Here is a 345,762-nt window from a genome sequence, read left to right on the forward strand (position 1 = left end):
CGCACTCGGCAGGTCGGACGGAGCCACCATGAACTGAACCTTCAGGCCACGCTGCTCTCTGGATTCCACTTCGTTGAGATCGTGCTGGGAGACCGAAATCCACTCTTCAAGTGCTGTACGCATCAGGCTCTCTCCAATAAGTGACCTATTAGAGCGACCGTGAGCGTGTAATGCTCAACGGACTCTTGTGTCACCGCCAAGGACGTCAAACTGTCCAAGACGACCACCCCCCAAAGCTTGCCATTGCACTCCACTGGCACGGCAGCCATGGAGCGTGGGAGTGTCCTTCCTTCAGCAAGGTACCTCTCCACAAACCTCACTGACGACCTGGTCACCTTAGCATAACTCTCTTTTTTGGCAGCGCCCGTCCCCGGTTTGATCTCAGGGAGGTCGGACAGTAAGGCGACCTGGCGAGTCGACCAAGCGAGGCCGGCAAGCCCTTGAGTACGTGCGCTGTTTTCATTGTCGATGAAAAATAGCGTCTTGGTTTTCAGTGTCAGATGGCCGGACCGCATGTACGGAACCAGATAATTCCCATAGAGCCGTCGAGTTTTGAAGGGCCACCAGCCATCCTTACTCTCCTCGTGCCAATGACGGCGAAAGAACAGCCCTTTGCGGTATTTGAATAGAGTGACCCTATTGTGATCCTTGGGTACATTGAGATCTTTGAATACCTTCCCTTGGTATTCATCGAGGATGAACTGCAGCTTTTCAACGACCCACGGGTCTGCCATATGCTTGATAACGGCCATGGCAACGACCACCGCCGCGATAGCCAGTAGTACCCATATTGCTACCTCCTGGAAGCTGTCGACGAGCGTCCAGACCACCGGTCTCTGGGCGATCCATTTGTCGTCCTTTTCAACATCCATCAGCCAGATTGTCCCTGAGGACATCAAGCCGGCGATGACGTAGATGTGGCCAGAAATGGCGTAAATCGCTTTTCGTTTCGGTCCCGTCCGCAACATCTTATTATCTTCCTGCCAGCTTTCTAACGGTAATCCAATCGCGCGGCATCTGATGCGCCAAGCTCTTTAATGATGATGATGCGGTAATCGCAAATTCATATCACACCGGGCCCGTAGTGCGAAACCCGAAGCCTCCATCAACGGTGATGCCGGGGGCACAGTTTCCGCTGACGCCGAACTGCCACCTTTACCGACGAAGGGGGGTGATTGCTGTATTGGATAAGGTTTTAGTGGATAAGCCGCCTGTCGCACGTGATTTGAAGGAGCCCGCAGCCAGGCCGAAAGTCGGCGCCAATTTTCATCGCATCAAACAAAACGACTGAGTAAACTGCCACCGGCAAGTGATGGCAAATAAGTAGCACATCGGCGGTGCCGGTGAAGCGGGAAATGGGTTGAACAGCAAGTCAGGAGAGAGTGGTCAGTGACCGAAGCAGTGACGCGTTGCAATTTTGCATACCGAAGGCCTGACCTCAGGAATCCTGATAGCAAAACTCAAAACTGGGTAGGCGACTACATCGTCTGGTGGTACGGCCCTGTGATGCGTAATAACAGGGCGATGTCTATCCCCCTTGCGGCCGTCCTGTTCCGCAAACTGGAGGATAACGTCCCTGGCGACTTTAAGGTGGCCCACGTCCCCTTCACCAGCCTCCCCCACTACAGAGTCGGCACAATCTGGCGCAATGGTCACTGCATTTCAGACACCGAGCTCGCCAGCGCAAGGCTCGCGGTAAACTTCAGCACAGAAAAACGGCGGATTACTTCACGCAGAGAGCTCATCGCCGCAGATCAAGGGAAACTCTTCGCAGATGACGAGTATCCGTTACTCAGGGGAAACGAAGATGCCTGCAAGCTTCTCGACTTTTCGTTGGGTGATGGTAAAAACCTACTGATCCCCTGCACAGAGTACTTCGTACGTGCCTATGCCAGAAACATGGAGATTTGCAGGGCCCTCGCCAATTTGCGTTGGGACGATGTTTTTAATGTTCTTTATCAAAACCCGAAAGCAGAGCGTAATCTGCCCGTTTGGCTAGTTCGCCCGGGTCCTAGAATGCGCTTCTTCGACGCAGTGTTCCTGGCTCATATTCTCTACGACCCGCACACGGCTAGCGTAGTAAAAAGGGTGAATTCGCAATTCATGGCCCAAGCACCGGGCAAGCCCATGCTCCTGAAATGCGAACCATGGTTCGAAGGTCATGGTGAGATCCTCGGTCGGGGCAAATGGCTGAATGGCGGGAAAACTTTTTTGTGCTTGGATCTGATGGGAACAAACATGCCCAAAGGTCCTGAAGTTGAATTTCAAAAACTGAAGTTCGACAGTAGCGAAGGCTTGGATGGCCTGGGAAGAATCGTGCTGCCGCGCCCGATCAAAAGCGCTGCCCTCGAAGAGTTCCTCCAAGAACGTTCCACGATTGAGCCCGATCGGCATGCGGAAATCTATGAGGCGAAAGCCGCGCCCTTCAAAGTGCTTGGCGAAAAACGGCCAGTGAAGAAATCAAAATCTGTAGTGAAAGCCAATAAAAGTCCACTTGGCCCAGCACCACCTGAGGCAGATGGAGTCTCTGCGGGTACTGGCACCGGAAGTGGAAAGAACGTCGGCAAGCTTGAGACCGTGTCGGATGCAGAGCATGAGACAGCACCTGACGTGGCGCTGGAAACTCAAGGCTTTTTTATGGACATCTGGAATGCACTCAAATCAATCGCCGCTGACAATCCGGAAAAGATCCTACGCGTTGACTGGTACACGCCCCTGGCACGATTCAGCAGTAAGCCGCCACTCGGTGTCGTTGAGCTCATGGTCGAAAACGAAGAGGAGCTTCCATCAGATGTTCGCTCCTGGCTGTATCTCGACCGAAGCGCCGGACTGCGGCGGGGAATATTGATCGTCCGCATCAAGACGACCAAGGGCAATTTCTTTTGCTTCGAGGTTCAGCGAAAGGACGGGAAAGAAGGTGAAATCCCTCCGGGATCTGCAGGACTGTTGATGACGTTCAGCGGAAATGAAGAGGCATTCAAGCATTTCGTCAACGAGCTATGTCGAAGGATTCCTGGCTACAGAGGGGTGTTCAGCAAACTCAAGAAGCTGTACCCAGAAGAATACGTCACCTTTAACCATGGCAAACATGACAAGGAAATTCTTTACCGGAACATCCTCATCAACAAATTCGGTGAGCTCGATCTAGCGCTTGTCTAATCTTGGAGCTCTACTGACTCCCTAGAGAAGCGTCCCGCTGTAGCCGGCGAGATGAACTAGGCTTCCAGAAGGTCTTTCCAAGGACGACCGTCATGACTGACTACTCAGACTGCAAGATCGCCACGGCTGATGCTCTGACACTGCTTCTGCACAACCAGCACGCACTAGGCGCGGCGATCGAAGAAATCACCAAGTGGCTTTCTGAGAATGGTGTAGAGAGTGTTGCAGCCAATGCAGTGGCAGCTATGGAAACCCTGGATGTAAATTCAAAAGCGATTGCAGACGCGATCATGCAACTACGGCAGTGCTAGATAACTACCCCGGACTCTGGAGTCATAGATGACTTACCGCGACGGGACACTCTCCGCAGGCTGCGGCCGCGCTGCATGATGGTCAGGTAGAATGCAGAGAGATGGCTAAGTCCATGGATTACCCTTTAATCTACGATGGTTCGCTCATAGGTGCCCGCTGATGGCACCCACAGCACCCCTTGCGGACATTCAATGTTAAATCCTGCAGTCCCCTGATAGGTTGCCGGAACATAGACGAGTGCCTTGCGACTAATCCTGCCGAGACCATGGAAATAAGCTAAGGCTTTAACAATCCATCGAGACTCAAAGTCACTTGTCTCATCGCGTTGTGGCAGCAATTCGACAAGCTCTCGCTCGCGTTTCGCTAGTTTCTGTTGTCTTGCCCAATCCGCATCCGGACGAGAGTTCAGTCCCGCGCTGTAAACCTTGTTCAAGTACCCGATGAATCCGGTGACACTTGCCACCGTCCCTGGTGACTTACGCCAATAACTATCGAGCGTTTTCTGGTCAACCATGGAGGCGGTCTTCAGCCGCGAGTGTCCCAGCAAATCAGAGGCAGATCGTAAGGCGAGCCTGGTTGATCTTAGGCTAATGTCACCGGCCGCCAAGCGGCTTTGCAGCATGCGGTAATAACCGACAATCAATTGCTGGGGCCTGGGTTCTCGGGATTGCTCCATGATGCCCTGCACACGTCGCTGCTCAGAATCTGTTTCGCGGGCTTGCGCGCATACCATCAAACCGTCGAGCTCGCTCAGCCAACGCATCGGAACGCGTGCACGGCGCAATCCTTCAGCCGAGAAATGCCGCAGCAGTTCAATGTACGGAGGCACATCCTGCCAGACGTTTTCGAGCTCTTTGAAGAATTTGTAATAAGTGTTGATCTTCAAGGCTCCCGCCTTGGGCCCAAGTTCAAGCAAAGCCCAACTTCCGAATCGTTGAAACCGCTGCGCCATGGATTGAACGCTCAATCCGGCAACGTTAATTGCCAAGCGCTTGTGGAAGGTTCTCTCCCAATAGCATTGCTCACATTCTTGGCCACGCCCGGCTGGTGTACTGACACCACAAGTCACACACTCATGCACACCTACAGTGATGCAGACCTTGCAGCGCCGGCGACCATCAGATCCCGCAATCAGTACGCGATGTCGCCGGCAGTCAGGGCATGTCTCGGCAGCAGGACCACTGCAATTTGGGCAGAGCAATTTGCCAGTCAGCGTGTTCCTCGCTGTTCGCTGTGAATGCGTCCCGCAGGATTCGCAGATTGCGAGCTCACGAAAGTGAACTGCGCAGGGTTTGCACACAGGCCCATAGGGGGTGATACGCCCGACTTTGAAATCGACTTTGTTGCATCGGGCGCATGGCCCACTCCTTAAGCAGGCGCTGCAGCGCGCGGCCTTATCAAATGTCGGGAGCCTGGAGAAATTGCCGCAGCCAGGACAGAGTCGACGCTTGAACAGTCGCGGATAGCAGTTCCCGCAATAGCGCTTTTCTTGGTAAACCCTTTTGGGCTGCGCTACGACACGGCCGCAGCCGTCGCATTCACAGCGATCCAAATGTTCAACGGATGCCACGTCGTCTGACCTTTCGCTTCAGTCGCAGCCACATACGCAGCGTCTGCGCGGGGCTACTGGGATGTTGACGGCCAACACCACTTACCAAGTGATGCCTAGGCGACTGGAGTGCTGCGACCAAATCCAGCAGAATTGGAGGCGCACTATTGGGGGAAAAGTGCAGAGTCGAGGCTGGAAGCAACTCATGTCGCGCCGCTTCGATAAATTTTTCTGGCCCAGCCGACATTATTACCCACGCGATACTGAGCAGCACAGAGCGATCAGCGGGAGAGAGGTATTCAAGAGGCAACCCCAACGGAATCGGCTGGAGAGACTCAGACAATATGCCCAGTGATTCGAAGAATCGCCCAGCAGCAACGCTATGTCGACGTACTGCTGCTTGGGCAAAGCTCACCATGGTTCGTGCAACGGTCAACCAATCGCGAAAATCGAGAAACGATGTTCCGTACATGGGCCGAAGGCCAATGCTTTCGTCCACGTACCTCTGGAAAGCCAGAGCAGCTTCTGCAGCAGCGCTCCGATCTCCGCCGCTTAGTGAAGCACCGCACCTATGGCAGTCGCTGAGCGAGGCACCGACTCTCAGAAGTTCCGGCTGCAGAGGAGCCAGACAACGTCCACACCGATCAACAAGCTTTATCCCATGGATAGGGCAGCAGGTATGCCAGGCCAAGCGCCATTGAATGCAGTACCGCGAGTTGTATTGCGCAATGCAATCCGGGCAGCATTGCAGACCCCCACTATGATGCCCCCCTCTGCAACCCAGCACCGTTAGCCAGGGCCAATTCCCACGCGGCAGTCTGTCCGGCCGGCGCACAATCGAAGACATCGCAAACCCAAGGGTAGCGGACTGCAGACTCGCGCAAGGTACACCCGACAGCCTGCTCAGAACCGCAAGCCTATTCTCTGTCACAGATCGATCCAAATCACCTGCCCAAGCTCTAGAGCCAGGCCATGTGATTGCGGTCAACGCTGCGGGGGAGCAGCCGTGAGCAAGTGCCATCCTGACAATCCACGAAGTCAGAAGCTCGTCGGCGAGCAACGGTTTACGGAGGGGCCAGATCGAGTTTACAGGGCCTGCTCCCGGATGCCACGAGTAGGACGTAACCATGACATGCTCTCGATGAGTTCTATGTCAATGCACTCCTTACCGGAAACTATGGCCTGCTTCGAACACTCCATCAGAAGCCGGTGCACATTCCCCAGGTTACCGCCGGAAATTGCGTGTACACGCCGAGCCTTGTCTGGATGTGCCAACCCAGAGGGCTTCTTCAGCGGCAATATCGACTCAAACCCTTTGAGCATGCGCTGGAATTCGGGATCGAGCTTCCACTGATCGAGCTTGATGACATCGAAGCGGCTGGCGTGTTGTGGATCATGATGAAGGATACGAACTGCATCCGTTGTTCCGACACCAATGATCGGTATCACCAGTTCATTACAAAGCGACTTCAAGGCGTTCATCACCTCACGCTGCTTGATTGCAGAGCCCGTCAGCAACGAATGGAACTCATCAATGATCAGCATTCTGACCCTGAGCTCGCGGAAGGAATGGATCACCTGGTAACGCAATGCCAACTTGGTATCCGTGATCCTGTAAGGCATCCATAACTGCTCCAACAAAGCCACATACAGCGCCTTCTCGTCGGCAGCAGACGGTGCCTCCGCCAGAATCAAGGGACGGACCGGATCATCATTTTCGTCGACGTACCCTTCGCCATGCGTTTTCTGGAAGCGCCGAATGATGGTCGTCTTGCCGTTGTTGGAATCGCCCACAATCAGCAGATTAGGCATGCGGGCTCGCTTGGGCATGACGATCAGGTCATTAAGCGTATCCAAGATTGTGCGAGCCGATACATACCCGATCCAGCGTTCCTCTCCCATGAAAAGGATCCTTTCCCGATCACTGAGTTGCAACACCGGTCGAAAATCAGAATGGATGTGTTCGTATGTGCTCATTCGACTTCACCTGTCGATTCGACCTCCGAAAGCATAAGTAGGTCAGAATCCTCCTGAATGGGAACCAGTGCCAGCTTCGCAACGGGCTTGCTCGGTTGGGCTGGCGTGCCCTTCTTGCTGTGGGTACGACTCTTCTGAGCATCTTTGCGGGCTTTCTTGCTGTTCGCGGAGGCCTCTTCGACAAGCTTTCGGTTTTCGACGGCGTACTCGGCGATCAACGCATCGTCTACGTTCTCGCGCCCTTCGCTGACAGCTTTGTCCTTGGCAGCGTGATACTCCCAGAGGGTTACCGCAGGAAATGCCTGGTATGAGGCCGGCACTCGGAAGTATTGCTTCAGAACAGGGTCGTAGAACCAAATGACGCTGACATCCCTAGGATCCCGCCTGAAGAGCAATTTGAGAGCCTTTCCGGTTGCAGCATCCTTTTGGTTGATCCAATGACGCAGCGCCTCGGAGTAGTAGAACAGATCCCACTGCACACCGTACGTCTGCACAGTCCTGCGAACGGACGGCAGAAAATCCAATTGAACCGCCAAGGGATCCGTCGGGCGCGCCGGCACACTAACCAGAGGATCAACCTCCCGATTACCGAAGAACGCCAACTGCCACTTGCGAGCAGGGCTCATGTGAATCTTTTTATGGTAGGTCTGGTGGTACTTCAAAATTGACCGAACCAGCCATACCTCGAATTCCGCCATTGTGAGAACGGCTTTGGCTTCCGAATCGTAACCCTCACGCTCCTGAGGGTTACTAAAGGTGGTACCTGGCAGCTCGTGCACCATTCTCATGAAAGTGCCAAGCACCCGCTCAATTCGACCACCGTATTTTGGAACTTTGGATGGTCGAAAGACGCTATCTATCCCGTAGTTCTTACAGGAATCCACAATGTTCTGAGCCCTAAAGTCTGCACCATTGTCAGTGTGAATCGTGCGCGGGAAACCCCATACCGGCCACTCTCCATGAATATCGTGGGCAGCCAGCCAGGATTCCTTGGGCAAAATCGAATGTGCGATGCACATTGCCACTGATGTCTCGGAAGGCGACTCGAACGCCAAGTAATAGCCAACGATCATGCAGGAGTAGACGTCGATAGCTAGGGTGAGCCATGGCCGACCAATTGGTTTGCGATGGCGTTCGTCCACCACAATGAGATTGACCGGAGTATGGTCGATCTGCACAACGGCTAAAGGATAGCCTTCGTCTGGAAACTGACCGACTGAAGGCGTGTGTCTATTGTTCGCCTGCTCGGCATATCCGCGCCGGCGAAGCTTCACCACCTCGGGAATCTGTCGGATCCGGGCCCTGATAGCGGATGCACCCGGAGGCTGAATGTCTAGCGCTCGCGCTCTGCGTTCAATCTCCGAAATCGTGGACTGAACCGTGTACCGTTGATCAGTCAGGTAGTAATCACCCAGCACCTCTTGAACGAGCTTTTCTCCTTCAACAGAGAGGCGCGTACTGCCCTCGCGCCAACCTCGTTTGCGCGGCACGAGAGCCAAGACCTCATTCCATCGATTGTAGCGATCCAGCCAACGGTAAAGGGTTGCAGGGCTGATTCCTTTCGCCTTCGCACGCGCTGCGACGGACTCTTTGGACAAAACCGTATTGCCCAGCAACGGTAGAATGGCGGAGTAGCGCTTTTGCGCAATAGCCCAGGCATCCGAGCTGATGCTGCTGATATCGTGGTTAACGTACAGGCCGTCCAGTTTCTCCGAATCCACAGCCCTGAGATCCAGAATCTGTAGAGCCGCACTGCGACCTGTCTCGACCTCGGTCGCGATCACCGTTTGCAGATCCAGGATCTGAACAATTTGGTAGACCTGCTTGTCTCGCCGCACCATCGCGCCGACCTCAATGGCAACGCGAGACCGAACGGGCTCAAACGGAACCAGATGCTCGCTAGTGTCGTCTTCATACAGTTTCATGATCAGGCACCCAGAGTTCGAGGTCATGATTCAGCGGTTCAGTAATGTCGCAGTCCACCTGACGCGTGGCGATCAGGTGCCACAGCAGCGATACGCCCCGATCGCGGAAAATACCGTTGAAATGCCGTGCCAGGAGGTAGTGCACCGGAGCAACTTCCATCTCGCGCAGCGTATTCAGCACTGCATCGATGTCACCTTGTTCGAAGATCATTCGCTCAAAGCGCTCAAGGAACACAATGTTTTCGAGCGGAAGGCCACGAATCCGCGACTCGTCATAAATGCGGAACTGCCACCCCTGGCTACGAGCCAACCGGCGTGCTTCCTTCCACTTACCTGACCAGTCTCGCCAGTTCTCTACCCATTGTTCCCTCGGTTTTACCTCCACAAGCAGCGGCCGTAGCGCGCCAAAGTAGGGCAAGTTTTGCTGGTGGTAAAAGACAAGATAATCAGGCGTGTAGATCTGCGGGCGTCCTAGGGAGTCGGAGAAAGGAACCTCCACCGGTTGGGAGATAACCGACTCAACCTGGTGAGAGAAGCGCATACGCTTCAGAAAGTCTCTTTCCAATGACGACTCAAAAGCGACCCCACCTAGCCCTTTGAAAGCCATCACTCCTGAAATGCTGCGGCGGGTCGGCTTGATCTTCCGAACCGGCTTAATCTGGTCGCATCTATTTCCGATCATTTTCTATCTGGTCTCATTTATTACCGACAAGCTTCTCAGTAATTTCAGAAGGTTTTGATGGCCAATAGCGGCCTTTAGCGTAGCTATTTCTCATCAATTTCGAAAGCCTACAGCGGCTCGAAACCGCAGCCGGGGGAAATCACCCTGGCCCATCACGGTGTGTTGTTTCTCGACGAGTTGCCGGAGTTTGATCGCAAGGTCCTGGAGGTGCTACGTGAGCCGCTGGAGTCCGGGCATATCGTGATTTCCCGCGCTCGCGACCGGGTGCGTTTCCCGGCGCGCTTTCAGTTGGTGGCGGCAATGAACCCCTGCCCTTGCGGCTATGTGGGCGAGCCCAGTGGGCGCTGTCGCTGCACGCCGGAGCAGATTCAGCGCTATCGCAACAAACTCTCGGGGCCGCTGCTGGACCGGATTGACCTGCACGTGACCGTCGCCCGGGAAAGCACCGCGCTGAACCCGGGCATACAGTCCGGTGATGATACCGCCAGCGCCTCCGTCCTCGTCGCCGATGCCCGGGACCGCCAACAACGGCGCCAGGGCTGCGCCAATGCGTTTCTCGACCTGCCGGGGCTACGCCAGCACTGCAAACTGGAAAAGGCTGATGAAGGCTGGCTGGAAAGCGCCTGCGAACGGCTGACGCTGTCGTTGCGGGCGGCCCATCGCCTGCTCAAGGTCGCCCGCACCCTGGCCGACCTGGAACAAGTGGAAGCCATCGCCCGCCATCATCTGGCGGAGGCCTTGCAGTACCGCCCTGCTAGCGCGTCCTAGGCAACGCCAGAAGCAGCCCCGCCACTTCCATCACCTCATCCATCACCGCTTCAGCTGACTCAACGGAGGGTTTGAGCAACAAGTCATCGGCATAGCCCATCGCTACGGCAAAGAGTTGTCGCGCAGCGCGCTTGGGCGACTCACAGCGGAACACTTTGGCCGCCACACCTTGCTCGATGATCTCGGCGAGCATGGCTTGCCATTGGGCGTTGATCACCAGGTAGGCCTGGGCCAATGGCTCGTCATGCATGGCTTCGTCCCAGGCATCCAGCCATAGCGCCCAACCGGCGTCTGCCGTGGAGGGCAGGCAGTCACGCAGGAAACCTTCGAGGGCTTCCAATGGTGGCAGATCCACCAGCGGCGCCCTCACCTCGTCCAGCTGCTCGTTGGCGAACCGCACGAACGCTTCGCGGCGCAGTTCTTTCCAGTCGCTGAAGTAGTGATAGACGTGGCTGCGGGACAGCCCCGCATGCTCCGCCAGGTCGCGGGTGGAAACATCGGCAAACCCTTTGCTGCGAAATAGCTCCAGGGCGGCGGCGATGATCTGGTCTTTACGGTCGATACGCGACATGAGGCTTTTCCTTCAGGCACCGGCAGATCGACGGCGCTTGCTTTTTGAGCGGTCGCTCAAGGATACTTGAGCAGTCGCTCAATAATAGCGTTTATCTCACTCTCGGTGCACCCCATGTCATCCGTAACACCCCAGATCCTGATCGAAGAAAGCAAAAAGATCGGGCAACAATCCGCCAGCCAAACCCTCAAGGCGATCGCCAAGGCCTATCCCGGCAAGTTGTTCTGCACCTTGTCGCTGGTGGCCCTGGAGAACGCATTGCTGCTGGCCTACCCACTGTTTGCGGGGTTCGCGGTGGACTCGATCATCCGCGGCGATGCCGGCAGCGCGCTGTTCTACGCCGCCGTGGTGCTGGCGTTCTGGGTGGTCGGGGCGGCGCGACGGGCGCTGGATACGCGCACCTTCACCCGTATCTACGCGGACCTTGCGGTGCCGGTGATTCTCAACCAGCGCCTGCAAAACCACAGCACCTCACGGGCAGCGGCGCGGGTAGTGCTGGCGCGGGACTTTGTGGATTTTTTCGAAAAACACGTGCCAATCATCGCGACGGCGCTGGTGTCGATCGTCGGTGCGGCAGTGATGCTGTTGGTGATCGAGCCGTGGATCGGCCTGGCGTGCCTGACCGCGCTGGTGCTGTGCACAACCTTGTTGCCACGTTTCGCCCGGCGCAATCAGGAACTGCATGAGCGCTTGAATGACCGCCTGGAAAAGGAAATCGGCCTGGTGGAAAAGGTCGGCGCACAGACCTTGCAGCGCCACTACCAGGTGCTGTCACGCCTGCGCATCTGGCTGTCGGACCGCGAGGCCGCAGCGTTCCTGTTTATCGGCACGCTGGCGGCGCTGTTGTTTGTGGTCGCCATCAGCCAGTTGGCGCTGTCGCCGGCGGTCAAGGCCGGCCATGTGTATGCGGTGATGACTTACCTGTGGACCTTTGTCAGCAGCCTGGATGAAGCGCCAGGGATGGTTGATCAACTGGCGCGACTCAAGGACATTGGCAAGCGTGTGGACCCGGGGCTGGGCGACCGATCCGACGTTTGACGCGTCGGGTCGGCCGTCATCGCGGGCAAGCCCGGCTCCCACAGTGGACCGCGTACTCCAGAACAACACGGTCAACTGTGGGAGCGGGCTTACCCGCGATGAGGCCCGAACAGTCAATCAACGAAACCGGTCAACCTCATGCCGCAAGCCCGCCGCCAGGGTCTCCAGTTCCTTGGCGGTGATCGCAAGGTTGGACACCACTTCACGCTGCTCGCTGTTGGCCAGGGCGATGCTCTGCAAGTTGCTGCTCAGCAGGGTCGCCGTGCTGCTCTGCTCCTGGGTCGCCGTGGTAATGGCCGCAAACTGCTGGCCCGCCGAGCGGCTTTGCTCGTCGATCCGTGCCAGCGCAGAGGCGACGTCAGCGTTGCGAGCCAGGCCTTCCTGCATCAGCACGTTGCCTTGTTCCATGGTGCTGATGGCGTTGCCGGTTTCCTGCTGGATACTCTGGATCATCCCGGAAATCTCATCCGTGGCCTGACGAGTGCGCGATGCGAGGTTGCGCACTTCATCGGCCACCACCGCAAACCCGCGCCCCTGCTCACCGGCCCGCGCCGCTTCGATGGCGGCGTTGAGCGCCAGCAGGTTGGTCTGTTCGGCAATAGCGGTGATCACCCCGACGATCCCGCCGATTTCCTGGGAGCGCTGGCCCAGGGTGTTGATCACCGTGGCCGTGCTGTTCAGCGCGGTGGCGATGTGTTCCAGGGACGACGACGCTTCTTGCATCGAGGTGCGGCCGATCCTGGTTTGCTGGGCATTGTCCTGGGCCAGGCGCTCGGTGTTGCCCATGTTGTCGGCAATATTCAGCGAGGTGGCGCTGAACTCTTCCACCGCGCCGGCCATGCTGGTGATCTCGCCGGACTGTTGCTCCATGCCTTCGTACGCACCGCCGGACAACCCCGACAGTGCCTGGGCGCGGCTGTTCACGTCTTCAGCCGCCTTGCGGATATGCGACACCATGGTCGACAGCGCTTCGCCCATCTGGTTGAAACTGCGGGCTAGTTGGCCGATTTCGTCATGGCTGGAAACGTTCAGCCGTGCGCTCAAATCACCGGCGCCCAGGGCTTCGGCCTGACGCACCAGGTCGCCCAATGGCTGCAACTTGCTGCGCAGCAACCAGACCGCCGCGCCCACCGCCAGCAGCATCGCGAGCAAGCTGCCGATCGCCAGGCGAATCCCCACCGACCAGGTCACCGCGCGAATTTCGGCTTTCGGCATGCTCGCCACCACCGACCACGGGCCGCCTTCAAACGGCACGGCAACGCTGTAGAAGTCTTCGTTCTTGTCGCTCCAGAAACGGCCTTTTCCAGGTTTGGCGGCCAGGTCGAGCATCACCGGAATCGACTGATCCAGCGCCTGCACGCCAGCGGGCGGTACCAGCCAGTGCTTCTGTTCGTCCAGCAGCGCCAGGGAACCGGTCTGGCCGATGCGGAAGCGCTTGAGGTTGTCGAACTGGGCGTTCTGCGCATCGGTGTAGTCGAAGCCGACAAACAGCACCGCAATCACTTTGCCGCTGGCATCACGCACCGGGCTGTACTGGGTCATGTAGGAGCGATCGAACAACACCGCACGGCCAACGTAGCCCTGCCCGCCCAGCAAACGTTGATAGGCCGGATGCTGGTGATCCAGCGCCGTACCGATGGCGCGGCTGCCATCCTGCTTGGTCAGGGAGGTGCTGACGCGGATAAAGTCCTCGCCGCTGCGTACGAACAAGGTCGCCACGCCGCCGGACATCTGCTTGAACTCATCGACTTCAGCGAAGTTGTTGTTGAGCACTTCCTCGCCCAGGTACAGGCCCGGCGTCTGCACGCCCGCCACCGTCACCGGTTGCTCAGGGCGCGTACTCAAGCCGGCGCTGAAGCGCTTTTCAAACAGCCCGCTCAAACGCTGGGTACTTTCGCGCAAGGTGCTGTGGAAGGTATTGAGCTGGTCGGCCAGCAAGCGGGCCTCGCTGGCCAGGTGCTCCTCGCGGGTGTCGAGGTTGGCGGAGTCCAGCGAACGCAACGCGAATACCGTGCTGCCGCTGATGACGACAGCCAGTATCACGGCGAGGGCAAGCCCCAGTTGAGAGGCAATCCGGGCGCGAGGTTGAGACATGAAGGCTCCTGGCCGAGGCCAGGATCATCCTGATCTCATAGCGCTGCTCGGCAAAATTCTAATAGGGGAAACGTTGCAGAACGGTAGTTCCAACAACCCTACTTCGGCGGGCAGGCTCAATACTTGAGCGAATCACAGGGGTATCGCGCAAACGATTGCTGGCCGGTGCGCAATCCACTCAGTCGAGGCGCTCGACCTGGGGCAATTCCATGGCCTGCACTTCGCCCTGGAGAAAGTCACCCAGCCGTCGCAAACGCTCGCCACCCGGCCGGGTCTTCGGCCACACCAGATAGTAATTTTCCCCACTGGCCACAGCGGTGGGCCATGGCAGACTCAGGCGGCCCTGGGCCACGTCTTCGGCCACCATCAGCAAGTCGCCCATGGACACGCCGTACCCTCGGGCGGCGGCGATCATGCCCAACTCCAAGGTGTCGAACACCTGCCCGCCCTTGAGCGAAACCTGGGATGACAGCCCCATGCGCTCCAGCCAGTTGCGCCAGTCACGCCGGTCCGGCGTCGGGTGCAGCAGTTCGGCAGAGGCCAGGCGCGCAACGTCCCAGGGTCCGTCGCTCAACAGGTTCGGCGCGCCCACCGGAATCAGCAACTCCGGAAACAGGTAGCTGGCTTCCCAGTCCGGCGGGAAATGCCCGTTGCTCAGCAACACCGCGCAATCGAATGGTTCCTGGTTGAAATCCACCTCATCGACGCTCATCCAGGCGCTGGTCAGTTGCACTTCATTGCCCGGCTGCAGGTGCCGGAAGCGACTGAGGCGCGCCAGCAGCCAGCGCATGGTCAGGGTGGACGGCGCCTTCATGCGCAGGATGTCGTCCTCGGCATTCAAGGTATGGCAGGCGCGCTCCAGGGCCGCAAAGCCTTCACGCACGCCCGGCAGCAACAGGCGCGCTGCCTCGGTGAGTTGCAAGGTGCGGCCGCTGCGCTGGAACAGGCGGCAGGCGAAATGCTCTTCCAGGGTACGAATGTGCCGGCTCACCGCACTTTGGGTAATCGACAACTCTTCCGCCGCCCGGGTGAACGAGTTGTAGCGGGACGCAGCTTCAAACGCGCGCAAGGCGTAAAGAGGAGGAAGACGACGAGACATGGCGAAAACTCCGACGGCGCAATATCGAAACCCTACCAGAATCATTCAGGCATGAGTTTTAATCATGCGAACCATCGGATTTATCCCTTTGTGCAATGCGCTGTGAGCGCCGAGAATCAACCCTTCCACCCTTCCCTGACTTTTTGAGCGTGATGATCATGCAGCATCCGGCACGTACCGAACTCTGGGCCATTCTGCGGCTGTCAGGGCCGCTGATTGCCTCACAGTTGGCCCACATGCTGATGGTGCTGACCGACACCCTGATGATGGCCCGCCTGAGCCCCGAGGCCCTGGCCGGCGGAGGCCTGGGTGCGGCGAGCTATTCGTTCGTGTCGATTTTCTGCATCGGCGTGATCGCTGCCGTGGGCACGCTGGTCGCGATCCGCCAGGGCGCCGGCGACATCGAAGGCGCCACCCGCCTGACCCAGGCCGGGCTGTGGCTGGCCTGGTTGATGGCGCTGGTGGCTGGTTTGCTGCTGTGGAACCTCAAGCCGGTGCTGCTGATGTTCGGCCAGACCGAAACCAACGTCGCGTCCGCCGGCCAGTTCCTGACCATCCTGCCGTTCGCCCTACCCGGCTACCTGACGTTCATGGCGCTACGCGGCTTCACCAGCGCTATCGGCAAGGCCACGCCGGTGATGGTGATCAGCCTGGGCGGCACGGTGATCAACTACCTGCTCAACCACGCGTTGATCGAAGGCATGTTCGGCCTGCCGAAACTCGGGCTGGTGGGCATTGGCCTGGTCACCGCCATCGTTGCCAACTGCATGGCGTTGGCGTTGATCTGGTACATCAAATACAACCGTGCCTACGACGCGTATCCGCTGCGCAAGGGTTTGCTGCGGCCCAACCTGCATTACCTGCGGGAACTGTGGCGCCTGGGCCTGCCGATTGGTGGCACCTATGCGGTGGAAGTCGGGCTCTTTGCGTTCGCCGCGCTGTGCATGGGCACTATGGGCAGCACGCAGCTGGCTGCGCACCAGATCGCCCTGCAGATCGTGTCGGTGGCGTTCATGGTGCCGGCGGGCATGTCGTACGCGATCACCATGCGTATCGGCCAGCATTACGGTGCCGGGCAGTTGCTGGAAGCGCGGCTGGCCGGGCGAGTTGGCATAGGCTTTGGCGCAGTGGTGATGCTGGGCTTTGCAGCGGTGCTGTGGTTGTTCTCGCACCAACTGATCAGCCTGTTCCTCGACCAGCATGACCCGGCGTTTCGCGACGTGATCAACCTCGCCGTCAGCCTGCTGGCGGTGGCCGCATGGTTTGAGCTGTTCGACGGCGTGCAGACCATCGCCATGGGCTGCATTCGCGGACTCAAGGATGCCAAGACCACCTTCCTGGTCGGGCTGGGCTGCTACTGGCTGATCGGCGCACCGGCCGCATGGTTGATGGCGTTCAATCTCGGCTGGGGGCCGACGGGCGTTTGGTGGGGCCTGGCCCTGGGCCTGGCGTGCGCGGCAGTCAGCCTGACCTGGGCGTTTGAACGGAAGATGAAGCGGATGATTCGCCAGGAGCCTGAAACCCACCAAGGATTTCAAGCCGCGCAGCCGGAGTAACGGCTGTACTCGGTCAAATGTGGGAGCGGGCTTGCTCGCGAATGCGGTGGGTCAGCCATGCATTGGTTGGCTGAAATACCGCATTCGCGAGCAAGCCCGCTCCCACATTTTTGATCGGGTTCACAACATCAGATCACGCCGCCCACCAGTTCCTGGCTGTCACCAAACGTCAGATAGTCCACCAGTTCCGCCAACGGCAACGGCTTGCTGATCAGGTAGCCCTGGGCCTGATCGCAGCCGAACAACCGCAGCAACGCCAGTTGCTCGGCGGTTTCCACGCCCTCGGCGACCACTTCCAGGTTCAGGTTATGAGCCAGGTTGATCATGGCGTGCACCAGCTTGCGATTCTCTTCGCGCTCTTCCATGCCGCCGACAAAGCTCTTGTCGATCTTCAGCAAGGCAATCGGCAGGCTGTTGAGGTGCACGAACGACGAAAAGCCGGTGCCAAAGTCATCCAGGGAAAAGCGCACACCCAGGCGGCCCAGCGCATCCATGGTCTGCTTGACCAGGTCGCTGCGGCGCATCACGGCGGTTTCCGTCAGCTCAAATTCCAGCCACTGGGCTTCCACGCCGCGCTCGGCAATCAGCCGGCTGAGGGTGCTGAGCAGTTGGCTGTCCTGAAACTGGCGGAACGACAGGTTGACTGCCATGTGCAACGGCGCAATCCCGCGTTCGCGCAGGTCCTGCATGTCGCGCAGGGCCCGGGAAATCACCCAGTAGCCCAGCGGCACGATCAAGCCGCTCTGCTCGGCCAGCGGCACGAACTCGCTCGGCGGCAACAGGCCGCGCTCACCGTGGCGCCAGCGCACCAGTGCTTCCAGGCCGACGATATGCCCATCGTCGAGGTCCAGGCGGGGCTGGTAATGCAGCTCCAGTTCGTCACGACGCAACGCCCGGCGCAGCTCGCTTTCAAGGTCGGCGAGGCTGCGGGCATTGCGGTTGATGCGTTCGTTGAAGATATGAAAGGTGCAGCCCTGGGTGCTTTTGGCTTGCTGCATGGCGATGTGGGCGTGCCACATCAACGGGTCGGCGCCAGCCTTGGCGCGGGCATGGGCCACGCCGAGGCTGCAACCGATCAGCAGGCTTTCGCCATCGACCCAATAGGGTTCGGCCATGGCTTCGACGATGCGCTCGGCCATCCATTCGGCGCGCTGGGGCGCACGGCGGGTATCGATCAGCAGGGCGAATTCGTCGCTGCCCAGGCGCGCCAGTTGATCGCCGGCCTCCAACTGGCTCTTGAGCCGCGAGACCACTTGCAGGATCAGCCGGTCGCCGGCCTGGTGGCCGAGGGCGTCGTTGGCGTGACGGAAGTTGTCCAGGTCGAGGTGGCCGAGGGCAACGCCACGGCCTTCGTTTTCCGCCAGGCGGGCGGTCAGCAGGGTCTGGAAGCCCTGGCGGTTGGCGATACCGGTCAGCGGGTCCTGTTCGGCCAGGCGTTGCAGGGTGTTTTCCAGTACACCGCGCTCGCGCACATGCCGCAGGCAACGGCGCAATGTATCGACATCCAATGCATTCAGGATCAGCCAGTCGCTGACGCCGAGGGGTGAAACCAGGGGTTCCTCTTCCAACAGCAATACCGTTGGCAAGCTGCAGCGACCGGGGCCGGGCTGAAGGTTGGCCGTGGTCAACAGCACCGCGCTGTGATCGTCGTCGAACAGGTTGCTCACAGACTCCCAGTTTGGCGCGCTGATCAGCACAGCTCCGTCGCCCATCGGCGCCAGGCACTCGCGCAATAACGCTGCCCACGCTGGCTCATCGGCCAGTAGCAGCAAACGCAAGGGTTCGACAGGCGTAGACAAGCTAGCTCCCTAGACTCTGCAAAATTTCGTTGGCGGCGGGCATTATGACGTGCGCCCCGATAATGACCAATGATATGGGTTATCAAATGCGCACTGTGCAGCTCTAGACCGAACAATAGTCCTAAATACCCTGCACATCCTGCGGCAAAGTAACAAAACCGGCAAATTTAGATCGAGTGGTACGTCACACTGTCGTTCAGAGGCAGCAGAATCTTGCCAGCCTGTTAAAATGCCCGCCCTTTTGATCAATGACCTCCTGAATTTCGTATGTCCCGACTCAATCCCCGGCAGCAAGAAGCCGTGAACTACGTCGGCGGCCCTCTATTGGTGCTCGCCGGTGCCGGTTCCGGCAAGACCAGCGTGATCACCCGCAAGATCGCGCACCTGATCCAGAGCTGTGGCATCCGTGCCCAGTACATCGTCGCCATGACCTTTACCAACAAGGCGGCGCGGGAAATGAAAGAGCGCGTCGGCACCCTGCTCAAGGGTGGCGAAGGCCGTGGCCTCACCGTGTGTACCTTCCACAACCTGGGGCTGAACATCATCCGCAAGGAGCACGTGCGGTTGGGCTACAAGCCGGGCTTCTCGATCTTTGACGAGACAGACGTCAAGGCGCTGATGACCGACATCATGCAGAAGGAATACGCGGGCGACGACGGCGTCGACGAGATCAAGAACATGATCGGCTCGTGGAAAAACGACCTGATCCTGCCCGCCGAAGCCCTGGAAGCTGCGCGCAACCCCAAGGAGCAGACTGCCGCCATTGTCTACACCCACTACCAGCGCACGCTCAAGGCGTTCAACGCAGTGGACTTCGACGACCTGATCCTGCTGCCGGTGAAGCTGTTCCAGGAACACGCCGACATCCTCGAAAAGTGGCAGAACAAAGTCCGCTACCTGCTGGTGGACGAATACCAGGACACCAACGCCAGCCAATACCTGCTGGTGAAGCTGCTGATCGGCAAGCGCAACCAGTTCACCGTGGTGGGCGATGACGACCAGTCGATCTACGCCTGGCGCGGCGCCCGCCCGGAAAACCTGATGCTGCTCAAGGACGACTACCCGTCCCTGAAAGTGGTGATGCTGGAGCAGAACTACCGCTCCACCAGCCGCATCCTGCGTTGCGCCAACGTGCTGATCTCCAACAACCCCCACGAGTTTGAAAAGCAACTGTGGAGCGAGATGGGCCACGGCGACGAGATCCGCGTGATCCGCTGCCGCAACGAAGACGCCGAAGCCGAGCGCGTGGCCGTCGAACTGCTCACGCTGCACCTGCGTACCGACCGGCCCTACAGCGATTTCGCGATCCTGTACCGCGGCAACTACCAGGCCAAGCTGATCGAGCTGAAGCTGCAGCACCACCAGATTCCTTATCGCCTGTCGGGCGGCAACAGCTTTTTCGGACGCCAGGAAGTGAAAGACCTGATGGCCTACTTCCGGCTGATCGTGAACCCGGACGACGACAACGCCTTCCTGCGGGTGATCAACGTCCCACGCCGGGAAATCGGTTCGACTACCCTGGAAAAGCTCGGCAACTACGCCACCGAACGCAAGATCTCGATGTACGCCGCCACCGACGAAATCGGCCTGGGCGAGCACCTCGACACTCGTTTCACCGACCGCCTGGCGCGCTTCAAGCGCTTCATGGACAAGGTGCGCGAGCAGTGCGCCGGCGAAGACCCGATCAGCGCCCTGCGCAGCATGGTCATGGACATCGACTACGAGAACTGGCTGCGCACCAACAGCTCCAGCGACAAGGCTGCCGATTACCGCATGGGCAACGTGTGGTTCCTGATCGAGGCGTTGAAAAATACCCTGGAGAAGGACGAAGAAGGCGAGATGACCGTCGAGGACGCCATCGGCAAGCTGGTGCTGCGGGACATGCTTGAACGCCAGCAGGAAGAGGAAGACGGCGCCGAAGGCGTGCAGATGATGACCTTGCATGCGTCCAAGGGCCTGGAATTCCCCTACGTGTTCATCATGGGCATGGAAGAGGAAATCCTCCCGCACCGCTCCAGCATCGAAGCCGACACCATCGAGGAAGAACGGCGCCTGGCCTACGTGGGCATTACCCGCGCGCGTCAGACATTGGCCTTCACCTTTGCCGCCAAGCGCAAGCAGTACGGCGAGATCATCGATTGTGCCCCCAGCCGGTTCCTCGACGAACTGCCGCCGGACGACCTGGCCTGGGAAGGCAACGACGACACACCGACCGAAGTCAAAGCCGTTCGCGGCAACACCGCACTGGCGGATATACGCGCGATGTTAAAGCGCTAGAATCGACTACTTTTTAATCTACTTTCGGCGCGTGTTGCGCCAACAGAGGAAGCTTTCGTGGAAGCACTGCACAAGAAAATTCGCGAAGAAGGCATCGTGCTTTCCGATCAGGTACTCAAGGTCGACGCCTTTCTGAACCACCAGATCGACCCGGCGCTGATGAAACTGATCGGTGACGAGTTTGCTGCGTTGTTCAAGGATTCGGGGATCACCAAGATCGTCACCATCGAAGCCTCGGGCATTGCACCGGCGATCATGACCGGCCTGAACCTCGGCGTGCCGGTGATTTTCGCCCGCAAGCAACAGTCCCTGACCCTGACCGAAAACCTGCTGTCGGCGACGGTGTATTCCTTCACCAAGAAAACCGAAAGCACCGTGGCGATTTCCCCGCGCCACCTGACCAGCAGCGACCGCGTGCTGATCATCGATGACTTCCTGGCCAACGGTAAGGCGTCCCAGGCGCTGATCTCGATCATCAAACAGGCCGGCGCGACCGTTGCAGGTTTGGGGATCGTGATCGAGAAGTCGTTCCAGGGTGGCCGTGCGGAGCTGGATGCCCAGGGTTACCGGGTTGAGTCGCTGGCGCGGGTGCAGTCGTTGGCGGGTGGGGTTGTGACCTTTATCGAGTAATCGGTGCGGGCACGGTTAAACATGTGGGAGCGGGCTTGCTCGCGAAAGCGGTGGATCAGTCGACCTATCCGGTGACTGACACACCGCTTTCGCGAGCAAGCCCGCTCCCACATTTGATCTCCTGTGTTTGTTAGTGCGCGGTAGCTTGTAGGCCCGCTAGCAACAGGCGCTGATACAAGTCCTCCTTCAACCCCTCCGGCTTATCCAGTCGCATCCGTACCAAATGCTCGGGAAACGCTTCCGGCTCCGGTGCATCCAGCGCCGCCTTGCCCAGCTCCAGAATCTCCGTCAGCTTGAATTTGCTCTTGAGCCAGTTCAACGCCCGCAACAAATCCCGCTCTTCATCGGTGAAGTCACTGCCCAGCGGATACTCCGGGAACAGCCGTGGATGCCGCGCCTGAATCCCCTGCAGACGCTCCGGCGTGTTGTCGGCAAACCGCGGATTCAGCTGGAAATCCTTCGGCAACTTCCCGGCCTTCTGCGCCTGTTCGATCAAATCTTCCTGGAACCGTGAGTCGGTGATATTCAGCAGCGCCTCGATCACCCTGGCATCAGTCTGCCCGCGTAAATCCGCGATGCCGTATTCGGTGATGACGATATCTCGCAGGTGCCGGGGAATCGTACAGTGCCCGTATTCCCAGACGATATTGGAACTGACCTCGCCGCCCGATTCGCGCCAGCTGCGCAGGATCAGGATCGAGCGCGCGCCTTCCAGCGCATGGCCCTGGGCGACAAAGTTGTATTGCCCGCCAACACCGCTGAGCACGCGGCCATCTTCCAACTGGTCGGCCACGCCCGCGCCCAACAGGGTCACGGTAAACGCGCTGTTGATGAAGCGCGCATCCAGGCGCTGCAAACGCTTGAGTTCTTCCTGGCCGTACAGCTCGTTGATGTAGCTGATGCGGGTCATGTTGAATTCCAGGCGCTTGCTCTGTGGCAAGTCCCGCAAACGCTCGTAAAAGCTACGAGGCCCGAGGAAGAAGCCGCCATGCACAGAGATGCCGTCGGTCTGTGCCGCTTCGTCCAGGGTGCCGGCGTTGGCCCGCTCCTGGGTCGCGACGTCCGGGTATACCTTGCGCCGCACAATCCCGGCATCGGCCAGCACCAGCAGGCCATTGACGAACATTTCGCTGCAACCGTACAGCCCACGGGCAAACGGCGCGACTCCGCCTTCGTGGCTGATCAGCGGTGCCCATTGGTACACATCCAGGTCGGTGAGCAACAGGCGATACGCCTCGTTATCGGCCTGGCGCGCCAGCAAGGCCGCAGTCAGTGCATCGCCCATGGAGCCGATGCCGATCTGCAAGGTACCGCCGTCGCGCACCAGGGTGCTGGCGTGCAAACCGATAAAGTGATCCTGGAAACCCACCGGCATGTTCGGGGTGGAGAACAGCGTGGTGCTGTCCTTCTCGTCGATCAGGAAGTCGAACTCATCCATGCCCAGCTCGGCGTCGCCGGGCATGTAGGGCAAATCACTGTGAACCTGGCCCACCACCAGGATGGTTTCACCGGCCTCGCGGCGCTTGGCGATCATCGGCAACAGGTCGAGGGTGATGTCGGGGTTGCAGCTCAGGCTCAGGCGATCCGGATGTTCAGCGCTGCTGGCCACCAATTGCGCGACGAGGTTCAGGCCGGCGGCATTGATATCACGGGCAGCGTGGCTGTAGTTGCTGCTGACGTAATTCTGCTGCGCCGAAAGGCTGTGAAGCAAACTGCCGGGCTGCATGAAGAACTGCTGCACGTGAATGTTCGACGGCAGGCTGTCCTTGCGCAGTGCGGCGAGGAAGTCCAGCTCGGGATAGTCACCGAAGACCCGTTCGATAAAGGGCTCGAGAAAGCGCTTCTGCAAACCATCGCCCAAGGTAGGGCGACCCAGGGCCAGGGCTGTGTAGATGGTCAGCGCCCGGTCCGGCAGCTTGGCGATACGCCGGTACAGCGCGTTGACGAACCGGTTGGGTTTGCCCAGGCCCAGGGGCATGCCCATGTGAATATGCGCCGGCAGCCGTGCCAGTACGTCGTCGACTGCTTGCTCGATTGAACACAACTGCACCATCCGACTTCTCCCGAACATTCCATGAATTGGGGTTGGACCGAGCTTGCCGGGTCTTTGCTGCAAAGAACAGCCTCAAAAGGCAAATCGCGGGCACAAAAAAGCCGCTGGTCAGCGGCTCTTTTGGCGAAGATCGGTTTATTTCAGACCCGACATCTTCTCGATCGCGCCTTTAAGCTCGGCATCCGAGCAATCGGCGCAGGTGCCTTTTGGCGGCATGGCGTTCAGACCGGTAATGGCCTTGGCCAGCAGGCCATCGAGGCCACCCTGATGGTCCGCGCGGTCTTTCCAGGCGGCGGTATCACCGATTTTCGGTGCGCCCAACAGGCCGGTACCGTGGCAAGCGTTGCAGTGCTTGGCGATTACGTCATCCGGCGATTTCGCACCGCCGCCGCCGCCCGCAGCCACTGCCACTTCCATCCCCTTGCACTCTTGCCCCTGAACGCACACCTGGCCTACAGGCTCCAGGCGCTTGGCAATATCATCATTGGTCGCAGCTTGAGCGCTGACAGCCCATAGGGCCAGTACGGTTGCTGGTGCAGCCAGCATTTTCATAATTAGGTTCACGCGTTCACCCTCAATGGTGGCTATTCACGCCTGCGGCCACGGTTTCGCAGGCGGCGAAAGTATAACGGTTAGCCCGCCCCGCCGAAACAACCCTATTAACCAAGGGGAGATTCAGCAGGACAGAATGCTGCTACGGGCGTCTCTGCGACATAGGCAGGACGCCTCTTTTCTTAAAAGTTCGCGGGTGTGGCTGCGCTGATTAGTCGCGCCGGCACTTCGAACGGATTGCGAAAACGGTGCGGCTTGGTGCTTTCAAAGTAGTAGCTATCGCCGGCTTCGAGCACAAAAGTTTCAAGGCCGACCACCAGTTCCAGGCGACCTTCCACCAGGATCCCGGTTTCCTCGCCCTCATGGGTGAGCATCTCTTCGCCGGTATCAGCACCTGGCGGGTAGATCTCGTTGAGGAACGCAATCGCCCGGCTCGGATGCGCGCGGCCCACCAGTTTCATGGTGACGGCGCCGTCGGAGATATCGATCAGCTCATTGGCTTTATAGACGATCTGGGTCGGTTTTTCCTGGAGGATCTCCTCGGAAAAGAACTCCACCATCGACATGGGAATGCCGCCCAGCACCTTGCGCAAGGAGCTGATGGAGGGGCTGACACTGTTTTTTTCGATCATCGAAATGGTGCTGTTGGTGACGCCCGCGCGCTTGGCTAGCTCACGCTGGGAAAGACCTTTCAGTTTACGGATGGATTGCAGTCGTTCGCCGACGTCCAATGCAGGAGCCTCCTAGGATTCAGGCGTTGTTGTAATTGAGCGTTATCATGGCGACAGCGTTCAGTATTTACAACACTTTGGCCTAAATCCCGGGATCTGCCATTCGTGGGTGCCGCTCAAGCGCCGGAATAGAGCCGTGGCACTCGGCGCAGGTTGCAGAAGATCTGGTACGGAATGGTGTCGGCGGCGGTGGCAACGTCACTGGCGAGGATGTTTTTGCCCCACAATTCGACGGTGGAACCGAGCCCGGCCTGGGGCACGTCGGTCAGGTCGACACACAGCATGTCCATCGACACACGGCCCAGCAACTGGCTGCGCTGGCCGGCCACCAGCACCGGGGTGCCGGTAGGTGCGTGGCGCGGGTAGCCGTCGGCGTAGCCCATGGCAACTACCCCGATGCGCATCGGTTTCGGGGTAATGAACCTGGCGCCGTAGCCCACAGGTTCGCCGGCCGGCAGTTCACGTACGCAGATGACTTTCGATTCGAGGGTCATCACCGGCTGCAAACGCGCGGCGATGGCCTGGCCTTCGCCAAACGGCGTGGCGCCGTAGAGCATGATGCCCGGGCGTACCCAGTCACTGGAAACGTTCGGCCAGCCCAGCACCGACGGCGAGTTGCGCAGGCTGACCTGGGCCGACAAGCCCTGGCGCGCCGCTTCAAACACCGCTACTTGCTCTTCGCTGCTGGTGCTGTCCAGCTCATCGGCGCGGGCGAAGTGGCTCATCAGCACGATCTTCGCGACTTTGCCGCTGGCCAGCAGGCGCTGGTAAGCGTCGTGATAATCCTTGGGGTGCAAGCCAACGCGGTGCATGCCCGAATCAAGCTTGAGCCAGACGGTCAGCGGCTTGCTGAGTTGCGCCTGTTCAATCGCGTCCAGCTGCCACAGCGAATGCACCACGCACCAGAAATCATGCTCGATGATCAGCGGCAGCTCGTCGGCTTCGAAAAAACCTTCGAGCAACAGCACCGGCCCGCGAATCCCGGCGGCCCGCAGCTCCAGCGCTTCCTCGATGCAGGCCACGGCAAACCCGTCCGCCTCGGCTTCCAGCGCCTGGGCAACACGCACGGCACCGTGGCCGTAGGCATCCGCCTTGATCACGGCGAGGGCCTTGGCCCCACCCGTGACTTCACGGGCCAGTTGGTAGTTATGGCGCAGGGCTTGGAGGTCGATCAGGGCACGGGCAGGACGCATGGCGGCAGGCTTCTAGGCGGCGGTGGGAAGAAAAAACCGGTACCCGCTGACAACGCAGGCACCGGGAGAGGATTTTTTGCTTACGGCAGAGCGGCCACAACCGACAGCTCCACCAGGATTTCCGGTTCGCAGAGTTTCGCTTCAACCGTGGCACGGGCCGGCGCGACGCCTTTTGGCAGCCACTTGTCCCATACCGCGTTCATCCCGGCGAAATCGGCGTCAATGTCTTTCAGGTAGATGGTCACCGACAGCAGCTTGGTCTTGTCGGTACCGGCCAGGTCCAGCAAACGCTCAATATTGACGAGGGTTTCGCGGGTCTGCTGTTCAATCCCGGCACTCATGTCGTCGCCGACCTGCCCTGCCAGATACACGGTACCGCTGTGAACAACGATCTGGCTCATGCGCTCATTGGTGAGCTGGCGCTGGATTGACATGTTTTGCAGACTCCTGGTGGTTGCCATAACGGGAAATATCGAGGCCTTCGGCACTGATTTGCGGGGTTTTCTTCGCCATCAGGTCGGCCAGCAAACGACCAGAGCCACAGGCCATGGTCCAACCGAGGGTGCCGTGGCCGGTGTTCAGGAACAGGTTTTTGAACGGGGTAGCACCGACAATCGGCGTGCCGTCTGGCGTGGTCGGGCGCAGGCCGGTCCAGAAACTGGCCTGGCTCAAATCACCGCCCTGAGGATAAAGGTCGTTGACGATCATCTCCAGGGTTTCCCGCCGGCGTGGGTTCAGCGACAGGTCAAAACCGGCTATCTCAGCCATGCCACCGACGCGGATGCGGTTGTCAAAACGGGTGATCGCGACCTTGTAGGTCTCATCGAGAATGGTCGAGGTCGGGGCCATCGCCGGGTTGGTGATCGGCACGGTCATCGAGTAACCCTTGAGCGGGTACACCGGCGCCTTGATTCCCAGCGGCTTGAGCAGCTTCGGCGAGTAGCTGCCGAGGGCCAGCACGTAGCGGTCGGCAGTTTCCAGCTTGCCGTCGATCCACACGCCGTTGATCCGGTCACCGGCGTAGTCCAGGCGCTGGATATCTTGCTCGAAGCGGAATTCGACACCCAGTTGCTTGCACATGTCGGCAAGGCGGGTGGTAAACATCTGACAGTCGCCGGTCTGGTCGTTCGGCAGGCGCAGGGCACCGGCGAGGATATCGGTGACGCTGGCCAGGGCTGGTTCAACCCGGGCAATGCCGGCGCGGTCCAGCAGCTCGTAAGGCACACCGGACTCTTTCAATACCGCGATGTCCTTGGCGGCACCGTCCAGTTGGGCCTGGGTGCGGAACAGCTGGGTAGTCCCCAGAGTGCGGCCTTCATAGGCAATGCCGGTCTCGGCGCGCAGTTCGTCGATGCAGTCGCGGCTATACTCGGACAGGCGCACCATGCGCTCCTTGTTCACCGCATAACGGCTGGCGGTGCAGTTGCGCAGCATCTGCGCCATCCACAAGTACTGGTCGATATCGGCGGTGGCCTTGATCGCCAGGGGCGCATGGCGCTCCAACAGCCATTTGATAGCCTTGAGCGGCACACCCGGCGCAGCCCATGGCGAGGCGTAGCCTGGCGAGATCTGCCCGGCGTTGGCGAAACTGGTCTCCATGGCCACAGCCGGCTGACGGTCGACCACGACCACTTCAAAACCAGCTCGTGCCAAATAGTAGGCACTGGCCACGCCAATGACACCGCTACCCAAGACCAGAACGCGCATTTTTATTCCCTCATCACGGCTTGACCGCTGACGTTTGTTGTTCAGCACAAAGATGTGGGCAGTATAAAAAGCAATCACCAGTGCATTTCACTATATAACTGCCTATATTTGGCGACAATTCTCGGCAAAAACCCTTTTCACGGAGGAGCATCCCCTATGCGGACCAACACTCAGACCAAGCGGGAGCTGGACAAGATCGACCGCAACATCCTGCGCATCCTGCAGGCCGACGGGCGAATTTCGTTTACTGAACTGGGGGAAAAGGTCGGGCTGTCGACCACGCCGTGCACCGAGCGGGTCCGGCGCCTGGAGCGCGAAGGGATCATCATGGGCTACAACGCCCGGCTCAACCCGCAGCATCTGAAGGGCAGCCTGCTGGTGTTTGTCGAGATCAGCCTCGACTACAAGTCCGGCGACACCTTTGAAGAATTCCGACGCGCCGTGCTGAAACTGCCCCACGTGCTGGAGTGCCACCTGGTGTCGGGGGATTTCGACTATCTGGTGAAGGCGCGCATTTCGGAGATGGCGTCGTACCGCAAGTTGCTCGGCGATATCCTGCTCAAGCTGCCCCACGTTCGGGAGTCCAAGAGCTATATCGTGATGGAAGAGGTGAAAGAGAGCCTGAACCTGCCGATCCCGGATTAAGACAGCACCACAGGCCAATGTGGGAGCGGGCTTGCTCGCGAATGCGGAGTGTCAGTCACCTGATGTATTGACTGATCCACCGCATTCGCGAGCAAGCCCGCTCCCACACTAGTTGATCGGGGACATCCGCTAGACCAATACCTGACGCGTCGACGCCATGTACGCATGAATCTGCTTTTCCACCCGTGGGTGGATCAACTCCACCGGGCGGCGGTCGTTGGGGCATGGCAAGGTTGGCGTGGTGCCGAACAAGCGGCAAATCAGCGGGCGCTCGTCGTACACGGTGCAGCCATTGGGGCCAAGGTGCACGCAGTTGAGCTCGTCCATCGCCGCTTCCTGCTCGGCAGCGGTCTTGCGCGGCAGGCGCGACATTTCCTCGGTGGACGTGGTCACCGGCCCACAGCAGTCGTGGCAACCCGGGACACACTCGAACGAGGGAATCTGCCGGCGCAGCGCGTTGACTTTCTGACTGTTGCAACTCATCGACACAGGGACCGAACGGCGAATAGGCGTGGATTCTGCCCTAAAAGCCCCCGGTGAGACAGCTTCGCCCGACCGCTGTATCCTGCGTCAAATTTTCCAAACAGGGATGCTCCCCATGACCGCCAGCGCCCGGCACGCCAATTCCTACTACGCCGCCAGCAGTTTCCCGCAGCCTGATTATCCGGTGCTGACAGGTGAAATCGTGGCCGATGTGTGCGTGGTCGGCGGCGGCTTTTCGGGGCTCAACGCCGCCCTGGAACTGGCCGAACGGGGTTTCAGCGTGGTCCTGCTGGAAGCCCGCAAGATTGCCTGGGGCGCCAGCGGGCGCAATGGCGGGCAACTGATTCGTGGCGTCGGTCATGGCCTGGATCAGTTCACCAACGTCATCGGCACCGAGGGCGTGCGCCAGATGAAACTGATGGGCCTGGAAGCCGTGGAAATCGTGCGCCAGCGGGTCGAACGTTCGCAGATCGCCTGCGACCTGACCTGGGGCTACTGCGACCTGGCCAACAAACCCCGCGACCTGGAACACCTGGCCGCCGACGCCGAAGAGCTGCAAGGCCTTGGCTATCGCCATGAAGTGCGCCTGCTGCAAGCCAGCGAGATGCGCAGTGTGATCGGCTCCAACCGCTATGTTGGCGGCATGATCGACATGGGCTCCGGCCACCTGCACCCGCTGAACCTCGCTCTCGGCGAGGCAGCCGCTGCACAGCAGTTGGGCGTCCAGTTGTTCGAGCATTCCGAGGCGGTTCGGATCGATTACGGCCCGGAGGTCAACGTTCACACCGCCCAGGGCAATGTGCGCGCCAAGACCCTGGTGCTGGGCTGCAATGCTTATTTGAACGGCCTCAACCCGCATCTGAGCGGCAAGGTGCTGCCCGCCGGCAGCTACATCATCGCCACCGAGCCCTTGAGCGAAGCCCAGGCAGCCGAGTTGCTGCCGCAAAACATGGCGGTGTGTGACCAGCGGGTGACGGTGGATTACTTCCGGCTGTCCGCCGACCGACGCTTGCTGTTCGGCGGTGCCTGCCATTACTCCGGACGGGATCCGAAGGACATCGGTGCCTACATGCGTCCGAAAATGCTGCAGGTGTTCCCACAACTGGCCAACGTGAAAATCGACTACCAGTGGGGCGGGATGATCGGCATTGGCGCCAACCGCCTGCCGCAGATTGGCCGGCTGGCCGACCAGCCCAATGTGTATTTCGCCCAGGCCTATGCCGGCCACGGCCTCAATGCCACCCACCTGGCAGGCAAGCTGTTGGGCGAAGCCATCAGCGGCCAGCAAAGCGGGCGCTTTGATCTGTTTGCCAAGGTGCCGCACATCACTTTCCCGGGCGGCAAGCATTTGCGCTCGCCGCTGCTGGCGCTGGGAATGCTCTGGCACCGATTGAAAGAACTGGTCTGAATCAGCCGCGCCAGAAGGGCTTCAAGCCTTCCCGGCGCGCCTGCTCGGCACTCAAGCCTACGTCTCGCAGTTGCTCGGGGGTCAGCTCCAGCAAGGTTTTGCGCGTATGCATGCGGTGCCAGAACAACGCCCATGAACTGAGTGTGGGGGCCTTGGTACGCGCCGCCATGCGCCGCTCCTGCCCGGCTTCCAGTTCCTGACTGTGTAACGCCAACCGCACATCGCTCATACCGCTCATTTTCCTGCCCCTCATTAACGTGTTGCCATGAGTACGTAGGATGAGCCGGCGCGTAAAACCATGACAGATTCAACCACCCTGTATTAAATCCATACAGATACTGCCTATCGGCCGCTGAATCCTGTATTTTCAGCCTATCTGTACTGGTAACCGGGAAGCACCGCCATGACCCTATACGTCAACCTCGCCGAACTGTTGGGCACGCGCATCGAGCAGGGCTTCTATCGCCCGGGCGACAGATTGCCGTCAGTTCGGGCCTTGAGTGTGGAGCATGGGGTCAGCCTGAGCACCGTGCAGCAGGCCTACCGCGTACTGGAAGACAACGGCCTGGCGATGCCCAAACCCAAATCCGGCTACTTCGTACCGGTGGGCCGCGACTTGCCGGCATTGCCCGCCGTAGGCCGCCCGGCCCAGCGCCCGGTGGAAATTTCCCAGTGGGACCAAGTGCTGGAGCTGATCCGCGCGGTGCCACGCAAAGACGCCATACAGTTGGGCCGGGGCATGCCGGATGTATTGTCGCCGACCATGAAACCCCTGCTACGCAGCCTCGCCCGGATCAGTCGGCGCCAGGACATGCCGGGGCTGTATTACGACACTATCCACGGCAACCTGGACCTGCGTGAACAGATTGCCCGCCTGATGCTCGATTCAGGCTGCCAACTGACGCCCCAGGACCTGGTGATCACCACCGGCTGCCACGAGGCCCTGTCCGCCAGCATCCACGCCATTTGCGAGCCCGGCGACATCGTTGCCGTCGACTCGCCAAGCTTCCACGGCGCCATGCAAACCCTGAAGGGCCTGGGCATGAAAGCCCTGGAAATCCCCACCGACCCACTCACCGGTATCAGCCTGGAAGCGCTGGAACTGGCACTGGAACAATGGCCGATCAAAGTCATACAGTTGACCCCCAACTGCAACAACCCACTGGGCTACATCATGCCGGAGTCGCGCAAACGCGCACTGCTGACCCTGGCCCAGCGCTTTGACGTGGCGATCATCGAAGACGACGTGTATGGCGAACTGGCCTACAGCTACCCGCGGCCACGCACCATCAAGTCCTTCGACGAAGATGGCCGCGTCGTACTGTGCAGCTCTTTCTCGAAGACCCTCGCACCCGGCCTGCGGATTGGCTGGGTCGCACCCGGTCGCTATCTGGAGCGTGTGCTGCACATGAAATACATCAGCACCGGCTCCACCGCGACCCAGCCGCAGATCGCAATTGCCGAGTTTCTGAAAGGTGGACATTTCGAGCCACATTTGCGGCGGATGCGCACGCAATACCAGCGCAATCGCGACCTGATGCTCGATTGGGTCAGCCGCTATTTCCCGGCGGGCACCCGCGCCAGCCGCCCCCAGGGCAGTTTCATGCTGTGGGTGGAACTGCCGGAAGGCTTCGATACCCTGAAACTCAACCGGCTGCTGGTGGATGAAGGTGTACAGATTGCCGTGGGAAGTATCTTTTCCGCCTCCGGCAAGTACAGGAACTGCCTGCGCATGAACTACGCTGCCAAACCAACGCCGCAGATTGAAGAGGCTGTACGCAAGGTCGGCGCGACCGCCATCCGGTTGCTGGCCGAAGCGATGGACTGACCTTTTGCGGGAAATAGCCGTCATATGCCGACAATCGCCCTGATTCGGAACCCATGTCATTGATGACCCACCGGCTATTACCGTTTTTCCTGCTGGGCATCCTGGCCCTGGGCGGCTGCGCCACCATCGACGCGCCACGCACACCCAGCGAGGCGCTGCCGGCCAGCGAATCTTCCTTCGGCCGCTCGATCCAGGCCCAGGCCGCTCCCTACAAAGGCCGCTCCGGGTTCCGCCTGCTGCCCAACAGCAGCGAAGCCTTCATGGCCCGCGCCGAACTGATCCGCAACGCCCAGACCAGCCTCGACTTGCAGTACTACATCGTCCACGACGGCATCAGCACCCGCATGCTCGTGGATGAACTGCTCAAGGCCGCCGACCGTGGCGTGCGCGTGCGCATCCTGCTGGACGACACCACCAGCGACGGCCTGGACCAGATCATCGCCACCCTCGCCGCCCACCCGCAGATCCAGATTCGCCTGTTCAACCCGCTGCACCTGGGCCGCAGCACCGGCGTGACGCGGGCCATGGCGCGGCTGTTCGACCTGTCGCTGCAACACCGGCGCATGCACAACAAGCTGTGGCTGGCAGACAACAGCGTGGCCATCGTCGGCGGGCGCAACCTGGGGGATGAGTATTTCGACGCCGAGCCCAACCTCAACTTCACCGATATCGACATGCTCAGCGTGGGCCCGGTGGCCGAGCAACTGGGCCACAGTTTCGATCAGTACTGGAACAGTGCCCTGAGCAAACCCATTGGTGACTTCGTCAGCAGCGCTTCCAAAGGCGACCTGGCCAGCGCCCGCGTACGCCTGGAAGATTCCCTTGCCGAGTCTCGCCAACAAAACCATGCCCTGTACAACCGCCTGCGCACCTACAAGACCCAGCCGCGCATGGACATCTGGCGTCGCGAGCTGATCTGGGCCTGGAACCAGGCACTGTGGGATGCGCCGAGCAAGGTGCTGGCCAAGGCCGATCCGGATCCACGGCTGCTGCTGACGACCCAACTGGCGCCGGAGTTGGAAGGTGTCAGCCATGAGCTGATGATGATTTCGGCTTACTTCGTGCCCGGGCAGCCCGGGCTGGTGTACCTGACCGGGCGTGCGGACGCCGGCGTATCGGTAAGCCTGCTGACCAATTCCCTGGAAGCCACCGACGTACCGGCCGTGCACGGCGGTTATGCGCCCTATCGCAAGGCGCTGCTGGAACACGGGGTGAAGCTATACGAGTTGCGCCGCCAGCCGGGAGACGGTGGCGGCAGCGGCCCTCATCTGTTCCGCAAAGGTACATTCCACGGTTCGGATTCCAGCCTGCACAGCAAGGCGATCATCTTTGATCGGGAGAAATCCTTCATCGGCTCATTCAACTTCGACCCGCGCTCGGTGCTGTGGAACACCGAAGTCGGGGTGCTGGTGGACAGTCCCGAACTGGCGGAACACGTGCGCAGCCTGGCACTGGAGGGCATGGCGCCCCCGTTGAGCTATCAGGCGAAGCTGCAGGATGGCCAGGTGGTATGGGTGACCGAAGACAACGGCCAACTGCACACCCTGACCCGCGAACCCGGCAGTTGGTGGCGCCGGTTCAATGCCTGGTTTGCTACATCCGTCGGGCTGGAACGCATGCTTTAAGAACAGCGACGGGACCTGTGGGAGCTGGCTTGCCTGCGATGGCGGAGTGTCAGTTTACGTACCCGGTGCTGACACTCCGCCATCGCGGGCAAGCCCGGCTCCCACAGGTGATCGCATTTCAAGTTCAGGCGGGTTGTGTGGCGCCGAATGCACCTTGGCGCAGCAACAGGATCACCAACCCCAACGCCCCCGCCGCCATCAACAACGGTAACGCATGCCCGCTGATCCACTGGCTGCCGGCACCGGCCACCAGCGGGCCGATCAGGCAGCCAATGCCCCACAGCTGCGCGATATGCGCATTGGCGCGCACCAGCGCGTCGTCGCGGTAGCGCTCGCCAATCAGGATCAGCGACAGGGTGAATAACCCGCCGGCGCTGGCCCCGAACAGCACCCACACCGGCCAGATCAGCAGCGTATCGAGCAATAGCGGAATCGCCAGGCTCGTCACCAGCAGCATCAGCGCGCAGCCGAGAAACAGCGTGCGCCGAGGCAGGTAGTCCGCCAGCGCGCCAATCGGCAGTTGCAGCAACGCATCACCGACCACCACCGTGCTGACCATCGCCAGAGCAATCTCGGCGGTGAAACCCTGTTGCAGGCAATACACCGGCAACAACGTAAGAATCATCGCCTCGAATGCGGCGAACAACGCCACCGCCCAGGCAATCGCCGGCAATCCCTGGCAGAAGCGCAGCAGGTCGCCAAAGGTCACGCTGAAAGACTCGGCAGTCGGCGCACCGGAACGGCCCAGCAGCAGGATCGGCGAGCACGTCAGCAGGCCGACACCCACCCAGAAGCCAATATCGTTGTCCGTACCCAGCGCGCCCAGCAGCAACGGGCCCGACAGCTGGCTCAAGGCATAGCTGCAGCCATACAGCGCCACCAGACGGCCGCGCCAGCGTTCGATCACCAGTTGGTTGATCCAGCTTTCGCCGAGGATAAACACGATGGTCAGGATCACCCCGATCATCAGCCGCAACACCAGCCATACCGGGTAGCTGGGCAATACCGCCAGCAAGCCGATGGAAATCGCCCCCGCCCACAGGCACAGGCGCATCAGGTTCGCCGTGCCCAGGCGCGAGGCCAGGCCGCTGGAGACCTTGGCACCCAGCAGCACACCGAAGGCCGGCATCGCCGCCATGACTCCGATGGCGAAGCTGCCATAGCCCCAGCTTTCCAGGCGCAGGGACACCAGCGGCATGCTCACGCCCAAGGCCAGGCCCACGCTCAAGACCGACGCCAACACGGCGAAATAGGTCGCCCAACGCATTTCCACGCTCCTGTGGATGATTTGGAGATCACACAAAACAGTGTGGGAGCGGGCTTGCTCGCGAATGCGGTGTACCAGTCAATACATCAGCGACTGTGATACCTCATTCGCGAGCAAGCCCGCTCCCACATTTTTTACAGCGGTGTTCCTGGAGGCTTACAACTTGATCCAGGTCGCCTTCAGCTCGGTGTACTTGTCGAACGCGTGCAGCGACTTGTCGCGGCCGTTACCCGACTGCTTGAAACCACCGAACGGTGCGGTCATGTCGCCGCCATCGTACTGGTTGACCCATACGCTGCCGGCACGCAGTGCCTTGGCGGTCAGGTGTGCCTTGGAGATGTTCGACGTCCACACCGCAGCGGCCAGGCCGTATTGGGTGTCGTTGGCGATCGCGATGGCTTCTTCCACGCTGTCGAAGGCAATCACCGACAGCACCGGGCCGAAGATTTCTTCCTGGGCGATCTTCATGGCGTTGGTCACGCCGTCGAAAATCGTCGGCTCGACATAGGTGCCACCGCTTTCCTGCAGCGTGCGCTTGCCGCCGGCCACCAGCTTGGCGCCATCGGCATGCCCGGCTTCGATGTACGACAGCACGGTGTTCATCTGCTGGGTATCCACCAGCGCACCGACCGTGGTGGCCGGGTCCAGCGGGTTGCCCGGCTTCCAGGCCTTGAGGGCCTCGATCACCAGCGGCAGGAATTTATCCTTGATCGAACGCTCCACCAGCAGGCGCGAACCGGCGGTGCACACTTCGCCCTGGTTGAAGGCGATGGCGCCGGCCGCGGATTCGGCGGCGGCTTGCAGGTCCGGGGCATCGGCAAACACGATGTTCGGGCTCTTGCCGCCAGCTTCCAGCCAGACGCGCTTCATGTTCGACTCGCCGGAGCGAATCAGCAGTTGCTTGGCGATCTTGGTGGAACCGGTGAACACCAGGGTGTCGACGTCCATGTGCAACGCCAGGGCGTTGCCCACGGTGTGGCCATAACCCGGCAGCACGTTGAACACGCCTTTCGGGATGCCGGCTTCAACCGCGAGGGCAGCGATGCGGATGGCAGTCAGCGGTGATTTTTCAGATGGCTTGAGGATCACCGAGTTACCGGTGGACAACGCCGGCCCGAGTTTCCAGCAGGCCATCATCAGCGGGAAGTTCCACGGCACGATGGCCGCGACAACGCCGACGGGCTCACGGGTCACCAGGCCCAGCTGGTCGTGAGGGGTTGCTGCGACTTCATCGTAGATCTTGTCGATGGCCTCGCCGCTCCAGCTCAGCGCTTGCGCCGCGCCTGGGACGTCGATGTTCAGGGAGTCGCTGATCGGCTTGCCCATGTCCAGGGTTTCAAGCAGTGCCAGCTCTTCGGCGTTGGCCTTGAGCAGGCCGGCGAAACGGATCATGGTGGCTTTGCGCTTGGCTGGCGCCAGGCGCGACCATGCACCGGAATTGAACGTGGCACGGGCGTTTTCTACGGCACGCTGGGCGTCGGCGACGTCACAGCTGGCAACGGTTGCCAGCAGGCGGCCATCGACTGGGCTCAGGCATTCGAACGTGTCGCCGGAAACGGCGGCGGTGTATTCGCCATTGATGTAGGCGCGGCCTTCGATCTTCAGATCCTTGGCGCGTTGTTCCCAGTCGGCACGGGTCAGGGTGGTCATGCGAGTGTCCTCCTCTTATTGAATACAAGGGCCGGGCGATGTACCCAGGCACCTTCGAAGAATTCTTGCCCGGCCAGCCAGCTGTTCGGCTCAAGGCAGCTGCCACCCTAAACCAGCGGCGATGGATGTTTCAATATATTTGACATAACGGCAGCAAACGCCCTTGCGATGTTCATTTTAATAAACATAGACTTTGAGCTCTCCAACCGCAGGCCAGACGGGACACGCCCATGAACATCCAGAATATCGTCGACTTCAGCCAGGCCAGGACCGAGCCTGATCGCTACCGTCCGGCTGCGGAGAAAATCCTCAAGGGCGACCCGGAGCAAACCGTCTACAACCACTACAACAGTCCGTGCGGCCAGATGAGCGCCGGGGTCTGGGAAGGTGAAGTCGGACAATGGAAGGTCAACTACACCGAGCATGAGTATTGCGAGATCGTGCAGGGTGTTTCGGTGTTGCGCGATGCCGACGGCAACGCCAAGACCTTGCGGGCCGGTGATCGCTTCGTCATTCCGGCCGGCTTCAGCGGCACCTGGGAAGTGCTGGAACCCTGCCGCAAGATCTACGTGGTGTTCGAAGAAAAGGCCTGATCAATTATCAGGCACAAAAAAAAGCCCGCATCGTGAGATACGGGCTTTTTTTCACAAGAAAGAAAACCAATTACTTGATTTTGCCTTCTTTGTAGATCACGTGCTTGCGAACGCGCGGGTCGAACATTTTCTTTTCGAGCTTGTCCGGGGTAGTACGCTTGTTCTTGTCGGTAGTGTAGAAGTGACCAGTACCGGCGCTAGAGATCATTCGAATCAATTCACGCATGATTTAGCTCCTTAGATTTTGCCGTCGCGGCGCAGTTCGGCCAGCACGACAGTGATGCCGCGCTTGTCGATAACACGCATGCCTTTGGCAGATACGCGCAGACGAACAAAACGTTTCTCTTCTTCAACCCAAAAGCGGTGATGCTGCAGGTTTGGCAGGAAACGACGACGGGTTTTGTTGTTTGCGTGGGAAATGTTATTCCCAGTCACCGGACCCTTACCGGTAACTTGACAGACTCTCGACATGCCTCAGCCCTCTAAAACCACATGCCCAACCCGGCATGGGTTGGCCGCTTAATCTCTCAGTCATTTGGCGCCAGGCGCCGCGTTTCTTTAGGGTCTTACCGGCTACACCTACTAGCGAAGGAACCGGGCCCCTAGAAAAGAGCGCTGCTTTATACCAGAAAGACCCCAGTGCAACAACAGGCCGTGTACTTTTATACGCGTAAATCCAGGCCATGGACGCCTGAACCGTTGCCAGGGTGGGCCGCTATAGAAGCTAACCGCTCGTCGCACAGAATGATTTACAGCGCCCGCGCGCACTGCAAAGTGCTCGGCAAAACGACCTGAGGCGCCATCAAAACAGTATTTGCGGCAAAAGCACAGGCAAAAATGGGCTAGTCATTTGTCAATCAGCCCACTACGGTAGGACTTTTCCAGACTGCACTCGCAGATGGGCCTTCGATCTGCAAAGGAAACCGAATATGCGCCTCGCTGCCCTACCGCTATTGCTAGCCCCTCTTTTTATTGCTGCACACGCCCAGGCGGCCACTACCCTGAGCGTCTGCACCGAAGCCAGCCCCGAAGGCTTCGACGTGGTGCAATACAACTCGCTGACCACCACCAACGCCTCGGCAGACGTATTGATGAACCGCCTGGTGGACTTCGACGCCACCAGCGGCAAGCTGGTCCCGAGCCTCGCGGACAGCTGGGAAGTGTCGCCGGACGGCCTCACCTACACCTTCAAGCTGCACCCGGACGTTAAATTCCACCGCACTGACTACTTCACGCCAAGCCGCAGCCTGACCGCCGAAGACGTGCGCTTCAGCTTCGAGCGCATGCTCGACCCGGCCAACCCCTGGCACAAGATCGCCCAGAGCGGCTTCCCCCACGCCCAGTCGCTGCAGTTGCCCACGCTGATCAAGAAGATCGACGCCCTCGACCCGCTGACCGTGCGCTTCACCCTGGACCACGCCGATTCGACCTTCCTCGCCGCCTTGAGCATGGGCTTTGCCTCGATCTACCCGGCGGAATATGCCGACAAACTGCTCAAGGCCGGCACCCCGGAGAAGCTCAACAGCCAGCCTATCGGCACCGGGCCGTTCATTTTCGGGCGCTTCCAGAAGGACGCGACGATTCGCTACAAGGCCAACCCGGATTACTTCGCCGGCAAGCCTGCGGTAGATAACCTGATCTTTGCGATCACCCCGGACGCCAACGTGCGCCTGCAGAGACTGCGTCGCGACGAGTGCCAGATCGCCTTGTCGCCCAAGCCCCTGGATATTGATGCCGCCCAGAAAGACGCCGACCTGAAGATCGAGAAAACCGCGGCCTTCATGACCGCGTTTGTCGCCATCAACAGCCAGCATCCGCCACTGGACAAGCCGGAAGTTCGCCAGGCGATCAACCTGGCCTTCGACAAGGCCAGCTATCTGAAGGCCGTATTCGAAGGCACCGCCGAAGCCGCCAACGGCCCTTACCCACCCAATACCTGGAGCTATGCCAAGGACCTGCCGGGCTATCCGCAGGACATTGCCAAGGCCAAGCAACTGCTGGATCGCGCCGGGCTCAAGGATGGCTTCAAGACCACGATCTGGACCCGGCCGTCGGGCAGCCTGCTGAACCCCAACCCCAGCCTGGGCGCACAACTGCTGCAGGCGGACCTGGCCAAGGTCGGCATCCAGGCTGAAATCCGTGTGATCGAGTGGGGCGAACTGATCCGCCGCGCCAAGGCCGGCGAGCACGACTTGCTGTTCATGGGCTGGGCCGGTGACAACGGCGACCCGGATAACTTCCTGACGCCGCAGTTCTCCTGCGCGGCCGTGAAGTCCGGCACCAACTTCGCCCGCTACTGCGACCCGGCGCTGGACAAGCTGATCAGCGCCGGCAAGACCACTAGCGAACAAGGTGTGCGCAGCAAGCTGTACCAGCAGGCACAGGCGCAGATCCAGCAGCAGGCGCTCTGGCTGCCACTGGCGCACCCGACCGCGTTTGCGCTGACCCGCAAGAATGTCGAGGGGTATCAGGTGAGCCCGTTCGGGCGCCAGGATTACTCCAAGGTCAGCGTCAAGCCCTGACCCCTGCCAGGGGCTGGCATGCCAGCCCCTACATCCACCCAAATTCCGCCATCGACAGCGGGTCACCCTCCCCCACAATGATGTGGTCCAGCACACGCACGTCCACCATCTCCAGCGCCTTTTGCAGCACCTTGGTCAATTTTCGATCAGCGATGCTGGGCTCGGGGCTGCCGGAAGGATGGTTGTGGCACAGGATCAGCGCCGCGGCGTTGTAGTCCAGCGCGCGCTTCACCACTTGTCGCGGGTAGACGATGGCGTTGTCGATGGTGCCTTGAAACAGCTTTTCGAAGCCCAGCACTCGATGCTTGGCGTCGAGAAACAGGCAGCCGAATATCTCGTGAGGCTCGTGGCGCAGCAGTGCCTTGAGGTAGTCGCGCACGGCCTCCGGGCTTTCCAGCACCGAATCGTTGCGCAGGCGTTCGGCCAAATGACGGCGCGCCATCTCCAGTACGGCTTGAAGCTGGGCGAACTTCGCCGGCCCCAACCCCAAATGCTGGCTGAACACCGGCTGCCTCGCCTCCATCAGCGCCCGCAGGCTGCCAAATTGCGCCAGCAGATGGCGCGCTAGGTCCACGGCACTCCTGCCTGACACCCCGGTGCGCAGGAAAATCGCCAGCAATTCCGCGTCGGAAAGGTTCTCCGCTCCCAGCTCCAACAGCTTCTCCCGCGGACGCTCTGCCGCAGGCCAATCGCGAATACTCATGGCACCTCCGTGTGCATGTGCGCCGCTGTTGCATGGCGGACGCTGTGGTATCTTAGGCCATCTTTTTGCGTGCGATTTCACCTGGGGAGGGGGCATCGCAACGCCATCACTGAACTGGAAAGGCAAGCCAATGCAGCGTCTGTATCGGAAACGCATCGTTCTCGGCGTCGGCGGCGGCATTGCCGCCTACAAGAGCGCAGAGCTGGTTCGCAGGCTTCTCGACCAAGGCGCCGAAGTGCGCGTGGTCATGACCCGTGGCGGCAGTGAATTCATCACCCCGTTGACCATGCAGGCCTTGTCCGGCCACCCGGTTCACCTCGACCTGCTGGACCCTGCGGCCGAAGCCGCCATGGGCCACATCGAGCTGGCCAAGTGGGCCGACCTGGTGCTGATCGCCCCGGCCACCGCCGACCTGATCGCCCGCCTGGCCCAAGGCATTGCCGACGACCTGCTGACCACCCTGGTACTGGCCACCGACGCCACCGTCGCGATCGCCCCGGCCATGAACCAGGCCATGTGGCGCGACCCGGCCACCCAGGCCAACACCCAACTCCTGCAAAGCCGCGGCCTTAAGGTTTTCGGCCCGGCCTCCGGCAGCCAGGCCTGCGGCGACGTGGGCATGGGCCGCATGCTCGAAGCCACCGACCTGGCCCACTGCGCCGCCGACTGCTTCCAGCACCTGGCCCTGACCGGCAAGCACGTGCTGATCACCGCCGGCCCGACCCAGGAAAACATCGACCCGGTGCGCTACATCACCAACCATAGCTCAGGAAAAATGGGCTTTGCCCTGGCGGAAGCGGCGGTCGAGGCAGGCGCCCGTGTGACGTTGATCACCGGCCCGGTGCATCTGCCGACCCCGGATCGCGTCACCCGAATCGACGTAGTCAGCGCCCGCGACATGCTGGCGGCCTGTGAAGCGGCGATTCCCTGCGACCTGTTCATCGCTTCGGCTGCGGTAGCGGACTACCGCCCCGAGGTGGTTGCACCGCAGAAACTCAAGAAAGACCCTACAAGCGGCGACGGCCTGCTCCTGCAAATGGTCCGTAACCCGGACATCCTGGCGACCATCGCCACCCGTGAGGACCGCCCGTTCAGCGTCGGTTTTGCCGCCGAAACCGAGCATTTGCTGGACTATGCCGCACGCAAATTGAAAGACAAAAACCTCGACCTGATTGTCGCCAACGATGTCGCCAACCCGAGCATCGGCTTCAACAGTGAGGAAAATGCCATCAGCGTGATCGACCGCGAGTTGCACGCTACCGTTTTCGCCCAGACCAGCAAGGGCAAGATTGCCCGCCAACTGATCTCTTTTATCGCCCAACGGCTGAACCAGGTTTAATTTCCATGCACGCTTTGCAAGCCAAGATCCTCGACCCCCGCATCGGCAACGAATTCCCGCTGCCGGCCTACGCCACTCCAGGCTCCGCCGGCCTCGACCTGCGTGCCATGCTCAAGCAGGACACCGTGCTTGAGCCAGGCCAGACCATTCTGATTCCGACCGGCCTGTCGATCTACGTGGGCGACCCGGGCCTGGCGGCGCTGATCCTGCCGCGCTCCGGCCTGGGCCACAAACACGGCATCGTCCTCGGCAACCTGGTGGGGCTGATCGACTCGGACTACCAGGGCGAGTTGATGGTGTCCTGCTGGAACCGTGGCCAGACCGCGTTCAATATCGCCGTAGGCGAGCGCATTGCCCAACTCGTGCTGGTACCGGTGGTGCAGGCGCACTTCGAGCTGGTCGAAGAGTTCGACGAAACACAACGCGGCGCAGGTGGCTTCGGGCATTCCGGCAGCCACTGACTAAGCTGAATTGACTTAGCCGAACAAGCCGGGTGCCTCACCCGGCCTGATGCCAACGCATGGCCTTTCAGGATGAAGAATGCGCGGAACTTACCAGCAAGGTTTCCCCAGTGAAATCAGGGCATTAAGGGGGCAAAAGGGCGGAGCTTCGGCGCCGATGGCACTTTTGCACCACGAACTCTATGCCAAAAACGCCGTCTTACCCTTCAGTTTGAGCCTGCCGGTCAGCACCCTTGAGGCCAGCCCAGCCCCTTATCGATGGAGTTCCCCCCCGCAATGAGCAACCCAGCCCGAGTCGCCCCGACATTTCCCGACAGCATTTTCCGCGCCTATGACATTCGTGGCGTGGTCCCCAAGACCCTGACCGCCGAGACCGCCTACTGGATCGGCCGCGCCATTGGCTCCCAGAGCCTGGCACAGGGCGAGCCCAACGTTTCCGTAGGCCGTGATGGCCGCCTGTCCGGCCCCGAGCTGGTCGAGCAACTGATCCAGGGCCTGGCCGACAGCGATTGCCACGTCAGCGACGTGGGCCTGGTGCCGACGCCTGCGCTGTACTACGCAGCCAACGTACTGGCCGGCAAGTCGGGCGTGATGCTCACCGGCAGCCATAACCCGTCGGACTACAACGGCTTCAAGATCGTCATCGCTGGCGATACCCTCGCCAACGAACAGATCCAGGCCCTGCACACCCGCCTGAAGACCAACGACCTGACCAGCGGCGAAGGCAGCGTCACCAAAGTCGACATCCTGCAGCGCTACTCTGACCAAATCACCGGCGACGTCAAACTCGCGCGCCGCCTCAAAGTGGTGGTGGACTGCGGCAATGGCGCGGCCGGCGTGATCGCCCCGCAACTGCTCGAAGCCCTGAACTGCGAAGTGATCCCACTGTTCTGTGACGTAGACGGCAACTTCCCGAACCATCACCCGGATCCAGGCAAGCCCGAGAACCTGGTGGACCTGATCGCCAAGGTCAAGGAGACAGGGGCTGACGTCGGCCTGGCCTTCGACGGTGACGGCGACCGCGTTGGCGTGGTGACGGACACCGGCGAAAACGTGTTTGCGGACCGCCTGCTGATGCTGTTTGCCCGCGACGTGGTTGCGCGCAACCCAGGTGCCGAAATTATCTTCGACGTGAAGTGCACCCGCCGCCTCACACCGCTGATCAAGGAATACGGCGGTCGCCCGCTAATGTGGAAGACTGGCCACTCGTTGATCAAAAAGAAAATGAAAGAAACCGGCGCGCTGTTGGCCGGCGAAATGAGCGGCCATGTGTTCTTCAAGGAGCGCTGGTTCGGCTTTGACGACGGCATTTACAGCGCCGCTCGTCTGCTGGAGATCCTCAGCAAGGAAAAATCGACCGCGCAGGAGCTGTTCCAGACCTTCCCGAATGATATTTCTACGCCAGAGATCAATATCCATGTGACCGAGGAGAGCAAATTCAGCATCATTGACGCACTGCACGATGCGCAATGGGGCGAAGGCGCCGACCTGACCAGCATTGATGGTGTGCGAGTCGATTACGCCAAAGGCTGGGGCCTGGTTCGCGCATCCAACACCACACCGGTGCTGGTGCTGCGTTTCGAGGCGGATACCGAGGCTGAGTTGCAGCGCATCAAGGACGTGTTCCACGCCCAGTTGAAACGTGTTGCCCCTGATCTCCAATTACCGTTCTGATTTTTTACCGGAGCCCTGAATGACCCTCGAACGCGAAGCCGCCGCCAATACCGCCAAGGTCCTTTCCGAAGCGTTGCCTTACATTCGACGCTACGTCGGCAAGACGCTGGTGATCAAGTACGGCGGCAATGCCATGGAAAGCGACGAGCTGAAAACCGGCTTTGCCCGCGACATCGTGTTGATGAAAGCCGTCGGGATCAACCCGGTGGTAGTACACGGTGGCGGCCCGCAAATCGGTGACCTGCTCAAGCGCCTGTCCATCGAGAGTCACTTCATCGACGGCATGCGTGTGACCGACGCCCAGACCATGGACGTGGTGGAGATGGTCCTGGGCGGCCAGGTGAACAAAGACATCGTCAACCTGATCAACCGCCATGGCGGCAGCGCCATCGGCCTGACCGGCAAGGACGCCGAACTGATCCGGGCGAAGAAGCTCACCGTGACCCGCAAGACCCCGGAGATGACCCAGCCGGAAATCATCGACATCGGCCAGGTGGGCGAAGTGATCGGCATCAACACCGACCTGCTGAACCTGCTGGTGAAAGGCGATTTCATTCCGGTGATCGCGCCGATCGGTGTCGGTGCCAACGGTGAGTCCTACAACATCAACGCTGACCTCGTGGCCGGCAAGGTGGCCGAGGCGCTGAAGGCCGAGAAGCTGATGCTGCTCACCAACATCGCCGGCTTGATGGACAAGGAAGGCAAGGTCTTGACCGGCCTGACGACCCAGCAAGTGGACGACCTGATCGCCGACGGCACCATCTACGGCGGCATGCTGCCGAAGATCCGCTGCGCGCTGGAAGCGGTGCAAGGCGGCGTTGGCAGCTCGTTGATCCTGGATGGCCGGGTGCCGAATGCGATCCTGCTGGAAATCTTCACCGATACCGGTGTGGGTACCCTGATCAGCAACCGCAAGCGCCCCTAAGCGCTGGTAAACAAAAAGGCCCCGTTCAATTCGATTGAACGGGGCCTTTTCTATGTACTCGGTCTAAAAATGTGGGAGCGGGCTTGCTCGCGAAAGCGGCGGGTCAGTCGACACATATATCAACTGACAAGCCGTATTCGCGAGCAAGCCCGCTCCCACATGGATCTTCTAAACGCCGAACTGCTCGCGATAGGCCTTGACCGCCGGCAAATGCTGCTTGAGCTGCGGGTCGTCTTCCAGGAACTGCAACACCTGGTTCAGGGACACGATGCTCACCACCGGAATCGCGAAATCACGTTCCACTTCCTGGATCGCCGACAATTCACCGTTGCCGCGCTCCTGGCGGTTCAGCGCGATCAACACGCCGGCCGCCTTGGCGCCGTCCTGTGAAGCGATGATCTGCATCACTTCGCGAATCGCCGTACCGGCAGTGATCACGTCGTCGATGATCAGCACGTCGCCCTTGAGCGGCGCACCCACCAGGCTACCGCCTTCGCCGTGGGCCTTGGCTTCCTTGCGGTTGAAGCACCAAGGCAAATCCAGCTCGTGATGTTCAGCCAACGCCACGGCGGTCGCGGCCGCCAGGGGGATGCCTTTGTAGGCAGGGCCGAACAGCACGTCGAAGGAAATGCCGCTTTCAACGATGGCGGCCGCATAGAAACGACCCAGCTGCGCCAGGGCAGAACCCGAGTTGAAAAGGCCGGCATTGAAGAAGTAAGGGCTGGTGCGCCCGGACTTCAAAGTGAACTCACCGAAGCGCAATACGCCGCGATCGATGGCAAAACGAATAAAATCGCGTTGATACGCCTGCATGAAAAAAGCCTCAGATACCACGGATTTAGCTAATTAGGTAGACGGCGTGTATCATACACGCACGCGATTTTTGGGGCCATTTATGCGGATCATCAGTGTGAACGTCAATGGTATTCAGGCTGCAGTCGAGCGTGGTTTGCTCAGTTGGCTGCAAGCCCAGAATGCCGACGTCATCTGCCTGCAGGACACCCGCGCCTCCGCCTTTGAACTGGACGACCCAGCCTTCCAACTGGATGGCTACTTCCTTTATGCCTGTGATGCCGAAGTTCCCGCCCAAGGCGGCGTGGCTTTGTATTCGCGGTTGCAACCCAAGGCGGTCATCAGCGGCCTCGGCTTCGAGACAGCCGACCGCTACGGGCGCTACCTGCAAGCCGATTTCGATAAGGTCAGCATTGCGACCTTGCTGCTTCCATCAGGGCAGAATGGCGATGAAGACTTGAACCAGAAGTTCAAGCTAATGGACGACTTCGCCCGTTATCTGGATAAACAGCGACGCAAACGTCGCGAGTACATTTACTGTGGCTCGCTGTACGTGGCGCAACAGAAGCTGGATATCAAGAACTGGCGCGACAGCCAGCAATCCCCGGGCTTCCTGGCGCCGGAACGGGCCTGGATGGACGAGATTGTCGGCAACATGGGCTATGTCGATGCCCTGCGGGAAGTCAGCCGCGAAGGCGACCAGTACAGCTGGTGGCCGGATAACGAACAGGCCGAGATGCTCAACCTCGGCTGGCGTTTTGACTACCAGCTGCTGACGCCAGGCTTGCGTCGCTTCGTGCGCAGCGCACGTCTGCCACGCCAGCCGCGCTTCTCGCAGCACGCGCCGCTGATCGTGGACTACGACTGGACCTTGACCATCTAAGGTCTTTTTCCAGGCACAAAAAAACCGACATCACTGTCGGTTTTTTTGTGGGCGGTGGTTATTTGATCAACCGCAACGTCCACGGATAACGATAAGCCACGCCCTTGTTGGCCTTGATGCCCGCAATGATCGTCATCACCACCGCGCCGATCACCAGCACAGTCATCAACACGAAGCCGATCACGATAAAACCCAGCAGGAAGCAGACCGCCCAGGCAATGCCCACGGTGATCTGGAAATTCAGCGCTTCCTTGCCCTGGTCATCAATGAACGGGTCTGCATCCTTCTTCACCTGCCAAAGAATCAAGGGCCCCAGCAGGCTGCCGAACGGGAACATCAGCCCGAAGAACGCCGCAAAATGACAGAGCATCGCCCACTGGCGAACTTCCTTGGACGGTGTCGGCAGTGGAAGTTGGCTGTCACTCATGGCGTCGCTCCTTGGGATTGAATCAGTCGGCCAATGCGGCGTTCTGCAGTTCGAAGATTTCGGTCATGCCCTTCTGGGCCAGGGCCAGCATGGCATTCAGGTCCGCCGGCTGGAATGGCGCGCCTTCGGCGGTGCCCTGCACTTCGATGAAACCACCGGTGCTGGTCATCACCACGTTCAGGTCGGTCTCGGCAGCCGAATCTTCAAGATAGTCCAGATCCAGCACCGGCTCGCCCTGATACATGCCGACCGATACAGCCGCGATCATCTGCTTGAGCGGATCGCCGCCTTTCAGGCCGCCACGTTTCTTGATGACCTTGAGCGCGTCGACCAGGGCAACCATGGCGCCGGTGATGGAGGCAGTACGGGTGCCACCGTCGGCCTGGATCACGTCGCAGTCGACGTACAGGGTCACGTCGCCCAGCTTGGACATGTCCAGGGCTGCACGCAGGGAGCGACCGATCAGGCGCTGGATTTCCAGGGTGCGCCCGCCTTGCTTGCCACGGCTGGCTTCACGCTGGTTACGCTCGCCGGTGGCGCGCGGCAGCATGCCGTATTCGGCGGTCAACCAACCCTGGCCCTGGCCCTTGAGGAAACGCGGCACGCCGTTTTCGACGCTGACGGTGCAGATAACCTTGGTATCGCCAAACTCGACCAGTACAGATCCCTCGGCGTGTTTGGTGTAGTTGCGGGTGATGCGGATCGAGCGGAGCTGATCGGCAGCGCGACCACTTGGACGTTTCATAGGGGATACCTGTACGGAGGACGAAAAACTGCCGAGCATTATAGAGCCGCCAGCCCTGATCGGCACGGCTAAAAAATCCTGTTACAAACCCGGGCACCGAAGCCACTGTTTGGGGCCACCCGTCCCCTTGAGCTACAATCCTGCGCCTTCGCAGCCTGTCGGCTTCAATCTACCCATCAGCCCGCCTGTTTGCGGGACTGCATCGCGAGGTACCTCCATGGTGCACAGCATGACCGCCTTCGCCCGCGTCGAAAAAGCCGGCGTCCAAGGCACCCTGAGCTGGGAATTGCGCTCGGTCAACAGCCGCTACCTGGAGCCGCACCTGCGCCTGCCGGAATCGTTTCGCGACCTCGAAGGCGCGGTCCGCGAAGCGCTGCGCCAGGGCATTTCCCGCGGCAAGCTGGAATGTACCCTGCGCTTTACCGAGGAAACCACCGGCAAGCCGTTGCAGGTGGATCGCGAGCGCGCCGCCCAATTGGTCGCCGCCGCCGAAACCATCGCCGGCCTGATCAAGCAGCCTGCCGCCATCAACCCGCTGGAAGTCCTGGCCTGGCCCGGCGTGCTGGTGGCCGATGCCACTGACCCACAGGCGTTGAACGCCGAGGCGCTGGCCCTGTTCAACCAGGGCTTGAAAGAACTCAAGGCCGGCCGCGAGCGTGAAGGGGCCGAACTGGCCCGCCTGATCAGCGACCGCCTGACCTCCATTGAAGAAGACGTGGTGACCCTGCGCGAACTGGTGCCGCAGATGCTTGCCACCCAGCGCCAGAAGGTCCTGGACCGCTTCGCCGACATGCAGGCCGAACTGGATCCGGTGCGCCTGGAGCAAGAGATGGTCCTGCTGGCGCAAAAAAGCGACGTGGCCGAAGAACTCGACCGCCTGAGCACCCACATCCTGGAAGTGCGCCGCGTGCTCAAGTCTGCCGGTGCCGCCGGTCGGCGCCTGGACTTCCTGATGCAGGAACTCAACCGCGAAGCCAATACACTGGGCTCCAAAGCCTTTGATCCGCGCAGTACCCAGGCGGCGGTCAACCTCAAAGTGTTGATCGAGCAAATGCGCGAACAAGTACAGAATATCGAGTAAGGCACCCTGACATGACCCACAGCACCGGCACCCTGTACATCATTTCCGCCCCATCGGGCGCGGGCAAAAGCAGCCTGGTCAAGGCCCTGACCGACGCTGACGAGCAGATCCGCATCTCGGTATCCCACACCACCCGCGCCATGCGCCCGGGTGAAGTGAACGGCGTGCACTACCACTTCGTCGAGCGCACCGAGTTCGTCAAGATGATCGAGCACGGTGATTTCCTGGAGCGCGCCGAGGTCTTCGGCAACCTCTACGGCACCTCGCAAAGCCACCTGCAGCAGACCCTGGACGAAGGCCACGACCTGATCCTGGAAATCGACTGGCAGGGCGCCGAGCAAGTGCGCCAGTTGATGCCCAAAGCCCGCTCGATCTTCATCCTGCCGCCTTCGCTGGAAGCATTGCACCAGCGCCTGACCAATCGTGGCCAGGACAGCGACGAGATCATCGAAGGTCGCATGCGTGAAGCCGTCAGTGAAATGAGCCACTACGTCGACTACGACTACCTGATCATCAACGACGATTTCGGTCACGCGCTGGACGATCTGAAAGCGATTTTCCGCGCCAATCAGCTCCAGCAAAAGCGTCAGCAGCAGCGTTTCGGCAAATTATTGGCCGAACTGCTCGGCTGATTGGCTCTTCCCAAAACCGCTGCAGGGGCTTTACATTGGCACTTGTAGCGCGTTTGCGATGGCCTGCGAAAAATCAGCGCTTCCCTAAACGCTGGTGATTTTTTAAACTGTTCAGTCCGCTCGCCCAACCGGGCAGCGCGCATATTGCATTCGCTCCGAGGAATACCATGGCCCGCGTAACCGTTGAAGACTGCCTAGAACACGTGGATAACCGCTTTGAGCTGGTCATGCTCTCTACCAAGCGTGCCCGTCAACTGGCCACTGGCGGCAAAGAGCCCCTGGTCCAGTGGGAAAACGACAAGCCTACCGTTGTAGCCCTGCGTGAAATCGCTGAAGGCCTGATGAGCTACGAGTTCATCGCCAACGCCGAAATCGTTGAAGACGAACCGCTGTTTGCAGCGTTCGAGGACGAGTCCAACGAGGCCGTCTAAGCCTATGCCTGGTCGACGTAGCACGGCGCGGGGTCACAGCCAACGGCAGGAGTTAATACTTTGCCGAGCATAGACGCCCTCGCCGATCGCTTATCGACCTACCTCGGCCCAGACCAGGTCAACCTGGTCCGCCGAGCGTATTTCTACGCCGAACAAGCCCACGACGGCCAACGCCGCCGCAGTGGCGAGGCGTATGTCACGCATCCTCTTGCCGTGGCCAATATTCTTGCCGACATGCACATGGACCATCAGAGCCTGATGGCCGCGATGCTGCATGACGTGATCGAAGACACCGGCATTGCCAAGGAAGCGCTCAGTGCGCAATTTGGCGAAACCGTGGCCGAACTGGTCGACGGGGTCAGCAAACTGACCCAGATGAACTTCGAGACCAAGGCCGAAGCCCAGGCGGAAAACTTCCAGAAGATGGCCATGGCCATGGCCCGGGACATCCGGGTGATCCTGGTCAAGCTGGCCGACCGGCTGCACAACATGCGCACGCTGGAAGTGCTGTCCGGTGAAAAACGCCGGCGCATCGCCAAGGAAACCCTGGAAATCTACGCGCCCATCGCCAACCGGCTGGGCATGCACGCCATTCGTATCGAGTTCGAAGACCTCGGCTTCAAGGCCATGCACCCGATGCGTTCCGCGCGCATCTACCAGGCAGTGAAACGCGCCCGGGGCAATCGCAAGGAAATCGTCAACAAGATCGAAGAATCCCTGAGCCATTGCCTGGCGATCGATGAGATCGAGGGCGAGGTCAGCGGCCGGCAGAAACACATCTACGGCATCTACAAGAAGATGCGCGGCAAGCGCCGGGCCTTCAACGAGATCATGGACGTGTACGCGTTCCGGATCATCGTCGACAAGGTCGATACCTGCTACCGCGTGCTGGGTGCTGTACATAATTTGTACAAGCCCCTGCCGGGACGCTTCAAGGATTACATCGCGATTCCCAAGGCCAACGGCTATCAGTCGCTGCATACCACGCTGTTCGGTATGCACGGGGTGCCGATCGAGATCCAGATCCGCACCCGCGAAATGGAAGAGATGGCCAACAACGGCATCGCCGCCCATTGGCTGTACAAATCCACCGGCGACGAGCAGCCAAAAGGCACCCATGCCCGCGCCCGCCAGTGGGTCAAGGGCGTGCTGGAAATGCAGCAACGTGCCGGCAACTCCCTGGAATTTATCGAAAGCGTGAAGATCGACCTGTTCCCGGACGAGGTCTACGTGTTCACGCCCAAAGGCCGGATCATGGAGCTGCCCAAAGGCTCCACGGCGGTCGACTTTGCCTACGCGGTGCACACCGACGTGGGTAACAGCTGCATAGCCTGTCGGATCAATCGTCGACTGGCCCCGCTGTCGGAACCGCTGCAAAGCGGCTCCACGGTGGAGATCGTCAGCGCACCGGGCGCGCGCCCGAACCCGGCCTGGCTCAACTTTGTGGTCACCGGCAAGGCTCGCACCCACATCCGTCATGCCCTGAAACTGCAACGCCGTTCCGAGTCCATCAGCCTGGGCGAACGCCTGCTGAACAAGGTGCTCAACGGCTTCGACAGTTCCCTGGACAAGATCCCGGCCGAACGCGTGCAGGCGATGTTGCATGAGTACCGCCAGGAACTGATCGAAGACTTGCTGGAAGACATCGGCCTGGGCAACCGCATGGCCTATGTGGTCGCGCGCCGCCTGCTGGGCGAAGGCGAACAGTTGCCAAGCCCCGAAGGCCCGCTGGCGATTCGCGGCACCGAAGGCCTGGTGCTCAGCTACGCCAAGTGCTGCACGCCGATCCCTGGCGACCCGATTGTCGGCCACCTGTCCGCCGGCAAAGGCATGGTGGTGCACCTGGACAACTGCCGCAATATCAGTGAAATCCGCCACAACCCCGAGAAATGCATCCAGCTTTCGTGGGCAAAGGATGTCACTGGCGAATTCAACGTCGAGCTGCGGGTCGAGCTGGAACACCAACGCGGCCTGATCGCCCTGCTGGCCAGCAGCGTGAACGCGGCCGACGGCAATATCGAGAAAATCAGCATGGACGAACGCGATGGCCGCATCAGCGTGGTCCAACTGGTGGTCAGCGTGCACGACCGCGTGCACCTGGCCCGCGTGATCAAGAAACTGCGCGCCCTGACCGGGGTCATCCGCATCACCCGCATGCGCGCCTAGCCCATCCATTACAAGGAGTCATTCATGACCAAGACTGTTATCACCAGCGACAAGGCACCAGCAGCAATCGGTACTTATTCCCAGGCGATCAAGGCGGGCAATACCGTCTACATGTCCGGCCAGATTCCACTGGACCCAAAAACCATGGAGCTGGTTGAAGGCTTTGAAGCCCAGACCATCCAGGTCTTCGAAAACCTGAAGTCGGTTGCCGAAGCTGCGGGCGGTTCGTTCAAGGACATCGTCAAACTGAACATCTTCCTCACCGACCTGAGCCACTTCGCCAAGGTCAACGAGATCATGGGCAAGTACTTCGAACAGCCGTACCCAGCCCGCGCCGCCATCGGCGTTGCCGCCCTGCCAAAGGGCGCGCAGGTTGAGATGGACGCCATTCTGGTCATCGAGTAAAACATCCGGCGCAGCGCTTCCACGGGAAGGCTGCGCCGAATTGGTTCTTGGAAGGATTTCGTAATGCGCAAAGCGCTCGTTGCCTCTTCGTTGCTCGCCCTGTTGCTCGGCGGCTGCGCCAGCAATCCCGCCGACCTGGATGTGAGCGGCACCTGGATCAACCAGGCCGCCATCGACGCGGCAGCCAAGGGCGGCCCTTTGCGTGAAGCCCTGCAGAGCTATGGTCCGAACCTCGAATGGGAGGTGAACACCAAAGCGTCCCAGGCCCGCTACTACAACGGCTTTGAAGTAGCTGAAGGCAAATTGCTGGGTGAAAAATCCGGCGCCTGGAGTGTCGATTTCTACGGCAGCTCCGCCACTGAACTCAAGCGTAAAGGCAAGCTGCTGCTGCAAGGGGCCAATGATAACGAGCCCGAGCAACTGTTCGCCCGTGCCAAGGATCCAGCCCCCGAAGGCGCGCCACTGGGTGCCAACTTCGAACGCACCCTGTACGCCGCCTACATGGGCGGCACCTGGAAAATCAGCAGCGGCACTGGCGAAGGCGCCACCGTACAGTTCCAGGCCAATGGCCAGGTGACCGGCTTGCCCGGCGCCGATCAGTACTCGCTGTGCTTGGCGGGCGATTGCGCCTCCATGAGCGGCGGCTACGACAGTATCTGGCTACAGTTGAACGGCCAGGGCAACCCGTGGATCTTTGCGCGCAAGGGCAAGCAACTGGAGATCTTCCAGGCGATCAACACCGCCCAGGCCGACGAGGTACCCTCGTTTACCCCCGGGCCACGACAGTGGTTGCTGGAAAAACAGTGACGCAAAAAAGGAGCCCTCAGGCTCCTTTTTCTTCACGCCGCGATCAACCCTCCAGGATCGCCGCATACCCTTCGCGATAACTCGGATAACGCGGCACCCAGCCCAACGCCTTGGCCCGGGCGTTGCTGCACTGCTTGCTACCGGCGCGTCGCACGCTGGCGTTCTCGGCCCATTCGGTCACGCCAAGGTACTCGCGCAACCAGGCAACCACCTCGGCCAGCGGGGCCGGAGCATCGTCAACGCCGATGTAGCACTTATCCAGCACACCCCCCTGCTCCACGTGCTGCAGCAAAAACGCCAGCAAACCCGCCGCGTCATCCGCGTGAATCCGGTTGCCATATAAAGGCGGATCAATCGCCACGCGATAGCCTTGGCGCACTTGGCTCAACAACCACTCCCGACCTGGACCATAAATCCCGGTAAGGCGCACGACACTGGCGGGAATGCCGCTATCCAACGCCACTTGCTCGGCTTCCAGCATGACTTGGCCGGAATAACCGCCTGCCTTGGTCTCGGAGCTTTCGTCGACCCACTCACCGTTCTGCTGCCCATACACACTGCTGCTGGACACAAACAGCAGGTGCTTGGGCTCCTGGCCGTAGTCGTTCAGCCACTCCAGCACATGCCGCAACCCTTGCACGTATGCCGCACGATAACCCGCCTCGTCGTGATCGGTGGCGGCCGCGCAATACACCAGGTAATCCACCCCGCCCACCGGCCAGGTATCGGGGCAGTCTTCATTGAACAGGTCGCCGGCAATCCCGATAACGCCCTTGGGAAGGCGCGAAATATCCCGCCGCAGGCCATGAACCTCCCAGCCCTGGGCCAGCAATTGGGTGGCCAGACGGCTACCGACATCGCCGCAACCGGCAATCACCACAGAAGGCGCAGACATCACAAAACTCCGTTCTTAAAGGTCAAGGTTAGCCCCCGCAGATGACCAGCGGCCAGCAAAACGACAAATAAAGTAACTGTATTACTTCTGTTAACAAGAATTACTTGCAATAATAACCGCCCATTTGTCCTCGACCCGTTACGGTCTGGAAGGACGCTCACTCATTTTTTTCTCTCAGGTCCGGCCAGCATGACACGCAATACATCCCCCGCTTCGCCAACCAAGCCTCACAGCCCATCCCGCGCCTGGCGTGCGATTGCTGCAGTGCTGTTCAGCGTCCTGCTGGCACCGACCGCCGCGTTCGCCGACAACACCGCGCCGGCCGCCCCGCCTGCAGCGAGCGCGCCAGCTACAGAGCAAAGCGCTCCTGCGCCAGCCGCCGCACCGGCCGCGACCGACCCGGCCCTGGCCGCCGAAGGCGCACCGGCTGACGAATCCGGCGTCGTGCTGGAAGAAGACAACAGCCTGGGCATGGCCCACGACCTGTCGCCGTGGGGCATGTACCAGAACGCTGACATCATCGTGAAGATCGTGATGATCGGCCTGGCCATCGCTTCGATCATCACCTGGACCATCTGGATCGCCAAGGGCTTCGAACTGCTGGGCGCCAAGCGTCGCCTGCGCACTGAAATCGTCCACCTGAAAAAAGCCACCACCCTGAAAGAAGCCAGCGAAAGCGCGGCGAAGAAGGGCACCCTGGCGCACCTGCTGGTTCACGACGCACTCGAAGAGATGCGCCTGTCTGCCAACACCCGTGAAAAGGAAGGCATCAAGGAACGCGTGAGTTTCCGTCTTGAGCGCCTGGTTGCCGCCTGCGGTCGCAACATGAGCAACGGCACCGGCGTGCTGGCCACCATCGGTTCCACCGCGCCCTTCGTCGGCCTGTTCGGTACCGTGTGGGGCATCATGAACAGCTTCATCGGCATCGCCAAAACCCAGACCACCAACCTCGCCGTCGTGGCTCCCGGCATCGCCGAAGCCCTGCTGGCAACCGCACTGGGCCTGGTTGCCGCGATTCCTGCGGTGGTGATCTACAACGTCTTCGCCCGTTCGATCGCCGGCTACAAGGCGCAGGTGTCGGACGCTTCGGCAGAAGTCCTGTTGCTGGTCAGCCGTGACCTCGATCACCTGCCTACCGAGCGCAGCTCGCAACCGCATATGGTGAAAGTGGGGTAATCGGCCATGGGCCTGCATTTGAATCAAGGCGACGACGAGCTCGTCGAGAACCACGAAATCAACGTCACGCCGTTTATCGACGTGATGCTGGTGCTGCTGATCATCTTCATGGTGGCGGCACCGTTGGCCACCGTGGATATCAAGGTCGACCTGCCCGCTTCCAGCGCGAAACCTGCGCCGCGGCCGGAGAAACCGATATTTCTCAGCGTGAAGGCGGACCAGCGTCTGTTCCTGGGCGAAGAAGAAGTCAAATCCGACACCCTGGGCGCGGTGCTCGACGCCAAGACCCAGGGCAAGAAAGACACGACCATCTTCTTCCAGGCCGACAAGGGCGTGGACTACGGCGACCTGATGAGCGTGATGGATGCCCTGCGGGCGGCCGGCTACCTCAAGGTAGGCCTGGTCGGACTTGAGACGGCAGCCAAGAAATGATCACGACGCGCCACAAACTGACGCGTTATGGCACCAGCCTTGCCGTCGTGCTGGGCGTCCACGCCGTCGCGATCATCATCGCGCTCCAGTGGTCGGCGCCACATATGGTCCAGCTGCCTCCGGCCGCCATGGTCATCGACCTGGCACCGATGCCGGCGCCACCACCTCCGGCCCCGCCGAAGGTGATCACGCCGCCACAGCCGCCTGCGCCAGTCGAAGAGCTGCCATTGCCGAAACTGGCCGAGGCACCTAAGCCGACGATCCAGGTGCCAAAGCCGGTCAAGCCCAAGCCAAAACCACAGCCGCCCAAGCCTGTGGAGAAGAAGCCCGATCCGCCCAAGGAAAAACCTTCCGAAGAGCCGCCGAGCGAAACTCCGCAGAACAACGCGCCTACGGAAAAATCCGCCCAGCCACAACCGGGCCCTTCACCGCAGCAGATCGCGGCCAAGGCCACCTGGGAAAGTACCCTGCTGGGCCACCTGCAGAAGTACAAGAAGTACCCGCCGGGCGCCCAGGCGCGTGGCAAGGAAGGCCTGAACCGCCTGCGTTTCGTGGTTGATGCCGATGGCAACGTGCTGTCCTACGAACTGGTGGGCCGCTCCGGCAACGCCGACCTGGACCGCGCCACCCTCGACATGATCCGTCGTGCCCAGCCGCTGCCCAAGCCGCCGGCCGACATGTTGAAAGGCGGGAGCATCGAGATCGTTGCACCATTCGTTTACAACATCGAAAAACGTCGCCGCTAAACCCTACCGTGGGCACTCTCGGGTGCCCACGGCTGTTGCTCCCTCCCCCCGCATCACCGCAACCTGAACCGGGCTTGAACGAGTCAACACCTAACTCGATCTTCACTTGTAACACTTAAAGACAACGCTAATTATCCGCGAATAGTTCTCATTAGCGGACATTCGGCATGCCCAACCTTGCCCGGCTGGCTCTCCTCCTATTGGCTTTACCCGTCGCTGCACAGGCGGATCAGCTGGTCACCCTGGTCATTCAGAACCACACCTTCAGCCCCTCGACGTTCGAGGTGCCGGCCGGTGAGCGCTTTCGCATTCAACTCACCAGCCACGATGAAAGCGTCGACGAGTTCGAAAGCTACGACATGAAGTTCGAAAAAATCATCGTCCCCGGCAACACCATCACGGTGTTTGCCGGCCCGCTGCATCCCGGCACCTACACCTTCTTCGATGACTACCACCCCGACCAGGCCAAAGGCACGGTCACCGCCGTCGCGGCCAAGGAGTAAGCCATGCTGGCCTGTCTGTTGATCGTGTTTCGAGAAGTGCTGGAAGCCGGGATTGTGGTGGGCATCGTGATGGCCGCCACCCAGGGCCTGGCAAGACGTGGGCTGTTCATTGGCGGCGGAATCGCAGCCGGCGTGCTCGGTGCCGGCATCTTGGCGCTGTTTACCGGCGCAATCACCCAGGCGCTGCAAGGCTTCGGCCAGGAAATTTTCAACGCGGCCATCCTGGTGGTCGCCGTGGTCATGCTGGGCTGGCACAACTTATGGATGGCCAGTCATGGTCGCGAGCTGGCGACCCAACTGCGCAGCGCCGGCAATTCAGTACTCAAGGGTGAAAAATCACTCTGGGCCCTGGCCGTGGTCATCACCGTGGCCGTGCTGCGCGAAGGCTCGGAAATCGTGCTGTTCCTCTATGGCATCGCCGCATCCAGCCAGACAGACCCACTGTCGATGTTGGCCGGCGGCGTGCTCGGCATCGTCGCCGGCGCCGCGCTGTCCTGGCTGATGTACCGCGGCCTGGTCGCCATCAGCCTCAAGCGCCTGTTCTCGATTACCGGCTGGATGATCGCCTTGCTTGCCGCCGGCATGGCTGGCCGGGCCGCCGCGATCCTCGCCGGTATCGACCTGATTCCCGCCTGGGGCTACCAGCTCTGGGACACCTCCTGGCTGGTCTCCGATGGCAGCCTCACCGGCCGCGCATTGACCGCGCTGGTGGGCTACACCGACCGACCTCTGGGCGTTCAATTGGTGGCGTGGCTTGTCACCCTCTCGCTCCTGGTGCTGGGTAACCGTTTACTGCATTCACGCCCGACACAATCACATTAACCGCCCCAGGAGCCCCACCATGAAACACCTGCGCAACCCCTTCGCCGCCGCACTGCTGCTCGTCAGCGCCGTGGCCGCTTCCGCCCTCGCCCAAGCCCGCGAATACCCGATTGGCGGACCGGTGCAGATCAATGACATGGAGATCGCCTCCTCGTACCTGGTGGGCATCGAAATGGCGCCCATGCCGCCAGGCATGGTGATGAGCAAGGACTCGGTACACCTTGAGACCGATGTGCACGCCACCGCCGACAACAAATACGGCCTGTCCAACGGTGAGTGGGTGCCCTACCTGACCATCAGCTACTCGTTGGTCAAGCAGGGCTCGCCCGACTACAAGGAAATCGGCACGCTGTTGCCGATGGTGGCCAAAGACGGCGCCCACTACGCCAACAACGTGAAAATGGACGGCCCCGGCACCTACACCGTGGTGTTGCGCTATGAAAGCCCACAGATCAAGGGTTTCTTCCACCATGTAGACAAGGAAACCGGCGTGCCTGAATGGTGGGCTCCCTTCACCGAAACCTTCACCTTCAAGTACCCGCAAAAGTGAAATACGGGGCGGCGATACCCGATTAACCGGTGTCGCGGCCCCTACGCTGTCTGATAACGTGCGTCTATCGATTGCAGCCGGTATGCTTGGCCCGCAACCTCATGGACGCCCGCTATGACTCTTACAGAATTACGCTACATCGTTACCCTCGCCCAAGAGCAGCACTTCGGCCACGCGGCCGAGCGTTGCCACGTCAGCCAGCCGACGCTGTCGGTGGGTGTGAAGAAGCTTGAAGACGAACTCGGTGTGCTGATTTTCGAGCGCAGCAAAAGCGCCGTGCGCCTGACGCCCGTCGGCGAAGGCATCGTCGCCCAGGCCCAGAAGGTTCTGGAACAGGCCCAGAGCATTCGCGAGCTGGCCCAGGCCGGCAAGAACCAACTGACCGCCCCGCTGAAAGTCGGCGCCATCTACACCGTCGGCCCGTACCTGTTCCCGCACTTGATTCCGCAACTGCACCGCGTCGCGCCGCAGATGCCGCTGTATATCGAAGAAAACTTCACCCACGTGCTGCGCGACAAACTGCGCAACGGCGAGCTGGACGCGATCATCATCGCCCTGCCGTTCAACGAGGCGGATGTGCTGACGCTGCCGCTCTACGATGAGCCGTTCTACGTGCTGATGCCAGCGTCCCACCCATGGACGCAGAAAGACACCATCGACGCGGGCCTGCTCAACGACAAGAGCCTGCTGTTGCTGGGCGAAGGCCATTGCTTCCGCGACCAGGTGCTGGAAGCCTGCCCGACCCTGACCAAGGGCAACGACGGCGCCAAGCACACCACCGTGGAGTCCAGCTCCCTGGAAACCATTCGCCATATGGTCGCCTCCGGCCTGGGTATCTCGATCCTGCCGCTGTCGGCGGTCGACAGCCATCACTACGCCCCCGGCGTGATCGCCGTGCGCCCACTGACGCCGCCGGTACCGTTCCGCACTGTGGCGATTGCCTGGCGTGCGAGCTTCCCGCGTCCGAAAGCGATTGAAATCCTCGCCGACTCGATCCGCCTGTGTTCGGTGGCCAAGCCGCCTGCTGCGAGCTAAGTAACGGTATGACTGAGCTGTCGCAGGTATCGGTGACGGCACTCAAGGGTGTCGGGGAGGCCATGGCCGAGAAGTTGGCCAAGGTCGGGCTGGAAAATCTCCAGGACGTGCTGTTCCACCTGCCCCTGCGTTACCAGGACCGCACCCGCGTGGTGCCCATCGGCCACTTGCGCCCTGGGCAGGACGCCGTGGTTGAAGGCACCGTCAGCGGCGCCGACGTGGTGATGGGCAAGCGCCGCAGTTTGGTCGTGCGCCTGCAAGACGGCACCGGCGGCCTGAGCCTGCGCTTCTACCACTTCAGCAACGCCCAGAAGGAAGGCCTCAAGCGTGGTACCCGCGTGCGCTGCTACGGCGAAGCCCGGCCCGGCGCTTCGGGGCTGGAAATCTATCACCCGGAATACCGCGCCATTACCGGCGACGAACCGCCGCCGGTAGACACCACCCTCACGCCAATTTACCCGCTCACCGAAGGCCTGACCCAGCAGCGCTTGCGCCAACTGTGCATGCAGACTCTGACGATGCTCGGGCCAAAAAGCCTGCCCGACTGGCTGCCCCAGGAACTGGCGCGCGACTATCAACTGGCGCCGCTGGATGATGCGATCCGCTACCTGCATCACCCACCCGCCGATGCCGACGTCGACGAGTTGGCTCTCGGTCATCACTGGGCCCAGCATCGCCTGGCGTTCGAAGAACTGCTGACCCATCAACTGTCCCAGCAGCGCCTGCGCGAGAGCATGCGTTCGCTGCGCGCGCCGGCCATGCCCAAGGCCAAGCGCCTGCCTGCGCAATACCTGGCCAACCTGGGGTTTGCACCGACGGGCGCCCAGCAACGGGTCGGCAACGAAATTGCCTACGACCTGAGCCAGAAAGAACCGATGCTGCGGCTGATCCAGGGCGACGTGGGCGCGGGTAAAACCGTCGTCGCCGCCCTCGCCGCGTTGCAGGCCCTCGAAGCCGGCTATCAGGTGGCGCTGATGGCGCCCACCGAGATTCTCGCCGAGCAGCACTTCATCACCTTCAAGCGCTGGCTCGAACCGCTGGGCCTGGAAGTCGCGTGGCTGGCCGGCAAGCTCAAGGGCAAGAACCGCGTAGCCGCCCTGGAGCAGATCGCCGCCGGCGCCCCGATGGTGGTGGGCACCCACGCGTTGTTCCAGGACGAAGTGAAGTTCAAGAATCTGGCGCTGGTGATCATCGACGAACAGCACCGCTTCGGTGTGCAGCAGCGCCTGGCCCTGCGCCAGAAAGGCGTGGGCGGCCGCATGAGCCCGCACCAGTTGATCATGACCGCCACACCGATCCCGCGCACCCTGGCCATGAGCGCCTACGCCGACCTTGACACTTCGATCCTCGACGAACTGCCGCCGGGCCGAACGCCGGTCAACACCGTGCTGGTCACCGACACCCGCCGCGTCGAAGTCATCGAACGGGTGCGCGGCGCCTGCGCCGAAGGCCGTCAGGCGTATTGGGTGTGCACGCTGATCGAAGAATCCGAAGAGCTGACCTGCCAGGCCGCCGAAACCACCTATGAAGACCTCACCAGTGCCTTGGGTGAACTCAAGGTCGGGCTGATCCACGGTCGCATGAAGCCGGTGGAAAAGGCCGCGGTAATGGCCGAGTTCAAGGCCGGCAACCTGCAATTGCTGGTGGCGACCACGGTGATCGAAGTCGGCGTCGACGTCCCCAACGCCAGCCTGATGATCATCGAGAACCCTGAGCGCCTGGGCCTGGCCCAATTGCACCAATTGCGCGGCCGCGTCGGCCGGGGCAGCGCCGCCAGCCACTGTGTGCTGCTGTACCACCCGCCGCTGTCGCAGATCGGTCGCCAGCGCCTGGGCATCATGCGCGAAACCAACGACGGCTTCGTGATCGCCGAAAAAGACCTCGAACTGCGCGGCCCCGGCGAGATGCTCGGCACCCGCCAGACCGGCCTGCTGCAATTCAAGGTCGCCGACCTGATGCGCGATGCCGACTTGCTGCCCGCCGTGCGCGACGCGGCCCAGGCGTTACTGGAGCGTTGGCCGGAACACGTCAGCCCGCTGCTGGATCGCTGGCTGAGACATGGGCAGCAATACGGCCAAGTGTGACGGCTGACTCACTTAGACAACCCTCACTGGTATCAAGCTGGTTATACTCCAATGACTGTAGGAAATTGGATTCAGGCCATGTCAGAAGTTGCCCTCGCCACAGCCCCACCGACTGCACCCTCGGTGATTCGGACGCTGCTTGCAAAGCTCGCCATCAGCTACACGGAAGTTACCGAACGCCCCGGCCTGAACCCGGCGCAGAAGGTTCAAGCCGTACTGCTCGATGATGCCGTGGGTGCACTCATGGTGCTGTTTCCACAGAACCAGTTGCTGGACCTTAATCGCCTCGCCGAGCTCACCGGTCGGCGCCTCACGGCGGTGTCGCCGGAGCGCCTGGAGCGCATGCTCGGCAAGCACAGCCTGAGCCTGCTGCCCGGCCTGCCGCCGCTGACCAGTTCTCCCTGCCTCTACGAAGAAAGCCTGTTGCGTGAGCCGACCGTGCTGGTGCACTCGGGCGAAGCCGGGCTGCTGCTGGAGATTTCCAGCGATGCCTTCAAGAGCATGCTGACCAAGGCCAGCGCCGCGCATTTCGGCGAGCCGCTGAGCAACATCCGGCCAAACCTGGATCGCCCCAATGACGACCGCGAGGAAATCACCCAGGCGATGCAGGCGTTCACCGCCCGCCGTATCCAGCAGCGCCTGGAAGCCACCATCGAAATTCCACCGCTGGCCGATACCGCGCAAAAGATCATCAAGCTGCGGGTCGACCCCAACGCCACCATCGACGACATCACCGGCGTGGTCGAAACCGACCCGGCCCTGGCCGCCCAGGTGGTGAGTTGGGCCGCGTCGCCCTACTACGCCTCGCCGGGCAAGATCCGCTCGGTGGAAGACGCCATCGTGCGCGTGCTGGGCTTTGACCTGGTGATCAACCTCGCACTCGGCCTGGCCCTGGGCAAGACCTTGAGCCTGCCCAAGGACCACCCGCAACAGGCCACGCCGTACTGGCACCAGTCGATCTACACCGCTGCCGTCATCGAAGGCCTGACCCGCGCCATGCCCCGCGCCCAGCGCCCGGAAGCCGGGCTGACGTACCTCGCCGGCCTGCTGCACAATTTCGGCTACCTGTTGCTGGCCCACGTCTTCCCGCCGCACTTCTCACTGATCTGCCGGCACCTGGAGGTCAACCCGCACCTGTGCCACAGCTACATCGAGCAGCATCTGCTGGGCATCAGCCGCGAGCAGATTGGTGCGTGGTTGATGCGCTATTGGGACATGCCGGACGAACTGTCCACCGCCCTGCGCTTCCAGCACGACCCGACCTACGACGGCCAATATGCGGAATACCCGAACCTGGTGTGCCTGGCGGTGCGCTTGCTGCGCAGCCGTGGCATCGGCTCGGGGCCGGATGAATCCATCCCGGACGAACTGCTTGAGCGCCTGGGGCTGACCCGGGACAAGGCAGAGGATGTGGTGAGCAAGGTGCTGGACGCGGAAACGTTGTTGCGCGAGTTGGCTTCGCAGTTCAGCCAGGGATAAATCGGGCGCCTGTTACACCGTATTCGCGAGCAAGCCCGCTCCCACATTCGACCGAGTTCCAACTTTGGAATGGGATTGAATGTGGGAGCGGGCTTGCTCGCGAATGCAGGCGACGCAGTATTGCTGAAGAACCCCCCTAGCCTTTGGGCTTTTTCTTCGGCTTCAAATACTTGGTCAACCCCTGGAACCAGATCACCAGCGCCGGGTTGCCCTTGATCTGGATCGACTTGTCCTGAATCCCCGTCATGAACGCCAGTTGCTTGTTCTTCGCCTGCATCGTGGCGAAGCCGTAGGCGGCGTCTTTGAAGGCGATGGCAAACGCAGGCGCGGGATGAACACCCGAGCGGCTGGTAATGCGCTGGTCTTTGACGATGAAGTGACGGGCAACCTTGCCGTCGAGGGTCTGCAACTGGAACGCCAGGTCCTTGTCACCCAACTGCTGCTGGAACGCAGGGTTGGTGCGGCTGGCTTTGCCCATCAACAGGCCAAGCATCCAGAGAAGAAAACGAAATTTCATGCACACGGCCTCAGTGTAATTATTGGGTGGCCGCAGCAGTTTAACGATTTGTGCAAATAACGCTACCGATCTCCCGTTTTAGCAGGAGATCGGCTGGCGTTTAACGCTTATAGCAACAACTTTCCTCAGACGTTAGGGCAAGGAACCGGTGCCCAATCCGCCAGGTTCGGATCACGGCAAGTGCCTTCGATCTGCGCTTTACCGGCGCTGGCAACCTGCTTGCTTTCAGCTTGCTTGGTCTGGGCGGTCTGGATGGTTTTCTCGGTGGCTACGGCTTCTTTCGGCACGGTTGGCAGTACCGGCTTTTTCGCGACTTTTACCGGCTTCTTGCCTTTGGTTGGCGTCACCACCGGCGTGGTATCGGCAGTCGCAACAGTGACCACGTCAGCACGTTGTACGCCCACTTGTTGCAGATCCTGCTCGTACGCCTGGGTGTAGTTGTTCAGGTCTTCGCTGGCCTTGCCGTTCACCGCGACGATCAGGTCGTTGGACTCTTTCAGGCCCGAGACGATTTCTGCCAGGCGCTTGCGGCCTTCAACGTCGTTGACGGTCTTGGCCTTGCGGTCGGCCACCAGCTTGGTGAACGCGCTCTGGTAGCACTGCTGGGACGCCTTGGCGTACGCGGTGCTGCGGTCGATGTCGGAGGCACGCTTGTTGACGTCGGTGGCGTAGGAGGCGATGCGCTGGTTGTCATCGGTGATCTGCTTCTGGCGCTCGGTGTAGTAACCCGCAGCACCACCGGCCAGGGCGCCGCCCGCTGCACCGATGGCAGCGTTGCGGCCGCGCTTGTCGGAGTCGCCGGTCAGGGCGCCCAGCAATGCACCACCGGCCGCACCCAGGGCGGCACCGGTGACCACCGACTTGGTCAGGTCCGAATCGGTAGCACGCAGGTGCTGCACCGGCTCGTAGCAGTTCGGGTAGTACTCGACCTTGGTGGTCGAGGCGACCTTGTTGGTCGGCGACGTTGCGCAACCGGTCAGCACCGTGCTGAAGCCTGCGGCAATCAGCAGCAGATGACGCTTGGAAACCGCCTTACGGGAAAAAATCATCGTTGTGTTCTCTTTTAAGTTTGACTTGCCCAGCACGGCCCACCGCCGCCTGAGTCCCTTCCAAGCTCGCCGTACAACCAGCGGTCAAGACCGCTGACCGCTCGCTGCGAGCAATTCCTTCAAAATCGTCGCCGGGTCGGCCCGCTGTTGCTTGCGGTAGTTGCCCACATGGCGAACGAATAACGTCGCACGCGTCACCAGGCTCTTGCCCAGTACCGGCTTGCGATCCAACTCTTCCTTGATCCGTTGAAACTGCGCCTGGATCACCGCATCGGTGTAGCGCGTGCCGGTGGCCAGGTTGTCGATGTAGATCGCCACCGCGCCGTCCAGCGCACTGCGCCCATTGGTGATCGCCGTGGCGAACAGCTGCGCGCTGGCCTCGTCCTTGGCGTCGATGGCCTGCTGGCGGCTCTTCTGCAAATTGATCAGGCGGATGTTGTAGTTGTTGATGGTCTCGGCCACCAGGGCCGCGGACTGAATCAGGTTGCCGGCCGCTTCTTCGCGCTGCTGGGCGATCAGCGAGACGTTGCGCTTGAGCTCTTCGTTGACCAGGCCGAGCTCGGCTTGCAGGCGCGGGTCGACGCTGGCGGCAATGATGCTGTCCAGGCGCTTGGTCGGGTCCTGGGCGTCGTCGATGGCGTCGGTCAGCGAGGCCAGGCGGCCGTCCTTCTGCCACTGGGCAAACAGTTCCTTGTAGCGCGAACGCGGTGCCGACAAGGCGCCAATCGCCACGCGAAAGCCGGTGGTCTCGTTGCTTTGTTCGGTACCGTCGGCGGCGAACAACGGGTACTCGCGGCGCATGCCGGTGAACAGCGTGCCCTCGCCTTCCAGGTAGTTGCCGCCCTTGACCACGAACCCACCATAGGTGCCCTGGCGACGCCCGGCGTGCACCAGTTGAAAGGATTCCTGGACCATTTCCGCTGCGTTGCCGATCACATCGAACATGCCGATCGGGTTGGGCAGCTTGGTGCCGATGGGCATCAGCCGTGCGGCCTGGCCGGTGCCACCCGCGACCTGATTGAACACCGCGTAATCGGCAAGGGGACCATCGCTTTCGCTGCCCTCGGTACGCCGTGGAAACAGCCGGCCTTCCAGGTCCTGACGGCTGACCGCCTGGCCACCGCGCGCGGCAAACTCCCACTCCACTTCGGTAGGCAGGCGCACAAAGCCCAGGCCGCCGTCGTCCGCCGAAGCACCGCGACCACTCACCGGCAGCAGCTCGCGGTGATATTTCATCAACCAGGCGCTGTACACCGCCGAGAAGCGTTCGGCTTCAAAGCGCGACAACTTGACCTTGGGCAAGCGCGCCGCCATCCCGGTAGGTACATCGCACGCCGGGGCGGGTTCGCCACTGGCCAGGGATTGCGCCTGGGACATGACCTGCGCATATTGCCGCGCAGTGACTTCGTACTTGCCGATGAAGTACAGCATCGGCTTGAGCGGGGTCTTGGCGTCGGTCTTCGGCATCAGCGGCGCGATGACCTTGTTCCAGTCCTTGGGCAGGTCCTTGAGGGTGAACTGGCCGTTGATGAAGTCGCGGCGATAACCGGAAATGAACGACTGCTGATAGCCCGCTTCACCTTCGCTGAACGGGTAGCCGAGGCTGATCTCGCGGTCATCCAGGGTGCCCTGGGCCAGCACGTAGGCATAGCGGAACACCATGTTGCCTTCGCAGGGCAGCGGCAGGCTGACGTCGTCCGGCAACGGCTTGGGGTTGTCCAGCTTGTCGCTCGCCTCATCGGCCCAGGCCACACAGGACAGGGTCAGCGCCATGGCGGCGCCCAGTAACTTATACATCTCTGATTCCTTCAGAAGCCTGGATACGCGCCACACGCCAACCACCACACGCCGCCGCCACGGCGCTGACGCCGAGGACAGCTGCCAGGGCCAGGCCGTAGTGACGCGCCAGCAGGTGGCTGGCGTATTCGCCCGGCACCTGCACGAATAATTGGTTCAGGCCGGACTCTGCCAAGCCATATAAAAGCCCACTCAATGCAGCGGCAAACCCCGCGCTGTAGAGCGCCTGCAACACCACAAACAGCAACAACCCGGCGGTGGAAAACCCCAACAACCGCAATACCGACAGCTCCCGGCGCTTGCGTGCAACCGACGCCAGCGCCGCGGCAAAGATCGCGGCAAACGCGCCCGCCAACGCCAGCCCGGCGATGATCCAGAACACGATCGACAGGTTGCGGCTCAACGACTGCACCTGGGCGATGGTCTGGGCCTGGGTCGACACCAACAGATTCTGCCCGGCGAAATACACCCGCAGCGGCTCCACATCCACCAGGCGCCGCGCATACAAACGGAACGCCGGGTATACCCGTTGCTCGCTGACGCCCACCGCATCGCCGTCCCAGCCAAACGCCGGCACCGCGCGGCCATCGCGATAATCTTCCGCTGCTTCCAGCAAGCCCAAGGGCGCAAACAATCCATCCCGGGCGAAGGCTTCCAGCGGCGCTACCTGCAGCACTTGAACCCGCAGGCGTTGCGACTCGACGCGCCCCGCCACCTGGCGCCCAAAACTCGCCTCCAGCCAATCCCCGGCCTTTGCCCCGAGCTTTTCGGCAGCGGTGTGGCTCAGCACGATCTGATCCAGGCCCTTGGGCATCGGCAGGCCGGCCAGCAATGGGTCGTTGGCGGCGGTCGGCAGCATCTCCACCGTCACCGCCTCCAACTGCGCCGTCGCCGCAATCTGCCGGGTGCGCGGCAAGGCGAACGCCACGTCGCTGCGCTGGCGGAGCTGCTCGACAAATTCACTGCTGAATCGACCACCGCCCAACGGAATAATTTCCCGGGTGGCCGGGTCGTTCTCCAAACGTTCGGTCAAACTGCTAACCAGTCCAAATTTCAGGCCGAACAACACCAGCAACGGCGCGATCACCGCCACCAGCGCCAGCACCGAACACACCGACAGCCACGCATCGTTGCGGTAATCCTGCCAGGCCAGGGAAGCCACCAGGGCGATACGCATCAGCACGCCTCCCCAAGGGTGGCGGTGACGCCGCCGTCGGCGTCGCGACGGCAACTGATGCGCCGCACCTGCAAGCCGCTGGCCCGGGCCAGGGGCTCATCATGGGTGGCGATCACGCAGCACGCGCCGTTATGCCGGGCCTGGGCCAACAGCGCTTGCATCACCCGCTCGGCGTTCAACGGGTCGAGCGCAGCGGTGGGCTCATCCGCCAGCAACAGCTGCGGACCGTGGGCCAGGGCTCTTGCGCAACTGACCCGCTGACGCTGGCCGACGGACAACGCCGCCGGCTTCTTGTCCAACTGATCAGTGATTTCCAACTGCTCGGCCAACCGCGCCACGCTGCCGTCGTCTTTCAAACCCAGGAGTTGCCGCGACAACGCAATGTTGCCGCGCACATCGAGAAAGCCCAGCAGGCCGCCAGTTTGCAGCACGTAACCCAGGTGCCGACTGCGTAGCTCCGCCAGCGCGCTTTGCTGGTCACCACGCCAAAGCCCGGCAATGTCGACGCGGTTGAAATCGAACTGCCCGACCTGATCCGGCGCCAACACCAGCGCGAGCAAATCCAGCAAGGTGCTCTTGCCACAGCCACTCGGCCCGACCACCGCCAACTGTTCACCCGCACGCAGTTGCAAGCCCGGTATCACCAGGCTGTAGCGCTGGGCACCAACGCCCCGGCTCTTGTGCACTGCGCTCAAGTTCAGCATTACGGCAGCGTCGACAGCGGCACGCGGTACAACGCATCACCCGGCTCGGCATCGCCGAAACGGACCCAGTTGGCCACATCGTTATGGAAGGTTTCGTAGAGGCGGATCTTCGAATCCAGCTCGTCGATAAAGTCTTCCTGCTCGGCCACGCTCAACGACAGCCACAAATCCTGGGTCATGTTCAGCGACTTGCTGCGGTACGGCAGGCCTTCCAGGTATTCGCCAAGGATGCCGCCTTCCGCCAGGTTGCCGCCTTTTTTCAAGGCCTGTGGATCGCGGCTCATATAGGCCGAGGCGCTGGCGATTTCCTGGAAGAAATCCTTCGGTGAGGTCTGGGTTTTACGCGCGGCGTCGACGATCAGTTTCAAGGACTGCTGCAAATCGTTGAGCTGCAATTTGGTCAGCATCACGCACACCTGAAAGGCCGGCAGCGCGGTGTTGGTCAGGTCGCGATCGGCGGTCCAGGCACTCACCAGTTGCGGTGCCTGGCTCGCGGTTTTGCGGCCAAGGAAATCCATGTGCATCGCGTAACCGACGGCGGCGGATTTGTCCGCCAGGGTCGGCGCGGCACTGAGCAGCGGCACCGGCTGCGGCGTGTTGCTGCGCACCTGATGCACCAGGTTGGCGAACACCGTGCCGATCTCGTCGACCCGCTCGCCGAACTTGCGCACATCGCCACCGGGCACCGGCGTGTACAGGTCGCCGATCTGCGGGTTGGCGTCGGCGGTCAGGGTGCGGTACTGGGTTTCGGCGCCGCTGTGGGTTTTCTTCCCGGCGTCGGTGCGCAGGTGCAAGGCATAGATCTTGATCTGCTTGCCCAGCGCCGCCTGGCGCACTTCGGCTTCGTTCATCTGGGTGGTGGCAAACGGGTCGTTCTTGCGCAACGCACCGGCGTCGGTCACCAGCAGGATCAAGCGCCCGCCGTAGCCGGACCAGTCCATGCCTTCCACCGCCTGCATGACACCGGCGAACGCGTCTTCGTTGAACGAGTGGCTGGACACCGTCGACGCTTTGACCTGCCGCGCCATGTCGAGGAAGCGCTGCGGGTCGCGCCCTTGGTCGAGGGTGATCAGGGTCTTGGCCACATACTCCAGGCCGGGGGTTTTCTTGATGCTGTTGCGAAAACCCACCAGGCCAAAGCTCACGCTGTCCAGTTCGCCACGCTCGGCGATGCGGGTTTGCAGTTCGTGGACCACATCGCGAACCTGGTCGATGTAGGGCTGCATCGACACCGTGGTGTCGACCACCAGCACCACCGCAGTGCGGAAGGCATCGGCGCTGGCGTCGGTCACCGGCGTTCGAGCGACAGCCTTGGCGATGACATCAGGTGTGCTGCCAGGGTCGATGGAGGCGACGTTGAGCAGCTGCACCGGCTGGCCGTTTTCGTCGAAGCTCTCCTTGGAGTCGAAGATCGGCAGCAAATAGAACTGGTTCTGCGGGACGGCGCTTGCGGTCGGCTCCAGGGCCAGCACCTGCTGGTTGTCCTCGGTGTTTTTCTGCACCTTGAGCAGCAGGTTTTTCGCCGCTGCGGGATCGGCTAAAAGCTTCTCCACTTCAGCGGACTGACGCAGGAACATCACCGGCGCCCGGCCCGAACGCTCGGTGAACTTGAGCACCAGGCTCTGCTTCCAGTCGCTGGCTTGCGCCGCCGGCAGCCAACCGTCGCTGCGCCCGTCGGTGGCGGCGCCAACCCGCAGCCAGGGGCTGCCGTCGACGTCCTTGCGTTGGTAGACATAGAGCACGGAAAACGCCGGCAAACCTTCGCCAGGCGCCCCGCCCGCTTCGTGGGAAAGCTTGGCGCCAGGCTTGCTCAGTACCCGCTGGAACAGGGTTTTCTTGCCGGCCATCAGCAACGGGCGTTGACCGCCGTCAACCTGCGCCGCTACCGGTTGCGCGGCAGGCGGCGCGATGGTCTTGGCCGCCTCGGCAACCGGCGGCGCGGCGGCTGGCGCGTCATCTTTCAACCACCAGTAACTTGCGCCCGCAATTGCCAGCGCGACCGCCACGGCAACTGCCGCCAACGCCAGCACCGGCCCACGGTTTTGTTCGGACACGGCGGAGTGTTGCGTCGGCGTCACCACCGGTTGACGCACCGGTTGCGGCTGCGGCTTATCGGTCGGGATTTCGATGGAGACCGGCGTGAGTCCGGCCAGGTCATTCGAGACCGCCACCGGAATCGGCAGAGGCCGAATCAACGTCGCCTCGACCTGCTCTTCCTTCGGCAACTGATCCAACGCCCGCAACAACTCCGCCGCATCCGGGAAGCGTTCCGCCGGGTCTTTGGCCAGCAGCTTGCGCAGCACCTCCTGATAGCGCCCGTGGTGCACCGGCAATTCCGGCAGCGGTTCAGTCAGGTGTGCCAGTGCTGTGGAAAGCGCATCGGTGCCGTTGTAAGGCAACTTGCCCACGAGGATTTCATAGAGCACCACGCCCAACGCATACAGGTCGGCGCGCCCATCAATCTCCTGGCCCCGGGCCTGCTCCGGGCTCATGTAGCTCGGCGTGCCGACGGCAAATCCGGCCTGGGTGAACTGCGTGCGGTCATCCAGGGACTTGGCGATGCCAAAGTCCGACAGCACCGCCGTGCCATCCGCGCGGAACAGAATGTTCGCCGGCTTCACATCGCGGTGCACCAGGCCCTGGGCGTGGGCATAACCCAGCGCCGACGCAATCTGGCGGATATACGTCAGCCCTTGCTCCGGCGTCAGGCCCGCGGCGATGCGCTCCTTGAGCGTGCCATTGGGCAGGTATTCCATGGCCATGTAGTACAGCTCACCGACATTGCCGATGTCATGGATGGTCACGGTGTGCGGGTGGGACAGGCGCGCCAGGGTCTTGCCTTCGCGCAGGAAGCGCTCGCAGAAACTCGGGTCGGCCGCCAGCGCCGCCGCCATGATCTTCAGCGCCACCTTGCGCTCCAGGGAACGCTGGGTCGCCAGGTACACGCTGGCCATGGCGCCAACGCCGATTTCGCCTTCGATGTCGTAGCCGGGAATGATGATGTTCATGTCGACACCTTCACAACGATGGCGGTGATGTTGTCCGGCGCGCCGCGATTGAGCCCCAGGTGCACCAGGCTGCGGACGATTTCGTCCGGCTCGGCATGGCTCAGTACTTCGCGGATCTCGTGGTCTTCGACGGTCTTGTTCAGGCCGTCGCTGCACAGCAGGTAACTGTCGCCGGGGGCGATCAACAGGTCGACCGACGACAACGCCAACTGTGCTTCCACGCCAATCGCGCGGGTGACGATATTCGCCCGTGGATGCACCCGCGCATCGGCTTCGCTGAGCAGGCCGCTGTCCTGCAAGTCCTGCACGTAGCTGTGGTCGCGGGAGATGCCTTCCAGCACGCCGTCCCGCAGGCGGTACAGGCGGCTGTCGCCGGCCCACAGGCACACGCCGCGCAAGCCTCGGGTGGCGAGCAACACCACGGTGCTGCCCATCATGGTCACGCCACGGTGGGCGGTTTCTTCGCGCACCGCGCCGTTGACTCGCAGCAGGTCGCTGCGCAACGCCGCCGTGTATTCCTCAAGGGAACGGCCCACGGGAATGCTGCGCAGGCTGTCGACAATCAGGCTGCTGACGTAATCTCCCGCCGCGTGCCCGCCCATGCCGTCGGCCACCACCCACAGGCCGTTTTCCGGCAGGTCGAGGCAAGCGTCTTCATTGACTTGGCGAACCATGCCGACGTGGCTTTTGCTGGCGGATTTGAACGTGGACCGCATCTACACAACACCTTCTTGGCCGAGCAAAAATTGCGCAAAATCGTCGGCAGCAGGCAAGCCCTGACACCGCATTAAACCGGGAGAAATCTGTTGCGAACCACGGCCCCACCACAGGCTCGCGCCTTCGCAGGCCTGTTCGGCAAGCGCAGTCATCCGCGCCTGCGGGTCTGTGGCGTTGACACGCTGCAAGCCCGCAAAGCGACTACCCAAGGTGCGAGGTTGGCAGGCTGGAGCGCCGAGGGATTCGATCCCGCCGCTGAAACCTTCGAAGCTGGCGCCGGCGTCCAGCGTGCTCAGCAACAACTCTTCCACCTGTTCAAACCAGGTGTCCGGGCCGCCAACGACGGAGGCCGGGTCGGTGTCGTGATCCAACAGCGCAGCCACCGTCAGCGGGAAATAGCGCCCCACCCGGTCAATGCTCGGCATCACCACGCCCACCGCCGCGTCCGGCCCGCACACACCCGGCGCCAACACGAAGCGCCACAATGGGCTGACCAGGTAAGCATTCAGCCAGTCAGCCCCGAGGCGGGTCTGGCTGGCGAGCAATCCGGACGCCAGCCAACTGTCCCAAGGGCCGATAAAACTCTGGGGCAGCGCGCGGCTGACAAAGTCGCCGCGGCACGCCAACTTGCCGTAGAAACCCAGCGTGGTCATAGCCGCTCCGGCAGGCTGAAGCCGTTAAGCACGCGGCTCTTGAACGGGTTGAACGCACTGTTGGCCCGCAACTCGTAGGAGATGCTCGCGCCGTCGACCCGCAGACGCAGGTTGAAGCGGTCCGGCGAATTGCCGGCGGTCAGGTCCGATTGCTCCAGCAGGCGAAACCAGGCCCACGGGCCGTCCAGCGTTACACCGGAGCGCCCGCTGGCTGACGGCGGCATGATGGAAATGCGCACCACGCCAATGCTGCCGGGATTCGGCCACTGCATCGCGACCGGGCGGCTCGGGCCGTGGTCGTAGCTCAGTTGCTGGCCGTCCAGGTCCAGCAGGAACTGGGTGATGGTCGCGTCCATCGCCACCGGCTTGAGTTCAAAGCGCACGATCGGCTGGGTGCCACCGGCACGGAAAAACGCATCACGAATGGTCGCCGCGCGCTGGAAGGTTTGCAGCACGCCCGGCGCGATGCCGAGTTTCTGCGCCGCGCCCGGCTGCCAGCGCCAGGTTTGCGTGGAGGTGTCGACGTAAGGTTGCAGGTACTTGCGGAAGTAGTTGTCCATCACCCCGCCCACCCCGAAGAACTGCCCGAAGTCATCCAGGGTCGCGTCCCGCGCACTGCCAGGCGACATCGGATAACGCCCGGCCAGGGACTGGCGATACACGTTCACCACTTCACTGACCCACGCCGCATTCAACTGGTTACGCACCCCGCCCATCATGCTGTTGGTGGTGGAGTTGACCACCGACTTGACCATGCCCTGCACCAGCGGCGGCTGGCGTTCGGCATTCAGGCTGACCCGCGTGGCCGCAGCCGCCGCCTGGTTTTTCGCTTCGCCGAGCAATGCATCGCCGCTGGCGCCGACCATGGCGCTGACCTGCACATACAACGCATTCATGTCCGCCAGCAGGCCATCAATGGCCGCCGGTTCGCCTTCGTTCTTGCTGACGATGCTGTTGAGTTCGGCGAAGTGCGCCGTCACCGGATCTTCACTGGCCGCTGGTGCATTCGCAGTTGGCTGGTCCTGGCCAAGCAGGCTGCCGAGGCGTTCCTTGAGCTTGTCCACGCCACCTTCCACCGGCGCGCCCTTGGCGGCCAGCAAGCGTTCTTCCGCCTGCAGGTCGGTCTCCTTGGAGACTGCCACCAGCAGCTTCTTCAGCGGCGAGGTCGGCCCGGAAATCACCCGCAAAACGTCGGCCGCCTGGGCCACGCTGGTGATCGGCACAAAGTCGATGTCCGCCAGCAAGGCGTCCCACTGGCGTTGATAGTCCTGGAAGTACAGGCGACGCACGTCCGCCGCGAGGCTGACCACGTTCTGTTGATCGGCCGGCTCGCGGCCCAGCACCCATTGCTCTTCAGCGAGGGTGCCGGTCTGGTTCAGGCTGGTCAGCAGGAAGCCCTGGCGATAACCCTTGGCGGTGAAGAAGCCGCTCAACGGCTCACCCAACGGCTTGCCACTTTTGCGACTGAACACCAGCGCGGCATCACGGCCCGCCGCTTCGTTGATGCGAAAGTCCGGCACGCCTTCCGGCAGTTTCTGGCGCTTGATACGGTCGTAGACGCGCTGGGCCACCGGCAGTTGCTGCAGTTGCCGACGCAGGTCGTCGATCAAGCGCGGGTCGAGACGGGCGCTGGGCGGATGCCGCTCGAACAGGGCCTGCAAGTGCCCGATCAGGGCCTGGCGTTGGTCCGCCGGCAGGTCGCGCGGCAGGTTGCGGTCCCAGTCGAGGGCGATCCAGGCCTTGATGAAGTCCGGGTCGTAATGCTCGCTGTCGGCGAGCATCAGGTAGGCCTTCAAACCTTCGTAGAGGAAGTCGGAATTGCCGCCGCCGTGCAGTTGCTCTTCGATGCGCGTCACCAAACGGGGCGCGAACACGGCGATCAACAGCTTGCGGTAGACGCTGGCGGATTCGGCTTCGAGCATGTCGCCCTGATACAGGCCCAAGCCTTCGGACCAGCTCGGCGAGTCGCCCGCCAGGTTCTTCACGGCGTTAAGCAGGGGCAGCACCGCGAGTACTTCGCGCTGTGCCGGACTGAGGTTCTGCACGGTTTGGCCCAACGGTGCGACCTTCTGGTCAACCTGGGCGATGTAGGCCTGGTTGGCGCGATAACTCACCCACCACAACGTGCTGACGACCAGTACCAGCGCCACGGTTGCGGCCAGCACACCCCGGGCAATCCACTTGCGACGGCGCTCGACCTTCGGGTTGACGCCCACCAGGCCACGCTCGGCAAACGCCACGGCGGTGAACAGTTTTTCGATGAAGTAACTGCGCCCGGTGCCGGTCTGGCGCGCCAGGTGCTGGCGGTCCAGGTTCATGCTCTGGGCCATGGCGCCGATCAAGCGGTCAATCGGGCTGCCTTCCTGGGTGCCGCTGGTGAAGTACACACCGCGCAGCAAGACGCGCTCTTCAAAGGCGTTGGGTTTGAACACGCCTTCGAGGAAGCCTTGCAGGCAATCCTTCAACGCGCCGAACTGCTGCGGGAAACCGTAGATCAGGTCGCGCCGCGCCGGGTCGCGTTCCTGTTGCAGGCGCTCCACCAGGCGCTCGTTGAGGCGCTGTTCCAGGCCGGCGAACTCGCTTTGCAGATGGGCCAGCGGGCTGTCGCTGTTCTTGCCGTCGTCCAGGGCGAAGGTCATGCCCCACACTTGGGCGCGCTCTTCCTTGCTCAGGTTGTCGAAGAACTCCATGAAGCCCGGCACCAGGTCGAGCTTGGTGAGCATCAGGTAGATCGGGAAGCGCACGCCCAGTTGGGTGTACAGTTCCTGGATGCGCAGGCGGATCGCGGCGGCATGGGCGGCACGCTCGGCGTCGCTGCCCAGCAGCAGGTCCGAGAGGCTGATGGCGATAAACGCACCGTCAATCGGGCGCCGGGATCGCTGCTTTTTCAGCAGGTCGAGAAAGCCCAGCCAGGCGGCTTTATCCACCGTGGAGTTGCTGTCCTGGGTGGTGTAGCGGCCAGCGGTGTCGAGCAATACGGCCTGGTCGGTAAACCACCAATCGCAATTGCGCGTACCGCCCACGCCCCGTACCGCACCGGCACCCAACTGCGCCGCCAAGGGAAAGTGCAGCCCGGAATTGACCAGCGCGGTGGTCTTGCCCGAGCCCGGCGGGCCGATGATCACGTACCACGGCAGCTCATACAGGTTGCGGCGCTCGTCACCGCCCAGCTTGGCCTTTTTCAACAGGGCCAGGGCTTCGTCCATGCGCTGGCGCAGGGTCGCCAGCTCTTCGGCGGTGGCGACGCTGGCAGGGTCTGGCGGGGTTTCCGCCGCGAGGCTGCGCATCACTTCGGCGGCCTGGCGGCGGGCCTGGATAATCCGGAAAACGCGGTAGGCAATCCACACCGCGAACACCAGGATGATCAGCGCCCAGCGGCGCCCTTCCGGCACCAGCACATCGAGCAACGGGCCCACAAACCAGATGATCAGGCTCAAGGCGATCAGGCCCAGCAGCGGGATCACCCAGCGAATCACAAAACTGAAAAACGCCTTCACTCGACGCCCTCCGCCAATACGGTGATTTCTACCCGGCGATTGCGCGCACGGCCTTCGGCTGTGGCGTTGGTCGCCACCGGCTCGGTGTCGCTGCGGCCTTCGGCGCTGAAGCGTTCCGGCTGGCCGGTCTTGGCCGCGAGAATCTCCAGCACCGACTTGGCCCGCGCTTCGGACAGCGCCCAGTTGGACGGAAAGCGCAGGGTCGCAATCGGACGGTTATCGCTGTGGCCGGTGACCCGCACCTGGCCCTTGACCTTGCGGATGGCGTCGGCAATACGCAGCATCAGCGGCTGGAAGTCATCGACGATGCTGGAGCTGGCCGAGGCGAACAGTTCATCACCACGGATGGTCACCACGGAGCGGTCGACGGCATCTTCCACGGCTACGCGACCGGCCTTGATGTCTTCCACCAGGAAGCCTGCCAGACGCGGTCGCTCAATGATTTTCGGCTGGGCCACCGGACGGTCGATGGCCTGCACCGGGATCTCCCCCAGGGCATGAATATTCTTGAACACCGGCTCGGCATCCGACGCCAGTTTCATCCGCAACCCGAACAGCAATGCCAACAGCAGTGCCAGGCCGATGGCCACGGCGATCCATGGCGGCATGAACTGCGCCAGGCGATCACGGGCCACGGTCACGCCGCGCCAATGGGGTGACAGCTCGCGCTCATGCTCGCCACGGGCACTGCGAATCGCCGCAGCGGTACGCTCGCGCAAGGCTTCCAGCTGGCTGCGGCCATCGTTCATCACGCGGTAGCGACCTTCGAAACCCAGGCACAGGCACAGGTACAGCAGTTCCAGCAGGTACAGGCGTTCCCGCGGGCTTTGCAGGCAGTGATCCAGCAACTGGAAGACCTTTTCGCCGCCCCAGGCTTCGTTGTGCACGGTGATCAGCAGGCTCTGCTTGCCCCAGTCACTGGCACTGCCCCACGGCGTACTCAGCACGGCTTCATCGAGGGCGGTGCACAGCGCGTAACGCGCCAGCAGCACATCGTTGCGGGCCACGCCGGCCGCCTCGGCACGTTCTTCGAACTGGCGCAGGTAAGCCAGCAACTGCGCACGCAGGCTCGCTGGCGCAGGGTGCGAGATCGTGTTGCGCAGGCGCGTCAGCAGCGACAACAACGGGCCGGCAGCGCTTTCCAGCGGGTTCAGGCCCTGGGCCTTGCCGGTCAGGATCGGCGCAGCGGGCATCGACAGCGGCGCCGGCTCTGCGCGAACAGGCTCCGGCGCGCGGCCACCGGGACGCGGCATGAACTGGGTGCGGTCATCGTCATTCGGATGCATCGCGGATTACCCTCGGATGGCCCAGAAAGCCAGGTTCAACCCCGGGAACTGGCCGGCGATGTGGAACGCAAAGCCACCGGAATTACCCAGTTGCTGCCAGTGCTCGCTGCCCCGGTCCAGCTCGTAGTAGGTGGAGCCCGCGTGGTACGGAATCTGCCGTGGCGCCACCGGCAGCGGCAGCAGGCCGATGCCCGGCAGTTGCAGGTTGACCAGGTCGCGGATGTGTTCCACCGAGCCGACTTTGCTTTGCTGGCCGAAGCGTGCGCGCAGGGTTTCGCCCGGCACATCGGCGCGCACCACCAGGATGAAACTGGCGCTGTCGATCAGGGTTTTGTCGGCCAGCATCGCCACGTGCACGCCGTAGGCTTTCTCGACAATCGGGATCGGCGTGGCCTTGCTGTCGATCAGCATCGACAGCGCCTCGCGCAGGGCCAGCATCACCGGGGTGAAGCTCAAGGCCAGCTCGTCATGCTGGTATTGCGGGTATTCGTGGGGGCGGCGGCCCGTGGTGGAGAAGGTCGAGAACTCGCCGGCCAGGCTCACCAGCTCACTGAAGAAACGCTCCGGGTGCAGCGGGCTCAACTGACTCAGGTGCTGGATCAGCGGCTGGGCGCGGTTGACCAGTTGCAGCAGCATGAAGTCGGCAATCTCCGAAGCACCACCGGCGCCCGAAGCCACCACGCGCCCGGCCAACGCTTCGCCGCGCTGGTGCAGCAGGCCCAGCAGTTCGCTGCGAAACGCGGTCAGCGGTTTGCTGGCCGTCACGTCGAGGACCGGCGGGATGTAGCTCTCGTCCAGCACCAGGGCGCGGTCGGCGCGTTTTTCCTTGATGCGCACCAGGCCGATAGCCGCGTAATCGCTGATGCCATCCTGGGCGGTCAACAGGCGCAAGGCGCGGGAGCCGACCGCCACCGGCGCACGGTTTTCGAAGGGCGCGTTGTCGTCGCGCACTTCACGCACCTGGCTGACATAGCGCGCGGCTTCCAGGGCCTCGCCTTCGTCGACGGTGTCGCGGGCGCCGGCACGCTTGAGGGGCAACGCCAGGTACACCAGGCCATCGCGCAAGTTGTCGTCGATATTCAGCGGGCTCGGCGCCAGGTCGTCCTGGGGGATATTGAACGGTGTGCCATCCGGTAACAGGCCGCGTGCCGAGACGATCGCCAGCTTGCCCTGGGCCAGCAGGCCCTGGTCGATCAACAGTTCGGAAAAGCCCCAGGCCCCCGCCGACAAAGGGCGGCTGCGCGCATCGATCAGGTTTTCCAGGTAACGGTCATGCTGCTGGAAGTGCTGCGTTCCGATGAACATGCCTTCCGACCAGACCACGCGATTGTTCCAGGACATGGGGGCTCCGATTCTTATTGGGCAGGGCTGGATGGGGGGACCACGACGTCGGCACGCACGGCATGCACATCGAGGCTGATCTGGTATTCGGTGTATTGGCGTGCCGGCACGTTGAGCACCGTGCGCCACTCGGCACGGTCCAGTTCGCGATAGCCCACCAGCAGGCCGATCTGGCGGGTGGACGGGTCGAGGTCGCGCTGGATGCTCAATTGCTGGCCGGGCAGGATCACCACTTCGTCCTGGTCGAGCAGGTCGAGGCCGAGGGTCGACTGTGCGCGATCGGCCAGGGCGAAGTAGTCGGAACGGCTGAAGGTGGCGGCGTTTTTCAGTTCGAAAATCCGCACCCGTACCGGGGCTGCCTGGCCATTGGCGCCGGGGTTGAGCCCGGCGATGGCATGGAAATGCAGCTCGACGGCGGCGGTGTCTGCCTCAGCTTCGGCGGCCTCGGGCTTGGCCGCATCCTTGGCACACGCCGTCAGCAGAAGCGCGGTGGCGACTGCGAGTAAAAACCTGGGAATCATCCTGCGTCCTCAATGACGTACTTAGCTATCCGTTGTTCCATGTACTGCGTTGTTAGTGACGCTGTCGGCTGCTGTGCGCTTCGTAGGCACGGCTGAATTCACGCCCGAACAGGTCCTGGAAATCTTCCTGGGCCTCGCGGGAAATATTGCTGTAGAGCTCGGTGAACTGCTGCCAGTACTGGGCCTGGCGCGAGCCGTTGAAAATGCTCGACAGCCCGCCGGGCTTGCCCATGCGCTCTTCGAGCTGCGCCGGTTCAAAGCGCGTCAGCAGGTGCTTGATGGCGGCTTCGACCCCGGCCATGACGGCCAGTTGGTGGGCGCGCAGATCGTCGAAACTGTCGCGCACGGCCAAGTCCGGCGCCATAAACGCCTGATTGCTGTGGCGTAGGAGCAGCAGTAGCGCTTCATCGGCATTCGGGGCGAATTTCAACGGATTGTTTTCCACCGGTTGGATCACCGTCTGCTGCATGCGGAACTCGCCCTTGAGGCTGCTGCGGGCACGCAACACGTCGATCAGGCCTTCGACCATCAGCCGGTAACTGCGGCCGATGCTTTCCATCTGGGCTTCGGCCTGGGCCTTGTCCAGGCGCAACTGATCGAGGCCCGCACCGCGCAGGAAGGCTTGCAACAGGTCGGGCTGGCTGGCATCAGCCACCGGGAGCGGGCGCTCGACCTTGGGTGGCTCGATGACCGGCGGCTGTGGCGGTGTTGGCGGCGGCGGTGCGACAGGCCTGGGTGCCGGGGCATCGCCGAACAGATCCCAGTCTTCGGGGATTACTGAGCCCGAGACCACCGGCGCAGGCGGCTCAGCCACGGGCAGCGGTGTCGGCGGGCGGAAGTCGTGCTGCTCGGCCGGCACGTGATCGTGCACGGTGGCCGGCGGTACGCTGGTGGGCGCGAGGAAGTCGAACAGGTCCGGCAGGGTGTCCATCGACGAGGCGCCCTGGAACTGCGGCGCGATCACCGGAGGTGGCGTCGGGGCCTTCACGGCGGCGCCCATCAGGGCTTCGAAACTGTTGGAGGCGTCACCGATGAAAGACGGGGTATCTGTCACTTTCAGGTTGAAATCGATACGCGCCTGGATCTCGTAATCGCCGATGCGGATCAGTTCGCCGTCCTGCAATGGCTCGCTGCTTCCCCGCCGCAAACGAATACCGGCATGCACTAACTCAACTCCATTAGTGCTGTTATCAGTTAAGTAGTAACGACCATCTTTGTACTGAATAACGCAATGTTGCGTGGAAACAAGACGTTCTGGATCAGGCAGTACCCAGTCATTTTCGGAACCGCGGCCAATAGCCATCACTCCCTGGTCCAGGGACTTTTCAGAACACTGGCCAGGGGTAATCTTGTGATAACTAGTGATAGTCAAGCACAGCGACATCTTGCCTCCTTGCTGATACTTCGCGCGCGGCCGTTCCCTGGGAGAAATGCTCCGAGAGATCCACGACAGATCCTTTCAAAACCTTGAAAGCCTGCTTCAACCCGCGTAATTGCTGATCTTAACCGGCCTGTATGACAAAAATCCTGCCTCGGCACCTGCTTCGACTGATCAGTCGCACAAGATGTTAAGCACCGCACATCTGTCATAGAGGGCGAATAGCTTACCTTGACAAGGCATAAGTACTACACCAAAAATGCACAACTTCTTGAACACCAATGATGGCACTTTGAAATCAGCATGATGTCAAAGCGCTAAATAAGACCAAGAAAACATGCAAAGTTCCTCGCGCAACTAATGCATGAGTTGCCCGTCATCTAACGGGCTGATAGGGAGATCGAATTTAGTGGATGTGCCTCTGCTGCTCGCCGCCGTTTCCGCGACTTCGCCCTGTGGCGAAGACTTGGAATATGACGCCGATTACTTGCATCTTGAGCGTGCCGCACAGGGTCAACCCGAGCGCAGCATGGGCGACTCGATCCTGCCTGCCGAACCTCCGGAATGGCGCAGCATCCAGCAGCAAAGTCTCGACCTCCTGCAACGCAGCAAAGACCTGCGCATCACCCATTTCCTGTTGCAAGCCGCCCTCGCCCTCCAGGGCATTGCAGGGCTTGCCGACGCACTCGCACTGATCAACGCGCTGCTGCGCGAATACTGGGCCGACCTGCATCCGCGCCTGGATGCCGATGACGACAACGACCCCACCGTGCGCATCAACGCCCTCAGCGGCGTGGCCAGCGACGCGAACATCCGCCTGCTGCGTGAGGCCATTCTCACCCGTTCGCGCACCTTCGGGTCCGTCAGCCTGCGCGCCGCGCTGAATGCCAGCGGGCTGCAGAGTTTCCCCGGCGAAAACCTCGGTGCCGAACAGCTTAACGGCGCATTCCTCGACAGCGATGCCGAGCAATTGCAAGCCACCCGCGACGCGCTGAACGCCGCCCGCGACGCCTGTGAGGCCATCGAACAATACGTCAGCGACCAGGTAGGTTCCGCCCAGGGCGTGGACCTCGGCCCCTTGAAGCAACTGCTCAAGCAGGCCGTGCAGATACTTAACCAATACGCCCCGCACAGCGGCGCCGCCAGCGAGCCCGAGGTTGTCAGTGACGACAATGCCCCCTCGGTTGAATACGCCGCCGCGCCCGTTGCAGCACGCCCGACCGGCGACATCGCAAGCCGCGATGAAGTGCTGCGCAGCCTCGACAAGATCCTTGCGTACTACACCCGGCACGAGCCTTCGAGCCCGCTGCCGGTGCTGTTGAACCGGGCGAAGAATCTGGTGCACGCCGACTTTGCGGCCATCGTGCGCAACCTGATTCCCGACGGCATGTCCCAATTTGAAAATCTGCGCGGGCCGGACAGCGAATAAGCGTACGGATCACGCAGTTACAACACCGTCGCTCAAGCGACCAGGAGCAGCAACGTGGCGAAGCAAAGTTCTCAGAAATTCATCGCGCGCAACCGTGCGCCTCGGGTGCAGATCGAGTACGACGTCGAGCTCTACGGCGCCGAGAAAAAGGTCCAGCTGCCCTTCGTCATGGGCGTGATGGCCGATCTCGCCGGCAAGCCCGCCGAACCTCTGGCGCCTGTGGCCGACCGCAAGTTCCTTGAAGTGGACGTCGACAACTTCGACTCGCGCCTCAAGGCCATGCAGCCACGCGTCGCGTTCCACGTGCCCAACGAGCTGACCGGCGAAGGCAACCTGAGCCTGGACATCACCTTCGAAAGCATGGACGACTTCAGCCCCGCCGCTGTGGCGCGCAAGGTCGATTCGCTCAAGCAACTGCTCGAAGCCCGCACCCAGCTGGCCAACCTGCTGACCTACATGGACGGCAAGACCGGCGCTGAAGAAATCATCATGAAGGCGATCAAGGACCCGGCACTGCTTCAGGCACTTGCCAGCGCGCCCAAGCCTGCAGGGGAGCAGTAATCATGACTGACAATACCGCCCGCGAAGGCACCCAGATCCTGGGTACCACCGAAGAAGCCAGCGAGTTCGCGAACCTGCTGCTGCAAGAATTCAAACCCAAGACCGAGCGTGCCCGCGAAGCCGTGGAAACCGCTGTGCGCACCCTGGCCGAGCAGGCTCTGGCCCAGACCGACCTGGTGTCCAACGACGCGATCAAGTCGATCGAATCGATCATCGCCGCCATCGACGCCAAGCTCACCGCCCAGGTCAACCAGATCATCCATCACCAGGATTTCCAGCAGCTGGAAAGCGCCTGGCGTGGCCTGCACTACCTGGTGAACAACACCGAGAGCGATGAGCAGCTGAAGATTCGCGTGCTCAACATCTCCAAGCCGGACCTGCACAAGACCCTGAAGAAATTCAAGGGCACCGCGTGGGACCAGAGCCCGATCTTCAAGAAGATGTACGAAGAAGAATACGGCCAGTTTGGCGGCGAACCTTACGGTTGCCTGGTGGGCGACTACTACTTCGACCAGTCGCCTCCCGACGTGGAGCTGCTGGGCGAGCTGTCGAAAGTCTGCGCCGCCATGCACGCACCGTTCATTGCCGCCGCTTCGCCAACCGTGATGGGCATGGGCTCGTGGCAGGAACTGTCGAACCCGCGCGACCTGACCAAGATCTTCACCACCCCGGAATACGCCGGCTGGCGCTCGCTGCGTGAATCGGAAGACTCGCGCTACATCGGCCTGACCATGCCGCGTTTCCTGGCGCGCCTGCCGTACGGTGCCAAGACCGATCCGGTGGAAGCCTTCGCCTTCGAAGAAAACACCGACGGTGCCGACAGCTCCAAGTACACCTGGGCCAACGCCGCTTACGCGATGGCGGTGAACATCAACCGTTCGTTCAAACACTTCGGCTGGTGCTCGCGCATCCGTGGCGTGGAGTCGGGCGGTGAAGTCGAGAACCTGCCGGCCCACACCTTCCCGACGGATGACGGTGGCGTGGACATGAAGTGCCCGACCGAAATCGCTATCAGCGACCGCCGCGAAGCGGAACTGGCGAAGAACGGTTTCATGCCGCTGCTGCACAAGAAAAACACCGACTTCGCTGCCTTCATCGGCGCCCAGTCGCTGCAGAAACCGGCCGAATACGATGACCCGGATGCCACCGCCAACGCCAACCTGGCCGCGCGCCTGCCGTACCTGTTCGCCACCTGCCGTTTCGCCCACTACTTGAAATGCATCGTGCGCGACAAGATCGGTTCCTTCAAAGAGAAGGACGAGATGCAACGCTGGTTGCAGGACTGGATCCTCAACTACGTCGACGGTGACCCGGCGCACTCCACCGAAACCACCAAGGCCCAGCATCCATTGGCTGCCGCCGAAGTGATCGTGGAAGACGTCGAAGGCAACCCGGGGTACTACAACTCCAGGTTCTACCTGCGCCCGCACTACCAACTCGAAGGGCTGACCGTGTCGCTGCGCCTGGTATCGAAGCTGCCTTCGGCGAAAGGCGCGTAACACCGTCGCTCGTTCCCACGCTCCGCGTGGGAATGCCGCCCGGGACGCTCCGCGTCCCAGTGACGCAGAGCGTCACAAGATGCGTTACCACGCAGAGCGTGGGAACGATCAGCGTTAACAAATTCTGTGGCTGAGACCACACAGGGAGAAAACATGGCTGTTGATATTTTCATCAAGATCGGCGACATCAAGGGCGAGTCCATGGACAAGGCCCACAAGGACGAAATCGACGTGTTGAACTGGAGCTGGGGCATGGCCCAGTCCGGCAACATGCACGTGGGCGGTGGCGGCGGTGCGGGCAAGGTGAACATCCAGGACCTGTCGCTGACCAAGTACGTCGACAAGGCCTCGCCCAACCTGATGATGCACTGCGCGAGCGGCAAGCACATCGACAAGGTCACGCTGACCGTGCGCAAGGCCGGCGGTGAAAGCCAGGTCGAGTACATGATCATCAACCTGGAAGAAGTGCTGGTCACCTCCCTGAGCACCGGCGGTTCGGGCAGCGATGACCGCCTGACCGAAAACGTGACCCTGAACTTTGCCCAGGTGATGGTGGACTACCAGCCACAGAAAGCCGACGGCACCAAAGACGGCGGCGCGATCAAGTTTGGCTGGAACATTCGCTCCAACACCAAACGCTGATTGCCCCTGTAGCCGCCACCCCAAGTGGCGGCTGCAAGCCCCCTGTTCCTCTCGCAACCCGTCCGTGGAGCTGCTTTGGTGGTAACTGAAATTGCTTCCCGCGATCGCCTGCAACCGTCCCTGCTGGACCGGTTGACCGACGATGACCCGACCAATCCCAAGGAAAGCGCCGACAAACGCGTGCTGTCCCTGAGCCAATTGAAAGCCTCGGTGCTGCGTGACCTGACGTGGCTGCTCAACACCACTTCACTGCTCAACGCCGATGCCACGCTGCACACGCCTGCCGGTACATCGGTGGTCAATTACGGGCTGCCGGCGCTGGCGGGCAACAGTGTCTCCAGTGTCGACATCAGCGCCCTGGAAGCCTTGATCCGACAAGCCATCGCCACCTTCGAGCCGCGCATCCTGCGCCACACCTTGCGGGTCAAGGCACGCGTCGGCCACGGTGAGATGAACCACAACGCCCTGAGTTTCGAGATCGAAGGCGACCTGTGGGCGCAGCCGGTGCCGTTGCGCCTGTTGCTGCAAACCGACCTGGACCTGGAGTCCGGCCATGTGCGTGTGGTGAACGCCGACCAGCGGAGACGCCCATGAACCCGCGCTTGCTGGAGCTGTATAACCAGGAACTGCACCACGTGCGCGAAAGCGCCGCCGAGTTCGCCAAGGAATACCCGAAGATCGCCAGTCGGCTGACCCTGACCGGCATGGACTGCGCCGACCCGTACGTCGAACGCTTGCTCGAAGGCTTTGCGTATCTCACGGCCCGGGTCCAGCTCAAGCTCGACGCCGAGTACCCGACCTTCACCAACAACCTGCTGGAGATCGCCTACCCGCACTACCTGGCGCCGACCCCGTCGATGACCGTGGTGCAGTTGCAGGCCGATCCCGATGAAGGCTCCCTGGCCAGTGGTTTTCCACTGCCCCGCGACACCGTCCTGCGCGCCGCCTTGGGCCGCGAAACCCAGACCTGCTGCGAGTACCGCACCGCGCACCCGGTGACGCTGTGGCCGTTGCAGGTCGCCCAGGCCGAGTACTTCGGCAACCCGTCCGCCGTGCTCGGGCGTTTGGCTGCCAGCGAACCCAAGGCCAAGGCCGGCCTGCGCCTGACCTTGCGTACCGGCGCCGAGCTGCCGTTCAACAGCCTGGCGCTGGATAATTTGCCGCTGTACCTCAGCGGTGCAGACGAACAACCGTTCCGCCTTTACGAACAACTGCTGGGCAATGCCTGCGCGGTGTTCGCGCGCAAGCCCGGCGGTGATTGGGTTGAACGCCTGCCGCCGGATGCCTTGCGCTCCCGGGGTTTCGACGACGCCGATGCGGCAATGCCGGTGGTGCCTCGGGCATTCCAGGGTTATCGCTTGCTTCAGGAATACTTCGCCCTGCCCCACCGTTTTCTGTTCGTCGAATTCGCTGAACTGAGCCGTGCAGTCAAACGCTGTGACGGCCAGGAACTGGAACTGATCGTGCTGTTCGACCGTCACGATCCAAGCCTGGAAGGCAGCGTCGGCAAGGCGCAGTTCGTGCCGTTCTGCACCCCGGCAATCAACCTGTTCCCCAAGCGCGTGGACCGGATTCACTTGTCCGAGCGGGTCAACGAACACCATGTGATCGCCGACCGCACGCGGCCGATGGATTTCGAGATTCACTCCTTGAGCGGCATCACGGGCCACGGCACCGGGCCCGAGCAACCGTTCTTGCCGTTCTACGCAGTACGCGATCCGTCGCGCTATGGCCGTGACCAGGCTTACTACACGGTGCGCCGCGAACCCCGCGTGTTGTCCAGCGACCAGCGCCGCAACGGGCCGCGCTCCACCTATGTGGGCAGCGAAACCTTCGTCAGCCTGGTGGACACCCAGCAAGCCCCGTACCGCCATGACCTGCGCCAACTGGGCGTGACCGCACTGTGCACTAACCGCGACTTGCCGCTGTTCATGAGCGTGGGCAACGGCAAGACCGACTTCACCCTGGCCGACAGTGCGCCGGTCTTGGCCGTGCGCTGCGTCGCCGGGCCAAGCCGCCCGCGCGCCAGCCATGCCCATGACGCCAAGGCCTGGCGCCTGATCAGCCAGTTGTCGTTGAACTACCTGTCGCTGAGCGAGCAAGGCCAGGGCGCCGCCGCGCTGCGTGAACTGCTGCGCCTGTATGGCGACAGCAACGACGCCGCCCTGCAATTGCAGATAGAAGGCCTGCGGGAAGTCAGCAGCAAGGCGGTGACCCGGCGCCTGCCGATGCCCGGCCCGATCGTGTTTGGCCGCGGCCTTGAGATCACTCTGGAATTTGATGAAAACGCGTTCCGCGGCACCGGCGTGTTCCTGCTCGGTGCGGTGTTTGAACGGTTCCTGGCACGCTACGTGTCGATCAACAGTTTTACCGAGACGGTGATCCGTACCACCGAACGCGGCGAGATCATGCGATGGAAAGCCAAGCCCGGACGCCGTCCGACCCTGTGAGTACCCTGGATGCAATGCATCAGGAGCCCTGGGAATATGACTTCTTCCAGGCGCTGCGGCGTATCGAGTGCGAATCGCCGGACTTGCCACGCCTGGGGCATTCCCTGCGCCTGGCGGATGACCCGCTGCGTCTCGGGCAGCAGGCCGATTGCACCTTTGCGCCGGCCACATTGGCCTCGGTCGAACCTGGGGCTGAAGGCCAGCCGGCACGGCTGGAGCAGTTCTTCTTCGGCCTCGGCGGCCCCAACGGCCCGCTGCCGCTGCACATCACCGAGTACGTGCGTGAGCGCCAGCGCAACAACGCTGACAGCACCAGCAAGCGCTTCCTGGATGTGTTCCACCACCGCCTGCTGACCCTGTTTTATCGCGCCTGGGCCGAGGCGCGGCCGACCGTCAGCCATGACCGCCCGGACGATGACTACTGGTCGGCGCGCCTCGCCGCATTGAGCGGTCGCGGCACCCCGAGCCTGCTCAACCAGGGCCTGATCCCCGACACGGCGAAGCTGCATTACAGCGGCCACCTGTCGGCACAAACCCGCTATCCGGACGGCCTGAAGGCGATTCTCGGCGAGTACTTCGGCCTGCCGGTGGAGATCGAAGAGTACGTCGGCCAATGGCTGGAGCTGCCCGAACGCAGCCGCGTGAGTGTCAGCGCCAACCAGCTGGGCGTGGACTTTTGCCTGGGCAGCCACGTGTGGGACCGCCAGCATAAATTCCGCATTCGCCTGGGCCCGCTGAAGCTCGATGACTACATGGGCATGCTGCCCGGCAGCCAGCCGTTCAACGAGCTGGTGGCGTGGGTCGCCGAGTACCTGGGCCACGAACTGGACTGGGACCTGAACCTGATCCTGCAACAACCGGAAGTGCCGGCCCTGCAACTCAACGGTCAGTTCCGCCTGGGCTTCAACACCTGGCTCGGCCAACCCGAGCATGACGCCAACGACCTAATCCTGGCCCGGCATTACGCCGAACACGCCAACACCTCAAGGAATCCAGAGCATGGGTGAAATCAGTCGCGCCGCACTGTTCGGCAAACTCAACAGCGTGGCCTACAAGGCCATCGAAGCCGCCACCGTGTTCTGCAAGCTGCGGGGCAACCCGTACGTGGAACTGGCCCACTGGTTTCACCAGTTGCTGCAACTGCAGGACTCTGACCTGCACCGCATCATTCGACAGTTCAATGTCGAGCCGGCGCGTCTGGCCCGCGACCTGACCGAAGCCCTGGACCGCCTGCCCCGTGGCTCGACGTCGATCACTGACTTGTCGTCCCATGTGGAAGAAGCGGTCGAGCGTGGCTGGGTCTACGGCAGCCTGATGTTTGGCGAAAGCCAGGTGCGCACCGGTTACCTGGTGCTGGGAATTCTCAAGACGCCGAGCCTGCGCCATGCGCTGTTGGGCTTGTCCGGTGAGTTCGACAAGATCAAGGCCGAAGCCCTGAGCGAACGCTTTGACGAATACGTCGGCGACTCGCCGGAGAATGCACTGAGTGCCAGCGACGGCTTCAATGCCGGTGCTGTACCGGGCGAGGCCAGCGGCGCCATGGCCCCGAGCGCGATGGGCAAGCAGGAAGCCCTCAAGCGCTTCACCGTCGACCTGACCGAACAGGCCCGCAGCGGCAAGCTCGACCCGATCGTCGGGCGTGACGAAGAGATCCGCCAACTGGTGGACATCCTCATGCGTCGCCGCCAGAACAACCCGATCCTTACCGGTGAAGCCGGCGTCGGCAAGACCGCCGTGGTCGAAGGCTTCGCCCTGCGCATCGTCGCCGGCGACGTACCACCCGCGCTGAAAGATGTGGAACTGCGCAGCCTCGATGTCGGCCTGCTGCAAGCCGGCGCGAGCATGAAAGGCGAGTTCGAACAACGCCTGCGCCAGGTCATCGAAGACGTCCAGGCTTCGCCGAAACCGATCATCCTGTTTATCGACGAAGCCCACACCCTGGTAGGTGCCGGTGGCGCCGCCGGGACCGGTGACGCGGCCAACCTGCTCAAGCCTGCCCTGGCCCGTGGCACCTTGCGTACCGTGGCCGCCACCACCTGGGCCGAGTACAAGAAGCACATCGAAAAAGACCCGGCCCTGACCCGCCGTTTCCAGGTGGTGCAAGTGGCCGAGCCGTCGGAAGACAAGGCGTTGCTGATGATGCGCGGCGTGGCTTCGACCATGGAAAAACACCATCAGGTGCAGATCCTCGACGAAGCGCTGGAAGCGTCAGTGAAGCTGTCCCACCGCTACATTCCGGCGCGTCAATTGCCGGACAAATCCGTGAGCCTGCTGGACACCGCCTGCGCCCGCGTCGCCATCAGCCTGCACGCGGTGCCGGCAGAAGTCGACGACAGCCGCCGCCGTATCGAGGCACTGGAAACCGAGCTGCAAATCATCGCCCGCGAGCACGCGATCGGCATCGCCATCGGTGCGCGCCAGACCAACAGCGAAGCGCTGCTGAGCGCCGAACGCGAGCGCCTGGCCACCCTGGAAAGCCGTTGGGCCGAAGAGAAAACCCTGGTGGATGAGTTGCTCGCCACCCGTGCGACGTTGCGCGAAAAATCCGGTGTCGTGGACAGCGGCGATGACCAATTTCGTGCCCAATTGGTAGACCTGCAACAACGCCTTAGCACCCTGCAAGGTGAAACTCCGCTGATCCTGCCGACCGTGGATTACCAGGCCGTGGCCTCGGTGGTCGCCGACTGGACCGGCATCCCGGTGGGCCGCATGGCCCGCAACGAACTGGAGACGGTGCTCAACCTCGACCAGCACCTGAAGAAACGCATCATCGGCCAGGACCATGCCTTGCAGATGATCGCCAAGCGCATCCAGACCTCCCGCGCCGGCCTCGACAACCCGAGCAAGCCGATTGGCGTGTTCATGCTCGCCGGCACCTCCGGCGTGGGCAAGACCGAAACCGCCCTGGCCCTGGCCGAAGCCATGTACGGCGGTGAGCAGAACGTGATCACCATCAACATGAGCGAGTTCCAGGAAGCCCACACCGTGTCCACCCTCAAGGGTGCGCCACCGGGCTACATCGGCTATGGCGAAGGTGGCGTGCTGACCGAAGCCGTGCGGCGCAAACCCTACAGCGTGGTGCTGCTGGACGAGGTGGAAAAAGCCCACCCGGACGTGCATGAAATCTTCTTCCAAGTGTTCGACAAAGGCGTGATGGAAGACGGCGAAGGCCGGGTGATCGACTTCAAGAACACCTTGATCCTGCTGACCACCAACGCCGGTACCGAGCTGATTTCCCGGGTCTGCAAAGACCCGGCGAACATCCCCGAGCCCGAGGAAATCGCCAAGGCCCTGCGCCAGCCGCTGCTGGAGATTTTCCCGCCGGCGCTGCTCGGCCGCCTGGTGACCATTCCGTACTACCCGCTCAGCGACGAGATGCTCAAGGCAATCACCCGCCTGCAACTCAACCGCATCAAGAAGCGTGTGGAGAACACCCACAAAGTCGCCTTCGATTACGACGACGACGTGGTCGACCTGATCGTGTCCCGCTGCACCGAAACCGAAAGCGGCGGGCGGATGATCGACACCATCCTCACCAACAGCCTGCTGCCGGACATGAGCCGCGAATTCCTCACCCGCATGCTCGAAGGCAAGGCGCTGGCGGGGGTGCGGATCAGCACGCGGGATAACGAATTGCACTACGACTTCAACGATTGACCTGACGGAATGCGATCAAAACTGTGGGAGCGGGCGTGCTCGCGAAGGCGGTGCATCAGTTGATGCATCCAGTGGCTGATTCACCGCATTCGCGAGCACGCCCGCTCCCACAGTTGGAGCCGGTTCCTACAGTTATTACGCTATTTACGGGTTAACCGATGTTATTCAACCAAGCCTCACGCCTGGCCAAGATCACCAGCCCCCTGGGGCCGGATGTGCTGCTGCTCAATGAAATGGGTGGCGGCGAAGAGCTGGGTCGGCTGTTCAATTTCGAACTGCAGCTGACCTCGCTGGACGCCAACATCGACCTCAACCAGTTGCTGGGCAAGCCCATGAGCCTGAACCTGCAACTGGCGGACGGTGGCGAGCGACACTTCCACGGCATCGTCGCGCGCTGCAGCCAGAACATCGACCAGGGCCAGTTCGCCAGCTATCAGGTGACTTTGCGCCCGTGGTTGTGGCTGCTGAGCCGCACCTCCGACTGCCGGATTTTCCAGAACCTGAGCATCCCGCAGATCATCAAGCAGGTGTTTCGCGACCTGGGTTTTTCCGACTTCGAAGACGCCTTGAGCCGCCCGTACCGCGAGTGGGAATACTGCGTGCAGTACCGCGAGACCAGCTTCGATTTCGTCAGCCGCCTGATGGAACAGGAAGGCATCTACTACTTCTTCCGCCACGAGCAGGACCGCCACGTGCTGGTGCTGGCCGATGCCTACGGTGCCCACGCCAACGTGCCCGGCTACGCCTCGGTGCCTTACTACCCCAAGGACGAGCAGCAGCGCGAACGCGACCATATGCACAACTGGCACCTGGCACAGGAAGTACAGCCCGGCTCCCTTGAGCTCAACGACTACGACTTCCAGCGCCCCAGCGCGAGCATCGACGTGCGCTCGGCCATGCCGCGCCCGCACACCGCCGGCGACTACCCGCTGTACGACTACCCCGGCACCTACGTCAAAAGCGAAGACGGCGAACACTACGCCCGCACCCGCATCGAAGCCCTGCAAACCCTGCACGAACAAGTGGAGTTCAGCGGCAATGCGCGCGGCCTGGGTTCCGGCCACCTGTTCAGCCTCACCGGCTTCAGTCGCCGCGACCAGAACCGCGAATACCTGATCGTCGGCGCCCGCTACTACATCTCCCAGGAAAGCCTCGAAAGCGGCGGTGGCGCGCCTTCGGCCCAGTTCGAAAGCACCCTCACCTGCATCGACGCACAACAGAGTTTCCGCCCGCTGGCCAACACCTACCGGCCCATCGTCAAAGGCCCGCAGACCGCGCAGGTAGTGGGCCCCAAGGGCGAAGAAATCTGGACCGACCAATATGGCCGGGTCAAGGTGCATTTCTATTGGGACCGCCACGACCAGTCCAACGAAAACAGCTCATGCTGGATTCGCGTATCGCAGTCCTGGGCCGGAAAAAACTGGGGCTCGATGCAGATTCCACGGATCGGCCAGGAAGTGATTGTGAGCTTCCTGGAAGGCGATCCCGACCGGCCGATCATCACCGGCCGCGTGTACAACGCCGAGCAGACCGTGCCTTACGATCTGCCGGAAAACGCCACCCAAAGCGGGATGAAAAGCCGCTCCAGCAAAGGCGGCACGCCGGCCAACTTCAATGAAATCCGCATGGAGGACAAGAAGGGGTTGGAGCAGTTGTACATCCATGCCGAGCGTAATCAGGACATCGTGGTGGAGGTGGATGAAAGTCATTCGGTGGGGCATGACCGGAACAAAAGCATCGGGCATGACGAGACGGTGACGATTGGGAACAATCGAGTGCGCATCGTCAAGCATCAAGACATCCTCTCGGTGGGCCAGAGAAAGACCGACAGCATCAGCCAGAGCTACGTGATTGAAGTGGGCGAAAACCTGCGATTGGTCTGCGGTAAAAGCATCCTGGAGTTGAACGCCAGCGGGCAGATCAACCTGAGTGGCGTAAATATCAGCTTCCACGCCAGCGGCGATGCCGAATTCAATACCGGCGGCGTCCTGCACCTGAACAACGGCGGCGGCCCCGGCGCAACACCCGATGGTCAGGGCATGAAAGCCAGCATCGACGCCAATATCAAAGCCGCGTTCCCCGCGCCTAAAAGCTCCTGACGAGACCTGTTTTCCATGACGTACCGAATTAACGAATTTCAGTTCCAACTGCCGGCCGGCGAGCTGCAGGACGCTACGATCAATATCCTCAAGTTCCCCGAGCTGGGCACTTCCTTGATCATCAGCCGCAGCTTCCTCACCGATGGCGAAACCCTGCACAGCAACTTCGACGAACAGCTCAAACGCCTGGAAAAACAGGTGCAGGATTTGCGCTATCAACCGGGCGTCGGTGTCCGTCTAGGTGCAACAAAGGAAGTAGAAGGCATAGAGCTCCGCAGCCAGTTCAGCAAGGGCAGTGACAAGGTGTTCCAGTACCAACTGGCTCTGGTAATCCCGGGCACACGCAAGATGCTCGCCTTGAGTTATGTGAAGGCAGACAAGCTGGGCGATGCCGAGGCGGCGCACTGGGCGACGATCAAAAACTCATTGTCGTTCGACGCGATTTCCTGATGGGCACCATGCATGTCTGATGCTCTATGGGCCGCTCGCATGGGCGACGCGCTCTCCCACACCTCAATGATGGCCGACATCCTCGGCGGTGTGTTGGAGGTGGCGGCCAATATCGCGATCACTGCAGTAGCGACTGCTGCCGTGGTGGCTGCTACCGGTATCACCGTCGCTACCGGCGGACTCGGATGCGTCCTGCTCGGCGCAGTGGTGGGCACAGTTGTCGGCCTTCTCATGAGCAAGAGCGGGGCGGACAAAGGCCTCACCAATTTATGCGACAGCTTCAGCAACGCCCTGTTTCCGCCCACGGTACAGGCGAATATTCTCACCGGTGCCACCGATACCCTGACCAACAACCTTCCCGCCGCACGTGCCGCGGGGGCGATCAGCTCGCATGTCGCGCCAGCCGGAACCGAACTGGAAGAACCCGCACCCGAACCAGAAGCCAGTTATCTGGATATGGCCGAGAGCTTCTTCTCCCAAATGTGGCGCCCCACGGTGGCTACTCCCACACCAGGAGCCGTGCCCAAGCCTCTGGACTTGGTCACCTGCATGAAGCATCCACCGATGCCTCCGCAGTTCCTGGCCGAGGGTTCGGATAAGGTCACGATCAATGGCCAGCCTGCGGTGCGCAGTGGTGATCGTAGTACCTGCGATGCAACAGTGGTGTCGTCCGGGTTGATTTCATCGAACGTGACCATTGGCGGCGGGTCAGTGGTGGTGCGGGAAATACGCAGTGGCAAGACGCCGGGCGTGGGGTTGGCGGTCACCGCGTTACTGATGCTCAAGGGCGGCAAGGGCAAGTTCTTCAGCAAGTTGCCGTGCATGCTGATTGGCGGGGCTACTTCGATGGCCGTCAGCAGCGCGATGGACGCGATGACCAACGCTGCCATGGGCTCGTCGAATCCGGTGCATGCTGCAACGGGAGCGAAGGTGCTGGGCGGCACCGATGAACTGGATTTTGTACTGCCCGCCATCCTGCCGATTGACTGGCAACGCTTCTACAACAGCCGCGACGAACGCCCAGGCACACTGTTCGGTACAGGCTGGAGTGTGGCTTATGAAGTATGCGTCGAAATCCAACCTCATCCAGAAGGCGGTGAAGCGCTGGTCTACACCGACGAGCAGGGGCGCCCTATCGACATGGGCTCGATCCCGTTGGGGGGGGCGGTGTTCAGCCCCGGCGAAGGGCTCTCTGTGCGTCGGCACCTCAACGGGCAGTTGCTGATTGAAAGTGACGACGGCCTATATCGTTTGTTTGAGCCCACAGCCAACCCGTCGCTGCTGCGCCTGATTCAACTTGGCGACCGCAACGACAACCGCATTCATCTCGACTACGACCAGGCCGGACGCCTGGTACGCCTGCGCGATACCTTCGACTTGGTGCAGGTCGAGTTGATACGCGAACATGAGCACGTCACTCGCGTCGAACGCCTATTCCCAGATCAACGTCGCGAAGTGCTCGTCAGCTACGGCTATGACGCCAGGGCCAATCTGGCAGAGGTGCGCGATGCCTCTGGCCAGGTGCAGCGGCGCTTCACGTACGATGCCGGGCACCGAATGGTGGAGCATCAGTTACCCACCGGGTTGCGGTGCTTCTATGAATGGGCACTGATTGAAAACTCAGAGTGGCGAGTCGTCCGACACTGGACCGATGAAGGTGACTGCTACCAGTTCGACTATGACTTGAAGGCGGGCCTCACCCGTATCATCGACGGCTTACAGCGCGTCAGCACCCGACATTGGAATACTCAGCACCAGATCATTCAATACAGCGATAAGCTGGGGCAAACCTGGCTGTTCGAGTGGAATGACGAACGCCAACTTCTCAGCGCCACCGACCCGCAAGGTGGACGCTATGAATACAAGCATGATGACGCCGGCAACCTGATCGGCGAAACGGACCCGTTGGGCCGCAGCGATTCAACGTTGTGGCTTGAACACTGGGCGTTACCCCTGGTGGAGACCGACGCCGCCGGCAACAGTTGGCAGTATCGCTATGATCCTCGCGGCAATTGCGTTGCCGAAACCGACCCGCTGGGCCACATCACCCGCTATCGCTATGACGCCCACGGCCAGGTCGTGGAAATCATCGACGCCTCCGGTAAAAGCAAAAAACTGCGTTGGAATCCGTTCGGGCAATTGGTCGAACACATTGATTGCTCGGGTTATCCCACGCGTTTCAGCTACGACGAGCGCGGCTATCTGCAGGTGATCACCGACGCGCTTGGCGAGCGCACTCAATTCAGCTACGACCTCCAGGGGCGCTTACTCAGCAACCAACTGCCGGACGGTCGCATCGAGCTGTTTCAACGCGATGTCAGCGGCCAACTCGTGGGGTACACCGACCCTGCCGGACATACCACGCTCTACCAGCACAATCGACGTGGCCAGATAAGCCTGCGCACCGACGCTCATGGCCGGCAGGTGAAGTTCGGCTATGACAGCTATGGGCGCCTGCAAGCACTGACCAACGAGAACGGCGAACGTTATCTCTTTGCCTGGGACGCCGGGGATCGGCTGACTGAGCAGCAAGACCTCGATGGCAGTGCCAAAAGCTACACCTACAATCCACTGGACCATATCACCACGGTGACCGCCACTCCGGCCCCCTACGGCAACGGGCTAGGCCTGGTTCCCGAGACGCCGCCAGCGCCCATTGTCCATCAAATGGAACGTGACGCAGTAGGTCGGCTGATCGCCAAAACCACCGACGATGGGCGCACCGACTACGCCTACGACCCGCTGGACCAGCTCACCGCCGTCACCTTCACCGACCTGCTGGGCAATACCCAAGCCCTTGGTTTCGCTTACGACGCCCTCGGCCAAATGCTTGCCGAACAGAGTTCTATGGGCACCCTGCAGCACCACTACGACGAACTCGGTAATCTTATCCAGACCCAGATACCCGACGGACGCTGGCTCAATCGCCTGTACTACGGCAGCGGTCACTTGCATCAGGTCAATCTCGACGGCCAGGTCATCAGCGACTTTGAACGCGACCGCCTGCACCGCGAAGTACTGCGCACCCAAGGCCGACTCAGCACCCGCAGTGAGTATGACCGCAGCGGCCGTCTACGCTCACGCCAACACCGCCTTACAGGCCTGCCATCGTTGATGCCAGCGACAGCGCAAAAGCAGTTCGAGTATGACCCTGCCGACAACTTGGTCGGCAAGTTCGACCAGCAATCTGCCATACAACATCGCCAACTGCTGCACTACGATGCCACTGGCCGCATCATCGCCAGCCAGGACAGCCTGCACGGCCAGCGCGAAACGTTTGCCTACGATGCCGCCGCCAACCTGCTGGATGGCCCGCAGTCAGGCGCTGGGCTGGTCGTGCATAACAAACTGCTGACCTATCAGGACAAGCGTTATCGCTATGACGCGTTCGGTCGGATGATCGAAAAACGCAGCGCAGCGCGTGGCTTGCAACGCTTCGCCTACGATGCAGAAAGCCGGCTGATTGAAGTGCGCAATGAAAACGGCAGCGTAGTCAGGATGATCTACGACCCGTTGGGCCGACGCATTGAGAAAACCGAACATGGCAACGACGGCTATCCCCTGGGGGAAACCCGGTTTACCTGGGATGGGCTGCGGTTATTGCAGGAGCATAAACACAGCCAGACCAGTCTTTACATCTATGAAGATGAAGGCAGCGAACCCTTGGCTCGCGTTGACGGCACCGGGCCGCTGCAGAAAATCCGCTACTACCACAACGACCTCAACGGACTGCCGGAGCAACTGACTGAAGCTGACGGGCATAATGTCTGGCGCGCGACATATCGTGTGTGGGGCAATACGGTTGAGGAAGTGCGCGAGCCGTACTACATCGAAGAACAGAACCTGCGCTTTCAGGGGCAGTATCTGGACCGGGAGACGGGGCTGCATTTCAATACTTTCAGGTTTTATGATCCGGACGTGGGACGGTTTACGACACCGGATCCGATTGAGTTTGACGGCGGGATCAATTTTTATCAGTACGCCCCCAATCCAATATCCTGGATTGATCCATGGGGACTGGCCCCCGAGCTTTATTACCTGATTGCGAAAAAGGACGGCTTTTATGACGAGATGGCATGGGGCCATAAAAAGCCAATAGGCCAAGTCTATTTGAAAAAAGGTGAAGTTTGGAAAGTCGGTGAAACCGTCAATCCGAATCGGCGATATACCCAAAAGTGGCTGAAATCCAAAAATCTTGCCTACAAAAGGGTTATGGCAGCACCGACGAAGGGCAATATGCAGGTATGGGAAAGATTAAAAATCGGAAAATATTTTAAACGCCGAGGAAAACTACCCCCGGGCAACAAATGCAGGCACTGACATAAGGAATACTTTATGCGAGTCGATACGACATCGGACTCACCGAGTTGGACAAAGGTCTTTGAAATCACCGACGAGCTAAATGGCCTGAGTGAGATTCTTGAAAAAAAGTATCCCACCCTCGACTGGGAACTGGCGGTCTGCATGCGATGCCTGCCGAAGAACCTGGAACGAAAAACATTTTGCCGTTATTACGCAAAAGACAAAATGTTCGGTCTGGATATCGCCATGGACGAGGAAGATTTTGTTCCACTGAAAAAAGACATAGCTGCTCAGCGCAAATTAATAGGTGCGGCATTCATTACATTTTTTGTTGAAAGTATTAAGAAATACGAGGAAAAACTCCCCAATCTGCAACCGGTATCGGCGCAACTAATTGCGGATGTACAGCAATGGTGTATTGAGAACGAGTGGACAGCTTGAAGCTCAACGATTGAGCAAGGATTGCCCACCCACAAAAAATGGGCACCCGACCCAGTCGGCGTGCCCATTTTTCATCCCGCGCTCACACTCGCATGTGCGTAGCGCGTTCTACATGACTTACGGATTGACGCTGTCTTTAAGCGACTTGCCTGGCTTGAACGCAACGGTGTTGCTCGCCTTGATTTTCACCGGCTCGCCGGTTTGCGGGTTTTTGCCGGTGCGGGCGCCGCGGTGGCGCTGCAGGAAGGTGCCGAAGCCCACCAGGGTGACGCTGTCCTTGCGATGCAGCGCGCCGGTGATTTCTTCGAGTACGGCGTTGAGTACGCGGTTGGCCTGTTCTTTGGTCAGGTCTGCTTTTTCTGCAATAGCGGCTGCGAGTTCTGGTTTACGCATAAGTGAAGCCTCTTTGACGGTTTTTTGTTGTTATGTCCGTGCTGCTCTCTATCGGAGCAGCGCCCAAGGCGCCGCAGGCTCTACTCTGCGGCAGACGGGAGTGAGGATGGCATGCCATCGGGGCCTGCGCCAGTCTCACGGCGACCTTTCTACGGTCAAAATGATGCTTATTCCGACAGAACGACCAGCATTTACGCCAGCAGCGGCGGAAGTTCTTTGTTGAGGGCCAGTTTTTCCATCACGGCCGTGCCGGTCAGGGCGTAGCCCAGCAGGCGCCCGCTGGCGTCGCGGCACAGGGCCTTGATGTCGCTGCCCTGCCCTTCGACGCTCCACACACCTTCGGTGCCCCGTGGCGGTGGCGAGACGACCAGCGGGCAGATCGGGGTTTTTACCGTGACGGGCATCGGACCGTAGCTGACGGCCGTCGCGTTACCCGCCAGGGTCTGGGCCAGGGCGCGGGCGCAGCTCATCAGGGGCATCACGTACAGCAGGTTCAGGCCATCGACCTCGGCGCAGTCGCCCAGGGCGTAGATGTTGGCGTGGGAGGTCTTGAGGTGGCGGTCGACCATGATCCCGCGGTTGATCTGCAACCCGGCGGCGGCGGCCAGGTCGACACGCGGGCGCAGGCCGATAGCAGACACCACCAGGTCACACTGGATCACTTCGCCATCAGACAAGTGGGCTTCCAGGCCGTCAGCGGTGCGCTGCAGGCGATTGAGCACCGGGCCCAGGTGGAAACGCGCCCCCAGGCCTTCCAGACCGGCCTGCACCGCTGCGGCGGCGGCCGGGTGCAGCAGGGTCGGCATGACTTGCTCGCACGGCGCCACCAGGTCGATCTCGTAGCCGCCGAGGATCAGGTCGTTGGCGAACTCGCAGCCGATCAGCCCGGCCCCCAGCAACAGCACCCGGCGTTTTCCGGCCGCAGCGGCACGAAAGCGTGCGTAGTCTTCGAGGTCGTTGATCGGGAAAATCAGCTCGGCGGCGTCGCCCTGTATCGGCACCCGCACGGTTTCTGCGCCCCAGGCCAGGATCAGGTCGCGATAGGCCACCGCTTCCTCACCGATCCACAAGCGCTTGTGGCCCGGGTCGATGCCGCTGATGCGGGTGTGGGTACGCACTTCGGCCTTCAGTTGCTCGGCCATGGCGCCCGGTTCAGCCATGCTCAGGCCATCGGCTTCCTTGTTCTTGCCAAAACCGGTGGAGAGCATGGGCTTGGAGTAGGAGCGCCCGTCATCTGCGGTGATCAGCAACAGCGGGGTTTCGCTATCGAGCTTGCGAAACTCCCGAGCCAGGTTGTAACCGGCCAAACCCGTGCCGACGATCACGACAGGTGCGTTCATTCCTTTCTCCTTGTAGTACGTTTCTTGAATTGCGATTTAAATCAGCAATCAGCCGATTTCGATCATTTCGAAATCCATTTTGCCCACGCCGCAGTCCGGGCACAGCCAGTCTTCGGGGACGTCCTGCCACAGGGTGCCCGGCGCGATGCCGTCATCCGGCCATCCGTCTTTCTCGTCGTAGATCAGGCCACAGACGACACATTGCCACTTCTTCATTACTTGTTTCCTCAGGTCCAGGCGCGTTGGCCGACGGTCGATAGATGCAACCTTGCCGTGCGGCTCAGGGCGTTTTGTACTGATCAGCAGGCGCAGATGCAAGCATGATCGACGCATGGGCCTGGCGCACTCCGGCAAAAGTCCAGGGCACCATGGTAAGCTCGCCGCCTCATTAACTGCCAATAATGACCCTCCGTGCCGCATTCAAACGCCCTTCCCGATGCTTGCCGATGGCTGACCCAGAGCCTTCTGAGCCCACTGCCCGCGCCGCTGACACTCAACTGGCTGTTCGATGAAGGTTCGCTGACCCGGCGCCTGACGCGCCTGTCCGACGATGGCTTCAGCGTGACGCCGTTGTTCGAAGGCTGGCAGCCACTGCGAGACGACGAATGCGCCACCCTGGACTTGCCCGCCGCCAGCATCGGCTGGGTGCGCGAGGTGTATTTGCGTGGCCATGGCCAGCCGTGGGTGTTTGCCCGCAGCGTGGCGGCCCGCAGCGCCTTGCAGGGCGACGGCTTGCACATGGATGAGTTGGGCAGCCGGTCTCTCGGGGAATTGCTGTTTTGTGACCACGCCTTCACGCGCCAGGCCATCGAGGTACGCCGCTACCCACGGGAATGGCTGCCCCCGGCGGACCAGGCCGATCACCTGTGGGCACGCCGCTCGCGCTTCGACCGCGGGCCGCTGAGCGTGCTGGTGGCCGAGATCTTCCTGCCCACCCTGTGGCAAGCCGTGCACGACCATCCGGAGCGTTTCTGATGTACCAGCGCCTGCTCAAATCCCTGAATCACCTGAACCCAAGGGCCTGGGACTTCATCCAGTTGACCCGCATGGACAAGCCCATCGGCATTTACCTGCTGCTATGGCCCACGCTGTGGGCGCTGTGGATAGCCGGCAAGGGTTCGCCATCGCTGCTCAATATCCTGATCTTCGTGCTCGGCGTGGTACTCACCCGGGCCGGCGGTTGCGTCATCAATGACTGGGCCGATCGCAAGGTCGACGGCCATGTGAAACGCACCGAGCAGCGCCCGCTGGTCAGCGGCAGGATCAGCTCGAAAGAGGCCCTGGTGTTCTTCGCGGTGCTGATGGTCATCAGTTTCCTGCTGGTGTTGCTGACCAACTCCATGACGATCTGGCTGTCCCTGGGCGGCCTCGCGCTGGCGGCCAGCTACCCGTTCATGAAGCGCTACACCTATTACCCGCAGGTGGTATTGGGCGCGGCGTTCTCGTGGGGCATGCCGATGGCGTTCACCGCCGAGACGGGCAGCCTGCCCGCCGCGGCATGGCTGTTGTACATCGCCAACCTGTTGTGGACGGTGGGTTACGACACGTACTACGCGATGACCGATCGCGACGATGACCTGAAAATCGGGGTCAAATCCACCGCGATTCTGTTCGGCGATGCCGACCGGGTGATCATCCTGACCCTGCAGGGCCTGGCACTGGTGTGCCTGTGGCTGGCGGGGATGCGTTTTGAGTTGGGCGGCTGGTTCCACCTGGGCTTGCTGGCGGCGGCCGGGTGTTTTGCCTGGGAGTTCTGGTACACCCGGGACAAGGACCGGCTCAAATGCTTCAAGGCGTTTTTGCACAACCACTGGGCCGGGTTGGCGATTTTTGTCGGGATTGTCGCGGACTACGGATTTCGGTGAGAGGCCAAGCCCCTCACCCTTATCCGGCTCACATCAAGGCTTGGCGACCTTCCACGCCCCGTCCATTTTGCCTTCGCCGGTCATGTCACCGGCCTTCTTGTCCATGATGAAGGTGTAGAGCGGCTTGCCGCTGTAGGCCCACTGGCTTTTCTGGTCGTCACGGGTGATCACGGTCCACTTGCCCATGGGCTTGTCGGTGGATTCTGCCATCAACGGCGGCCAGTTGGTGGCGCACTTGTCGTTGCACATGGATTTGCCATCAGCGTCCTTGGCAAAGGTGTAGAGGGTCATGCCGTTGTGGTCCACCAGCATCCCGTCCTTGGTCATCGCCGGGTCTGCCGCAAACGCCAGTGTCGGCAGCGTTAACGCGGCCGTTACCAGCAGGGCTTTCCAGGAAAAAGTACTGTGAGTCATGGGAACCTTCCTTTTGTGGTTGTCAGGATTCGGACCCAAAGCGTAGCCCAGAGAGGCAAGGATTGCCCAGGCGACTAAATTACTGTCACACGACTGCAATAATTCCGTTATCTAATGCGGCGCAAGACAGTTAAATGACAAGAGGATTTAGCATGGTTGGCAGGAGCATTCTGATCGTTGACGACGAAGCGCCCATTCGCGAGATGATCGCCGTTGCGTTGGAAATGGCCGGCTATGACTGCCTGGAGGCGGAGAACTCCCAGCAGGCCCATGCCATTATCGTCGACCGCAAGCCGGACCTGATCCTGCTGGACTGGATGCTGCCCGGCACCTCCGGCATCGAACTGGCCCGCCGCCTCAAGCGTGACGAGCTGACCGGGGATATCCCGATCATCATGCTCACCGCCAAGGGCGAAGAGGACAATAAGATCCAGGGCCTGGAAGTCGGCGCCGATGACTACATCACCAAGCCCTTTTCCCCACGGGAACTGGTCGCCCGTCTGAAAGCCGTTCTGCGCCGTGCCGGCCCCACCGATGGTGAAGCGCCTATCGAAGTCGACGGCCTGATCCTTGACCCGATCAGCCACCGCGTGACCATCGACGGCAAACCCGCCGAGATGGGCCCTACCGAATACCGCCTGCTGCAATTCTTCATGACCCACCAGGAGCGCGCCTACACCCGCGGCCAACTGCTGGACCAGGTCTGGGGCGGCAATGTGTATGTGGAAGAGCGCACCGTCGACGTGCATATCCGCCGCTTGCGCAAAGCCTTGGGCGACGCTTACGAGAATCTGGTACAAACCGTGCGCGGCACCGGCTACCGGTTTTCCACCAAAGGCTGAGCCAGCCCGAACTGCCCAGACAGCTGAAAGGACGCGTGTTTAAGTGAACCAAAACTGGCATGGCACCCTGATCCGCCACATGCTCCTGTTGATCACCGGCTGCCTGCTGGTGGGCCTGGTCAGCGGCTATTACGGCTGGAGCCTGGCCGTCGGCCTTGGCCTTTACCTGGGATGGACCCTCAAGCAACTGCTGCGCCTGCACGAATGGCTGCGCCAGCACAAACCCGACGAAGCACCACCCGACGGCTACGGCCTGTGGGGCGAGGTGTTCGACAGCATCTACCACTTGCAACGCCGCGACCAGCGTGTACGCGGGCGCCTGCAAGCGGTGATCGACCGGGTACAGGAGTCCACCGCCGCACTGAAAGACGCGGTGATCATGCTCGACAGCGACGGCAACCTGGAATGGTGGAACCGCGCCGCAGAGACCTTGCTGGGCCTCAAGACGCCCCAGGACAGCGGCCAGCCGGTGACCAACCTGGTGCGCCACCCGCGTTTCAAGGAGTATTTCGAGCAGGACAACTACGAAGAAGCCCTGGAAATCCCGTCACCGACCAACGACCGCGTGCGTATCCAGCTGTACCTGACGCGCTACGGCAATAACGAACACTTGATGCTGGTGCGCGATGTCACACGCATCCATCAGCTGGAACAGATGCGCAAGGACTTCGTCGCCAACGTCTCCCACGAACTGCGCACACCGCTGACAGTGATCTGCGGTTATCTGGAGACGCTGCTCGATAACGTCGAAGACGTGAACCCGCGCTGGACCCGTGCCCTGCAACAGATGCAGCAGCAAGGCTCGCGCATGCAAACCCTGCTTAACGACCTGCTGTTGCTGGCCAAGCTGGAAGCCACCGATTACCCCTCGGACAACCATCCGGTGCCGGTGCAAAGCCTGTTGCAGACGATCAAGAGCGACGCCCAGGCATTGTCCGGGCAGCGTGAACAGCAGATCACCCTTGAAGCCGACCCATCGATCCTGCTCAAGGGCAGTGAGGGCGAGTTGCGCAGCGCGTTTTCCAACCTGGTGTTCAACGCCGTCAAATACACCCAGGACAAAGGCAACATCCGCATCCGCTGGTGGGCCGACGACCAGGGCGCACACCTCAGCGTGCAGGACTCCGGGATGGGCATCGACGCCAAGCATTTGCCGCGCCTCACCGAGCGTTTCTACCGCGTCGACTCCAGCCGCAACTCCAACACCGGCGGCACCGGGCTCGGCCTGGCCATCGTCAAACATGTGCTGCTGCGCCATCGCGCGCGGCTGGAAATCAGTAGCGTGCTCGGCCACGGCAGTACCTTTACCTGCCATTTCCCGCCGGCCCAGGTGACACGTTCCCGGGTCCTTCATCAGGACGAGTGACCCTCCGCCCGGCAGCCGCCACTAGGCAAGCGCCCCGTCAGCCGCTACATTGGCGGACTTGCGCCTGCCTTTCAGGCCCACCTGCTCACCCTTTTCGATTAGACGGAACCCGCAAAACCCCATCATGGACCCTTCCCCTGGCATCACCCTCGCGACACTCTTCGCCGACTTCGGCATGATTCTTTTTGCACTGATCCTGGTACTGCTCAACGGCTTTTTCGTTGCGGCGGAATTTGCCATGGTCAAACTGCGCTCGACCCGGGTCGAGGCCATCGCCCACAAGAACGGCTGGCGCGGGCAGATCCTGCGCACCGTACACAGCCAGCTCGACGCCTATCTGTCGGCCTGCCAGTTGGGTATCACTCTCGCCTCCCTGGGCCTGGGCTGGGTCGGTGAGCCGGCCTTCGCGCACATCCTCGAGCCGTTGCTGGGCGCGATTGGTGTGCAGTCGCCGGAAGTGATCAAGGGCGTGTCGTTCTTTGCCGCCTTCTTCGTGATCTCTTACCTGCACATCGTGGTCGGTGAACTGGCGCCCAAGTCCTGGGCCATTCGCAAGCCCGAGTTGCTGTCGCTGTGGACCGCCGTGCCGCTGTACCTGTTCTACTGGGCCATGTACCCGGCGATCTACCTGCTCAACGCCAGTGCCAACGCCATCCTGCGCATCGCCGGCCAAGGCGAGCCTGGCCCGCACCACGAGCACCATTACAGCCGTGAAGAACTGAAACTGATCCTGCACTCCAGCCGTGGCCAGGACCCGAGCGACCAAGGCATGCGCGTGTTGGCCTCCGCCGTGGAAATGGGCGAGCTGGAAGTGGTGGACTGGGCCAACTCCCGGGAAGACCTGGTGACCCTGGACTTCAACGCACCGCTCAAGGAAATCCTGGCGCTGTTCCGTCGCCACAAGTTCAGCCGCTACCCGGTGTACGACGCCGTGCGCAACGAGTTCGTCGGCCTGCTGCACATCAAGGACCTGCTGCTGGAACTGGCGGCCCTGGACCACATTCCCGAGTCGTTCAACCTGGCCGAGCTGACCCGCCCGCTGGAACGCGTATCGCGCCATATGCCGCTGTCGCAACTGCTCGAGCAGTTCCGTAAAGGCGGCGCGCACTTCGCCCTGGTGGAAGAGGCCGACGGCAAGGTCATCGGCTACCTGACCATGGAAGACGTGCTGGAAGTACTGGTAGGCGACATCCAGGACGAACACCGCAAGGCCGAGCGCGGCATCCTCGCTTACCAGCCGGGCAAATTGCTGGTGCGTGGCGACACGCCGCTGTTCAAGGTGGAGCGCCTGCTGGGCGTCGACCTGGACCACATCGAGGCCGAAACCCTGGCCGGGCTGATCTACGACACCCTGAAACGGGTGCCGGAAGAGGAAGAAGTGCTGGAAGTCGAAGGCCTGCGCATCATCATCAAGAAGATGAAAGGGCCGAAGATCGTGTTGGCCAAGGTGCTATTGCTCGACTAGGGCACACCCCCTGTAGGAGCGAGCTTGCTCGCGAAGGACGTTAACAATAACGCTGGGACCCTGACACCCGGCAGCGCCCTCAGGTTTTTCGCGAGCAAGCTCGCTCCTACAAAAGCCTTACCGCGTGCCCAGCGCAAAGTTGGGCAACGCCTGCACCGGCTGGTTGAATTCATAGGGAATCGACACCAGCCCCGACGCCGTCGTGCGCTGCACCACAAAATGCAGATGCGGCCCGCTGCTGTTACCGGTATTGCCCGACAACGCCAGCGGACTGCCCACCGCCACTCGCTGCCCTTCCCTGACGCTGACCGACCCTTGCTTGAGGTGCAGGTACACGCCTTGCGTGCCGTCATCGTGCTGCACCCGCACGAAATTGCCCGATGGATCGCTGCCGCGCCCGCTCTGCTCATTCTCGGTTTTCAGTACGACACCGCCACGTGCCGCGATGATTGGCGTGCCTTCAGGCATGGCAATGTCCATCGCATAACGGCTTTTGAGCTCAGAGTGGCTGAAGGTACCGTTGGGGCCTTGGGTGAGACGGAACGGCCCGCCACGCCAGGGCAAGGGATAACGATAGGAAGCGGGTTGCGACGGATATACAGGCTTGGGAATCACCCGCTCCTGATACACAAACGCCTGCGCCCCGGGCGTGTACCGGTCGCTGAAGACCACAGCGCCGTCGGCGTCGATGGATTTGTAGAGGGTCATGGACATCGCCGGCATGACAACGGCGAACAGTCCACACAACAGCAGTGAGCGCACGAGCATCGGGTTGGCCTGCCAGGGACGACTGAATGGCAGGCTAACAAGGGATCATGACAGTGCTATGTGAACCTTCCACTGCCCCTGTGGCGAAGGAGCTTGCGTGGCGAGGGAGCTTGCTCCCGTTGGGGCGCGAAGCGCCCCTGATAAAGTCACTGCAGTTCTGCAGCCAACGGGAGCAAGCTCCCTCGCCACAGGTAAAGCGTTAACGCTGTCACGCACCCGGCACAAAATGCTTCTGTGCGGTCCCGCGGGCGATCAGCCGCGAAATGTAGTCAAGCTTCTGCGCATCCTGGTCGATAAACCGGAAGGTCAGTTGCAGCCAGTCACTGTCGGGCTTGGGCTCGTAGGCCACCACGGCATGCAGGTAGCCATTCAGACGCGCCACTTCAGCGTTCTCACCCTGCTCCAGGTCGAGCACGGCGCTTTCCAGTACCTGAGGCAGGATTTCACCACGACGCACCACCAGCAGCGCCTCCTTGATACTCAGGGCCTTGATCACACACTGCTGGGTGCCACTGGACAAGCGCAGCTGGCCCTGGCCACGACCGCTGGCAGGCGACGCTGCCGCAGCCACCTGCACCGGCGGGCTGTTGAGCAGGCCTTTGCTGGGCGCGGCCACCGGGGCCGGCTTGACTGCGTCAGGCTTGCCACCAGTGAGGGCGCTGAGGGAATCGTTACCGAACGCCGAGTTCATCTTGGTCGGTGCGCTGGCGATCAGCGCGTCGAGGCGGCCAATCTTGTTCAGTGCCTGCTTGACCTTGTTCAGCAACTGCTCGTTGGTGAATGGCTTGCTGACGTAGCCGGAAACCCCGGCCTGGATCGCCTGCACCACGTTTTCCTTGTCGCCACGGCTGGTCACCATGACGAAAGGCATGGCTTTGAGATGAGGCTGTTCACGGCACCAGGTCAACAGTTCCAGGCCGGACATTTCCGGCATTTCCCAGTCGCACAGCACCATGTCGAAGGTTTCGCGCATCAGGATGGCCTGGGCCTTTTTGCCGTTCACCGCATCTTCGATCTTGATCCCCGGGAAGTAGTTACGCAGGCACTTCTTCACCAGGTCGCGAATAAACGAGGCGTCATCCACCACCAATACACTGACTTTGCTCATCGACCCTTCATCCTATAAAAACCCCGGCAAGCATAACGCTTCGCTGATGGCGTTTTGCCAAAAATTCCAACACCACAAACGAAAACGCCCGACCAAAGGCCGGGCGTTTATTTCTCGGGCAATCTTACTTATCGTCAGGAACGCCCGGAACATTAGGGATTTGATCGGTCGTACCTTCAACTTCTGCTTTCATCCGCTTGAGGCCCATGTGCCGCACGTCAGTACCCCGCACCAGGTAAATCACCAGTTCCGAGATGTTGCGTGCGTGGTCGCCGATGCGTTCCAGCGAACGCAGTACCCAGATGATGCTCAATACCCGCGAGATAGAGCGCGGGTCTTCCATCATGTAGGTCGCCAGTTCGCGCAGCGCCGTCTTGTATTCGCGGTCGATGGTCTTGTCGTATTGGGCCACCGACAACGCCAGCTCGGCGTCGAAACGGGCAAACGCGTCGAGGGCGTCGCGAACCATGTTGCGCACCTGGTCACCGATGTGGCGCACTTCGACATAACCACGCGGCGCTTCGCCTTCCTCACACAACTGGATGGCGCGGCGGGCGATCTTGGTGGCTTCGTCACCGATGCGCTCCAGGTCGATCACCGACTTGGAGATGCTGATGATCAAACGCAGGTCGGACGCCGCCGGCTGACGACGGGCCAGGATGCGCAGGCATTCTTCGTCGATGTTGCGTTCCATCTGGTTGATCTGGTCATCGATCTCGCGCACTTGCTGGGCCAGGCCCGAGTCGGCCTCGATCAGCGCGGTGACGGCGTCGTTGACTTGCTTCTCCACCAGCCCGCCCATGGCCAGGAGGTGGCTGCGCACCTCCTCAAGCTCGGCGTTGAACTGCGCGGAGATGTGATGGGTAAGGCCTTCTTTGCTAATCATGTAGGCGTCCTTGGAACGTCCAGTAAGGTGCGGTCGACCGCAGCATCAGTTCAGTGAGCAACCAGCCACCTGCTAGCCGTAGCGACCGGTGATGTAGTCTTCGGTCTGCTTCTTCGCCGGGTTGGTGAACAGGGTATCGGTGTCGCCAAATTCCACCAGCTTGCCCATGTACATGAACGCGGTGTAGTCGGAAACCCGCGCCGCCTGTTGCATGTTGTGGGTCACGATGACGATGGTGAACTTGGATTTGAGTTCGTAGATCAGCTCTTCGACTTTCAACGTGGAGATGGGGTCGAGTGCCGAGCACGGTTCATCGAGCAGCAGCACTTCCGGCTCCACGGCGATGGTGCGGGCGATCACCAGGCGTTGCTGCTGGCCGCCGGACAAACCGAGGGCCGACTCGTGCAGGCGGTCCTTGACCTCGTCCCACAGCGCCGCGCCTTTCAGTGCCCACTCAACGGCTTCGTCGAGGACGCGCTTTTTGTTGATGCCCTGGATGCGCAGGCCGTAGACCACGTTTTCGTAGATGGTCTTGGGAAACGGGTTGGGCTTCTGGAACACCATGCCCACCCGGCGCCGCAGCTCGGCCACGTCTTCGCCCTTGCGGTAGATGTTGGTGCCGTACAGGTTGATCGCGCCCTCGACGCGGCAGCCGTCCACCAGATCGTTCATCCGGTTGAAGGTGCGCAGCAGGGTCGACTTGCCGCAACCGGACGGGCCGATGAAGGCGGTCACGCGCTGCTTCGGAATGTTCATGCTGACGTCGTACAGCGCCTGCTTGTCGCCGTAGTACAGGCTCAGGCCCGGTACTTCGATGGCCACGGTTTCCTGGGCCAGGCTCAGGCTCTGCTTGTCGCGACCCAGGGCTGACATGTTGATGCCGTGGGAATGGGTTTCATGTTGCATGGGATGCTCCCTGTGCTACCAATTCGTTTTGTGGGAGCGGGCTTGCTCGCGAAGGCGTCAGGTCAGTTGACCCATGTATGACTGATACACCGCATTCGCGAGCAAGCCCGCTCCCACATTTAGTCCGCGTTCACTTCAATTAACTGTCCAGCGCTTTGTATTTTTCGCGCAGGTGGTTACGAATCCACACCGCCGACAAGTTGAGCGTGGCGATCACCAGCACCAGCAGCAAGGCGGTGGCGTACACCAGCGGCCGCGCGGCTTCGACGTTGGGGCTCTGGAAGCCGACGTCATAGATATGGAAGCCCAGGTGCATGATCTTCTGGTCCAGATGCAGGTACGGGTAGTTGCCGTCCACCGGCAGTGACGGCGCCAGTTTCACCACACCCACCAGCATCAGCGGCGCCACTTCACCCGCGGCGCGGGCCACGGCGAGGATCATGCCGGTCATCATCGCCGGGCTGGCCATCGGCAGCACGATCTTCCACAGCGTTTCCGCCTTGGTCGCGCCCAGTGCCAAAGAACCTTCACGTACGGTGCGAGGAATCCGCGCCAGGCCTTCTTCAGTGGCCACGATCACCACCGGCACTGCCAGCAGCGCCAGGGTCAGGGATGCCCAGAGCAGGCCAGGCGTACCGAAGGTCGGTGCCGGCAAGGCCTCGGCGAAGAACAGCCGGTCAACCGAGCCGCCCAGTACGTACACAAAGAAGCCAAGGCCGAACACGCCGTAAACGATGGCGGGTACACCGGCCAGGTTGTTCACCGCGATGCGGATGATCCGCGTCAGGGTGTTCTGCTTGGCGTATTCACGCAGGTACACCGCCGCCAGCACGCCGAACGGGGTCACGATCATCGCCATGATCAGGGTCATCATCACGGTGCCGAAGATCGCCGGGAAAATCCCGCCTTCGGTGTTGGCTTCCCGTGGATCGTCGCTGAGGAATTCCCAGACCTTGCTGAAGTAGAAACCAACCTTGGTCATGTAGCCCATGGCGTTCGGCTGGTAAGCGTGCACCACCTTGCCAATGCCGATTTCGATTTCTTTGCCGTTGGCATCGCGGGCGGTCAGGCTGTCGCGGTTGAACTGGGTGTGCAGGTCGGCCAAGCGGGCTTCGATATCCTTGTAGCGGTTGTTCAGTTCGGCGCGGCCGCTGTCCATGTCGGCCTGGGCGGTGGCGTCCAGCTTGCCTTCCAGCTCCAGTTTGCGACCGTGCAGGCGGATGCGTTCGAGGCCGGCGTTGATGGCGCCGATGTCGGACTTCTCGAGGGTCTTGAGCTGGGCCGCGAGCTTGTTGACGCGGTCTACGCGGGCTTGCAGTTCCGGCCAGGCCGCCTCGCCTTCGGCGATCACCTTGCCGTCCTGCTTGACGTTGACCAGGGTGCCGTAGAAGTTGCCCCACTCACGACGCTCGATGGCCATCAACTCGACCGGCTTGGTCTGGTTGGTCAGCCACTCGCCGACGATCCAGGTGAAGTCATTGCCGTTCAAGTCACGGTTGCCGACCTTGATCAGCTCGCGGGTCATGAACTCCGGGCCTTGGTCCGGCACCGGCAAGCCAGCGCTTTTCAGGCGCTCGCGGGGCACTTCTTCTTTCTGCACCACTTCGCCGACGACGATGTGATTTTCCTGGCCCGGCACGTTGTAGTTGGCCTGGATCAGGTCGGCCGGCCAGAAGTGGCCCAGGCCACGCACGGCAATCACGGCCAGCAAACCAATGGTCATGATGACCGCGATGGACACCGCGCCACCGCTGATCCAGACGCCCGGGGCGCCGCTCTTGAACCATCCATTCAGGGAGTTCTGTTTCACAGACTTCTACCTTTCTTAAAGCGACGAGTATTTCTTGCGCAGACGCTGACGAATCAGCTCGGCGAGGGTGTTCATGATGAAGGTGAACAGCAGCAGCACCAGCGCCGAGAGGAACAGCACGCGGTAGTGGCTGCCGCCGACTTCCGATTCGGGCATTTCCACCGCGACGTTGGCTGCCAGGGTGCGCAGGCCTTCAAACAGGTTCATCTCCATCACCGGCGTGTTGCCGGTGGCCATCAGCACGATCATGGTTTCACCGACCGCGCGGCCCATGCCGATCATCAGCGCCGAGAAGATGCCTGGGCTGGCGGTCAGGATCACGACGCGGGTCATGGTCTGCCATGGCGTGGCGCCCAGGGCCAGGGAGCCCAGGGTCAGGCCGCGCGGCACGCTGAACACGGCGTCTTCGGCGATGGAGTAGATGTTCGGGATCACCGCGAAACCCATGGCCAGGCCGACTACCAGGGCGTTGCGCTGGTCGTAGGTGATGCCCAGGTCGTGGGAGATCCACATGCGCATGTCGCCGCCGAAGAACCAGGTTTCCAGGTACGGGCTCATGTACAACGAGAGCCAGCCCACAAACAGGATGACCGGGATCAGGATCGCGCTTTCCCAGCCATCCGGGACCCGCAGGCGGATCGACTCAGGCAGGCGGCTGAAGACGAAGCCGGCCACCAGGATGCCGATCGGCAGCAGCATCAGCAGGCTGAAAATCCCCGGCAAATGCCCTTCGACATACGGCGCCAGGAACAGGCCGGCGAAGAAGCCGAGGATCACCGTCGGCATCGCTTCCATCAATTCGATCACCGGCTTGACCTTGCGGCGCAGGCTCGGGGCCATGAAGTAAGCGGTGTAGATCGCAGCGGCAACGGCCAGTGGCGCGGCCAGCAGCATGGCGTAGAACGCGGCCTTCAGGGTACCGAAGGTCAGGGGCGCCAGGCTCATCTTGGGTTCGAAGTCGGTGTTGGCGGCGGTCGATTGCCAGACGTATTTAGGTTCGTCGTAGTTTTCGTACCAGACCTTGCTCCACAGCGCGCTCCAGGAAACTTCCGGGTGCGGGTTGTCCAGCAGCAGCGGTTGCAGCTTGCCGCCGGCCTCGACGATCACCCGGTTGGCCCGTGGCGACATGCCGAAGATACCGTTGCCGTCGACCACCTGGTCCACCAGCAACGTACGGTGGGCAGTGCTGTGGAACACACCGAACTTGCCGGAAGCGTCGAGGGCGGTGAAGCCTTTGCGACGTTCTTCAGCAGTGATTTCAACGATAGGCGCGGTGCCCATCTGGAAGGTACGGATCTGCTTCAGGCGTTGTTCGCCGTCCGGGTCGCGGGCCATGAACCACTGCGCCAGGCCACCGCTGGAGTTACCGATGATCAGCGAGATGCCGCCCACCAGCTGGGTGCTGGCCGTGACTTGCGCCACGCCGTCTTCCAATAACTTGTAGCGACCGTTGAGGCTCTTGTCCCGCAGGCTGAAAACGTCGGCCTGGGCGCGACCGTTGATCACGTACAGCCACTGCTGGCGCGGATCAACGAAGATGGCTTTGACCGGCTCGGTCATTTGCGGCAGCTCGATGCGTTTCTGCTCGGTGGTGACTTCCTCGGTCATCATGTTTTCTTCACGGCTGATGGACAGCACGTTCAGATGGGCACCACTGGAACCGGCCACCACCAGCGTCGAGTCGGTCGCGTTCAAGGCGACATGCTCAAGGGAGCGGCCCTGTTCGTCGAGGACGATTGGTGTTTCGCCGTAAGGGTATTCGACGGCGGGCGAGATGGTCTTCTTGCCGTCCGGGTACGACACTTTATAGGTGTGGCGGAACACCAGGGACTGGCCGTTGGACAGGCCCAGGATCACCAGCGGGCTGCCGGGCTGGTCTTCACCAATGGAGGCGACTGTCACGCCCGCCGGCAACGGCAGGTCAACGCGCTTGAGTTCGGCACCCGTGTCAACGTTGAAGAACAGCGCCTGGCCCTTGTCGGAAACCCGCATGGCGACCTGGTTCTGTTCTTCCATGGAGATCATCAGCGGCTTGCCGGCGTCCTGCAGCCAGGCAGGCGCGAGGGCCTCTTCCTTGGTCAGGTTGGCGCCGTGGAACAGCGGCGCGACCACGTAGGCGAGGAAGAAGAAGATCAAGGTGATCGCGCCCAGGACGGCAAGGCCGCCCACCAGCACGTACCAACGGGTCAGGCGATCCTTGAGCGCGCGAATGCGGCGCTTGCGTTGCAGCTCAGGCGTATTGAAATCAATGCGCTTGGGGGGAGAAGTCGTCGTCATGGTGGAATTGGCCAGATCATTCATGCGCACACCCTAGCGATCCTGTATGACAGAAAGATGACAATGCAGTGACGCAAGAAATCCGCCGCGTAGCAGGGCTGGCAGCGGATTAAAAAATGGGAGGCGAGGTCCAGGTCTTACAGACCCCGCCCGGGCCTTGAACCGTGGGTAAACCGCGGTTCAAGGCAGGTTTACCGGCGGCTTATTTGCCACCTTCTTTCAGGCCCAGGTCAGCCAGTGCCTTGGCGGCAACTTTGGCTGGCAGCGGGATGTAGCCGTCTTTCACTACCACTTCCTGGCCCTGTTTGGACAGAACCAGCTTCACGAACTCGGCTTCCAGCGGGGCCAGAGGCTTGTTCGGGGCTTTGTTGACGTAGACGTAGAGGAAGCGCGACAGCGGGTATTTGCCGTTCAGGGCGTTTTCTTCGCTGTCTTCGATGAAGTCAGTGCTGCCTTTCTTGGCCAGGGCCACGGTTTTCACGCTGGCGGTTTTGTAACCGATGCCCGAGTAACCGATGCCGTTCAGCGAGGAGCTGATGGACTGCACAACCGACGCCGAACCAGGTTGTTCGTTCACGTTAGGCTTGTAGTCGCCTTTGCACAGGGCTTCTTCCTTGAAGTAGCCGTAGGTGCCGGATACCGAGTTGCGACCGAACAGTTGCACTGGCTTGTTGGCCAGGTCGCCGGTCACGCCCAGGTCGCCCCAGGTCTTGACGTCAGCTTTGGCGCCGCACAGACGAGTCGAGGAGAAGATCGCGTCGACTTGCTCCATGGTCAGGTGCTGGATCGGGTTGTCCTTGTGCACGAACACGGCCAGGGCATCCACGGCAACCGGGATCGCGGTTGGCTTGTAGCCGTACTTCTGCTCGAAGGCAGCCAGTTCGGTGTCCTTCATCTTGCGGCTCATCGGGCCCAGGTTGGAGGTGCCTTCAGTCAGTGCAGGAGGTGCAGTGGCGGAGCCGGCGGCCTGAATCTGGATGTTGACGTTCGGGTATTCCTTTTTGTAACCCTCAGCCCACAGGGTCATCAGGTTTGCCAGGGTATCGGAACCAACGCTGGACAGGTTGCCCGACACACCAGTGGTCTTCACGTAAGCCGGAATCGCCGGGTCAACACCAGCGGCTACCGCGTTAGCGGTCGCAACGCCAGCAGCGACAAAAGTCATTGCCGCCATCAAACGTTTCAGTTTCATGCCTTGCTCCTAGCAGATAGGGATAGTTGGATCGGGGCCAAGTATCGGTAGGCCGTGTGAACACTCTATGTCTGGAATATGACAATTAGATGAAAGGCCAGCATTTATGAAAAAGCTGACAGGAAGGAGAAACGCCAATAAATCCGGGGCTTGCGAGGAGGTTGGAGCGATTTCGTGGAAACAATCTGTAATCGTTGTAAGGCAAAATCTGTGGCGAGGGAGCTTGCTCCCGTTGGGTCGCGTAGCGGCCCCCAGAATGGAACGGCTGCGCAGTTCAACGGGAGCAAGCTCCCTCGCCACAAGGTTGTCCGGCAGTTTTCAAAAACGTGTCAGCGCCCGCGCTTCCACAGGTACCCACCCACCGCCATCCCCATCACGCACAGGGCAGCCACGTAGTAAGCAGGGCCCATCGGGCTTTCCTTCATCAGCAGCGACACCGCTAACGGCGTCAGGCCACCGAATACGGCGTAGGCGACGTTGTAGGAGAACGACAAACCGCTGAAACGCACCACCGGCGGGAACGCTTTCACCATGACATAGGGCACCACGCCAATGGTGCCTACAAACAGGCCGGTCAAGGCGTACAGCGGGAACAGCCAGTCCGGGTGAGCCATCAGGCTGTGATAGAGCGTCCAGGACGTTGCCAGCAACAAGGCACAACCGATGATCAGCACGCGCCCGGCACCAAAACGGTCGGCCAGGGCGCCGGAAGCAATACACCCCAGGCTCAGGGTGACGATGGCCAGGCTATTGGCCTGCAGCGCCACCGTTGGGCTGAAGTGGTAGATCGTTTGCAGCACGGTCGGCGTCATCAGGATAACCACGACCACACCGGCCGACAGCAGCCAGGTCAACAGCATCGACAGTACGATGGCGCCACGATGGTCACGCAACACCGCGCGCAACGGCAGCTCGGCCGCCAGGGTCTTGCGCTGCTGCATCTCGGCGAAGATCGGGGTTTCGTGCAGCCAGCGACGCAGGTACACCGACAACAGGCCGAACACGCCACCCAGCAGGAACGGAATGCGCCAGGCGTAATCCGACACCTGTTCCGGGCTGTAGAGCGTGTTGATGGCGGTGGCCACCAGCGAACCCAACAGGATGCCGGCCGTCAGGCCGCTGGTCAGGGTGCCGCAGGCATAACCGATGTGACGGGGCGGCACGTGCTCGGATACGAACACCCACGCGCCCGGCACTTCACCGCCAATCGCCGCGCCCTGGATCACGCGCATCAGCAGCAACAGGATCGGCGCCCACAGGCCGATCTGCGCGTAGGTGGGCAGCAGGCCCATGATCAGGGTCGGTACGGCCATCATGAAGATGCTCAGGGTGAACATCTTCTTGCGCCCCAGCAGGTCGCCGAAGTGCGCCATGATGATCCCGCCCAGCGGCCGCGCCAGGTAGCCGGCGGCGAAGATGCCGAAGGTCTGCATCATGCGCAGCCATTCGGGCATGTCCGCCGGGAAGAACAGCTTCCCGACTACCGTCGCAAAAAATACGAAGATGATGAAGTCGTAGAACTCCAGCGCCCCGCCCAAGGCAGACAGCGACAGGGTTTTGTAGTCGTTGCGGGTCAGCGGGCGCGACGGTTGCGCACTGCTTGCGGGCACGGAGGACATGGCAAGGCTTCTCTTATAGTAGTCAGGACGGCAAGCCCGGGACTTGCGGCAGGTTTGGCAAGATAGCAAATCGCTTGAAAAAGCACAGCGTTGAGCCGTTAACAGTTCAGATCCGCGAAATATTTCCGTAGCAGACGTGCAATTAATATGAGCAGGAGCACAGTTGCCGGAAAAAGCCGCGATACAGCGTCTATTTACCGACCAAATGAGCGTCGGGAGGTCGTCGTGGCGCCGACGGCTCGATATACTCGGCCCTTGCAAGCGCCAGACCCGCATCCTTGAGGGGCTGCTGTGCCAAAACGCCGTTGGTTATTCACCAGCCGATTTGGCAGAGTTTCCCTTTAGTACGCCTTACGAGAAACGCATCGAGCGGTGTATGTTGGTGCTGAAACGTTTTTCCAGAAGACGGCTATCCACTTGAAATACCCATGAAGCGTCACGGGTCAGAGGCACCGGCATGATCGAACTCGAACAAGAAGATCCTATCCCGCAAGGCGATCTCGCCCTGCAAATCACCGCACTCCCGCGTGAAACCAACGGTTTCGGCGACATCTTCGGCGGCTGGCTGGTCGCGCAGATGGACCTGGCCGGCACCGCCATGGCGAGCAAGGTTGCCGGTGGCCGCGTAGCCACCGTGGCGATTGATCGCATGGCATTCCTGGTGCCCGTGGCCGTCGGCGCGCAGTTGTCCTTCTACACCCAGGCCCTGGAAATCGGCCGCAGCTCGATCCAGATGATGGTCGAAGTGTGGAGCGACGACCCGCTGTCCAGCGAATGGCGCAAGGTGACCGAGGCGGTGTTTGTGTTCGTTGCCATCGATGGCAGCGGCCGCACCCGCTCGGTTCCGTCGCGGGCGCGTTAAACATCGCGACGTTTTGACGGTCCATTGCCCCATTGTCTGCCATTGAGAGCGCGCGCCTATGTCTACGCCCAACATTGAAACCGTAAAACTGGATGAGCTGAACGCTTGGCGCATCCGCCACAACGGCGCCGAATTGGTGGTGGCCCAGCAAGGTGCGCATATCGTCAGCTACCAGCGCGCTGGCGAGAAGCCAATCATCTGGCCCAACGATCAGGTGGTGTTCAAGAAAGGCAAAGGCATTCGTACCGGCGTGCCGGTGTGCTGGCCGTGGTTTGGTGTGTTCGATCGCAACCCGCAGAGCGTCAAGGCCATGTACCAGGGTGCCGAGCCGGCCGGTGCCCATGGTTTCGTGCGGACCGCTGACTGGACGTTGGCTGGCGTTGAGGCTGAAGGCACAGCGCTGAGGGTTGAGCTGGAACTGCCAGTGCCTGAAGGTGGCTTCCCGGGTTGGCCGCATCAGGTTGACCTGAAGATGAGCATCCTGCTGGATGATCAACTGCACATCCGCCTGACCAGCCACAACCACGGCGCCGAGACCGTCAGCCTCAGCCAGGCGCTGCACAGCTATTTTGCGGTCAGCGATGTACGCAACGTGCAGGTCGACGGCCTGGACGGGCGGGACTATATCGATACGGCCGACGGCTGGACCCCAAAGCAGCAATCCGGGCTGCTGCACTTCACCGCCGAGACCGACCGCATCTACCTCGACACCCCGGCTCAAGTGAACATCGTCGATAAAGACTGGCAGCGCCGCGTTCAGCTCACCAGCACAGGCTCGCGCTCGACGGTGATCTGGAACCCGTGGACCGAACGCGCCAAGGCCTTCAGCGACATGGCCGACGACGGCTGGCAGGGCATGTTGTGCATCGAGACCGCGAATGTGCTGGACGATGTGGTGACGCTGGCGCCGGGTGAAAGCCATACCCTGGGCGTGAGCGTCAGCGGTATCGCCCTGTAACCCCAATCAAAAATGTGGGAGCGGGCTTGCTCGCGAATGCGGTGTTCCAGTTAGTGCATGTGCTGACTGACACACCGCATTCGCGAGCAAGCCCGCTCCCACATTAGGTGCTGCGTCAGATCAGAGATCCGATTCCTTGACCGCCCGCACCTTCCCCGCATCCAACGCATACGCCGCATCGGCCAGGTCATTGTTGACCTTCTCCACCTTCAGCGTGCCCGTCACCCACAGCGGCGTGTAGATGTCATCCAGCTTCAAGCCCTTGGGATAACGCACCAGCACCAACTGGTTGGGCGGCGGTGGCGGCACGTGGATGCAGGCGCCCGGATAAGGCACCAGGAAGAACAGCGTGCTGCGGCCCTTGGCGTCGGTTTCCAGCGGCACGGGGTAGCCGCCAATGCGAATATTCTTGCCGTTCATGGCAGCCACCGTCTTGGTGGAATACATAACCGCCGGCAAACCCTTGCTCTGCTTCAGGCCACCCTTTGCGGTGAACGTGCCTTGGGCTTCCGGGGAGTTGTGGTCGATTTCCGGCATTTCTTCGAGGGCTTTCTGGTCCGACTTGGGCATCAGTTCCAGCCAGTCGGTTTCCGGCAGTTCGCCAGCGTGGGCCAACCCGGTGCATAGAAGAAGGGATAACAGAAGACGGCGCATGGAGAGGCTCGGCAAGGATTACAGTGCCGGCATTCTAGCCCTCTGCGCCTGCGCAGCGCAGAGGGCCTGGTCGCTAAATTACTTCTTTTTCAGCAGACCGTAGATCACCAGCAGCACCACGGCACCCACCAGCGCACCAATGAAGCCTGCGCCCTGGCCCGCCTGATAGATGCCCAGTGCCTGGCCACCATAAGTCGCAACCAGCGAACCGGCGATACCCAGCAGGATGGTCATGATCCAGCCCATGCTGTCGTCGCCTGGCTTCAGGAAACGCGCCAGCAGGCCGACGATCAAACCGATAAAGATGGTCCCAATGATACCCATGGCATTTCCCTCTGATTGAAGTGAATTCAGTCAAAGCCTAGTCAGACTTTGGCTTCCTGCAATCAGAGGGTGGCGGGTACCAATGGTTCCGCCCGGCCTTGGGTTATTGCTCGGCGATCAGCGCTTCGACCTTGAGGATCTGCTCTTGCAGCGTCGCGCGATCCTTGCAGCGCAGGTTGGCGTGGCCGACCTTGCGCCCGGCCTTAAACGCCTTGCCGTAGTGATGCAGATGGCAGTCATCAATCGCGATCACGCGATCAACCGGCGGCACCACGCCGATGAAGTTGAGCATGGCGCTCTCGCCGACTTTTGCCGTGGAGCCCAATGGCAAGCCCGCTACCGCCCGCAGGTGGTTTTCGAACTGGCTGCACTCGGCGCCTTCGGTGGTCCAGTGCCCGGAGTTGTGCACGCGCGGGGCGATTTCGTTGGCCTTGAGGCCACCGTCGACTTCAAAGAACTCAAACGCCATCACGCCGACGTAATCCAGTTGCTTCAGCACACGGCTCGAATAATCTTCGGCCAGGGCTTGCAGCGGGTGATCGGTGCTGGCCACGGACAGCTTGAGGATGCCGCTGTCGTGGGTGTTGTGCACCAGCGGGTAGAAACGCGTTTCGCCATCGCGGGCACGCACGGCAATCAGCGAGACTTCACCGGTGAACGGCACGAAGCCTTCCAGCAGGCAGGCGACGCTGCCCAGTTCGGCGAAGGTACCGACCACGTCGGCGGCGGTGCGCAGGACTTTCTGGCCCTTGCCGTCGTAACCCAGGGTGCGGGTCTTCAACACGGCCGGCAGGCCGATGGAGGCGACTGCGGCGTCCAGGTCAGCCTGGGACTGGATGTCGGCGAAAGCCGGTGTCGGGATGCCCAGGTCCTTGAACATGCTCTTCTCGAACCAGCGGTCACGAGCGATGCGCAAGGCTTCGGCGCTCGGGTATACCGGCACGAACTGCGACAGGAAGGCCACGGTTTCAGCCGGGACGCTTTCGAACTCGAAGGTCACCAGGTCGACTTCATCGGCCAGTTGGCGCAGGTGATCCGGGTCGCTGTAGTCCGCACGCAGGTGTTCACCCAGGGCAGCTGCGCAGGCATCTGGTGCCGGATCCAGGAACGCGAAGTTCATCCCCAGCGGCGTACCCGCCAGGGCCAGCATGCGGCCCAGTTGGCCGCCACCGATTACACCGATTTTCATCAATCAACCACCTCAGGCAATGCGTGGGTCTGGATTGTCCAGGACGCTGTCTGTCTGCTCAGCACGGAATTTTTTCAGCGCCGCGTGGAACTGCGGGTGCTTGGCGCCGAGGATGCTGGCGGACAACAAGGCAGCGTTGATCGCGCCGGCCTTGCCGATCGCCAGGGTAGCCACCGGAATACCGGCGGGCATCTGCACGATGGACAACAGCGAATCCACGCCCGAGAGCATCGACGACTGCACCGGTACGCCCAGCACTGGCAGGTGAGTCTTGGCCGCACACATGCCTGGCAGGTGAGCTGCGCCGCCGGCACCGGCGATGATCACCTCGATGCCACGGGATTCTGCTTCATCGGCATACTGGAACAGCAAATCCGGAGTGCGGTGGGCGGAAACCACCTTCACTTCGTAGGGAATGCCGAGTTTTTCCAGCATATCGGCGGTGTGGCTAAGGGTGGACCAATCGGACTTGGAGCCCATGATCACGCCAACCAATGCACTCATCGTCGTGCCTCTTCTCTCTGGGCGCCCGCAGGCGCGTCAAAAAACAACAAGCCACGCGGGAAATCCAGCGTGGCTTGTTGTACGAATTAAGGCCGGTTGGACCGGCCGAAGGCCGCGCAGTATACCGTAATAACGCAGATAAACAGCCCCTGGAATGACCATCTGTCTTACACCGCAAACAGGCGGTTTTATTGACTTCCAGGTCAGCGAACACACCAGAAAACTAATGTGGGAGCGGGCTTGCTCGCGAATGCGGTGGATCAGCCACAGATGGGTTGACTGACACTCCGCTTTCGCGAGCAAGCCCGCTCCCACATTTGATCTGTGTGGGCTCAGGTATTCTGCGCCGCGCCGCCTTCCAGCTTGCGCCACAACAACCGCACGTTCGCCTTGCGCACCAATGCACAGCGATACAACCGGATCTCCAGCGGCACATGCCATTGCGGGCCGCCGCACACCACCAGTTCACCCCGGGCCAGCTCGGCGCGCACGCTCAACTGCGGCACCCAGGCAATGCCCAAGCCCTCAAGGGCCATGCTTTTCAGGCTGTCGGCCATGGCCGTTTCGTAAATCGTGGTAAAGCGCAGCGCCCGCTGGCGCAGCAGCAGGTTTACCGAGCGCCCCAGGAAAGCTCCGGCGCTGTAGGCCAGCAGCGGCACGCTGCCCTCGCCTTCCAGGTCGAACAACGGCTTGCCGTCGGCATCGGCGGCGCACACCGGCAGCATCTCGGTGTTGCCCAGGTGCAGCGACGGGAAGATCTCCGGGTCCATCTGCATCGCCGCATCCGGGTCGTAGAACGCCAGCATCAAATCGCAGCCGCCTTCGCGCAGTGCATGCACGGCGTCGCCCACGTTGGTGGCGACCAACCGCGTGGCGATGTTCAGCCCTTCGTTGCGCAACTGCGCGATCCAGCGCGGGAAGAAACCCAGGGCCAGGGAGTGCGCCGCCGCCACTTGCATGACTTCACCCTGCCCGCCTTCCAGGTGATGCAGGTGGCGCAGCACCTCGCCGAGCTGCTCGACCACGGTCCGCGCGGTGACCAGGAACAACTGCCCCGCCGCCGTCAGTTCGACCGGCGTGCGCGAGCGATTGACCAGGGTCAGCCCCAGCGCCGCCTCCAGGCTGCGGATGCGCCGACTGAACGCCGGCTGGGTGACGAAGCGCCGCTCAGCCGCCTGGGAGAAGCTGCGGGTGGCAGCCAGGGCGCTAAAGTCTTCCAGCCATTTGCTTTCAAGGTTCATCACATCCTCCCGGGGCACGCACCATTTTGGCACACACGTCCGTCATGGTAACGGGGTCACACCGACATTATGCCGTTTATGCATAGGCCAGTGTTTAACAGCATTGGCCCAAAATCTCCTGCAAGCCTAGCATTCACAGCGTTCCGGCCTAGCCCGGGTCCATATCGAGATGATTTCCGTCATGTCCTCCGCTGCATCTTTCCGCACAGAAAAAGACCTGCTTGGCGTACTCGAAGTACCCGCTCAAGCGTATTACGGCATCCAGACCCTGCGAGCGGTGAACAACTTCCGTCTCTCGGGCGTTCCGATTTCGCATTACCCGAAATTGGTGGTCGGCCTGGCAATGGTCAAGCAGGCAGCTGCTGACGCCAACCGCGAGCTGGGCCAACTCAGCGAAGCCAAGCACGCTGCCATCAGCGAAGCCTGTGCCCGTCTGATCCGCGGCGATTTCCACGAAGAGTTCGTGGTGGACATGATTCAAGGCGGCGCTGGCACTTCAACCAACATGAATGCCAACGAAGTCATCGCCAACATCGCGCTGGAGGCCATGGGCCACAGCAAGGGCGAATACCAATACCTGCACCCCAACAACGACGTGAACATGGCGCAGTCGACCAACGACGCCTACCCGACCGCGATCCGCCTGGGTCTGCTGCTGGGCCACGACGCGCTGTTGGCCAGCCTCGACAGCCTGATCCAGGCGTTCGCTGCCAAGGGTGAAGAATTCAGCCACGTCCTGAAAATGGGCCGTACCCAGCTGCAAGACGCCGTGCCGATGACCCTCGGCCAGGAATTCCGTGCCTTCGCCACCACCCTCGGTGAAGACCTGGCCCGCCTGAAGACCCTGGCGCCTGAGCTGCTGACCGAAGTGAACCTGGGCGGCACCGCCATCGGTACCGGCATCAACGCCGACCCGCGTTACCAGGCCCTGGCCGTCCAGCGCCTGGCGACCATCAGCGGCCAGCCGCTGGTACCGGCTGCCGACCTGATCGAAGCCACCTCCGACATGGGCGCTTTCGTGCTGTTCTCCGGCATGCTCAAGCGTACCGCGGTGAAGCTGTCGAAGATCTGCAACGACCTGCGCCTGCTGTCCAGCGGCCCACGCACCGGCATCAACGAAATCAACCTGCCGGCGCGTCAGCCAGGCAGCTCGATCATGCCCGGCAAGGTCAACCCGGTGATCCCGGAAGCCGTGAACCAGGTGGCGTTCCAAATCATCGGTAACGATTTGGCGCTGACCATCGCGGCCGAAGGCGGCCAGCTGCAACTGAACGTGATGGAGCCGCTGATCGCCTACAAGATCTTCGACTCGATCCGCCTGCTGCAACGCGCCATGGACATGCTGCGCGAGCACTGCATCGTCGGCATCACTGCCAACGAAGCCCGCTGCCGCGAGCTGGTGGAACACTCCATCGGCCTGGTCACCGCGCTGAACCCGTACATCGGCTATGAAAACGCCACCCGCATCGCCCGTATCGCCCTTGAAAGCGGCCGCGGCGTGCTGGAACTGGTGCGCGAAGAAGGCTTGCTCGACGACGCCATGCTCGACGACATCCTGCGCCCCGAAAACATGATTGCCCCACGCTTGGTGCCTCTGAAGGCCTAAGCGTTTGTTGCACCGCTCACCAGGTTGAGGGACTAGACACCTCTCACCTTTTGAGGGCCTGAAGGCTCGTTCTTCAGGCCCTTTTTTTTGCCTCAAGGTTGTGAAATGACGCCAATAAAAACTCCAAGATCGCCCAACAAACCCGCCTTGCCCGTAACGCCTTGGCTGAAACCTTTAATCGCCTCGTGCAGACGGATCACCCACTCCTAGGTATAGTGCCGCCCCTCTTCGCGTCAGCGGTCGTCGGTAACGAGACCCTGGGAAGCGCGAAACCGCATGAATAACAACACCCGCAAAAGGATTGGGGTCGAAGCGTCGTGCACTGCCTGGTGCCGAGCGATGCGTCGGACCGTCCTGCGTTTGCCATTAGAAAAATCAGCGAGGAACACTCCATGCTAGAAGTCATCAACGACTTCCTCTCAGGGAAAGTATTGATCGTGCTCATTGTCGGGCTCGGTGGTTACTTCACGATCCGCTCGCGTTTCGTTCAGTTGCGTCACTTTTTCCACATGTTTTCGGTGTTTCGCGACAGCCTGAAAAGCAGCGCCGGCCAGCTCAGTTCGTTCCAGGCGCTGATGCTCAGCCTCGCCGGGCGCGTGGGTGCCGGCAACATCGCAGGCGTCGGCATTGCCGTGACCCTGGGTGGCCCGGGCGCCGTATTCTGGATGTGGGTCACCGCACTGGTGGGCATGTCTTCGAGCTTTATCGAGTGCTCCCTCGGCCAACTGTACAAACGCACCGACGCTGAAGGCACCTACCGTGGTGGCCCGGCGTATTACATCCAGCACGGCCTGCACAAACGCTGGCTGGGCATGGTGATGGCGTTCCTGCTGCTGGTGACTTTCGGCTTCGCCTTCAATGGCCTGCAAGCCCACGCCGTCACCCACTCGCTGAACAACGCGTTTGGCCTCGACACCACCTACACCGGCCTGGCCCTGGCGGTGTTGCTGGGCCTGGTGTTCATCGGCGGGATCAAGCGTATCGCCTCGATCGCCGACCTGCTGGTACCGGTCAAGACCCTGGTCTACATCGCGGTGACCCTGTACGTGATCGTGCTGCAATTCGACCACGTGCCGGCCATGCTCGCGACCATCGTCAAGAGCGCTTTCGGCCTCGACCAGGCCTTCGGTGGCCTGGTGGGCAGCGCGATCATCATGGGTGTGAAACGCGGCGTGTTCGCCAACGAAGCCGGCCTGGGCAGTGCGCCTAACGTGGCGGCAGTCGCCTCGGTTGAACACCCGATCGCCCAAGGCGTGGTTCAGGCGTTCAGCGTGTTCCTCGACACCTTCGTCATCTGCACCTGCACCGCGCTGCTGATCCTGCTCTCGGGCTTCTACACCCCGGGCTTTGAAGGCGACGGCATTGCCCTGACCCAGAACTCCCTGGCGGCGGTGGTGGGTGACTGGGGCCGGATGTTCATCTCGGTGGCCCTGGCGTTGTTCGTGTTCACCTCGATCATGTACAACTACTACCTCGGCGAGAGCAACCTGCGCTTCATCGTGGGCGACAACCGCAAGGTGCTGATGGGCTACCGTGCGCTGGTGCTGGTGCTGATTTTCTGGGGTTCCATCGAGAACCTGAGCACCGTGTTTGCCTTCGCCGACATCACCATGACCATGCTGGCGTTCGTCAACCTGTTCGCCCTGGCGTTCCTGTTCAAGATCGCCATGCGCATCCTGAATGACTACGACGGCCAGCGTGCTGCGGGCATCAAGACCCCGGTGTTTGATTCCAGCAAGTTCCCGGACCTGGACCTGGACCGCAAGGCCTGGCCGGCAAATCCGGTGAAGCCTGAGCCAGCCGCTCAAGCGACCGCAGAACTGAACGCTCAAGCGCAACGCTAAACCTAGATAGATGACACGCCGCCCGGCCTTGGGCATGCTCTGGGCCCGGCGGCGTTTTTCGTTCAGGAGATTCTTCAATGCAACCAGCCAACAACGTCATGGTGCTCTACACCGGCGGCACCATCGGCATGCAGGCCAGCGCCAACGGCCTGGCCCCCGCTTCGGGGTTTGAAGCGCGCATGAGCGAAGCCCTCGCCCAACTGAATATGCCAGCCTGGCGCTTTCGGGAAATGTCCCCGCTGATCGACAGTGCGAACATGACCCCCGCCTATTGGCAGCGCCTGCGCGTCGCCGTGATCGAGGCGGTGGACGAGGGTTGCGACGCCGTACTGGTGCTGCACGGCACCGACACCCTGGCCTATAGCGCTGCGGCCATGAGTTTCCAACTGCTGGGCCTGCCCGCGCCGGTGCTGTTTACCGGCTCGATGCTGCCGGCCGGTGTGCCCGACAGCGATGCCTGGGAAAACGTCAGCGGTGCGCTGGCAGCCCTGGGCGCTGGCCTGGCGCCGGGCGTGCAACTGTACTTCCACGGCGCACTGATGGCCCCGACCCGTTGCGCGAAGATCCGCAGTTTTGGTCGCCATCCGTTTGCCGCATTGCAGCGTAACGGCGGCGTCGCCCAAGCCGAGTTGGTTCCGGCGGCGCTGCATTACCGCCAGGCCAAGGCGCTGGCCAATGTGGGTGTGCTGCCACTGGTGCCGGGCATCGCCGCCGCGCAATTGGACGCGTTGATCGACAGCGGCATCCAGGCGCTGGTGCTGGAATGCTTCGGCAGCGGCACCGGGCCGAGCGACAACCCACAGTTCCTCGCCAGCCTGCAGCGCGCGCAGGATAACGGCGTGGTCGTGGTGGCAATCACCCAATGCCATGAAGGCGGTGTGGAGCTGGACGTGTACGAGGCCGGCAGCCGCTTGCGGGGCGTCGGGGTGTTGTCAGGTGGCGGGATGACCCGTGAAGCCGCGTTCGGCAAGCTCAATGCGTTGATCGGCGCCGGGCTGGACACCGCCGAAGTCCGCCGCCTGGTCGAACTCGACCTGTGCGGCGAACTGAGCTGACCGGCATATAACTTGCTCCTCTTCCAGCCATCCCCTGGCTGGAAGCACCCATGTTGCACTCCCACCTCACCACCCTCAATGCCGTCTCGTTGGTGCTCAATACCTTCAAGGCCGAAGGCCAACCCGCCGAGGCCTTGCTGGCCGGCAGCGGTATTTGCGCGGCGGACTTGAGCCGCGCCGACACCCGCATCACCACCAACCAGGAGATGCGCGTGTGCGCCAACGCCGTGGCCCTGCGCCGGGATATCGGCCTGGAGCTGGGCCGGCAAATGCACGTTTCTTCCTATGGCATGCTCGGTTACGCACTGCTCACCAGTGCCACCTTCGGTGACGCTTTGCGCCTGGCGCTGCGGTATCCGGCGCTGCTGGGAACACTTTTCGAGCTGGACCTTGAGGAAGACGGCACGCGCATCTGGTTCAGCGCTGCGGATTACCGGGAAAATCCGGCGCTGGAAACGTTCAACGTCGAACTCTGCCTGGCCTCGTTGAAGGTGATCTGCGACGACCTGCTGGGGCATGCCCTGCCGCTGCTGGGGGCGCGCTTTGAACACGACGCCCCGGATTACCGCGCACGGTACGCCGAAATCTTTGCCTGCCCGCTGCAATTCGGCGCCATCGCCAACGCGTTTGCCTTCGACCGAAGCTGGCTGGACCAGCCCCTGCCATTAGCCGACGCCGTCACCCACCAGGCCATGACCGAGCGCTGCCGCAAGCAAAACACCGAGTTCACCGGGCGCCAGGCCTGGCTGGGCAAGATTCGCCACCTGCTCGCCAGCCAACTCAGCGCCGCGCCGGGCCTCGACGGCCTGGCCGAGCAGATGAACTGCTCCCCGCGCACGCTACGCCGGCACCTGCATGACTTGGGCTGCAGCTATCAGGAGTTGCTGGACGAGCTACGCTTCGAGCGGGCCAAGCGATTGCTGGGCGAGGATGAGCTGCCCATTTACCGAATTGCCGAGGCGCTGGGCTTCAGCGAAACCGCGAGTTTCCGTCACGCCTTTGTCCGCTGGAGCGGCGTCGCACCCAGCCAGTTCCGCCCCTGAAGCCACTTGCTGGGGCACGGCCGCGCCATTTCGGGGCGAATTGCGGTCACACACTTTGGCCATATTTATCCCCTTTTGGCCGCTCCTGCCATTCTCATTAATCCCACCCGCCGCAAGACTGGACTCACCGATTCAGCCTGCGGAGAACAACAATATGCTGACGATCTACTCGGACGATCACCACCTGCACCATGGCCGGTGCGAGTTGATGGACGGGCAACTGATGCCCTGTTTTGAAATGCCCTCGCGCGCCGACCATGTGTTGCAACGGGTCAAGGACCGCGAACTGGGCCCGGTGCAAGCGCCTGAGGATTTTGGCCTGGCGCCGCTGCAACGCATTCACAGCCCCGCGTACCTGGACTTCTTCAAAGGCGCATGGCAACGCTGGACCGCATTTGGCCAGGACGGGGACTTGTTGCCCTACACCTGGCCCGCCCGCACCTTGCGCCGGGTCATCCCCACCAGCCTGCACGGCCAGCTCGGCTATTACAGTTTCGACGGCGGCGCGCCGATCACCGCCGGCACCTGGCAAGCGGCCTACAGCGCGGCGCAAGTCGCTCTCACCGCGCAACAGGCGATCCAGCAAGGCGCCCGCAGTGCCTTCGCCCTGTGCCGTCCGCCCGGGCACCACGCCGCCAGCGACTTGATGGGCGGATATTGCTACCTCAACAACGCGGCGATCGCAGCCCAGGCGTTTCTCGACCAAGGCCACACAAAGGTGGCCATCCTCGACGTGGACTACCACCACGGCAACGGTACCCAGTCGATTTTCTACGAGCGCGACGATGTGCTGTTCACCTCGATCCACGGCCATCCGGAGGCGGAATTTCCGTTCTTCCTAGGCTACGCCGACGAGTTGGGCGAAGGCGCCGGTGAGGGTTTCAACTTCAACTATCCGTTGCCCGCAGGTTCTGGCTGGGACCGCTGGAGCGCCGCGCTGGAGCAGGCCTGCGGGGATATCGAGCGCTACGGCGCCGACATCATCGTGGTCTCGCTGGGCGTCGACACCTTCAAGGACGACCCGATCTCCCAGTTCAAGCTCGACAGCCCCGACTACCTGGCGATGGGCGCGCGAATCGCCCGCCTCGGCAAACCGACGCTGTTTGTGATGGAAGGCGGCTACGCCGTGGAAGAAATCGGCATCAATGCCGTCAACGTTCTCGAAGGTTTTGAGGGATTCGCCCAATGAACATGCTCAAGCATCTCGTCCTCTGCGCCGCCGTGCTGAGCGGGGCCGCGCACGCCGAAGAAAGAACCCTGCGGGTCTACAACTGGTTCGACTACATCACGCCCAAGGCCCTGGAAGATTTCAAGGCGCAGAACCCCAGCGTCAAGCTGGTCTACGACATCTTCGACACCAACGAAGCCCTCGAGGCCAAGCTGCTGACCGGCAACTCCGGCTATGACGTGGTGGTGCCGTCCAACGTGTTCCTGGCCAAGCAGATCGAAGCCTCGGTGTTCCAGCCGCTGGACCGCAGCAAACTGCCCAACTGGAACCACCTTGATCCCAAGTTGATGAAGCTGATCGAGGCCAACGATCCCGGCAATAAATTCGCCGTGCCCTACATGTACGGCACCATCCTGATCGGCTTCAACCCGGACAAGGTCAAGGCCGCGCTGGGGGCCAACGCGCCCGTGGACAGCTGGGACCTGATCTTCAACGTCGAGAACATCAGCAAGCTCAAGCAATGCGGCGTGGCGCTGCTGGATTCGCCGTCGGAAATCCTGCCCCTGGCCCTGCAACACCTGGGCCTGGACCCCAACAGCAGCAACCCGGCGGACTATGTCAAAGCCGAAGCACTGCTGATGAAGATCCGCCCGTACATCACCTATTTCCACTCGTCCAAGTACATGGCCGACATTGCCAACGGCGACATCTGCGTGGCGGTCGGCTATTCCGGCAGCTTCTCCCAGGCCGCCAACCGCGCCAAGGAAGCCAGGAACGGTGTGACCGTGGACATGCGGCTACCCAAAGAAGGCGCGCCGATCTGGTTCGACATGCTCGCGATCCCCAAAGGCGCCAAGGACCCGGAAGACGCCTACGCCTTTATCAACTACCTGCTGCAACCGGGCGTGATCGCGCCGATCAGCGATTTTGTCGGTTACCCCAACCCCAACAAGGACGCCACCGGGTTGGTGGATCCGGCGATTCGCAACAACCCCAACCTGTACCCGACCGAGGCGGCCATGGCCACGCTGTATACCCTCAAGCCCCTGGGACGTGACGCCGAACGAGCCAGGACCCGCGCCTGGACCAAGATCAAGTCCGGCACCTGATCGGTTGCCGCCGGTTGCGCCTCAGTGCGCAACCGGCGCGCGCCAAACCTGGCCCAAGCGCTTCAACGCCTGGCTGATCTGTGCCTCGGGCACGGCAGCAAACCCCAATACCAATCCGGCACGCTGATCCTGCGGCGTGAGTGACTCCGGCAACCAATAGCTGCTCAAGCCATTGACCTCCACACCCACTGCCGCCGCCTGTTGGATCAGCGCCTGTTCCCGCGCCAGGCTGTCGACCCGCACGGTCAGGTGCAGCCCGGCCGCCACCGACGGCAGGCGGCCAACGCCTTCAATGTCGGCGGGCCATTCGGCCAATAGCGCATTGAGCCGGCTCTGCGCGGCGCGGCGCATGCGGCGTACATGGCGCTGAAAATGCCCGGTCGCCATGAACTCCGCCATCACCGCCTGAGTGCTGACTTCCGAGTGGCGCACGTCCACCGCGCGGCGCCGGGCAAAGGCCTGGACCAGGCCGGCCGGCAACACCAGGTAGCCCAGGCGCAGCGCCGGAAAGGCCACCTTGCCGAAGGTCCCGACGTACAGCACCCGCCCCGTACGATCGAGGGCCGCCAGTGGCGCCAGGGGCGCGCCGCTGTAGCGGTACTCACCGTCGTAGTCATCCTCGACGATCCAGCCGCCCGTACGCTCGGCCCAGGCCAGCAGTTCCAGGCGCCGGGCCAGGCTCATCACCACGCCGGTGGGGTATTGATGGGACGGGGTGACGTAGGCCAGGCGGCAACCGCCGAGGCGGTTCAAGGCAGCGCAGTCGATGCCCTCGCTGTCCACCGTAACGCCATGCAATTGGCCGCCCGCCACCGCGAACGCATGGCCTGCTGCCCGATACCCCGGATTCTCGATGGCAACCTCATCGCCGGGCTCCACCAGCAGCTGTGCACAAAGGCTGATTGCCTGCTGCGCGCCACTGGTGATCACTATTTGCTCAGCCGTGCACTGCATGCCGCGAGAACTGCGTAGATAGGCCGCAATCAATCCACGCAGGCGCGCGTCGCCCGCCGGGTCGCCGTAACACAACTGCTGCAAGTCCGGCTTGCGCCAGAAAGCCGCATTCAGCTTGGCCCACACGTCAAACGGGAACAGATCGAAAGCCGGTACGCCCACCCTGAAAGCCCTCGGCGGACCACTGGGCGGAAGCGCCAAATGATTGTTTTCCACCCGCGCCAGCGCACCGCTGTGGATAACTTGACTGGACGAAAACACAGGTAAATCCGGGCGCTTTGTGGATAAACCTGGGGATAAGCCTGTTGATAACCCTGTGGACACTTTTGTGGATAGTTTTTTTGCGGGCGTCGACGTCTGCGGCAATTGCGCCACATAGGTGCCATCACCCACGCGGCCTTCGATAAATCCTTCGGCATACAGTTGGTCGTAGGCGCGAACCACACTGTTGCGCGAAATCGATAGTGCCGCCGCCAGGTCACGGCTGGCGGGGAGCCGGGTGCCACTGACCAACCGGCCATCCAATACTCGCTGGCGCAGCGCCTGATAAAGCTGGCGGGTGAGTCCCTGGCGTCGGTCCAACTCGATACCCGCCGGGTTGAACGAGAGCGGTGGTTCTAACGCAGGCATGGAATTGGACCTATAAAATTGACTGTAGATGGCTCTTACAACGAACCAATAGCCTGCCTAGGATGCAGGCATTCGCCAAGGAAAATCTTCATGTACACACCACGCGCCTTTGCCCTCGATGACTTGCCTGAAATCCAGCAACTGATCCAGCACACGCGCCTGGCGCAACTGGTGACCTTGGGCGAACAAGGCCTGCAAGCCAGCCATTTGCCGCTGCTGCTCAACCCGGATGAAGGGCCCAACGGCACCCTTTACGGGCACATGGCCAAGGCCAATCGCCAATGGCAGGACCTGCAAAATGGCGGCGAGGCCCTGGTGATTTTTGCCGGGGCCGAGGCCTACGTCAGCCCGGCGTTCTACCCGGCCAAGGCCGAACACGGCAAAGTGGTGCCGACCTGGAATTACATCGCGGTACACGCCTACGGCACCGGCGAAGTGTTCACCGACGCCGAGCGCCTGCTCGAACTGGTCAGCGCCCTCACCGACCGCCATGAAGGCAATCGCGCCCAACCCTGGAAAGTCAGCGACGCCCCGGCCGACTACATCGACGGCATGCTCAAGGCCATCGTCGGCTTTGCCCTGCCGATCCAACGCCTGGAAGGCAAACGAAAACTCAGCCAGAACCGCAGCCCGGCGGACATCGCCGGCGTTCGTGAGGGCCTGGCGGCCAGCACCGACGTGCGCGACCAGACCCTCGCCCGCTTTATTCCCAAGGAGCCATCATGAGCCAGATCGAAATCCGCCAGGTCAGTGCCGCCGACCACGCCGCTTGGTTGCCCCTGTGGCAAGCCTACCTGCGCTTCTACAACACCGAGCTGCCCGACGCCGTCAGCCAGAACACCTGGCAACGCTTGATCGACGCCAATGAGCCGACCCACTCGGCCCTGGCCTGGCAGGACGGCAAGGCCGTAGGCATGGTCAATTTCATCTACCACCGTTCCAACTGGAGCATCGAGAACTCCTGCTACCTGCAGGATTTGCTGGTAGATCCGGCCCAGCGCGGCACCGGCGTCGGCCGAAAGCTGATCGAATTCGTCTACGCCACCGCCAAGGCCGACGGTTGCTGCAAGGTCCACTGGCTGACCCACGAGACCAACGCCACCGCCATCCAGCTGTACGAACGCATCGCCGAACGCCCCGGTTTTATCCAGTTTCGCAAAGGTCTTTAAGGAGAAGCACAGCATGACGACATCATTGGCCGACTGGAAAGGTGTCCCGGCGCCCACCGTCACCCTCATCGAAGGGCGCTTCGTGCGCCTGGAAAAACTCGACCCGGCCCGCCACGGCGATGACCTGTTCAATGCCCTGCAAGGCCCCGGCGCGGATCCGAAGCTGTGGGATTATTTGCCTTACGGCCCGTTCCCCGAACGTGCCGCCTTCGATGCCTGGCTGAACAACCACGCGTCCCACAGCGACCCGTACTTCTTCAGTGTGATCGACAAGGCCAGCGGCGAGGTGCAAGGCATCCTCAGCCTGATGTCCATCGTGCCCGAGCAAGGCCGCATTGAAATCGGCCACGTGACCTTCGGTGCACCGATGCAACGCTCACCGAAAAGCACCGAGGCGGTGTACCTGCTGGCCAGGCACTCGTTTGAGCTGGGCAATCGTCGCCTGGAGTGGAAGTGCAACAACGCCAACGCCCGCTCCAAAAATGCCGCCGAGCGGTTGGGTTTCAGTTTTGAAGGGGTGTTTCGCCAGCACACGGTAGTGAAGGGAAAGAACCGGGATACGGCGTGGTATTCGATCCTGGATGGGGAATGGCCGGCGATTGGGGCCGGGTTTGAAACGTGGCTGTCGGATGCAAACCAGACCGGTTCGGGACAGTTGAAAACGCTGGTGGAGTGCCGTACCTAAGCCACCCTGCCACCCCCTGACAAATGTGGGAGCGGGCTTGCTCGCGAAAGCGGTGTATCAGTCAAATGTATCAACTGACCCACCGTCATCGCAGGCAAGCCCGGCTCCCACATTGTATCTTCAGCGTATCCGGGCCTTGTGCTCAGCCGAGGCGAATAGGCGAGCATCTATACCTTGAAATACTTGCTCACGATCAAACACCACGCCATCGCCTTTTCCTACAAGCTTCTGCGAACCTTCACCACTCCCATCTTCAACCCAAACGGCCTGAACACTGCGTTCAACGACTTCAGCGTCTGATTGCCCTCGCCATGTTCGATATGCACCAGCGTGCGTACGGAGATTTTGCACATCTTGGCAAACTGGCTCTGATGCAGCCCAGTGATTTCCGTTCGCAGCCGGCGTACCGCCTCGGCTATTTCCAGCGTTCCCTCGGCCAATGCATCCTGAATGCTTTCGATCAACCGGGTTCGTTCTTCAACCGTCAGGCTCATTTCAATCCCCGTCACCTCCTCGCCATCATTCTGTAAAAAACCTCCGCTATACAGGTCGACTCTTTTCCTAAAACAAGGTCGCCCGCCATGCCCCCTTCGCCCCAGCGCCTTGCGCTCACTCTCGGCCTGCTGGTCAGCAGCGGTTTTGTCGATGCGGCGCCCACGCCAACCAAGACGCTGCAGATCGACACGCCCACCACCACCGGGCAAACCCTGGGTGCCAGTGACTCGTTGACGATTTCGGCACCGGGCAGCATTACGACTTCCAAAGTCGCGGTGACCTTGAAAGACGGCACCAGCGGCAATGGCGTGCGGATCGATAACTCGGGCACTATCGCCTCCACTGGCGGCCGCGGGATCGACAGCAGCGGCGACCTCACCGCCGCTCGCAACTACACCATCTACAACCGCGCAGGCGGTGTGATCCAGGGCGCCAACGACGCGCTGCGCATCGACAGCAACTTCGCCAGCGGCAGCCTGCTGATCGACAACAGCGGCACCATTCGCTCTGCCACCGGCCAAGGGCTGGACCTGGATGCGATCCGCAGCCCGAACGTCAGCACCACCATCATCAACCGTCTTGGCGGGCTGATTCGCGGCGACGCCAGCGACGGTATGAAGACCGGCGGCAACGCCAGCATCACCAACTATGGCGAGATTTCCACCGGCGATACCCACTCGCGTGATGACAAATTCGACGGCGTCGACATCGACTCCGCTACTGGCGTGACCGTCACCAACTACGGCCTCATCTCCGGCGGCCGCCACGGCATCACCACCGACCTGGGCGCCACGCTGACCAACTACGGCACGGTAATCGGCCGCAACGGCTCGGGCTTTGGTTCCGACGGCGATGGCACGGTGATCAACCACGGCACTATTACCGGCGCATTTTCCGGACTGCAGCCGGACGGCGATGGTGACGGCGTGGACATCGACAAGATTGCCCACATCGAAAACTACGGAGTCATCCAGGGCGTCGGCGCCGGTGGTGTCGACAAGAACGGCTTTGCCAACGGCAGCGAAGGCATCGCCCTCGGTGGTGGCTATGTGTTCAACGGCGTGGGTGCATTGGTAAGCGGTGCCAACAACGCGGTGCTGGTGGACGACGGCAGCGACGGCCCGGGACTTGCTGCAACCACCCTGATCAACCATGGCACCATTCAGGGCCTGAACGGCTTCGGCGTGAAGTTCGTCGGCGAGTTTGCCGACACGGTGGTCAACGCCGGCTTGATCAGCGGCAGCAACGGCCTGGCCCTGGATTTGGGCGGCGGCGATGACACGCTGACCCTGCTCGGCGGCAGCCGCTTTGTCGGCGTGGTGGATGGCGGCACCGGATATGACCGCGTGATCATGGACGACGCCGCCGGCGGCAGTTTTGGCGACAGCCGCAACTTCGAATGGCTGGACGTGAAGCAAGGCACCTGGACCCTCACCGGCAGCGGCGACTTCAGCGACGGCGGCGAGATTTTCAGCGGCGCCAAGCTGATCAACCAGGGCGGGATCGCTGGCAACCTGACCGTCGATGAAGGCGGTATTTATGCCGGTGGCGGTAGTGTCGGCAGCCTGTTGGTCAAAGGCACCTTGCAGACCAACACCGCCCTCGGCACCGCCAGCATCACCCGCGACCTGACGATGACCAGCGGCTCGACCCTGGCCTATGGCGTGAATGCCGACGGCAGCAGCGCACCGGTCCAGGTCGGCGGCACCGCGTACCTGAATGGCGCGACCCTGGCGGTCAATCCCGGCACCGGCACCTACCCGTGGCAGAGCCACTACACGGTACTGCAGGCCGGCAGCATCAATGGCACGTTCGGCAAGGTCACCAGCGACTATGCCTTCCTCACCCCCACCCTGGATTACAGCCCTACCCAGGTCGGCCTGACCTATTCCCGCAATGACGTGGCGTTCAATCAGTTCGCCAACACCGGCAACGGCACCCGCGCCGCCAACGCCCTGGCGAGCCTGGGCAAGAACAACGCGTTGTACAACGCCTTGCTCAACACCACCAACAGCAGCGCCGGTGCCGCCATCGAGCAATTGGCCGGCAGCAGCACCGCCAACCTGACCAGTGCCACCCTCGGCGCCAGCGCCCAGGTCGGCAACAGCATGTTGAACGCCATGCACCAACTGGGCGGCGGTGCCGGACTGCTGGTGGGCCTTGATCAAAAAGACACCCCCGTACTGGCCGCCACCGGCGTACCCGCCGAAGCCCGCAACCTCAACGACCCCAACGCCCGGGGCCGCCTGTGGCTGCAAGGTATCGGCAGCTACGGCAAGCTCGACGGCGACCACGGCAGCAATGGCCTGACCCAGCGCACCAAAGGCAGCGTGCTGGGGGCCGATTGGGCGCTCGATTCGGACTGGCGCGTGGGCGTGCTGGGCGGTTATTCGAAGACCGACCTGGACACCACCGGCGTCGACGGCAGCGTCGACAGCTGGCACGCCGGCGTCTACGCCATGCGCCAGAGCGGACCGCTGGCCTTGCGCCTGGGTGCTGCGTACAGCGGGCACCAGGGAGACAGTAAACGTACGGTGGCATTTGACGGTTTCAACGATCGGCCCAAAGGTGACTACGACGCCGACAGCCAACAAGCCTTCGCCGAACTGGGTTATGCCATAGGCAGCGGGCGCCTGAGCGCCGAGCCATACGCCAACCTCGGCTACCAGCGCTACCACCGCGACAGCTACAACGAAAAAGGCGGCGCCGCCGCCCTGCATGTCGACGGGCAAACCCAGGACAATTTCAGCAGCACCTTCGGCCTGCGCCTGGCGCACTTGAGCCAGCTGGACAACGGCATCAGTCTCACACCGCGGGTCAGCGCCGGCTGGAAGCACACCTACGGCGACGTAGACAGCAGCACCCGCCAGGCCTTCCTGATGGGCGGCACCGCGTTCAACGTCGAAGGCAGCGCCCTGGACCGCGACAGCCTGTTGCTGGAAGCCGGGCTGGATGTAGGCCTGTCGGCACGCCATACCCTCGGCGTGGGCTACAGCGGCGAAATAGGCAGTAACAGCCGCAATCACGGGCTGATCGGGCAATGGCAGATGAGTTTTTAATCGCGGCCCACTAGAGACATCTCTGGCAGGCAAAGGGTGGATGGCCTGACATTTATCCGCCCTTTACCCCGCTAGATTTCCCGACCTCATACATCAAGAGGTCGGACCTGCATGCCACTCCTTCAGAAACAACTCGCACTCGCCATCACCTTCGCGCTGGGTGCCACCAACGCTCAATTCGTCCAGGCGCGAGGGGACATCGATCCAGACAGCGAGTGGTTCATCCCGGCGCCAGAGGCCGGCCAGCAAGGCCACCAGCGCCCCAAGCCACCCAAGCCCACTCCCGACTTTAACTTTACCGACCACGCCACCACCCGTAACGGCCAGCAGGTTGCCCGCGTACTGGACTCTGCCGTGGACACCCTCATCAAGTCGGGCGAACTCAATGAGTGGCAAGAGTACGAACTGGACAATATCGCCCGGGAACTTGGCAGGCTGGCACCGGGCCGTGTGGGTGCAGTTCTGGAGCAACTGGCAGGCAGCCAGAACGCCAACCTTGGCGCCGCCACTCAAGACAGCATGAAACAGCTCAACAGCAGCCTGCTTTCAGTCATGCGCCGGACAGGCGACGAACGCAACCTTACGGATGCCGAAGGCAATGGCCACGTATGGTTCCAGGCCCTGGGCAACGCTGGCAAGCTTGAAGGACAGCACGGTAGCGTGGGCCTGCAGCAACACACCCAAGGCCTGATGCTGGGCGGCGACTGGGCAGTGGACGATGCCTGGCGGGTGGGTGTGATGGGCGCCAAGTCCGCCAGCGACCTGAACGCCAAACGTTTCAAAGGCGAACTGGACAGCTGGCACCTCGGCGGTTACGCCGTGCGTCAGGACGGCCCCCTTGCACTGCGCCTGGGGGCGATCTACAGCAGCCATGCCGGCCAAACCCAACGCACCGTAGACTTTGATTTCGTTGAGCGCCGCGAGCAGTCCAAAGGCAAATACAACGCCCAAAGCCAGAACGCTTTCGCCGAGCTGGGCTATCAACTGGACAAGGGCAGTTTCAGCGTCGAACCCTATGCGGGGATCGGCTACCAGCGCTATCACCGCGACCGCTACAAGGAAAAAGGCGGCTTTACAGCGCTGAATGTCGGCGCCCAGACCCAGGAAAACCTCAGCAGCACCTTCGGCTTGCGCCTGGCCAGTGCCTTTACGCTGGACAACCAGATGGCCCTCAAGCCGCACCTGAGCACAGGCTGGAAGCACCTCTACGGTGACGTGAGCAGCACCGTGCGCCAGTCCTCCGCGTGGGTAAAACGGCCGGGCTTCAACAGTGACTTCACCATCGAAGGGACCTCCCTGGACCGCGACAGCCTGGCGCTGCACACCGGGGTGGACCTGGCGCTGTCGACCCGGCACACCGTGGGCCTGGCCTATACCGCCGAGGTCGGCACCCACAGCCGTAACCAGGGTTTGCTGGGCCAGTGGACCCTGGCGTTCTGATTATTGCGGGCAAAAAAAAGGGGGCACATGCCCCCCCGAGGTTTAAGCGGTAGTTTCGAAGGCTGTTGATCAGCCTTCGATTTCAATCAGGATTTCACCCGGGTTGACCCGGTCGCCCTTGGCCACGTGTACGGCGGTGACCTTGCCGGCGATCGACGCCTGTACTTCGGTCTCCATCTTCATCGCTTCAGTGATCAACACAGCCTGGCCGGCCTTCACCACGTCGCCTTCCTTGACCAGTACGTCGACGATGTTGCCCGGCATCGCCGTGCTGACATGGCCTGGCGCGGTGGCGTGCTTGCGCTTGCTGCCGCCACTGCTGACAAACTCGTTGAGCGGCTCGAACACCACTTCTTCCGGCATGCCGTCGATGGACAGGTAGAAGTGGCGCTTGCCTTCGGCCTTGACGCCCACCCCGGTGATGTCCACGCGATAGCTTTCGCCGTGCACGTCGATCACGAACTCGGTCGGCACACCTTCACCACCGGCACGGGCCACGCCGCCGGCTTCAGGAATCGGCAACAGCACTTCAGGGCTCAAGGTGCCAGCGTCGCGCTCTTCAAGGAATTTGCGCCCGATGTCCGGGAACATCGCGTAGGTCAGTACGTCTTCTTCGGACTTGGCCAACGCGCCGATTTCGCCGCGCAACTTGGTCATTTCCGGCTTCAGCAGATCTGCCGGGCGATGGTCGATCACCTCTTCGCTGCCGATGGCCTGGCGCCGCAGTTTTTCATTCACGATGCCCGGCGCCTTGCCGTAGCCGCCTTGCAGGTACAGCTTCACTTCGTTGGTGATGGTCTTGTAGCGCTCGCCGGCCAGCACGTTGAAGAACGCCTGGGTACCGACGATCTGCGAAGTCGGGGTGACCAGCGGCGGGAAGCCAAGGTCTTCACGAACCCGCGGGATTTCGGCCAGCACTTCGCTCATGCGGTTCAGCGCGCCCTGCTCTTTCAGCTGGTTGGCCAGGTTGGAAATCATCCCGCCCGGTACCTGGTTGACTTGCACGCGGGTGTCGACGGCGGTGAATTCGCTTTCGAACTGGTGGTACTTCTTGCGCACAGCGTAGAAGTACAAACCGATTTCCTGCAGCAGTTCCAGGCTGAGGCCGGTGTCGAATTCGCTGCCTTTGAGGGCCGCGACCATCGACTCGGTACCCGGGTGGCTGGTGCCCCAGGCGAAGCTGGAAATGGCGGTGTCGATATGGTCGGCACCGTTTTCGATGGCCTTGAGCTGGCACATCGAAGCCAGGCCCGCAGTGTCGTGGGAGTGGATGAAGATCGGCAGGCTCTGCTCGGCCTTCAGCGCCTTGACCAGCTCGCCGGTGGCGTATGGTGTCAGCAGGCCGGCCATGTCCTTGATCGCCACCGAGTCGCAACCCATGGCTTCCATTTGCTTGGCCTGGGCCACGAACGCCTCGATGGTGTGCACCGGGCTGGTGGTGTAGGCGATGGTGCCCTGGGCATGTTTGCCGGCGGCTTTTACCGCTTCGATGGCCACTCGCAGGTTACGCACGTCGTTCATCGCGTCGAAGATGCGGAACACGTCGATGCCGTTGACGGCGGCCTTGGCTACGAAGGCTTTGACCACATCGTCGCTGTAGTGGCGGTAGCCCAACAGGTTCTGGCCACGCAGCAGCATTTGCAGGCGCGTGTTGGGCAACGCCGCGCGCAGTTTGCGCAGGCGCTCCCACGGGTCTTCTTTCAGGAAGCGTACGCAGGCGTCGAAGGTCGCGCCGCCCCAGACTTCCAGGGACCAGTAGCCGACTTTGTCGAGCTTGTCGCAGATCGGCAGCATGTCGTCGGTGCGCATGCGGGTTGCCAGCAACGATTGGTGGGCGTCGCGCAGGATGGTGTCGGTTACGAAGATCTTCTTGCTCATTCTTATATTCCTCACAGGCCTGCGTGGGCGGCGATGGCGGCGGCGATGGCCAGGGCCAGCTCTTCGGGTTTGCGCTTGATCGAGTAGTTGGTCAGCTCAGGGTGGCTTTCCACAAAACTGGTGTTGAACTGGCCGCTGCGGAATTCCGGGTTGCGCAGGATTTCCTGGTAATAGGCGGCGGTGGTCTTCACGCCTTGCAGGCGCATGTCATCCAGGGCGCGTAGGCCGCGGTCCATGGCTTCTTCCCAGGTCAACGCCCACACCACCAGCTTCAGGCACATCGAGTCGTAGAACGGTGGGATGGTGTAGCCGGTGTAGATCGCCGTGTCGGTACGCACGCCGGGACCGCCGGGTGCGTAGTAACGGGTGATCTTGCCGAAGCTGGGCAGGAAGTTGTTCTTCGGGTCTTCGGCGTTGATGCGGAACTGCAACGCAAAACCCCGGTGCTGAATGTCTTCCTGCTTGACCGACAGCGGCAGGCCCGACGCAATGCGGATCTGCTCACGCACAATGTCGATGCCGGTGATTTCTTCGGTAATGGTGTGTTCCACCTGCACCCGGGTGTTCATCTCCATGAAGTACACCTCGCCCTCGGCGAGCAGGAACTCCACGGTGCCGGCGTTCTCGTAGCCCACGGCCTTGGCCGCGCGCACCGACAGGTCGCCGATGTAGGCGCGCTGTTCAGGGGTCAGCTGGGGGCTAGGGGCGATCTCGATCAGCTTCTGGTTACGGCGCTGGATCGAGCAATCGCGCTCGAACAGGTGCACCACATTGCCGAAGCTGTCACCGAGGATCTGCGCCTCGATGTGCTTGGGATTGACGATGCATTTTTCCAGGAACACTTCCGCCGAACCGAAGGCCTTGGTGGCTTCGGAAATTACCCGGGGGAAGGCTTGTTCGAGTTCTTCACGGCTGTTGCAGCGACGGATACCGCGACCGCCACCACCGGAGGTGGCCTTGAGCATCACCGGGTAACCAATGCGGTCGCCTTCGGTGAGGGCTTCAGCGATGTCGGCAACGTTGCCTTCGGTGCCCGGGGTCACCGGTACGCCGGCCTTGATCATGCTGCGGCGGGCTTCGGTCTTGTCGCCCATGCGGCGAATCACTTCTGCGGACGGGCCGATGAACTTGATCCCACGTTCGGCGCAAATGTCTGCCAGCTCGGCGTTTTCCGAGAGGAAGCCGTAGCCGGGGTGCAGCGCGTCGCAACCGGTTTCCACCGCCAGGTTCACCAGCTTGCGCGGGTTCAGGTAACCGGCCAATGGCTCGGCACCGATGCTGTGGGCTTCATCTGCACGCTTTACATGCAGGGCATGGCGATCGGCATCGGAATAGACCGCGACCGAACGAATGCCCATCTCGGCGCAGGCACGCACGATACGTACGGCAATCTCACCACGGTTGGCGATCAGGATCTTTTTTATCACTTGGAAATTCCCTTGAGCCGATTGCTACCTACTTCGACCCTGGAAGCGGGTCGGCGCGTGACCAAATGTTTCATGGCAGTCGCGTGACACACACTATGCCCCTGCAGGGATTAACAAAAATCAATAATTATTGGGTTGTGTATAAGCAAAGACTTATAGTCGTCGCATCAAGGGTCGGCGGGAGTGTTTGAACTATGCGTAAGTCATTGATGCGTATGACATTGCGTCAATTGCAGATTTTCAATGAAGTCTGTGATTTGCGTTCCTACAGCCGCGCAGCCGAGGAAATGTCCCTCACGCAACCGGCCGTTAGCCTACAAATCAAGCAGCTGGAAGAGCTGCTGGGCCAGCCATTGTTCGATTACGTCGGCAAAAAGCTCTATATGACTGAAGCTGCTGAAGCCTTGCAACGGGCCAGCCGGGACATTTTCGGCCGCCTGGAAAACCTCGATATGCAGCTCTCCGACATGCAGGGCTCGTTGCAGGGCCAGCTGAAACTGGCGGTGGAATCCAGCGCCAAGTACTTCGTACCGCACCTGTTTGCCGCCTTCAAGCGCCAGCATCCGGAGGTCAACCTGCACCTGACGGTGGTCAACCGCGCCCAGGTGATTCGCCGGCTTTCAGACAACCGCGACGACCTGGTGATCATGTCGATGGTGCCCCAGGACATGGGCCTGGAATTCCTGCCGTTCCTGAACAACCCGATTGTCGCGGTGGCGCCCCACGATCATCCGCTGAGTCATCAAGGGCCGTTGCGCCTGCAGGACCTTGAGCCTTACACGCTGCTGTTGCGCGAGCCGGGGTCCGGCACGCGGATGGCGTGCGAGGAGTATTTCAAGGAGAAGCGCGTGCACTTCACCCAGACGGTGGAAGTGTCTTCGGCCGAGGCGCAGCGCGAGTGCGTGACCGCCGGGTTGGGCGTGGCGCTGCTGACGCGCCACGCGGTCAACCTGGAACTGGCCACCGGCGGGCTCAGGGAGCTGCCGGTGGAAGAACTGCCGCTGTACCGCAGCTGGTGCCTGGTGCAGGCCAAGGCCAAGCGACTGTCACCGGTGGCCCATGCATTCCTGGGCTTTATCCGCAGCGAGCGACTACAGATCAGCGCGCTGGCTGAACGCTTCGCTGGGCAGCCGCGGGTGCCTGCCAGTGGAGTTCCGGATAGTCACTGATGCTCTGTTGCAATTGACGCTGATCGCAGCGGTCTTCAATTGCGCGACGGAAGGCCATGCGGCGCTGGTCTTCCTGCTGGCGGCGGGTCTTGACGGTGCTGTTGCTTTCTTCGTATTGCCGAGCCATTTCGAGTCTCCCAATGCGAGTAAGGGGAGTTCAGGATGGGCTCGGGCAATGACGGTTTAGCGGCATGGGGATGACAGGACGATGAATCTTGCGGGGCAGGACCCAATCAAAATGTGGGAGCGGGCTTGCTCGCGAATGCGGTGGGCCAGCCAGCATATTCAGTGACTGACACTCCGCATTCGCGAGCAAGCCCGCTCCCACAATTGGTCCGCGTACAAACTATCAGTCGTCGAGGGCTTTTACGGACTTGGGTGACAACCGAAGGCTGCGCAAGCTGCGCTTCACGCTCTTGAGGTGGTTGACCAGGCTCGGGCCGCGCGCCATGGCCACGCCCATCGCCAGCACGTCGATCACCACCAGGTGGGCGATACGCGAGGTCAGCGGCGTGTAGATCTCGGTGTCCTCGTGTACATCGATCGCCAGGTTGACGGTCGACAGCTCTGCCAATGGCGTCTGGCTCGGGCACAGGGTAATCAGGGTCGCGCCGCTTTCACGCACCAGGTTGGCGGTGATCAGCAAATCCTTGGAGCGGCCGGACTGGGAAATGCAGATTGCCACGTCGCTGGGCTTCAACGTCACCGCCGACATCGCCTGCATGTGGGGGTCGCTGTAGGCCGCCGCCGTCAGCAGCAAACGGAAGAACTTGTGCTGGGCATCGGCCGCCACCGCGCCGGACGCGCCGAAACCGTAGAACTCCACGCGCTGGGCCTGGGACATGGCGGTCACGGCTTTTTGCAGCTCCACCGGGTCGAGCTTTTCGCGCACTTCCATCAGGGTGTGCAGGGTGGTGTCGAAGATTTTCAGGCTGTAGTCGGCGACGGAATCGTCTTCGTGGATCGCAAACTGGCCAAAGCTCGCACCGGCCGCCAGGCTCTGGGCCAGCTTGAGCTTCAAGTCCTGGAAACCGGAGCAACCGATGGCGCGGCAGAAGCGCACGATGGTCGGCTCGCTGATGCCCACGCTGTGGGCCAGGTCGGCCATGGAACTGTGCATCACGGCCGCAGGGTCAAGCAGCACGTGATCGGCAACCTTGAGTTCCGATTTGCGTAACAGGTGGCGCGACTGGGCGATATGTTGCAACAGGTTCAAAGGGCTGGACTCTTGTTATTGGCAGACGCCAGGGATGTAGCAAGCTTGTAGTTATACTACAAGAATTACCGATTTGCCCGTTCGATGCATCACTTAATCACGCTGCTGCCCGCTGATTCAGCGGGCAGGCTCGATGTAGCCCCGCGTGCGGCTTGGGCTCAACTATGGAAAATCGGCATTTTTTCGTAACAAATCCGCCAAGCCATCCGCTTCCACCGGCCGACTGATCAAATAGCCCTGCACCTCGTCGCACTGCTCATCCCGCAAAAAGTCCAGCTGCTGCTGATCTTCTACACCCTCGGCCACCACCTTGAGCGACAGCCCGTGGGCCATGGCAATGATGGCGCGGGTGATCGAGGCATCTTCGCGTCCCTGGCCCAGGCCGCGAATGAACGTCTGGTCGATCTTCACGTAGTCCACGGGGATGCGCTTGAGGTAACTGAGGGATGAGTAACCGGTGCCGAAATCATCAATCGCCAGCTTCACCCCCAGGTCGCGCAGTTGCTGGAAGGTCGAGATGATGTGCTCGACGCTGTCGAGCAGCTGGCTTTCGGTCAGTTCCAGCTCCAGGTATTGCGGATCAAGCCCGGTTTCTTCCAGCACCTGGCGCACCAGGCTGATCAGCTTGCCCTGGCGCAGTTGGTGCACCGACAGGTTGACCGACACCCGAATCGGCGCCAGCCCCTGGCGTTGCCATTCACAAGCCTGCCAGCACGCCTGGCGCAACACGAACTCCCCCAGCGGCACGATCAGGCCGGTTTCTTCGGCCAGCCCGATAAAGTCGCCGGGCGGCACCATGCCCCACTGCGGATGTTCCCAGCGAATCAATGCTTCGGCCGCATTCAGCTTGCCACTGGCCAGGCACAGTTTGGGTTGGTAGAACACCGTAAGCTGGCGCTCATCAATCGCCTTGCGCAGCTGGTTTTCCAGCTGCAAACGTTCCAGGGTGCTGGCCTGCAGGCTGTCGGTGTAGAACTGGAAGTTATTACCGCCCAGGTGCTTGGCGTGCTGCATGGCCATGTTCGACTGGCTGACCAAAGCGGATATTTCCCGCGCATTGTCGGGCAACAGGCTGACGCCCATTGAGGCGCTGACCACCAGCTCGTGCCCTTCCACCGTCACCGGCACCCGCAACTTGGCCAGCAACCGCGTGGCCACCCGCGCCAGGCTCGACAGGTTGCCGTAGGCGTCGAACAGCACGGCGAATTCATCGCCAGAGAGCCGCGCTATGGTGTCGGCCTCAGGCAAGGCGTTGATCAAGCGGCGGGCCATTTTCTGCAACAACTGGTCGGCCACTTCATGCCCGAGGCTGTCGTTGAGCAGCTTGAAACGGTCCAGGTTGATATGCAGCAAGGCCAGGCTGCGGCCACCCTGGCGCACCCGCTGATGGGCTTCGCGCAACCGCTCGCGGAACAGCGAGCGGTTGGCCAGCCCGGTCAATTCGTCGTAATGCGTGAGGTAGCGCATGCGCTCCTCGGATTCGCGCCGCGCGGACAGATCAGCGAAGAAACCCACGATATGGCTTACATTTCCCCGAATATCCCGGACTACATTCAGTTGTAGCCATTGCGGGTAGAGTTCGCCGTTCTTGCGGGTTTCCACGAGCTCGCCCTGCCAGGTGCCGTGGCTGAGCAACGCCTGGCGGATCACCGGGAAGTGGCGCCGTGCGTCGCGGCTGCTGGGCAGTTCCACGACATTGCGCCCGATCATGTCGTCGATGTCGAAGCCGGTGACGCGGCTGAATGCCTGGTTGACGGCTATCAGCACGTAGTCCGGATCGAGGATCACAATGCCTTCGCTGGCCGCCTCAAACACCGTCGATGCCAGGCGCTGCTGTTCTTCCAGGACCTTGCCGGCGCTGATGTCGCGGCGGGTGCCGAGCATCCGCGTGACGCGTCCACTGGGCGAGCGCTCCACGGCGCGGCCACGGTCCTGGATCCATACCCAATGGCCATCGCCATGGCGCACCCGGTATTCCACCAGGTAGTCCTCGCTGCGGCCTTTAAGGTGCTCCACCAGCGCGCGCTTGAGCAGCGGCAAGTCGTCCGGGTGCAGGCGTGGCTTGAGGTGGCTGAGCATCGCCGTGACGTATTCCGGCTCCAGGCCGAACAACTCCTTGAGCTGGGTATGGTGGACCTCATCGGTTTGCAGGTTCCAGTCCCACAGCCCCAGTTCGCTGGCCTGCAACGCCATGGCCAGACGCGCCTCGCTTTTGCTCAGGGCCAGGCTCGCCGCGTCCAGTTCCTGACTGCGCTGATCGACGCGTTGCTGCAGGCCGATCTGTGCTTCGCGCAACTCTTGTTCGACCTGGCGCCGCTGCTCCACCTCACGCACCAGTTCCTGGTTCAGTTGCTCGCTGCGTTGCTGCGCTTGCTGCAGATGCTCGATCAACGCCTGGTTCTGGAAGCGCCTGAGCAGCCCACGCTGGATCAGGCGATTGACCTGCCATGCCACCAGGCTCAGGGATGCCAGCAGAATCAGGCCCAGGCAACCCCAGCCTTGCTGTTGCGGGTCGCCGCTCCAGAATAAATAGAGGATGGCCGGCACCAGGCAGGGCACGGCAAACGACAGGAAAGCCGGCAGACTGACGGCATAGGCCACACTGGCGGACAAGGTCGCCGCGCCGAGCAGGCCGAACACCCAGGCCTGTTGCGCAAAACTGTCCACCGGTACCAGGGCGATGGCAGCACTGGCCAGCGTCAAGCCGCTGACGGCTGAGCCCAGCATGAACATGCGTCGCCAGATCGGCTGCGCCTGGCGGCTGGGCATGGCGGAATCGAACGCCGCCACCTGAATTACCCGCAAGGCCACCAGCGCCAGCAGCCATACCAGCCAAATGCTGTCCAGCAGATAGCGCTGCGGGCTCCAGAGCAACCAGGCGCAGACCAGTCCATTCACCAGCATTAATAAAGTAGGCAGCAGGGAGCCTTGGTAAAGCAGGCGCGTGCGCTCCACCGCCATCTCCATGGCGTAGTGCTTGCGGATAACCTGCGCCGGCGCCACGGAGGGTCCCGCCAGGTCAATGCTAAGGGTCATAGGCAGTGTTCTTATAATGGTGAGCCCGAAACGTCGACGGAGCATACACAAGCAAACGCTCGAGCCAAACTGCCCCAAGTCATAAAAACAGCGCGACAATCAGGCGCAAACCTTGGAGCCAGACAGCTTGAGTGAGACAGGGCGCGGGCTGTGGGCGATGACCGACCGGTCATCACCGTGAATAGATTGTTGCCTTATCCTGTGTCGACGCAGAAGTTTTCCCGTGACCACCCGGCATTGGGATTTGCCCGACTCCCCCGGGCACCCTAGAATGCGCCGATGCGCGATGATCTCTCTCTTTTGCTGAACTCCCTCAACGATGCCCAACGCCAGGCCGTAGCGGCCCCCGTTGGCCGTCAGTTGGTCCTGGCCGGTGCTGGCTCCGGTAAAACCCGAGTGCTGGTGCACCGTATCGCCTGGTTGATCCAGGTCGAGAACGCCTCACCGCATTCCATCCTGTCGGTGACCTTCACCAACAAGGCCGCTGCCGAGATGCGTCATCGCATCGAGCAGTTGATGGGCATCAGCCCGGCCGGCATGTGGGTGGGCACCTTCCACGGCCTGGCGCACCGCCTGTTGCGGGCGCATTGGCAGGAAGCCGGCCTGAGCCAGACCTTCCAGATTCTCGACAGCGACGACCAGCAACGCCTGGTCAAGCGGGTGATCCGCGAGCTGGGCCTGGATGAACAACGCTGGCCGGTCCGTCAGGCCCAGTGGTTCATCAACGGTCAGAAAGATGAAGGCCTGCGCCCGCAACATATCCAGGCCAGCGGCGACCTGTTCCTGGCCACCATGCGCAGCATTTATGAAGCCTATGAGGTGGCCTGCCAGCGCGCCGGCGTCATCGACTTCTCCGAACTGCTGCTGCGCGCCCTCGACTTGTGGCGCGACAACCCGGGCCTGCTGGCGCACTACCAGAAACGCTTCCGCCACATCCTGGTGGACGAGTTCCAGGATACCAACGCCGTGCAGTACGCCTGGTTGCGCCTGCTGGCCAAGGGCGGCGACAGCCTGATGGTGGTGGGCGACGACGACCAGTCGATCTACGGCTGGCGCGGCGCGAAAATCGAGAACATCTACCAGTACAGCGACGACTTCCCGGACGCCGAAACTATCCGCCTGGAACAGAACTACCGCTCCACCGCCGGGATCCTCAAGGCCGCCAACGCCTTGATCGCCAACAACACCGGGCGCCTGGGCAAAGAGCTGTGGACCGACGGCGGCGAAGGCGAAGCGATCAACCTGTACGCCGCCTTCAACGAACACGATGAAGCGCGCTACGTGGTGGAAACCATCGAAAGCGCCCTGAAAACCGGCCTGGCCCGCAGCGATATCGCGATTCTCTACCGCTCCAACGCCCAATCACGGGTATTGGAAGAGGCCCTGCTGCGCGAGCGCATTCCGTATCGCATCTATGGTGGCCAGCGCTTCTTCGAACGTGCCGAAATCAAGAACGCCATGGCCTACCTGCGCTTGCTGGAAGGTCGCGGCAACGATGCGGCGCTGGAACGGGTGATCAACATTCCGGCCCGTGGCATCGGCGAGAAGACCGTCGAGGCGATTCGCGACCACGCACGCCACAGCGATGTGTCGATGTGGGAAGCGATGCGCCTGCTGATCGCCAACAAGGGCCTGACCGGCCGTGCGGCCGGTGCCTTGAGCGTGTTTGTCGAGCTGATCGAGAACCTGGCCGCCAAGTGCATGGAAATGCCCCTGCACCTGATGACCCAGACCGTGATCGAGCAGTCCGGCCTGATCGCCTACCACGAAGCGGAAAAAGGCGAGAAAGGCCAGGCCCGGGTAGAAAACCTTGAGGAACTGGTCAGCGCCGCCCGCGCGTTCGAAAACACCGAAGAAGACGAAGACCTGACGCCACTGGCGGCATTCCTCGGCCACGCTTCCCTGGAAGCCGGCGACACCCAGGCTGATGAGCATGAAGACAGCATTCAGCTGATGACCTTGCACAGTGCCAAGGGCCTGGAATTCCCCTACGTGTTCCTGGTGGGCATGGAAGAAGGCCTGTTCCCCCACAAGATGAGCCTGGAAGAACCCGGCCGCCTTGAGGAGGAACGCCGCCTGGCCTACGTGGGCATCACCCGGGCGATGCAGAACCTGGTGATGACCTACGCCGAAACCCGGCGCCTGTACGGCAGTGAGACCTACAACAAGGTGTCGCGCTTCGTACGTGAAGTGCCGAAAGGGCTGATTCAGGAAGTGCGCCTGTCCAACAGCGTCAGCCGACCGTTCGGCGGCGGCCAGCAGCAGAACTCCAGCAGCATGTTCGCTGGTTCGGAAATCCCCGAGACGCCGTTCAGCCTTGGCCAACAGGTCAAGCACGCGATCTTCGGCGAAGGCGTGATCCTCAACTTCGAAGGCGCCGGTGCCCAGGCCAGGGTGCAGGTGAACTTCGCCGAAGGCAGCAAGTGGCTGATGATGGGCTACGCCAAGCTCGAAGCAATCTGAAACAACTGTAGAACATGAAGGATGTTGCCCCACCCTTGTATTTGGCAGCGGTGGGGCCAATATCTGTAATAAGTCCTACAGACGATTCGGTATTGGCCCTACGCAAAAGCCCGAAACACTATGCCGCTAGCCACTGACATCACACCTGTGCAACATGGCGCGCGTGCAATCCACAAATGGGAATTCCCTTTATGAAACGTTTTCTTAGCATCGCCATGGCGTTGTGCATCGGCCTGACGATGAGCCTCGACGCCAACGCCAAGCGCTTCGGTGGCGGCAAATCCATGGGCTCGGCGCCGAGCCACCAGACCAGCCAAATGGCCCCATCCGGCGGCGGCATGGGCGGCGCAGCTGCGACCGCTGGCGCTGCCGGTGCCGCAGGCGCTGCTGCCAAGGCTGGCGGTGCTTCGCGCTGGTTGGGCCCTCTGGCCGGTATCGCGGCCGGCGGCCTGCTCGCCTCCATGTTCATGGGCGGCGGCTTCCAGGGCATGCAGATCTTCGACATCCTGATCATGGCGGTCATCGCCTTCCTGATCTTCCGCTTTATCGCCGCCCGTCGCCGCAAGCAACAGGAGCACATGGCTCCAGCCGGCGCGCCGATGCAGCGTGAAGTGTTCGAGCAAAAGCCTGCTGCCATGGGTTCGATCTTCGGCGGTTCGGCTGCTCCTGCTGCCGCTCGTCCGGTGATCAACGCACCCGCCTGGTTCAACGAAGAGCGCTTCGTCGAAGCGGCCCGCAGCCACTTCCAGTCCCTGCAGCAACACTGGGACGCCAACGAAATGGACAAGATCGCCGAGTTCGTGACCCCGCAACTGCTGGAGTTCCTCAAGCGCGAACGTGCCGACCTGGGCGACGGCTTCCAGTCGACCTACATCGACGACCTGAAAGTGCAGCTTGAAGGTGTGGATGACCGCGCCGACAAGACCATCGCCACCCTGACCTTCAGCGGTGTGTCGAAGACCTCGCGTTTCGACCAGGGCGAAGTGTTCAGCGAAAGCTGGAACATGGAGCGCCCACAAGGCGAAAACCAGCCTTGGCTGGTCGCCGGTATCCGCCAGAACGGCTGATCCCTGCCCGCTTTGAGTACGCAGTAACAAAAACCCCGGACTTGTCCGGGGTTTTCTATTTCACGGTTGCACTTATAGCGAGCTACTGTATAAAACGCCCCTATAAACCGCGCCATCTAGCAAGAGGATCCCGGCCGTGGAAGAAGTTATCGAACAATTGCGTGAAGCCAACGAACCGGTACCGGTTCCTCTGGAGCTGCCTGACGAAGATCAACTGGTGGAAATCGAGGAACAACTGTTCATCGATATTCCGTTCGTCTTCCGTGAATTTCTGCTGACCGTCAGCGATGTGGTCTACGGCAGCCTGGAGCCGGTGACCGTCACCGACCCACAGTCCCACACCTACCTGCCGGACGTTGCCGCCAACGCCTGGGATGCCGGTGTTGACCGCAGCATGATCCCGATCTGCCAGGACGGCGACGACTACTACTGCGTCGAGGAAGACGGCACCGTGGTGCTGTGGTCCGGCGAAGAAGAACTCGTCACCGAAGAAACCTGGGAATCGGTGTGGCACTGGGCGCGGGACGTCTGGCTGGAAAGCTGAGACCCCTGTGTGCCGAGGGCGCTTGTTGTGGCGAGCGAGCTTGCTCGCGCTGGGCTGCGAAGCAGCCCTCTGCGACCCACTCAGTGCTCCGGCGTATCCTTATGGTTATCCAGGGTCTCCAGCAAGGCGACCTGCATCCGCGTATGCACGCGGATGAACCAGCGCCAGAGCACGGCGGCCACCGCGGCCGTCACCACGGCGATCAGCACCAGCAACTTGTTGGTCGGCAGGATACTGGCCGACAAGGCTGCCAATAGCAGGAAAATCACCAGCAGCGAAAGAATCGGGATCACTTCGGCGATCACCCGGCGCACGCGCTGAGTGTGGCGCCCGGCCATTTCCGGCTTCACGCTCATCTCCGCCAGCAGCATCGACAGCGCCTTGAGCTTGCGGTACGCCGCAATCAAAAACGGCAGCGACAGCAGCAACGCCCCACCCCAGATCAATGCCTTCTGCCAGCTCGGATCGCTGACCCAGCCTTCCAGGTAGCTGCCAATACGCGCCGCGAAAAAGCTGCCGGCAAAGAAGATTGCCACCACCAGCGCCAGGTTCACCCCCACCTGCAGAATGATCTTGCGGATCATCGACGCCAGCATCGCACCCTCGCCCTGGGGCTGAATGCTGCGCAGCCACTCGCCATACATCCCGAACACCCGGCTCATGCGCTTGGGCATCACTGCGGCAATCTTCAGCGACAGCGGGTCTGCGCCACGGATCAGATAGGGTGTGAGCAGTGTGGTAATCGCAGAAACAGCCACCGCCACCGGATACAGGAAGTCGCTGGTGACCTGCAATGTCATGCCCAGCGCGGCGATGATGAATGAAAATTCGCCGATCTGTGACAGCCCCATCCCCACTCGCAATGAAGTGCGGCCATCGTTACCCGCAATGAACGCCCCCAACCCACAGGACAACATCTTGCCCAGCACCACGGCCACGGTAATCACCGCAATCGGCCAGGCGTATTGCAGGAGGATCTGCGGGTCGATCATCAAGCCAATGGCGACAAAGAAGATCGCGCTGAACATGTCGCGAACCGGTTCGATCAGGCGCTCAATCTTCAGCAATTGCCGGGATTCAGCCATGATCGCGCCGATCAGGAATGCCCCCAGCACCATGCTGTATTCCAGCTTGACCACCAACAGGCAGAAACCGAAACACAGACCCAGCACGGTGATCAGCAGCATCTCGTTGCTTTCGAATTTGGCCACGTACTCCAGCAGGCGTGGCACCAGCAAAATCCCGATCACCAGCGCGACAATCATGAACAGCGAGAGCTTGCCGACGGTGGAGAACACCTCGCCGGAGCTGACCGTGCCGCTGACGGCAATGCTCGACAGCAAGGCGATGATGCCGATGCCGAGGATGTCTTCGACGATCAGCACCCCGAAAATCAGCTGGGCAAAGCGCTGGTTTTTCATCTTCAGGTCATTGAGCGCCTTGACGATGATGGTGGTCGAGGAAATCGCCAGGATCGCGCCCAGGAACAGCGAGTCCATGGTGTTCCAGTCGAACCAGCGGCCGATTTCGTAGCCGATCCAGATCATCAGGATGATTTCGAGGAACGCCGCGATAAATGCGGTGGCGCCAACCTTGAACAGCTTGCGCAGGCTGAACTCAAGGCCCAGGCAGAACATCAGGAAGATCACCCCAAGCTCGGCCAGGGTCTTGATCGTGTCTTCGTCGTGGATCAGGCCAAACGGTGGGGTGTGCGGGCCGATGATGAAGCCGGCGACGATATACCCCAACACCACCGGCTGCTTGAGCCGATGGAACAGGATCGTCACCACCCCGGCCACCAGCATGATCACGGCCAGGTCCTGGATAAAGCTGATGGCGTGCATGGCGAGGGGCTCCTTGAGGGGTACTGGCGCTTTTCCCATTTCCACGCATGCACCCCGAAAGGTCGCAATGAACGGAAAGAAAAGTCTGCCTTGATCGTAAGAATTGCCTTTGAGACGGGCTTTTGAAGGGTAACACCGCGACTTGCGGCAGAAAGCCGGTGCAATATATGGAAACAGATCGCCCCGGGCGTGACGGCAAGCCGGGGGCCAGCGTCCCGTTATGAATGGCTCTGCAAAGATTCCAGCACCCGCAGAGGTGCCTCCCCACCCAATGCCTACAACCCGTGAGTGTGCTATGGAACCCGGAAACGCCCAGCTGTCGATGACAGTATTGATGACCCCTGACATGGCCAACTTCTCTGGCAATGTGCACGGCGGCACGCTGCTCAAGTACCTCGACGAAGTGGCCTACGCCTGCGCCAGCCGTTATGCCGGGCGCTATGTGGTGACGTTGTCGGTGGACCAGGTGATTTTTCGCGAGCCGATCCATGTCGGCGAGCTGGTGACCTTCCTGGCCTCGGTCAACTACACCGGCAACACGTCGATGGAAGTGGGGATCAAGGTGGTCACCGAGAACATCCGTGAGCGTTCGGTACGCCACACCAATAGCTGCTTCTTCACCATGGTCGCGGTGGATGACCAGCGCAAACCGGCCGCCGTGCCGCCGCTGCAACCGCAGAACAGCGAAGACAAGCGCCGGTTTGTGCAGGCTCAACAGCGCCGGCAGATTCGCCAGGAGCTGGAAAAGCGCTATCAGGAAATCAAGGCAGACGGGCCTTAAAGCCCTATCGGGGTTGCCTCGAAGCGAACTCGCGGATGGGCAATCCGGTCCTGGGCGCGCACCAGTTCCAGCTCATAGCTGGCGCACGCCTGGGTTTCCAGCAGTACTTCATGCACCGCTGCAGCAGTGAACTCAAAGGCCGCCACCAGGCTATCGCCCAACAACACCCGCGCCAGGAACAGGCCCGACGTCAGGTCGCCCACGCCCACCGGCTGACGCGGGAATGCCAGCAGTGGCCGACGCAGGTGCCAGCTGCCTTCAGCCGTCACCAACAGCATTTCGAAGCCGTCCGGCAGCTTGCCGGGATAATCCAGGTGCTTGACCAACACCGCTTTCGGCCCGCGGGCCAGTAACGCACGGGCCATCCCCAGGCAATCGAACAGCGACTGCGGCTTGCGCCCGGCAAAGCTGTCCAGCTCCAGCTGGTTGGGGCACAGAAAGTCGGCCATCGCCGCCGCTTCCTCCAGCAGGAAGTCGCTGACCTCCTGGGGCACGATGCAGCCTTTTTCCGGATGCCCCATCACCGGGTCACACAGGTAAAGAGCCTTGGGGTTGATCGCCTTGATCCGCGCCACGCCGGTGAGGATCGCCCGGCCCTGGGCCGCACTGCCCAGGTAGCCCGACAGCACTGCATCACAGTTGCCCAGCTCGCCAATCGCCGCGATGCCTTCCACCAGCGCAGGAATTTGCTGCGGCGCCAACACTTCTCCCGCCCACTGACCATACTGAGTGTGGTTGGAGAACTGCACCGTATTGAGCGGCCACACGTTCACCCCGACCCGTTGCATGGGGAACACGGCGGCGCTGTTTCCGGCGTGGCCGAAGACCACATGAGACTGGATCGCAAGCAGATGGGGCGTACGTTTCATGCAGGGGATTTCCGTAAAGCCGTTGATATTCTGGCTGCGCAGTATGCGACTAAACGCGGCCTGTACGACAGACCGGAGACGCAGTTAAGCTGGCCCTACTTTGTTGGAGTTCATCGAATGCTGACCCTCGGAAATATCTTCGTGCTGATGCTGCTGGCGACCGGTGCCGCCTGGCTGTGGCACAACCACGGCCTGCGCGAGCGGGCGCTGGAACGGGTCAAGCAGCACTGCGCCAAGCTCGACATCGAGCTGCTCGATGGCGCCGTGGCGTTGAAGCGCATCGGTTTTGTGAAAGATGCCAGCGGGCGGCGGCGCCTGGCACGGATCTACAACTTCGAATTCACCGTGACCGGCGAAACGCGGCACCCGGGGACCATCACCCAATTCGGCGCCCACAGTGCACAAATCGAGTTGGCGCCCTACCCGTTCGAGATCAAGACGCCATTGCCCAGCGCCGAGATCATTGAGCTAAGCCAGTGGCGCCAGGAGCATGGCAACAGCAAGACCCGTCACTGACGGCAAGCGGTTAACCCACCCTGTAACTGCGCAACGTCCTGCACTTCGCTGAAGATCAATTCGATACGCGAATCCCGCCGCCATTCGCTGGGCTGCCAGGCCAATGCGGCGTTATCCACAGCGTTGGCCGATACCCAGCCATCCAGGCTGTGGATAACCAGTTTTGCCCGTCGCCAGTCCAACGATTGCAGCCATTGCTGAATGCGCCGCGCGTCGAATCGCTGGCTCGGATGCCAGCGCCAGCCAATGCTCCAGCCATCCTCCTGGCCCTGGCTGAGGCAGATCGGCGATGCCGGATCCGTCCAGATGGCCGGCATTTGCCCCAGGCCTTTGGGCAACTCGAAATTATCCACAGCCGCTGCCGCTTGAGCATTCACACCCGGTAACCGGGCCAAGGGCAGTTGCGCCTGCTGCGTCCAATAGATCGGCCGGTCGGGCAGTTGTCCTTGAATCAACAGGCGCTGCGCATCACTTAAGGCTTCATTCTTGTTTAATACCAACAGCCCGGCGCTGGCTAATGCCTCCCGTTGGGCATTGGGTAAAGGCTTACCCGCCGCCAACGCCTGGGCGTCCAGTACGAGTACGCACGGCTGCACCGCCAGTACCTGCTGCCAGGGTGCTTCCCGCAGCTGCTTGAGCAATTGAGCCGGGTGCCCAAGCCCGGACGGCTCGATAAACAGCCGGTCGGGCCTGGCCTTACGCAACAAACGCCCCAGTCCTACCTGAAACGGCGCCCCGTTGACGCAACACAGGCAGCCACCCGCCACTTCACCGAGGGCAATCCCGTCGTCATCACGGGTGAGCAACGCGGCATCCAGGCCAATCTGCCCGAACTCATTGATCAACACCGCCCAACGCTCGTTGGCCGGGCGCTGGGCCAGCAGGTGCTTGATCAGGCTGGTCTTGCCGGCGCCCAGGGGCCCGGCAATCACGTGGGTGGGAATGTTCTGCAGCATGGTGGACATCATTCAGACCGTGTAGAGAGGTTCGATCCTACCCGGTTACGCCAACCAATCCAGCGTCAGAATCAACCGTCGTTGATCCGCTTGCAGCGGCGGCGAGCGGTGGATCAGGCCAAAGCCTTCGTTGCCGTGCCATTTTTCGCCCTTGAGCAACGCCACTTCGCCGCAGTGGATTTGCTCAATGCGTTCTTCTGGCTCAGCACTCGCCTGGCTCAGGTGTCGCCGCTCCATAACCCCCTCGCGCAACCACTGGCTGCCGATGCCGGCGTAGGTGGTGATAAGCCGCACCGGCACATGATCCACATGAAAACGCGGGCACATGGCCTTGTCCAATAGCCGCAAACGCACGCCGATACGCTTGGCTCCGAGCAAACAGGCAAAGGCGCTGACCAACCACGACACATCGGCGATAAAGCCTTCGTAGCCTTCAAGATCACGGCAACCTGATGCAAATTCCTGCAGGTTTGGCTCGGCGTCTTCGCTGTTCAGTTCAACCACCAGCGACTCTGCCAATGGCTCATTGAGTGCCACCAGTAACGCGCCGAACTCGGCGATGTGCAGGGGCAACTGACGCTGCCACACCGCCAGGTTCACGCCGTCCTCAAGGATATCGGTGAGCACGGCCGGGGTTTCGCCGTGGGTCTGGCGTACCACCGGGCGCAGTTTCAGGGTCGGTGCCAGCATCAGGCAGCCTCTTCGAACCAAGGGCCAAAGGGATCGGCCAACAAGCGCCAGCCTTCGACACCCGTGGCCATTTCATCGTCGGTCAGCAAACAAGCGTCCAGCTCGGCGGTCATCTGTGCGAAGTCGATGTTCTGGCCGATAAACACCAGCTCCTGCCGGCAATCGCCGGTGCTCAGTTGCCAGTTTTTCATGATTGCGGCGATGCCTTCCTCGTCCTGGGGCCACTGGGTTTTCGGCACGAAACGCCACCAGCGCCCGGCAAACCCATGGCGCATCAGGCCGCCAGCCTGGGACCAGCTACCGGCGTCCTGGTGTTTGCTGGCCAGCCAGAAAAAGCCCTTGGAACGCAGCAGTTTTCCATTCACCCAAGGCCGGTCGATAAAGTCGAAAAACCGCTGCGGGTGGAACGGGCGGCGGGCGCGATAGGCGGTGGAGGCGATGCCGTACTCTTCGGTTTCCGGCAGGTGTTCGCCACGCAGTTCCTGCAACCAGCCCGGCGCCTGGGAAGCACGCTCGAAGTCGAAACGGCCGGTGTTGAGGATCTTCGCCAACGGCACTTCGCCCATGACCATCGGGATGATTTCAGCCTGGGAGTTCAAGCGCTCCAGGATCGCCATCAACTCCTCGCGCTCACTGCTGCTGATCAGGTCGATCTTGCTGATGAGGATCACATCCGCAAATTCGATCTGCTCGATCAGCAGGTCGGTGATCGAGCGCTCGTCCTCTTCACCGAGGGTTTCGCCCCGGGACGCCAGGCTTTCGGCAGCCTGGTAGTCGAGCAGGAAGTTCATGCCGTCGACCACGGTGACCATGGTGTCGAGCCGGGCAATGTCCGCCAGGCTTTGGCCTTCTTCATCGCGGAAGGTGAAGGTTTCGGCCACTGGCAGCGGCTCGGAGATACCGGTGGACTCGATCAACAGGTAATCGAACCGACCTTCCTTGGCGAGCTTTCCGACTTCTTCCAGCAAGTCTTCGCGCAAGGTGCAGCAGATGCAGCCGTTGCTCATCTCCACCAGTTTTTCTTCGGAGCGATTGAGGGTGACGTCGCGCTGGACCTCACTGCCATCGATGTTGATTTCGCTCATGTCGTTGACGATCACCGCCACCCGCAGGTTTTCGCGGTTGCGCAGGACGTAGTTGAGCAGCGTGCTTTTGCCGGCGCCGAGGAATCCGGACAGCACAGTAACGGGGAGACGATTGGGCATCAGGTATTCCTCATCAGGGTTGGCCGGTCAAATCGCCCGTTGATGGCGTTCGCGCAGCTCTTCACGTTCTTTGGCTTCGATACACAGGGTGGCCGTGGGGCGCAGCAGCAGGCGCTTGAGGCCGATGGGTTCGCAGGTTTCACGGCACCAGCCGTATTCACCGCGGGCCAGGCGTTCCAGGGCTTCGTCGATCTTGTCCAACAGCTTTTTTTCGCGCTCCAGCAGGCGCAGTTGCCATTGGCGCTGTTCTTCGGCGCTGCCGACATCGGCGGGATCGCTGTTGGGCTCCTGTTCGCGCAGCACCATGAATTCAGCGTCGATACGCGCTTGCAGCTCGTTGCGCTGGGCCAGCAGCAGCTCGCGGAAGAAACCTTGCTGGGCTTCATTCATGTAGTCGGCGCAGGGTTGGTCGAGAAGGTCTTGTTCGGTCATCGGAGGTGGTTCACGGGTCAGGCTGTTTTTTAATGTTATAGTATAACAATGCAAATAAACCAATCCCCCTTGCTCGTGACGACGAAGGGCGCAATGCTGGCAGCCGAATAACGCCCCGAGAGCCTCTATGAAATACCTGCTGTGTGCTGTGTTGCTGATGCTGGCGAGCCTGGCCAACGCCCAGGTGCCCACCCTGCTGGCCAACTGCACCCGCAGCGCCAACCTGCTGGCGTGCGTCGACGCCCAGGGCAATGCCTACAGCGTCGCGACGGCAGGCAGCACTACGTATTTGCGGGGCTTTGAAGTGATCGGAAAACGCTATTGGGCACAGACCAGCAGCCGCTACGGGCAACTGACGTTCTTTACCGGGTTGGCTTCCGATGGTGAGGCGTGGGTGGGCTACACGCGGCGAGTGGGCTGGACCACCCTCAACCGGTTTTCCAGTTCCGGTGGTGCCAGCGCCAAGTTCACCTGTAGTCGAATCACCGGCTGTTAGACCTGGCCGGTTTTCTGTTCCTGAACCCAGGCCATGTAGCTGTTCATCGGCGGGTTCTTCTGGAAGTAGTTCTTCAACCCTTCAAATAAACCGTCTGCCACCGCCTGTTGATGGCGTGCGGTGACCAGTCGCTGGGCGTCCTGGGTGTTGGAGATAAACCCGGTTTCCACCAGGATCGACGGCACGTCCGGCGACTTGAGCACCGCAAAGCCGGCCTGTTCCACGCGTTTTTGATGCAGCGTGGTGATGCTTTGCAGGCTGCCCAGTACCGAGCTGCCCAGTTGCAGGCTGGAGGCGATGGTGGCGTTCATCGACATGTCGAGAATCACCCCGGCGAGCATCGGGTCCTTGTCCTTGAGATTGAGCAAGGTGGTGGCGCCCAAGAGGTCGGCGCCGTTTTCCCGCTGCGCCATGAACCGTGCGGTGGCGGAGGTGGCGCCGCCTTCAGACAGCGCATAGACAGAGGCGCCGGACGCCGTAAGCCGTGGCGCGGCATCGGCGTGTACCGAGATAAACATGTCGGCTTTGTGCTGACGGGCGATGTCCACACGTTTACGCAGCGGCACGAAGAAGTCGTCGTTGCGCACCAGCTTCACATCGAAGCCCTTCTCGCGCTTCAGACGCTTGGCCAGCAATTGGGCGATGGACAGCACCACGTCTTTTTCGCGCTGGCCCTTTGAGCCAATCGCGCCGGGATCCTTGCCGCCGTGCCCAGGGTCGACCACCACGATGATGTCGCGTTTCGGATGAGCCCTGTCCACCGGCGCCGGCACGGGTGCAGCCAACGCGGCCGGTGCCGCAGCGATTTGCATAGGCGCATGAGTGGCACTGGTCAGGTCCAGCACGAGGCGGTGGCCCTGGCCATCCTGCGGCGGCAGGAGAAAGCTGTTGAGCTGCATCGGCGCCTTCAAATCCAGCACGATCCGCGTATCGCCCTGCCCGAAATGCCCCGAGCGAATCGAGGTAATGCCGCTGTTGGTCAGGGCCAGTTGGCTGAAATCACCGGTCAGCTTCGCGCCGCTCAAATCGATGATCAACCGCTCCGGCGCGGTCAGGGTGAAGGTCTTGTATTGCACCGGGCCGCTGAGGTCCAGCACCAGCCGCAGCTTGTTATCCGACCGCCACAGCCGTGCATTGCGGATCTGCGCGGCAGACACGCCCAAGGGCAAGGTGAACACCGCACTGGCCAGCAGCAGGTTGAGGAGTTGACGTCTGTGCATGACTTACACCGCAAATAAAGGAGCTTCCGTACTCGACATGACTGAATAAAAGACAGAACAGAAAAACTTTCGTCGTTTCAATTGTAATAATATAACATGTCTTTTTATTTCCAACGATGGACCTGCTCATGAACGCGCTGACTCTGCCCGATATCGCCGCGCAGGCTTCACGCCAAGCCTTGCCGCTCGATTGGGTGGGCATGTGCGGCATTGCCCTGCCCATTCTGATCGACGGCCAAAGCCTTAGCGCCACGGCTGATGCCGGCGTCAGCCTGGACGACGGCGAGGCCCGTGGCATTCATATGTCACGGCTTTACCTGGCGCTGGAAATGCTTGAACAGCAACCGCTTTCGCCAGCACTGCTGCGCAGTGTATTGCAACGTTTTCTCGACAGTCATGAAGGTTTATCCACAAATGCCTACCTGCGGATTCATGCAGGTCTGCTGCTGAAACGCCCGGCGCTGGTCAGCCCGTTGGCCGGCTGGAAAAGCTACCCGGTGAGCATCGAGGCGCGCCTGGAAAACCAGATGTTCCACGTGGAACTAAAAATTGACGTTACTTACTCTTCAACCTGCCCTTGCTCCGCTGCCCTCGCCAGGCAATTGATTCAGCAGCAATTTATCGAGGACTTTGCCGGCACACCGCTGCAGCACGAAGACGTACTGACCTGGCTCGGCAGCGCAAACGGCATCGTCGCCACACCCCACAGCCAGCGCAGCAGCGCGCTGTTGCAGGTCCGGCTTCAGGACGATCAGCCAACACTGCCGCTGACCCAGTTGATCGACGAAACCGAAGCCGCCCTCGGCACTGCCGTGCAAACCGCCGTAAAGCGTGCAGACGAACAAGCCTTCGCCCTGGCCAACGGGCAGAACCTGATGTTCTGCGAAGACGCCGCCCGCCGCCTGAACCTCGCCTTGAAACGCTCGGATGCGGTCAATGCCTTCCACTTGAAAGTGATCCACGCCGAAAGCCTTCACGCGCACGATGCCGTGGCCGAAAGCCGCTGGACGAGACCTTCCGAATGATCACCTGCACCGCTTTGCGCTGGGGCGCCCCCGGCCAACCACTGACCCCCGCCGTGGATTTCACCCTGGAAAAAGGCAGCCTTACCGGCATCATCGGCGCCAACGGCACCGGCAAAAGCAGCCTGCTGAAAGTTATCGCCGGACTGCAGAAGCCACTGGCGGGGAAAGTGACGATCGATGTTCCACGCCGAGGTGGCCTGTCGTTTTTGCCCCAGCAACAGAACCTCGATCGCCAGTTTCCTATCAGCCTTGAAGAATTGGTGGCCGCCGGTTTCTGGGGCAGCAGGCAAACCCCGCAACAACGTACCGAACGCCTGAGCGCCGTGCTCGAAGACTGGTGCCTCAGCGGCCTGGAGCATCGGCCGTTGATGGCCTTGTCGGGCGGCGAACTGCAACGCGCCCTGCTCGCCCGCATGAGCCTGGCCGAGTCGCCGATATTGCTGCTGGACGAACCCCACGCCGCCCTCGACGAAGACGGCCAGGCGCTGTGCTGGAAACACATCCACGCCTGGCACGACGCAGGTCGCACGGTGGTCGTGGTGTGCCATGACCTCGGCTCCGTACGCCAACACACCCAGCAAGTGGTGCAGATCAAAAGCAGTGGCTGCGTGTTCGGCTCCAGCAAAGAACTGATCCGCCCGCAGCCGCAAATGCAGGTGGCCTGATGCACTTCGACGCCCACCTGTGGATGCCGTTTCTCGATTTCGTTTTCATGCGCCGCGCGCTCGTCGGCGGTCTGGTATTGGCATGCAGCACGGCGCCGCTTGGGGTGTTCCTGATCCTGCGCCGCATGAGCCTGATCGGTGACGCGGTGTCCCACGGCATCCTGCCCGGCGCCGCCCTGGGCTTCTGGTTTGCCGGCCTGAGTTTGCCCGCGCTGACCATCGGCGGCCTGGGCGCCGGCCTGAGCATGGCCGGCCTCGCCGCCTGGATCACCCGTCGCACCGGGCTGAAGGAAGACGCCAGCCTCGCCGCCATCTACCCGATCTCCCTGGCCAGCGGCGTGCTGATCCTCGGCCTCGCCGGCAAACGCCTGGACCTGCTGCACCTGCTGTTCGGCTCGGCCCTGGCGGTAGACGGCCCGACCCTCACCGGCATGCTCTGGGTCTCGGGCTTCAGCCTGATCGCCATGGTGGTGATCTACAAACCGCTGCTGCTGGACACCCTCGACCCGCTGTTCCTGCAAACCGTCAGCCGCCTCGGCCCGCTGGCCCACGGCCTGTTCCTGACGCTGGTGGTGCTGAACCTGGTGATCGGTTTCCAGGCCATCGGCGCGTTGATGGTGGTCGGCCTGATGATGTTGCCGGCGATTGCTTCACGTTTCTGGAGCCGGCGCCTGCCGGTGTTGATCGCCATATCAGCGGTGCTGGGATGCCTGTCGGTATGGCTTGGCTTGTTGCTGTCGTTCTACTACTCGCTGCCCAGCGGCCCGGCAATTGTGCTGGTGGCTGGCGGCTGGTACCTGCTGTCCGTGGTCTTCGGTCCGGTGCACGGCTTGCTGCGCCGCCCGCCTTTGCTTACATCCCAATGAGGTGTTTCCCGATGCGCGCTCTACTCGTGCTGTTCAGTGTGTTGCTGCCGCTGTCGTTCGCGACGGCCCAGGCTGCCGACAAGCTTCAGGTGGTTACCAGCTTCAGTATTCTTGACGACATGACCCACCAGGTCGGTGGCGATCATATCCAGATCAGCAACATGGTCGGCCCCGACGCCGACGCCCATACCTACGAACCAACACCGGACGATGCCAAGGCCCTGCTCAAGGCCAAGGTGATCATCAAGAACGGCCTGGGCTTCGAGCCGTGGCTGGATCGCCTGGTCACCAGCACCGAGACCAAGGCCACTGTGGTCACTGCGAGTAAAGGCGTGCTCTCCCACACCATGGAAGAGGACGGCGAAACCATCCCCGACCCGCACGCCTGGCACAACCTGGCCAACACCGTTATCTACGTGAACAACATCACCAAGGCGCTGATCGCTGCCGACCCGGCCAACAAGGCCGACTACGAGCACAACAGCGAGGTGTACCTGAAAGAAATCTACCGCCTGCTGGCTGAAGCCAAGGCCAAGTTTGGCGCGCTGCCACCGGGTAACCGTCGCATCGTCACCTCTCATGACGCCTTCGGCTACCTGGGCCAGGCCTACGGTATCGAGTTCCTGTCGCCTCAAGGCCTGTCCACCGAACGTGAACCGTCGGCCGCCGAAGTCGCCACGCTGATCACCCAGATCCGCAAGGACAAGGTCAAGGCCGTGTTCATGGAAAACATCAAGGACTCGCGTCTGCTCCAGCAGATCGCTGACGAAAGCGGCGCGCAGATCGGCGGCACGCTGTATTCGGACGCCCTGGCCGCAGAAGGTCCGGCCAGCACCTTTACCGGCCTGTTCGAATACAACCTCAACACCCTGTGCGCGGCCCTGAGCAAGCCATGAGCCTGAGCATGCTTGACCTGGAAGAGGCTGCCATCGGCAGCCGCTTTCCACTCGATAGCGTGCTCGACGCCCTGCCGTGGAACAGCGATGGACTGATCGCCGCCATCGCCCAGCAACACGGCAGCGGCGAAGTGTTGATGCTGGCCTGGATGAACCGCCAGGCCCTCGACGAAACCCTGGCCACCGGGCACGTCTGCTACTGGTCCCGCTCGCGCCAGCAACTGTGGCGCAAGGGCGAAACCTCGGGCCACTGGCAACTGCTGGTGGAGGCCCGCCTGGATTGCGACGGCGACGCGGTATTGCTGATCGTCGACCAGCAAGGCCCGGCCTGCCACACCGGCCGGCCCACCTGTTTCTACAACGCCATCGACGGCCATCACGTCAACATCATCACCGCGCCTCTCAAGGAACCTGACCCATGATCCGCAAGAACCCTTCCGGCGATCTGCCCGTGATTGCCGAATCGGCCTACGTCGACAAAACTGCAATCATCTGCGGCAAGGTGGTCATCGGCGAAAACGTATTTGTCGGCCCTTACGCGGTGATCCGCGCCGACGAAGTCGACGCCAACGGTGACATGGACCCGATCACCATTGGGGCCAATTCGAATATCCAGGACGGCGTGGTGATCCACTCCAAATCCGGCGCCGCCGTAACCATCGGCGAGTTCACCTCCATCGCCCACCGCTCCATCGTCCACGGGCCCTGCACCGTTGGTGACCGGGTGTTCATCGGCTTCAACAGCGTGCTGTTCAACTGCGTCGTCGGCGATGGCTGCGTGGTGCGGCACAACTCTGTAGTCGACGGCCGCGATTTGCCCGACGCGTTCTACGTGCCCTCCACCACCCGCATCGGCCCCAACACCGACCTGTCCCAGTTCCCGCCGGTGAGTGTCAGCGCTTCGGAGTTTTCCGAAGACGTGGCGCGCACCAACGTCGACCTGGTACTGGGTTACAAAGCCCTGCAAAACGAGTTCTGACCATGAGCCGCCTGCTGATCCGCAACGCCCGCCTGGTGAACGAAGGCGAGGAATTCGAGGCTGACCTGCTGGTCGCCAATGGCCGTATCGAGAAGATCGCCGGCAGCATCGACAACGCCAACGCCACCGTGGAAATCGACGCCCAAGGCCAGTGGCTGCTGCCGGGAATGATCGACGACCAGGTGCACTTCCGAGAGCCCGGCGCGCCGGACAAAGGCAGCTTCTACAGCGAGTCCCGCGCGGCGGTGGCGGGTGGAATCACCAGTTTCATGGACATGCCCAACACCAACCCGGCGACCCTGAACCTGGATGCCCTGGCCGACAAGAAGCGCCGCGCGGCGCTGCATTCGGTGGCCAACTATGGTTTTCACTTCGGAGTGAGCAACGACAACCTCGACACCGTCGCCGCGCTGGACCCGCGGGAAGTCGCCGGGGTCAAAGTGTTCATGGGTGCGTCTACCGGCAATATGCTGGTGGATGATCCGAAGATCCTCGAGCGTCTGTTCGCCGAGGTGCCGACCATTCTCCTGGCCCACTGCGAGCACACCCCCAGCATCCTGGCCCGCGAGCAAAGGATGCGCGAGCGTTTCGGTGAGCACATTCCTGCCGTAGCACACCCGCTGATCCGCGATGCCGAGGCCTGCTATCGCTCCTCGTCCCTGGCGGTGGAACTGGCCAAGCGGCACGGCACGCGCCTGCATGTGTTGCACATCACCAGCGCCCGAGAGTTGGTGCTGTTCGAAGACAAACCCCTGGCGCAAAAACGCATCACGGCGGAAGTCTGCCTGCATCACCTCTTGTTCGATGACCGCGACTACGCCCGCCTCGGCCACCAGATCAAATGCAACCCGGCGATCAAGACACGCGCCGACCGCAACGCCTTGCGCCTGGCATTGTTGAGTGATCGTCTGGATGTAATTGGCAGTGACCATGCGCCGCACACCTGGGCGCAAAAACAACTGCCGTATCGCGAGGCGCCGTCAGGCTTGCCGCTGGTGCAACACGCCCTACCGGCGCTGCTGGAGTTGGTCGCCGACGGCCTGCTGCCGCTGACCACGCTGGTGGCGAAAACCAGCCATCGGGTCGCGGACCTGTTTGCGATCCCCGACCGTGGCTACCTGCGCGAAGGCTATTGGGCCGACCTGGTGCTGATCCAACCCGAGCCTCACGGCAAACCCGTCAGCAGCCAGCCGATCCTGGCCCGCTGCGGCTGGACGCCCTTTGCCGGGCGCAGCTTCCGGCACAGCGTCAGCACCACGCTTGTGTCCGGCCACCTGGCCTGGCACGACGGGCGCGTGCACGACAGTTGCCAGGGGTTGCCGCTGCATTTCCAGCGTTGAAGAGACTCTGTACCTGGCAATGCAATCAAATGTGGGAGCGGGCTTGCTCGCGAATGCGGTGGGTCAGCCAATACACCTGTGACTGATTCACCGCATTCGCGAGCAAGCCCGCTCCCACATTTTGATCGGGGTATGTCTTAGGTTAGGCGCGGGGTTTGACCGTGCCGCAGTTGCTGCCCAACCACTGCGCGTGGGTGTCCAGGCTGCCCTTCTGCTGTACGCCGGTGGCGTTGAAGGTACCGTTAACCGTAGTGGTGAATTCCTGCTGGCTCTGGAACGTCGCCACGCCAGTGCCCTGGGCTTTCGGGCAACTGAAACGGAATTTCCATTGGTTGCCGGTCTTGTCCGTCACTTCCTGCTTGCAGCCCGATTGCGGATCGGTCAGCGGGATGGAATCGGACGCCACCTGGGCCGGAGTCAGGCACACCTGCACGCCTTTGCCGGCCATGGTGATGCCTTGCTTCTCAAGCATCGCGCGTTGTTCCGGGGTCATCTGTTGCTTGAGCTGACCGAGGATCAGCGACAAGTCCGGCAGGTCCTGGTTATCGACCTTCATGTTGCTGGTGGTCAACTCCCACAAGCCCGGCGCCAACATCTGCGCTTGCGCCGCCACAGGCAGCGTCAAACCAACAACCATGGCCAAACCAAGCAGACGAGCATTCATCGGGTAACTCCTGGGCAATTGTCGGCGTTAGACGCCGCAAAAGCGCCAGTGTTGCACAGCAAATAAAATAGCGACATTCGTGGCCGAACATGGTCTGTTAGGCACTTGTTCGTCAGGAGTACCGTTGTCCATGGATTTCTTTGGCCCGCACCTGCTCGCCTATTTCATTGCCACCCTGCATTTTCTGGGCACCCTCGCCGCCATCCATGCGGTGCTGACCGTCAGGACCGCCCAAGGCTCGATTGCCTGGGCATTGTCGCTGATGTTCATCCCCTACCTGACGCTGATTCCCTACCTGATCTTTGGCCGGAGCACCTTCGACGCCTACATTCAGGCGCGGCGCCAGGCCAACCAGGAAATGCACAAGGCGATCACCGAGCTGAACTGGCGCCCATGGGTTGAAGAGGCGCTGGCCGCGCGCAACTCCCAGGCCTACGCTTCGCTGCGGGCCATGCCCAAGCTGGGACGCATGCCGTGCCTGGCGAATAATCAGGTGCGTTTGCTGATCAATGGCGAGGCTACGTTCAGCGCGATTTTCGAGGCGATTCGCTCGGCAAAGACCGCTGTGCTGTTCCAGTTCTTCATCATTCATGACGACGAACTCGGCCGCCAACTGCACACCTTGCTCAAGGAAAAAGCCGCCGAAGGCGTAGCCATTTTCGTGCTGTACGACCGTATCGGCAGCCATGCCCTGCCCCATCGTTATGTGCAGTCACTGCGGGACGCCGGAGTGCAGGTCAAGGCATTCGCCACCCGCAGTGGCTGGCTCAACCGCTTCCAGGTCAACTTTCGCAACCATCGCAAGATCGTGGTGGTCGACGGCATTACCGGGTTTGTCGGCGGGCATAACGTCGGCGATGAGTACCTGGGCAAGAAACCGCCGCTGGCGCCATGGCGTGACACCCATGTGCAAGTCAGCGGCCCGGTGGTGGCGTGCTTGCAGGAGTCGTTTGCCGAAGACTGGTTCTGGGCCTCGCGTGAGCTGCCGCCGTTGCTGCTGCCGGATACCTACCCGGACGACGGCGTACTCTGCCAGTTGCTGGCCAGCGGCCCGGCGGATCCCTACGAAACCTGCTCGCTGTTTTTCGTCGAGGCCATTCATGCGGCCACCGAGCGGGTGTGGATCACCAGCCCGTATTTCATTCCCGATGAGGCGGTGTTTGCGGCTTTGAGGTTGGCGGTATTGCGCGGTGTCGACGTGCGCCTGCTGCTGCCGTCACGGCCGGATCACCGCATCGTCTACGCCGCTTCCAGCCTGTATGCGATCGAAGCCGTGCGCGCCGGGGTGCGGGTATTCCGCTATACGCCAGGGTTCCTGCATCAGAAAGTGGTGTTGGTCGACCGTGAAATCAGCGCCATCGGCAGTGCGAACCTGGATAACCGCTCGTTCCGGCTGAATTTCGAAGTGATGTTGCTGACGGTAGATGACACTTTCGCCAGCCAGGTGGAGCACATGCTGCTGGAAGACTTCGCCCTGGCCCATGAAATCAGCCAGGAAGAAAACCGCCAGACCCACCGCCTGCAACAATTGGGCATGCGGATCGCGCGGCTGATTTCTCCAATTTTGTAAGGCTTGCACCGAACCCAATGTGGGAGCGGGCTTGCTCGCGAAAGCGGAGTGTCAGTCACTGAATGTGTTTCTGATACAACGCCTTCGCGAGCAAGCCCGCTCCCACACAAGCCCGCTCCCACATTCAGATCACCGGTACCATTGCTTACTGGTACAGGTCATCCCGCGTCCACGGCAGCTCATGGCTACCATCGGCATGGGGTTTCACCGCCAGAATCTGATGCAGGTTGATCCAGCCCCGGGCAAACGCATACGCACAGCCGGCCAGGTACAGGCGCCAGATGCGCAAGGCTTGTTCCGGCACCATCTTGCCTGCCGCTTCCAGGTTGTCTTCGAGGCGCTCGCTCCAGTGATCCAGCGTGCGCGCGTAATGCAGGCGCAGGCTTTCGACGTCGACGACTTCCAGGCCCACGTCGCTGATCTCGGCGGTCATCATCGACAGATGCGGCAACTCGCCGTTGGGGAACACATAACGCTCGATAAAATCCCCGGCGCCACGGCCTACGGGCCGGCCATCAATGTGCTTGGCGGTAATCCCGTGGTTCATCACCAGGCCGCCCTCACGCACCGCGCCGTAGAGAATCTTGCAGTACTCCGCCAGGTTGGCGTGGCCAACGTGTTCAAACATCCCCACGCTCACCACCTTGTCGAACCGGCCATCCTGGGGCAAGTCGCGGTAGTCGAGCAGCGTCAGCTCTACCTGGTCTTCCAGGCCTTCGGCCTTCACCCGCTCCTGGGCCAGCGCCAGCTGTTCCTTGCTCAGGGTGATACCGAACACCTTGACCCCGAATTCCCGCGCGGCATACCGCGCCAGCCCACCCCAACCGCAGCCCACGTCGAGCAAATACTCCCCCGGCTGCAGCCGCAATTTGCGGCACAGGTGGCGGAATTTGTCTTGTTGGGCTTGATCAAGGGATTCGCTGCCGGTTTCGAAATACCCGCAGGAATAGGCCATGTCGCGGTCCAGCCACAGCTGGTAGAACTCGTTGGACAGGTCGTAATGGTAGGAAATAGCCGCTGCGTCGGTGGCCTTGTCGTGGATCGAGCGCACCGGACGACTCCCCTCGTCGTCATCAACCAGGGCATGACTCAACTCGTCAACGACCCTGATCACTTCGGAAATGGAGCCTTCCAGCTCCAGTTTGCCCTCGACGAAAGCTTCGCCCAGTGAATCGAGCGTCGGATGGCTGAGCTTTGAAACCATCATGGGGTCCTTGACCACAATGGTGACGCTGGGATCCGGGCCCAGGTTGAATTCATGGCCGTCCCAGAGTCGAAGACGCAGCGGTAGCTTGAGATTCTGTAAGGCCGGTGGAAGTTGCGCGAGCATGAGTAGTCCCCCCTTGTTTCAGACGTCTGAAATGAGGGTAGACCATCCACGGAAAAATTAGCAGGCTATCGAAACAATAGCGCCTTTCTATGGTGCCCGCCGCTGGAGCAAACCCTCCTGGACCCACTGTTTCAGCCAGGTAACCGCTTGCAATGGCGCGCCCTCCTGGTAAGTGACTGCCAACTCGGCACACAGTTCGGAAAAACTCCAACCGTTGGCGACCATGCCTGTCAGCGCGCAGGCTTGCGCCGGTTCAACGCTGCGGTATTGGCAGACATTCTGATGGCGCCAGACCAGGCACACCTGCGCTAATGGCAGGGCTTCGCTGCCGGGAAAGTCCCACTCGCCCTTGCTCGCACGCCAGATGCCCAGGCTGTTGAAATCACACAGCACCTGCTGCACCGAGGGCACCAACTGCACCTGCAGCCCTGGCCAGTCTTCGGGCGGCAGCGTTGCCATGTCTTGCAGGGTCAACGGCTCGCCCTGCGGTGCATCAAAGGCCAGGGTGAATGCCCATTCGAGCCGCGCCAGCTCGGCAGGCGCCAAACCTTGCTCGCCATAATGCTCAACGATAAACCCGGGGAACCGCTCGCCAAACCAGCGCAGGCTGTAATGGGCCGAGGGATAACGGCGGGTATAGGCCGAACCCAACGCTGCAAACTCCTCGTCCCCCAGCCAATACCAGACGGCGCTGAAGTCATCGCGCAGCACCTCCTGCAATCGGGCGTGATAAGCGTTGTGGTAAATCGCCAGGCCCGTCTCGACATCCAGGGTCGGACCGCCGATCAAGGTGGCGCTGAAGCTGTTGCTGGCAGTGGAAGACTCGGCCAGCAAATGCCGCTCAAAGGCCAATTGCCAATCGATCAGGCGCATAACGCTCTCCTGTCCAGCGCGCTCGCGCCCAGTTCGCGGGCCTTGTTCAACTCGTCGAGCAGCTCCTGGAAAGGCGGGAAATGGTCATCGCGTTCGAGCAAGGTCGAGACTGGCCCGAGGTGCTCCAGGGTCCGCTGGTACAGCGCCCACACCGGATCGCATACCGGATGGTCATGGGTGTCGATCACGTAGTCGCCGTAATCCATATGCCCGGCCAGGTGCAGTTGGCGGATGCTTTCGGGCGGCAGGTTGCGGATAAATTCCCAGGCGTCGAACCCGTGATTGCGCGAGCTGACGTAGACGTTATTCACGTCCAGCAGCAACTGGCAGCCGGTGAGATGGGTCAGGGCGTTGAGAAATTCCCATTCGGTAAACTCATCCGCCTTGGAGCGCACGTAGCTGGAGACGTTTTCCAGCACGAAAGGACGCTGCAACACATCCTGCACCTGCCGTACGCGAGCGGCGACGTGGTACAGGCTTTCTTCGGTGTAGGGCAGCGGCAGCAAGTCATGCAACTGGTGCGCGTTGCCACGGCTCCAGCACAGGTGATCGGAAATCCACGCCGGCCGGATGCGCTCGGAGAGCTGCTTGAGTTGTTTCAGGTAATCGGTATCGAGGGCATGGGGCCCGCCGATAGACAGGGACACGCCATGCATCACCAGGGGATAACGCTCGGCTATCGCATCCAGGTAGTACAAGGCCTTGCCGCCCTGCACCAGATAATTCTCGGAGATCACTTCGAACCAATCCACGGCCGGCGATTGTTCAAGGATCTGCTGGTAGTACTCGCTGCGTAAACCCAGGCCGTAACCCAGACTCGGAAGGGAAGCGGACATAAAAACACTCCTGGGGAAAGTGTCCGCAGCGGAGGGGGTGCCCGCTGCGGTTGCACTCGGTTGTCGGTTATTCGCCGACTTTGCCGCCTTTCTGATCGCACATCGCCTTGCTCATCGACAGGAAGCCCTGGCCTTTGCAAGAACCCATGCCTTTGCAGGCGTGGTCTTTGGTTTTGCAGTCGTTCTGGCCTTTGCAGGCGTTGACGCCATAGCAATGGACCTGGGCGTCTGCTGCCTGTACCTGAGTGGCAACACCGGCAAACATGCCAGCAGCGGCGATAGCGAGGGCGGCACCAGCAGCAGCGGATTTGATGTTCATTGTGTATTCCTCATGATCGGTAGTGGAGCCGGTCTGAACGGATTGTTCAGTCTCGACATAGCACTAGAGTGAGGTCCCCCCATGGCGTTACAGCGCGACTGAAAAATTTATTCCTCGAGTTTCAATAACGGCTCCTGGAACCGCAGCAAGCGCCCCGCATTCCCCAGCACCAGCAACGTACTGAGGTTGTGCAGCACCGCCGCAATCATCGCGCCCGCCGCGCCCAGCCAGCCAAATGCGGCGAACACCACGATCGCCAGCGTCCAGCCCAGACCGATGATCACGTTAACCTGCAACGTGTGCCGGCACTGGCGACTCAAGCGCACACAGGTGCCCAGGCGCCGCAGGTCGCTGCCGATCAGCACCACGTCCGCCGATGCCAGCGCGATATCCGCCCCGCCCGCGCCCATCGCCACACCGACCACACCCGCCTTGAGCGCCAACGAATCGTTGATCCCGTCGCCCACCACCATCGGCCGGAAACCGCTGCCGATTTCCCCCAGCACGCGATTGAGTTTGTCCTCCGGCAAAGCCTGGGCTTCGACGTCGCTGATGCCCACTTCCAACGCCAGGCTGTCGGCCACGCTCTGGCGGTCGCCGGTCAGTAGCAGTTGGCGCCCCAGGCCCAATTCACGCAGCTCTTTCATCGCCTGGCGCGCTTCAGGTTTCACGCTGTCCGCCAGCAACAGCCAGGCAAGGAACTGCCCGTTCAACGCAAGCCCGGCAATCGGGCCGTCGTGATTGGGGACCGCCGTGGTCGTGATGCCCAGTTGCTCAAACAATTCCGGCCGGCCGAGGGCGGCTTCGCCCTGCCCGGTCTGGGCGACCACACCGAGGCCCTGGCGCTCGCGAATATCCGACAGCACCAGCATTTGTTCCTGAGTCGCCAGCCCCGCCAATGCCCGGCTGACCGGGTGGCTGCTGGCCGAGCCGAGGCTGGCCGCCAGATTGAGCAGCACTTGCCGATCCGGCTCGCGGGTGTCGATGGACTGCAAACGCAGGGTGCCAAACGTCAGGGTGCCGGTCTTGTCGACCACCAGCGACGTCAGGTCCGCCAGCTCTTCGAGAAACGCCGAGCTGCGAATCAGAATGCCGTGACGCGCCGCCACCGCAATGCCCGCAATCGCCGTGGCCGGCGCCGACAACACCAAAGCACACGGGCACGCCGCCACCAGCACCGCGAGCATCGCCTGGGCGTCATTGGTGACAAACCAGGTGACCGCCGCCAGCAACAACACCAGCACCATGTAGCTGCCGGCGTAGCGCTCCAGCAATCGGGTGATCGGCGGCTTGGAACGTTCGGCGCTCTGCATCAACGCGATGACTTTGCCCAGGGTCGACTCATTGCCGGTGCGGGTCACTTCCAGGCGCAGCAAACCGTCGAGGTTGATCGCGCCACCAAACACCTGCACGCCAACACTCGCTTCCAGCGGCACCGATTCGCCGGTAATCGGCGCGGTGTCGAGGCTGGCCTGGCCCGACAGCACCACGCCGTCGGCGGGCACGCGGTCACCGGCGCGCACTTCGACGATATCGCCGGTCTTCAGGATGCCGTTGTCCACTTCCAGGATCGTCCCGTCCGCCTGCACCAACCGTGCGTGGCTACGGGTCAGCTTGCCCAGGGCATGAATCGCTTCCTGGGAGCCGATGACGCTGCGCTCTTCCAGCACATGGCCGAAGATCATGATGATCGGCAGCAGCGCGGCGGTCAGCAGGTCACCGGTAGCCCAGGCGCCGAGCATCGCCAGCGCAATGAGTTGGTCGGTGATGCCATGCAAACTTGGATACCGCAGGCTGTACCAGGCCGAGCGCATCACGGGCACGGCCACCAGCAATGAGGCGACGCCCAACAGCAGTTGGCTCACGCCGGTCTGGTCCGGCGCCAGCCAGCGCCATACCAGGCCCAGGCTGAGCAGGCCCAGGGCGAGCATCGCCAGGGTCAGTTGCCGGGCGGCGCTGCGTTGTTCGGCCGACGAGAGCATCGGGGCTGCGTGGGCGGTCATTGTTCGGCTCCCTGAATGATCAGGCGGGAATCGTCTTTAGGGTCAACCGTGGTCACGGAGCCGGCCTGCCCGAGAATCTTCGGCAGGCGTTCGCGGTAGAGGCGCAGCAACAGGCCTGGGTCTTGGACCTGGGCCAGGCTGGCGACGGTAGCGGTTTGCGCCTGGGCGTTGGACAGCCGTTCGCTGGCCTGGGCGTGAGCCACTTGCACGGCGCGGTCGGCGTCCTGGTTGGCGGTCTGGGTAAGTTTTTCGGCGTCGGTGCGCGCATTGGCCACCGCCTTGTCGGCTTGCTGGCTGGCGGTCAGCACTGCGTTGAAGGCATTGACCGCCGGGCCCGGCAAGCTCGATTGCACGTCGACCCGGGTGACTTCGATGCCCAGGCCAAGGCCGGTGGACGCCAGGTCAGCCAGGCGTTGATTGATGCCGCGCACCAGGTCGCCACGCAGCCGTTCGCGGCGTTCGGCGGCCTGGTTGTCGGCGCCGATCAACTCGGGGCGCGCCACCAGAATCGTATCCAGATCCCGCGCCGCAGTCAGCACCACGGCGCTGCGAGTGACCAGTCGATCCAGCGCGGGCAGCACGTGATCGCCCTGCAACACAAACGCATAGGGCTCGGTGACCTTGTAGAAGACCCGCACATCCAGTTGCACCACGCCGGCATCGCCGGTCAGCAGGTAACCGGAGCCGGCCAGGGCATCGCTCAGCGGTGTGGCAAAACTGGCCACGCGATCGGCTTGGGTGGCCGCATCGGAACGCAGCAGGTTTTCCACCCGGCGCTCAATCACCCGGTCCGCGGCGGGCAACAGCACCACTTGCTCGAACGGACGCGGCCAGGCCAGCAGCAGCCCGGCATTCTGGATCCGGTCCAGCGCACCGAAGTGCAACACCACGGCGCGGTTCTGCGGGTCGATCTGGCGCACGTTGGAAAACGCCCACGCCAGCGCGGCCAATACCGTCACCGCATACAGCGCCAGGAACGTCAGCCGTCCAGCCTGGATCCACGGGCTGTCGAGGCTTTCCCGCTCACTCATGGCTGAACATCCTTCGGTCCATCCACCAGCGCGCGGAAAGGCGCTGCGTCGGTGCGCAGGATGATCTTGGTGCCCGGCGTGACCACTGTGCCAAGGGTGTCGAGGGAACGCAGCAGGTTGTACAACTGCGGATTGCCGGCGTAGGCATGGCCATAAATCTGCGCGGCTTCGACCCGGGATTGCGCTTCGATGTCGGCGGCTTTCACCGTGGCGTCGGCCTGGACGATCCGCGCATCACGCTCGGCGGCCGAACGAATCTGCGCCGCTTCACGCTTGCCCACGGCGGTTCGTTCCGTGGCGATGGTCTCGCGCTCGGCGCGCATGCGGTCGACGGTGGCGGCGAGGGTCACCGAGGGCAAGGTCAGCCGTTCAACGCCCACCTGCACCACACGCACGCCATAGGTGGTGAGCAATTGTTGATCAATCTGCTGGCGCAACTGCGCTTCAAAATCGGCAATGCGCACCTGGCTGGCATCGGTGTTCACCAGGTTGGCCAGGTCGAAACTGGCGGCGGTGGTTTCCAGCGCCGAGCCGACAAAGGTACGAATCTGCCGCGCCGCTTCATCCGGCTGGTTCTGCACCGCACGCATAAAGCGCTGCACGTTGTCGGGATCGCCCTGCACCTGCCAGGCCACGTAGGCCTGCACGATGATCCGCAGGCCATCGCGGGTGCCCACATCCTGCAAACCGCTGGAGGTGGTGCGCAGGCGCAGGTCCACCGGAATCGCCGCCTCGAACGGCGCCGGCCAGCGCCAGCCCAGGCCCGGCTCCAGCAATACCCGCGACGGGTTGCCGAAGCGGGTAATCACCGTGGCTTCACCGGAACGCACCTGCACCAGGCTCGCCGCGGCGACCGCGAACAGCACCAGCAATACCGCCCAGCCCATACGCCGCCAGGGGAACGGGCCGGCTTCGTGTTCATCGCCATGATGGTGATGATGGTGGCCGTGGTGGTGACCATGGCCTGCGTGATCGTGAGAATGAGCGCTCAACAGATGAACTCCTTATTGAACGGCTTTACGCGGCACCGCAGGGTCGGCCGGTAAGGTAAAGGAACGCAGATCGATGGTCGGTGCGCCACTGGCGCCCAGGCGATGATCAAGAATGAGTAACTTGGCGTGGGCCAGGCCCTGGCTCAGTTGGCTCAGGTACTGCTCCAGCACGAAGGCCTGGCCGGCTTGTTGATAGGCCTTTTGTTCGGCGCTGAAGCGCAGGTCCGCCGCTTGGGCGCCGGCGCTGACTTCATGGGCCGTGGCCTGGGCCTGGTCACGGGCGGTACTGGCTTGCAGCAACGCCTGGTTGGTCTGCTCACTGGCAGCGCCGCGCTCCCGGGAAATCAGCGCCTGGGCGCCGATCTGCGCAGCTTGCACCGCGTGGTAGGCATTCGCCGCACCGGAGGGCGGGTGAATGGCTTCCACCACGGTGGCGAGAATTTCCACGCCGCTGTCGAGTTTCTTCAGGTCCGCTTGCACCGCCTGGCCAATTTCATCGGCGAGGCTGTTGCGTTCCTCACCCAGCAATTCATCAAGGGTTCGCGAGGCAAACTCGTGCACCAGGATGCGGCTGGCGGTGCTGCGGATCAGCGTGGGCACATCGGCGCTGTTATAGGTGGCGGCGAGTGCGGCCTGGTCGGTCAAGCCGATGCGGTACACAAAGCGCACGTCCATATTGACGATCTGGAAGCTCTGCTTGTCGCCGCTGCTGCTGGCGATCACCTGGGATTTGTCATTCACATGGCTGGCGTCCCACAGGCGGTTGGCGATCAGCGGCGCCGGGCCCTCGGCCGGAGCGACGTCGGTGTTTGCCGCTTCGCCAACGCTGGTGGCCAGCTCATGGACCACGCCGTTCTCCACGTTCAGCACGCGGCCGAGCGGCCATGGCAAACCGGCATGCAGGCCAGGCCCGAAGACCTCCACCGGCTTGCCAAAGCGTTCATAGATCCCACGACTTTGCAGGGCGACTTCATGCACGCCGGTCAGCAACCAGCCTACGGCCAGCACCACCACCAGCACTGGCAGGAATGCCCGGCGCATATAGGTGAAGGCCCAGATCTGCCGCAGGTCGATGCCGAAACGGTTGTGCAGTTCGTGCTGCAAGGCGAGCAACGGTTGCGGCGGCCAGCGCAGCATCCCGGCGATAAAACTTTGCGCCATCAGGCGCGGTTCAAGCCGCTCCTGGCGCGGGCTGAACAGCGACAGCAGGCCTCTTAGCAGAAACTCCAGCGCCACCAGGGCCGGCAACAGGCCGATCAACACGGCCAGGCGCAGAGGCCACACGGACTCTTCACCGGCAAACAGCAGACAAATCGCACTGATCACCAGGCAGATAATCGCCACCCGGCTCAGTTGCGCCAGTTGCACCGCTTCCGGCCATTGGGCAGTGCTTTCCTGGGCCATGCGCCGTTCAAACACCAGCAAGCCGAACGCCAGTGCCAAGGCAATGGCGGCGCCAACACTGGCAGCCTGGCCCAGCGCCGCGGCGGGCAAGGTCAAGCTCCAGAATTCCAGAACGCTGAAGAATGCCAGCAACGACCAGCCGCACAGCCAGAACACCGGCGCGCCTATCTGCACCAGCAAGCCACTACCGACGCGACCGAACTGCCGGTTAAGCCAGCCAGGCTCTTCTTGTGGCAGCGGCGGTTCGATCAGCCGTGCAGCCGGCTCCTCCAGCGCCATGGCCCGCCAATCCGCGACCCACCACGCCGATTGCAAGCCAGCCACCAGCACCAGCAACGCCGAGGCGCAGTTGATCAGCACCACCGGCCAGATCGACAGCGGGGCGAACAGCGCCACAAACAGCGCCAGCATCCAGCCGCCGACCGCCAGCACCGTCAGGCCAATGCCGGCCTGCCTTAACCGGCGGGCATGAAACAACCCCTGCTGAAAACGCGGCAGCCCTTCAATGGCCACGTCATCAGCATCTAGATCCACTCGCATCCCCAAACGCCCACCCAGAAACAATTGGTTACCCTATAACGCGGGGCGTGAAATTTTTGTTTGGTTTCACACAGATAGTGACGAAAGCCCCAGAAACATGAGCCATCACTGGTTTCAGCGGTGATAAATCGGCACACTCCCCAGAGTTTTTCGCGGGCTTACGGACAAGGAAGCGTCACTCCCCATGATTTCGATCTATCAGCTTAAACCGCGTTTTCAGAACCTGCTGCGCCCGCTGGTGCAGCGCCTCTACGACAACGGCACCACCGCCAACCAGATCACCGTGCTGGCCGGGGTGGTTTCCCTGCTGGTGGGATTGCTGATTGCCGGCTTCGCACAACATGTGTGGCTGTTTGCGCTGATCCCGCTGTGGATGATCCTGCGCATGGCCCTCAATGCCATCGACGGCATGCTCGCCCGGGAATTCGGCCAGCAATCGCGACTCGGCGCCTACCTCAATGAACTGTGCGACGTGATCGCCGACAGCGCACTGATCCTGCCGTTTGCGCTGATCCCCGAGGTCAGCCTGGCGCCGGTGTTGCTGGTGACGCTGCTGGCGGTGTTCAGCGAATACGCCGGCGTGCTCGGGCCGATGGTCGGGGCTTCCCGGCGCTACGACGGCCCGATGGGCAAGAGCGATCGGGCATTTGTGCTCGGGGTGCTGGCCACCGGCGTAGCGCTGGGTTGGCTGGGTGCCGGTTGGGTCGAAGCGGTGATGTGGCTGGTCGCCGCCTTGCTGGCCTACACCCTGGTCAACCGCGTGCGCCAAGGCTTGAAAGAAGAAACGAACACCTCCCCTTCTGCATAAGGATTTTGCGATGCGTGAACAGCAAGAGCACACCTTCAGCACCCATGACGGGGTGGAGCTTTTCTACCGTCATTGGCCCGCCACCGCACCCGCGGGCTTTGCGCCGCGCAAGGCGATCTTGCTGTTCCATCGCGGCCACGAGCATTCCGGTCGTATCGCCCACCTGGTGGACGAGCTGAACCTGCCGGAGTTCGACTTCTTCGCCTGGGACGCCCGTGGCCACGGCCAATCCCCCGGCGCGCGCGGCGACAGCCCGAGCTTCGCCACCAGCGCGCGGGATGTGCAGACCTTCGTTGACCATATCGGCGCCACCTACAACATTGAGGAAGAAAACCTCGCGGTGATCGCCCAAAGCGTCGGCGCGGTGATCGCGGCCACTTGGGTGCACGACTACGCGCCGAAGATTCGCTCGCTGGTACTCGCCTCCCCCGCATTCAAGGTCAAACTCTACGTGCCCTTCGCCCGGCCGGGCCTGGCGTTGATGCGCAAGTTTCGCGGCAACTTTTTCGTCAACAGCTACGTCAAGGCCAAGTTCCTGAGCCATGACCCGGAGCGCGTGGCGTCCTACGACAGTGATCCGCTGATCACCAAAGCCATCTCGGTGAATGTACTGTTGGGCCTGTACGAAGCGGCCGACCGGGTTGTAGCCGATGCCCAGGCAATTCAGGTACCGACCCAACTGCTGATCTCCGGCTCGGACTTTGTGGTGCACCGCAAACCCCAGCAGCAGTTTTTCGACCGCCTCGGCAGCTTGAAGAAAGAGCTGCACATCCTCCCCGGCTTCTTCCACGACACCCTCGGTGAACGTGATCGTGCCGTGGCCTTGAGCAGCGCCCGGCGCTTTATCCTGCAGAACTTCGAACACCCGCTGGACCGCGCCTCCTTGCTGGATGCCGACAGGATTGGCCTGACCTGCGCCGAATCCGAGTCCCTCGCCGCGCCGTTGCCACGCAACTCCCTGAGCGACCTGTACTGGCGCATGACCCGCGCCAGCATGGGCCTGGGCAGCAAACTGTCGGATGGCGTGAAGCTCGGTTTCGACACCGGCTTCGACTCCGGCAGCACCCTGGACTACGTATACCGCAACAAACCCACCGGCAAAGGCGGGCTGGGGCGGATGATCGACACCAACTACCTGAACTCCATCGGCTGGCGCGGTATTCGTCAGCGCAAGTTGAACGTGGAAGAGCTGCTGCGCCTGGCGATGGCCAAGCTGCGGGACGAGCAGCGGGAAGTGCGCATCGTCGACATCGCCGCCGGGCATGGTCGGTACATTCTGGAAGCCTTGCAGGGCGTTTCGCCGTTGCCGGAATCGATCCTGCTGCGGGACTACAGCGATATCAACGTGCGCGACGGTGGCGCGCTGATTCGTGAAAAAGGGCTGGGGGATATCGCCCAGTTCGTCAAAGGCGATGCGTTTGACCGGGCGGACCTTGCGGCGCTGGAACCCAAGCCGACGCTGGCGGTGGTGTCCGGGCTATATGAACTGTTCGCGGATAACGCGATGGTCGGTGGCTCGCTCGCCGGCTTGGCCGAAGCCGTGGAGCCCGGTGGTTATCTGGTGTACACCGGCCAACCGTGGCACCCGCAACTGGAACTGATCGCCCGCGCCCTCACCAGCCACCGCCAGGGCCAGGCCTGGGTAATGCGCCGGCGCAGCCAGGCGGAAATGGATCAACTGGTGGCAGCCGCCGGTTTCCGCAAGATCACCCAACGCGTGGATGAGTGGGGGATTTTCAGCGTGTCCCTGGCACAGCGAGTCTGACCCATGCGTGAACCGGGCCTGTTGAAACCGGCGGTGCTGTGGCTGCTGCTGTTGGCGCCGCTGTTTTTCAGCACCTACGGCTTTGCCACGTGGGTCACCAGCCAGCGCAGCGACGTGGGCACGATGGTGTTCGGCTGGGAAACCCATATCCCGTTCTGGGCCTGGACCATCGTGCCCTACTGGTCGATCGACCTGCTCTACGGTTTCTCCCTGCTACTCCCAAGCACCCGCCATGAACTGAAACAACATGCCTTGCGCCTGCTGACGGCCCAAGTGATTGCCGTCACCTGCTTCCTGATCTGGCCCTTGCGTTTCACCTTCGAAAGACCGGAGCTGGACGGCGTGTTTGGCTGGCTGTTTGCGGTACTCGCCGGGTTCGACAAGCCGTTCAACCAGGCGCCGTCATTGCACATCGCGCTGCTGGTGGTGCTGTGGATAATGTATCAGCGGCATAGCCAGGGCCTGTGGCGCTGGCTGGTGCATGGCTGGTTCGCGTTGATCGGCCTTTCGGTGCTGACCACTTATCAACATCACTTTATTGACTTACCCACAGGCGCCCTCGCCGGCTGGCTGTGCGTGTGGCTGTGGCCGCTGGAACATCCGAGCCCGCTGCTGAATGCCCAGCTGACCAGGGACCGCCAGCGTTGGCGCCTGGGACTGCGCTATGGCTTCGGGTCGCTGGTGTGTTTGATCCTGGCGTTTTCCCTTGGCGGCGGCTGGTTGTGGCTGCTTTGGCCGGCGGTATCCCTTGGCTTGATGAAGGCGAATTACCTGGTACTGGGCGTTGCGGGATTTCAGAAACGCGCCGACGGACGACTCACTCCGGCGGCGCGCTGGTTGTTGGCGCCTTATCTGGTGGCCGCCTGGATCAATTCCCGCCTGTGGACACGTAGACATCCACAGCCCGATCAGGTTGTGGATAACGTTTGGCTGGGGCGAATTCCCACCAGCGGCGAGCTGGGATCATTCAAGGCGGTGGTCGATCTGTGCGCCGAATTGCCGATTAATCCACAGGGTCGCGCCTATTACAGCCTGCCAGTGCTCGACCTGACGGCGCCCACTGCAGCGCAATGCGTGGAAGCCGCCCAAGCGATAGAGCGGCTACGCTCAGCCGGACCCTTGCTGGTGTGCTGCGCCCTCGGTTACTCACGCAGCGCCACCGCCGTGGCTGCATGGCTGCTACATACCGGGCGCGCAGGCAATGTCGACGAGGCGGTGGCTATTATTCGTACAGCACGCCCACGTGTGGTCCTGCATTCCGCGCACCGTGAAGCCCTGGAGGGTTTAGCCCATGCCCGCTGATATGGAATTACAGGTCGTCGCCAGCCTGCTGCGGCGGGGCCGTTCCCTGGATCAGTTATCCACAGGCCTGACCTTGCTCGGCGTACTGTTCGGCCTCGCTCAACTGCTGATGGCCAGCATCACGCCGGTCTGCCTGATCCTCAGCCTGTGGATGATTGTGCTCGGGCTGCTGGAAAAATATTGGGCGCTGCGGGTGGCCTTCGACGCCGACCTGTTCGCCCTGCTCGCCCGCGACACCGACCGCACGCCCGACTTCGACCAGGCCATGCAAACCCTTGGCCTGCAATCCGCCAAACGCGCAGGCCGCCCCTGGACCGAGCGCCGTCGCGGCGCCCTGAAACTGTTGCGCAAGCAAGCCTACCTGCTGGCGGCGCAAGTGCTGCTGACCGTGGCCGTCATCCTGGCCAGCCCCTGGCTGCCCTTCGCCGGATAAGGAATCCCCATGTTCGAACCCGTGGTCGCCACCCTGATTACCTCCATGGCCCGCACCGTCACCGGCGCCCGCAGCCTGTGGCTTGGCTGCGCGCCGGTGCCGGTGCAACGCATCTACTACGCCAACCACAGCAGCCACGGCGATTTCGTGCTGCTGTGGGCCTCGTTGCCGCAGAACCTGCGTAAATTCACCCGCCCGGTGGCCGGCAGCGACTACTGGAACACCAGCGCCCTGCGCCGCTACATCATCAACCGGGTGTTCAACGGCGTGCTGATCGACCGCGAGCGCAAGGACCCTGTGGATAACCCTCTGGCGCCGATGCTTCAGGCCCTGGAAAACGGCGACTCGCTGATCATCTTTCCCGAGGGCACGCGCAACCTGGAAGACGGCCTGTTGCCGTTCAAAAGCGGGCTGTATCACCTGGCCAAGAGTTATCCACAAGCCGAATTGATCCCGGTGTGGATCGCCAACCTCAACCGGGTCATGCCCAAGGGCCGCGTGCTGCCGCTGCCCTTGCTGTGCACCACCAGCTTCGGCGCACCGCTGCAACTGGAGGACGGCGAAGACAAGGCGCTGTTCCTCGCCCGCACCCGCGACGCCTTGCTCGCCCTTGCCCCGGAGCATTCCTGAGATGGATAGCCAAACCCTGATGTTGTTCGGCGGGATCGGCGCGATCCTCGTGCTCGCCTCGCTGATCGGCCTGATCCTCAAACTGCGCACCCGTGGCACACCCAACGCGGTGATCGACAACCTCAACGCCCGCATCAATGCGTGGTGGGTGATGGTGGTGGTGATTGGCATTGCGTTCTGGCTCGGCACCGGCGCGGTGATCCTGCTGTTTTACGCCGTGTCGTTCTATGCCCTGCGGGAATTCCTCACACTCACGCCGACCCGGCGAAGCGATTACCCGGCGCTGGTGGCGGCCTTCTACCTGGCGCTGCCGCTGCAATACCTGCTGATCTACTTCGACTGGTACGGGCTGTTCTCGATCTTCATCCCGGTGTACGTGTTCCTGCTGCTGCCGATCCTCGCGTCACTGGGCGGCGACAGCACGCACTTCCTGGAACGGGCGTCGAAGGTGCAATGGGGGCTGATGATCGCGGTGTTCTGTGTGTCCTTCGTGCCGGCGCTGCTGACCCTGGATATCGTCGGCTACGAAGGCCGCAACCTGCTGCTGATTGCCTACCTGGTGATCGTGGTGCAACTGTCGGACGTGTTGCAGTACGTGTGCGGGAAGCTGTTCGGCAAACACAAGATCGCGCCCAACCTGTCGCCATCGAAAACCGTGGAAGGGTTTGTCGGCGGGATCCTGCTGTCATCCCTGATCGGCGCGGCGCTGTGGTGGACCACGCCGTTCAATCCCTGGCAGTCGTTCCTGATTGCGCTGTTGATCAACCTGCTGGGGTTTGCCGGCGGGATCGTGATGTCGGCAATCAAGCGCGACCGCGGCGTGAAGGATTGGGGGCACATGATCGAAGGGCACGGCGGGATGCTGGATCGGCTGGATTCAGTGTGTTTTGCCGCGCCGATCTTTTTTCATCTCGTGCGCTACTGGTGGACCTGACGACCACCTTCCTCCCCAAATCCACACAACCCCAGTGGCGAGGGAGCTTGCTCCCGCTGGAGTGCGCAGCGCTCCCAGGATTTTGGGGCCGCTACGCAGCCCAGCGGGAGCAAGCTCCCTCGCCACAACAAGCGTCCTTACCACAATAAGAAATCACCAGCCGGGAAGGTGCCCCCGGCGTCCTTATCTGATCGTTCCCACGCTCTGCGTGGGAATGCATCCGGTGACGCTCCGCGTCACGACTTTTAGAGCGGACGCGGAGCGTCCAGGGCGGCATTCCCACGCGGAGCGTGGGAACGATCTAGCCGGGAAGGTGACTCAGCGGCAATGCCCCAGGCGTCTTCACCGTCTGAATCGCGAAGTTGCTGCGGATATCACTCACCCCCGGCAACTTCAACAAGCTCCCTGTCAGGAACCGTTCATACCCGCGCAAGTCCGGCACCACCACTTGCAGCAGAAAATCCGATTCCCCCGACACCAGAAACGCCGAAATCACCTGGGGCAGCGCCGTCACCGCCAACCGAAACGCCTCCGCCTGTTCGTCGTTATGCCGCTCCACTTTCACCCCGACAAACACCGTCAGCCCCAACCCGACTTCATCCCGGTCCAGGCTTGCCTGGTAACCACGAATCACCCCGGCCTCTTCCAGCAGCCGCACACGCCGCAAGCAGGGCGAGGCCGACAGGCCAATCTCGTCCGCCAGTTGCACGTTGCTCAGCCGGCCATCCCGTTGCAGGGCTTCAAGAATCTTGCGGTCAAATGCGTCCAGCTTCAGATTTGGCATAAGTGAAATGTTTCGCCCGAAAAAAGTGGCAGATTGTGCCAAGACTAGACGCTTTTCCATCTGACTACGCAAGCACCTGCCCCGGCCTTCGCCCCTAAAATTGCCCTACGAATCACCTACCGCAAGGGGCAGGCACATGGCAGAACTCTGGTTGTTTTCAGTCGCGTTGGCAGTGGTGTACCTGCTGCCCGGCCCGGACATGATCCTGCTGCTGCAAACCGGCGCCCGCCAGGGCAAGGCGATGGCACTGGCAACCGCAGGCGGCTTGGGCCTGGCGCGAGCCTGCCACGTGGCGCTGGCGGGGATGGGCCTGGCGACCCTGTTCAAGGTCGCACCCTGGACCTTCGATGTGGTGCGCCTGGGCGGTGCGGCGTATCTGCTGTGGATCGGCGTGCAGTGCCTGCGCTCAAACCTGCTGCCCAACCTGAACGCCGAGCACAGCACGGCACCGGCGCATGCCTGGCGCGAAGCCTTCCAGCGGGGGTTGCTGACCAACCTGCTCAACCCCAAGGCGCTGCTGTTCTGCTCCGTGCTGCTGCCGCAATTCATTGATCCACATGGCGCATCGGTGACGGCGCAGTTTGCGCTGCTGGGGGCGATTCTGGTGGCGGTCGGCCTGGGATTCGACAGTTGCTATGGATTGGCCGGCGCAAGAATCGGCCGCTGGCTGGAACGCAGCCCGTCCGCCCAGCGCCTTCAGCAATGGCTGTTTGGCAGTCTTTTGATCGGTTTTGCGATACGCCTCACCTTCGTACAGCAAGCCTGAGCTTTGCGGCGCATTTGCCGTCATCTTTTGTATCAAAGAGACGTGTAAGATACGCGACACATTGCCAGGGATGCTCACCATGTTTGATTCGTTAAAAGCGACCAGCCGCCGTTTTTTCGGGGCCTTGATCTCAGTGGTGAGTGTTCTGTTCAGCGCCGTTCGATGGCTGGCGCGCAGCCTGTTCGGCCAGTGGCAGCCGCCGCGCTGGCTGCAAGCCACAGGCAACGGTCTGGTCAACGTCGGCCACAAGGCCCGGGCTTATCCGCGCCAGGCTGCGGGCGGCGCGCTGGCCCTGGTACTCGTGCTGGCCGCGGGCTTTTACGGCTGGCACTGGTATTCCCACCTGCCACAGCCCCACACCGTGGGTTATTCGCTGCACAAGCCCAACCTGACGGATTACACCCAGCCGCAACCGGTTGTGGATAACTTGCAGGTACGCTTCGCCGAATCCGTGGCTCCGCTGGCGGCCATCGGCAAGCCGGTCACCGAAGGCATCACCCTCAAGCCTGCCATCGCCGGCGCCTGGCGCTGGGCGGATGACCGCAGCCTGGTGTTCACCCCGGAAAAAGACTGGCCCGTCGACGCCCACTACACCATCGACCTGGCCAAGAAAACCCTGTTGGCCGACGGCGTACTGCTCAGCCAATACACCAGCCAATTCTCCACCCAGCCGTTCCGCGCCACCTTGACGCAAAACGAGCTGTACCAGGACCCGAGCAACCCGACGCAGAAACAGCTGGTAGCGACCTTCCACTTTTCCCACCCGGTAGACGAAGACAGCGTACGCAAACGTGCCTCGGTCACCCTCGGCAAAGGCTTGGCCTACCGCGATGCGCAACTGCCCAATCGCCCGGAAATCACCTTCGACGAACACAAGCTCAACGCCTTTGTGCGCTCTGCCGCCCTGGCCACCCCACTGGAAAGCACCCCGGTCAGCGCCAAGCTCGATGAAGGCCTCAAGGCCCGTGATGGCGGCAATCCCAGCTCGGCACCGCTGGTGGCCGAAGTCACCGTGCCCGGCCGCTATCGCCTGACCTTTACCGGCGCCGAAGTCAGCTTTGTCGACAACGAGCGCGGCGAACCCGAGCCGGTGTTGATGTTCAGCAGTTCCAGCGCCGTGGCCGACGAGACCATCGCCAACAAGGTGCAGGCCTGGATGCTGCCGGAAAAAGCCGAGGACGATACCCGCCCCTGGAACCTGCAAGACATCGACGACAAACTGCTGGCCAGCAGCACCAAGGTCAAGCTGACCCACGTGCCGAGCGTCGAACCGCTGAATACCCTGCACGCCTTCAAGTTCAAGGCCCCGCCGGGCCGCGCCCTGTATGTGCGGGTGCCGGCCAACCTGGAAGCCATCGGCGGCTACCTGGCGAAAAATCCGACAGCCTCTCTCGTGAGCATGCCGGCTTATCCACGCACGCTGCAGTTCCTGTCCGACGGCGCCCTGCTCAGCCTCACCGGCGAAAAACGCCTGGGCTTCATGGCCCGTGGCGTACCCGGCGCCCATGTGGAAATCGCGCGCCTGCTGCCCAACCAGTTGCAACACCTGGTGGACCAGAGCAGCGGCAGCTTTGCCCGACCGAATTTTGCCAATGACTACTTCGACCGGATGGTGGAGCGTCAGAGCCTGGACATTCCGCTGTCGGCTGGCGACCCGTCGAAAACCGTCTACGACAATGTCGACCTGAGCAGCTACCTGACGGCCAACGGCGGCCGCCGGGGGATTTTTGTGCTCAAGCTGAGCCCGCAGGACGACCCGGCTGATCGCACCTTCGACTACTCGCGCAACACCACCAGCGACCTGCGTTTCATCGTGGTCACCGACTTGGGCATCATCGCCAAGCGCTCCAGCGATGGCAGCCACGATGTGTACGTGCAGTCCATCGGCAACGGCTCGCCGGTGTCCGACGCCCAGGTCGATATCATCGGCCGCAACGGTTTGCCGGTCGCCAGCGGCCATACCGACGCCGAAGGTCACGCGCACTTCGCCAAGCTGGATGAACTGCGCCGTGAGAAAACGCCGTTGATGTATGTGGTCAGTCGCGGCAATGACCAATCCTTCCTGCCGATTGCCCGTCAGTCGCAACAGCTGGATTTGTCACGCTTTGATGTAGGCGGCCTGGAAGAGGACGGTGCGATCAATCGCCTCAGCGCCTACCTGTTTACCGATCGCGGCCTGTACCGGCCCGGCGAGACCGCGCACCTGGGCATGATCGTGCGCAGCGGCGACTGGAAAGGCGCCCTGCAAGGCCTGCCGGTTGAGTTGCAGATCACCGACCCCCGTGGCCTTGAAGTGATTCGCCAGCCGTTGAAACTGTCGGCCAGCGGTTTTGAAACCTTCGATTTCCCAAGCAGCGAAGTAGCGCCATCCGGCGATTACACCGCGACCCTGCAACTGATCGGTGAGAAGCAGCGTCGTACCGACCTGGGCAGCGTCAGCTTCAAGGTCCGCGACTTTGAACCGGACCGGATGAAAGTCAGCCTGAGCCTGCACGATACACCGGTGCTGGGCTGGATCCCGCCGGACCAGGTGGTGGCCAAGGTCACCGCGATGCACTTGTTCGGCGCTCCGGCGGCGGGTCGTCGCGTCACGGCGAAAATGTCTCTGAGCCCGACGCTCGCGGCCTTTGATCGCTACCCGGATTACCGCTTCCGCCTGAATGACTCGCTGGAAGAAGCCAGCTCCGAAGACCTGGCCGAAACCACCGTCGACGACAATGGCCAGGCGGTGCTGGACTTGAACCTGCAACGCTTCGCCAACAGCACCTACCGCCTGCAAGTGATGACCCAGGTGTACGAAGCCGAAGGCGGTCGCAACGTCGCCGCACAAAGCGCATTGCTGGTGTCGGCGGCGCCGTACCTGGTGGGTGTGAAGAGCAAGGATTCGCTGTCTTTCGTCGCCAAGGACGCCCCGCGTGAAGTGCAATGGCTGGCCGTGGCGCCAGACCTTACGCCAGTCGCAGTCGACGGCCTGACCAGTGAAGTGGTCGAGCACCGCTACGTCTCGGTGCTGGTGAAGCAATCCAACGGCACCTACAAATACGAGTCGCGCATCAAGAACATCAGCCAGCCGGCCTCGCCGCTGGTGATGACCAAGGACGGCGCCAAGCAAACCCTGAACACCGGCACCCCGGGCGATTTCACCCTGCAACTCAAGGACGCCAACGGCAACCTGCTGAACCAGATCGACTACAGCGTCGCCGGCCGGGGCAACACCTCGCGCTCCCTGGAGCGCAACGCCGAACTGCAACTGCGCCTGGATAAACGCAGCTACGCCACCGGTGATGAGATCGCCATCAGCATTCGCGCGCCGTACACCGGCGCCGGGTTGATCACCATCGAGCGGGACAAGGTCTACACCCAGCAGTGGTTCAAGGCCGACAGCACCAACAGCGTGCAACACATCCGCGTTCCTGCGGGGCTTGAGGGCAATGCCTACGTCAACGTGCAGTTCGTACGGGACATTGGTTCGTCCGAGGTCTACATGAGCCCGCTGTCCTACGGCGTAGTGCCGTTCAGCATCAACCTCGACGCGCGGCGCATGGCGCTGAAAGTCGAAGGCCCGGCGAAGATCGAGCCGGGGCAGACCCTGGATATCAAGGTCAACGCCGACCGCCCTGGCCGCGCAGTGGTCTACGCGGTGGACGAAGGCATCCTGCAAGTGGCGCGCTACCAGACGCCGGACCCGTTGGGCTTCTTCTTCCAGAAGCGTGCACTGGAGGTCGGCACCAGTCAGATCCTTGACCTGATCCTGCCGGAATTCAGCCGCCTGCTCAGTGGGGCAGCGCCGGGTGGCGATACGGAAGGCGCCCTGGCCAACCACCTCAACCCGTTCAAGCGTAAACATCAGCCGCCTGTGGCCTGGTGGTCTGGCCTGGTGGACTTGCCGGCCGGTGAAACCGTGCTGCACTACCAGGTTCCGGACAGCTTCAATGGCAAGCTGCACCTGTTTGCGGTGGCCGTGGACAGCGACAGCGTGGGCGTCAGCGAGGCCAACACCGAAGTGCGCGGGCCGCTGGTGATCACGCCGAACGTGCCGGCCTTTGTCGCACCGGGGGATGTGTTCAGCGTCAGCGCCGGGGTGTTCAGCAACCTGGACGCGGCGGCGGACGTGAAGTTTGAAGTGCAGACCAGCGATGGCCTGCAGGTGCAAGGCGACAAGGCCAGCACCCTGGCCCTGCAACCGCGCAAGGAAGGTGTTGCCGAGTTTAAGATCAAGGTTGGGGAAACCCTAGGCTCGGCCGACTTGCGCTTCGTCGCGGTGCTGCCGGATGGCAAGCGTATCCAGGTGGCGGAAACCACGTCGATCCGACCCTTGAGCGAGCATCGGGTGGCCCTGAGCCTGGGCCGTTTCGACAGCGCCAGCAAAGAGCTGAAACCGACCCGCGAGCTGTTCAGCCAGTTGCGCGATGTGCAGTTGGGCGTCGCCGCTTCGCCGCTGGTATGGGCCAACGGCCTCAAGCATTACCTGGATGACTATGGCTACGCCTGCACCGAGCAATTGGTGTCCAAGGCCATGCCGGCGTTGATCTGGGGTGGTAACGCGCCGGAGGCCGAGCAGGCCTTCAGCGGTGCGGTGCGCATGCTGCGTCAACGGCAGAACCAGGCCGGCGGTTTCGGCTTGTGGGCGGCCAACCCGGATGTGGCGCCGTATGCCAGCCTGTACGCCACCGACTTCCTGATCGAAGCTCGGGAACGTGGGCTGCCGGTGCCGGAAGACCTGCTGCAACGTTCCAACGCGTACCTCACCGACCTGGCCAACGGCCCGAGCGAAGGCCTGTCGGAATTGCGCAACCGCGCCTACGCCAGTTACCTGCTGAGCCGTCAGGGGATTCTGGTGAGCGGCGCCTTGAGCGATATCCGCGAGCGCTACGAAAGCTACTTCAAGGACACCTGGCAGAACGACATTGGCGCGGCGTACCTGGCCGCCAGCTACAAGCTGCTCAAGCAGGATCGTCAGGCCGATACCTTGTTCCGCAAGGTGCCGTGGCTTTCCCTGTCGGATAAATGGAACAGCGACGGCCTGTATTACGACCCGCTGGTGCACGACGCCGAGCACCTGCATTTGCTCGCGCGGCACTTCCCGGAAATGCTCGACGATGTGCCGACAAGCCTGCTGGATAAACTCGGCAAGCGTCTCAACGAGCAACGCTACAACTCGCTGTCGGCGGCACTGTTGCTGCGGGCCCTGGACAATTACGGCCAGCGCGCCCAAAGCGACATGACCCTCAAGGCCACCGCATGGCTCAGCGACAAGCAGCAACAGTTGTTGCAGATGGCCGGCCAGCCGCCACGTGCGGCGGTGCCTGCCGGTACGCAAAAACTGCAGATGGAAAAATCCGACGGCCCGGCGGCGTTCTACATGCTGAGCGAAGCGGGCTATGACAAGGGCGCCAACCTCAAGCCGATCAACAGCGGCCTGGAAATCATCCACGAATACCTCGACCTCAAAGGCAATCCAGTCAGCAAGGTCGCGGTAGGCGATGAGTTCCTGGTGCGCCTGCGCTTGCGGGCCACCGACCGTGATCAGGTGCAGCAAGTGGCCGTAGTCGACTTGCTGCCGGGTGGTGTCGAACCTGTGTATAACTTGCCGCCGGAGCCGGAAGCGGCCAGCACCGAGGAAAGCGAAGGCGACGATTCGGAGTACGTTGAAACCGGCGAAGACACCGAAGAAGCCGACTCCTGGCAGGCGCCGATTGGCGAGACCGACTTGAGCAACTGGCAACCGGACTACGTCGACGTGCGTGATGACCGAGTGGTGTTGTACGGCACCGCGCTGCGGGATGTAGGCACCTTCGTGTACCGCGTGCGCGCCACCAACGCCGGTACCTTCAATACGCCACCGGCCTACGCCGAGGGCATGTACGAAACCACCCTGCAAGGACGCGGCAAAGTAGGCCAGCTTGAAATTACCAAGCCTTAAAAGCCTGACGCCGCTGCTGGCAGCGGCGTTGATTCTGGCGGGGCTACGGTTGTGGCCCCACGCGCCGCTGGAACAGGCAGCCACCTCCTCACGGGTGGTGCTGGCCGATGACGGTTCGCTGCTGCGCATGACCCTGGCGGCTGACGGGCAATATCGCCTTTGGCTACCCCTGGAACGGATTTCTCCGTCACTGGTGGAGGCGTTGCTGCTCAAGGAAGACCGCAATTTCTACTGGCACCCGGGGATCAATCCCCCGGCGTTATTGCGGGCGGCCATGGCCACCTATAGCGGCGGCCAGCGTCAGGGCGGTTCGACGCTGAGCATGCAGTTAGCGAGGCGCCTGTGGGATCTCAACACTCGCCAAGTGCCCGGCAAGCTGCAGCAGATGGCCCTGGCGTTGTGGCTGGAGGCGCGTTACAGCAAGCACGACATCCTTGAGGCCTACCTCAACCTGGCGCCCATGGGCGGCAATATCGAAGGTGCCGAAGCGGCCAGCCGGATCTATTTTGGCAAGTCAGCGGCGCAGTTGTCCTTGTCTGAAGCCCTCGCGCTGGCCGTGATTCCCCAGCAACCGGGTCGTCGGGCGCGCTTTGGGCCTTCCCTGCAAACCGCCCGGCAACGGCTGATGGCCGACTGGCGGGAAACTTATCCACAGGACCCGCGTAACGACAGTTTGCTGGACCTGCCGCTGGAAGCCCGCAACCGCCAGCAGATCCCGTTTCTCGCGCCGCACCTGAGCGAACAGTTGCTGGCCTCGCAAACCGGCAATGAGTTGAACAGCACCCTCAACCTGGCGCTGCAACAATTGCTGGAACGGCTGATCACCGGCTTCATCGCCGAGCGCCGCAGCAGCGGTGTGGAAAACGCCACGGCGATCCTGATCGACAGCCGCGACCAGAGCGTAAAAGCCCTGGTGGGCTCGGCAGACTACTTATCCACAAGCATCCACGGCCAGGTCAACGGCGTGTTGTCGCGGCGCTCGCCGGGCTCCACCCTCAAGCCATTCCTGTATGGGCTGGCGCTGGACCAAGGGGTGATCCACCCCATGAGCATCCTCAAGGACATGCCGAGTAACTTCGGCTACTTCCAGCCGGAAAATTTCGACGGCAGTTTTGTCGGGCCGGTGACAGCCCGTGACGCGCTGATTCGCAGCCGCAATATTCCGGCGGTGTGGCTGGCCAGCCAAACCCGCTCACCGTCACTCTACGGATTGCTGCAACGGGCCGGGATCAAGGGCCTGCGCGGCGAAAGCCATTACGGCTTGGCGCTGGCCTTGGGCGGCGGCGAGATGACGCCCGAGGAGCTGGCGCGGCTGTATGTGATGCTGGCTGGTGACGGGCATTTGCGGCCGCTGCGCTATTTGCAGGAACAGCCGCAAACCACTGGCGCCCAGCTACTCACGCCGCAGGCCGCGTTTATGGTGCGCGACATGCTGCGGCGCAACCCGCGCCCGGACGGGCTGCCGGGGCGCCACTGGCGTACGGCCTGGAAGACCGGCACGTCCTGGGGTTTTCATGATGCATGGAGCGCCGGCCTCGTAGGCCCGTACGTGCTGGTGGTGTGGGTGGGCAACTTCGATGGCCGTCCGAATCCTGAGTTTATCGGTGCGAAAACTGCGGCACCGTTGTTCTTCCGTATCGCCGACGCCCTGCCGCTGGCCTTGCCCAATGTGGTGATCAAACCCGACAAGCCGCCTGCCGGGCTGATCCGCATCGACGTCTGCGCGGCCTCTGGTGACTTGCCCAACCGTTGGTGCCCACGTACCCGCAAGACCTGGTACATCCCCGGCGTGTCACCGATTCGGGTGTCCAACCTGCACCGCCCGGTGCTGATCGACACCCGCACCGGCAAGGCCGCGTGCCCGCCGTTCGACCCGCAGTACACCCGTGAAGAAGTCTTCGAATTCTGGCCCAGTGATGTGCAGCGGCTGTTCCGCGCCGCCGGGCTGCCCCGGCGTACGCCGCCCAATGTGCAGAAAAGCTGCCAACCCAACCGTGTCGGCGATCAAAGCGAAGCGCCACAGATTCGCTCGCCGCTGACCCAGGTCAGCTACCACCTGCGCCTGTCCCAGCCCCAGGAAAGCATCCCGCTGAACGCCAACGCGGCCAGTGATGCACTGACGCTGTATTGGTTCGCCGACCAGACCCTGATCGGCCAGGGCCCGCCGCAAACCACGCTGAACTGGCGGCCGGGTAAGTCGGGGGAGTACCGGTTGCGGGTCACTGACGATCAGGGCCGCAGCGCCAGCCGAGGCTTGAAGGTTGAGTTTGTACCCTGATCAGGCGTCTTCGTCGCCTAAACCGGCAGTGCCGGCATCTTTTGCGAAATGCTTGTACGCCACCCCTAGCTTGCGTTGCTCAAAGATCGAAAACACCAGGGTGCCCAGCAGAATCATCATCCACACCAGGAACACCTTCATGGTGTCCACCTGGGCCACCACCAGCAGCAAGGTCACTACGCCGCCAATCACCATGCCTAGGCCCATCCAGGCGCCCAGCACGCGGCCTACCGCCAGGCGCATGCCCGTGGGCAGCAAGAGCCGCAGCGCGAGCAACACCACAAACATCGTCAGCAAGAAGCCAAACGCGGCCATGAAAGGAATCACGAAGCCATTGTCACGGTACAACCAGGCCAGAAACCGATAGGCGGGATTCAGCTCTGCCATTTGCTGGTAGGTGGCGGGGCCCGGCAAATGCAGTTGGGCAAAATGTTCCGGCGTCATGGCCATGATGCCGACGCCGATCAAACCCACCACCACCGCGTAGAAACCACCGGCGCGCCACAGCGGCGCCAGCACACGGCGGTTTTCCACCTCCTTGGTCTCGGCCAGGCCGAACATCGCGTCAGGTTGCCGGCCCTGGGCAATCACCGTCTTGCCCGCACGCTCGCAGGCGTCGCCAATCAGCATCACCTGCATATCCTGGGTGAGGAGCAGTTCGCCCTGGCGGCGGGAGCTGCTGATCCATTCATGGTCGTCAGGGCGCTTCTTGCCGAACAGGTCGATACCCTCGGCAATCACTGTCACTTCACCGGTGGCGTCCTGCAGGCGGAAGTCATTGCAGCGAGCCTCGGCCGAGACCTGGCTCCAGCTCCAATCGCCATCCTTGTCTTTGGTGCCTTCTTCGATGACCCACACGTAACCGGCGCAAGGCTTGCCGTGGACCGGGGAGATCAGGGGCGTGTCGACGATCACCTTGCCGTTCACCTCCACCAGCCCCATGGCCAATGAGCGTATCTGGCTGGTGGCCAGGCGCTGTTCGGTGCGATAGAAATTGGGGCCGAAGCTGGCCAGCAGTCCGATCAGGATGCACACAGGAAAAAACAGCGCCACCAGGATCGTCGGGGCGTAGACCATCAGGCCAATAAAGCCGGCGAGAAAGACCAGTGCCACCAGGGTTTTCCACGCTGGTTTTTTTGTGACAACCCCTGCCTGGGTGGTTTTCATGCCCCCGGCACCTCAAGCTTCACGCCGTCGTAGCGGGTTTCTTCGGCGCTGATGGCCAGCAGCGGAATGCGCTGATAGCCGAGCATCTTGGCGAAGAACAGATCAGGAAAAATCGCGATGGCGATGTTGTAGAGGTTGACCGACTCATTGAAGAACTCGCGACGGTCGGCGATGCGTTCCTCCACTGCCGAGATCGCCTGCTGCAACTCGACCATGTTGGGGCCGGAGATCAGCGTCGGATAATTCTCGGCCACTGCAATCACCGACTTGAGCGCCGTATTGAGCTGGTTGGAGGCATCGACTTTATCGGTGAGGCTGCTGGCGTTGAGGTACGCGGTGCGGGCGTCGCTGAGGCGGGTGAACAGCGCGTTCTCATGGTTCATGGCGGTTTGCACCACGCGCATCAGGTCGGGAATCTGGTCTGCCCGCTGCTTGAGCAGCACGTCGATGTTGGCGAAGGCTTTATCCACATCGTTGCGGCGCATCACCAGGCCGTTGTAGACCCCCACCAGCCAGCCGACCAGGCCGACGACAATGATCAGCACGACGATACCGGCGATCAGCAGTTCGATGTTCATGGCGGCGGCATTCCCTGGCTAGTTATCCACAGGGCGCATTCTAGGGGTAAAGCAGGGGAATACTCCCGGAATTAGTCCACAGAAACGGCAAGACCCGATGCTCGGTAGCCTGAAAAAGCAAAACCCCCGAAGAACGGGGGTTTTGGTGGTTCGGGTGCGGCTTATTCCACCGTCACCGACTTCGCCAGGTTACGCGGCTGGTCAACGTCGGTGCCCTTCAGCACAGCCACGTAATACGACAGCAGCTGCAGCGGGATGGTGTAGAGGATCGGCGACAGGGTGTCGTGGATGTGCGGCATGTTGATGACGTGGGTGCCTTCGCCATTGGTCATGCCGGCCTTCTCGTCGGCGAACACGATCAGTTGCCCGCCACGGGCGCGCACTTCCTGCAGGTTGGACTTGAGCTTCTCCAGCAGTTCGTTGTTCGGCGCGACGGTAACGACTGGCATGTCGTCATCCACCAGGGCCAGCGGACCGTGCTTGAGCTCACCGGCCGGGTAGGCTTCGGCGTGGATATAGGAGATTTCCTTGAGTTTGAGCGAACCTTCCATTGCCACCGGGTATTGCGCACCACGGCCGAGGAACAGGGTGTGGTGTTTGTCGGCGAACAGCTCAGCGACTTTCTCCACAGTGCTGTCCATGGCCAGGGCTTCACCCAGGCGGGCCGGCAGGCGGCGCAGTTCTTCGACCAGGTGTGCCTCAACGCCTTCGCCCAGCGTGCCGCGAACCTGGCCCAGAGACAGGGTCAGCAACAACAGGCCGACCAACTGGGTGGTGAAGGCCTTGGTGGATGCCACGCCGATTTCACGACCGGCCTGGGTCAGCAGGGTCAGGTCGGACTCGCGCACCAGCGAGCTGATGCCGACGTTGCAGATCGCCAGGCTGCCGAGGAAGCCCAGTTCCTTGGCGTTGCGCAGGGCGGCCAGGGTGTCGGCGGTTTCGCCGGACTGGGAGATGGTCACGAACAGAGTGTCGGGCTGCACCACCACCTTGCGGTAGCGGAATTCGCTGGCGACTTCGACCTGGCACGGGATGCCGGCCAGTTCTTCCAGCCAGTAACGGGCGACCATACCGGCGTGGTAGCTGGTGCCGCAGGCGACGATTTGCACGTTGCGCACTTTGGCGAACAGCTCAGCAGCTTGCGGGCCGAAGGCTTGCACCAATACCTGGTTCTGGCTCAGGCGACCTTCCAGGGTGCGTTGCACCACGGCCGGTTGCTCGTGGATTTCCTTGAGCATGAAGTGGCGGAACTCGCCCTTGTCGGCGGCTTCGGCGCCGTCGCGGTACTGCACGGCTTCACGTTCCACGGACTGGCCGTTGACGTCCCAGATGGACACGCTTTCACGGCGGATCTCGGCGATGTCGCCTTCTTCCAGGTACATGAAGCGGTCAGTCACCTGGCGCAGGGCCAGTTGGTCGGAGGCGAGGAAGTTCTCGCCCAGGCCCAGGCCGATCACCAATGGGCTGCCACTGCGGGCGGCGACCAGGCGGTCAGGCTGGCTGGCGCTGATCACGGCCAGGCCATAGGCGCCATGCAGTTCCTTGACGGTGGCCTTGAGAGCGTTGGTCAGGTCGCCGATGTCCTTGAGCTTGTGGTTCAGCAGGTGGGCGATGACTTCGGTGTCGGTGTCCGAGGTGAAGACATAACCCTGGCCCTTGAGTTGTTCACGCAGCACTTCGTGGTTTTCGATGATGCCGTTGTGCACAACCGCCAGGTCACCGGAGAAGTGCGGGTGAGCATTGCGTTCGCACGGCGCGCCGTGGGTGGCCCAACGGGTGTGGGCGATACCCAGGCGGCCTACCAGCGGCTCACCGGCCAACGCTTGTTCGAGTTCGCTGACCTTGCCCGGGCGACGCATGCGCTCAAGCTTGCCGGCGTTGGTAAAGAGCGCCACACCGGCGCTGTCGTAGCCACGGTATTCCAGGCGTTTGAGGCCTTCGAGCAAAATGGCAGTGACGTTTCGTTCAGCGACTGCGCCAACAATTCCACACATGGTTTCTCTCCTAGATGACTGCCGCGCAAATCAGCGTGATGCCGCGGGCTTGAATCTGGTCGCGGGCCTCAAGTGGCAGGCGATCATCGGTAATAAGGGTATGGACGCTGCTCCAGGGCAGTTCCAGGTTGGGGATCTTGCGGCCAATCTTGTCGGACTCGACCATCACCACCACTTCGCGGGCGACTTCGGCCATGACGCGGCTCAGCCCCAGTAATTCGTTGAAGGTGGTGGTGCCGCGCTCCAGGTCGATGCCATCGGCACCAATAAAGAGCTGGTCGAAATCGTAGGAACGCAGTACCTGTTCGGCGACCTGACCCTGGAACGAGTCCGAATGCGGGTCCCAGGTGCCGCCGGTCATCAACAATACCGGCTCGTGTTCCAGGTCGCTCAAGGCGCTGGCCACGTGCAGGGAGTTGGTCATCACCACCAGGCCGGGCTGGTGGCCCAATTCGGGGATCATGGCGGCGGTGGTGCTGCCGCTGTCGATGATGATGCGCGCGTGTTCCCGCAAACGCCGGACGGCCGCACGGGCGATGGCGCGCTTGTAGGCCGAAATGGGCTGTGCCGGATCACCGACCAGTTCCTGAGGCATGGTGATGGCGCCACCGTAGCGACGCAGCAACAGGCCGTTACTTTCGAGGGCCGCCAGGTCCTTACGGATGGTGACTTCCGAGGTTTCGAAACGCTTGGCCAATTCGTCCACGCTGACTTCACCTTGCTCGGTGAGCATGGCAAGGATGTTGTGGCGACGTTGGGGTGTATTTCGTTTCGACATGGTGATGATAAGTTTCGTTTCGAAAGATAACGAAGGCAATCAAAACCTATTCATTCAAAATGGTCAAGCATGCGACTGAGTTTTTTGAATCAACACAGATAAAAATGTGGGAGCGGGCTTGCTCGCGAAGGCGGTGTGTCAGTCGGCGCATGTATCAACCGAAAGACCGCCTTCGCGAGCAAGCCCGCTCCCACATAAGTACCGCAGTGTCTCAGGGTTGTGGATAACTCAGCTCTTCTTGATTTTGACCGGGCGTTTCCAGCCGTCGATGTTGCGCTGGCGGGCGCGGGCGACGGCCAACTGGGACTTATCCACATCCTGGTTGATGGTGGAACCTGCGGCGGTGTTTGAACCATCACCGATAGTGACGGGGGCGATCAGCGAGTTGTTGGAGCCGATAAACACGTCTTCGCCAATGGTCGTCTGGTACTTGTTGGCGCCGTCGTAATTGCAGGTGATGGCGCCTGCGCCGATATTGCTGCGGGCACCGATCACTGCATCACCGAGGTAGGCCAGATGGCCGGCCTTGGCGTCGTCGCCCATCCGGGCGTTTTTCAGTTCTACAAAGTTACCCACATGGGCGCGGGCGCCCAGCACGCTGCCCGGACGCAAACGCGCGAACGGGCCGGCATCACTGCCCTCGCCCATCAGCGCACCGTCGATATGGCTGTTGGCCTTGATCACCACACCTTTGCGCAGGGTGCTGTCCTTGATCACGCAGTTAGGCCCGATCACCACGTCATCTTCGATGACCACGCGGCCTTCGAGGATCACGTTGATATCGATCAGCACGTCGCGGCCAACGGTGACGTCACCCCGCACATCGAAACGTGCCGGATCACGCAGCGTCACGCCCAGCGCCATCAGGCGGCGGCCTTCACGCAGTTGGTAGTGACGCTCCAGCTCCGCCAGTTGCTTGCGGTCGTTGGCGCCCTGCACTTCCATCGGGTCGTGGGGCTGTTCGGTGGCTACCACCAGGCCATCGCTGACGGCCATCTCGATGACGTCGGTCAGGTAGTACTCGCCTTGGGCGTTGTTGTTGGACAAGCGGCTCATCCAGTCAGCCAGGCGGTCAGCCGGCACAGCGAGGATGCCGGTGTTGCCTTCAGTGATGGCGCGCTGGGCTTCGCTGGCGTCTTTATGCTCGACGATGGCGGCGACCTTGCCGTCAGCGTTGCGCACGATGCGACCGTAGCCGGTCGGGTCGTCCAACTCGACAGTGAGCAAGCCCATCTGGCCTGGCACCACGTGCTTGAGCAGGCGCTGCAAGGTTTCCACTTCGATCAGCGGCACGTCACCGTAGAGGATCAGCACGGTGTCGGCCTTGATGAACGGCACGGCCTGCGCGGTGGCATGGCCGGTACCCAATTGCTTGTCCTGCAATACGAAATTCAGGTCATCCGCCGCCAGCCGCTCACGCACCACATCGGCACCGTGGCCGATCACCACATGAATGCGCTGTGGATCCAGCTGCCGGGCGCTGTGGATAACATGGCCAAGCATGGAGTTGCCGGCAACCGGGTGCAGCACCTTGGGCAGGGCCGAACGCATACGGGTGCCCTGGCCTGCGGCAAGAATTACGATTTCGAGAGACATGAATGGCTACCAATCCTGGGCGGTCAGACTTCAGACCAAAGAAGTGTTTTGCAAAAAAAGAAAAAGGGTAGCCGAGGCTACCCTTTTTAATCAATCACGCATGAGGCTTGACGGCTTAGCCGCCAAACTTCTTGCGGATCTGCTGGACGGTGCGCAGCTGAGCTGCGGCCTCGGCCAGACGTGCAGCAGCAGAACCGTAGTCGAAATCTGCGCCTTTTTCGTTCAGGGCCTTCTCGGCAGCCTTGACGGCTTCCTGAGCGGAGGCTTCATCCAGGTCGGCAGCACGTTGCACGGTGTCGGCAAGTACCTTGACCATGTTCGGCTGAACCTCGAGGAAACCACCGGAGATGTAAAACACCTCCCGTTCCCCGCCCAGCTTGGTCAGAGTGATCGGACCAGGCTTCAAGGATGTAATCAATGGCGCGTGGCCAAAGTTAATACCCAGGTCGCCCAGTTCGCCGTGTGCAATCACACTCTCGATCTGACCGGAGAAGATTTCCCCTTCCGCGCTGACGATATCGCAATGGAATGTCATAGCCATCTGCTTGCCTCAACCTGATTAGCGCCCGTTACCGGGCGCCGGAATTACAGTTTCTTGGCTTTCTCGATCGCTTCTTCGATGCCGCCGACCATGTAGAACGCTTGTTCTGGCAGGTGGTCGTAGTCACCGTTGAGGATGCCTTTGAAGCCAGCAATGGTGTCTTTCAGGGAAACGTATTTACCCGAGGCACCGGTGAAGACTTCAGCCACGAAGAACGGCTGCGACAAGAAGCGCTGGATCTTACGAGCGCGGGATACCAACTGCTTGTCGGTTTCCGACAGCTCGTCCATACCCAGGATCGCAATGATGTCCTTCAGTTCTTTGTAACGCTGCAGAACGTACTGGACGCCGCGAGCGGTGTCGTAGTGTTCCTGGCCGATGACGTTCGGGTCCAGCTGGCGCGAAGTCGAGTCCAGTGGATCGACCGCTGGGTAGATACCCAGGGAGGCGATGTCACGGGACAGTACGACGGTGGCGTCCAAGTGGGCGAACGTGGTCGCTGGCGACGGGTCAGTCAAGTCATCCGCAGGTACGTATACCGCTTGGATCGAGGTGATCGAACCGTTTTTGGTCGAAGTGATACGCTCTTGCAGAGTACCCATCTCTTCGGCCAGGGTCGGCTGGTAACCTACTGCGGAAGGCATACGGCCCAGCAGTGCGGATACTTCAGTACCGGCCAGGGTGTAACGATAGATGTTGTCGACGAACAGCAGAACGTCGTTACCTTCATCACGGAACTTCTCGGCCATGGTCAGGCCGGTCAGTGCTACGCGCAGACGGTTACCCGGCGGCTCGTTCATCTGACCGTAAACCAGTGCCACTTTGTCCAGAACGTTGGAATCCTTCATCTCGTGGTAGAAGTCGTTACCCTCACGAGTACGCTCACCCACACCGGCGAACACGGAATAACCGCTGTGCTCGATGGCGATGTTACGGATCAGTTCCATCATGTTTACGGTTTTGCCTACACCGGCACCACCGAACAGACCGACTTTACCGCCCTTGGCGAACGGGCAAACCAGGTCGATAACCTTGATGCCGGTTTCCAGCAGGTCGTTGCCGCCCGCTTGTTCCGCGAAGGAAGGCGCAGGACGGTGAATGCCCCAGCGCTCTTCGGTGTCGATTGGACCGGCTTCGTCGATCGGGTTACCGAGGACGTCCATGATCCGGCCCAGGGTCGCTTTACCGACCGGTACGGAGATGGCTGCGCCAGAGTCAGTGACTTCCAGACCGCGCTTCAAGCCTTCGGTGGAACCCATTGCAATGGTACGAACCACACCGTCGCCCAGCTGCTGCTGAACTTCCAGGGTGGTGCCTGCATCGCTTTTGACTTTCAAAGCGTTGTAGATGCTCGGTACGCTGTCGCGTGGGAATTCCACGTCGATAACGGCGCCGATGATTTGAACGATACGTCCGCTACTCATAGCTGGATCCTCTGAATATTTGAACCGTTAAACCGCGGCAGCGCCGCCGACGATTTCCGAGATCTCTTGGGTGATCGCAGCCTGACGCGCCTTGTTGTAGATCAGCTGCAAATCGCTGATCAAATCACCGGCGTTGTCGGTAGCGTTCTTCATCGCGATCATCCGCGCAGCTTGTTCAGCCGCGTTGTTCTCGACCACCGCCTGGTACACCTGCGACTCCACGTAGCGCACCATCAAGCCGTCAAGCAGCTCTTTGGCGTCTGGTTCGTAGAGGTAGTCCCAGTGGTGCTTGAGTTCTTGTTCCGGGGCGGCCACCAATGGAATCAACTGCTCCACGGTAGGCTGTTGCGTCATGGTGTTGATGAACTTGTTGGATACCACGGAGAGGCGGTCAATCCGGCCTTCCAGGTATGCATCCAGCATCACCTTGACGCTGCCGATCAAATCATTGATCGACGGTTCTTCACCCAGGTGGCTGATAGCTGCAACGACGTTACCGCCGAAGTTGCGGAAAAAGGCCGCACCCTTGCTACCGACCACACACAGATCGATCTCGACGCCTTTTTCGCGGTTTACCGCCATGTCCTTGACCAGGGCCTTGAACAGGTTGGTATTCAAACCACCGCACAAACCACGGTCACTGCTCACCACGACATAACCGACGCGCTTTACTTCGCGATCGATCATGAACGGGTGGCGATATTCCGGGTTGGCGTTGGCCAGATGACCAATAACCTGGCGGATACGCTCCGCGTAGGGACGGCTAGCAGCCATGCGCATTTGTGCCTTGCGCATTTTGCTGACCGCCACTTTTTCCATGGCGCTGGTGATCTTTTGCGTGCTTTTGATGCTCGCAATCTTACTGCGAATCTCTTTTGCGCCTGCCATGTAACACCTATCAGGTTAGCAAGCGGGAGCCTCGCGGCCCCCGCTGCGGCTTACCAGGTTTGGGTGGCCTTGAACTTCTCGATACCGGCTTTGATGCCAGCGTCGATGTCGTCATTGAAGTCACCCTTCACGTTGATCTTCGCCATCAATTCGGCGTGATCGCGGTTGAAGTAAGCAATCAGCGCTTGTTCGAAGCTGCCGACCTTGGTGATTTCAACGTCGGTCAGGAACCCACGCTCAGCGGCATACAGCGACAGCGCCATGTCAGCGATCGACATTGGTGCGTATTGCTTCTGCTTCATCAGCTCGGTAACGCGCTGACCATGCTCAAGTTGCTTACGGGTCGCTTCGTCCAGGTCAGAAGCGAACTGGGCGAATGCCGCCAGTTCACGGTACTGAGCCAGAGCGGTACGGATACCACCGGAGAGCTTCTTGATGATCTTGGTCTGAGCGGCACCACCCACACGGGATACCGAAACACCGGCGTTCACTGCAGGACGGATCCCGGAGTTGAACATGGCCGATTCCAGGAAGATCTGACCGTCGGTGATGGAAATCACGTTGGTCGGAACGAACGCGGAAACGTCGCCAGCCTGGGTTTCGATGATCGGCAGTGCGGTCAGGGAACCGGTTTTGCCGGTCACTGCGCCGTTGGTGAACTTCTCTACGTATTCTTCCGAAACGCGGGATGCGCGCTCCAGCAGACGGGAGTGGAGATAGAACACGTCGCCTGGGTAAGCTTCACGGCCTGGTGGACGGCGCAGCAGCAGGGAAATCTGGCGGTAAGCCACTGCTTGCTTGGACAGATCGTCATAAACGATCAGCGCGTCTTCACCGCGGTCGCGGAAGTATTCGCCCATGGTGCAACCGGAGTACGGTGCCAGGAACTGAAGTGCAGCGGATTCGGAAGCACTGGCGGCCACGACGATGGTGTTAGCCAGGGCGCCGTTTTCTTCCAGCTTGCGAACCACGTTGGCGATGGTCGATTGTTTCTGACCGATGGCTACGTAGACGCAGAAAATCCCGCTGTCTTTCTGGTTGATGATCGCGTCGATCGCCAGAGCGGTTTTACCGATCTGACGGTCACCGATGATCAGCTCACGCTGGCCACGGCCGACAGGAATCATGGCATCGACAGCCTTGTAGCCAGTCTGTACAGGCTGGTCTACCGACTTACGCCAGATCACGCCTGGAGCAACTTTCTCGACCGCATCGGTCTCGGTGTTGTTCAGCGGACCTTTGCCGTCAACTGGGTTACCCAGTGCGTCGACAACGCGACCCAGCAGTTCCTTACCAACCGGAACTTCCAGGATGCGGCCTGTGCACTTGGCGCTCATGCCTTCGGCCAGAGTCTGGTAGGAGCCCAATACAACGGCACCTACAGAGTCTTGCTCCAGGTTGAGGGCCATACCGTAGACGCCGCCCGGAAACTCGATCATCTCGCCGTACATTACGTCGGCCAGACCGTGAATCCGCACGATGCCGTCAGATACGCTGACGACAGTGCCTTCGTTACGGGCTTGGGAGGTCACATCGAGCTTGTCGATGCGGCCCTTGATAATTTCACTTATTTCGGAAGGATTGAGTTGCTGCATTGCTCTGCTGCCCCTTCAAACTCAAGATTTCAATGCTTCGGCAAGATTCGCGAGTTTGCCGCGAATCGAGCCATCGATAACCAGGTCGCCGGCGCGAATGATGACACCACCAATCAGGGTGGCATCCTCCGCAACTTGCAGGCGCACTTCCCGGTCGAGTCGTGCACTGAGAACCTTGGCGAGTTTGTCTTGCTGTTCTTGGTTCAATGCAAAAGCACTGGTCACTTCAACATCTACCGATTTCTCTTGTTCGGCCTTGTACAGGTCAAACAGAGCGGCGATCTCCGGCAGAAGCGGGAGACGGTCGTTTTCGGCAACGACGTGGATGAAGCTCTGCACTTTCACATCAAACTTGTCGCCGCACACGTCAATAAACGTGGCGGCCTTGTCTGCGCTCGTCAGTCGCGGGGCCTTGAGCACGCGCTGCATGGTGTCGTCTTGCGACACTGCTGCAGCCAGGCCGAGCATGGCTGACCAAGAGGCCAGCTGCTGGTGGGCCTGGGCGTGCTCGAAGGCTGCCTTAGCGTAAGGTCGGGCCAACGTGGTCAATTCTGCCATGATCGCCCTCGCTTAAATTTCAGCAGCCAGTTTGTTTACCAGCTCCGCGTGCGCGTTTTGATCGATTGTGGCACCCAGGATCTTCTCAGCACCGCCGACGGCCAGAGCACCCAGTTGGGCACGCAGCGCATCTTTGACACCGTTCAGTTCCTGCTCGATCTCGGCTTGAGCCTGAACCTTCACACGGTCAGCGTCGATACGGGCTTTTTCAACAGCCTCTTCAACGATCTGGTTACCGCGTTTCTTGGCTTGCTCAATGATTTCAGCTGCCTGAGCTTTCGCTTCGCGCAGTTGTTGACCCGCTTTATCTTGGGCCAACTCCAGGTCGCGAGCTGCTCGTGCGGCAGCGTCCAGTCCGTCTGCGATCTTCTTCTGACGTTCGTGCAAAGCCGCGATGACCGGAGGCCATACGAACTTCATGCAGAAAACTACAAAAATCAAGAACGCTAAGGACTGACCAATAATGGTTGCATTAATGTTCACGCCAATACCTCGCTCGTTCGTTGCACAACACACCAATCACTCGAAAAAACGAGTGATTAACCGGCGAGTTGACCAACGAAGGGGTTCGCGAAGGTGAAGAACAGAGCGATACCAACACCGATCATGGTCACGGCGTCGAGCAGGCCGGCGACGATGAACATTTTAACTTGCAGCATTGGAACCATTTCTGGCTGACGCGCTGCGCCTTCCAGGAACTTGCCGCCCAGCAGGCCGAAACCAATGGCAGTACCCAGGGCGCCCAGGCCGATCAACAGTGCAACAGCGATAGCGGTTAGACCAACTACAGTTTCCATCTTTCCTCCCGACTTTTACGTCGTATGGTTTAGGTTTTTTAGATTTTAAAGCGGTAAAACAAATCGTTTCATAGCCCTTCAGGGCTACCCTCCCGTTTGACCGGGAGGGACATCAGACTAGTCGAGACTGGTCTTAATGGTTCTCTTCGTGCGCCATCGACAGGTAGACGATGGTCAGCATCATGAAGATAAACGCCTGCAGGGTGATGATCAGGATGTGGAACACAGCCCACGCCCACTGCAGAACAATGCCCAGGCCGCTAAGCCAGAGCAGACCACTGCCGAACATCACAGCGATCAGAATGAACACCAGCTCGCCGGCATACATGTTGCCGAACAGTCGCAGGGCCAGGGAAATCGGCTTGGCGACCAGGGTCACGAACTCCAGCAGGAAGTTCACCGGGATCAGCAGCGCTTGAACGAAGATGTTCTTGCTGCCGAACGGGTGCAGGGTCAGTTCGCCGATGAAGCCGCCGATGCCCTTGATCTTGATGCTGTAGAAAATGATCAACGCGAACACCGACAGGGCCATGCCCAGGGTGGCGTTAGGGTCCGTGGTCGAAACCGCACGGAATGGAATGTGGTGATCGCCGGAGATCAGGATGGCCAGCTGAGGAATCCAGTCGACCGGGATCAGGTCGACGGCGTTCATCAGGAACACCCAGACGAAGATGGTCAGTGCCAACGGTGCAATCACCGCGCTACGACCATGGAAGCTGTCCCGCACGCTGCCATCGACGAATTCGACCAATACTTCAACGAAGTTCTGCAAAGCACCTGGCTGACCGGAAGTCGCCTTCGTTGCCGCCATGCGGAAAATCAGGACGAAGATCAGACCCAATGCGACAGACCAGCCCAGAGTATCCAGGTGGAATGCCCAGAAGCCCATTTCTTTGGCTTCTGCTGCGGAGTGGGCAAAGCCCCAGCCGCCGTTGGGAAGCTGACCGAAGGTCAGGTTCTGCAAGTGGTGCTGGATATAGCCCGAAGCGGTTGTTTCTGCCATGGTTGCCTCAAACGCCCTAAGGTTTCGAAAGTCTTGTTTTCATTAGCAGGGGAGCGAACCAGCTGACCAGTTGGGTCAACACGAAGACGCCGAATACAGCCAGCGGCGCCAATGGCTTCACACCTGCAAAGGTCAGTGCAAACAGCACTGCCGTCAAAATCAATTTCCCCGCCTCGCCGGCATAAAAAGACCGGACGATAGCCTGGGCTGCTCGGGCGCCGGAAAACCGAAAGGCCCTGTGAGCAAAATACATATTGGGCAGCAAGGCTATCAGGCCTCCGCAGAGTCCCGAGTATCCGGCTACGACTCCATACCAATACCAGAGCGCCAAAGAGGCGATCAGTAAAATGACAAATTGAGCCACTAAAACCGGGAAAACGGCCAAGCGATGGAACGGCAACGTGTTTGGCGTGCGGGTTTCCATCACTCTTGCTCCTCAATGGTCGGCTGCCGGAAATCAATAACTTGGCATAATTTGTGCCGACAAAATGCGCGCAGAGTATAGGGGCGGTTCTGCCCCTATTCAACTGCCGGGTAGTGATTTCCGACTGCGCGCTACAGAAGCAATTGTTTCAGCGGATGTGGGCAAGGACGCCCTGAAGCTCATCCAATGAGTTATATCCGATGACCAATTGCCCTTTGCCTTTCTTGCCATGACGAATTTGCACCGCAGAGCCTAGGCGTTCGGCCAGGCGCTGCTCCAGGCGTGCAATATCCGGATCAGGTTTGGCGGTTTCGACCGGTGCAGGTTTGCCACTGAGCCACTGGCGAACCAGGGCCTCGGTCTGACGAACGGTGAGGCCTCGTGCGACAACGTGTCGCGCCCCCTCAACCTGTTGATTTTCCGGCAAACCGAGCAAAGCACGGGCATGACCCATTTCCAGGTCGCCATGGGAAAGCATGGTTTTGATGACTTCCGGCAGCGCGATCAGGCGCAACAGGTTGGACACGGTAACCCGGGACTTGCCCACCGCATCCGCGACTTCCTGCTGAGTCAGTTTGAACTCCTGCTGCAAACGCTGCAGGGCGATCGCTTCCTCGATCGGATTGAGGTCTTCACGCTGGATGTTCTCGATCAACGCCATGGCGATGGCGGTTTCATCCGGCACATCGCGCACCATTGCCGGAATGGTTTCCTTGCCGGCCTGCTGGCTGGCGCGCCAGCGGCGCTCGCCGGCGATGATTTCAAAGCGGCCTGCACCAATCGGGCGCACCACGATCGGCTGCATCACGCCCTGGGCCTTGATCGAATTCGCCAATTCCTCCAGCGCCTGCGGGTCCATGTCCCGGCGCGGCTGGTATTTGCCGCGCTGGATCAGGTCCAGCGGCAGGTGCTGCAGCTCGCGCTCGTCGGCCTGCACCGCTTGCTCTTCAAGGGTCGTGACAGTCGGACCACTCAGCAGTGCATCCAGTCCACGTCCGAGACCTCGTTTCTTGACGGCCATGGGGATTCCTTAAGTTGGCTGGGCTGCAGCGGTGCGTGAATTGCGGCGTTGACGGCGAACCATCTCGCCGGCCAGCGCCAGATAGGCAATGGCGCCGCGGGAAGACTTGTCGTACGCCAGCGCGGGCATGCCATAGCTTGGCGCTTCGGCCAGGCGGATGTTGCGTGGAATCACGGTGTCGTAGAGCTGATCGCCGAAGTGTTCCTTGAGCTGTGCCGACACATCGTTCATCAGGCTCAGGCGCGGGTCATACATGGTCCGCAGCAGGCCTTCGATTTGCAGGTTCGGGTTGAGCAACTCGGCGATACGCTTGATGTTATCCACAAGGTCGCTCAAGCCTTCGAGCGCGAAGTACTCGCACTGCATGGGGATAATCACCCCGTCGGCCGCAACCAGTGCGTTCAACGTCAGCATCGACAGCGACGGCGGGCAGTCGATCAAAATGTAGTCGTAATTCTCGCGGATCGGCGCCAGGGCGCTGCGCAGACGGCTTTCTTTCATCTGCATTTCCAGCAGCACCACTTCCGCCGCGGTCAAATCGCGGTTGGCCGGCAGCAGTTGATAACCACCGTGCTCGGAGAAGTGCATGGCCTGGGCCAGGTCGCACTCGCCAATCAGCAAGTCGTAGACCGAGTTTTCCAGGCCGTGTTTATCCACACCGCTACCCATAGTGGCGTTGCCCTGTGGATCGAGATCGATCAACAGCACCCGACGCTTGGTAGCGACCAAGGATGCTGCGAGGTTGATGCAGGTGGTGGTTTTGCCCACGCCACCTTTCTGGTTCGCTATCGCGAATACCTTAGCCATTCTTGCTTGTGTTCCCAATCATGCCGTGCGGCGCAGTATCAGCAGATGGCGTTGGCCTTGGCAACCGGGTACGGCCAAGGCGTGTTCGCTATCGAGGTGGAAGTCTGCCGGCAATGCTAACAGCTCGTCGCTTGGATGAACGCCCTTCATTGCCAGCCAACGGGTATCGCGGTCGCCGAGGTGGCGGGTCCAGTTGCTGAAGTTCTCCATGCTGCTGAACGCCCGGGAAACAATTCCGTTGAAAGGCTGTTCAGGCGTAAAGGCTTCGACGCGACTGTGGATAACTTGCAGGTTATCCAGCTTGAGTTCGAGTTTGACCTGGGTCAGGAAGCGGGTTTTCTTGCCGTTGCTGTCCAGGCAGGTCACTTGCGACTCCGGAAACAGGATCGCCAGCGGGATGCCGGGCATGCCGCCGCCGCTGCCAACGTCGAGCCAGCGGCCGTTTTCGATAAACGGCATCACACTGAGACTGTCGAGCAGATGGCGGGAGACCATTTCGTCCGGGTCACGCACCGCAGTGAGGTTGTAAGCCTTGTTCCATTTGATCAACAGGGCCAGATAACCCAGCAGCAACTCGTGCTGGGCTTCGGTCAGGTTGACGCCAAGCTGGCGAGCACCTGTGGATAACTCTTCGGCGTGTTGCGAGGTGACCAACGAACTCAAGCGCTTTGCTCCAACTGACGGCCCGCGCCGCGTTTTTTCAAATGAATCATCAACAGCGAGATGGCTGCCGGCGTGACGCCCGGGATACGGGACGCCTGGCCCAGGGTCTCCGGTCGAGTTATCCCCAGCTTGCCTTGGATCTCTTTCGACAGCCCGGAAATGTTTGTGTAATCGATATCCACAGGCAGCTTGGTGTCTTCGCTGGCCCGCAGACGAGCGATCTCATCCTGCTGACGGTCAATGTAACCGGCGTATTTGGTCTTGATTTCGACCTGCTCGGCAACCTGTGGATCTTCTGCGCCACCGCCGGTGACCGAGATCAGACCAGCGTAGTCGATTTCCGGACGGGACAGCAGGTTCAGCAAGTTGTATTCGTGAGTCAGCGGCGTGCCGAATTTTTCAGCAATCGCGTCACCTTGCTCGGTGCCCGGGCGAACCCAGGTACTTTTCAGGCGTTGCTCTTCCAACTCGATACTTTCGCGTTTTTTGCAGAAGGCCGCCCAACGCACGTCGTCGACCAGGCCCAATTCGCGACCTTTTTCGGTCAAGCGCAGGTCGGCGTTGTCTTCCCGCAGGATCAGGCGGTATTCGGCCCGGGACGTAAACATTCGGTACGGTTCCTGGGTTCCGAGGGTGATCAGGTCGTCGACCAACACACCGATGTACGCCTCATCGCGACGCGGGCACCAGCTGTCTTTGCCCTGTGCACGCAGTGCCGCGTTGGTTCCGGCCAGCAAACCCTGGGCGCCGGCTTCTTCGTAACCGGTGGTGCCGTTGATTTGCCCTGCAAAGAACAAACCGCCGATGACCTTGGTTTCCAGGCTGTATTTCAGGTCACGCGGGTCGAAGTAGTCGTACTCGATGGCGTAGCCAGGACGCACGATGTGCGCATTTTCCATACCGCGAATCGACTGCACGATCTGGATTTGCACGTCGAACGGCAGAGACGTGGAAATTCCGTTCGGGTACAGCTCATGGGTGGTCAGACCTTCCGGCTCGATGAAGACCTGGTGGCTTTCCTTGTCGGCAAAGCGGTGGATCTTGTCTTCGATCGACGGGCAGTAGCGCGGGCCAATACCTTCGATCACCCCGGAATACATCGGCGAACGGTCGAGGTTCGCAGCAATGATTTCGTGGGTGCGGGCGTTGGTATGGGTAATCCAGCAACTGACCTGCTTCGGATGCTGTTCCTTGGAGCCCATGAACGACATCACCGGGATCGGTGTATCGCCGGCTTGCTCGGTCATCACCGAGAAATCCACAGACCGGCCATCAATTCGCGGCGGCGTGCCGGTTTTCAGGCGACCAACACGCAGTGGCAGTTCGCGAAGGCGCTGAGCCAAGGCGATTGACGGTGGATCACCGGCGCGGCCACCGGAATAGTTCTGCATACCGATGTGGATAAGTCCGCCGAGGAAAGTACCGGTGGTCAACACCACGGATTCTGCGAAGAAACGCAGGCCCATTTGCGTGACAACACCGCGTACCTGGTCTTGTTCGACGATCAGGTCATCGGCTGCCTGTTGAAATATCCACAGGTTCGGCTGGTTTTCCAGGGTTTCGCGGACAGCGGCCTTGTACAGGATGCGGTCGGCTTGAGCACGTGTGGCTCGTACGGCCGGGCCTTTGCGACTGTTCAATACGCGAAATTGAATACCACCTTTGTCGGTGGCCATGGCCATCGCGCCGCCGAGGGCATCGATTTCCTTGACCAGATGGCTTTTGCCAATCCCGCCAATCGCGGGGTTGCAGCTCATGGCGCCGAGGGTTTCCACGTTATGCGTCAGCAACAGGGTTTTTGCCCCCATGCGTGCTGACGCCAGTGCTGCCTCGGTACCGGCATGACCGCCGCCGATGACGATCACTTCAAAACGGGAAGGGAAATCCACCACGCACCTCGTGCCTGCTTCTGTAGGTAATTAGGAATGAGCGTTCGAGATCAGGTTTTCGAACGAGTCGGCAAGTATAGGGACTTCGCCCTTCCTAAAGAACCCTTTGCACAAAATTTAACCAGCTGTGGATGAATCACGAACAATAGAAATTAAAAGAGAGAAATTTATTAAATCTTTGTTTTTATGTTTATTTCTACTGAGGCATGTTTCTGTGGATAGATCTCTACAGGCCTTTATTTACGTTATGTACAGAGATTCGAAAGTCTGTGGTTAGGTGCCAATGAGGCCCTTGGATAAGTGCTTTAAGCCTGTGGATTAAACGGGTGGTTATCCACAGAGGGGTTTTTACTCAGGTTTCAAGCCTGGTTATCAACCGGGCACAGGGGCGGTTATTCACAGGGCTTAATCCACAGAAAATACGGATCCCGATAAGTTTCAGGCAGGCAGATGCCTCCGAAAATCCTCGGTCAGGCAGGAAACAGTTCATTTGCATTTGTGAAACGGGTTGATGGAACGCCTATTGTGAGAAAGCGTCACGGCAGTTAATAATAGTTATTATCATTAACCTGCCTCGTCACCTCTCATGGCCCTTCCCTCGCATACCGTTGCAGTCCAACACATCTATGAGCAGCACCATTCGTGGTTGCACAGCTGGCTCAAGGGAAAGTTGCATAACGCCTGCGATGCAGCTGACGTGGCACACGATACGTTCGTGCGGATCCTGGGGGGCCGCAATGCGACGCAGATCCTCGAGCCCAGGGACTATCTGGCCACAGTTGCCCGGGGACTGGTGATTGACCGCTATCGTCGCCGCGCCATTGAGCAGGCCTATCTGCAAACCCTGGCAGACCGGCCCGAAGCGATCGCAATCAGTGAAGAAGACAAGGCCATCATCATTGAAACCCTCGTTGCTGTGGATAAAGCCTTGTGTGGGCTGGGGGAGCGGGCCAGGCGAATTTTCATGCTGTCCCAGGTCGAAGGCCTGACTTATCAACAGATCGCCGATCAGTTGCGTGTCTCGCTGACCACCGTCAAGAAACATATGGTTCGGGCCCTGACTGAATGCGCCTTGATCATGGCGGGCATGTAATGGCTGCCCCGGATCGCAAGACGTTCGAAGCCGCCGCCAGTTGGTACGTGCAATTTCAATCGCAGCCACCGACACCCGCGCAACAAAGTGCCTGGCAGCAATGGCTCAACGGCGATCCCTCCCATCAGGCGGCCTGGAACCAGATGGAGCAGTTGCAACGTGGCCTCGGTGCGCTACCCAAGGACTTCACCCGTCGTGCGCTCTCGGCCAGTCAACAACGGCGGCAAGTGCTCAAGCTGATGCTGATGCTCGGTGCCGCCGGGTACTTGGGGTGGAACGTTCAACAACACACATCCCTGGGCAACCTCTGGGCTGACTATCGGACCAAGGTCGGCGAACGACGGCGAATCGGGTTGGCCGACGGCACTCAAATTGACCTCAATACGAACACGGCTATCGACGTACTTTTCGATGGGCAGCAGCGACTGGTCCGTTTGCGTGAGGGGGAAGTACTTATCCACACCGGAAAGTCGGGCCGGCAAACACCGTTTTATGTCGAAACCCATGAGGGTCGTGTTCAAGCCTTGGGTACGCGGTTCACTGTTCGCCAACTGCAAGGGTCGACGCGGGTTGGTGTGCTGGAAGACCGGGTCAGCGTGCAACCCGTCGACCAGCCGGCCCATAGCCAAGTGCTCGGACCTGGTGAAAGTGTCGACTTCGGCACGCAAGACGTAGGCCCCAGCCATATCTATCGCGGGAACCAAGCCGCATGGGTCGACGGCCAACTGATCGTTCTGGATGCGCGACTGGGGGATGTCATCGACGAACTGGCGCGCTATCGGCCGGGCGTTATGCAGTGCGATGCCGCATCAGCGCGGCTGCGGGTGTCCGGCACTTTCCGTCTGGATTCCACCGACGCCGTATTGGCCAACCTGCAGGTCACGCTGCCGATCCACGTGAAGTATTTCACGCGCTATTGGGTCTCCGTCACGCTTACCGCTTGATACTGAAAAAATACTCTCAACGGGGGTTATCTTTTTTTTACCTGGCGCGGCCCTACAGGTAATCACGATGCTACCTTCAGGGCTTACTCACACATGCGCCTTCCTACAAAACTTCGCCAGCGTCTCTCCCATCACGGCATCACGTATGGCTTGCTGCTGGCCACGGCAGCGACTGCCAGCACCTTGCTATGCACTCGGGCCATTGCTGCCAGCCCAGTGCAACATTACGTGATCGCCTCCGGGCCACTCGACAATGCCTTGAGCCAATTCGCGTCGAAGGCCAATGTGATTCTGTCATTCTCGCCGCAGCAGACGGCGCGCCTGCAAAGTCCTGGGCTGGAGGGTGACTACTCGGTGGAGCAAGGGTTTGCGTTATTGCTGCAAAACTCGGGATTGCAGGCGGCGATTCAAGGCCCCGGCAGCTACGCGCTGCAGCCGGCTGCGAGCGGGGAACAGCTCATGCTGGCCCCCACTACTGTCAGCACGTATCAACAGACTGGGTTCAATCAGGAAATTGCCGGGGACGTAGGTTACAAGGCGCAAAACAGCCGAATCGGTACCAAGACCAGCACACCATTGTCGGAAACCCCGCGCTCGGTGTCGGTGGTGACCGGCCAGCGCATCAAGGATCAAAAATCCCAGACGCTCACAGAAGTGCTGGGCTATGTGCCGGGAATCTTTGCCCCTCCCTTCGCTGCGGGCGACGGGCTGGCCGGTGACTTGTTCTTCATTCGCGGTTTCAACGCCACGGATTATGGCTACGGCCTGCTGCGCGATGGCTTGCGAGTCCAAGGCAACCGGTATGACACCACCAGCGAACCTTATGGCCTGGAAAGGGTGGAGATATTCCGTGGCCCTTCTTCCCTGCTCTACGGCGAAAACGCACCCGGTGGCCTGGTCAACCTGGTGAGTAAACACCCGACAGCTACACCACAAGGCGAAGTTCAGCTGACCTACGGTTCTAATAACCGGCGCCAGGTGGGTGTGGATATCTCCGGTCCCTTGGACGACAGCGGCAATATCCTTGGACGGGTGGTGATGCTCGGCAGGAAGTCCGACACCCAGACCGATCACGTTCCCGATGACCGTCTGTATATCGCACCGTCCCTGACCCTCAATTTCGACGACTACAACACCCTGACGCTGCTGGCCAACTACCAGAAAGACCACACCAATCTTGAACTTGGCCTACCTGCAGCAGGCACGTTACTGACCAACCCCAACGGAAAGCTCTCCAAGCACACCATGCTCGGTGACCCGGATTGGAACACCTTCGAACGGGAAACCTGGAGCACCGGCTACGAGTTCAGCCACAGCTTCAATGATGACTGGCAGTTTCGGCAGAACTCGCGCTACATGCAGTCGCGAATCACCCGCCATGAAACCTGGCCAGGCAACCTGAATAATGCGGGGTTCGGCACACAGCTGAACATGAATGCCTACGACCGCTACAACAAATCGATGGCCTACTCGCTGGATAACCAGTTGGAAGGCAAATTCCAGGTAGGCGGGCTGGAAAATACCGTGCTGTTCGGTGCCAGCTATGACCGTACCTCGTTCAGCCAGGATTGGAATGCCGGATTTGCAGGCACGATCAATGTGTATAACCCGGTGTACCTGAGGGACCCATTGACGCCTCTCGCGGTGCAAAACACGTTGCTCGAACAGCAGATGAAAGGTGTTTATGCACAGCTTCAGAGCAAGTATGACCACTGGTTATTCTTGCTCGGCGGGCGGCAGGACTGGGTCGACAGTGATTTTCGCGACAAGGTGGCCAAGGCCGGCAACATCAGCTCTGAAGACCGCAAGTTCACCTATCAGGGCGGGATCATGTACCAGTTCGACAATGGCCTGACGCCATACGTCAGCTACTCGACCGCGTTCGTTCCGGTACAGCAGATCTCCAATGCCGGCACACCGCTGGACCCGATCACCAGCAGTCAATATGAAGTAGGCCTCAAGTACGAGCCGATCGGCTGGGACACGGCGATGACGTTGTCGGTCTATGACTTGCGCAAGCAGGACGACACGTACCTCGACGCCACGACCAATACCTACCGCCAGGTCGGCGAAAGCCGGGCCAAGGGTGTGGAAGTGGAGGTCAACAGCAACCTCACACCTAATTTGAACGTGACTGCGGCCTACACCTACACCGATGCTCGGATTACCAAGGATTCGGCAACGTCGCTCGTGGAAGGTCACCAGATGACCGGTGTTCCGCGTAATCAGGCTTCGGTCTGGGGCAAATACCGCTTTCTTGATGGCCAGCTCAAGGGCTTGTCCGTCGGCGGCGGCGTGCGCTACTTCGACAGCACTTTCGCTTACACCACGCCTTCTCTATACGGGAAGCTGGATGCTGGAAGCGTGACGTTGGTGGATGCCGCCATTGGTTACCAGATTGACCAGCACTGGTCGGTAGACGTGAATGCGAAGAACCTGTTCGACAAGGAGTATGTGTCCGGCTGCAACGATGCGGGCCGCTGCTACTGGGGTGAAAGCCGGACGCTACTCGGAACTGTTTCCTACAACTGGTAACCAGCCAGCTGTGGATAACCGCCTATTTCCCGATACAGAAGCTTGAAAAGATCCGCCCCAACAAATCATCGGAGCTGAATGCGCCGGTGATCTCACCCAACAGCTGCTGCGCCTGGCGTAAATCCTCAGCCAGCAGCTCACCGGCTCCTGCCAGCGTCAGTTGCGCACGGCCATGCTCGAGGGCGGCGCTGGCATGCCGCAGTGCCTCCAGGTGCCTGCGACGAGCGCTGAAGCTGCTTTCCGAAGTCTGCTCGTAGCCCATGCACGCTTTCAGATGATCGCGCAGCAGTTCCAGCCCTTCTCCTGCAGCCTTGGCACTCAAGCTGATTGTCACGTGGCCATCTTCACTGACTTCCAGGGCAATTGCCTCGCCCGTCAGGTCAGCCTTGTTGCGAATCAGCGTGACCTTGGCCGGGTCCGGCCGTTGTTCGAGGAATTCCGGCCACAGTGCGAACGGGTCTGCAGCCTCTGGCGCGGTGGCATCCACCACCAGCAACACGCGGTCAGCTTCCGTGATGGCCTTCAACGCGCGTTCCACCCCGATCTTTTCCACCTGGTCATCGGTGTCACGCAGTCCAGCGGTGTCCACCACATGCAGGGGCATGCCATCGATGTGGATATGTTCGCGCAGGATATCCCGCGTGGTGCCGGCGATCTCGGTGACGATCGCGGCCTCTCGCCCGGCCAGGGCATTGAGCAGGCTCGACTTGCCGGCGTTGGGACGGCCGGCAATCACCACGGTCATACCGTCACGCAGCAAGGCACCTTGCCCGGCTTCGCGCAGCACTGTGGATAACTCATCACGAACCTTATCCAGCATCGCCAGGACATGGCCATCGGCAAGGAAGTCGATTTCTTCCTCCGGGAAATCAATCGCGGCCTCCACGTAGATGCGCAAGCTGATCAATTGCTCGGTGAGGTTATGCACACGCAGGGAAAACGCGCCCTGCAACGAGCGCAACGCATTGCGCGCAGCTTGTGCAGAGCTGGCTTCGATCAGGTCGGCAATCGCCTCGGCCTGGGCCAGGTCGAGTTTGTCGTTGAGGAACGCGCGTTCGCTGAATTCACCCGGACGTGCCAGGCGGCAACCCAACTGCAGGCAACGCTGCAGCAGCATGTCCAGAACGATCGGGCCGCCGTGGCCTTGCAGCTCGAGGACGTCTTCGCCGGTAAAGGAGTTCGGCCCCGGGAAATAAAGGGCGATACCTTCATCCAGCACTTCTTCATCAGCACCTAAAAACGGCCCGTAATGCGCATACCTCGGCTTCAGTTCCCGCCCACTGATGGCCTGGGCCGCCACGCCGGCGAGCGGCCCGGAAATACGAACGATACCGACACCACCACGACCTTGAGCGGTGGCGACAGCGGCGATGGTTTCACGAGGAGCGCTCATGGCGGGTACCCGGATAAAAGTGACAGAAAGCAAAACGCCCCACTAGGGGGCGTCTTGAGTGGTGTTATCCACAGAGTAAATTACGCCTCGGCTTTTTTGGTAGCCGCTTCGATTTTACGTGTGATGTACCACTGTTGGGAGATCGACAGGCAGTTGTTGACCACCCAGTACAGCACCAGACCAGCCGGGAACCACAGGAAGAAGAAGGTGAAGATGATTGGCATCATTTTCATTACCTTGGCCTGCATCGGGTCCGGCGGAGTCGGGTTCAGACGCTGCTGGATGAACATGGTCGCGCCCATGATGATCGGCAGGATAAAGAACGGGTCTTTGATCGACAGGTCAGTTATCCACAGCATGAACGGAGCCTGGCGCATTTCCACGCTTTCCAGGAGCACCCAGTACAGCGACAGGAATACCGGCATCTGCACCAGAATCGGCAAGCATCCACCCAACGGGTTGATCTTCTCTTTCTTGTACAGCTCCATCATGGCCTGGGACATTTTCTGCCGGTCATCGCCATGTTGTTCTTTCAGCGCAGCCAGTTTCGGGGCCACGGCACGCATACGCGCCATCGACTTGTAGCTGGCGGCCGACAGTGGGAAGAAGATCCCCTTGATCAGCATGGTCAGCAGGATAATCGAGAAGCCCCAGTTACCCACAATGCTGTGGATATGTTGCAGCAGCCAGAAAATCGGCTGGGCAATGAACCACAGAATGCCGTAATCCACAGTCAGTTCCAGACCTGGGGATAACTCTTTGAGGACTGCCTGGCTCTTCGGACCGGCGTACAACGTGGCGCTGGCTTCAGCCTTGGCACCCGGCGCGACGGTCAACGTCGGGCCAGTAAAGCCAATGATGTAGTTGCCTTGGCTGTCTTTGCGGGTTTGAACCAGGTTGGCATCACCTTTGTTCGGGATCCATGCGGTCACGAAGTAGTGTTGCAACCAGGCAACCCAGCCACCTTGAACGGTTTCTTTCAGCGCGCCCTTGTCGATATCTTTCATCGACACTTTTTTGTACGGCTCGCTACTTGTCCACAGGGCTGCGCCCAGGTAAGTCGCGGTGCCGGTGGCGGTGCTGGAAGAAGGATCGGCGCTGTTGTCACGCTTGAGCTGGGCAAACAGGTTGCCCGTCCACGGCTTCGCGCTTTCGTTGTCGATCAGGTAAGTGACTTTCAGATCGTACAAACCGCGGGTGAAGCTGAAACGCTTGATGTAGTTGACGCCGTCGTGACTGAATTTCAGGTCGACGTTCAACTGGTTCTGGCCATCGGCCAGTTGATAAGTCTTCTGTTCGGTCGAATAAACCGGACGACCGGTAGCACGAGCATCCGGACCGTCAGTACCGGTCAGGCCACTTTGCGCCAGATATACACGTTCGCCACCGTTATCGAACAGCTGGAACGGAACATCCGGATGGTCTTGGCGACGTGGATACAGCGGCAGCTTGAGCTGGGCGATATCACCACCCTGTGGGTCGATTGCCAGGTCCAGTACATCCGTTTTTACATGGATGAGGTCTTTATTGGTGACGACCGGGGTTTCTACCGGGGTGCTGGTATCGGCATTCGCGCTGGGTACATCGGCACTGGCGGCAGCATTGTTACCCAGTGGCGTATCCGGAATAGCCGGCGCCGACTGATTGGTAGCAACATTCTGAGTCGGCAGGGCAGCTTGGCCATAATCCTGGTTCCACTTAAGAACCATAGAGTAGGACACGATTGCCAGGGCGACGATCAGGATCGTGCGTTTAATATCCATGATTACTCGGCCATCGAAGAAGAACGGGAGGTAGGGATAGGCGGAACCGGGTCATAACCACCGGGATTCCACGGATGACAGCGACCTAAACGACGAAAGGTCAGCCAGCCACCGCGCAGAAGGCCATGATTTTCTATGGCTTCCAACGCGTAGCAGGAACAACTGGGGTAGAAACGACAGTGGTTTGCCATCAGGGGACTAATGGCATAGCGGTAAAACTGGATCGGAACGAGGGCCAGTTTACGCATCAGTACTGTCTACCCCTACAGTTTCGGTGCTGACAGCTGGTGCTGGCTTGTTGGTACGAGCCAAACGTTTCCAGAGCTTGCCGAAATGCTGAATCAATTCGGGGTTTTCTACGTCCCCCAAGCCTTTGCGCGCGACGATAACAATATCCCAACCAACCAGAGTCTCCTGGTGGAGGCGAAACGATTCGCGCATCAGACGCTTGAGGCGATTGCGCTCAACGGAGAGCTTTACGCTCTTCTTGCCGATCACCAACCCGAGACGGGGGTGATCCAGATCGTTGTTACGCGCAAGGAGCAGGAGATTTTTCCCCGGAACCTTGCCGGTGGGGGAGTCAAAGACTGCCTTGAAATGCCGGGGGGTTAGCAGACGCTTTTCCCGACTGAAGTCCTGACTCACCACCAGTACCGGATTATCAAACTGCCAGACGCGCACGACCTTTGGCGCGGCGACGCGACAGGACAGCACGGCCGTTCTTGGTGGCCATGCGAGCACGGAAGCCGTGAGTACGGGCGCGTTTGATGGTGCTTGGTTGGAAAGTACGTTTCATGGCGTGTTACCTGGTTCGTCCACAACGGGCCGGAATGGCCCCCGTTTTAAGAGACCGGCGATTCTAGAGAAAGCAAGCCTCTAGGTCAATTTCCAACCAGCTTTTCCTTTAATTAGATATCTGGAGGCCTGCGGACCGAATCCGGGCGATTCGCCTTTGACGAGCAATGCCATAGATATAAAAATAAAGAAGGAAGTTATTTAAAGCTTTTCTGTAAAGCTTATAAAAGCTAGGCACCCCATCTTCTGTGGATAACTGCCTTGAGGCCTGATTCTACGGGCTGTACAGAGAATGACAACACGGGGGAGAAACGGTGCTCTGCCTGTGCTGCGCTATCGGATAAGCTGTGTGTGGAATGGCTAGTTATCCACAGGCCAGTTACCCACAGACTTTCGACCCCACTTGTACAACGAGCTTAGGGGCGCTTATCCACAGAGCTTATGCACAGACCATTTGTCGCCTTTTTTACGGTTAAGGCATTGATTCTTGGCGCCCTGTGAGCAACCTACATGTGGATAAGTGGGCGGCTGGCCGCTACAATGGCGGCTGTTTTTGCCTCACCGGCTTTCAACTTAGGGGATATCCGTGTCAGTGGAACTTTGGCAGCAGTGCGTGGAGCTTTTGCGCGATGAGCTGCCTGCCCAGCAATTCAACACCTGGATCCGTCCGCTACAGGTCGAAGCCGAAGGCGACGAGTTGCGTGTCTACGCACCCAATCGTTTTGTTCTCGACTGGGTCAACGAGAAATACCTGAGCCGCGTTCTCGAATTACTCGATGAACATGGCAACGGGCTTGCTCCGGTGCTCTCCTTATTAATAGGCAGCAAACGTAGCTCGGCACCTCGTGCTGCGCCGAATGCACCGTTGGCAGCCAGTGCCTCCCAGGCTCAGGCCGCTGCGGCACCTGTTAATAACTCGCCAGCCCCGGTCGCCCAGACGCCTTCGAAATCCTCGTCGCAGAAAAACGCGCCTATAAATGAAGAGCCGTCCCGCGACAGCTTTGACCCAATGGCCGGCGCCAGCTCACAACAGGCCCCGGTTCGTGCCGAACAGCGCACCGTCCAGGTAGAGGGTGCGCTCAAGCACACCAGCTATCTGAACCGCACGTTCACCTTTGAGAACTTTGTCGAAGGTAAATCCAACCAGCTGGCCCGCGCGGCTGCCTGGCAGGTCGCCGACAATCCCAAGCACGGTTACAACCCGCTCTTCCTTTATGGTGGCGTTGGCTTGGGTAAAACTCACTTGATGCACGCCGTGGGTAACCACCTATTAAAGAAGAACCCGAATGCCAAGGTCGTGTACCTGCACTCGGAGCGCTTCGTGGCCGATATGGTCAAGGCGTTGCAGCTCAACGCCATCAACGAGTTCAAGCGGTTCTACCGTTCCGTTGATGCCTTGCTGATCGATGACATTCAATTCTTCGCCCGCAAGGAACGTTCCCAGGAAGAGTTTTTCCACACGTTCAACGCGTTGCTCGAAGGTGGCCAGCAGGTCATCCTGACCAGTGACCGTTATCCGAAGGAAATCGAAGGCCTGGAAGAGCGCCTGAAGTCGCGCTTCGGCTGGGGCCTGACCGTAGCGGTAGAACCGCCGGAGCTTGAAACCCGCGTCGCGATCCTGATGAAAAAGGCCGACCAGGCCAAAGTCGACCTGCCGCACGACGCCGCGTTCTTTATCGCCCAGCGCATTCGCTCCAACGTGCGTGAACTGGAAGGCGCACTCAAGCGGGTCATCGCTCACTCGCACTTCATGGGGCGTGACATCACCATCGAGCTGATTCGCGAATCCCTGAAAGACCTGCTGGCGTTGCAAGACAAGCTGGTGAGTGTGGATAACATCCAGCGCACCGTGGCCGAGTATTACAAGATCAAGATTTCCGACCTGCTGTCCAAGCGCCGTTCGCGCTCGGTGGCACGTCCCCGCCAGGTAGCGATGGCGCTCTCCAAAGAGCTGACCAACCACAGCCTGCCGGAAATTGGTGATGTGTTTGGCGGTCGCGACCACACCACGGTCTTGCACGCGTGCCGCAAGATCAACGAACTTAAGGAATCCGACGCGGATATTCGCGAGGACTACAAGAACCTGCTGCGTACACTGACTACTTGATGAACACCAGCGCAGCTTATTAAGGCAAGGGACTAGACCATGCATTTCACCATTCAACGCGAAGCCCTGTTGAAACCCCTGCAACTGGTCGCAGGCGTCGTCGAGCGCCGACAGACCTTGCCGGTGCTTTCCAACGTATTGCTGGTTGTCGAAGGCCAGCAATTGTCCTTGACCGGTACCGACCTGGAAGTCGAGCTGGTCGGTCGCGTCCAGCTCGAAGAGCCCGCCGAACCCGGCGAGATCACCGTGCCGGCGCGCAAGCTGATGGACATCTGCAAGAGCCTGCCCAACGACGCGCTGATCGACATCAAGGTTGATGAGCAAAAGCTGGTGGTCAAGGCCGGTCGCAGCCGTTTCACCCTGTCGACCTTGCCGGCCAACGACTTCCCGACCGTGGAAGAAGGCCCAGGCTCGCTGACCTGCAGCCTGGAACAAAGCCGACTGCGCCGCTTGATCGAGCGCACCAGCTTCGCCATGGCCCAGCAGGACGTGCGTTATTACCTTAACGGCATGCTGCTGGAAGTCTCCGAAGGCATCATCCGCGCCGTAGCCACCGACGGTCACCGTCTGGCCATGTGCTCGATGAAGGCCGATATCGGTCAGCCGGATCGCCACCAGGTGATCGTGCCGCGTAAAGGTATTCTGGAACTCGCGCGCCTGCTGACCGAGCCGGATGGCAATGTCAGTATCGTGCTGGGCCAGCACCACATCCGCGCGACCACTGGCGAGTTCACCTTCACTTCCAAGCTGGTTGACGGCAAGTTCCCGGATTACGAGCGCGTTCTGCCAAAAGGCGGCGACAAGCTGGTGATCGGTGATCGTCAGGCCCTGCGTGAAGCGTTCAGCCGTACCGCTATTCTTTCCAACGAGAAATACCGTGGTATCCGCCTGCAATTGGCCAACGGCCAACTGAAAATCCAGGCGAATAACCCTGAGCAGGAAGAAGCGGAAGAAGAAGTGGGCGTCGACTACAACGGCGGCAACCTGGAAATCGGCTTCAACGTCAGCTACCTGTTGGACGTGCTGGGCGTGATGACCACTGAACAGGTTCGCCTGATTCTGTCTGACTCCAACAGCAGCGCCCTGGTACAAGAATCCGACAACGATGACTCGGCTTACGTTGTCATGCCGATGCGCCTGTAATCATGTTCAGCAGAAGCTAGATGTCCCTCAGTCGCGTCTCGGTCACCGCGGTGCGCAATTTGCACCCGGTGACCTTCTCCCCCTCCCCCCGCATCAATATCCTCCACGGCGCCAACGGCAGTGGCAAAACCAGCGTGCTGGAAGCCATTCACCTGCTGGGGCTCGCTCGTTCCTTTCGCAGTGCCCGCTTGTTGCCGGTGATTCAGTACGAGCAACTGGCGTGCACAGTATTTGGCCAAGTCGAATTGGCCGAAGGCGGTCATAGCAGCCTGGGGATTTCTCGTGATCGTCAGGGGGAGTTTCAAATCCGCATCGATGGGCAGAATGCTCGTAGTGCTGCGCAGCTGGCAGAAATCCTGCCGCTGCAACTGATCAACCCGGACAGCTTCCGCTTGCTGGAAGGCGCGCCAAAAATCCGCAGGCAATTCCTCGATTGGGGAGTGTTCCACGTGGAACCGCGTTTCATGGCCACTTGGCAGCGCCTGCAGAAGGCCCTGCGGCAGCGGAACTCATGGCTGCGGCATGGTACACTTGACGCCGCTTCGCAAGCTGCTTGGGACCGGGAACTGTGCCTGGCCAGCGCTGAAATAGATGAATACCGCCGCGCCTATATCAAAGCCTTGAAACCAGTCTTTGAGCAGACCTTGAGCGAGTTACTTGAACTCGAGGGGCTGACGTTGAGCTACTACCGTGGTTGGGACAAAGACCGGGAGCTGAGTGCAGTGCTCGCGACGTCCTTGCAACGGGATCAGCAAATTGGTCACACCCAGGCCGGACCACAACGGGCTGATTTGCGCCTTAGATTGGGCGCACATAATGCTGCGGATATCTTGTCCCGCGGTCAGCAAAAGTTGGTGGTCTGCGCTTTGCGTATCGCCCAGGGGCATCTGGTTAGCCAGGCCCGGCGCGGGCAATGTATTTATCTGGTGGATGACTTGCCGTCCGAACTGGACGAGCAGCACCGCCGCGCGTTATGCCGCTTGTTGGAAGACTTACGCTGCCAGGTGTTTATCACCTGTGTAGACCACGAATTATTGAGGGAAGGCTGGCAGACGGAAACGCCAGTCGCTTTGTTCCACGTGGAACAAGGCCGTATCACCCAGACCCACGACCATCGGGAGTGAAGGCATGAGCGAAGAAAATACGAATACGTACGACTCGACCAGCATTAAAGTGCTTAAAGGTTTGGATGCCGTACGCAAACGTCCCGGTATGTACATCGGTGATACCGATGATGGCAGCGGTCTGCACCACATGGTGTTCGAGGTGGTCGATAACTCGATCGACGAAGCTTTGGCCGGTCACTGCGACGACATCAGCATCATCATCCACCCGGACGAATCCATCACCGTACGCGACAACGGTCGCGGCATTCCGGTAGATGTGCATAAAGAAGAAGGCGTTTCGGCGGCAGAGGTCATCATGACCGTGCTCCACGCCGGCGGTAAGTTCGACGATAACTCCTATAAAGTATCCGGCGGTTTGCACGGTGTAGGTGTTTCGGTAGTAAACGCCCTTTCTGAAGAGCTGATCCTGACTGTACGTCGTAGCGGCAAGATCTGGGAACAGACTTACGTTCATGGTGTTCCACAGGAACCGATGAAAATCGTCGGTGACAGCGAAAGCACTGGTACGCAGATTCACTTCAAGCCTTCGGCTGAAACCTTCAAGAACATCCACTTCAGCTGGGACATTCTGGCCAAGCGGATTCGTGAACTGTCTTTCCTGAACTCCGGTGTGGGTATCGTCCTCAAGGACGAACGCAGCGGCAAGGAAGAGCTGTTCAAGTACGAAGGCGGCCTGCGTGCGTTCGTTGAATACCTGAACACCAACAAGACCGCGGTCAATCAGGTGTTCCACTTCAACATCCAGCGTGAAGACGGCATCGGCGTAGAAATCGCCCTGCAGTGGAACGACAGCTTCAACGAGAACCTGTTGTGCTTCACCAACAACATTCCTCAGCGCGATGGCGGTACTCACCTGGTGGGTTTCCGTTCTGCACTGACGCGTAACCTGAACACCTACATCGAAGCGGAAGGCCTGGCGAAGAAACACAAAGTCGCCACCACCGGTGACGATGCCCGCGAAGGCCTGACCGCCATTATCTCGGTCAAGGTTCCGGATCCGAAGTTCAGCTCCCAGACCAAAGACAAGCTGGTGTCCTCCGAAGTGAAGACAGCGGTCGAACAGGAAATGGGCAAGTACTTCTCCGACTTCCTGCTGGAAAACCCGAACGAAGCCAAGCTGGTTGTCGGCAAGATGATCGACGCAGCACGGGCTCGTGAAGCGGCGCGTAAAGCCCGTGAGATGACGCGTCGTAAAGGTGCGCTGGATATCGCCGGCCTGCCGGGCAAACTGGCTGACTGCCAGGAGAAAGACCCTGCCCTCTCCGAACTGTACCTGGTGGAAGGTGACTCTGCTGGCGGTTCCGCCAAGCAGGGTCGCAACCGTCGCACCCAGGCCATCCTGCCGTTGAAGGGTAAGATCCTCAACGTCGAGAAGGCGCGTTTCGACAAGATGATTTCCTCGCAGGAAGTCGGCACCTTGATCACCGCCCTGGGCTGTGGCATCGGCCGCGATGAGTACAACATCGACAAGCTGCGCTATCACAACATCATCATCATGACCGATGCTGACGTTGACGGTTCGCACATCCGCACCCTGCTGCTGACGTTCTTCTTCCGTCAGTTGCCGGAGTTGATCGAGCGTGGCTACATCTACATCGCCCAGCCACCGTTGTACAAAGTGAAAAAAGGCAAGCAAGAGCAATACATCAAAGACGACGACGCCATGGAAGAGTACATGACGCAGTCGGCCCTGGAAGATGCGAGCCTGCACTTGAACGACGAAGCCCCGGGCATCTCCGGTGAAGCGTTGGAGCGCCTGGTAAACGACTTCCGCATGGTGATGAAGACCCTCAAGCGTTTGTCGCGCCTGTACCCTCAGGAGCTGACCGAGCACTTCATCTACCTGCCATCCGTCAGCCTGGAACAGTTGGGTGATCATGCCCACATGCAGGCTTGGTTGGCCCAGTACGAAGTCCGCCTGCGTACCGTTGAAAAATCCGGCCTGGTCTACAAAGCCAGCCTGCGTGAAGACCGTGAACGTAACGTCTGGCTGCCAGAGGTCGAACTGATCTCCCACGGCCTGTCGAACTACGTCACCTTCAACCGCGACTTCTTCGGCAGCAACGACTACAAGACGGTTGTTACCCTCGGCGCGCAACTGAGCACCCTGCTGGACGACGGTGCTTACATTCAGCGTGGCGAGCGCAAGAAAGCGGTCAAAGAGTTCAAGGAAGCCCTGGACTGGTTGATGGCGGAAAGCACCAAGCGCCATACCATTCAGCGATACAAAGGTCTGGGCGAAATGAACCCGGATCAGCTGTGGGAAACCACCATGGACCCAGCCCAGCGTCGCATGCTGCGCGTGACCATCGAAGACGCCATTGGCGCGGACCAGATCTTCAACACCCTGATGGGTGATGCGGTCGAGCCTCGTCGTGACTTCATCGAGAGCAATGCCCTGGCGGTTTCCAACCTGGACTTCTGATCAGGTTGCAGCGCAAAAACAAAAAAGGCCAACGCTTAGCGTTGGCCTTTTTTATGGGCTGGATATGAGCATTTTATAAATGCTCCACGTGGAACATCTCAGTCCTCGGAAGCCGCCGTCACACTCTCCAACCGATATCCGTACCCATAGATCGTCAGCAACTGCCAACCCCGATCCGCCGTCAGCCCGAGCTTATTCCGCAGCCGATAAATATGCGTATCCAGCGGCCGCGACGACACCATCTCCTCATGGGTCCAGAACCGTTCATACAGGTACTCTCGAGACAGCGGCCGCGCCAGGTTCTCAAACAGGCACCGCGCCAGGCGGTATTCGCGCTCCGTCAGGCTGATGGGTTTTCCCGCCCTGCTCACCGTGAGTTCAGCATCATCAAAGGTCAGGTCATTGAAGGTATGCACCTCACTGGCTGCAGACTTCTGCAACCCGTGGCGACGCAGAACGGCATTCACCCGAGCCTTAAGCTCATTGGGACGAAACGGCTTGCTGACGTAATCATCGGCACCACTGTTCAGCGCCTGGACGATATCGCTCTCGGCATCGCGGCTGGTAAGCATGATGGCGGCTGGCGGCGCTTCCATGTGCTCGCGGGTCCAGCGCAGCAATGCCAGGCCACTGAGGTCGGGCAGTTGCCAGTCAAGGATCAGCAAGTCGAAGGTCTCGCGGCGCAGTTGTCGCAGCAGGTCTTCTCCACGCTCGAAGCAGTGCAGGGTCCATGGTTGATCCGCAGCGCTGGGGATTTGTCGCAGTGTCTGTTCCACCCGCCGCAGTTCAGCAGGTTCGTCATCCAGTATTGCGACACGCATGGCAGGGTCCTTTCTTATTGAAGAATGCGGGCATTGAATCTGAACAATTATGGCCAGATTCTCAGGCCCTCTGAATCTCTCGGTACGCTGATATCAAATGGCCGCAAGCCATTGGAAATCGTCAACACCCAAGCTGGGAAGATACCGGCTCGAGACCTTCAGGAAAAGGATCAATGGCAATCTGGTTTTATGCTGTTTCGAGACGTATGGCCGTTCTGGGGAAGGTTGATGTATGGGGAAGACTGGTATTGGTGGTGATGGTTGCTACGCTGGGCACGGAAACGGTCGGGGCCAATAAGCCGGCGATACCTATGCCGTTCGAGGAACGGCAGACTTTGAGTGAGCCCGGCAATGGCATGGGCTTCGCCCGTTCACCGTTTCAGCAACTCAGCGAACAGCAGCAGACCCAACGTTGGGTATTTTAAGTACCCGCAAATCTGAACAAATGTTGCGAATCGGTCCGATGCACCTATGTTGTAGGTAAATTCGCTCTCGCTGGATGACACACGGATTGGAGCGACGGAAGTGCTCCGACACAGGGACGTGTCATCTTCTGCAATGGATCTCACGCTCCCAGATATTTCGGCTATCGACTGGATACCTCATCGAGTATCGTAGACGGTACTCAAGGTCTTCCCGCTGCAAGACGCTGCCTGAAAGTGCTTTCTGATGACCCATTAGAACTAGAATCTTGATGAGCGCCATGACCTTTTTCCCTTGCCGATTCCGCTCTGCCGCTTCTACGCTGTTGAGTTCGGGCCTGATCGTTACGCTTGGCGTAGTGAGTCTTCCGGCCTTGGCACGCCCTGCCCCTCCCCGTGCACCCTATATCGACGACAACCGGATGTGCCGCGCGCAACCGCTTCCGGCAGTGGTGCAGCACCTCACGGGCGAAGCCTGGAAACTGGATGCCAAGGGTGTGTCCGCGGCCCTGGAAGAAGGCATGTTCATTGATGAACAAGAAAGCGTGAAAACCTCATCGGGCGCATTTGTCAGCCTGTTGCTGGGGGACGGCTCGCGGATTGTCTTGCCCTCCAGCTCCCAGGTCCGATTGCATCTGGTCGAGGAGCAATCCATTCCCCAGGTGATTCTTGAAGAGGGTCAGGTCGAGGCTTACGTGATCAAGCGTGCCAGCGACTATGACCGTTTCCAGATCATGACCCCGGTGGGCGTTCTGGGGGTACGCGGCACGCATTTCCGTGTACGTAACGATGGCGAACAATCGCTGGTGGAAGTACTCAACGGGCAAGTGGCGGTCAATCGTGATGACGCTCCACCGACCTCGCATCCTATCAAGAAGAAGCCCATTACCGGTCCAGTCTCTGGTGAAGTAAAGGTTGGTGCGCGGCAGGGCCTCGCGTTCAAGAAACAAGGCGAACTCAAACCCGTGGAACTGCTTGATGCGCCACGGTTGGTCGGCCAGGACGGCCAAAAGGGCGATGCGCCTGTCTGGACCCTGTTCCTGCGGCCATTGGCCGGGGCCCAACGCTACCGGGCCCAGGTCGCGACCGATAAGGAGTTTCTGAACATCAAGCAGGAAAACTTCTCCGACAAGCCGCAAATGCGCTTCACTGGGCTGAAAGCATCGTTCTATCACGTTCGCTTGTCGGCATATGATGAACACGGGCTTGAGGGAGAAACCGGGGTTTATGACATTTTCTATTACCCACCCGCGAACCGCGTGCAGTAGTGCCCTGGACGCGAGCCGGTGAGGCTGTGGCACAGGGCTGAAAAGCGCCAACCGACTCAGGCTCAGCGGCTGTTCAATGGCCTGGTGCGCGAATGGCTGTGGGTCAGCCTGTTGCTATTACCCATCACGGCCTTCCTGTCCCTGAGCCCTGGCCTGGCCCTCAATAACCCGCTGTATGACAGCCTCCGCCGGCTGGCGCCTTTATCGGTGGATCCACGCATCCTGCTGGTAACGATCGACGACCGAAGCCTGAAGGAGCTCGGCCAATGGCCGTGGTCCCGACGTGTGCATGCCGACCTGCTTGATCGGCTGAGCGCCGCCAAGCCTGCCGGCATCCTGTTTGATGTGATCTTCAGCGAGCCCGCCCGGGAGCCAGCCAATGACCTGCGCCTGGCCGAGGCTATGTGCAGCGCTGGCAACGTCCTGTTGCCTTTGATTCGTGAAGGTTCGCCGCGCTACGGCCAGCCTGTGGCGCAAATCCTGCCTGTGTTGCCCTTGCGTGATTGCGCCCGTAGCGTCGGCCATATCAACGTGGAAGCGGACAGCGACGGCATCGTTCGAAGCCTGTATTTGCGTGAAGGTCCACCCGGTAATTTGACACCGCAGTTAGCCTGGCTGGCGTTTGAACTGAGCGGCCAGCCATCCCTAATGCCGGGCGCACCTGGTCCGCCGGAAAGCTCCAGCTGGCAGCGGGAAAATGCCATTCGAATTCCTTTTATTGCCAGTCATGCCGGCTTTCCCAGCGTGCCGTATATCAGTGTCTTGCGCGGGGAGGTGCCATCCGAGTTGCTGCGCGACCGCTTGATCCTGATTGGCGCTACGGCACCGGGCATGGGCGACCGTTATGTCACGCCGCTTTCGGCCAGTGTCGGCACCACCCCGGGCGTGGAGATCCAGGCAAATATTCTCAATGGCTTGCTGCAAGGGCGCAGTATTGTCGATCTGCCCGTGTGGATGGCGACGCTACTGGCCACCGCGATGGTCGCGGTGCTGTTGGGCCTTCTGCTGTTTCGCCCGCGTTATGCACTGTGGCTGACCCTCGGTTGCATGGTGGCTGCGCTTCTGGGTTCATGGGGCCTATTGCGCCTGGGCCATTGGTGGTCGCCGGCAGCAAGTCTGATTGGCATGCTGCTCAGCTACCTGATCTGGAACTGGCGGCGCCTGAGCGTGATCCTGGCCTACTTCGGCTGGGAACTGGCACGCCTGGACAACGAACCCAAAGTGCTCCCGGAGCGCCGTCGAGCGCCCGCCAGCCAGGGTGATGTATTGCAGGGACGAATCTTCGCCCTCGAACAAGCGGTCAGCCGTACCCGGGACACTCGTCGCTTCATGGCCGATGGGCTGGAATGTTTGCCTGTAGCAACCTTGATTACCGACCCCAAGGGCAACGTCCTGCTGGCCAATCGAATTGCCCGCGATGTGTTCGGCAATGAACTGGTGGCCGAAAACCTCTTGGATCAGCTCGCCGCATTGGGTTATCCACCGCTGCAGGACGGTGTTCGCCCTGCCCTGTCGACGCTGGATATTGTCGAGTTCCGCGACACCCTTGACCGCAGCCTGCGCCTCGACCTGGCGCCGCTGCTGCCTGCAGACGGTGACGTGGCCCTGGGCTGGCTGCTGAGCCTCACAGACCTGAGCATTGAGCGTGATGCCCAGCAGCAACGGGAGACCCTGCTGCGCTTTCTGTCCCATGACCTGCGTGCGCCGCATTCGGCGATCCTGGCCCTGTTGGATGTTCAGGACTCCGCCGCGCCGATATTTGCGCAGATCGAACAACAAGTCCGCCGTGCCCTGAACCTGACCGAATCATTCGTGCAGTTGGCGAAAGCCGAATCCGATGGCTACCAATTCCAGCCCAGCCTGTTCGCCATGTTGGTACTCGACGCATTTGATCAAGTCGCAGTGCACGCCCAGTTGAAAGGCATTCGCCTGGTCCATCACCTGGATGAAGTCGGCGAAGAAATGGTGTGGGCGGATCAATCGCTGCTGACCCGCGCCTTGTTCAACCTGTTGGAAAATGCGGTGAAATACAGCCCATCGGGCACCACCGTTACGTTAAGCCTGACCCGCCATGAAGACGCTTTGGAGTGCCGTATCAGCGACCAGGGGCGAGGAATCTCCCCGCAGGATTTGCCCGAACTCTTCGCTCAATACCGGCGCTTCGCCTCGGCTCAGGGCAGTGAAGGATTGGGGTTGGGGCTGACCATGGTCAAGGCCGTCGTGGATCGTCACGGTGGGAGAATTCGCTGCGAAAGCGAGGTGGATAAAGGTACGACCTTCATGCTTCAGCTGCCATTGTGGCGAGACTGAATCGCGGCTTTTCACCTGTGCATAAAAAACCGGTCTCAAGGACCGGTTTTTTAATGCGGGAAAAACTTATGCACCTTTTCCGCTGTTTTATGAGCTTGGGAAATATGTAAGTAAATCAGCAGCCTATAAGCTAAAAAGCGCAATTCGCCAACAAACCGTACACAGGTTATCCACAGAAACTCAAATCACCGGCGTGTCGACCACAACCGGCTCCGGCGGCAACGAACCCATGGCCCGTTGTTGCGCTTCATTCCATGCCTGGGCACGGTCGTTCAGCGCTGCAATGGCACGTGGGCCTTCGCCCTCGGCATACATGGGCTCGCCAATGATTACAGTGATGGTGCCTTCACGCTTGGCCCAGCCGGTCTTTGGCCAGAACTTGCCGGCGTTGTGGGCAATCGGCAGCACCGGCAGCCCGGCGTTCACCGCCAGGGCCGTACCGCCACGTGAGAACTTGCCCACAGTGCCGTAGGGCACGCGTGTGCCTTCAGGGAAGATCAGCACCCAAACCCCATCCTTCAACAGCTCATCGCCCTTCTTGGCCACATGCTTGAGTGCGGCCTTGGGGTTGTCGCGGTCGATGGCGATCGGTCGCAGCATGGCCATGGCCCAGCCGAAGAATGGTACGTACAGCAGCTCACGCTTGAGCACCTGGCTCAGGGGCGAGAAATACGCAGACAGGAAAAAGGTTTCCCAGGTGCTCTGGTGGTTCGACAGAATCACACAAGGCTGGTCCGGGACGTTTTCGGCGCCCTTGATCTCGAAACGAATGTTCAGGAACACCTTGGTCAACCACAGCGCGCAGTTGCACCAAAAGACGTTGATGAAACGATAGCGCGCCTTGAACGGCAGGAAAGGCGCGATAAAAAAGCTCAGGGTGCACCAGAGAAAAGAGCTGGTGCCCAACAGCAGGTAAAAGAAGAAGGTTCTGATGGCCTGCAAAATCGACATGGCGGCATTTACCGTTGCGGGACAACGCCCGCCTGTTAAAAGCGCGCTCCCGAACAGTCCTTGGTCAGGAAGTCAGAAGGGCTGCTAGTTGTTGATAAGTTCTGCGGCAACCGCCGCCAGATCGTCAAAAATCAAGGTACCTACCGGCAGGGTTTTAGCCTGGGTCTTTTCGCCTTTCCCGGTTTTTACCAAAACTGGCTGAGAGTCGACGGCTTTGGCGGCTTCCAGGTCACCGAGGCTGTCCCCGACAAACCATAGCCCAGCCAATGGCACGTTGTAATGTTCAGCAATAGTTTTAAGCATACCCGGTTTGGGCTTGCGGCAATCGCAGCCTTCATCCGGGCCGTGCGGGCAATACACCACCAGCCCTACTTCACCGCCCTGCTCGGCCACCAGCGTGCGCAGGCGCGCGTGCATGGCGTCGAGGGTGGCGATGTCGTAGTAGCCGCGGGCGATGCCGGACTGGTTGGTGGCGATGGCCACCGTCCAGCCCGCTTTGCTCAACTGCGCGATGGCCTCGATCGAGCCGGGCAGTGGAATCCATTCCGCCACCGATTTGATGTAAGCGTCGGAGTCGTAATTGATCACTCCGTCCCGATCGAGAATCAGCAGTTTCAACATGGTCAGCTCAGTACGGAAATGTCAGCGATATTGATGAACAGGCCGCGCAGGCGCGCCAGCATGGCGTAGCGGTTTTTCCGCACGCCCGCGTCTTCGGCATTGATCATCACCGCTTCGAAGAACGCATCCACCGGCTCACGCAAGGTGGCCAGGCGCGCCAAGGCTTCGGCGTAGTTGCGTTCGGCGATCAGCGGCTTCACTGCGTTTTCCGCCTTGGCGATGGCCGAGTTCAGCGAGAACTCCTTGGCATCGGCAAACAGGCCCGGGTCGACTTCGGCATTGCCGAGGTTGTCGGCCTTGCTCAGCAGGTTCGACACACGCTTGTTCACGGCGGCCAGGGCACCGGCTTCCGGCAGCTTGCGGAAGGCCTGTACGGCCTGCACACGCTGGTCGAAGTCCAGCGCCGAACCTGGTTGCAGGGCACGTACCGACAGGTACACCGAAACGTCCACGCCTTCGTCTTCGTAACGCGCACGCAGACGGTCGAACACGAACTCCAGCACTTGCTCGGCCAGGCCCGCTTGCTTGACCTTGGCACCGAACTGGCCAACCGCAAACACCACGGCCTGGGTCAGGTCGAGGTCGAGCTTCTTGTCGATCAGGATGCGCAGCACGCCCAGGGCCGCACGGCGCAGCGCATACGGGTCTTTGCTGCCGGTAGGCAACATGCCGATACCGAAGATACCGACGAGGGTATCCAGCTTGTCAGCGATGGCCACGGCCGCACCGGTGAGGGTGGTCGGCAGCTCGGCGCCAGCACCGCGCGGCATGTACTGCTCGTTCAGCGCGAGGGCGACGTCTTGCGGCTCGCCATCATTCAGGGCGTAGTAGTAACCGGCAACACCTTGCATCTCCGGGAACTCGCCGACCATCTCGGTGGCCAGGTCGCACTTGGACAGCAGGCCGGCACGCGCAGCCCAGGCAGCATCGCCACCAATGCGTGGCGCGATGTAGGCCGCCAGCTTGGAAACCCGCACGGCCTTGTCGTAGACGCTGCCGAGTTTTTCCTGGAACACCACGTTCTGCAGGCGCAGGTTGAAGTCTTCGAGCTTCTGCTTCTTGTCTTGCTTGAAGAAGAACTCGGCGTCAGTCAGGCGCGGGCGAACGACTTTTTCGTTACCGGCGATGATCTGCTGCGGGTCCTTGCTTTCGATGTTGGCCACGGTGATGAAGCGCGGCAGCAGCTTGCCGTCGACGTCCAGCAGGCAGAAATACTTCTGGTTGTCCTGCATGGTGGTGATCAGCGCTTCCTGCGGCACGTCGAGGAAACGCTCCTCGAACGAGCACACCAGCGGCACTGGCCATTCAACCAAAGCGGTCACTTCGTCCAGCAGGCTTGGCGGCACGATGGCGGTGCCTTCCTGCAGGCGGGCCAGCTCTTCGGTACGCTTGCTGATCAGCTCGCGGCGCTCATTGGCATCCGCCAGCACATAGGCTGCACGCAGGTCATTGAGGTAGTTGGCGGGCGCGGTGATTCGCACGGCTTCAGGATGGTGGAAGCGGTGGCCACGTGAATCACGGCCGGCCTTCTGGGCGAGGATGGTGCAGTCGATGACCTGGTCACCGAGCAGCATCACCAGCCATTGGGTCGGGCGCACGAACTCTTCCTTGCGGGCACCCCAGCGCATGCGCTTGGGAATCGGCAGGTCGTTCAGCGAGTCTTCAACGATGGTCGGCAACAGGCTGGCGGTCGGCTTGCCGGTGATGACCTGGCTGAAACGCAGCTTCGGGCCGCTCTGGTCGATCTCGCTCAGCTCGACGCCACACTTCTTGGCAAAACCAAGGGCGGCTTGAGTCGGGTTGCCTTCAGCATCGAAGGCGGCCTGGCGTGGCGGGCCGTCGAGGTTGATGCTGCGGTCCGGCTGCTGGGTTTCCAGTGCGGTGAGCAACACAGCCAGTCGGCGCGGCGCGGCGTAGACCTTTTTTGCGGCGAACTTCAGGCCAGCGGTTTGCAGGCCTTTTTCGATACCGGCCAGGAATGCGTCGGCCAGGGTATTCAGGGCCTTGGGTGGCAGCTCTTCGGTGCCCAGTTCAACCAGGAAATCTTGAGCACTCATTGTGCAGCCTCCAGCTTAGCCAACACTTCATCACGCAGGTCCGGGGTGGCCATCGGGAAGCCCAGCTTGGCGCGAGCCAACAGGTAGGCTTGGGCGACGGAACGCGCCAGGGTGCGTACACGCAGGATGTATTGCTGGCGCGCAGTTACCGAGATGGCACGACGGGCGTCCAGCAGGTTGAAGGTGTGGGATGCCTTCAGAACCATTTCATAGCTTGGCAACGGCAGCGGCTGATCCAGTTCGATCAGGCGCTTGGCTTCGCTTTCATAGAAGTCGAACAGTTCGAACAGCTTCTCGACGTTCGCGTGTTCGAAGTTGTAGGTCGACTGCTCCACTTCGTTCTGGTGGAACACGTCGCCGTAGGTCACCTTGCCGAACGGGCCGTCAGCCCACACCAGGTCGTAGACCGAGTCCACGCCTTGCAGGTACATGGCCAGGCGCTCGAGACCGTAGGTGATCTCGCCGGTCACCGGGTAGCACTCGATGCCGCCGGCTTGCTGGAAGTAAGTGAACTGTGTCACTTCCATGCCGTTGAGCCAGACTTCCCAGCCCAGGCCCCAGGCGCCCAGGGTTGGCGATTCCCAGTTGTCTTCGACGAAACGGATGTCGTGGACCAGCGGGTCCAGGCCGACATGTTTCAACGAGCCCAGGTACAGCTCCTGGAAGTTGTCCGGGTTTGGCTTCAGAACCACCTGGAACTGGTAGTAGTGCTGCAGGCGGTTCGGGTTTTCGCCGTAGCGGCCGTCAGTCGGGCGACGACTGGGCTGCACATAAGCGGCGTTCCAGGTTTCCGGGCCGATGGCCCGCAGGAAGGTAGCGGTGTGGAAAGTGCCGGCGCCTACTTCCATATCGTAGGGCTGAAGTACCACACAACCTTGCTCGGCCCAGTATTGCTGGAGGGCGAGGATCAAGTCTTGGAAGGTACGCACGGCTGGCGTAGGCTGGCTCACGAAATTCACCTGTTACTTGGGCTGCGATTTAAAGAGCGGGAGTATACCCGATTCGGCCGCGCCACCATCCCCTGGAGCCTTATGCCACGCTGCTTTTGGTGTTCTGAAGATCCGCTGTACATGGCTTATCACGATCAGGAGTGGGGAACGCCGCTGCGCGATGCGCAGGGACTGTTCGAGTTGCTTTTGCTCGAAGGGTTCCAGGCGGGCCTGTCCTGGATCACCGTTTTACGCAAACGCGAGCATTATCGAAAGGTCTTGTTCGGCTTTGATGCGCAGCGTCTGGCCCAGCTGAGCGATGCCGAGATCGAAGCGCTGATGCTCGATCCGGGCATCGTGCGTAACCGCCTGAAACTCAATGCCACCCGGCGCAATGCCGCCGCCTGGCTGGCGCTGCAGGACCCCGTAGAGTTTCTGTGGTCGTTTGTGGGCGGCGTGCCCAAGGTCAATCATTTCAAGGACCGCAGCCAGGTCCCGGCCATTACGCCGGAGGCTGAGGCCATGAGCAAAGCCTTGAAAAAAGCCGGCTTCACGTTCGTCGGGCCGACCATCTGCTACGCGTTCATGCAGGCCTCGGGCATGGTCATGGACCACACTCAGGACTGCTACCGTTACGCGGACCTCGCCAACGCCGGTTAGAATGGCGGCTTTGCGCACCACACACGATCAGGAGTGACCTGTGGAAAAGTTTAAAGGCGCCTTGCTGGTAGGCGCTCTTCGGTTGTTTGCCCTGCTGCCCTGGCGCGCGGTGCAAGCGGTCGGTTCGGCAATTGGCTGGATCATGTGGAAAACCCCCAACCGTTCCCGCGAGACGGTGCGGATCAACCTGTCCAAATGCTTCCCGGACATGGATCCGGCCGAGCGCGAGCGTCTCGTTGGACGCAGCCTGATGGACATCGGCAAGTCCCTGACCGAAAGCGCCTGCGCCTGGATCTGGCCGGCCCAGCGTTCCATCGACCTGGTGCGCGAGGTCGAAGGCCTGGAAGTGCTGCACGAAGCCCTGGCCTCGGGCAAAGGCGTGGTCGGCATCACCAGCCACCTGGGCAACTGGGAAGTGTTGAACCACTTCTATTGCAGCCAGTGCAAACCGATCATTTTCTACCGCCCGCCGAAGCTCAAGGCGGTGGATGACTTGCTGCGCAAACAGCGGGTGCAACTGGGTAACCGCGTGGCGGCGTCCACCAAGGAAGGCATCCTCAGTGTCATCAAGGAAGTGCGCAAAGGCGGCCAGGTGGGGATTCCTGCGGATCCGGAGCCGGCGGAATCGGCCGGGATCTTCGTGCCGTTCTTCGCCACCCAGGCGCTGACCAGCAAGTTCGTGCCGAACATGCTGGCGGGGCACAAGGCGGTCGGGGTGTTCCTGCATGCCCTGCGGCTGCCGGATGGCTCGGGCTACAAAGTGATCCTGGAAGCGGCGCCGGAAGACATGTACAGCACCGATACAGCCACTTCGTGTGCGGCGATGAGCAAGGTGGTGGAGCGCTATGTGGGGGCTTACCCGAGCCAGTACATGTGGAGCATGAAACGCTTCAAGAAACGCCCGCCGGGTGAGGCGCGGTGGTATTGATGTACGGCTGACTCAAGGTTGGCACAAAACAAAATGTGGGAGCGGGCTTGCTCGCGAAGGCGGTGTATCAGACACAAATTCGGTGACTGACACGACGCCTTCGCGAGCAAGCCCGCTCCCACATTGGGTTCTGCTTAAGCTTGGCGGTCGAGTTTCTTCAGGAATACGGTCATTTCCTTTTCGGCCTGCTTGTCGCCATGTGCCAGGGCCGCTTCAATACCCTTCTCCCAAGCTAACCGCGCTGCAGCGTTATCACCCTGCCCCAGCTGCGCCTTGCCCAACAGCTTCCACGCCGCCGAATACTTCGGGTCGAACTCGACGCATTTCTGCAAATGCTCGGCCGCCTTGGCGTTGTCCTTCAGATCAAGATAACCCTTGCCCAAACCAAACCGCAGCAGTGAGTTATCCACACCCTTGGCGAGCATTTTTTCCAGGGATTCGAGCATGTCGGTCACTCCGTTTGATCAGAAAAAGCTCAGGCCCACGTGGAACAGCTTCTCCACATCGCGGATATGTTTTTTATCCACAAGGAACAGAATCACGTGGTCGCCCGTGGCGATCACCGTGTCGTCGTGGGCGATGATCACTTCTTCATCGCGAATGATTGCACCAATGGTGGTGCCCGGCGGCAGGCCGATATCGCGGATCGCCTTGCCAATCACCTTGCTCGATTTTGAATCACCGTGGGCAATCGCCTCGATGGCTTCCGCCGCACCCCGGCGCAACGAGTGCACACTGACGATATCGCCGCGGCGCACGTGGGCCAGCAAGGTGCCGATGGTCGCCAGTTGCGGGCTGATGGCGATGTCGATATCGCCGCCCTGGATCAGGTCGACGTAGGCCGGGTTGTTGATGATGGTCATCACCTTCTTCGCCCCCAGCCGCTTGGCCAGCAACGACGACATGATGTTGGCTTCGTCATCGTTGGTCAGGGCCAGGAAGATGTCGGCGTCGGCGATGTTTTCTTCCAGCAGCAGATCACGATCCGAGGCGCTGCCCTGCAGGACCACGGTGCTGTCGAGGGTGTCGGACAAATACCGGCAGCGTGCCGGATTCATCTCGATGATCTTCACCTGGTAGCGGCTTTCGATGGCCTCGGCCAAGCGCTCACCGATCTGCCCGCCGCCGGCGATGACGATGCGTTTATAGGTCTCATCCAGACGGCGCATTTCGCTCATCACCGCGCGAATGTTCGCTTTGGCGGCGATGAAAAACACCTCGTCGTCAGCCTCGATCACCGTATCGCCCTGGGGCAGGATCGGCCGGTCGCGACGGAAGATCGCCGCCACCCGCGTCTCGACGTTGGGCATGTGCTCGCGCAGTTGGCGCAGTTGCTGGCCCACCAACGGCCCGCCGTAGTAGGCCTTGACCGCCACCAGCTGTGCCTTGCCTTCGGCGAAGTCGATCACCTGCAAGGCGCCCGGGTGTTCGATCAGGCGCTTGATGTAATGGGTCACCACCTGTTCCGGGCTGATCAGCACATCGACCGGGATCGCGTCGTTGTCGAACAGTCCGGCGCGGGTCAGGTAGGCCGCCTCACGCACTCGGGCGATCTTGGTCGGAGTGTGAAACAGGGTGTGGGCGACCTGGCAGGCAACCATGTTCGTCTCGTCACTGTTGGTGACTGCCACCAGCATGTCGGCATCGTCGGCACCGGCCTGGCGCAGCACTGTAGGAAACGAGGCGCGGCCTTGTACAGTACGGATGTCCAAACGGTCGCCCAAATCCCGCAGGCGCTCCGCGTCGGTGTCGACCACGGTGATATCGTTGGCTTCGCTGGCCAAATGCTCGGCCAGCGTACCGCCAACCTGCCCTGCGCCGAGGATGATGATTTTCATCCGGTCACTCCCTTAAAACCATTCAGCCGCGAGCGGCGGCAATCTTGATCAGCTTGGCGTAATAGAACCCGTCGTGGCCGCCTTCCTGGGCCAGCAACTGGCGGCCATGAGGCTGCTTGATCCCGGCCTGGATGTCGAGGTCCAGTTCCCGTGCGCCGCTGGTGCGGGCAAGGAAGGCCTCGATGACGTCAGTGTTTTCGGTAGGCAGCGTCGAGCAGGTGGCGTACAGCAGGATGCCGCCTACTTCGAGGGTCGGCCACAACGCGTCCAGCAACTCGCCTTGCAGCACGGCCAGGGCGGCGATGTCGTCGGGTTGGCGGGTCAGCTTTATGTCCGGGTGGCGGCGGATCACGCCGGTGGCGGAGCACGGTGCGTCCAGCAGGATGCGCTGGAACGGCTTGCCGTCCCACCAGGTGGCGGTGTCGCGGCCGTCAGCGGCGATCAGCTCGGCGCTGAGGCCCAGGCGGGCGAGGTTTTCCCGCACACGCACCAGGCGCTTGGCTTCCAGGTCGACGGCGACGACACCGGCCAGGTCTGCTTGCACTTCCATGATGTGGCAGGTCTTGCCGCCGGGGGCGCAACAGGCGTCCAGTACGCGTTGGCCCGGGGCCAGGTCCAGCAGGTCGGCGGCCAGTTGAGCGGCTTCGTCCTGCACGCTGATCCAGCCTTCGGCGAACCCGGGCAGGTTACGTACATCGCCCGGTTCTGTAAGAACGATGCCGTCCTGGCTGTAGACGCAGGCCGTGGCCGCTACACCGGCTTCGCCAAGCAACGTGAGATAAGCGTCGCGGGTGTGATGACGGCGATTGACCCGCAGGATCATCGGCGGGTGCGCGTTGTTGGCCGCGCAGATGGCTTCCCACTGCTCGGGCCAGAATGCCTTCAGGGATTTTTGCAGCCAGCGCGGGTGGGCGGTGCGCACCACCGGGTCATGTTCCAGCTCGGCCAGCAGCGCTTCGCTTTCGCGCTGGGCGCGGCGCAGCACGGCGTTGAGCAGGGCCTTGGCCCAAGGCTTTTTCAGCTTGTCGGCGCAACCGACGGTTTCGCCGATGGCCGCGTGGGCCGGCACGCGGGTGTAGAGCAGTTGATAGAGGCCCACCAGCAGCAGCGCCTCGACATCGGCGTCCGCCGCCTTGAACGGCTTTTGCAGCAGCTTGGCCGCCAGCGCCGATAAACGTGGCTGCCAGCGGGCGGTACCGAAGGCCAGGTCCTGGGTAAAGCCGCGATCGCGGTCTTCGACTTTATCCAGTTGGGTCGGCAACGAACTATTGAGGGAAGCCTTGCCGTTGAGCACGGCGGCCAGGGCCTTGGCGGCGGCCAGACGTGGGTTCATTGCGCGTCCACCGCTTGGCCGAGGACGATGCCAACGGCAAATTTCTCACGGCGGCTGTTGAACAAATCGCTGAAGTTCAGCGCCTTGCCGCCGGGCAATTGCAGACGGGTCAGACACAGCGCCTGTTCACCGCACGCTACCAACAGGCCGTCCTTGCTGGCGCCGATGATCTCGCCGGGGGCGCCCTTGCCTTCGGCCAGGGTGGCGGCCAGTACTTTCAAGGCCTCGCCATTGAGCGTGCTGTGGCAGATCGGCCACGGGTTGAAGGCACGCACCAGACGCTCCAGCTCAACGGCCGGGCGGCTCCAGTCGATGCGGGCTTCATCCTTGTTCAATTTGTGGGCGTAGGTGGCGAGGCTGTCGTCCTGAACTTCACCTTGCAGGGTGCCGGCAGCCAGGCCTGCGATGGCCTGGACGACAGCCGGCGGGCCCATTTCGGCGAGGCGATCATGCAGGCTGCCGCCGGTGTCTTGCCCGGTGATCGGGGTGGTGACTTTCAGCAGCATCGGCCCGGTGTCCAGGCCTGCTTCCATGCGCATCACGGTCACCCCGCTTTGCGCATCACCGGCTTCGACGGCACGCTGGATCGGTGCCGCGCCACGCCAGCGAGGCAGCAGCGAGGCGTGACTGTTGATGCAGCCCAGGCGCGGGATATCCAGCACAGCCTGGGGCAGGATCAAGCCGTAGGCCACCACCACCAGCAGGTCTGGCTTCAGCGCAGCCAGTTCGGCCTGGGCATCGGCGTCGCGCAGGGTCGGCGGCTGCAGCACCACAATGTTGTTTTCCAGTGCCAGCTGCTTGACCGGGCTGGGCATCAGTTTTTGCCCACGACCGGCCGGGCGATCGGGCTGGGTGTAGACCGCCACGATTTCATAAGGGCTGGCGAGCAGGGCCTTGAGGTGTTCGGCGGCGAATTCGGGGGTGCCGGCAAAAACGATGCGCAGTGGCTCGGTCATGGGAAACGTCTCACAAAAGAAAAAGGCTTGCCGGAGCAAGCCTTTGAAAGAAGGGAATCAAGCTTGCTGGCGATGCTTCTTTTCCAGCTTCTTCTTGATCCGGTCGCGTTTAAGCGTGGACAGGTAATCGACAAACAGCTTGCCGTTGAGGTGGTCGCACTCGTGTTGGATGCACACCGCCAGCAGGCCTTCGGCAATCATCTCGAACGGCTTGCCGTCACGGTCCAGGGCCTTGATCTTGACGCGCTGGGGACGGTCGACGTTCTCGTAGAAGTCGGGCACCGACAGGCAGCCTTCCTGGTACTGGCCCATCTCGTCGGTCAGGGTTTCGAACTCAGGGTTGATAAACACCAGGGGCTCGCTGCGGTCTTCGGACAGGTCCATGACCACGACGCGCTGATGCACGTCGACCTGGGTCGCGGCGAGGCCGATACCCGGGGCTTCATACATTGTTTCAAACATGTCATCGACCAACTGACGAACCTTGGCGTCCACTACGGCCACTGGCTTGGCGATGGTGCGCAGGCGTGAGTCCGGAAATTCGAGGATGTTCAAAATAGCCATAAGCGTAATTGCTGCACATGTGAGGTAAAGGCAAGTCGGCGCCGGGGATGGACCCTTGATGTGCCGGAATAAGTGCCGTGGGAAAACGTCCGAAAGCCGCGAAGGCCAAGGCGTTTCACGCGAATGCACATAATAAAGGAGATTCACCCCATGAGGAAATCGCTACTCGTCTTGCTGCTGTGGGCCCAGGCCGTTGTTGGCCAGGTTCCCGAGAGCTATCCACAGGCCGGCCAACCGTTGCTGCTTCATACGCAGCAGGCCATCCAGCGCTTTTTACTGCACAACCGCATTCTCGATACCCCCCAGGAACTGGAGCACGCTCCCTATATTGTTGCAGCAGATGCCGGACGAGTATTGGGCGCCGATGGCGAGCGTATTTATGCGCGAGGTGCCCTGGACCCTACCGCCGAAAGCTACGGGATCTTCCGTCGCGGCAAGGCCTATACCGACCCGCAAAGCCAGGAATTGCTGGGTATCAACGTCGACGACATTGGCACCGCACGTTTTGTGACGGTGGGCGATGTCAGCACGTTGGGTGTGCGGCGCGTCACCCAGGAGGTGCGTCCCGGGGATCGTTTGCTCAGCCAGCAAGCGCCCACCGACCTCGCCAGCCTGGTGATTCAGATGCCTGCTCGCGCCACTGCCGGGCACATCATCGACGTGCCACGGGGCGTGACGCAGATCGGCGTGCTGGACGCGGTGACGCTGAACAAGGGCCGTCGTGACGGCCTGACGGAAGGCCATTTGCTGGCCGTGGTGAAAACCGGGGAAACCGTTCGGGACCGAGTGACCGGTGCTCCGGTGAAGATGCCCGACGAGCCGGCCGGGACGCTATTGGTGTTCCGCACCTACGAAAAGCTCAGCTACGGCCTGGTGCTCAGCGCGTCGCGTTCGCTGGCGGTAATGGACCGTTTTGAGGCGCCTGAACGAAGACAATAATTAGGTTGCTAAATAAGTTACCAACAGAGTTATCCACAGCTTGTTCCGATCAAGGACGATCATATGTTACCGACGAATGACCGTGAAATTTCCCCGGCAGAACTGGAAGCCCGACTACGCTTGCACAGGCTGCCGGAACTGGGTCCCAAGGGCTTTAAAAAACTTATCGAGGCCTTTGGTTCTGCGTCAAAAGCCATCAGCGCACCGGCCAGTGCCTGGCGCTCCCTGGGGCTCAAGGTGGCCAGCGCCGATGCCCGGCGTTGCGAGGAAGTACGTGATGGTGCCAGTGCGGCATTGGCCTGGTTGGAGCGTCCGGCCCAGCATTTGCTGATGTGGGACCAACCTGACTACCCGGCATTGCTTGCAGAATTGGATGACGCACCCCCGCTATTATTCGTCGCCGGCAACCCGGCGATTCTGGAGAAACCGCAGCTGGCGATGGTCGGCAGCCGTCGCGCCTCCAGGCCAGGAATGGATACCGCCGCCGCGTTTTCCCGCAGCCTGGCGAGTGCCGGTTTTGTCATCACCAGTGGCCTTGCCCTGGGTATCGACGGTGCTGCTCACCAGGCGGCTTTGGATGTTGGTGGACATACAATCGGCGTGCTGGGCACCGGGCTCGAAAATTTTTATCCACAGCGCCATCGACGCTTGGCCGAGGCGATGATTGCCCAAGGCAGCGCCGTGGTTTCCGAGTTTCCGTTGGACGCCGCGCCCCAGGCCGGCAACTTCCCGCGCCGCAACCGTATTATCAGTGGCCTGTCGCTTGGGGTACTGGTGGTGGAGGCCAGCATGGCCAGCGGTTCGCTGATCACCGCGCGGCTGGCGGCGGAGCAAGGGCGCGAGGTATACGCCATCCCCGGCTCCATCCATCACCCCGGGGCCAAAGGCTGCCATCAACTGATCCGCGATGGCGCGGTGCTGGTGGAAACCATCGAGCACATTCTCGAAAACCTGCGTGGCTGGCAGGCCCTCTCCCGCCCGGCGCCGATTGCGGTCAATCATCCGCTGGTGGCGCTGTTGCACGCGGCGCCCCACACCAGTGAAGCCCTGGCGATTGCCAGTGGCAGGGCCTTGTCCGAGGTGCTGGCCAGCCTGACGGAGCTGGAACTGGAAGGCCGGGTGATCTGCGAAAGCGGGCGCTGGCTTGCGCGCGGCTAGGTTTTGTAACGAAGATCGGTAAACTGCGCAGAGCTTTAGTCCGGAGAGTGAGTAATGGTCAACAGGTGGCGTGTGCGAGAAGCCGCACGAGAAATTCGCGCAGGCGCAGTGATTGCCTATCCAACCGAGGCGGTCTGGGGCCTGGGCTGTGACCCTTGGAACGAAGAAGCGGTGGATCGGTTGCTGGCGATCAAGGGCCGGTCTGTGGATAAGGGGCTGATCCTGATTGCCGACAATATCCGTCAGTTCGATTTTCTCTTCGAAGACTTTCCCGATGAGTGGATGGACCGCATGGCCAGTACCTGGCCTGGTCCGAATACGTGGCTGGTGCCCCATCAGGACTTGCTGCCCGAGTGGATTACCGGGGTGCATGACACGGTGGCGTTGCGGGTGACTGATCATCCGCAAGTGCGGGATCTGTGCTCGCTCGTCGGGCCACTGATTTCCACCTCGGCCAACCCGCAGGGCCGCCCGGCGGCGCGCACGCGGATTCGTGTGGAGCAGTATTTCCGTGGGCAGGTGGATCTGGTATTGGGTGGGAATCTGGGGGGGCGCAAGAACCCGAGTCTGATTCGGGATCTGGCGACGGGTGAGGTTGTGCGGCCTTCCTGAGACCGAGCCGCCTGCTTTCGCGAGCAAGCCCGCTCCCACATTTGACCGAGTCCAACTTTTGGAACGCGGACAAATGTGGGAGCGGCGGTGCGACGATTCGACTTGCTCGCGAAGAGGCCCTCAAAGCCGCTGAAAATCCAACGCCCTATGGCAGCAGAATGGTCGACCCAGTCGTGCGCCGCGCCGACAACTCTGCCTGAGCCTTCGCCGCATCCCCCAACGAAAACCGTTGGTTAATATCAATCTGCAGCTTCCCGCTGATGATCATCGAAAACAGATCATCCGCCATCGCCTGCAGGTTTTCCGGGTTGTTGGCATAGGTCGCCAATGTCGGCCGGGTCACATACAGCGAGCCCTTGGCCGCCAGAATCCCCAGGTTGACCCCATCCACCGCCCCCGAAGCATTACCGAAACTCACCACCAATCCGCGTGGCGCGACGCTGTCCAGCGAGGTGAGCCAGGTGTCCTTGCCTACGCCGTCGTACACCACTGGGCACTTCTTGCCGTCAGTCAATTCCAGCACGCGTTGTGCGACATTTTCCTTGCTGTAGTCGATGGTTTCCCAGGCGCCGAGGGATTTGGCCAGCGCGGCTTTTTCCGGCGAACTCACGGTACCGATCAGCTTCACGCCCAGGGCCTTGGCCCATTGGCAAGCCAGGGAGCCGACGCCACCGGCAGCGGCGTGGAACAGAATGGTTTCGCCGCCCTTCAACTCATAGGTCTGGCGCAACAGGTACTGCACCGTCAGGCCCTTGAGCATCGCGCCGGCGGCCTGTTCGAAGCTGATGTCGTCCGGCAGGTGCACCAGGTTGGCAGCCGGCAACACATGCAATTCGCTGTAGGCGCCCAGCGGGCCGCTGCCGTAGGCCACGCGATCGCCGACCTTGAATTGAGTGACTTCGCTGCCCACCGCATCAACCACGCCGGCTCCTTCCGCGCCCAGGCCCGACGGCAAGGCCGGTGGTGCATACAGGCCGCTGCGGAAATAGGTGTCGATGAAGTTCAGGCCAATGGCCTTGTTCTGCACGCGAACCTGCTGCGGGCCGGGTTCTGCCGGGGTGTAGTCCACATACTCAAGCACTTCGGGGCCGCCATGGGCACGGAACTGGATACGTTTGGCCATCTGCACTCTCCTTAAGTCATTTCGCGTAGCCCCCTATCGGACTCCTAAGCTTGATCTTCGTCAACTGTGGCAGCAGTGGGTGCAGTGGTATCCTGTGCGCCCATTTGCCGCCGATGCCCAATGGCCTCGTGTAGCGTTGCCCGATTCAAGGTGATGTCATGACTACCCGCACCGAGGCTGTCAAAGCCTACCTGCTTGACCTGCAAGACCGCATTTGCAGCGCCCTGGAAACCTTCGAGACGGACACTCGCTTCATCGAAGACGCCTGGACCCGGCCTGCCGGCGGCGGCGGTCGCACCCGTGTGATCGAAAACGGTTCGGTAATCGAGAAGGGCGGCGTTAACTTTTCCCACGTGTTTGGCAGCGGCCTCCCACCGTCCGCCAGTGCCCATCGCCCGGAATTGGCCGGTCGCGGTTTTGAGGCCCTCGGCGTGTCGCTGGTGATCCACCCGCACAACCCGCATGTGCCGACTTCCCACGCCAATGTGCGTTTTTTCATCGCTGAAAAAGAAGGCGAAGAGCCGGTGTGGTGGTTTGGCGGCGGCTTCGACCTGACGCCCTACTACGGCAACGAAGAAGACTGCATCCACTGGCACCGCGTCGCCGAACAGGCCTGCGCGCCGTTTGGCCCGGACGTTTATTCACGCTACAAGGCCTGGTGCGACACCTACTTCCACATCAAGCACCGCAACGAACCGCGGGGCATCGGCGGTTTGTTCTTCGATGATTTGAACGAGTGGGACTTCGACACCAGTTTCGCCTTCATGCGCGCCATTGGCGACGCCTACATTGACGCCTACCTGCCAATCGTCCAGCGCCGCAAGGCCATGGCCTATACCGAGCAGCAGCGCGAATTCCAGGAATTCCGCCGTGGCCGCTACGTCGAATTCAACCTGGTCTACGACCGTGGCACTTTGTTTGGCCTGCAATCGGGCGGGCGTACCGAGTCGATCCTGATGTCGCTGCCACCCCAAGTGCGCTGGAGCTATGACTGGAAAGCCGCCCCCGACAGCGAAGAAGCGCGCCTAACCGACTACTTCCTGCAAGACCGCGACTGGCTGGGTGTGCTGCCCAAGGCGGCGGTCTGATGGATCGTTATGTCGTCTTCGGCAACCCCATCGGCCACAGCAAGTCGCCGCTGATTCACCGTCTGTTCGCCGAACAGACCGGCGAGCAACTGGACTACAGCACCTTGCTCGCGCCGTTGGAGGATTTCACCGGCTGTGCAAAAGCATTTTTCGCACAAGGCCGTGGCGCCAACGTCACCGTACCGTTCAAGGAAGAGGCCTATCGCCTGGCCAATACCCTGACCGAACGCGCCCAACGGGCCGGCGCGGTGAATACCCTGAGCAAGCTCGGCGATGGCAGCCTGTTGGGAGACAACACCGACGGCGCCGGCCTGGTGCGGGATTTGACGGTGAATGCCGGGTTCAGCCTGCAAGGCAAACGCATCCTGCTGCTGGGCGCCGGTGGTGCGGTGCGCGGCGCGTTGGAGCCATTGCTGGCTGAGCAGCCGGCTTCGCTGATCATTGCCAATCGCACCGTGGAAAAAGCCGAATTGCTCGCCGAGCTGTTCGACGATCTCGGCCCGGTGTCCGCCAGCGGTTTCGACTGGCTGCGTGAACCGGTGGATCTGATCATCAATGCCACGTCCGCCAGCCTGTCAGGCGATGTACCGCCGATTGCCGGCAGCCTGATCGAACCCGGAAAGACTTTTTGCTACGACATGATGTACGGCAAAGAGCCTACGGCTTTCTGCCGCTGGGCCGGTGAGCAGGGCGCGGCGGTGGCAATGGATGGCCTGGGGATGCTGGTGGAACAGGCCGCGGAAGCGTTCTTCCTGTGGCGCGGCGTTCGACCGGACTCCGCGCCGGTGCTGGCTGAATTGCGTAGCCAACTGGCCTGACGCAATCCAAATGTGGGAGCGGGCTTGCTCGCGAATGCGGTGGATCAGTCGATACATACGGCGACTGTCACACCGCATTCGCGAGCAAGCCCGCTCCCACAGTTTTAACCGCATTCAGTCTTCGAAATGGATGGGGCATTGGTCGGCCCCTTCCAGTTTCTTCAGCTCTTCCACCACCTGCGGCCGGGCCTTGCGCAACGCCAGGCTGCGCCCCACTCCATTCAATCGGCGCGCTTCCTGGTGCAGCATCTCCACCCCGGAATAGTCGATGAAGTTGATCTGCTGCGCCTCGATCACCACCCGCTGGCCGTGCAGGCTTTGCAGCCGCACCTGCAGGTAATGGCTGGCGCCGAAAAAGATCGACCCGCCGACCCGCAGCACATCGTCCTCTCCGTCACGCCATTGCTGGACCCGCGGCTGTGAGGTGCGCTTGAGGTAGAAAAACAGCGACGCCAGCACCCCGGCGTAAATGGCCGTTTGCAACTCCAGCAACAGCGTGGCGATGCAGGTCAGGCTCATCACCACGAACTCTGCGCGGCTGACCCGGAACAGCGCCCGAATACCGCGATGGTCGACCAACCCCCAGCAAATCAGCAGGATGCTGGCGGCCATGCTCGGGATCGGGATATGCGCGATCAATGCCGCACCGAACAGCGCGAACAACGCCACCCACAATGCGGAAAACACCCCCGCCAGCGGCGAACAGGCGCCTGCCTCATAACTCAGGCCCGACCGTGTGAAGGAACCCGCCGACAAGTACCCGGAGAAAAATCCGCCGACGATGTTGGATAAACCCTGGGCGCGCACTTCCTGATTTGCATCGAGCAATTGTTGGGAGCGGGCCGACAGTGAGCGCGCAATCGACAGGCTGGTCACCAGCCCCAGCATGCCCACCGCCACGGCACTCGGCAGCAGGCGCAGGACCATGTCCAGGTCCATCGGCAGCGGGCTGAACGGTGGCAGCTTGCCGACAAATGAACTGACCCGCGCCACCTCCCCGAACATCGTCGGCCACAGCCACGGGATGAGGCTGCCCAGGGCCAGCGCGATCAACAGGGTTGGCCAGCGCGGTACCCAGAGTTTCAGCAGCACCCCCACCAGCAAGGTGCCGAGCCCGAGCACCAGTGAAGGACGATTCCACTCCCCGGCATGGTTGATCAGCGCCAGCAGACTGTTGATCGCCGTGGCCTGGCTGGGCAGGTCCAGCCCCAGCAGGTTGGGCAGTTGGCCCAGGGCGATCACCACCGCAGCGCCGAGGGTGAAGCCGAGCACCACTGAATGCGAGACGAAATTCACCAGGGCGCCGAAGCGCAGCATACCCAACAGCCATTGGAAGACGCCGGCCAGGAATGTCAGCAACAGGATGAGTGTGATGTAGTCCTGGGAGCCGGGCACGGCCAACGGGCTGACGCTGGCGTAGAGCACGATAGAGATGGCTGCCGTGGGGCCGCAGATCAGGTGCCAGGAAGAGCCCCACAAGCAGGCGATCAATACCGGGATGATCGCGGCGTACAGGCCGTACTCCGGTGGGAGACCGGCGATCAGCGCGTAGGCAATGGACTGGGGTAATGCCAGGACTGCACCGCTCAGGCCGACGACCGCGTCCCTTCCGACGCTGGCGCGGGTTTGGCGCGGGAGCCAGCTGAGGAAGGGAAAGAGTGTATGGCGGTTGGGCCAGGGCATTGGAAACTCGGTTGAAGAGGTTTGAATCAGAGTATCAGGCTCATGATGATCGTTCCCACGCTCTGCGTGGGAATGCCGTCTTGGACGCTCTGCGTCCGCTCTTGAGTCTTGACGCGCAGCGTCACCGGATGCGTTCCCACGCAGAGCGTGGGAACGATCAGTGCATCAGAGTTTGGCTTTTACAGCGGCCAGTGCATCCTGGCCGTCCACGGTTTTAACCCCGTCCAGCCACTTGTCCAGCACCGCCGGGTTCGCCTTGATCCACGCCTTCGCCGCGTCCGCATTACTGACCTTCTTGTTCACCACCTCAGCCATGATGGCGTTCTCCATCTCCTGGGTGAAACTCAGGTTGGTCAGCAATTTCCCCACATTCGGGCACGCTTGTGCATAGCCCTTGCGGGTCAACGTATACACGCTGCCGGTGTCACCAAAGTACTTCTCCCCACCCTTGAGGTAATGCATCTTCAACTGCACGTTCATCGGGTGCGGCGTCCAGCCGAGGAAGGTCACGAACTTCTGCTTCTTCACCGCCCGGGACACTTCGGCCAGCATCGCCTGTTCACTGGACTCGATCAGCTTCCACTGGCCCAAGTCAAAGTCGTTCTTCTTGATGATTTCCTGCAACGAGAGATTCGCTGGCGCACCCGAACCGATGCCGTAGATCTTCTTGTCGAACTTGTCGGCAAACTTGTTCAGGTCGGCAAAGTCATGCACCCCGGCGTCCCAGACATAGTCCGGCACGGCCAGGGTGAATTCGGTACCGTCGAGGTTCTTCGCCAGTTGCACCACATCGCCATTGGCCACGAACTTGTCGTAGAAGCCTTGCTGCGCCGGCATCCAGTTACCCAGGAACACATCCACCTGGCCGTCCTTGAGCCCGCCAAAGGTGATCGGCACCGCAAGGGTGTCGACCTTGGCCTTGTAGCCCATGCCGTTCAACAGGAAACCGGTAATGGCATTGGTGGCGGCGATATCGCTCCAGCCCGGATCGGCCATCTTCACGGTGTCGCAGCTGGTGTCCGCGTAGGCGCCGGCACTGCTCAATGCCAGCAGCGCAACGCTCAACACGGTGGATAACTTTTGCATGGCCTTCCCCTCAGTTTTATTGGTTTTGGCAGGGTTGTGGAAAACGTGCCTTGCGCTCCAGATCGTCGAGGTCGATGTGGTTGCGCATGTATTGCTGACTGGCGTCTACCAGTGGCTGGTGGTCCCAGCTCTTCAGCTTGCCCTGGGTCAGCGCCTCGAACACCAGGCGGCGACGGCGTTGGCTGGCGAGCACCTGCTGGTGGATCGCCGGGATGTCCCATTTGGCCCGCGCTTCATGCAAAAACGCCTCGAACAGTGGCCGGTGTTCCGGTGACTGGCTGAGGTCCTCCCGCTCGTGCGGGTCGTTGTGCACATCGAACAATAGGCAAGGATCGTCCTCGCTGTAGATGAACTTGTAGGCGCCACGGCGAATCATCATCAGCGGGCTGATGGTGCCCTCGGCCATGTACTCACCGAACACTTCGTCGTGCCCGCCCTGCCCTTGCAGGTGAGACACCAGCGAGCGGCCGTCCAGCGCCAGCCTCGGGTCCAGCTCGCCGCCGGCCAGTTCCACCAGGGTAGGCAGCAGGTCGGCGGTGGACACGGCGGCGGTCACCCGGCCGGCCGCAAACTGCCCCGGCGCGCTGATCAGCAGCGGCACCCGGGCGGCCATTTCAAACCAGTGCATTTTGTACCAGAGCCCGCGTTCGCCGAGCATGTCGCCGTGGTCGCCGGAGAAGATGATGATGGTGTCGTCGGCCAGGCCCGTGTCTTCCAGGGTTTGCAGCAGCTTGCCGACGTTGCTGTCGATGTAGCTGCACGCGCCGAAGTAAGCGCGGCGTGCATCGCGGATCTTGTTCAGCGGCAGCGGCTTGTCCCACAGGTCATAGACCTTGAGCAGGCGCTGGGAGTGAGGGTCGAGGTCAGCCTGTGGCGGTGTTGCAGGCAGCGGGATGTCGTTGTCGTCGTACAGGTCCCAGAACGGTTTGGGAATGGTGTAAGGGTCGTGTGGGTGCGTCATCGACACGGTCAGGCAGAACGGCTGGTCGCCATCCTCGCGGATATGGTCGAACAGGTACTGCTGGGCCTTGAACACCACCTCTTCGTCGAAATCCAGCTGGTTGGTGCGCACGCACGGCCCGGCCTGCAGCACCGACGCCATGTTGTGGTACCAGGAGGGGCGCACGTCCGGCTCATCCCAGTTCACGGCCCAGCCATAGTCGGCCGGGTAGATGTCACTGGTCAGGCGTTCTTCATAGCCGTGGAGCTGGTCGGGGCCGCAAAAATGCATCTTGCCCGACAGCGCGGTGCGGTAGCCGAGGCGGCGCAGGTAGTGGGCATAGGTCGGCACGTCGGCGGGGAAATCGGCCGCGTTGTCGTAGGCGCCGATCTTGCTCGGCAACTGCCCACTCACCAGGGTAAAGCGCGATGGCGCACACAGCGGGCTGTTGCAATAGGCGGCATCGAACACCACACCCTCGGCGGCGAGACGGCTCAGGTTCGGCAGTTTGATAGGCGAAGGACCGTAGAACGGAAGCATCGGCGCGGCCATTTGATCGGCCATGATAAAAAGAATGTTCTTGCGCTTCATGGTTTCGCGGCATTCCATAGTCGATGTTTATGCGAATGAGCATGCAGGCCATGGAAATCGTGGTAAAGCCCATGAGAAGCAATGTCTAGGATAAGCCCAGCTTATGTATGAATCCCTCGGTCACCTGTCACTCGACCTGCTGCGTGCCTTTGAATCCGCAGCGCGCCAACGCAGCTTTACGGCAGCGGCGATGGAGTTGGGCACCACCCAGCCGGCCATCAGCCAGCAGATCAAGCGCCTGGAAGAACAGCTGAAGGTGCGCCTGTTTGATCGCATCTACCGTGGCATCGAGCTGACCGACGCGGGCGCCTTGTTATTCGAGCAGGTACAGGCCGGTTTGCAGAGCATCAACCAGGGCCTGAGCGCGATTGCCGAGCAGGACCAGCATGAAGTCCTGCAGGTGGCGACCGACTTTGCCTTCGCCGCGTATTGGCTGATGCCACGCCTGCATCGTTTCCATGAAGCCAACCCGCAGGTGGACGTGAGCCTGGTCACCAGCGAGCGTAACCACGCCACGTTGCGCAGCGATATCGACGTAGCGGTGCTGTTCGGTGACGGCCGCTTCAAACAGGGCGACAGCCTGTGGCTGTTCAACGAGGAAGTGTTCCCGGTGTGCAGCCCGCAGCTACTCCAGGACCGAGTCGCGCCACTGTCGGTGCAGAGCCTGCTGGAGTTCCCCTTGCTGCACCTGCGCCAGCAAAACAACAACCAGTGGTTCGACTGGAGCGGGGTGTTTCGCGAACTGGGCATCACCACCGCGCCCACCCCGGGCCAACTGCGTTTCGACAATTACACGCTGTTGATCCAGGCCGCGATCGCGGGCCAGGGCGTGGCCATCGGCTGGCGTCACCTTGTGGATAACCTGCTGGAGCAAAAATGGCTGTGCCGGCCGATTGGCGACACGGTGATCTCGCGCTTCGGCTATTACGTGGTGCTGCCCCAGCGCAAACGCCGCAGCCAGTTGATCGAGCGTTTCGTCGACTGGCTGATGACCGAACAGGCCAGCAGCGCACAATCGCTGACCGGTCTGGCCCTGCCGTCCATTGCGGTCTAGGATTTGCCGATCAATGAGCCCGGAGCCTGTCATGCAACGTATCAAGGGCTACCACGCCCATATCTATTTCGACGCCAACACCATCAACCAGGCGCGCAAACTCTGCGAAGACGCCGCGCAATTGTTTCCGCTGCGCATGGGCCGCGTGCATGAACGCCCGGTGGGCCCGCACCCGGACTGGAGCTGCCAGCTGGCATTCGAACCTGAATACATCGGCGTCGTGCTGCCTTGGCTGGCCCTCAACCGCAACGGCCTGGTGGTGTTCCTGCACCCGACCACCGGTGATGACCTCAAGGACCACACCGAACACGCGATCTGGATGGGGGCGATGCGCACGCTGGATCTGTCAATATTTTAAATCTTCAATTTCCCTATATATGGGACTGATATTTATATATTGAGACTTTGCCGGTCTTGGGTTTATATTCCCCTCATCCGCTCAAAACACTCAGGTGAAGCGATGCAGGCGCAATTGATCGCGCTCGATTGGGGAACCAGTTCCCTTCGTGCTTACAAGCTCGGCCCGGCAGGCGTCGTGATCGAACGGCGCACCTTGGCGTCGGGGATCATGCACCTGCCGACTGAAGCCCGGGAAATAGCCGGTGTTCGCTGCAGCAACGGGTTCGAGCTGGCATTCGACGCAGCCTGCGGTGACTGGCTCGACACCCAGCCCGACCTTCCCGTTATCGCTTGCGGCATGGTCGGCAGCGCCCAGGGCTGGAGCGAAGCGGCTTACCGCGACACCCCGGCCGACGTTTCTACCCTCGGCCAGGCGCTGCATGTGGTGCGCAGCCTGCGGGGCGCAGCGGTGCACATCGTGCCCGGCGTGATTCAACGCGGCGCGTTGCCCAATGTGATGCGCGGTGAAGAAACCCAGGTGCTCGGCGTGCTGCAAAGCCTGGCTGCCCATACCGGGCGCGACGTATTGATCGGCCTGCCGGGCAGCCATTCCAAGTGGGTGGAGGTGGTGGAAGGCTGCATCACTCACTTCGATACTTTCATGACCGGCGAGCTGTTCGCCGTGCTCAGTCAACACAGCATTCTGGGGCGCACCCAGCGCCCTTCCGAACAGTTCCAGGTGGCCGCTTTTGATCGCGGTGTTCAGGTTGCGCTGTCGGCAGACGGCCAAACGGGCCTGTTGTCGAACTTGTTCAGCGCACGCTCCCTGGGATTGACCGGCGAGCTGGCGCCTGACGAGCAACCGGACTATCTGTCCGGGCTGTTGATCGGCCACGAACTGACCGGCCTGCGCACTCGCAAGCCCAGCCAGCAGCGCGACATCGTCCTGGTCGGCACACCCCAACTCTGCACCCGCTACCAGCGTGCACTCCAACTCTGTGGCTTCCCCCACGTGACCCTGGCGCAGGAGGCTACCGAGCGTGGCCTTTGGCAGCTGGCCATGGCGGCGGGGCTGCTGCCTGCAACCTGACGAGAGGCCCGACATGCTCAAGCAAGCACTGACACACAACGGTTTGATCGCGATCCTGCGCGGCCTGCGACCGGAGGAGGCGCTGGCGATCGGCGAGGTGTTGTACACGGCGGGCTTCAGGGTGATCGAAGTGCCGCTTAACTCGCCGGATCCTTATTCCAGCATCCGCATCCTGCGGGACGGCATGCCCGCCGATTGCCTGATCGGCGCCGGCACCGTGCTGACCCCGGAACAGGTCGATCAAGTCAAAGCCGCCGGCGGCCAGGTGATCGTCATGCCCCATAGCGATGCCAAGGTGCTGCGGGCCGCCAAGGCCGCGGACCTGTATCTGTCGCCGGGTGTGGCCACGCCCACCGAAGCGTTCGCCGCGCTGGCCGAAGGCGCCGACGTGCTGAAGCTGTTCCCGGCCGAGCAAATGGGCCCGGCGGTGGTCAAGGCCTGGCTCGCGGTACTGCCCGCCGGCACCGTGCTGCTGCCGGTGGGCGGCATCACCCCGGACAACATGCAGGTATTTTTCGACGCGGGCGTCAAGGGCTTCGGCCTGGGCTCCGGGTTATTCAAGCCGGGCATGAGCGTCGCCCAAGTGGCGAGCAACGCCCAGGCCTACGTCGCCGCCTGGCATGCCTTGGGCTGATCAGCGTTCTCCATCTACAAGAGAGATAAGAAGATGAAAATCACCAAACTGACCACCTTCATCGTCCCGCCGCGCTGGTGCTTCCTCAAGGTTGAAACCGACCAGGGCGTGACCGGTTGGGGCGAGCCCGTTGTCGAGGGCCGCGCCCATACCGTGGCTGCCGCCGTCGAGGAATTGTCCGACTACTTGATCGGCAAGGACCCACGCAATATCGAAGACATCTGGACCGTGCTCTATCGCGGCGGTTTCTACCGTGGCGGCGCGATCCATATGAGCGCTCTCGCCGGTATCGACCAGGCGCTGTGGGACATCAAGGGCAAGGCCCTCGGCGTGTCGGTCAGCGACTTGCTGGGTGGCCAGGTGCGCGACAAGATCCGCGTGTATTCGTGGATCGGTGGCGACCGCCCGGCCGACACTGCCCGCGCCGCCAAGGAAGCCGTGGCCCGTGGTTTTACCGCGGTGAAAATGAACGGCACCGAAGAGCTGCAATTTCTCGACAGCTTCGAAAAAGTCGACCAGGCCCTGGCCAACGTCGCCGCCGTGCGGGATGCGGTCGGTCCGAACGTCGGCATCGGCGTCGACTTCCATGGCCGGGTGCACAAACCCATGGCCAAGGTGCTGATGAAGGAACTCGACCCCTACAAACTGATGTTTATCGAAGAACCGGTGCTCAGCGAAAACTACGAAGCGCTGAAAGAGCTGGCGCCGCTCACCAGCACCCCGATTGCCCTCGGCGAGCGCCTGTTCTCGCGCTGGGACTTCAAGCGCGTGCTCAGCGAAGGCTACGTCGACATCATCCAGCCGGATGCTTCCCACGCCGGCGGTATCACCGAAACCCGCAAGATTGCCAACATGGCCGAAGCCTACGACGTGGCCCTTGCCCTGCACTGCCCGCTCGGCCCGATTGCCCTGGCAGCGTGCCTGCAGCTGGATGCGGTTTGCTACAACGCGTTCATCCAGGAACAGAGCCTGGGCATTCACTACAACGAGAGCAATGACCTGCTGGATTACGTGCGCGATCCGGGTGTTTTCGACTACGACCAGGGTTTTGTGAAAATCCCCAATGGGCCAGGCCTGGGCATCGAGATCAACGAGGAATACGTGATCGAGCGCGCGGCCATCGGGCATCGCTGGCGCAATCCGATCTGGCGGCATGCCGACGGCAGTTTTGCGGAGTGGTAAACACCGCGAATTTGAGATGAAAACACGATCAATGTGGGAGCGGGCTTGCTCGCGAAGGCGGAGTGTCAGTCAACACCTCCGCTGCTGGTAGACCGCTTTCGCGAGCAAGCCCGCTCCCACATTTGATTCGGTTTCGTCAGTAAGACCTGTCCTCAATAACCATAAGAAGAGGCAACCCCCATGCAATCCGAGTCCTTCACCGGGCAGGCTTCTTTAGTCACGCCCAGCCGAAAGCGTTTCTTCATCATGGTGCTGCTGTTCATCACCGTGGTGATCAACTACCTGGACCGCAGCAACCTGTCGATTGCCGCTCCGGCCCTGACCAGCGAGCTGGGGATCGACCCGGTGCATGTCGGGCTGATCTTCTCCGCGTTCGGCTGGACCTACGCGGCCATGCAGATTCCCGGCGGCTGGCTGGTGGACCGGGTGCCGCCGCGCATTCTCTACAGCGTCGCCCTGCTGCTGTGGTCGGTGGCCACGGTGATGCTCGGTTTCGCCGCCAGCTTCATCGCGCTGTTCGTATTGCGCATGGCGGTGGGCGCCCTGGAGGCCCCGGCCTACCCGATCAACAGCCGCGTGGTCACCACCTGGTTCCCTGAGCGTGAGCGAGCCACGGCGATTGGCGTCTACACCTCCGGGCAGTTTGTCGGGCTGGCGTTTCTCACGCCGGTATTGGCCTGGCTGCAACACGCCTTTGGCTGGCACATGGTGTTTGTCGCCACCGGCGGCGTGGGCATTGTGTGGGCGTTGATCTGGTACGCGGTGTACCGCGAGCCACGGGATTTCAAAGGCGCGAATGCGGCGGAAATCGAGCTGATCCGCGAAGGCGGCGGGTTGGTGGACATCCAGGCGCAGGCGGCCAAGGCACCGTTCAGCTGGGTCGACCTCGGCATCGTGTTGAGCAAGCGCAAACTGTGGGGGATCTACTTGGGGCAGTTCTGCCTGAATTCCACGTTGTGGTTTTTCCTGACGTGGTTTCCGACCTACCTGGTGAAATATCGCGGCATGGACTTCATCAAGTCCGGCCTGCTGGCGTCGCTGCCGTTTCTGGCGGCGTTTGTCGGGGTGCTGTGTTCGGGGCTGTTTTCCGATTGGCTGATTCGCCGGGGAGCGTCCGTGGGGTTTGCGCGCAAGTTGCCGATCATTGGCGGGCTGTTGATTTCCACGGCGATCATCGGCGCCAACTTTGTTGATTCCACGGCGTGGGTGATTGCGTTTCTGGCGGTGGCGTTTTTCGGCAATGGCCTGGCGTCGATCACCTGGTCGCTGGTGTCGACCCTGGCGCCGGCAAGGCTGCTGGGGCTGACCGGAGGGGTGTTCAACTTCATCGGCAATCTGTCGGCGATTACCACGCCGATCGTGATTGGCTTTCTGGCGACCGGGGATTCGTTTGCACCGGCGATTACGTACATTGCGGTGCTGGCGTTGTTGGGTGCGTTGTCCTACATCTTGTTGGTCGGCAAGGTCGAGCGTATAGAACTGTAGGAGCGAGCTTGCTCGCGAAAAACCTCAGAGCGCCGCGGGGTGTCAGATGCCCCGCGGTATCGTTAACGGTTTTCGCGAGCAAGCTCGCTCCTACAGGGAGCTACTAGTACAGCGCGCCATCCAGGATTTGATAAACGATGCTGGTGCCAATCGCGATCAACACGATGTCCCCACCCGAGCGGCGCCATTCGTAGCCAGGGTATTGCGGCAGATGCGACAGAGCCCGAGGGTCCAGGCGCTCACCATAGTAGTTTGGCGGCAGGCGCTGGCCGCGCACCAGGTGGATGCCGGGAGGCGGCGGTGCGCCACGGCGAAAGTCGCCATGGTTATCGCGGATGACCTGTCTCACAGGGCCGAAGTCCTGAGGAGGACCGCCACGGTGGTTGTCCTGGGGCCCGCGATGGTCATCGCCACGGTGATCGTTCTGCTGGCCCGGCGGGCCGCCACGGTCAGGTCCGCCGCCTTGGTCATACGGTGCGGCTTGCACCAGCGCGCTGGCGCCGAGCAACAGCACACCCAGACCGGCTATCACACGTTTAGGCATTTTCATCAGGGGTTTCCTCAACTGCACGAACAACAAAAAGGGATTTCGAACCACGTTCGAAATCCCTTGGTCTTGTTAGCTTAGGTGCTGATTTCCCGGCTTGATTCCTCTGTATCAGGAACTTTACCTACCGCTTACGAGCCGCTTACTTACGGGCGTTGCGTACACCTTCCGACAGCGCCGAGCACAGGGTCAATACACCGTCGATGGCCTGTTGATCATTGCTGGCGTTGGCGATGTGGTCGATCAGTGCCGACCCCACCACCACACCGTCTGCCAGGCGGGCAATTGCAGCGGCCTGCTCCGGGGTGCGGATGCCGAAACCGATGCTGATCGGCAGGTCGGTATGCCGACGCAGACGGGTCACGGCCTCTTCGACGTGTTCCAGGGTCGCGGCACCGGCACCGGTCACACCGGCCACCGACACGTAGTACACAAACCCTGAGCTGCCGTTGAGCACGGTCGGCAGGCGCACGTCGTCGGTGGTCGGCGTGGTCAGGCGGATAAAGTCGATACCGGCAGCCTGGGCCGGGTCGCACAGCTCGCCGTTATGTTCCGGCGGCATGTCGACCACGATCAGGCCGTCGACGCCGGCTTCTTTCGCATCGCTGATAAAGCGTGGCACGCCGTACATGTGGATCGGGTTGAAGTAGCCCATCAGCACCAGCGGCGTGTCGCTGTTGCCCTCGCGGAACTCGCGAACCATTTGCAGGGTTTTCGTGAGGTTCTGCTTGGCGGTCAGCGCGCGGATGTTGGCCAGTTGAATGGCCGGGCCGTCAGCCATCGGGTCAGTGAACGGCATGCCCAGTTCGATCACATCGGCGCCGGCCGCCGGCAAGCCCTTGAGGATCGCCAGCGAGGTGTCATAGCCCGGGTCGCCAGCGGTGACGAAGGTCACCAGGGCGGCGCGGTTTTGTTCTTTCAGTTGCGCAAAACGTGTTTGCAGGCGGCTCATTTAGTGTTTCTCCTGCTTGGACTGTTCCATGTGGTGCATCACGGTTTGCATGTCTTTGTCGCCACGGCCGGACAGGTTGACCACCATCAGGTGATCTTTCGGCAGGGTCGGTGCGCGTTTGAACACTTCGGCCAGGGCGTGGGCGCTTTCCAGTGCAGGAATAATCCCTTCCAGGCGGCAGCATTTGTGAAAGGCGTCGAGGGCTTCGTCGTCGGTCACCGAGGTGTACTGGACGCGGCCGATGTCGTGCAACCAGGCGTGTTCAGGGCCGATGCCCGGATAGTCTAGGCCCGCGGAGATCGAGTGGGCGTCGATGATCTGGCCATCGTCGTCCTGCAACAGGAAAGTACGGTTGCCGTGGAGCACACCCGGTACGCCGCCGTTGAGGCTGGCCGCGTGTTTGCCGGTCTCGATGCCGTAGCCGGCCGCTTCAACGCCGATGATCTCGACGCTGGTGTCATCCAGGAACGGATGGAACAGGCCCATGGCATTGGAACCGCCGCCGATGCACGCCACCAGGCTGTCGGGCAGACGGCCTTCCTGGGCCTGCAGTTGGGTACGGGTTTCCTTGCCGATAACGGCCTGGAAGTCGCGAACCATGGCTGGGTACGGGTGCGGACCGGCCACGGTGCCGATCAGGTAGAAGGTGCTGTCGACGTTGGTCACCCAGTCACGCAGGGCTTCGTTCATCGCGTCTTTCAGGGTGCCGGTACCGGCGACTACCGGGATCACTTCAGCGCCCAGCAGCTTCATGCGAAATACGTTGGCCTGCTGGCGCTCGATGTCGGTGGTGCCCATGTAGATCACGCATTGCAGGCCGAAACGCGCGGCGACGGTGGCAGTGGCCACACCGTGCATGCCGGCGCCGGTCTCGGCGATGATGCGTTTTTTACCCATGCGCCGCGCCAGCAGGATCTGGCCGATGCAGTTGTTGATCTTGTGGGCGCCGGTGTGGTTCAGCTCTTCGCGCTTGAGGTAGATCTTGGCGCCACCGCAGAACTCGGTCAGGCGCTCGGCGAAGTACAGCGGGCTTGGGCGTCCGACGTAGTCGCGCTGGAAGTAGGCCAGTTCTTCGTTGAAGGCCGGATCGATCTTGGCCGCTTCGTATTCGCGGGCCAGGTCAAGGATCAATGGCATCAGGGTTTCCGCCACGTAGCGGCCGCCGAACGAACCAAACAGGCCATTGGCATCCGGGCCGTTGCGTAAATCGGTCTGGGTCTGAGTCATGGGACGCTCCAGGTAGAAAAATGTGTAAGAGGCAATGACGGTCACTCTACCCCTGACGCTTCCACGTGAAAACCGATAAGATCGCCACAACCTGTCAGGAAAACTCACAGATGAGCCGAGACCTCCCACCGCTGAATGCCTTGCGCGCTTTTGAGGCGACTGCGCGCCTGAACAGCGTTAGCCAGGCCGCTGAGCAACTGCACGTGACCCATGGTGCGGTCAGCCGGCAGCTCAAGGTGTTGGAAGAACACCTTGGTGTAAGCCTGTTCGCCAAGGACGGGCGCGGCCTCAAACTCACAGATGCCGGCATTCGCCTGCGAGATGCGAGTTTCGAGGCCTTCGAGCGACTGAGGGACACTTGCGCCGAGCTCACGCAAAGCAGTGCCGATGCGCCGTTTGTGCTCGGCTGCTCCGGCAGCCTGCTGGCGCGCTGGTTTATTCCGCGTCTGGGGCGCCTGAACGCCGAGTTGCCGGATTTGCGCCTGCATCTGTCGGCGGGTGAAGGCGATCTTGACCCACGCCGCCCCGGCCTGGACGCGCTGCTGGTGTTCGCCGAACCTCCATGGCCGGCGGATATGCAGGTGTACGAATTGGCCAGCGAACGCATCGGCCCGGTCATGAGCCCGCGTTTTGCCCATTACGAGCGATTGCGCCAGGCGCCTCCCGAGGCGCTGCTGAGTGAGGCCCTGTTGCACACTACCTCACGCCCGCAAGCCTGGCCCAGCTGGGCGCAGCACCATGGGATCGACGCTGGCGCGTTGAAGTACGGTCAGGGGTTTGAGCATTTGTATTATTTGCTGGAGGCGGCGGTGGCCGGGCTGGGGGTAGCAATTGCGCCTGAGCCGCTGGTGGCAGAGGACCTGCGAGCGGGTCGCCTGGTTGCGCCGTGGGGTTTCAGTGAAACCCCGGCGCAACTGGCGTTGTGGCTACCCAAGCGCGCCGCAGATGGGCGCGCCGGGCAACTGGCGCAGTGGCTCAAGGCTGAGCTTGCGCGCCAGGACGTTTAATCGCCGCGTTTGCACAGCAAGTAGGCCGCCAGCAGACCCAGCGCGCCGACGGCAACACCGGCGGTAGTCCATGGATGCTCTTGCGCGTAGTCCCGTGTTGCAACACCGGTTTCGCGGATTTTGACTTTGCTTTCTTCGTAGGCATCGCTGATCAGGTGGCGAGAATGCTTGAGGGCGTTCTCGGCATTGCTTTTCAGGGCCTTCAGGGTTTTGCGCGACTCGTCAGACGCATCGTCCTTGAGGCTTTCCAAAGATTTGAGCAGGCTCGAAATCTCGGCTTCCATGCTTTCCAATGACGCTTTGCGTAAAGAGGTGTTGGCCATGTGGGCTCTCCTGGAGTGATTGAGTGGCGTGTGTTGTTTCCGACTGCGGCGGTTTCAGAAAGTGCAGTAAATCTGAACTTTCACATCGCAATAGCCGCCAGAAGCAGTACGAGAATTCACTGCTAGTCTTGATTAACGACCCCAGGAGAAAAACTTATGAGTGATCATCACACCTACAAGAAAGTCGAACTGGTGGGCTCTTCCGCGACCAGCATCGAGGAGGCCATCAACAATGCCCTGGCTGAAGCCAGCAAGAGCATCAAGCACTTGGAGTGGTTTGAAGTGACCGAAACCCGTGGCCACATCAAGGACGGCAAGGCTGCGCATTTCCAGGTCACCCTCAAGGTGGGGTTCCGAATTGCCAGTAGTTGATTGAGCCGGTTGAACTTGCGCGCTGGCCGATTGCCATAAACTCCGCTACAACCTTTAGGCACGTCGACGTGACGAGCGGCGACGTGCTTCCTTTCGATCAACCCAAGGAAGTGACGGATGAAGAACTTTTTGTTGGCGGTAGGTTTGTTGAGCATTGCGGGCACGGCCCTGGCGGCGGGCAAGCCTTGTGAAGAGCTGAAAAGCGAGATTGCGGCGAAAATCGACGCTAAAGGCGCTTCGGGCTACTCCCTGGAAATCGTGGACAAAGGTGCTGCACCTAGTGACCACACGGTTGTCGGCAGCTGTGAAGCCGGTACCAAGGAAATCGCCTACAAGCGCGGGTGATCCCGTGTTGCAGACGTAAAAAACCGACGCAAGTGCGTCGGTTTTTTTATGCCTGCGATCCTTCGCTCCGCGTGGGAATGAAGCCTGGGATGCTCTGCGTCCCGCCTCACTCCTGGATTCAGCCCTTCATGATCTGCGCCAGCAGCTCGTAGGAATGAATCCGGTCGGCATGTTCGTACAGGTCACAGGTAAAGATCAGCTCATCAGCGCCGGTCTGCTCCACCAGCACCTCCAGCTTGGCGCGGATCTTCTGCGGGCTGCCCACCATGGCCAGGCCGAGGAAACTGCCTACAGCGTCTTTCTCATGGGGCAGCCACAGGCCGTCCATGGTCTTGACCGGCGGGCGCTGCACCAGGCTTTGCCCACGCATCAAAGCGAGAATTCGCTGGTACACCGAGGTGGCCAGGTAGTCGGCTTGCTCATCGGTGTCGGCGGCCACCAGCGGGATGCCGAGCATCACATAGGGCTTGTCCAGCACGGCCGAAGGCTTGAAGTGGTTGCGATAGACGCGAATCGCTTCATGCATCAGGCGCGGTGCGAAATGTGAGGCAAAGGCGTAAGGCAAACCGCGCTCGCCCGCCAGTTGTGCACTGAACAGGCTTGAGCCCAGCAGCCACACAGGCACATTGGTGCCCGTGCCGGGTACAGCGATCACGCGCTGGTCCGGGGTGCGCGGGCCAAGGTAGGCCATCAGTTCTGCCACGTCTTCCGGGAAATCATCGGCGCTGCCGGAGCGTTCACGGCGCAGCGCGCGGGCGGTCATCTGGTCGGAGCCTGGTGCGCGGCCAAGGCCCAGGTCGATGCGGCCCGGGTACAGGCTTTCCAGGGTGCCGAACTGCTCGGCGATCACCAACGGCGCGTGGTTGGGCAGCATCACGCCACCGGAACCGACACGGATCGTCGAGGTGCCACCGGCCAGGTAACCCAGCAATACCGAGGTCGCCGAGCTGGCGATGCCGTCCATATTGTGGTGTTCGGCGACCCAGAAACGGTTGTAGCCGAATTTTTCCACGTGCTGGGCCAGGTCCAGGGAATTGCGCAGCGACTGCGCCGGGCTGCCGTTGGCGCGCACGGGCACGAGGTCGAGGGTCGAGAACTTTACGTCGGACAGCGATTTCATAAGCCTGCTTCTCCAATGGGGGCGCAGGCTTCTTAGACGAACCAAAACCTGCCGCTTCATGTGCATGTCCTATGCAATGAGGGCATATACCCGAGATTCAATAGCGATGGTGAAATTTCCTACTTAATCGCTAGGTTTCTCCGACAAGATGAACTTTGCCGTGGCGTCTATCCTCAGAACCCTTACTGACGCAAAACCACCGTTCGAGGAGACCGCTATGAGTATTGTTAAAAAAGCATCCGCGCATTGGGAAGGCGACCTGAAGACTGGCCTGGGTTCCATTTCCACCGAAACCGGCGTTCTGCGTGAAGCGCCTTACGGCTTCAAGGCCCGTTTCGAAGGTGGCAAGGGCACCAACCCTGAAGAACTGATCGGCGCAGCCCATGCTGGTTGTTTCTCCATGGCGTTTTCCATGATTCTCGGCGATGCCGGGCTCAAGGCCGACAGCATCGACACCCAGGCCGAAGTGACCCTGGACCAAGTGGACGGTGGCTTTGCGATTACTGCCGTGCACCTGACCCTCAAGGCGAAGATCCCGGGCGCCAGCCAGGCGCAGTTCGATGAGCTGAGCAAAAAGGCCAAGGAAGGATGCCCCGTGTCCAAGGTACTGAATGCAACCATTACCCTGGATGGCACCCTGGTTAGTTGATGCAACCCCCTTGCAGGGGTGAGCTTGCTCGCCCCTGCAGGTGCAAATGTGGTCGAATAGCCGATTGCAGACTCAGCGCACACCCGTGCGCGTGCATTCAGGGAGCTTCACACATGAAACGTATTGCCTTGGCGGTTATCTGCTGTGCACTGGCCACGTCGGCGCTGGCGGCGCCAAAAGATTGTGAAGAGCTCAGGAAGGAGATCGAGGTCAAAATCCAGGCGAATGCCGTTCCGTCCTACACCCTCGAAATCGTCACCAAGGAAGAAGCTGACAAGCACGACAGCGCCATGGTTGTCGGCAGCTGTGAGAATGGCACCAAAGCCATCGTCTACCAGAAGAACAACGACTGATCAGATGCAGTTGACGCTACGTTCTTCGGCCAGCAATTGACCCGCTTTGTTGTACAGCCGGATATTCGGGTTGTAGCCCAGTGAGCGCCCTTCCAGGCGATAGCGCTGGCCCGCCTCGAAACGGTCGTATTGCAGGGTCATGAAGCAGGTACGGTCAGTGGTTTGGCCAAACCCGCCGAAACTGCCGCCGGTAGGCACCTCGAAATCAAAACGTACCATCAGCTCATGGCTGCCAGGCGGCACCTGGAAGAAGCGTCCGTCGTTCAGGTTTTTCCCGTCCAGGCGTTGCGCCATTACCAGCTTGGCGCCGGGTGTCGGGGTAGCGAAGTCGACCCAGGCCTGGTGTGGATCAACCGGCGGTAGTGGCGTCGACGCACAGGCACTTAGAAAAATCGCGGCGACGGGAAGCAGTAGCTGACGCATGTTAAGCACTCAACTGTAGGAATGGTTTTTTGAACGGCTGCGTTCGGCAGCACGCTCCCTATGAGTATAAACACGCCACGCCATGGAAAAATTCCCCACAGGCGAGATAGTCTGGCGGGATGGTTACCGGCGAGAGGTTTTAATGGTCAGGCGCTTGCTTCCCGGCTTGATGCTGCTGTTGCTCAGCGGCTGTTCCAGCGTCAGTTATTACAGCCAACTGGCAGACGGCCAATGGCAATTGCTGCGTGCCCGGGAGCCGGTCTCCGCGGTCGTCGCCGACCTGTCCCGGCCACAGGTGCTGCGCGAGCACTTGGCGCAGTCGCAGAAAGCCCGCACCTTCGCCAGCGAACACCTGCACCTGCCGGATAACCAGAGTTACCGGCTGTATGCCGATATCGGCCGCCCTTACGTGGTCTGGAACGTGTTCGCCACGCCTGAATTTTCCCTGTCCCCGCAAACCCACTGCTTCCCGATTGCCGGTTGCGTGGCCTATCGCGGCTACTACAACCAGGGCGCCGCACGCGGCCAGGCGGCTTTGTTGAAGCAGCAAGGCATGGATGTGTCGATTGGCGGCGTGGAGGCCTATTCCACTCTCGGCTGGTTCAACGATCCGATCATGAGTTCGATGATGAGCTGGGGGGACGAGCGCCTGGCCACGCTGATTTTTCATGAGCTGGCGCACCAGCGGTTTTATGTGAAGGACGACACCGAGTTCAACGAGTCGTACGCCACCTTCGTCGAGCAGGAAGGTACCCGGCAATGGCGCGCCGCCCAAGGCTTGCCGCCTGCCAGCGAGTCAGCGCTGAAACAGCGCGACCAGTTCACCCGGCTGGTGCTCGATACGCGCAAACGCCTGGAGCAGTTGTATGCGCAGCCGCTGACGGCAGATGCCATGCGCCAGGCCAAGGCCGCTGAATTCGAGCGCCTGCGCAGTGACTACCGGCACATGCGCGATAGCCAGTGGGGTGGCGACAAGCGTTATGACGCCTGGGTCAACCTGCCGATGAACAACGCAAGGTTGCTGCCGTTTGGGCTGTATGACCAGTGGGTGCCGGCGTTCGTCGCGTTGTTCCGGCAGGAAGGCGGGGATTGGCCGAAGTTCTTTGCGGCGGTGGAGAAGCTGGGCGGGTTGCCGGTGGATCAGCGCAAGGCGGCCCTGAGGGCGTTGGAGGGATCCGGGCAAGTGGTTGGCCGGTAGGGCCTCATCGCGGGCAAGCCCGGCTCCCACATTTGACTGAGTTGTCTTGGCCGACCGTGATCAAATGTGGGAGCTGGCTTGCCTGCGATAGCGCATTCAAGGCCGTTGCAAAAACGCCTGATGCATCTCGGCCAACGTTTCGAAATGCCAGGTCGGCGCCTCGGCACTCAGCTCTTCACGGCTGCCAAACCCATAACCCACCGCCGCCGAATCCAGCCCATTGCTGCGGGCCCCGATCAGGTCGTGCTTGCGGTCGCCAATCATCAAGGTGCTGGCCGGGTCCAGGCTTTCTTGCGCCATCAGGTGGGCGATCAACTCGACCTTGTTGGTGCGCGTGCCGTCCAGCTCGCTGCCGTAGATCACCTTGAAGTGCTTGGCGAAATCAAAATGCCGGGCGATTTCCCGGGCAAATACCCAAGGCTTGGACGTGGCTACATACAGCTGACGGCCCTGGCCATTCAATTCCTCAAGCAGCGGCATCACGCCGTCGAACACGCGGTTTTCGTACAGGCCGGTGACCTTGAAGCGCTCGCGGTAGAAATTCACCGCCTCCCAGGCCTTGGCTTCGTCGAAGCCATAAAACTGCATGAACGCTTGCAGCAGCGGCGGGCCGATAAAGTGCTCAAGTTTGGTCAGGTCCGGCTCATCGATCCCCAGTTTGGCGAGGGCGTACTGGATCGAGCGGGTGATGCCTTCGCGCGGGTCGGTGAGGGTGCCATCGAGGTCGAACAAAACGGTCTGGTAATGCATGGGTGTCCTTGTCATTGGTCGAAGCCTTCGGCCAGGTGCAGGTCTTTGAGCTTTACGTAGTTCGCGGCGCTGTAGGTGAAAAATGCCCGTTCCTTGTCAGTCAGCGGGCGGATTTGTTTAACCGGGCTGCCAACATACAAAAAACCGCTCTCAAGTTTCTTGCCCGGCGGCACCAGGCTGCCGGCGCCGATGATCACCTCGTCTTCCACCACGGCGCCGTCCATCACAATGCTGCCCATGCCGATCAGGATCCGACTGCCTACCGTGCAGCCATGCAGCATGACCTTGTGGGCAATGGTCACATCGTCGCCGATCAGCAGCGGGAAACCATCAGGATTGAAGGGGCCTGCGTGGGTAATGTGCAGCACGCAGCCGTCCTGCACGCTGGTGCGCGCACCGATGCGGATGCGGTGCATGTCGCCGCGGATCACCGTCAGCGGCCATACCGAGCTGTCGGTGCCGATTTCGACGTCGCCGATCACCACCGCCGATGCATCGACGAAAGCCCCGGCGGCCAGGGCCGGCGTGTGATTCTGGTAGGTGCGAAGGGTCACGATAGGCTCTCTCTCTTCTGCTGATAGCTGCGGTGGGCGTTGATTGTAATTAAGATGGCCCCATCTTTGTTCTTACATGTTTCTTCAGCCAAGGTGCCAACCGTGAGCGCGAACAACCCTCTTCTGCAGTCCTACGACCTGCCGCCGTTCTCGGCGATCCGTGCCGAGCACGTACAGCCGGCCATTGAACAGATCCTCGCCGACAACCGCGTCGCCATCGAAGGCATCCTGCAAAGCCAGGGTAAAAATCCGACCTGGGCCGGGCTGGTCCTGGCCATGGACGAACTCAATGACCGCCTGGGTGCCGCCTGGAGCCCGGTCAGCCACCTGAATGCCGTGTGCAACAGCGCCGAACTGCGAGAAGCCTACGAGGCGTGCCTGCCGGCACTGAGCGCCTACTCCACCGAGATGGGCCAGAACCGCGAGTTGTTCCAGGCCTTCGACGCCCTGGCCAACAGCCCGGAAGCCGCCGGCTTCGACGTGGCGCAAAAAACCATCTTGGAACACTCCCTGCGGGACTTCCGTCTGTCGGGTATCGATTTGCCGCCTGAGCAGCAAAAGCGTTATGCCGAAGTGCAGAGCAAGCTCTCCGAACTGGGCAGCAAGTTCTCCAACCAATTGCTCGATGCCACCCAGGCCTGGACCAAGCACGTCACTGACGAAGCAACCCTCGCCGGCCTGACCGATTCCTCCAAGGCGCAAATGGCTGCGGCTGCCCAGGCCAAGGGCCTCGACGGCTGGCTGATCACCCTGGAATTCCCAAGCTACTACGCGGTGATGACCTACGCCCACGACCGCGCCCTGCGTGAAGAAATCTACGCAGCCTACTGCACCCGCGCGTCGGACCAAGGCCCGAATGCCGGTCAGAACGATAACGGCCCGGTCATGGAACAGATCCTCGACCTGCGTCAGGAGCTGGCGCAACTGCTGGGCTTCGCCTCGTTCTCCGAGCTGAGCCTGGCCACCAAAATGGCCGAGTCCAGCGACCAGGTGCTGAGCTTCCTGCGTGACCTGGCCAAGCGCAGCAAGCCGTTTGCCACCCAGGACCTGCAACAGCTCAAGGCCTATGCCGCCGAACAAGGCTGCGCGGACCTGCAAAGCTGGGACAGCGGTTTCTACGGCGAAAAACTGCGTGAGCAGCGTTACAGCGTTTCCCAGGAAGCCCTGCGCGCCTACTTCCCGATCGACAAGGTACTCAGCGGCCTGTTCGCCATCGTGCAACGCCTGTATGGCATCGAGATCGCCGAGCAGAAAGGCTTCGACACCTGGCACCCGGATGTTCGCCTGTTCGAAATCAAGGAAAACGGCCAGCACGTCGGCCGCTTCTTCTTCGACCTGTATGCCCGCGCCAACAAGCGTGGGGGTGCCTGGATGGACGGCGCCCGTGACCGTCGCCGCACGGTTGATGGCGTGCTGCAAAGCCCGGTGGCCAACCTGGTGTGCAACTTCACCCCGGCCGACAGCGGCAAGCCTGCCCTGCTGACCCACAATGAAGTGACCACGCTGTTCCACGAATTCGGCCACGGCCTGCACCACCTGTTGACCCGTGTCGAGCACGCCGGCGTGTCCGGCATCAACGGCGTGGCCTGGGATGCGGTGGAGTTGCCGAGCCAGTTCATGGAGAACTGGTGCTGGGAGCCGGAAGGCCTGGCGCTGATTTCCGGTCACTATGAAACCGGTGAGCCGCTGCCTCAGGACCTGCTGGAAAAAATGCTCGCGGCGAAGAACTTCCAGTCCGGCCTGATGATGGTTCGCCAGTTGGAGTTCTCGCTGTTCGACTTCGAGCTGCACGCCACCCACGGCGATGGCCGCAGCGTGCTGCAGGTGCTGGAAGGTGTGCGTGATGAGGTGTCGGTGATGCGTCCGCCCGCCTACAACCGCTTCCCCAACAGCTTCGCGCATATCTTCGCTGGCGGTTACGCCGCGGGTTACTACAGCTACAAGTGGGCGGAAGTGCTGTCGGCCGATGCCTTTTCCAAGTTCGAAGAAGATGGCGTACTCAATGCCGAGACTGGCCGAGCGTTCCGCGAGGCGATCCTGGCCCGTGGCGGTTCCCAGGCACCGATGGTGCTGTTCGTCGATTTCCGCGGACGGGCGCCGTCGATTGACGCACTCTTGCGCCACAGCGGCCTGAGTGAGGACGCGGCAGCATGAGTGAAGCACCTGTGAAAACCAAAAAACGCTTTATCGCCGGGGCAGTCTGCCCGGCGTGCAGCGAGCCGGACAAGTTGATGATGTGGAGCGAGGACGATGTTCCGCACCGCGAATGCGTGGCTTGCGGCTATTCCGACACGCTGAATGAACAAGGTCTGTCAGTGCCCAAGGAATTGGGTACGCGGGTCAATACGTCGGCGTTGAAAGCACCGGACCCCAAGGTGCAAGCGGTGCAGTTCTTCCCTAATCCGAAGCTGAAGAAAGACTGATCGTGAAGCGCTCCCTGGGTTGATGGCTCAGGGAGCGACCACCCAGGCGGTTTTTTCCTCGGCCGGGTCTTTGGCGTTGTCCGCGGTATTCAGCCAGCTTTTCATCGAGCACAGCGCAAAGGCGCTGGTGCTGCATTCGCCGTTGGCCAGTGCAGTGCGTAACTTGTCGACATCCGCCTTCATCATGTAGCGAACGCCGTCCTTGAAGCCGCTACTGGCGCCAAAGCCGCCCAAGGTCATTTCGTTCAGCGCATCTTCCTTGCTCCATCCCTGAATCACCACCCGATACATCGCCGCCACCAGGCCAGTGCGGTCGGAGCCGTGTTTGCAGTGCATCAGCACCGGGCCGTTGGCTTCGGCATCCTGAATCGCACGCAACGCTGCGAGCACATCGGCGTCATCGACATGGTTGGTGCGATAGGACAATTGCACCTGGTTGATACCGGGTGATTTCAGCCACTTGGCATCGGACTCGGGCAGAAAGTTGATCACCGTACCGATCTTGAGCTTTTCCAATACAGGAACAGCACCGCTATCCGGCAGCGCGCTGCGATAGAGCGTCGGCGTCATTTGATACAGGTTGTATTGATTGCCCACAGGCTGGGCCCATTCCGATGAACGGATGGGCGTGAGCTCTTCGGCCTGGGACGGTGCGGTGGTGAACAACGCCATGAACACGAGGCTGAGGGCAGGCAGCAATTGATTCTTGAACATGCGCGATGTAACCGAATAGGAAGGGGCTGATGGGGCCCAGATTCGCCTACAGGGGGTCAATGCCGCGTGAGGTGCTCGTCAAAGAATCGTGAATAAGCCGGCTCCGAGCAGGTTTTTTCGCGCTGAATCGATTTTCCCCGATCCTTAGCCTGCTATCCTTTGTAACTATTGATTGCTGCTGTGTTCTATCCCCGTGGGTCCTTTGGATCCCATTTACTGCCAAAACTATAAGTCGTTCCTCGAAGCGGCTGATAAATCCGTGACCACATGATGAGGTGCCACCATGTCTGATCAAGATCAAGACAACCCCCGGCGTGAGTTTTTACGCAAATCCTTGACCTTGATCCCCGTGGTCACTGTCGCCAGCACGGGCCTGGGCGGTTCGATGCTGATGGCGGTTCCCGAACCGGCTCAAGCCAGCCCGGAGAAGTCGCCCGTCAGCAGCAAGACCTATGAGCCGAGCTATTTCACTGCCGAGGAATGGGCCTTTATCAACGCGGCCGTTGCGCGCCTGATCCCGGCGGACGACCAGGGCCCAGGCGCCCTGGAAGCCGGCGCGCCGGAATACATCGACCGTCAGATGAACACGCCGTACGCGGCGGGTGCCCTGTGGTTCATGCAAGGCCCGTTCAATGCCGACGCGCCGCCTGAAATGGGCTGGCAGAGCAAATTGGTGCCCAAGGAGATCTATCGCCTGGGCATTGCTGCCACGGATGCCTGGTCGAAAGCGATGAACGGTAAGCTATTTGCCGAGCAAGACAGCGCTACCCAGGAAAAGTTGTTGCAGCGCCTGGAGGCCGGCGACGCGCAATTCGACAGCGTCCCGCCGAAGATTTTCTTCAATCTGTTGCTGCAAAACACCAAGGAAGGGTTCTTTTGCGACCCGGTCCACGGTGGCAACAAAGGCATGGTCGGCTGGACCATGATCGGCTTCCCCGGCGCCCGCGCCGATTTCATGGATTGGGTTGAACGCAACGAGCAATACCCCTTCCCGGCTGTTTCGATCCGTGGCGAGAGGGCGTAAACGTGGCGACCATCATGAAGAAAGTGGATGCAGTGATTGTCGGCTTTGGCTGGACCGGCGCGATCATGGCCAAGGAGCTGACGGAAGCTGGCCTCAACGTGGTAGCGCTGGAGCGCGGCCCGATGCAGGACACCTACCCGGACGGCAACTATCCCCAGGTCATCGACGAACTGACCTATAGCGTGCGTAAAAAGCTCTTCCAGGACATCTCCAAGGAAACCGTGACCATTCGCCATAGCGTGAATGACGTGGCGATGCCCAACCGCCAACTGGGCGCTTTCCTGCCTGGCAACGGTGTCGGCGGTGCAGGCCTGCACTGGTCCGGCGTGCACTTTCGGGTGGACCCGATCGAGTTGCGCATGCGTAGCCATTACGAAGAGCGCTACGGGAAAAACTTCATTCCCAAGGACATGACCATCCAGGATTTCGGCGTCAGCTATGAAGAGCTGGAGCCATTTTTCGACTATGCCGAGAAAGTCTTCGGCACCTCCGGGCAAGCCTGGACGGTGAAAGGCCAGTTGGTGGGCGAAGGCAAGGGCGGCAACCCTTACGCACCGGATCGCTCCAATCACTTCCCGCTGGAATCGCAGAAGAACACAGTCTCCGCACAGCTGTTCCAGAAGGCCGCCACGGCCGTGGGGTACAAGCCCTACAACCTGCCTTCCGCGAATACATCGGGGCCGTACACCAACCCTTACGGCGCCCAGATGGGCCCGTGCAACTTCTGCGGCTTCTGCAGCGGTTATGTCTGCTACATGTATTCCAAGGCTTCGCCGAACGTGAACATCCTGCCGGCCTTGCGCCAGGAACCCAAGTTCGAACTGCGGCCCAATTCCCACGTGCTGAAGGTCAATCTCGACAGCACCAGGAGCAAGGCGACCGGCGTGACGTATGTCGACGCCCAGGGGCGGGAATGCGAGCAGCCGGCGGACCTGGTGATCCTCGGTTCCTTCCAGTTCAACAACGTGCGCCTGATGCTGCTGTCGGGCATCGGCAAACCCTACGACCCGATCTCCGGTGAGGGCGTGGTGGGCCGCAACTTCGCCTACCAGAACATGGCCACCATCAAGGCGTTCTTCGACAAGGACGTGCACACCAACAACTTCATCGGTGCCGGCGGCAATGGCGTGGCGGTCGATGACTTCAACGCCGACAACTTCGACCATGGGCCGCACGGCTTTGTGGGCGGCTCGCCGATGTGGGTCAACCAGGCGGGCAGCCGGCCGATTGCGGGTACCTCCAACCCGCCGGGCACGCCGGCCTGGGGCAGTGCGTGGAAGCGCGCCACGGCTGATTACTACACTCACCAGGTGTCGATGGATGCCCATGGCGCCCACCAATCCTACCGTGGCAACTACCTCGACCTGGACCCGGTTTACCGCGATGCCTACGGCCTGCCGCTGCTGCGCATGACCTTCGACTGGCAGGAAAACGACATCAAGATGAACCGCTTCATGGTCGAAAAAATGAGCAAGATCGCCGAAGCGATGAACCCCAAGGCGATTGCCTTGCTGGGCAAAAAGGTGGGCGAGCACTTCAACACCGCGTCCTACCAGACCACCCACCTCAACGGTGGCGCGATCATGGGCACCGACCCGAAAACCAGTGCCTTGAACCGCTACCTGCAGTGCTGGGACGTACACAACGTGTTTGTCCCGGGCGCTTCCGCGTTCCCACAAGGCTTGGGCTACAACCCTACGGGCCTGGTGGCGGCGCTGACCTACTGGTCGGCGCGGGCAATTCGCGAGCAGTACCTGAAAAACCCCGGCCCACTGGTTCAGGCATAAGGAGCGATGACCATGAAAGCATTTGTTATCGCGTCCCTGGCTTTGTTCAGCAGCTGCTCGGTGAGTGCGGCTGAAACCGATCTGGTCAAACAGGGTGAATACCTGGCGCGCGCCGGTGACTGCGTGGCCTGCCACACCGCCAAGGGCGGCAAACCGTTCGCCGGTGGCCTGCCGATGGAAACCCCGATCGGCACCATCTACTCCACCAACATCACCCCGGATAAAACCGGCCTGGGCGACTACAGCTTCGAAGACTTCGACCAGGCCGTGCGCCATGGCGTCGCCAAGAACGGTAGTACGCTTTACCCGGCGATGCCCTACCCGTCTTACGCGCGGGTCAGCGAAAGCGACATGCAGGCGCTGTACGCGTACTTCATGAAGGGCGTGGAGCCGGTGGCGCAGGTGAACAAGGACAGCGACATTCCCTGGCCGTTGAGCATGCGCTGGCCGTTGGCCGGATGGCGCTGGATGTTTGCGCCCAAGGTCGAGGACTACCAGGCCCAGGCGGGCGCCGATCCGGTGATCAGCCGTGGCGCTTATCTGGTGGAAGGCCTCGGCCACTGCGGCGCTTGCCACACACCACGGGCCCTGACCATGCAGGAAAAATCCCTGAGTGCGTCGGATGGCAGCGCTTTCCTGTCCGGCAGTGCGCCGCTGGAAGGCTGGATTGCCAAAAGCCTGCGGGGCGACCACAAGGACGGCCTGGGTAGCTGGAGCGAAGACCAACTGGTGCAATTCCTCAAGACCGGGCGCAGTGATCGCAGCGCGGTGTTTGGCGGCATGAGCGACGTTGTGGTCCACAGCATGCAGTACATGTCGGAAGAGGATCTGACGGCTATCGCCCGTTACCTCAAGAGCTTGCCGGCGGTGGATCCCAAGGATCAGCCGCACCAGTACGACAAGCAGGTCGCCGATGCGCTGTGGAAGGGTGATGACAGCAAGCCGGGTGCCTCGGTGTACATCGACAACTGCGCGGCGTGCCACCGTACCGACGGCCACGGCTACACCCGCGTGTTCCCGGCGCTGGCGGGCAACCCGGTATTGCAGACGGCGGATGCGACGTCGCTGATCAACATCGTGTTGAACGGCGGCACGTTGCCGGCGACGCATACGGCACCTTCGACCTTCACCATGCCGGCGTTTGCCTGGCGGCTGTCGGATCAGGAAGTGGCGGATGTGGTCAGTTTCGTTCGGGGCAGTTGGGGTAATAAGGGAGAGCCTGTAAAGGCTTCGCAAGTGAAAGACTTGCGAAAAGATGCAGTAACTACCGAAGCTGATCAAACTTCAGAGAAGTAGTGTCAGTTGCCAGGTTTATAGTTTTATATATAAGCCTGGCAACTAGCCGATCAATTATCGAGGGGCGCAGGTTTTTACAAAGCTATTCGCCATGTTCAGGAAGATGGTCTTGTCCTGTTCATCGAAGTCGCCGTCGTTATCCAGGTCGGTGGTGGTGGAGGTGGTGTCGTAGTGCCCGTCCCTGTTGGAGGAAGAGGCATACATGGCGTAGGACAGTTTACCGTCGGTAAAGCGCTCCATTAATACTTCCGGGCTGTTATCTTTTTCAAAGTCTTCGCATGTAAAGCGTAGTTCATCCTGAGACATAAATATCCTGTAGGTGGTAATGAGTTAAGTTGTGATCATAGCGATGTGTTAATAACTTTATCCATGTCACATATGTCGCGATTTATTTCTTGTTTGGTTACATGTAGGAAGGTGTCATTCCGTTCGTGCGAAGGTCGATGCTAGACCGCGCCGCCCAGTGGTGCTGGTGAAAAGCGATCTTCTCGAATACTGTATATGGATACAGTTTATGAGGTCTGACTATGAATGTCCCTTTGCCGCCTCGCGGGCGCGGCACGGCCACCAACCTGCACAACCGTTTTGCGCCCACCGTCAGCGTGGCGGAAGACGACGGTTGGTATCAGGAAGTGCCACAGACCCAGGGCACCGAAGTCCGTATCGAAACCGCGAAAACCATCATTACCCGCAACAGCTCGCCGGATATCCCGTTTGACCGGGCGATCAACCCGTATCGCGGCTGCGAGCATGGTTGTATCTATTAAGCGATAAGACCCCGCCCAGACGACGCATAGTCGTGGGCGCTGTCTGGGCATGGGTTGCCCCTTGACCGTCGCCCGAAGGGGCCGGTACGACGGTCATAGAGATGGGTGAATCACCCAGCAGGGCTAGCCGAATAGCTTTTAATGCTTTTCTGCTTTTGGCCCCCAACCGGGGGGTATGGGGGGGATTTCACAAAACATAAAAGTAAATTACGGCAGTACCTGCCGCAAACGAAAACAGCTAAAACATTTAAGAACTTTTCAATTTAATAAGAATTTAAAAAATAAAATGCTACTGTTTAGTTAAAGCACTTTTATCTCTAATGTGCATAGTAAATTACCTCCCTCTTAAAGGTCTTATTAAAGTCTTACATCTTAAGAACCTCTCAACACCAATAAAATCAATACTTACAAGAAATAAAAGTTGATAATTTAATCAACCGAAGTTGATTTTTTAATCAACTGCAAGTTGACGATTTTATCAACCAGAGTTGACGATTTTATCAACTATGAAAAATGACTATTTTTCTGAATAGATAAGTTTTGAGAGAGCTTTCTCAAAATAAACAATTATTTCTCACTTACGTCTACTTTTTATCAATTCAAATGCTACTCTATTTATATAAACATAATAGGTGCATTAATGAATGATTCAATGAGCGGTTTAGAAATAGAAAATGACGATGGGAGTATTGGCGCTTTACAAAAAGAATGTTTAAAGAAAGAGTTGAATGAAAAAACGTTAGAAGCTGTGGATGATTTATTAGGAGATAAAAAATCTGACATTAACGTTAGTGTAAGTGTAAAAAGAGATAAGCCAAAAGTAATATTAGGTCAGTTTTTCATCGGATTTGCAGAAAATCTATTGCAGTTAGACTTAAAACCGACAGAGTTTAAAGTCGTTATATACATATTGAAAATGATGGATTACGGAAACTTGGTAAGTCTTAAACAATCAACAATTGCGAAAGATTTAAAGCTTGATAAAAGTGCTGTTAATAGAGCCTGGAAAGAGCTCATTACAAAAAAGGTTTTAATTGATAACAACGGGCATATCTTTTTTAATTCTAATTTTTGCGCAAAAGGTCTGTCGAGTTCATTAGATAAAGAGAAAATTGAGAATCTAAAGCGTAGCAATGTGTCTGATGAAAATATTAAACAGATGTTGAACTTGAAGTGAGTTATGGAAGATTTCTTTAAGTTTATTGTAGTATTAGGTGCTCTTTGTATTGCTGTGAATGTCGGGTATTTTGACTCGACTAGCAATGTTCCTGTCGGAACGGTAATTGAAAATAAAGTTTCAGCAAAAGACAGAATGACAGATAAAGAACGAAAAGAGTCTGTAAAAGCTTATCAAGCTGCTGCTCATGATTGTAAAAACAAAGACGAACTTAATGAGAGAGGAAGTACGGCGCTGGAAATAAGTCACAGCTTTAACTTTAAAACCGGAAGTTGTGAAGAGTCAAAAACACTCTGGACAATGCGAGATGAAGATTTTTGGAGAAATCCCGAGTATTTAAGCAAAGACATTGTTATTAAGACTTATGCTTTACCAACAAACCCGTATTACTAAAACGCTTCAATTTTACTAGTTGTTTTCGTTTGCGGCAGGTACTGCCGTTATTTACTTTGTATGTTTGTATTATCCCCCCCATACCCCCCGGTTGGGGGCAGAAAATCAAAAGCTATTAAAAGCGATTTGGCTATTCTCTCTTACTGATTCACTCATGTTGTTGACCCTGTGGGTCAATTGGATTAATCGTGTCCAGATAGGACGCCCACGACTATGCGTCGTTTGGGCGTAAATACCCCGAATTAGGCTTTAAACTTCAAAATATTGGGTCTCACTCGATGTTCAGCTTGATTAGCAATATCCTCAACCATATCGTTGTAAGGTTTTGGTGTGTCAGTCTCTTCGAGAAACTTGTTTCTTCTCGCTATAATTTCTATCTCGCGTTTATCTGTATTGATTCTACTCATTTTCTCTCTTACAAAATCGGTGATTAATGTCCCGAGACTTTCGAGACTGTCTTTCATTCGGTGATACTTATCAGTCATAAATTCAACGGCGGTAGTTAGTTTGTCCAGCTTCTGGTCCATCGCATCAAGTTTATTTTGTTTTGTTATTTCCTCCTGGTCCATCTTATCAAGAGTTTTTTTCTTGGCTGTTTCTTTTTTGTCCAGCTCGACAATGCTGTTTTTTATCTGATTCTCTTTTTTATCTAAATTCCTAATATTATTCATTTGTTTTTTTATTCGAAGGTTGTTGAAATTAAATTGCCTTTCAATTTTTGGTCGTTTTGCGTCTTCTTCAATCACCCTCATACGGGCTTTATTTTCTTCTGTCTTTTCTAAAACTTGGGCATTTAATCCTAATTTATTAAGAGCTTGATTTGCATGGGCATAGAAAAGAACTTGAAAATATTCGGCTTGTAACTTCTTGCGTTTATAGCTGCTTGGTTCGTTTTTTAAAATCTTCAATCGTTCTTCATCAATGTTCTGTTCAACAAACCTATATTGTGCTTTTAGTAAGTCGTGCTTTTTGGTTTTTTTGTTCTTCGTTGAAACGAATATATGAGAATGCTCGTCAGATTCATCTGCGTGAATTGCTATTGCTTTGACTTGATAGTCAGGGAAGTTTTTATTGTAGAAAGACGATTGTATCCTCACTAGTGTTTTTAAAGGTACTTTGACTTCATTTCGGGATGGTATTTTAAAAACAGCCTCTTGAATAACTGCCTCATTTAGTCCTATCTCTTTGGTGTTTTTTGGATTTAGAACATTGTTGTGAAGGTCTATAAATTTGCCGAGGCATTCAATCTTTTGGTTCTTTCTTGTTAATTCAAATTGACCAAAATGATTTTTTTCTTTTTCACTGTCTAATTCGGTTTTTGAGTTTATGATACTGTTAAGATAGTTATATAGCTCTGGATTGTCAGTTGATGATTTAAGTATTTTGTTTAGTTTTGCTTTGTACTTGCCCAGGTCATTTTTGTTTTCTGTGTCAATAGAGTTGGATTTTTTGTTAACTTTTACCTCGTCTATGATGTTAGAAATAATGTTAACTCTTTCCTCTTGCGAGAGAGAATCTAACATTAAAATTTCGTCTTTTTCGGGTAAATAAATTCGATTATTTGCGGATTTAGAATCATCCCATTCTAAATTTTTGGTGGGGTTGTTGGGCGTAACTCTCAACGAATGTTTCAATGATTTTTGAAGTGTAGCGATACCCTTGCCAATATTGTTGTAATTCATTTGTCTGTAAAATATTGTTATGTTTTTCATTGTTTTCTCGGTTGTTATTTTAGTGAAAGTGTTAGAAAAATAATTAGCAGATTGCTAAATTTTTATAACTCGTTTCACTTCTAAACAATCGAAAATAGTATGAGCGACAGCGTTACTGTTTTAGATTTTTTAGTGCCCTTGATTTTGACTTTCGCTTTTTGCTTTTGCCTCTGTCTCAATGACCAATTGCGAGCTAACTATTCCCTCACTTTTGAGCGCAGCGAAAAAAGTGTGGGGATAGTGTAGCGAGTTACTTAATTACTTCGCATTTTACACTTGTACTAATATATTAGCATTTGAATGTCATACTTCAACTTTTAAGCTGACTTTTATTTGAGTCCTTTTCGTTAGACGATTTTTAATCGTCCAACGGAAAGGGCTTACCAAGGGGTTATACTGTCAGCACCTTTTTCAAAATCATTGTTTGGTGCATATCTTCTAAAATATTTAGGTAAAGTTCAGCCCCACCGGACGACTCTCCAATATCTTTAATCATTTCATTTTCTACAATTACTCGCACAGCGCCATTTTTGAATCTCACAATCATTGTAGGAGTTAAAGTGGAGCGTTTATCTTCAATCCCAGTGTCTGGATTTTTCTTTGAATAACCCCGGCAAAAAAATTGGATATTTTCTATTATCTGTTTGAGGTGATTGTTGATATTTATTCTTTTGCGTGTGGCTTCATCGCTCTTGTCATTGAGCAGTTCTAGAATATTTTCTTGATTGAAATTTCTAGAAACTTCAATCTGTGCTACTGACGTTTCTTTTTCTTCTTTCAGCCTTTTTAGCGTGTTGATTTGTTCACGCTGCAACGTTTCAAACTCGATAAGCATTTCGTTCAATGTGTCAGATATATTTTTGCCAGTGCGAAGCATTTCTCTGATTTGCTTTTTTAACTGTTCAAGTTGATGGTTTGTATTTTTTAAAGCTCTTTCAGCATCTTTGATTGAGTTATTGAGACGTAAAATATTTTCATCATTTTCAAAAATTTCGGATAGATTTAACCGGTCTGTTTTTTCAAAGAAAAATTGCATTGCTTGACTTGCGTTGTAGGTGAGGCGTTTACCTAGTGTGCATTTTCCTGTCATGCTGTTAGTACAAACAAGGTATTGTTTGTTTTCTCTGCTTGTTCCTGATTTATCTATAAATCGAACAGTTCCGCCGCAATGATAACAAGTAATAAATCCTTGAAAGATATTCAAACGTGATTTATTGAATCGTCCAGAGAAAGGTTTTCTTCCCAATATTTTTTCTTGAACTTCTTCAAAAATGGCTTTATCTACAATTGAGGGGTAATAGTCTTGAATTGTTGGACCTTCTGGCATTAGCTTCATCTGTCCCATTTCACTTTCGTGAAATTTCATTGGCTGATGTTCGCCAATAACCTTTCTATTTTTTAGCAGATATTGGATTTGATGAATAGAGTATTTTGGTTCATTTGGTTCAAGCCATTTATTAACAGCCATTGCTGTTTCACTTAAACCTTTGGATAAAGCCAAATCGAAAATCTTTCTAATTTTAATAGCTTCTTTTTCTATCACAAAGAATTTTGCTGGTTCATCACCAGGGCGAGCTTTTACTACTCCTGAAACACCTATCCAAGACGGAGTTTTACGTGTTTTAACAGCTTTTGTTTTTCGCATTTCATCACGATGAATATTCCAAGCCGAGCTTGTAAAGTCGCTTTTTCTCGATGACTCGGCGTTGGCCCTTTCAAACTCAATCACTGCAATGAAAAAATCTGATGATAGTAGGGTGTTTTTGGAGTAAATTTTCCCGGTGTCAAGAACGGCTATATCTACCCCTCGGTTCAGTAGGTTGATAAATATCTGCGTTGATTTAATTACTTTCTGCCTTGAAAGACGGTCGAAGTTTTCAATCAGCAAAATCGAATTTTCTTCAATCAGCCCATTTTCAACAAGGTCAATGAAATCGCCCAACTGACCTTTTTGTGAGTTTTTGCCCCTGAATGCTGAAACGCCCAAATCTTCAAGCTTCGTATCAACTATGAGATTGTGTTTCTCTACGAAATGCTGAATATCACTTTGTCGAGCAAATGACGTTCCAAGCTCTTGTTTTTTATGAGAAAAACGGACGTATGAATAGCATTTTCGTTGCATAGCTGGGATACCGAGCAGTGAGTGTCTTATAGCGTAGCACAGGTGTATCTACTGCTATGCGCGGCCCAGCCACGCGTATTGGGACCTGTCGCCGGGGCTGGACTTCGAAACCAAGCTGATCGCCAAGACCAACGCCGCCGACGTGCTTGAGCAGCAACTGTCGAAACCGGGCTACACCTGCGCGCCGATCAACCTGGGCTCCAACACCGACCCGTACCAGCCCATCGAGCGCGAGTACAAGATCACCCGGCAAACCCTCGAAGTGCTGCTGCGCTACCGTCATCCGGTGACGATCATTACCAAGGGCTCGCTGATCCTGCGGGACCTCGACCTGCTGACCGAGTTGGCGCAGCAGCGGCTGGTGGCGGTGATGATCAGCCTCACCAGCCTGGACGATGAACTCAAGCGCATCCTCGAACCGCGCACGGCTGCGCCCAAGGCCCGGCTGCGGGCGATCCGGGTGATGCGTGAGGCGGGGATCCCGGTGGGCGTGCTGTGTTCGCCGATGATCCCGATGATCAACGACAGCGAGCTGGAAAGCCTGCTGGCCGAAGCTCATGCCGCGGGGGCACAGAGTGCGGCGTACATGATGCTGCGTTTGCCTTTGGAAGTGGCGCCGCTGTTTGAGGAATGGCTGTCGGCCCATTACCCGCAGCGCGCGGCCCATGTGATGAGCCTGGTGCGGCAGGTGCGCGGCGGTGAGGTCTACGACAGCCGCTTCGGTGTACGCATGCGTGGCGAAGGGCCGTTTGCCGATTTGCTGGCGCAACGTTTCGCCAAGGCGATCAAACGATTGGGGCTCAACCGGCGGGAAGGGTTTAATCTGGACTGCACGGCGTTTTGTCCGCCGGGCAGACAGATGGCTTTATTGTAAACTGCCGGATAAGCATACTTTTCTGTAGCAATAGTCGCGTTTTGATATCACTGAAAGCCCCGATCTAGAGCGGCTCATTCAGTTTGAGTTAAGTTTCGGCGGGTACCTTGTTCATCGAGTGACTAATGAGTCGGCGCTTCAGTTTGGGCGCCGGCCGCACTGGAAAACTCCCCTGCTCCAACCAAGAGGATGAATTATGAGTGACAAGGATAAACAGCCGTTGGCTGCGTCGGCTTCAGCCCCTCACGAGGCGGAATCCGCCGATGCAGCGCTGCAGCACATCGTTGAAGGCTTTTTGCATTTCCATAACGAGATCTTCCCCCAGCAGGAAGAGCTCTTCAAAAAACTTGCCACGGCCCAGAGCCCGCGGGCGATGTTCATTACCTGCGCCGACTCGCGCATCGTTCCCGAACTGATCACCCATAGCTCCCCTGGGGATTTGTTCGTGACCCGTAACGTCGGTAACGTCGTGCCGCCTTATGGGCAGATGAACGGCGGTGTTTCAACGGCTATCGAGTACGCGGTACTGGCCCTTGGTGTGCAGCACATCATCATTTGCGGCCACTCCGACTGCGGCGCCATGCGCGCGGTGCTCAACCCCCAAAGCCTGGAAAAAATGCCCACGGTAAAGGCCTGGCTGCGCCACGCCGAAGTCGCCAAGACCATGGTCCAGGACAACTGCGATTGCGCCAACGAACACGAAAGCATGCACGTGCTGACCGAAGAAAACGTGATCGCCCAACTGCAGCACCTGCGCACTCATCCCTCCGTGGCCTCGCGCATGGCCAACGGGCATTTGTTTATCCATGGCTGGGTCTACGACATCGAGACCAGCGAAATCAGGGCCTACGATGCGGATCAGGCAGCGTTCCTGCCCTTGAACGGTACCCAGCCGATTCCATCCGCGACGCCTAAAGCGCGCTTCTAAAACAATCCCCTGTCGGGTAACGCGATGGCTGCCATTCGAGCAGCCAGGCCTTGCCACGCCCGGCGAATGCCTCGGGAGAGTCATTATGCGTGCTGCTCAATTGAAAGCTGTGCTGCCACGGGAGCTGCTGGCTTCCGTGGTTGTGTTTCTGGTCGCCCTGCCGCTGTGCATGGGGATCGCCATCGCGTCCGGAATGCCTCCGGCCAAAGGCTTGATCACCGGGATCATCGGTGGCCTGGTGGTCGGTTGGCTGGCGGGGTCGCCGTTGCAAGTCAGCGGTCCGGCGGCAGGTTTGGCGGTGTTGGTGTTTGAACTGGTTCGCCAGCATGGCATGGCCATGCTCGGGCCGATCCTGTTGCTGGCGGGCTTCCTGCAATTGGTGGCCGGGCGTTTGCGCCTGGGCTGCTGGTTCCGCGTGACTGCGCCTGCAGTGGTGTACGGGATGCTGGCGGGGATCGGGGTGCTGATTGTCCTGTCGCAAGTACACGTGATGCTCGACGGTGTGCCAAAGCCCTCGGGGCTGGATAACCTCGCCGGCTTCCCTGCGGCACTGATCCAGGCGATCCCCACATTGGGCGGCGGGCTCGGCTGGCAGGCCGGTTTGCTCGGGCTGTCGACGATTATGGTGATGTGGCTGTGGGACAAGTTCCGCCCGCAAAAGCTGCGCTTCGTCCCCGGCGCCCTGCTCGGCGTGGGTTTGGCGACAGTCACCAGCCTGGTGCTGGCGTTGCAGGTCAAGCGGGTGGAGGTGCCGGAAAACCTCGCGGATGCCATCGATTGGCTGCGCCCCAGCGACCTGTTGAACCTGGCGGATCCCAATCTGTTGATCGCGGCCTTCGCCGTGGCATTTATCGCCAGCGCTGAAACGCTGCTTTCGGCGGCGGCAGTCGACCGTATGCACAGTGGCCAGCGTTCCGACTTCGACAAGGAATTGTCGGCACAAGGTGTGGGCAACATGCTGTGTGGCCTGGTCGGCGCCCTGCCGATGACCGGTGTGATCGTGCGCAGTTCGGCCAACGTCCAGGCCGGCGCTACCACGCGTTTGTCGGCGATGTTCCACGGCTTGTGGCTGCTGGCGTTCGTGCTGTTGCTGTCCAGTGTGCTGCAAAGCATTCCGGTGGCAAGCCTGGCGGGTGTGCTGGTGTACACCGGAATCAAGCTCGTGGACATGAAGGCGTTTCGTGGCCTGGCGCGCTACGGGCGAATGCCGATGTTTACCTACGCGGCGACGGCGCTGGCGATCATCTTTACCGACCTGCTGACGGGTGTGTTGGTGGGCTTCGGGTTGACGCTGGTGAAGCTGGCGTTCAAGGCCTCACGCTTGAAGATAAGCCTGATCGACCTGCCGCAGGAGGGCGAGATGGAGCTGCGATTGACGGGGGCCGGGACCTTTCTCAAGGTGCCTGCATTGACCCAGGTGCTGTCGACGGTACCCGCCGGGACCACCTTGCATGTGCCGCTCAGTAACCTGAGTTATATCGACCACTCCTGCCTTGAGCTATTGGAGGAATGGGGTCGGGCCAATGCGGCCAAGGGCTCGAAGCTGATGATCGAGGCGCGGGGGTTGAAGCGCAGGTTGGAAGGACGGGTAAGAACGACGACCGGAATAGGCTCGGCGCCGTCTGTTGGCTGACGAAACCGGATCAAAATGTGGTAGCGGGCTTGCTCGCGAAGGCGCAGTGTCAGTCACTGAATGTGTTTCTGATACACCGCTTTCGCGAGCAAGCCCGCTCCCACATTGGATCTTTGCAAGCCGGCAAATCTAAGCTGGCTGGTCCAGCTCAAGACCCACGCCCAACTGCCGCGACAGGCACGGCCAGCGCTTCCAAGCCGCTTCCGTGTCCGGGCTCTTGAGCTTGTCGCGGTAGGCTTCGACCGACTCCAGCGCAAAACTCTCCTCGTTAAGCATCTCATCCACCGCGTGGTGCACCGCCTCATCCAGCTGATTGGCAAACGCCTCGCCGATCAATTGGTGGGCAATCACGTTCGCCACAGTGGTATCCAGCGGAATCAACGGCTGGCCGAAGTGCTTGATATACAGATCGTTGACCTCTTCCACCAGGCGATGCGCCAGGTAAGCCTCATCCAGCAAACCGTCCAGGCCTTCATGCCCGGCCAGGATCGCCGGCGGCTGCAGGAAGAAATGTTCGGCGATTTTCAGCACCGGTTTGATCTGGCTTTCAATACCGGCTTCGCGGGCGACATCGTTGGCCGCGTCCAGCAGATCGGGGACCTGGTCGATGTAGGCGCTTACAAAACGCGTCATCACGCCCTTGGCGTCGACGTCAGGCACGGAAATCGCCGGGTGCAGGTGCGGTAACTGGACTTCCAGCTGCTGAGCAAGCTGGCCAGTGCTGGATTCGTGTTGATGGGCACGGGAAATCTGCTCGCGCAATGCGGCGGTGTTCATGAAAGCATCCAGTGATGCAGGCGTAGGAAATAGGGAGAGCATAAGGTAGCTCGTTTATACGAGAGCCTAAGACGCATTTGTCATAATTATTTCATGGTTATGCGCTGGCGTTATATCAAATTGCCATCGTTCGTCGGATAACGCGCGCCACCGGTCCTGTTGTGTGGTCCGTTTCCTCATTTTCGTTCATTTGCCCGATCACATTGCGGGGTGGCGGTCGCTGTCTATACTCGATTTTGTACGCAATTAGCTGATGACGCCCGACTGCATGAGCAGGCAAGGCCTGGCGGTTGTAAGCAGTATGGAAGCCGCTCCCTTGGCCGCAGGTGCAAACCGGCGGGATAACAAGAATGATAAGGGGAACCCGCAATGACGCGACATCCACATGTTTGGATGGGCCTCCTGTTGTGGTCAGTATTCGGCCAGGCGCAAGCCGCCTGGACAACGAATATGGCGCCAGGGGCCACTGAAGTCAGTCACGCCGTGTTTGACCTGCACATGACCATTTTCTGGATTTGTGTGGCGATTGGCATCGTCGTGTTTGGCGCGATGTTCTGGTCGATGATCGTTCACCGGCGCTCCACGGGACAGGTGGCAGCCAAGTTCCACGAGAGTACGACGGTGGAGATTCTCTGGACCGTGGTGCCCTTGCTGATCCTGGTGGCGATGGCCATTCCGGCCACCAAGACGCTGATCAACATCTACGACAGCACTGAGTCGGATATCGATATCCAGGTCACCGGCTACCAGTGGAAGTGGCATTACAAATACCTGGGCCAGGATGTCGAGTTCTTCAGCAACCTGGCCACGCCCGCCGAGCAGATCCATAACCAGGCCGTCAAAGGCGAGCATTACCTGTTGGAAGTCGACCAGCCGCTGGTGCTGCCGGTGGGTGCCAAGGTGCGTTTCCTGGTGACCGCTGCGGACGTGATTCACTCCTGGTGGGTGCCGGCGTTTGCGGTGAAGCGTGATGCGATTCCCGGCTTCGTCAACGAGGCCTGGACCCGCATCGAAAAGCCCGGCATCTATCGCGGCCAGTGCGCCGAACTGTGCGGCAAGGACCACGGCTTCATGCCGATCGTGGTGGAGGTCAAATCCAAGGCCGACTACGACACCTGGCTCGGCGAGCGTAAGGAAGAGGCCGCCAAGCTCAAGGAGCTGACCTCCAAGGAATGGACCCTGGATGAGCTGGTGGCCCGTGGCGACAAGATCTACCACACTACCTGCGTCGCCTGTCACCAGGCCGAAGGCCAGGGCCTGCCGCCGATGTTCCCGGCGCTCAAGGGCTCGCCGATTGCCACCGGGCCCAAGGAAGACCACCTGCACCGCGTGTACTTCGGCAAGCCCGGCACCGCCATGGCGGCGTTCGGCAAGCAACTGTCGGAAGTCGATATCGCGGCGGTCGTGACCTATGAACGTAACGCCTGGGGCAACAACAAAGGCGACATGGTCACACCTAAAGACGTGCTGGCTCTGAAACAGGCGGAAAGCAAATGACTTCCTTCATTGCATATTCCCTGAACCGTCCCGCCCACTCGTTCGCAGGAGAAAGGCCATGAGCGCTGTGATCGATGACCACGGTCATGCCGGTGACCACGCTCACGGCCCCGCCAAGGGCCTGATGCGTTGGGTACTGACCACCAACCACAAAGACATCGGCACGATGTACCTGTGGTTCAGCTTCTGCATGTTCCTGCTTGGTGGCTCGTTTGCCATGGTGATCCGTGCCGAGCTGTTCCAGCCGGGTTTGCAGATCGTCGAGCCGGCGTTCTTCAATCAGATGACCACCATGCACGGCCTGGTGATGGTGTTCGGTGCGGTGATGCCAGCGTTTGTCGGCCTGGCCAACTGGATGATCCCGTTGATGATCGGCGCGCCCGACATGGCCCTGCCGCGCATGAACAACTTCAGTTTCTGGCTGTTGCCGGCGGCGTTCCTGATGCTGGTTTCCACCCTGTTCATGCCCGGCGGCGGGCCGAACTTCGGCTGGACCTTCTACGCCCCGCTCTCCACCACCTACGCGCCGGAAAGCGTGACCTTCTTCATCTTCGCCATCCACTTGATGGGCATCAGTTCGATCATGGGCGCGATCAACGTGGTCGCCACCATCCTCAACCTGCGCGCCCCCGGCATGACGTTGATGAAAATGCCGCTGTTCGTCTGGACCTGGCTGATCACAGCCTTCCTGCTGATCGCGGTGATGCCGGTACTGGCGGGCTGCGTGACCATGATGCTGATGGACATCCACTTCGGCACCAGCTTCTTCAGTGCCGCCGGTGGTGGTGACCCGGTGCTGTTCCAGCATGTGTTCTGGTTCTTCGGCCACCCCGAGGTGTACATCATGATCCTGCCGGCGTTCGGTGCCGTCAGCTCGATCATCCCGACCTTCTCGCGCAAGCCGCTGTTCGGCTACACCTCGATGGTGTACGCCACGGCGAGCATCGCGTTCCTGTCGTTCATCGTGTGGGCGCACCACATGTTCGTGGTGGGCATCCCGCTGGTGGGCGAGCTGTTCTTCATGTACGCCACGCTGCTGATCGCGGTGCCCACGGGCGTGAAAGTGTTCAACTGGGTCAGCACCATGTGGCAAGGCTCGCTGACCTTCGAGACGCCGATGCTGTTCGCGGTGGCCTTCGTGATTCTGTTCACCATCGGCGGTTTCTCCGGGCTGATGCTGGCCATCGCCCCGGCGGATTTCCAGTACCACGACACCTACTTCGTGGTGGCGCACTTCCATTACGTACTGGTGCCTGGGGCGATCTTCGGGATCTTCGCCTCGGCCTACTACTGGCTGCCGAAATGGACCGGCCATATGTACGACGAAACCCTGGGCAAGCTGCACTTCTGGCTGTCGTTCGTGGGGATGAACATGGCGTTCTTCCCGATGCACTTCGTAGGGCTTGCCGGCATGCCGCGTCGGGTGCCGGACTACAACCTGCAGTTCGCCGACTTCAACATGGTCTCTTCCATCGGTGCCTTCACCTTTGGCGCGACGCAGATCTTCTTCCTGTTCATCGTCATCAAGTGCATCCGTGGCGGCCCGCCTGCGCCGGCCAAGCCGTGGGATGGCGCCGAAGGGCTGGAGTGGAGCATTCCTTCGCCCGCGCCGTACCACACCTTCACCACGCCACCGGAGGTCAAATGAACACCTCCCTATCCTGTGGGAGCTGGCTTGCCTGCGATGGCATCACTTCGGTGTACCTGAAAGACCGAGTTGCCAGCATCGCAGGCAAGCCAGCTCCCACAGAAAGGCCATTCGCAGAACATTCATTCGCAGGTGGCCGCCATGCTTGAGTCCGTGCCTATCAAGCGCCTGGTCACGCGCCTGCTGATCCTGGTGGTGGCGATGTTCGCCTTCGGCTTTGCCCTGGTGCCGATCTACGACGTGATGTGCAAGGCGTTCGGCATCAATGGCAAGACCGCCGGGCAGTACGAAGGCGAGCAGGTGGTGGACCCGACGCGGCAGGTGCGGGTGCAGTTCCTGTCCACCAATGCCATCGATATGGTCTGGGAATTCCACTCCAAGGCCGACGAGGTGGTGGTCAATCCCGGCGCAGTCACCGAGATGCTGTTCGTGGCCTACAACCCCACCGACAAGCCGATGACCGCCCAGGCGGTGCCGAGCATTTCGCCGGCCGAGGCGGCGATGTACTTCCACAAGACCGAGTGTTTTTGCTTCACCCAGCAAGTGCTACAGCCAGGTCAGCGCATAGAGATGCCGGTGCGCTTCATTGTCGACCGCGACATGCCCAAGGATGTGAAGCATTTGACCCTGGCGTACACGCTGTTCGATATCACCGCGCGCCAACCGCCCGTGGCTGTCCATACCGGCGGCTAGGCGTTGCTTGCGGGCTCGATTAGGAGAACGAATACATGTCGACTCATGATACGTACTACGTACCAGCGCAAAGCAAATGGCCAATAATTGCTACGTTGGGGATGCTGATCACGGTGTTCGGATTGGCGACCTGGTTCAACGATTTGAAGGCCGCACGCCCGGAATCCCACGGCCCGCTGATCTTTTTCGTCGGTGGCCTGCTGCTGGCCTACATGATGTTTGGCTGGTTCGGCGCGGTGATCAAGGAAAGTCGCGCCGGTTTGTACAGTTCGCAGATGGACCGCTCCTTTCGCTGGGGCATGACCTGGTTCATCTTTTCCGAAGTGATGTTCTTCATCGCGTTTTTCGGTGCGCTGTTTTATGTGCGGCACATGTCGGCGCCGTGGTTGGCGGGCGAAGGCCACAAGGGCATCGCGCACATGCTGTGGCCGAACTTCGAATTTGCTTGGCCGCTGCTGAACAATCCCGACCCGAAAATGTTTCCGGCGCCCAAGGGCACCATCAGCCCGTGGGGCTTGCCGCTGATCAACACGATCTTGCTGGTCAGCTCCAGCGTGACCATCACTATCGCCCACCATGCCTTGCGCAAAGGCCATCGCGGCGCACTGAAGATCTGGCTGGCGATCACCGTGTTGCTGGGTTGGGCGTTTCTCGGGTTCCAGGCCGAGGAATACATCCATGCCTATAAGGAGTTGGGCCTGACCCTGGGTTCCGGCGTGTACGGCGCGACCTTCTTCATGCTCACCGGCTTCCACGGTGCCCACGTGACCATCGGCACGATCATTTTGTTTGTGATGCTGATGCGCATCCTGAAGGGGCATTTCAACAACGAACACCAGTTCGGGTTCGAGGCGGCCAGTTGGTATTGGCACTTTGTGGACGTGGTGTGGATCGGGCTGTTTTTCTTCGTTTACGTGCTTTGAGGTGTTTCACCAGGGCGCATGAGATACCAGTTGGCCGCTGAAGAAACCCCAGGTGATCAACCCCAGGGTGATCACGGCCAGCGCCACACGCACGGTCAAGGCAGTGACGAGGCGGTTGGAGTTGCCCTCGTCCTTGACCAGGAAGAACAAGCCACTGAACAGGCTCACGACGGTAGCAATCAGCATCAGGGCAATGGCTGCTTTGAGCATGGTGGGCTCCGGGGCTCTTTTTTGGAGGGGGCGAGCAATGAGATTCAGTATAGCCAGCGCAGCACCGACCTCTGCGGCAATGCCATGAAACCCTTTCGCCCCGGTATTGCGCCGACGCTGGTGGTACTCGTGCTGCTGCCGTTACTGGTATTTCTCGGCTTTTGGCAGCTGTCTCGCGGTCACGAAAAACAGGCGCTGCTGGACACTTACGCCGAGCGCCGCGCTGCCGAGCCCATGAGCAGTACGCAACTACAGGCCACCGAAGATCCGGCGTTCCGTCGTGTGCATTTGCGCGGGCAGTTCGATGCCGAGCACAGCGTGTTGCTGGATAACCGCTTTCGCGACGGCAAGGTCGGTGTGGAGCTACTGCAACCTTTCCATGATCAGGCCAGCGGCGAGTGGCTGTTGCTCAATCGTGGCTGGCTGCCCTGGCCGGACCGCCGTGCACCGCCGGTTTTCACCACTCCCGAACAACTGTTGAATCTCGACGCCTGGGTCTATGTGGCGCCTGGCGAGACCTTCCAGTTGCATGCCGATCCGGCGGGCGCACAGTGGCCACGATTGTTGACCGCGCTGCATCCCGCAGCGCTGTGGACCGAGTTGGGCCGCAGCGGATTCGCCTATGAAGTGCGGGCTGAAGCGGGCCCTGGCACTTTCGAAACCAGCTGGCCCGTGGTCGCCATGGGCCCGGAAAAACACCTGGGCTATGCCGTGCAGTGGTTCGCCATGGCGGTGGCGCTGTTCGGCCTTTACCTCTACCTCGGATGGCACAACACAAAAAAGGAGAAGCGCCATGGGAGCGGCCATGAATCCACTCAACATGTCTGACACGCCGGCAGCGCCCAATCGGCGCAAGGGCCGCTGGCAACTGATCCTGATCCTGCTGATGGTGGTCGGCCCGATGGTGCTCGCCACCTTTATGTACAAATTGCAGTTCTGGGTGCCGGACAGCCGCAGCTACCACGGCGAGATGATCGGCAACGGCCAGACCCGTGCCGACATTGGCGTGCAGGCTGACGAAGACCGCTGGCAACTGCTGGTCACCGCGCCCACCGCCTGCGCCGCCGACTGCCAGCAACTGGTGTACCTCGCACGCCAACTCCAGATCGGCCTGGGCCGTGATGCCTCCCGCGCCAGCCACGCCCTGGCCAGTTCGCAGCCGGTCAGCACCGCGTATGACGCCAAACTCAAGGCCGAATACCCGCAACTGCAACGCTATTCCCTGGACCTGTCGACCTTCAACAAAGACGCCGCCGCCCAAGGCAGCGGCGATGCCCAGCTGTGGATCGTCGACCCCCACGGCAACCTGGTGCTGCGCTACGACGCCCGGGTCAAGGGCAAGGACCTGCTCAACGACCTGCGCCTGCTGCTGAAACTGTCGAACATCGGATAAGGACACCGTCATGGCCAAACCTGGATTTCGCCTCGCGCTGTTTGCCACCCTGCTGGCCCTGATCGTGGTGCTGCTGGGCGCCTATACCCGCCTCACCCACGCGGGTCTCGGTTGCCCGGACTGGCCGGGTTGCTATGGCTTTATCAGCGTGCCGAAAAGCGAAGCCCAGCTGGCCCATGCCGAACTGCATTACCCGGACACGCCGGTCGAGGCGGACAAGGGCTGGAACGAGATGACCCACCGTTACTTCGCCGGCACCCTCGGGCTGTTGATCGTGCTGCTGGCGGCGCGCGCCTGGACCCATCGGCATCATCCGGGCCAGCCGTTGAAGCTGCCGTTGTTCCTGTTGGCGGTGGTGTTCGCCCAGGCAGCGTTTGGCATGTGGACGGTGACGCTGAAGCTCTGGCCGCAAGTGGTCACCGGGCATTTATTGGGCGGGTTTGCGACGTTGAGCCTGCTGTTCTTGCTGACGCTGCGATTGTCCGGCGTATTGCCGGCGCTGATCGTGCCCAGGCGTTTGCAGTATTGGGCCACGGCCGGGCTGGTGCTGGTGATCGGCCAGATCGCGCTGGGTGGATGGGTCAGCTCCAACTACGCAGCCGTGGCGTGTATCGACCTGCCGACCTGTCACGGGCAATGGTGGCCGGCGGCGGATTTCGCCAATGGCTTTCACCTGACCCAGCATATCGGCCCCAATTACCTCGGCGGGCAACTGGACAGTGATGCGCGCACGGCGATTCACCTCACCCACCGGATTGGCGCGCTGCTGGTCACTGTCGTGTTGCTGGGCCTGGCCTGGCAGCTCAAGGTGGTCGGCATGACCCGCCTGGCGGGCCTGTTGCTGATCGCCCTGGCGGCGCAACTCTGCCTGGGCCTGAGTAACGTGTACTTCCACCTGCCGCTGCCGGTTGCGGTCGCGCATAACGCCGGCGGCGCGGCGTTGCTGCTGACGCTGGTGCTGGTCAATTACCACGCCCGCACCAGCCTGGTTCGGGTGCGACATCAGTTGCCGTTCGGCTGGCGCTTCAGCCCGCGTAAACACGTGTCGGGCCTCATGACCATTAAAGGAGAGATGCCATGGCGACCTTGATCAGCGAGCGTCACAGCCAGGCGATCTGGCGTGACTATCTGGAGCTGACCAAGCCAAAAGTGGTGGTGCTGATGCTCATCACCTCGCTGGTGGGCATGTTCCTCGCCACCCGCGCGGGGGTACCGTGGCCGGTGCTGATTTTCGGCAACCTGGGGATCGCGCTGTGTGCCGGCGGCGCGGCGGCGGTCAACCATGTGGTGGACCGGCGCATCGATGCTTTGATGGCGCGCACCCATAAACGCCCGCTGGCGGAAGGGCGCGTATCGCCTGTGGCGGCGCTTGTTTTTGCGATGGTGCTGGCGGTTGCCGGGCTGGCGCTGCTGCTGGCGTTTACCAATCCACTGGCCGCCTGGCTGACCCTGGCCTCGCTGTTGGGTTATGCGGTGATCTATACCGGCTTTCTCAAGCGTGCGACGCCGCAGAACATCGTTATCGGCGGCCTCGCCGGCGCAGCGCCGCCGTTGCTGGGCTGGGTCGCCGTCACCGGCCATGTCAGCGCCGAGCCTCTGTTGCTGGTGCTGATCATCTTCGCCTGGACCCCGCCGCACTTCTGGGCCCTGGCGATTCACCGCAAGGAGGAATACGCCAAGGCCGACATCCCGATGCTGCCCGTGACCCACGGCGAGCACTACACCAAGGTGCATATCCTGCTCTACACCTTCGCCTTGCTGGCGGTCAGCCTGATGCCCTATGTCATCCACATGAGCGGCATGCTGTACCTGGTGTGCGCACTGGTTCTGGGCGGGCGCTTTCTGCAATGGGCCTGGGTGCTGTACCGTGGCAGTCGGCCGCACGCGGCGATCAACACCTTCAAGTACTCTATCTGGTACTTGTTCGCGCTGTTTATCGCCCTGCTCGTAGACCATTACCTATTGTTGAACCTATGACTCGAACTCAAAAAACTGTCTTCATTCTGGTGGCCATTGTCGCGTTGATCATGGGCCTGACCGTCAACAAAGTCCTGAGTGGCAAAGGCCAGGGCGACCCGACGGCCTTGATCGATGCCGGCATCATCCTGCTGCCGCAAAGCCGCCAGTTGCCACCGGTGACCATGACCAACCAGGACGGCCAGCCGGTGGTGGTCAACGAGCTGAAAGGCAAGTGGAGCGTGCTGTTCTTCGGCTACACCTTCTGCCCGGACATCTGTCCGACCACTCTCGCCCAACTGCGGCAGATCAAGAGCGAGCTGCCCAAAGACGTTGTGGATAAGTTGCAGGTGATTTTGGTCAGCGTTGACCCGAACCGCGATACACCGGCGCAGCTCAAGCAGTACCTGGGCTACTTCGATCCACAGTTCGAGGGCCTGACCGGTGCGAGTGTGGACGATGTGCAGAAGGTTTCGAATGCGGTGAGCATTCCGTTTATTCCGGCAGACACCAGCAAGCCCAACTACACCGTCGACCACAGCGGCAACCTCGCGCTGATCGGGCCGGACGGCACCCAGCGCGGGTTTATCCGGGCGCCGTTGAACAACCAGAAGCTGGTAGCGCAGTTCCCGGGGTTGTTGCAGCGTAAATAAGCCTGCCGACCATTTTCTGAGCGACACAAATCAAATGTGGGAGCGGGCTTGCTCGCGAAGGCGGTGTGTCAGTCAACAGATGTATCGACTGAACCACCGCCTTCGCGAGCAAGCCCGCTCCCACATTGGTTTGGATCGTTCCCACGCTTTGCGTGGGAATGCCGCACTGGACGCTCTGCGTCCGCTTTTTCGATCGGGGTTTCGGCCTTGGATCAGAACGCCGGCAGGATCGCGCCTTTGTACTTCTCAAGAATGAACGCTTTCACTTCCGGGGTGTGCAGGGCTGCTACCAGCTTCTTCACCGCGTCCGAATCCTTGTTGTCTTCGCGGGTCACCAGGATGTTCACGTAAGGCGAGTCGTTGCCTTCGATCACCAGTGCGTCCTTGGAGGGGTCCAGCTTGGCTTCCAGGGCGTAGTTGGTGTTGATCAGCGCCAGGTCGACCTGGGTCAGCACGCGCGGCAGGGTGGCGGCTTCCAGTTCGCGGAATTTCAGGCCTTTCGGGTTTTCAGTGATGTCCTTGATGGTCGACAGGATGTTGGTCGGGTCCTTCAGGGTGATCAGGTTGTGCTTGGCCAGCAGCAACAGCGCACGGCCGCCGTTGGTGGCGTCGTTCGGGATCACGACGTTGGCGCCGCTTGGCAGGTCTTCCAGCTTCTTGTACTTGCTGGAGTAGGCGCCCAGAGGCTCCAGGTGCACAGCGCCAACGCTCACCAGGTGAGTGCCCTTGGCTTTGTTGAACTCATCCAGGTACGGCTGGTGCTGGAAGAAGTTGGCGTCCAGGCGCTTTTCGGCTACCTGTACGTTTGGCTGAACGTAGTCGGTGAAGACTTTGACCTGCAGTTCCACGCCTTCCTTGGCCAGAGCCGGCTTCACGAATTCGAGGATTTCAGCGTGCGGCACCGGGGACGCGGCCACGGTGAGGGTTTCGGCGGCGTGGGCGGAGAACGCGGCAACGGCGGCGAAAGCAACCAGTAGTTTTTTCATTCAACAAGCTCCTTGTTCGGGAATTGGCCGGCTTAACGCCGGCAATAGCCGTTATTTTCGAGAAAAGTGCACCACCAGCTTGTCGCCGACGGTTTGCAGAATTTGTACCAGGATCAGCAGCAGCACCACGGTGACCACCATCACGTCGGTCTGGAAGCGCTGATAACCGAAGCGGATCGCCAAGTCACCCAGGCCACCGGCACCCACTACACCGGCCATGGCCGTGTAGGAAACCAGTGTAATCGCCGTCACCGTAATCGCCGCGAAGATGCCGGGGCGGGCTTCGGGCAGCAACGCGTTGGTAATGATCTGGCGAGTGGTCGCGCCCATGGCCTGGGTCGCTTCGATAATCCCGCGGTCCACTTCACGCAGCGCGGTTTCCACCAGGCGCGCAAAGAACGGCGTGGCACCCACCACCAGCGGTGGAATTGCACCGGCAACACCCAGCGAGGTGCCGGTGATCAGCACCGTGAACGGGATCATTACGATCAACAGGATAATGAACGGCAGCGAACGCAGGATGTTCACCACCAGCGACAACAGCGCATAAACATTCTTTTGTTCGAACAGCTGACGCGGGCTGCACAGGAACAGCAGCACGCCCAACGGCAAGCCCAGCAATACGGTGAACAGCAGCGAGCCGAACAGCATGGTCATGGTGTCGCCGGTGGCGAGCAGGATTTCCGACCAGTCGATGTTCGAGAAAAAGCTCAAGAGGATTTCCATTAGCGCAGCACCTCCATATGGACGTCTGCCGCGGTGAAGGCGGCGAAGGCGGCCTCCATGTCACCGCCGGTGACGGCGAGGGTCAGTTGCCCGTAGGGAATGTCTTTGATGCGGTCGATACGACCGGCGAGGATGCTGTAGTCCACACCCGTGTCGCGGGCGACGGTACCCAGCAGCGGCGCGTAGGTCGCTTCGCCCTGGAACGTCAGGCGCACGATGCGCCCCGGTACATGGGCGAAGTCATCACGCTGTTCGCCTTCGTCGACTTGCTCGGATTCCTGCACGAAGCGCTTGGTGGTCGGGTGCTTGGGGTGCAGGAATACGTCGGCGACGGTGCCTTGCTCGACGATCACGCCGGCGTCCATCACGGCCACGTGGTCGCACACGCGGCGGATCACGTCCATTTCATGAGTGATCAGCACGATAGTCAGCTTCAGCTCGCGGTTGATCTCGGCCAGCAGTTGCAGGACCGAGGCCGTGGTCTGCGGGTCGAGGGCGCTGGTGGCTTCGTCGCACAGCAGGATTTTCGGCTTGGTGGCCAGGGCGCGGGCGATGCCGACGCGCTGCTTCTGGCCGCCAGACAACTGCGCCGGGTACTTCTTGGCATGGTCGGACAGGCCGACCCGCGCCAGCAATTCGGCCACGCGCAGGTCGATTTCCTTGCGGGAAAGTTCGCCCGCGAGAGTCAGCGGCAGCGCCACGTTGTCGGCAACGGTCTTGGATGCCAGCAGGTTGAAGTGCTGGAAGATCATCCCGACCTGTTGCCGGAAACGGCGCAGGCCGTTGGCGTCGAGGGCGGTGACTTCTTCGTCATCGACCTTGATCTGGCCGCCGCTGGGTTGCTCCAGGCGGTTGATCAGACGCAGCAAAGTACTTTTTCCCGCACCGGAATGGCCGATCAGACCAAACACCTGGCCATTTTCGACGCGCAGGTTGGTGGGATGCAGTGCGGGGATATCCTTACCGGCGACCCGGTAGGTTTTATGGACGTTATGAAACTCGATCACGTAGCGAACCTTGTGGGGCGCATTAAAAAGGGATCAGCGGTTAGCCGGGCGCGCATTTTAGCCTGTCCGTATAGCGTTTCTTAGCATTTATTTCTCATCCGACCAGCGATTTGGCAATAACGCGATCAAAGGTCATAAAAAAGGAACGGTACAAAACCGTGTCAGTCACTACATAAGCAACTCGAAACTCCCAGGTGCCGTGCCTGGGGTTTTGCTCAAGAAGAGCCGGGGATAGCTCTGGCCTACGCAAACGAGGAGTTTTTGTCTGATGAGTACTAAAAAGCCAGTTACCCCGCCCAAGAGCGAACTTGCGGGCACCGACACTCTGGACCGTGGCAACACCAACGCCAAGCTGCAAAGCCTGGAAACATTCCGCTCCGACGCGACGGGCCAGGCGCTGCGTACCAACCAGGGTGTGAAGGTTTCCGATAACCAGAACAGCTTGAAGGTCGGCTCCCGTGGCCCATCGCTGCTGGAAGACTTCATCATGCGTGAAAAAATCACGCACTTTGACCATGAGCGGATCCCGGAACGCATCGTCCATGCCCGGGGCACCGGTGCCCACGGCTATTTCCAGACCTATGAAAATCATTCGGCGCTGACCAAGGCCGGGTTCCTGCGTAACCCGGAACATAAAACCCCGGTATTTGCGCGCTTTTCCACGGTTCAGGGCCCACGCGGCTCCGGCGATACCGTGCGTGACGTGCGTGGGTTTGCCGTGAAGTTCTTCACCGACGAAGGTAACTTCGACCTGGTGGGCAACAACATGCCGGTGTTTTTCATTCAGGACGCGATCAAGTTTCCTGACTTCGTGCATGCGGTAAAACCTGAGCCCCACAACGAGATTCCTACCGGCGGCTCGGCCCACGATACGTTCTGGGATTTTGTCTCGCTGCAGCCGGAGTCGGCGCACATGGTGATCTGGGCCATGTCTGACCGGGCGATCCCGAAAAGCCTGCGAACCATGCAGGGTTTTGGCGTGCACACCTTCCGCCTGGTGAACGCCGAGGGCAAATCCAACTTCGTCAAATTCCACTGGCGGCCTACCGTCGGCACCTGCTCCCTGGTGTGGGACGAGGCGCAGAAGCTGGCGGGCAAAGACACGGACTTCCACCGTCGTGACCTGTGGGAATCCATTGAAAGTGGCGATTACCCGGAATGGGAATTGGGCGTGCAGATCATCGCCGAAGAAGACGAGCATAAGTTCGACTTCGATATTCTCGACCCGACCAAGCTGATCCCCGAAGAGCTGGTGCCGATCACGCCGTTGGGCAAGATGGTGCTCAACCGCAACCCGGACAACTACTTTGCCGAGACCGAGCAAGTGGCGTTCTGCCCGGGGCATATCGTGCCGGGCATCGACTTTTCCAATGACCCGCTGCTGCAAGGCCGTCTGTTTTCCTACACCGATACGCAGATCAGCCGACTCGGCGGGCCGAACTTTCACGAGTTGCCGATCAACCGTCCGGTAGCGCCGTTCCATAACGGCCAGCGCGATGCCATGCACCGCACCACCATCGACAAGGGCCGCGCGTCCTACGAGCCGAACTCGATTGATGGCGGCTGGCCGAAAGAAACTCCGCCTGCGGCGCAGGACGGTGGTTTTGAGACGTATCCGGAGCGTATTGATGCCCACAAGATCCGTGAGCGCAGCGAGTCGTTCGGTGATCACTTCTCCCAGGCGCGCCTGTTTTTCCGCAGCATGAGCAAGCACGAGCAGGAGCACATCATCGCCGCCTACAGCTTTGAACTGGGCAAGGTGGAGCGTGAGTTTATTCGCGCTCGCCAGGTGAACGAGATCCTCGCCAACATCGACTTGGAACTGGCCAAGCGTGTGGCGCAGAACCTGGGCTTGCCAGCACCGACTAAAGGTACGGTGCCAGAGCGCAAGACGTCTCCGGAACGCTCGCCAGCGTTGAGCCAGGCCAATTTGCTGTCGGGTGATATTAAGACCCGCAAGGTGGCGATTCTGGCGGCGAACGGTGTTGATGGTGCGGCGATTGATGCCTTGAAGAAGGCGCTTGAGGCTGCAGGTGCGCATGCGAAGTTGCTGGGGCCTACCTCGGCGCCGGTAACGACGGCGGATGGCAAGAGCCTGCCGGTGGATGCTTCCATGGAAGGCTTGCCTTCGGTGGCGTTCGATGCGGTGTTTGTGCCGGGTGGCGCCAAGTCGGTTCAGGCGTTGAGCGCTGATGGTGTGGCGTTGCATTACCTGCTGGAGGCCTACAAGCACTTGAAAGCAATTGCCCTGGCCGGTGAGGCGAAGCAGTTGCTGGATGTGCTGAAGCTTGAGGCGGATGCGGGCTTGATTGTGGGCGGCGACGCGAAGGCGTTTAAGGCGTTCTTTGCGGCGATTGCCCAGCATCGGGTCTGGGATCGGGAGCCGAAGGCTAAAGCTGTTCCGGCTTAAGGTATTGGTCGTTTGTTAGATCGCCTTCGCGAGCAAGCCCGCTCCCACATTTGACCGCATTCCAAAGTTGGAACTCGGTTAAATGTGGGAGCGGGCTTGCTCGCGAATGGCGTTATTCAGTCTTACGCGGAATCAGCACGACCTGCGCCGGAACCTTCTTCAGGATCTGCCGGTGAATCTTCAGGTCATACCCCGAATCGATGCGCTTCACCCGTTTGGTCAGCAACGTGGCCAGCCATGGGTAATCTTCGGTGCGTGGTGCCTGGATGCTCACATCGCACTGGTAATTCACCACATCGGTGGCGATCTCATCCAGTTGATGGCGCAGCGCCTCGATATCGGTGAGGTTCAGCGCAACCGTAGTGCTTGGCGCTGCCGGGTCGATGACCTTGGCCGGCGGCTTGGCTTCGGCGGCTTTCAGGGCGGCCTCGGCTTTGTCCAGTTCGACTTTACGGGCATGGGCGATCGCACTGTTGACGCCACCGGTCAGCGCCGGAGCCTTGGGCATCAATGCCCGTGCGCGGCTCAGGGCCGTCGCGGCAGCGTTGACATCACCCTTTTGCAGGACGATCTGGCTGCGCTGCAAATAGGCTTCGGCCAGTTGGCGCTGATAAGGCTCCAGCGCCGGGTCGTTGGGCGACTGGGCCTGCAAGGCGGCCAGCTCGTCTTCGGCGGTGGCCAGTTCACTGCTGGCGAGGTTTTGCTCCAGCTGTGCGATGGCCGCAGCACGTGCGTCCGGCGCCTGGGGGGCGGCGGGCGGGGTGCTTTGGCAGGCGCCCAGCAGCAAGGAAAATGCGGCAAGGAGCAGATAACGGGCGTTGAACAGCTTCATTCCTGCGACTCTCTAATTGCGCAAAAAGCGAGCAAGTCTACACCCCACGACGGGGCAGGACAAAACTCAGCAGAAACAGGGCGGCCGCCGTGACCACAATCGACGGCCCGGCCGGGGTGTCCTTGAACCAGGACAGCGCCAGGCCACCACACACCGCGAGCGTCCCCAGAAGGCTGGCGCCGAGCGCCATTTGCTCCGGCGAGCGGGCGTGACGCTGGGCCGCAGCAGCCGGGATGATCAGCAGCGATGTGATCAACAATACGCCGACAATCTTCATCGCGACAGCGATCACCACGGCGATCAGCAGCATCAGGGTCATGCGCAGCGCCGCCACGGGCAAGCCTTCGACGGTGGCCAGTTCTTCGTGAACGGTGATCGCCAGCAGCGGGCGCCACAGCGTCACCAGCAGCACCAGCACTGCCGCGCTGCCGCCTAGAATCCACGCCAGGTCGGTGGGGCTGATAGCCAGCAGGTCGCCGAACAGGTAGGCCATCAGGTCGATGCGCACTTCATGCATGAAGCTCAGCACCACCAGGCCCAGGGACAAGGTGCTTGGGGCCAGGATGCCCAGCAGGGTATCGGAGGCCAGCGGCTGACGCTGTTGCAGGGTCACCAGCAGCACAGCCAACAGCAGGCAGCCGACGGTGACGGCAATGGTCGGGCTCACATCCAGCAGAAATCCCATGGCCACGCCCAGCAGCGCAGCGTGTGACAGGGTGTCGCCAAAATAGGCCATGCGCCGCCAGACCACGAACGAGCCCAGTGGGCCCGCCACCAGCGCCAGAGCCAAGCCTGCCAGCAGGGCGTAGAGCAGAAAATCAGCCATGCTTGCAGCTATCTCCATGAACGTGGGTGTGGGATGCGGTGGAGTCATCGACTACAGCGCCATGCAGGTCATGGGCGTGGTCGTGATGGTGGTGGTAGATCGCCAGGCTCTGGGCGTTCTTGCCGAACAGCTCGACAAAAGCCGGATCGCCGCTGACCTGTTCCGGGTGGCCGGAACAGCACACGTGACGATTGAGGCACACCACCTGGTCGGTGGTGCTCATCACCAGGTGCAGGTCGTGGGAGACCATCAGCACGCCGCAACCATGGCGGTCCCGCAGGCGGGTGATCAGGCTGTACAGCTCGGCCTGGCCGGCGACGTCGACGCCCTGCACGGGTTCATCCAGTACCAGCAATTCCGGCTCGCGCAGCAGGGCGCGGGCGAGCAGCACGCGCTGCATTTCGCCGCCGGAGATGCTTTGCACCGGGCTGTCGATCACCTGTTCGGCGCCCACTTCCTTGAGGGCGGACTGTGCGCGGGCACGGTCGACACCGGGCACCAGGCGCAGGAAGCGCAGCACCGAGAGGGGCAAGGTCGGGTCCACATGCAGCTTCTGCGGCATGTAGCCGACCCGCAGCCTCGGCTTGCGCCACACGCTGCCGCTGTCGGGCTTGAGCAGGCCGAGTACGGCGCGCACCAGGGTGGTCTTGCCGGCACCGTTGGGGCCGATCAGCGTGACGATCTGACCTGGCTCGACGCTCAGGGCGATGTTGTCCAGCACGTTTTGCCCGGCGAACGTGACCCCGACCTGCTCCAGGCGGATTAACGCAGTGCTCATCAAGCCCCCTGGCAGCCCGAGCACACACCGACGACTTCGACGGTTTGCCCTTCGACCTTGAAGCCGACGTCGCCGGCGCTCTTGATGATGCTGTCGCTGATGCTTTTTTGCTCAAGTTCGATGGCGGCGTGGCATTCGCGGCAAATCAGGAACTGGCCCTGGTGCGCGTGTTCCGGGTGGTTGCAGCCGACAAAGGCGTTGAGCGACGAGATGCGGTGCACCAGGCCGTTGTCCAGCAGGAAATCCAGCGCGCGGTACACCGTGGGCGGCGCGGCGCGGCGGCCGTCCTGCTCGCTGAGCACGCCGAGGATGTCGTAGGCACCCAGCGGCTTGTGGCTTTGCCACACCAGCTCCAGCACCCGGCGACGCAGGGCGGTCAGGCGCAGGCCTTGGCGCGCGCACAAGGCGTCGGCCTCTGACAGTGCGCTGTGCACGCAGTGAGAGTGGTCATGGGGACGGCTGGCAAGCGGTGTTTTAGGCATGAGCGGCGACAGATATTTGTGAGAGACGTTATTATGTTACCTGTTCCTGCCTCCTTGAGTGGTCATCGTGTCCAGACTTTTTCCCGTTTTTGTCGTATTTGTCACCAGTTTGCTGCTTGCCGGTGCCGCTCAGGCGGAGGTTCGGGTGCTGACCAGTATCAAACCGTTACAACTGATTGCTGCTGCTGTGCAGGATGGCGTGGCGATTCCCGAGGTATTGCTGCCGCCGGGCGCTTCGCCGCATAACTATGCGTTGCGGCCTTCCGACGTACGGCGCGTGCAGTCGGTGGACCTGCTGTATTGGATCGGCCCGGACATGGAAAGCTTTCTGCCGCGCGTCTTGAAAGGCCGCAGCTTGCCGACGGTGGCGGTGCAGGACCTTCCGGGAATGAAACTGCGTCGGTTCGCCGAAGATAGCCACTCCCATGCTGAAGATGCCGACGAACATGATCATGACCATCGCCCGGGCAGCCTGGATGCGCATTTGTGGCTGTCGACGGTCAACGCCCGGGTGATTGCGAACCGCATGGCGGCGGATCTCAGCGCTGCCGACCCAGCGAACGCCGAGCGTTACCAGAGCAACGTGAAGGCCTTTGATGGCCGTATGGATGCACTGGACGCGCGCTTGAAGGCACGTATGGCGGACGTCGCCGGCAAGCCGTACTTCGTGTTCCATGAAGCCTTCGATTACTTCGAAGATGCCTACGGCCTCAAGCACACCGGGGTGTTCAGTGTGGCCGCAGAAGTGCAGCCGGGTGCCCAGCATGTGGCAGCGATGCGTACGCGTTTGCAGGAAGTGGGCAAGACTTGTGTGTTCAGCGAGCCGCCGTTGCGCCCGCGCCTTGCGGAAACGCTGGTGGCGGGTTTGCCGGTGAAGCTGGCGGAGCTGGATGCGTTGGGCGGCTACACGCCGGCCTCCGCCCAGGGGTATGAGCAGGTGCTGGAGAAGCTGGGGAATGACCTGGCTGGGTGCCTGGAGTCGCTCTGACAGACGCCGCATAACCACTGTGGGAGCGGGCTTGCTCGCGAATGCGGTGGATCAGTCAGCGCATCTGGTGACTGAAACTCCACATTCGCGAGCAAGCCCGCTCCCACATTTTGATCGCGTACGATCTTTACAGCGCGAACGGCAGCGGGGTCTTGACCTGCTGGCGTTGCGCCAGGCGCACCTGAAACTCGCGCGGGTCGTGGATCAGCACGTCCTGCCCGGCGAACGATTCCGCCGCAATCAGGCGTGACAGCCAGAACCGCACACAGGCCACACGCAGCATGGTCGGCCACAGCTCTGCTTCCTTGGCGGTGAACGGCCGCAAGCCCGCATAAGCCCCCAGCAACGCCCGTGCCCGTTGGCCGTCGATCACGCCGTCGGCGTCCGAGCACCAGTCGTTCAGGGCGATCGCCACGTCGTACAGCATCGGCCCCGAGCAGGCGTTGTAGAAGTCGATCAGCCCGGTCAGGTGCGTGCCTTCGAACATCGCGTTGTCGCGAAACAGGTCGGCGTGGATGTTTGCCCGGGGCAGCGTGAGGATCTGCGCCTTGTGCGCCTCGATCTCGTCCAGCGCGGCTTGCAGCAGGCGCTGTTGTTCTGTGTCGAGGTGCGAAATCAGTTGCGCGCCTTCGCTGAGCATCCAGTCCAGCCCGCGATCGGTCTTGCGTTCCAGCACCTTCTCGCCTTGGGTGGCGAGGTGCAGGTGGCCGAGCAATTCGCCCACTTGCACGCAATGCTGGGCGTTGGCGTCCTTGATGTGCTTGCCCGCCAGGCGCGGTTGCAGCAGCGCCGGTTTGCCCGCCAACTCGCGCAAGGCCACGCCGTCGGTGGTACGCAGGGCGTAAGGCACTGGCAAATCAGCGTCGTGGAGCACGTCCAGCAGTTCGATGAAGAACGGCATTTCCTGCACGGGGCCGCGCTCGACCAGGGTCAGGACAAATTCGCCCTGTTCCAGGCTGATAAAGAAATTGGTGTTTTCACTACCAGCGGCAATCCCCTGGAAATCAAGCAGGCGGCCGAGCCCGTAAGGGGCAAGAAAGGTTTCCAGCTCGGGCCGAGCCAGGGGGGTGAACACAGACATGGTTAAAACTGCCGTTACGGGCGCTGCGGGGAGCAGCGCCGATTAAAGTTAAGAAATCATTTCCATTCGAAGATCTTCCATGACGGGATCAGCATATCCGGCTGGTCAGAGCGGATGAAGTTCGCATCGGTTCCGTCCGCGCGCACCAGGAAGTAAGGCGGAAAGCCTTTCTGGGTCACCTTGATCGCGTACAGGAAACCATTCTGGCGGTATTCCTGAATGGTCTTGTCGCCTTCCGTGCGAATGGTGACTTCCGGGTCGCCCGAAGGGGCAGTATCTGCCGCCATGGCCACCATCGGAGTGAGTGCAATCAAGCCGGTCAACAACAGGCGATTTACTGTACGCATGATAACCTTGTCCCTTTGTCGTCATTGGTCCGGCTATTCTAGCGCCTGACCCGCCGAAAAGGTTGATCCTGCTCATGAGCCAAGCCCCCCTCGTCCTGGTGGACGGTTCTTCTTACCTGTACCGCGCCTTTCACGCGCTGCCGCCGCTCACCACTTCCAAAGGCCTGCCTACCGGCGCGGTCAAGGGCGTGTTGAACATGCTCAAAAGCCTGCGCAGGCAATACCCGAACAGCCCGTTCGCGGTAGTGTTCGACGCCAAGGGCGGGACATTTCGCGATGAGCTGTACGCCGAATACAAGGCCAACCGCGCGAGCATGCCCGATGACATGCGCGTGCAGATCGAGCCGCTGCACCAGAGCGTGATCGCCCTGGGCTTCCCGCTGCTGTGCGTCGAAGGCGTCGAAGCGGACGACGTGATCGGCACCCTGGCCCGCAGCAGCGCGGCCGCCGACCGTCCGGTGGTGATTTCCACCGGCGACAAGGACATGGCGCAGCTGGTCGACGGGCACATTACCTTGGTCAACACCATGACCGGTAGCGCCATGGACGTTGAGGGCGTGAAGGAGAAATTCGGTGTCGCTCCCGAGCAGATCATCGATTACCTCGCGTTGATGGGCGATTCGTCCGACAACATCCCGGGCGTTCCGGGCATTGGTCCGAAGACGGCTTCCGGCCTGTTGGTTGGTGTAAATGGCGGTTTGAAAGAGCTCTACGAGCAGCTCGATATCGTGCCGACCTTGCCGATTCGTGGTGCCAAGACCCTGGTTGCCAAACTGGAAGAGCATAAGGCGAGTGCGTTCCTGTCCTACGAGCTGGCGACGATCAAGATCGACGTGCCGCTGGACGTGGGCCTGGATGATTTGCACCTGATCGAGCCGGATCGCGAGAAGCTGCTGGAGCTGTATACGCTGCTGGAGTTCAAGAGCTGGATTGACGAGATTCAACGCGATGCCAAGCGCGTCGAGTTGAGCGCTGCTCCTTCGGCCGCGGTCGCCGAGGAAGCGGTTGAGGTGGTCGCGCCGGTTTCTGTGGAGCCGGTGTACGAAACCATCCTCACCCAGGCCCAGTTCGATGTCTGGCTGAAGAAGCTCAACGACGCCAAGCTGTTCGCCTTCGATACCGAGACCACCGGGATCGACGCCCAGAAAGCGCAACTGGTGGGTGTGTCGTTTGCCGTGCAGGCCCATGAAGCAGCCTACATTCCGCTGACCCACTCCTACATCGGCGCGCCGGAACAGCTGGATCGGGACACCGTGCTGCTGGCCCTGAAGCCGTTGCTCGAAGACCCGGAAAAACTCAAGGTCGGCCAGCACGCCAAGTTCGACATGAACATCCTGGCCAACTGCGCCATCGGTGGTGACCCGGCACACGGCATCACTGTACGCGGCATTGCCTTCGACACCATGCTTGAATCTTATGTGCTGAACTCCGTGGCGACGCGCCACGACATGGACAGCCTGGCGAAGAAGTACCTGGACCACGACACCGTCAGCTTCCAGGACATCGCCGGCAAAGGCGCCAAGCAGCTGACCTTTGACCAGATTGCCCTGGAGCAAGCCGGCCCTTACGCGGCGGAAGACGCGGATGTGACCCTGCGTTTGCACCAGGAACTGCACAAGCAGCTTGCCGCTATTCCTTCCCTGGCCAGCGTATTGTCCGACATCGAGATGCCGCTGGTGCCCGTGCTGGCGCGCATTGAGCGTCAGGGCGCCCTGGTGGATGCCGCCTTGCTGGGCATCCAGAGCATCGAGCTGGGCAACAAGATGGTAGACCTCGAGCGCCAGGCGTATGAAATCGCCGGCGAGGAATTCAACCTGGGCTCGCCCAAGCAGTTGGGTGCGATTCTCTACGAGAAACTCGGGCTGCCGGTGTTGAAGAAGACCGGCAAAGGCCAGGCCTCGACGGCCGAGGAAGTCTTGGCCAAATTGGCTGAAGATGACTACCCACTGCCGAAAGTGCTGATGCAGTACCGCAGCATGAGCAAGTTGAAAAGCACCTACACCGACCGTTTGCCGGAGCAGATCAACCCGCGCACCGGTCGCGTGCACACCTCCTATCACCAGGCCGTAGCAGCAACCGGGCGCCTGTCCTCCAGCGATCCAAACCTGCAGAACATTCCGGTGCGTACCGCTGAAGGCCGGCGTATCCGCCAGGCATTTGTCGCGCCCAAGGGCTACAAGCTGCTGGCGGCGGACTACTCGCAGATCGAGCTGCGCATCATGGCGCATTTGTCGAAGGACGAAGGCTTGCTGAATGCGTTCCGCGACGACCTGGACGTGCACACCGCCACGGCGGCCGAGGTGTTCAAGGTTGAGTTGGCTGAGGTCACGTCCAATCAGCGTCGCAGTGCCAAGGCGATCAACTTTGGCCTGATCTACGGCATGGGCGCCCAGAAGCTGGGCAAGGACATCGGCGTCGACACCAAGACCGCCAAGGCTTACATCGATGTGTACTTCGCCCGTTACCCGGGGGTGCGCGAGTACATGGAGCGCACCCGTGCCCAGGCGGCTGATCAGGGTTATGTGGAAACCCTGTTCGGGCGCCGCCTGTACCTGCCGGAGATCAATTCCAACAAGCCTCAGGAGCGTGCTGGCGCCGAGCGTACGGCAATCAACGCGCCGATGCAGGGCACTGCGGCCGATATCATCAAGAAGGCCATGGTCAAGGTCGACAACTGGCTGACGGACTCGGGCCTGGACGCCAAGGTCATCCTTCAAGTGCACGATGAATTGGTGCTGGAGGTACGTGAGGACCTGGTGGCTGAAGTCAGCGCGAGGATTCGTGAACACATGAGCGAGGCGGCAAAGCTGGATGTGCCGCTGGTGGTAGACGTCGGCGTGGGCGACAACTGGGACGAAGCGCACTAAGCCTGGGGCCTGGGCCGCGGCATCATGCCGCGGCAGCGCTTTAGATCGGAAAACGCGGCGGGTTATTTCCAATAGTTTTTTGAACGTGCCGGAACTTAACCCGTGAATTGCTACTCAGAGTTACTGAATGGGTGGTGAAGCCCTTCAATGCTCCTATGTTGTGTTAAGTGTTGGCAGATATCTGGACCCCGCCCTAGCGGTCCGGAACTTGGACCCCGAACTTCCCCTCCCCATACGAAGTCCGGGGTTTTTTTTGCCCCGAGTTTTTACTCGGCGGCTTCCGAACCCTTGTCAGCCAGTTCCATCCAACCTGCCAATACAGTGTAGGCATCTTCCAGGCCCATGCGTTTTGGCGCCGAGAACAACTGGATAGTCACCGCATCACCCCAACCCTTACGGATTTCTGCCTGCACTTTGAGCAGGGTGTTTTTCGCTGCGCCGTAGGTCAATTTGTCGGCCTTGGTCAGCAGGACGTGCATCGGCATGCCGCTGGCGACGGCCCAGTCGAGCATCAACAGGTCGAAGTCGGTCATTGGATGACGGATGTCCATCATCAGAATCAAACCCTTCAAACTCTCCCGGCCACCCAGATACGCTTCGAGGTGACGCTGCCAGTGCAGCTTCAGCGGGATAGGTACTTTTGCATAACCGTAGCCCGGCAGGTCGACCAGACGCCGATCATCGTCTAGCTTGAAGAAGTTGAGGAGCTGTGTGCGCCCCGGGGTTTTCGAGGTGCGGGCCAGGCTGGCGTGGGTCAGGGTGTTCAGCGCGCTGGACTTGCCGGCGTTGGAACGGCCGGCGAATGCGACTTCGAAGCCTTCGTCATCGGGGCATTGGTCGACTTTGGCGGCGCTGAGCATGAAGGTGGACTGTTGGCACAGGCCGAGGATGGGATTCTTGAGTTGCATGAGTTTTCCGATGTGGGCGGTGCCGGGAATAGGTGCGGCAAGCGGTGTCGTTTCCGTTTCAGTAGCGCCAGTATATAATGCCGCAGATTTTGTGTGTGCTTTGTCCCAGCGAAGGATGAAGTTCACGGGAGCGATAGACCTTTATTGCGCATTAGAACGCAAAACGCTCTCAAACCCTGAAAAGGTCGATGTATGACCAAGTGGCTGCTGGCCTTCGGTTTCTTGATGCCACTTTACAGTGCGCAGGCTACACAGGAACCGGAGGCTGTGTACAACCGCTTTTGCGGGGCCTGCCATGCCGGACAGCTGCCCAACGCCCCTAGACGGGGTGACCAGGCAGCCTGGAAGCCAAGATTGGCTCAAGGTATGGACACGCTGGTGCAACACGTGACCCAGGGTTTCAAGGCGATGCCGCCGCGTGGTTTGTGCATGGACTGCAGTACCGAGGATTACCATGCCGTCATTCAGTTGATGGTGAGTGAACCCGGTCCATAACTCTTTAACCCTTAGCCGTAGTTGGATTAGCTGATGAACAAACTGATCGTGAGTCTGCTGTTGACCCTGGGCATCACCGGTGTTGCCCATGCCGCAGGCGACGCCACTGCTGGCCAGGCGAAAGCCGCCGTATGTGGTGCTTGCCACGGACCGGACGGTAATAGCCCGGCGCCTAACTTTCCAAAACTGGCCGGCCAGGGTGAGCGTTACCTGACCAAGCAGATGCACGACATCAAGGACGGCAAGCGTACGGTCCTGGAAATGACCGGCTTGTTGACCAACCTCAGCGATCAGGACCTGGCGGATATCGCGGCGTATTTTGCCAGCCAGAAAGGCAGTGTGGGAGCTGCTGATCCGAAACTGGTGACCCGCGGTGAAGAATTGTTCCGCGGCGGCAACCTGGAAAAAGGCATGCCTTCCTGCCTCGGCTGCCACTCGCCTAACGGCGCAGGCCTTGCTGCCGCTGGCTTCCCGCACTTGAGCGGCCAGCATGCCCAGTACATCGGCAAACAGCTGACAGACTTCCGCGAAGGCAATCGCACCAACGACGGCGATACCAAGATCATGCAGAGCATCGCCGCGAAACTCAGCAACAAGGACATCGAAGCCGTGTCCCAATACATCCAGGGCCTGCACTAAGTGCCCCGGCTACGTTAACGCTCGATTAATCCGTCGATGCAAGCATAAAAAGGGTGGCCCAGGCTGCCCTTTTTTGTGGCCGGTGCCGTTACACTAACGAACTCATGCCCGCGTAGACCTGTCACAACAAAGGTCGCGTGAGGCGACTTTATTTGTCCAGGAGTAAAGCATGCGTAATCTGATCCTCAGCGCCGCTCTCGTCACTGCCAGCCTTTTCGGCATGACCGCACAAGCAGCCGACGTGCCGCTTGAAGCCGGTAAAACCTATGTCGAATTGACCAATCCTGTGCCGGTTTCCGTACCGGGCAAGATCGAAGTGGTGGAGCTGTTCTGGTATGGCTGCCCGCATTGCTACGCTTTTGAGCCAGTCATCAATCCGTGGGTCGATAAGCTGCCTCAGGACGTGAACTTCAAACGTATTCCTGCCCTGTTCGGCGGCCCATGGGACGCCCACGGCCAGCTGTTCATTACCCTGGACACCATGGGTGTAGAACACAAGGTTCACGCGGCTGTCTTCAATGCCATCCAGAAAGAAGGCAAGCGCCTTGTGAAGCCTGAAGACATGGCCGATTTCGTCGCCACCCAAGGCGTCGACAAAACCAAGTTCCTGGAGACATTCAACTCGTTCGCTGTGAAGGGCAAGATGGCCCAATACAAGGAACTGGCCCAGAAATACGGCGTGCAAGGCGTACCGACGCTGATCGTCAACGGCAAATACCGCTTTGACATCGGCAGTGCCGGCGGCGAAGAGCAGGCGCTGAACGTGGCCGACCAATTGATCGCCAAAGAGCGCGCAGCCAAGTAAGGGGCCCGTCATGCGTCGCTGGGGTACTGAACGTGTCGTTGGCCTGCATGACCCGAAGGTCAACGAACATCACCTGGAATCCACGGGCCTGCCGGCTGACAGTCGGTTGCGCCTGCTCAGTTTCAATATCCAGGTGGGTATCAGTACCGAGAAATACCGGCATTACCTGACCCGTGGCTGGCAGCACCTGCTGCCCCACAATGGGCGTGCCGGTAATCTGCAGAAGATCGGCGACCTGCTGGGCGATTTTGACCTGGTAGCCCTGCAGGAGGCCGACGGTGGCAGCCTGCGCTCCGGCTACATCAACCAGGTCGAGCACCTTGCGCAACTCGGTGCCTTTCCCTACTGGTATCAACAACTCAATCGCAACCTCGGCAAACTCGGCCAGCACAGCAATGGTGTGCTCAGCCGCCTGAAGCCGTGGGCGATCGAGGATCACCCGTTACCCGGTCCAAAAGGCCGCGGGGCGATTCTCGTGAGGTTCGGCGAAGGGCCGGAAGCGTTGGTCGTGGTGATGATGCACCTCGCGTTGGGGGCACGAACCCGCACCCTGCAGTTGGCCTACATCCGCGAGTTGATTGGCAACTACAAACACCAGGTGCTGATGGGGGACATGAACACCCACGCCAGCGACCTGCTACAGAATTCCCCGTTGCGCGACCTTGGGTTGCTGGCGCCGCAAGTCGAAGCCACCTTTCCCAGCTGGCGACCGCAACGTTGTCTTGATCACATCCTGCTCAGCCCGACCCTGACACTCGAAAGTGTGCAGGTACTGGCGCAGCCCATCTCCGATCACCTGCCCGTCGCGGTAGAGATTCGTCTGCCGGGTTCGCTCACGGCTGATGCATTGCCCGCGTTGAGCCCCGGCCCTCGCGGACCCCTTGCATGAGCGACGACGCCCAGCGTTGGAAAGAGAAATACCTTAAAAGCGTCGAGCAACAAGAAAAGCTCGAGCGTCGCTGGGCCGCCCGCCTCGACCTGCTGCGCCGAGGGCTGGTGCGCAGCACCCTGGCGGCAGAAGGGACCGACCGAGCGGTTGACCAATGCATGAAGGAAATGCGCGATGTGGTGCGCACCGACGACATGGACGCCGCCCTCGCTGCATTGCTGCCGCGCCTGGAAAAGGCCGTGCTGGATTCGGAGCAGCGCCGCGAAACCCGGGTTGACCAGATCGGCAGCGCGTTGACGGCCCTGGTCACTCAGTTGCAGAAACTGCCCTTGCCACGGGACGTGAGTCGCCCGCTGAAGGCTTTCGCCAAGCAGCTGGACGGTCGGGTTGGCCAGGCGCGGGAGATCCCGCTGTTGCTGAGCGAGCTGAGCGGCCTCCAGGGGCAGGCGTTGAGTAACCTGGAGCCGGAGGGCGAAACCAGCCGTTCGAGCCCGGGGCTGTTGCAGCGTCTGTTTGGCACCAAGGACGCAATCGACACGCCGGAGGTTGAAGCGCCCACGCCATCCCGCCCGGCTTCTCCGGCGCCTGCTGCGCCAAAGCCCAGGCCGGTGGATGAAGTTGAAGCGCCGGCGCAATCGGCGGAACTGGCCCAGGCGCTGCGGGCTTTTGCACCGCAGCCGAAGGTCCCGGCCCCCATCGACTCGCCCCCTGAGCCGGTATCGCCAGTAGAGGCTACCGACGCTGTCAGCGAAGCGGTGCCTGTTGTTCCGGCCGTCGCGGTCACAGCGCCTGTCGTCGAGGCACCCGCTACGCTTATCGAAACGCCAGAACCCGAGCAACCGATCGAAGCGGAGGTTGAGCTTGAGAGCGCTCTCGCCGCCATGGTCGAGGTGCCAGAGGTGCAGGCCCGTGAGCCGGAGCGGACAGAGATCGGCAGTCTTTCCCTGCCCCCGGTCCTGGCCGATGAACCGCAAGAATCGCCCGAGCAGGCAGAGCTGAACCCAGACGAGCTGCAAGCGGATCAAGCCTACGCCCTGCCCGACACCCCCGAGCCGTCTTACAGTTCGGTGGCCAAGCACATCGAAGATACCCTGCTCGGCTTACTGGAAGACCTCTCGCTGCCCGAGCGCCATCGGCCCCAGGCCGAAGCCATGCGTGAACGCCTGGCCCACGGATTGAACTGGTACGAATTGCTGCCGATCCTCGATGACCTGGCGGTGTTGATGCTGGCGATCACCGACAGCGGCCAGCACGAGTTTGAAGCCTACCTCAAGCAGCTCAACGATCGTCTCGAGGCGTTCCAGGGGCACCTGCAGGTCGCCAGTGACGGCCACGCCGACAGCCGGTCGGCGGCCAGGGAGCTGGATACCCAGATCCGCGAACAAGTGGATGGTTTGCAAACCAGCATGCAGGACGCCGCGGACCTCGACAGCCTCAAGCACGTGCTGGAGAGCCATCTCGAAGGGCTGCTGGGCACCATGGATGAACACCGCCACCAGCGTGACCAGCGCGAACAGGAAGTGGCTGCACGGCTCAAGGGCCTGGCCGAACGGGTCGCCAATATGGAGCAAGAGGCTCAGGGCTACCGTGAACACCTTGAGGTTCAGCGCCAGAAAGCCCTGATCGATCCGCTCACCGGACTACCCAACCGCGCGGCCTGGAGCGAGCGCCTGGAGCAGGAGGTCAACGCCTGGCACCAGCGTGGAAATAACCTGTCACTGGCCATGCTGGACCTCGATCACTTCAAGCGCATCAACGACGGCTATGGTCATCTGGCGGGCGACAAGGTGCTGAAAATCATCGCCACGGTGCTTCGCAAACGCCTGCGGCCGAACGACTTCATCGCGCGTTTTGGCGGTGAAGAGTTTGTACTGCTGATGCCCAACTCGTCGCTGTCCGATGCGTTGGCGGTGGGTGAAACCCTGCGTGCAGCCATCCAAGCCTGCCCGTTTCACTTCAAGGGCGAGCCGGTGACGATTACGGTGTCCATGGGCATGGCGCAGTTTCAGCCGGGAGAACGCAGTGACCTGGCGCTCAAGCGCGCTGACGAGGCGTTATATCGTGCCAAGGCGGCGGGGCGTAATCAGGTGCAGGCGGCCTGACCGGAAATGTTCCATTTTGTTTAAAACATCGCATTTGGCCGCCTGGCAGCAAACGGTACGTTACACTGTTGCATTATCGTCTTAAGCGTACTATTTGCTGCCATGAAACTTCTGTGTTCTGCCTTTCTGTTTCTCCTGCTCGCCGGTTGCGCGAGCGGCCCTCGCCTGGACACCAGTCATCCTTCGGTGAACCACGACAATCGTGTGCAGTTTGTCGTCGTGCACTACACCTCGGCGTCCCTTGAGCGCTCCCTGGCGCTGTTGACCCATGGCCAGGTCAGCAGTCATTACCTGATCGGTGATAACGCCTCGGCCACCATCTATAAGCTCGTGGATGAAAGCCAGCGCGCCTGGCATGCCGGAGAAAGTGAATGGATGGGCCGCACCTGGCTCAACTCCAGCTCCATCGGGATCGAGATCGTGAACCCGGGTTATCGGGATTTGCCGACGGGCCGCGTCTGGTATCCCTATTCCGAAGCGCAGGTGCAGTCGCTGGTGGTGCTGCTCAAGGACATCACCAAACGCAACGGCATCGACCCGCGAAACATCATCGGCCATAGCGACATTGCCCCGCTGCGCAAGCTGGACCCGGGGCCGTTGTTCCCCTGGAAGCGCCTGGCGGATGAAGGGCTGGGCATGTGGCCGGACGCCAAGGCGGTGGCCCGTTACCAGGTGCAGTACGCAGCCGATCTGCCGAGCATTACCTGGTTCCAGGAAGAGTTGGCGAAGCTGGGCTATCCGACGCCGCAGACGGGCGAGCTGGATGTGGCGACGCGGCATGTGGTGGCCGCGTTCCAGATGCATTTCCGGGCGTCGCTGTTTGATGGGACGCCGGATGCCGAAAGTGCTGCGATCCTGCGGGCGTTGAATCACCAATAACGGTTGGCGCGTTGGTCCTACAGGGGCAACGCCATGTAGAACTGCGTCCCCTGCCCCGGCCGCGAATACACCCCCATGCGGCCACCGTGCAATTGCACGATCTCCTTGCACAGCGCCAGGCCCAGCCCGGCGCCGCCTTTCTTGCGGCCTACCTGCACAAACGGTTCGAAGATTCGTCCCTGCTGGCCGTAGGCAATGCCTTCACCGTTGTCTTCAACGCTGACAATCACCCGTTCGCCATGACGACGCGCCTGCAAGCGGATCTGCCCACCGTCGGCTGTGTGCCGCAGGGCATTGCCCAGCAAATTGTCGAGCACCCTTTCCAGCTGCGCTCGATCGGCATGCAACCTCGGTAGCGGGGATTGTTCCTCAACCAGCAGCTCGATGTTCTGTGCATTCGCCTGCTCCGCGAAGCGGGCGCGGGCATGTTCGAGCAGGTCGCTGATGTCACACGGGCCCAGGGTGAGTTTCTGCAAGCCATTCTGGTAGCGCGAGAAGTTGAGCAAGTCGTTGATCAACTGCATCAGGCGCTGCATTTCCTCGTTGACCGTATCCAGCAGGTCCGCTTCGCGCGACTCCGCAGGAAACTTCGCCCGTTCCCGGAACAAGCCGAAGGCCATGTGCATGCCCGTCACCGGCGTGCGTAATTCATGGGACGCGCGCAATACAAACTCACTGCGCACTCGTTCAAAGGCACGCTGTTCGGTAACGTCATGCAGCACCATCACCGCGCCCAGAATGTGCCCCTGGGTATGGCTGACCGGCGTCAGGCTGTACGTCAGCAGGCGCAGCTCACCCTCAACCTCTACTTCCAGGTCTTCAGGTGCGCGCTCCAGGTTGCCGCCGCGCAGTACCAGCTGCAGCTGTTCATCCAGTTCCGGGCGGCCCAGGGCGTCGCCAAGGCCTTGGCCCAGGCGATTCTCGTCCCAGCCGAGTTGACGTTGTGCCACCGGGTTAAGGTGTTCCAGGCGACCCTGGCGGTCGATCATCAGCAGGCCGTCGTCGATGCTGTCGAGCACCGCCTGCAAGCGTTGTTGCCCGGCCAGCAGCTCGTCGACATTGGTTGCCTGATGCTGGCGCAACGCCTCGGCCATGATGCCGAAGCGTCGGGTCAGCAGGTTCATTTCCGCTGCGGATGAAATGGGCAGCGTGACTTCGAAGTTGCCCTGGCCGATCTTGTCGGCGGCCTTGGCCAGCGCTTCGATCGGCCCGCCAAAGCGTCGGGCGATACCGTGGGCGGTAACGAAACCGATGATCAGCACCGCCAGCCCGACCAGGCCCAGCAGGCCGGCAATCAGCAGCGCACGTTCACGGGACTTGTGTTCGGTATCGTTGATGTTATCCAGGGCTTTCTTGTGCTCGGCGATCAGGCCGTTGCGCAGGATGTTGAAGCGTTTGGTCAGCTCGTCGTTGTTGCGCAGTTGCGGCGGAGCATTCTCCTTTTCATCGAACGCCTCGAGAAAGCTCAGGTAATTGGTCTTGGCCTGGGTAAAACCGCTGGTTACCGCGTCCTTTTGTTCGTGGTCGATACCTTGCTGCAACAGGGCGAAATAGCGTTGCTTGGAGTCCTCCAGCGCAGCGGTATTCGGCTGTTCATTGAGCATGATCATCAACTGGTCGCCGAGGGTCTGCCGAAGCTTGAGCCCCAGGTCCAATGTGATGAAGTTGCTGCGAATCAACGATTCCTGGGTCTTGGCCATTTGCATGACGCTCACCAACCCCAGCAGCAACCCCAACAGGGCGACGGTGATCAGCGCGGAAATACTCAGGAACAACCGAGTGCGCAGGGTCATCGCAAGCTTCATAGGTTACAGCTCACAGGTTGTATTGTTTGCGTTTGCGGTACAGCGTCGACGCATCAATGCCAAGGGTTCGGGCCGCCTGGTCCAGGGTGTCGCTGGTGGCCAGCACGGCACCGATATGCGCCTTTTCCAGTTCATCCAGGCTCAACGCCGCACCGATACGCGGGGCATTGTTGGTCGGCTGCTCGGCCATGCCGAGGTGGCTGATCTCAACTTTTTCCTGCGGGCAGATGATGCTGGCCCGCTCAACCACGTTGCGCAGCTCACGGATGTTCCCCGGCCAGCGGTAGTTGAGCAGTGCCTCACGGGCTTCATCGCTGAAGCCGCGTGCCGGCCGCGCATATTCCTTCACGAAGCGCGCCAGGAAGCGGTCGGCCAGGGTCAGGATGTCTTCGCTGCGTTCGCGCAGGGGCGGCAGGTGCAAGGTGATGACATTCAGGCGATACAGCAGGTCTTCGCGGAAACGGCCGTCGCGAACCATGTCTTCCAGGTTCAGGTTGGTTGCGGCGAGGATTCGCACATCGGCACGGCGCGTCACCGGGTCGCCGACGCGCTCGTATTCCTTGTCCTGGATAAAGCGCAGCAACTTGGGTTGTAAAGTAAGCGGAAAGTCGCCGATCTCGTCGAGAAACAAGGTGCCGCCATCGGCCTGGTTGACGCGGCCGAGGGTGCTTTCGCTGGCGCCGGTAAACGCACCACGGCTATGACCGAACAACTCGCTTTCCATCAGTTCCGCCGTCAGCGATGGGCAGTTGATGGTGACACAGGATTTTTTCGCGCGTTTGCTCCAACCGTGGATCGCCCGGGCCAGTTCACCTTTGCCGGTGCCGGATTCGCCGAGAATCAGGATGTTGGCATCAGTGCCCGCCACCTGGCGTGCGGTTTCCAGCACCACCATCATCGCCGGGCTATGGGAGTCGAGGCCGTCCTTGGGTTGGCGCACTGCGCCTTCCAGGGCTTCCAGGCGTGCCGAGAGCTGGCGCACTTCCAGCTGCTTGGCCGTGGCCAGGCGCAATTGGTCGGGGCTGCAAGGCTTTACCAGGTAGTCGGCCGCGCCGGCCTGGATCGCATCCACGGCGGTGTCGACGGCCGAGTGGGCCGTGACGATCACCACGCGCATCCACGGCGCCTGGATACGCATTTGCGCCAGTACATCCAGGCCGTTGTCTTCGCCCAGGCGCAGGTCCAGGAAGCACAGGTCAAACACCTGGCGTTGCAACAAGGCATCGGCCTGGGCGGCGCTGTTGGCGGTGGCTACGGTGTAGCCTTCATCTTCCAGGCAGTAACGGAAGGTGCGAAGGATCGCGGATTCGTCATCCACTAAAAGAATGCGGCCTTGAAGTTCCTTGGCTGATTCCATCTGTCCCGCGCTCCCTTAAGAATGAATGATGTTGTTTAGTCCCGGAATAATCGGGCAAGTTGCATGGTTTATTCTGATTGATTAAAGCCGTCACCGCGCAGCTATCTGCGCTTCTTCTTACAAAGACGCCCACAAGAGGCGTTTTTGTCTCCCTCTTGCCACTTCGGCAGTCGAACGTTGCCTTCCTATCCCTTGATCCGACCAGTGACCATCGTGCATTTCGCACGGCAAGGATAGGGGCATCGTGCAGGATGCTCGTGGTGTCAAAGCGCTTTTGTTTTTAACTTGTTGATTTTATTGATTTTTATTTTGTTAAAAAACTGGCACGCAGGCTGCAGTACACCTCATACGAGTTTCATCTACGAATAATCAGAATGCGGGAGAGATACAGCATGACTCGCCAAAGCCTGAACCAACTGCGTGTATCGCCATTGCGCCTGCAACAGGGGCTGTTTGCCAGCCTGGCCCTGATGGTGACCTTGATTGGCGGTCAGCAATTGGCGCATTGGCAGCAGAGTCAGCAGCAAGTCGTGCAGTTTGAACGTCCGATGATGACCCAGACCCATTTCCGCTCCGTCGGCAGCACTGCCGCCGATGTGACAACCCCGCAATTGGCGGCGGTTGAACAGGACTCCACCCTCGGCGACCTGCCATCGCAGGAACGCTGGGTGTTCTAGGCAATACACGGTCCTCGAATCGAGCGACCGCAGGCACTACCGCTGTTACCCCTAAAAGAAGCGTAAGGAGAATCACCATGTTGAGTTGGGCAATCACATTTCTGATCATCGCCATTGTGGCTGCAGTCCTGGGCTTCGGTGGTATCGCGGGCACCGCCACGGGTATCGCCAAGATTCTGTTTGTGGTCTTCCTGGTGATGTTCATCGCTTCCTTCTTCTTTGGCCGTCGTGGTCGAGGCTAAGCATGTTCAACTCGTCCCTTAAAGCCCTGGCTGCCGCCCTGTTGTTGGGCGGCAGCGGCTTGGTGCTGGCTGCCAATGATGGCCAGTCCCGAGCCAACGAACTGCTGAGTGCGGACCCGCAGTACCGCGAGACCTGGCAGAGCGTGGTCAAGAAGGAAGAGCGCCTGCCTGAATGGGTGATGAACCTGTCGGGTAGCGCTGAACAGATGAATGCCGTTGAAGAGGATGGTGACAAGTACTTGGTCGGGCCGCTCTGTGAAACCGCAGACACATGCCTGAACAAGCGCCTGATCGTCGCTTTCAGCTTCGACAAGGAAGATGCCTACGCGATGTTGGTAGAAGTCCCGGCGGGCCTGCCCGCGGACAAATCGCCAACGCGGCACGCCGACTACCGTTTTCTTGGCAAGCCGGACGAAGGCATGCAAAAGCTGCTGATGGAACAGCTCAAGAAAGATCCGAATTGGTACTAGGTTCGGTCTGACGACGCTGTCGTCTACCGGCTTAACGTCCATAGAAAGAAGCGCCGTGCTTCTTTCTGTTTGCATCGCCCGACAAGGGTGGTGCATGACCAGGGGGCCGGGTTGCTCTGATCGTTTGGATCGGCGTGACCTACGGGGACAGGGAGTGCCTGCGCAAGGGCCGGGTCAGGTGAAAAGCTGCGACGCAAGTTCCCAAGCCGATGGTTTGTGGAACTTGCGACGGGCTTGCGGCTCCTATGCCCGCTTCTGTCATGCCGCCCATAGCGGCAATTCTCCTTTTTGCGTCCGCCCAACCATTTCTTGGTGTTTCCGCGTGACCATCTATCGAGAAAGTTTGTCTCCTGCCAGACGAGTTTTTCGATGGTATGCGTAGGAATTTTCAGGGGTTTTCAACTGCGACCGTAGATTTTCAAAAAACCCTGCGCGAGCCTGAAATGGCCGGTTCGCGGCATTTATGCCTGCCGAAATGTCGTATTCGAACTGACCGTTCAGACAGAAAAACTCAAAAAAACTCATGCCGATTCGGCATAGGGTAGGCGTTTACGGCATTAGACGTCGCCTCCTTGCATCGGAATAGTTGCGCCTTTTTTCGCCTGCCAGTGAGCCATATCGGCCAACTGCGGTGACCTTCTACGGGGGCAGATGCACACACTTTTTCGCTCTCGAGCGTTCCAGCTGCTGGCGCATCTGCCTGAGTCCACTTGAAGTAAGGGTAATGACATGAAGAAGGCAAAGCTAAGCCTCGCCTGGCAGATCCTCATCGGTCTGGTGCTGGGGATTGCAATCGGTGCGGTGCTTAACCATTTCAGTGCTGAAAAGGCCTGGTGGATCAGCAACGTGTTGCAGCCCGCTGGCGATATCTTTATCCGCCTGATCAAGATGATCGTTATCCCGATCGTGATTTCGTCGCTGATTGTCGGAATCGCCGGTGTTGGCGATGCGAAAAAGCTCGGCCGGATCGGCGTTAAAACCATCCTTTACTTCGAAGTGGTCACCACCATTGCCATTGTGGTCGGCCTGTTGCTGGCCAACCTGTTCCATCCGGGTACCGGCATCGACATGAGTACCCTGGGTACCGTCGACATTTCCAAATACACGGCCACCGCCGCCGAGGTCCAGCACGAGCACGCGTTCATCGAGACGATCCTCAACCTGATCCCGTCGAACATCTTCGCCGCCGTGGCCCGTGGCGACATGCTGCCGATCATCTTCTTCTCGGTGTTGTTCGGCCTCGGCTTGTCGAGCCTCAAGCCTGAATTGCGCGAGCCCCTGGTGACCATGTTCCAGGGCGTGTCCGAGAGCATGTTCAAAGTCACCCACATGATCATGAAATACGCCCCGATCGGTGTATTTGCCCTGATCGCGGTGACCGTCGCCAACTTCGGTTTCGCCTCGCTGCTGCCGCTGGCCAAGCTGGTGATTCTGGTTTACGTCGCCATCCTGTTCTTCGCCTTTGTGGTCCTCGGCCTGATCGCCCGCCTGTTCGGCTTCTCGGTGATCAAGTTGATGCGCATCTTCAAGGATGAGCTGGTGCTGGCCTACTCCACTGCCAGCTCTGAAACCGTGCTGCCGCGTGTGATCGAGAAGATGGAAGCCTACGGCGCGCCGAAGGCGATCTGCAGCTTCGTGGTACCGACCGGCTACTCGTTCAACCTCGACGGTTCGACCCTGTACCAGAGCATCGCGGCGATCTTTATCGCCCAGCTGTATGGCATCGACCTGTCGATTGGCCAGCAACTGATGCTGGTGCTGACCCTGATGGTCACCTCCAAAGGCATCGCCGGCGTGCCGGGCGTGTCCTTCGTGGTGCTGCTGGCGACCCTGGGCAGCGTGGGCATTCCGCTGGAAGGCCTGGCGTTCATCGCCGGTGTCGACCGCATCATGGACATGGCCCGTACCGCACTGAACGTGATCGGTAACGCCCTGGCCGTACTGGTCATCTCCCGTTGGGAAGGCATGTACGACGATGCCAAGGGCGAGCGCTACTGGAACTCCCTGCCGCACTGGCGCACCAAGCAAGCACTGCCGGCCGGCGAGACTACTCGCGGCTGACCGCCAGGACTGGCTCCTACACAAACCCCGGAAAATCCGGGGTTTGTCGTTTCTGCCAGCCCCGCTATCATTCGCCCCATCTTTCGGGGGATTCAACTGATGCTCAATGGCCTGTGGCTTGGCTTCTTTATCGTGGCGATGGTGTCTGCGCTGGCGCAATGGCTGATCGGCGGGAATGCCGGGATCTTTGCGGCCATGGTGGAAAGCATTTTCGCCATGGCCAAGCTGTCGGTCGAGGTGATGGTGTTGCTGTTCGGCACCCTGACCTTGTGGCTGGGCTTCCTGCGTATCGCCGAGAAAGCCGGGATCGTCGACTGGCTGGCCAAGGCCCTGGGGCCGCTGTTCCGGCGCCTGATGCCGGAAGTGCCTGCCGGTCATCCGGCCATCGGCTTGATCACGCTCAACTTCGCCGCCAACGGCCTGGGCCTCGATAACGCCGCTACGCCCATCGGCCTCAAGGCCATGAAGGCGCTGCAAGAGCTCAACCCTATCCCCAATACCGCCAGCAACGCGCAGATCCTGTTCCTGGTACTCAACGCGTCTTCCCTGACCCTGCTGCCGGTCACCATCTTCATGTACCGCGCCCAGCAAGGTGCGGCGGACCCGACGCTGGTGTTCCTGCCGATCCTGCTGGCCACCAGCGCCTCGACCCTGGTGGGCCTGTTGTCGGTGGCGGTGATGCAACGCCTGCGGCTGTGGGACCCGGTGGTGCTGGCGTATCTGATTCCGGGTGCGCTGGTACTGGGTGGCTTCATGGCCTTGCTGGCGACGCTCTCAGCCACGGCGCTGGCGGGGCTGTCGTCGATCCTCGGCAACCTCACGCTGTTCGGGCTGATCATGTTGTTCCTGGTGATCGGCGCGCTGCGCAAGGTGAAAGTCTACGAGGCGTTTGTCGAAGGTGCCAAAGAGGGCTTCGACGTTGCCAAGAACCTGCTGCCGTACCTGGTGGCGATGCTGTGTGCAGTGGGCGTGTTGCGGGCGTCCGGCGCGCTGGATTTCGGCCTGGAAGGCATTCGCCACGTGGTGGCCTGGACCGGCATGGACACGCGCTTTGTCGATGCGCTGCCGACCGCGATGGTCAAGCCGTTCTCCGGCAGTGCGGCGCGGGCGATGTTGATTGAGACCATGCAGACCCAGGGCGTGGACAGCTTCCCGGCGCTGGTGGCGGCGACGATTCAGGGCAGTACCGAGACCACGTTCTATGTGTTGGCGGTGTACTTTGGCTCGGTGGGAATCCAGCGGGCACGGCATGCGGTGGGGTGTGCGTTGTTGGCGGAGTTTGCTGGTGTGGTGGCGGCGATTGCGGTGTGCTACTGGTTCTTCGGCTAAGACCTGAATTCCTGTGGCGAGGGAGCTTGCTCCCGTTGGGCCGCGAAGCGGCCCCAGTCAGTTATCGCAGGTGTGTCAGTCAAAGCTCATTGACTGGTTTTGGGGCTGCTGCGCAGCCCAACGGGAGCAAGCTCCCTCGCCACAAAAGCGCGGCTTCCCAGGCCGACGGCCCAATCCACCAGCTGCCTGTTCAGCACATCCCCAGCCTGACCAAACCCGGCCACCACCGCCGGCACCTTGGTATCCCCCACCGGCTGCCTCACCTCGAACCGCTTGCTGGCAATAATCCGTTGATCACTGCCGCGCACCAACCGTGCGTCCAGCCGTATCACCACTTCAACTGCGCTGCCGCGATACTCACTCTGAAACGCCTGCAACTGCCCGCCCAACTCAAAGTCCGCCTGCAGATTGGTCTCATCGGTACTGAGCAACGTCACCCGCCCATCCCGCTGGAACCCGTCCAGCAACCGGTTACGCAACAGCACGGGGGCTGGATCGCTCCAGCGGGAATTCGCATAGCTGCTGATCAAGTCACCGTTAGGCACCACGGCAATCCGCGGGCTGTCGAGGAATTCGCTGGTCTGCGGCTTCGCCACCCGCAGCGACCAGGCCACCGGGCTGGCCTGCGTGGCGGCCTGCGCCGATGGCAACCGGTACACGTCCGAGGGATCCGCCTTCGGCAGGATGGAACACGCACTGACCAATACCAGCGCAACGGGGGCGATCATTTGGTACGCACGCTTCATGGCGTGAACTCCTTGTTCTTGTCGCTGCCCAGCAGGTAACCGCTGGGGTTGGCTTCCAGGCGGCGGGAAATGGCGCGCAACGAACCCAGGGTTTCGCGCAGCTCGCGCACCGCTGGCGCCAGTTCGTTGAGACCCTGCATGCCGCTGTTCAGGGAATCCTTGTTGTTGGTCAGCAAGGTGTCGATCGTGGCCGTGCTCTGTTGAAGGGACTGCATGGCCTTCTCGGCGCTGCCAAACACCTGCTTGCCCTGGTCGTTGAGCAAACCGTTGGCGTTGCGCATCAACGCGGTGGTTTGCTCCAGGGTGGCGCTGGCCTGTTTGCTCACCTGCATCAATTGCTGCATCACCACCTTGATGTCGCCGCGCTGATCGGCAATCGCGCCGGTGGTCTGTTGCAGGTTGTCCAGGGTATTGCTGAGGCGGTCGACGTTCTCCCGGGAGAACATGTGATTGGCGTTGTGCAGCAGCAAGTTGATGCTGGTCATCAGGTCGTTGCTGTTGTTCAGCAGTCGCGCGATCGGCGATGGCGACGCAATGATTTCCGGCAGGTTGCCGTCCTTGCCCTTGAGCTCAGGGCTTTGGGGCGTACCGCCGCTGAGCTGGATGATCGAGGTGCCAGTAATGCCGGTCAGGGCCAGCTTGGCCTGGGTGTCTTCCTTGATCGGCGTCTGCCCGGCCAGGCGGATGCGCGCCAGCACCCGGCGCGGGTCTTTCGGGTCGAGGCGCAGGCTGGTGACGTCGCCCACCTTGATCCCGCTGTACTGCACGGCACTGCCTTGGGACAGCCCACTGACCGCCTCGTTGAACACCACTTCGTAATCCTGGAATGCGCTGTCGACGCTGGACTTGGCCAGCCACAGGCCAAACAGCATGGCGCCGACCACGACGATCACGCTGAACAGACCGATCATCACATGATGGGCTCGGGTTTCCATGTCATACCTCGTTGAGCAGTTGAGCGGCATCCAATGCCGCGCGGCCCCGTGGGCCATGGAAGTATTCGTGAATCCAGGCGTCGTCGGTTTCCGAGACGACATCGATGGCATCCGCCACCAGTACCTTTTTCTGCGCCAGCACCGCTACGCGGTCGGTGATGGTGTACAGCGTGTCGAGGTCGTGGGTGACCAGGAACACGCTCAGGCCCAACGCATCGCGCAGGGTCAGGATCAGTTGATCGAAGGCGGCGGCGCCGATCGGGTCGAGGCCGGCGGTGGGTTCGTCGAGAAACAGGATGTCCGGGTCCAGCGCCAGGGCACGGGCCAGGGCCGCGCGCTTGATCATGCCGCCGGAGAGTGACGAGGGGTATTTGTCGGCGGCCGACAGCGGCAGCCCGGCCAACGCCAGTTTCACTGCCGCCAGGTGCTCGGCATCGGGACGGCTGAGGCCGGCATGCTCTATCAGTGGCAACGCAACGTTCTCGGTGACCGTCAGCGAGGAAAACAGCGCGCCCTTCTGGAACAGCACGCCGAAGCGCCGCTCCACCAGTGACCGCTCATGTTCCGACAGGCTCGGCAAGTTCTGCCCGAACACCCGCACCTGGCCTTCGCTGGGCTGGCGCAACCCAATGATGCTGCGCAGCAGCACCGACTTGCCGCTGCCGGAGCCACCGACGACGGCGAGGATTTCACCCTTGTACAAGTCCAGGTCGAGGTTCTCGTGCACGCTTTGCGAACCAAAGCGGTTGCACAACCCGCGGACTTCGATCACCGCCTCAGTGGGCGCACGGCGTAAACGACTCACCAGCCCATCTCCATGAAGAACAGTGCGGCGACCGCATCCAGCACGATCACCACGAAAATCGATTGCACCACACTGGAGGTGGTGTGGGCGCCGACGGACTCGGCGCTGCCGCTGACCTTGAAACCTTCGAGGCAGCCGATGGCCGCGATAAGGAACGCGAAGATCGGCGCCTTGACCATGCCGACGAGGAAGTGCTGCACGCCAATGTCCGATTGCAGCAGCGACAGGAACATTGCCGGCGAAATATCCAGGGCCACGGCACACACCACACCGCCGCCGATAATGCCCGAGAGCATTGCCAGGAACGTCAGCATCGGCAGCGCCACCAGCAAGGCCAGTACGCGGGGCAGCACCAGCAACTCCATCGGGTCGAGGCCCAGGGTGCGGATCGCATCGATCTCTTCGTTGGCCTTCATCGAGCCGATCTGTGCGGTGAAGGCACTGGCAGTGCGGCCGGCCATCAGGATCGCGGTGAGCAACACGCCGAACTCCCGCAGGAAGGAGAACGCCACCAGGTCCACGGTGAAAATGCTCGCGCCAAAACTGGCCAGCACCGTGGCACCGAGAAACGCCACCACCGCGCCCACCAGGAAGGTCAGCAAGGCCACGATGGGGGCCGCGTCGAGGCCGGTTTGTTCGATATGCGCAACCATTGGCGTCACGCGCCAGCGCTTGGGCCGGAATACGCCACGGGCGAAGGTTTCGAGGATCAGGCCGATAAAGCCCAGCAGTTTCATGCCGTCTTGCCAGACGGTGTAGACCGCGCCGCCGATGCGCGCCAGCAACATGATGCCGGCGGCTTCTTCGGGTTCCTTGACCGGCACACAGAAGTCGTTCAGAGAGCGGTAGACGGTTTTCAGTAACGCGCGGTCGGCGGTCGAGAGGCTGCAGTCGGTCTGTTCGGCGGACTGTTCGATGCGCTCGGGGCCGAGCAGTTCCACCAGCAGCGAGGCGCCGGCCGTGTCCAGGGCGCCGAGGCCGTTAAGGTCGATACGTGCGCCAGCGTCGTACTGGCCGTCGAGCTTTTCCGACAGCTTCTTCAGGTTGGCATAGTGGGCAAGCGTCCAATCCCCTGTAATCCTCAGCAATGGAGGCTGGGTGGACGTGTCCAGATGGGCTGCACCGGCCGTTGTGCTACTGGTCATAAGCTCCGAGCTTGTTTGGCTATTCCAGAATTCCTACGTAATAGCACGATCCTGCCTACTTTGGCGCGTCTGGCGTTGTAGCGCCCTGACCGGGGTCAGTCACCTTGAAGCGCAACACGCCGATCACTTGGCCATCTTCGGTCAGCACCCGTACCTGCCAGCGTCCTACCGAGTCGGGGGGGAAGTTCTGCTTGTGGGTCCAGGCCCGATAGCCTTCCTTGCGCCCACCATGGATGTCCAGGGCGATGCGGTCGACTTCCTTGCCGTTGAATTTCCACACATGGTAGATCCGCTCATCCAGGCCGCGCGGCGCGTTGATCGCGGTGTAGGCATACAGCCCGCTGCTGCGCAGTTGGGCGGCGCTGACTTCTTTCAGGTCATCGCCGGGCGTGCGGTCCTGCAATTGGGTGCTGATGGCCACTTCGGTCATCCACAGCGTCGCGGGCGGCACCCAAGTGCGCAGGAACCAGCCGGCGCAACCAATCGCTGCGGTAACCCCCAACAGCATCGCCCAGCCCTTGATGCTACGCAGCGGCAGGCTCACGGCCAGGCTCGGGATAGAGAGCGCCATCGCCACGCCGAGGGCCAGTTTGTAACTCTCGGCGGTGGTCAGGTGCAGGATGATCGGCAGCGCGGTCAGCAGGGCTGCGAACAGGGTCAGGGTGTGCAGTGCGAGAAACAGCGAGCGCTTGGGCGCCAGCCACTTGTAGTACAGCGGGTCGGTGATGGAGACCAACGCCGCCGCGCCCAGCAGGCCGGTAAAGATCGACTGGCCGCTGTTCCAGGTGGTGGTGACAAAAAAGAACGGCAGGACAAAAAACAGGCTTTCCTGATGGATCATCTGCGTGGCGTAGCGCAGCAGCGGTTCGGGGATTTCCCGTTTGAAGACTTTGCTGAACAGCTGGGTGAGGCTGTTTTCGAGCATCAGCCATAACCAGCTCACCAGCATGATGATCGCGATCCAGCTGGCCATGCCTTGCTGGCGATCCACCAGGATGAAGCTGCCCACACCCGAGATGAAACCGCCGAGTGCAATCACCCCTGGGTAGCGCTTCATCAGCTCGAGGATGCGCTGGATGGTGTGGGTCAGGATAGGCATTCGGCAGTTCACAGTCTTTGTAGGAAAAATCCCAGACAGAATAACGTTTTAGCCGTTTTCTCGGGGCCCGATTACGCAATCCCTTTGCGATAACGCCACACACCTAGTAACACAATCGCAATCAGCCCCAGTGCGCCTGCGGCGATCCAGTTGAGGCTATCGTAGCTGAACAACGGTTTTTCGATGCGCCAGTAGCCGTTCTGCTTGAACAGCTCGCGCATGGCCTGGTTGGCTTGCTCCAGGCTGACGGCCTTGATGCGCTTGGCCGGGTCGCTGAAATGCCCTTTGGCGTAGTCGCCCGAGGCACTCCAGTAATAGTCGGCCAACGCGCTGTTGCCTTGAACGGCCCACGCCTGGCGGGCAATGGCGGCTTGTTGCAGGCGGGCGAAGGTGGCCGGGTCGAGGCCGTCCTTGAGCAGTTGGGCCCTGAGGGTTTCCAGCACGTGCTCGGCTTCGGGCAGGTTGTCGCGTTCAAGGTCGGCGTTGAGGCTCATGAAGCCGACGCCGCCCAGCACTTCGCGCTCGCTCCATGGGCCATAGGACAAGCCGTGCTGCAAGCGCAATTGACGATACAGCGCCCAATCCAGGTAGTCCTTGAGCAGGTCGAAGGTTTCATCGTACTGGTCGTCCAGCACCGGCTCGGGGAATAACCAGTGCAGCTTGGCGTTGTCACCGACCCAGCCGTGGATCAGGTCGCGGCGGACGGCGGCGGCGTGTTGAATCTCCGGCAACGGGCGATGTTCGCTGGGGTCAACCGGATCCAGTGCGCCGTAAGTGCGTTCGAGATAGGCCGGCAGCAGCTTGTCGAGGTCGCCGACGATGATCAGGGTCATGTTGTTGGGGGCGTACCAGGCCTTGCGCAGCTTTTCCAATTGGTCGCGGGTCAGGTGCTCGACTTCGGCCCGCTCGGCGCATTTGAGCCCCAGTTCGACGGCAAGCTGACTGCTGGCCTTGTGGCCGAGGTCCTGGCGGTCCAGCAGCCGTTGCAGGTGTGAGTAATGGCCGCCGTCTTCGCGCTCCACCACCTGTTTGGCGGCATTGATGTTGGCGTCGGTCAGTTGGGTGCGGGTGATGATGGCCAGCAGCAGGTCGAGCACCTTGCGCTGGTTCTGCGCCGGAGCCTCGATGACGAAAGTGGTGTCGGCATTGCTGGTGTAGGCGTTCCAGTCGCCGCCGAGGGCTTGCATGCGTTCTTCCAGTTCACCTTCGCCGCCACCGTCGATCCCGCTGAACAGTAAATGCTCCAGCAGGTGCGGCAGTTCCTTGTCTTCGCAACTGAAGTCATCCAGGCCCACACCCACCACCAGGCGGATTGCCACATGGCCGCGTTCGGTGCCCGGCTTGAGCAGCAATTGCAGGCCGTTGGGCAGGGTGTAGCCCTCGACTTGCAGGCGGTCAAAGGCAAAGGTGTGTGCCGAACCCATGAGCAGGCAGGCGAATAGCAGGCGACGCATAACAGGCTTCCTGGCGAGTGAGGTCCGTTGTTAACTGACTTCACTCGCCGTCGTACGTTCAGGGCGAATGGGTGATGTCGGCAATATCGTCCGCCGAGAGGGCGCCGGTGTCGGTGGTTTCCAGCACCACATAAGCGCTGCTGCAGAACAGCGAGTTGAGACGCTTCATGTCGGCAATCAGCTCCAGGTGCAAGGAACTGGTCTCCAGGCTCTGTACGATTTTACGTTGCAAGCGGCTGACGTGGGCGTGGGCCAGGCGACGCTCCTGGGCGCGGAAGCGGCGCTTTTCCCGCAGCAGTTGCCGGGCGCTTTCCGGGTCGGCACTGAGGAACACCGAGAGCCCCAGGCGCAGGTTGGCGATCAGTTGGGTTTGCAGGCCCGCGAGTTCTTCCAGGCCGACTTCGGAGAATGAGCGGCGCTGGGAGGTCTTTTGCTGCTGGACCTTGCGCAGCATGCGTTCGATCAGGTCGCCGGCCAGTTTCAGGTTGATCGACAGTTCGATGATCTCGGCCCAGCGTCGGCTGTCCTGTTCGCTGAGGTCTTCCCGGGGCATTTGCGCGAGGTAGAGCTTGATCGCGCTGTAGAGCGCCTCGACATCGTCGCTCAGGCTGCGCATTTCCTGGGTGATGGCGGTTTGCTTGCCGCGCAGCACCTCCAGCATCGAGGTCAGCATGTTGTCGATCAGGTCGCCCAGACGCAGGGTTTCGCGGGCGGCGTTGGCCAGTGCCAGGCTTGGGGTGGCGAGTGCTGCCAGGTCCAGGTGGCGCGGCTTGGCCAGGCCGTTGACCTCTTCGCGTTCCGGGAGCAACCAGGCGCACAAGCGGGACATCGGGCCGATGGTGGGCAGCAGGATCAGGCAGCGAATAACGTTATAGAGCAGGTGGAAGGTGATCACCATGCCTTGGGCGCTGTAGTCCAGGTTATCCATCCAGCCGACCAGCGGGTCGAGTACCGGGATGATCAGCAGCAAGCCGATCAGCTTGTACAGCAGGCTGCCCAGGGCCACCTGGCGCCCGGCGGCGTTCTGCATGCTGGTGCTGAGGAAGGCCAGCACGCCGCTGCCGATGTTGGCGCCGATCACCAGGCCGATGGCCACGTGCAGGCCGATCACGCCGGCACCGGCGAGGGTCGCGGTCAGCAGGACGGCGGCCAGGCTGGAGTAGGAAATCATCGCGAACAGTGCGCCGACCAGGGCATCGAGCAAGATGTCGCCGGTCAGCGAGGCGAACAGGACCTTGACGCCCTGCGCGTGGGTGATCGGGCCCGCGGCTTCGACGATCAGTTGCAGCGCAAGGATGATCAGCCCGAGGCCGATCCCGACACGGCCCATCTGCCCGGCGCGTGTCTGTTTGCGCGACAGGAAGAAAATCACCCCGAGGAAAATCAACAGCGGCGACAGCCACGACAGGTCAAAGGTCAGCACCCGGGCCATCAGCGCGGTACCGACATCGGCACCGAGCATGGTCGCCAGGGCGGGCATCAGGCCCATCAGGCCCTGGCCGACAAACGAAGTCACCAGCATCGCCGTGGCGTTGCTGCTTTGCACCATGGCCGTCACCAGGATGCCGGCGATAAACGCCAGCCAGCGCTTGGACATGTTCTGCCCGATGACCTGGCGCAAGTTGGAGCCGTAGACCCGCAGGATGCCGGTACGGACGATGTGCGTGCCCCAGATCAGCAGGGTTACCGCGGAAAGCAGATTGAGCAGGGTCAGCATGCTGGGCCCCCTGTGTTGAGTCGTGCTCCAATCGGAGCAAGTGAATAGTGCCGCGTGCCGTTCTACGTCTTGTACTTAAGCTGTAGTTGGCGAATGGGCTCGGCGCCAGCATCGCATAGCTAAAGTCGGGATTGAAACAAAACTGTCATGAAATCAGCTTTTTGCAGATGAAAAAAAGGGGCTCTAAAGCCCCTTTTTCAGCAGCGGGTCCAGGTTATTGACCCGGAATGTCCTTGCGCAGTTTCACAGGGTCCTGCTGTTTCTTCTTTTTCGCGATGGCGGTACGCATCTTGATGTTCACCGCTTCAACCGCCAGGGAGAACGCCATGGCGAAGTAAACGTAGCCTTTTGGCACGTGAACGTCGAAGGCTTCGGCGATCAGCACAGTACCTACCACCAGCAGGAACGACAGCGCCAGCATCTTCAGCGACGGGTGTTTGTCGATGAAATCGCTGATGGTGCCGGCGGCCAGCATCATCACCAGTACGGCGACGATGATCGCGGCCACCATCACCGGTACGTGGGAAACCATACCAACGGCGGTAATCACCGAGTCCAGGGAGAACACGATGTCGATGATCGCGATCTGGATGATGGTGTAGATGAACTTGCCACCGGCGCCCTTCGGCTCGTCGTGGGTTTCGTCTTCACCTTCCAGGGCGTGGTACATCTCCTGGGAGCTTTTCCACAGCAGGAACAGGCCACCGAAGAACAGGATCAGGTCGCGGCCGGAAATGCCTTGGCCGAACACCACGAACAGATCGTCGGTGAGGCGCATGACCCAAGTGATCGACAGCAGCAACAGGATCCGCGTGACCATCGCCAGCGCCAGGCCGAAGATCCGGGTACGCGCCTGCATGTGCTTGGGCATGCGGCTGACCAGGATCGAAATCATGATGATGTTATCGATGCCCAGGACGATCTCGAGGGCCGTCAGGGTGAAGAAGGCAATCCAGATTTCCGGATTGGTCAGCCATTCCATGTGTATTCCTTTGAGCGAGTGTTAGACCGCGCCAGCCTTAAGAGCCGGCGCAGTGAGTTGTACGATTATAGAGTGCTGAACAGCGGAAAAATCCCCATCAGCAAAGCGGCGACCATTATGCACAGGCACACCAGCACCGCCCACTTGAGGGTGAAGCGCTGGTGATCGCCAAATTCGATACCCGCCAGGGCTACCAGCAAGTAGGTCGATGGAACCAGTGGGCTCAACAAGTGCACAGGCTGGCCAACGATTGAGGCGCGGGCCATTTCCACGGCAGTGATGCCGTAGTGGCTGGCGGCTTCGGCCAGTACCGGCAGAACGCCGTAGTAGAAGGCATCGTTGGACATGAAGAAGGTAAACGGCATGCTCACCAGCGCGGTGATCACGGCCAGATAAGGCCCCAGCGCGTCAGGGATGACGGCCAGCAGGCTCTTGGACATGGCATCGACCATGCCGGTACCGGACAGGATGCCGGTGAAGATACCGGCGGCGAAGATCAGGCCGGTGACCGCCAGGACGCTGCCGGCATGGGCTGCGATCCGGTCTTTCTGCATCTGCAGGCATGGGTAGTTGACGATCATCGCGATACTGAAGGCCACCATGAACAGTACTGGCAGTGGCAACAGGCCGGCGATCAAGGTGCACATCAGGGCGAAGGTCAGTGCGCCGTTGAACCAGATCAGTTTCGGACGGCGGGCGTCCGGGTATTGCGAGACGCTGATTTCGCTGTGGTCGATTTCATCGCCTTGCAGGTGCAGCTCGCCCAGGCGTGCCCGTTCGCGCTTGCCGTACATATAGGCAATCACCAGGATGGCGACGACGCCGGCGGCCATGGCTGGAATCATCGGGACGAAAATATCCGATGGGTCCACGTGCAATGCACTGGCGGCGCGGGCGGTCGGGCCACCCCATGGGGTCATGTTCATCACCCCACCGGCGAGGATGATCAGGCCGGCCATGATCCGCGGGCTCATGCCGATGCGCTGGTACAGCGGCAGCATGGCGGCCACGCAGATCATGTAGGTGGTGGCGCCGTCTCCGTCCAGTGATACCACCAGGGCCAGCACGGCGGTGCCGACCGAGACCTTCAGCGGGTCGCCCTTGACCAGCTTGAGGATCTTGCGCACGGCCGGGTCGAACAGGCCGGAGTCGATCATCAAGGCGAAATAGAGGATGGCAAACATCAGCATTACGCCGGTCGGCGCAAGCTTGGTGATGCCCGCGAGCATCATCGGGCCGATCTGCGGGGCAAAGCCGCCGAACAGCGCGAACAGGATCGGTACGATGATCAGGGCGATCAGCGCAGACAGGCGCTTGGTCATGATCAGGAACATGAACGTGATGACCATGGCAAAGCCAAGGAAAGTCAGCATAGGAATACTCCAGGCGTAGCGCGGCTAGGGAATGGCGAACCGGTTGGGTCAGCGCAGAACGAAAGGCACGAGGCTTACGGGTGGAGTCGGGGCAAACAGGCGGGTACGAGCGGACATCGGGAATCACCATTGTTGTTGTTAACAACCGGTCTGTTGCCGGTAGTGGTGGGCGATCCTAGTCCCGGAAGCTTTCAGCCAGCTTTCGCTTGAGAAACGGGCTACGTTGAATGGACGACTGGTCCTGTGTGAAATAAGGATGTGGGAGACAGAGCATGCATGAGCAACACCAAGGCGGCTGCCATTGCGGGCGGGTGCGTTATCAGTTCAGCGGGGCGTTGGTGGATATTGCCCACTGCCACTGTTCGATTTGCCGGCGGGTCAGCGGCGGCTTGGTGACGACCTGGATCACCCTGCCCCGTTCCGCGTTCGCCTGGGTGGCGGGAACGCCGGCGCAGTACGAATCTTCGCCGACATGCGTGCGGTATTTCTGTTCTAACTGTGGGGCGCATTTGGCGCTGGTAACGCAACTGAGTGCCGAGAGTATCGATGTGACCATCGCAACCCTGGATCACCCGGAGCTGGCCCCGGCAGATCGGCACATCTGGGTAGAGAGCCGATTGCCGTGGTTACACCTGGATGAGCAACTACCGGAAGAAGCCGGAGAAGCGCTCTAGGGCAGTTCGAACCCGCCGGAGGCCTTGTGCAGTGCGCGCAAGTGCTCGCCTAGCTGCTTGAGGTTGGCTTCACATGCGGCAATCTCCGCCGCGCGGGCCGGTTCCAGCAGCGCCCTCACCTCTTTGTCCAGATCGCCGGTCAGCGACTGCAACTGCTTCTGGCGCGCGGCGCTCTCTGATTCCAGGCGTTTGGATTCTGTTGGTTGTGGCAAGCCGTAACCGCTGGTGCCCAGCAGCTCTGCCGGGCGACTGAGGAAGCCACTGTTGGCGAGGATCTGCTGCAACGTCGCGTTGGCCTTTTCCATGCCGCCGTTCTTCAGCTCGCGGGCGCCAAGGTAGCGTTGCTTGACTTCATCCTGGGCCAGCATGAGCTGCTTGCGGAAGCTCGCCTGTTCCAGCAGCAACAAGGCGGCGCTGGCGCGCAGGTCGGCTTCGGCGAACCATGGGCGGCGCTCTTCGGCACTCAGTGACAACCAATCCTCCACTTCAGCCTGTTTGATCGGCAGGCGCTTTTTCAACACCTCGAACATCGCCTGGTAGCGCTCGCGGAAGGAGTCGAAGTGATAGCCGAGGCGCAGCGCGCGTTTTTTGTCGTCCAGCACACTGGTATCGGCCAGGCCTCGGCCCTTGAGGGCTTCCAGCAGGCCATTGGGCGTGATGTTGTCCAGGCCGGTCAGCTGCGGGTTGGCGCTGCCGCTGCGTAACAGTTTCAGGCTCTCGACTGCGCAGTTGTTGGAGATGAAGAAGTAGTTGCCGTCGTAGCTCCAGTGCATTTCGGCGGCGTGTTCGACGGTGTCGTTGATCTCCTGGCGCGTGAGCTTCAACGGCACCGACGCCAGGCCGCGCAGCTCGGTCTTGGTGTACTCGTCGATGACCTGAGACAGCGGCAGCACGAACAGCCGCGACGGGTATTTGCCGATCAGGCCGTCCCAGCTCGACAGTTGTACGTCACCGACAAACGCGCGGTAGGACAACACCAGGTGCTGGTCCAGGTCCAGGCGGCAGTCCGGGCCCCGTGGCCGGCCGGGGGCGCAGATCACCAGGCGCAGCATGCTGTGGCCCCAGCGACTCACGAGGTTCTGGTTGGCTTCGGCCAGCAGGTAGTCGATTTCGTAGACCCGCTCGGGGTCGACCTGGCCCAGTGGAGTCTTGGCGAAGTCGTTGCCGGCGTTGAGGAAGGCGTAGGTTTTGGCACAGGTGTCCTGGGCGGGCGGCGCCCAGCCAAAGTGTTCCTTGTAATAGCGGTACAGCGAAGGCCGGCGGCAGGCATAGCTCGGGTCGAGGAGGAAGTACTCCATGTTGACGGCGACGAATTCCAGCGGGCTGGTGGTTTCGTAGATGTCCGGGCTGCGGGCGACCTGATGGTTGTTCTGTTCACGTTCGCCGCGACGGCCAACGTATTGCGGCCACCCGGCGAGGTCCAGCAGGCGTGGGTCATCGCTGAGGGTAAAGCGGCGGTCGTTCTGGCCCCGGCATTGATCGGGCAGGCCGATCAGGCCGGTGATGTTGTTCTGGCGGCTGCAACGCTGGATCAGCTTGCGGTCGGCGCTGGACCATAGGCGGGCACGGTCATAGATGTGGGTCAGTTCATGCAGCACGGTGGCGAGCATTTCCCGGCGCACGGTGCCGTGGGGGCGATTGGTTTTTTGCGTCGCGGCACTGCCGTCGGTAAGGCTTTCCAGCAAGTTGCTGTTGAGGTCCAGTTCGGACACCAGCGAAGCCTGGCCGTAGGCGTTCTCGGGCATCTTGTCGGTCCAGCCGACGTCGATGGTCCGGTCCAGTTGCTCGATGAAGCGCGGCGGCAACGCCTGCATCGCTTCATCCAGCAATGCCTGGCTCGCCTGCTGCTGGGCCGGGCTCAAGCCATCGGTCTTGAGCCGCAGTTGCAGGGCGGCCTGAGCCGCGCTGGCGCCCAGCAGCAAGGTGCCGGCCAGTAGCCAGGCGGCAATGCGCCTCACAGAGAGAGGATAGCTTCGGCGAGGACCTGGTCGCTGGCGTCGCGGGCTTCCGGCACGCGGGTTCGCAGGGTGTCGAAGGCGGCTTCCAGTTGAGCGCCACGAATCTCGCCATTGCTGGCAACGAAACTGGCGGCATCGTCGTGGGCTTCGCGTACGACTTTGGAGTCGCGGATGGACGTGGTGGTGTCCGAGGTGAAATCGATGGTACGGGCCGAGGCTCGGACGATGATGTTACTGGTGGCCTTCAGGGTTTGTGCCTGGGCAACACCGGCCAACAACAGCAGGCCGAGAGCGGCGGCGATCAGCGGGCTACGCATGGAATGACTCCGAAATACAAAGATGATTATTGGACGAGAATTGCTTGCGCCAGTTCAAGGTCACTGGCGTTAAGTTTTGGCTGGGTATGGCGCAGATAATCCAGCGCTGATTCCAGTCGGGCTCCCCGCCATTGGCCGTCAGTGGCAATGAAAGCGGCAGCGTCATCCTGGGCGGCCAGTATCAGTTTATGGTCGAACGGTGCGGAGGTCACTTTGCTGGTGGCATACGCACTGACAACGAGGCTCTGGGTGGACAGGTCAAAGGCCGGAGCTTGCGTGGACCAGCAGGTGCAAAACACTACGGGAGCGATCAACAGGCGGTATGAAAAAGCCATGGGACTCGACAACTGAAAACGAGCGCCAAGGCTAGCGCAATGCCCGGGCGAGAGCCAGCGCGGAGGGTTCGGGGAGCGCCTGGCGCCCCCTTTATCCCACCTGCGGTCAGATGGCCAGGATCGCCTGGGCCAGCTGCGCGTCAGTCGCGGTATTCAGTTGTGGAGCCTGTTGGCGGATCTGGGCCAGGGCGCTTTCCAGTTTTACGCCACGGATGGCGCCTTCGCTGGCAACGAAGCTGGCGGCGTCGTCACGGGCGGCACGTACGACCTTGTTGTCACGCAGGGAGGAAGTGGCATCGGAGGTGGCGTCTGAGGTGGCTTTCAGTGCGCCGACGATCGAATCCGTGGTCACGATCAGGCTGGAGGCGTTGGCATTGGCAGCCAGGGCCAGCAGGGCTGCAGCGCTCAGCAGGTGAAGACGGGACATGGGGTGACTCCTGTAAATGAACGAAAGGGTGGCACAAAGCTACTGCTTGAGCAGCGAGACCATGGGCATCAGACGCCCGTTCTACAGGGTTCGCCACGTGGTAGCCGGATATTAGCCGCCGCTTATCTGTTCGGATAGCTTCCTGCGGTGATTACTCGCGCCAGAACGATTTGGCCAGCTCAGATGCCCGGTCGCCGTGACTGATACCCGCATCGGACAATTCCCGCGGATCCAGTTGAGCCAGCAGCCTGCGTGTGCGGGCCCGTTGCCCCCAGCAGACGAGTGCTGCAGCGGTGCGCTTGAGTAGCTGTATCAACCGAGGGTGTTGCTGGTTTTTGGTATTCATGACGCGCGCCTTTCATGAGGTCCTGGAACACCATCTTGGGCTGGAGGGTGCTACCGGTACAGATACACGCGGGTTAAATTGTACTGCTTAATTGTTACATTTTTTAAACTGTATCGGTCTGTAGAAAGCCGACTGTTTTCGCCATTGAAAATCCAATCCCCAGAAACAGCAGAACCCGCCGCCGGTTACCCGGGGCGGGTTCTGCTTTAACAATTCGGAGTGCTGGCGGTGGACCCGGTGGGTCAGGGCCAGCGGACGCTAATTAGCGCCAGAACGGCTTGCTCAGCTCTTCGTAGCGTTGTGCTTCGCTGATACCGGCGTCAGCCAGCAGACGCGAATCCAGACGAGCCAGTTGATGGCGGCTGGAGATGCGGCGCTGCCACAACATCAGGTTGGCGAGAACGCGCAGAGGCAGGGAAGCCTGGGTGTTTACAGCTTTTTCTTCGAAGAACAGATCGGAACTGAGTGTACGTTCCATGATGACATCCTTCCGCTTGTGGCGGGATTAGGTAGTGGTTTAACTGGTGCCAATGATCCTCCTCCCAGGCAAGACTCTCTAGATACAGTTCACCTGTATTGTGAGGGGCCAGTTAACTGTTTATAGGGGCTGTACTGTACGAAATTGGGGCAACTGTACCTGTCGGCACTTTTATGGTGCGTTTTAGGCGTTTATGGAGTTCGAGGTAGGATATTTCAGTAGGAAATGACCGGTACAGAAGTACAGTTTTTTATAAAAGTTGGGCTCGGAAGCTCGGGCTGATGAAACTGTGTTTGCATCAGCCCGAATCTGTATCAATCACGCCTTCAGCATATGCCCGGTTTCTTCCAGGTTGATGTGCCAACTCAGTGCTTCTCGCAGGATATGCGGGGTGTGCCCGCCCAGCAAACAGGCTTGGGTGAAGTAGGTGTTCAGGGCATCGCGGTACGCCGGGTGCACACAGTTGTCGATGATGACCCGGGCCCGCTCCCGCGGCGCCAGGCCCCGCAGGTCCGCCAGGCCGACCTCGGTCACGAGGATGTCGACGTCATGCTCGGTATGGTCCACATGGCTGACCATTGGCACCACGCTGGAAATCGCGCCGGCCTTGGCAATCGACTTGGTGACAAAGATCGCCAGGTGCGCGTTGCGCGCAAAGTCGCCCGAGCCGCCAATTCCGTTCATCATCCGGGTGCCGCAGACGTGGGTGGAGTTGACGTTGCCATAGATGTCGAACTCCAGCGCGGTGTTAATGCCGATGATGCCCAGGCGCCGCACCACTTCCGGGTGATTGGAGATTTCCTGGGGCCGCAGCACCAATTTGTCTTTGTAGCGCTCCAGGTTGCCGAACACGTCGGCGTTGCGCCGTTCCGACAATGTGATCGAACTGCCTGAGGCAAAGCTCAGCTTGCCTGCGTCGATCAGGTCGAATGTGGAATCCTGGAGGACTTCCGAATACATCGTCAGGTCTTCGAAGGGCGACTCGATCAAACCGCACATCACCGCATTGGCAATGTTGCCGATGCCTGCCTGCAGTGGGCCGAGCTTGTTGGTCATGCGTCCGGCGTCGACTTCTTCTTTAAGGAAGTTGATCAGGTGATTGGCGATCGACTGGGTGTCGCTGTCGGGCGGCGTCACGGTGGAGGCCGAATCCGCCTGATTGGTGATGACGATCGCGACGATCTTCTCCGGCGGAATCGGAATCGCGGTGCTGCCGATACGGTCGTCCACGGCCACCAGCGGAATTGGCGTGCGGGTCGGGCGATAGCTCGGGATATAGATGTCGTGCAGGCCTTCCAGGTTCGGGTTATGCGCCATGTTGATCTCGACGATCACCTGCTTGGCGAAAATCGCGAAACTGGCGGAGTTGCCCACGGAAGTGGTTGGCACAATGTGGCCTTGCTCGGTGATCGCTACGGCTTCGATCACCGCGATGTCCGGTAGCTTGAGCTGATTGTTGCGCAGCTGCTCGACGGTTTCCGACAAATGCTGGTCGATAAACATCACCTCGCCGGCGTTGATCGCCTTGCGCAGGGTGCTATCTACCTGGAATGGCATGCGTCGCGACAGTACACCGGCTTCGGTCAGTTGCTTGTCCAGGTCGTTGCCCAGGCTGGCGCCGGTCATCAGGGTAATTTTCAGCGGTGATGTCTTGGCGCGTTCGGCCAAGGCGTGGGGCACGGCCTTGGCCTCACCGGCGCGGGTGAAGCCGCTCATGCCGACGGTCATGCCGTCCTGGATCAGTGCGGCAGCGTCAGCCGCGCTCATGACCTTGTTCAACAACGAAGGCAAGCGGATACGATCACGGTACATGGATTGTTATCTCGGGCTACGGAAGCAAGATGCGCAGTCTAGTGATTTCAAAAAATTTCGTCCCGCTACCATGGTCGAATGCCAGGCAGCGATTTAGAGCCTTTTGTCGGTTTTTACCGGCAATAAAAAACCCCAGCCTACTAAAGGCCAGGGTTTTGGGTATTGCGCTGGCGCAGTGTTTATTCGACGGCCTTGACCATGTCTTCGATGACCTTCTTGGCGTCGCCGAAGACCATCATGGTCTTGTCCAGGTAGAACAGTTCGTTGTCCAGGCCGGCATAGCCGCTGGCCATCGAGCGCTTGTTGACGATGATGGTCTTGGCCTTGAACGCTTCGAGGATCGGCATGCCCGCGATGGGCGACTTGGGATCGTTCTTGGCGGCCGGGTTGACCACGTCGTTGGCGCCTAGCACCAGCACCACGTCGGCCTGGCCGAACTCGGAGTTGATGTCTTCCATCTCGAATACCTGGTCGTAAGGCACTTCTGCCTCGGCCAGCAATACGTTCATGTGACCAGGCATACGGCCTGCAACCGGGTGGATCGCGTACTTCACGGTCACGCCGCGGTGGGTCAGCTTCTCGGTCAGCTCTTTCAGCGCATGTTGTGCCCGTGCCACCGCCAGGCCGTAGCCCGGTACGATGATTACGGTGTCGGCGTTGGTCAGCAGGAAGGTTGCATCGTCAGCCGAGCCGGATTTCACCGGGCGCGCTTCTTTCGAGCCGGCCGGGCCGGCGGCGTCTGCCGTGTTGCCGAAACCGCCGAGCAGTACATTAAAGAAGGAGCGGTTCATCGCCTTGCACATGATGTACGACAGGATCGCACCGCTTGAACCCACCAGCGAACCGGCGATGATCAGCATCGAGTTGTTCAGCGAGAAGCCGATCCCCGCCGCAGCCCAGCCGGAGTAGCTGTTGAGCATCGAGACGACCACCGGCATGTCGGCGCCGCCAATCGGGATAATGATCAGCACGCCCAGCACGAACGCCAGGGCCAGCATCAATGCGAAGGCGCTGAGGTTGCCGGTGAACATGAAGGCCAGGCCCAGGCCCAGCGTCAACAGCCCCAGCACCAGGTTCAGCTTGTGCTGACCGCCGAACTGTACTGGTGCGCCCTGAAACAGGCGGAACTTGTACTTACCCGACAGCTTGCCGAAGGCGATGACCGAGCCGGAGAACGTAATTGCACCGATGGCTGCACCGAGGAACAACTCCAGGCGGTTACCGGCGGGGATCGAATCCCCCAGGTGTTTCACGATACCCAGCGACTGTGGTTCCACGACTGCGGCGATGGCGATAAACACTGCAGCCAGGCCGATCATGCTGTGCATGAACGCCACCAGCTCCGGCATCTTGGTCATTTCCACGCGCTTGGCCATGATCGAGCCGGCGGTGCCGCCGACCAGCAGGCCAACGATGACGTAGCCAATGCCGGCAGTGGCCAGCTCGGCGCCGAGCTTATAGATGAGACCCACGGTGGTGAGCACCGCCAGCGCCATGCCGAGCATGCCGAACAGGTTGCCGCGCCGGGACGTCGTCGGGTGTGACAGGCCTTTAAGGGCCTGGATAAAGCAGATCGACGCGATCAGGTAGAGCGTCGTGACCAGATTCATGCTCATGACGATGGCGCCTCTTCTTTTGCTTTCGGGGCTTTCTTCTTGAACATCTCAAGCATCCTGCGGGTAACCAGGAAGCCACCGAACACGTTGACCGCCGCGAGGGCTACGGCCAGGGTGCCCATGGTCTTGCCCAGTGGTGTCACGGTGAGTGCGGCTGCCAGCATGGCGCCGACGATCACGATCGCCGAAATTGCGTTGGTCACGGCCATCAGCGGGGTGTGCAGGGCCGGGGTGACGTTCCAGACCACGTGATAACCGACATAAATCGCCAGCACGAAGATGATCAGGTTGTAGATACCGGGGGAAATAAGCTCTTCCATCGTCTGAATCCCTGCTTAGGCGTTTTTGCGGATGACTTGGCCGTCGCGGCACATCAGGCACGCGGCGACGATGTCGTCTTCGAGGTTGATTTCAAACTGCCCTTCCTTGGTGAAGACCAGCTTCAGGAAGTCCAGCAGGTTGCGTGCGTACAGCGCCGAGGCATCGGCGGCGACGGCGCCGGCCAGGTTGGTCGGGCCGCAGATGGTCACACCGTTTTCCACGACCACCTGGTCTGCCACGGTCAGCGGGCAGTTGCCGCCTTGTGCTGCGGCGAGGTCGATGACCACCGAGCCTGGCTTCATCTGAGCGACGGTCTCGGCGCTGAGCAGGGTCGGTGCCTTGCGACCCGGAATCAATGCGGTGGTGATGACGATGTCGGCTTGCTTGGCACGTTCATGCACGGCCAGGGCCTGGCGCTGCATCCAGCTTGTTGGCATTGGGCGCGCGTAACCGCCCACGCCAACCGCGCATTCACGTTCTTCATCAGTTTCGTATGGCACGTCGACGAACTTGGCGCCCAGGGATTCGATCTGTTCCTTTACCGCCGGACGCACGTCGGACGCTTCGATGACCGCACCCAGGCGTTTCGCGGTAGCGATCGCCTGCAGCCCTGCTACACCAGCTCCAAGAATCAGCACGCGAGCGGCTTTCACCGTACCGGCGGCGGTCATCAGCATTGGCATGAAGCGTGGGTAGTGATGGGCGGCGAGCAGTACAGCCTTGTAGCCGGCAATGTTTGCCTGGGAAGAAAGCACATCCAGGCTCTGCGCGCGGGAGGTGCGCGGCGCGGCCTCAAGGGCAAAGGCCGTGATGCCATGCTCGGCCAGTCGAGTGATGGTTTCGTTGCTGAACGGATTGAGCATGCCCACCAGCACTGCGCCGCTTTTGATCAGCGTCAGTTCGCTGTCATTGGGGGCGACCACCTTGAGGATCAGCTCGGCGCCGAATGCATCACTGGCGCTGCCAATGGTTGCGCCCGCTGCTTCATAGGCACTGTCGACGACACTGGCATTGATGCCTGCCCCGCTTTGCACAGTGACCTTGTGGCCCTGGCCGATCAGCTTCTTGATGGTTTCCGGGGTGGCAGCCACCCGCGTTTCACCGGTCTGGGTTTCGAGAGGAACACCAATGTGCACGTCAAATCTCCTGCATGATCTTTTTGCTTTGATTTTTGTAAAAGGCCAGTGCGCCACGACAGGCGAATCTGGGCGGCCGATCAGCACGATCCCGCTGAAATGCAGCGGGGCGCGGCATTTTGCAGGCGAACTTTACGGCCTTCAAGAGATTATGACGGGTGACGAAAAATTAACTACAAGTCACCCCGTAACTGATTGTCGCAATGGATAGATTAAAGTCGTTTAAATACAGGAGATTAAAGGGTTTTTACCGAAATATCAGCGCTTCTCCATCGCCGACGTGAATGCTTGGGCATCGCTGCAATTTTATGGCTACAGGCCAATACCTACATGGCTTAAAGGCCATTTCAGGGTCAAAAGATGCGGTCTTCTAAATTGCGACATATATATACATATGTAGGTATTTTATTTTGTTGACTACAAAGTTAATAAATTGACGAAGACCCTTTAGATATTGGGGTTGTAACGATGCGACTGATCAATCAGCCAGTCCCTGAACGCATGCAGAGAAGCTGATTCGACCTTTCTCTCGGGAATCATCAGGTAGTAAGCCTTTGAGCTCGCCAGTACCTGAGGGCTGGCAATCACCAAGTGCCCATCGCTCAGTTCCCTTTGAATAAGGAACGGCGGTATCAGTGCAATGCCCATATCGTGCATGGCTGCCTGGGACAACATGGAGAATAGCTCGTAACGCGGGCCTGTCATGTCGCGGGGTATGTCCAGCTGTTGCGCGTTGAACCACTGGCGCCAGGCATAGGGTCGAGTGGTTTGTTGCAGCAGGGGCAGTTCGGCGATTTCGTGTGCAGTGAAGTGCGTGCGACCGTCCAGCAAGCGCTGGCTGCATACCGGGAGCGGGTTTTCTCCCATCAGTTTGTGGGATTCGGTACCGGACCAGTCGGCATCGCCAAAGTAGATTGCCGCGTCGAATTCGGTATCGGCGAACAGGAAAGGCCGTGTGCGGTTGGTCAGGTTGACGGTGACTTCGGGATGCTGGTGCTGAAAGTCCTTGAGGCGTGGGATCAGCCATTGGGTGCCGAACGTCGGGACCACCGCCAGTTCAATAACGTTGGTGCCCTGCTGTCCCATGATCGAAAGGGTGTCGCGTTCCACGGCGTCAAGTTGCGTAGCCACCCGGCGACTGTAGGAAAGCCCTGCTTCTGTCAGTTTCACGCCCCGGCGCGAGCGTCGAAACAGCTCGACACTTAAAAACTCCTCAAGACTGGCGATTTGTCGGCAGATTGCGCCCTGGGTGATCGAAAGCTCCTGTGCCGCCTTGGTAAAGCTCTCGTGGCGGGCTGCAGCCTCGAAACTGACCAGCGCCGTGGTGCTGGGAATTTTTCTGCGCATGTACCGTGACCTCACAAGTAAAGAGCATCTATGCCGCTTTTGAATGTTACGGAGTGAGAAATTAGCACAAGGCTATGCAAAATCCTCGTTTGCCCTCCTCGCCTGCCCGGCCTAGGCTCCATGCACGACTTTTGATTTACTTCGCGAGGACTCACTCATGGGCGGTAAGGCAAGCTTCAACTGGATCGATCCACTGCTGCTGGATTCACAGCTCACCGAAGAAGAACGCATGGTGCGCGACAGTGCCCAACAGTTCGCCCAGGACAAGCTGGCGCCCCGTGTTCTCGAAGCCTTCCGCCATGAAAAGACTGACCCTGCGATCTTCCGCGAAATGGGTGAGACCGGCCTGCTGGGGGCGATGATTCCAGAGCAGTACGGTGGCAGTGGATTGAACTACGTCAGCTATGGCCTGATCGCTCGTGAAGTAGAGCGTGTGGACTCTGGCTACCGTTCGATGATGAGTGTGCAGTCCTCACTGGTGATGGTGCCTATCAATGAATTCGGTACCGAAGCGCAAAAGCAGAAATACCTGCCGAAGCTGGCCTCTGGTGAATGGATTGGCTGCTTTGGCCTGACCGAGCCTAACCATGGTTCCGACCCGGGCGCGATGATTACCCGCGCGCGCAAAGTGGATGGCGGCTACAGCCTCACTGGCAGCAAGATGTGGATTACCAACAGCCCGATTGCGGATGTGTTCGTGGTGTGGGGCAAGGACGATGCGGGCGATATTCGCGGCTTCGTTCTGGAAAAGGGTTGGAAAGGCCTGAGTGCTCCGGCGATCCACGGCAAGGTCGGATTGCGCGCCTCGATCACCGGTGAAATCGTCATGGATAACGTGTTTGTTCCTGAAGAGAACATCTTCCCGGATGTGCGTGGCCTGAAAGGACCGTTCACTTGCCTTAACTCGGCACGCTACGGGATCTCGTGGGGTGCCTTGGGGGCCGCGGAGTTCTGCTGGCATACCGCGCGTCAGTACACCCTTGATCGCCAGCAGTTCGGGCGGCCTTTGGCGGCTACTCAACTGATCCAGAAGAAGCTCGCAGACATGCAGACTGAAATCACCCTGGCGCTGCAAGGATGCCTGCGGTTGGGTCGTATGAAGGATGAGGGCACTGCGGCTGTGGAAATCACCTCGATCATGAAGCGTAACTCGTGTGGCAAGTCGCTCGACATTGCCCGGATGGCGCGTGACATGCTCGGTGGTAACGGCATCTCGGATGAGTTCGGCATTGCCCGCCACCTGGTCAACCTTGAAGTGGTGAATACCTATGAGGGTACTCACGACGTGCATGCATTGATCCTGGGGCGAGCGCAAACCGGTATTCAGGCGTTCTATTAATAGGAGAACGACCATGGGCGCGCTTTCGCACCTGCGGGTACTGGATTTGTCGCGAGTGCTGGCGGGCCCTTGGGCCGGGCAGATACTTGCAGACCTTGGCGCTGAAGTGATCAAGGTCGAGCGGCCCGGGAATGGCGACGACACTCGTGCCTGGGGGCCACCCTTCCTCAAGGATGCGTATGGGGAAAACACCACTGAGGCGGCGTATTACCTGTCTGCCAATCGCAACAAGGAATCGGTGACGATCGACTTCACGCGGCCGGAGGGCCAGAAGCTGGTGCGTGACCTGGCGGCGAAGTCCGACATTCTGATCGAGAACTTCAAGGTAGGCGGCTTGGCGGCCTATGGGTTGGACTATGAGTCGCTCAAGGAGCTCAATCCGGAGTTGATCTACTGCTCGATTACCGGGTTTGGTCAAACCGGGCCCTATGCGACGCGGGCGGGCTACGACTTCATGATCCAGGGGCTTGGCGGGCTGATGAGCCTGACTGGCCGCCCGGAGGGTGAAGACGGCGCCGGACCGGTTAAGGTTGGCGTGGCGCTGACGGATATTCTTACGGGGCTTTACTCGACAGTTGCGATCCTGGCGGCCATGGCTCACCGGGATCATGATGGTGGCGGCCAGCATATCGATATGGCATTGCTGGATGTGCAGGTGGCTTGTCTGGCTAATCAGGCGATGAACTTCCTGACGACGGGCGTCTCTCCAAAGCGCCTGGGTAACGCTCATCCGAATATCGTTCCCTATCAGGATTTTCCTACGGCGGATGGCGACTTCATTCTTACTGTGGGTAATGATGGGCAGTTCCGCAAATTTGCCGAAGTGGCTGGGCAGCCCCAGTGGGCGGATGATCCTAGGTTTGCTACTAATAAGCTGCGAGTGGCTAACAGGGCGGTGCTGATTCCGTTGATCCGTCAGGCTACCGTGTTCAAGAGCACGGCTGAATGGGTGGCTCAGCTGGAGCGAGTAGGTGTGCCTTGCGGCCCGATCAATGACCTGGCGCAGGTGTTTGCCGATCCTCAGGTAAAAGCGCGCGGGTTGGCGATGCAGTTGCCTCATGCGTTGGCTGGTACTGTGCCCCAGGTGGCAAGTCCTATGCGCCTGTCCAAGACGCCTGTTGAATACCGCAGCGCACCTCCGCTGTTGGGTGAGCATACCCATCAGGTGCTGCAGCAAGTGCTGGGTTTGACGCCAGCGAATGTGTCGGCTTTGAGGGAGGCCGGGGTCATCTGAAGCTTCTCTTCTATATAGAGGGTTGTTGAGGCTCTCTATATGGAGGGAAGTTGGTCGGTTTTTAGCCAGAAATGCCTATTTGATAGAAAAGCTGAATTAAGGGTTGACGGCAGATTCTGGAAGTCTATAATTCGCCCCACTTCCGGCGCAGTCGAAACGGAAAA

General features: G+C 60.6%; 314 protein-coding genes and 5 pseudogenes (1 of these 319 running past the window's edge). 153 read left to right on the forward strand and 166 right to left on the reverse strand.

Features of this window, described 5'->3' with window-relative positions:
- Both A462_RS01525 and A462_RS01520 read right to left on the reverse strand, forming a co-directional pair.
- A protein-coding gene (locus A462_RS01525) for a hypothetical protein (RefSeq protein ID WP_008439391.1) crosses the window boundary here: on the reverse strand, positions 1-123 show its 5' end (the start). It extends 309 nt beyond the left edge of the window; only the first 123 of its 432 coding nucleotides appear in the window; it begins with the start codon at positions 121-123; its stop codon lies off the left edge, out of view.
- Positions 123-968, reverse strand: coding sequence for a GAF domain-containing protein (locus A462_RS01520; protein WP_008439392.1), 846 nt, complete (start codon positions 966-968; stop codon positions 123-125). Before A462_RS01520 ends, A462_RS01525 begins: the two co-directional genes overlap by 1 nt.
- A gap of 421 nt (positions 969-1,389) precedes the next feature.
- Here A462_RS01520 and A462_RS01515 point away from each other — a divergent pair, with 421 nt between their 5' ends.
- Both A462_RS01515 and A462_RS01510 read left to right on the forward strand, forming a co-directional pair.
- Positions 1,390-3,159, forward strand: a complete 1,770-nt coding sequence (locus A462_RS01515) for a hypothetical protein (protein ID WP_032899900.1) — start codon at positions 1,390-1,392, stop codon at positions 3,157-3,159.
- A 92-nt stretch (positions 3,160-3,251) separates the two neighbouring features.
- Positions 3,252-3,470 carry a hypothetical protein gene (locus A462_RS01510; protein ID WP_008439394.1) on the forward strand — a complete coding sequence of 73 codons (219 nt, stop codon included), beginning with the start codon at positions 3,252-3,254 and terminating at the stop codon, positions 3,468-3,470.
- 125 nt (positions 3,471-3,595) lie between these two features.
- On the opposite strand, the gene A462_RS34690 is transcribed toward A462_RS01510, so the two are convergent.
- The 5 genes from A462_RS34690 to A462_RS0132840 all read right to left on the reverse strand — a co-directional run bounded on the left by A462_RS34690 (position 3,596) and on the right by A462_RS0132840 (position 9,463).
- Complete coding sequence (locus A462_RS34690) at positions 3,596-4,357, reverse strand: hypothetical protein (RefSeq protein WP_177325589.1); 762 nt, start codon at positions 4,355-4,357, stop codon at positions 3,596-3,598.
- A 670-nt stretch (positions 4,358-5,027) separates the two neighbouring features.
- Positions 5,028-6,149 carry a TniQ family protein gene (locus tag A462_RS35370; protein ID WP_008439396.1) on the reverse strand — a complete coding sequence of 374 codons (1,122 nt, stop codon included), beginning with the start codon at positions 6,147-6,149 and terminating at the stop codon, positions 5,028-5,030.
- Positions 6,107-6,997, reverse strand: coding sequence for a TniB family NTP-binding protein (locus A462_RS01505; RefSeq protein WP_008439397.1), 891 nt, complete (start codon positions 6,995-6,997; stop codon positions 6,107-6,109). Before A462_RS01505 ends, A462_RS35370 begins: the two co-directional genes overlap by 43 nt.
- Positions 6,994-8,922 carry a Mu transposase C-terminal domain-containing protein gene (locus A462_RS01500; protein ID WP_008439398.1) on the reverse strand — a complete coding sequence of 643 codons (1,929 nt, stop codon included), beginning with the start codon at positions 8,920-8,922 and terminating at the stop codon, positions 6,994-6,996. Before A462_RS01500 ends, A462_RS01505 begins: the two co-directional genes overlap by 4 nt.
- The gene (locus A462_RS0132840; RefSeq protein WP_032899923.1) at positions 8,909-9,463 is read right to left on the reverse strand and encodes a heteromeric transposase endonuclease subunit TnsA; all 555 of its coding nucleotides are present in this window, start codon (positions 9,461-9,463) and stop codon (positions 8,909-8,911) included. Before A462_RS0132840 ends, A462_RS01500 begins: the two co-directional genes overlap by 14 nt.
- A 255-nt stretch (positions 9,464-9,718) precedes the next feature.
- On the opposite strand from A462_RS0132840, the pseudogene A462_RS01495 reads away from it, so the two are divergent.
- Positions 9,719-10,372 (forward strand): annotated as a pseudogene (locus A462_RS01495) (ATP-binding protein); the annotation flags it as partial.
- Here the strand turns inward: A462_RS01495 and A462_RS01490 are convergent.
- On the reverse strand, positions 10,359-10,943 hold the full coding sequence (locus tag A462_RS01490) for a TetR/AcrR family transcriptional regulator (protein WP_003208775.1): 585 nt from the start codon (positions 10,941-10,943) through the stop codon (positions 10,359-10,361). The pseudogene A462_RS01495 and the gene A462_RS01490 sit on opposite strands and share 14 nt — an antisense overlap.
- Positions 10,944-11,057: 114 nt before the next feature.
- On the opposite strand from A462_RS01490, the gene A462_RS01485 reads away from it, so the two are divergent.
- Positions 11,058-11,981 carry an ABC transporter six-transmembrane domain-containing protein gene (locus tag A462_RS01485; protein ID WP_008439408.1) on the forward strand — a complete coding sequence of 308 codons (924 nt, stop codon included), beginning with the start codon at positions 11,058-11,060 and terminating at the stop codon, positions 11,979-11,981.
- 117 nt (positions 11,982-12,098) lie between these two features.
- Here A462_RS01485 and A462_RS01480 read toward each other — a convergent pair whose 3' ends face one another.
- On the reverse strand, positions 12,099-14,075 hold the full coding sequence (locus A462_RS01480; protein ID WP_008439409.1) for a methyl-accepting chemotaxis protein: 1,977 nt from the start codon (positions 14,073-14,075) through the stop codon (positions 12,099-12,101).
- Between the two features lie 178 nt (positions 14,076-14,253).
- Positions 14,254-15,174 carry a LysR substrate-binding domain-containing protein gene (locus A462_RS01475; protein WP_003208769.1) on the reverse strand — a complete coding sequence of 307 codons (921 nt, stop codon included), beginning with the start codon at positions 15,172-15,174 and terminating at the stop codon, positions 14,254-14,256.
- Positions 15,175-15,326: 152 nt separating this feature from the next.
- Here A462_RS01475 and A462_RS01470 point away from each other — a divergent pair, with 152 nt between their 5' ends.
- Positions 15,327-16,730: a NorM family multidrug efflux MATE transporter gene (locus A462_RS01470; protein ID WP_008439410.1), complete on the forward strand. Its 1,404-nt coding sequence runs from the start codon at positions 15,327-15,329 to the stop codon at positions 16,728-16,730.
- Positions 16,731-16,858: 128 nt separating this feature from the next.
- Here the strand turns inward: A462_RS01470 and A462_RS01465 are convergent, their stop codons facing one another.
- On the reverse strand, positions 16,859-18,529 hold the full coding sequence (locus A462_RS01465; protein ID WP_008439412.1) for a putative bifunctional diguanylate cyclase/phosphodiesterase: 1,671 nt from the start codon (positions 18,527-18,529) through the stop codon (positions 16,859-16,861).
- A 267-nt stretch (positions 18,530-18,796) separates the two neighbouring features.
- Between A462_RS01465 and rep the strand changes: the two genes are divergently transcribed.
- Positions 18,797-20,806, forward strand: a complete 2,010-nt coding sequence (gene rep / locus A462_RS01460; protein ID WP_008439414.1) for a DNA helicase Rep — start codon at positions 18,797-18,799, stop codon at positions 20,804-20,806.
- Positions 20,807-20,863: 57 nt separating this feature from the next.
- Positions 20,864-21,436 carry a xanthine phosphoribosyltransferase gene (locus A462_RS01455; protein ID WP_008439415.1) on the forward strand — a complete coding sequence of 191 codons (573 nt, stop codon included), beginning with the start codon at positions 20,864-20,866 and terminating at the stop codon, positions 21,434-21,436.
- Between the two features lie 130 nt (positions 21,437-21,566).
- On the opposite strand, the gene A462_RS01450 is transcribed toward A462_RS01455, so the two are convergent.
- From A462_RS01450 to dadA, 6 genes are all read right to left on the reverse strand, one after another.
- Entirely contained in the window at positions 21,567-23,489 is a 1,923-nt protein-coding gene (locus A462_RS01450) for an acetyl-CoA hydrolase/transferase C-terminal domain-containing protein (protein ID WP_032899902.1), read from the reverse strand.
- A 135-nt stretch (positions 23,490-23,624) separates the two neighbouring features.
- Complete coding sequence (locus A462_RS01445; protein ID WP_008439417.1) at positions 23,625-24,041, reverse strand: c-type cytochrome; 417 nt, start codon at positions 24,039-24,041, stop codon at positions 23,625-23,627.
- A 182-nt stretch (positions 24,042-24,223) separates the two neighbouring features.
- Positions 24,224-24,772, reverse strand: coding sequence for a cupin domain-containing protein (locus A462_RS01440; protein ID WP_003208755.1), 549 nt, complete (start codon positions 24,770-24,772; stop codon positions 24,224-24,226).
- Positions 24,773-24,888: 116 nt separating this feature from the next.
- Positions 24,889-25,965 carry an alanine racemase gene (alr, locus tag A462_RS01435; RefSeq protein WP_003208753.1) on the reverse strand — a complete coding sequence of 359 codons (1,077 nt, stop codon included), beginning with the start codon at positions 25,963-25,965 and terminating at the stop codon, positions 24,889-24,891.
- Between the two features lie 80 nt (positions 25,966-26,045).
- Complete coding sequence (locus A462_RS01430; RefSeq protein ID WP_003208752.1) at positions 26,046-26,399, reverse strand: RidA family protein; 354 nt, start codon at positions 26,397-26,399, stop codon at positions 26,046-26,048.
- Complete coding sequence (gene dadA, locus A462_RS01425) at positions 26,371-27,672, reverse strand: D-amino acid dehydrogenase (protein ID WP_003208750.1); 1,302 nt, start codon at positions 27,670-27,672, stop codon at positions 26,371-26,373. The genes A462_RS01430 and dadA overlap by 29 nt, the downstream gene beginning before the upstream one ends.
- A gap of 156 nt (positions 27,673-27,828) precedes the next feature.
- Between dadA and A462_RS01420 the strand changes: the two genes are divergently transcribed.
- Entirely contained in the window at positions 27,829-28,317 is a 489-nt protein-coding gene (locus A462_RS01420) for an Lrp/AsnC ligand binding domain-containing protein (RefSeq protein WP_003206849.1), read from the forward strand.
- A gap of 129 nt (positions 28,318-28,446) precedes the next feature.
- Here A462_RS01420 and A462_RS01415 read toward each other — a convergent pair whose 3' ends face one another.
- Positions 28,447-28,800 (reverse strand): YkgJ family cysteine cluster protein, encoded by a 354-nt coding sequence (locus A462_RS01415; RefSeq protein WP_008439419.1) that lies wholly within the window; start codon positions 28,798-28,800, stop codon positions 28,447-28,449.
- Positions 28,801-28,915: 115 nt separating this feature from the next.
- Between A462_RS01415 and A462_RS01410 the strand changes: the two genes are divergently transcribed.
- Positions 28,916-30,208, forward strand: coding sequence for an NAD(P)/FAD-dependent oxidoreductase (locus A462_RS01410; RefSeq protein ID WP_008439420.1), 1,293 nt, complete (start codon positions 28,916-28,918; stop codon positions 30,206-30,208).
- Position 30,209: 1 nt separating this feature from the next.
- Here the strand turns inward: A462_RS01410 and A462_RS01405 are convergent, their stop codons facing one another.
- Positions 30,210-30,446, reverse strand: a complete 237-nt coding sequence (locus tag A462_RS01405) for a DUF1127 domain-containing protein (protein ID WP_023659297.1) — start codon at positions 30,444-30,446, stop codon at positions 30,210-30,212.
- Between the two features lie 165 nt (positions 30,447-30,611).
- Here A462_RS01405 and A462_RS01400 point away from each other — a divergent pair, with 165 nt between their 5' ends.
- Positions 30,612-32,036: an aminotransferase-like domain-containing protein gene (locus A462_RS01400; protein ID WP_008439421.1), complete on the forward strand. Its 1,425-nt coding sequence runs from the start codon at positions 30,612-30,614 to the stop codon at positions 32,034-32,036.
- Between the two features lie 62 nt (positions 32,037-32,098).
- Positions 32,099-33,661: a phospholipase D family protein gene (locus A462_RS01395; RefSeq protein ID WP_032899925.1), complete on the forward strand. Its 1,563-nt coding sequence runs from the start codon at positions 32,099-32,101 to the stop codon at positions 33,659-33,661.
- A 124-nt stretch (positions 33,662-33,785) separates the two neighbouring features.
- Here A462_RS01395 and A462_RS01390 read toward each other — a convergent pair whose 3' ends face one another.
- The gene (locus tag A462_RS01390) at positions 33,786-34,928 is read right to left on the reverse strand and encodes an MFS transporter (RefSeq protein WP_008439423.1); all 1,143 of its coding nucleotides are present in this window, start codon (positions 34,926-34,928) and stop codon (positions 33,786-33,788) included.
- 156 nt (positions 34,929-35,084) lie between these two features.
- On the reverse strand, positions 35,085-36,578 hold the full coding sequence (locus A462_RS01385; protein ID WP_003213259.1) for an aldehyde dehydrogenase: 1,494 nt from the start codon (positions 36,576-36,578) through the stop codon (positions 35,085-35,087).
- Between the two features lie 230 nt (positions 36,579-36,808).
- On the opposite strand from A462_RS01385, the gene A462_RS01380 reads away from it, so the two are divergent.
- A complete protein-coding gene (locus tag A462_RS01380) occupies positions 36,809-37,171 on the forward strand; it encodes a cupin domain-containing protein (protein ID WP_003213261.1) in 363 nt (120 codons plus the stop codon).
- A 70-nt stretch (positions 37,172-37,241) separates the two neighbouring features.
- Here the strand turns inward: A462_RS01380 and rpmG are convergent, their stop codons facing one another.
- Together rpmG and rpmB are read right to left on the reverse strand one after the other, a co-directional pair.
- Positions 37,242-37,397, reverse strand: coding sequence for a 50S ribosomal protein L33 (gene rpmG / locus A462_RS01375; RefSeq protein ID WP_003176906.1), 156 nt, complete (start codon positions 37,395-37,397; stop codon positions 37,242-37,244).
- Positions 37,398-37,408: 11 nt separating this feature from the next.
- Entirely contained in the window at positions 37,409-37,642 is a 234-nt protein-coding gene (gene rpmB / locus A462_RS01370; protein ID WP_003213263.1) for a 50S ribosomal protein L28, read from the reverse strand.
- Positions 37,643-38,100: 458 nt separating this feature from the next.
- On the opposite strand from rpmB, the gene A462_RS01365 reads away from it, so the two are divergent.
- A complete protein-coding gene (locus A462_RS01365; RefSeq protein ID WP_008439424.1) occupies positions 38,101-39,693 on the forward strand; it encodes an ABC transporter substrate-binding protein in 1,593 nt (530 codons plus the stop codon).
- Positions 39,694-39,721: 28 nt separating this feature from the next.
- Here the strand turns inward: A462_RS01365 and radC are convergent, their stop codons facing one another.
- Positions 39,722-40,396, reverse strand: coding sequence for a RadC family protein (gene radC / locus A462_RS01360; protein ID WP_003213267.1), 675 nt, complete (start codon positions 40,394-40,396; stop codon positions 39,722-39,724).
- Positions 40,397-40,526: 130 nt separating this feature from the next.
- Between radC and coaBC the strand changes: the two genes are divergently transcribed.
- The 4 genes and pseudogenes from coaBC to argB all read left to right on the forward strand — a co-directional run bounded on the left by coaBC (position 40,527) and on the right by argB (position 44,795).
- A complete protein-coding gene (coaBC, locus tag A462_RS01355; protein WP_008439425.1) occupies positions 40,527-41,735 on the forward strand; it encodes a bifunctional phosphopantothenoylcysteine decarboxylase/phosphopantothenate--cysteine ligase CoaBC in 1,209 nt (402 codons plus the stop codon).
- A 5-nt stretch (positions 41,736-41,740) separates the two neighbouring features.
- Positions 41,741-42,196: a dUTP diphosphatase gene (gene dut / locus A462_RS01350; RefSeq protein ID WP_003213270.1), complete on the forward strand. Its 456-nt coding sequence runs from the start codon at positions 41,741-41,743 to the stop codon at positions 42,194-42,196.
- Between the two features lie 252 nt (positions 42,197-42,448).
- Positions 42,449-43,870 (forward strand): annotated as a pseudogene (locus tag A462_RS01345) (phosphomannomutase/phosphoglucomutase); the annotation flags it as partial.
- Between the two features lie 19 nt (positions 43,871-43,889).
- Complete coding sequence (gene argB, locus A462_RS01340; protein WP_003213275.1) at positions 43,890-44,795, forward strand: acetylglutamate kinase; 906 nt, start codon at positions 43,890-43,892, stop codon at positions 44,793-44,795.
- 168 nt (positions 44,796-44,963) lie between these two features.
- Here argB and pyrE read toward each other — a convergent pair whose 3' ends face one another.
- A complete protein-coding gene (gene pyrE / locus A462_RS01335; RefSeq protein ID WP_003213276.1) occupies positions 44,964-45,608 on the reverse strand; it encodes an orotate phosphoribosyltransferase in 645 nt (214 codons plus the stop codon).
- Between the two features lie 82 nt (positions 45,609-45,690).
- On the opposite strand from pyrE, the gene A462_RS01330 reads away from it, so the two are divergent.
- Positions 45,691-46,470 carry an exodeoxyribonuclease III gene (locus A462_RS01330; RefSeq protein ID WP_003176915.1) on the forward strand — a complete coding sequence of 260 codons (780 nt, stop codon included), beginning with the start codon at positions 45,691-45,693 and terminating at the stop codon, positions 46,468-46,470.
- A 58-nt stretch (positions 46,471-46,528) separates the two neighbouring features.
- Here A462_RS01330 and A462_RS01325 read toward each other — a convergent pair whose 3' ends face one another.
- Positions 46,529-46,897: a DUF4870 domain-containing protein gene (locus A462_RS01325; protein ID WP_003213278.1), complete on the reverse strand. Its 369-nt coding sequence runs from the start codon at positions 46,895-46,897 to the stop codon at positions 46,529-46,531.
- A 22-nt stretch (positions 46,898-46,919) separates the two neighbouring features.
- On the reverse strand, positions 46,920-47,642 hold the full coding sequence (rph, locus tag A462_RS01320) for a ribonuclease PH (protein WP_003213280.1): 723 nt from the start codon (positions 47,640-47,642) through the stop codon (positions 46,920-46,922).
- A 217-nt stretch (positions 47,643-47,859) separates the two neighbouring features.
- Here rph and A462_RS01315 point away from each other — a divergent pair, with 217 nt between their 5' ends.
- The 6 genes from A462_RS01315 (at position 47,860) to A462_RS01290 (ending at position 53,164) form a co-directional block, all read left to right on the forward strand.
- Positions 47,860-48,723 (forward strand): YicC/YloC family endoribonuclease, encoded by an 864-nt coding sequence (locus A462_RS01315; RefSeq protein WP_008439430.1) that lies wholly within the window; start codon positions 47,860-47,862, stop codon positions 48,721-48,723.
- Between the two features lie 11 nt (positions 48,724-48,734).
- Positions 48,735-49,355, forward strand: coding sequence for a guanylate kinase (gene gmk, locus A462_RS01310; RefSeq protein ID WP_008439434.1), 621 nt, complete (start codon positions 48,735-48,737; stop codon positions 49,353-49,355).
- A 167-nt stretch (positions 49,356-49,522) separates the two neighbouring features.
- On the forward strand, positions 49,523-49,786 hold the full coding sequence (rpoZ, locus tag A462_RS01305) for a DNA-directed RNA polymerase subunit omega (protein ID WP_003176920.1): 264 nt from the start codon (positions 49,523-49,525) through the stop codon (positions 49,784-49,786).
- A 60-nt stretch (positions 49,787-49,846) separates the two neighbouring features.
- Positions 49,847-51,952, forward strand: coding sequence for a bifunctional GTP diphosphokinase/guanosine-3',5'-bis pyrophosphate 3'-pyrophosphohydrolase (spoT, locus tag A462_RS01300; protein WP_008439435.1), 2,106 nt, complete (start codon positions 49,847-49,849; stop codon positions 51,950-51,952).
- 24 nt (positions 51,953-51,976) lie between these two features.
- Positions 51,977-52,357, forward strand: a complete 381-nt coding sequence (locus A462_RS01295; protein ID WP_003213288.1) for a RidA family protein — start codon at positions 51,977-51,979, stop codon at positions 52,355-52,357.
- A gap of 63 nt (positions 52,358-52,420) precedes the next feature.
- On the forward strand, positions 52,421-53,164 hold the full coding sequence (locus A462_RS01290; protein WP_003213290.1) for a hypothetical protein: 744 nt from the start codon (positions 52,421-52,423) through the stop codon (positions 53,162-53,164).
- Positions 53,165-53,207: 43 nt separating this feature from the next.
- On the opposite strand, the gene A462_RS01285 is transcribed toward A462_RS01290, so the two are convergent.
- A complete protein-coding gene (locus tag A462_RS01285) occupies positions 53,208-54,059 on the reverse strand; it encodes an SDR family oxidoreductase (RefSeq protein WP_008439436.1) in 852 nt (283 codons plus the stop codon).
- A 189-nt stretch (positions 54,060-54,248) separates the two neighbouring features.
- On the opposite strand from A462_RS01285, the gene exbB reads away from it, so the two are divergent.
- The 9 genes from exbB to A462_RS01240 all read left to right on the forward strand — a co-directional run bounded on the left by exbB (position 54,249) and on the right by A462_RS01240 (position 62,886).
- On the forward strand, positions 54,249-55,235 hold the full coding sequence (exbB, locus tag A462_RS01280) for a tonB-system energizer ExbB (RefSeq protein WP_032899904.1): 987 nt from the start codon (positions 54,249-54,251) through the stop codon (positions 55,233-55,235).
- Between the two features lie 6 nt (positions 55,236-55,241).
- On the forward strand, positions 55,242-55,667 hold the full coding sequence (gene exbD / locus A462_RS01275) for a TonB system transport protein ExbD (protein ID WP_003213296.1): 426 nt from the start codon (positions 55,242-55,244) through the stop codon (positions 55,665-55,667).
- Positions 55,664-56,413, forward strand: coding sequence for a TonB family protein (locus tag A462_RS01270; RefSeq protein WP_003213297.1), 750 nt, complete (start codon positions 55,664-55,666; stop codon positions 56,411-56,413). The genes exbD and A462_RS01270 overlap by 4 nt, the downstream gene beginning before the upstream one ends.
- A 167-nt stretch (positions 56,414-56,580) precedes the next feature.
- Complete coding sequence (locus A462_RS01265) at positions 56,581-56,916, forward strand: cupredoxin domain-containing protein (protein ID WP_003213299.1); 336 nt, start codon at positions 56,581-56,583, stop codon at positions 56,914-56,916.
- 3 nt (positions 56,917-56,919) lie between these two features.
- Entirely contained in the window at positions 56,920-57,738 is an 819-nt protein-coding gene (locus A462_RS01260) for an FTR1 family iron permease (RefSeq protein WP_008439439.1), read from the forward strand.
- A 19-nt stretch (positions 57,739-57,757) separates the two neighbouring features.
- Positions 57,758-58,288: an iron transporter gene (locus A462_RS01255; protein WP_003213303.1), complete on the forward strand. Its 531-nt coding sequence runs from the start codon at positions 57,758-57,760 to the stop codon at positions 58,286-58,288.
- A 114-nt stretch (positions 58,289-58,402) separates the two neighbouring features.
- Positions 58,403-59,323, forward strand: a complete 921-nt coding sequence (locus tag A462_RS01250; protein WP_003213305.1) for a hydrogen peroxide-inducible genes activator — start codon at positions 58,403-58,405, stop codon at positions 59,321-59,323.
- A gap of 8 nt (positions 59,324-59,331) precedes the next feature.
- Positions 59,332-61,407, forward strand: a complete 2,076-nt coding sequence (gene recG, locus A462_RS01245; protein WP_003213306.1) for an ATP-dependent DNA helicase RecG — start codon at positions 59,332-59,334, stop codon at positions 61,405-61,407.
- Between the two features lie 78 nt (positions 61,408-61,485).
- A complete protein-coding gene (locus tag A462_RS01240; protein WP_008439447.1) occupies positions 61,486-62,886 on the forward strand; it encodes an aminoacyl-tRNA deacylase and HDOD domain-containing protein in 1,401 nt (466 codons plus the stop codon).
- 136 nt (positions 62,887-63,022) lie between these two features.
- Here A462_RS01240 and A462_RS01235 read toward each other — a convergent pair whose 3' ends face one another.
- The 13 genes from A462_RS01235 to tagH all read right to left on the reverse strand — a co-directional run bounded on the left by A462_RS01235 (position 63,023) and on the right by tagH (position 80,537).
- On the reverse strand, positions 63,023-63,403 hold the full coding sequence (locus A462_RS01235; protein ID WP_008439448.1) for a hypothetical protein: 381 nt from the start codon (positions 63,401-63,403) through the stop codon (positions 63,023-63,025).
- Positions 63,404-63,528: 125 nt separating this feature from the next.
- A complete protein-coding gene (gene tagQ, locus A462_RS01230) occupies positions 63,529-64,452 on the reverse strand; it encodes a type VI secretion system-associated lipoprotein TagQ (protein WP_008439449.1) in 924 nt (307 codons plus the stop codon).
- 84 nt (positions 64,453-64,536) lie between these two features.
- Positions 64,537-66,249 (reverse strand): formylglycine-generating enzyme family protein, encoded by a 1,713-nt coding sequence (locus A462_RS01225; protein WP_008439450.1) that lies wholly within the window; start codon positions 66,247-66,249, stop codon positions 64,537-64,539.
- Positions 66,242-67,426, reverse strand: a complete 1,185-nt coding sequence (locus tag A462_RS01220) for an ABC transporter permease (RefSeq protein WP_008439451.1) — start codon at positions 67,424-67,426, stop codon at positions 66,242-66,244. Before A462_RS01220 ends, A462_RS01225 begins: the two co-directional genes overlap by 8 nt.
- Complete coding sequence (locus A462_RS01215) at positions 67,426-68,130, reverse strand: ABC transporter ATP-binding protein (protein ID WP_008439454.1); 705 nt, start codon at positions 68,128-68,130, stop codon at positions 67,426-67,428. Before A462_RS01215 ends, A462_RS01220 begins: the two co-directional genes overlap by 1 nt.
- Entirely contained in the window at positions 68,130-71,138 is a 3,009-nt protein-coding gene (locus tag A462_RS01210) for a serine/threonine-protein kinase (protein ID WP_008439455.1), read from the reverse strand. The genes A462_RS01215 and A462_RS01210 overlap by 1 nt, the downstream gene beginning before the upstream one ends.
- A complete protein-coding gene (locus A462_RS01205; RefSeq protein ID WP_008439456.1) occupies positions 71,135-71,854 on the reverse strand; it encodes a PP2C family protein-serine/threonine phosphatase in 720 nt (239 codons plus the stop codon). The genes A462_RS01210 and A462_RS01205 overlap by 4 nt, the downstream gene beginning before the upstream one ends.
- Positions 71,855-72,508, reverse strand: coding sequence for a type VI secretion system-associated protein TagF (gene tagF, locus A462_RS01200; protein WP_008439457.1), 654 nt, complete (start codon positions 72,506-72,508; stop codon positions 71,855-71,857).
- Complete coding sequence (gene tssM / locus A462_RS01195) at positions 72,505-76,005, reverse strand: type VI secretion system membrane subunit TssM (protein WP_008439458.1); 3,501 nt, start codon at positions 76,003-76,005, stop codon at positions 72,505-72,507. Before tssM ends, tagF begins: the two co-directional genes overlap by 4 nt.
- Entirely contained in the window at positions 76,002-77,291 is a 1,290-nt protein-coding gene (locus tag A462_RS01190) for a DotU family type VI secretion system protein (protein WP_008439459.1), read from the reverse strand. The genes tssM and A462_RS01190 overlap by 4 nt, the downstream gene beginning before the upstream one ends.
- A gap of 6 nt (positions 77,292-77,297) precedes the next feature.
- A complete protein-coding gene (tssK, locus tag A462_RS01185; RefSeq protein WP_008439460.1) occupies positions 77,298-78,632 on the reverse strand; it encodes a type VI secretion system baseplate subunit TssK in 1,335 nt (444 codons plus the stop codon).
- 14 nt (positions 78,633-78,646) lie between these two features.
- Positions 78,647-79,153 carry a type VI secretion system lipoprotein TssJ gene (tssJ, locus tag A462_RS01180; protein WP_003213332.1) on the reverse strand — a complete coding sequence of 169 codons (507 nt, stop codon included), beginning with the start codon at positions 79,151-79,153 and terminating at the stop codon, positions 78,647-78,649.
- Between the two features lie 52 nt (positions 79,154-79,205).
- Positions 79,206-80,537, reverse strand: coding sequence for a type VI secretion system-associated FHA domain protein TagH (gene tagH / locus A462_RS01175; protein ID WP_032899907.1), 1,332 nt, complete (start codon positions 80,535-80,537; stop codon positions 79,206-79,208).
- Positions 80,538-80,940: 403 nt separating this feature from the next.
- Between tagH and tssA the strand changes: the two genes are divergently transcribed.
- From tssA to A462_RS01115, 12 genes are all read left to right on the forward strand, one after another.
- Entirely contained in the window at positions 80,941-81,960 is a 1,020-nt protein-coding gene (gene tssA / locus A462_RS01170) for a type VI secretion system protein TssA (protein ID WP_008439462.1), read from the forward strand.
- A gap of 54 nt (positions 81,961-82,014) precedes the next feature.
- The gene (gene tssB, locus A462_RS01165) at positions 82,015-82,521 is read left to right on the forward strand and encodes a type VI secretion system contractile sheath small subunit (protein ID WP_003213340.1); all 507 of its coding nucleotides are present in this window, start codon (positions 82,015-82,017) and stop codon (positions 82,519-82,521) included.
- Between the two features lie 2 nt (positions 82,522-82,523).
- On the forward strand, positions 82,524-84,020 hold the full coding sequence (gene tssC, locus A462_RS01160; protein WP_003213343.1) for a type VI secretion system contractile sheath large subunit: 1,497 nt from the start codon (positions 82,524-82,526) through the stop codon (positions 84,018-84,020).
- A gap of 153 nt (positions 84,021-84,173) precedes the next feature.
- Positions 84,174-84,662, forward strand: a complete 489-nt coding sequence (locus A462_RS01155) for an Hcp family type VI secretion system effector (RefSeq protein ID WP_003213345.1) — start codon at positions 84,174-84,176, stop codon at positions 84,660-84,662.
- 78 nt (positions 84,663-84,740) lie between these two features.
- A complete protein-coding gene (gene tssE, locus A462_RS01150; protein WP_003213348.1) occupies positions 84,741-85,256 on the forward strand; it encodes a type VI secretion system baseplate subunit TssE in 516 nt (171 codons plus the stop codon).
- Entirely contained in the window at positions 85,253-87,112 is a 1,860-nt protein-coding gene (tssF, locus tag A462_RS01145) for a type VI secretion system baseplate subunit TssF (protein ID WP_008439465.1), read from the forward strand. Before tssE ends, tssF begins: the two co-directional genes overlap by 4 nt.
- Positions 87,076-88,119, forward strand: coding sequence for a type VI secretion system baseplate subunit TssG (tssG, locus tag A462_RS01140; RefSeq protein ID WP_008439466.1), 1,044 nt, complete (start codon positions 87,076-87,078; stop codon positions 88,117-88,119). The genes tssF and tssG overlap by 37 nt, the downstream gene beginning before the upstream one ends.
- Positions 88,112-90,769, forward strand: coding sequence for a type VI secretion system ATPase TssH (gene tssH, locus A462_RS01135; RefSeq protein WP_008439467.1), 2,658 nt, complete (start codon positions 88,112-88,114; stop codon positions 90,767-90,769). The genes tssG and tssH overlap by 8 nt, the downstream gene beginning before the upstream one ends.
- A 158-nt stretch (positions 90,770-90,927) precedes the next feature.
- Positions 90,928-92,868: a type VI secretion system Vgr family protein gene (locus A462_RS01130; RefSeq protein WP_008439468.1), complete on the forward strand. Its 1,941-nt coding sequence runs from the start codon at positions 90,928-90,930 to the stop codon at positions 92,866-92,868.
- 15 nt (positions 92,869-92,883) lie between these two features.
- Entirely contained in the window at positions 92,884-93,318 is a 435-nt protein-coding gene (locus A462_RS01125; protein WP_003213356.1) for a DcrB-related protein, read from the forward strand.
- A 12-nt stretch (positions 93,319-93,330) separates the two neighbouring features.
- A complete protein-coding gene (locus A462_RS01120) occupies positions 93,331-97,638 on the forward strand; it encodes an RHS repeat-associated core domain-containing protein (RefSeq protein ID WP_083853271.1) in 4,308 nt (1,435 codons plus the stop codon).
- Between the two features lie 15 nt (positions 97,639-97,653).
- Entirely contained in the window at positions 97,654-98,061 is a 408-nt protein-coding gene (locus A462_RS01115; RefSeq protein WP_008439470.1) for a hypothetical protein, read from the forward strand.
- A 117-nt stretch (positions 98,062-98,178) separates the two neighbouring features.
- Here A462_RS01115 and A462_RS01110 read toward each other — a convergent pair whose 3' ends face one another.
- From A462_RS01110 to A462_RS01100, 3 genes are all read right to left on the reverse strand, one after another.
- Positions 98,179-98,454 (reverse strand): HU family DNA-binding protein, encoded by a 276-nt coding sequence (locus A462_RS01110; RefSeq protein WP_003213368.1) that lies wholly within the window; start codon positions 98,452-98,454, stop codon positions 98,179-98,181.
- 191 nt (positions 98,455-98,645) lie between these two features.
- The gene (locus A462_RS01105; RefSeq protein ID WP_008439471.1) at positions 98,646-99,794 is read right to left on the reverse strand and encodes an NAD(P)/FAD-dependent oxidoreductase; all 1,149 of its coding nucleotides are present in this window, start codon (positions 99,792-99,794) and stop codon (positions 98,646-98,648) included.
- Positions 99,795-99,842: 48 nt separating this feature from the next.
- Complete coding sequence (locus tag A462_RS01100; RefSeq protein ID WP_003213373.1) at positions 99,843-100,010, reverse strand: rubredoxin; 168 nt, start codon at positions 100,008-100,010, stop codon at positions 99,843-99,845.
- A 195-nt stretch (positions 100,011-100,205) separates the two neighbouring features.
- Here A462_RS01100 and A462_RS01095 point away from each other — a divergent pair, with 195 nt between their 5' ends.
- Together A462_RS01095 and ubiA are read left to right on the forward strand one after the other, a co-directional pair.
- Positions 100,206-100,769, forward strand: a complete 564-nt coding sequence (locus A462_RS01095) for a chorismate--pyruvate lyase family protein (RefSeq protein ID WP_008439472.1) — start codon at positions 100,206-100,208, stop codon at positions 100,767-100,769.
- Positions 100,769-101,659 (forward strand): 4-hydroxybenzoate octaprenyltransferase, encoded by an 891-nt coding sequence (ubiA, locus tag A462_RS01090; RefSeq protein ID WP_003213378.1) that lies wholly within the window; start codon positions 100,769-100,771, stop codon positions 101,657-101,659. The genes A462_RS01095 and ubiA overlap by 1 nt, the downstream gene beginning before the upstream one ends.
- A 33-nt stretch (positions 101,660-101,692) precedes the next feature.
- Here ubiA and A462_RS01085 read toward each other — a convergent pair whose 3' ends face one another.
- Positions 101,693-102,073 (reverse strand): COG4315 family predicted lipoprotein, encoded by a 381-nt coding sequence (locus A462_RS01085; protein ID WP_003213380.1) that lies wholly within the window; start codon positions 102,071-102,073, stop codon positions 101,693-101,695.
- Positions 102,074-102,225: 152 nt separating this feature from the next.
- On the opposite strand from A462_RS01085, the gene phoB reads away from it, so the two are divergent.
- From phoB to A462_RS01070, 3 genes are all read left to right on the forward strand, one after another.
- Positions 102,226-102,915, forward strand: a complete 690-nt coding sequence (gene phoB, locus A462_RS01080; protein WP_003195617.1) for a phosphate regulon transcriptional regulator PhoB — start codon at positions 102,226-102,228, stop codon at positions 102,913-102,915.
- Between the two features lie 43 nt (positions 102,916-102,958).
- Complete coding sequence (gene phoR / locus A462_RS01075) at positions 102,959-104,281, forward strand: phosphate regulon sensor histidine kinase PhoR (protein ID WP_008439473.1); 1,323 nt, start codon at positions 102,959-102,961, stop codon at positions 104,279-104,281.
- Positions 104,282-104,405: 124 nt separating this feature from the next.
- The gene (locus A462_RS01070) at positions 104,406-105,746 is read left to right on the forward strand and encodes a hemolysin family protein (RefSeq protein ID WP_003213385.1); all 1,341 of its coding nucleotides are present in this window, start codon (positions 104,406-104,408) and stop codon (positions 105,744-105,746) included.
- Between the two features lie 117 nt (positions 105,747-105,863).
- Here A462_RS01070 and A462_RS01065 read toward each other — a convergent pair whose 3' ends face one another.
- From A462_RS01065 to A462_RS01030, 8 genes are all read right to left on the reverse strand, one after another.
- Positions 105,864-106,514 carry a M23 family metallopeptidase gene (locus tag A462_RS01065; protein ID WP_008439474.1) on the reverse strand — a complete coding sequence of 217 codons (651 nt, stop codon included), beginning with the start codon at positions 106,512-106,514 and terminating at the stop codon, positions 105,864-105,866.
- A gap of 208 nt (positions 106,515-106,722) precedes the next feature.
- On the reverse strand, positions 106,723-107,622 hold the full coding sequence (locus tag A462_RS01060) for a response regulator (RefSeq protein WP_003213389.1): 900 nt from the start codon (positions 107,620-107,622) through the stop codon (positions 106,723-106,725).
- A 124-nt stretch (positions 107,623-107,746) separates the two neighbouring features.
- Positions 107,747-108,508, reverse strand: coding sequence for a phosphate signaling complex protein PhoU (gene phoU, locus A462_RS01055; protein ID WP_003213392.1), 762 nt, complete (start codon positions 108,506-108,508; stop codon positions 107,747-107,749).
- Between the two features lie 72 nt (positions 108,509-108,580).
- Entirely contained in the window at positions 108,581-109,414 is an 834-nt protein-coding gene (pstB, locus tag A462_RS01050) for a phosphate ABC transporter ATP-binding protein PstB (RefSeq protein ID WP_003213395.1), read from the reverse strand.
- A gap of 139 nt (positions 109,415-109,553) precedes the next feature.
- Complete coding sequence (pstA, locus tag A462_RS01045) at positions 109,554-111,224, reverse strand: phosphate ABC transporter permease PstA (RefSeq protein WP_008439475.1); 1,671 nt, start codon at positions 111,222-111,224, stop codon at positions 109,554-109,556.
- Positions 111,225-111,239: 15 nt separating this feature from the next.
- Entirely contained in the window at positions 111,240-113,273 is a 2,034-nt protein-coding gene (locus A462_RS01040; protein WP_173406109.1) for an ABC transporter permease subunit, read from the reverse strand.
- A 430-nt stretch (positions 113,274-113,703) separates the two neighbouring features.
- Positions 113,704-114,693, reverse strand: a complete 990-nt coding sequence (locus A462_RS01035) for a phosphate ABC transporter substrate-binding protein PstS (protein ID WP_003213401.1) — start codon at positions 114,691-114,693, stop codon at positions 113,704-113,706.
- 329 nt (positions 114,694-115,022) lie between these two features.
- Complete coding sequence (locus A462_RS01030; RefSeq protein WP_003213403.1) at positions 115,023-116,312, reverse strand: MFS transporter; 1,290 nt, start codon at positions 116,310-116,312, stop codon at positions 115,023-115,025.
- Between the two features lie 457 nt (positions 116,313-116,769).
- Between A462_RS01030 and A462_RS01025 the strand changes: the two genes are divergently transcribed.
- Together A462_RS01025 and A462_RS01020 are read left to right on the forward strand one after the other, a co-directional pair.
- Complete coding sequence (locus tag A462_RS01025; protein ID WP_003176975.1) at positions 116,770-117,174, forward strand: acyl-CoA thioesterase; 405 nt, start codon at positions 116,770-116,772, stop codon at positions 117,172-117,174.
- 58 nt (positions 117,175-117,232) lie between these two features.
- Complete coding sequence (locus A462_RS01020; protein ID WP_008439477.1) at positions 117,233-118,132, forward strand: D-hexose-6-phosphate mutarotase; 900 nt, start codon at positions 117,233-117,235, stop codon at positions 118,130-118,132.
- Positions 118,133-118,252: 120 nt separating this feature from the next.
- Here the strand turns inward: A462_RS01020 and A462_RS01015 are convergent, their stop codons facing one another.
- The 5 genes from A462_RS01015 to A462_RS00995 all read right to left on the reverse strand — a co-directional run bounded on the left by A462_RS01015 (position 118,253) and on the right by A462_RS00995 (position 122,044).
- Entirely contained in the window at positions 118,253-118,786 is a 534-nt protein-coding gene (locus A462_RS01015; protein ID WP_023659290.1) for a DUF3299 domain-containing protein, read from the reverse strand.
- A 78-nt stretch (positions 118,787-118,864) separates the two neighbouring features.
- Entirely contained in the window at positions 118,865-119,110 is a 246-nt protein-coding gene (locus A462_RS01010) for a GlsB/YeaQ/YmgE family stress response membrane protein (RefSeq protein WP_003213408.1), read from the reverse strand.
- 103 nt (positions 119,111-119,213) lie between these two features.
- On the reverse strand, positions 119,214-120,299 hold the full coding sequence (locus A462_RS01005) for a 5-(carboxyamino)imidazole ribonucleotide synthase (RefSeq protein ID WP_008439478.1): 1,086 nt from the start codon (positions 120,297-120,299) through the stop codon (positions 119,214-119,216).
- A 12-nt stretch (positions 120,300-120,311) separates the two neighbouring features.
- Positions 120,312-120,803 carry a 5-(carboxyamino)imidazole ribonucleotide mutase gene (purE, locus tag A462_RS01000; RefSeq protein ID WP_003213411.1) on the reverse strand — a complete coding sequence of 164 codons (492 nt, stop codon included), beginning with the start codon at positions 120,801-120,803 and terminating at the stop codon, positions 120,312-120,314.
- Positions 120,804-121,135: 332 nt separating this feature from the next.
- Complete coding sequence (locus tag A462_RS00995) at positions 121,136-122,044, reverse strand: LysR substrate-binding domain-containing protein (RefSeq protein ID WP_003213413.1); 909 nt, start codon at positions 122,042-122,044, stop codon at positions 121,136-121,138.
- A 181-nt stretch (positions 122,045-122,225) separates the two neighbouring features.
- Here A462_RS00995 and aspA point away from each other — a divergent pair, with 181 nt between their 5' ends.
- The 6 genes from aspA to A462_RS00965 all read left to right on the forward strand — a co-directional run bounded on the left by aspA (position 122,226) and on the right by A462_RS00965 (position 129,869).
- Positions 122,226-123,650, forward strand: a complete 1,425-nt coding sequence (gene aspA / locus A462_RS00990) for an aspartate ammonia-lyase (protein ID WP_003213415.1) — start codon at positions 122,226-122,228, stop codon at positions 123,648-123,650.
- 392 nt (positions 123,651-124,042) lie between these two features.
- The gene (locus tag A462_RS00985) at positions 124,043-125,494 is read left to right on the forward strand and encodes an alanine/glycine:cation symporter family protein (RefSeq protein ID WP_003213417.1); all 1,452 of its coding nucleotides are present in this window, start codon (positions 124,043-124,045) and stop codon (positions 125,492-125,494) included.
- 77 nt (positions 125,495-125,571) lie between these two features.
- Positions 125,572-126,549, forward strand: coding sequence for an asparaginase (locus A462_RS00980; protein ID WP_008439483.1), 978 nt, complete (start codon positions 125,572-125,574; stop codon positions 126,547-126,549).
- 50 nt (positions 126,550-126,599) lie between these two features.
- Positions 126,600-127,592, forward strand: coding sequence for an AraC family transcriptional regulator (locus A462_RS00975; RefSeq protein WP_008439484.1), 993 nt, complete (start codon positions 126,600-126,602; stop codon positions 127,590-127,592).
- 154 nt (positions 127,593-127,746) lie between these two features.
- Positions 127,747-128,781 (forward strand): histone deacetylase family protein, encoded by a 1,035-nt coding sequence (locus A462_RS00970; protein ID WP_008439485.1) that lies wholly within the window; start codon positions 127,747-127,749, stop codon positions 128,779-128,781.
- Complete coding sequence (locus tag A462_RS00965) at positions 128,778-129,869, forward strand: polyamine ABC transporter substrate-binding protein (RefSeq protein WP_008439486.1); 1,092 nt, start codon at positions 128,778-128,780, stop codon at positions 129,867-129,869. Before A462_RS00970 ends, A462_RS00965 begins: the two co-directional genes overlap by 4 nt.
- 21 nt (positions 129,870-129,890) lie before the next feature.
- Here the strand turns inward: A462_RS00965 and pdxR are convergent, their stop codons facing one another.
- A complete protein-coding gene (gene pdxR, locus A462_RS0132845; protein WP_032899908.1) occupies positions 129,891-131,453 on the reverse strand; it encodes a MocR-like pyridoxine biosynthesis transcription factor PdxR in 1,563 nt (520 codons plus the stop codon).
- A 90-nt stretch (positions 131,454-131,543) separates the two neighbouring features.
- Here pdxR and A462_RS00960 point away from each other — a divergent pair, with 90 nt between their 5' ends.
- The 3 genes from A462_RS00960 to A462_RS00950 are packed head-to-tail and all read left to right on the forward strand — an operon-like array spanning position 131,544 to position 133,307.
- Complete coding sequence (locus tag A462_RS00960) at positions 131,544-132,179, forward strand: FMN-binding negative transcriptional regulator (protein ID WP_008439488.1); 636 nt, start codon at positions 131,544-131,546, stop codon at positions 132,177-132,179.
- On the forward strand, positions 132,176-132,622 hold the full coding sequence (locus A462_RS00955) for a GNAT family N-acetyltransferase (protein ID WP_003213433.1): 447 nt from the start codon (positions 132,176-132,178) through the stop codon (positions 132,620-132,622). Before A462_RS00960 ends, A462_RS00955 begins: the two co-directional genes overlap by 4 nt.
- Positions 132,623-132,635: 13 nt before the next feature.
- Entirely contained in the window at positions 132,636-133,307 is a 672-nt protein-coding gene (locus A462_RS00950) for a GNAT family N-acetyltransferase (protein WP_008439489.1), read from the forward strand.
- 218 nt (positions 133,308-133,525) lie between these two features.
- Here the strand turns inward: A462_RS00950 and A462_RS33995 are convergent, their stop codons facing one another.
- On the reverse strand, positions 133,526-133,801 hold the full coding sequence (locus A462_RS33995) for a helix-turn-helix domain-containing protein (RefSeq protein ID WP_008439490.1): 276 nt from the start codon (positions 133,799-133,801) through the stop codon (positions 133,526-133,528).
- An 87-nt stretch (positions 133,802-133,888) separates the two neighbouring features.
- Between A462_RS33995 and A462_RS00945 the strand changes: the two genes are divergently transcribed.
- Positions 133,889-136,861 (forward strand): autotransporter outer membrane beta-barrel domain-containing protein, encoded by a 2,973-nt coding sequence (locus A462_RS00945; protein WP_008439493.1) that lies wholly within the window; start codon positions 133,889-133,891, stop codon positions 136,859-136,861.
- 111 nt (positions 136,862-136,972) lie between these two features.
- Positions 136,973-138,301 carry an autotransporter outer membrane beta-barrel domain-containing protein gene (locus tag A462_RS00940; RefSeq protein ID WP_003213438.1) on the forward strand — a complete coding sequence of 443 codons (1,329 nt, stop codon included), beginning with the start codon at positions 136,973-136,975 and terminating at the stop codon, positions 138,299-138,301.
- Positions 138,302-138,370: 69 nt separating this feature from the next.
- On the opposite strand, the gene oadA is transcribed toward A462_RS00940, so the two are convergent.
- Together oadA and A462_RS00930 are read right to left on the reverse strand one after the other, a co-directional pair.
- Entirely contained in the window at positions 138,371-140,179 is a 1,809-nt protein-coding gene (oadA, locus tag A462_RS00935) for a sodium-extruding oxaloacetate decarboxylase subunit alpha (protein WP_003213440.1), read from the reverse strand.
- An 11-nt stretch (positions 140,180-140,190) separates the two neighbouring features.
- Positions 140,191-141,606: an acetyl-CoA carboxylase biotin carboxylase subunit gene (locus tag A462_RS00930; protein WP_003213442.1), complete on the reverse strand. Its 1,416-nt coding sequence runs from the start codon at positions 141,604-141,606 to the stop codon at positions 140,191-140,193.
- A gap of 194 nt (positions 141,607-141,800) precedes the next feature.
- Here A462_RS00930 and A462_RS00925 point away from each other — a divergent pair, with 194 nt between their 5' ends.
- On the forward strand, positions 141,801-142,775 hold the full coding sequence (locus A462_RS00925) for a LysR family transcriptional regulator (protein ID WP_003213443.1): 975 nt from the start codon (positions 141,801-141,803) through the stop codon (positions 142,773-142,775).
- On the opposite strand, the gene A462_RS35025 is transcribed toward A462_RS00925, so the two are convergent.
- From A462_RS35025 to A462_RS00915, 3 genes are all read right to left on the reverse strand, one after another.
- On the reverse strand, positions 142,705-142,902 hold the full coding sequence (locus tag A462_RS35025; protein WP_003213445.1) for a PA3496 family putative envelope integrity protein: 198 nt from the start codon (positions 142,900-142,902) through the stop codon (positions 142,705-142,707). The genes A462_RS00925 and A462_RS35025 overlap by 71 nt on opposite strands.
- Before the next feature lie 222 nt (positions 142,903-143,124).
- Positions 143,125-143,991 (reverse strand): transcriptional regulator HexR, encoded by an 867-nt coding sequence (gene hexR, locus A462_RS00920; RefSeq protein WP_003213447.1) that lies wholly within the window; start codon positions 143,989-143,991, stop codon positions 143,125-143,127.
- A gap of 162 nt (positions 143,992-144,153) precedes the next feature.
- The gene (locus A462_RS00915; protein WP_008439498.1) at positions 144,154-147,027 is read right to left on the reverse strand and encodes a GGDEF domain-containing phosphodiesterase; all 2,874 of its coding nucleotides are present in this window, start codon (positions 147,025-147,027) and stop codon (positions 144,154-144,156) included.
- 279 nt (positions 147,028-147,306) lie between these two features.
- On the opposite strand from A462_RS00915, the gene uvrD reads away from it, so the two are divergent.
- The 3 genes from uvrD to A462_RS00900 all read left to right on the forward strand — a co-directional run bounded on the left by uvrD (position 147,307) and on the right by A462_RS00900 (position 151,101).
- Complete coding sequence (gene uvrD, locus A462_RS00910) at positions 147,307-149,490, forward strand: DNA helicase II (protein ID WP_003213452.1); 2,184 nt, start codon at positions 147,307-147,309, stop codon at positions 149,488-149,490.
- A 191-nt stretch (positions 149,491-149,681) separates the two neighbouring features.
- Entirely contained in the window at positions 149,682-150,557 is an 876-nt protein-coding gene (locus A462_RS00905) for a Tim44 domain-containing protein (protein WP_003213454.1), read from the forward strand.
- 136 nt (positions 150,558-150,693) lie between these two features.
- Positions 150,694-151,101 (forward strand): SMI1/KNR4 family protein, encoded by a 408-nt coding sequence (locus A462_RS00900; protein WP_003213456.1) that lies wholly within the window; start codon positions 150,694-150,696, stop codon positions 151,099-151,101.
- An 80-nt stretch (positions 151,102-151,181) separates the two neighbouring features.
- On the opposite strand, the gene A462_RS00895 is transcribed toward A462_RS00900, so the two are convergent.
- Positions 151,182-152,945 (reverse strand): cation:proton antiporter, encoded by a 1,764-nt coding sequence (locus tag A462_RS00895; RefSeq protein ID WP_003213459.1) that lies wholly within the window; start codon positions 152,943-152,945, stop codon positions 151,182-151,184.
- Between the two features lie 295 nt (positions 152,946-153,240).
- Here A462_RS00895 and A462_RS00890 point away from each other — a divergent pair, with 295 nt between their 5' ends.
- Positions 153,241-153,726 carry an acyl-CoA thioesterase gene (locus A462_RS00890; protein ID WP_003213461.1) on the forward strand — a complete coding sequence of 162 codons (486 nt, stop codon included), beginning with the start codon at positions 153,241-153,243 and terminating at the stop codon, positions 153,724-153,726.
- Here the strand turns inward: A462_RS00890 and pdxY are convergent.
- Positions 153,723-154,595, reverse strand: a complete 873-nt coding sequence (gene pdxY, locus A462_RS00885) for a pyridoxal kinase PdxY (protein WP_003213465.1) — start codon at positions 154,593-154,595, stop codon at positions 153,723-153,725. The genes A462_RS00890 and pdxY overlap by 4 nt on opposite strands.
- A gap of 117 nt (positions 154,596-154,712) precedes the next feature.
- On the opposite strand from pdxY, the gene A462_RS00880 reads away from it, so the two are divergent.
- Entirely contained in the window at positions 154,713-155,111 is a 399-nt protein-coding gene (locus tag A462_RS00880) for a DUF3301 domain-containing protein (protein WP_003213466.1), read from the forward strand.
- Here the strand turns inward: A462_RS00880 and A462_RS00875 are convergent.
- Genes A462_RS00875 through dksA form a run of 4 tightly spaced genes read right to left on the reverse strand, consistent with a single transcriptional unit; the run spans position 155,105 to position 158,394 of the window.
- Positions 155,105-156,067 (reverse strand): CobW family GTP-binding protein, encoded by a 963-nt coding sequence (locus tag A462_RS00875; protein WP_008439499.1) that lies wholly within the window; start codon positions 156,065-156,067, stop codon positions 155,105-155,107. The genes A462_RS00880 and A462_RS00875 overlap by 7 nt on opposite strands.
- 45 nt (positions 156,068-156,112) lie before the next feature.
- Positions 156,113-156,757, reverse strand: a complete 645-nt coding sequence (locus A462_RS00870) for a DUF1826 domain-containing protein (RefSeq protein WP_008439501.1) — start codon at positions 156,755-156,757, stop codon at positions 156,113-156,115.
- Positions 156,757-157,962: a zinc metallochaperone GTPase ZigA gene (zigA, locus tag A462_RS00865; RefSeq protein ID WP_003213472.1), complete on the reverse strand. Its 1,206-nt coding sequence runs from the start codon at positions 157,960-157,962 to the stop codon at positions 156,757-156,759. Before zigA ends, A462_RS00870 begins: the two co-directional genes overlap by 1 nt.
- A gap of 27 nt (positions 157,963-157,989) precedes the next feature.
- Positions 157,990-158,394, reverse strand: a complete 405-nt coding sequence (gene dksA / locus A462_RS00860; protein ID WP_008439502.1) for an RNA polymerase-binding protein DksA — start codon at positions 158,392-158,394, stop codon at positions 157,990-157,992.
- Between the two features lie 127 nt (positions 158,395-158,521).
- Between dksA and A462_RS00855 the strand changes: the two genes are divergently transcribed.
- A complete protein-coding gene (locus tag A462_RS00855) occupies positions 158,522-158,890 on the forward strand; it encodes a hypothetical protein (protein WP_008439503.1) in 369 nt (122 codons plus the stop codon).
- Here the strand turns inward: A462_RS00855 and A462_RS00850 are convergent.
- Positions 158,887-160,110: an N-acetylmuramoyl-L-alanine amidase gene (locus A462_RS00850; protein ID WP_003213478.1), complete on the reverse strand. Its 1,224-nt coding sequence runs from the start codon at positions 160,108-160,110 to the stop codon at positions 158,887-158,889. The two genes, A462_RS00855 and A462_RS00850, sit on opposite strands and share 4 nt — an antisense overlap.
- A gap of 128 nt (positions 160,111-160,238) precedes the next feature.
- Here A462_RS00850 and folE2 point away from each other — a divergent pair, with 128 nt between their 5' ends.
- The 7 genes from folE2 to A462_RS00815 are packed head-to-tail and all read left to right on the forward strand — an operon-like array spanning position 160,239 to position 165,881.
- Positions 160,239-161,135: a GTP cyclohydrolase FolE2 gene (gene folE2, locus A462_RS00845; protein ID WP_008439504.1), complete on the forward strand. Its 897-nt coding sequence runs from the start codon at positions 160,239-160,241 to the stop codon at positions 161,133-161,135.
- Entirely contained in the window at positions 161,132-161,800 is a 669-nt protein-coding gene (locus A462_RS00840) for a metal ABC transporter ATP-binding protein (RefSeq protein WP_008439505.1), read from the forward strand. Before folE2 ends, A462_RS00840 begins: the two co-directional genes overlap by 4 nt.
- The gene (locus A462_RS00835; protein ID WP_008439506.1) at positions 161,800-162,666 is read left to right on the forward strand and encodes a metal ABC transporter permease; all 867 of its coding nucleotides are present in this window, start codon (positions 161,800-161,802) and stop codon (positions 162,664-162,666) included. Before A462_RS00840 ends, A462_RS00835 begins: the two co-directional genes overlap by 1 nt.
- Before the next feature lie 11 nt (positions 162,667-162,677).
- Positions 162,678-163,562, forward strand: coding sequence for a metal ABC transporter substrate-binding protein (locus A462_RS00830; protein WP_008439508.1), 885 nt, complete (start codon positions 162,678-162,680; stop codon positions 163,560-163,562).
- Positions 163,559-163,984, forward strand: coding sequence for a phosphoribosyl-AMP cyclohydrolase (gene hisI / locus A462_RS00825; protein ID WP_008439510.1), 426 nt, complete (start codon positions 163,559-163,561; stop codon positions 163,982-163,984). Before A462_RS00830 ends, hisI begins: the two co-directional genes overlap by 4 nt.
- Positions 163,981-164,541, forward strand: a complete 561-nt coding sequence (locus A462_RS00820; RefSeq protein ID WP_003213490.1) for a gamma carbonic anhydrase family protein — start codon at positions 163,981-163,983, stop codon at positions 164,539-164,541. The genes hisI and A462_RS00820 overlap by 4 nt, the downstream gene beginning before the upstream one ends.
- 2 nt (positions 164,542-164,543) lie before the next feature.
- Entirely contained in the window at positions 164,544-165,881 is a 1,338-nt protein-coding gene (locus tag A462_RS00815; protein WP_008439513.1) for a dihydroorotase, read from the forward strand.
- Positions 165,882-166,023: 142 nt separating this feature from the next.
- Here the strand turns inward: A462_RS00815 and A462_RS00810 are convergent, their stop codons facing one another.
- Entirely contained in the window at positions 166,024-166,545 is a 522-nt protein-coding gene (locus tag A462_RS00810; RefSeq protein WP_003213494.1) for a DUF3617 domain-containing protein, read from the reverse strand.
- Between the two features lie 130 nt (positions 166,546-166,675).
- Between A462_RS00810 and cls the strand changes: the two genes are divergently transcribed.
- Positions 166,676-168,115 (forward strand): cardiolipin synthase, encoded by a 1,440-nt coding sequence (cls, locus tag A462_RS00805; RefSeq protein ID WP_003213496.1) that lies wholly within the window; start codon positions 166,676-166,678, stop codon positions 168,113-168,115.
- Between the two features lie 145 nt (positions 168,116-168,260).
- On the opposite strand, the gene cfaB is transcribed toward cls, so the two are convergent.
- From cfaB to hflK (A462_RS00765), 8 genes are all read right to left on the reverse strand, one after another.
- Entirely contained in the window at positions 168,261-169,445 is a 1,185-nt protein-coding gene (gene cfaB / locus A462_RS00800) for a C17 cyclopropane fatty acid synthase CfaB (RefSeq protein ID WP_008439517.1), read from the reverse strand.
- 87 nt (positions 169,446-169,532) lie between these two features.
- Positions 169,533-170,318: an HvfC/BufC N-terminal domain-containing protein gene (locus tag A462_RS00795; protein WP_008439519.1), complete on the reverse strand. Its 786-nt coding sequence runs from the start codon at positions 170,316-170,318 to the stop codon at positions 169,533-169,535.
- A complete protein-coding gene (gene bufB, locus A462_RS00790) occupies positions 170,309-171,154 on the reverse strand; it encodes an MNIO family bufferin maturase (protein ID WP_003213501.1) in 846 nt (281 codons plus the stop codon). The genes A462_RS00795 and bufB overlap by 10 nt, the downstream gene beginning before the upstream one ends.
- A 67-nt stretch (positions 171,155-171,221) precedes the next feature.
- Complete coding sequence (gene bufA2, locus A462_RS00785) at positions 171,222-171,473, reverse strand: BufA2 family periplasmic bufferin-type metallophore (protein ID WP_003213503.1); 252 nt, start codon at positions 171,471-171,473, stop codon at positions 171,222-171,224.
- A gap of 107 nt (positions 171,474-171,580) precedes the next feature.
- On the reverse strand, positions 171,581-173,476 hold the full coding sequence (locus tag A462_RS00780) for a cation-translocating P-type ATPase (RefSeq protein ID WP_008439522.1): 1,896 nt from the start codon (positions 173,474-173,476) through the stop codon (positions 171,581-171,583).
- The gene (hflK, locus tag A462_RS00775) at positions 173,473-174,507 is read right to left on the reverse strand and encodes a protease modulator HflK (protein WP_003213508.1); all 1,035 of its coding nucleotides are present in this window, start codon (positions 174,505-174,507) and stop codon (positions 173,473-173,475) included. Before hflK (A462_RS00775) ends, A462_RS00780 begins: the two co-directional genes overlap by 4 nt.
- Complete coding sequence (gene hflC, locus A462_RS00770) at positions 174,504-175,502, reverse strand: protease modulator HflC (protein WP_173883038.1); 999 nt, start codon at positions 175,500-175,502, stop codon at positions 174,504-174,506. Before hflC ends, hflK (A462_RS00775) begins: the two co-directional genes overlap by 4 nt.
- Before the next feature lie 9 nt (positions 175,503-175,511).
- Entirely contained in the window at positions 175,512-177,443 is a 1,932-nt protein-coding gene (hflK, locus tag A462_RS00765; protein WP_032899910.1) for a protease modulator HflK, read from the reverse strand.
- Between the two features lie 184 nt (positions 177,444-177,627).
- On the opposite strand from hflK (A462_RS00765), the gene A462_RS00760 reads away from it, so the two are divergent.
- The 6 genes from A462_RS00760 to A462_RS00735 are packed head-to-tail and all read left to right on the forward strand — an operon-like array spanning position 177,628 to position 183,315.
- The gene (locus tag A462_RS00760; RefSeq protein WP_003213515.1) at positions 177,628-178,251 is read left to right on the forward strand and encodes a CDP-alcohol phosphatidyltransferase family protein; all 624 of its coding nucleotides are present in this window, start codon (positions 177,628-177,630) and stop codon (positions 178,249-178,251) included.
- Positions 178,252-178,261: 10 nt separating this feature from the next.
- A complete protein-coding gene (locus A462_RS00755; RefSeq protein ID WP_008439532.1) occupies positions 178,262-180,016 on the forward strand; it encodes a bifunctional alpha/beta hydrolase/class I SAM-dependent methyltransferase in 1,755 nt (584 codons plus the stop codon).
- Between the two features lie 3 nt (positions 180,017-180,019).
- Positions 180,020-181,318 carry a phosphatase PAP2/dual specificity phosphatase family protein gene (locus A462_RS00750; protein ID WP_008439534.1) on the forward strand — a complete coding sequence of 433 codons (1,299 nt, stop codon included), beginning with the start codon at positions 180,020-180,022 and terminating at the stop codon, positions 181,316-181,318.
- Positions 181,308-181,751, forward strand: coding sequence for a hypothetical protein (locus tag A462_RS00745; protein ID WP_003213520.1), 444 nt, complete (start codon positions 181,308-181,310; stop codon positions 181,749-181,751). Before A462_RS00750 ends, A462_RS00745 begins: the two co-directional genes overlap by 11 nt.
- A gap of 9 nt (positions 181,752-181,760) precedes the next feature.
- The gene (locus A462_RS00740) at positions 181,761-182,381 is read left to right on the forward strand and encodes a lysophospholipid acyltransferase family protein (protein ID WP_003213522.1); all 621 of its coding nucleotides are present in this window, start codon (positions 181,761-181,763) and stop codon (positions 182,379-182,381) included.
- A gap of 1 nt (position 182,382) precedes the next feature.
- Entirely contained in the window at positions 182,383-183,315 is a 933-nt protein-coding gene (locus A462_RS00735) for a phosphatidate cytidylyltransferase (protein WP_003213523.1), read from the forward strand.
- 301 nt (positions 183,316-183,616) lie between these two features.
- Here A462_RS00735 and A462_RS00730 read toward each other — a convergent pair whose 3' ends face one another.
- A complete protein-coding gene (locus A462_RS00730) occupies positions 183,617-184,090 on the reverse strand; it encodes an Lrp/AsnC family transcriptional regulator (protein ID WP_032899927.1) in 474 nt (157 codons plus the stop codon).
- A 145-nt stretch (positions 184,091-184,235) separates the two neighbouring features.
- Here A462_RS00730 and A462_RS00725 point away from each other — a divergent pair, with 145 nt between their 5' ends.
- From A462_RS00725 to pbpC, 3 genes are all read left to right on the forward strand, one after another.
- Positions 184,236-184,865, forward strand: a complete 630-nt coding sequence (locus tag A462_RS00725) for a LysE family translocator (RefSeq protein WP_008439535.1) — start codon at positions 184,236-184,238, stop codon at positions 184,863-184,865.
- 79 nt (positions 184,866-184,944) lie between these two features.
- On the forward strand, positions 184,945-190,788 hold the full coding sequence (locus A462_RS00720) for an alpha-2-macroglobulin (protein WP_008439536.1): 5,844 nt from the start codon (positions 184,945-184,947) through the stop codon (positions 190,786-190,788).
- Entirely contained in the window at positions 190,769-193,066 is a 2,298-nt protein-coding gene (pbpC, locus tag A462_RS00715; RefSeq protein WP_032899911.1) for a penicillin-binding protein 1C, read from the forward strand. Before A462_RS00720 ends, pbpC begins: the two co-directional genes overlap by 20 nt.
- Here the strand turns inward: pbpC and A462_RS00710 are convergent, their stop codons facing one another.
- The 18 genes from A462_RS00710 to mnmG all read right to left on the reverse strand — a co-directional run bounded on the left by A462_RS00710 (position 193,067) and on the right by mnmG (position 210,789).
- A complete protein-coding gene (locus A462_RS00710; RefSeq protein ID WP_008439538.1) occupies positions 193,067-194,233 on the reverse strand; it encodes a hypothetical protein in 1,167 nt (388 codons plus the stop codon).
- Positions 194,230-194,811, reverse strand: a complete 582-nt coding sequence (locus A462_RS00705) for a LemA family protein (RefSeq protein WP_003213535.1) — start codon at positions 194,809-194,811, stop codon at positions 194,230-194,232. The genes A462_RS00710 and A462_RS00705 overlap by 4 nt, the downstream gene beginning before the upstream one ends.
- A gap of 161 nt (positions 194,812-194,972) precedes the next feature.
- Positions 194,973-196,805: a glutamine--fructose-6-phosphate transaminase (isomerizing) gene (glmS, locus tag A462_RS00700; protein ID WP_008439539.1), complete on the reverse strand. Its 1,833-nt coding sequence runs from the start codon at positions 196,803-196,805 to the stop codon at positions 194,973-194,975.
- Between the two features lie 10 nt (positions 196,806-196,815).
- Positions 196,816-197,583, reverse strand: coding sequence for a DeoR/GlpR family DNA-binding transcription regulator (locus tag A462_RS00695; RefSeq protein ID WP_003213539.1), 768 nt, complete (start codon positions 197,581-197,583; stop codon positions 196,816-196,818).
- Between the two features lie 228 nt (positions 197,584-197,811).
- Entirely contained in the window at positions 197,812-199,179 is a 1,368-nt protein-coding gene (gene glmU, locus A462_RS00690; protein ID WP_008439540.1) for a bifunctional UDP-N-acetylglucosamine diphosphorylase/glucosamine-1-phosphate N-acetyltransferase GlmU, read from the reverse strand.
- Between the two features lie 115 nt (positions 199,180-199,294).
- Positions 199,295-199,720 (reverse strand): F0F1 ATP synthase subunit epsilon, encoded by a 426-nt coding sequence (locus A462_RS00685; protein ID WP_008439541.1) that lies wholly within the window; start codon positions 199,718-199,720, stop codon positions 199,295-199,297.
- A gap of 44 nt (positions 199,721-199,764) precedes the next feature.
- On the reverse strand, positions 199,765-201,144 hold the full coding sequence (gene atpD, locus A462_RS00680) for a F0F1 ATP synthase subunit beta (RefSeq protein ID WP_003213545.1): 1,380 nt from the start codon (positions 201,142-201,144) through the stop codon (positions 199,765-199,767).
- A 27-nt stretch (positions 201,145-201,171) separates the two neighbouring features.
- A complete protein-coding gene (gene atpG / locus A462_RS00675) occupies positions 201,172-202,032 on the reverse strand; it encodes a F0F1 ATP synthase subunit gamma (RefSeq protein ID WP_003213547.1) in 861 nt (286 codons plus the stop codon).
- A 50-nt stretch (positions 202,033-202,082) separates the two neighbouring features.
- On the reverse strand, positions 202,083-203,627 hold the full coding sequence (gene atpA / locus A462_RS00670; RefSeq protein WP_003213549.1) for a F0F1 ATP synthase subunit alpha: 1,545 nt from the start codon (positions 203,625-203,627) through the stop codon (positions 202,083-202,085).
- Between the two features lie 21 nt (positions 203,628-203,648).
- Positions 203,649-204,185: a F0F1 ATP synthase subunit delta gene (locus A462_RS00665; RefSeq protein WP_008439542.1), complete on the reverse strand. Its 537-nt coding sequence runs from the start codon at positions 204,183-204,185 to the stop codon at positions 203,649-203,651.
- 12 nt (positions 204,186-204,197) lie between these two features.
- The gene (locus A462_RS00660) at positions 204,198-204,668 is read right to left on the reverse strand and encodes a F0F1 ATP synthase subunit B (protein ID WP_008439543.1); all 471 of its coding nucleotides are present in this window, start codon (positions 204,666-204,668) and stop codon (positions 204,198-204,200) included.
- A 56-nt stretch (positions 204,669-204,724) separates the two neighbouring features.
- Positions 204,725-204,982 carry a F0F1 ATP synthase subunit C gene (gene atpE, locus A462_RS00655; protein ID WP_002555987.1) on the reverse strand — a complete coding sequence of 86 codons (258 nt, stop codon included), beginning with the start codon at positions 204,980-204,982 and terminating at the stop codon, positions 204,725-204,727.
- Positions 204,983-205,115: 133 nt separating this feature from the next.
- On the reverse strand, positions 205,116-205,985 hold the full coding sequence (gene atpB, locus A462_RS00650; protein ID WP_008439544.1) for a F0F1 ATP synthase subunit A: 870 nt from the start codon (positions 205,983-205,985) through the stop codon (positions 205,116-205,118).
- Positions 205,986-206,001: 16 nt separating this feature from the next.
- Positions 206,002-206,409, reverse strand: coding sequence for a F0F1 ATP synthase subunit I (locus tag A462_RS00645; protein ID WP_003213556.1), 408 nt, complete (start codon positions 206,407-206,409; stop codon positions 206,002-206,004).
- Between the two features lie 148 nt (positions 206,410-206,557).
- A complete protein-coding gene (locus tag A462_RS00640; protein WP_003213558.1) occupies positions 206,558-207,430 on the reverse strand; it encodes a ParB/RepB/Spo0J family partition protein in 873 nt (290 codons plus the stop codon).
- Positions 207,431-207,439: 9 nt separating this feature from the next.
- A complete protein-coding gene (locus A462_RS00635) occupies positions 207,440-208,237 on the reverse strand; it encodes a ParA family protein (RefSeq protein WP_003213559.1) in 798 nt (265 codons plus the stop codon).
- Positions 208,238-208,255: 18 nt separating this feature from the next.
- On the reverse strand, positions 208,256-208,900 hold the full coding sequence (gene rsmG, locus A462_RS00630; protein WP_003213561.1) for a 16S rRNA (guanine(527)-N(7))-methyltransferase RsmG: 645 nt from the start codon (positions 208,898-208,900) through the stop codon (positions 208,256-208,258).
- Positions 208,897-210,789 (reverse strand): tRNA uridine-5-carboxymethylaminomethyl(34) synthesis enzyme MnmG, encoded by a 1,893-nt coding sequence (gene mnmG, locus A462_RS00625; RefSeq protein ID WP_003213563.1) that lies wholly within the window; start codon positions 210,787-210,789, stop codon positions 208,897-208,899. The genes rsmG and mnmG overlap by 4 nt, the downstream gene beginning before the upstream one ends.
- Before the next feature lie 586 nt (positions 210,790-211,375).
- Here mnmG and A462_RS00620 point away from each other — a divergent pair.
- The 3 genes from A462_RS00620 to A462_RS00610 all read left to right on the forward strand — a co-directional run bounded on the left by A462_RS00620 (position 211,376) and on the right by A462_RS00610 (position 215,361).
- Positions 211,376-211,882: a sigma-70 family RNA polymerase sigma factor gene (locus A462_RS00620; RefSeq protein ID WP_008439546.1), complete on the forward strand. Its 507-nt coding sequence runs from the start codon at positions 211,376-211,378 to the stop codon at positions 211,880-211,882.
- Positions 211,882-212,826 (forward strand): FecR domain-containing protein, encoded by a 945-nt coding sequence (locus A462_RS00615; RefSeq protein ID WP_008439547.1) that lies wholly within the window; start codon positions 211,882-211,884, stop codon positions 212,824-212,826. The genes A462_RS00620 and A462_RS00615 overlap by 1 nt, the downstream gene beginning before the upstream one ends.
- Before the next feature lie 93 nt (positions 212,827-212,919).
- Positions 212,920-215,361, forward strand: a complete 2,442-nt coding sequence (locus tag A462_RS00610; RefSeq protein ID WP_032899913.1) for a TonB-dependent siderophore receptor — start codon at positions 212,920-212,922, stop codon at positions 215,359-215,361.
- A 22-nt stretch (positions 215,362-215,383) separates the two neighbouring features.
- On the opposite strand, the gene mnmE is transcribed toward A462_RS00610, so the two are convergent.
- The 5 genes from mnmE to rpmH all read right to left on the reverse strand — a co-directional run bounded on the left by mnmE (position 215,384) and on the right by rpmH (position 219,313).
- Complete coding sequence (gene mnmE / locus A462_RS00605) at positions 215,384-216,754, reverse strand: tRNA uridine-5-carboxymethylaminomethyl(34) synthesis GTPase MnmE (RefSeq protein ID WP_008439550.1); 1,371 nt, start codon at positions 216,752-216,754, stop codon at positions 215,384-215,386.
- Positions 216,755-216,834: 80 nt separating this feature from the next.
- Entirely contained in the window at positions 216,835-218,517 is a 1,683-nt protein-coding gene (gene yidC / locus A462_RS00600; protein WP_003213572.1) for a membrane protein insertase YidC, read from the reverse strand.
- Between the two features lie 2 nt (positions 218,518-218,519).
- Positions 218,520-218,765: a membrane protein insertion efficiency factor YidD gene (gene yidD / locus A462_RS34005; protein WP_003213574.1), complete on the reverse strand. Its 246-nt coding sequence runs from the start codon at positions 218,763-218,765 to the stop codon at positions 218,520-218,522.
- The gene (rnpA, locus tag A462_RS34010) at positions 218,758-219,162 is read right to left on the reverse strand and encodes a ribonuclease P protein component (protein ID WP_010168490.1); all 405 of its coding nucleotides are present in this window, start codon (positions 219,160-219,162) and stop codon (positions 218,758-218,760) included. The genes yidD and rnpA overlap by 8 nt, the downstream gene beginning before the upstream one ends.
- Positions 219,163-219,178: 16 nt before the next feature.
- Positions 219,179-219,313 carry a 50S ribosomal protein L34 gene (gene rpmH, locus A462_RS34015; protein WP_003213577.1) on the reverse strand — a complete coding sequence of 45 codons (135 nt, stop codon included), beginning with the start codon at positions 219,311-219,313 and terminating at the stop codon, positions 219,179-219,181.
- 585 nt (positions 219,314-219,898) lie between these two features.
- On the opposite strand from rpmH, the gene dnaA reads away from it, so the two are divergent.
- From dnaA to gyrB, 4 genes are read left to right on the forward strand one after another with little or no spacing between them, the layout of a single operon-like run.
- Positions 219,899-221,419 (forward strand): chromosomal replication initiator protein DnaA, encoded by a 1,521-nt coding sequence (gene dnaA, locus A462_RS0132860; protein ID WP_032868695.1) that lies wholly within the window; start codon positions 219,899-219,901, stop codon positions 221,417-221,419.
- Between the two features lie 39 nt (positions 221,420-221,458).
- Complete coding sequence (dnaN, locus tag A462_RS00595; RefSeq protein ID WP_003213582.1) at positions 221,459-222,562, forward strand: DNA polymerase III subunit beta; 1,104 nt, start codon at positions 221,459-221,461, stop codon at positions 222,560-222,562.
- A gap of 20 nt (positions 222,563-222,582) precedes the next feature.
- Positions 222,583-223,686, forward strand: a complete 1,104-nt coding sequence (gene recF, locus A462_RS00590; RefSeq protein WP_003213585.1) for a DNA replication/repair protein RecF — start codon at positions 222,583-222,585, stop codon at positions 223,684-223,686.
- Positions 223,687-223,690: 4 nt separating this feature from the next.
- On the forward strand, positions 223,691-226,114 hold the full coding sequence (gene gyrB, locus A462_RS00585; RefSeq protein ID WP_003213587.1) for a DNA topoisomerase (ATP-hydrolyzing) subunit B: 2,424 nt from the start codon (positions 223,691-223,693) through the stop codon (positions 226,112-226,114).
- Between the two features lie 98 nt (positions 226,115-226,212).
- Here the strand turns inward: gyrB and A462_RS00580 are convergent, their stop codons facing one another.
- Positions 226,213-226,935, reverse strand: a complete 723-nt coding sequence (locus A462_RS00580; RefSeq protein WP_003213588.1) for a response regulator transcription factor — start codon at positions 226,933-226,935, stop codon at positions 226,213-226,215.
- A 173-nt stretch (positions 226,936-227,108) separates the two neighbouring features.
- Here A462_RS00580 and A462_RS00575 point away from each other — a divergent pair, with 173 nt between their 5' ends.
- The 3 genes from A462_RS00575 to A462_RS00565 all read left to right on the forward strand — a co-directional run bounded on the left by A462_RS00575 (position 227,109) and on the right by A462_RS00565 (position 230,935).
- A complete protein-coding gene (locus A462_RS00575) occupies positions 227,109-227,360 on the forward strand; it encodes a hypothetical protein (RefSeq protein WP_003213590.1) in 252 nt (83 codons plus the stop codon).
- A 269-nt stretch (positions 227,361-227,629) separates the two neighbouring features.
- The gene (locus A462_RS00570; protein ID WP_032899914.1) at positions 227,630-228,625 is read left to right on the forward strand and encodes a FecR family protein; all 996 of its coding nucleotides are present in this window, start codon (positions 227,630-227,632) and stop codon (positions 228,623-228,625) included.
- Between the two features lie 18 nt (positions 228,626-228,643).
- Complete coding sequence (locus tag A462_RS00565) at positions 228,644-230,935, forward strand: CHASE2 domain-containing protein (protein ID WP_008439556.1); 2,292 nt, start codon at positions 228,644-228,646, stop codon at positions 230,933-230,935.
- Positions 230,936-231,115: 180 nt separating this feature from the next.
- Here the strand turns inward: A462_RS00565 and A462_RS00560 are convergent, their stop codons facing one another.
- The 4 genes from A462_RS00560 to glyQ all read right to left on the reverse strand — a co-directional run bounded on the left by A462_RS00560 (position 231,116) and on the right by glyQ (position 235,514).
- The gene (locus A462_RS00560; RefSeq protein ID WP_003213596.1) at positions 231,116-231,886 is read right to left on the reverse strand and encodes a lysophospholipid acyltransferase family protein; all 771 of its coding nucleotides are present in this window, start codon (positions 231,884-231,886) and stop codon (positions 231,116-231,118) included.
- A gap of 84 nt (positions 231,887-231,970) precedes the next feature.
- The gene (gmhB, locus tag A462_RS00555; RefSeq protein WP_166742131.1) at positions 231,971-232,507 is read right to left on the reverse strand and encodes a D-glycero-beta-D-manno-heptose 1,7-bisphosphate 7-phosphatase; all 537 of its coding nucleotides are present in this window, start codon (positions 232,505-232,507) and stop codon (positions 231,971-231,973) included.
- A gap of 2 nt (positions 232,508-232,509) precedes the next feature.
- Positions 232,510-234,564 carry a glycine--tRNA ligase subunit beta gene (gene glyS / locus A462_RS00550; RefSeq protein WP_003213599.1) on the reverse strand — a complete coding sequence of 685 codons (2,055 nt, stop codon included), beginning with the start codon at positions 234,562-234,564 and terminating at the stop codon, positions 232,510-232,512.
- Positions 234,561-235,514 (reverse strand): glycine--tRNA ligase subunit alpha, encoded by a 954-nt coding sequence (gene glyQ, locus A462_RS00545; protein ID WP_003213601.1) that lies wholly within the window; start codon positions 235,512-235,514, stop codon positions 234,561-234,563. Before glyQ ends, glyS begins: the two co-directional genes overlap by 4 nt.
- 81 nt (positions 235,515-235,595) lie before the next feature.
- Between glyQ and A462_RS00540 the strand changes: the two genes are divergently transcribed.
- Both A462_RS00540 and A462_RS00535 read left to right on the forward strand, forming a co-directional pair.
- The gene (locus A462_RS00540) at positions 235,596-236,153 is read left to right on the forward strand and encodes a DNA-3-methyladenine glycosylase I (RefSeq protein ID WP_008439560.1); all 558 of its coding nucleotides are present in this window, start codon (positions 235,596-235,598) and stop codon (positions 236,151-236,153) included.
- A 40-nt stretch (positions 236,154-236,193) separates the two neighbouring features.
- Positions 236,194-237,081 carry a lysophospholipid acyltransferase gene (locus A462_RS00535; RefSeq protein ID WP_003213605.1) on the forward strand — a complete coding sequence of 296 codons (888 nt, stop codon included), beginning with the start codon at positions 236,194-236,196 and terminating at the stop codon, positions 237,079-237,081.
- A 134-nt stretch (positions 237,082-237,215) separates the two neighbouring features.
- Here A462_RS00535 and A462_RS00530 read toward each other — a convergent pair whose 3' ends face one another.
- From A462_RS00530 to def, 5 genes are read right to left on the reverse strand one after another with little or no spacing between them, the layout of a single operon-like run.
- Positions 237,216-237,527, reverse strand: coding sequence for a tetratricopeptide repeat protein (locus tag A462_RS00530; RefSeq protein WP_003213608.1), 312 nt, complete (start codon positions 237,525-237,527; stop codon positions 237,216-237,218).
- Between the two features lie 18 nt (positions 237,528-237,545).
- Positions 237,546-238,919 (reverse strand): Trk system potassium transporter TrkA, encoded by a 1,374-nt coding sequence (trkA, locus tag A462_RS00525; protein WP_003213611.1) that lies wholly within the window; start codon positions 238,917-238,919, stop codon positions 237,546-237,548.
- 22 nt (positions 238,920-238,941) lie between these two features.
- Positions 238,942-240,252 carry a 16S rRNA (cytosine(967)-C(5))-methyltransferase RsmB gene (gene rsmB / locus A462_RS00520; RefSeq protein ID WP_008439563.1) on the reverse strand — a complete coding sequence of 437 codons (1,311 nt, stop codon included), beginning with the start codon at positions 240,250-240,252 and terminating at the stop codon, positions 238,942-238,944.
- A complete protein-coding gene (gene fmt / locus A462_RS00515) occupies positions 240,249-241,208 on the reverse strand; it encodes a methionyl-tRNA formyltransferase (RefSeq protein ID WP_008439564.1) in 960 nt (319 codons plus the stop codon). The genes rsmB and fmt overlap by 4 nt, the downstream gene beginning before the upstream one ends.
- Before the next feature lie 57 nt (positions 241,209-241,265).
- A complete protein-coding gene (def, locus tag A462_RS00510) occupies positions 241,266-241,772 on the reverse strand; it encodes a peptide deformylase (RefSeq protein WP_003213617.1) in 507 nt (168 codons plus the stop codon).
- Positions 241,773-241,922: 150 nt separating this feature from the next.
- Here def and A462_RS00505 point away from each other — a divergent pair, with 150 nt between their 5' ends.
- The 3 genes from A462_RS00505 to A462_RS00495 all read left to right on the forward strand — a co-directional run bounded on the left by A462_RS00505 (position 241,923) and on the right by A462_RS00495 (position 244,481).
- Entirely contained in the window at positions 241,923-242,711 is a 789-nt protein-coding gene (locus A462_RS00505; protein WP_008439565.1) for a hypothetical protein, read from the forward strand.
- Between the two features lie 63 nt (positions 242,712-242,774).
- Positions 242,775-243,869, forward strand: a complete 1,095-nt coding sequence (dprA, locus tag A462_RS00500) for a DNA-processing protein DprA (RefSeq protein ID WP_003213620.1) — start codon at positions 242,775-242,777, stop codon at positions 243,867-243,869.
- Between the two features lie 54 nt (positions 243,870-243,923).
- Complete coding sequence (locus A462_RS00495) at positions 243,924-244,481, forward strand: L-threonylcarbamoyladenylate synthase (protein WP_003213622.1); 558 nt, start codon at positions 243,924-243,926, stop codon at positions 244,479-244,481.
- A gap of 145 nt (positions 244,482-244,626) precedes the next feature.
- On the opposite strand, the gene A462_RS00490 is transcribed toward A462_RS00495, so the two are convergent.
- Positions 244,627-245,604: an NADPH:quinone reductase gene (locus A462_RS00490; RefSeq protein WP_008439566.1), complete on the reverse strand. Its 978-nt coding sequence runs from the start codon at positions 245,602-245,604 to the stop codon at positions 244,627-244,629.
- A gap of 158 nt (positions 245,605-245,762) precedes the next feature.
- Between A462_RS00490 and hemF the strand changes: the two genes are divergently transcribed.
- Together hemF and aroE are read left to right on the forward strand one after the other, a co-directional pair.
- Entirely contained in the window at positions 245,763-246,692 is a 930-nt protein-coding gene (gene hemF / locus A462_RS00485; protein ID WP_003213625.1) for an oxygen-dependent coproporphyrinogen oxidase, read from the forward strand.
- Positions 246,692-247,510, forward strand: coding sequence for a shikimate dehydrogenase (gene aroE, locus A462_RS00480; protein WP_003213626.1), 819 nt, complete (start codon positions 246,692-246,694; stop codon positions 247,508-247,510). Before hemF ends, aroE begins: the two co-directional genes overlap by 1 nt.
- Positions 247,511-247,624: 114 nt before the next feature.
- Here the strand turns inward: aroE and A462_RS00475 are convergent, their stop codons facing one another.
- The 3 genes from A462_RS00475 to betC all read right to left on the reverse strand — a co-directional run bounded on the left by A462_RS00475 (position 247,625) and on the right by betC (position 251,810).
- Positions 247,625-249,193 carry a SulP family inorganic anion transporter gene (locus tag A462_RS00475; RefSeq protein ID WP_003213628.1) on the reverse strand — a complete coding sequence of 523 codons (1,569 nt, stop codon included), beginning with the start codon at positions 249,191-249,193 and terminating at the stop codon, positions 247,625-247,627.
- A 165-nt stretch (positions 249,194-249,358) separates the two neighbouring features.
- Positions 249,359-250,279 (reverse strand): choline ABC transporter substrate-binding protein, encoded by a 921-nt coding sequence (gene choX, locus A462_RS00470; protein WP_008439569.1) that lies wholly within the window; start codon positions 250,277-250,279, stop codon positions 249,359-249,361.
- A gap of 16 nt (positions 250,280-250,295) precedes the next feature.
- Positions 250,296-251,810, reverse strand: a complete 1,515-nt coding sequence (gene betC / locus A462_RS00465) for a choline-sulfatase (protein WP_008439571.1) — start codon at positions 251,808-251,810, stop codon at positions 250,296-250,298.
- Between the two features lie 103 nt (positions 251,811-251,913).
- Between betC and A462_RS00460 the strand changes: the two genes are divergently transcribed.
- The 6 genes from A462_RS00460 (at position 251,914) to A462_RS00435 (ending at position 257,594) form a co-directional block, all read left to right on the forward strand.
- Positions 251,914-252,864, forward strand: coding sequence for a choline sulfate utilization transcriptional regulator (locus tag A462_RS00460; RefSeq protein ID WP_008439576.1), 951 nt, complete (start codon positions 251,914-251,916; stop codon positions 252,862-252,864).
- Positions 252,865-252,895: 31 nt separating this feature from the next.
- Complete coding sequence (locus A462_RS00455) at positions 252,896-253,222, forward strand: DOPA 4,5-dioxygenase family protein (RefSeq protein ID WP_008439578.1); 327 nt, start codon at positions 252,896-252,898, stop codon at positions 253,220-253,222.
- Positions 253,223-253,324: 102 nt separating this feature from the next.
- Entirely contained in the window at positions 253,325-254,293 is a 969-nt protein-coding gene (locus A462_RS00450) for a 2-dehydro-3-deoxygalactonokinase (protein WP_008439579.1), read from the forward strand.
- A 13-nt stretch (positions 254,294-254,306) separates the two neighbouring features.
- Entirely contained in the window at positions 254,307-254,927 is a 621-nt protein-coding gene (locus A462_RS00445) for a 2-dehydro-3-deoxy-6-phosphogalactonate aldolase (RefSeq protein WP_008439580.1), read from the forward strand.
- 33 nt (positions 254,928-254,960) lie between these two features.
- Positions 254,961-256,109, forward strand: coding sequence for a galactonate dehydratase (gene dgoD / locus A462_RS00440; protein WP_003213645.1), 1,149 nt, complete (start codon positions 254,961-254,963; stop codon positions 256,107-256,109).
- A gap of 180 nt (positions 256,110-256,289) precedes the next feature.
- Positions 256,290-257,594: an MFS transporter gene (locus A462_RS00435; protein ID WP_008439581.1), complete on the forward strand. Its 1,305-nt coding sequence runs from the start codon at positions 256,290-256,292 to the stop codon at positions 257,592-257,594.
- On the opposite strand, the pseudogene A462_RS35030 reads toward A462_RS00435, so the two are convergent.
- From A462_RS35030 to trpB, 4 genes and pseudogenes are all read right to left on the reverse strand, one after another.
- Positions 257,587-257,676, reverse strand: a pseudogene (locus A462_RS35030) (outer membrane lipoprotein carrier protein LolA); the annotation flags it as partial. The gene A462_RS00435 and the pseudogene A462_RS35030 overlap by 8 nt on opposite strands.
- 21 nt (positions 257,677-257,697) lie before the next feature.
- The gene (locus tag A462_RS00430) at positions 257,698-258,144 is read right to left on the reverse strand and encodes an anti-virulence regulator CigR family protein (RefSeq protein ID WP_008439582.1); all 447 of its coding nucleotides are present in this window, start codon (positions 258,142-258,144) and stop codon (positions 257,698-257,700) included.
- Between the two features lie 139 nt (positions 258,145-258,283).
- The gene (gene trpA, locus A462_RS00425; RefSeq protein ID WP_008439583.1) at positions 258,284-259,093 is read right to left on the reverse strand and encodes a tryptophan synthase subunit alpha; all 810 of its coding nucleotides are present in this window, start codon (positions 259,091-259,093) and stop codon (positions 258,284-258,286) included.
- Complete coding sequence (gene trpB / locus A462_RS00420) at positions 259,094-260,320, reverse strand: tryptophan synthase subunit beta (RefSeq protein ID WP_003214899.1); 1,227 nt, start codon at positions 260,318-260,320, stop codon at positions 259,094-259,096. It abuts the gene before it with no gap.
- A 110-nt stretch (positions 260,321-260,430) separates the two neighbouring features.
- Between trpB and A462_RS00415 the strand changes: the two genes are divergently transcribed.
- Positions 260,431-261,327, forward strand: a complete 897-nt coding sequence (locus tag A462_RS00415; protein WP_008439584.1) for a LysR family transcriptional regulator — start codon at positions 260,431-260,433, stop codon at positions 261,325-261,327.
- Here the strand turns inward: A462_RS00415 and A462_RS00410 are convergent.
- Positions 261,324-261,650 (reverse strand): DUF883 family protein, encoded by a 327-nt coding sequence (locus tag A462_RS00410; protein WP_003170746.1) that lies wholly within the window; start codon positions 261,648-261,650, stop codon positions 261,324-261,326. The two genes, A462_RS00415 and A462_RS00410, sit on opposite strands and share 4 nt — an antisense overlap.
- A 156-nt stretch (positions 261,651-261,806) precedes the next feature.
- Between A462_RS00410 and A462_RS00405 the strand changes: the two genes are divergently transcribed.
- Together A462_RS00405 and A462_RS00400 are read left to right on the forward strand one after the other, a co-directional pair.
- On the forward strand, positions 261,807-262,022 hold the full coding sequence (locus tag A462_RS00405) for a dodecin (protein ID WP_008439585.1): 216 nt from the start codon (positions 261,807-261,809) through the stop codon (positions 262,020-262,022).
- A gap of 117 nt (positions 262,023-262,139) precedes the next feature.
- Complete coding sequence (locus A462_RS00400; RefSeq protein WP_003214893.1) at positions 262,140-262,367, forward strand: DUF1161 domain-containing protein; 228 nt, start codon at positions 262,140-262,142, stop codon at positions 262,365-262,367.
- A gap of 118 nt (positions 262,368-262,485) precedes the next feature.
- Here the strand turns inward: A462_RS00400 and A462_RS00395 are convergent, their stop codons facing one another.
- Positions 262,486-263,487: an LLM class flavin-dependent oxidoreductase gene (locus A462_RS00395; RefSeq protein ID WP_008439586.1), complete on the reverse strand. Its 1,002-nt coding sequence runs from the start codon at positions 263,485-263,487 to the stop codon at positions 262,486-262,488.
- Between the two features lie 217 nt (positions 263,488-263,704).
- Between A462_RS00395 and A462_RS00390 the strand changes: the two genes are divergently transcribed.
- Positions 263,705-264,136: an OsmC family protein gene (locus A462_RS00390; protein ID WP_008439587.1), complete on the forward strand. Its 432-nt coding sequence runs from the start codon at positions 263,705-263,707 to the stop codon at positions 264,134-264,136.
- A gap of 113 nt (positions 264,137-264,249) precedes the next feature.
- Positions 264,250-264,489: a DUF1161 domain-containing protein gene (locus tag A462_RS00385; protein ID WP_003214887.1), complete on the forward strand. Its 240-nt coding sequence runs from the start codon at positions 264,250-264,252 to the stop codon at positions 264,487-264,489.
- Here A462_RS00385 and A462_RS0132865 read toward each other — a convergent pair whose 3' ends face one another.
- On the reverse strand, positions 264,490-264,912 hold the full coding sequence (locus A462_RS0132865) for a PA0061/PA0062 family lipoprotein (protein WP_032899915.1): 423 nt from the start codon (positions 264,910-264,912) through the stop codon (positions 264,490-264,492).
- 142 nt (positions 264,913-265,054) lie between these two features.
- Here A462_RS0132865 and A462_RS00380 point away from each other — a divergent pair, with 142 nt between their 5' ends.
- Positions 265,055-266,110, forward strand: coding sequence for an aminopeptidase (locus tag A462_RS00380; protein ID WP_008439598.1), 1,056 nt, complete (start codon positions 265,055-265,057; stop codon positions 266,108-266,110).
- A gap of 96 nt (positions 266,111-266,206) precedes the next feature.
- Here A462_RS00380 and A462_RS00375 read toward each other — a convergent pair whose 3' ends face one another.
- Together A462_RS00375 and A462_RS00370 are read right to left on the reverse strand one after the other, a co-directional pair.
- Positions 266,207-266,860 carry an HAD family hydrolase gene (locus tag A462_RS00375; protein WP_008439600.1) on the reverse strand — a complete coding sequence of 218 codons (654 nt, stop codon included), beginning with the start codon at positions 266,858-266,860 and terminating at the stop codon, positions 266,207-266,209.
- Between the two features lie 11 nt (positions 266,861-266,871).
- Positions 266,872-267,414, reverse strand: coding sequence for a gamma carbonic anhydrase family protein (locus A462_RS00370; protein ID WP_003214876.1), 543 nt, complete (start codon positions 267,412-267,414; stop codon positions 266,872-266,874).
- A 54-nt stretch (positions 267,415-267,468) separates the two neighbouring features.
- On the opposite strand from A462_RS00370, the gene prlC reads away from it, so the two are divergent.
- Both prlC and A462_RS00360 read left to right on the forward strand, forming a co-directional pair.
- On the forward strand, positions 267,469-269,568 hold the full coding sequence (prlC, locus tag A462_RS00365; RefSeq protein WP_173406107.1) for an oligopeptidase A: 2,100 nt from the start codon (positions 267,469-267,471) through the stop codon (positions 269,566-269,568).
- Positions 269,565-269,837, forward strand: coding sequence for a YheV family putative zinc ribbon protein (locus tag A462_RS00360; protein WP_003214872.1), 273 nt, complete (start codon positions 269,565-269,567; stop codon positions 269,835-269,837). Before prlC ends, A462_RS00360 begins: the two co-directional genes overlap by 4 nt.
- 27 nt (positions 269,838-269,864) lie before the next feature.
- Here A462_RS00360 and A462_RS00355 read toward each other — a convergent pair whose 3' ends face one another.
- A complete protein-coding gene (locus A462_RS00355; protein WP_008439601.1) occupies positions 269,865-270,551 on the reverse strand; it encodes a tyrosine-protein phosphatase in 687 nt (228 codons plus the stop codon).
- A 283-nt stretch (positions 270,552-270,834) separates the two neighbouring features.
- Between A462_RS00355 and A462_RS00350 the strand changes: the two genes are divergently transcribed.
- Genes A462_RS00350 through A462_RS00340 form a run of 3 tightly spaced genes read left to right on the forward strand, consistent with a single transcriptional unit; the run spans position 270,835 to position 274,658 of the window.
- Positions 270,835-271,575, forward strand: a complete 741-nt coding sequence (locus A462_RS00350; protein WP_008439605.1) for a gluconate 2-dehydrogenase subunit 3 family protein — start codon at positions 270,835-270,837, stop codon at positions 271,573-271,575.
- A gap of 2 nt (positions 271,576-271,577) precedes the next feature.
- Positions 271,578-273,362, forward strand: coding sequence for a GMC family oxidoreductase (locus A462_RS00345; protein ID WP_003214867.1), 1,785 nt, complete (start codon positions 271,578-271,580; stop codon positions 273,360-273,362).
- A gap of 12 nt (positions 273,363-273,374) precedes the next feature.
- On the forward strand, positions 273,375-274,658 hold the full coding sequence (locus A462_RS00340) for a cytochrome c (RefSeq protein WP_008439606.1): 1,284 nt from the start codon (positions 273,375-273,377) through the stop codon (positions 274,656-274,658).
- A gap of 54 nt (positions 274,659-274,712) precedes the next feature.
- Here the strand turns inward: A462_RS00340 and A462_RS00335 are convergent, their stop codons facing one another.
- Positions 274,713-274,898 (reverse strand): hypothetical protein, encoded by a 186-nt coding sequence (locus A462_RS00335; RefSeq protein WP_173406106.1) that lies wholly within the window; start codon positions 274,896-274,898, stop codon positions 274,713-274,715.
- Positions 274,899-275,185: 287 nt separating this feature from the next.
- Here A462_RS00335 and A462_RS00330 point away from each other — a divergent pair.
- From A462_RS00330 to A462_RS34535, 3 genes and pseudogenes are all read left to right on the forward strand, one after another.
- Positions 275,186-275,422, forward strand: a pseudogene (locus A462_RS00330) (PA0069 family radical SAM protein); the annotation flags it as partial.
- Positions 275,423-276,065: 643 nt separating this feature from the next.
- Entirely contained in the window at positions 276,066-276,602 is a 537-nt protein-coding gene (locus A462_RS0132870; RefSeq protein ID WP_177325590.1) for a helix-turn-helix domain-containing protein, read from the forward strand.
- Positions 276,603-276,605: 3 nt separating this feature from the next.
- Complete coding sequence (locus tag A462_RS34535) at positions 276,606-276,995, forward strand: hypothetical protein (protein WP_157222900.1); 390 nt, start codon at positions 276,606-276,608, stop codon at positions 276,993-276,995.
- A gap of 242 nt (positions 276,996-277,237) precedes the next feature.
- Here the strand turns inward: A462_RS34535 and A462_RS00325 are convergent, their stop codons facing one another.
- Positions 277,238-278,707, reverse strand: a complete 1,470-nt coding sequence (locus A462_RS00325) for a hypothetical protein (RefSeq protein ID WP_157222901.1) — start codon at positions 278,705-278,707, stop codon at positions 277,238-277,240.
- Between the two features lie 391 nt (positions 278,708-279,098).
- On the reverse strand, positions 279,099-280,829 hold the full coding sequence (locus A462_RS34020) for a recombinase family protein (protein ID WP_083853272.1): 1,731 nt from the start codon (positions 280,827-280,829) through the stop codon (positions 279,099-279,101).
- A 37-nt stretch (positions 280,830-280,866) separates the two neighbouring features.
- Here A462_RS34020 and A462_RS00315 point away from each other — a divergent pair.
- From A462_RS00315 to A462_RS00305, 3 genes and pseudogenes are all read left to right on the forward strand, one after another.
- A pseudogene (locus tag A462_RS00315) lies at positions 280,867-281,703 on the forward strand (PA0069 family radical SAM protein); the annotation flags it as partial.
- Positions 281,704-281,899: 196 nt separating this feature from the next.
- On the forward strand, positions 281,900-282,631 hold the full coding sequence (locus A462_RS00310; RefSeq protein WP_003214859.1) for a carbonic anhydrase: 732 nt from the start codon (positions 281,900-281,902) through the stop codon (positions 282,629-282,631).
- Between the two features lie 85 nt (positions 282,632-282,716).
- On the forward strand, positions 282,717-284,264 hold the full coding sequence (locus A462_RS00305; RefSeq protein WP_008439613.1) for a SulP family inorganic anion transporter: 1,548 nt from the start codon (positions 282,717-282,719) through the stop codon (positions 284,262-284,264).
- 129 nt (positions 284,265-284,393) lie between these two features.
- On the opposite strand, the gene A462_RS00300 is transcribed toward A462_RS00305, so the two are convergent.
- Complete coding sequence (locus tag A462_RS00300) at positions 284,394-285,041, reverse strand: hypothetical protein (RefSeq protein ID WP_003214855.1); 648 nt, start codon at positions 285,039-285,041, stop codon at positions 284,394-284,396.
- A 369-nt stretch (positions 285,042-285,410) separates the two neighbouring features.
- Between A462_RS00300 and coxB the strand changes: the two genes are divergently transcribed.
- The 4 genes from coxB to A462_RS00280 all read left to right on the forward strand — a co-directional run bounded on the left by coxB (position 285,411) and on the right by A462_RS00280 (position 289,802).
- The gene (coxB, locus tag A462_RS00295; protein WP_003214854.1) at positions 285,411-286,538 is read left to right on the forward strand and encodes a cytochrome c oxidase subunit II; all 1,128 of its coding nucleotides are present in this window, start codon (positions 285,411-285,413) and stop codon (positions 286,536-286,538) included.
- A gap of 58 nt (positions 286,539-286,596) precedes the next feature.
- A complete protein-coding gene (ctaD, locus tag A462_RS00290; RefSeq protein ID WP_008439614.1) occupies positions 286,597-288,186 on the forward strand; it encodes a cytochrome c oxidase subunit I in 1,590 nt (529 codons plus the stop codon).
- 141 nt (positions 288,187-288,327) lie between these two features.
- A complete protein-coding gene (locus tag A462_RS00285) occupies positions 288,328-288,879 on the forward strand; it encodes a cytochrome c oxidase assembly protein (RefSeq protein WP_008439615.1) in 552 nt (183 codons plus the stop codon).
- 35 nt (positions 288,880-288,914) lie between these two features.
- Positions 288,915-289,802: a cytochrome c oxidase subunit 3 gene (locus A462_RS00280; protein WP_003214849.1), complete on the forward strand. Its 888-nt coding sequence runs from the start codon at positions 288,915-288,917 to the stop codon at positions 289,800-289,802.
- A gap of 6 nt (positions 289,803-289,808) precedes the next feature.
- On the opposite strand, the gene A462_RS00275 is transcribed toward A462_RS00280, so the two are convergent.
- Complete coding sequence (locus A462_RS00275; protein WP_003214847.1) at positions 289,809-290,012, reverse strand: twin transmembrane helix small protein; 204 nt, start codon at positions 290,010-290,012, stop codon at positions 289,809-289,811.
- An 84-nt stretch (positions 290,013-290,096) separates the two neighbouring features.
- Between A462_RS00275 and A462_RS00270 the strand changes: the two genes are divergently transcribed.
- Genes A462_RS00270 through A462_RS00250 form a run of 5 tightly spaced genes read left to right on the forward strand, consistent with a single transcriptional unit; the run spans position 290,097 to position 294,014 of the window.
- A complete protein-coding gene (locus A462_RS00270; protein WP_008439622.1) occupies positions 290,097-290,840 on the forward strand; it encodes an SURF1 family protein in 744 nt (247 codons plus the stop codon).
- Entirely contained in the window at positions 290,806-291,405 is a 600-nt protein-coding gene (locus A462_RS00265; protein WP_032899931.1) for a hypothetical protein, read from the forward strand. The genes A462_RS00270 and A462_RS00265 overlap by 35 nt, the downstream gene beginning before the upstream one ends.
- A 10-nt stretch (positions 291,406-291,415) precedes the next feature.
- On the forward strand, positions 291,416-292,495 hold the full coding sequence (locus tag A462_RS00260; protein ID WP_008439624.1) for a COX15/CtaA family protein: 1,080 nt from the start codon (positions 291,416-291,418) through the stop codon (positions 292,493-292,495).
- Positions 292,483-293,382 carry a heme o synthase gene (cyoE, locus tag A462_RS00255; protein WP_008439626.1) on the forward strand — a complete coding sequence of 300 codons (900 nt, stop codon included), beginning with the start codon at positions 292,483-292,485 and terminating at the stop codon, positions 293,380-293,382. Before A462_RS00260 ends, cyoE begins: the two co-directional genes overlap by 13 nt.
- Positions 293,379-294,014: an SCO family protein gene (locus tag A462_RS00250; protein WP_008439627.1), complete on the forward strand. Its 636-nt coding sequence runs from the start codon at positions 293,379-293,381 to the stop codon at positions 294,012-294,014. Before cyoE ends, A462_RS00250 begins: the two co-directional genes overlap by 4 nt.
- A gap of 212 nt (positions 294,015-294,226) precedes the next feature.
- Here the strand turns inward: A462_RS00250 and A462_RS00245 are convergent, their stop codons facing one another.
- From A462_RS00245 to A462_RS00235, 3 genes are read right to left on the reverse strand one after another with little or no spacing between them, the layout of a single operon-like run.
- The gene (locus A462_RS00245; RefSeq protein ID WP_008439628.1) at positions 294,227-295,000 is read right to left on the reverse strand and encodes a MetQ/NlpA family ABC transporter substrate-binding protein; all 774 of its coding nucleotides are present in this window, start codon (positions 294,998-295,000) and stop codon (positions 294,227-294,229) included.
- A 51-nt stretch (positions 295,001-295,051) separates the two neighbouring features.
- On the reverse strand, positions 295,052-295,726 hold the full coding sequence (locus A462_RS00240; RefSeq protein ID WP_003214831.1) for a methionine ABC transporter permease: 675 nt from the start codon (positions 295,724-295,726) through the stop codon (positions 295,052-295,054).
- Positions 295,726-296,733, reverse strand: coding sequence for a methionine ABC transporter ATP-binding protein (locus A462_RS00235; RefSeq protein ID WP_003214829.1), 1,008 nt, complete (start codon positions 296,731-296,733; stop codon positions 295,726-295,728). Before A462_RS00235 ends, A462_RS00240 begins: the two co-directional genes overlap by 1 nt.
- A 268-nt stretch (positions 296,734-297,001) precedes the next feature.
- Here A462_RS00235 and katE point away from each other — a divergent pair, with 268 nt between their 5' ends.
- On the forward strand, positions 297,002-299,143 hold the full coding sequence (gene katE, locus A462_RS00230) for a catalase HPII (protein ID WP_003214827.1): 2,142 nt from the start codon (positions 297,002-297,004) through the stop codon (positions 299,141-299,143).
- A gap of 112 nt (positions 299,144-299,255) precedes the next feature.
- Here katE and A462_RS00225 read toward each other — a convergent pair whose 3' ends face one another.
- The 4 genes from A462_RS00225 to A462_RS00210 are packed head-to-tail and all read right to left on the reverse strand — an operon-like array spanning position 299,256 to position 302,061.
- Positions 299,256-299,975, reverse strand: a complete 720-nt coding sequence (locus tag A462_RS00225; RefSeq protein ID WP_003214825.1) for a PA5502 family lipoprotein — start codon at positions 299,973-299,975, stop codon at positions 299,256-299,258.
- Positions 299,976-300,012: 37 nt separating this feature from the next.
- On the reverse strand, positions 300,013-300,801 hold the full coding sequence (gene znuB / locus A462_RS00220) for a zinc ABC transporter permease subunit ZnuB (RefSeq protein ID WP_008439629.1): 789 nt from the start codon (positions 300,799-300,801) through the stop codon (positions 300,013-300,015).
- On the reverse strand, positions 300,794-301,579 hold the full coding sequence (gene znuC, locus A462_RS00215) for a zinc ABC transporter ATP-binding protein ZnuC (RefSeq protein ID WP_008439630.1): 786 nt from the start codon (positions 301,577-301,579) through the stop codon (positions 300,794-300,796). The genes znuB and znuC overlap by 8 nt, the downstream gene beginning before the upstream one ends.
- The gene (locus tag A462_RS00210) at positions 301,579-302,061 is read right to left on the reverse strand and encodes a Fur family transcriptional regulator (RefSeq protein WP_003214819.1); all 483 of its coding nucleotides are present in this window, start codon (positions 302,059-302,061) and stop codon (positions 301,579-301,581) included. The genes znuC and A462_RS00210 overlap by 1 nt, the downstream gene beginning before the upstream one ends.
- Positions 302,062-302,119: 58 nt before the next feature.
- Between A462_RS00210 and A462_RS00205 the strand changes: the two genes are divergently transcribed.
- On the forward strand, positions 302,120-303,049 hold the full coding sequence (locus A462_RS00205; protein WP_008439631.1) for a zinc ABC transporter substrate-binding protein: 930 nt from the start codon (positions 302,120-302,122) through the stop codon (positions 303,047-303,049).
- Between the two features lie 127 nt (positions 303,050-303,176).
- Here A462_RS00205 and A462_RS00200 read toward each other — a convergent pair whose 3' ends face one another.
- Positions 303,177-304,130, reverse strand: coding sequence for a homoserine kinase (locus tag A462_RS00200; RefSeq protein WP_008439633.1), 954 nt, complete (start codon positions 304,128-304,130; stop codon positions 303,177-303,179).
- A gap of 56 nt (positions 304,131-304,186) precedes the next feature.
- Positions 304,187-304,477: a DUF2782 domain-containing protein gene (locus tag A462_RS00195; RefSeq protein WP_003214814.1), complete on the reverse strand. Its 291-nt coding sequence runs from the start codon at positions 304,475-304,477 to the stop codon at positions 304,187-304,189.
- Between the two features lie 74 nt (positions 304,478-304,551).
- Between A462_RS00195 and polA the strand changes: the two genes are divergently transcribed.
- On the forward strand, positions 304,552-307,344 hold the full coding sequence (gene polA, locus A462_RS00190) for a DNA polymerase I (RefSeq protein WP_008439634.1): 2,793 nt from the start codon (positions 304,552-304,554) through the stop codon (positions 307,342-307,344).
- Between the two features lie 266 nt (positions 307,345-307,610).
- Here the strand turns inward: polA and yihA are convergent, their stop codons facing one another.
- The gene (gene yihA, locus A462_RS00185) at positions 307,611-308,252 is read right to left on the reverse strand and encodes a ribosome biogenesis GTP-binding protein YihA/YsxC (RefSeq protein WP_003214811.1); all 642 of its coding nucleotides are present in this window, start codon (positions 308,250-308,252) and stop codon (positions 307,611-307,613) included.
- Between the two features lie 192 nt (positions 308,253-308,444).
- Between yihA and A462_RS00180 the strand changes: the two genes are divergently transcribed.
- From A462_RS00180 to A462_RS00155, 6 genes are all read left to right on the forward strand, one after another.
- Positions 308,445-308,747 (forward strand): c-type cytochrome, encoded by a 303-nt coding sequence (locus A462_RS00180; RefSeq protein WP_008439635.1) that lies wholly within the window; start codon positions 308,445-308,447, stop codon positions 308,745-308,747.
- Positions 308,748-308,780: 33 nt separating this feature from the next.
- Positions 308,781-309,386, forward strand: a complete 606-nt coding sequence (locus tag A462_RS00175; protein ID WP_008439636.1) for a c-type cytochrome — start codon at positions 308,781-308,783, stop codon at positions 309,384-309,386.
- A gap of 169 nt (positions 309,387-309,555) precedes the next feature.
- Positions 309,556-310,191 (forward strand): thiol:disulfide interchange protein DsbA/DsbL, encoded by a 636-nt coding sequence (locus A462_RS00170; RefSeq protein WP_008439638.1) that lies wholly within the window; start codon positions 309,556-309,558, stop codon positions 310,189-310,191.
- Positions 310,192-310,201: 10 nt separating this feature from the next.
- Positions 310,202-311,080, forward strand: a complete 879-nt coding sequence (locus A462_RS00165) for an endonuclease/exonuclease/phosphatase family protein (RefSeq protein ID WP_003214803.1) — start codon at positions 310,202-310,204, stop codon at positions 311,078-311,080.
- Positions 311,077-313,182 (forward strand): GGDEF domain-containing protein, encoded by a 2,106-nt coding sequence (locus tag A462_RS00160; RefSeq protein ID WP_008439639.1) that lies wholly within the window; start codon positions 311,077-311,079, stop codon positions 313,180-313,182. The genes A462_RS00165 and A462_RS00160 overlap by 4 nt, the downstream gene beginning before the upstream one ends.
- 102 nt (positions 313,183-313,284) lie before the next feature.
- Positions 313,285-314,061: an N-acetylmuramoyl-L-alanine amidase gene (locus tag A462_RS00155; RefSeq protein ID WP_008439640.1), complete on the forward strand. Its 777-nt coding sequence runs from the start codon at positions 313,285-313,287 to the stop codon at positions 314,059-314,061.
- A 17-nt stretch (positions 314,062-314,078) separates the two neighbouring features.
- Here the strand turns inward: A462_RS00155 and A462_RS00150 are convergent, their stop codons facing one another.
- Together A462_RS00150 and algB are read right to left on the reverse strand one after the other, a co-directional pair.
- A complete protein-coding gene (locus A462_RS00150; RefSeq protein ID WP_008439641.1) occupies positions 314,079-315,866 on the reverse strand; it encodes a KinB sensor domain-containing domain in 1,788 nt (595 codons plus the stop codon).
- Positions 315,867-315,876: 10 nt separating this feature from the next.
- A complete protein-coding gene (gene algB, locus A462_RS00145) occupies positions 315,877-317,223 on the reverse strand; it encodes a sigma-54-dependent response regulator transcription factor AlgB (RefSeq protein WP_003214793.1) in 1,347 nt (448 codons plus the stop codon).
- A 392-nt stretch (positions 317,224-317,615) separates the two neighbouring features.
- Here algB and A462_RS00140 point away from each other — a divergent pair, with 392 nt between their 5' ends.
- The 5 genes from A462_RS00140 to A462_RS00120 all read left to right on the forward strand — a co-directional run bounded on the left by A462_RS00140 (position 317,616) and on the right by A462_RS00120 (position 322,002).
- Entirely contained in the window at positions 317,616-317,900 is a 285-nt protein-coding gene (locus tag A462_RS00140; protein WP_008439642.1) for a hypothetical protein, read from the forward strand.
- A 77-nt stretch (positions 317,901-317,977) separates the two neighbouring features.
- The gene (locus A462_RS34025) at positions 317,978-318,142 is read left to right on the forward strand and encodes a DUF1328 domain-containing protein (protein ID WP_003170804.1); all 165 of its coding nucleotides are present in this window, start codon (positions 317,978-317,980) and stop codon (positions 318,140-318,142) included.
- A 2-nt stretch (positions 318,143-318,144) separates the two neighbouring features.
- Complete coding sequence (locus A462_RS00130; protein WP_008439644.1) at positions 318,145-318,612, forward strand: inhibitor of vertebrate lysozyme family protein; 468 nt, start codon at positions 318,145-318,147, stop codon at positions 318,610-318,612.
- Between the two features lie 729 nt (positions 318,613-319,341).
- The gene (gene gltP / locus A462_RS00125; protein ID WP_003214787.1) at positions 319,342-320,673 is read left to right on the forward strand and encodes a glutamate/aspartate:proton symporter GltP; all 1,332 of its coding nucleotides are present in this window, start codon (positions 319,342-319,344) and stop codon (positions 320,671-320,673) included.
- Between the two features lie 99 nt (positions 320,674-320,772).
- Positions 320,773-322,002 (forward strand): nucleoside recognition domain-containing protein, encoded by a 1,230-nt coding sequence (locus tag A462_RS00120; RefSeq protein ID WP_003214785.1) that lies wholly within the window; start codon positions 320,773-320,775, stop codon positions 322,000-322,002.
- Between the two features lie 86 nt (positions 322,003-322,088).
- Here the strand turns inward: A462_RS00120 and A462_RS00115 are convergent, their stop codons facing one another.
- The 9 genes from A462_RS00115 to A462_RS00075 all read right to left on the reverse strand — a co-directional run bounded on the left by A462_RS00115 (position 322,089) and on the right by A462_RS00075 (position 332,258).
- Positions 322,089-322,748 carry an ABC-type transport auxiliary lipoprotein family protein gene (locus A462_RS00115; protein WP_008439645.1) on the reverse strand — a complete coding sequence of 220 codons (660 nt, stop codon included), beginning with the start codon at positions 322,746-322,748 and terminating at the stop codon, positions 322,089-322,091.
- A complete protein-coding gene (locus A462_RS00110) occupies positions 322,745-323,683 on the reverse strand; it encodes an MlaD family protein (RefSeq protein WP_008439646.1) in 939 nt (312 codons plus the stop codon). The genes A462_RS00115 and A462_RS00110 overlap by 4 nt, the downstream gene beginning before the upstream one ends.
- 1 nt (position 323,684) lies before the next feature.
- The gene (locus A462_RS00105) at positions 323,685-324,488 is read right to left on the reverse strand and encodes an ABC transporter ATP-binding protein (RefSeq protein WP_003214778.1); all 804 of its coding nucleotides are present in this window, start codon (positions 324,486-324,488) and stop codon (positions 323,685-323,687) included.
- Entirely contained in the window at positions 324,485-325,633 is a 1,149-nt protein-coding gene (locus A462_RS00100; protein ID WP_032899919.1) for an ABC transporter permease, read from the reverse strand. The genes A462_RS00105 and A462_RS00100 overlap by 4 nt, the downstream gene beginning before the upstream one ends.
- Before the next feature lie 55 nt (positions 325,634-325,688).
- Positions 325,689-326,732 (reverse strand): DUF5924 family protein, encoded by a 1,044-nt coding sequence (locus A462_RS00095; RefSeq protein ID WP_003214774.1) that lies wholly within the window; start codon positions 326,730-326,732, stop codon positions 325,689-325,691.
- 71 nt (positions 326,733-326,803) lie between these two features.
- Positions 326,804-328,186, reverse strand: a complete 1,383-nt coding sequence (locus A462_RS00090) for a M16 family metallopeptidase (protein ID WP_003214772.1) — start codon at positions 328,184-328,186, stop codon at positions 326,804-326,806.
- A 58-nt stretch (positions 328,187-328,244) separates the two neighbouring features.
- Positions 328,245-329,903: a Na/Pi cotransporter family protein gene (locus A462_RS00085; RefSeq protein WP_003214770.1), complete on the reverse strand. Its 1,659-nt coding sequence runs from the start codon at positions 329,901-329,903 to the stop codon at positions 328,245-328,247.
- Between the two features lie 214 nt (positions 329,904-330,117).
- On the reverse strand, positions 330,118-330,885 hold the full coding sequence (locus A462_RS00080; protein WP_003214768.1) for a TerC family protein: 768 nt from the start codon (positions 330,883-330,885) through the stop codon (positions 330,118-330,120).
- Between the two features lie 65 nt (positions 330,886-330,950).
- The gene (locus A462_RS00075; protein ID WP_003214766.1) at positions 330,951-332,258 is read right to left on the reverse strand and encodes a CitMHS family transporter; all 1,308 of its coding nucleotides are present in this window, start codon (positions 332,256-332,258) and stop codon (positions 330,951-330,953) included.
- Positions 332,259-332,530: 272 nt separating this feature from the next.
- On the opposite strand from A462_RS00075, the gene A462_RS00070 reads away from it, so the two are divergent.
- A complete protein-coding gene (locus A462_RS00070) occupies positions 332,531-332,932 on the forward strand; it encodes a GFA family protein (RefSeq protein WP_008439652.1) in 402 nt (133 codons plus the stop codon).
- On the opposite strand, the gene A462_RS00065 is transcribed toward A462_RS00070, so the two are convergent.
- The 11 genes from A462_RS00065 to A462_RS00015 form a co-directional block, all read right to left on the reverse strand.
- Positions 332,929-334,890, reverse strand: a complete 1,962-nt coding sequence (locus A462_RS00065) for a DUF7844 domain-containing protein (RefSeq protein ID WP_008439653.1) — start codon at positions 334,888-334,890, stop codon at positions 332,929-332,931. The genes A462_RS00070 and A462_RS00065 overlap by 4 nt on opposite strands.
- Positions 334,887-335,207, reverse strand: coding sequence for a DUF2388 domain-containing protein (locus A462_RS00060; protein WP_003214760.1), 321 nt, complete (start codon positions 335,205-335,207; stop codon positions 334,887-334,889). Before A462_RS00060 ends, A462_RS00065 begins: the two co-directional genes overlap by 4 nt.
- Positions 335,208-335,233: 26 nt before the next feature.
- Positions 335,234-335,542 (reverse strand): DUF2388 domain-containing protein, encoded by a 309-nt coding sequence (locus tag A462_RS00055; RefSeq protein WP_008439654.1) that lies wholly within the window; start codon positions 335,540-335,542, stop codon positions 335,234-335,236.
- 106 nt (positions 335,543-335,648) lie between these two features.
- Entirely contained in the window at positions 335,649-335,969 is a 321-nt protein-coding gene (locus tag A462_RS00050) for a DUF2388 domain-containing protein (protein ID WP_008439660.1), read from the reverse strand.
- Between the two features lie 151 nt (positions 335,970-336,120).
- On the reverse strand, positions 336,121-336,315 hold the full coding sequence (locus A462_RS00045) for a DUF1127 domain-containing protein (RefSeq protein WP_003214754.1): 195 nt from the start codon (positions 336,313-336,315) through the stop codon (positions 336,121-336,123).
- A gap of 262 nt (positions 336,316-336,577) precedes the next feature.
- Complete coding sequence (locus A462_RS00040) at positions 336,578-336,793, reverse strand: DUF1127 domain-containing protein (RefSeq protein WP_003214752.1); 216 nt, start codon at positions 336,791-336,793, stop codon at positions 336,578-336,580.
- A 318-nt stretch (positions 336,794-337,111) separates the two neighbouring features.
- Positions 337,112-338,605 carry an acetyl-CoA hydrolase/transferase family protein gene (locus A462_RS00035; protein ID WP_008439663.1) on the reverse strand — a complete coding sequence of 498 codons (1,494 nt, stop codon included), beginning with the start codon at positions 338,603-338,605 and terminating at the stop codon, positions 337,112-337,114.
- A 179-nt stretch (positions 338,606-338,784) separates the two neighbouring features.
- Positions 338,785-340,221, reverse strand: a complete 1,437-nt coding sequence (locus A462_RS00030) for an NAD(P)(+) transhydrogenase (Re/Si-specific) subunit beta (protein WP_003214748.1) — start codon at positions 340,219-340,221, stop codon at positions 338,785-338,787.
- Positions 340,218-340,541 (reverse strand): NAD(P) transhydrogenase subunit alpha, encoded by a 324-nt coding sequence (locus tag A462_RS00025; RefSeq protein ID WP_008439664.1) that lies wholly within the window; start codon positions 340,539-340,541, stop codon positions 340,218-340,220. Before A462_RS00025 ends, A462_RS00030 begins: the two co-directional genes overlap by 4 nt.
- A 15-nt stretch (positions 340,542-340,556) precedes the next feature.
- A complete protein-coding gene (locus A462_RS00020; RefSeq protein ID WP_008439665.1) occupies positions 340,557-341,678 on the reverse strand; it encodes a Re/Si-specific NAD(P)(+) transhydrogenase subunit alpha in 1,122 nt (373 codons plus the stop codon).
- Between the two features lie 447 nt (positions 341,679-342,125).
- Positions 342,126-343,025, reverse strand: coding sequence for a LysR family transcriptional regulator (locus A462_RS00015; RefSeq protein ID WP_008439666.1), 900 nt, complete (start codon positions 343,023-343,025; stop codon positions 342,126-342,128).
- A 157-nt stretch (positions 343,026-343,182) separates the two neighbouring features.
- Here A462_RS00015 and A462_RS00010 point away from each other — a divergent pair, with 157 nt between their 5' ends.
- Both A462_RS00010 and A462_RS00005 read left to right on the forward strand, forming a co-directional pair.
- Positions 343,183-344,364, forward strand: coding sequence for an acyl-CoA dehydrogenase (locus A462_RS00010; RefSeq protein WP_003214743.1), 1,182 nt, complete (start codon positions 343,183-343,185; stop codon positions 344,362-344,364).
- A 13-nt stretch (positions 344,365-344,377) separates the two neighbouring features.
- On the forward strand, positions 344,378-345,598 hold the full coding sequence (locus tag A462_RS00005; protein WP_008439668.1) for a CaiB/BaiF CoA transferase family protein: 1,221 nt from the start codon (positions 344,378-344,380) through the stop codon (positions 345,596-345,598).
- Positions 345,599-345,762: the final 164 nt, after the last annotated feature.

Source organism: Pseudomonas sp. Ag1 (assembly GCF_000278565.1).
In the GTDB taxonomy this organism is placed as follows: domain Bacteria; phylum Pseudomonadota; class Gammaproteobacteria; order Pseudomonadales; family Pseudomonadaceae; genus Aquipseudomonas.

Excerpts from the sequence above, each read along its gene's own strand:
- A462_RS01520 (WP_008439392.1), bottom strand. The coding sequence starts at position 968 with ATGTTGCGGACGGGACCGAAACGAAAAGCGATTTACGCCATTTCTGGC.
- A462_RS01510 (WP_008439394.1), top strand. The coding sequence starts at position 3,252 with ATGACTGACTACTCAGACTGCAAGATCGCCACGGCTGATGCTCTGACA.
- A462_RS35370 (WP_008439396.1), bottom strand. The coding sequence starts at position 6,149 with ATGGTTACGTCCTACTCGTGGCATCCGGGAGCAGGCCCTGTAAACTCG.
- A462_RS01505 (WP_008439397.1), bottom strand. The coding sequence starts at position 6,997 with ATGAGCACATACGAACACATCCATTCTGATTTTCGACCGGTGTTGCAA.
- A462_RS01500 (WP_008439398.1), bottom strand. The coding sequence starts at position 8,922 with ATGAAACTGTATGAAGACGACACTAGCGAGCATCTGGTTCCGTTTGAG.
- A462_RS0132840 (WP_032899923.1), bottom strand. The coding sequence starts at position 9,463 with ATGCGCTTCTCTCACCAGGTTGAGTCGGTTATCTCCCAACCGGTGGAG.
- A462_RS01490 (WP_003208775.1), bottom strand. The coding sequence starts at position 10,943 with ATGTCGCGTATCGACCGTAAAGACCAGATCATCGCCGCCGCCCTGGAG.
- A462_RS01485 (WP_008439408.1), top strand. The coding sequence starts at position 11,058 with ATGTCATCCGTAACACCCCAGATCCTGATCGAAGAAAGCAAAAAGATC.
- A462_RS01480 (WP_008439409.1), bottom strand. The coding sequence starts at position 14,075 with ATGTCTCAACCTCGCGCCCGGATTGCCTCTCAACTGGGGCTTGCCCTC.
- A462_RS01475 (WP_003208769.1), bottom strand. The coding sequence starts at position 15,174 with ATGTCTCGTCGTCTTCCTCCTCTTTACGCCTTGCGCGCGTTTGAAGCT.
- A462_RS01470 (WP_008439410.1), top strand. The coding sequence starts at position 15,327 with ATGATCATGCAGCATCCGGCACGTACCGAACTCTGGGCCATTCTGCGG.
- rep (WP_008439414.1), top strand. The coding sequence starts at position 18,797 with ATGTCCCGACTCAATCCCCGGCAGCAAGAAGCCGTGAACTACGTCGGC.
- A462_RS01450 (WP_032899902.1), bottom strand. The coding sequence starts at position 23,489 with ATGGTGCAGTTGTGTTCAATCGAGCAAGCAGTCGACGACGTACTGGCA.
- A462_RS01445 (WP_008439417.1), bottom strand. The coding sequence starts at position 24,041 with ATGAAAATGCTGGCTGCACCAGCAACCGTACTGGCCCTATGGGCTGTC.
- alr (WP_003208753.1), bottom strand. The coding sequence starts at position 25,965 with ATGCGTCCTGCCCGTGCCCTGATCGACCTCCAAGCCCTGCGCCATAAC.
- A462_RS01430 (WP_003208752.1), bottom strand. The coding sequence starts at position 26,399 with ATGTCAATCCAGCGCCAGCTCACCAATGAGCGCATGAGCCAGATCGTT.
- dadA (WP_003208750.1), bottom strand. The coding sequence starts at position 27,672 with ATGCGCGTTCTGGTCTTGGGTAGCGGTGTCATTGGCGTGGCCAGTGCC.
- A462_RS01420 (WP_003206849.1), top strand. The coding sequence starts at position 27,829 with ATGCGGACCAACACTCAGACCAAGCGGGAGCTGGACAAGATCGACCGC.
- A462_RS01415 (WP_008439419.1), bottom strand. The coding sequence starts at position 28,800 with ATGAGTTGCAACAGTCAGAAAGTCAACGCGCTGCGCCGGCAGATTCCC.
- A462_RS01410 (WP_008439420.1), top strand. The coding sequence starts at position 28,916 with ATGACCGCCAGCGCCCGGCACGCCAATTCCTACTACGCCGCCAGCAGT.
- A462_RS01405 (WP_023659297.1), bottom strand. The coding sequence starts at position 30,446 with ATGAGCGGTATGAGCGATGTGCGGTTGGCGTTACACAGTCAGGAACTG.
- A462_RS01400 (WP_008439421.1), top strand. The coding sequence starts at position 30,612 with ATGACCCTATACGTCAACCTCGCCGAACTGTTGGGCACGCGCATCGAG.
- A462_RS01395 (WP_032899925.1), top strand. The coding sequence starts at position 32,099 with ATGACCCACCGGCTATTACCGTTTTTCCTGCTGGGCATCCTGGCCCTG.
- A462_RS01390 (WP_008439423.1), bottom strand. The coding sequence starts at position 34,928 with ATGCGTTGGGCGACCTATTTCGCCGTGTTGGCGTCGGTCTTGAGCGTG.
- A462_RS01385 (WP_003213259.1), bottom strand. The coding sequence starts at position 36,578 with ATGACCACCCTGACCCGTGCCGACTGGGAACAACGCGCCAAGGATCTG.
- A462_RS01380 (WP_003213261.1), top strand. The coding sequence starts at position 36,809 with ATGAACATCCAGAATATCGTCGACTTCAGCCAGGCCAGGACCGAGCCT.
- rpmG (WP_003176906.1), bottom strand. The coding sequence starts at position 37,397 with ATGCGTGAATTGATTCGAATGATCTCTAGCGCCGGTACTGGTCACTTC.
- rpmB (WP_003213263.1), bottom strand. The coding sequence starts at position 37,642 with ATGTCGAGAGTCTGTCAAGTTACCGGTAAGGGTCCGGTGACTGGGAAT.
- A462_RS01365 (WP_008439424.1), top strand. The coding sequence starts at position 38,101 with ATGCGCCTCGCTGCCCTACCGCTATTGCTAGCCCCTCTTTTTATTGCT.
- radC (WP_003213267.1), bottom strand. The coding sequence starts at position 40,396 with ATGAGTATTCGCGATTGGCCTGCGGCAGAGCGTCCGCGGGAGAAGCTG.
- coaBC (WP_008439425.1), top strand. The coding sequence starts at position 40,527 with ATGCAGCGTCTGTATCGGAAACGCATCGTTCTCGGCGTCGGCGGCGGC.
- dut (WP_003213270.1), top strand. The coding sequence starts at position 41,741 with ATGCACGCTTTGCAAGCCAAGATCCTCGACCCCCGCATCGGCAACGAA.
- argB (WP_003213275.1), top strand. The coding sequence starts at position 43,890 with ATGACCCTCGAACGCGAAGCCGCCGCCAATACCGCCAAGGTCCTTTCC.
- pyrE (WP_003213276.1), bottom strand. The coding sequence starts at position 45,608 with ATGCAGGCGTATCAACGCGATTTTATTCGTTTTGCCATCGATCGCGGC.
- A462_RS01330 (WP_003176915.1), top strand. The coding sequence starts at position 45,691 with ATGCGGATCATCAGTGTGAACGTCAATGGTATTCAGGCTGCAGTCGAG.
- A462_RS01325 (WP_003213278.1), bottom strand. The coding sequence starts at position 46,897 with ATGAGTGACAGCCAACTTCCACTGCCGACACCGTCCAAGGAAGTTCGC.
- rph (WP_003213280.1), bottom strand. The coding sequence starts at position 47,642 with ATGAAACGTCCAAGTGGTCGCGCTGCCGATCAGCTCCGCTCGATCCGC.
- A462_RS01315 (WP_008439430.1), top strand. The coding sequence starts at position 47,860 with ATGGTGCACAGCATGACCGCCTTCGCCCGCGTCGAAAAAGCCGGCGTC.
- gmk (WP_008439434.1), top strand. The coding sequence starts at position 48,735 with ATGACCCACAGCACCGGCACCCTGTACATCATTTCCGCCCCATCGGGC.
- rpoZ (WP_003176920.1), top strand. The coding sequence starts at position 49,523 with ATGGCCCGCGTAACCGTTGAAGACTGCCTAGAACACGTGGATAACCGC.
- A462_RS01295 (WP_003213288.1), top strand. The coding sequence starts at position 51,977 with ATGACCAAGACTGTTATCACCAGCGACAAGGCACCAGCAGCAATCGGT.
- A462_RS01290 (WP_003213290.1), top strand. The coding sequence starts at position 52,421 with ATGCGCAAAGCGCTCGTTGCCTCTTCGTTGCTCGCCCTGTTGCTCGGC.
- A462_RS01285 (WP_008439436.1), bottom strand. The coding sequence starts at position 54,059 with ATGTCTGCGCCTTCTGTGGTGATTGCCGGTTGCGGCGATGTCGGTAGC.
- exbB (WP_032899904.1), top strand. The coding sequence starts at position 54,249 with ATGACACGCAATACATCCCCCGCTTCGCCAACCAAGCCTCACAGCCCA.
- exbD (WP_003213296.1), top strand. The coding sequence starts at position 55,242 with ATGGGCCTGCATTTGAATCAAGGCGACGACGAGCTCGTCGAGAACCAC.
- A462_RS01270 (WP_003213297.1), top strand. The coding sequence starts at position 55,664 with ATGATCACGACGCGCCACAAACTGACGCGTTATGGCACCAGCCTTGCC.
- A462_RS01265 (WP_003213299.1), top strand. The coding sequence starts at position 56,581 with ATGCCCAACCTTGCCCGGCTGGCTCTCCTCCTATTGGCTTTACCCGTC.
- A462_RS01260 (WP_008439439.1), top strand. The coding sequence starts at position 56,920 with ATGCTGGCCTGTCTGTTGATCGTGTTTCGAGAAGTGCTGGAAGCCGGG.
- A462_RS01255 (WP_003213303.1), top strand. The coding sequence starts at position 57,758 with ATGAAACACCTGCGCAACCCCTTCGCCGCCGCACTGCTGCTCGTCAGC.
- A462_RS01250 (WP_003213305.1), top strand. The coding sequence starts at position 58,403 with ATGACTCTTACAGAATTACGCTACATCGTTACCCTCGCCCAAGAGCAG.
- recG (WP_003213306.1), top strand. The coding sequence starts at position 59,332 with ATGACTGAGCTGTCGCAGGTATCGGTGACGGCACTCAAGGGTGTCGGG.
- A462_RS01240 (WP_008439447.1), top strand. The coding sequence starts at position 61,486 with ATGTCAGAAGTTGCCCTCGCCACAGCCCCACCGACTGCACCCTCGGTG.
- A462_RS01235 (WP_008439448.1), bottom strand. The coding sequence starts at position 63,403 with ATGAAATTTCGTTTTCTTCTCTGGATGCTTGGCCTGTTGATGGGCAAA.
- tagQ (WP_008439449.1), bottom strand. The coding sequence starts at position 64,452 with ATGATTTTTTCCCGTAAGGCGGTTTCCAAGCGTCATCTGCTGCTGATT.
- A462_RS01225 (WP_008439450.1), bottom strand. The coding sequence starts at position 66,249 with ATGTATAAGTTACTGGGCGCCGCCATGGCGCTGACCCTGTCCTGTGTG.
- A462_RS01220 (WP_008439451.1), bottom strand. The coding sequence starts at position 67,426 with ATGCGTATCGCCCTGGTGGCTTCCCTGGCCTGGCAGGATTACCGCAAC.
- A462_RS01215 (WP_008439454.1), bottom strand. The coding sequence starts at position 68,130 with ATGCTGAACTTGAGCGCAGTGCACAAGAGCCGGGGCGTTGGTGCCCAG.
- A462_RS01210 (WP_008439455.1), bottom strand. The coding sequence starts at position 71,138 with ATGAACATCATCATTCCCGGCTACGACATCGAAGGCGAAATCGGCGTT.
- A462_RS01205 (WP_008439456.1), bottom strand. The coding sequence starts at position 71,854 with ATGCGGTCCACGTTCAAATCCGCCAGCAAAAGCCACGTCGGCATGGTT.
- tagF (WP_008439457.1), bottom strand. The coding sequence starts at position 72,508 with ATGACCACGCTGGGTTTCTACGGCAAGTTGGCGTGCCGCGGCGACTTT.
- A462_RS01190 (WP_008439459.1), bottom strand. The coding sequence starts at position 77,291 with ATGCATCCGAATGACGATGACCGCACCCAGTTCATGCCGCGTCCCGGT.
- tssK (WP_008439460.1), bottom strand. The coding sequence starts at position 78,632 with ATGTCCTGGAACAATCGCGTGGTCTGGTCGGAAGGCATGTTCATCGGA.
- tssJ (WP_003213332.1), bottom strand. The coding sequence starts at position 79,153 with ATGATTCCCAGGTTTTTACTCGCAGTCGCCACCGCGCTTCTGCTGACG.
- tagH (WP_032899907.1), bottom strand. The coding sequence starts at position 80,537 with ATGTCGCTGTGCTTGACTATCACTAGTTATCACAAGATTACCCCTGGC.
- tssC (WP_003213343.1), top strand. The coding sequence starts at position 82,524 with ATGACTGACAATACCGCCCGCGAAGGCACCCAGATCCTGGGTACCACC.
- A462_RS01155 (WP_003213345.1), top strand. The coding sequence starts at position 84,174 with ATGGCTGTTGATATTTTCATCAAGATCGGCGACATCAAGGGCGAGTCC.
- tssF (WP_008439465.1), top strand. The coding sequence starts at position 85,253 with ATGAACCCGCGCTTGCTGGAGCTGTATAACCAGGAACTGCACCACGTG.
- tssG (WP_008439466.1), top strand. The coding sequence starts at position 87,076 with ATGGAAAGCCAAGCCCGGACGCCGTCCGACCCTGTGAGTACCCTGGAT.
- tssH (WP_008439467.1), top strand. The coding sequence starts at position 88,112 with ATGGGTGAAATCAGTCGCGCCGCACTGTTCGGCAAACTCAACAGCGTG.
- A462_RS01130 (WP_008439468.1), top strand. The coding sequence starts at position 90,928 with ATGTTATTCAACCAAGCCTCACGCCTGGCCAAGATCACCAGCCCCCTG.
- A462_RS01125 (WP_003213356.1), top strand. The coding sequence starts at position 92,884 with ATGACGTACCGAATTAACGAATTTCAGTTCCAACTGCCGGCCGGCGAG.
- A462_RS01120 (WP_083853271.1), top strand. The coding sequence starts at position 93,331 with ATGTCTGATGCTCTATGGGCCGCTCGCATGGGCGACGCGCTCTCCCAC.
- A462_RS01115 (WP_008439470.1), top strand. The coding sequence starts at position 97,654 with ATGCGAGTCGATACGACATCGGACTCACCGAGTTGGACAAAGGTCTTT.
- A462_RS01110 (WP_003213368.1), bottom strand. The coding sequence starts at position 98,454 with ATGCGTAAACCAGAACTCGCAGCCGCTATTGCAGAAAAAGCAGACCTG.
- A462_RS01105 (WP_008439471.1), bottom strand. The coding sequence starts at position 99,794 with ATGAACGCACCTGTCGTGATCGTCGGCACGGGTTTGGCCGGTTACAAC.
- A462_RS01100 (WP_003213373.1), bottom strand. The coding sequence starts at position 100,010 with ATGAAGAAGTGGCAATGTGTCGTCTGTGGCCTGATCTACGACGAGAAA.
- ubiA (WP_003213378.1), top strand. The coding sequence starts at position 100,769 with ATGTACCAGCGCCTGCTCAAATCCCTGAATCACCTGAACCCAAGGGCC.
- A462_RS01085 (WP_003213380.1), bottom strand. The coding sequence starts at position 102,073 with ATGACTCACAGTACTTTTTCCTGGAAAGCCCTGCTGGTAACGGCCGCG.
- phoB (WP_003195617.1), top strand. The coding sequence starts at position 102,226 with ATGGTTGGCAGGAGCATTCTGATCGTTGACGACGAAGCGCCCATTCGC.
- A462_RS01070 (WP_003213385.1), top strand. The coding sequence starts at position 104,406 with ATGGACCCTTCCCCTGGCATCACCCTCGCGACACTCTTCGCCGACTTC.
- A462_RS01065 (WP_008439474.1), bottom strand. The coding sequence starts at position 106,514 with ATGCTCGTGCGCTCACTGCTGTTGTGTGGACTGTTCGCCGTTGTCATG.
- A462_RS01060 (WP_003213389.1), bottom strand. The coding sequence starts at position 107,622 with ATGAGCAAAGTCAGTGTATTGGTGGTGGATGACGCCTCGTTTATTCGC.
- phoU (WP_003213392.1), bottom strand. The coding sequence starts at position 108,508 with ATGATTAGCAAAGAAGGCCTTACCCATCACATCTCCGCGCAGTTCAAC.
- pstB (WP_003213395.1), bottom strand. The coding sequence starts at position 109,414 with ATGCAACATGAAACCCATTCCCACGGCATCAACATGTCAGCCCTGGGT.
- A462_RS01035 (WP_003213401.1), bottom strand. The coding sequence starts at position 114,693 with ATGAAACTGAAACGTTTGATGGCGGCAATGACTTTTGTCGCTGCTGGC.
- A462_RS01030 (WP_003213403.1), bottom strand. The coding sequence starts at position 116,312 with ATGTCCTCCGTGCCCGCAAGCAGTGCGCAACCGTCGCGCCCGCTGACC.
- A462_RS01025 (WP_003176975.1), top strand. The coding sequence starts at position 116,770 with ATGATCGAACTCGAACAAGAAGATCCTATCCCGCAAGGCGATCTCGCC.
- A462_RS01020 (WP_008439477.1), top strand. The coding sequence starts at position 117,233 with ATGTCTACGCCCAACATTGAAACCGTAAAACTGGATGAGCTGAACGCT.
- A462_RS01015 (WP_023659290.1), bottom strand. The coding sequence starts at position 118,786 with ATGCGCCGTCTTCTGTTATCCCTTCTTCTATGCACCGGGTTGGCCCAC.
- A462_RS01010 (WP_003213408.1), bottom strand. The coding sequence starts at position 119,110 with ATGGGTATCATTGGGACCATCTTTATCGGTTTGATCGTCGGCCTGCTG.
- A462_RS01005 (WP_008439478.1), bottom strand. The coding sequence starts at position 120,299 with ATGAAAATCGGTGTAATCGGTGGCGGCCAACTGGGCCGCATGCTGGCC.
- purE (WP_003213411.1), bottom strand. The coding sequence starts at position 120,803 with ATGAGTGCATTGGTTGGCGTGATCATGGGCTCCAAGTCCGATTGGTCC.
- A462_RS00995 (WP_003213413.1), bottom strand. The coding sequence starts at position 122,044 with ATGAACCTTGAAAGCAAATGGCTGGAAGACTTTAGCGCCCTGGCTGCC.
- aspA (WP_003213415.1), top strand. The coding sequence starts at position 122,226 with ATGTCCTCCGCTGCATCTTTCCGCACAGAAAAAGACCTGCTTGGCGTA.
- A462_RS00985 (WP_003213417.1), top strand. The coding sequence starts at position 124,043 with ATGCTAGAAGTCATCAACGACTTCCTCTCAGGGAAAGTATTGATCGTG.
- A462_RS00980 (WP_008439483.1), top strand. The coding sequence starts at position 125,572 with ATGCAACCAGCCAACAACGTCATGGTGCTCTACACCGGCGGCACCATC.
- A462_RS00975 (WP_008439484.1), top strand. The coding sequence starts at position 126,600 with ATGTTGCACTCCCACCTCACCACCCTCAATGCCGTCTCGTTGGTGCTC.
- A462_RS00970 (WP_008439485.1), top strand. The coding sequence starts at position 127,747 with ATGCTGACGATCTACTCGGACGATCACCACCTGCACCATGGCCGGTGC.
- A462_RS00965 (WP_008439486.1), top strand. The coding sequence starts at position 128,778 with ATGAACATGCTCAAGCATCTCGTCCTCTGCGCCGCCGTGCTGAGCGGG.
- pdxR (WP_032899908.1), bottom strand. The coding sequence starts at position 131,453 with ATGCCTGCGTTAGAACCACCGCTCTCGTTCAACCCGGCGGGTATCGAG.
- A462_RS00960 (WP_008439488.1), top strand. The coding sequence starts at position 131,544 with ATGTACACACCACGCGCCTTTGCCCTCGATGACTTGCCTGAAATCCAG.
- A462_RS00955 (WP_003213433.1), top strand. The coding sequence starts at position 132,176 with ATGAGCCAGATCGAAATCCGCCAGGTCAGTGCCGCCGACCACGCCGCT.
- A462_RS00950 (WP_008439489.1), top strand. The coding sequence starts at position 132,636 with ATGACGACATCATTGGCCGACTGGAAAGGTGTCCCGGCGCCCACCGTC.
- A462_RS33995 (WP_008439490.1), bottom strand. The coding sequence starts at position 133,801 with ATGAGCCTGACGGTTGAAGAACGAACCCGGTTGATCGAAAGCATTCAG.
- A462_RS00945 (WP_008439493.1), top strand. The coding sequence starts at position 133,889 with ATGCCCCCTTCGCCCCAGCGCCTTGCGCTCACTCTCGGCCTGCTGGTC.
- A462_RS00940 (WP_003213438.1), top strand. The coding sequence starts at position 136,973 with ATGCCACTCCTTCAGAAACAACTCGCACTCGCCATCACCTTCGCGCTG.
- oadA (WP_003213440.1), bottom strand. The coding sequence starts at position 140,179 with ATGAGCAAGAAGATCTTCGTAACCGACACCATCCTGCGCGACGCCCAC.
- A462_RS00925 (WP_003213443.1), top strand. The coding sequence starts at position 141,801 with ATGCGTAAGTCATTGATGCGTATGACATTGCGTCAATTGCAGATTTTC.
- A462_RS35025 (WP_003213445.1), bottom strand. The coding sequence starts at position 142,902 with ATGGCTCGGCAATACGAAGAAAGCAACAGCACCGTCAAGACCCGCCGC.
- A462_RS00915 (WP_008439498.1), bottom strand. The coding sequence starts at position 147,027 with ATGACCCTTAGCATTGACCTGGCGGGACCCTCCGTGGCGCCGGCGCAG.
- uvrD (WP_003213452.1), top strand. The coding sequence starts at position 147,307 with ATGCGCGATGATCTCTCTCTTTTGCTGAACTCCCTCAACGATGCCCAA.
- A462_RS00905 (WP_003213454.1), top strand. The coding sequence starts at position 149,682 with ATGAAACGTTTTCTTAGCATCGCCATGGCGTTGTGCATCGGCCTGACG.
- A462_RS00895 (WP_003213459.1), bottom strand. The coding sequence starts at position 152,945 with ATGCACGCCATCAGCTTTATCCAGGACCTGGCCGTGATCATGCTGGTG.
- A462_RS00890 (WP_003213461.1), top strand. The coding sequence starts at position 153,241 with ATGGAACCCGGAAACGCCCAGCTGTCGATGACAGTATTGATGACCCCT.
- pdxY (WP_003213465.1), bottom strand. The coding sequence starts at position 154,595 with ATGAAACGTACGCCCCATCTGCTTGCGATCCAGTCTCATGTGGTCTTC.
- A462_RS00880 (WP_003213466.1), top strand. The coding sequence starts at position 154,713 with ATGCTGACCCTCGGAAATATCTTCGTGCTGATGCTGCTGGCGACCGGT.
- A462_RS00875 (WP_008439499.1), bottom strand. The coding sequence starts at position 156,067 with ATGCTGCAGAACATTCCCACCCACGTGATTGCCGGGCCCCTGGGCGCC.
- A462_RS00870 (WP_008439501.1), bottom strand. The coding sequence starts at position 156,757 with ATGCTGGCACCGACCCTGAAACTGCGCCCGGTGGTACGCCAGACCCAC.
- zigA (WP_003213472.1), bottom strand. The coding sequence starts at position 157,962 with ATGCCCAATCGTCTCCCCGTTACTGTGCTGTCCGGATTCCTCGGCGCC.
- dksA (WP_008439502.1), bottom strand. The coding sequence starts at position 158,394 with ATGACCGAACAAGACCTTCTCGACCAACCCTGCGCCGACTACATGAAT.
- A462_RS00855 (WP_008439503.1), top strand. The coding sequence starts at position 158,522 with ATGAAATACCTGCTGTGTGCTGTGTTGCTGATGCTGGCGAGCCTGGCC.
- A462_RS00850 (WP_003213478.1), bottom strand. The coding sequence starts at position 160,110 with ATGCACAGACGTCAACTCCTCAACCTGCTGCTGGCCAGTGCGGTGTTC.
- folE2 (WP_008439504.1), top strand. The coding sequence starts at position 160,239 with ATGAACGCGCTGACTCTGCCCGATATCGCCGCGCAGGCTTCACGCCAA.
- A462_RS00840 (WP_008439505.1), top strand. The coding sequence starts at position 161,132 with ATGATCACCTGCACCGCTTTGCGCTGGGGCGCCCCCGGCCAACCACTG.
- A462_RS00835 (WP_008439506.1), top strand. The coding sequence starts at position 161,800 with ATGCACTTCGACGCCCACCTGTGGATGCCGTTTCTCGATTTCGTTTTC.
- A462_RS00830 (WP_008439508.1), top strand. The coding sequence starts at position 162,678 with ATGCGCGCTCTACTCGTGCTGTTCAGTGTGTTGCTGCCGCTGTCGTTC.
- hisI (WP_008439510.1), top strand. The coding sequence starts at position 163,559 with ATGAGCCTGAGCATGCTTGACCTGGAAGAGGCTGCCATCGGCAGCCGC.
- A462_RS00820 (WP_003213490.1), top strand. The coding sequence starts at position 163,981 with ATGATCCGCAAGAACCCTTCCGGCGATCTGCCCGTGATTGCCGAATCG.
- A462_RS00815 (WP_008439513.1), top strand. The coding sequence starts at position 164,544 with ATGAGCCGCCTGCTGATCCGCAACGCCCGCCTGGTGAACGAAGGCGAG.
- A462_RS00810 (WP_003213494.1), bottom strand. The coding sequence starts at position 166,545 with ATGAATGCTCGTCTGCTTGGTTTGGCCATGGTTGTTGGTTTGACGCTG.
- cls (WP_003213496.1), top strand. The coding sequence starts at position 166,676 with ATGGATTTCTTTGGCCCGCACCTGCTCGCCTATTTCATTGCCACCCTG.
- cfaB (WP_008439517.1), bottom strand. The coding sequence starts at position 169,445 with ATGCTCGCGCAACTTCCACCGGCCTTACAGAATCTCAAGCTACCGCTG.
- A462_RS00795 (WP_008439519.1), bottom strand. The coding sequence starts at position 170,318 with ATGCGCCTGATCGATTGGCAATTGGCCTTTGAGCGGCATTTGCTGGCC.
- bufB (WP_003213501.1), bottom strand. The coding sequence starts at position 171,154 with ATGTCCGCTTCCCTTCCGAGTCTGGGTTACGGCCTGGGTTTACGCAGC.
- bufA2 (WP_003213503.1), bottom strand. The coding sequence starts at position 171,473 with ATGAACATCAAATCCGCTGCTGCTGGTGCCGCCCTCGCTATCGCCGCT.
- A462_RS00780 (WP_008439522.1), bottom strand. The coding sequence starts at position 173,476 with ATGACCGCCCACGCAGCCCCGATGCTCTCGTCGGCCGAACAACGCAGC.
- hflK (WP_003213508.1), bottom strand. The coding sequence starts at position 174,507 with ATGAGTGAGCGGGAAAGCCTCGACAGCCCGTGGATCCAGGCTGGACGG.
- hflK (WP_032899910.1), bottom strand. The coding sequence starts at position 177,443 with ATGCGAGTGGATCTAGATGCTGATGACGTGGCCATTGAAGGGCTGCCG.
- A462_RS00760 (WP_003213515.1), top strand. The coding sequence starts at position 177,628 with ATGATTTCGATCTATCAGCTTAAACCGCGTTTTCAGAACCTGCTGCGC.
- A462_RS00755 (WP_008439532.1), top strand. The coding sequence starts at position 178,262 with ATGCGTGAACAGCAAGAGCACACCTTCAGCACCCATGACGGGGTGGAG.
- A462_RS00750 (WP_008439534.1), top strand. The coding sequence starts at position 180,020 with ATGCGTGAACCGGGCCTGTTGAAACCGGCGGTGCTGTGGCTGCTGCTG.
- A462_RS00745 (WP_003213520.1), top strand. The coding sequence starts at position 181,308 with ATGCCCGCTGATATGGAATTACAGGTCGTCGCCAGCCTGCTGCGGCGG.
- A462_RS00740 (WP_003213522.1), top strand. The coding sequence starts at position 181,761 with ATGTTCGAACCCGTGGTCGCCACCCTGATTACCTCCATGGCCCGCACC.
- A462_RS00735 (WP_003213523.1), top strand. The coding sequence starts at position 182,383 with ATGGATAGCCAAACCCTGATGTTGTTCGGCGGGATCGGCGCGATCCTC.
- A462_RS00725 (WP_008439535.1), top strand. The coding sequence starts at position 184,236 with ATGGCAGAACTCTGGTTGTTTTCAGTCGCGTTGGCAGTGGTGTACCTG.
- A462_RS00720 (WP_008439536.1), top strand. The coding sequence starts at position 184,945 with ATGTTTGATTCGTTAAAAGCGACCAGCCGCCGTTTTTTCGGGGCCTTG.
- A462_RS00710 (WP_008439538.1), bottom strand. The coding sequence starts at position 194,233 with ATGAAAACCACCCAGGCAGGGGTTGTCACAAAAAAACCAGCGTGGAAA.
- A462_RS00705 (WP_003213535.1), bottom strand. The coding sequence starts at position 194,811 with ATGAACATCGAACTGCTGATCGCCGGTATCGTCGTGCTGATCATTGTC.
- glmS (WP_008439539.1), bottom strand. The coding sequence starts at position 196,805 with ATGTGTGGAATTGTTGGCGCAGTCGCTGAACGAAACGTCACTGCCATT.
- A462_RS00695 (WP_003213539.1), bottom strand. The coding sequence starts at position 197,583 with ATGTCGAAACGAAATACACCCCAACGTCGCCACAACATCCTTGCCATG.
- glmU (WP_008439540.1), bottom strand. The coding sequence starts at position 199,179 with ATGTCTCTCGAAATCGTAATTCTTGCCGCAGGCCAGGGCACCCGTATG.
- A462_RS00685 (WP_008439541.1), bottom strand. The coding sequence starts at position 199,720 with ATGGCTATGACATTCCATTGCGATATCGTCAGCGCGGAAGGGGAAATC.
- atpD (WP_003213545.1), bottom strand. The coding sequence starts at position 201,144 with ATGAGTAGCGGACGTATCGTTCAAATCATCGGCGCCGTTATCGACGTG.
- atpG (WP_003213547.1), bottom strand. The coding sequence starts at position 202,032 with ATGGCAGGCGCAAAAGAGATTCGCAGTAAGATTGCGAGCATCAAAAGC.
- atpA (WP_003213549.1), bottom strand. The coding sequence starts at position 203,627 with ATGCAGCAACTCAATCCTTCCGAAATAAGTGAAATTATCAAGGGCCGC.
- A462_RS00665 (WP_008439542.1), bottom strand. The coding sequence starts at position 204,185 with ATGGCAGAATTGACCACGTTGGCCCGACCTTACGCTAAGGCAGCCTTC.
- atpE (WP_002555987.1), bottom strand. The coding sequence starts at position 204,982 with ATGGAAACTGTAGTTGGTCTAACCGCTATCGCTGTTGCACTGTTGATC.
- atpB (WP_008439544.1), bottom strand. The coding sequence starts at position 205,985 with ATGGCAGAAACAACCGCTTCGGGCTATATCCAGCACCACTTGCAGAAC.
- A462_RS00645 (WP_003213556.1), bottom strand. The coding sequence starts at position 206,409 with ATGGAAACCCGCACGCCAAACACGTTGCCGTTCCATCGCTTGGCCGTT.
- A462_RS00640 (WP_003213558.1), bottom strand. The coding sequence starts at position 207,430 with ATGGCCGTCAAGAAACGAGGTCTCGGACGTGGACTGGATGCACTGCTG.
- A462_RS00635 (WP_003213559.1), bottom strand. The coding sequence starts at position 208,237 with ATGGCTAAGGTATTCGCGATAGCGAACCAGAAAGGTGGCGTGGGCAAA.
- A462_RS00620 (WP_008439546.1), top strand. The coding sequence starts at position 211,376 with ATGGCCCTTCCCTCGCATACCGTTGCAGTCCAACACATCTATGAGCAG.
- A462_RS00615 (WP_008439547.1), top strand. The coding sequence starts at position 211,882 with ATGGCTGCCCCGGATCGCAAGACGTTCGAAGCCGCCGCCAGTTGGTAC.
- A462_RS00610 (WP_032899913.1), top strand. The coding sequence starts at position 212,920 with ATGCGCCTTCCTACAAAACTTCGCCAGCGTCTCTCCCATCACGGCATC.
- mnmE (WP_008439550.1), bottom strand. The coding sequence starts at position 216,754 with ATGAGCGCTCCTCGTGAAACCATCGCCGCTGTCGCCACCGCTCAAGGT.
- yidC (WP_003213572.1), bottom strand. The coding sequence starts at position 218,517 with ATGGATATTAAACGCACGATCCTGATCGTCGCCCTGGCAATCGTGTCC.
- yidD (WP_003213574.1), bottom strand. The coding sequence starts at position 218,765 with ATGCGTAAACTGGCCCTCGTTCCGATCCAGTTTTACCGCTATGCCATT.
- rpmH (WP_003213577.1), bottom strand. The coding sequence starts at position 219,313 with ATGAAACGTACTTTCCAACCAAGCACCATCAAACGCGCCCGTACTCAC.
- dnaN (WP_003213582.1), top strand. The coding sequence starts at position 221,459 with ATGCATTTCACCATTCAACGCGAAGCCCTGTTGAAACCCCTGCAACTG.
- recF (WP_003213585.1), top strand. The coding sequence starts at position 222,583 with ATGTCCCTCAGTCGCGTCTCGGTCACCGCGGTGCGCAATTTGCACCCG.
- gyrB (WP_003213587.1), top strand. The coding sequence starts at position 223,691 with ATGAGCGAAGAAAATACGAATACGTACGACTCGACCAGCATTAAAGTG.
- A462_RS00580 (WP_003213588.1), bottom strand. The coding sequence starts at position 226,935 with ATGCGTGTCGCAATACTGGATGACGAACCTGCTGAACTGCGGCGGGTG.
- A462_RS00575 (WP_003213590.1), top strand. The coding sequence starts at position 227,109 with ATGGCAATCTGGTTTTATGCTGTTTCGAGACGTATGGCCGTTCTGGGG.
- A462_RS00570 (WP_032899914.1), top strand. The coding sequence starts at position 227,630 with ATGAGCGCCATGACCTTTTTCCCTTGCCGATTCCGCTCTGCCGCTTCT.
- A462_RS00560 (WP_003213596.1), bottom strand. The coding sequence starts at position 231,886 with ATGTCGATTTTGCAGGCCATCAGAACCTTCTTCTTTTACCTGCTGTTG.
- gmhB (WP_166742131.1), bottom strand. The coding sequence starts at position 232,507 with ATGTTGAAACTGCTGATTCTCGATCGGGACGGAGTGATCAATTACGAC.
- glyS (WP_003213599.1), bottom strand. The coding sequence starts at position 234,564 with ATGAGTGCTCAAGATTTCCTGGTTGAACTGGGCACCGAAGAGCTGCCA.
- A462_RS00540 (WP_008439560.1), top strand. The coding sequence starts at position 235,596 with ATGCCACGCTGCTTTTGGTGTTCTGAAGATCCGCTGTACATGGCTTAT.
- A462_RS00530 (WP_003213608.1), bottom strand. The coding sequence starts at position 237,527 with ATGCTCGAATCCCTGGAAAAAATGCTCGCCAAGGGTGTGGATAACTCA.
- trkA (WP_003213611.1), bottom strand. The coding sequence starts at position 238,919 with ATGAAAATCATCATCCTCGGCGCAGGGCAGGTTGGCGGTACGCTGGCC.
- rsmB (WP_008439563.1), bottom strand. The coding sequence starts at position 240,252 with ATGAACCCACGTCTGGCCGCCGCCAAGGCCCTGGCCGCCGTGCTCAAC.
- fmt (WP_008439564.1), bottom strand. The coding sequence starts at position 241,208 with ATGACCGAGCCACTGCGCATCGTTTTTGCCGGCACCCCCGAATTCGCC.
- def (WP_003213617.1), bottom strand. The coding sequence starts at position 241,772 with ATGGCTATTTTGAACATCCTCGAATTTCCGGACTCACGCCTGCGCACC.
- A462_RS00505 (WP_008439565.1), top strand. The coding sequence starts at position 241,923 with ATGAGGAAATCGCTACTCGTCTTGCTGCTGTGGGCCCAGGCCGTTGTT.
- dprA (WP_003213620.1), top strand. The coding sequence starts at position 242,775 with ATGTTACCGACGAATGACCGTGAAATTTCCCCGGCAGAACTGGAAGCC.
- A462_RS00495 (WP_003213622.1), top strand. The coding sequence starts at position 243,924 with ATGGTCAACAGGTGGCGTGTGCGAGAAGCCGCACGAGAAATTCGCGCA.
- A462_RS00490 (WP_008439566.1), bottom strand. The coding sequence starts at position 245,604 with ATGGCCAAACGTATCCAGTTCCGTGCCCATGGCGGCCCCGAAGTGCTT.
- hemF (WP_003213625.1), top strand. The coding sequence starts at position 245,763 with ATGACTACCCGCACCGAGGCTGTCAAAGCCTACCTGCTTGACCTGCAA.
- aroE (WP_003213626.1), top strand. The coding sequence starts at position 246,692 with ATGGATCGTTATGTCGTCTTCGGCAACCCCATCGGCCACAGCAAGTCG.
- A462_RS00475 (WP_003213628.1), bottom strand. The coding sequence starts at position 249,193 with ATGCCCTGGCCCAACCGCCATACACTCTTTCCCTTCCTCAGCTGGCTC.
- choX (WP_008439569.1), bottom strand. The coding sequence starts at position 250,279 with ATGCAAAAGTTATCCACCGTGTTGAGCGTTGCGCTGCTGGCATTGAGC.
- betC (WP_008439571.1), bottom strand. The coding sequence starts at position 251,810 with ATGAAGCGCAAGAACATTCTTTTTATCATGGCCGATCAAATGGCCGCG.
- A462_RS00460 (WP_008439576.1), top strand. The coding sequence starts at position 251,914 with ATGTATGAATCCCTCGGTCACCTGTCACTCGACCTGCTGCGTGCCTTT.
- A462_RS00455 (WP_008439578.1), top strand. The coding sequence starts at position 252,896 with ATGCAACGTATCAAGGGCTACCACGCCCATATCTATTTCGACGCCAAC.
- A462_RS00450 (WP_008439579.1), top strand. The coding sequence starts at position 253,325 with ATGCAGGCGCAATTGATCGCGCTCGATTGGGGAACCAGTTCCCTTCGT.
- A462_RS00445 (WP_008439580.1), top strand. The coding sequence starts at position 254,307 with ATGCTCAAGCAAGCACTGACACACAACGGTTTGATCGCGATCCTGCGC.
- dgoD (WP_003213645.1), top strand. The coding sequence starts at position 254,961 with ATGAAAATCACCAAACTGACCACCTTCATCGTCCCGCCGCGCTGGTGC.
- A462_RS00435 (WP_008439581.1), top strand. The coding sequence starts at position 256,290 with ATGCAATCCGAGTCCTTCACCGGGCAGGCTTCTTTAGTCACGCCCAGC.
- A462_RS00430 (WP_008439582.1), bottom strand. The coding sequence starts at position 258,144 with ATGAAAATGCCTAAACGTGTGATAGCCGGTCTGGGTGTGCTGTTGCTC.
- trpA (WP_008439583.1), bottom strand. The coding sequence starts at position 259,093 with ATGAGCCGCCTGCAAACACGTTTTGCGCAACTGAAAGAACAAAACCGC.
- trpB (WP_003214899.1), bottom strand. The coding sequence starts at position 260,320 with ATGACTCAGACCCAGACCGATTTACGCAACGGCCCGGATGCCAATGGC.
- A462_RS00415 (WP_008439584.1), top strand. The coding sequence starts at position 260,431 with ATGAGCCGAGACCTCCCACCGCTGAATGCCTTGCGCGCTTTTGAGGCG.
- A462_RS00410 (WP_003170746.1), bottom strand. The coding sequence starts at position 261,650 with ATGGCCAACACCTCTTTACGCAAAGCGTCATTGGAAAGCATGGAAGCC.
- A462_RS00405 (WP_008439585.1), top strand. The coding sequence starts at position 261,807 with ATGAGTGATCATCACACCTACAAGAAAGTCGAACTGGTGGGCTCTTCC.
- A462_RS00400 (WP_003214893.1), top strand. The coding sequence starts at position 262,140 with ATGAAGAACTTTTTGTTGGCGGTAGGTTTGTTGAGCATTGCGGGCACG.
- A462_RS00395 (WP_008439586.1), bottom strand. The coding sequence starts at position 263,487 with ATGAAATCGCTGTCCGACGTAAAGTTCTCGACCCTCGACCTCGTGCCC.
- A462_RS00390 (WP_008439587.1), top strand. The coding sequence starts at position 263,705 with ATGAGTATTGTTAAAAAAGCATCCGCGCATTGGGAAGGCGACCTGAAG.
- A462_RS00385 (WP_003214887.1), top strand. The coding sequence starts at position 264,250 with ATGAAACGTATTGCCTTGGCGGTTATCTGCTGTGCACTGGCCACGTCG.
- A462_RS0132865 (WP_032899915.1), bottom strand. The coding sequence starts at position 264,912 with ATGCGTCAGCTACTGCTTCCCGTCGCCGCGATTTTTCTAAGTGCCTGT.
- A462_RS00380 (WP_008439598.1), top strand. The coding sequence starts at position 265,055 with ATGGTCAGGCGCTTGCTTCCCGGCTTGATGCTGCTGTTGCTCAGCGGC.
- A462_RS00375 (WP_008439600.1), bottom strand. The coding sequence starts at position 266,860 with ATGCATTACCAGACCGTTTTGTTCGACCTCGATGGCACCCTCACCGAC.
- prlC (WP_173406107.1), top strand. The coding sequence starts at position 267,469 with ATGGCCCCATCTTTGTTCTTACATGTTTCTTCAGCCAAGGTGCCAACC.
- A462_RS00360 (WP_003214872.1), top strand. The coding sequence starts at position 269,565 with ATGAGTGAAGCACCTGTGAAAACCAAAAAACGCTTTATCGCCGGGGCA.
- A462_RS00355 (WP_008439601.1), bottom strand. The coding sequence starts at position 270,551 with ATGTTCAAGAATCAATTGCTGCCTGCCCTCAGCCTCGTGTTCATGGCG.
- A462_RS00350 (WP_008439605.1), top strand. The coding sequence starts at position 270,835 with ATGTCTGATCAAGATCAAGACAACCCCCGGCGTGAGTTTTTACGCAAA.
- A462_RS00340 (WP_008439606.1), top strand. The coding sequence starts at position 273,375 with ATGAAAGCATTTGTTATCGCGTCCCTGGCTTTGTTCAGCAGCTGCTCG.
- A462_RS00335 (WP_173406106.1), bottom strand. The coding sequence starts at position 274,898 with ATGGAGCGCTTTACCGACGGTAAACTGTCCTACGCCATGTATGCCTCT.
- A462_RS0132870 (WP_177325590.1), top strand. The coding sequence starts at position 276,066 with ATGAATGATTCAATGAGCGGTTTAGAAATAGAAAATGACGATGGGAGT.
- A462_RS34535 (WP_157222900.1), top strand. The coding sequence starts at position 276,606 with ATGGAAGATTTCTTTAAGTTTATTGTAGTATTAGGTGCTCTTTGTATT.
- A462_RS00325 (WP_157222901.1), bottom strand. The coding sequence starts at position 278,707 with ATGAAAAACATAACAATATTTTACAGACAAATGAATTACAACAATATT.
- A462_RS34020 (WP_083853272.1), bottom strand. The coding sequence starts at position 280,829 with ATGCAACGAAAATGCTATTCATACGTCCGTTTTTCTCATAAAAAACAA.
- A462_RS00310 (WP_003214859.1), top strand. The coding sequence starts at position 281,900 with ATGAGTGACAAGGATAAACAGCCGTTGGCTGCGTCGGCTTCAGCCCCT.
- A462_RS00305 (WP_008439613.1), top strand. The coding sequence starts at position 282,717 with ATGCGTGCTGCTCAATTGAAAGCTGTGCTGCCACGGGAGCTGCTGGCT.
- A462_RS00300 (WP_003214855.1), bottom strand. The coding sequence starts at position 285,041 with ATGAACACCGCCGCATTGCGCGAGCAGATTTCCCGTGCCCATCAACAC.
- coxB (WP_003214854.1), top strand. The coding sequence starts at position 285,411 with ATGACGCGACATCCACATGTTTGGATGGGCCTCCTGTTGTGGTCAGTA.
- ctaD (WP_008439614.1), top strand. The coding sequence starts at position 286,597 with ATGAGCGCTGTGATCGATGACCACGGTCATGCCGGTGACCACGCTCAC.
- A462_RS00285 (WP_008439615.1), top strand. The coding sequence starts at position 288,328 with ATGCTTGAGTCCGTGCCTATCAAGCGCCTGGTCACGCGCCTGCTGATC.
- A462_RS00280 (WP_003214849.1), top strand. The coding sequence starts at position 288,915 with ATGTCGACTCATGATACGTACTACGTACCAGCGCAAAGCAAATGGCCA.
- A462_RS00275 (WP_003214847.1), bottom strand. The coding sequence starts at position 290,012 with ATGCTCAAAGCAGCCATTGCCCTGATGCTGATTGCTACCGTCGTGAGC.
- A462_RS00270 (WP_008439622.1), top strand. The coding sequence starts at position 290,097 with ATGAAACCCTTTCGCCCCGGTATTGCGCCGACGCTGGTGGTACTCGTG.
- A462_RS00265 (WP_032899931.1), top strand. The coding sequence starts at position 290,806 with ATGGGAGCGGCCATGAATCCACTCAACATGTCTGACACGCCGGCAGCG.
- A462_RS00260 (WP_008439624.1), top strand. The coding sequence starts at position 291,416 with ATGGCCAAACCTGGATTTCGCCTCGCGCTGTTTGCCACCCTGCTGGCC.
- cyoE (WP_008439626.1), top strand. The coding sequence starts at position 292,483 with ATGGCGACCTTGATCAGCGAGCGTCACAGCCAGGCGATCTGGCGTGAC.
- A462_RS00250 (WP_008439627.1), top strand. The coding sequence starts at position 293,379 with ATGACTCGAACTCAAAAAACTGTCTTCATTCTGGTGGCCATTGTCGCG.
- A462_RS00245 (WP_008439628.1), bottom strand. The coding sequence starts at position 295,000 with ATGAAAAAACTACTGGTTGCTTTCGCCGCCGTTGCCGCGTTCTCCGCC.
- A462_RS00240 (WP_003214831.1), bottom strand. The coding sequence starts at position 295,726 with ATGGAAATCCTCTTGAGCTTTTTCTCGAACATCGACTGGTCGGAAATC.
- katE (WP_003214827.1), top strand. The coding sequence starts at position 297,002 with ATGAGTACTAAAAAGCCAGTTACCCCGCCCAAGAGCGAACTTGCGGGC.
- A462_RS00225 (WP_003214825.1), bottom strand. The coding sequence starts at position 299,975 with ATGAAGCTGTTCAACGCCCGTTATCTGCTCCTTGCCGCATTTTCCTTG.
- znuB (WP_008439629.1), bottom strand. The coding sequence starts at position 300,801 with ATGGCTGATTTTCTGCTCTACGCCCTGCTGGCAGGCTTGGCTCTGGCG.
- znuC (WP_008439630.1), bottom strand. The coding sequence starts at position 301,579 with ATGAGCACTGCGTTAATCCGCCTGGAGCAGGTCGGGGTCACGTTCGCC.
- A462_RS00210 (WP_003214819.1), bottom strand. The coding sequence starts at position 302,061 with ATGCCTAAAACACCGCTTGCCAGCCGTCCCCATGACCACTCTCACTGC.
- A462_RS00200 (WP_008439633.1), bottom strand. The coding sequence starts at position 304,130 with ATGTCTGTGTTCACCCCCCTGGCTCGGCCCGAGCTGGAAACCTTTCTT.
- A462_RS00195 (WP_003214814.1), bottom strand. The coding sequence starts at position 304,477 with ATGCGTACAGTAAATCGCCTGTTGTTGACCGGCTTGATTGCACTCACT.
- polA (WP_008439634.1), top strand. The coding sequence starts at position 304,552 with ATGAGCCAAGCCCCCCTCGTCCTGGTGGACGGTTCTTCTTACCTGTAC.
- yihA (WP_003214811.1), bottom strand. The coding sequence starts at position 308,252 with ATGCAACTCAAGAATCCCATCCTCGGCCTGTGCCAACAGTCCACCTTC.
- A462_RS00180 (WP_008439635.1), top strand. The coding sequence starts at position 308,445 with ATGACCAAGTGGCTGCTGGCCTTCGGTTTCTTGATGCCACTTTACAGT.
- A462_RS00175 (WP_008439636.1), top strand. The coding sequence starts at position 308,781 with ATGAACAAACTGATCGTGAGTCTGCTGTTGACCCTGGGCATCACCGGT.
- A462_RS00170 (WP_008439638.1), top strand. The coding sequence starts at position 309,556 with ATGCGTAATCTGATCCTCAGCGCCGCTCTCGTCACTGCCAGCCTTTTC.
- A462_RS00165 (WP_003214803.1), top strand. The coding sequence starts at position 310,202 with ATGCGTCGCTGGGGTACTGAACGTGTCGTTGGCCTGCATGACCCGAAG.
- A462_RS00160 (WP_008439639.1), top strand. The coding sequence starts at position 311,077 with ATGAGCGACGACGCCCAGCGTTGGAAAGAGAAATACCTTAAAAGCGTC.
- A462_RS00155 (WP_008439640.1), top strand. The coding sequence starts at position 313,285 with ATGAAACTTCTGTGTTCTGCCTTTCTGTTTCTCCTGCTCGCCGGTTGC.
- A462_RS00150 (WP_008439641.1), bottom strand. The coding sequence starts at position 315,866 with ATGAAGCTTGCGATGACCCTGCGCACTCGGTTGTTCCTGAGTATTTCC.
- algB (WP_003214793.1), bottom strand. The coding sequence starts at position 317,223 with ATGGAATCAGCCAAGGAACTTCAAGGCCGCATTCTTTTAGTGGATGAC.
- A462_RS00140 (WP_008439642.1), top strand. The coding sequence starts at position 317,616 with ATGACTCGCCAAAGCCTGAACCAACTGCGTGTATCGCCATTGCGCCTG.
- A462_RS34025 (WP_003170804.1), top strand. The coding sequence starts at position 317,978 with ATGTTGAGTTGGGCAATCACATTTCTGATCATCGCCATTGTGGCTGCA.
- A462_RS00130 (WP_008439644.1), top strand. The coding sequence starts at position 318,145 with ATGTTCAACTCGTCCCTTAAAGCCCTGGCTGCCGCCCTGTTGTTGGGC.
- gltP (WP_003214787.1), top strand. The coding sequence starts at position 319,342 with ATGAAGAAGGCAAAGCTAAGCCTCGCCTGGCAGATCCTCATCGGTCTG.
- A462_RS00120 (WP_003214785.1), top strand. The coding sequence starts at position 320,773 with ATGCTCAATGGCCTGTGGCTTGGCTTCTTTATCGTGGCGATGGTGTCT.
- A462_RS00115 (WP_008439645.1), bottom strand. The coding sequence starts at position 322,748 with ATGAAGCGTGCGTACCAAATGATCGCCCCCGTTGCGCTGGTATTGGTC.
- A462_RS00110 (WP_008439646.1), bottom strand. The coding sequence starts at position 323,683 with ATGGAAACCCGAGCCCATCATGTGATGATCGGTCTGTTCAGCGTGATC.
- A462_RS00100 (WP_032899919.1), bottom strand. The coding sequence starts at position 325,633 with ATGACCAGTAGCACAACGGCCGGTGCAGCCCATCTGGACACGTCCACC.
- A462_RS00095 (WP_003214774.1), bottom strand. The coding sequence starts at position 326,732 with ATGCCTATCCTGACCCACACCATCCAGCGCATCCTCGAGCTGATGAAG.
- A462_RS00090 (WP_003214772.1), bottom strand. The coding sequence starts at position 328,186 with ATGCGTCGCCTGCTATTCGCCTGCCTGCTCATGGGTTCGGCACACACC.
- A462_RS00085 (WP_003214770.1), bottom strand. The coding sequence starts at position 329,903 with ATGCTGACCCTGCTCAATCTGCTTTCCGCGGTAACCCTGCTGATCTGG.
- A462_RS00080 (WP_003214768.1), bottom strand. The coding sequence starts at position 330,885 with ATGGAATGGCTGACCAATCCGGAAATCTGGATTGCCTTCTTCACCCTG.
- A462_RS00075 (WP_003214766.1), bottom strand. The coding sequence starts at position 332,258 with ATGCTGACTTTCCTTGGCTTTGCCATGGTCATCACGTTCATGTTCCTG.
- A462_RS00070 (WP_008439652.1), top strand. The coding sequence starts at position 332,531 with ATGCATGAGCAACACCAAGGCGGCTGCCATTGCGGGCGGGTGCGTTAT.
- A462_RS00060 (WP_003214760.1), bottom strand. The coding sequence starts at position 335,207 with ATGCGTAGCCCGCTGATCGCCGCCGCTCTCGGCCTGCTGTTGTTGGCC.
- A462_RS00055 (WP_008439654.1), bottom strand. The coding sequence starts at position 335,542 with ATGGCTTTTTCATACCGCCTGTTGATCGCTCCCGTAGTGTTTTGCACC.
- A462_RS00050 (WP_008439660.1), bottom strand. The coding sequence starts at position 335,969 with ATGTCCCGTCTTCACCTGCTGAGCGCTGCAGCCCTGCTGGCCCTGGCT.
- A462_RS00045 (WP_003214754.1), bottom strand. The coding sequence starts at position 336,315 with ATGAATACCAAAAACCAGCAACACCCTCGGTTGATACAGCTACTCAAG.
- A462_RS00040 (WP_003214752.1), bottom strand. The coding sequence starts at position 336,793 with ATGGAACGTACACTCAGTTCCGATCTGTTCTTCGAAGAAAAAGCTGTA.
- A462_RS00035 (WP_008439663.1), bottom strand. The coding sequence starts at position 338,605 with ATGTACCGTGATCGTATCCGCTTGCCTTCGTTGTTGAACAAGGTCATG.
- A462_RS00030 (WP_003214748.1), bottom strand. The coding sequence starts at position 340,221 with ATGAGCATGAATCTGGTCACGACGCTCTACCTGATCGCGTCGATCTGC.
- A462_RS00025 (WP_008439664.1), bottom strand. The coding sequence starts at position 340,541 with ATGGAAGAGCTTATTTCCCCCGGTATCTACAACCTGATCATCTTCGTG.
- A462_RS00015 (WP_008439666.1), bottom strand. The coding sequence starts at position 343,025 with ATGCGCAGAAAAATTCCCAGCACCACGGCGCTGGTCAGTTTCGAGGCT.
- A462_RS00010 (WP_003214743.1), top strand. The coding sequence starts at position 343,183 with ATGGGCGGTAAGGCAAGCTTCAACTGGATCGATCCACTGCTGCTGGAT.
- A462_RS00005 (WP_008439668.1), top strand. The coding sequence starts at position 344,378 with ATGGGCGCGCTTTCGCACCTGCGGGTACTGGATTTGTCGCGAGTGCTG.